This is a genomic window from Streptomyces sp. NPDC048639, assembly GCF_043199075.1.
Taxonomy (GTDB): domain Bacteria; phylum Actinomycetota; class Actinomycetes; order Streptomycetales; family Streptomycetaceae; genus Streptomyces.
This window is the reverse complement of sequence record NZ_JBICVP010000005.1, coordinates 230,687-613,016: the sequence shown is the minus strand read 5'-3', so window position 1 is coordinate 613,016 and position 382,330 is coordinate 230,687. Positions and strand designations below refer to the sequence as shown.

The 382,330-nt window shown below is 71.9% G+C and carries 280 protein-coding genes, 6 pseudogenes and 1 riboswitch (1 of these 287 only partly in view); of the genes and pseudogenes, 141 read left to right on the top strand and 145 right to left on the bottom strand.

The genetic code is table 11. The features are described 5' to 3' along the window. Nucleotides 1-180 precede the first annotated feature (180 nt). From ACGFNH_RS17335 to ACGFNH_RS17305, 7 genes are all read left to right on the top strand, one after another. On the top strand, nt 181-1,593 hold the full coding sequence (locus tag ACGFNH_RS17335; protein WP_393654515.1) for an FAD-binding oxidoreductase: 1,413 nt from the start codon (nt 181-183) through the stop codon (nt 1,591-1,593). A 688-nt stretch (nt 1,594-2,281) separates the two neighbouring features. Continuing rightward, complete coding sequence (locus ACGFNH_RS17330; RefSeq protein WP_393654463.1) at nt 2,282-9,394, top strand: SDR family oxidoreductase; 7,113 nt, start codon at nt 2,282-2,284, stop codon at nt 9,392-9,394. A gap of 44 nt (nt 9,395-9,438) precedes the next feature. Further along, on the top strand, nt 9,439-14,181 hold the full coding sequence (locus tag ACGFNH_RS17325) for a beta-ketoacyl synthase N-terminal-like domain-containing protein (protein ID WP_393654513.1): 4,743 nt from the start codon (nt 9,439-9,441) through the stop codon (nt 14,179-14,181). Beyond that, nucleotides 14,168-14,491, top strand: a complete 324-nt coding sequence (locus tag ACGFNH_RS17320) for an acyl carrier protein (RefSeq protein WP_393654461.1) — start codon at nt 14,168-14,170, stop codon at nt 14,489-14,491. Before ACGFNH_RS17325 ends, ACGFNH_RS17320 begins: the two co-directional genes overlap by 14 nt. A gap of 2 nt (nt 14,492-14,493) precedes the next feature. Continuing rightward, nucleotides 14,494-15,363, top strand: a complete 870-nt coding sequence (locus ACGFNH_RS17315) for an alpha/beta fold hydrolase (RefSeq protein ID WP_393654459.1) — start codon at nt 14,494-14,496, stop codon at nt 15,361-15,363. Beyond that, entirely contained in the window at nt 15,360-16,583 is a 1,224-nt protein-coding gene (locus tag ACGFNH_RS17310) for a glycosyltransferase (RefSeq protein WP_393654458.1), read from the top strand. Before ACGFNH_RS17315 ends, ACGFNH_RS17310 begins: the two co-directional genes overlap by 4 nt. A gap of 2 nt (nt 16,584-16,585) precedes the next feature. Then, nucleotides 16,586-17,683 carry a class I SAM-dependent methyltransferase gene (locus ACGFNH_RS17305; protein ID WP_393654456.1) on the top strand — a complete coding sequence of 366 codons (1,098 nt, stop codon included), beginning with the start codon at nt 16,586-16,588 and terminating at the stop codon, nt 17,681-17,683. 69 nt (nt 17,684-17,752) lie between these two features. On the opposite strand, the gene ACGFNH_RS17300 is transcribed toward ACGFNH_RS17305, so the two are convergent. Beyond that, nucleotides 17,753-18,208 carry a (2Fe-2S)-binding protein gene (locus tag ACGFNH_RS17300; protein ID WP_393654454.1) on the bottom strand — a complete coding sequence of 152 codons (456 nt, stop codon included), beginning with the start codon at nt 18,206-18,208 and terminating at the stop codon, nt 17,753-17,755. 10 nt (nt 18,209-18,218) lie between these two features. After that, complete coding sequence (locus tag ACGFNH_RS17295) at nt 18,219-20,432, bottom strand: molybdopterin cofactor-binding domain-containing protein (protein WP_393654452.1); 2,214 nt, start codon at nt 20,430-20,432, stop codon at nt 18,219-18,221. A 335-nt stretch (nt 20,433-20,767) separates the two neighbouring features. On the opposite strand from ACGFNH_RS17295, the gene ACGFNH_RS17290 reads away from it, so the two are divergent. The 3 genes from ACGFNH_RS17290 to ACGFNH_RS17280 all read left to right on the top strand — a co-directional run bounded on the left by ACGFNH_RS17290 (nt 20,768) and on the right by ACGFNH_RS17280 (nt 26,294). Beyond that, nucleotides 20,768-22,501: a sensor histidine kinase gene (locus tag ACGFNH_RS17290; protein ID WP_393654450.1), complete on the top strand. Its 1,734-nt coding sequence runs from the start codon at nt 20,768-20,770 to the stop codon at nt 22,499-22,501. A gap of 391 nt (nt 22,502-22,892) precedes the next feature. Next, nucleotides 22,893-25,658, top strand: coding sequence for a LuxR C-terminal-related transcriptional regulator (locus ACGFNH_RS17285; protein ID WP_393654448.1), 2,766 nt, complete (start codon nt 22,893-22,895; stop codon nt 25,656-25,658). A 180-nt stretch (nt 25,659-25,838) separates the two neighbouring features. Beyond that, nucleotides 25,839-26,294: an ATP-binding protein gene (locus ACGFNH_RS17280; protein WP_393654446.1), complete on the top strand. Its 456-nt coding sequence runs from the start codon at nt 25,839-25,841 to the stop codon at nt 26,292-26,294. 290 nt (nt 26,295-26,584) lie between these two features. Here the strand turns inward: ACGFNH_RS17280 and ACGFNH_RS17275 are convergent, their stop codons facing one another. The 5 genes from ACGFNH_RS17275 to ACGFNH_RS17255 form a co-directional block, all read right to left on the bottom strand. Further along, nucleotides 26,585-27,784 carry an RNA polymerase sigma factor gene (locus tag ACGFNH_RS17275; protein WP_393654511.1) on the bottom strand — a complete coding sequence of 400 codons (1,200 nt, stop codon included), beginning with the start codon at nt 27,782-27,784 and terminating at the stop codon, nt 26,585-26,587. An 8-nt stretch (nt 27,785-27,792) separates the two neighbouring features. After that, nucleotides 27,793-28,200: a YciI family protein gene (locus ACGFNH_RS17270; RefSeq protein ID WP_393654444.1), complete on the bottom strand. Its 408-nt coding sequence runs from the start codon at nt 28,198-28,200 to the stop codon at nt 27,793-27,795. A gap of 667 nt (nt 28,201-28,867) precedes the next feature. After that, nucleotides 28,868-31,240, bottom strand: a complete 2,373-nt coding sequence (locus ACGFNH_RS17265) for a LuxR C-terminal-related transcriptional regulator (RefSeq protein ID WP_393654442.1) — start codon at nt 31,238-31,240, stop codon at nt 28,868-28,870. Nucleotides 31,241-31,855: 615 nt separating this feature from the next. Next, nucleotides 31,856-34,387: a LuxR C-terminal-related transcriptional regulator gene (locus tag ACGFNH_RS17260; protein WP_393654440.1), complete on the bottom strand. Its 2,532-nt coding sequence runs from the start codon at nt 34,385-34,387 to the stop codon at nt 31,856-31,858. A gap of 158 nt (nt 34,388-34,545) precedes the next feature. Continuing rightward, on the bottom strand, nt 34,546-36,729 hold the full coding sequence (locus ACGFNH_RS17255; RefSeq protein ID WP_393654438.1) for a LamG-like jellyroll fold domain-containing protein: 2,184 nt from the start codon (nt 36,727-36,729) through the stop codon (nt 34,546-34,548). Nucleotides 36,730-37,212: 483 nt separating this feature from the next. On the opposite strand from ACGFNH_RS17255, the gene ACGFNH_RS17250 reads away from it, so the two are divergent. The 3 genes from ACGFNH_RS17250 (at nt 37,213) to ACGFNH_RS17240 (ending at nt 39,771) form a co-directional block, all read left to right on the top strand. After that, nucleotides 37,213-38,706, top strand: a complete 1,494-nt coding sequence (locus tag ACGFNH_RS17250) for an APC family permease (RefSeq protein WP_393654437.1) — start codon at nt 37,213-37,215, stop codon at nt 38,704-38,706. 1 nt (nt 38,707) lies between these two features. Further along, entirely contained in the window at nt 38,708-39,124 is a 417-nt protein-coding gene (locus ACGFNH_RS17245; protein WP_393654435.1) for a universal stress protein, read from the top strand. Nucleotides 39,125-39,201: 77 nt separating this feature from the next. Continuing rightward, nucleotides 39,202-39,771, top strand: coding sequence for a hypothetical protein (locus ACGFNH_RS17240; RefSeq protein ID WP_393654433.1), 570 nt, complete (start codon nt 39,202-39,204; stop codon nt 39,769-39,771). Between the two features lie 60 nt (nt 39,772-39,831). Here ACGFNH_RS17240 and ACGFNH_RS17235 read toward each other — a convergent pair whose 3' ends face one another. Both ACGFNH_RS17235 and ACGFNH_RS17230 read right to left on the bottom strand, forming a co-directional pair. Then, a complete protein-coding gene (locus tag ACGFNH_RS17235) occupies nt 39,832-40,599 on the bottom strand; it encodes a putative hydro-lyase (protein WP_393654509.1) in 768 nt (255 codons plus the stop codon). 80 nt (nt 40,600-40,679) lie between these two features. Further along, nucleotides 40,680-42,035, bottom strand: coding sequence for an MFS transporter (locus ACGFNH_RS17230; RefSeq protein WP_393654431.1), 1,356 nt, complete (start codon nt 42,033-42,035; stop codon nt 40,680-40,682). A gap of 198 nt (nt 42,036-42,233) precedes the next feature. Here ACGFNH_RS17230 and ACGFNH_RS17225 point away from each other — a divergent pair, with 198 nt between their 5' ends. Beyond that, a complete protein-coding gene (locus ACGFNH_RS17225) occupies nt 42,234-42,947 on the top strand; it encodes a GntR family transcriptional regulator (protein ID WP_393654429.1) in 714 nt (237 codons plus the stop codon). A gap of 265 nt (nt 42,948-43,212) precedes the next feature. On the opposite strand, the gene ACGFNH_RS17220 is transcribed toward ACGFNH_RS17225, so the two are convergent. From ACGFNH_RS17220 to ACGFNH_RS17160, 13 genes and pseudogenes are all read right to left on the bottom strand, one after another. Further along, nucleotides 43,213-44,556, bottom strand: a complete 1,344-nt coding sequence (locus ACGFNH_RS17220) for a cytochrome P450 (RefSeq protein ID WP_393654427.1) — start codon at nt 44,554-44,556, stop codon at nt 43,213-43,215. A 125-nt stretch (nt 44,557-44,681) separates the two neighbouring features. Next, entirely contained in the window at nt 44,682-45,824 is a 1,143-nt protein-coding gene (locus tag ACGFNH_RS17215; protein WP_393654425.1) for a selina-4(15),7(11)-diene synthase, read from the bottom strand. Between the two features lie 391 nt (nt 45,825-46,215). Beyond that, the gene (locus ACGFNH_RS17210) at nt 46,216-47,664 is read right to left on the bottom strand and encodes a cytochrome P450 (protein WP_393654423.1); all 1,449 of its coding nucleotides are present in this window, start codon (nt 47,662-47,664) and stop codon (nt 46,216-46,218) included. Beyond that, nucleotides 47,661-48,284, bottom strand: coding sequence for an ATP/GTP-binding protein (locus ACGFNH_RS17205; RefSeq protein ID WP_393654421.1), 624 nt, complete (start codon nt 48,282-48,284; stop codon nt 47,661-47,663). Before ACGFNH_RS17205 ends, ACGFNH_RS17210 begins: the two co-directional genes overlap by 4 nt. Then, a complete protein-coding gene (locus tag ACGFNH_RS17200; protein ID WP_393654420.1) occupies nt 48,265-48,624 on the bottom strand; it encodes a DUF742 domain-containing protein in 360 nt (119 codons plus the stop codon). The genes ACGFNH_RS17205 and ACGFNH_RS17200 overlap by 20 nt, the downstream gene beginning before the upstream one ends. Continuing rightward, nucleotides 48,621-49,025 (bottom strand): roadblock/LC7 domain-containing protein, encoded by a 405-nt coding sequence (locus tag ACGFNH_RS17195; protein ID WP_393654418.1) that lies wholly within the window; start codon nt 49,023-49,025, stop codon nt 48,621-48,623. Before ACGFNH_RS17195 ends, ACGFNH_RS17200 begins: the two co-directional genes overlap by 4 nt. Before the next feature lie 3 nt (nt 49,026-49,028). Continuing rightward, nucleotides 49,029-50,708: a sensor histidine kinase gene (locus ACGFNH_RS17190; protein ID WP_393654416.1), complete on the bottom strand. Its 1,680-nt coding sequence runs from the start codon at nt 50,706-50,708 to the stop codon at nt 49,029-49,031. 615 nt (nt 50,709-51,323) lie between these two features. Then, nucleotides 51,324-52,133, bottom strand: a complete 810-nt coding sequence (locus ACGFNH_RS17185; protein WP_393654414.1) for an oxygenase MpaB family protein — start codon at nt 52,131-52,133, stop codon at nt 51,324-51,326. Next, entirely contained in the window at nt 52,130-53,560 is a 1,431-nt protein-coding gene (locus ACGFNH_RS17180; protein WP_393654412.1) for an MAB_1171c family putative transporter, read from the bottom strand. Before ACGFNH_RS17180 ends, ACGFNH_RS17185 begins: the two co-directional genes overlap by 4 nt. Beyond that, nucleotides 53,553-54,122 (bottom strand): hypothetical protein, encoded by a 570-nt coding sequence (locus ACGFNH_RS17175; protein WP_393654410.1) that lies wholly within the window; start codon nt 54,120-54,122, stop codon nt 53,553-53,555. Before ACGFNH_RS17175 ends, ACGFNH_RS17180 begins: the two co-directional genes overlap by 8 nt. A gap of 50 nt (nt 54,123-54,172) precedes the next feature. Then, nucleotides 54,173-54,622: a helix-turn-helix transcriptional regulator gene (locus ACGFNH_RS17170; protein WP_393654408.1), complete on the bottom strand. Its 450-nt coding sequence runs from the start codon at nt 54,620-54,622 to the stop codon at nt 54,173-54,175. Nucleotides 54,623-54,965: 343 nt separating this feature from the next. Then, nucleotides 54,966-56,402 (bottom strand): NAD(P)/FAD-dependent oxidoreductase, encoded by a 1,437-nt coding sequence (locus ACGFNH_RS17165; protein ID WP_393654406.1) that lies wholly within the window; start codon nt 56,400-56,402, stop codon nt 54,966-54,968. Nucleotides 56,403-56,509: 107 nt separating this feature from the next. Beyond that, nucleotides 56,510-57,129 (bottom strand): annotated as a pseudogene (locus ACGFNH_RS17160) (amino acid transporter); the annotation flags it as partial. A 126-nt stretch (nt 57,130-57,255) separates the two neighbouring features. Between ACGFNH_RS17160 and ACGFNH_RS17155 the strand changes: the two are divergent. The 4 genes from ACGFNH_RS17155 to ACGFNH_RS17140 all read left to right on the top strand — a co-directional run bounded on the left by ACGFNH_RS17155 (nt 57,256) and on the right by ACGFNH_RS17140 (nt 61,788). Then, complete coding sequence (locus ACGFNH_RS17155; RefSeq protein ID WP_393654404.1) at nt 57,256-58,107, top strand: GNAT family N-acetyltransferase; 852 nt, start codon at nt 57,256-57,258, stop codon at nt 58,105-58,107. Nucleotides 58,108-58,621: 514 nt separating this feature from the next. Next, on the top strand, nt 58,622-59,710 hold the full coding sequence (locus ACGFNH_RS17150; protein ID WP_393654402.1) for an ABC transporter substrate-binding protein: 1,089 nt from the start codon (nt 58,622-58,624) through the stop codon (nt 59,708-59,710). Further along, nucleotides 59,711-60,967, top strand: a complete 1,257-nt coding sequence (locus tag ACGFNH_RS17145; RefSeq protein WP_393654400.1) for a FecCD family ABC transporter permease — start codon at nt 59,711-59,713, stop codon at nt 60,965-60,967. Beyond that, the gene (locus tag ACGFNH_RS17140; RefSeq protein ID WP_393654398.1) at nt 60,964-61,788 is read left to right on the top strand and encodes an ABC transporter ATP-binding protein; all 825 of its coding nucleotides are present in this window, start codon (nt 60,964-60,966) and stop codon (nt 61,786-61,788) included. Before ACGFNH_RS17145 ends, ACGFNH_RS17140 begins: the two co-directional genes overlap by 4 nt. Here ACGFNH_RS17140 and ACGFNH_RS17135 read toward each other — a convergent pair. The 4 genes from ACGFNH_RS17135 to ACGFNH_RS17120 all read right to left on the bottom strand — a co-directional run bounded on the left by ACGFNH_RS17135 (nt 61,755) and on the right by ACGFNH_RS17120 (nt 67,511). Beyond that, complete coding sequence (locus ACGFNH_RS17135; RefSeq protein ID WP_393654396.1) at nt 61,755-62,783, bottom strand: L-tyrosine/L-tryptophan isonitrile synthase family protein; 1,029 nt, start codon at nt 62,781-62,783, stop codon at nt 61,755-61,757. The genes ACGFNH_RS17140 and ACGFNH_RS17135 overlap by 34 nt on opposite strands. 103 nt (nt 62,784-62,886) lie before the next feature. Beyond that, the gene (locus ACGFNH_RS17130) at nt 62,887-64,221 is read right to left on the bottom strand and encodes a cytochrome P450 (protein ID WP_393654394.1); all 1,335 of its coding nucleotides are present in this window, start codon (nt 64,219-64,221) and stop codon (nt 62,887-62,889) included. Nucleotides 64,222-64,246: 25 nt separating this feature from the next. After that, on the bottom strand, nt 64,247-66,085 hold the full coding sequence (gene asnB, locus ACGFNH_RS17125) for an asparagine synthase (glutamine-hydrolyzing) (RefSeq protein WP_393654393.1): 1,839 nt from the start codon (nt 66,083-66,085) through the stop codon (nt 64,247-64,249). Between the two features lie 58 nt (nt 66,086-66,143). Beyond that, nucleotides 66,144-67,511, bottom strand: a complete 1,368-nt coding sequence (locus ACGFNH_RS17120) for an MFS transporter (protein WP_393654391.1) — start codon at nt 67,509-67,511, stop codon at nt 66,144-66,146. Between the two features lie 585 nt (nt 67,512-68,096). Between ACGFNH_RS17120 and ACGFNH_RS17115 the strand changes: the two genes are divergently transcribed. The 3 genes from ACGFNH_RS17115 (at nt 68,097) to ACGFNH_RS17105 (ending at nt 71,887) form a co-directional block, all read left to right on the top strand. Then, nucleotides 68,097-68,966 carry an arpA protein gene (locus ACGFNH_RS17115; RefSeq protein ID WP_393654389.1) on the top strand — a complete coding sequence of 290 codons (870 nt, stop codon included), beginning with the start codon at nt 68,097-68,099 and terminating at the stop codon, nt 68,964-68,966. 80 nt (nt 68,967-69,046) lie between these two features. Then, the gene (locus ACGFNH_RS17110; protein WP_393654388.1) at nt 69,047-69,901 is read left to right on the top strand and encodes a class I SAM-dependent methyltransferase; all 855 of its coding nucleotides are present in this window, start codon (nt 69,047-69,049) and stop codon (nt 69,899-69,901) included. 78 nt (nt 69,902-69,979) lie between these two features. After that, a complete protein-coding gene (locus ACGFNH_RS17105) occupies nt 69,980-71,887 on the top strand; it encodes a choline/carnitine O-acyltransferase (protein WP_393654386.1) in 1,908 nt (635 codons plus the stop codon). Between the two features lie 108 nt (nt 71,888-71,995). On the opposite strand, the gene ACGFNH_RS17100 is transcribed toward ACGFNH_RS17105, so the two are convergent. From ACGFNH_RS17100 to ACGFNH_RS17050, 11 genes are all read right to left on the bottom strand, one after another. After that, nucleotides 71,996-72,127 carry an alpha/beta hydrolase gene (locus ACGFNH_RS17100; RefSeq protein ID WP_393654384.1) on the bottom strand — a complete coding sequence of 44 codons (132 nt, stop codon included), beginning with the start codon at nt 72,125-72,127 and terminating at the stop codon, nt 71,996-71,998. Beyond that, on the bottom strand, nt 72,099-72,893 hold the full coding sequence (locus ACGFNH_RS17095; protein ID WP_393654382.1) for a hypothetical protein: 795 nt from the start codon (nt 72,891-72,893) through the stop codon (nt 72,099-72,101). The genes ACGFNH_RS17100 and ACGFNH_RS17095 overlap by 29 nt, the downstream gene beginning before the upstream one ends. 259 nt (nt 72,894-73,152) lie before the next feature. Continuing rightward, a complete protein-coding gene (locus ACGFNH_RS17090; protein WP_393654380.1) occupies nt 73,153-74,631 on the bottom strand; it encodes a M1 family metallopeptidase in 1,479 nt (492 codons plus the stop codon). A gap of 190 nt (nt 74,632-74,821) precedes the next feature. Then, nucleotides 74,822-75,748, bottom strand: a complete 927-nt coding sequence (locus ACGFNH_RS17085; RefSeq protein ID WP_393654378.1) for a GNAT family N-acetyltransferase — start codon at nt 75,746-75,748, stop codon at nt 74,822-74,824. Nucleotides 75,749-75,990: 242 nt separating this feature from the next. Beyond that, a complete protein-coding gene (locus ACGFNH_RS17080; protein WP_393654376.1) occupies nt 75,991-77,442 on the bottom strand; it encodes an amino acid permease in 1,452 nt (483 codons plus the stop codon). A 314-nt stretch (nt 77,443-77,756) separates the two neighbouring features. Beyond that, nucleotides 77,757-78,710, bottom strand: a complete 954-nt coding sequence (locus ACGFNH_RS17075) for a hypothetical protein (RefSeq protein WP_393654374.1) — start codon at nt 78,708-78,710, stop codon at nt 77,757-77,759. A gap of 577 nt (nt 78,711-79,287) precedes the next feature. After that, nucleotides 79,288-79,677 carry an ATP-binding protein gene (locus ACGFNH_RS17070; RefSeq protein WP_393654372.1) on the bottom strand — a complete coding sequence of 130 codons (390 nt, stop codon included), beginning with the start codon at nt 79,675-79,677 and terminating at the stop codon, nt 79,288-79,290. 140 nt (nt 79,678-79,817) lie between these two features. After that, nucleotides 79,818-81,548 (bottom strand): hypothetical protein, encoded by a 1,731-nt coding sequence (locus ACGFNH_RS17065; RefSeq protein WP_393654370.1) that lies wholly within the window; start codon nt 81,546-81,548, stop codon nt 79,818-79,820. A 597-nt stretch (nt 81,549-82,145) separates the two neighbouring features. Further along, nucleotides 82,146-83,798: a sigma-70 family RNA polymerase sigma factor gene (locus tag ACGFNH_RS17060; protein ID WP_393654368.1), complete on the bottom strand. Its 1,653-nt coding sequence runs from the start codon at nt 83,796-83,798 to the stop codon at nt 82,146-82,148. Between the two features lie 328 nt (nt 83,799-84,126). Further along, complete coding sequence (locus ACGFNH_RS17055) at nt 84,127-84,852, bottom strand: SRPBCC domain-containing protein (protein ID WP_393654366.1); 726 nt, start codon at nt 84,850-84,852, stop codon at nt 84,127-84,129. 86 nt (nt 84,853-84,938) lie between these two features. Then, nucleotides 84,939-85,643 (bottom strand): ArsR/SmtB family transcription factor, encoded by a 705-nt coding sequence (locus tag ACGFNH_RS17050; protein ID WP_393654365.1) that lies wholly within the window; start codon nt 85,641-85,643, stop codon nt 84,939-84,941. A 990-nt stretch (nt 85,644-86,633) separates the two neighbouring features. On the opposite strand from ACGFNH_RS17050, the gene ACGFNH_RS17045 reads away from it, so the two are divergent. The 4 genes from ACGFNH_RS17045 (at nt 86,634) to ACGFNH_RS17030 (ending at nt 93,261) form a co-directional block, all read left to right on the top strand. Next, complete coding sequence (locus ACGFNH_RS17045; protein ID WP_393654363.1) at nt 86,634-86,840, top strand: type A2 lantipeptide; 207 nt, start codon at nt 86,634-86,636, stop codon at nt 86,838-86,840. A gap of 229 nt (nt 86,841-87,069) precedes the next feature. Continuing rightward, nucleotides 87,070-87,876 carry an HlyD family efflux transporter periplasmic adaptor subunit gene (locus ACGFNH_RS17040; RefSeq protein ID WP_393654361.1) on the top strand — a complete coding sequence of 269 codons (807 nt, stop codon included), beginning with the start codon at nt 87,070-87,072 and terminating at the stop codon, nt 87,874-87,876. Between the two features lie 104 nt (nt 87,877-87,980). Beyond that, complete coding sequence (locus ACGFNH_RS17035; protein WP_393654507.1) at nt 87,981-90,269, top strand: NHLP family bacteriocin export ABC transporter peptidase/permease/ATPase subunit; 2,289 nt, start codon at nt 87,981-87,983, stop codon at nt 90,267-90,269. Nucleotide 90,270: 1 nt separating this feature from the next. Continuing rightward, nucleotides 90,271-93,261 (top strand): NHLP bacteriocin export ABC transporter permease/ATPase subunit, encoded by a 2,991-nt coding sequence (locus tag ACGFNH_RS17030; RefSeq protein ID WP_393654359.1) that lies wholly within the window; start codon nt 90,271-90,273, stop codon nt 93,259-93,261. 424 nt (nt 93,262-93,685) lie between these two features. On the opposite strand, the gene ACGFNH_RS17025 is transcribed toward ACGFNH_RS17030, so the two are convergent. Further along, nucleotides 93,686-100,129: an Ig-like domain repeat protein gene (locus tag ACGFNH_RS17025; RefSeq protein ID WP_393654357.1), complete on the bottom strand. Its 6,444-nt coding sequence runs from the start codon at nt 100,127-100,129 to the stop codon at nt 93,686-93,688. 762 nt (nt 100,130-100,891) lie between these two features. On the opposite strand from ACGFNH_RS17025, the gene ggt reads away from it, so the two are divergent. Further along, nucleotides 100,892-102,739: a gamma-glutamyltransferase gene (gene ggt, locus ACGFNH_RS17020; RefSeq protein ID WP_393654355.1), complete on the top strand. Its 1,848-nt coding sequence runs from the start codon at nt 100,892-100,894 to the stop codon at nt 102,737-102,739. Between the two features lie 135 nt (nt 102,740-102,874). Here ggt and ACGFNH_RS17015 read toward each other — a convergent pair whose 3' ends face one another. Together ACGFNH_RS17015 and ACGFNH_RS17010 are read right to left on the bottom strand one after the other, a co-directional pair. After that, a complete protein-coding gene (locus tag ACGFNH_RS17015) occupies nt 102,875-103,549 on the bottom strand; it encodes a hypothetical protein (RefSeq protein ID WP_393654353.1) in 675 nt (224 codons plus the stop codon). 599 nt (nt 103,550-104,148) lie between these two features. Continuing rightward, entirely contained in the window at nt 104,149-105,591 is a 1,443-nt protein-coding gene (locus ACGFNH_RS17010) for an MFS transporter (protein WP_393654351.1), read from the bottom strand. Nucleotides 105,592-105,850: 259 nt separating this feature from the next. Here ACGFNH_RS17010 and ACGFNH_RS17005 point away from each other — a divergent pair, with 259 nt between their 5' ends. From ACGFNH_RS17005 to ACGFNH_RS16975, 7 genes are all read left to right on the top strand, one after another. Continuing rightward, nucleotides 105,851-107,731, top strand: a complete 1,881-nt coding sequence (locus tag ACGFNH_RS17005) for a fatty acyl-AMP ligase (protein ID WP_393654350.1) — start codon at nt 105,851-105,853, stop codon at nt 107,729-107,731. Then, the gene (locus tag ACGFNH_RS17000) at nt 107,728-114,498 is read left to right on the top strand and encodes an SDR family NAD(P)-dependent oxidoreductase (protein WP_393654348.1); all 6,771 of its coding nucleotides are present in this window, start codon (nt 107,728-107,730) and stop codon (nt 114,496-114,498) included. Before ACGFNH_RS17005 ends, ACGFNH_RS17000 begins: the two co-directional genes overlap by 4 nt. A 142-nt stretch (nt 114,499-114,640) precedes the next feature. After that, nucleotides 114,641-115,723 carry an alpha/beta hydrolase gene (locus ACGFNH_RS16995; RefSeq protein WP_393654346.1) on the top strand — a complete coding sequence of 361 codons (1,083 nt, stop codon included), beginning with the start codon at nt 114,641-114,643 and terminating at the stop codon, nt 115,721-115,723. Beyond that, nucleotides 115,720-117,291, top strand: a complete 1,572-nt coding sequence (locus ACGFNH_RS16990) for an acyl-CoA carboxylase subunit beta (RefSeq protein ID WP_393654344.1) — start codon at nt 115,720-115,722, stop codon at nt 117,289-117,291. The genes ACGFNH_RS16995 and ACGFNH_RS16990 overlap by 4 nt, the downstream gene beginning before the upstream one ends. After that, nucleotides 117,288-117,524 carry an acyl-CoA carboxylase epsilon subunit gene (locus ACGFNH_RS16985; protein ID WP_393654342.1) on the top strand — a complete coding sequence of 79 codons (237 nt, stop codon included), beginning with the start codon at nt 117,288-117,290 and terminating at the stop codon, nt 117,522-117,524. Before ACGFNH_RS16990 ends, ACGFNH_RS16985 begins: the two co-directional genes overlap by 4 nt. Nucleotides 117,525-117,570: 46 nt before the next feature. Further along, the gene (locus ACGFNH_RS16980; RefSeq protein ID WP_393654340.1) at nt 117,571-119,370 is read left to right on the top strand and encodes an acetyl/propionyl/methylcrotonyl-CoA carboxylase subunit alpha; all 1,800 of its coding nucleotides are present in this window, start codon (nt 117,571-117,573) and stop codon (nt 119,368-119,370) included. 11 nt (nt 119,371-119,381) lie between these two features. Then, nucleotides 119,382-119,627 (top strand): hypothetical protein, encoded by a 246-nt coding sequence (locus ACGFNH_RS16975; RefSeq protein ID WP_393654338.1) that lies wholly within the window; start codon nt 119,382-119,384, stop codon nt 119,625-119,627. 297 nt (nt 119,628-119,924) lie between these two features. Here ACGFNH_RS16975 and ACGFNH_RS16970 read toward each other — a convergent pair whose 3' ends face one another. After that, nucleotides 119,925-120,791, bottom strand: coding sequence for a universal stress protein (locus tag ACGFNH_RS16970; protein ID WP_393654336.1), 867 nt, complete (start codon nt 120,789-120,791; stop codon nt 119,925-119,927). A gap of 495 nt (nt 120,792-121,286) precedes the next feature. Here ACGFNH_RS16970 and ACGFNH_RS16965 point away from each other — a divergent pair, with 495 nt between their 5' ends. Further along, a complete protein-coding gene (locus ACGFNH_RS16965; RefSeq protein ID WP_393654334.1) occupies nt 121,287-121,931 on the top strand; it encodes a hypothetical protein in 645 nt (214 codons plus the stop codon). A gap of 256 nt (nt 121,932-122,187) precedes the next feature. Here ACGFNH_RS16965 and ppk2 read toward each other — a convergent pair whose 3' ends face one another. Continuing rightward, complete coding sequence (ppk2, locus tag ACGFNH_RS16960; protein ID WP_393654332.1) at nt 122,188-123,111, bottom strand: polyphosphate kinase 2; 924 nt, start codon at nt 123,109-123,111, stop codon at nt 122,188-122,190. A gap of 389 nt (nt 123,112-123,500) precedes the next feature. Between ppk2 and ACGFNH_RS16955 the strand changes: the two genes are divergently transcribed. Continuing rightward, entirely contained in the window at nt 123,501-124,493 is a 993-nt protein-coding gene (locus ACGFNH_RS16955) for a trypsin-like serine peptidase (RefSeq protein ID WP_393654505.1), read from the top strand. Nucleotides 124,494-124,710: 217 nt separating this feature from the next. Beyond that, nucleotides 124,711-124,845 carry a hypothetical protein gene (locus ACGFNH_RS16950; RefSeq protein WP_393654330.1) on the top strand — a complete coding sequence of 45 codons (135 nt, stop codon included), beginning with the start codon at nt 124,711-124,713 and terminating at the stop codon, nt 124,843-124,845. A 293-nt stretch (nt 124,846-125,138) separates the two neighbouring features. Here ACGFNH_RS16950 and ACGFNH_RS16945 read toward each other — a convergent pair whose 3' ends face one another. Next, nucleotides 125,139-125,666 (bottom strand): hypothetical protein, encoded by a 528-nt coding sequence (locus tag ACGFNH_RS16945; protein ID WP_393654328.1) that lies wholly within the window; start codon nt 125,664-125,666, stop codon nt 125,139-125,141. A 441-nt stretch (nt 125,667-126,107) separates the two neighbouring features. Between ACGFNH_RS16945 and ACGFNH_RS16940 the strand changes: the two genes are divergently transcribed. The 6 genes from ACGFNH_RS16940 (at nt 126,108) to ACGFNH_RS16915 (ending at nt 133,479) form a co-directional block, all read left to right on the top strand. Next, a complete protein-coding gene (locus tag ACGFNH_RS16940) occupies nt 126,108-126,578 on the top strand; it encodes a hypothetical protein (RefSeq protein WP_393654326.1) in 471 nt (156 codons plus the stop codon). Nucleotides 126,579-126,773: 195 nt separating this feature from the next. Continuing rightward, nucleotides 126,774-128,366: a GMC oxidoreductase gene (locus ACGFNH_RS16935; RefSeq protein ID WP_393654324.1), complete on the top strand. Its 1,593-nt coding sequence runs from the start codon at nt 126,774-126,776 to the stop codon at nt 128,364-128,366. A 332-nt stretch (nt 128,367-128,698) separates the two neighbouring features. After that, complete coding sequence (locus ACGFNH_RS16930; RefSeq protein ID WP_393654503.1) at nt 128,699-129,493, top strand: SDR family oxidoreductase; 795 nt, start codon at nt 128,699-128,701, stop codon at nt 129,491-129,493. Between the two features lie 53 nt (nt 129,494-129,546). Then, nucleotides 129,547-131,010, top strand: a complete 1,464-nt coding sequence (locus tag ACGFNH_RS16925) for an NAD(P)/FAD-dependent oxidoreductase (RefSeq protein WP_393654322.1) — start codon at nt 129,547-129,549, stop codon at nt 131,008-131,010. Nucleotides 131,011-131,069: 59 nt separating this feature from the next. Then, nucleotides 131,070-132,461 (top strand): cytochrome ubiquinol oxidase subunit I, encoded by a 1,392-nt coding sequence (locus ACGFNH_RS16920; protein ID WP_393654501.1) that lies wholly within the window; start codon nt 131,070-131,072, stop codon nt 132,459-132,461. Then, nucleotides 132,454-133,479 carry a cytochrome d ubiquinol oxidase subunit II gene (locus ACGFNH_RS16915; protein WP_393654320.1) on the top strand — a complete coding sequence of 342 codons (1,026 nt, stop codon included), beginning with the start codon at nt 132,454-132,456 and terminating at the stop codon, nt 133,477-133,479. Before ACGFNH_RS16920 ends, ACGFNH_RS16915 begins: the two co-directional genes overlap by 8 nt. Before the next feature lie 58 nt (nt 133,480-133,537). On the opposite strand, the gene ACGFNH_RS16910 is transcribed toward ACGFNH_RS16915, so the two are convergent. Together ACGFNH_RS16910 and ACGFNH_RS16905 are read right to left on the bottom strand one after the other, a co-directional pair. Next, nucleotides 133,538-135,040 (bottom strand): DUF2252 domain-containing protein, encoded by a 1,503-nt coding sequence (locus tag ACGFNH_RS16910; protein WP_393654318.1) that lies wholly within the window; start codon nt 135,038-135,040, stop codon nt 133,538-133,540. 200 nt (nt 135,041-135,240) lie between these two features. Next, nucleotides 135,241-135,774 (bottom strand): histidine phosphatase family protein, encoded by a 534-nt coding sequence (locus tag ACGFNH_RS16905; protein WP_393654499.1) that lies wholly within the window; start codon nt 135,772-135,774, stop codon nt 135,241-135,243. A gap of 472 nt (nt 135,775-136,246) precedes the next feature. Then, nucleotides 136,247-136,387, top strand: a riboswitch (cobalamin riboswitch). Nucleotides 136,388-136,423: 36 nt separating this feature from the next. Here ACGFNH_RS16905 and ACGFNH_RS16900 point away from each other — a divergent pair. Together ACGFNH_RS16900 and ACGFNH_RS16895 are read left to right on the top strand one after the other, a co-directional pair. After that, a complete protein-coding gene (locus tag ACGFNH_RS16900; protein WP_393654316.1) occupies nt 136,424-136,645 on the top strand; it encodes a CbtB-domain containing protein in 222 nt (73 codons plus the stop codon). Nucleotides 136,646-136,661: 16 nt separating this feature from the next. Continuing rightward, nucleotides 136,662-137,450 carry a CbtA family protein gene (locus ACGFNH_RS16895; protein WP_393654314.1) on the top strand — a complete coding sequence of 263 codons (789 nt, stop codon included), beginning with the start codon at nt 136,662-136,664 and terminating at the stop codon, nt 137,448-137,450. 88 nt (nt 137,451-137,538) lie between these two features. Here the strand turns inward: ACGFNH_RS16895 and eccCb are convergent, their stop codons facing one another. The 3 genes from eccCb to ACGFNH_RS16880 form a co-directional block, all read right to left on the bottom strand. Then, entirely contained in the window at nt 137,539-141,942 is a 4,404-nt protein-coding gene (gene eccCb, locus ACGFNH_RS16890) for a type VII secretion protein EccCb (protein WP_393654312.1), read from the bottom strand. A 190-nt stretch (nt 141,943-142,132) separates the two neighbouring features. Beyond that, nucleotides 142,133-142,507, bottom strand: coding sequence for a hypothetical protein (locus ACGFNH_RS16885; protein ID WP_393654310.1), 375 nt, complete (start codon nt 142,505-142,507; stop codon nt 142,133-142,135). Between the two features lie 227 nt (nt 142,508-142,734). Beyond that, complete coding sequence (locus tag ACGFNH_RS16880) at nt 142,735-143,847, bottom strand: XdhC family protein (RefSeq protein ID WP_393654309.1); 1,113 nt, start codon at nt 143,845-143,847, stop codon at nt 142,735-142,737. A 499-nt stretch (nt 143,848-144,346) separates the two neighbouring features. Between ACGFNH_RS16880 and ACGFNH_RS16875 the strand changes: the two genes are divergently transcribed. Then, a complete protein-coding gene (locus tag ACGFNH_RS16875; RefSeq protein ID WP_393654307.1) occupies nt 144,347-146,491 on the top strand; it encodes a SpoIIE family protein phosphatase in 2,145 nt (714 codons plus the stop codon). 128 nt (nt 146,492-146,619) lie between these two features. On the opposite strand, the gene ACGFNH_RS16870 is transcribed toward ACGFNH_RS16875, so the two are convergent. After that, entirely contained in the window at nt 146,620-146,907 is a 288-nt protein-coding gene (locus ACGFNH_RS16870; protein WP_393654305.1) for a chaplin, read from the bottom strand. A gap of 356 nt (nt 146,908-147,263) precedes the next feature. Here ACGFNH_RS16870 and ACGFNH_RS16865 point away from each other — a divergent pair, with 356 nt between their 5' ends. From ACGFNH_RS16865 to ACGFNH_RS16850, 4 genes and pseudogenes are all read left to right on the top strand, one after another. Next, nucleotides 147,264-148,910, top strand: coding sequence for an AlkA N-terminal domain-containing protein (locus tag ACGFNH_RS16865; RefSeq protein ID WP_393654303.1), 1,647 nt, complete (start codon nt 147,264-147,266; stop codon nt 148,908-148,910). 22 nt (nt 148,911-148,932) lie between these two features. After that, nucleotides 148,933-149,421 (top strand): annotated as a pseudogene (locus ACGFNH_RS16860) (methylated-DNA--[protein]-cysteine S-methyltransferase); the annotation flags it as partial. 143 nt (nt 149,422-149,564) lie between these two features. Then, a complete protein-coding gene (locus tag ACGFNH_RS16855) occupies nt 149,565-150,314 on the top strand; it encodes a 2OG-Fe(II) oxygenase (RefSeq protein WP_393654301.1) in 750 nt (249 codons plus the stop codon). Nucleotides 150,315-150,627: 313 nt separating this feature from the next. Next, nucleotides 150,628-151,497, top strand: coding sequence for a 3-hydroxybutyryl-CoA dehydrogenase (locus ACGFNH_RS16850; RefSeq protein WP_393654299.1), 870 nt, complete (start codon nt 150,628-150,630; stop codon nt 151,495-151,497). A 169-nt stretch (nt 151,498-151,666) separates the two neighbouring features. Here ACGFNH_RS16850 and ACGFNH_RS16845 read toward each other — a convergent pair whose 3' ends face one another. Further along, on the bottom strand, nt 151,667-152,275 hold the full coding sequence (locus ACGFNH_RS16845; protein WP_393654297.1) for a TIGR03086 family metal-binding protein: 609 nt from the start codon (nt 152,273-152,275) through the stop codon (nt 151,667-151,669). Nucleotides 152,276-152,428: 153 nt separating this feature from the next. Continuing rightward, on the bottom strand, nt 152,429-154,216 hold the full coding sequence (locus ACGFNH_RS16840; RefSeq protein ID WP_393654295.1) for a SpoIIE family protein phosphatase: 1,788 nt from the start codon (nt 154,214-154,216) through the stop codon (nt 152,429-152,431). A 218-nt stretch (nt 154,217-154,434) separates the two neighbouring features. Between ACGFNH_RS16840 and ACGFNH_RS16835 the strand changes: the two genes are divergently transcribed. Both ACGFNH_RS16835 and ACGFNH_RS16830 read left to right on the top strand, forming a co-directional pair. Then, nucleotides 154,435-156,534 carry a SpoIIE family protein phosphatase gene (locus ACGFNH_RS16835; protein WP_393654293.1) on the top strand — a complete coding sequence of 700 codons (2,100 nt, stop codon included), beginning with the start codon at nt 154,435-154,437 and terminating at the stop codon, nt 156,532-156,534. Between the two features lie 83 nt (nt 156,535-156,617). Further along, nucleotides 156,618-157,715, top strand: a complete 1,098-nt coding sequence (locus tag ACGFNH_RS16830; protein ID WP_393654497.1) for a magnesium and cobalt transport protein CorA — start codon at nt 156,618-156,620, stop codon at nt 157,713-157,715. 152 nt (nt 157,716-157,867) lie between these two features. Here ACGFNH_RS16830 and ACGFNH_RS16825 read toward each other — a convergent pair whose 3' ends face one another. Next, nucleotides 157,868-159,157 carry a cellulase-like family protein gene (locus ACGFNH_RS16825; protein ID WP_393654291.1) on the bottom strand — a complete coding sequence of 430 codons (1,290 nt, stop codon included), beginning with the start codon at nt 159,155-159,157 and terminating at the stop codon, nt 157,868-157,870. Nucleotides 159,158-159,401: 244 nt separating this feature from the next. Between ACGFNH_RS16825 and ACGFNH_RS16820 the strand changes: the two are divergent. After that, nucleotides 159,402-159,842 (top strand): annotated as a pseudogene (locus tag ACGFNH_RS16820) (DUF2264 domain-containing protein); the annotation flags it as partial. A 112-nt stretch (nt 159,843-159,954) separates the two neighbouring features. Here the strand turns inward: ACGFNH_RS16820 and ACGFNH_RS16815 are convergent. The 8 genes from ACGFNH_RS16815 to ACGFNH_RS16780 form a co-directional block, all read right to left on the bottom strand. Further along, nucleotides 159,955-160,902 (bottom strand): formylglycine-generating enzyme family protein, encoded by a 948-nt coding sequence (locus tag ACGFNH_RS16815; RefSeq protein ID WP_393654289.1) that lies wholly within the window; start codon nt 160,900-160,902, stop codon nt 159,955-159,957. Beyond that, nucleotides 160,899-162,278, bottom strand: coding sequence for a sulfatase (locus ACGFNH_RS16810; protein ID WP_393654287.1), 1,380 nt, complete (start codon nt 162,276-162,278; stop codon nt 160,899-160,901). The genes ACGFNH_RS16815 and ACGFNH_RS16810 overlap by 4 nt, the downstream gene beginning before the upstream one ends. Nucleotides 162,279-162,313: 35 nt before the next feature. Further along, nucleotides 162,314-163,729, bottom strand: a complete 1,416-nt coding sequence (locus ACGFNH_RS16805; RefSeq protein WP_393654285.1) for a glucoamylase family protein — start codon at nt 163,727-163,729, stop codon at nt 162,314-162,316. 80 nt (nt 163,730-163,809) lie between these two features. After that, a complete protein-coding gene (locus ACGFNH_RS16800; RefSeq protein ID WP_393654283.1) occupies nt 163,810-165,660 on the bottom strand; it encodes a glycoside hydrolase in 1,851 nt (616 codons plus the stop codon). Nucleotides 165,661-165,828: 168 nt separating this feature from the next. Continuing rightward, entirely contained in the window at nt 165,829-166,734 is a 906-nt protein-coding gene (locus tag ACGFNH_RS16795) for a carbohydrate ABC transporter permease (protein WP_393654281.1), read from the bottom strand. Then, a complete protein-coding gene (locus ACGFNH_RS16790) occupies nt 166,731-167,768 on the bottom strand; it encodes a carbohydrate ABC transporter permease (RefSeq protein WP_393654279.1) in 1,038 nt (345 codons plus the stop codon). The genes ACGFNH_RS16795 and ACGFNH_RS16790 overlap by 4 nt, the downstream gene beginning before the upstream one ends. 4 nt (nt 167,769-167,772) lie before the next feature. Continuing rightward, nucleotides 167,773-169,020 (bottom strand): sugar ABC transporter substrate-binding protein, encoded by a 1,248-nt coding sequence (locus tag ACGFNH_RS16785; RefSeq protein ID WP_393654277.1) that lies wholly within the window; start codon nt 169,018-169,020, stop codon nt 167,773-167,775. A gap of 351 nt (nt 169,021-169,371) precedes the next feature. Then, a complete protein-coding gene (locus ACGFNH_RS16780) occupies nt 169,372-170,412 on the bottom strand; it encodes a LacI family DNA-binding transcriptional regulator (protein ID WP_393654275.1) in 1,041 nt (346 codons plus the stop codon). Between the two features lie 507 nt (nt 170,413-170,919). Between ACGFNH_RS16780 and ACGFNH_RS16775 the strand changes: the two genes are divergently transcribed. Then, nucleotides 170,920-172,740 (top strand): AMP-dependent synthetase/ligase, encoded by a 1,821-nt coding sequence (locus tag ACGFNH_RS16775; protein WP_393654273.1) that lies wholly within the window; start codon nt 170,920-170,922, stop codon nt 172,738-172,740. A 132-nt stretch (nt 172,741-172,872) separates the two neighbouring features. Here the strand turns inward: ACGFNH_RS16775 and ACGFNH_RS16770 are convergent, their stop codons facing one another. Continuing rightward, nucleotides 172,873-174,006 (bottom strand): glutathione-independent formaldehyde dehydrogenase, encoded by a 1,134-nt coding sequence (locus tag ACGFNH_RS16770; RefSeq protein ID WP_393654272.1) that lies wholly within the window; start codon nt 174,004-174,006, stop codon nt 172,873-172,875. Nucleotides 174,007-174,253: 247 nt separating this feature from the next. Between ACGFNH_RS16770 and ACGFNH_RS16765 the strand changes: the two genes are divergently transcribed. Continuing rightward, the gene (locus ACGFNH_RS16765) at nt 174,254-174,445 is read left to right on the top strand and encodes a hypothetical protein (protein WP_393654270.1); all 192 of its coding nucleotides are present in this window, start codon (nt 174,254-174,256) and stop codon (nt 174,443-174,445) included. 369 nt (nt 174,446-174,814) lie between these two features. On the opposite strand, the gene ACGFNH_RS16760 is transcribed toward ACGFNH_RS16765, so the two are convergent. From ACGFNH_RS16760 to cobF, 9 genes are all read right to left on the bottom strand, one after another. Further along, the gene (locus ACGFNH_RS16760) at nt 174,815-175,537 is read right to left on the bottom strand and encodes a DUF429 domain-containing protein (protein WP_393654268.1); all 723 of its coding nucleotides are present in this window, start codon (nt 175,535-175,537) and stop codon (nt 174,815-174,817) included. Between the two features lie 104 nt (nt 175,538-175,641). Beyond that, entirely contained in the window at nt 175,642-176,919 is a 1,278-nt protein-coding gene (locus ACGFNH_RS16755) for a cytochrome P450 (RefSeq protein WP_393654266.1), read from the bottom strand. A gap of 155 nt (nt 176,920-177,074) precedes the next feature. Continuing rightward, complete coding sequence (locus ACGFNH_RS16750) at nt 177,075-178,286, bottom strand: MAB_1171c family putative transporter (protein ID WP_393654265.1); 1,212 nt, start codon at nt 178,284-178,286, stop codon at nt 177,075-177,077. Beyond that, nucleotides 178,279-179,058: a hypothetical protein gene (locus ACGFNH_RS16745; protein WP_393654263.1), complete on the bottom strand. Its 780-nt coding sequence runs from the start codon at nt 179,056-179,058 to the stop codon at nt 178,279-178,281. Before ACGFNH_RS16745 ends, ACGFNH_RS16750 begins: the two co-directional genes overlap by 8 nt. Then, a complete protein-coding gene (locus ACGFNH_RS16740; protein WP_393654495.1) occupies nt 179,045-179,536 on the bottom strand; it encodes a helix-turn-helix domain-containing protein in 492 nt (163 codons plus the stop codon). The genes ACGFNH_RS16745 and ACGFNH_RS16740 overlap by 14 nt, the downstream gene beginning before the upstream one ends. Before the next feature lie 239 nt (nt 179,537-179,775). Next, complete coding sequence (locus ACGFNH_RS16735; RefSeq protein WP_393654261.1) at nt 179,776-180,789, bottom strand: zinc-binding alcohol dehydrogenase family protein; 1,014 nt, start codon at nt 180,787-180,789, stop codon at nt 179,776-179,778. A gap of 4 nt (nt 180,790-180,793) precedes the next feature. After that, nucleotides 180,794-181,705, bottom strand: a complete 912-nt coding sequence (locus ACGFNH_RS16730; protein ID WP_393654259.1) for a hypothetical protein — start codon at nt 181,703-181,705, stop codon at nt 180,794-180,796. A gap of 62 nt (nt 181,706-181,767) precedes the next feature. Then, nucleotides 181,768-182,166, bottom strand: a complete 399-nt coding sequence (locus ACGFNH_RS16725; protein ID WP_393654257.1) for a MerR family transcriptional regulator — start codon at nt 182,164-182,166, stop codon at nt 181,768-181,770. 86 nt (nt 182,167-182,252) lie between these two features. After that, entirely contained in the window at nt 182,253-183,020 is a 768-nt protein-coding gene (cobF, locus tag ACGFNH_RS16720) for a precorrin-6A synthase (deacetylating) (protein WP_393654255.1), read from the bottom strand. 101 nt (nt 183,021-183,121) lie between these two features. Between cobF and ACGFNH_RS16715 the strand changes: the two genes are divergently transcribed. From ACGFNH_RS16715 to meaB, 3 genes are read left to right on the top strand one after another with little or no spacing between them, the layout of a single operon-like run. Continuing rightward, on the top strand, nt 183,122-184,996 hold the full coding sequence (locus ACGFNH_RS16715) for a methylmalonyl-CoA mutase family protein (RefSeq protein WP_393654253.1): 1,875 nt from the start codon (nt 183,122-183,124) through the stop codon (nt 184,994-184,996). Continuing rightward, the gene (gene scpA / locus ACGFNH_RS16710) at nt 184,996-187,224 is read left to right on the top strand and encodes a methylmalonyl-CoA mutase (RefSeq protein WP_393654251.1); all 2,229 of its coding nucleotides are present in this window, start codon (nt 184,996-184,998) and stop codon (nt 187,222-187,224) included. Before ACGFNH_RS16715 ends, scpA begins: the two co-directional genes overlap by 1 nt. A 4-nt stretch (nt 187,225-187,228) precedes the next feature. Continuing rightward, nucleotides 187,229-188,224 carry a methylmalonyl Co-A mutase-associated GTPase MeaB gene (meaB, locus tag ACGFNH_RS16705; protein ID WP_393654249.1) on the top strand — a complete coding sequence of 332 codons (996 nt, stop codon included), beginning with the start codon at nt 187,229-187,231 and terminating at the stop codon, nt 188,222-188,224. A gap of 187 nt (nt 188,225-188,411) precedes the next feature. Here meaB and ACGFNH_RS16700 read toward each other — a convergent pair whose 3' ends face one another. The 5 genes from ACGFNH_RS16700 to ACGFNH_RS16680 all read right to left on the bottom strand — a co-directional run bounded on the left by ACGFNH_RS16700 (nt 188,412) and on the right by ACGFNH_RS16680 (nt 192,651). Next, nucleotides 188,412-189,125 (bottom strand): zf-HC2 domain-containing protein, encoded by a 714-nt coding sequence (locus tag ACGFNH_RS16700; protein WP_393654247.1) that lies wholly within the window; start codon nt 189,123-189,125, stop codon nt 188,412-188,414. Between the two features lie 89 nt (nt 189,126-189,214). Next, nucleotides 189,215-189,730 (bottom strand): hypothetical protein, encoded by a 516-nt coding sequence (locus tag ACGFNH_RS16695; protein ID WP_393654246.1) that lies wholly within the window; start codon nt 189,728-189,730, stop codon nt 189,215-189,217. Nucleotides 189,731-189,864: 134 nt separating this feature from the next. Next, nucleotides 189,865-191,031 (bottom strand): amidohydrolase family protein, encoded by a 1,167-nt coding sequence (locus ACGFNH_RS16690; protein ID WP_393654244.1) that lies wholly within the window; start codon nt 191,029-191,031, stop codon nt 189,865-189,867. 13 nt (nt 191,032-191,044) lie between these two features. Continuing rightward, nucleotides 191,045-192,415, bottom strand: coding sequence for a glutamine synthetase family protein (locus ACGFNH_RS16685; protein ID WP_393654242.1), 1,371 nt, complete (start codon nt 192,413-192,415; stop codon nt 191,045-191,047). Further along, nucleotides 192,412-192,651 carry a hypothetical protein gene (locus ACGFNH_RS16680; protein ID WP_393654240.1) on the bottom strand — a complete coding sequence of 80 codons (240 nt, stop codon included), beginning with the start codon at nt 192,649-192,651 and terminating at the stop codon, nt 192,412-192,414. Before ACGFNH_RS16680 ends, ACGFNH_RS16685 begins: the two co-directional genes overlap by 4 nt. A gap of 139 nt (nt 192,652-192,790) precedes the next feature. Between ACGFNH_RS16680 and ACGFNH_RS16675 the strand changes: the two genes are divergently transcribed. From ACGFNH_RS16675 to ACGFNH_RS16650, 6 genes are all read left to right on the top strand, one after another. After that, nucleotides 192,791-193,219: an HIT family protein gene (locus ACGFNH_RS16675; protein ID WP_393654238.1), complete on the top strand. Its 429-nt coding sequence runs from the start codon at nt 192,791-192,793 to the stop codon at nt 193,217-193,219. Nucleotides 193,220-193,420: 201 nt separating this feature from the next. Next, nucleotides 193,421-194,866, top strand: a complete 1,446-nt coding sequence (locus tag ACGFNH_RS16670) for a phosphoribosyltransferase family protein (protein WP_393654236.1) — start codon at nt 193,421-193,423, stop codon at nt 194,864-194,866. A gap of 17 nt (nt 194,867-194,883) precedes the next feature. Continuing rightward, nucleotides 194,884-195,153, top strand: coding sequence for a DUF1876 domain-containing protein (locus tag ACGFNH_RS16665; protein WP_393654493.1), 270 nt, complete (start codon nt 194,884-194,886; stop codon nt 195,151-195,153). A 71-nt stretch (nt 195,154-195,224) separates the two neighbouring features. Continuing rightward, nucleotides 195,225-196,964: a DNA polymerase/3'-5' exonuclease PolX gene (polX, locus tag ACGFNH_RS16660; RefSeq protein WP_393654234.1), complete on the top strand. Its 1,740-nt coding sequence runs from the start codon at nt 195,225-195,227 to the stop codon at nt 196,962-196,964. A gap of 38 nt (nt 196,965-197,002) precedes the next feature. Then, nucleotides 197,003-198,151, top strand: a complete 1,149-nt coding sequence (locus ACGFNH_RS16655) for a hypothetical protein (protein ID WP_393654232.1) — start codon at nt 197,003-197,005, stop codon at nt 198,149-198,151. Nucleotides 198,152-198,614: 463 nt separating this feature from the next. Next, nucleotides 198,615-200,012: an NADP-dependent succinic semialdehyde dehydrogenase gene (locus ACGFNH_RS16650; protein ID WP_393654230.1), complete on the top strand. Its 1,398-nt coding sequence runs from the start codon at nt 198,615-198,617 to the stop codon at nt 200,010-200,012. A gap of 67 nt (nt 200,013-200,079) precedes the next feature. Here ACGFNH_RS16650 and ACGFNH_RS16645 read toward each other — a convergent pair whose 3' ends face one another. The 3 genes from ACGFNH_RS16645 to ACGFNH_RS16635 all read right to left on the bottom strand — a co-directional run bounded on the left by ACGFNH_RS16645 (nt 200,080) and on the right by ACGFNH_RS16635 (nt 204,871). Beyond that, nucleotides 200,080-201,027, bottom strand: a complete 948-nt coding sequence (locus ACGFNH_RS16645) for a DUF1996 domain-containing protein (RefSeq protein WP_393654228.1) — start codon at nt 201,025-201,027, stop codon at nt 200,080-200,082. A gap of 16 nt (nt 201,028-201,043) precedes the next feature. After that, on the bottom strand, nt 201,044-202,537 hold the full coding sequence (locus ACGFNH_RS16640; protein WP_393654226.1) for a glycoside hydrolase family 16 protein: 1,494 nt from the start codon (nt 202,535-202,537) through the stop codon (nt 201,044-201,046). 240 nt (nt 202,538-202,777) lie between these two features. Continuing rightward, on the bottom strand, nt 202,778-204,871 hold the full coding sequence (locus ACGFNH_RS16635; RefSeq protein ID WP_393654224.1) for a SpoIIE family protein phosphatase: 2,094 nt from the start codon (nt 204,869-204,871) through the stop codon (nt 202,778-202,780). A gap of 206 nt (nt 204,872-205,077) precedes the next feature. Here ACGFNH_RS16635 and ACGFNH_RS16630 point away from each other — a divergent pair, with 206 nt between their 5' ends. Further along, nucleotides 205,078-205,788, top strand: coding sequence for a hypothetical protein (locus ACGFNH_RS16630; RefSeq protein WP_393654222.1), 711 nt, complete (start codon nt 205,078-205,080; stop codon nt 205,786-205,788). Nucleotides 205,789-205,860: 72 nt separating this feature from the next. On the opposite strand, the gene ACGFNH_RS16625 is transcribed toward ACGFNH_RS16630, so the two are convergent. The 11 genes and pseudogenes from ACGFNH_RS16625 to ACGFNH_RS16575 form a co-directional block, all read right to left on the bottom strand. Then, entirely contained in the window at nt 205,861-206,418 is a 558-nt protein-coding gene (locus ACGFNH_RS16625) for a glycoside hydrolase family 25 protein (RefSeq protein WP_393654220.1), read from the bottom strand. Between the two features lie 144 nt (nt 206,419-206,562). Continuing rightward, nucleotides 206,563-207,561: a DUF3048 domain-containing protein gene (locus ACGFNH_RS16620; RefSeq protein ID WP_393654491.1), complete on the bottom strand. Its 999-nt coding sequence runs from the start codon at nt 207,559-207,561 to the stop codon at nt 206,563-206,565. A gap of 48 nt (nt 207,562-207,609) precedes the next feature. Then, nucleotides 207,610-208,242 (bottom strand): annotated as a pseudogene (locus ACGFNH_RS16615) (Mut7-C RNAse domain-containing protein); the annotation flags it as partial. Between the two features lie 182 nt (nt 208,243-208,424). Then, on the bottom strand, nt 208,425-208,703 hold the full coding sequence (locus tag ACGFNH_RS16610) for an acylphosphatase (protein ID WP_393654218.1): 279 nt from the start codon (nt 208,701-208,703) through the stop codon (nt 208,425-208,427). A gap of 8 nt (nt 208,704-208,711) precedes the next feature. Continuing rightward, complete coding sequence (locus tag ACGFNH_RS16605) at nt 208,712-209,482, bottom strand: DUF72 domain-containing protein (RefSeq protein WP_393654216.1); 771 nt, start codon at nt 209,480-209,482, stop codon at nt 208,712-208,714. 11 nt (nt 209,483-209,493) lie between these two features. Beyond that, nucleotides 209,494-210,090: a DUF1990 family protein gene (locus ACGFNH_RS16600; RefSeq protein WP_393654214.1), complete on the bottom strand. Its 597-nt coding sequence runs from the start codon at nt 210,088-210,090 to the stop codon at nt 209,494-209,496. Between the two features lie 61 nt (nt 210,091-210,151). After that, complete coding sequence (locus ACGFNH_RS16595; RefSeq protein WP_393654212.1) at nt 210,152-211,249, bottom strand: aromatic acid exporter family protein; 1,098 nt, start codon at nt 211,247-211,249, stop codon at nt 210,152-210,154. Nucleotides 211,250-211,335: 86 nt separating this feature from the next. Beyond that, nucleotides 211,336-212,079, bottom strand: coding sequence for a VOC family protein (locus ACGFNH_RS16590; protein ID WP_393654210.1), 744 nt, complete (start codon nt 212,077-212,079; stop codon nt 211,336-211,338). Nucleotides 212,080-212,264: 185 nt separating this feature from the next. Then, on the bottom strand, nt 212,265-213,803 hold the full coding sequence (locus ACGFNH_RS16585; protein WP_393654208.1) for an FAD-dependent oxidoreductase: 1,539 nt from the start codon (nt 213,801-213,803) through the stop codon (nt 212,265-212,267). A gap of 929 nt (nt 213,804-214,732) precedes the next feature. After that, nucleotides 214,733-215,506 (bottom strand): crotonase/enoyl-CoA hydratase family protein, encoded by a 774-nt coding sequence (locus tag ACGFNH_RS16580; protein ID WP_393654489.1) that lies wholly within the window; start codon nt 215,504-215,506, stop codon nt 214,733-214,735. A 38-nt stretch (nt 215,507-215,544) separates the two neighbouring features. Then, entirely contained in the window at nt 215,545-217,218 is a 1,674-nt protein-coding gene (locus ACGFNH_RS16575) for an acyl-CoA dehydrogenase family protein (protein WP_393654206.1), read from the bottom strand. 104 nt (nt 217,219-217,322) lie between these two features. On the opposite strand from ACGFNH_RS16575, the gene ACGFNH_RS16570 reads away from it, so the two are divergent. After that, nucleotides 217,323-218,129, top strand: a complete 807-nt coding sequence (locus ACGFNH_RS16570) for a PaaX family transcriptional regulator C-terminal domain-containing protein (RefSeq protein WP_393654204.1) — start codon at nt 217,323-217,325, stop codon at nt 218,127-218,129. Nucleotides 218,130-218,251: 122 nt separating this feature from the next. Further along, nucleotides 218,252-219,223, top strand: coding sequence for a hypothetical protein (locus ACGFNH_RS16565; protein WP_393654202.1), 972 nt, complete (start codon nt 218,252-218,254; stop codon nt 219,221-219,223). A 121-nt stretch (nt 219,224-219,344) separates the two neighbouring features. Here the strand turns inward: ACGFNH_RS16565 and ACGFNH_RS16560 are convergent, their stop codons facing one another. The 7 genes from ACGFNH_RS16560 to ACGFNH_RS16530 all read right to left on the bottom strand — a co-directional run bounded on the left by ACGFNH_RS16560 (nt 219,345) and on the right by ACGFNH_RS16530 (nt 226,819). Beyond that, a complete protein-coding gene (locus ACGFNH_RS16560; RefSeq protein ID WP_393654200.1) occupies nt 219,345-219,836 on the bottom strand; it encodes a DUF6328 family protein in 492 nt (163 codons plus the stop codon). Between the two features lie 848 nt (nt 219,837-220,684). Next, nucleotides 220,685-221,968, bottom strand: coding sequence for a cytochrome P450 (locus ACGFNH_RS16555; RefSeq protein WP_393654198.1), 1,284 nt, complete (start codon nt 221,966-221,968; stop codon nt 220,685-220,687). After that, nucleotides 221,965-222,585: an ATP/GTP-binding protein gene (locus ACGFNH_RS16550; RefSeq protein ID WP_393654196.1), complete on the bottom strand. Its 621-nt coding sequence runs from the start codon at nt 222,583-222,585 to the stop codon at nt 221,965-221,967. Before ACGFNH_RS16550 ends, ACGFNH_RS16555 begins: the two co-directional genes overlap by 4 nt. After that, nucleotides 222,566-222,934, bottom strand: coding sequence for a DUF742 domain-containing protein (locus ACGFNH_RS16545; protein WP_393654194.1), 369 nt, complete (start codon nt 222,932-222,934; stop codon nt 222,566-222,568). The genes ACGFNH_RS16550 and ACGFNH_RS16545 overlap by 20 nt, the downstream gene beginning before the upstream one ends. Beyond that, nucleotides 222,931-223,338: a roadblock/LC7 domain-containing protein gene (locus ACGFNH_RS16540; protein WP_393654193.1), complete on the bottom strand. Its 408-nt coding sequence runs from the start codon at nt 223,336-223,338 to the stop codon at nt 222,931-222,933. The genes ACGFNH_RS16545 and ACGFNH_RS16540 overlap by 4 nt, the downstream gene beginning before the upstream one ends. After that, nucleotides 223,335-224,915 (bottom strand): ATP-binding protein, encoded by a 1,581-nt coding sequence (locus ACGFNH_RS16535; RefSeq protein WP_393654191.1) that lies wholly within the window; start codon nt 224,913-224,915, stop codon nt 223,335-223,337. The genes ACGFNH_RS16540 and ACGFNH_RS16535 overlap by 4 nt, the downstream gene beginning before the upstream one ends. Nucleotides 224,916-225,757: 842 nt before the next feature. Then, nucleotides 225,758-226,819, bottom strand: a complete 1,062-nt coding sequence (locus ACGFNH_RS16530; RefSeq protein ID WP_393654189.1) for a GAF domain-containing protein — start codon at nt 226,817-226,819, stop codon at nt 225,758-225,760. A 599-nt stretch (nt 226,820-227,418) separates the two neighbouring features. Here ACGFNH_RS16530 and ACGFNH_RS16525 point away from each other — a divergent pair. The 8 genes from ACGFNH_RS16525 (at nt 227,419) to ACGFNH_RS16490 (ending at nt 238,836) form a co-directional block, all read left to right on the top strand. Next, nucleotides 227,419-229,428, top strand: coding sequence for a beta-ketoacyl synthase N-terminal-like domain-containing protein (locus tag ACGFNH_RS16525; protein ID WP_393654187.1), 2,010 nt, complete (start codon nt 227,419-227,421; stop codon nt 229,426-229,428). Beyond that, entirely contained in the window at nt 229,425-230,984 is a 1,560-nt protein-coding gene (locus tag ACGFNH_RS16520; RefSeq protein WP_393654185.1) for an amino acid adenylation domain-containing protein, read from the top strand. Before ACGFNH_RS16525 ends, ACGFNH_RS16520 begins: the two co-directional genes overlap by 4 nt. Before the next feature lie 149 nt (nt 230,985-231,133). Then, entirely contained in the window at nt 231,134-232,315 is a 1,182-nt protein-coding gene (locus ACGFNH_RS16515; protein WP_393654183.1) for an FAD-dependent oxidoreductase, read from the top strand. Nucleotides 232,316-232,655: 340 nt separating this feature from the next. Then, the gene (locus ACGFNH_RS16510) at nt 232,656-235,274 is read left to right on the top strand and encodes a nitrate- and nitrite sensing domain-containing protein (RefSeq protein WP_393654181.1); all 2,619 of its coding nucleotides are present in this window, start codon (nt 232,656-232,658) and stop codon (nt 235,272-235,274) included. Between the two features lie 13 nt (nt 235,275-235,287). Beyond that, nucleotides 235,288-235,719: a roadblock/LC7 domain-containing protein gene (locus ACGFNH_RS16505; RefSeq protein ID WP_393654179.1), complete on the top strand. Its 432-nt coding sequence runs from the start codon at nt 235,288-235,290 to the stop codon at nt 235,717-235,719. After that, complete coding sequence (locus tag ACGFNH_RS16500) at nt 235,716-236,099, top strand: DUF742 domain-containing protein (RefSeq protein ID WP_393654487.1); 384 nt, start codon at nt 235,716-235,718, stop codon at nt 236,097-236,099. The genes ACGFNH_RS16505 and ACGFNH_RS16500 overlap by 4 nt, the downstream gene beginning before the upstream one ends. A 4-nt stretch (nt 236,100-236,103) precedes the next feature. Next, nucleotides 236,104-236,691 carry an ATP/GTP-binding protein gene (locus ACGFNH_RS16495; protein ID WP_393654177.1) on the top strand — a complete coding sequence of 196 codons (588 nt, stop codon included), beginning with the start codon at nt 236,104-236,106 and terminating at the stop codon, nt 236,689-236,691. A 309-nt stretch (nt 236,692-237,000) separates the two neighbouring features. Then, entirely contained in the window at nt 237,001-238,836 is a 1,836-nt protein-coding gene (locus tag ACGFNH_RS16490; RefSeq protein ID WP_393654175.1) for a transketolase, read from the top strand. Between the two features lie 100 nt (nt 238,837-238,936). Here the strand turns inward: ACGFNH_RS16490 and ACGFNH_RS16485 are convergent, their stop codons facing one another. Both ACGFNH_RS16485 and ACGFNH_RS16480 read right to left on the bottom strand, forming a co-directional pair. Further along, a complete protein-coding gene (locus tag ACGFNH_RS16485) occupies nt 238,937-239,164 on the bottom strand; it encodes a DUF6480 family protein (RefSeq protein ID WP_393654174.1) in 228 nt (75 codons plus the stop codon). A gap of 174 nt (nt 239,165-239,338) precedes the next feature. Next, nucleotides 239,339-239,617 (bottom strand): DUF6343 family protein, encoded by a 279-nt coding sequence (locus tag ACGFNH_RS16480; protein ID WP_393654485.1) that lies wholly within the window; start codon nt 239,615-239,617, stop codon nt 239,339-239,341. A gap of 358 nt (nt 239,618-239,975) precedes the next feature. Between ACGFNH_RS16480 and ACGFNH_RS16475 the strand changes: the two genes are divergently transcribed. Together ACGFNH_RS16475 and ACGFNH_RS16470 are read left to right on the top strand one after the other, a co-directional pair. Continuing rightward, a complete protein-coding gene (locus ACGFNH_RS16475; protein ID WP_393654172.1) occupies nt 239,976-242,249 on the top strand; it encodes a hypothetical protein in 2,274 nt (757 codons plus the stop codon). Further along, on the top strand, nt 242,246-243,451 hold the full coding sequence (locus tag ACGFNH_RS16470) for a CapA family protein (protein ID WP_393654170.1): 1,206 nt from the start codon (nt 242,246-242,248) through the stop codon (nt 243,449-243,451). The genes ACGFNH_RS16475 and ACGFNH_RS16470 overlap by 4 nt, the downstream gene beginning before the upstream one ends. 37 nt (nt 243,452-243,488) lie before the next feature. Here ACGFNH_RS16470 and ACGFNH_RS16465 read toward each other — a convergent pair whose 3' ends face one another. After that, nucleotides 243,489-245,912, bottom strand: a complete 2,424-nt coding sequence (locus ACGFNH_RS16465; RefSeq protein ID WP_393654168.1) for a GH92 family glycosyl hydrolase — start codon at nt 245,910-245,912, stop codon at nt 243,489-243,491. Nucleotides 245,913-246,171: 259 nt separating this feature from the next. Here ACGFNH_RS16465 and ACGFNH_RS16460 point away from each other — a divergent pair, with 259 nt between their 5' ends. Together ACGFNH_RS16460 and ACGFNH_RS16455 are read left to right on the top strand one after the other, a co-directional pair. Beyond that, complete coding sequence (locus tag ACGFNH_RS16460; RefSeq protein ID WP_393654166.1) at nt 246,172-247,479, top strand: NAD(P)/FAD-dependent oxidoreductase; 1,308 nt, start codon at nt 246,172-246,174, stop codon at nt 247,477-247,479. 154 nt (nt 247,480-247,633) lie between these two features. Further along, nucleotides 247,634-248,500 (top strand): Fpg/Nei family DNA glycosylase, encoded by an 867-nt coding sequence (locus ACGFNH_RS16455; protein ID WP_393654164.1) that lies wholly within the window; start codon nt 247,634-247,636, stop codon nt 248,498-248,500. Nucleotides 248,501-248,546: 46 nt separating this feature from the next. Here ACGFNH_RS16455 and ACGFNH_RS16450 read toward each other — a convergent pair whose 3' ends face one another. Continuing rightward, nucleotides 248,547-250,043, bottom strand: a complete 1,497-nt coding sequence (locus ACGFNH_RS16450) for an amino acid permease (RefSeq protein WP_393654162.1) — start codon at nt 250,041-250,043, stop codon at nt 248,547-248,549. 256 nt (nt 250,044-250,299) lie between these two features. On the opposite strand from ACGFNH_RS16450, the gene ACGFNH_RS16445 reads away from it, so the two are divergent. After that, a complete protein-coding gene (locus ACGFNH_RS16445) occupies nt 250,300-251,100 on the top strand; it encodes a CAP domain-containing protein (RefSeq protein ID WP_393654160.1) in 801 nt (266 codons plus the stop codon). Between the two features lie 308 nt (nt 251,101-251,408). Here the strand turns inward: ACGFNH_RS16445 and ACGFNH_RS16440 are convergent, their stop codons facing one another. From ACGFNH_RS16440 to ACGFNH_RS16425, 4 genes are all read right to left on the bottom strand, one after another. Next, complete coding sequence (locus ACGFNH_RS16440; RefSeq protein ID WP_393654158.1) at nt 251,409-252,812, bottom strand: sensor histidine kinase; 1,404 nt, start codon at nt 252,810-252,812, stop codon at nt 251,409-251,411. After that, nucleotides 252,809-253,549: a response regulator transcription factor gene (locus tag ACGFNH_RS16435; RefSeq protein ID WP_393654156.1), complete on the bottom strand. Its 741-nt coding sequence runs from the start codon at nt 253,547-253,549 to the stop codon at nt 252,809-252,811. Before ACGFNH_RS16435 ends, ACGFNH_RS16440 begins: the two co-directional genes overlap by 4 nt. Nucleotides 253,550-253,602: 53 nt before the next feature. After that, nucleotides 253,603-254,100, bottom strand: coding sequence for a hypothetical protein (locus tag ACGFNH_RS16430; RefSeq protein WP_393654154.1), 498 nt, complete (start codon nt 254,098-254,100; stop codon nt 253,603-253,605). 163 nt (nt 254,101-254,263) lie between these two features. Next, the gene (locus tag ACGFNH_RS16425; protein WP_393654152.1) at nt 254,264-255,034 is read right to left on the bottom strand and encodes a hypothetical protein; all 771 of its coding nucleotides are present in this window, start codon (nt 255,032-255,034) and stop codon (nt 254,264-254,266) included. 1,101 nt (nt 255,035-256,135) lie between these two features. On the opposite strand from ACGFNH_RS16425, the gene ACGFNH_RS16420 reads away from it, so the two are divergent. From ACGFNH_RS16420 to ACGFNH_RS16410, 3 genes are read left to right on the top strand one after another with little or no spacing between them, the layout of a single operon-like run. Further along, nucleotides 256,136-256,948 (top strand): SAM-dependent methyltransferase, encoded by an 813-nt coding sequence (locus tag ACGFNH_RS16420; protein WP_393654150.1) that lies wholly within the window; start codon nt 256,136-256,138, stop codon nt 256,946-256,948. Then, nucleotides 256,945-259,119: a putative bifunctional diguanylate cyclase/phosphodiesterase gene (locus ACGFNH_RS16415; RefSeq protein WP_393654148.1), complete on the top strand. Its 2,175-nt coding sequence runs from the start codon at nt 256,945-256,947 to the stop codon at nt 259,117-259,119. The genes ACGFNH_RS16420 and ACGFNH_RS16415 overlap by 4 nt, the downstream gene beginning before the upstream one ends. Beyond that, nucleotides 259,116-259,616 carry an HAD family acid phosphatase gene (locus ACGFNH_RS16410; protein ID WP_393654146.1) on the top strand — a complete coding sequence of 167 codons (501 nt, stop codon included), beginning with the start codon at nt 259,116-259,118 and terminating at the stop codon, nt 259,614-259,616. The genes ACGFNH_RS16415 and ACGFNH_RS16410 overlap by 4 nt, the downstream gene beginning before the upstream one ends. A 72-nt stretch (nt 259,617-259,688) precedes the next feature. Here ACGFNH_RS16410 and ACGFNH_RS16405 read toward each other — a convergent pair whose 3' ends face one another. Together ACGFNH_RS16405 and ACGFNH_RS16400 are read right to left on the bottom strand one after the other, a co-directional pair. Next, nucleotides 259,689-260,717 (bottom strand): rod shape-determining protein, encoded by a 1,029-nt coding sequence (locus ACGFNH_RS16405; protein ID WP_393654145.1) that lies wholly within the window; start codon nt 260,715-260,717, stop codon nt 259,689-259,691. A 330-nt stretch (nt 260,718-261,047) separates the two neighbouring features. Further along, on the bottom strand, nt 261,048-261,266 hold the full coding sequence (locus ACGFNH_RS16400) for a dodecin (RefSeq protein ID WP_393654143.1): 219 nt from the start codon (nt 261,264-261,266) through the stop codon (nt 261,048-261,050). A 137-nt stretch (nt 261,267-261,403) separates the two neighbouring features. Between ACGFNH_RS16400 and ACGFNH_RS16395 the strand changes: the two genes are divergently transcribed. The 3 genes from ACGFNH_RS16395 (at nt 261,404) to ACGFNH_RS16385 (ending at nt 263,714) form a co-directional block, all read left to right on the top strand. Further along, nucleotides 261,404-262,180, top strand: coding sequence for a GNAT family N-acetyltransferase (locus ACGFNH_RS16395; RefSeq protein ID WP_393654141.1), 777 nt, complete (start codon nt 261,404-261,406; stop codon nt 262,178-262,180). Next, the gene (locus tag ACGFNH_RS16390) at nt 262,177-263,220 is read left to right on the top strand and encodes a lysophospholipid acyltransferase family protein (protein WP_393654139.1); all 1,044 of its coding nucleotides are present in this window, start codon (nt 262,177-262,179) and stop codon (nt 263,218-263,220) included. Before ACGFNH_RS16395 ends, ACGFNH_RS16390 begins: the two co-directional genes overlap by 4 nt. Nucleotides 263,221-263,345: 125 nt before the next feature. Next, on the top strand, nt 263,346-263,714 hold the full coding sequence (locus ACGFNH_RS16385; RefSeq protein WP_393654137.1) for a DUF427 domain-containing protein: 369 nt from the start codon (nt 263,346-263,348) through the stop codon (nt 263,712-263,714). A gap of 54 nt (nt 263,715-263,768) precedes the next feature. Here the strand turns inward: ACGFNH_RS16385 and ACGFNH_RS16380 are convergent, their stop codons facing one another. Continuing rightward, entirely contained in the window at nt 263,769-264,335 is a 567-nt protein-coding gene (locus ACGFNH_RS16380; protein ID WP_393654135.1) for a nucleoside deaminase, read from the bottom strand. A 92-nt stretch (nt 264,336-264,427) separates the two neighbouring features. Here ACGFNH_RS16380 and ACGFNH_RS16375 point away from each other — a divergent pair, with 92 nt between their 5' ends. Next, nucleotides 264,428-265,390: an antibiotic biosynthesis monooxygenase gene (locus ACGFNH_RS16375; protein WP_393654133.1), complete on the top strand. Its 963-nt coding sequence runs from the start codon at nt 264,428-264,430 to the stop codon at nt 265,388-265,390. A 208-nt stretch (nt 265,391-265,598) separates the two neighbouring features. After that, nucleotides 265,599-266,978 carry an FAD-binding oxidoreductase gene (locus tag ACGFNH_RS16370; RefSeq protein WP_393654131.1) on the top strand — a complete coding sequence of 460 codons (1,380 nt, stop codon included), beginning with the start codon at nt 265,599-265,601 and terminating at the stop codon, nt 266,976-266,978. 144 nt (nt 266,979-267,122) lie between these two features. Here the strand turns inward: ACGFNH_RS16370 and egtD are convergent, their stop codons facing one another. From egtD to ACGFNH_RS16345, 5 genes are all read right to left on the bottom strand, one after another. Beyond that, nucleotides 267,123-268,094, bottom strand: coding sequence for an L-histidine N(alpha)-methyltransferase (gene egtD / locus ACGFNH_RS16365; protein WP_393654129.1), 972 nt, complete (start codon nt 268,092-268,094; stop codon nt 267,123-267,125). Then, nucleotides 268,091-268,849, bottom strand: a complete 759-nt coding sequence (gene egtC, locus ACGFNH_RS16360; protein ID WP_393654127.1) for an ergothioneine biosynthesis protein EgtC — start codon at nt 268,847-268,849, stop codon at nt 268,091-268,093. Before egtC ends, egtD begins: the two co-directional genes overlap by 4 nt. A 43-nt stretch (nt 268,850-268,892) precedes the next feature. Further along, nucleotides 268,893-270,242, bottom strand: a complete 1,350-nt coding sequence (gene egtB / locus ACGFNH_RS16355) for an ergothioneine biosynthesis protein EgtB (RefSeq protein ID WP_393654125.1) — start codon at nt 270,240-270,242, stop codon at nt 268,893-268,895. Beyond that, complete coding sequence (gene egtA / locus ACGFNH_RS16350; protein ID WP_393654123.1) at nt 270,239-271,513, bottom strand: ergothioneine biosynthesis glutamate--cysteine ligase EgtA; 1,275 nt, start codon at nt 271,511-271,513, stop codon at nt 270,239-270,241. Before egtA ends, egtB begins: the two co-directional genes overlap by 4 nt. Before the next feature lie 171 nt (nt 271,514-271,684). Then, nucleotides 271,685-272,626 carry a LysR family transcriptional regulator gene (locus ACGFNH_RS16345; RefSeq protein ID WP_393654121.1) on the bottom strand — a complete coding sequence of 314 codons (942 nt, stop codon included), beginning with the start codon at nt 272,624-272,626 and terminating at the stop codon, nt 271,685-271,687. Between the two features lie 139 nt (nt 272,627-272,765). Between ACGFNH_RS16345 and ACGFNH_RS16340 the strand changes: the two genes are divergently transcribed. Genes ACGFNH_RS16340 through ACGFNH_RS16330 form a run of 3 tightly spaced genes read left to right on the top strand, consistent with a single transcriptional unit; the run spans nt 272,766 to nt 276,161 of the window. Continuing rightward, nucleotides 272,766-273,467, top strand: a complete 702-nt coding sequence (locus ACGFNH_RS16340) for a succinate dehydrogenase cytochrome b subunit (RefSeq protein ID WP_393654119.1) — start codon at nt 272,766-272,768, stop codon at nt 273,465-273,467. Between the two features lies 1 nt (nt 273,468). Beyond that, on the top strand, nt 273,469-275,415 hold the full coding sequence (locus ACGFNH_RS16335) for a fumarate reductase/succinate dehydrogenase flavoprotein subunit (protein WP_393654117.1): 1,947 nt from the start codon (nt 273,469-273,471) through the stop codon (nt 275,413-275,415). Beyond that, nucleotides 275,412-276,161, top strand: a complete 750-nt coding sequence (locus ACGFNH_RS16330; RefSeq protein ID WP_393654115.1) for a succinate dehydrogenase/fumarate reductase iron-sulfur subunit — start codon at nt 275,412-275,414, stop codon at nt 276,159-276,161. Before ACGFNH_RS16335 ends, ACGFNH_RS16330 begins: the two co-directional genes overlap by 4 nt. A 111-nt stretch (nt 276,162-276,272) precedes the next feature. On the opposite strand, the gene ACGFNH_RS16325 is transcribed toward ACGFNH_RS16330, so the two are convergent. The 5 genes from ACGFNH_RS16325 to ACGFNH_RS16305 form a co-directional block, all read right to left on the bottom strand. After that, on the bottom strand, nt 276,273-278,870 hold the full coding sequence (locus ACGFNH_RS16325) for an ABC transporter (protein ID WP_393654113.1): 2,598 nt from the start codon (nt 278,868-278,870) through the stop codon (nt 276,273-276,275). A gap of 51 nt (nt 278,871-278,921) precedes the next feature. After that, on the bottom strand, nt 278,922-280,034 hold the full coding sequence (locus ACGFNH_RS16320) for an LLM class flavin-dependent oxidoreductase (protein ID WP_393654111.1): 1,113 nt from the start codon (nt 280,032-280,034) through the stop codon (nt 278,922-278,924). A gap of 78 nt (nt 280,035-280,112) precedes the next feature. After that, the gene (locus ACGFNH_RS16315; RefSeq protein WP_393654109.1) at nt 280,113-281,555 is read right to left on the bottom strand and encodes an amidase; all 1,443 of its coding nucleotides are present in this window, start codon (nt 281,553-281,555) and stop codon (nt 280,113-280,115) included. Between the two features lie 280 nt (nt 281,556-281,835). After that, nucleotides 281,836-282,939, bottom strand: coding sequence for an acyl-CoA dehydrogenase family protein (locus ACGFNH_RS16310; RefSeq protein WP_393654107.1), 1,104 nt, complete (start codon nt 282,937-282,939; stop codon nt 281,836-281,838). Beyond that, nucleotides 282,936-284,105: an acyl-CoA dehydrogenase family protein gene (locus ACGFNH_RS16305; protein WP_393654105.1), complete on the bottom strand. Its 1,170-nt coding sequence runs from the start codon at nt 284,103-284,105 to the stop codon at nt 282,936-282,938. Before ACGFNH_RS16305 ends, ACGFNH_RS16310 begins: the two co-directional genes overlap by 4 nt. 117 nt (nt 284,106-284,222) lie before the next feature. Between ACGFNH_RS16305 and ACGFNH_RS16300 the strand changes: the two genes are divergently transcribed. From ACGFNH_RS16300 to ACGFNH_RS16285, 4 genes are all read left to right on the top strand, one after another. Continuing rightward, nucleotides 284,223-285,011: an SDR family oxidoreductase gene (locus ACGFNH_RS16300; protein ID WP_393654103.1), complete on the top strand. Its 789-nt coding sequence runs from the start codon at nt 284,223-284,225 to the stop codon at nt 285,009-285,011. Nucleotides 285,012-285,024: 13 nt separating this feature from the next. Then, nucleotides 285,025-285,651: a TetR/AcrR family transcriptional regulator gene (locus ACGFNH_RS16295; RefSeq protein WP_393654101.1), complete on the top strand. Its 627-nt coding sequence runs from the start codon at nt 285,025-285,027 to the stop codon at nt 285,649-285,651. Nucleotides 285,652-285,680: 29 nt separating this feature from the next. After that, complete coding sequence (locus ACGFNH_RS16290; protein WP_393654099.1) at nt 285,681-286,838, top strand: acetyl-CoA C-acetyltransferase; 1,158 nt, start codon at nt 285,681-285,683, stop codon at nt 286,836-286,838. Nucleotides 286,839-286,964: 126 nt separating this feature from the next. After that, nucleotides 286,965-287,639 carry a formylglycine-generating enzyme family protein gene (locus tag ACGFNH_RS16285; RefSeq protein ID WP_393654098.1) on the top strand — a complete coding sequence of 225 codons (675 nt, stop codon included), beginning with the start codon at nt 286,965-286,967 and terminating at the stop codon, nt 287,637-287,639. Between the two features lie 148 nt (nt 287,640-287,787). Here ACGFNH_RS16285 and ACGFNH_RS16280 read toward each other — a convergent pair whose 3' ends face one another. From ACGFNH_RS16280 to ACGFNH_RS16265, 4 genes are read right to left on the bottom strand one after another with little or no spacing between them, the layout of a single operon-like run. After that, on the bottom strand, nt 287,788-288,858 hold the full coding sequence (locus ACGFNH_RS16280; RefSeq protein WP_393654096.1) for an NAD(P)H-dependent flavin oxidoreductase: 1,071 nt from the start codon (nt 288,856-288,858) through the stop codon (nt 287,788-287,790). Beyond that, a complete protein-coding gene (locus tag ACGFNH_RS16275; RefSeq protein ID WP_393654094.1) occupies nt 288,855-289,625 on the bottom strand; it encodes a CoA-transferase subunit beta in 771 nt (256 codons plus the stop codon). The genes ACGFNH_RS16280 and ACGFNH_RS16275 overlap by 4 nt, the downstream gene beginning before the upstream one ends. Then, a complete protein-coding gene (locus ACGFNH_RS16270) occupies nt 289,622-290,473 on the bottom strand; it encodes a CoA transferase subunit A (protein WP_393654483.1) in 852 nt (283 codons plus the stop codon). Before ACGFNH_RS16270 ends, ACGFNH_RS16275 begins: the two co-directional genes overlap by 4 nt. 11 nt (nt 290,474-290,484) lie before the next feature. Further along, complete coding sequence (locus ACGFNH_RS16265) at nt 290,485-291,261, bottom strand: enoyl-CoA hydratase family protein (RefSeq protein ID WP_393654092.1); 777 nt, start codon at nt 291,259-291,261, stop codon at nt 290,485-290,487. Between the two features lie 78 nt (nt 291,262-291,339). Between ACGFNH_RS16265 and ACGFNH_RS16260 the strand changes: the two genes are divergently transcribed. Next, nucleotides 291,340-292,122, top strand: a complete 783-nt coding sequence (locus tag ACGFNH_RS16260; protein ID WP_393654090.1) for an SDR family oxidoreductase — start codon at nt 291,340-291,342, stop codon at nt 292,120-292,122. A 1-nt stretch (nt 292,123) separates the two neighbouring features. Beyond that, entirely contained in the window at nt 292,124-293,035 is a 912-nt protein-coding gene (locus ACGFNH_RS16255) for an SDR family oxidoreductase (RefSeq protein ID WP_393654088.1), read from the top strand. A 165-nt stretch (nt 293,036-293,200) separates the two neighbouring features. Here ACGFNH_RS16255 and ACGFNH_RS16250 read toward each other — a convergent pair whose 3' ends face one another. The 4 genes from ACGFNH_RS16250 to ACGFNH_RS16235 all read right to left on the bottom strand — a co-directional run bounded on the left by ACGFNH_RS16250 (nt 293,201) and on the right by ACGFNH_RS16235 (nt 299,759). Continuing rightward, nucleotides 293,201-294,415 (bottom strand): ABC transporter substrate-binding protein, encoded by a 1,215-nt coding sequence (locus tag ACGFNH_RS16250; protein ID WP_393654086.1) that lies wholly within the window; start codon nt 294,413-294,415, stop codon nt 293,201-293,203. Between the two features lie 361 nt (nt 294,416-294,776). Beyond that, nucleotides 294,777-296,204 carry a family 2B encapsulin nanocompartment shell protein gene (locus ACGFNH_RS16245; protein ID WP_393654084.1) on the bottom strand — a complete coding sequence of 476 codons (1,428 nt, stop codon included), beginning with the start codon at nt 296,202-296,204 and terminating at the stop codon, nt 294,777-294,779. Between the two features lie 371 nt (nt 296,205-296,575). Then, nucleotides 296,576-297,985: a family 2B encapsulin nanocompartment shell protein gene (locus tag ACGFNH_RS16240; RefSeq protein WP_393654082.1), complete on the bottom strand. Its 1,410-nt coding sequence runs from the start codon at nt 297,983-297,985 to the stop codon at nt 296,576-296,578. Nucleotides 297,986-298,376: 391 nt separating this feature from the next. Beyond that, nucleotides 298,377-299,759: a helix-turn-helix domain-containing protein gene (locus ACGFNH_RS16235; RefSeq protein WP_393654080.1), complete on the bottom strand. Its 1,383-nt coding sequence runs from the start codon at nt 299,757-299,759 to the stop codon at nt 298,377-298,379. A gap of 178 nt (nt 299,760-299,937) precedes the next feature. Between ACGFNH_RS16235 and ACGFNH_RS16230 the strand changes: the two genes are divergently transcribed. The 8 genes from ACGFNH_RS16230 to ACGFNH_RS16195 all read left to right on the top strand — a co-directional run bounded on the left by ACGFNH_RS16230 (nt 299,938) and on the right by ACGFNH_RS16195 (nt 309,555). After that, on the top strand, nt 299,938-301,266 hold the full coding sequence (locus ACGFNH_RS16230; RefSeq protein WP_393654078.1) for an alpha/beta fold hydrolase: 1,329 nt from the start codon (nt 299,938-299,940) through the stop codon (nt 301,264-301,266). Between the two features lie 161 nt (nt 301,267-301,427). Then, a complete protein-coding gene (locus ACGFNH_RS16225) occupies nt 301,428-302,756 on the top strand; it encodes a M64 family metallopeptidase (RefSeq protein ID WP_393654076.1) in 1,329 nt (442 codons plus the stop codon). A gap of 178 nt (nt 302,757-302,934) precedes the next feature. Next, nucleotides 302,935-303,918, top strand: a complete 984-nt coding sequence (locus ACGFNH_RS16220) for an NADPH:quinone oxidoreductase family protein (RefSeq protein WP_393654074.1) — start codon at nt 302,935-302,937, stop codon at nt 303,916-303,918. A 27-nt stretch (nt 303,919-303,945) separates the two neighbouring features. Then, complete coding sequence (locus ACGFNH_RS16215; protein WP_393654072.1) at nt 303,946-305,151, top strand: acyl-CoA dehydrogenase family protein; 1,206 nt, start codon at nt 303,946-303,948, stop codon at nt 305,149-305,151. Then, a complete protein-coding gene (locus ACGFNH_RS16210; protein ID WP_393654070.1) occupies nt 305,148-306,317 on the top strand; it encodes an acyl-CoA dehydrogenase family protein in 1,170 nt (389 codons plus the stop codon). The genes ACGFNH_RS16215 and ACGFNH_RS16210 overlap by 4 nt, the downstream gene beginning before the upstream one ends. A 291-nt stretch (nt 306,318-306,608) precedes the next feature. Next, nucleotides 306,609-307,478 carry a phosphatidylinositol-specific phospholipase C/glycerophosphodiester phosphodiesterase family protein gene (locus ACGFNH_RS16205; RefSeq protein WP_393654068.1) on the top strand — a complete coding sequence of 290 codons (870 nt, stop codon included), beginning with the start codon at nt 306,609-306,611 and terminating at the stop codon, nt 307,476-307,478. Between the two features lie 116 nt (nt 307,479-307,594). Then, on the top strand, nt 307,595-307,789 hold the full coding sequence (locus ACGFNH_RS16200; protein ID WP_393654067.1) for a hypothetical protein: 195 nt from the start codon (nt 307,595-307,597) through the stop codon (nt 307,787-307,789). Nucleotides 307,790-307,929: 140 nt separating this feature from the next. Further along, a complete protein-coding gene (locus tag ACGFNH_RS16195; protein WP_393654065.1) occupies nt 307,930-309,555 on the top strand; it encodes a hypothetical protein in 1,626 nt (541 codons plus the stop codon). Between the two features lie 7 nt (nt 309,556-309,562). On the opposite strand, the gene ACGFNH_RS16190 is transcribed toward ACGFNH_RS16195, so the two are convergent. Then, nucleotides 309,563-309,979, bottom strand: coding sequence for a DUF779 domain-containing protein (locus ACGFNH_RS16190; RefSeq protein WP_393654063.1), 417 nt, complete (start codon nt 309,977-309,979; stop codon nt 309,563-309,565). A 298-nt stretch (nt 309,980-310,277) separates the two neighbouring features. Continuing rightward, complete coding sequence (locus tag ACGFNH_RS16185; RefSeq protein WP_393654061.1) at nt 310,278-310,991, bottom strand: hypothetical protein; 714 nt, start codon at nt 310,989-310,991, stop codon at nt 310,278-310,280. Between the two features lie 506 nt (nt 310,992-311,497). Between ACGFNH_RS16185 and ACGFNH_RS16180 the strand changes: the two genes are divergently transcribed. The 6 genes from ACGFNH_RS16180 (at nt 311,498) to ACGFNH_RS16155 (ending at nt 319,631) form a co-directional block, all read left to right on the top strand. Continuing rightward, nucleotides 311,498-312,958 (top strand): hypothetical protein, encoded by a 1,461-nt coding sequence (locus tag ACGFNH_RS16180; RefSeq protein ID WP_393654059.1) that lies wholly within the window; start codon nt 311,498-311,500, stop codon nt 312,956-312,958. A 167-nt stretch (nt 312,959-313,125) separates the two neighbouring features. Continuing rightward, the gene (locus tag ACGFNH_RS16175; RefSeq protein ID WP_393654057.1) at nt 313,126-314,124 is read left to right on the top strand and encodes a linear amide C-N hydrolase; all 999 of its coding nucleotides are present in this window, start codon (nt 313,126-313,128) and stop codon (nt 314,122-314,124) included. Between the two features lie 178 nt (nt 314,125-314,302). After that, complete coding sequence (locus ACGFNH_RS16170; RefSeq protein ID WP_393654056.1) at nt 314,303-314,728, top strand: nuclear transport factor 2 family protein; 426 nt, start codon at nt 314,303-314,305, stop codon at nt 314,726-314,728. Between the two features lie 232 nt (nt 314,729-314,960). Then, on the top strand, nt 314,961-316,406 hold the full coding sequence (locus tag ACGFNH_RS16165) for a glyceraldehyde-3-phosphate dehydrogenase (protein ID WP_393654054.1): 1,446 nt from the start codon (nt 314,961-314,963) through the stop codon (nt 316,404-316,406). A gap of 310 nt (nt 316,407-316,716) precedes the next feature. After that, nucleotides 316,717-317,541, top strand: coding sequence for an iron uptake transporter permease EfeU (efeU, locus tag ACGFNH_RS16160; RefSeq protein ID WP_393654052.1), 825 nt, complete (start codon nt 316,717-316,719; stop codon nt 317,539-317,541). 911 nt (nt 317,542-318,452) lie between these two features. Beyond that, nucleotides 318,453-319,631, top strand: coding sequence for an acyltransferase family protein (locus tag ACGFNH_RS16155; protein WP_393654482.1), 1,179 nt, complete (start codon nt 318,453-318,455; stop codon nt 319,629-319,631). Nucleotides 319,632-319,749: 118 nt separating this feature from the next. Here ACGFNH_RS16155 and ACGFNH_RS16150 read toward each other — a convergent pair. The 3 genes and pseudogenes from ACGFNH_RS16150 to ACGFNH_RS16140 all read right to left on the bottom strand — a co-directional run bounded on the left by ACGFNH_RS16150 (nt 319,750) and on the right by ACGFNH_RS16140 (nt 323,715). Continuing rightward, nucleotides 319,750-320,335: pseudogene (locus ACGFNH_RS16150) on the bottom strand (GNAT family N-acetyltransferase). 351 nt (nt 320,336-320,686) lie between these two features. Next, nucleotides 320,687-322,210, bottom strand: coding sequence for an aldehyde dehydrogenase (adh, locus tag ACGFNH_RS16145; protein ID WP_393654050.1), 1,524 nt, complete (start codon nt 322,208-322,210; stop codon nt 320,687-320,689). A gap of 56 nt (nt 322,211-322,266) precedes the next feature. Then, a complete protein-coding gene (locus ACGFNH_RS16140; protein WP_393654480.1) occupies nt 322,267-323,715 on the bottom strand; it encodes a GAF domain-containing protein in 1,449 nt (482 codons plus the stop codon). Nucleotides 323,716-323,826: 111 nt separating this feature from the next. Between ACGFNH_RS16140 and ACGFNH_RS16135 the strand changes: the two genes are divergently transcribed. Next, nucleotides 323,827-324,579, top strand: coding sequence for a PIG-L deacetylase family protein (locus tag ACGFNH_RS16135; RefSeq protein WP_393654048.1), 753 nt, complete (start codon nt 323,827-323,829; stop codon nt 324,577-324,579). 57 nt (nt 324,580-324,636) lie between these two features. Here the strand turns inward: ACGFNH_RS16135 and ACGFNH_RS16130 are convergent, their stop codons facing one another. Beyond that, a complete protein-coding gene (locus ACGFNH_RS16130; RefSeq protein WP_393654046.1) occupies nt 324,637-326,235 on the bottom strand; it encodes an IclR family transcriptional regulator C-terminal domain-containing protein in 1,599 nt (532 codons plus the stop codon). Between the two features lie 283 nt (nt 326,236-326,518). Between ACGFNH_RS16130 and ACGFNH_RS16125 the strand changes: the two genes are divergently transcribed. Together ACGFNH_RS16125 and ACGFNH_RS16120 are read left to right on the top strand one after the other, a co-directional pair. Further along, the gene (locus ACGFNH_RS16125; RefSeq protein WP_393654044.1) at nt 326,519-327,709 is read left to right on the top strand and encodes a thiolase family protein; all 1,191 of its coding nucleotides are present in this window, start codon (nt 326,519-326,521) and stop codon (nt 327,707-327,709) included. Between the two features lie 33 nt (nt 327,710-327,742). Next, entirely contained in the window at nt 327,743-328,918 is a 1,176-nt protein-coding gene (locus ACGFNH_RS16120; protein WP_393654042.1) for a 4-hydroxybenzoate 3-monooxygenase, read from the top strand. An 81-nt stretch (nt 328,919-328,999) separates the two neighbouring features. Here ACGFNH_RS16120 and ACGFNH_RS16115 read toward each other — a convergent pair whose 3' ends face one another. The 3 genes from ACGFNH_RS16115 to xylB form a co-directional block, all read right to left on the bottom strand. Next, nucleotides 329,000-329,611, bottom strand: a complete 612-nt coding sequence (locus tag ACGFNH_RS16115; RefSeq protein ID WP_393654040.1) for an N-acetylmuramoyl-L-alanine amidase — start codon at nt 329,609-329,611, stop codon at nt 329,000-329,002. Between the two features lie 77 nt (nt 329,612-329,688). Further along, entirely contained in the window at nt 329,689-330,981 is a 1,293-nt protein-coding gene (locus ACGFNH_RS16110; RefSeq protein ID WP_393654038.1) for an ROK family protein, read from the bottom strand. Beyond that, nucleotides 330,978-332,447: a xylulokinase gene (gene xylB, locus ACGFNH_RS16105; protein WP_393654036.1), complete on the bottom strand. Its 1,470-nt coding sequence runs from the start codon at nt 332,445-332,447 to the stop codon at nt 330,978-330,980. The genes ACGFNH_RS16110 and xylB overlap by 4 nt, the downstream gene beginning before the upstream one ends. A gap of 101 nt (nt 332,448-332,548) precedes the next feature. Between xylB and xylA the strand changes: the two genes are divergently transcribed. After that, nucleotides 332,549-333,736 (top strand): xylose isomerase, encoded by a 1,188-nt coding sequence (gene xylA, locus ACGFNH_RS16100; protein WP_393654034.1) that lies wholly within the window; start codon nt 332,549-332,551, stop codon nt 333,734-333,736. A gap of 526 nt (nt 333,737-334,262) precedes the next feature. On the opposite strand, the gene ACGFNH_RS16095 is transcribed toward xylA, so the two are convergent. After that, complete coding sequence (locus ACGFNH_RS16095; RefSeq protein ID WP_393654032.1) at nt 334,263-335,651, bottom strand: SWF or SNF family helicase; 1,389 nt, start codon at nt 335,649-335,651, stop codon at nt 334,263-334,265. 14 nt (nt 335,652-335,665) lie between these two features. Continuing rightward, a complete protein-coding gene (locus ACGFNH_RS16090) occupies nt 335,666-338,560 on the bottom strand; it encodes a DEAD/DEAH box helicase (RefSeq protein WP_393654030.1) in 2,895 nt (964 codons plus the stop codon). Between the two features lie 322 nt (nt 338,561-338,882). Between ACGFNH_RS16090 and ACGFNH_RS16085 the strand changes: the two genes are divergently transcribed. The 7 genes from ACGFNH_RS16085 to ACGFNH_RS16055 all read left to right on the top strand — a co-directional run bounded on the left by ACGFNH_RS16085 (nt 338,883) and on the right by ACGFNH_RS16055 (nt 347,749). Further along, nucleotides 338,883-339,938, top strand: a complete 1,056-nt coding sequence (locus tag ACGFNH_RS16085) for a fatty acid desaturase family protein (RefSeq protein WP_393654028.1) — start codon at nt 338,883-338,885, stop codon at nt 339,936-339,938. Between the two features lie 116 nt (nt 339,939-340,054). After that, nucleotides 340,055-340,240 (top strand): hypothetical protein, encoded by a 186-nt coding sequence (locus ACGFNH_RS16080; protein ID WP_393654026.1) that lies wholly within the window; start codon nt 340,055-340,057, stop codon nt 340,238-340,240. A gap of 201 nt (nt 340,241-340,441) precedes the next feature. Continuing rightward, complete coding sequence (locus tag ACGFNH_RS16075; RefSeq protein WP_393654024.1) at nt 340,442-340,984, top strand: MOSC domain-containing protein; 543 nt, start codon at nt 340,442-340,444, stop codon at nt 340,982-340,984. A 722-nt stretch (nt 340,985-341,706) separates the two neighbouring features. Then, the gene (locus ACGFNH_RS16070) at nt 341,707-343,158 is read left to right on the top strand and encodes an FAD-binding oxidoreductase (RefSeq protein WP_393654022.1); all 1,452 of its coding nucleotides are present in this window, start codon (nt 341,707-341,709) and stop codon (nt 343,156-343,158) included. Between the two features lie 6 nt (nt 343,159-343,164). Next, the gene (locus ACGFNH_RS16065) at nt 343,165-344,385 is read left to right on the top strand and encodes an FAD-binding oxidoreductase (protein WP_393654020.1); all 1,221 of its coding nucleotides are present in this window, start codon (nt 343,165-343,167) and stop codon (nt 344,383-344,385) included. A gap of 171 nt (nt 344,386-344,556) precedes the next feature. Continuing rightward, complete coding sequence (locus ACGFNH_RS16060; protein WP_393654018.1) at nt 344,557-345,927, top strand: (Fe-S)-binding protein; 1,371 nt, start codon at nt 344,557-344,559, stop codon at nt 345,925-345,927. Between the two features lie 148 nt (nt 345,928-346,075). Then, nucleotides 346,076-347,749: an L-lactate permease gene (locus ACGFNH_RS16055; RefSeq protein WP_393654016.1), complete on the top strand. Its 1,674-nt coding sequence runs from the start codon at nt 346,076-346,078 to the stop codon at nt 347,747-347,749. Between the two features lie 134 nt (nt 347,750-347,883). Here ACGFNH_RS16055 and ACGFNH_RS16050 read toward each other — a convergent pair whose 3' ends face one another. The 3 genes from ACGFNH_RS16050 to ACGFNH_RS16040 form a co-directional block, all read right to left on the bottom strand. Then, the gene (locus ACGFNH_RS16050) at nt 347,884-348,561 is read right to left on the bottom strand and encodes a GntR family transcriptional regulator (protein ID WP_393654014.1); all 678 of its coding nucleotides are present in this window, start codon (nt 348,559-348,561) and stop codon (nt 347,884-347,886) included. A 103-nt stretch (nt 348,562-348,664) separates the two neighbouring features. Further along, a complete protein-coding gene (locus ACGFNH_RS16045; RefSeq protein ID WP_393654012.1) occupies nt 348,665-349,717 on the bottom strand; it encodes a hypothetical protein in 1,053 nt (350 codons plus the stop codon). A 227-nt stretch (nt 349,718-349,944) separates the two neighbouring features. Beyond that, nucleotides 349,945-350,553 (bottom strand): class I SAM-dependent methyltransferase, encoded by a 609-nt coding sequence (locus ACGFNH_RS16040; protein WP_393654010.1) that lies wholly within the window; start codon nt 350,551-350,553, stop codon nt 349,945-349,947. Nucleotides 350,554-350,877: 324 nt separating this feature from the next. Here ACGFNH_RS16040 and ACGFNH_RS16035 point away from each other — a divergent pair, with 324 nt between their 5' ends. From ACGFNH_RS16035 to ACGFNH_RS16015, 5 genes are all read left to right on the top strand, one after another. Next, on the top strand, nt 350,878-351,648 hold the full coding sequence (locus ACGFNH_RS16035; protein ID WP_393654008.1) for an MHYT domain-containing protein: 771 nt from the start codon (nt 350,878-350,880) through the stop codon (nt 351,646-351,648). Nucleotides 351,649-351,854: 206 nt separating this feature from the next. Next, nucleotides 351,855-354,752, top strand: coding sequence for a nitrate- and nitrite sensing domain-containing protein (locus ACGFNH_RS16030; RefSeq protein WP_393654006.1), 2,898 nt, complete (start codon nt 351,855-351,857; stop codon nt 354,750-354,752). After that, nucleotides 354,749-355,189 (top strand): roadblock/LC7 domain-containing protein, encoded by a 441-nt coding sequence (locus tag ACGFNH_RS16025; protein ID WP_393654004.1) that lies wholly within the window; start codon nt 354,749-354,751, stop codon nt 355,187-355,189. The genes ACGFNH_RS16030 and ACGFNH_RS16025 overlap by 4 nt, the downstream gene beginning before the upstream one ends. Before the next feature lie 14 nt (nt 355,190-355,203). Further along, nucleotides 355,204-355,632: a DUF742 domain-containing protein gene (locus ACGFNH_RS16020; protein WP_393654002.1), complete on the top strand. Its 429-nt coding sequence runs from the start codon at nt 355,204-355,206 to the stop codon at nt 355,630-355,632. Further along, complete coding sequence (locus tag ACGFNH_RS16015; RefSeq protein ID WP_393654001.1) at nt 355,613-356,254, top strand: ATP/GTP-binding protein; 642 nt, start codon at nt 355,613-355,615, stop codon at nt 356,252-356,254. Before ACGFNH_RS16020 ends, ACGFNH_RS16015 begins: the two co-directional genes overlap by 20 nt. Nucleotides 356,255-356,327: 73 nt before the next feature. Here the strand turns inward: ACGFNH_RS16015 and ACGFNH_RS16010 are convergent, their stop codons facing one another. Further along, on the bottom strand, nt 356,328-356,756 hold the full coding sequence (locus tag ACGFNH_RS16010; RefSeq protein WP_393653999.1) for a PPOX class F420-dependent oxidoreductase: 429 nt from the start codon (nt 356,754-356,756) through the stop codon (nt 356,328-356,330). Between the two features lie 139 nt (nt 356,757-356,895). Between ACGFNH_RS16010 and ACGFNH_RS16005 the strand changes: the two genes are divergently transcribed. Together ACGFNH_RS16005 and ACGFNH_RS16000 are read left to right on the top strand one after the other, a co-directional pair. Continuing rightward, the gene (locus tag ACGFNH_RS16005; RefSeq protein WP_393653997.1) at nt 356,896-357,336 is read left to right on the top strand and encodes a roadblock/LC7 domain-containing protein; all 441 of its coding nucleotides are present in this window, start codon (nt 356,896-356,898) and stop codon (nt 357,334-357,336) included. A 95-nt stretch (nt 357,337-357,431) separates the two neighbouring features. Further along, nucleotides 357,432-358,553 (top strand): DUF6397 family protein, encoded by a 1,122-nt coding sequence (locus ACGFNH_RS16000; RefSeq protein ID WP_393653995.1) that lies wholly within the window; start codon nt 357,432-357,434, stop codon nt 358,551-358,553. Nucleotides 358,554-358,600: 47 nt separating this feature from the next. Here ACGFNH_RS16000 and ACGFNH_RS15995 read toward each other — a convergent pair whose 3' ends face one another. Next, nucleotides 358,601-359,467 (bottom strand): acyl-CoA thioesterase, encoded by an 867-nt coding sequence (locus ACGFNH_RS15995; protein WP_393653993.1) that lies wholly within the window; start codon nt 359,465-359,467, stop codon nt 358,601-358,603. Between the two features lie 12 nt (nt 359,468-359,479). After that, nucleotides 359,480-361,147 (bottom strand): alpha/beta fold hydrolase, encoded by a 1,668-nt coding sequence (locus ACGFNH_RS15990; protein ID WP_393653991.1) that lies wholly within the window; start codon nt 361,145-361,147, stop codon nt 359,480-359,482. Between the two features lie 117 nt (nt 361,148-361,264). Between ACGFNH_RS15990 and ACGFNH_RS15985 the strand changes: the two are divergent. The 11 genes and pseudogenes from ACGFNH_RS15985 to ACGFNH_RS15935 all read left to right on the top strand — a co-directional run. Next, a pseudogene (locus tag ACGFNH_RS15985) lies at nt 361,265-362,497 on the top strand (ATP-grasp domain-containing protein); the annotation flags it as partial. A gap of 353 nt (nt 362,498-362,850) precedes the next feature. Further along, nucleotides 362,851-363,726 carry a Rossmann-like domain-containing protein gene (locus tag ACGFNH_RS15980; RefSeq protein WP_393653989.1) on the top strand — a complete coding sequence of 292 codons (876 nt, stop codon included), beginning with the start codon at nt 362,851-362,853 and terminating at the stop codon, nt 363,724-363,726. Continuing rightward, nucleotides 363,723-364,880, top strand: a complete 1,158-nt coding sequence (locus ACGFNH_RS15975) for a PLP-dependent cysteine synthase family protein (protein WP_393653988.1) — start codon at nt 363,723-363,725, stop codon at nt 364,878-364,880. The genes ACGFNH_RS15980 and ACGFNH_RS15975 overlap by 4 nt, the downstream gene beginning before the upstream one ends. Then, on the top strand, nt 364,877-365,980 hold the full coding sequence (locus ACGFNH_RS15970) for a dipeptide epimerase (protein ID WP_393653986.1): 1,104 nt from the start codon (nt 364,877-364,879) through the stop codon (nt 365,978-365,980). Before ACGFNH_RS15975 ends, ACGFNH_RS15970 begins: the two co-directional genes overlap by 4 nt. Next, on the top strand, nt 365,977-367,332 hold the full coding sequence (locus ACGFNH_RS15965) for an MFS transporter (RefSeq protein WP_393653984.1): 1,356 nt from the start codon (nt 365,977-365,979) through the stop codon (nt 367,330-367,332). The genes ACGFNH_RS15970 and ACGFNH_RS15965 overlap by 4 nt, the downstream gene beginning before the upstream one ends. After that, entirely contained in the window at nt 367,329-368,120 is a 792-nt protein-coding gene (locus ACGFNH_RS15960; RefSeq protein ID WP_393653982.1) for a class I SAM-dependent DNA methyltransferase, read from the top strand. The genes ACGFNH_RS15965 and ACGFNH_RS15960 overlap by 4 nt, the downstream gene beginning before the upstream one ends. 59 nt (nt 368,121-368,179) lie before the next feature. Further along, nucleotides 368,180-369,766: an ABC transporter substrate-binding protein gene (locus ACGFNH_RS15955; RefSeq protein ID WP_393653980.1), complete on the top strand. Its 1,587-nt coding sequence runs from the start codon at nt 368,180-368,182 to the stop codon at nt 369,764-369,766. Next, nucleotides 369,763-370,710 (top strand): ABC transporter permease, encoded by a 948-nt coding sequence (locus tag ACGFNH_RS15950; protein ID WP_393653978.1) that lies wholly within the window; start codon nt 369,763-369,765, stop codon nt 370,708-370,710. The genes ACGFNH_RS15955 and ACGFNH_RS15950 overlap by 4 nt, the downstream gene beginning before the upstream one ends. A gap of 38 nt (nt 370,711-370,748) precedes the next feature. Further along, nucleotides 370,749-371,588 (top strand): ABC transporter permease subunit, encoded by an 840-nt coding sequence (locus tag ACGFNH_RS15945; protein ID WP_393654478.1) that lies wholly within the window; start codon nt 370,749-370,751, stop codon nt 371,586-371,588. Next, nucleotides 371,575-373,275, top strand: coding sequence for an ABC transporter ATP-binding protein (locus tag ACGFNH_RS15940; RefSeq protein WP_393653976.1), 1,701 nt, complete (start codon nt 371,575-371,577; stop codon nt 373,273-373,275). The genes ACGFNH_RS15945 and ACGFNH_RS15940 overlap by 14 nt, the downstream gene beginning before the upstream one ends. A 66-nt stretch (nt 373,276-373,341) precedes the next feature. Continuing rightward, nucleotides 373,342-374,163: a DUF817 domain-containing protein gene (locus ACGFNH_RS15935; protein ID WP_393653974.1), complete on the top strand. Its 822-nt coding sequence runs from the start codon at nt 373,342-373,344 to the stop codon at nt 374,161-374,163. Between the two features lie 102 nt (nt 374,164-374,265). On the opposite strand, the gene ACGFNH_RS15930 is transcribed toward ACGFNH_RS15935, so the two are convergent. Then, nucleotides 374,266-376,779, bottom strand: a complete 2,514-nt coding sequence (locus ACGFNH_RS15930; protein ID WP_393653972.1) for a DEAD/DEAH box helicase — start codon at nt 376,777-376,779, stop codon at nt 374,266-374,268. A gap of 166 nt (nt 376,780-376,945) precedes the next feature. Here ACGFNH_RS15930 and ACGFNH_RS15925 point away from each other — a divergent pair, with 166 nt between their 5' ends. Further along, nucleotides 376,946-377,737, top strand: coding sequence for a metal-dependent hydrolase (locus ACGFNH_RS15925; RefSeq protein WP_393653970.1), 792 nt, complete (start codon nt 376,946-376,948; stop codon nt 377,735-377,737). Nucleotides 377,738-377,986: 249 nt separating this feature from the next. Then, nucleotides 377,987-379,330, top strand: a complete 1,344-nt coding sequence (locus tag ACGFNH_RS15920) for an MFS transporter (RefSeq protein ID WP_393653968.1) — start codon at nt 377,987-377,989, stop codon at nt 379,328-379,330. 120 nt (nt 379,331-379,450) lie between these two features. Here the strand turns inward: ACGFNH_RS15920 and ACGFNH_RS15915 are convergent, their stop codons facing one another. Both ACGFNH_RS15915 and ACGFNH_RS15910 read right to left on the bottom strand, forming a co-directional pair. After that, nucleotides 379,451-381,232 (bottom strand): ABC transporter ATP-binding protein, encoded by a 1,782-nt coding sequence (locus ACGFNH_RS15915; protein WP_393653966.1) that lies wholly within the window; start codon nt 381,230-381,232, stop codon nt 379,451-379,453. Further along, on the bottom strand, nt 381,229-382,330 hold the 3' portion of the coding sequence (locus tag ACGFNH_RS15910; RefSeq protein WP_393653964.1) for an ABC transporter transmembrane domain-containing protein. It continues 794 nt past the right edge of the window; 1,102 of the gene's 1,896 nt are visible here — the last part of the coding sequence; its start codon lies beyond the right edge, outside the window; it ends in the stop codon at nt 381,229-381,231. The genes ACGFNH_RS15915 and ACGFNH_RS15910 overlap by 4 nt, the downstream gene beginning before the upstream one ends.

Genomic DNA, 382,330 nt, shown 5'->3' with positions numbered 1-382,330 from the left:
GGGGGGGCCCCCGGCCGGGGGGGGGGGGGGGGGGGGGGGGGGGGGGGGGGGGGGGGCCGCGGGGGGGGGGGGGCGGGGGCCGCCCCCCCCCCCCCCCCCCCCCCCCCCCCCCCCCCCCGCCGGCCCCCCCCCCCCCCCCCCCCCCCCCCCCCCCCCCCCCCCTTCGCCGGCTTCGGCGGGCTGGTCCACGCCGCGCCCCGGGGCACGCTTCCGGACGCCGCGTGGGACGAACTGGCCCGCAGGCTCGACGGAACCCTGATCCGGCCCGAGGACGGCGGCTACCCCGAGTGGGGCCACCCGCAGAACCTCCGCTACGACGCCAGGCGTCCCGCGGGAGTCGTCGTCTGCCACACCGCCCGCGATGTGCGGACCGCGATCCTCTGGGCGCGCCGGACCGGCATCCATCTCGTCGCCCGCTCCGGCGGACACAGCTACGGCGGATACTCGGCCACCCGCGGACTGCTGCTGGATCTCGGCCAGTTGAACGAGGTGCGGCCGGACCGCGAGGCGGGCACGGTCACCGTGGAGGCGGGCGCGCGCAACAGCGGCATCTACACCGCCCTCCAGCAGCACGACCGGGCCCTCTCCGCGGGGCGCTGCCCGACCGTCGGCATCAGCGGGCTGACCCTGGGCGGCGGATTCGGCTTCAGCTCCCGCGCGTTGGGCCTGACCGCCGACGCCCTGGAGCGCACCACGGTGGTGACGGCCGCGGGCAACTCCCTGGTGTGCGACGAGAAGCAGCACCCCGATCTGTTCTGGGCCTCCCGGGGCGGCGGTGGAGGCAACTTCGGCGTCAGCACCGAGTTCACCTTCCGCACCACGCCCGTGGACCGGGTGGCGGTCTACCAGCTCGACTGGGAGTGGCAGGACGCGCCCGCGGCCTTCGCGGCCGTCCAGGCCCTGGTGCTGCGGGCGCCGAACGCGTTCTCCTGCCGTATGGGCGGCGGCAGCGCGGGCAGGACGCCTGCGCGGATCGCGGCGCAGCGGAGCGTGTCGGCACTGGGGCAGTTCTTCGGGACGGCGGACGATCTGCGGGACCTGCTCGCGCCGGTCCTGAGCGCCGCCCGGCCGCAGCGGGTGCTCATCGAGGACCGGACGTTCTGGCAGGCCAAGGACTTCCTCTCGCACAGCGTTCCGAGCGACCGGTACGCCGTGAGCTCCGCCTACCTGGACCACCCGCTGCCCGAGCGCGGTGTCGCGACGTTCATGGACGCCGTCGACGCGTGGCCCGGCAGCTCCAACCCGGACGGCGCGGGCATCGCCCTGTTCGCCTGGGGCGGAGCCATCGCCGATGTCGGGCCGCGGGAGACCGCGTTCGTCCACCGCACCGCGCGCTTCCTGCTCGCCGCCGAGACGACGTGGGCACGGCAGGACGACGCCGCGCTCGTCGCGGCGAACCTCCGCTGGCTTCAGGAGCTGAGCCGCGCTCTGGCCGTATACGGCAACGGGCAGGCCTACCAGAACTTCATCGACCCCGCCCTGCGCGACTGGCGGCGTGCGTACTACGGCGCCAACTACCCGCGTCTGGCGGAGGTGAAGCGCCGCTACGACCCGGAGAATTTCTTCCACTTCGCCCAGAGCATCACCGGCTGACGGCGGATGCCGGCGCACTCGGCAGGGATCCGGTGCCGGATGCGGATGCACATCAACGCTGCCACCCCCGGACTCTCGGCCATCTGACGGATATAGATCCGGCCGCGACCTCGCATCATGCCGGGCAGCGCGTCGCGCGCGGCACCGGAGGGCCTGCGAAGGACGACGCCGCGGGGAATCGGGCCGCGGACGGGCGAGGACGCGACGGATCGATTTCTGCTTTCCCGGTGACTTCCATGATCGCGGTAGAACGTGATTCAGCTCTTCGCGGCGGGTTTGCTCGCAGGAATTCGCTCCGTGCGTCGTGATCCTTTCGGTGCCTGCGAAGAACACCCGGAGTGAAGCGCTGGGGAATAGCGTATTCACGCGGTTGTCATCATCGGTCGCCAAGGTGAAACGTTCGGGCAATCATTTGTCCGCGACGGGCACCGGTCGTACGGGACCCCGTCGATATCTGTGCGAGTACACGGGACCGCCCAGGTGGCGCGTGAGTCTTACCTACTCCTTCTCGTGTGCGAACAGCTACTCATGGGTTGACTGTTCGCACCGCTCTCGCTAGCTTCAGCAGGCGCTGTAATTCGAACGCCCTTCCGCTGATCAGAACTCTGTGATCCCGGTGCCCGAATTTCTGCTCCTGCGCCACCCAACCCCCCAATGCGTCATCAAAGCCACCCCCCCCGGAGAACACATGACGTCCGCTGCTGCGCGCGTAGACGACATCGTCATAGGCATCAGTCCCTTCAGAGAACCGGATCCACGACTTGCTTCGGCGGTCAGCAGGGCCGGGGGACTGGGGGTCCTCGATCTCGGTACGGGGGGACGCAGGGCGCGGGAGGCGCTGGCCGACATCGATCGCTGGGCGGCGGGCGCCCGCTACGGCGTCCGGGTGGCGGCCGGCTGCGAACTCACCCCGGCCGACCTGGTCGTACCCGAGGGGGCCGGCCCGGACACGGTGGTCCTCGGTGCGGATGCGCCCTGGTCGGTCGACCAAGTCGCCGCGGACCACCGGGTGTTGGCCGAGGTGATCGACCTCCGCCAGGCTCTGGCCGCCGTCCACGCAGGCGCCCACGGCCTGATCGCCCGCGGCAGCGAGAGCGGCGGGCGCGTCGGTGAACTCAGCACCTTCGTGCTGCTCCAGCAACTGCTCGCCGAGCCCGCCGTGTCGGTTCCCGTCTGGGCCTGCGGCGGCATCGGACCGTACACGGCCGCAGGCGCCGTGGCCGGCGGGGCCGCCGGTGTCGTCCTCGACACCCAGCTCGCCCTGCTCGCCGAATCCGGCCTGCCGGAGGAAGCGGCGGCCGCGATCCGCTCCATGGACGGCTCGGAGACCGTGGTCATCGGTGGCCACCGGGTGCTGCACCGCCGCGGCCAGGAGTCCGCGGACGCGAGCACCGACCCCGCCGCCGTCGCCGCCCGCCTCGGCGTCGATGATCTGCGCACCCGGCTTCTCCCGGTAGGCCAGGACGGGTTCCTCGCCGCCAGGTTCGCGGCCCGGTACCGGGACGTCCGCGGAGCCGTACGCGCCGTGGCCGATGCCGTACGGGACGCCGTACGGGACGAGGGGGCCGGGGAGGCCCTGCGCCCCGGATCGGCGATGAGCCGGACGCTCGGCACCCCGCTGCCCGTCGCGCAGGGGCCGATGACCCGTGTCAGCGACCGTGCCGACTTCGCCTGTGCCGTCGCCGAAGAGGGCGGACTGCCCTTCGTCGCACTGGCGCTGGCCGACCGCATCCGGGCCCGCCAGATGCTGGAGGAGGCCCGTACGGCGCTGGAGGGGCGGCCGTGGGGCGTCGGCGTCCTCGGATTCGCGCCGGAGGAGGTCAGAAGCGCGCAGCTCGAAGCCGTGATGGAACTGCGGCCCACCCACGCGATCATCGCCGGCGGACGGCCGTCACAGGCCGAGGCGCTGGAGCGGGAGGGGATCACCACCTTCCTGCATGTGCCCTCGCCGGGGCTGCTGCGCCAGTTCCTGGAGGCGGGTGCCCGCCGCTTCGTCCTCGAAGGGTCCGAGTGCGGCGGCCACGTCGGCCCCCGGAGCAGCTTTGCGCTCTGGGAGGCCCAACTGGCCGTGATCGAGGACTTCCTGGACGAGACCGGCGACGCGGCCGGCGACCGTGTCGAGGTCCTCTTCGCCGGTGGCATCCATGACGAACGGTCCTCCGCCATGGTCGCCGCGCTCGCCGCACCGCTCACCCGGCGGGGCGGATCGGTCGGCGTCCTGATGGGCACCGCGTACCTCTTCACCGAGGAGGCGGTCGGGCGCGGGGCCGTGCAGCCGCTGTTCCAGCGGCAGGTCGTCGCCTCGCGGCGGACCGTCCTGCTGGAGACCGCCCCGGGCCACGCCACGCGAGCCGTGGCCAGCCCGTTCGCGGAGAACTTCGCCGGTCTCAAGCGGTCGCTGGAGCGCCAGGGCGTCCCCAACCGGGAGATGTGGGAGGAGCTGGAGCGCCTCAACGTCGGCCGGCTGCGGATCGCCAGCAAGGGGATCGAACGCGGCGAGGGCGGCGCGTTGCTGCCGGTCGGAGAGGAACGCCAGCTCACCGACGGCATGTTCATGGCCGGAGAGGTCGCGGTGCTCCGCTCCGCGACGACCACCGTCGCCGCCCTGCACCGCTCGGTCTCCTCGGACGCCGCGGACTTCCTCGCCGGACGCCGCGCCGAACTGCGGCGCCACCTCGGGGAGAGCGAGGCGGAACGATCCGCCGAACCGGAGGCGCCGGAACCGCTGGACATCGCCGTCGTCGGCATGGCCTGCATGTTCCCGCAGTCCCCCGACCTCGCGTCCTTCTGGGCCAATGTGCTCGCCGGCACCGACGCCGTGACCGAGGTACCCGCCGAACGCTGGGACCCGGCGATCCACTACGACGAGCCGGACACCGCCGCCGCCGGGGACAACGGCGCATCCGGGCGCGCGACGACCTCCAAGTGGGGCGGCTTCCTGCCCCCGATCCCGTTCGACCCCCTGCGCTACGGCATTCCGCCCGCCTCGCTCGGCAGCATCGAACCCGTCCAGCTCCTCGCCCTCGAAGCGGCCCGCCGGGCCCTGGAGGACGCCGGCTACGGCGACGGCGACGGGCGCGCCTTCGACCGGTCCCGCACCTCGGTCGTCTTCGGCGCCGAGGCCGGCAGCGACCTGGCCAACGCCCAGACCATGCGCGCGATCCTGCCCTCCTACCTCGGCACGGTCCCGGACGAGCTGACCGGCCAACTGCCGCGGCTCACCGAGGACTCCTTCCCCGGCATGCTCGCCAACGTCATCTCCGGCCGGATCGCCAACCGGCTCGACCTCGGCGGCGCCAACTACACCGTCGACGCGGCGTGCGCGTCCTCGCTCGCCGCCGTCGACGTGGCGTGCAAGGAACTCATCACGGGCACCAGCGACGTCGTCCTGTGCGGCGGAGCCGACCTGCACAACGGCATCAACGACTACGTGCTGTTCTCCTCGGTGCACGCGCTCTCCCCGACCGGCCGCTCCCGCGCCTTCGACAGCTCCGCCGACGGCATCGCGCTCGGCGAGGGCGTCGCCTGCCTCGTCCTCAAGCGCCTGACCGACGCCGAACGGGACGGGGACCGCGTCTACGGCGTGATCAAGGGCCTGGGCAGCTCCAGTGACGGCCGGTCCCTCGGGCTGACCGCACCCCGCCCCGAGGGGCAGCGGGCCGCGCTCGAACGCGCCTACCGCAACGCCGGTGTCTCGCCCGCCGGTGTCGGCCTGGTCGAGGCGCACGGCACCGGTACGGTCGTCGGCGACCGCACCGAACTGACCGTGCTCAGCGAGCTGTTCACCCGCGCCGGGGCCGAGCAGGGCAGCTGTGCCCTCGGCTCCGTGAAGTCGCAGATCGGGCACACCAAGTGCGCCGCCGGCCTGGCCGGAATCATCAAGAGCGTGCTGGCGCTGCACACCGGCGTCAAACCCCCGACCCTGCACATCGAGCAGCCCAACGACGCCTGGAAGGCGACCAGCAGCCCCTTCGTCTTCCACGCCGAGGCCCGCCCCTGGGCGGCACCCGCCGAGCAACGGCTCGCCGGTGTCAGCGCGTTCGGCTTCGGCGGCACCAACTTCCATGTGGTGCTGGCGGCCCACGACAGCGGCGCGCCGCCCGCCACCGCGCTCGACGCCTGGCCCGCCGAACTGTTCACCTTCCGCGGCACCGACCGGGCCGCAGCGCTGCGCCGTGTCGAGGACACTCTGCGGCTGGCGGAGACGAACGACGCGGCGGGGCGCCCCTGGCGGCTGCGCGACCTCGCGCTGGCCTGCGCCCGGCGGGCCGACGCCGGCCACGATCCCGTACGGGTGGCCGTCGTCGCCGAGGACCTGGACGGCCTCGCGGGGCAACTGCGCCGGGTGCTCGCGGGCGAGCACGACGCCGCGTCCGGCATCCATGTGCACGACGGGGAGCCGTCCCCGGAGCAGGGACAGGTGGCGTTCCTCTTCCCCGGCCAGGGAAGCCAGCGGCCCGGCATGTTCGCGGACCTCTTCGTCGCCTTCCCCGAACTGCACCGCTACCTCGAACTCGGCCGGTCCTACGCCGATGTGCTCCACCCGCCCACCGCCTTCGACGCGGCGGGCAGGGCCGAACAGCGGGACCGGATCACCGACACCCGCGTCGCGCAGCCGGCGCTCGGCATCGCGGGCCTCACGGCGTACGCCCTGCTGACCGCGGCCGGTGTACGGCCCGGCATGGCGGCCGGGCACAGCTACGGCGAACTGGTCGCCCTCTGCGCGGCCGGCGCCCTCACCCCGCGGACCCTGCTGGAGCTGAGCGCGGAGCGGGCGAACGCGATCCTCGAGGCCAACGGTGACGAGCGCGGCGCCATGGCCGCCGTGACCACCGGACCCGATGACGTGAGGGAGGTGCTGCGCCGCTCCGGACTCGCGGAGAAGGCCGTCGTCGCCAACCACAACGCGCCGCGCCAGACCGTGCTCTCCGGACACGCGGACGCGGTGGACGAGGCCGTGCGGCTCCTGAAGGACGCCGGGTACGGGGCCAAGCGCATCCCCGTCGCCTGCGCCTTCCACAGCCCGCTGCTCGCCGGTGCGGGGGAGCGGTTCGCCGACAGCTTGGCCGGACGGCCGGTACGGGCGCCCGAGTTCCCCGTCTGGGCCAACCGCACCGCGGATGTCCACGGCTCGCAGCCCGAGGACGTACGCGCCGAACTCGCCGCCCAGATCGAGGCACCGGTCCGCTTCGTGGACCAGATCGAGGCCATGTACGAGGCGGGGGCGAGGGTCTTCGTCGAGGCCGGGCCCGGCACCGTGCTGACGAAGCTGGTCGACTCGATCCTCGGCGACCGCCCGCACCGCACGGTCGCCTTCGAAGGGAGCCGGCGCGGCGCCGGCGGTGTGCGCTCCTTCCTGGACGCGCTCGCCCAACTGGCCGTCGCCGGGCTTCCGGTCCGCACCGGATGGATGTTCCGCGGCCGGGACGCCGTGGAGGCCGGCCGCACCGCACCACCGAAACGGCCGGGATGGACGGTGGACGGCCACCTCGTCCGCACCGCGGCCGGCGAACTCCTGCCCGGTGCCCTTGCACCGGCCCGACCCATCGGGGACGTGACGATGACCGGAAACGGCCAGGCCGGGGGCACCCCTGCCGACAGAGATGCCCTGATCGCCGAATTCCTGCGGAGCAGCAGGGAGATGGTCGCCGCACAGCGCGATGTGCTGCTGGCGCACCTCGGTGTCGCGCCGGGCGTGCAGTTCGCCTCCCCGGCGTCACCCGCCCTGCCCGCCGCCACCTTCGTCTCCGGTGAGCCCGTCGCGGCCGCTCCGGTGGTCCCGGGCGCGGCCGAACCGGTCGGCCTGCTGCCCGACGCACCCGCGGCCGCGGAGCCCGCACCTGTTCCGGCGGCCGAACCCGACGCCGTCACCGCGGACGATGTGCTGCGCGTGGTCTCGGAGATCATCAGTGAGCGCACCGGCTACCCCCTCGACATGATCGAGCCCGAACTCGATCTGGAGGCCGACCTCAGCATCGACTCCATCAAGCGGGCCGAGATCGCGGGCGAACTGGCCAAGCGGCTGGGCGTCGGCGGCGGCGGGGGCGCGGCAGTCCTCGGGGACGACGAGCTGGAGGACCTCGCCAAGGCACGTACCACCGCGGCCGTCACCGCGTGGCTGACCGAGCGCCTCGCCGCGCCGGACGCACCTGCCGATGCGGAGCCGATCTCTCAACAGCCCGCCCCGGCAGGGGAGTCGGCGCAGTCCGCGGAGGAGGAGCCGGCACCGCGCCCGGACCGGCAGCCGGAGGCGACCGAACCGCCGGACACCGCCGTACGGGGTGTGGCGCCCAAGCGGCTCCGCCTCGGCCCGGTACCCCTCGCCGACCCGGACATCGCCGCCGACCCCACCGCGCTGATCGGCACCCGCTTCGCGCTGCTCGGCGACGGCGGAGGCGCCGCCGAGGCGGTCGCCGCCCGCCTCGCGGAACACGGCGCCGACGCCGTGACCCTGGACGCCGGGCACCTCCTCACCGAGGACGACGGCCGTATCGACGGTGTCGTCCTGCTCGACCCGCTGGCCGGACCCGGAACTCCCGTGCTCCCGGAGGCCTTTCCGGTCCTGAAGGCCGCACTGCGGCGCTACCCGCGCTGGCTGCTGGCCGCCCGCCGCACCGAGGGGCGCGGCATACGCGGCGCCGGTCTGGCCGGGCTGTTCCGTACGGTCGCCCGGGAGTACCCGCTGACCATGGCGCGCCTGGTGGACATCGCCCCGGTCGGGGACGAGGGCGCGGCGGACGACGGTCGCGAGGGGGGAGCCCGTGAGGGCGGTCCCGCCGCGGTCGCCGACGCCCTCATCGGTGAACTGCTCGCCGCCGGGGACGCCCCGGTCGTCCTGCGGACGGCCGCGGGCCGGTCGGGACTCGAACTGGTGGAGACGCCGCTGGGCTCCCTCGCCGTGTCCGGTGCCGGCCCCGCCGGGGACGGAGCCGCCGAAGCCGCCGCCATCGGCCTGGACCGCGAATCCGTGGTCGTCCTCGTCGGCGGGGCGCGCGGCATCACCGCGCGGTTCGCGTCCACACTCGCGTCCGCTTCCCGCTGCCGGATCGAACTGCTCGGCCGGACGCCGGAGCCCGGGGGTCCCGAGGATCCCGCCATCGCCGGGGCCCGCGACCTCGCCGCTCTGCGCGCGGCACTCGCCGCCCGCGGCGGCAGCACTCCGGCCGAGATCCAGCGGGAGGCCGCGCGGATCCTGGCGCAACGCGAAGTGGCCGAGACTGTCGAGGAGTTGAGGCGGCTCGGCAGCGATGTGCGCTACCGCGCCGTCGACTTCCGGGAGACCGACGCCGTACTCCAGACCGTGAAGGAGATCCACGCCCACCACGGACGGCTCGACGGCGTCGTCTACGCGGCCGGGGTCATCGAGGACCGGCTCATCGAGGAGAAGACCCCCGAGTCCTTCCAGCGGGTCTTCGCCACGAAGGTGGACGGCGCGAGCGCCCTGCTGGACGCGCTCGGCGAACTGCCCGCCGGGCCCTCCTTCGTCGTCCTCTTCGGCTCCATCTCCGCCGTCCTCGGCAACCGCGGCCAGGCCGACTACGCCGCGGCCAACGACGCGCTGGAGTCCCTCGGCGCGCGCTGGGCGAGCCGTACGGGCCGCCGGGCCCTGACCGTGCACTGGGGACCCTGGGCCCCCTCCGCCACCCACGGCGGCATGGTCAGCCCCGAACTCGGGCGTGAGTACGCGCGGCGCGGCATCGACCTCATCGACCCCGAGGAAGGCACCCTCGCGCTGCTCCGCGAACTCGCCTGGGGCGACGAGCCGTCCGGATCCGTCGTCTACACCGCGTCGGGCTGGTGACCGTGGCACACGACGACTCCGCGCCGGACGGGCCAACGGGTCCGATGGCCCCGGTCGCCATCGTGGGGATGTCCGTCCTGCTGCCGGGCGCGCCGGATCTCGACACCTACTGGCGCAATCTGCACCACTGCACGGACGCGATCACCGATGTCCCCGCCGGACGATGGGACAGCGAGTACTACCACCCGGAGAGCGCGGGGGGAGGGGCCGGATCGCCCGACCGCGTGTACTGCCGGCGCGGCGGATTCGTCGACGAGTTCGCCGAGGCGGAGGTCACCCGGTTCGGCATCATGCCGGCCTCGGTGTCGGGCGCCGAGCCGGACCAGTTGCTCGCGCTGAAGGTGGCCGCCGCGGCCATCGAGGACGCGGGCGGCGAGGACCGGCTGCCCGACCGGCAGCGGGTGGGCGTGGTGCTCGGGCGCGGCGGCTACCTCACGCCCGGGCTCGTACGGCTCGACCAGCGCGTACGGACCGCACGCCAACTGGTCCGCACACTGGGCGAGTTGATGCCGGACATGGGGGAGGAGCAACTGGCGCGGGTCCATGCGGCCTTCGTCGACCGGCTCGGCCCCCACCACCCCGAGGCGGCCATCGGCCTGGTGCCCAACCTGGCCGCCTCGCGGGTGGCCAACCGGCTCGATCTGCGCGGCCCCGCGTACACGGTGGACGCCGCCTGCGCCTCCTCGCTGGTCGCCGTCGACCACGCGGTTTCGGAGCTGTCCTCCGGCCGGTGCGACGTGATGCTCACGGGCGGTGTGCACCACTGCCACGACATCACGCTGTGGAGCGTCTTCTCCCAACTCGGCGCGCTCTCCCCGAGCCAGCGGATCCGCCCCTTCCACAGGAACGCCGACGGCATCCTGATCGGCGAGGGCACCGGCGTCGTGGTGCTCAAGCGGCTGGCCGACGCACAGCGCGACGGCGACCGCGTCTACGCCGTGATCCGCGGGACCGGTGTCGCCAGTGACGGCCGCACCGCCGGCCTGGCCAACCCGGACCCCGCGGGCCAGACCCGGGCCGTACGGGAGGCGTGGCGCAGGGCCGGGCTCGACCCGCGGGAACCCGGCGCGCTCGGCCTGCTGGAGGCGCACGGCACCGCGACTCCCGCGGGCGACGGGGCCGAACTCGCCACCCTGGCCGAGGTGTTCGGGCCGGGCGGAGGCGTCGATGTCCTGGACGCCGACGGCGCCGGCGGGCGGGCGGTGATCGGCTCGGTGAAGTCGATGATCGGCCACACCATGCCGGCCGCCGGAGTCGCCTCCCTGGTCAAGGCCGCCCTCGCCGTGCACCACGGCACGCTGCTGCCCACCCTGCACTGCGACGACCCGCACCCGGAGCTGGCGCGGACCCGCTTCCGTACGCTCGACGCCGCCTCGCCGTGGGAGACCGCGCCGGGGCAGCCCGTACGCCGGGCGGGCGTCAACGCCTTCGGCTTCGGCGGGATCAACGCCCATGTGGTGCTGGAGGAGGCGCCCGGTGCCCGAGCCCGGCCCGGGGCGGGAGCGCCCCCGCCGCGCGCGGTCGTGACCGAGCCGGAGCGGGTTCTGACCCTCGCGGCCGCATCGCCCGAGGAACTGGGCGCACTGCTGGCGGCGGACGACTCGACCGTGCTGGCCGCGGCTGCCTCCGCGCGGCCGGATGAGCCGGGCCGCAGCAGGCTCGGCATCGTCGCACCCACCGCCAAGCGGCTCGCACTGGCTCGGCGGGCGATCGCCAAGGGCCGCCCGTGGCGCGGCCGCAACGACATCTGGTTCACCACCGGCCCGCTGCTCGGCGAGGGCGGCGAGGGCGCCGACGGCCGGCGGCCGGGCAAGCTCGCCTTCGTCTTCCCGGGCCTGGAGGGCGAGTTCGAGCCCAGGACCGAGGGCATCGCCGAGCACTTCGGCCTCGACACCGCGGTACTGCGGTCCCATGCCGAGGCGGAGGTCGGCGACATCGGCCGGCACGGCACCGGCGTCTTCGGCGTCGGCCGTCTCCTCGACGGCGCGCTGCGGCGCATGGGAATCGTCCCCGACGCGGTCGCCGGGCACAGCGTCGGCGAGTGGACGGCGATGGCCGCGGGCGGCATCCACGCCGGGCACGCGGTCGATGCCTTTCTCGACGACTTCGACCCCGACGCGCTGCGCGTGCCGGGCCTGGCCTTCGCCGTCCTCGGCACCTCCGCCGAACGGGTCCTGGCCGCGCTGGAGCAGCGCGGGGACGGCCGGATCGTGCTCTCGCACGACAACGCCCCCCGCCAGTCGATGGTCTGCGGACCGCACGCCGACGTCGAGGAGTTCGTCCGGTCGCTGCGCGACGAGGGCGTGATCGCCCAGGTGCTGCCGTTCCAGTCCGGCTTCCACACCCCGATGCTCGCCCCCTACCTCGGGCCCCTGGAGGCGGGAGCGGCCGGATTCGAGATCCACCCTCCGATCGTCCCCGTCTGGTCGGGGACGACCGCCTCGCCCTATCCGGCGGACGAGGCCGGTGTCCGCGAGCTGTTCGTCCGGCACCTGCTGGAGCCCGTACGCTTCCGGCAGTTGACCGAGGCGATGTACGCGGCGGGCTTCCGCGCGTTCATCCAGGTCGGCACCGGCCAGCTCGCCTCGCTGATCGGCGACACCCTCCACGACCGGGAGCACCTCACGGTCGCGGCGAACACCCCGCACCGGGACGGACTGGCCCAACTGCGCCGCACCGCCACGGCGTTGTGGGTGGAGGGCCTGCCGGTGGACCCGGCGCTGCCCCGGGCGGGACGAGCCGCGGCGAAGGCCTCGCGCCCGCCCGTACGGCTCGACCTCGGAGGGGCCCTGGTCTCCCTGGACGCGGCGACGGTGGCGGAACTGCGCCGCGAGCTGGCGCCGAGCGGTACCTCCGCGACACCCCCGGACCGCGTCACGGCGACCCTCGACGCGGTGGCCGACCGGTCCCCGCTGGCCGCCGAACTGGGCGCCCTGCTGCGGGAGACGGCCGACACCGCGGCCCAGCTCCTCACCGCCGGAGCCCGCGCCGCGGCCCGTCCCGCGCAACAGCCCGCAGTGCGGGCTGTTGCGCCGCCGTCCGCTCCCCGGGTACTGCCGTCCCCGCCCGCGCCGGCGCCCCCGCCGGCCCGCCAGGGCTCCGCACTCCCCGGACCGCGGCCCGCCCCTCCCGGTCCCGGAGCAGGGACGCCGCCCGCCGAGGGCGGAACGCGGACCGTGCTGCACGTCTCCACCGATGCGATGCCGTACCTGCGGGACCACTGCTTCTACCCGCAGCGGCCCGACTGGCCCGACGAGGAGGACCGCTGGCCGGTGGTCCCCGCCACCACGATCGTCCAGCACCTCATGGACGCGGCCGAGAACGCCGCTCCCGGGCAGCGCGCGGTCGCCGTGTCCGGTGCCCGCTTCGAGCAGTGGGTGGCCGCCGTGCCGCCGACCGATGTCGTTCTCACCACCGCACCGTCCCCGGACGGTCCCGACCGGTTCGCCGTGGGCTTCGGCCGCAGCGCGCGCGCCACGGTCCACGTCGCCACCGGGTATCCGCCCGCTCCCGCGCCGTGGGTCACGGACGCGGCGGGTGAGCGCGTCCCCGACCACTCGGCGGCCCAGCTCTACGCCGAGCGCTGGATGTTCCACGGACCGGCGTTCCAGGGCGTCACCGACATCGCCGCGATCGGCGAGATGCATGTGCGGGGCACGATCACCAGCCCGCCCGCGCCCGGCGCGCTCCTCGACAATGTCGGCCAGCTTCTCGGCTACTGGATCATGGCCACCCGTACCGAGCGGACCGTGGTCTTCCCCGTCGGCGCCCGCATGATGCGCTTCTTCGGGCCGCATCCGGCGGCCGGGACGGAGCTGGAGTGTCTGGTGCGGATCGTCTCGCTGACCGACACCGCCCTGGAGGCCGACGTCCAGCTCGTCGCCGACGGCACGGTCTGGGCGGAGCTGAAGGGCTGGCAGGACCGCCGGTTCGACAACAACGTGGAGACCCGCCCCGTGGAGCGCTTCCCCGAGCGCAACACGCTCTCCCGCCCGCAGCCGGGCGGCTGGGTCCTCGTCCACGAGCCCTGGTCGGACCTCGCATCCCGCGACCTGATCATGCGCAACCACCTGGGCGGCGCCGAGCGCACCGGCTACGACAGCCACGCCCCGCGCGGCCGTCGCCAGTGGCTGCTGGGGCGGATCGCCGCCAAGGACGCGGTACGGCAATGGCTGTGGGACCACGGAGAAGGGCCCGTCTTCCCCGCCGAGATCCGCGTCCACAACGACGACAGCGGCCGGCCGTACGTCACCGGCGTCAACGGCCGGACCATCCCCGATCTCGACCTCTCCCTGGCCCACCGGGCCGAGAGCGGTGTGGCCCTGGTGACACGCCGGAACCCGGCGGCCGGCTCGCACGGCGGCACCGGGGTCGGCATCGACATCGAGGAGGTCGTCGACCGCGACGAGCACACGCTCGCGGTCGCCTTCGGCGCCGAGGAGCTGCGGCTCATCACCGAACTCTGCGCCACGACGGGGGAATCGCGGGCCCGGTGGGCCACCACCTTCTGGGCGGCGAAGGAAGCCGTCGCGAAGGCGGAGGGCACCGGACTGCGGGGACGGCCCCGCGACTTCGCCGTGACCGGGGCGAAGGCCATCGCGGGCGCCACGCAAGCCCCCGTACGCCTCACGGTCGAGGCACCCGCACCCGCCGGCCGGCAGCGCCGCTACCGGGTGCACAGCACCAGGGCGTCCAACCCCCCGGGACTGCCCGCCAGGGACTACGCCGTGGCCTGGACCCATGGCCCGACGGACGAACAGAAGGAGAACCACCGTGACCACCAGTGAGCAGGCCGCGGTCCACGTCGCCGACGAGCGGACCGTCTTCGCCGAAATCGCCGGCATGCTCCGCGCCATCCTCGACGATGTCGGCCTCGACGACCTCGAGATCACCAGGGAGAGCCGCTTCACCGAGGACCTGGACCTGGAGAGCATCGACCTCGTCACACTCGCGGCGAAGCTCGAGGAACGGTACGGGCGGCAGGTCAACTTCGCCGTGTTCGTGGCCAGCATGGAGCTCGACGAGCTCATCGACCTGACCATCGGACGCCTCGTGGACTACGTCGTCCAGCGCCTCGCCGCCGCGGAGGGATGCTGAGCATGGCGATGATCCACACAGTCGGCGACGGGGAGGGCGTCCGGCTGCACGTGCAGCGGATGACCCCGGAGGACCGGCCGCCGGTCGCCACGGCGATCCTGACGCACGGACTGCTCAACGACAGCCTGGCGAACTTCTACTTCACCATCGCTCCCCCCCTCGCCGCCGCGGGCGTCGACGTGGTGATGTTCGACCACCGGGGCCACGGCCGCAGCGAGCGTCCGTCCACCGGCTACCGGCTGGACAACTTCGCCGACGACATGGAACTCCTGCTCGACCGGCTGGAGATCACCGGCCCGGTCCACCTCGTGGGCAACTGCTTCGGCGGCACCGTGGCCTTCGAGTACGCGCTCCGCCACCCCGAGCGGACGGCGAGCGTCTTCCTGATCGAGTCGAAGCCGGCCACGATGTCCTGGTCGACGGAGATCGCCTGGCTCCTGGACCAGGCCGTCCCCGCGCTGAGCGACCACGAGGACGAGACGCTGGCCTGGGTGACCGAGAACCTGGGCCCGCAAAAGGCCCGGCTGGCCAGGATGGGGGCCCGGCTGGTCCGCACCACCAGCCTCGCCGCCGACATCGTCGAGAGCCGTGTGCTCACCGACGAGATGATCGGGTCCGTGCGCTGCCCGGTGTCCGCGCTCTACGGCTCCGAGTCCACTCTCGCCACGCAGAGGACGTGGTTGGAGTCGCTGCTGCCGCAGACGCGGACCATCATGGCGCCCGGCCACAACCACGAGGTGCTCGCCGATGCGCCGGCGCTCGTCCTGCCCCATGTCCTGTCGGCGATCCTCGGGCCCGGCCCGGCCCAGGAGGCGCTGATGCCGAACGGGGACGCCGTACACGGGGAACTGGCGCAGGCGGTCGACCGGTGAGCCGTTTCCTGTTCGTCGTGCCGCCGCTCGTCGGGCACATCAACCCCACCATCGGGGTCGGGGCCGAACTGGCCGCCCGGGGGCACCGGGTGGCATGGGCCGGCGACCCCGCGGTCATCCGGCCGCTCGCGGGGGAGGACGCCGAGATCTTTCCCAGCGGCGAGCACTGGCTGAGCACGCCCGTCCGGATGCCCGACGTACGGGGGCCGCGTGCGCTGAAGTTCCTCTGGGAACAGTTTCTGGGGCCGCTGGCCGAGGAGATGGCGCCGGGTGTGGAGGACGCCGTCGAGGCGTTCCGTCCCGACGTGATCGTGTCCGACCAGCAGACCGTCGCCGGCGGGCTGGTCGCCGAACGCCTCGGCGTGCGGTGGGCCACCTCGGCCACCACCTCGGCCGAGTTCACCGGCGCGCTCGACGGCATGCCCAAGGTCGACGTCTGGCTCGACGGCCTCATCGCCGAGCTGCGCGGGCGGATCGGCGACCCGGCGTCCACGGCGGACCCGCGCTTCTCGCCGTACCTGGTACTGGCGTTCACGACCGAGGAGCTGGCGGGGCGGGTGGCGGTCGCGGGGGACCGTATCCGCTTCGTCGGCCCGTCCGTCGCCGGGCGGCCGGCCGGCGACGACTTCCCCTGGGAGTGGATCGACCCGGCCCGCCCCACCGTGCTCGTCACGCTGGGCACGGCCAACGCCGACGCGGGCGACCGTTTCCTGGCGGTGTGTCAGGAGGCCGCGCGCAGCAGGGCGGACCGGCTCCAGACGGTGATCGTGGACCCCGCGGGCTCCCTCGGCCCGCCGGGCGCGACCGGCGGTTCACTGTCCGGCCCGGACGACAAGGACGTGCTGACCCTCCCGTTCGTGCCCCAACTCCCGCTGCTGAGGCGGGTCGACGCCGTCGTCTGCCACGCCGGCCACAACACCGTCTGCGAGGCGCTCTGGCACGGCGTCCCCCTCGTCGTCGCACCGATCCGCGACGACCAGCCGGTCGTCGCGGCCCAGGTCGCCGACGCCGGGGCGGGCGTGCGCGTCCGGTTCGGCCGCGTCACGGCACCGAAGCTCGGCGAGGCGCTCGACGCGGTGCTGCACGAACCCGGCTACCGGGCCGCGGCCGAGCGCATCGGCGCGTCCTTCCGCGCCGCGGGCGGAGCTGCCGCCGCGGCGGGCCACCTCGCCCAGTTGACGTCCCTCACCGGAGAAGCCACAACCGTCCCGGAGGCGTAGCCTTGAGCAGCAGCACACCGGCACCGCAGCGCCCCGCAGAGCCGTCCCGGGCCGAGGAGGTCGCCGGGCTCCGCCCGCGCTACCAGGCCGATCTGGCGTCCGGCACCGACCGCTTCTTCGAGCCGCGCCGTACGGATTGCCCGTGGTGCGGCTCGTCCCGCCTGCGGGTGCGCCTGCGCACGAGCGACCTCTTCCAGCACAAGCCGGGCCGCTTCGTGCTGGAGGCGTGCGAGGAGTGCCACCACGTCTTCCAGAACCCCCGGCTCAGCGACGAGGGGCTGGAGTTCTACTACCGGGACTTCTACGACGGGCTGGGGGAGAAGCAGCTCGGCGGGCTGTTCGCGCGCCGCACCAAGATGTACGTGGGCCGGGCCGAGCCCATGCAGCGCTTCGCCGAGGAGCCGGCCACCTGGCTCGATGTCGGCACGGGCCACGGCCACTTCTGCGAGACCGCCCGGACCGTCTTCCCCGGCACCACGTTCGACGGCCTCGACTTCAGCGACGGCATCGAGGTCGCGGAGCGCGAGGGCCGGGTCACCCGCGGATTCCGCGGCAGCTTCACCGAGTTGGCCGGTGGGGACCTGGCCGGCGGCTACGACGTGGTCAGCATGTTCCACTACCTGGAGCACAGCACGAACCCGCGCGAGGAACTGCGCGCCGCGTGGAAGACCGTACGCCCCGGTGGCCATCTGATGATCGAGGTGCCGGACGCGGAGTCCCGCCTCGCACGGTGGCTCGGCCGCTGGTGGCTGCCGTGGCTCCAGCCGCAGCACCTCAATTTCGTCCCCCTGGCCAATCTGCGCCGGGAGTTGACGGCCCTGGGCTTCACCGTCGTCGTGGAACAGCACACTCAGCCGCACGATCCGGTCGACCTGCTGGGCGCCGTATGGCTGGCGCTCAGCCGGATCGCCCCGCCCGAGGACGCCCCCTGGCACCCCGCCCCGCCCGGGCGCCTCCGCTTCCTGCTGCGCCACGCTCTCATGCTGGCGGGCCTCCCCGTGATGCTGCTGGCGACGGTGCTCGACGGGGCCCTCGTCAAGCCGCTGTCGGGGCGCGCCGGACTGGCCAACGCGTACCGGGTGATCGCGCGCCGGGACTGACCGGCACGATGACCGGCCGGCGCAGTAACCGACCCGCGCGATACGGGAATCGAGAACGGCCGCGCCGGACTACAGGTTCGCCGCGGCCCTCTTGATCGCCTCGCGGATGCGGAAGTACGTGCCGCAGCGGCAGACGTTCGCGATGGCGTCGATGTCCGCGTCCGTGGGGTCGCGCTTCTCCCGCAGGAGGGCCACCGCGGCCATGATCTGCCCCGGCTGGCAGTAGCCGCACTGCGCCACGTCCTCCTCCAGCCACGCCTGCTGGACGGGATGCAGCCGGTCGCCGTCCGCCAGGCCCTCGATCGTGGTGACCTCGCGGCCCTCGGCGTCCGCGACCGGGACGACGCAGGGGTTCACCGCCTTCCCGTCGAGATGGCTGGTGCACGCCTTGCAGACGTCGATGCCGCAGCCGTACTTGGGCCCGGTGATGCCCAGCAGGTCGCGGAGCACCCACAGGAGCGGCATGTCGTCGGGTGCGTCGACCGTGACGGACTCACCGTTGACGGAGAAGGTGTGGGAAGGCAACGCGGGCTCCTCAACGGGGGAAGGGCGTGAAGTCGACGTCGAAGTTGACCGGGAAGCTGCGGGGCCCGGTGCCGGTCGCGCGGGCGTACGCGTTGGCGATCGCGCCGACCGCGGCCGGTACGCCCAGCTCCCCTGCGCCGCCCGGCTCCCCGTCGGCGGGCATCACATGGATCTCCACCTCGGGCGGGCTGTCCTTCTGCCGCGCGTAGTGGAACTGGGAGTAACTGCCCTCCAGCGGCAGGCCCTTGTCGATGTGCAGCCCCGCCCGCAGGGTCGTCGAGATCGCGTCCGTCAGCCCGCCCAGCATCTGGGCCTCCAGGCCGCGCGGATTGACCGGGCGGCCGACGTCGACCGCGATGACCGCCTTGGTCACCCGCGGCTTCTTCGGGTCGCGCGCGTCGATCTCGACCAGACAGGCCGTACAGGACTTGTACTCGTCGTGGAACGCAATGCCCTGCGCGCAGCCCTCCGGCATCGCCCGGCCCCACCGGCCGGCGGAGGCCGCCTTGTCCAGGACGGCGCGCTGGCGGGCGGACTTGAGGAACGACCGCCGGAAGGCGACCGGGTCCCGCCCCATCTTCCTCGCCAGTTCGTCGACGACGATCTCCTCGGCGCCCCGGGTGTTCGCCGAGTACACCGACCGCCAGGACGCGGTGGGCATCCGCAGCGGAACCTCGTTCAGCAACTGCGTGGTGACACCGAAGTGGTACGGCGACTTCACCGTGGTCAGGAACAGCGACTGCGCGATGCTCGCGTTCCCGGCGACCGGCAGATGCGCCGCGCTCGCCGTGATGATCTCGCCGAGACCGTGCCGGAGGTCGGTCTCGACGGCGGCCACCCGGTGTTCAAAGGTGAGCACGTTGTTCAGGGCGTACGTCGCCCGGATCTTGTGGTGGGTCGCGGGCCGCATCCGGCCGTGCCGCATGTCGTCGATCCGGGACCACATCAGGCGCACCGGGCGTCCGCTCTTCTGCGAGATGCGCGCCGCCTCCAGCGCCCCGTCGAAGAACAGCCTGCGGCCGAACGACCCGCCGGCCTGCACGACATGGACGGTCACCTTGTCCTGCGGCAGGCCCAGTTCCCGCGCGATGGTCTGCAGGGCGACGATGGGCGACTTCAGCCCGGACCAGATGGTGGCGCTGCCGGACCGTACGTCCGCGACCGCCGAGTTCGTCTCCAGCGGCGCGTGGCTCGCGAAGGCGAAGTCGAACTCCGCCTCGACGTGCTTGGTGAGCAGCGGCGGAACGACGAAGGGCAGTGCCGCGGCGCGGAGCTTCTCGCGGATGTCGTCGTCGGAGAGGGTGTCGACCGTTCCCTTCTTCCACCGGACTTCGAGGGCGTCCTTCGCCTCCAGCGCCTGGCCGAACGTCTCGGCCACGACCGCAACCCCGGTCGGGATCACCACCACGTCCAGGACCCCGGGCATGGCGCGCACGGCGGCCGCGTTGGCGACCGACTCCACCGTGCCGTTGATCGTCGGGGGTCGCCGCACCATCGCCGGCTTCGCCCCGGGAACCTCCAGATCGAGGGTGTACTTCTGCCGCCCGGTCACGATGGCGCGCGCGTCGATGCGCGAAGTCGGCGTCCCGACGAGCCGGTGCTCGGACTCCGCCTTGGGCCGCGACTGCGCCTCGCCGAGCTTCTGCGTCGCCGTCCCTGCCGCGGCCACGGCGAGCCTGGCGTAGGTGGTCTCACGGCCGTCCGGCGCCGTGACCGTGCCCTTGCTTACGGACAGCCGGTCCGGGTCGAGGCCCCACTCGCGCGCGGCGGTGGCGACCATACGGGCGCGGGCGGCGGCCGCGGTCCGGCGGATCGGGTCGTAGAGCGAGCGGATGGAGTTGGAACTCCCGGTGAGCTGGTTGAACAGCAACTCGGGCCGCGCGTCGTCGAGCCGCACCTTCACGGAGTGCAGAGGCAGGTCCAGTTCCTCGGCGACCAGCATCGCCACCGCTGTCGTCAGACCCTGGCCGACCTCGGCGCGCGGCAGCCGGAAGTGCGCCGTGCCGTCCTCGTCCATCTCCAGGACGAGCATGCCGGAGGTCGGCTTGCCCGCCAGGATCAGGACATCCCCGAGATCGAGGATGTCGGCCGGCGAGGGGGGAGTCGGGACCGCCCCTTCCGCACTCGACGGAGCGAGGGCGTCGACGCCGACACTGGTGGCGATGGCCAGGGTGGGTGCGGCCACCAGGAACGTGAGGAACGTGCGCCGGGCGTGGTCGGCCATGCTGGGACTCCGTTTCGGTCACGGCGTCGATAGGCAGCACATCATTACCGCAGAGTAAGGTCGTCAACAAGGGTGCTGTCGATACCGATCCGGGCGCCTCCGGATCGCGCCGGACACGTCCGCCTCGGCACTCGGCCGGTTCGCCCGCGGTCAGCAGTACGGCACCGGCCGTCGGGGGCGCATCTAGACGGACCGACGGCAGCGCGCGAGGAGATCCGGACGCGCTCCCCGGACGCGGTCCCCGGCGGCGGAGTCCACCATTGGGGCGAGCCCCACTCCACCGCGCCCTCCCCCGGGGCTCCCGGGGGAGGGACCTCACGGCTTACGATCCGCAGGTGACCGCCCGACTCCTGACCTCGGCCGCGACCGCCGCGCAGGCTGTGCCACCGGCCGGCGCCGCGACCGCGGGCGCGGAGCTCCCGGGGCGCGGCCGGAGGACGGCCCGGGCCCGGCAGGTGCTCATCCCGGCCGGTGCCGCCTGCGTGGACGGCGTCTGGACCTACCAGGTGGCCACCGAGTCCGCGGCCGGCGGCCTTCTGCCCGGTCCGTGGTTCGCCGCCGCCCTCGCCGTCACCGCCGCACTCGCGCTCCCCTTCCGCCACCGCCGGCCCGTGCTCCTGGTACTGGCCGCATCCGCGGGCCTGCTCATGGGCGCCGTACTCGCCGTCACCGCCCCGGTCGCGCTGTACGCGCTGGGCCGGGCGCGGGTGCGTCTGGCGGTGGTGTACCTCGTGGCGCTGGCCATGGCCCTGGCGCCGGCCGCGGAGTTCGCCCGGCTGCACCGCTCGTTCACGCACCTCGTCCTGCCGCTGGAGCTGTGCGGGCTCCTGGTCCTCCTCGCGGCCGCCGCCGTCGCGTTCCCGCCCCGGGCCCTCCGGCGGCGCGGGACCCCTGAACGGGACGGGACGTGGTGGTGGACGGCCCCTCGCGCGCTCCTCTTCGATCTCGCTGTCGCGGTCGTCGTCGCGGGGTGCGATCTGCGGCGCGCCACGTTCGCGTACCCCTCAGGGCAGGATCCCCACCCGGCCGTCGTCCTTCCGGGGCTGCTGGCCGTGGCGGCGGTGAGTGCGGCCGTGGTGGTGCGCCGGCGGTATCCGGTGGCGGTGTGCGTCGCGGCGCTGCTGTGCGTACCGCTGCCGACGTTCGTGCCCGAGGCCGCGCTGTTCGTGGCCCTCTACTCGGCTGCCGCGTACGGACGGTCGCGTGCCGTCCTCGCCGGGCTGTGCGCAGCCGCCTGCCCGGCCGTGGTCGTCGGCAGGATGCTGGCCGAGGCCCGGGTGGGCGGCCCCCGGTTCGCCCCGGAGATCGTGGTCGAACTCGGTCTGATCGTCGCGGTGCCCGCGCTGCTCGGCCTCTACGTCGGCGCCCGCCGCATGGTGCTGGACGGCCTCCGGGAGCGGGCCGACCGGCTGGAGCGCGAACGGCATCTGCTCGCGGCCCAGGCCCGCGTCGAGGAACGCGCCCGGATCGCGCGGGAGATGCACGACGTGGTCGCCAACCGCGTCAGCCTGATGGTCGTCCACGCCGGCGCCCTGGAGGCCGACCCGGCCCAGAGCCCGCGCGGGCGCGAGGCGGGCAGGCTCATCGGCGGGGTCGGGCGGCAGGCACTGGACGAACTGCGCCAGGTTCTCAGCGTCCTGCGCGGTGACCGGGACGAGGCGCCGCCTCCCGCGCAGCCGACGCTGGATGGCCTCGGCGCACTCCTGGAGGACAGCCGGAGCACGGGCGCGTACGTGACGTCGGACGTCACCGGCGAGCAACGCCCCCTGCCCGGCGCCCTGGAGCACACCGCCTACCGCGCGATCCAGGAGGCGCTGACCAACGTCCGTAAGCACGCGGGCCGCGCCGACACCCGGGTGACGCTGGACTACCGCCCCGACGGGCTCCATCTCACCGTGGAGAACGAACGGCCCACCGCGCCCCCGCCGCCCGGACTTCCCAGCAGCGGCCACGGGATCGAGGGCCTGGGCGAGCGGGTGGCGCTCCTCGGCGGACGCGTGGAGGCCGCCCCGCGCCCGGACGGAGGCTTCCGCCTGACGGCCTGGCTCCCCGAGGCGCACGAGGCGTGACGGGACCTTCGAGCGGGCGGACGTACGAGGTGGGTGGGGGGGCGGGGCGCGACCGGCTCGGCCCCGCGGCCCCATGTCCGGTCGCCCGCGGGCGACCCCGAGCGTCCTGAGCCCCCGATCCTGCGGTTCGAGCGGCGGGCCCACCCTCCGACGGCCGGATCCGGCGTCGTCGACCGGGCGCTCGGCAACCGGTCTAAGCTACGTCCTCCCAACCGGACATTCGGCAGCCACAAGCCAAGGAGCCCTGTGTGATAGCGCGTTCGGCCGACGACACCGTTGTCCGGAGCGGTGGGCGGAGCCGGATCTGATGGAGCGCGGGTTGCGTGCCGAAGGCGGCGTGAACGCCTCGCCGGGGAACTGCCCGCCGGCAGGCCCGGGTACCCCTCCCTTCGTGGGACGCCGCGCCACGCTCGACCTCATGGCCGCGGAAGCCCGCTCGGCCGCGGCCGGACAGCCGCGCGTGATCCTCGTCGAAGGGCCGCCGGGTGTCGGAAAGCGGCGGCTGATCCGGCACTTCACCGAAGGGCTGCGGGACTTCCGGGTGCTCGTCGCCCATGGTTCGGACACCGCCCAGGACCGGCCGTACGCCATGCTGGGCCAGCTCCTCGGCCAGGTGCCGCCCGGTGTCGTCAGGCGGCTGCCCCTGCTGAGCACCGGAGTCTTCTCGCCCGTCTCGCCCATCGCGGTGAGCGCCGAACTCACCACCGTCATGGGCGTGTTGACCCGGGCGGCGCCCGTCGTCCTGGTCCTGGAGGAGGCCCAGGCCGCCGACACCCCGTCGCTGGACGCGGCCGCGTCCATGACCCGCGGCCTGACGGACCAGCCGGTCCTGACGATCGTGGTGGCCACCACCTCGGCGACCGGACCGGCAGGCACGGACAGCCACGGCTTCGGAGTCGACCTGCGGGTGCCGCTGGCCGGTCTCGGGCCGGAGGAACTGGGGGAGTTGGCCGCCCTGTCCGGCTCGGACGAGCCGCCCGGGCGGGCCGGCGCGCGGCTCCACCGGATCACCGGCGGCAACGCCCTGCACGCCACCCTGCTGCTGTGGCCGCCGGAGGCGGCGATCGGCGGACCGCCGGAGGAGGCTCCGGCCACCTTTGCCGGCACCGTACGGGCACGGCTCGCCCGGCTCCCCGAACCGTCCCGCCTGCTGCTCGAAGGGCTGGCCGTCCTCGACGCGAAGGTCTCCCTGCGCCGTCTCAGCCGGCTCGTGGGCGTCCCCGATGCGGCGAGCGCCCTCGAACCGCTGTTGCGCGCCGGACTGGTGCGGTGGTGGCCGGACGAGCCGTCCACGGCGGTCGCCCCGGGCCACCGGCTGCTGCGCGACGCGGTCTACGAAGCGCTCAGCCCCGAGAGCAGACGGCAGTTGCACGCTCGCGCGGTGGACCTGGTCGACGCGGGCGCCGCCTGGGCGCACCGTGTGGCCGCGGCCACCGGCCCCGACGCCCGGCTCGCGGCCGAACTGGCCGCCGCCGCCCGCGAGGAGAGCGCGCTGGGCAGGCTGGGCACGGCTGCGGAGTATCTGTCGTGGGCCGCCGATGTCGCCGAGGACCAGGAGGAGCGCGAGCGCCATCTGATCGGAGTCGTCCGCCTCAAGTTCTGGGCGGGCGAGGGAAATCTGGTGCGCCGCTACCGGGATCTCGTCGCCGCGGCCAAGCCCACCGCGCGGCGCCAGGAGGTGCTGGGCCTGCTGGCCTTCGCGCAGGGCCGCCTGGTGCAGGCGCGCAGGCATCTGACCCAGGCCCTCGCCACCGCGGCCGAGGACGGGACGGGACCGCTGGCCACCGCGCGTACGGGCGTCGAACTGGGGTGGGTGACGGCTGTGCTCGGGCTCGGACGGGAGACGGTCCGCACCGCGGACGCCGCCGTCGCGGCTCTGGAAGGCGCCGACGGGGGCCACTTGGGCATCCTGGTGCGGGACACGCGCGCCGCGGCACGGTCGCTGGCCGCCTACGGCCAGGGGCTCGTGGGCGGCGCGGAGGCGGGTCTGCAGACCCTCGACTACCTGCCCGACGACCCGAACATGGTCGAAGAGGCCGATGTGTTCGGGCTGACCATCCGCGGCATGCTGCACTGCCTGTCCGGCCGGGTCTCCGTCGCCGCCTCCGAACTGTCCACCGTCGTCCGCCGTTCGCGTCCCGGCACCTTCCAGGTCCTCGGTCTCGCCGGGTACGTGCATCTCATCGTCTGCCACATGATGGACGGTTCGTGGGACCGGGCCGCATGCGAGACGCGGACCGCGCTCAGCGCGATCGACGCCCACGGCCACGCCATCGACCACGCCGTTCTCCACTCGCTGGCCGCCGCACTGGCCGCCGGCCGCGGGGACACCGAGCAGGCGCGGACGCACATGGAGGCGGCGCGCGCCCGTTCGGTGCTGCTGGACTACCGGGGCCCGGAGTTCTACTCGGCGCTCGCCCAGGCCCTGGCCGCCCGTGCCCGCGACGACGCCCCGGCCGTTCTCGCGGCGCTGGGCACCATCGCCGAGGCCGCCGGGCTCAACGACTGCTATCGGCTCTACGCCCTGTGGTGGTCGCCGTTCTACATCGACGCGGCGGTGTCGGCGGGCCGCGTGGGACGGGCTCGCGCTCTGCTCCAGGAGTTCCTGCCCGAGCCCGCCCCCGGCCGCCCCTCCCGCGGTCCGGAACTCGTACGGCTCTGGCTCACGGCGCGGGTGCATGAGGGGGAGGGAGCGGTGAAGGCCGCCGCACGGGCCTACGCGCGTGCGGCCGAGGTCTCCGAGGAGGGTGGCGACATCCCCCTTTTCCGCGGGCTCATGGAGCAGGGCCACGGAAGGTTCCTGCGAGATCTGGGCCAACACGCGGCGGCGGAACGCGAGTTGCACACTTCGGCCGCGACCTTCCGCGCGATGGGAGCCGTCGCCTTCGAGCGGCTCAGCCTCGCCGACCTCGCCTCGGCCCATGCCCCCGGGCCCGACCTGGCGGTGCTCGCCACCCTGAGCCCGCGCGAGCGCGACGTGGCGCGCCAGGTGGCGCTGGGGCGCACGAACCGGGAGATCGCCGAACATCTGGTCATCAGTGTCAAGACCGTCGAATACCACCTGGCGCGAACTTTCGCGAAACTGGCCGTCCGTGACCGCCGCGCCCTGCGCGACCTGATCCAGCGGACCTCGGAATCACCCGGTGGAGCAGGGTGAGCTAGAAGGTCTTTGCAGTCCCGTACAGCCGCCCGGAAGGCAGTATTCCAGCCATGGGGTTGCGTTACCGGCACGCGCGCCCCGGGGGCGCGCCGATTCACCGGCGCCAACCGGCGCGCTCCACCTGTCGGCTGGACCGGCCCGTCCGCACGACCGGCCGATACACCGGAGGGCAATTCCGTGAGTCTCCTCGACGACCACCGCCGCTGCGCACACGCCGACGAGTCGGGACTCACCGCCGTGTACGACACCGGGTTCCGGCTCGCCTCACAGCCCACAGCGCCGTTTCTGGCACGCGAACGGGTGGCCCGCATCATGCAACGCTGGGGACTGCGCGGCGGATTGCGCGACAACGTGACCGTGGTGATGTCAGAACTCATCGCGAATGCCGTCCTGCACGCTTCCGGCGAGGGCGGTCATATCCTGGTGGCGCTGAGCCTGGGCACGAGATTACGTGCCGAGGTCACCGACGCCGATTTCCTCCACGAGCCCGCACTGCAATTCTCCGGTGCCACCGACGAAGGCGGCCGGGGACTTCTCCTGGTGCATGCCCTCAGCGCGGACTGGGGCGTACGGTCGTATCCGCCGCTGGGAAAGACGGTATGGGCCGAATTCGCTCTGCCGGGGACGTCCTGACCCGGGGGGTTTTCCGGCTCTTCATGGGACCAGCGCGGGCGAACCGCTTTTCGGGCGGGCCAACCGTCGCAGATGGGCCACCTTCACCGGGCACTTCAGCGGGCGGGTTCCTTTGAGACACCACGCCTGCCGCCACCCCGTGCCGAGCTTCCCTGCAGGCAATGCGTCGTGCATCCGGTCCCGACCCGCCCCAGTCTCTTTGAGGCGACCGCTCCCGGTTGAGGCGACCACTCCCGGCCCAGGTGGCCGGTGCCACATGCCGGGGGAAATCCGAGCGTGACCCGTCAGCGTCACCGCCGGGCATTGAGCCGGGCGGCCTGGCGCGTCAGGTGGTCGCGCTCGGCGATGTTGGGTGCCTGTTGGGCCGCCTCGGCGTACAGCCGTGCCGCCGTCGCCAGGTCGCCGTTGCGCTCGTGGAGGTACGCCGCCACCGCGGCACGGCGAGGGATGGGGTGTCCCCTGCTCGAAGAGCTGGGGGAGGAGTCGTCCAGTGCCGCGAGCGCCGCCAGGCCGGCGCGTGCTCCGTCGGCTTCGCCGACGGCCACCGCGCGGTTGAGCCGGACGACCGGGCTGTCGGTCAGGCGCGCGAGTTCGTCGTACCACTCGACGATCTGCACCCAGTCGGTCTCCTCCGCGGTGGGTGCGTCGGCGTGGAGTGCCGCGATGGCGGCCTGTGCCTGGAACTCGCCCAGCCGGTCGCGGGCGAGGGCCCTCTGCAGGATCTCGACGCCCTCGGCGATCGACTCGGTGTCCCACCGGCCGCGGTCCTGCTCGGCGAGTGGCACCAGGCTGCCGTCGGGCGCGGTCCGGGTGGCGCGCCGGGCGTGGTGGAGCAGCATGAGGGCGAGCAGCCCCGCCACCTCGGGGTGGTCGATCGCGGCCGCGAGCTGCCGGGTGAGCCGGATGGCCTCGGCGGCGAGGTCGACGTCGCCGGAGTAACCCTCGTTGAAGACCAAGTAGAGGACGCGCAGCACGGTGGCGACATCGCCGGGCCGGTCGAACCGCACGCCGGAGACGGTGCGCTTGGCCCGGCTGATGCGTTGCGCCATGGTCGCCTCGGGCACCAGATAGGCCTGGGCGATCTGGCGGGTGGTGAGCCCGCCCACGGCGCGCAGCGTGAGCGCGACCGCGGACGACGGCGTCAGCGACGGGTGGGCGCACAGGAAGTAGAGCTGGAGCGTGTCGTCCACCGCGGACGCGGGCCCGGGCGCCGGCTCCTCGTCGAGACGGTCCTCGCGCCGGCGGCGGGCGGCGTCCGCCCGGGTCGCGTCGAGGTACCGGCGCCAGGCCACGGTGACCAGCCAGCCCTTGGGGTCCCGGATGGGGTATCCCCCGCTCGAAGAGCTCGGGGAGGGGCCGGCCGGCCAGACGCGGACCGCCTCGACCAGCGCGTCCTGCACGGCATCCTCGGCCGCCGCGAAGTCGGCTCCGCGACGGACGAGGATCCCGATCACGCTCGGCGTGAGGCTCCGGAGCAGGACCTCGTTCACCGGGGACGTCACTCCGTGATGGTGGGCGATGCGGTCAGGAACGGGCGCAGCTCGAGCCACTCGTGGATCGGCTTCCCGCCCGCCCCGGGGGCGGCCGACAGCTCCCCGGCCAGCTCGACGGCGCGCTCGTAGCTGTCGACGTCGATCACCATCCATCCGGCGATGACGTCCTTGGTCTCGGCGAACGGACCGTCGGTGACCGGCGGGCGACCCTCACCGTCGTACCGGACGAACGTCCCGTCGGGAGCGAGCGCCTGGCTGTCGACATACTCGCCGGTCCCCTCGAGCCGGGCCGCGAAGTCGTTCATGTACTGCAAGTGGGCCGAGATCTCCTCCGGCGTCCACTGGTCCATGGGTACGTCGTTGACCGAAGCCGGGGCGCCACGGTAGTGCTTGAGCAGCAAGTACTTGGCCATGGTGTTTCTCCTCGGTGTTGGTGCGACCCATTGTGGTCGCTTTCACCACGGGGACGGAGCCGGCCACGGGTTCTCGACATCGCCGTCCGAATTTCTTGGCTCTCCCTGCGTCGGCTCTCCTGGATGAACCTGGAGTGGCCGTCCCGCGGTGTCCGGGTCCACGGTGTGGCGCGAGGGCGGGACGGAACCAGGCTTTCCAGGATCAGCAGAGATCCGGGCAACTGAATCAGGAGAAGGCCTCGCGTGCGCCACTCCATGTGGTCATGGCGCGTCGTGGCGTGCTCGGACCGCTGAGTGTTCGGCGTGGAGGGCATGGCACGTCCTCGACGTCACCCGCGATCCCGTTGCCGACGGTGGACAGGGCCCGGTGGTGCTGGGACGTCGCGTCCGATGCCGATCCGACCTACGGTCCGGACAGCGGGGTGGCCGTGGTCGGGCACGGCCCCCGGTGGACCCGGCGGCCGAGGGCTGTCCCGCGATCCCCGGCGGGCGCGCGACGACAGCCATGGCGCCACCAGAGCTTCGCCCGGGAGGCGCCCCAGCTGCGTTGTCGGGTCGTCTCAAACGATCCGGTAGGAGGGCGCCCCTCCGCCTTGTGCCCCCGGGAGCTGCCCCCTGCACCGCATCCGATGCCGCGCGCCGAACCACCGGGGAGACGGGACAGCCCTCAGTCCGTGTCCTCCAACGACTGCCACCAGGCCCGGAGTTCATAGCGGTTGTGCACCCCGGCCTTCGCATAGATGTTGCTGAGGTGGAAGGCGATGGCGGCGGGGGTGATGTAGAGCCGGGCGGCCGTCTCCTTGTTCGTCAGCCCCGAGGCGACCAGGCGCGCCACATCGCTCTCCCGCTGCGTCAGCCGGTACCCGCGCGCGGACCGCGGCAGGCGCAGCCCGGCCAGTCCCTCGGCGCAGCGGTCGAGCAGGGGCCGGGCCCCGAGGACGGACGCGGTCTCATGGGCGCTGCGGTACCGGTCGAGCGCCTCCCTGCGCTTCCCCGTGCTCGCCAGGAGCCCCGCGTGATCGGCCTGGAGGCGGGCGCGGTACCAGAGCAGCGGACCCGGGATCCGCGCTGCGTGCGTCTCGGCGGCGCGGAACCGGTCGAGGGCCGCCTCCCGTTCGCCCCCGTACACCGCCGCCAGTCCCTCGCCCCAGGAAGCGAACATGCAGTCCCACGGCGACCCGCCCCGCTCCCGCAGCATCGTCAGGGACGCGCGGGCGCGGTCGAGCAGCACCTCGTCCTCCGCGAGGGATGCCGCCTTGACCACTTCCAGCTCGCGCCAGGTCGGCAACGGTGCGAAGAGCACGGGCAGTTCGTCCGGACAGGGCGGGGCGGCGAGCAGGCGGCGGGCCTGCTGCACGTCGCCCGTCTCCACCGCCCCGACGATCCGCGTGAACCGTACTGCCCACTCGCTGAGCGTGGGCCGCGGGGACCCGCCGGGGACCCTCTCGGCAGTCGGGAGCGCCTGCCCGCGGGCGGCCGCGATCAGCTCGCCCAGCGGCCCTGCCAGCGGCTGCCACAGGCCGGTGGCCGACCGGGCCGCCATGCGCGCGTAGAGCTGTGCGAGCGACCAGTCCCCGCGCAGCCAGGACAGATGGCCCAGCAGTATGTCCGGAACCCCGGTCCGAGCCGTGTCGGGGGTGACGAACTCCAGGTCCAGGACCGCGTGGACGGCCCGCTCGCATCCCTCCAGCTCTCCTGCCTCCAGCCGCAGCCATGCCTCGGTCAGCAGGTTGCGGCGGCGGACCGGCGCGGGCCTGCGGCCCGACGGGGGGCCGCCGGCCTCCGCGGCGGGTGGTTCCATGGTCCCCAGGGCGGCCGCGGGGCCCGCCTCCCGTGCGGTCACCACCGTCTCAAGCCACTCGTACAGGCTCGCCCAGTAGGAGTCCTCCGAGGGCGCCGACGCGTAGTCCTTCAGCAACGGCCGGATCCGCCCCGACGGGTATCCGGCCAGCCACCTGGCCTGGGCGAGCCACAGGGTCGCGGCCACCCTCTCCTCGGCGGCGGCTCCCTGTCCCGTGCGCAGGTCGCCGGAGGTCAGATGCTCATGAGCCTCCGTCAGTTCGGCCAGGGCCTTGCGCAGATCGCCTTCGAGGGCGTGCAGCCGCCCGGACAGCAGGAGGTGGCGCGGTGACGGCGGATGGCGCCGTACGGAACCGAGTTCGTTCCTGGCCGCCAGGGTGTGGTGCGCACGAAGCCGGAACTCCACCGAGGCGAGCTGCCGTTGGGTGATGCGCCCCGCGTCCAGGGACAGATCGGCGGCGTGCCGCAGAAGCCGCGCCGCCTGGGCCGCATGCCCGCCCTGGCCCAGTACGTACGCCTCCTTCTCCAGCTCGTCGGCGAGCGCCGGCAGCGGGGAGCGGGCCGCGGCCGCGCGGTGCAGCAGCCGGTCCGCCCCGGCGGACCAGTCCTGGGCCCAGGCGTGCGCGGCATGCCGCTCCGCCGGTGACATCCCGGCCCTGACCATGGGGTGGAGCCGGTCCTCCACCCCGGCCGTGCCGCTGCGGGCGTGCCAGCACACCAGTCCGGCGTCCAGGGCGGGTTGGAGCGCCGTGGCCAGATCGTCGGCGTTCCCGAGTACGGTGCCCAGCCGCGCGTACGACACCCGGCCGCCGAGGACGGCCAGGGCCTGGACGAGCCTGCGGCTGTCGCGCGGCAGCGCACGCAGCCGGTCCGCGGCCTCGGAGAGCGGCGGTGCGCCCCGCTCGGGCGGCCCGCCGTACGTCGCCGGCACGGCTCGCGCCGGGGGCGCCGTACTCCTGAGGGCCGCCCCGAGCAGCGCGTCGCCGGGCAGCCTCTGCAGGACGAGGGTGAGTTCGGCGCTCAGGCGCCCGCAGGGGAGGGGGCCCTCAGTACCCGACGGCGAGAGCGGGTCCGCGCATCGCAGAAGGTCCCGCAACGCTTCGAGGACATCGGAGAGTTCACCCTCTTCCGTTCCCGGCCGCCAGCTCACCACATCGGCCGACGTGGTCACGCCGATCGCGAACTGCAGCGCCGGGCGGCCTCCTTCGCCCGGGCCCGCCCGGAAGAGCAGTGCGTCCATCCCCGGAAACGACGGGCACGCCGCTCGGCCGCTCCCGCCACCACACGGACCGTTCTCCGGGTGGACGGTCATCCTGTGCTCCGTTCGGCCTGGGTGGTTCTGGGGCCGGTAAGAGGCGTGTCAAGGCCCCCTGTGGCTGCGGTTGTTCACCGACCGCGCGTCCGGCCGCCCGTCCGGCGCGGGCGCCGACGTCTCCCAGAGGACGGGGGATCCCGGGGGAATGTCGTCGGCGCCCGGCCCTCCCCGCTCCGCTTGGCGAGAAGTCTCATGGGCACCATCCGTTGCCTTCCGGCCCGCCCAATGGTTGCCGTCCGTTCCGCCGAACGCACTGGTGAGAGTGGCTAGTTGCAGCTCCGTGCACATCGCCCGAGCCGCGTCGCCACGGTCCAATACCCGGGCGGCTGCACCGAAATAACTCGAAGGTTCTCCCAGTTCCGGGCCCATTCCGCCACGCAGCGGGTCCGGGCGGGCTCGCTCCGTGAGGGGTGCGGGAGCGTACGCGTCCGGCGGGCCGGTCCCGTTGGCGGCTCAGCGCGTCGCCGTGCTCGTCGGCGGGCCGGTCCGGCTCCGCGGGTACGCCTGCGCGTCCGACGGCCCGGCCCCGGCCCCGGGACGTCACCAGTCCCCCTCGCCCAGCGACTGCCACCAGGCGCGCAGCTCGTAGCGGTTGGACACGCCTGTCTTGGCGTAGATGTTGCTGAGGTGGAAGGCGATGGACGCCGGTGTGACGAAGAGCCGGGCCGCGGTCTCCTTGTTCGTCAGCCCCGAGGCGACGAGGGCCACGACATCGGTCTCACGGTCCGTCAGCCCGTAGCCGTTCGCCGACCGGGGGAGCCGCAGCCGCGACAGGCCCGCGGCGCAGCGGTGATGCAGGGGCCGGGCGCCGAGTTCGGCCGAGGTCTCCTGCGCCGCGCGGTAACGGTCCAGCGCCGCACGGCGCTTGCCCACATTGGCGAGCACGGCCGCGTGGTCGGCCTGAAGCCGCGCCCGGTACCAGGGCGTACAGGCTCCCGCCGCGGTCGCCTGGCGCTCGGCCTCGGCGTAGTGCTCCAGCGCGTTGTCCCGGCGCCCGGCGTGGACGGCGGCCAGGGCCTCGCCCCACGCGCCGAACATCCTGATCCAGGCGGAGGCCGACCGCCGGCGCAGCCGCCGCATCGAGCGCAGCGAACGGTCCAGCAGCGTCGCGTCGTCCACCAGCACGGCCGCGCGCAGCAACTCCAGCTCGCGCCACGGCATGAGCGCGGTCGGGAGACCGTCCGGACCGGAACGAGCCGGGACCGCGGCGAGAAGCGCCGCCACACGTCCCGCGTCCTCGGCCTCCACGGCACCCACGAGCCGGGCGAACAGGCCCGACCACGCGCACAGCACCGGCTGCTCCTCCCCGCCGAAGGAAGGGAACCGTTCGTCGTCCTCCGCCGCCTGCCCGCGTGAGGCGGCGACCAGCAGCCCGAGCGATTCCCCCAGCGGACGCCACAGCGGTGTCGCCGAGTTCACGGCCATGGAGGCGTGGAGCTCGGCCTGCGGCCAGTGCCCGCGCATCCAGTGCAGATGGCCGAGCAGGACCAGCGGGAGGCCGTCCGCCGAAGGGGCCTCGCTGATGGCCGACACGTCCAGCGCACGGTGGACGGCGTTCTCGCACCGGTCGAGGTCCCCGGCCTCCAGGTGCAGCCACGCCTCGATCAGCAGGGCCTTGCGGGAGGCGGACGCGGAGCGCGGATGGGCCGGAAGCGTCGCCGAGCGGATGGCGCCCAGTGCCTCGGCTGGCCCTTGGTCCGACGCGGCGAGGAGCATGTCGAGCCACGCGCGCATGCCGTGCCAGTACGGGTCGTGGGTGGCCGACTGCCGGGACTCCTCCAGCAGGGACCGGATCGCGGACGTGGGGCGCCCGGCCAGCCACCGTGCCTCCGCGAGCCAGAGCAGCGAGGCCTGCCGCACGTCGGCGTGGGAAGCCCGTACGCCGGAGTCCGGTGCGGGCTCTCGTACGCCGCTGTGCGCGGCGGGCTGCTGTCCCCGGGTGTCCGGGGCGGGCCGCTGTACGCCGGTGTCCGGGGAGGAGGGCCGTACTCCGCCATGCGGTGGCGTGGCGGCCGGGGCGCTCTCCGCCTGGGCCGCCAGGCGTTCATGAGCCTCCGTCAGCAGGACGAGGCCCGTCCGCAGATCGCCTTCGAGGACGCTCAGCCGCCCGGCCAGAACCCGTTCGTGCACCGACGGCGGCTGCCCGCGCAGCGCCCGGAGCGCAGCCCCTGCCGTGGAGCAGCGGTGCAGCCGGAGGTCGTGCTCGACGGAGTGGAGCAGCCGCTGCGTCCCGGTGACGGGATCGGAGGAGAGGTCGGCCGCGTAGCGCAGCAGCGTGGCGGCCTGGGCCGAGTACCCCTCCGCACTGAGCGCCTCCGCCTCCTTCTCCAGCGCGTCCGCCAGCGACGGCGAGGGAGCCTGCGCCGCGGCCGCCCGGTGGAGCAGTGCGTCCGGTCCGTCCGACCAGCGCTCGGCCCAGGTGTGTGCGGCCTGGCGTTCCGGTGGCGTCATCCCGCCCCGTACGCGGCCGCCCAGGTCCTCCGGGACCTCCGCCGCGCCGGTCCGCGCGTGCCAGCGCAGGAATCCCGCGTCGAGCGCGCTCTGCAGAGCCCCGGCCAGGGCGTCCGGCTCGTCCACCAGGGTTCCCAGCCGCGGAACGGCGACCGGCCCGCCGAGAACGGCCAGGGCCTGGACGAGCCGGCGGCTGGGTGCGGGCAGGCCGTCCAGGACGTCGCCGCTGCCGCCCGGCCGCTCCGCGTGCCCTCCGGAGGCGACGGCGGTGCCCAGGACGGGACCGCCGGGCAGCCTTTGCAGGAACAGCGTGACCTCGCGGTCCGGGTTCCCGCACCGGAGCGGACCCTGCGGCAGGGGAGGGGTGACGGTGTCGAGCTTCGCCACGAACTCCCGCACGCTGCCCAGGACTTCGGCCATCGTCTCGTCGGGGAGCCCCGGCCGCCAGGTCTGCACGGCACCGTCCGCGGAGACCGCGAGGACGAGGTGCGGGGCCAGGGACCCCTCGTTCTCGGAGGCGGCACAGAACAGCAGCGCGTCCGACGCCGGAAAGCGGAGGCAGACGGAGGCACAGGGGGAGCCCGTGCCGTCGAACGCGCATATGTCCCTGGGGACGGGCATTTTCGCACTCTTTCGGGAGAGACCGGTGGACGGACTGCGCCCATGATCTCGGCACAGCCGTCCACCGGTACTGGTGAAACTCCCTAGTGCGGCATCCCCCGGGGTTACCGAGGCGTACGGATCGGGCAGGTCAGCGCCCTACCGTCCCCTCGACCCGGTCACGACGTCGCCAGTGCCGCCGCCTCCGCCGGAGCGATCGCGCGGGGAAAGGCCCGTACGTCGTCGATCGAGCCGCGGAACCGGTCCGAAGGGCGTCCCTCCCACTTGCCGCGCCCCACGGTGAAGGCCCCGTCCGCCGACCAGTTCGCCGTGTGCCGGGACGTGTCCTCCATCCTGCCGTTGACGTAGAGGCGGAGTTCGTTGTCCGGGGCGTCGTAGACCCCTGTGAGGTGCACCCAGGCACCGATGGCGGGGCTGGTCTCCGAGACGGCCTCGTCCTCCTCGGCCTCGGAGGAGTCGACCTCCTCCAGGGCCAGCCGCCACCGGTCGATGCCCGCGTCGTACTGCAGGAAGAAGCGGCTCACGTCCTCGCCGTCCTGGCCCACCGCGGTGAAGAACTCGGACTTGGAGGCCAGCTTGACCCACGCGGCGACGGTGAAGCTCCGGTCGGTGGCCACGGCCTTGTTGCGGCCCTCGACGTACTGGTCGCCGTTGAAGGTCAGGGACCCGCCGCGGGCACTGCTCCTGTGCGGGGCGCCCACCAGGATCCCGGTGTTGCCGTTGCCGGAGTCGTCGGCGGTCGTTCCGCCGCCGATCTCGTCGAAGTCCCAGCGCACGGAGGCGCCCGGGACGGCCGGTGCCGCGGGCGTGTCTCCCGGGGCGGGGCGCGTGGGCTTCTTCTTCGTCGGGGTGGGCTTCGGCTTGGGCTTCTTCGCCTCGGTCTGCGTCGGCGTGGCCATCGTGGGGGCGGGGACGGCCGGTTCGTACGTCGGCCGGGGAAGGCGCGGTACGGCCTGGCCGCCGGACCGCTCCGAGGTGTCGGTCAGGCTGATGATGGTGGCCGGGACGGCGATCGTCAGGGCCGCCAGGGCCGCACCGACGGCCAGTTGACGGGGCTTCGCCCAGGGCCGGGGCTCACGCACCGCGCGCGAGTGCCTCCCCGCGGGCGCGTGCTTCCCCGACCGGCCGGCGGGCAAAGCCTGCCGCGCCGGCGAAGGCTTCCGTGAGGGCCAGGACGCCCCGACGAGCAAGGGCTTCCGAACGAGCAGGGGCTTGCGTATGAGAGGCGTGGTGCGGGCGAGCGCGGATTCCCGCAGAAGAGTGGCCCTGCGCACCACCCCTTCCCGTGCCGGAACGAGCTTTCCCGACGCGGCGTGGGCGACGCCACGCACCGCTCGCGCCGCGGACAGCGCCACCTGCCGGGCCGTCCCGGCGGCCTGCCGCAGCACGGCAGCGATCCGCTCCGCCGCCGGTGGCCCCGCGGGCGCCCGCACCGGGGCCGGGGGCGGCGGGGGCGTACGCAGACCCGCGGCCGATACCCGACCCGCGAGATAGCGCGCGCCGCCCCATGGCAGCAGCCCCTCGGCCAGCAGCGTGTCGCAGTGGTCCTGCATCCGCAGCAGGTCGTCGAAGGCGCGGTTGCAGCGCGGGCATTCGGCGATGTGGCTGTCCACGCCGGACGCCACCTGCGCGTCCCTGAGGCGTGTGGCCGCGACGACGAGGCGGTTGAAGCTGCGGCACGGCCCGTCGACCCGCTCCTCGTACACCTGGATGTAGCGGCTGCGGAACCGTTCACGCGCGTTCAGGGACCACGTCCGGACCGTGCTCGCCGGGACGCCCAGCAGCCGTCCGATCCCGCCCGCGTCCTCGCGCTCGACGAGGTCGTGCCACAGCACGGTCTGGGTGCGTACGGGGAGTTGGCGGAAGGCCAGTAACAGAACGGATCCCGGGCGGGCCACCGCGTCCTGCGTGCCGGGCACGTCCGCCGCACCGCTCCCCAGCCAGTCGCGAAGGTCGGGGCTGAGATCGCTCACCCGGTCGGAGCCCGACCAGTCGACTGCCGTACGCAGCACGCGGGTGAGCAGATGCGGGCGCCATGCCTCCTGCGGCGTGTGGGCGTCGCCGATGGCGGACGCGGCCCGGCACGACTCGGCCGCCAGCACCTCCGCCTTGCGGGGCGCCGACACGCAGAGGGACGCGTACGCCCGTACGGCGTCCTGGTGGCGGGACCACAGCACGTCGGCGGCCTCGCCCGAGGTCTCGGCGCTCCGGCGGACCAGCCGCACCAACTCCATGTCGCTCAGGACCGCGTGGTCGCGGAATCCGGTCATGCCCGGTATCCGGGTGGTCTCGGGGGCCCCGTCCGCTCCGGCGACGTGATGGTTCTGTCCGTGGTGCGACACCAGTGAATTCCCTCCGAAACCCTTTGCGTTGACACATGCGTCCGGTTGTCCAGCGGTCAGGTGGCAAGCGGAGGCCAGGCCGAATGTAGTGACAAACCCTGGCGGGCGTCCATGCATGTCACCCAGCTGTCGATCAATAACTCGAAAGTCTTTCCAGGATCGGCGGGCTTCGAATTTCGTTGAAATATGGCGCATCGGCGCGAGGCGCGGCGGGGCGAGGCGCGCCCGTGCCGGTGCCCGCACCGGGCACCGGGCCCGCAGCGCCTGGTCTGTGGTGCCGGACGCGCCGACACGGCCGAACCGCCCGTGGATTGGCCGGTGCCGCCGGGCGTTCCGTGCCGTGTCACCCCCTGCGCGCAGATGCTCCGGTGACGACCTCACGCGGTTTCTCTCCCTGACACACCTCTTTGAGAGTGCCCCAATGGTAAAAAACGGACGCATCGCACTGTTCTATGGATTCATCACATCCAGAGCGAGGGGAACATGACCGACGACATCGCGGAAGCCAAGCCCCCCGGCGAATTGAAGGCAAATGCGATCGGCTTCGTCGACGCACTCGTCATCGGACTGAACGCCACATCCCCGGCGTATTCGGTGGCGGCGGTCATCGGCCCGATCGTGGCGCTCGTCGGCATCTACGCCCCCGGCGTGATGCTCGCGTCGTTCGTGCCGATGCTGCTCATCGCCTCGGCGTTCTACTACCTCAACAAGGTCGACCAGGACTGCGGTACGACCTTCTCGTGGGTGACCCGGGCCATGGGGCCGTGGGCCGGCTGGCTCGGCGGCTGGGCCATCGCCATGACCGGCGTCCTGGTCGTCGGATCGCTCGCGGACGTCGCTGTGAGCTTCGCGCTCCTGGCCTTCGGGCTCGACAGCTGGGTGGAGAACGACCTCGTACGCCAACTGCTCACCGTGCTGCTCATCGTGGTGATGACGGGCCTGTGCGTCATCGGCACCGAGCTGTCGGCGCGGGTGCAGAACGTTCTCATCCTCGCGCAGGTCGCCTTTCTGCTCGCCTTCGTGGTGGTCGCGCTCTACCGCGTCTACGCGGACACGAGTTCGTTCGACGCCGTCAAACCGTCGATCGACTGGCTGAGCCCCTTCGCCGAGGGCGGCGGTGCGCTGACCGCGGGGCTGCTGCTGGGCGTGTTCATCTACTGGGGCTGGGAGTCCGCGGTCAACCTCACCGAGGAGACCGAGAACTCCGCCACCGCCCCCGGGAAGGCGGGCGTCTGGTCGACGGTCATCCTGCTGGTGACGTATCTGTCCGTCGCGTTCGCGGTCGTCGCCTACGCGGGGCCGGACTTTCTCGCCGAGAACGCCGGGGAGGAGGAGTTCATCTTCGCCATCCTCGCCAACGAGGTGATGGGGGGCTGGGACTGGGTCGTGCTGCTGGCGGTGGCGACCTCCGCTCTCGCCTCGACGCAGACGACGATCATCCCGGCATCGCGTACGGCCTTGTCCATGGCCCGGCGTCGCGCCCTGCCCGCGCACTTCGGCCATATTCATCCGCGGTTCCACACGCCCGACGTGTCCACGTGGTGGGTCGCCGTCATCGCCATCGCCTGGTACCTCGTCGTCTACCAGATCAGCAGCAATGCGCTCTTCGACTCGCTCACCGCGCTGTCCCTGCTGATCGCGTTCTACTACGCCCTCACCGGCGTCGCCTGCGCGGTCTACTACCGCCGTCAACTGACCAAGAGCCTCCACAACTTCCTCCTCATCGGCCTGGGCCCGGTGGTCGGCGCGGGCCTGCTGGCGTGGCTGCTCGTGGAGTCGGTGCAGGACATGGCCGACCCCGCGAACTCCTACAGCGGTGTCTCGTGGTTGGGCCTCGGCCCGCCGCTCGTCATCGGCATCGGCATCTCCCTCATCGGGGTGGTCATCATGATCGTGTGGCGGCTGAGGTCCCCCGTCTTCTGGTCGGAACGCCCCGGCGTGGTCGACCCCGCGCTCCTCCACGACAAGGAGTCCTGAGATGTCGGTTGTCCTCGGATACGACGAGTCCCCGGGCTCGGCGCGTGCTCTGCGCGTCGCGATCGACGTGGCTGCCGCGTTCGGCGAACCGCTCGTCCTGGTCTTCGGAGCGGCGGCCCCGGGCGGTACGGGCGAGGAGTACCGCACACACCTCGAAGCCATCCGCCAGGCCGGCCGTATCGGGCTGGACCACGCCGTCATGTCGGCCGACGCGGCCGGTGTGTCGACAACCGTCGAAGTCATCGACCAGAAGCCGGCCCAGGCCCTGATGGACGCCGCCGTGCACCACAGCGCCCGCGTCATCGTCGTCGGGACGTGGGGCGAGAGCCCGATCCGCGGTGCGCTGCTGGGCTCGACGCCGCACAAGCTGCTGCACCTCTCCCGCGTCCCCGTGCTCTGCGTGCCCGGCGACGACTGACGACGCGCCGTGGCCCGGTGCCCCCGCCGATCGGAAAACGGGGTGCCGGGCCCGGGGCCGGATGGGATCGTGACCCCATGCGGTTGTGGACGGTGCAGCACCACGGGGCGGTCCCGGTCCTCGAGAAGTCCGGTCTGCTGACCGGGGACTGGAGCCGCGTCGCTTCCGGCTTGCGACCGGGATACGAGCTGATGCTGGCGGAGATGCGCCGGCGCGGCATCGACAGCGCCGGCCGCCCGCCCGTATGGGCCTGGGCGGGACCCGACTCGCGCGACGGGCGGGTCCTGGAGACGGCCCGCTCCCTGCTCAGCCCGCTGGAGTGGGAGCAAGGCGTCGTCGTGCTCGACCTGGAGGTGCCCGACGAGCTGGTGGTGACCAGTGCCTACGGCTGGTGGAACGACGTCCTCGCCGCCGTCCTCTCCGGCGAACCGCTGCCCTCGATGGACTTCTCGACAGGACCCGAGGACGAGCGGGAGGACGAGTTCCGGATCCAGGCCGTCCTTCCGCTGGTCCGCCTCGACTGGGTGCGGACCAGCAGGCCGCTCGAACCCCCCGCGGACCTCGTGGAGGCGTGGCCGAACCTCCGGGCACAGCCCTTCGGCCCGACCGCTGCCGCGCCCAACGGGGCAGCGCGCTCGGCGGGTTGACCGCCGTGGGGGCGCGCAGACGCTGCGCGAGGCCGTTGGCGGCGACCTCGCGCCGGCGCGTCAGGCCACGCGGTAGTCCGCGTCGCGGGCATCGGTGATCAGCATTCGGCCCGGCGCGTGGGTGAGGGCGAACGGCGGACGTGAGGCCATCACGGCGGCCTGCGGAGTGACCCCGCACGCCCAGAACACCGGGACGTCGCCGGGCTCGGCCTCCACCGGATCGCCGAAGTCCGGGCGGTCCAGGTCGGCGATGCCCAGAGCGGCGGGGTCACCGTGGTGCACCGGGCTGCCGTGGACGGCGGGCATGAGGGCGGTCTCGCGGACCGCGGTGTCCACCAGGCCGGCCGGCACGGGCCGCATCGACACCACCAGCGGCCCGTGCAGCCGCCCGGCCGGGCGGCACTGACGATTCGTCACATACATGGCGACGTTCCGCCCCTGCTCGACGTAGCGCATCGGGACGCCCGCGCCGGAGAGCGCCGATTCGAAGGTGAAGCTGCATCCGATGAGGAACGTCACCAGATCACGGCGCCAGTGGCCGGTCACCTCGGCCGGTTCGTCGACCAGTTCGCCGTGCTTCCACACGCGGTAGCGGGGGACGTCCGTGCGCAGATCCGCGCCCGGCGCCAGCGGTGTGGTCCAGGCCCCGGCGTCGGTGACGTCGAGCACGGGGCACGGCCGGGGATTGCGCTGGCAGAAGAGCAGCACGTCGTACGCCCAGTCGGCGGGGACGGCGATCAGGTTGGCCTGGGTGTGTCCGGGGGCCCAGCCGGCCGTCGTACCGCCCGCCCCGGTGCGGAAGTACGCCCGGGCCTCGCCGGGGCTCATGTCCGCGCCGGGCTTCCGGCTGCGGCCCCGGGCGGCCTCCGGACTTCCGGCACCGCCCCGGGCCATGGCCTCCGTCCCGCTCACAGCAGCTCGCGGCCGCGCGTCTCGGGTAGCCCGAACAGGGCGACGACGGCGAGTGCGTAGCCGACCGCCCCGAAGATGAGAGCGCCGCCGACGCCCCAGCTCTCGGAGAGGAATCCGACCAGGGTGGGGAAGAAGGCGCCCACGGCGCGGCCGGTGTTGTACGTGAAGCCCTGTCCGCTGCCGCGTACGGCCGTCGGGTACAGCTCGCTGAGGAACGACCCGAAGCCGCTGAAGATCGCCGACATGCAGAAGCCGAGTGGGAATCCCAGAACGAGGACGAGGGTGTTCGCGCCCTCGGGGATGTTGGTGTAGGCGACGATGCAGGCGGCGGAGAGGAACGCGAAGAGCGTGATGTTCCGCTTCCGGCCCAGCTTGTCGGTGAGATAGCCGCCGGTGAGGTAGCCGATGAAGGCGCCGGAGATGAGGAAGGTCAGATAGCCGCCGGTGCCGACGACGGTGAGCCCGCGCTCGGACTTGAGATAGGTCGGCACCCAGGTGGCCAGGGTGTAGTAGCCGCCCTGGACACCGGTGGAGAGCAGTACGGCGAAGAGCGTGGTGCGCAGCAGATCCGGTTTGAAGATCGTGGCGAACGAGTCCAGGGAGCCCTTGCCGGCCTGCTTGCGCTGCTCGGTGGCCTTCGGGGCGTCCTGGACACTGCGCCGGACGTAGATGACCAGCAGGGCGGGCAGGGCGCCGGTGAAGAACATGACGCGCCAGGCCGTGTTCTCGTCGAAGGTCTGGAAGACCAGGGTGTAGACGACGACGGCGAGGGCCCAGCCGACCGCCCACGAGCTCTGGATGGCGCCGAGGGTGCGGCCGCGGTGCTTGGAGCTGGCGTACTCGGCGACCAGGATCGCGCCGACCGCCCATTCGCCGCCGAAGCCGAGGCCTTGGAGGCCGCGGAAGACGAGCAGCATTTCGTAATTCGGTGCAAAACCGCACAGAACGGTGAAGACGGCGTAGGTGATCACCGTGATCATCAGGGCCTTGACCCGGCCGATGCGGTCGGCCAGTACGCCCGCGGCGGCGCCGCCGATGGCCGAGACGACCAGGGTGACGGTGGTCAGCAGACCGGTCTGGCCGTTGTCGAGCCCGAAGTACGCGGCGATCGCCACCATGCTCAGCGGCAGCGTAAAGAAATCGTACGAATCCAGGGCATAGCCACCGAAAGCACCGCCGAAGGCGCGGCGCCCTCGCGGGCCGAGCGCGCGAAGCCAGGCGAATGCGCCGCTGTCGTCGCGGAGTTGATCAGGCGCGATCCCTTCGGTGGCGCCGTCGCCGGCTGCACCGTCGGCCATGGGGGACGCCGACGGGTTGGGCGGATTGGCCGGTGATGGAGGCTTGCTGCTCATTTGCACCTCGCGGGTGAGAGATGTGGTGCACCGAGAAGAACGGACGCGCCGGAGGGGACCGACCGGCGGCGTGGGCCCAAGCTAGAGGATCGTTGAACGATCCTTCAAGGGGTGTGTTGTCTTGTTTCCAGGTTCTGCGATTGACTGCTCACCGGGCGTGGTGGATCAGATGTGGAGCGAGACCGGGAGTTGCGTGACGTGGTGACGACTGAGGCCGAGCTGAGCGCACTGGCGGACGACCGGGCCCTGTTGGGGCGTACGAGCACCGCCGAGCGGGTCGCGGACATTCTGCGCACCCGTATCGCGGACGGCTACTTCCCGCCCGGGACGCGGCTGTCGGAGGACAGCATCAGCGGAGCGCTCGGCGTCTCGCGCAACACCCTGCGCGAGGCGTTCCGGCTGCTCACCCACGAGCGGCTGCTCGTGCACCGGCTCAACCGCGGGGTCTTCGTACGGATGCTGGCCGTCGAGGACGTCGCCGACATCCACCGCGTACGGCGGCTGGTCGAATGCGGTGTGCTGCGGAGCCTGGGGGAGCCGCCCTTCCCGCTCGACGGGCTCGAAGCCGCGGTCGCCGCGGGCGAGCGGTCCGCGGCCGAAGGGGAGTGGAAGGGAGTGTCGACGGCCAACATCCACTTCCACGGCGAACTCGTCGCGCTGGGCGGAAGCCCGCGCACCGACGAGCTGATGCGCAGCGTGCTGGCCGAACTGCGCCTGGTCTTCCATGTGGTGGACGATATGCGCCGCCTCCACGCGCCGTATCTCGCGCGGAACCGGGAGATTCTCAGGTCACTGCGCGCCGGGGACGCGGCCCGGGCCGAGGAACTGCTCGTCGCCTATCTCGAGGACTCCCGCGAGGAGTTGGTCGACGCCTATGCGGGGCGGATCGGGGAGCCGGACGCGCGAGGCTGAGCGACCAGCCGTCCGTACGAGCAGGGGGCGATCGGGTGCGATCTCCGCAGCGAACGGATCGTCGTCACCGGGCCCGCGAGAACAACCTCAGGGCGGCTCCACCCAAACCGCCCCGCACCCGAGGAAGCCCCTGCCCGCGGACGGCCCCCGCTCTGCGCCGAGGGGCTCACCGTGGCAGCCGTGCGGCCGCGAACTCCCCTTCCGGTAGTGCTGGTTGGTGCACCGGACAGGAATCCGGTGCGCCACGCACCCGTCGCCTCCGGCGTCAGCCCTGTCGTGCGACGACCCGCATCGGCAGCTCGTCGGGATGCGCCACGGCGGAGGCGACCTCGCGGACCTCATGGCCAGGGAGCGGCTCGAAGCGCCACCGGGGGAGCACGGTGGCCAGCGTGATCACGATCTCCGCCCAGGCGAAGCCGTCGCCGATGCACTTGCGATTGCCCGAGCCGAACGGGACGAAGCCCTCCCGCGGCAGCTTCTCGCGTCGCTCCGGCAGCCAGCGGTCCGGGTCGAAGCGCGCCGGGTCGTCGTACTGGCGCGGATCGCGGTGCAGGGCGTAGAGGCTGAAGGCCACCTCCGTGCCCACCGGGAGGTGGACGCCGCCCAGTTCGACCGGCGCGGTCGCCTGCCGCATGAGCAGCGGCACCGAGTGCAGACGGGAGATCTCCTTGAGCACCTGGTCCGTGTAGGTGAGCCGGGGGACGTCCTCGAAGGTGACGGGGCGGTCACCCACCACCGACGCGATCTCCGCGAGCAGCCGCTCCTCGACGTCGGGGCGGGAGGCGAGTTCGTGGAACGTCCAGGCGAGGGTCGACGCGGTGGTCTCCGTGCCCGCGAACATGATCGCGACGAGTTCGTCCCGGACCTCCTTGTCGGTGAGGGCCTCACCGGTGTCGGCGTCGCGCGCCGCGAGGAGCAGGTGCAGCAGGTCGTTGCACTCGGTGTCGCCCTGCGCGTGCGAGGCGGCGATGACATCGTCGATGACCCGCCGCAGCCGGGACGACGCCGCGTCGAACTGGCGGTTGGCGGGGATCGGCACGCGGTCGAAGAGGCGCGGTGTGACGGTCCGTACGAGCGCGTTCTTGAGGAGGATCGGGACGTCGCGGCGGACCGCCTCGGCGGCGGGACGGCTGATCTCCGTGGAGAACATGGTCTCGCCGAGGGTCGCAACCGAGAACTCGGCCAACTCCTGGTCGACGGCGACGACCTGACCCGACGTCCAGGCGTCCGACATCGCTTTCGCCCGGGTGGCCATCACCCTCGCGTACTCGGCGATACGGGTGTGATGGAACATCGGCTGCATCAGCCGGCGGTGCGGGCGGTGGATGTGCGACGGCGCGGTGGGCAGGGCGTCGCCGACCAGGATGCGCGCCCGGATGAAGAAGCGGCCCTTGTCGAAGTGGCGTGCCTTGGAGACCAGCAGCTCGTGTGTCAGCTCGGCGCTGGTGACGAAGTAGATGGGCAGGGTGCCGACGTCGACCCGTACGAAGTCGCCAGTACTCCGCAACTCCTGCAGGAACGTCAGGGGGTTCCGCAGCAGGGGGACGGCATGGCCGACCAGCGGAAGACGCCCGGGGGCGCGCGGGACCGCCCGCAGTGCTGTAGTCACTCTCGCAGTCCTTTCGTCGTCGGGACCGGCCGGAAGGCGGGCCGGCGCGCCCGGTGTCGGTGGGGGGTGGGACTGTGCGATGCCCGTGCCGTCTCGGGGCGGCGGGCCGTGGTGCGGTGTGTCGACTAGGCCGTACGCAGGCTGCTCCTGCGCCGCGGGGCCGATGGGCTCTTCCTGGTGTTCTTCCGGCGGTGGGGAAGCGTTTCCTCGCGGGGCTCCCGGGGAAGCAGGCTCCACCACCAGGCCACGGCGGGGATGTCCAGCGCCTCAGCGCTGTCGTCGGTCGGGGTGTCGCTGAACGTGGACGGCAGGCCGGCCGGGTCCTCGGGAGTGGTGTAGCGGCGCGAACTGATGCCCCAGTCCTGGGCGCCGCGGATGAACGCGCCGATGGAGTGCAGATAACGGCGCAGTTGGGGGCTGCCGGTGGTCTCGAGCTGTGCGCACAGGCGCAGGTAAAGGCACATGACCCGGTCCCGCTGGGCCACCGCCGTCGTCAGCGCCTCCTCGGGGCTCAGGTCCTCGTGGTGTTCCAGGACGCGCAGCACGTTGAGGTAGTACTGATCGGCCCGGCTCTCCTTGTGGTAGGAGAAGATGTCGTTGTCCCAGGTGATGATGAAGTAGGCCATCTCCGCCACCGCGCGTACGGTGACGTCGTCGCGCTCGTGCGGCTGGAGTTCGTAGCCGTGCCCCATCTCCAGCAGGGGCATGACGACCGAGGTCGCGCCGTCGTAGAGGCGCATCAGGGTGTAGTCGTTGAGATCGGGGACCGTTCCGCTGCTGCGGTGCGAGGCCTCCCACACCACGGACATGAAGTACTCGCGCAGCGCGTCCACCCAGCGTACGACCTGTCCCGGCGTGCCGTGGCGCGACATCCGCCGGCTGAGGTCCCGGAGCCCCTCCGCGAGCGGGTCCCCCTCGAGCATCGGCACATCGGGGTTCTGCGCCACGCGCAGCAGCCGGGAGAGTTCGGCGACGAGCCGGCTGGGGTCGTTGCCGAGGTCGCCCTCCTCGCAGTGACCGTCATCGACACCGAAGAGCCAGAGGATGAAGTCGGCGAGGAGGGAGATGACGTCCTCGCGCCCTTCGGGCAGGATGCGGGCCGCGAAGGTGCCGATGTCGTGGCGTACGAGCTTCGTGCGCAGTTCCTCGGAGCCGATGCCGAATTGCACCGCCCATGCGGCCGTCCGGTCGTCGATGACCTTGTGTCGCGGATGGATCGCGGGCGGTATGGGGGAATAGACGGGTGGCACGATCAACCCGTGCTCCACTGCCGATCACCTCAATGTCTCCAGCGGACGGGCCGCTTCCACACAACCGTCGTGAGGAGGCACGGGGGACGTGGCCTCCTCCCTTGCTCAACCAGCCGGCGTCCCCGCCGTGGCCGGAAGCCGAAGAGGCCGAAGCTGTCGTTCGCCGCGTCGGCGACCGCTCAGCGGGCACGCTCGTGACACCGGGTTCGTCAGACATGCCGCGGCCCGATGGCGCATTCCAGCATCTCACTAGGAGGTCGTTTCTTGCCATAACAGGCCACGCATGGAGTGGAGTTGGGGCACTACTTGTGTGCAAACGGGCACTTCCGGTCGCAGGCGGGCGCGTTGGCAGTCCCGGGAAGAACCTCCCGCTGCTCGCGCCCGCCATCCGATCGGTGCCGGCGACGCCCTACCGCCGTCCCTGGAGCCTGTGCACCAGCGAGGACCACCACGGCGTACGCCTCGGGGCCGCCGCAGGGGCCGTCCCCGCTGCGACCGGCTCCTGTTGCGGCACCCGCATCGGGGGCAGCTCTGCCGAGGGCAGCGGGTGGCTTCCGGTCCTCCGGGAGGACTCCGGGCGGCGCCCCGTGAACGTCACCGGCAGCGCCACCAGCCGGCGGGACATCAGCGCGGTGTCCCACCGCAGTTCGTTCTCGGAGACCGAGAGCTGCAGATCGGGCAGCCGGGTCAGCAGCGCGTCGATCCCGGTGTCCACGATCGCCCGGCCGAGGTCCTGGCCCGGGCACTCGTGCGGGCCTCCGCTGAACGCCAGATGCGAGCGGTTGCCGTGCATCGGCGCCGAGGTGTCCGGGCGGATGTCCGGGTCGATATTGCCCGCGGCCAGGCCCAGCACCAGCATGTCCCCGGCCCTGATGGTCTTTCCGGCGAGTTCGGTGTCCCCGGTGGCCCAGCGGCCGATGTTCGTTGTCATCGGCGGCTCGTCCCAGAGCACCTGCTCCAGCGCGTCCGGCAGCGTCATGTGACCGCCCGCGAGCGTCGCGCGGAAGCGCTGGTCGGTGAGGACGAGCCGCAGCGTGTTGGCGATCAGGTTGACGGTCGGCTCGTTCGCCGAGACCAGCAACACCCGCAGGTGCTCCCGGACTTCCTCGTCGGTGAGCCGGGCCGGATGTTCCAGCAGCTTGGAGGCCACGTCGTGGCCCGGGGACATCCGCTTGCGCTGGACCAGACGCTCCAGCGTCTCGGTGATGTAGTCGTTGCTGGCCGCCGCCGTCTCGGTACCCCGGATCATGTCCTTGGCGGCGTCGACGAGGTGCGGACCGTAGCCCTCCGGCATCCCGAAGAGCTGGGTGATCACCCGCATCGGCAACTGGTCGGCGAACTGCTCGACCAGATCGGCCCGTCCGGTCGAGGCGAACTCGTCGATGAGCTGGTGCGCGAAGCGTGTGACATACCGGCGGATACCGCGGGCCTCGAAACGCGAGAGGCTCTCGGTGACCGCCCTGCGCAGCCGCTCGTGCTCCTGGCCGTCGGCGAAGACGCACAGCGGCTGCCACATCGTCAGCGGCGCCATCGGGTGCTCCGGCGGGACCTTGCCCTGCTGCATGTCGTGCCAGTGGCGCGAGTCCCGGGAGAAGAGCGAAGGAGTGCGCGCCACCTCCAGGTTCTCCCGGTGGCCGAGCACGAGCCAGGCAGGCAGCTCGCCCGGCAGGAGCACCGGGGCCAGCGCGCCGTGCTCGGCGCGCAGGGTCTCGTACAGCTTCATGGGGTCGGCGTCGGCCTCGGGGCCGTAGAGCCGCCGCAGTGCGCCGGCGTCCATCCCGTGGGCGGGGCAGCCCGGGGGAGGGAGGGCGGGGGTCACTCCGGAGGGGGCCGACGGGTCGGGGTATGGGGTGGTCACGTCGTCGCCTCCGGGGACAGGACGAGAGAACGCAGGTACTGCATCAGCGTCACCAGGACATCCCGGCTGGAGTTCCGTTGACGCACATCGCACATGAGGATCGGGACCGCTTCGGGGAGGTCGAGAGCGTCGCGCAGCTCCTTGACGGGGTACGAGGGCGACGCGGGGAACGAGTTGACCGCGACCACGAACGGGACCCCGGCTTCCTCCAGACGGCCGATCACATCGAAGCTGACCTCCAGCCGGCGTGTGTCGACGAGTACAACGGCACCGAGGGCGCCCTTGAACAGGCCGTTCCACAGGAACCAGAAGCGCTGCTGACCCGGTGTCCCGAACAGATAGAGCACCAGCTCCTCGTTGAGGCTGATCCGGCCGAAGTCCATGGCGACAGTGGTGTGGACCTTCTGCTCCACCCCGTAGATGTCGTCCACGCCCTCGCCGGCCTGGGTCATCGTCTCTTCGGTCGTCAGGGGCCGGATCTCGCTCACCGAGCGGACCAGCGTCGTCTTGCCGACGCCGAAGCCGCCGACGATGACGACCTTGACCGCGGAGCTGGCCGACGACGGCAGGGCGTCCTCGCTCCGCGGGCCCACGGCCTCGTCAGAGATTCCGTAATCCATGGATCACCGCCTCAATCAGTGCGACGTCGGGAAGCGACGAGGCCGGCTCTCGTGCTTCGACCTGTTCTTCGGACAGCAGATCCGCGAGCAACACGGTGATCACGCTGACCGGAAGCCCGAGATACGCCGATATCTCGGCCACCGACAGCGGGGAATTGGTGACCTGCAGGATCGATGTGTGCTCGGGCTGCATGCCGACCTTCGGCTCTGTACGCGCCACGATCAGGGTGACCAGGTCGAGTTCGGCCCCGGCCCCCTCCGATGCGTCGCTGCGGCCGCCGGTGATCACATAGAGGCGCTCCGGGCTGTCCCTCTCCCAACCCTGTGCGTCTTCGCTCACGTGGCCGGACCGCTGTCGCGCGGGGGGCTGGTGAGATGCGCGCCGATACGTGCCACCAGGTCACGCATGTGCTGCCCGACCAGGCCCGCGTCGACGCCCTCGTCCGCCAGGACGGCCAGGTGCGCTCCGGATCCGGCCGCCAGCAGGTACATGAAGCCGCCGTTCACCTCGATGACGACCATCCGCATCCGGCCGTCGCTGTGGGGGAACTCCTGGGCGACCGCTACGGAGAGGCTCTGCAACCCCGAGCCGATGGCGGCGATGCGGTCGGCGGTATCTCTCTCCGTGAGGTACTGCGCCATGCACAAGCCGTCCGATGACAGCAACACGACAGAGCGGACTTGCGGGACGCTCTCCGCCAAGTCCTTGAGCATCCAGTCCATGTCGGCCCGGCGATCCATTGCTTATTCACCCTCATCTAACGACTTGTCATTGGTGTTGCGGTCGGCGGCCGGTCGCGGTCCGCCGGACAGGCCGCTCTGCAGATCGACCATCCACATGCCGGGCGCCGGTTCGTCGGCCGCGGGCCGGGGCGCGGCATGTGCCGCGGCGGCAGGGCCCGGTCCGGCGTCCGGGGTGGGTGCCGCGGGGAAAGCGCCGCCCTGGAAGTGGGCACCCGGATCCGCGGCGGCCTGAGGCGCGCCCGAACCGGAGCGAGCGGCAGGGCCCGGACGGCGACGGCGACGCTGCGGCAGTCCGTTGGCGGTCCGCTCGACCAGGGCGGGAGCCTCGTCGTCCTCGTCCCCCCTCAACGAGGGCCCGGTTGCCGGAAGCTGGGGCCTGCGGGTCAGGGGAACGCTCGGCGCCGGGGCGCTCGGATGTGCGGAACCGCCGTACTGTGCCGTGCCGTCGCGATGGGCCGCGCCGCCGTACTGTGCCGCGCTCTCGGCGGAGCGCTGGCCGGAGCTGGCACCGATACCGTGCGCTCGTCCTTCCGCGGGTGCCGTGGTGATCAGCTTCTGGGGGACGACCAGGACCGCGCGGACACCGCCGTACGCGGACGGCGGCAGCGAGACCTGGAAGTCGTACGCCTGCGCCAGGCGGCCGACCACGGCCAGGCCGAGCCGCGGCGCCTCACCGAGGTCGTTGAGGTCGATGCCGGCCTGCGCCTCCTTGAGCATCTGCTCGGCCCGGGCGCGGGCCTCCTCGCTCAGACCGACGCCGCCGTCCTCGATCTCGATCGCGATGCCCGCATGGACCTCGCTCGCGGTGAGGTGGACCCGGGCCTTCGGCGGCGAGTAGCGAGTCGCGTTGTCCAACAGCTCGGCCAGCGCGTGGATGAGGGGCTCGACCGCGGGGCCGATGACAGCGACGTTCGCGACCGAGTGCAGCTCGACGCGCTGGTAGTCGAGGATGCGGGACATCGCACCGCGCAGCACGCTGTAGACGGGAACGGCCTTGCTCCACTGGCGGCCGGGCCGGGCACCGCCGAGGACTGCGATGCTGTCCGCCAGGCGTCCGATAAGCGCCGTGCCGTGGTCCAGGCGCAGCAGATCGGCGAAGAACTCCGGCTTCTGGCCGTGCCGGTCCTCCATGGTGCGCAGGTCGGTGGCCTGCCGGTAGACGATGGCCTGTACGCGGCGGGCGACGTTGACGACACCGCGCTGCGCGGAGTCGCGCAGGGTCTCCTCGGCCTGAACGGCCTCGACGACCGAGCGCATCAGCGCCTGTTGGGCGGCGTGGAACTCGGGGCTGAGCCCCTCGCCCGCCCCCACCATCGACGCCAGCACGTCCTCGGCGAACTCGCCCTCCTGGAGGCGGGCCACGGCTTCGGGCAGCCGCTCCCTGGCCAACTGGACCGTGACCGCCTCCTGTTGGCCGAGGCGCCGCTGAAGCGCCTCGGTCCGTTCGGCGGCTTGGGCACGCAGGGACGCCAAGGCCTTCCCGCGGCGGGCGACTTCGGCCGCGAGGGCCGCCACGGCGACGGTTGCCACAGCGCCGCAGACGGCGACGGCTCCTCGTGCGTCGGTCGCAACCACCGCTGTCGCGACGGCTGCCACACCCGCCATCACGATGGCGGGTAGTAACCACGCGACTACAGGGCCGGTTCGTTGTCCTCCGGGTGACGATTCGGCACGAATCATCAGTGTCCTCAAATCGATCGAAAGGCTACGCAAACGGAGGGCCCATGGCGGCGCGGCAGAGTCGTCAGGAGTTGCCTCGGGCAACCCTCGGTCGGTGTCAGGTCAGGGCTGACCTGGGAGGATGCGCCGACGCGCTGAGCCCCACGAAGGATAGCCGGAATCGATCACCTGTGACGCAGTGTCTTCGAACTTATACGATCCTGTTTCGGTTTGAGGCGCCAAAGGCGCAGGCCAGGGCAAGTGAACGCGGAAATCCCTAGATGACGTTCGATCCGCCCGATCCGTGGAACCGGCGCAGACGGAAGAGGATCACGCCTGCGCATCCGTGTCAGGGGCAACTGCCCATCCGGGGAAGGGCGTCCGCGTATCCGGGTCGGGTAGCGGCGCTCCCTGGCCTGCGGGACAACTGCGCTTCCGGGCCGGGCAACTGCCCGTCCGGAGCCGGGAATCGGCCTCCCGGAACAGCAACGGGTACCGCGCCAGAACCGGCACAGAATCTCAGAACCGGCAGGGACCGGTAGGTCCGGCAGGGACCTCAGGGACGGCGGGTCCGATACAGGTCCGGCAGGACCTCACGACCGGTCGGAAGAAGCGCCGGAGCCGGTGGAGATGAGGTCAGGGCCGGCCGAGAAGCCCGCGCCGCCCCCGCAGTCGACGCGCCCGGTACCGCAGGCCCGCCGCGACGAGCGCCCGAAGAGCGCGCGGCGGAGCGGTGACGCCGAAGGCCGTCCGCAGCCGGTCGTCGAGCAGGGTGTCGGACGCCGTACGGACAAGTCCCGCCAGCGGAGCGGGAAAACGGTCGGCGAGCAGCCCCCGCGTGGCGTTCAGCAGGGCCCGTCCCTCCGGGGTGACCGCGAAGGTGCGCTCCTCGAACCGGTCCATCCAGAAGGCCAGTTCCTGATACGAGTGCGGCAGCGGCTTGATGGCCATGCGCTGCGCCAGACCCGCGTAGAAACCGTACGCCGCGGCCTTCTCGGCGCTGGTCGTCGGGCGCGGGCCATGGGCGTCGATCCAGCGCAGGGGAGCGACGCAGAAGGCGGCCAGGACGTAGACGAACTCCTCGTCCCCGACGGGCAGACGGGCGTGGATCCGGTTCAGCAGGGCGACCGTTTCGAGCCCGGTCGGGTCGTCGAAGCCGTGCTCGATGAGGGCGTACATCACCTCGCCCGTCGCCTTCGCCCGCGCCTTGGGCCGGCCGGTCATCCGGCCCGTGCCGTGCAGGACGCGGGCGATGCTCGGGACGGCGAAGGTCCGGTAGAAGCCGAGGTTCAGCCCGAGCATCAGGTCCTCGGGGAAGTCCACGAGTGCCATGCGCCGGTACGTGGCGTGGGCGCGCCGTTCCTCCTCGGGCGTCGGGGCGTTCGCGGGTCCGTCCTCGCGCGCCGCGGCGTTCGCGGGCTCGCCCTCGGGCGTCTGGGCGTTCACACGGCCCCCGCCGGTTCGGTGCGGCGCAGCGCCTCGGTGACCGCCGGACCGGTGAGCGCGCGGGCGATCCGGACCAGCCGGTCGCGCTCGGCACGCTGGTCCGCGGGCTCGTGCGTGGACGCGGGTTCGTGCGTGGACGCGGGTTCGTGCGCGCCGGCCCCGGGTTCCTCCGCCCGGTCCGCGCTGACTCCGGACTGCCCGTCATCGCAGGGGAGTCGAGGTTCACCGTGCGCGTCATGACGAACCGTCAGTCCATGCGTGAGGGCGTCGGCGACGGCATCGCCGACTGCCTCCACCGGAACTCCACCCGCCACCACATCCCGGGTGATCCGCGCCAGTTCCGCCTGCCGCGCCCGGATGGCCCCGAGCAGCGCCGCCGCGGCCCCCGCCGCTTCGGCCTCCTCCTCGGTCCGCCCCTCCTCCCGGGCCAGGGCCGTGGCGGTCCCGGACACGCGCGGGTCCTCCCAGATGCGCATGGCGAGCTGTGCGTCGCGGATCTCGGCCATGCAGCGGCCGAGCCGCCACTTCAGATCGCGGGCCGCGAACACGTAGCCCAGCTTGGACGGTACGGGGTCGAGCAGGATGTGGTCGTCAGCCTCGGCCGCCACCAGCCACAGCGGCCGGAGGGCGACGAACGCGTGGCGCCGCTCCTGCCAGGCGCGCACCGCCGGGAGGATGAAGCCGACGCACATCAGCATCGCGCCGATCGTGGCGAACATCGGGCCGGCCACCGTGGAGAGCACATCGAGGCCGCCGTTGCCCCGGACCGCCGCACCGATGGCGACGACCTTGCACAGGACATAGCCGAGGGCGACCTGGCAGCCGCTTGCGATCAGCCGTACCCCGGTGCGTACGGCCACGCGTTCGGGGTCGCGGCGGGCCAGTTCGTCCGCGTGGCGCCAGCAGGCCTGGGCGATGCCGAGGAGGGCGTACGCGAAGCCGCCCTGGTAGACGAAGAGGAAGACGGCGACGGGCGGTTGGGGTCCGTAGAAGGTGTCGAAGTCGAGGGGGTGGGGACCGCCGGGGAGGTGCCCGCTCACGGCGGCGAAGGAGAAGAGGCCGATCATCGTCGTCAGCAGCAGCGCATAGACGGCGATGCGGCGGATGACGCGCGGCCCGGCGAGCGACCATGTCTCGGCCGGGTCCGAGGACATCGTCGTCCACAGCAGCGCGAGGCCCTGGGCCGAGGCGCTGAAGCAGATGATGAATCCGTAGACGAGCAGTGTGGCGAGATCGGGAAGGCCCGCCACCGAGCCGATGAAACGGTACGCCGACGGCGTCGCGCAGAGGAACGCCAGGGCGACGAAGGCATGGCAGGCGCAGGAGAACGCCAACTGCGCGGACGGCGCCGAGCGCCAGCCCCGCAGCTTGAACGCGAGAGCGGCGCCGATGATCAGAGCAGCGCCGTAGTAGGCAGCGTCAAACACGCCCGCCCCAGGTGTGCTCCAGCGCCGGCGCGACCCAGGTGGCGGCCCCGGCCGAGGCGGCGGCGTGGGCGGCCAGATGCTGCCGCAGAAGCGTGCCGTGGACCTCGGCCTCGCGCTCGGGCGGACTGTCGTAGTGCGAGCGCCCCAGCATCCGGGCGACCGCGCTCTGGCCGAGGATCCGCGTCGTCGGTACGGCCTGGCTCTCGGACTCGTCGCCGATGTCGATGCACTCGTGACCGCCCACCAGATGGCCCAGCTCGTGGCAGATGATGTGCATCTGGTGCCAATGGGTGGTGTTGCGCTGGTAGATGATCCAGTACGTGCCGTTCCGCAGCACGCACTGCCCGGACACCTCGCGCGGGTCGAGATCCCGCGGCACCAGCTTGATGGGCTGTCCGAGCCGCTCGGAGATATGCGCGACGAGGACCTGGATGTCGCTCGTGGGAGGCAGCTCCAGCTCGGCGAGGCGCCGCTCGCACCGCTTGCGCACCGCCTTGGTGTGGCTGGTGCCCGTGAACCACACGCCTTCGTCACCGTCCCCTGGAGGTATCTGCCATGCCATGCGCCGTTCCGAAGGCATCTCCTGGACGGGTATGGCACCCCCCGTGCCGCTCATGCTGTCCTTTGCTCGTCATCACCATCCGGATCCGCCGGCATCCCCGCGGCCTTCCGGTACTCCTCGATGATCTGCTCGACGGCGGCCTGCATCGCCGCGGGCAGCCCGGCCGACCGCCGCAGAATACGCCGCGCCCTGTGGTCCCGGATCGCGGCCAAGTCCGCCAGTTCGGCCTGGACTTGAGCGGCGATCTCGTCGTTGCGGAAGAAGTCGAGGGGCACACCGAAGAACCCGGCGAGCCGGGCCGCCGTCTCCAGCGAGGGCCGGTTGCGGCCCGTGCGCAGATACCCGATCGCGGTGGTGCTCAGACCGGTCGCCCGCGCGACCTCGCCGTTGGTGTACGGGCGGCCCTGAGAGGCGGGATACATCTGCGCGAAGAGATGCTCCAGGCGCTCAGCGAACCGCTCGGATGCAAAATCGCCTGCGCCCGCACTGCTTTCGCCCATATGGCAGAAACCCCCGGCCGTTATGCGCTTGTGGATCGCAGTCCGCAGCAGTATGCCCAGCGGACGCGATCCACGCCACTCGCGCAACAAGTGTTGATGCTCCAGTCGCTGCTGGCCCGGCATCCCCGCCGAGAACCCGCCACACGAACCGCGCAGCTGTTAACAGTAGTTGACACGCCCTATCCGTCAAGCGATGATCAGGGTCCGCTGGGCTGCCGGAGTGGGGGCGGAACGGGGGTTCGCCCCACTCCGGCAGACGAGCGGGAAGAGGATTCCGGAAGTCTCGACCGGCGGTCGCCGCGCGATCGCCCGCGCTCTCCTCCGTCCCTCGCCAACCGCCCCCTCACCGCCCCGAGATGGCCTCCGCAAGCCGGGCGAAGGCCGACGTGCGCGGTGTGCCCGCGCTCTCCCGGCGGTCGGCGGCGCGGAACAGGGTGTAGATGAGCTGAACTCCCGCCCAGCGCAAGGGTTCCGGCTCCCAGTCGCGGACCCGGCGGCCCACCCAGGGCAGCGCCGTCAGGTCGGTGTCCCGTCGCAGCACGAGGTCCCGGAGCGTGCGGCCCGCCAGGTTGGCCGTCGTCAGGCCGCTGCCCACGTAGCCGCCCGCCCAGCCCAGTCCCGTGGCGTGGTCCACATGGACCGTGGAGCACCAGTCCCGCGGTACACCCAGCACACCGCACCACGCATGCTCGATCCCGGCCCCCGCCGCGTCCGGGAAGAGAGCGGCGAGCGTGCGCCAGAGCGCGTCCACCGTCCGCGGCTGTGTGGCGCCCCGGACGTCGGTGCCGGAGCCGTAGCGGTACGGGACCCCGCGGCCGCCGATGGCGATCCGGCCGTCGGGGGTGCGCTGGGCGTAGATGTACGCGTGGGCGCTGTCGCCGAGCACTTCCCGGTCCCGCCATCCGATGCGCTCCCACACCTTGGCGGGCAGCGGCTCGGTCACGATCATCGAGCTGTTCATGGGGAGCCACTGGCGGCGCTGTCCCGCCAGGCTCGCGGTGAAGCCCTCGGTCGCCCGGATCACGCAGTCGGCGGTCACGGTGCCCCGTACGGTGACTGCGGCGGGCCGTTGCCCGCTGGTGCGCGGCCGTATCTCCGTCACCGTCGTGTCCTCGAAGACGTCCACGCCCAGGCCGGACACGACACGCGCCAGGCCCGCGGCCAGCTTCGCCGGCTGGACGGCTGCGGCGTGCGGGGTCCACAGGGCCTCCATCGCCCCGGCCACGCGTAGCCGCTCCTCGCGTTCCGTACGGTCGAGAAGACGCAGGTCCGTTTCCCCGAAGCCCCAGTCGCGCCGGTCGTCCAGGTCGTCGAGCAGGCGCCGGCGCTGAGCGGGTCCGGTGGCCACGCGCACCATGCCGCCCTTGTGGATGTCCGCGTCGATGCCTTCGTCGCGTGCGACCGCGATGACCTCGTCGATGCCCCGGAACATGGCGTGCTGCATGTCGACCACGGACTGCCGGCCGTGCTCGGCGGCGTAGCGGTCACGCGCTCCGGCGAAGCCGTGGTAGAGCCATCCGCCGTTGCGCCCGGAGGCGCCGAAGCCCGCGAACTCCCGCTCCAGGACGGCGATCCGCAGATCGGGCTGCTCCTTCTTGAGGTAGTAGGCGCTCCACAGCCCGGTGTAGCCGCCCCCGACGATCGCCACGTCGTAGTCGCGGTCCCCGGGAAGCGCGTCCCTGCGCTCCGGGACGCCGGCATCCCGGTACCAGTACGAGACGCCGCCGTTGCGGAAACCGGCGGCCAGGGGTGCGGTTCGGGGGGTGCGGTGGTCGTTCATCTGTCAGGGTCCCCGGGGCGCGTGTACGGACAGGTGCGTGGTGCGGACGGGAAAGCGTCCGGACGGCACAGCGTACGGACGGGTGCGGAGGTGGCGCCCCCTGCGCGTCAGCCGAAGCGGACGCGGGGTCGGCGGTCCCGGTCCGGCTCGGCCTCACGCAGCACTTCGCGCGTCACCGGCGCCACCTCTCCCTGTCCGAAGAGGAAGAATTTCACGAAGTGCCCGAGCGGGCTCCCCTCGGTCCACTCGAAGTAGATGTGCGGCCGCTGACCGGTCAGATCGCGTACGTGCAGCAGGAGCGCGGCCAGGGGTGTTGGGGATGGTCGCGCTGTCCAGCGTCAGCACCGGTAGCGCCCGTGGAGGACCGTGCCCCGCACGCCCAGCTCGGACTCGAACTCCGACGGGTCGCGGACGGTGACCTCGACCGGGACGAGGTCGTCCTCGGTCGGGATGTCGTTGTCGGCCCGGATCTGCCGCAGCTTGTCGCCGTACCCGGCCGCGTCCCGCGCCTCGGGCTCGTTGGCGATGAACCGGATCCTGCGGTGGGCGATGTCCCGTACGAAGCGCTCGGCCATGGAGTCCAGGGACACGCTGGTGACCCGGAGTTCGAAGGCGCACCGGATCCGGGACAGCAGGGACACGACGCTGATCCCGGCGATGACGCATGCACCGATCTGCACACCTCGAGCCGCTCCACGATCGTGGCCCCGGTCGTGCAGAGGAAGAGAACCGGGCCTCTGGTGGCCCGGCACGTACGCGCCACGGTCAAAGGTTGGTCAGGGATTGCGCCACCCGGGTCATGCAGGCGCGGTCGAAGTGCGGAGCCGCACCCCGTCGACGCTCCAATGGGGTCGTGATCGCACTGACGCCCCGTCACCCCTGCTGTTCCGCCGAGCGCTTCCCGGCCCGGGGACCCGGCCCCATGGTGATGGCCGAGCACACCCGCCTGGCGGGGACGGGGTGTTGGTGGGTCGACCGGCTGCTCCAGCCGAGGGTGGTGGCCGTCACCTGCGCCGGGCACACGGTCGTCCGCGGCGACCCGCGCGCCACCGGACCGGAGGCTCTCGCACCGCTCGCCCACACGTACATCGACGCGCCGGCGCGCTTCCTGCCCGTGCTTCGGGCCGCGTTCGTCTCGCTCGTCCCCTGGGAGCGGATGGTGTCCGTGCAGACCGAACCCGCGCGGGCCGTACGACCACCCGGCGGTGCCGTCGTACGCCGCATGACCGCGGGGGACGGGTCTGCCGTGGCGGACCTCGACGGCGACATGGCCTGGATCGCGGCGAGTTGGGGAGGCCCCGCCCGGCTTGCGACTTCGGGCCACTGCTGGGGTGCCTTCCGCGGTGAGCAGCTGCTCTCGCTCGCCTGCACCTACTTTCTCGGCGGCCTGTACGAGGACCTCGCCGTGGCCACGCGGCCCGCCGAGCGCCGCCGCGGTCTGGCCCTGGCGTGCGTGACCGCCCTCTGCGGTGACATCTCCGCCCGCGGCCGGACGGCCACCTGGAACTGTTCCCGGGACAACGGCGCCAGTCGGCGGCTGGCCTGGTCGGCGGGGTTCCGCCTGGCGGACGAGTACGTCCACTACGCCGTCGGGAAGGCGTTGGAAGGCTCGGAAGCGGGCCGAGGCGTGGTCCCGGTGGCCGGGCGTCCCGGCCCCGTCGGTGACGCCAGGACGGCGGGGGCCGGAGACAGCCGGGGCGGCTGACGTCCGGACCGGTCCTCGAACTCACCGGATTCCCCTGCGACATCAGTACCCCGGGGACCCGGGATCAGCATCCGGGACCCGCCGCATCAGCGCCCGGGACCGCCCCCTCGGCAACGAGACCTGCCCTCGGCGCCGACGACTGCCGCATCCGCGCCGGCCGCACTCCTGCCGGAACGACGTCAGCTCACGCCGGAGTCCGTCTCGGAGCGGTGCGCGTCGCCCGCCTCGCGGGAACGCACGGTGATGCCCTGATGCGTCGGCCCGCCCCCGATCCCGCCCGCCCCCGCTCCGGCCTGTCCCCACCCTGGCCTGCTCCCGCTCCCGCCTGCCCCCGCCCCGGCCGATCCGCGGCGAACCGGGCGCCGAGGTGCGGAGGGAGCGAGGAATTGAGGTACTGACGAACTGAGGGGCGACGTTCCGCATCTCCCGGGAACCGGTGGCGTACGCCGTCCGACTATCTCGACCGGACCGGTACCCCCGGTCCGGTCGGGAAAGCGGACCACGAGGAGAATTCATGCGCTCTCGCGCGGTGTACGGTGTCGCGGCGCTGGTCGCGGCCGTGTCGGTGCTGGCCACCGGATGCGGTGGCGGGGACTGGGAACAGGGCGGGAGCGCGGAGCAGAAGGCGCCGGGCGGAAAGAAGCCCGAGGGATTCCCGGTGACGGTCGCCGACTGCGAGGGGACCCGTACGACGTTCACCCGGCCCCCGGAGAAGATCGTCACGAGCAACGCCGCCGGTCTGGAGATGCTGCTGCGCCTGGGCGCGGGCGACAAGGTGATCGGCACCGGCTTCCCGCCGGGCAGGGGCACGCTGCCCGGTGAACTCGACGCGCGGGCGCGGAAGGTGCCGGTCCTCGGCACGAAGATCATCGCCAAGGAGAAGCTCCTCGGCTCCGGCGCCGACCTCTACGTCGACACCTTCGCCCACATGGGGAACATGGGCGGGATGGGCGATGCCCCGACCGAGGCGGAGTTCAAGGCGGCCGGGATCAAGCACATCTACCTCGCCTCGACCGCCTGCGCCCCCAAGGCCAAGGGGCCCCAGAAGGACCTCTCCGGTGTGAAGGAGGACATCGAGCGGCTGGGCGCCGTCACCGGAACCGCCGACCGCGCGCGCACGCTCGTCGGGGCCATGGACAAGAAGGTCGCTACGGTCCGCAAGGCCGTCGGCGACGTGCCCGCGGGCCAGCTGCCGAGTTACTTCTTCTTCGACTACGACGCCGGGACCAAGCAGCCGATGGCGCTCTGCAACAAGCAGGTCGGCAACGCGGTCATCACCCAGGCGGGCGCCCGGAACGTCTTCGGCACCTGCGACGGCGACTTCAAGCCCGTCTCCTGGGAGGACGTGGTGAGCGAGAACCCCGACTGGATCCAGCTCGCGGTCCGCGACCGGGGGAGCAGGTCCGCCAATGACCGGGCCTTCGCCGAGGCTGAGAAGTTCCTGAAGGGGAACGCCGCCACCCGGGGCATGAAGGCCGTCAGGAACGGCAAGTTCCTGCGCATCGGCTCGGAGCGGACCACCATCGCCGGAGTCGCCAACGCCGACACCGTCCAGGAGATCGCCGCAGCCCTTCACCCCGGCAAGGTGAAGGCGGCCCGGTAGATGCGTGCGTCTTCCCCGTTCCGGAAGAACCGTACGGGCGGGGCCGCCGACGGGCGTCCCGCCCGTACCGGCGGTCCCGAGAGCGACCCCCGGTCGGTGAGCGACGGCCGGCGGGCCGTGCACGCGCCGCCCTGGCCCGGCCCCCGGGCAGCCGACGACCCGCGGAACCGGACCGCCGGCGCCCCGCGTGCGGAGGGCCCCACGGCGCCGGACACCGGAGCCCGGGCCACCGGGGCTCTGCGGGCCGGGGTTCTCGCCGTCGTGCTCGGCGCGGCGCTGCTCGCCGCGCTGACCGCCGCCGTCGCCTGGGGTTCCACCGACATCGCGACCGGCCACGTATGGTCCGTGGTCTTCCGGCGGCTGTCGGGTGAGGCCCCGCGGCCCGGCACGGACGATCTCATCGTGTGGCAACTCCGCGTACCCCGCGCTCTGTTGGCCGCCATCGTCGGCGCCGGGCTCGGCCTGGTCGGTACGGCGACCCAGTCACTCGTCCGCAACCCGCTCGCCGACCCGTATCTGCTGGGCATCTCCAACGGCGCCTCGCTCGGCGCGGTCGCCGCCATCGTGCTCGGCGCGAGCGCGGGCGGCCTGCTCGGCCTGGGGCTGTCGGCCGCCGCCTTCCTCGGTGCATTCGGCGCATTCGTCCTGGTGTGGGGCATGGCGCGGCGCGGGGGGACGTTCTCCCCGCTGCGCCTGGTGCTCGCGGGCGTCGCCATCGGCCAGTTCCTCTCCGGTTTCACCAGCTTCCTGGTGCTCCGGACCGAGGACGAACAGCAGACCCACAGCGTGCTGTTCTGGCTCATGGGCAGTCTGGGCGGGGCGAGTTGGAGCCTGCTGACCCTGCCCGCCCTCGCCGTCCTCGCCGCGGGGCTGGCGCTCCAGGCCCGCGCCCGCGGCCTGAACGCCCTGACCATGGGGGACGAGACCGCGGCCGGCGTCGGCGTGGACGTCACCCGGCTGCGGCGCGAACTCCTCGTCGTCACCAGCCTGTTGACCGGCTGCCTGGTCGCCGTCTCCGGGGCCATCGCCTTCGTCGGCCTGATGGTCCCGCATGTCTGCCGGCTGCTCGTCGGCGGGGACCACCGCAGGCTTCTCCCGGTCTCCGCACTCACCGGTGCCCTGCTGCTGGTCGTGGTCGACATCGTGTGCCGTACGGCCATGGACACCCAGGAACTTCCCGTCGGCGTGGTCACCTCGCTCATCGGCGCACCCACGCTGCTGTATCTGCTGGACCGACGCCTGGAGCGCAACCGGTGAACATCGGCATCGAGAACCTGCGCGTGAGCTACTCCGGCCGCACCGTCGTCGCGGGGGTCCATCTCGTCGCGGCGGAAGGGGAGATCGCCGGGCTCATCGGCCCCAACGGCAGTGGCAAGTCCAGTGTGCTGCGCACCGTCTACCGCCATCTGCGCCCCTGCGCGGGGCGCGTCCTGCTCGCCGGGACCGACATCCGCGAACTCACCCCCGCCGGGGCCGCGCGCCATGTCGCCGCGCTTCCGCAGGAGCGTGGCAGCGACTTCGAGCTGAGCGTGCACGAGGTGGTGGCGATGGGCCGTACCCCGTACAAGCGGGCGTTCGCCGGGGAGAGCGGTACGGACCGCGAGATCGTGGGCCGCTCCCTGGAGCGGGTCGGCATGGCCGGGCAGGCGGACCGGCGGTTCTCCGCGCTCTCCGGCGGAGAACGCCAACGGGTCCTGCTCGCCCGGGCGTTCGCGCAGGAGCCGGATGTCCTCGTGCTGGACGAGCCGACCAACCACCTCGACATCCTGCACCAGGTCGAGCTGCTCGCCCTGCTGCGCGCCGAACGCCGTACGACGCTCATCGCGCTGCACGACCTGAACGCCGCCGCGTCACTGTGCGACCGGCTGCATGTGCTGCGCGACGGCGTCGTGGTCGCCTCCGGCGCGCCGCGCGAGGTCCTGACCCCCGCACTGCTCGCCGATGTCTTCGGCGTACGGGCCGCCGTGACCGAACACCCCCTGACCGGCGACCCGTTGATCGCCATCGACCACCGGGCACCGGCCGGGAACGCCCCGGCCGCTCATCAGGAGGAGCCGGCCGCCTCGGCCTCGAAGTGACTGGGCCGGCCGCCGCGCAGCACGAGGCGGCCGACCATCTCGGCCTTCCTGCGGTGCATCAACTCCCAGCGTCCGTCGGAGTGGTGGAGCACGCAGGAGTGCCAGGGCGTGGTCCATACGTCCCGCGCGTCCAGCAGCCGGATGCCGAACTTGTCCGTCCGCCGGGGCTGCGGATGGATCGACAGGCGGAACGAGCGCGGGCGGTGGTCGGCGATGAGCGCGCCCCAGGCGCGGCTGCGCTGGATGACGCCGTACGCGCGCCTGCGGCACTCACGCTGCAGCGCCGACCGGGTCCCCGTGAACTCCGCGGTGTCCTCGACGAGGAACCGCGTGATCCCCCGGTACAGCCGGAGCATCTGCTCGTCGTTGCGCGTGCGTTCGCGCAGCTCGTCCACCGTCGGCGCGTACGTGTCGTGGACGCGGGCCCGCTTGGAGTCGTACGGCAGGTCGCCGTAGACCGTCCGCAGGTCGAAGATGTCCAGATGCCGCAGCCCCTCGGCGCGGATCATGGCCTGGAGGCCGTCGGAGTAGGCGTCGATGTGCGCGTCGGGCACATGGATCAGATCGCCGAAGAGATGCCCGTCGGAGCAGATGAGGACACGCGCGCCCGGTGCGTACACGGTGGCTATCCGGGAGCAGAGGCGGTCGAGGAAGCGCAGGGACAGGCGTTCGCCCTCGTCGGGGAGATGGCCGAGAACCTTGGCCGGGTTGGGGGACTTGCAGGGGAAGCCGGGCAGGGTGAAGAGGACCGGCTCGCCGGCCGTCACGAACGGGGCGAGCTGGCGGACCTGGTCGGGGAAGGCGTCGAGGAGACCAGCGGATGTGTCCGGTGGCGGATCGGTGTCCACCGTGCGCCGGTGCGGCAGCAGGAGGGCCAGGATCGCCGCGCAGGCCGCCCGCTCGGCCTCGGTCAGGGGCGCGGGATTCCCGGGCCGCGGGGCGAGGGAGGGCGCGGAGATGTCCGGTGCGGTGAGGACGGTCGCGGCGGGTGTCATCGCGAGAGCTCCTGGGTCGAGGGCGGCAGGGCGGTGAGGCGCATGGGGGAACGGCGCGAAGGCCCTGGAGGGGGGACGGACGCGGTGGGGGAAGGGTTGTGCGTCATTCCGCCGGATCACGGCGGGCGTTGGCCTGATGTGCACGGTGCGCGACCGGGCACCGGCCCTGGGGCGCGTCGTGGCGAACGGGCAGCGTGTCGACGCCGCGGGCCAGGACGGCGGGGATCCAGCGCAGGGCGTCGTCGGGGACGGCGAGCCGCAGCCCGGGGAGGCGTCGGACCAACGTCCCCAGGGCGACGTGGAGTTCGGTCCGCGCGAGCACCGCGCCGGGGCAGAAGTGGATGCCGTGGCCGAAGGACAGATGCGGGTTGGGGGAGCGGTCGAAGTCGAGACGGTCGGGGTCGGGGAACCGCCTCGGGTCGCGGTTGGCGGCATCGAGCGAGATGATCACCGAGTCGCCAGCGGGCACCCGGGTGCCGTACAGGTCGGAGTCCTCGGCGAAGAAGCGCCAGGTCGTCAGCTCGAAGGCGCCGTCGAAGCGCAGCAGTTCCTCCACGGCCCGCGGCCAGATCTCCGGTTCCTCGCGCAGCCGTTGCAGCTCTTCGGGGTGGCGCAGCAGAGCGATGAGGGCCGTGGTGATCTGGTTGGTGACCGGCTCCTGGCCCGCGACCAGAAGCTGGAAGATCATCGAGTCCAGTTCCTCGGCGGTGAGTTCGCCGCTGTCCCGGGCGTCGACGAGCCGGCACAGCAACCCGTCGCCGGAGTTGGCCCGTTGATGCGCCACCACATCAGCGATGTAGTCCTGCAGAGCCCGCAGCCGGGCCTCGTAGGCGGGGCGGCCGGGATCGTCGGGCCCGACGGGCTGGACGACCTTGCCCCAGTCGCGGTCGAACCGGGCGGCCAACTCCGGTGCGAGGCCGATGACATGGGCGAGCACGCGGAAGGGGAACCGGGCGGCGAAGGCGGCGACGAGATCCAGGCCGCCGCCGGGCGGCACCTCGCCCGGAAGCTGCATTCCCTCCGGGAGCGGCACTTCGTCCAGAAGGGCGTCGGCCATCTCCTGGAACACCGGGCGCATGCCCTCCACACGCCGCGGGGCGAAGGCGTCGAGCACGAGCCGTCGCATCGCGGTGTGCCGCGGGGGGTCCTGGTGCAGCAGATGCACCTGGAGCTGGGAGTGCTGGGGTTCGGGCATGATCGAGGCGCGGGCCCGCCAGGCCGCGTTGCCGCGCGAGTGGTGCTTGCCCAGGCGTTCGTCATTCAGGGCCCGGTGTGCTGCGTCGTAGCCGGTCACCAGCCAGGCGCAGACCCCGCTGGGGAAGCGGACCCGGTGGACGGGGCCGGCCTCGCGCAGTTCGGCATAGAGGGGATACGGGTCGCGCTTGTAGTCGGCGCCGTGGAGGGGGAAGGGCTCGGGGAGGGGCTGCGGCTCGGGCATCGGGGAGTGGCTCCTGGTGCGGGGGTCAGAGGGCGAGTTCGGGCCGGTGGATGTCGAGCCACAGGGCGAGGTCGACGACGCGTTCCAGACGTAGCCGCGTCCCCCACTCCAGTTGCTCCGGCAGCATGTCGAGGCAGGGCTTGATCGCGGTCTCGTCGACCAGATCGCGTACGCGTCCGCCGTGCGCGCCGAGCGCGTCACGGGCCATGTCCTGCAGACCGCGGTTGTAGCCGGGGTCGTGGGTGGACGGGTAGTGGTTCTTGGGCCGGTGGAGTACCGAGTGCGGCGCGAGTCCGGTGCCCACGTCCCGCAGCAGGCTCTTCTCGCGCCCGTCGTGACTCTGCAACTCCCAGGGAATGGAGAAGGCGTACTCGACGAGGCGATGGTCGCAGTAGGGCACCCGCACCTCCAGGCCCTGCGCCATGCTGAGCCGGTCCTTGCGGTGCAGCAGCTGGCGCAGCCAGCGCGTCAGGGAAAGATGCTGCATCTCGCGCTGCCGGTGCCGTACGGCCGGTTCGCCGTCGAGGTGCGGTACGGCCGCCAGCGCGTCGCGGTAGGTGTCCCGCTGGAACTCGCCGATGCGCAAGGTGGCGGCCAGATCGGGGTGGAGGGGCATGGCCGCTTCGTCGTTGGTGACCAGCAGCCACGGGAAGGTCGCGGCGGTGAGGGACTTCGGGCTGTGGAACCAGGGGTAGCCGCCGAAGAGTTCGTCCGCCGCCTCCCCGGAGAGCGCCACGGTCGAATGCCGGGCGATCTCCCCGAAGAGCAGATAGAGCGAGGTGTCCATGTCGCCGACGCCGATGGGGGAGTCGCGTGCGGCGACGACGGCTCTGCGGTGCTCCGGATCGAGGAGGTCCCGCGGATCCAGGACCACCGTGGCGTGCTCGGTGCCGATGAACGCCCCGGCCTCCGTCGCGTACGGGGTGTCGTGGCTTGTGCGCAGCACGTCCCCGGTGAACTGCTCGGCCTGGTCGCTGTAGTCGACGGCGTACGAGCGGATCCGCGCCGACGGCCCGTCCTGCACGCGGAGTTCATCGGCCAGGACCGCGGTGAGGACCGTGGAGTCGAGGCCGCCGGAGAGCAGCGTGCAGCGGGGCACGTCCGCCTCCAACTGGGAGCGGACCGCCCGGTCGAGGCGCTGCCGCACCTCCTCCACGGTCTCCTCGAGACCGTCGGTGTGCGGACGCGCCTCCAGCTCCCAGTAGCGGTGCTCGGTCGGGCCGCCGCGGTCGAAGGCGACGGTGCCGCCGGGCTGAACCTCCCGCACCCCGGCCCACACGGTCGGTCCTGTGGTGAAGAGCAGGCTGTACGCCTCGCGCAGACCGTCCGCGTCCACCCGCGGGCGCACGGACGGGTGCGCGAAGAGCGCCTTGGGCTCCGAGCCGAAGACGATCCCGCCAGGGATCGCGGCGAAGTGCAGCGGCTTCACACCGAGCCGGTCGCGTACGAGCAGGAGCCGCTGCTCGCGCTCGTCCCAGATGGCGAAGGCGTACATGCCCTCAAGATGTTCGGTGAGCTTCTCGCCCCACTCCTGGTACGCCCGCAGCACCACCTCGGTGTCGCTGCGGGTGCGGAAGTCGTGGCCCGTACGCCGGAGTTCGGCCCGCAGTTCGTGGTGGTTGTAGATCTCGCCGCTGTAGGTGAGAACGGTCTCGCCGCCCTCCGGCCCCGCGGTCATCGGCTGGACGCCGCCGTCGGGGTCGATCACGGCGAGCCGCCGGTGACCGATCGCCGCGTGCGTCCCGCGCCAGATGCCGGAGGCGTCGGGGCCGCGCCGGGCGAGGGTGGCGGTCATGTGCTCGATGACCTCGGGGTGATGGCGGGGGACATCGCGGAACGAGACCCAGCCCGTGATGCCGCACATGGCGGCTCCTTCCTGTCGTCGGCGTCGTACGAGGGCGCTGGAGCCCGCTGACGCCAGGTCAGTGCTGCTGCTCCGCAACGGGGTCGGGGACCTGGCCGGGCCGGTAGGCCAGCAGGGGCACGGCCGAGCAGGCGGCGACGGCCGCGACCACCAGGGCCACCCGCGCGCCGCTCTCCGTGGAACCGGAAAGGCCCCAGGCGGCCGTCGCCAGGGCGGGTCCGAGGGTGAAGCCCAGACTCCGGGCGAGCTGCACGGTGGACCCGGCCGTGGCCAGGTGCTCCGGGCGTACGGCCTTCATGACGAGGAACTGGGAGGGCCCTCCGTAGAGCCCCATGCCCATCCCGGCCAGGGCGAGTCGCCACACCAGATGCGCCGGCGACCAGTCGGATCCGGCGGCCAGCAGGACGAAGCCGGAGGCGACCACGGCGCTGCCGGTGACCGCGACCGGCCGCGGACCGAAACGGTCGGCGAGACGTCCGCCCACCGGACCGGCCAGGGCCATGCCCAGCGGGAAGGCGAGCAGGGTGGCGCCGGTGGCCGAGGCGCTCAGGCCGTTGTCCCGCTGCAGATGAAGAGCCGTCACATAGTGCAGCGCGGCGAACGCCGCCCCCACCGCGAGAACCGCCCCGTGGACCGGTGCCGTCCGCGCGTCCCGCAGGACGGCGACGACGGGGCGCCCACCGGGACCGCGGGCCCACACCACGGCCGGCACGGCGGCGAGCAGAGCCGCCATCGCCCACAGCGGTGAGCCGGGCGCCAGGGTCAGGGCGAGCAGCACCACGGCGACGGCGGACGCCACCAGCGCGGTGTCGGCCGCCTCACGCCGGCCGGGCGCCCGTACCGCCCCCTCGCGGGGGAGCGCCGCGCGGGCGACCAGCCAGGCGGCCAGGCACAGGGGCAGCTTGACCAGCAGGACGGCCCGCCAGCCCCACTGGTCGGTCAGCAGCCCGCCCAGTGCGGGGCCGCTGACCGCGCCGAGCGGGCCGAGGGTCGCCGGCACGCTCATCGCGCGGCCGCGCACCTCGGGGCGTACGGCCCGCGTCGCGAGTACCGGCATGAGCACGAACAGCGCCGCGCCGAACGCCCCTTGGGCCAGGCGCGCCGCGATCAGCCAGGCCATTCCCGGTGCCAGAGCGGCCGCGGCGCTGCACAGGGCGAATCCGGCGAGGGCGGTCAGCAGGACGGGCCGTATCGCCGTCCGGTCCAGCCAGCGTCCCGCGGGCAGCAGCAGGGCGACCACCGGCAGTTGGTAGCCGAGTACGGCCCACTGGGCTGCCCGGGCCGGCACCCCGAGGTCCGCGCCGATGTCCGCGAGCGCCACATTGACGATGCTCATGTCGAGCATCGCGACGAAGGAGAGCAGCCCGGCGACCGCGACCAGGCTCCACCGGTCCTGAGCGTCGCCGCTCCCCGTACTCCGTGGCATGACTGCTCTTCCTTCCTCGGTCCGGATGCGCCGATGGCAGGCGCGTCCGTACAGAGGTCGGGTGAATCCGTACGGGAGTTCCCGTCGGACCGGGAGAATCCGGGGGCGGCGCCGAGCGTGAGCGGCTGCGGACAGGGCAGCCCGGCGACCGTCGCCGAGTGCTCCCGCCGGTGGCTCGGGGTAGTGGCAGCGTAGCTGAGAGCGCGCAGACGTTCGAGCCCCCTGCGCTCAAGTCCTCGCACTCCAGGGCGACTTGACGCAGGGGCGGGTTCCTGGACGCCGTACGGACGACAGAAGCGGCGCCCGGGCCGCCGGTACGCGCGCATCCCCCCGGCCCGCCTCAGTGTTGCGTGTCACAGCGCGCTTCGTCCCGGCGAGTGAGGGGCAGTGAATGTGCTAAACCCCCTTGGGGGAGGGCGAGAAGGGGCGGGATACCGCGGATGAGGTCGGTCCGCGGGGGGCCATGTTCGTGACAGCGCGCCGGGCGCGCTGCCGGTCCTGCGCGCGTGCCGGTGGCTTGCGAACGCCGGCACGGCCGGATGCCCCGGGCCCGGGACGGTGAGCTGGGACGTGGAGAGGATCTTCGTGAGCACATCGGAAGCGCAGCTCGTGGCACGGGTGGTCGACACCGGTCGCTATCCCTTGCCGGACCCGGAGGGTCCGGAGTGGAAGGAGGTCGTCACCCGCACCCGGAAGGAACTGGAGGCCGACGGGTGCAGCGTCCTGCCCGACTTCCTCAGGCCGTCCCTGTGCGAAACGCTGCGCCGGGAATGCGCGACGATCGCCCCCGAGGCGCACTACGACGTCGAGACGGTCAACGCGTACAACATCGCCGTCGACGCGTCACTGCCCGAGGACCACCCGGGCCGGATCCCCATCCAGCGGGGCAACGCGTTCGTGGCGCGCGACCTCATCCCCGAGCACTTCCTCGTCCACCGGCTCTACCTCAGCGAGCTGTTCCAGCACTTCGTCGCGAGCTGCTTCGAACTGCCGCGCCTCCACCCCCTCGGGGACCCGCTGTCCGGGCTCGTGCTGAACGTCGTCAACCCCGGCATGGAGCACCCCTGGCACTTCGACACCAACGAGTTCACCGTGAGCCTGCTGACCCAGGAGGCGGACGCGGGCGGCGTCTTCGAGTACTGCCCGAACATCCGGTCCGCGCAGGCGGAGAACTTCGGCGACGTCCGGGACGTGGTGCAGGGCCGCGGCGAGCGCCTCGTCCGCAGCCTCGCCCTGCGCCCGGGCGATCTGCAACTGTTCAAGGGCCGCTACTCGCTGCACCGCGTCAGTCCGGTCGAGGGAGAGACCGCACGCCATTCGGCGATCTTCGCCTACAGCGAGCGCCCCGGGGTCGTCGGCAGCGTGGCCCGCACGCGGCAGCTCTTCGGGCGCGTCCTGCCCCAGCATCTCGCCGCCGAGGGACGCGCCGTACGGGTCGACCAGCTACTCGACTAGCAGTATCGGTCCGCCGAGAGGACCGGATCCGTCTGCGGGCTCAATCCCCGAACCACGCCATCCACCGAGGAGTACGCCGAGTGCGTTTCGACACGACTGGCAAGGTTTCACTGGATCACATCTACACGCAGCCCGACCCCCGCGCCTACTTCACGACCCTGCGCCGGCTCGACTACGTCATCCCCCAGCTCGCCAAGCCCTACTTCGCCAAGCTGATCCGCGAGTACCGCGCGTCGCAGCACGCTCCGGCCCCGACCGTCCTCGACATCGGCTGCTCGTACGGCATCAACGCGGCCCTGCTGAAGTGCGACGCGACCATGGACGAGCTGTACGAGCGCTACGGCGACGACGATGCCCACGGCCTGACACGCGATCAGCTCCTGGACCGCGACCGCGGCTTCGTCCGGTCCCGCAGCCGCCCGACCGGGCTGCGCGTCGCAGGCCTGGACACCTCCCAGGAGGCCCTGTCGTACGCGCGCTCCGCCGGACTGCTCGACCAGGCGGTCCACGCGGACCTGGAGCACAACGAGCCGACGGAGGAACAGCGGACCCTTTTCGCACAGACCGATCTCGTCTTCTCCACGGGCTGCCTCGGCTACGTCACCGAGAAGACCATCGGGCGCATCGTCCGGGCGGCGGGCGAACGCAAGCCGTGGATGGCCCATTTCGTATTGAGAATGTTCCCCTTCGAGCCGATCGCGGACACCCTGGCCGCGTCGGGCTACGAGACGGCCGACGTCGCGGGAGTATTCAAGCAGCGGCGGTTCGCCTCCGCCGAGGAGCAGTCACTCGTCCTCGACACGCTGTCCTCGCTCGGGGTGGATCCGCACGGCCTGGAGACCGACGGCTGGCTCTACGCCCGGCTCTTCGTCTCCCGGCCGCGGGGCGCCACGGGTCACCGGGGGGCGGAAGCCGCCGCACGGCAGGACCCCTGAGCACGACCCGGCACCACCGGGAGCACGAGACCCGTCCACAAGAGCGACCGCAGCACCACGAGAGCGACCTCCAGCACCATGAGAACCACCCCCAGCACCACGAGAACGACCCCACAACCGCCCGGATCGAGGCCCGAATTGAACAGTAGTCAGGAACCGTCCGCGACCTCCACCTTCGGCAACGAGGGCCGCCTGCCGCGCGTCCCCCTGCCCACGCTGGAGGAGACCTGCGAGAGGTTCATCGCCTGGTGCTCACCGCTGCTGACGGAGGAGGAGCTGGCGGCGACCGAGGCGGAAGTCACCGCGTTCCTGCGGCCGGACGGGCCCGGCCGCACGCTCCACGCGGCGCTGGAGCAGTACGACGCCACCGAGGGCGTGGAGAGCTGGCTCGACGACTTCTGGCCCTCCCGCTACCTGGGCCGACGCGACCGTATCGCCCTCAACGCCAATTTCTTCTTCCTCTTCCAGGACGACGGCGGGCGCCAGGTGGACCGGGCGGCGGGACTCATCGCCGGAGCCCTGAACTACAAGGCCGAACTCGACGCGGAGACCATCCTGCCCCTCGTCGTGCGGGGCGTGCCGCAGTCGATGGAGCAGAACAAGTTCCTCTTCTCCGCCACGCGGATCCCCGGTGACCCCCAGGACACCGTCCGTACCCCGTACTCCGAGGAGTGGCCCGGCCCTTCGCAGGCGCGCCACATCGTGGTCTTCCACCGCGGCAACGTGTTCCGGATGGAGGTGCTGGGCGACGACGGCCGTCCCTACACCCTGGACGACCTCGCGTCCGGACTGTGTGCGGTGAAGAAGGCCGGTGCGCAGGCGGCAGCGCCGGGCACCTCCGTCGGTCCCCTGACCACCAAGGCCCGCGCCGAGTGGGCCGCCGACCGGGAGACCCTGCTGGCCGGCCACCCCGGCAACGCGGCCGCGCTCGACGATGTCGAGACCGCACTGTTCTGCGTGGCCCTGGAGGACTTCGCACCGAAGGACACTCTCGCGGCGTGCGACGACCTGCTGCACGGCGACAGCGCCAACCGCTGGTTCGACAAGGCCCTGTCCTTCATCGTCTTCGAGGACGGCACGGCCGGTATCAACGTGGAGCACTGCGGCCTGGACGGGACCACGATCCTCAGCTTCGTCGACGCTCTGCTCGGCACACCGGCCGAGGAGCAGTCCCGCAAGTCGGGCGCCCGGCCGCAGGGCCTGCCCCCCATCGAGCCCATCGACTTCGTCACCAGCGCCGAGCTGAAGGGCAAGGTGATCGCCGCCGCCGACGCGTTCGCCGAGTACGCGGCCGCCACCGCCACCACGACCGTGTCGTTCGAGGACTTCGGCACCGCGCGCGCCAAGCAGCTCCGCATCTCGCCGGACGCCTTCGTGCAGATGGCGTACCAACTCGCCCACCAGCGCGCCAAGGGCCACCTGGGAGCCACCTACGAGGCCATCGCCACCCGGCAGTACCGGAACGGACGCACGGAGGCCATGCGCGTCGTCACCCCCGAGGTGCAGCGGTTCGTGGCCGCGATGGAGGACCCGCGGGCCGATACCGGGACGCGTCTCGGGGCTCTCCGGGCAGCGGCCGACCGCCACGTCCGGCGCGCGAAGGAGTGCCAGACCGGCCAGGCGCCCGAGCAGCACCTGTGGGAGCTGCAGCTCATCCAGAAGCGGCGCGGGGCGGAGCTGGGGGTGACCGAGCACCTCGCCCTGTACGACACCCCGGGCTGGCTGAAGATGCGGGACGACTACCTGAGCACCAGCTCGGCGCCGTCCGTCAACATCCAGTACTTCGGCTTCGGTTCCACCAGCAGCCGGTGCATCGGCATCGCCTACGTCCTGCTGCCCGACCGCTTCAACCTCTACCTGAGCACCCCGCGCCCGGTGGCCGGGGAGATGCACCTCTTCGCGGACAAGCTGCGGGAGGCGGTGACGGAACTGCGGGAGCTGCTCGCCACCGAGACACACGGGGCAGCGGAGAACGCCCGGGGCTGACACGCCCCGCGCAGATGTGAGGGACGGCCGGAGGGCCTTCCGGCCGGGTGGCGCCAAGGCGACCACCGGAGCGCGGAAGGCCCTCCTTCGTACGGGGACGGCGGCGGGTCAGGACTTGCAGACCAGGCCGTCGGAAGGAACCTTGTCGCCGAGCAGGTAGCCGTCGACCGTCTTGGTCACGCACTTGCCGTGGCCGTAGGCGCCGTGGCCCTCACCCTGGTTGGCGATGTTGATGCCCACGCCCTTGCCGAGGTTCCGGGCCATCCGCTCGGCGCCCGCGTACGGGGTGGCGGTCCATGTCCCGTGCGGTGCTCTTGGTGTCCGCATGCGGCAGGATGGCCCCGGAGTTCCTGCGGCACGCGTCGGCCGTCTTCCGCAGGTGCGCGCTGAACTGCTCGACCTCGGCGGGAGTCTCCGGGCTGGTGTCGACATCTCCGCCCGCATCGGTGGCCCTGTCGTCCAGGCAGCGCACCCCTTCGCTCTCACCGATGCTGCGCGGGTCGAAGCTGACCAGGTCGTAGCGGCCGTGCAGCTTCATGTAGCTGTCCTTGGCCATGGTGGGCAGCATCGCAACACCGGACGCGCCGGGACCGCCGAAGTTGTAGACCAGGGAGCCCAGTCGGCGCCCCGAGTCCTTGGCCTTGGCCCGGACGAGAGCGATGTCGATCGTCTTCCCGTCCTGCTTCGCCCAGTCGAGAGGCGCCTTCATGTCGGCACACTCCCAACGGGTGCCGTCCGGAAGGGGCTTCGGCTCGGCGCCCGTGCCCTGGAGGGGGGTGGGCGCCGGGCAGGCCTTCCAGCTCAGCTTCTGCTCCGTGAACGTCGCGGACGCCGTGACGGCCTCTTCTTTGCCGCCCTTCTTGCCTCCTTCGGACGCGTCGTCGCCGGCGGGGTCCTCACAGGCGGTCAGACCCGTCGTGAGGACGAGGGCGGCAGCCGCGACGGCGCCGACGCGCGCGGCCCGCCGTGAGAACGGGCGGGGGTGTGGGGGGCGTTGTGCAGTCACTGAAGTCTCCGTCATCGGCAATGGTCATGTGCGGTTTGCGCGCGCAGGTCGTCGCCGTGGGGGTCGGCTGCGCACGCCGGACCGCGCTCGGTCCACCGGAGGGCAGGACTGCGGGGCCGTCGCCGCGAGTTGACCGGTAAAGAGCAAGTGAGTAGTAACTGAGTACTCAATCGGGACGCCGACGAGGTGCGGCCCGGCGCCCGGAGACGGCCTCGGCGCCCCCTGAGGACCTTCCGCGCGTTGCGGAAACAGCCGCGTGTCAGCCCCGCGAAGGCTTCGTCTCATCGAAGAGCCAGATGTCGAAGATTTCGGAGAGGTCCTTCCCCGCAGTCTCCTCGCACAAGGCGATGAGCTGCCGTGTCTCGGCGTTCCCGTGCCGGTACTGCCTGGTCCATGCCCGGAGAATGCGGAAGAACGTCGTGTCGCCGACGGCCTCGCGCACCTTGTGCACCACCATGGCGCCGCGCCCGTAGACGGGGGAGTCGGATACGCGATCGGCGCTGGGCGGGTCGGCCGGGGCGAAGTCCCAGATGCCGCCGCTCTCGTCATGGGTGCCGTCGTAGAAGGATTCGAAGGTCTCCCGGGCCGTCTTCCCGCCGTGCTCCTCTTCCCACAACCACTCCGCGTACGTGGCGAAGCCCTCGCTCAGCCACATGTCCTTCCACTTGCGGGGGGTGACGGAGTTGCCGAACCACTGGTGTGCCAGCTCGTGCACCAGCAGCTTTTCATCGGGCGCCTCGTAGAAGTACGGCTTGGGCTGGGTCTCCAGGGCGTACTGGAGCCCGGGGAGGTGGTCCACCACGGCGCCTGTGGAGGAGAAGGGATACGGCCCGAAACGCCTGCTCGCCCAGGCGGTGATCTCCGGCACGAGGTCCTTCACCTTCTGTGCCTCCTCGGCCTCGTCCGGATCGATGGCGATGTGGACAGGCAGACCTTCGTCGGTGCGGTCGCGGGTGATCTCGAAGTATCCGACGGAGACGTTCGCGAGGTAGCTCGCCATGGGCTCATTGATGCGCCAGTGGCTGGTGACGCGGTCGCCCCGCTCCTCCACCTCCATCAACTCCCCGCCGGCGACGACGTCGTACGGGTCCCCGTCCTCGTCCTTGGGCACGGTGAACGCGATGTCGTACGTGGCCTTGTCCGAGGGATGGTGGTTGCCGGGGAACCACGCCATGGAACCGGTCGGCTGGCCCAGGGCGGTCGAGCCGTCGTCGGTCTCGACCCAGCCTTCCACGTCCCCTCCGGCATCCTCGATCTCTCTGGGCGTGCCGTCGTACGTGACGGAGGCCTTGAAGCTCTCGCCCTTCCCGACCGCCTTCGTGGGCGTCAGTGTCAGCTCGTCCTTCACGCGGACGACGTCGGCGCTCGCGCCATCGACCTTGGCCGCCCGCACGTGAAGTCCGGTGAAGTCCAGGTTGAAGCGGCTGAGATCCTGAGTGGCACGCGCGGTGATGGTCGCCGTGCCCTTGAGGTGGTTGGTCTCCGGGACGTAGTGCAGCCGCAGACCGTAGTGCGCCACGTCGTAGCCGCCGTTGCCGAGGTGGGGGAAGAGGGAGTCACCCACGCCGTTCCTGCCCGGTTTCCCTGACGGAGTCCCGCTGCCGTGGTGCGGCGCGACGGCGTTGCTGGCGGTGCCGAGGGCCATCAGAAGGGCCACGACCGGAGTCCAGCGTGCCCAGGGCGCCGCGGTAGCCGGCGCCTGCCGAGGCAGCCGGTCGTTCCGTGCCAGTGCGCTCATCCCGGTCTCCCTCCCTCGCGTCGCGTGACGCGACAGGTGAGATTCCGGATGCACTCTCGTGGTTGCCCAAAGGGCCACCAAAGTCTTCCTCGCGCCTCGAACGGTCCCGGGACCGGACCCAGTCCCCGACAGCGCGAGATCCCGCCCGATCTCTCCACGGGCATCGGACGGGATCGGCCGACCGGACGGTCTAGCCGAGTTCGAGACTGGTGACGCCGTACGTACGCTCCGCCCGGTACGGCGGAACCGGGCCGGTGTACATGCGCACCGTCCGGAACCGGGGCGTCAGGCCGCGCGCCGTCGCCAGCTCCTGGGCGGCCTTCTGTGTCTCCGGCACGTCGATGGAGACCTCGTCCTGCGGTCCGAGACCGGCGGTGAGCGCGTCGAAGAGCGCCTCGGCCGCCTCCGTGCCGTCGGCGAAGAGCGGGCCGATGCGCTGCCCGCTGCGCGCCGGCCGGATCACGCCGTAACCGGCGATCTCCCCGTCACGCACGTAGGCCAGCGCCGTGCGGCCCGGTGCGGTGAGCCAGCGGGTGAGGAAGGCCCTGCGGTCGGCGGGGAAGCATCCGCGGTCGTAGGCGGCGACGGCGTCCAGACGGGACGCGGTGACGGGCACGACCTCGGGCGCCGCGTCCCCGGACGGCGCCGGGCGCAGCGGGCGGCCCCCGTAGCGGGCGGTCTCGTAGGCCGGGGTGAACCCCGAGCGCTCGTACGTGGCCTGCTGTGCGGGCACCGCGTCCAGCCCGATGGTGCGGTTCCCGGCGTGCTCGACGGCTGCGCGCCAGGTGGCCAGGCCCAGCCCCTGGCCGCGGAGTTCGGGACGGACCAGGTAGTAGCCGAGGAACGCGTACCGGTCGGAGTAGGTGACGACCGAGATCGCCGAGACCGGTCGGCCGTCGAGGCGGCCGATGAAGAATCCGTCGGGGTCGGTGGGGTGGAAGCAGTCCACGTCCCCGCCGCCGGGGTTCCAGCCCTCGTCGGCGGCCCACTCCGCGATGTGGTGCCAGTCCTCCGACGAGGCGGTGCCGACGGCGAGTTCACCGCTGGGCGCGGTGGCGCTGCCTGCGGGGTCCTGCACGGCGGAGTTCGTGAGCGGGGCATCACCGAGGGGGTTCATACGTACGGTCGTCCTTTCCCTGAGGGGTCACGGGGCGCAGCCGGTGCGGCCGGCTGCGCCCCCGGTCGGTCATGGTGTGCGGTTCGACGGTCCCGGCTGTGTGATCGTGAGAGCCGTTCGTGGCTGCGTATTGGTCGGTCGTGGCTGGGTGTTGGTCGGTCCTGGCCGCGCGACGACGGTCGTGGCTGCGTGATGGCCGGTCATGGTCGTGCGGTGACCGGTCATGGTCGTGCGGTCACCGGTCAGATCAGGTCCATGGCGGCGACCTCGTCCGGGCGCCCGTAGCTCACCGGCCCCTGGAAGCGCCGGCGTGCGGTGGCGAACCACCACACTGTCGCGATCAGCAACACCGCTCCGAGCGCGATCGGCGCGTAGTTGAACGAGGTGGCGGTGACGGGGGACGCCTGGGGCAGCATGAACAGCACGTTGCTGATGACGATCCAGGTGACGGCGATTCCCGCGACGAGCTTGCCGTAGCGGCCGAGGTTCCAGGGGCCGGGCTGGAAGTCGTCCAGCCTCAGGCGCAGGAGGATGGGCACGCCGTAGGCGAGGAAGAGCCCGACGACATTGACGCTCACGACCGCGGTGAACGCGGTGTGCGACCACCAGCCGGGAAGCACCAGCAGCAGCGGGCAGGCCGCGGCGAGCCACACCGCGTTGACGGGCGTACGCGTGCGGTGGGACACCGAATGCCACCAGCGGGATCCGGGCATGGCCCCGTCGCGGGAGAAGGCGAAGATCTGGCGGGTGTTGCTGGTCATGTTCGCCAGCCCGCAGAACAGCATGGCGCCGATGACGATCAGCAGCAGCAGTTTCGCCGTTCCGGTGCCGAGCGCGTCGATGAGAATCTGCACCGGTGGTGCGGATGCGCCCGCCGCCTTCTCGTAGTCACGGATCGCATAGACGAGGGCGAGCATCAGGACCAGACCGGCGAGGGCCGAGTAACCGATCGCCCGCATGATGCCTTTGGGGGCGTTGATGGTCGCACGCACCGTTTCCTCGGACATATGGAAGCTTCCGTCGAATCCTGTGAAGGTCCAGCTCGTGACCAGCAGGCCCAGCATGGCCGCGTAGAAGCTGTTGGTGAAACCGGTGGTGTTGACGAAATGGGTGGCGAACGAGGCCGGCTGATGATGTGTGGGAATCGCCACCAGGCTCGTGACGATGATCACCAGGCCGATCAGCAGCCACCACACCGAAATCCGGTTGAGGACGGCGACCAGGTGCACCGTGTAGGTGTTGGCGAGCGCCTGGAGCAGCAGGATGGCGGCCGTGATGAGGACCGTCCGCTGACCCGTCGCCTCGTACGAGGGCCACTGCAGCGAGATGAACGCCTGGATGAAGGTGGCCGCCGCGTAGCCCGTGGCCGCCGTACCGCCCACCTGTCCGACGAAGTTCAGCCACCCCGTGTACCAGGACCAGGCTCCGCGGTGACGCTTGGCGAGTTTGCCCGCGGAGAAGTAGAGGGCTCCGCTCGTGGGATAGGCGGACGCGATTTCCGCCATCGAGGCGCCGACGAACATCACCATGACCGAGACAAAGATCCATCCGAAGACGAGAATGCCGGGGCCGCCGGCGCCCATTCCGAATCCGAAGGAGGAGAAGATCCCGGAGATGATGTTGATGATCGTGAAAGAAATGGCGAAATTGTCGAACGCACGGAATCGGCGGGTGAGTTTCCGTGGATAACCCATCGCATGAAGCGTCGCGTCGTCGTCGAGGGTGATGGGCGACGCATGACGTCCTGATGAAGGGCGCCTTTCGGACGTGCGCTCCGGCACAACCGTGACCTTTCTGTGGGGGTGAGGGGGAAGAGTTCCTTCAGGGGCTGGGAAGTTGGGGAACAGGGGCCGGCAAATCGGGGAACGCGCACCGTGATCGGGCCCGCCGGGCCGCTGCGGCGCACACCGGCGCGGGCCCTTGCGGACGCCCGGTGCTGCGGTGCCCGACCTGCCGCGGAGATCCGCCGGCGAGGGGGACGTCCGTCGCCGCGTCAGCCGCGGCCGCGTCAGCCACCGGGGATCGGAAGTCCGCACATGCGCCTGGCCCGGGTCAGTTGGTGTTCCGGCTCGCCGAACACGCTCCAGGGCATGCGCGAGGCGTACGGGCCCATGGCCGTGAAGGCTTCCCGCGCCTCGAATTCGCACTTCGCCATGAAGAGCGCATGCGCCAGATAGGCCAGGTCGAGCACGGGGGTGAACCGGTAACCGTCCACGGAGGGAAGCCAGTTGCGCGAGATGCCCAGGGCCGTGGACCGCCACTGGGGCTGCTCCCAGGTGCGGTCCGCCAGCAGCGCCGACGGGTCGTAGTCCTCGACGAGGGCCACCAGCGGCAGGAGGCGTAGTGGCGAGGAGGCGGGGGCCCGCTGGCTGAGGAACGTGGCGACGTCCCAACGTGCGCTCGTCGAGCCGCCGTTGCGGGTGAAGAAGTACGCCAGGAACCGGTGGTGGGCCTCCCGGTGCCAGGGGGCGCGCCGGAGGATGTGCGAGAACAGGCGCCACGGTCCGGGCGGTGAGGTCAGCAGTCCTTCGGGTGCGGGGTCGCGGTAGTCCAGGACCCGCGCCAGGGCCAGGAGGACCAGCCAGGGGGTGGGGTCGTCCGGCATCTGCTCGGCGGCCCGTTCGCACGCCACCTGCGCCATGCGCACCAGCGTTCCTTCGCGCGGGTCGCCGGCCTCCGTCATCCGTAAGGCCCGGAGCATCGTCACGCGAGCCCACAACAGGGCTGCCTCGGGGCCCGGTTCCTCGGCGAGCCAGCGCTCCGCGAGATCGGAGTCGGCCGCCTCGGACGCCAGCACCAGTGAGCGGTGGGCCCGTACCTCGAAATCCCCGCGGCTGTCCTTGAGGATCTCGTGCGCGCTGAGATAGCGCCCGGCCCGCACATCCATACAGGCGCGGGCGAGCAGGCGATCGTCGGCGGCCGGATGCCACACGTACTGTCCCTCGAACGTGCCAGCAGTCACGATGCCCTCCCGTACCTCGGGCACGACCACCCTCGGATTCCCGTACGCCGAATGCCGCCGCATCTCCTCCGGAGATCACACCGCGGCGGGGCATACCCTACTCACCATGAAGTCGCCTCGACATGGGTAAGCGTGAATATCTGGTTCCACATTCATGGAGTTCGCGCTTATTGCGGGAAGCGCGCCACCGGTCTGCGGGGACGCGATGCGGTAACGGTGGCGTATGCAGTGGTTGAAGATTCTTGCTTTTCACGGCCGTTGGGCGGCGGACGGATTGCCCTCGCGGCGAACACCGGGAACCGCTCCCCGATTTCCCGATTCGTGTGCGAGTGGGGCGAACGGCCGAGCCGGACGCGCGTAGGCGTACGGCTGGAACCCATCGAACGGGCACACCGCACGGACCCGTGCAGGGCCGGACGGACAGCAGAACGCCACCGCCCCGGGTGGCTGGGCGGTGGCGTTCGACGGTGCGCGGACGGAGGGGGGCGCCCGCGGGTGTGGGAGTGGTGAGGAAGCGGGGTGCGTGAGGGAAACGGGGTGGGTGAGGGAACGGGGTGCGTACGGAAGCCAGTGGCCGTCAGGTCGTCCTGGGCAGGCGCGCCCAGTGGGTCACGCCCCCGTCACGGTGGATCGCGAAGCCGCGCGCCGCGGCGACGGCATCCACGATGCCCATGCCGCGCCCGTGCTCGTCGGGCGCGCAACTCGCCGTCCAGGGACCCTCGGTGGCCGCGGGCCCGCCATCGGTGACCCCCACCCACACCCGGCTGCCCGCGTCGCGATGAAGGTGCAGGACGACGGTCGGATGGGCGTGCTCGACGGCGTTGGTCACCAACTCGGACACCACCAGCACCACTGTCTCGGCCGCGTCCCCGCCCACCCGCCAGACGTCCAGCGCCGAGCGGGTGAGGCGGCGCGCGGCACCCACGGACCGCGGCTCGTGGGCCAGCGCCCAGGTCCTGTCGGCCACGGGGGTTCCCGGGCCGCCGGGTATCGGGGAGGCGGGTGCGCGGTGCTTCCCGGGCCCCGGGAGTTCCCGGGCTTCCCGGAGCGGGAGGCTGTCGACGGTGCTGGCGTACATGGCGATCACATCCGGGGTACCGCGGTGCTTCAACAAGAGGGGGGAACGGAGCTCTGCACATCCGGTAAGGGGATCCGCGCCCGCGTCCCCCACCCTGCGTCCTGCGAGCGCTCCGGGCTTGAGTCATCGGCACTCAAACCTGACGCGGAGTCCGGGCGCGGCAGCGGAGTGTCGTCACTCCGGCCGCGCCGGGTGTACCGGTGACGGCCGGCCGTGGGTACCGCGGCCGACGGCGGCCCGGCGAGATCGCGCGGCCCGTCGCCGGGGCCCGCGTCCGGTCCGGGCACCGTGGCGGAAGGGCCGGGCTTCGTGGACCCGTTGGGCGCCGCGGTGTTCGCGTGAGGCGAGGCGGCGTTCACGTCGGGCCGCACCGCGCGCCCGTCGCGCGGTACGGCGTAGGAGGCGGGCCGTACGGCATACCCGTCGGGCGTCATCTCGTTCCCGTCCGGCCCTTCGGCCTCCCCGTCCGGCCCTTCGGCCTCCCCGTCCGGCCTCATCGCGTACGGGACGGGCCGCAGCGCGTATCCGCCGGGCGTCGCCGCGTACGCACCGGGCGCCTCGGCGTCCGGCCCGCTCGCCGGTGTGCCCGGTGGATCGGGCACCGACGAGGTGTCGCCGGGTAAGAGCTGGTGCGGCCTGTCCTGGTGTCCGCAGGAGGACAGGGCGGCCATCCCGACGGCGATTCCGGCCAGGAAACCCACGACCGCGACGGTGGCGGGGGAGCGGCGCGCGCCCTCCTCGCTCCCGGGTGCCGGGTGGCGGGCGTTCCGCCGCGGCGTCCTGTGCGATGCCGGGCGGGAGGCCGCGGGGGCGACCGGTGCGACCGGCTCCTCCTGCCCCCGGCGCGCGGACACCGCTGCGGCCATGACCCGTCGCGCGGGGCGGGTGCGTGCCGGCGCCTGTTGCGCCGCCCGGTCCAACAGCCGGGCCAGGAACGGCGGATCGCTCAGCGGTACCTGGATGGCCGCCTTCGCCCGCAGATAGAACTCGCCCGGCCACCAGCCCAGCAGCCGTACGGGCAACTGCATGTCGAGCTGGGCGTCGAGCCGCGCCAGGTCGCTGAGGGCACCGTGGCAGCCGCGGCAGGCACGGGGATGGTGCGCACCGCCGCGACCGGTACCGGGGCCCGAGCCGCCCTCCAGCGCCAACCGCCGTACGGAGTCCGCGCAGTGGCGGGGTCCCATGCGTTCCAGATACAGATGCATACGGGCTTCCCGCAGCGCACCGCGTGCCTCCTCGCTCCCGGCCTGCACGGCGCCCGGGGCGAGCCCGGTGACGCGGGCGGTCAGCGAGGCGTCGTCCCGGTCCACCAGCGCGTGCCACAGCAGGCACTGGGTGGTCGGCGCGAGGCGCTGGTAGGCGAGGCCCAGTTGGCCGTCCTCGCCCCACGGCCACACGCTCCCCGCCGCGACCCAGGCCCGGAAGTCCGGGGACAGCGCCTCCTCCTCGCGCTGCGAGTGCGTGATCGCCGTTGTGCGGACGGCGTCCAGCAACTGGCGCCGCAGGCAGCCCGGGTGGCGGCCGTCGGCGAAGGACTCCCCGGAGACGATGCGTTGCAGGATCTGGGCGAAGACGAAGGACGTCACCTCGTGCGCCTGCACGGGGCCCGCCATGCACTGGGACGCGTACGCCTGCACGGCCGCGTAGTGGCGGCGGTAGAGGTAGCGGAACAGCTCGACCCGGCCTTTCCGCACCGCGCTGGTGAGTGCGGCGTCGGACAGGGGCCGGTGTTGGGGCCGTGGGCCCGGCGACAGGTGCATCGAGGGACCCTCCCCTCAGGCCTTGCGAGGGCCCGGGGGACAGGTGTGATCGCGCCAACGGCGTATGGAGGGGCGGCGGTGGGGATCGGTGGCCGCCTCGGGGCCACGGGCGAGGGCGGGGCGGGGCGCCGTGGCGTACTGCCCGTAGGCGGGGCTCGGCCGTTCGGCGCGGAGGGGTGCGAGGGAATGGCGGCGGGATGCGGCGCGGCCGCACGCGAGGGCGGTGGAAAGGCCTGACGCGCAACCGTCCCATGGAAATTCGAACTCCTCATCGGAAATGCGCTGGAGGAGGTGGTGCGCGCGGACACTTCGGGTCATCGGTCCCCCGGGTGTGTTTCGTGAACTACGGACGGACACAAGGGAGGACCGTTATCCGTGAAAACCATCCCGCGACTTTGCCAATGCTTTACCCGGGAGTGGGGGGCTGGGCGGAGAGTGAAGGTGTCCGCGGGACGAAGCCCCGTACGCAAAACCCCCGCGGGCGCCGTAAAGGGGCGCGCCCGCGGGGGCGTTGCGGAGGTCCGTCCGAAGGCCCGACCGGAGGCCGGCCGGCGGCCTGCGGCGGCAGGTCCGGCGAGCCCGGCCGATCGGCGGCCGTCAGCCGAACGGGATCCAGACAAGGGAACTGTCACCGACGCCGAGCTTGTTGGCCCCCGGGCCGATGGCGCTCCAGACCTCGACCTTGATCTTCCCCTGCGCCATGTCGCCGAGCGACCCGGAAGAGGACTTCAGACCGCGGATGTCGGTGTAGTGCTCGTACCCGGGAGCGTCGTCGGTCTCGAAGTAGCGATACGTCTCGACGCGGTCCCACGTGCCGTTCCCGGTCAGGTCGTAGGAGATGCGCATCTGCGGTCCGTTGGCGATGAACTCGCCCGCGTCGACGAACAGATCGAACTGGGTGGAGCCCCCGTCGTACGAGCCGCTGACGCCGTTGGCGATGAAGGTGAGCTGCTTGTGCGGCGTCCCGTCGTAGTTGGCGCCCTCGGGTGAGGACAGGGGCATCGAACCCGTCGGGGACTGCGGGCCGCCGAGGTTCTGATCGGAGCGCAGATGGAGCGGTGTCAGACCGTTCGGGCCCGGATCCGGCTTCCCCGGTTTCCCGGGTGCCTCACCCGAAGGGCGGGCGTTCGGCTCGGACTTGCCGGGCGAAGCGTCCGCGGAGGGGGTGGCGGTGAGCGTCACCGGCGTCTGCGGTTCGAAGATCGTCATGGTCGGCTCATGCTGCACCACCGAGGGCGAGGACTCCCCCTCGTCCTGGCGGCCGTCCAGCGGCACCACCAGAACGCCGAGCCCGACCGCCGCGACGATCGAACCCGCGACCGCTCCCGAGGCCAGCGGAGCCCCCTTCGCCCAGGTCCACAGCCCGGTGCCCCCGTCGGGGGGAAGGCTGCCGTGGAGGACGCCGGGTGCGAGTGCCCCTCCGGCGCCCGCGCCCGCTTCGGCCAGCCGGGCCGCGATGTAGGCGGAGCCGCCCCACAGCAGGACACCGGCGGGCAGGGCAGAGCCCAACCGCTCGTTGAGATAGGCGAGTTCGATCAGTGCACCGCGGCAGCGCTCGCACGACGCGAGGTGCCGCTCCAGGTCCTTGTTCGTGCGACGGCCGACGCGCCGCACCGCGGCACCGAGCAGTGAACTGTAGTGACGGCACTCGTCGGTGTCCGAGCCGCTCTCGACGTGCGCCATCAGATAGGCCTCGCGCAGCCCTTCCCGCGCGCGTGCGGCGAGCGAGGTGACGCCGCTCGAACTGACGCCGAGCAGCACCCCGACCTTCGCCGTCGACTCCTCCTCGACCGCGGTGTGCCAGAGGACGGCCTGCCAGCGCTCGGGCAACGAGCGGAACGCGCGCAGCACGAGACTGCTGTCCTCGAGCCGGAGTATGCGTTCCTCGCTGCTCTCCTCCTCCGCGATCTTGGACCCGCGCCCGAGCCACTGCTCGAAGTCGGGGGAGAGTTCGGTGCGCCGTTCCGTCCCCGCCCAGTCGGCGGCGGTACGGCGGACGACGGTGAGCAGGTAGGGACGCCAGGCCGCCTCGGGGCCGCCGCCGGACCGAACGGCCTGGAGGGTACGGGTGAAGGCTTCGGACACCAGGTCCTCGGCGGTGTGGGGATCGCGGCAGCAGGCCAGTGCGTAGGAGAGAACGGCGGGCTTGTGCCGCCGGTAGAGCTCGTCCACCGGTTCGGTCGACTGAGAAGTCCTTATCTGCGCCGTCAGCTCGGCGTCGGACGGGGACATCTCCTGTTCTTTGGGCATGGTTTACCCAGGCCTTCCATTGTGCACATGAGGGAACTCGGCATTCTGGTCGATGTTCGAATCACGATGGAAGGGGTTTGACCTGCTGCGTGCGGCGCCTTAGTGAATTGGTGTTCGATAAAGCCGGACGGGTGGGTCGATCAGGCGGCCGGACGATGTGCGTATTTCCGTATGTCCGGCCGGAATTGCGCGCCCGGCGGGCCGCGGACGGGTCCCGGGCGAGGACGCGGCGGCGCCCGGCCGGTGCCGGGTGCCGCCGCCGTTCAGGGGGAGGGCCGAGGGGGTGTAGGGGGGAGGCAGGGGGGGAGGCTCGGCAGAGGGGAAGGGCTCAGGAGAACAGCCCGTTCAGCCAGTTCTGCCAGGCCGCTTCGGCCTGCTTCGGCTCGGCGCCCGCGCCGAACCGGTGCGCCGCGAACCCTACCGGCGCGCCGAAGGCGTCCCGGCCGAAGAAGCGGTACAGCGCGTCGTCGCTGCGTAGCCCGATGAAGTAGGGGTTGCGGTAGTCCACGACAGCGTCGAAGGGCGCGGTCCCCGGCAACTCGACCCGTACGCGCGTGCCCTCCGCAGCGTCGTCCGCCAGACCGAGCGCGCGGCCCACGGCCTCGAACGATCCCTTCCGGCTGGAGGCCTCCGGTCCGTCGGCCGAGGAGTACACCGCCGTGCGGCCGGTGAAGTGCTCCAGGTACTGCCGGAGGGTGTGCAGATAGAAGTCGGTGTGCTTGTCGGCGCCGTCGTACTGGTTGTCCCAATCGTCGACGAAGATGCCGCTGTGCACATAGCGCACCCAGGACCCGCCGCCCATGCGCGGCTGGATGATGTGGTCGAGCCGGTTCAGCGTCTGGTCCGGGTCGTCCGGGTTCTGCACGAGCCCGGTGAGCCGGTGCGGCGGGTCCCAGGCGGCGACCGTGCCGCCGAACGGAGCGGCGCCGCCTTCCCGCGGCTCGTACTCCATCGGCCACAGCCAGCCGGCGGTGCCGGTGGTGATCGCTTCCCAGACCTCCTCCGGGCTCGCGTCGACCTCGAACTCCCTGACGATCTCGAACTCCTTGGACATGGTGGCTCCTTGTAGGCGTAGGCGTAGGCGTATGGGGGTGTGTATGCGGGGCCGTCCCCGGACGCGGCCGCGTGTGCGGCGGTGGGCTAGTCCTCGACGGCCCGTGGCAGGGTGGTCGGCGGTGTGTGAGCGGCCGATCCGGTGTGAGCCGGATCGGTGGCGGCCGCTCCGGTGGTGGCCGGATCGGCGGAGGCGGCCGGGGTGGCGCCGGCTTTGACCGTGGGGTGGAGGGCGACGACGATCCGGTGATCGCGTCCGCCCTCCGCGGCCCCGACGTCGTACTTGGCGATCAGCGAGCCGATGCCGTGCGTCAGCTCCTCGACGAACGCGGCCCGGTCGGCCGCCGAGGCGAAACGCACCTCGCCGTCCAGCGCGTAGGTCGCCAGGCGCTTGCGCGCCTTCGCGGCCCCCGTGATCAGGGTGCCTACGTCGCGTACGAGGCGGGCGGCGACCGCGAGCAGCCAGCGGGCCGAGAGCTGGTCGCGGAAGCGGGCCGGGTCGGGCTCCACCGCGGAGAGCGCGACGGGTGAGATCACGTACGAGGCCGCGGTCGCCCGCATCAGCCGCTCGGTGACATTGCCCTTGCGGCGCTCGCCGACGAGCTCGACCAGACCGTGCCGCTCCAGCGCCTTGAGGTGGTAGTTCACCTTCTGGCGGGCCAGGCCGACCCGGGCGGAGAGCATCGTCGCCGACGCCGGTTCCGCCGCCAGCTCGGCGAGGAGCCGGGCGCGTATCGGATCCAGCGAGACCTCGGCGGCTGCCGGGTCCTCGATCACTGTCACATCCAACATGTCTCCACCCTCCCACCGAAAACTTTTCTTGTCCAGACCCATCATCTTGTCGGTGTGTGAGTGCCCCGGAGGGGTCCGGATCGGCCGGGCGGACCGCCGCCGGACGGGATCGGCGGGCGGCGCCGGGTGCTGCGGACGGGACGGCGGTGACGCCGGGCGGGGCCGCATGGGGCGTCGGATGCCGACCGGCGGCGCGGGGTCGGTCGACGGGGCCGGGTACCTCGCGTGCCCCGGTGCGGTGCGGTGCGGTTCGGCCCGCCGGGTGGGTGAGTGCTCGACCGCTGCGCCGCGTGCCGAGCCGGTCGCCGTGCGGTCGAGCCGATTCGCCGTGTACGGAGCGGTGAACGACGTTCGGTGAGCGCGGGGGAGGCGAGGCGCATCGAGCGGGGTATTTCGGGTACGTACGGTTTTCCCGTCCGACCCATCCTTTTTCCCCGAACTACGGTGTAGGCGGCGGTAATCACGTTCCTGGGGGAGTAGATGGAGGTCTTGACCGGAGAAAGCGTTCTTCCGCTGTTCCGCCGCCTCTTCGCGGCAGACCTTCCGGTTTCTGATCCGGCGATCGCGGATGGCATTGCGTCGTCGAAAAACCTGCACATCACATGCGCGCGCACGGCACACGGCTGGAGTCGTTCCCGGTGTTGCCCGCTATCCCCCCGCAGTTGGCGCGGTTATGTCCGGTTGGGGCAACTGCCGTACCCGGCAAGGAGAATGGGTTACGGGTTGCCATGTGAAGGAGTCGTCACCATCCGGTGGATGAAGCTGCACGTCAGCAAGGTGTGAAGGGGAAACGTTCACTGAATGATCTGGCGTTCGGCTGGCCGCTGCGCCGGCGGACGTGATTTCATCTTGCGTCATACGGGAGTTGTGAAAAGTGGTTCCGGACTTCCGGGCGACAGACGACCGTTGAACCGGCCGGTCAGGCATTCCCCGCCGATCCGGCCGACACCCCGCCAGTAACACCCAGAGCAACGAAGGGAAGCGCAAGTCATGCACAAGGACTTCACGCCCCAGGTCGAGACCCGCGAGATCGCCGACGAGGACCTGGACAACGTTTCCGGCGGTGTTCTCGGCCTCGCGGTCGGCAACGTCGTGGGGACCGTCGACTCCGTCGCCCCGGTTTCCGAGGTCACCGGCATTGCCTCGCAGGCCACCGGCCTCGACACCACGCAGGTCACCGGTCTGGCCGGCATCTGAGGTTGTCCCTCGGCCAAAAGGCGGCGTAGCCGCAGGCGTTATGCGCCGCGCCGGTTCCATGCGTTCCGGCAGCGCGGTCATAAACCCCGGAACCTCGCGTTCCGGGGTTTATGGGCGTTGTCGGCGGAGGCCCGCCGATGTGGCATCTGCCCAGCTCGGCGCCCGTGTTACCGTCGGGCATCGTTGTGCCGAGCCCGACCGAGACGAATGCAGGCGAAGGAATAGTTGCGTGCAGTTCCGGCAAAAGGCGCTTTCCAAGCTGCAGTCGCCCGAGGAGCTCGATCTGCCGGTGCGTTATGCCCGGCCGCAGGGCCGGCTCGTACTGGCTGTCACCGCCCTCGTCATGGCCGCGGCTGCCTACTGGGCCCTGACCGGCACCGTCTCCTCCCAACTCACCGCACCCGGCGTCCTCACCCACGCGAAGGGCAGCTACGTCCTGCAGAGCCCCGTCGCCGGACAGGTCACCGCTGTCATGGCCGATGAAGGCCGGATGCTCCGCGAGGGCGCCCCGCTGCTGCGTGTCCGTACCGAACGCGGGGACCGAGCCGTACGCGCGGTGGCAGCGGGCCGGGTGAACTCCCTGACGGCAAAGATCGGTTCGGTCGTCACCACCGGGGCGGACGTGGCGACCGTCGAGCGCATCGACGACCCCGGTGCCCCGCTCGTGGCCATGCTCTACGTGTCCGGCGACAGCGGATCGACGGTCCCCGTGGGCGCGGCGGTCGATCTGAAGGTGCAGTCCGTGCCCCAGCAACGATTCGGCGTCCTGCGGGGCCGGGTCAAGGCCGTCGGCAGGGCGCCGCAGACCGAGGCGCAGCTCACCGGCTTCCTCGGGGACCGCAGGCTCGGGGAGCAGTTCTCGGCCCAGGGGCAGCCGGTGGCAATCCTGGTGCAGCTCGAGCGCTCGGCCCGTACGAAGTCGGGGTACGCGTGGTCCTCCGCCGAAGGGCCGCCGTTCGCCCTCGACTCCACGACGCCGGTGAGCGGGGCGATCCGGCTCGCCTCTCAGCGCCCGGTCGATTGGCTGCTCCCGTGACCGCGCGCCACGATCCCGCGGCCACGCCGCCTCGGTCGGCGGCGCCGCAGCGGCAGGAACCTGCGGCCGCGCGGCAACAGCCCGCGCCCGCCGGTCGCGCCACCGTGCCGGAGCAGGCGCCGCCCCCGCCCGCCGGACGCGGACGGCACCGCCCCGAGTCGCGTGGCGGCGGGCGTCACCGTCCCGGCGGCCGGAGCCCGGAGCCCGTCCCCAAGCAGCGCAGGAGCTCCGGGGGCCGGAAGCAGAGGGCCGTCCGTACTCCCACCGTTCTGCAGATGGAGGCGGTGGAGTGCGGTGCGGCCGCGCTGGCGATGGTCCTCGGCCACTTCGGCAGGTACGTGCCCCTGGAGGAACTCCGGATCGCCTGCGGCGTCTCCCGCGACGGCTCCCGGGCCAGCAACGTCCTCAAGGCCGCCCGCAGTTACGGCCTCCGCGCCAAGGGCATGCAGATGGAGCCGGCCGCGCTCGCCGAGGTCCGTCCGCCCGCGATCCTCTTCTGGGAGTTCAACCACTACGTCGTATACGACGGCATGGGGCGCCGCTTCGGCCGGCGGGGCGTGCACATCAACGACCCCGGCCGGGGCCGCCGTTTCGTGTCCAGGGAGGACTTCGACACCAGCTTCACCGGCGTCGTGCTGACCTTCGAGCCCGACGAGGGCTTCCGCCGCGGCGGCAGGAAACCGGGCATCATGGGCGCCATGCCGGCGCGGCTGCGCGGCACCACGGGCACCATGCTCGCCGCGCTGCTCGCCAGCCTCCTGCTGGTGGCGGTCGGCGCGTCCGTGCCCGCGCTGAGTCGTACGTACATCGACATGTTCCTCATCGGGAACCAGTCGTCCCTGCTGAGCGTGCTCTTCGCGGCGATGGCCACCATGGTGGTCCTGACCGCCGCACTGACCGCGCTCCAGCAGGCCAACCTCCTGCGCGGGCGCATCATCTCGTCCACGCTGAGCAGCGCCCGCTTCCTGCGCCATCTGCTGAAGCTTCCCGTCACCTTCTACGCCCAGCGCAGCTCTGCCGACCTCGTCCAGCGCCTGCAGTCCAACGACACGGTCGCCGAGACCCTGGCCCGTGACCTCGCCGCCGCCGGTGTGGACGCCGTCGTGGTGATCCTCTATGCGCTGCTGCTGTGGTCCTACGACCCCCAACTCACCGTCGTCGGCGTGCTGATCGCCCTGCTCAACGTGGTCGCGATCCGGGTGGTCGTACGCCTTCGGGCCACCCGTACCCAGAAGCTGCGCGCCGACAACGCCCGGCTGACCAACACCGCCTACAGCGGCCTGCAGCTCATCGAGACGATGAAGGCGACCGGCGGCGAGAACGGCTACTTCCGCCGCTGGGCGGGCCAGCACGCGACCACGCTGGAGGAGCAGCAGCGCCTCGGGGTGCCCAGTGCGGCTCTGGCCGTGGTCGCGCCGACGCTGGCCGCGCTCAACAGCGCGATGATCCTGCTGATCGGCGGGATGCGGGCGGTCGAGGGGCACATCTCCATCGGCCTCCTCGTCGCCTTCCAGGCACTCGTCACCAGCTTCACCGCGCCCATCACCCGGCTCAACGGTGTGGCCGGCCGTATCCAGGACTTCGCCGCCGACGTCGCGCGGCTCAAGGACGTCGAGAGCTTTCCCGCCGATCCGCTGTATGCACGGCGCGGCCCCGCCGACTCCGCCCGCAGGCTCAAGGGCCATGTGACGCTGGACCACATCACGTTCGGCTACAGCCCGCTCGACAAGCCGCTGCTCACCGACTTCTCGCTGTCCGTGGGGCCGGGACAGCAGATCGCGCTCGTCGGCGGGTCCGGCAGTGGCAAGTCCACCGTCTCCCGCCTCATTTCGGGCCTCTACCGGCCGTGGGAGGGCGTCATCCGCATCGACGGGCAGCGTCTGGACGAGATCTCCCGCAGCGCGCTCGCCGCCTCCGTCTCCTTCGTCGACCAGGACGTGTTCCTCTTCGAGGGCACCGTCCGCGACAACGTCGCGCTCTGGGACCCCTCCCTCCCCGACGAGGCCGTGGTCGCCGCGCTGGAGGACGCCGCGCTCCACGACGAGATCGCCCGCCGCCCCGGCGGACTGCACAGCCGGGTCGAGCAGGACGGCCGCAACTTCTCCGGCGGCCAGCGACAGCGGCTGGAGATCGCCCGCGCCCTGGTGCGCCGGCCCAGCATCCTCGTCCTGGACGAGGTGACCAGCGCCCTGGACGCGGAGACCGAGCAGATCATCATCGACAATCTGCGGCGCCGCGGCTGCGCCTGCGTCGTGATCGCGCACCGGCTCAGCACGGTGCGCGACAGCGACGAGATCGTGGTCCTGGACCACGGGACGATCGTGGAGCGCGGGCGGCACGAGGACCTGGTCGCCGCCGCCGGGCGGTACGCCGAGCTGGTCAAGGAGACCTGAGGTGACCTCCGTTCACCCTCACCCGGCCACCGGCGCGGAACCGGCCGACGTCGTCATCGCCGCCATGGGCGAGCTGGGCACCCCGGTCGACTGCACCGGTCTGCGCAGCCTGTCCCTCGAAGGGCCCCATGTCCTCTGGCTGGTGGTGCGGGGCGCGATCGACCTGTTCGCGGTCGACGCCCTGGCGCAGGGGCACTGGCACTTCCTCGGCCGCCTGGAGCCGGGGACCCTCCTCCTCGGACCTGTCGAGGGGCCCCAACACACCCTGGTCGGCAGGCCCTTGCAGGGATGCGTGCTCCGCCGTATCCAGCTCCGCGAACTGTTCGCACCCGACTACGGCGACGGCCACGCGGCGGCGTACGCGGACGCGTACGGCCACGGGTCGGCGTACGGGGACGCGTACGGCTACGGCGGCGGGTACGCCTCCGCGCACGCCGACCCGTGGGCGACGGGACAGCACACCGGCCCGAGCGCCCTGGAGGACGCGTTCGCCCGCGGCGTCGGCCGCGGTCTGCGCGTCCTGTTCGAGGCACCCCTGGACGGCCGGCAGGGTCTCGTACCGGAGGACCCCGAGGCCGACCCCGGGCCCGGGGTCGGGACGGCGGAGCAGCCCGCTCCGTACGCCTCGCCCGACGACGACATCCTCTGGATGCAGGTCGACCCCGGCTCCCTCCAGTACGGTGCCGCCTATGGCGCCGAGGCGGCCGGCGACCTCCTCATCGACGGTGCGACCTGGCAGCGCCTGGTCGACCAGCAGTACCGGCTGCTCTTCGCGCTGGACCGCTGGATCGAGCGCCTGGAGCGCGCCCACGAGGACCGTACGGCCGCCGGAATCAAGGCCGGTGAAGCCGTTCGCGCGCAGGCGGACCAGGCGCTGCTGGCCTCCATCGGCAGGTCGCGGAAGGCAACGGGGCGCTCGGCCGAGGCGACCGACGACGCCACGCTCGCCGTCTGCCGCAAGGTCGCGGAGGCCTCCGGGATCACGCTCGCCGGCCCCGTGGGCGGCGGTGTGCTGGGCGACCGGCTGAACCCCGTCGAACGCATCGCCCTCGCCTCGCGCATCCGCACCCGCGTCGTCAAGCTCGGACCGCGCTGGTGGCGGGAGAACAGCGGCCCTCTGGTCGGCCACCGCGCCGGGACGGGCGAACCGGTGGCGCTGCTGTGGCGGCGCGGCCGGTACGAGGCGCTGGATCCGTCCACCGGGGAGCGGATCCGCCTGGGCACCGCCGAGGCCGGGGAGTTCGAGCCGCGCGCCGTCATGTTCTACCGTCCGCTGCCCGAACAGCCCATGAGCGCCTGGCGGTTGCTGCGCTTCTGCCTGCGCGGCACCGGGCCGGACCTGCGGAACCTGGTACTGGGCGGGCTGGTTGCGGTCGGCCTGGGAGCGCTGGTGCCGCTCGCGACCGGACAGGTACTCGGCGTCTACGTACCGAACGCCGAGAACGACCTCATCGTCCAGGTGTCCCTGGCCGTCGTCGCCACCAGCGTCGTCGCCGCCGCCTTTATGCTGCTCCAGAACATCGCGATCCTCCGCATGGAGGGGCGGGTGGAGAGCGCCCTCCAACCGGCTGTCTGGGACCGGCTGTTGCGTCTGCCCACCGCTTTCTTCGCCGAGCGGTCCACCGGCGAGCTGGCGAGCGCGGCCATGGGCATCAGCACCATGCGGCGCGTGCTGTCCGGCGTCAGCTCGGTGACCGTGACCGCGGGCACCGTCGGGGCGGTCAATCTCGTCCTGCTGCTGTGCTTCAGCATCCCGCTGGCGCTTATGGCGATCGGCATGCTCGTCGTCATCGCCTCGGTGTTCATCGGCATGGGTCTGTGGCAGCTCCGATGGCAGCGCCGTCTCATCGAACTCTCCAACAAGCTCAACAACCAGGCCTTCCAGACCCTGCGCGGCCTTCCCAAACTGCGCGTCGCCGCGGCGGAGAGCTTCGCGTACGCGGCCTGGGCGCGCGAGTTCGCCCGCAGCCGCGAACTCCAGCAGCGGGTCGGCCGTATCAAGAATGTGATCACGGTCGTCAACGCGATCTATCTGCCGCTCTGCACGCTCATCATGTTCATGCTTCTGGCCGGGCCGGCCCGCGGCACCCTGTCGGCCGGGGCGTTCCTCACCTTCAACACCGCCGTCACGATGATGCTGGCCTCCGTCAACCAGCTCACCGGCGCCCTCATCTCGGCCGCCGCCGTCCTGCCGATGTTCGAGCAGATCAAGCCGGTGCTCGACGAAGCGCCGGAGGTGAGGGGCGGAAGCGTGCAGCCCGGCGCCCTCTCCGGCGGGATCGAGGCCCGGGGGCTCTCCTTCCGCTACGCCGAGGACCGGCCGTTCGTCCTCGACGACGTGTCGTTCCGGGTGCCGCCGGGGGAGTTCGTCGCGATCGTCGGCGCCAGCGGTTGCGGCAAATCCACCCTGCTGCGGCTGCTCATCGGCTTCGACCAGCCCACCGCGGGCAGCGTGCTCTACGACGGACAGGACCTGGCGGCCCTCGACCAGGCGGCCGTACGCCGGCAGTGCGGTGTCGTCCTGCAGAACGCGCAGCCGTTCACCGGATCGATCCTGGACTGCATCTGCGGCACCGAGATGTTCTCGCTCGAAGAGGCGTGGGAGGCGGCGGAGATGGCGGGCCTCGCCGAGGACATCAAACGCATGCCGATGGGCATGCACACCATCCTCTCCGACGGCGGCGGCACCGTCTCCGGCGGACAGCGGCAGCGGCTGATGATCGCCCAGGCCCTCATCCGCCGCCCGCGCATCCTCTTCTTCGACGAGGCCACCAGCGCCCTGGACAACGAGACGCAGCGCGTGGTGATCGAGAGCACCCGCGCGCTGCGCGCCACCCGCATCGTGATCGCCCACCGGCTCTCCACCGTCATGGACGCCGATCGCGTGATCGTCATGTCGGAGGGACGGGTCGTCCAGCAAGGGCCCCCCGCCGACCTGCTCGCCGACATGGGCAGCCTGTTCCACGAGCTGGTCCGCCGTCAGATCCGCTGACTCCGGGCCCGCGTACCCCGGTTCGGGTGCCGCGGGTTCCGTCAGCCCCAGCCGGGGGCCGAAGGCATCGGCCAGGCCGGAAGGTCCGGGAGAGGACCGTGGGCGGTGAGCGGCGCGGAGGTCGTACGGGCGTCCATGCCACGGCTACGTGATCCACAAGAATCAGCTCCACAAGGCCATTGGGAGGCCAAGCACTCACGGGTTTCTGGATCACCGTGGAACCGGCCGGTGGTTCGGCGCAGCCGACCACGCGGCCGCTGGCGCAGTTCAGTCTGGCGTCGAGGCGCCGAACCGCGAGGGTGCGCGGGCACACGCTCGGGAGCACCCATCCGCGGCACATGAACGCCGGGCCGCCCTCGAGGGACGGCCCGGCGCTGTCCTGCGGTGCAGGACCACAGTGGTTGTGCGGTTGTGCGGTTGTGGGTCAGGCGTTCACGGTCTGGGTGTCGGTGTCGGAGGAGGTGGTGAAGTTGGAGTCACCGCCGTAGACGGCGGTGATGTTGTAGAGGCCGGTGCTGAGTGCACCGGAGGTGGCGGTGGCGACGCCGTCGCCGTCGAGTGTCCCGGTCTGGGTCTCGGTCGTGGGACCGGTGAGGGTGAACGTCACCGTTCCGGTCGGAACGCCCGCTCCGGGAGCCACGGCTTGCACGACGGCGATGAGCTGGACCGAGTCTCCGTTATCGGACGGGTCGGGGGCGCTGACGGCCAGTGTGGTGGTCGCGGCCGCGTTGACGACGTGGGCCACGCCGTTGCCGGAGGACGCGAAGTCGGCGTCACCGGAGTAGGTGGCGGTGACCGAGTGGTTCCCCGGTGCGATGTCGTCGGTGGTGAAGACGGCCGTGTTTCCGCTCAGCGGCACGGTGGTCGCCGGACCGGCGTCGACGGAGAAGTCGACGCTGCCGGTGGGTGTTCCGGCCCCGGGCGACGCCACGGTGACCGTCGCGGTGAAGGTGACCAGTTCACCGAAGGTGGACGGGTTGGGATCGCCGTCGAGCGCGGTGAGGGTGTTCGCCTGCCCGACCTCGTGCGTGGTGCTTCCCGTCGACCCGGTGAAGCTGATGTCTCCGGTGTAGGTGGCGCTGATCGTGTGGCTGCCGAGGGTCAGTTCGTCGGTGGTGAGGGTCGCTGTGTTGCCGACGAGGGGGACGGTGATGGGTGTGTCGCCGTCGATGACGAAGTCCACGCTCCCGGTCGGTGTACCGGTCCCGGGCGGCACCACGGCGACGGTGGCCGTGATGGTGACCGATTCGCCGACGACCGAGGGTTCGGGCGACGCGGCCACGCTGGTGGTCGTCGCCGCTTGGCCGACGGTGTGGGTGTCGCTGCCCGTGGAGCCGGTGAAGTTGCCGTCTCCGCTGTAGGCGGCGGTGATGGAGTGGCTGCCGAGAGACAGTGAACTGGTGGTCAGAGTGGCGGTGTTGCCGGTCAGCGCCACGGTCGTGGGCGAACCGCCGTCGATCACGAAGTCGACGCTGCCGGTCGGTGTGCCGGCCCCCGGAGCGACCGGGACGACGGTGGCCGTGATGGTGACGGGGCCGCCGAGGACGGACGGGTCGGGCGCGGAGACCACCGTGGTGGTCGTCGCCGAGACATCGACGGTGTGGGTGTCGGTGTCGGTCGAGCCGACGAAGTTGACGTCTCCTCCGTACGTCGCGGTGATGTTGTGGAGTCCCACCGAGAGGGAGCTCGTACTGATGCTGGCCTGGCCCATGCCGTCGAGCACGACCACCTGCGGAGCGCCGGCGTCGATGGTGAAGGTGACGTTGCCGCTCGGGACGCCGGACGCCGGCGCGTTGGCCGTGACATTGGCGGTGATGGTGACGGTCTCCCCGAACTCCGACGGGTCGGGGCTGGAGGTCACGATCGTGGTGGTCTGGCCCTGGTTGACGGTGTGGGTGTCGGTGTCGCTGGAGCCGTTGAAGCTGCCGTCTCCGCTGTAGGTGGCGCTGATGTTGTGGCCGCCCAGAGACAGTGAACTGGTGGTCAGGGTGGCGGTGTTGCCGACCAGCGTCACGATCTGGGGCGTGCCGGCGTCGATGACGAAGGTGACGTTGCCGCTGGGAGCACCCGCTCCCGGTGCGACCGGGGCGACGGTGGCGGTGATGGTGACGGTTTCCCCGAACTCCGACGGGTCGGGGCTGGACGTCACGGTCGTCGTCGTGTCCGCGGGAACGACGGTGTGGTTGTCGCTGCCGGTGGATCCGGTGAAGTTGGTGTCACCGGCGTACGTGGCGCTGACGGCGTAGGTACCGACCGCGAGCCCGGTCTCGGTGATGGTGGCGACCCCACCGATCAGCGGCGCGGTCTGCGTCGAGGCCATGCCGATGACGAAGGTGACGTTGCCGGTGGGTGTTCCGGCGCCGGGCGAGACGGGTGCGACGGTGGCGGTGATGGTGACCGTCTCTCCGAAGACGGACGGCTCGGGTGAGGACACCACGGTGGTCTGGGTCGCAGCCTGGTTGACCACGTGGGTGTCGGTGTCGCTGGAGCTGCTGAAGTTCGTGTCGCCCACGTAGGTCGCGGTGATGGTGTGGCTGCCCACGCTCAGGGACGCGTCCGTGATCGTGGCGGTGTTGCCGACCAGCGTCGCCGGTTGCGGTGATCCGCCGTCGATGACGAAGTTGACGTTGCCCGTGGGCGTACCCGCCCCGGGTGCGACCGGGTTGACCGTCGCCGTGATGGTGACCGGTTCACCGAAGAGCGACGGGTTGGGGCTGGAGGCCACGGTGGTGGTGGTCGATGCCTGGCCGACGGTGTGGGTGTCAGAGCCGGTCGACCCCGAGAACTCGGTGTCCCCGAGATACGTGGCCGAGACGCTGTGCGATCCCACGCTCAGCGAACTGACGCTGGTCGTCGCGGTGTTGCCGACCAGGGCCACGGTGATCGGTGCACCGCCGTCGATGACGAAGGTGACGTTGCCCGTGGGTGTACCGGCGCCGGGGGCGACGGGGTTGACCGTCGCCGTGAGGGTGACGGTCTGTCCGAAGACCGACGGGTCCGGGCTGGAGGCCACCGTGGTGGTGGTCGATGCCTGGCCGACGGTGTGGGTGTCGGTGTCGCTGGAGGCGGTGAAGTCGGCGTCACCCGCGTAGCTCGCGGTGACGGTGTAATTGCCCGTGTCCAGAGGGGTGCTGACGGCGGCGAAGCCGCTGCCGTCCAGCGCGTCGGTCAGGGTCACCGTGGTGACGCCGTCCGTGATGACGAAGGTGACGGTCCCGGTGGGAACCCCGGCGCCGGGGGCGACGGGCGACACCAGGGCGGTGAAGGTCACCGCCTGTCCGGAGACGGACGGGTCGGGCGACGACGTCACCGTGGTGAGGGAGTCGGCCTGGTTCACCGTGTGGCCGTCCGTGCCGGAGGATCCGGTGAAGCCGGCGTCTCCGCTGTACGTGGCGTTGATGGTGTGCGGGCCGACGGCGAGCGTGCTGGTGGTCAGGGTGGCGGTGTTGCCGACCAGAGCCACCGACTGAGGGGCGCCGCCGTCGATGACGAAGGTGACGTTGCCGGTCGGTGTTCCGGCGCCGGGGGCGACGGGGTTGACCGTCGCGGTGAGGGTGACGGTCTGCCCGAAGACCGACGGGTCCGGGCTGGAGGCCACTGTCGTGGTGGTCGACGCCTGGCCGACCGTGTGGGTGTCGCTGCCGGTGGAGCCGGTGAAGTTGCCGTCCCCGGCGTAGGTGGCGCTGATGGTGTGTGCACCGACGGCCAGGGTGTTCGTCGTGATGGTGGCGACACCGCCGACCAGCGGAGCGGTCTGCGGGGCCCCGCCGTCGATCACGAAGGAGACGATGCCGGTGGGTGTGCCGGCTCCCGGCGCACCCGGTGCGACCGTGGCCGTGATGGTGACCGTCTGTCCGACGACCGAGGGGTCGGGCGAGGAGGTGACGGTGGTGGTGGTCGATGCCTGGCCGACGGTGTGGGTGTCGGTGTCGCTGGACCCGCCGAAGTTGCTGTCGCCGGCGTAGGTGGCGGTGACGGTGTAGTTCCCGGCGTTGAGCGGGGTGCTGACCGCGGCGATACCGGATCCGTCCAGGGCGTCGATGAGGGTCACCGTCGTGACGCCGTCGGTGATGACGAAGGTGACGTTGCCCGTGGGTGTACCGGCGCCGGGGGGGACGGGCGAGACCAGGGCGGTGAACGTGACCGACTGGCCGGAGACCGAGGGGTCGGGCGAGGAGGTGACCGTGGTCGTCGTCGAGGCCAGGTTGACGACCTGGGTGTCATTGCCGCTGGAGCCGGTGAAGTTGGCGTTCCCGCCGTAGGTGGCCGTGATGGTGTGGCTTCCGACGGCCAGCGAACTGGTGTTGATGGAGGCCGTACCACCCGAGAGCGCCACGACCTGCGGTGCTCCGCCGTCGATGACGAACGACACGTTGCCGGTCGGTGTGCCCGAGCCGGGCGGGTTCGCCGCGACGGTTGCGGTGATGGTGACCGTCTGCCCCACGACCGAGGGGTCGGGCGAGGAGGTGACGGTGGTGGTGGTCGACGCCTGGCCGACGGTGTGGGTGTCGGTCCCGCTGGAGCCGGTGAAGTTGGCGTCCCCGCCGTACGTGGCGGTGATGGTGCTGGTGCCGACGGGGATGCCCGTCGTCGTCACGGTGGCCACTCCGCCGGACAGCGTGCCGGTCAGGGTCGGACCGCCGGTGACGGTGAAGGTGACGGTGCCAGTGGGTGTCCCCGAGCCGGGCGCGTTCGCCGTCACGGTGGCCGTGAGCGTGACCGTCTGTCCGGAGACGGACGGGTCGGGGGCGGAAGTGACGACGGTGGTGGTCGATGCCTGGCCGACGGTGTGGGTGTCGGTGTCGCTGGAGCCGTTGAAGTTCGCGTCACCGGCGTACGTCGCCGTGACGGTCCAACTGCCCGCACCGAGCGCACTGGTGCTCGCGCTGGCGGCACCACTGCCGTCCAGGGCGTCGATGAGCGTCACCGTCGTGACGCCGTCGGTGATGACGAAGGTGACGTTGCCGGTGGGTGTACCGGCGCCGGGTGCCACGGGCACCACGAAGGCGGTGAAGGTGACCGACTGGCCGGAGACCGAGGGGTCGGGCGAGGAGGTGACCGTCGTTGTGGTCGACGCCTTGCCCACTGTGTGGCTGTCGGTGCCGGTGGAGCCGTTGAAGTTCGCATCGCCCGTATAGGTCGCCGTGACCGTCCAACTGCCCGCGGACAGGGGGGCGGTGACTGTCGCGACACCGCTGCCGTTGAGTGCCCCGGTGGACGTCAGCGTGGTCACGCCGTTGGTGATGACGAAGGTGACATTGCCGGTGGGGACGCCCGCGCCGGGCGAGGTCGGGGTGACCGTCGCCGTGAAGGAGACCGACTGGCCGGAGACCGAGGGGTCGGGCGAGGACGTGACCGCCGTCGTGGTCGACGCCTTGTTCACCGTGTGGGTGTCCGTGTCGCTGGAGCCGGTGAAGCTCGCGTCACCGCTGTAGGTGGCGCTGATGTTGTGGCTGCCGACGGACAGGCCGCTGACGGTGATGGAGGCCGAGCCGCCGGACAGGGCGACGGTCTGCGGCGCCCCCGCGTCCACGACGAAGGTGACGGTGCCGGTGGGGGTGCCGGAGCCGGGCGCGTTGGGCGTGACCGTGGCCGTGATGGCGATGGGTTGCCCGAAGACGGACGGGTCGGGCGAGGAGATCACCGTGGTGGTGGTCGACGCCTGCCCCACGGTGTGGGTGTCGGTGCCGCTGGAGCCGGTGAAGTTGCTGCTCCCGCCGTACGTCGCCGTCACCGTGTGAGGGCCGACGCTCAGGGCGCTGGTGGAGACGGTGGCCACACCACCGGACAGCGTGCCCGTGAGGGTGGGACCGCCGCTGATGACGAAGGTGACGGTGCCGGTCGGAGTTCCCGCACCGGGAGCGACGGGCGCGACCGTCGCGGTGAAGGTGACGTTCTGCCCGAAGACGGACGGGTCGGGGGAGGAGGTGACCGTGGTGGTGGTCGACGCCTGGTTGACCGTCTGCGTATCCGTACCGCTCGAGCCGTTGTAATTGACGTCGCCGTTGTACGTGGCGGTGATGTTGTGTGCCGCTCCGGCGGTCAGCGAGCTGGTGGTGACCGTGGCCACGCCGCCGATGAGTGTTCCGGTCAGCGTTCCGCCACCGCCACCGCTGATCACGAAGGTGACGGTGCCGGTCGGGGTCGCCACGGCCGGTGCAACCGGCGCAACGGTGGCGGTGATCGTGACCGTCTGACCGAACGTCGATGGGTCGGGCGAGGACGACACCGTGGTTGTCGACGACGCCTTCGACACGGTGTGCGTATCAGTCCCGGTGGAGCCGTTGAAGTTGGCGTTGCCGTTGTACGTGGCGATGACGTTGTGCGCGCCGGGGGCCAGCGAGCTGGTGGTCACCGTGGCCACGCCGCCGGCGAGTGTTCCGGTCAGCGTTCCGCCGCCCCCGCCACTGACGACGAAGGTGACGGTCCCGGTCGGGGTGGCCGTACTCGGGGCATTAGGCGTGACCGTGGCGGTGAGCGTCACCGTCTGGCTGAAGTTCGAGGGGTCCGGCGACGAGGTCACCGTGGTGGTGGTCGACGCCTTGAGGACGAGCTGGTTGGTCGTGCCGCTGGACGGGTTGAAGTTGGAGTCGCCGTTGTACTGGGCGGTGATCTGGCGGAGACCGGGGGTGATGGCGTTCGTGGTGACGGTGACCGAGCCGCCGGAGAGTGTTCCGGTCAGGGTGGGTCCACCCACGATGGTGAAGGTCACGGTGCCGGTGGGTGTCCCGAAACCGAGGGGGATGACTTGAGCGGTGATGGTGACTGTCTGACCGAAGACCGTGGGGTTCGGCGACGACGTCACCCGGGTGATCGAGAATGCCACGAAGCGGCCCTCCGAGTGCGGCAGTGGAGGTGAGCCGCTCATGGCGCCTGCGTGGACGAGGCGTGCGAGGGCGGCATGATCCAGTGAGGAAGGTGCCAACCACCGGCGCATGACGATGAATTCACATCGGTTTTGCCGCCGTACCCCCGCCGGATGAGCAACCCACCGGTCGGTAGCACCAGTAGGCGCGCGGGGCTTTTCGCCACGCCATAGCCGTGACGTGGAATACCCCTGTTTGGCGGAGCGCTGAACCGGCTCACACGGCGCAACCGAGGAAAACCGCCCGGCGCGTATTTGTCATAAGAGCGCTGTATTGCGCTCGGGCGTGGACTCGCGGCAATGCGGCCCCATGGGCAATAGGGGTAGGCACCCCACCCCCCTCAACACCCCTGTTCGCGGAGACCGACGGTGGTTCTCGCGCGCTCGGTTCCGCCGCACCGGGGCAGGTCAGCCGCCGGGGGAGGAGGCGAGGTGTGGTCATGATCGCGCCCCGTGGCATCCGGCCCGAGGGGCACGGAAGCCGAATTCCGCCGTCACCGGCCGATCCACGGCCGTATACCCCGCTCCGGAAAAAGTCCCCCGCACCGCGTACTCACCGGTGGGTTCGCTGACACAGACCGAACGGTCGGCGACAGTTCGTTGTCGGCGCGGCCCTGGCCCGCGGACCGGGTGCGACTCGCGGCCCCAGCGGGTTACCGATCGGAAACCTCAGATCTCGCGCAAATAATGGCGATTCTCATTGCTCGATCCGCACCGACACTGGAAGGGTTTCGTCAATTCCCCTCACGAGGCCCCGGAGACTACATGGCTGTCCACCGCGCCGTTGTCGCTGTCGCGTGCACCGCGGCTCTTGCTTGTCCCCTGCTGATCCCCGCGGCCTTCGGCTCCTCGCCCGCAGCCCACGACAGCGCCTCCCGCGCCGAACCGCCCCCGAAGCAGGCGGTGGCCCGGGGCAGCGGCGGTGCCGTTTCCAGCGTGAACCCGTACGCGTCCCAGGCCGGCCTCAAGGTCCTGCGCCGGGGCGGCAACGCGGTGGACGCCGCGGTGGCCACGGCGGCGGCGCTCGGTGTCGTCGAGCCGTACTCCGCGGGCATCGGAGGCGGCGGCTACTTCGTCTACTACGACGCCAAGTCGAAGAAGGTGCGGACGATCGACGGCCGGGAGACCGCTCCCGCCCGTATGCGCGCGGACTCTTTTGTCGACAAGTCCACCGGCAAGCCCCTTCCGTTCGACGAGGTCGTCAACTCGGGCCTCTCCGTGGGTGTGCCGGGCACACCGGCCACCTGGCAGAAGGCCCTCGACGACTGGGGCACGGTCGGCCTCGGGCAGGCACTCCGCCCGGCCACCCGTCTCGCCGGCGACGGCTTCGTGGTGAACGAGGAGTTCCGCGCCCAGACCGAGATGAACGAGGAGCGCTTCCGCGACTTCGGCTCCACCGCCGAGCTGTTCCTCCCGAACGGTGAACTCCCCGTCGTCGGCTCGCGTTTCCGCAACCCCGGCCTCGCCCGTACGTACAAGGAACTCGGCCGCGACGGCGTGGACGCCCTCTACCGCGGTGACATCGGACGCGATGTGGTGCGCACCGTCCAGAAGCCGCCGGTGGCCCCCGGCTCGGACCGCAAGGTACGCCCAGGACTCATGGAGCGGGGCGACCTCACCGCATACGACACGGTGCGCCGGGCCCCGACGCGTACGACCTACCGCGGGCACGATGTCTTCTCGATGGCGCCGTCCTCCTCCGGCGGCACCACCGTCGGCGAGGCCCTGAACATCCTGGAGAACTCCGAGCTCTCGCCGGACGACAGGACCCAGGCCCTCCACCGCTACATCGAGGCGAGCCGTATCGGCTTCGCCGACCGCAACCGCTGGGTGGGCGACCCGGCCTTCTCGGACGTGCCCACCCACGAGCTGCTGTCGAAGCGGTTCGCCAAGGAACGGGCGTGCCTGATCCGGCCCGACTCCGTGCTGAAGAGCCCGGTCGCCCCCGCGGACCCGCGCTCGCCCGGCTCGGGCTGCACGCAGGCCAAGGGCGGCAAGGAGCCGTACGAAGGGCCCTCGACGACCCACCTCGTGGCGTCCGACCGCTGGGGCAACGTCGTCTCGTACACCCTGACCATCGAGCAGACCGGCGGCTCCGCCATCACCGTGCCCGGACGCGGCTTCCTGCTCAACAACGAGCTCTCGGACTTCAACTTCACGCCGATCACCGAAGGCGTCCCGGACCCGAACCTGCCCGGCCCGGGCAAGCGTCCGCGGAGCAGCATGTCGCCGACGATCGTGCTCAAGGACGGTGAGCCGCAGATTGCCGTCGGTTCTCCCGGCGGGGCCACGATCATCACCACGGTGCTGCAGACGCTGGTCAACCGCCTGGACCTCGGCATGTCACTGCCGGAGGCCGTCGCCGCGCCGCGCATCTCCCAGCGCAACCGGCCCGACACCGAGGCCGAACCCGCCTTCCTGAAGACGCCGGAGAGCAAGGAGCTGGAGAAGCTCGGCCACTCCTTCGTCCTGGCGCCGGAGACGTTCACACCGTCCCCGGAGATCGGGGCCGTGGCCGCGCTGGAGTTCCTGCCGGACGGCCGAGTCGAGGCGGTCGCCGAACCGAAGCGCCGTGGCGGAGGCTCCGCCATGGTGCTGCACGAGGGCCGCTGACCCTCGCAACCGGCCTGTGTCTGCCCGCCCCTTCTCGACGGGCAGGCACGGTGCGGGCCCCGGCCGCCGTGGGGGATCACTCGGCCGGGGCCCGCTGCTTTCCTGCGTGACCGCTGTTCCTTACGTGATGCGGCGTCAGACTCCGCAGAACGGCACGCTGCCCAAGGGGGCGCAGTTGTTGGGCGAGTTGGCGCTGACGAGCGTCGTCACGAGGTTCACCGAGCCCGAGGCTTCGTAGATGCCGCCGCCTCCGCCCGCGGTGGTCGCGGTGTTGCCGACGACGGTGCTGGCGGCGAGGTTCGCGGTGCCGGTTTCGTTGTAGAGCCCGCCTCCCAGGGCCGCTTCGTTGTTGCGCAGGGTGCTGCTCACCAGCAGCACGTCGCCGCCCAGGTTGGCGATGCCACCGCCCGGCTGCCCGGCTGCGGCCTTGCCTCCCCGTACGGTCACGCCACTGAGCTTGAGCTCCCCGCTGTTCAGGCCCTGACCGTCGACCTTGAGGACGCGGAAGTCGGCGGCGGTCGAGGACCGGACGATCTGGGTGCTGATGCCGGAGAGGGTGATCGGTGTGGTGATGTCCGGCAGCCCGGAGCCCCCGTCGGTGCTGTGGGCCAGGGTGAGTGTGTACGTGCAGAACGGGGCCAGCACCAGGTCGTCCCCTCCGATGAGATTCGCCGCGTTGATGGCGTTGACCAGCGCGCCCTCGCTGCAGCCCACGACCTGTACGGCCTGGGCGTTGGTCGGGACGAGCGCCAGGCCCACGGCCAGGGCGACGGTCCCGAGCAGCGCCGGGATCCTGCGGGTAGCTCGCATGGGGGGCTCCTTCTGTCGTGAGAAGCGGACCGCGCCGGCCGGCGCCGTAATAGGCGCCGACCGGTTTTCCACCACTCCACGGAGAAGCCTGCCCAGCGACTCGGCGGCCGGACTGCATTCCGTCGGTGAAACACCGAAGGCAGGCCGCCTGTCGTAACTCCCCCAGGAGGGTGGGCGGCCCGCCGGTTCGGATAGGGACAGCAAAGCACCGCGTCTCAATACCCTTCAAGGAAAGGCGAATTAGTCGTACCAGGCCGTGTGGTGCGCGGGGTGAAATGCGGTCGGGAGTACCACCCTGCCGTACCACCCCCGTGATCCCCTTTGGCGCCCCGGAACCCGTGTCCGCATAAGGGGGAAGGAATCCTCACAGGTCCCGGGCGGTTTCGCCGTCCGGGCCCCATGCCGCGCGCCCGGGTACGCAAGTGCCCGGCGTCCTGCGGCGGACGGGCGCACTCCGCGATGCCGGTCCGAATTCCGGCACGCACGCGGGAAAAGCGGTGGGTGCGAATTCCGTCGTCCCGGGTTTCAGGCGGAACCGCTTCCGTCCGGGGCGCCGTTCACCGCGCGAAGGCAATCCGCGGAATCAGCGCGCGCTGCGTCTACGGTGAATGCGACGGGCGCAATGCCAGGCCCGCCACGACCGCACCGACGGCCACCAGCGCCGCCGCCACTGTCAGCCCGGCCTGGTAGCCCTCCAGAAATGCGGCCGCCGGGTCCATTCCCCCTCGCACCGCCGATCCCTGACGCCGTGCCACGACCGCGCCCACCAGGGCGATGCCCAGCAGCGCCGACAGTTCGCGCGCCGCGCTCACCACACCCGAGACCACACCGGAGGCTGCGTCCGAGGCGGTGTCCAGTGTCTTCGCGGTCAGCGGTACGGTCACGGCCGAGCCCGCCCCGATCGCGATCAGCCCCGGCATCAGATCGAGCAGCCGTTCCCCGTCCCCGGCCCGCGCCAGCAGGAGCAGACCGGCCGCGACCGTCAACAGCCCGCCCGCGGTGGTCCGGTGGGCCCCGAACCGGCGAACCAGCAGCGCGGTGAGGGGAGTTGCGAGAATGAGGAAGGCCGCAACCGGGGTGAAGGCCAGACCCGCCTCCGTCGGTGTCAGGCCCAACCCCCGCTGAAGGAACAACGTGGTGAAGAAGAAGACCCCGTTGACCCCCAGCCCCCAGAGCACCTGCGCCGCCACACCACCGCTGAACACCCGGTCGCGGAACAGGGACAGGTCCACCATCGGCGTGCCCGCCGTCCGCTGGCGGACCACGAACAGGGCGAGCGCCCCCAGAGAAGCGGCGAACGCCCACATGATCACCGGTGAGACGAAGCCGTGGCGAGGCCCCTCGATCAGCCCGTACGCGAAGCCTCCCGCGGCCAGGCACGAGAGCGCCACGCCCACCGGGTCGAAGCGCCCTGCCCAGCCCTGGGGCGGCCGGCCGGGTGCCGTGGGCACTGCCGGTCCCTCCGCAAGCGCACCGGGCGAGGGGCCGCGGGGAACGGCCCGGGCCACCGCCGCCAGCGCCAGGACGCCGAACGGCACATTGATGACGAAGATCCAGTTCCAGCCCCAGTGTTGGCTGATGACGCCTCCGATGACCGGCCCGAGCGCGAGCGCCGCGGCCAGCGCCCCCATCCAGGTCGCGACGCCCGCGGCCCGGGCCTTCGGCCCCAGGTCGCGGGTCAGCACCGCCAGCGACGCCGGAATGACCAGGGCCGCCCCGATGCCCTGAAGGCCGCGGCAGGAGATGAGCTGGCCGCCGGTCCGCGCCAGCCCGCACAGCAGGGACGCGGTGGTGAACAGGGCGAGCCCGGTCAGAAGCGTCGGACGGCGCCCCCAGACGTCGGCCGACCGGCCACCGGTGAGCAGCAGCGCGGCGAAGGTCAGCGGGTACGCCGCGGCCACCCATTCCAGATCGGCCAGGTCGAGCCCGAGGTCCTGCTGCATCAGCGGCAGCGCCACATTGACGACGGTGTTGTCGAGGCACGTCATGAAGGCCGCGAACGCGAGCGCCGCCAGGAGTCCGTATTCACCCGGACGGCTCATTGCGGCCACCTCTTTTCTCGTCGGCGCACGGGGGACGCGGCGCATGCGGAGAACTCGTGCAGGAGTGCCCTGCTCGTACGGGAGTTCCCGGTCATGCGTAGCCATTCAAATGGACCATAGGTGTTTGACATATACCAATGGCGACTTTAACGTCCAAAAGACCAACTCTCGGACTATTGGCGTTTTATGCCTCACCTCCGGTGGCGCTCGCTGCGGGGAGAGGGAAGCCATGTCGGATGATCCACCGGAGGGTGCAGCCATGATGTCCGCATGCCACGGCGGTGAGTCCGATGCGACGGGGGGACCGAGCGCCGACGAGGACACGCTCGTCGCCCGGATGATCCGAGCCGCGGAGACGTTCCCGGACGAGCCCGCCTTCGTCTTTGTCGACTTCGCCGCCGATCCTGCCGGGCGGCGCACCACACTCACCTGGTCCGAACTCGACCGTCTTACGGGGACGATGGCCGGGATCCTGGCCGAGGCCGGGGCCGCACCGGGCGAGCGGGTCGCGGTGGTCGCCCCCCAGGGACCCGAATACGTCATCGGGTTCCTCGGAGCCATGCGGGCCGGCGCGATCGCCGTGCCCCTGTTCCCGCCCAACCTCCCCGGCCATGACGAGAAGCTCGCCGCCGCGCTCGTCGACACGCGCCCGGCCTGCCTCCTCACCACCGAGCCCGCCCGCGTGTCCCTCGAGGACTTCCGCATCAGCAAACGGCTGCCCGGCCGGTCCCGCACCGTCACCGTCGCCCTCGCGGAGCTCGAGAGCCGGGCCGCGGAGCTCCCCGGCGCGCCGGAGGGGGAACGCGTACGGCCCGAGGACTGCGCGTACCTCCAGTACACCTCCGGGTCCACCCGGAACCCGTCGGGCGTGGAGGTCACGCACGGGGGCGCCGTGGCCAACATCCGCCAGATCATCGCGGCGTACGGCATCGAACACGGGCGGAACCACATCGTCTCCTGGCTTCCGCTCTTCCACGACATGGGCCTGGTGCTGTCCGTGGGCGTCCCGCTCGTCAGCGGCGCGCACGCCGTGATCACCGAACCGCTGGCGTTCGTCCAGCAGCCCGTGCGCTGGCTGCATCTGCTCGCCGACCGGCCCGGCGCCGTGACCGCCGCACCGAACTTCGCGTACGACTACTGCGCGCGGCGCGTGAAGGAGGAGCAGCGGGCGGGCCTGGCGCTGCAGGACGTGGCGGTCCTGATCAACGGCAGCGAGCCGATCCGGGCCGAGACCCTCGACCGTTTCCAGCAGGCGTTCGCGGCCTGCGGGACGCGCCCGGAGATGATGCGTCCCGCGTACGGGCTCGCCGAGGCCACCGTCTTCGTCTCCACGACACCGATCGGCACCGCCCCACAGGTGACCGCCTTCGACCGGGAGTTGCTGGGGCAGGGCACCGTTCGCCCCGTCGCGGCCGGTGCCGCGTCCGGCACCTTCACCGAACTCGTCGCCTGCGGCGGTCCGGTCGGCCAGGAGGTCGCCGTCGTCGACCCCGCGAACTGCCGCAGGCTGCCGGACGGTTCCGTCGGCGAGATCTGGGTGCGCGGCCCCAACGTCGCGCGCGGCTACTGGCGAAGTCCCTCCCGCAGCGCCGAGATCTTCGCAGCGGTCCTCGGCGACGACCCGGCCGGCGAGCTGTCGAGCGGTACGCCGTCGACCGCCGGCGCGTACGGCGACGGTGCGCGGCGGTGGATGCGTACGGGAGACCTCGGGGCGATGCACGAGGGCCATCTGTATGTCACCGGCAGGATCAAGGACTTGATCATCGTCGACGGCACCAACCACTACCCGCAGGACATCGAGACGACCGTCCAGGAGGCCCACGCCCTCATCCGCTACGACCACGTGGCCGCGTTCGCCCTGACCGTCGACGGCACCGAGCGCCTCGTCATCGTCGCGGAGCACGCCCGCCATGCCGACGACCCGGAGGCGGAGCGCGAGGCGGTCGGGCGGGCCGTACGGGACGCCGTCGTCGCGGGCCACGGAGCGCCCGTCCACGACTTCGTCCTCGCGCCGCCCGGAACGGTGCCGCGCACCAGCAGCGGGAAGGTCGCGCGAAGCGCCTGCCGCCGGGACTACCTGGCGGGTACGTGGTCGGAGCCCGCGGGCCTGGACCGGGCAGGAGCCGGGGGAGCCGAATGACCCGGGAGGACAGGGAATCAGGCGCCGGACGGAACCAGGACGGGGCGGTGGGGGAGGCGGGGATCCGCGCCCTGCTGCTGCGACTGGTCGCCGAGCGGTGCGCCGTCGCCCCGGAGGACATCGACCCCGACCGTCCGCTGGCCGACTACGGGCTGTCCTCCCGTGACGCGGTCGGTCTCTCGGGGGAGTTGGAGGACGCGCTCGGCCGCACCCTCCCGGCCACGCTGCTGTGGGAGAACCCGAGCGTCGCCGCTCTGGTGCGCCGCCTCGCCGACGGCATGCCGGAGCGCTCCCCGGAGACCCGGACCGGGACCGGGGCCGGCCACGCAACCGCGCAGGCGACCGCGATGGACCCGACGGGCGCCGTGACCGGCGGCGGAGCCGGGCCCGTCGCCGTCGTGGGCATCGGCTGCCGCCTCCCCGGCGGCATCGAAGGGCCGGACGCCTTCTGGGAGTTCCTGCTCGCGGGTGGTGACGCCGTGAGCGTGGTGCCGACGGAACGCTGGCAGGACTTCGACGACGGTTCGGCCGCCACCTCGGCGGCCCTCGCCCGTACACCGCGCTGGGGCGGATTCCTCACCGACGTCGCCGGGTTCGACGCCGAGTTCTTCGGCATCACGCCCCGCGAGGCCCAGTTGATGGATCCCCAGCAGCGGTTGCTCCTCGAAGTGGCCTGGGAGGCACTGGACCACGCGGGCATTCCGGCGCCCTCGCTGCGCGCCGGCCCGACGGGCGTGTTCGTCGGCCTGAGCTCGCTCGAGTACGGATTCCTGACCACCGCCGACCTCGCCCGGGTCAGCGAGTGGACGAGCACCGGGTCGGCGGCCAGCATCGCGTCGAACCGCCTGTCGTACATCCTCGATCTGCGCGGCCCCAGCCTCACGATCGACACGGCCTGCTCGTCGTCGCTCGTCGCGCTGCACCAGGCGTGCCGCAGCCTGCGCTCGGGGGAGTGCGACACGGCCCTCGCCGCGGGGGTCAACGTCCTGCTCTCCCCGGCCGTCACCTCCAGCTTCGAGCAGGCGGGCGCGCTTGCCCCGGACGGGCGGTGCAAGGCGTTCGACGCCTCGGCCGACGGCATCGCGCGCGGCGAGGGGTGCGGAGTCGTGGTGCTCAAGCGCCTCGACGACGCGCTGCGGGACGGCGACCGGGTGCTCGCCCTGGTGCGCGGCTCGGCCGTCAACTCCGACGGACGCTCCGCCGGCATGGTCGCCCCGAACCCCGCAGCCCAGCAGGCCCTGCTGCGCGCGGCGACCCGGGACGCCGGAGTCGGGCCGGCGGACATCGACTACGTGGAGGCGCACGGCACCGGCACACTGCTCGGCGACCCGATCGAGGCGAGTGCGCTCAGCGCCGTCCTGGGAGCCGAACGCCCAGCCGACCGGCCGCTGTTGATCGGCTCGGTCAAGAGCAACGTCGGTCATCTCGAGGGCGCCGCGGGTATCACCGGCGTCATCAAGGCCGTCCTGTCCCTGCACCACGGCACGTTCCCCGCGAGCCTGCACTTCCGCACCCCCAACCCGCACATCGACTTCGAGGCATCGCGCCTGCGCGTCGTCGCCGAGGCCACCCCCGTGCCCGGTGAGGGCGGGCGCCCGGCGCGTGCGGGCGTGTCCGCCTTCGGATTCGGCGGGACCAACGCCCACGCCGTCCTCGAACAGTGGCAACCCGCCGCCGCACCGCCCCCGGAGCCCCGGGACACCGGTGCCACGCCGCACGCCCTCCTCCTCTCCTCGCGCTCCGCCGACCGGATGCGCGACACCGCCCTCGGCCTCGCCGACTGGCTCGGCTCGCCGGCCGGACTGCGTACACCCCCCGAGGACGTGGCCCGCACCCTGGGGCTGCACCGCTACGGCCCGGTGAGCGCCGCTGTCGTCGGCCGCGACCGGGAGGCCCTGGCCGCCGGACTGCGCGCACTCGGCAACGGCCGGCCCGCCGCGGGCGTCTTCGGCCCGCGCACCGTCGATCCGGCCGAACTCGCCGACGAGGGGCCGGTGTTCGTCTTCTCCGGCTACGGATCGCAGTGGGACGGCATGGGCCGCACCCTGCTGGAGGGCGACGAGGAGTTCGCCGCCGCCGTCCGCGCCCTCGACCCGGTCTTCGAGGCGGAGACCGGCACGACGCTGAGCGGGACCATCGCCCGCGGCGTGCCGCCCACGGCCGTCGAGCAGGTCCAACCGCTGCTCTACGGGCTCCAGTTGGCGCTCGCTCGCACCTGGCACGCGTACGGCGTGGAACCCGCGGCGGTCATCGGCCACTCCATGGGCGAGGTGGCAGCCGCCGTCGTCGCAGGAGCCCTCGAACCGCGCGACGGTCTGCGCGTCATGCTCCGCCGCTCCGAACTGCTGGGCACCGTCGACGCCGCGCAAGCCGGCTCCATGGCCGCGATCGACGTCCCGCAGGACGAACGTGCCGCACTCCTCGCCCGCTTCCCCGGCGTCGAGGTCGCGGTGGACGCGTCCCCGCTGCGCTGCACCGTGACGGGCCCGGCCGGACCCGTCGGCCGACTCGTCGCCGAACTCGAGGAGTCGGAGATCCCGGCCCGCCTGCTCGATGTCGGCGGCGCCGGGCACTCGGCCGCAGTCGACCCCGTACTGCCGCGTCTGCGTGCGGCGTTCGAGGGCATCGAGGCGCGGGAGCCGGTCCTTCCCTGGTACGGCACCGTGCACGAGGACCCGCGCCGTACGGTCGTGCCCGACGCCGGCTATTGGTGCGACAACGCCCGACGCCCGGTCCTGCTGCGCCAGGCCGTCACCGCCGCGGCCGAGGACGGGCACCGGATCTTCCTGGAGATCTCACCGCACCCCGTCGCCGCCCTCCCCGTGGGCGAGACGGGCGAGGCGGCGGCCGGGCGCGAGGCCCTCGTGCTGCCGACCCTGCGCCGGGACAGCGACGAGCCGCTCGCGCTACGGGCGGCACTCGCCGCGCTGCACGCGGCCGGAGTGCACCAGCAGCCGGAAGTGCTGTGGCCCACAGGGAGGCGGACGGCCCTGCCCACCGCACCGTGGAGGCATGTGCGGCACTGGGTGCACGACGGCACCCCGGCCCGGCGGGCGGCGCGACCCGCGGGCGGCCACCCCCTCCTGGGAACCCGGGCCGACATCCCCGGAACCCGCCGCACCCTGTGGCACGGGGATGTGGGCACCGAGGGCTGGTACCGCCCCGAGTACGAGGTGCGCGGGACCGCGGTACTGACCCTGGCCGCGTGCGCCGAGATGGCGCTCGCCGCGGCCGCCGAGATCTTCGGCGGGCCCGTCGAGGACGTTGTCGTACGGGATCTGACGCTGAATCATCTTCATCCGCTGTCCGCCAGTACGCCGGTGACGACGCTGCTCGATCCGACCGGGCCGGGGTGCGCGACGGTCAGCGTCAACGCTCGTTCCGCCGCCGGGAGTTGGACGTGCCTCGCCGCGGCGGTCGTGGAAAGCCTGGCCCCCGAGGCCCTCGCGCAGGAAGGTCTCGCGCCCGGCAGCCTCGCACCGGAGAGCGCGTCCGTCCTCGGTGAGCCGGACCGTGAGGCGTACACGGTGCGGCTGCCCTCGCCGGACGGCGCCGACCTCGACGGAACCTCGGCCGGCTGGCACCTGCACCCCGCGCTGCTCGACGCCTGCCTGCGGGCGCCCGCCTCCGCATCCGCCGCGCACCCCGTGAACGCCCCGGGCACACCGGCCGGTTCCGCACCCGCCGGGCGGGCGGCCGCCACCGAGGACGCCCTCCCCGTCGCGATCGGCACCCTTCGGGTACGGCGTTCGGGACCGGCCGCGACCCAGTGCCGCATCCGGCCCGCTTCCCCCGGGACCGCGGACACGGAGGGCGCATCGGCGGCGGCGCAGAGCTGCTGGTCCCTGTGGATGGAGGACAGCGGCGGGACGGCGCTCGTCGAGGCGGAGGACGTACGCCTGCGGGTCCCCGCCCCCGGGGAGGTGCCCCGACCGCTGGACGAGACCGTATTCGAGATCGCCTGGGACAAGACCACCCTGCCCACGTCCGGGACGACCGGCGCGGCCCCGACGGACTGGCTGCTGCTCACCTCCGGCCCCGGGGAGCAGAGCCGCCTGGCGGGCGCACTGCGCGCGGCCCTCGAACAGGAGGGGACCCGGGTCACCGTGGCCCCGGCACACCCGGACGCGGTGGACGGCACCCTGACCGCCTGGCGGAACGGGGTCGCCGACGGCGACGCGTCGGCCGTGGCCGTGCTGTACGCCGAAGCGGCGGGCGCGACGAGCGCCCGCGAGGCCGTCCTCGGCTGCGCCGCGGTCGCCCGCTCCCTCGCCTCTGCCGCGGAAGGCGGTACGGCCCCGCGGCTGTGCCTGGTCACCGAGCGCTCGCTGGCGGTCAACGCGGCCGAGAAGGGGGATCCGGACCGCGCGTGCCTGCGCGGGCTGCTCCGTGTCCTCGCCCTGGAACACCCGCACTTGCGCCCCTGCCTCATCGACATCGACCGCTCCCCGGGCGCCGTCGAGGACCTTGCGCGCGAACTGCTCGGGGACGGCGACGCCGACCAGGTCGCCTGGCGGGCCGGCACCCGCTTCACCGCCCGGCTGGCCCCGGCCGACCTCGGCAAGGACGCCGCCGAGGTGACCTTCGCGCGCGCGGGCGGCGCGTACATCGTCACCGGCGGCCTCGGCGGCCTCGGCCTCGCGACGGCCCGCCGGCTCGCCGAGCGCGGCGCCGGCCGGCTGGTCCTCAACGGCCGCCGCGCACCGGCTCCGCAGGCCGAGGCCGAACTCGCCGAGCTGCGCGGACTCGGCGTCTCTGTCGAGGTCGTCCAGGGCGACATCGCCGAGCCCGGGACCGCGTCGCGCCTCGTGGAGGCCGCCGTCCGCGAGGGCCACCGCCTGTGCGGTGTCGCCCACGCGGCGGGTGTCCTGCGCGACGGCGTCGTCACCGGGCTCGAACCGGAGGACCTGGACACGGTGTTCCGGCCGAAGGTCGACGGAGCGCGCCACCTCGACGAGGCCACCGCGGGCCACGACCTCGACTGGTGGCTGGTGTTCAGCTCCGCCGCGGCACTGTTCGGTTCCCCGGGCCAGGCCGCCTATGCCGCCGCCAACGCCTGGCTCGACGCCCTCGTGCAGCAGCGCCGCGCCCGCGGCGCGCCGGGGGAGTCGATCGCCTGGGGACCGTGGGCCGGGCTCGGCGCAGCCCCCGACATGACCACCCTGGCCCTCGAACCGATCACCCCCGGCGAGGGGTTGGACGCCCTCCAGCTCATCGTCACCGGCGGCCGCCCGTACACCGGAGTCGTACGCCTGGACGTACGACGTGTCGTGCAGGCCTTCCCCGGGCTGGAATCCGTGCCGTACTTCGCCGGACTCGTCCGCGGTGCCGCCGAGGAGCCGGGCGACTGGGGCGGCCCCGAGGCACTGCGCGCGCTCCCGGCCGGAGCGGCGCTGGAGGCGGTGCGCGTACGGCTGGCGCAGCGCACCGCGACGGTCATGGGCTACTCCGACCAGCAGGTCGACACATCCGTGCCGCTCACCGGTCTCGGGCTCGACTCGCTCATGGCCGTCCGCATCCGCAACGCCGTCAAACAGGACTTCGGCACCGTCCTTCCCGAGACCCTGCTGCTGCGCGGCGGCACGCTCGACGACGTTGCCGCGGCCCTGCTCGGCGCGCTCGACATGCACCCCGCGCCCGCCCCCGCGCGGGAGGGCGGGCGCGCCGCCCTCCCGGCCCTTCCGCGGGGCGTGCTGCCCCGGGACGCCGCCGAACGCCTCGTGGCGGGAGTGTGGACCCAGCTCTCGGGCGGGACCCCGGACGGAGTCCACCAGGAACTGCCGGGCCTGGGCGACGACACGGCACGGGTCGAGGCCCTGGCCGAGGGCATCCGAGCCCGGCTGGATGCCACGGACGCGGCCCCGACGGCCGAACAGATCCGGCAGACGCCCACCGTGGCGGCGCTTGCCGATCTGATCCGCCCCGGCCTCGAAGGCAGCACGGACGGAACGCCCTTGCGGGTCCTGCGGGACCCCGGTGCCGCGACCGACCGCGCCCCGCTGTTCGTCTTCCACCCCGCCGGCGGGCCCACCAGCGTCTACCGGCCCCTGACCGGGTTGCTGCCTCGCGGGCTGCCGGTCTACGGGCTCGACCGCGTCGACGCCATGGTCACGGTGGAGGAGAAGGCCGAGTACTACATGGGCCTCATCCGCGGCGTCCAGCCCCAGGGCCCGTACCGGCTGCTCGGCTGGTCCTTCGGAGGCTGCCTGGCGTACGAGGTCGGGCTGCGGCTGCGGGACCGGGGCGAACACGTCGGCTACACCGGCCTGATCGACACCATTCTGCCCGCCGCCCTCCCGGGGCCGGAGCCGGAGGACATCCTGCTGGAGCGCTTCGCGCGGTTCGCCGAGTACGTCGAGACCGCCTACGGCCGCCCGCTGCGGCTGCCGTACGAGGAGATGGCCCGCATGGACGAGCAGAATCAGATCGAGACCCTGATGCGCCATGTGGCCGACGCCGGGCTCGACATGAGTCCCGGCGTGATGGAGCACCAGCGCACCTCGTACGTCGACGCCCGCATCGGCGAGCGCTACCGGCCACGCCCGTACCCCGGGCCGGTCGTCCTCTACCGGGCGCAGGAGGCGCAGGTGCTCACCACCGCCATCGATCCCCGGTACCTGCGGGACGACCGGGACCTGGGCTGGGCACCGCTGTGCCCCGCGCTGCAGGTCGTCCCCGTGCCCGGCGACCATCTGTCGCTGATCGACCCGCCCCATGTGGAGGTCATCGCCCAGCACCTCACGGCCTCCCTGGACGAACACACCTGACCTGTCCCGTAAGCGCCCTGACGGTTCGTCACTTCATTCCGGAGCGGTCCGCCGCCCGGAACGGACGTCCCCGCACGGCGCTCTTCCGCACCCCAGCTCCCGCACGCGACCACGACCGTGCCGAAGACGAAGGAACGAAGCCTTGACCCCCGAAGCAGTCACCACCGGCGGTTCGCACCACTCCGCGCCGAGCCGCCTCCCCTCCTCCGCGCGCCGCCCCCGCCGCAGGACGACCGTCCTCCTGGCCTGCATTGCGGCCGTCTCCGCCCTCGTCGCCGCGCCCACAGCGGTGGCCGACGACCAGGAGTCCGCGTCCCCGTACGCCTTCCCCAAGGTGAAGGCGCCGAGCGGCGCCCGCGTCATCGAGGTGAAGCAGCTCGACGAACGCTCCGCCGACCTCCTCATCGCCTCGCCCGCGATGGGCGCCGACATGCCGGTACGGGTGATCCTGCCGCGCTCGTGGTCCGCGACGTCCAAGCGCACCTTCCCCACCGTCTACCTCCTCCAGGGCGCGAGCGACGACTACACCTCGTGGACCCGCGAGACCGACATCGAGCAACTCGCCTCCGACAACGACGCGATCATCGTGACGCCCGAGGGCGGACGGGCGGGCTTCTACACCGACTGGTTCAACGGCGGCGCCAAGGGCGGCCCCAAGTGGGAGACCTTCCACACCCTCGAACTGCCGCAGATCCTGGAGAGCGCATACAAGGCGAACAAGCGCCGAGCGCTGATCGGCCTGTCCGAAGGCGGGCTCGGCGCGCTCAACTACGCGGGCCGCCACCCGGGGAAGTACGCCTACGCGGCCTCCTTCAGCGGGGTCGTCGACATCGAGGAGCAGGCCACCCGTACCGGCATCTACATCACCTGCGCCCGCGAAGGCATCGACGCGATCAAGCTGTGGGGCCACCCCGCGGACCAGTCGCACGTGTGGGAGGCCCACAACCCCGCCCGCCATCCCGAGCGGCTCCGCGGCGTCAAGGTCCACCTGTCGGCCGCGAGTGGGATGCCGGGCGGACTGGAGGCGTCCTTCGACCCGTTCGCCGGGCTGCTGGAGGGACCGACCTGGACGCCCAACGTCCGGTTCGCCAACTCCCTGCGCGAGGAAGGCGTGGACGTCACCTCCAACTTCCACACGACCGGCACGCACGCCTGGCCGTACTGGCAGCGTGAGCTGCACCTGGTGTGGCCCGGTGTGCTCAAGGCGCTCCGGGTGTCCCGATGACCGCAACAACACCCGGCAGGAGCACGGCCGAACGTCTCGCCGAGCTCGCCCGGCGGAAGGAGGAGCTGGCACCCTCCGAGAGTGCGGCCGAACGCCAGCACGCCAAGGGCAAGATGACCGCGCGCGAGCGCATCGCGGCCCTGCTCGACCCCGGCTCGTTCGTCGAACTCGACGCCCTCGTCCGCCACCGCTGCCACGACTTCGGCATGGAGCGGAACCGGCCGCTCGGCGATGGCGTGGTCACCGGATACGGCGAGGTGAATGGACGTCAGGTCTTCATCTTCGCCCAGGACTTCACCGTATTCGGCGGCAGCCTGGGCGAGATGTACGGCCACAAGGTCGTCAAGGTGATGGACCTGGCGATCCGCACCGGATGCCCGGTCATCGGCATCAACGACTCCGGCGGCGCCCGCATCCAGGAGGGCGTCGAATCCCTCGCCCTCTACGCGGAGATGGTCAAGCGCCACGTCGAGGCGTCCGGCGTCATCCCGCAGATCTCGCTGATGATGGGCCCGTGCGCGGGCGGGGCCGTCTACGCGCCGGCGATCACCGAGTTCGTCGTGATGGTCGACGCCATCTCCCACATGTTCGTCACCGGTCCCGAGGTGCTGCGCACCATCACCGGGCAGTCGGTGGACCGGGAGGATCTGGGCGGGGCGCTGGGCCACAACACCTTCTCGGGCAGCGCCCATTACATGGCCGAGGACGAGAAGGACGCCTTCGACTACGTCCGCGCGCTGCTCAGCTATCTGCCCGCGAACAACATGGACGACCCGCCCGCGTACGCCTCCCCGGAGGAACCCGGCATCCGGGACGAGGACGAGGCGCTGGACACCCTCATCCCCGACGACCTCAGCCGCCCGTACGACATGCAGCAGGTGGTGTGCAGCGTCCTGGACGGCGGCGAACTCCTGGAAGTCCAGCCGCTGTTCGCGCAGAACATCATCTGCGGCTTCGGCCGCATCGAGGGCCGTAGCGTCGGGGTGGTCGCCAACCAGCCCGTCTGCGCGGCGGGCGCGCTGGACATCGACGCGAGCGAGAAGGCCGCCCGGTTCATCCGGACCTGCGACGCCTTCCACATCCCCGTGCTGACGTTCGTCGACGTGCCGGGCTTCCTGCCGGGCATCGACCAGGAGCGCGGCGGCATCATCCGGCGCGGCGCCAAGCTGATCTACGCGTACGCGGAGGCCACCGTCCCCCTCGTCACCGTCGTCACCCGCAAGGCCTACGGCGGTGGTTACGGGGTCATGGGCTCCAAGCACCTGGGCACCGACATCAACCTGGCCTGGCCGACTGCGGAGATCGCCGTCATGGGCGGCGAGGGAGCGGTGAGCGTGCTGTACCGGGACGCCCTTCAGCGGGCCGAGGACCCGGACGCGGAGCGCGAGCGGCTGCGCGAGACGTACGAGCAGGCGCTGTGCAACCCGTACGTCGCGGCCGAACGCGGCTACATCGACGCGGTGATCATGCCCCGGGAGACCAGGAGCCAGGTCGCGCGGGCCCTGCGCATGCTGCGCACCAAGCGCGTCACGCGGCTGCCCCGGAAGCACGGGAACCTCCCGCTGTGAACGACGCCGCGGAGCGGAGTGCGCGCAGCGGTGTGCAGGTCGTCCGCGGCAGGCCGACCGACGAGGAACTGGCCGCGCTCGTCGTGGCGGTCACCGCCGCCGCCTCCGTGGCCGCGGCGCGGGCGGGGGCCCACCGCCGCGCGCCCGCGCGCCGGTGGCACCCGCCCGCGCACCACATGACCCCGGCGACGCGCCCCGGCCCGGCCGCCTGGGTCATGAGCGCCCTGCGGTAGCCGATCGGTAACGAACAACGAATCGTAAGGAGAGGGGACCGTCATCGTGCGCAAGGTGCTCATCGCCAACCGTGGCGAAATCGCTGTCCGCGTTGCCCGAGCCTGTCGGGACGCCGGGATCGGATGCGTAGCCGTCTACGCCGACCCGGACCGGGACGCATCACACGTCCGCGCGGCCGACGAGGCCTACGCGCTGGGTGGTGACACCCCCGCCACCAGCTACCTGGACATCGCCAAAGTCCTCCAGGCCGCCGCCGATTCGGGTGCCGACGCCGTCCACCCCGGGTACGGATTCCTCTCGGAGAACGCCGAGTTCGCCCAGGCGGTCCTCGACGCGGGCCTGATCTGGATCGGCCCCCCGCCGCAGGCCATCCGCGACCTCGGCGACAAGGTCGCCGCCCGCCACATCGCCCAGCGCGCCGGCGCTCCGCTCGTGGCCGGCACCCCGGACCCGGTCAACGGCGCGGAGGAGGTCGTGGCCTTCGCCGAGCAGCACGGCCTGCCCATCGCCATCAAAGCCGCCTTCGGCGGCGGCGGACGCGGCCTGAAGGTCGCCCGCACCCTCGAAGAGGTCCCCGAGCTCTACGACTCCGCCGTCCGCGAGGCGGTCGCCGCCTTCGGCCGCGGAGAGTGCTTCGTCGAGCGCTACCTGGACAAGCCGCGGCACGTGGAAACCCAGTGCCTGGCCGACCGGCACGGCAACGTCGTCGTGGTCTCCACCCGCGACTGCTCACTCCAGCGCCGCCACCAGAAACTCGTCGAGGAAGCCCCCGCCCCGTACCTGAGCCAGGCTCAGAACGACGAGCTGTACGCCGCGTCCAAAGCCATCCTCAAGGAGGCGGGCTACGTCGGCGCGGGCACAGTGGAGTTCCTCGTCGGCACGGACGGCACGATCTCCTTCCTGGAGGTCAACACCCGTCTCCAGGTCGAGCACCCGGTGACCGAGGAGGTCACGGGCATCGACCTCGTCCGCGAGATGTTCCGCATCGCCGACGGCGAGGAACTCGGCTACACCGACCCGCCGGTGCGCGGCCACTCCATCGAGTTCCGCATCAACGGCGAGGACCCCGGCCGCGCCTTCCTCCCCACACCCGGAACCGTCACCGTTTTCCAGCCACCGACGGGTCCCGGCGTACGCGTGGAACCGGGCGTCGAGGCGGGGTCGGTCATCGGCCCGGCCTGGGACCCCCTGCTGGCGAAACTGATCGTCACCGGCGCCACCCGGCAGCAGGCCCTGCAGCGCGCCGCGCGGGCCCTGGCCGAATTCCGGGTCGAGGGCCTGTCGACGGTGCTGCCCTTCCACCGCGCGGTGGTCGTGGAACGGGCGTTCGCCCCCGAACTGACCGGATCGGCCGGGCCGTTCAGCGTGCACACCACCTGGATCGAAACCGAATTCGCGGGCGGGATCGAGCCGTTCACGGCATCGGAGACCGGTACCGAGGGCGACGTACGCGCAGCCGGAACCGGAGCGCGTGAGCGGCTCGTCGTCGAAGTCGGCGGCAAGCGCATGGAGGTCAGCTTCCCCCTGGGGCTCGCCACCCTCGCCGCGGCGGCGGCGGTCGAGCCTCTTCCGGAGGCACCGCATCCCCCCAAGCGCATGCCCACGGGCAAGACACGATCGGCGCTCTCGGACTTCGTTCTCGCCTCGCCGATGCAGGGCACGATCGTCAAGGTCGCCGTCGAGGAAGGGCAGTACGTCAACGAGGGCGACCTCGTCGTGGTGCTGGAGGCCATGAAGACCGAACAGCCCCTCAGCGCCCACTGCTCAGGCGTGATCAAGGACTTGACGGCCGAGGTCGGTGCGCGCCTCACTTCCGGCGCGGTCATCTGCGAGATCAGAAACTGAGCGGGCGGGACATGTTCGGGCACTACATTCCGGCGGGCGGCACGGATCACCGCCGTGACCTGCGCCGGTTCGGCCTGGATCTCGACGGTGACGCGGAATCGGCGGCGGATGCGCCGGCGATGGGGCGGTCGGAGCCCGGTGACACGAACGCCGCGGCCGACCCGGACACGGACGTCGGGAGCTGTACGGCGCTGGGCCTGCTGGAGCTGATCCTGCACGCGGCCACGGACATGCGCGACCGGCCGTTCCGCGATTGACGGCGGACGCCCCTTCCCGTACTCGCAATCGGCCCAACGGCCTTCTTGGGCACGGTCGTTGGGCGATGACGCCGTGGTCCGCGTCCCGCACATCGCGGACGGGCCCGGAGGTCCCGCCGCGGTGTCGTCGACCGGGGAGCCCCGCATCCCCATGCCCCCGCGGCACCCCGGCCGGGTCCGGGGACAGGTCGGGTCGGGTCGGGTCGGGGTCGGTCGGCCGTAGGAGCGGCCGCTCCTGGCGACAGGTGAGTCTCAGGGACCGGTCAGCAGGAAGGGCCGGTCGTTCGCGGTGACTGATCAGTCGTAGGGGACGACGGCGACGGGGCACGGCGCGTGGTGCAGTGCCGCGTGCGCCACGTTGCCGATGCGCGCCGCCATGTGCGCCCGGTGCATCCTCCGCCCCACGACCAGGAGTTCAGCGCCTTCGGCGGCGCGCACCATCGCCTTGGCGGGGCTCTCGTGCCGTACGGCGTCGATCACTTCGACTCCGGGGAACTTCTCGCGCCAGGGCTCGACCGCTTCGTCCAGCCTCTTCTCCATCTCCTTGGTGTGCTGCAGGGCCGCCTCGGCGTTCCCGCTCCCGGGCCGGTGCACCCGGTGTCCGTTGCTCGCGTGGATTATCTCCAGGGGGACGCCCCGCGCGGCGGCGTCGGCGAGCGCGAAGTCGAGCAGGGAGTCGGGGGAGTGGTCCAGATCCAGCCCGACCACCACACGTCCCGTTCCCGGGCCGGAGCGTTCCGCCATGCCCAGACCGCGGCGCATCAGCACCACGGGCCGCTCCGCCCGTGCCACCACACCGAGGCTGATGTCGCCGAGCAGGAAGCTCTCGATGGTGCCCATCCCGCGGGAGCCCAGTACGAGCATCTCGGACTCCGACAACGCCCGCATGAGCGAGTCCACGGGCTGTCCGGCGACGAGTTCCTCGACGACCGGCAGATCGGGGTGGTGCCGGCGGACCTCGGCGTGCGCGTCGTGGACGATCCGCTCCGCCCAGTAGTTCTGGTCGCTCTCCGACGGGGCGTGCTTCTCGTCCTCCGCGAGCATGACCCAGGCGTGCAACAGACGCAGGCGGTATCTGCGCCGTGCCGCTTCGTCCGCAGCCCATCGGGCGGCGTCCAGGCTCTCGGGTGAACCGTCGAGTCCGACGGTGACGACTGGCTCCATGGTGGTGGCCTCCGTCTCGAAGCGAAGCGACATGACAGCGGACGGGTCCGCACCCCTCCAGCGTGCTGTCCACCCCGGCGCAAGCGACAGGGACGTTCGGCCCCCGTCGGCTGCCGTACGGCCCGGCTCGCGGCGGCGCAACCCGCCTGATCAGCGACCCGGCACGCCGGAGCCGGGACCGCCCCGCCCGGTCGCCCTGCCCGGCCGGCAACCCCGCGACCCCGTGCGGGCGCTTGCCCGGTGAGACGGGGAGCACGGGGGCGGAGACGGCGGCTCCGGCATCGTTTGCGCTGGTCGTCGGTGTGCCGAGGACGGCCGGCGAAGGGGCGGAGGGCGTGAGGGGATTCCGGGACGGGCTGCGCGCACCGTCAGCGGAGGCTCCGGCGGACCGGGTGGCCGCCCCCAGGGGACCATTGGCCCCGTGACGCCTCCCGGTCCCACGACGGACCGTGGGAAGCGGAGACATCGTGCCCCGACTGTGGGGGAGGCGAGCCGATGAACGCGCAGGGACCGCCGTACGCGTCAGGGCCCGGTCCGTTCGGGCAGGGGCACTCCGGCGGACGTGAGGATCCGTACGAGGGGCCGAACCCGCTCGTACGCCGCTCCGACCGGGTCCAGACGTGGGTGGGCAGGCTCATCCTGCTGCTGCTCGTCCTGGGGCTCCCGACGGCTGCCCTGGCGGCCGGCATGGCGGTCCACGCGTCCGAGATGCGGACCGTGCATACGCACGCGGCAGACCGTCATCAGGTCACCGCCCGTCTGACCACCGACGCCGACGTCGTCGGATCCGCACAGGCCGACACCGGCGACGATCTGCACAACGCCCGCGTCGGCTGGACGGAGAAGGACGGAACGCAGCGGACCGGTACGGCCCGGGTGTCGCCGGACGCGCACAAGGGCTCCACCGTCCCGATCTGGGTCGACCGCGACGGCCACGTCACATCGCCGCCGATGACAGCCTCGTCGGCGGCGGTGACCGGCTGGGCGGCGGGCGGCGTGACCGCAGGCGCCGTCATCGTCGTGGCGATCGGCGCGCGCACGGGGCTGCGCCGGATCCTCGACCGTCACCGCTACGCGCAGTGGGACGCCGAGTGGGCCCTGCTGGAACCTCAGTGGTCGCGGCGGCTCCGCGAGGAGTGACAGCACGCGGAATGACGCACGCGGAATGACGCACGCGGAATGACGCACGCGGAATGACGGCACGAGGAGCGGCGGGCCGTGAGAAGTGACGGCGTGTGAGGTGTGACGGGCCAGGAGCGTCGAGGCGAGGAGTGCCGGGGGACGGACGGTGCCGCGGGAGAACGAGCCACCGGGCGCCGTGGGCACGCCGGTCGGCCGTCACCGCGTCGCACCGTGACGGGATGGAACGAGCCGTGAGGACCCGTACTACCGCGCGCTAGTCCGCCCGGTCCGCGAGCGTGGCGGAGTGGTCGGGGACATATGTCTGCAGGTCCTTGGGCGGGCGCTCGTAGCCGGTGGACGGCGGGCGGGGCGGCAGCCGCAGATCGGGCTGGGCGACATCCCCGTACGGCACGGTCGACAGCAGGTGCGCGAGCATGTTGAGACGGGCGGCGCGCTTGTCGTCGCTCTCCACCACATACCACGGCGACTCGGGGACGTCGGTGTGCACGAACATCTCGTCCTTGGCGCGCGAGTACGCCTCCCAGCGGGTGATCGACTCCAGGTCCATCGCGGAGAGCTTCCAGCGCCGGGTGGGGTCTTGCAGCCGCTTGCGGAACCGCCGCTCCTGCTCGGTGTCGCTGACCGAGAACCAGTACTTGCGCAGCAGGATCCCGTCCTCGACGAGCATCCGCTCGACGATGGGGCACTGGCGCAGGAAGCGCTGGTGTTCCTCCGGGGTGCAGAATCCCATCACACGCTCGACACCGGCCCGGTTGTACCAGCTCCGGTCGAACAGCACGATCTCGCCGGCGGCCGGGAGGTGCTCGATGTAGCGCTGGAAGTACCACTGCGTGCGCTCGCGCTCGGTGGGTACGGGCAGGGCGGCGATCCGGGCGACGCGCGGGTTGAGATGCTCGGCGAGCCGCTTGATCGTGCCGCCCTTGCCCGCCGCGTCGCGGCCCTCGAAGACGACCACGAGCCGCGCGCCCTCGGCGCGTACCCATTCCTGGAGCCGGACCATCTCGGTCTGCAGGCGCAGCAGTTCCTTCTCGTAGAACGACTTGGGGAGGCGGGTACGGCTGTGCCCATCCGGGGAGGCGGCATGCTGCGCGTCCTGCTTGCCCCGCCCGTCCGATGACTGGCGGCCGGTGTTCTTTCCGCCCGACGCTTTCCCGCCGGACGCCTTGCTGCCGGACATCGCGCTCGCCTCCTCGTCACCTTCGCCGCCCTCGCCACCGCCGCGGACCGGCCGACGGCACCAGCATGGCCGCTGGGGAGGCGGGGCGCGCGGCGAGCGCATGCGATTCCGTGGGGCGTTCGGCGGGAGACAGGGGCCCGCCACCGGGAGACACGGGCCCGCCGCCGGGCGACTCCGGCCTGCCGGGGAGACAGGTGAAGGGGCGTCATCTTTTTCGCCAATCTTGACATGAGCCTGTCCATTCCGCCGTATCTGCTGGCACTCTGCCTTGCGCGCACACCACACCCGCACCGCCTGCTCTGCTCGGGCAGCTCTCCCGGCGGCCCGGCCCCCACCGCCCGCGCGCCACACCGCGCGGCCGTCGCAGAAGGAGTACGCGAGTGAGACGTATGCCTCGATCCGTCCTCGGCGCCCTGATCGCCGTGGGCGCCCTGCTCACCACCGGGACCATGGCCGGACCCGCGGGCGCGGCGATCCCCGGCCCCGACCGCGTACCGTCCACCGTCCACACCGCCGCGGACACCGCGGCCGCGCAGAAGCGGGTCCAGGAGTTCTGGACCGCGGAGCGGATGCGGAAGGCCGAGCCGCTCGACCTGCTCTCCGTCAGCCGCGAGGACCTGGGCGGCCTCTCGGCCGACGTACCCACCGGGAAGGCGAAGACCGTATCGCCCGTCCGGCCGTCCGGTGCGAGCACGATGGCGTTCCCCGAGGGCGGCGGCCCCTGGACCGGCGGCGGCAAGGTCGTCACCACAGCGGGCCGGGTGTTCTTCAGCTACCAGGGCCGTACGGCCTCCTGCTCCGGTAACGCCGTGACCAGCACCAATGGCTCCACCGTCCTCACGGCGGGGCACTGCGTGAAGCTGCAGGGCGCCTGGCACACCAACTGGGTCTTCGTGCCCGGCTACCACGACGGCCAAGCCCCGTACGGCCGTTGGGCCGCGGCGAAGACGCTGTCCACGCCGCAGTGGACGGCCACCGAGGACATCAACTACGACGTCGGTGCGGCCGTCGTCAGCCCGCTGGAGGGCAAGAAGCTGAACGATGTGGTCGGCGGTCAGGGCGTGGCCTTCAACACCGGCTACAACCAGGACATGTACTCCTTCGGCTTCCCCGCCGCGGACCCGTACGACGGCGAGAAGTTCATCCACTGCAGCGGGAAGACCTTCAAGGACTTCCTGCTCTCCCAGGACCACGGCATCACCTGTGACATGACCGGCGGCTCGAGCGGCGGCCCGTGGTTCACCAAGTTCGACGAGAAGACGGGTACCGGCCTGCAGTCGTCGGTGAACAGCTTCAAGTACAACTTCATCACGACCTGGATGTTCGGCCCGGTCTTCGGCAACGACGCCAAGGACCTCTACGAGAAGGCACAGACCTCCTGACATCCCCGGCCCCTCGCCACGACGCTGCCGCCGTGCCCGCACGGCGGCAGCGTTCGTGAGGCAGCGTCACCGCAGGGCCCCCGAACAGCGGCCCATTTCCCTTGCACCACAAGGTCGTTGTGGTCCACGCACGGCGGACACGACCGTCGACGCCGAGCACTCGCGCACACTGCTCTCCGCCCTGGAGCGCCGGTGCCGGCCGGCCACCCTGGAGGAGGTGCCCGGGGCCGACCACGGGCACGTCGTCATGGCGCAGTACGACCCGGAGCTGCGCCGCTGCCGCCCCGCGACGGAGGAGCACGCGCTGCGCGCCGGAGAGACAACGGCCCAGGTCATCGTCCGTACGGCCTGATGACCCGCGGGCGGCCCGTACGTCCGTGGCTGCAGCACCCCGTCGCTACGGCTCAGGCCGGGCCGCCGGCGGCTTCTTCGTGCGCGAAGCCGAGGAGGGTCCCCGGTTGGCAGCCGAGCTGTCCGTGACATCCTCCGGGCCCTCGAACCGATCTTGCCCGCCGGGTGAGGTGTGGCCGCGGCGATGTCACCGAGGACGATCACGAAATGAATGACGTCGTCGGCAACACCACAGCGGTGTTGCCGACGACGCCATGCGCGGGCCGCTTTCGCGGCGTCGTCACAGCCCTCGGTTCAGCCGCGCTTGAGGTAGATGGTCACGCTGTCGGTTCCCGCGTTCGGGGTGTCCTTGCGGGTGACGATGAAGCCCTCGGCGCCGAGGAAACGCCCGGTGCCGCCGTTGATCACGGCGGTCCACGAACGCGGTCCGCTCGTGGCCGTCTGCTCGGTCAACGCCTGCGAGGTCAGCTCGCCCTTGTCCCCCAGGGACCAGGACTCCACACACTGCAGCGTCTGCGACTGGTCGTCGGCGTCGAGGAAGGAGCACTCGTTCCCGAATACCCCGACCGGGCGCCCGTCCTTCAGCAGAACACCGGTGGAGAGCACCTCGTCTCCCGCGCTCGGCCCCTCGGGCCCGGAGTCGTTGTAGTGGCTCGTCGTCCGTGTCGTCAGTTCGATCCGCTCGAACCCCTTCGGGCTTTCGGGCTGCCCGGACGGGGCGACCTGCACAGTCGGGTCGGGCTGCTCGATGGCCGCGGCCGGAGTGGCGAACCCCGTGACGCACAAGACCGCGCCCATGCCGAACAACAGAGACCTACGCATGTACCCTCCACGTGATTTTGACCTCCGATGCCGTTGTCATCGGAGGGGATGCCGGTGCACAAGCAACCATCGTTCGGGGTGGGGCGGGGCTCAACCTGAGCATGTCGTTCGGGTAACCCGGGCCGCACAAGGGCGTCCGGATTTGCCATTGGTGACGGTGCGCCAGCGAACACGGAGGACGCCCACGCCGTGTACGCCCAAACCGTCCACGCCCACACCGCCCACGCCCACACCGCCCACGCCGCGTACACGCCGCGTAAGCCCACGCCGCCGACGGCATGGCCGAGATCCTCCGGGCCATGGAGTGACCCGTCCGCGGGCTCCGTCCGGGCGGCGGTCGACGGCGGCTCCCGCGGTGGGGGAGCCTTGGGCCATGAGGAGCACACGCCGCTGCTCTTCCGCGCCCGCCAAGGGCCCCGGTTCTCCTGAACGGGGACTGACATGACCGCTGATTCCGGCAGGCCGGATGGGTTCGAGGCCGCCACCGGCGCTCAGGGGACCGTCGCCGCGGGGCCGGAGCGAGAGGCAGCGGTCCGGACCGCGTTCGAGGGACTCCTGCAGATCCGCCGCCTGATGAACACGGACTCCGTTGACCCCGAGGCGGCCCCCGCCGACTGGGAACGACACCGGCCCGTTCGCGCCGTGGCGCTGATCCTGGAGGCCGCCGGCGTTCCCCCTTCGGCGACCGACACGGAAGGAACACGCACGGCGACCGGATACCGCGTGACCGCGACCGGGCAGCACGGCACGGTGATGGTCGAGTGGGTGGGACCCATCGGCAGCGGTGCCGCATACGCGGCACGCGGGGCCCTGGCGGACTGCGCGGCCGCCCTGCGCAGACTCGGCTGGGAGGCGCTGGAAGTCCGCGGGCCGCGGAACCGCCGGCACCTCGAGGTGGAGCCGCTGCCGTGACGCCCCCGAGCAGCCGCGGCTGACGACGCCGTACGGGCCAGAAGCGGCAACAGCCCAGGTCATCGTGCGTACGGCGGAATCACCCGCGGTGGGCGAAGTGCGGGCGAGGGGGCCGGGCGCACCCTCTGGGCAGGGGCCTCACGGGCCATTGCGGTCCGCCCCGTCCACGTTTCCGGAAAGAGACAGGGGGATCCCGTGGCAGAGGACCGGACGTACGACGTCATCATCATCGGCACCGGTGCCGGCGGCGGCACCCTGGCGCACCGGCTGGCCGGTTCCGGGCGGCGGGTCCTGCTGCTCGAACGCGGCGGCTATCTGCCCCGCGAGCGCGACAACTGGGAGTCCACCGCCGTCTTCGTGCAGGGCAAGTACCGCGCCGAGGAGTTCTGGAAGGACCAGCACGGACGCACCTTCCCCCCGGAGCTCAACTACTACGTCGGCGGCAACACCAAGTTCTACGGCGCCGCTCTCTTCCGGCTGCGCCCGGAGGACTTCGGGGAGATCCGGCACCAGGACGGCATCTCCCCGGCCTGGCCCCTGCGGTACGAGGACCTCGAGCCGTACTACACCCAGGCCGAGCACCTCTACCTCGTGCACGGCCGGCACGGCGAGGACCCGACCTGCGGCCCGACCAGCGCGCAGTACGCCCATCCGCCGGTGCAGCACGAGGCACGGATCCAGCAGCTCAGCGACGATCTGGAGAAGCGCGGTCTGCACCCGTTCCATCTGCCGATCGGTGTGAACCTGACCCAGGACGAGCACGGGCGTGCCACCCGCAGCAGCGTCTGCATCCGCTGCGACCGTGTCGACGGCTTCCCGTGCCTGGTGGACGGCAAGTCCGACGCCCAAGTGATCTGTGTGGACCCGGCCCTGGAACACGACAACGTCGAAATGGTCACCCACGCCAGGGTGCAGCGGCTGGAGACCGATCCGACGGGACGTACGGTCACCGAGGTCGTCGCCACCGTCGGCGAACCCGGCGGCCCGACGTCGACGGCTCGCTACCGGGGCGACATCGTCGTGGTGGCGTGCGGTGCGCTCAACTCCGCGCTGCTGCTGCTCCGTTCGGCGGGCGAGAAGCATCCGAACGGGCTGGCCAACAGCTCGGACGTGGTGGGGCGTCACTACATGCGCCACAACAACCTCGCCCTCATGGCGGTGTCGAAGGAACCGAACGACACGAGGTTCCAGAAGACGCTCGCCATGAACGACTGGTACCTCGGCTCGGACGACTGGGAATACCCGCTGGGCGGCATCCAGATGCTCGGCAAGTCCGACGCCGAGCAGATCCACGGCGAGGCGCCGCGCTGGGCCGCCGCCCTCTCGCCGGACATGCCCTTCGAAGTGCTCGCCCATCACGCCGTCGACTTCTGGCTGTGCGGCGAGGACCTTCCGGCGCCCGAGAACCGGGTGACCCTGGAGAAGGACGGCGGTGTCCGCCTCGCGCTCGACGAGCAGAACAACACCGCCGGTGTCGAACGGCTGCAGCACAAGCTGGAGAAGATGCTCGGCCATCTGGGCATGCACGAGCACCGACTGCTGCCGCACAGCCTCTATCTGCACAAGGACATGCCGATCGGGGCCACCGCGCACCAGGCGGGGACCGTACGCTTCGGCACCGACCCGCGCAGCTCCGCGCTCGACGTCCACTGCAAGGCCCACGACCTCGACAACCTCTACGTGATCGACACCAGCTTCTTCCCGAGCATCGGCGCAGTGAATCCCTCGCTGACGGCGATGGCGAACGCCCTGAGGGTGGGTGACCACCTCATCGACCGCCTCGGGTGACCGCCCGCGGTGAGCGTGCTCCGGATGGCCGCCCCCTGCGACCGCCTCCGGCGACCCGGTGTGCTGACCGGCCTCCGGTGACCCAGTGCGGGTGCCCCAGTGCGGGTGCCCCGGCGCCGGGGACCGTCCTCACCGGGTTGGGCCGTTGGTTGGAGGCCGCTCGCCCAGGTGGGCGAATGGGGCCGCGCGCGCCGGGCCGTGGTCCCCGCCGCGCGCCGCCGCCCGTGGTTTCTTCACCGTGGACAGATGCGGCGAGACTCCGCTTTCCGCCGGTGAGGAGACACGAGTTGAGTACCAGCACGCGCGAGGCCCGTCCGCAGATCTCCACCAGCTTGCTGAAGGGGCAGAAGGCCCTGGTCACCGGTGCCAACTCCGGGATCGGCAAGGCCACCGCCATCGCGCTCGGGCACGCGGGCGCGGATGTCGTCGTCAACTACGTCGCCGACCGGGCCGCCGCGGACCTCGTCGTCAAGGAGATCGAGGGCTTCGGCGTACGGTCCTATGCCCATGAGGCGGATGTGTCCCAGGAGGACCAGGTCGTCTCGATGCTCGGGCGCATGGTCGAGGAACTCGGGACCATCGACATCCTCGTCGCCAACGCCGGGCTCCAGCGCGACGCCTCCCTCACCGACATGTCGATGGCGCAGTGGCAGAAGGTCATCGACGTCAATCTCACCGGCCAGTTCCTCTGCGCGCGGGAAGCGGTGAAGGAGTTCCAGCGGCGCGGTGTCGTCCCGGACGTATCCCGGTCCGCCGGGAAGATCGTCTGCATGAGCTCGGTGCACCAGATCATCCCCTGGGCAGGGCACGTGAACTACGCCTCGTCCAAGGGCGGGGTGCAGATGATGATGGAGACGCTGGCGCAGGAGCTGGCCCCGCACAAGATCCGTGTGAACGCGGTCGGGCCGGGCGCCATCAAGACCCCGATCAACCGCGACGCCTGGGAGACCGCGGCCGCCCAGGAGGATCTGCTGAAGCTCATCCCGTACGGCCGTGTCGGCGACCCCGACGACATCGCGAACGCCGTCGTCCTCCTCGCGTCCGATCTGCTCGACTACGTCGTCGGCACCACGCTCTTCGTGGACGGCGGCATGACCCTCTTCCCCGGCTTCGCGACCGGCGGCTGACGGGACGTCGTGACGACGACCGGCACGAGGGCGAGGACCGGCAGGAGGCCGCCGTGTTGCAGGATCATGTGACTCCCCGTCAAGTAGTGATCGTCGGGGGCGGTTTCGCGGGGCTGTTCGCTGCCAGAGCCTTCCGCAACTCACCGGTCGCCGTGACCCTCGTCGACCGCTGCGCCCACCATCTCTTCCAGCCGCTGCTCTACCAGTGCGCGTCCGGCATTCTCTCCGAGGGCCAGATCGCGCGTCCGCTGCGGGCGGTCCTCCGCGGCCACGACAACGTGCGCTGCCTGCAGGCCGAGGCCATCGGGGTGGACGTCCCCGGCCGCGTCGTGCACGCCGAGCGCCCCGACGGCGAACCGGTCACCCTCCCGTACGACGACCTCATCGTGGCCGCGGGCGTACGGCAGTCCTACTTCGGCCACGACGAATTCGCCCGGTACGCCCCCGGCATGAAGACCCTGGACGACGCCCTCGACATCCGCCGCCGCATCTACGGCGCCTTCGAACTGGCCGAGGCGAGCACGGATCCCGAGGAGCAGCGGCACTGGCTCACCTTCGCCCTCGTCGGGGCGGGACCGACCGGTGTCGAACTGGCCGGGCAGATCCGGGAGATCGCGACGCGCACCCTGGAGCGCGAGTTCTCCGCGATCGACTCCGGCCGCGCCCGGGTGCTGCTCTTCGAGGGCGGTGACGCGGCCCTCGGCTCGTTCGGGCCCAAGCTGTCCCAGCGGGCCGAGAGCACCCTGCGCCGGATCGGCGTCGAACTCCGTCTGAAGACCGTGGTCACGGACGTCGACGCCACAGGCCTGGTCGTACGCGGCCATGACGGCGCCACCGAGCGCATCGGCGCGGGAACGGTGCTGTGGACGGCGGGAGTTCAGGCGCCCACCCTCGCGGACGCGCTGGCGAAGGCAACGGGGGCGGAGCAGGACAGGGCCGGACGGATCGTCGTCGACCCGTATCTGACGATTCCCGGGCACTCCGAGATCCGCGTCGTCGGCGACATGATGAGCCGGGACAAGCTGCCGGGCCTGGCGGAGGTCGCCATGCAGTCGGGCTGGTACGCGGCCCGGCAGATCCGGCACAGCGTGGAACGCCGGACCAAGGCCCCCCGCCCGTTCCGCTACCGCGACTTCGGCAGCGCCGCGTACATCACCCGCGGCCGGGCGGTGGTCAGGGCCGGACGGATCCAGATGTCGGGGTTCCCCGGCTGGCTGATCTGGCTGTTCATCCACATCGCCTTCCTCACCGGCTTCCGCAGCAGGATCGGGGCCGTGCTCACCTGGCTGGTCGCCTTCTCCTCGGGCACCCGCCGCGAACGCGCCTTCATCTCGCGGCGCACCGACGGACGGCAGGACGCGGAGGAACGGCCCGGCGCGGAGGAACGTCCCGGTACGGGCGAACGGCCGGGCGACCGCACCCGGCCGGACGCGGGCGCACCACCGGGCGGCGAAGTACGGAACGAGGCCGCACCGCACGATGCCGCCGGGCGGCCCGATCCCGCGGGGCAGAGTTGAGCACCGCCGCCGCGCTGCTCGCCGCCACGCCCGAACAGCTGCTGCCCGCACGCGAGTTGATGGCGTTCACCCTCGCCACCCACATCATCCTGGTGCCCTTCGGCGTCGCACTGCCCTTCCTCACGCTGCTCATGCACTACCGCGCGCTGCGTCGCGGCGACGCCGTTGCCCTCCTGCTGGCGCGCCGCTGGTCCGCCGTCATGGCGGTCCAGTTCGCCGTGGGCATCGTGACGGGCACCGTGCTGTCCTTCGAATTCGGGCTGCTGTGGCCGGGCATGATGGGGCGCTGGGGCGATGTCTTCGGTATCGGATTCGGTGTCGAGGCGTGGGCGTTCTTCCTCGAGTCGATCCTGATCGCCATCTATCTCTACGGCTGGAAACGCCTGAAGCCCTGGACGCACTTCTGGCTGGCCATGCCGCTGCCCGCCGCCGCACTGATGGGCGCCTTCGGCGTCCTCGCCGCGAATTCCTGGATGAACACCCCCCGCGGCTTCACCCTCGACGCCTCCGGCCGCCCCGTCGACGTGGACCTCCGCAAGGCCGTGTTCACCCCGATGTTCGGGCCGCAGTACTGGCACTTCGTCGTCGCCATGCTCATCACGGCCGGATTCGTCGTCTCCGGCGTCTACGCGGTCGGATGGCTGCGCGGCCGCCGCGACCGCTACCACAGGCTCGGATTCACCCTGCCCTTCACCGTCGCAGCCGTCCTCGCCCCGGTCCAGTTCATGGTCGGCGACTCCATCGCCCGCTCGGTCTTCCACAAGCAGCCGGTCAAATTCGCCGCCGCCGAACTCGTCTGGAAGACAGATACCCATGTGCCCGAATATCTCTACGGCCGCATGCACCCCGACGGCAGCGTGACGGGTGGCATCAAGGTCCCGCAGCTCGACTCGATCCTCGCCGGATTCAGCCCCGACACCAGGGTCACCGGACTCAGCTCCGTCCCCGCAACCCATCGCCCGACGGCCACTCAGGCCACCATCGCGCACTGGGCGTTCGACACCATGGTGGTGATCGGCTCCCTCCTCGTCCTGCTCGCCCTCTGGTACGCCTGGTGCTGGTGGCGGAAGCGGGATCTACCCGTCTCCCGCTGGTTCTTCCGCAGCGCGGCATGCGCCGGAGTCGCCTCGGTCGTGGCCGTGGAGTGCGGATGGATCACCACCGAGGTCGCCCGCCAGCCCTGGATCGTCTACGAAGTCATGCGGGTCTCGGAGGCCGTCACCACCACCCGTGCCGACGCCCTGTGGGCGGCACTGGGCGTCGTCATCGTCGTCTACGTCGTCATCTTCGGCGCGTTCGTCGCGGTGCTGCGGAGGATGAGCGCGCGGTGGCGGATGGCGGACGAGGGCTTGGCCGCGGCCCGCCCGGTGGAGACCCCGGAGAGCGAGACCCCGTACGGACCCCGCCTCCCGGCGATGTCCGCCCCGCCCACGGGAGCGCGCCATGATTGACGACGTCGTCGCCTGGGTCCTGCTGGTCGCCGTGGCCGCGTACGTCTGCGGCGGCGGCACGGACTACGGCGCCGGGTTCTGGGACCTGCTCGCCGGGGGCGCGGACCGGGGCCGACGGCCGCGATGGCTGATCGACCACGCCATGGCACCCGTCTGGGAGGTCAACAACGTCTGGCTGATCTTCGTCTTCGTGCTCATGTGGACGGGGTTCCCGGTCTTCTACCAGACGGTCTTCTCGGCGATGTGGCTGCCGCTGGTGCTCGCCGCCGTCGGACTCGTGTTGCGTGGGGCCGGATTCGCCCTGCGCAAACCGACACGGAGGGTGGCCGGACGCCGCGTCTACGGCGCGATGTTCGCCGTCTCCTCCCTGCTCACCCCGTTCTTCCTGGGCGCCGCGGTGGGCGGTGTGGCCACCGGGCGGGTGGCGCCGGGCACCGAGGCGTCGGCCGACGCCTGGCACAACCCCACGTCCGTCATCGCCGGGCTGCTCGCCGTCGGGGCCAGCGCCTTCCTCGGCGCGGTGTTCCTGGCCGGTGACGCCCGGCGCTTCGGTGCCGCCGACCTCGTCGGCTACTTCCGGCTGCGGGCCCTCGCCGCCCTCGGAGCGCTTGCCGTCCTCGCCCTGATCGGCCTGCGCATCACCCGCGACGACGCGAGCTACGTCCACCACGGGCTCACCAGCGGGGCGGGGCTCGTCTTCGTCGTCCTCGCTGTGGTGTGCGCCCTGGCCACGGCCGGGCTGCTCGCCCGCGGCGTCACCGGCTGGTCCCGGGTCACGGCGGTCGGCGCGGTGGCGCTGACCGTGCTCGCCTGGGGGCTCGCCCAGCGCCCGTATCTGGTGCCGACCTCGCTGACCGTGGCCGAGGGAGCGGGCGCCGACACCACCCTGCGGTGGCTGCTGCTCGTCACGCTCGTGGCCGTCGTGCTCATCGGGCCGGCGCTGGTGGTGCTCTACCGGCTGGACGCGCGCGGCGATCTGCAGTCCCTCACCGACGAGGACCTGCAGCAGCAGACCTGACCTGCGGTCACGTGGCCCAACCATCCTGTATCCCGGGCCACTTGGGCGGCCATGCCGGTTACGCGGCTTCGGCCGAGAGCCGCCCGGCGTGCACCGCGTCGACCAGTGCCCGGTGGTCGCGCTCGTTCTGGTCCGCGTAGCTCTCGGCGAAGCGCACCATGGCCCGGTCGAAAGCATCGCCGCGGCCCAGATAGCCCGCGATCGCGATGCGGTCGCCGGACCGGGCGTGGGCGCGGGCCAGGGTGGCGCCGCACAGCTCGGCGAACCGGCTCATCGCGTACGGCTCCATGGTCTGCGGCTCGGCGATGCCCTTCCAGTCGCGCAACTGCCGGATGTAGAAGTCGCGTTTCCTGCCGTCGATGCCGATCGCACGCTCCCAGCCGAGGAAGATGTCGCTGGCGGCCTGCATCATCCGCTGCCCGGTGACCACCCGCTGCCCCTGGTTGGTGTACCGGCTCGCGCCCGCGTACGGGGCGAGGACCGAGGTGTCCGCCTCCTTGGCCTGCAGCAGCAGCGGGTCCTCGTCGTCCTTGCCGAGCAGCAGGACGACCCAGCAGCGGGTGCCGACGCTGCCGACCCCGACGACCTTGCGGGCCACGTCCGCGACCCGGTACTGCTCCAGCAGATGCCGGTGGTCGGCGCGGAGACTGTGGCTGTACCGCTCGATGAGTTCGCGGATCGCGTGCTCGAGCTGGTGGCGCTGCACATCCGGCAGCAGATCGGTGAGCGGCACGATCAGCGGAGGGTCGGGCGCGATCCGGACCTCGCCGTCGACGTCCTCCGTCAGCTTGCCGAAGGCCTGGAGGGTGTCGTGGGAGCGGGCCTTGTCCAGGGCGCGCGACAGGCGCTTGCGGTGGGGCTTGTCGAGCTGTTCGGCGACCACGGCCTGGATTTCGTCCATGTCGAGGCTCGCGTACCAGACATCGATGTTGCGCATGCCGGCGTAGAGGCGCATCTGTTCGCGGTATCTGCGGGCGGCGGTCAGGACGACCGTGGAGCGTTCGGCGTCGGAGAAGCCGTTCTCCCGCCCGGCGATGACCAGGCTCGCGGCCAGCCGTTTGAGGTCCCACTCCCACGGGCCGGGCAGCGTCTCGTCGAAGTCGTTGATGTCGAACATCAAGTGCCGCTCGGGGGAGGCGAGGAGGCGGAAGTTCAGCAGATGCGCGTCCCCGCACAGCTGCGCCGTCAGTCCGCTCCGCGGTGTCGTGGCCAGATCGGCGGCCATGATCGCGGCGGCCCCGCGGTAGAAGCGGAACGGCGACTCCAGCATCCGGCCGTAGCGGATCGGCACCAGATCCGCGAGACGGGACGCCGACTGGCTCTCGATGATTTCCAGCGGGTCCGGCCGGTCCGGCGACGGCTCGAACTCGCCGTGGGCGCTGCGGGGTACGGCGGTGCGCGCCGCCTTCCCGCGTGCGGCGCGCTCCTGCGGCGTCGGCGGGGGTCCGGGACTCCGCTCGGAACGGGCCGCCTGGGAGGAGCGCAGGGACGGGGCGGGGCGCAGCGGGGCGTACCCGGAGCCCGTGCGACGCTTACCCGCGTCAGTTCCTTGACCGGCCATGACTCGCTCCTCGGGGCTCGAGAACCCGGCCGTCGTCGGGCGTGCCGACCGGCGGTCTTCGACCACTTCACGGTGGCACACGTCCGCGGCGACCGCATGGCGCCCTCACTCTGTGTGCTGGTGCGGTGACGGAAGAAGGGAGTATGCCCAGTCGCAGTCGCAGTCGCAGTCGCAGTCGCGGTCGCAGTCGCGGTCGCGTCTTATGGGTGGAGGGCGCCGGCGCGTACGTTCCACCGGCCTCCCTTCCCGACGAGATGCGTGACGGACAGCGGCGGCACGTCGATGCGCCAGAACGCCTCCGCCGGTGCGGACAGGGCGTGCAGCACCGCCATGCGCACCACTCCCGGCTCGACCACGGCGACCGCCCGGGCGCGACGGGCATCCATATCGCCCTCCATCCGGGCGGATGCAGCGAGGGCCTGTGTCCGGTCGAGCCACGCCGCGATGCGGGTGGCGAAGTCGAGGCGGGACTCGCCCCCCGGGGGCATGGCGGACGGGTCCTGGCACCAGGTGGAGAACGCGTGGTGCTCGTGCTGCGCGACGTCGGGCAGGGTGCGGCCCCGCCATGCGCCCATGTCGCAGTCGCGCAGGGCGGGTTCGTCACGGGCCTGACACAGCCCGAGGGCGTCGGCGGTCTGGTGGCAGCGCGGCGACGGCCCGCAGAACTGGCGCCAGTTCTGCGCGTGCAGGCTCGCGGCGGCTGCACGCGCCGCCGTGAGCCCGCGGTCGTCCAGCGCGCTGCCGTCGTCGAACCGCGTATCGCCGAGGGCGTCGCTCGTCGCGGGGGAGATCAGGGTCAGTCGGAGGGTGATGGGAGTGTCCTTTCGCGGGGGACATCGCCCCGCGGTGACGCGTACGTACGAGGGACACGGTGTCCGGGGGCGGGGTGCGCCGCGATGCTAGTGAATCGCCGTGCCGACGTCACCGTCCGCGGCGGTGCCGGGGGGCGGCCGGGGACCTGTGGCTCCTATGCCGCGATGGTGGCGACGACGTCGGTCCTGCGGAGAGATCCCGGAGCGCCGGCCCTGCCGCCGAGCGCCGGCCCTGCCCCCGAGCGCTTGCCCTACCCGGAGGAGCGCCCGGTCGGGGAGCGTCGGCCTGTACGTGGGGGCGCCGGACGGGAGTGTCCGCCCCTGCCCCGGGGGTCCGGCCGGGGACCGTTGGCCCATGGCCGGTATTGGCCGGCAGAACAGGTGGCTGTACCGTCTGGTCCGAAAGGACGACGGTGCGTACGGAAGTCCGGTGCAAATCCGGCACGGTCGCGCCACTGTGTACCGAGCGGCAGCAGCTCTTCGAGAGGCGGTCGCCGGTGAGTCAGACCCACGGGCCGTCGTCGCGTGCTCCACACAATGACGGGACGCGTGTTCCCGAGGAGGTCTCGCCATGGCCCAGTCCGCCGTTGCCCCCGTACCGCTTTCGCCGCCCGGCGTAGCGCCGCTGCCGATCCGGGCGATCCTGCCCTGGGCCGCGTTCGTCGGCATTCTGATGCTCGTCCTGCTGTACTTCGTCGGTGCCGAGCAGGGAGTCTTCGCGGTGTTCTCCGGCGAGGGCGTCCATGAATGGGTCCACGACGGCCGGCACCTGCTCGGCTTCCCCTGCCACTGAGTGGGGTAGCGCACACATGAACTCGGTCACCATCCGCACCCTGTTGGTGCGCGGCATGCTCGCGGGCGTCATCGCCGGCATTCCGGCCTTCGCGCTCGCGTATCTCATCGGCGAACCCTCCGTGGACGCCGCCATTGCCTTCGAGGAGTCCCACTCCCACGAGCACGGCGGCGCCGAACTGGTCACCCGTTCCGTCCAGGCGACCGCGGGCCTGGCCACGGGCACCCTGGTCTTCGGCATCGCCGTCGGCGGCATCGCCGCGCTGGCGTTCTGCTTCGCCCTGGGGCGCATCGGGCGCTTCGGTCCGCGGGCGACGGCGGCGCTCGTTGCGGGAGGGGCGTTCGTCACCACCTGCCTGGTGCCGTTCCTGAAGTACCCGGCGAATCCGCCGGCTTCGACCGACGCCGAGACGCTGAACCAGCGCACCGCGCTGTTCTTCCTGATGATCGCGCTCACCGTGCTGCTGGGTGTCGGCGCCATCATCCTCGGACGGCGGCTTGCTCCGCGCCTCGGCAACTGGAACGCCTCGGTCACCGCCTGCGCGGCCTTCGTGGGGACGGTCGCCCTCGCGATGGTGTTCCTGCCCGTGGTCGACGAGACACCCGCCGACTTCCCGGCCACCGTGCTGTGGGAGTTCCGGATGGCGGCCTTCGCCATCCAGGCGATGCTGTGGGCCGGATTCGGCCTGCTCTTCGGGTACTTGGCGGAGCGGGCTCTTCTGCCGCGCCGGGAGCACTCCGAGCGTACGGAGAGCGGGGCCGAGGACGGAGTGAAGCAGGAGTCGGCCGCCTCGACCGCGAGCTGAGCGTACGGAGCCGCACCGAACCGTAGGGAAGGCGAGGGGCCCGCCGGGGGCGCGACCGGCGGGCCCTCGGCTGTTCGGGGGTCCACCCCTACGTGGTCTCCTCCGGCATCAGCAGCGCCGTCTGGATCAGACGGCTTCCCGCCCGCCGGTCCACGAACTGCCCCCGGCCCGGCGGCAGCTGACGCGCCCGTGCACCGAACAGCTCGCCCTCCTCCTTGGTGCCGGACATGATGAGCGCCGGGGTGCCCATCTCCCGCAGGCGCTGCAGGAGCGGGTGGAACATCGAACGTCCCGCGCCGGCGAACGAGCGGGCCAGGATGAGATGGAAACCGATGTCTCGCGCCATGGGCAGCAGTTCGATCAGGGGGTGCAGCGGGTCCCCCGAGGGCGTGGTGACCAGGTCGAAGTCGTCGACGAGGAGATAGAGGTCGGGCCCGGTCCACCAGCTGCGCGACCGGAGCTGTTCCGGTGTCACATCCGGCCCCGGGAGGCGTCGTTGGAGCGCCTGGACCACATCGTCGATGTCGCGGCGCAGCGCCGACGCGGACGCGATGTAGGAGATGCGGTGCTCGGTGACGGCGGTGTCGAGCAGCGAGCGGCGGTAGTCGACGACCATGAGCCGGGCCTTCTCCGGCGGGAGCGAGGCGACCAGCCCCTCGGCGATCACGCGCAGGAGATTGGACTTGCCGCACTCGCTGTCCCCGAAGACCACGAAGTGCGGGTCCTTGGCGAAGTCGAGCTGAACCGGGGCCAGTGACTGCTCGTCGGTGCCGATGGAGATCCGGTCGCCGGAGGGCGCGGGGAGCCGGTCCAGGGGCAGCACATCGGGCAGCAGCCGTACGGGCGGTGCGGGACGGCCGGGCCAGGAGCCGGCGACCTCCGTGACGAGCTCCTCGACGGCCGCGGCCAGCCCCTCGGCCGCCGGTCCGCCGTCGATCCTCGGCAGCGCCCCCAGGAAGTGCGCGCCGTCCGGGGCCAGTCCGTGCCCCGGCTGCCCCTCGGGCACGGCGGCCGCGGCGCGCCGGTCGATGAAGGAGTCCAGCGGGTCGCCGAGGCGGAGTTCCAGCCGTACGGGGAACAGGTCCTGGGCGGCCGGCCTGATCTGCACCCAGCGTGTCGCGGTGACGACGACATGGATGCCGTGGACGTGCCCGCGCGCCGCCAGGTCGATGACCGCCGGCTCCAGCTCCTCGTATGTCTCCCGCAGGACCGCCCAGTTGTCGACGACGAGGAAGACATCGCCGTACGAGTCGCCGGGCCGGTCGCCCGGGTCGTCGGATGTGCGCCGCCGGCGCCAGGGGGCGTGGCCGTCCGTGCCGAGCTCGGCCGCCTCCTGCTGCCGCCGGTCCAGCAGGGCGGTCATCTCGGCGACGGTCCTGCGCACCTGGTCGGGCTGGAGGCGGGAGGCGACACCGCCGACGTGCGGCAGGCCGCTCAGGCTCTGCAGCCCTCCGCCGCCGAAATCGAGGCAGTAGAACTGCACATCACGCGGCGTGTGGGTGAGGGCCAGCGAGCAGATGAGGGCGCGCAGAAGGGTCGACTTGCCGCTCAACGGGCCGCCGACGACGGCAAGATGCCCGGTCCTCTCCGTGAAGTCCACGTACAGCACATCGCGGCGCTGGTGGAACGGACGGTCGACCACCCCGGCCACGGCGCGCAGATGACCGGGGGAGTGGGGCACCAGGGGACCGCCGCGCTCCGAGGGCGGGCGGTGGACCGGAAGCAGCCGGTCGAGCGTCGGCGGGGCGTCCAGCGGTGGCAGCAGGACCTGATGGGCCATCGGACCGTGGCCCGCGAGCCGGTCGATGACGGCGTCGTAGAGCGACTTCTCGCTCCCCGGACGGACGGGACCGGAGACGTACGGGGCCTGAAAGCGTGTCATGTTGTCGACGCCGACCTTGAGATAGCCCCCGCCCGGCTGGGCGGGCAGCGTATACGCGTCGGGGGTGCCGATGGCCGCCCGCGATCCGGCGGCCGAGCCCGTGCGCAGCGCGATCCGGTACGACAGATACGTGTCCAGACCGCGCAGCACCTGCTCCTCGATGCGCTGTGCGGAGAGCAGGAGATGGATGCCGAGCGAGCGGCCGACCCGGCCGATCGCGATGAAGACCTCATGGAACTCCGGGCGGGCCGCCAGGAGTTCGGCGAATTCGTCGACGACGACGAACAGCGCCGGCAGCGGCTCCAGGGCCGCCCCGGCGGCGCGGGCCTTCTCGTAGTCGCTGCGCGAGGCGTAGTTTCCCGCGTTCCGCAACACCTCCTGACGGCGCTGCAGTTCTCCGGACAGGGCCGCCGACAGGCGCTCGGTGAGGGAGAGTTCGGACTCCAGGTTGGTGACGATCGCCGTCACGTGGTGCAGGCGGTCGAGCCCCGAGAACGTCGCGGCGCCCTTGAAGTCGATCAGTACGAAGTTGACGTCCTCGGGCGAATGCTGCGCGGCAAGTCCGAGGACGAGGGCGCGCAGCAGCTCGGACTTGCCGGCGCCGGTAGCTCCCAGGAGCAGCCCGTGCGGGCCCCAGCCGCCGTCCGCCGCGGCCTTGGCGTCCAGGACGACGCGCTTGCCTGTCGGATCGACCCCGAGGGGCGCGGTCAGTTGGCGCGCCGGCGGGCGGGGGGCCCAGGCACCGGCAGGCATGCCGTACCTCTGCGAGTCCACGAAGACCGTGTCGGCGTTCATCGGGTCCACGTCCAGCAGGTCCACGAAGTCGGGTCCGCTGCTGGTGGGCGCCGGGCTTGTGTCCAGCGGCGCGGCCCGCGGCCGGGTCCAGGACTCGGACACCCGCCCGACGAGACGGTCCAGCCCGGTGGCCTCGTCGTCGAACGCCGTCGCGCCCGCGGCCACGGCCGGGCTCGCGCCCTGCGCCGGTCCGGGTTCTTCGTCCGTCTGCGGGTCGGCCAGGGTCGGCAGCGCGATGCGGACGTACCGCCGGCCCCGCGTCAGACCGAACCCGGGCCCGCCCGGCGGGATGCCGCCGGCGAGTTCCGCGTCGATGCGCGACTCCTGGGGGTCGGCGAGCGCCACCTCGATCCAGGTGCTCAGGTGCAGGGCGAGGTCCTCGGGGAAGTCCTGCCAGCGGTCGGCCGAGACCGCGAGATGCACCCCGTAGTACGCGCCCTGCTGGGCCACGCGCAGCACCTGGCGGGCGAGTTCGGGATACCGGGTCTCGAAGTCCCGCCAGGAGTCGATGAGAAGGAAGATCTCCCCGTTCCGCTCCTCCGGCATCTCGCCCCGCATCCGCCGCGCGCGGAACCGGCGGGGTGAACGGATGCGCAGCGCCGCGCAGAGCTGCTCGCGCCGGTCGAGCGTCGCCATGACCCCCTCGACCAGCTCGCGGACCTCCCCGCCCTCCGCGTAGTCGGCGACCTTGCCCAAGTGCGGGAGGCCGGTCAGGCGCGCCAGGCCGTCCGGCTCCCCGTGCAGCGCGTAGATCTGCATCTCCTCGGGCGAGTGGGTGAGCGCCAGCGAGCAGGCCAGGGTCCGCAGGACGGAGGTCTTGCCGCTCCACATCCCGCCGACGACGCCCACATGCGCCGCGCCTCCCGACAGGTCCACGGTGAGCGTCTCCTGCAGTCCCTGCGCAGGGTCGTACATACGGCCGATCGGCACGGCGAACGAGCCGTTGGGCGGCCAGTCGGGCGCGCACAGGCCGCGCTCCTCGGTCGGAACGAGTGCGGGGAGCAACTCCCCGAGCGGCAGCCCGTCCACGGTGAACGGGTCGGCGTCCGTACCCGCCCCGCGGTGCCACAGCGCGGCCTTGGCGACGGGGATGTTGCCCTGCACGCCGGAGGTGAACTCCGTCGGCGTCTGCGGGACACCGGTCTCCCGCACATGGGCCTGGATGTACGCGAACAGCTCGTGCGCGGTGATCACACCGTCGTTGTCCGCATCCGCCCGGCCGGTGCTCAGGCCGTCCACGACCGCTTCGGTGAAGACCGAGCGGAACGGGCCGGAACGGTGCTTCATCTGCTCGCCCTCGTAGGCGAATTCGAGCACGTCCGAGGCCGCCATCACGTACGTGCCCTTGCCCGCGGCCTGCGCGGTCAGCTCCTCGGACTCCGCCGCGAACGGCTCCATGCCCTGCACGAACGCGCCGCCGTAGCAGCAGTCCAGCAGCAGGATCTTGCCGGAGGCGCGGCAGCGGCTCATCTGCTCCTCGACGAACCGGGCGGATACCGCTGTCGAGTCCGGCAGTTCGCGGCGGGTCCGCACGGTGGTGAAGAACAGCCGCCCGTGCTTGTCGCGGATGCCGTGACTGGAGAGGTAGAGCAGCAGGGTGTCGGAGGCGGCGCGGTTCCGGAAGAACTCCTCGACGTGCTCCTCGACCGAGGCCTTGGACTCGTTCACGAGCATGGTGACGCGGTCGAAGTAGCCGATCGACGGGTCGTCGAGGAGCGCTCCGAGGCGGCGGGCGTCCTGGGCGGGGGAGCGGAGGAGCCGCAGGCCCGGGTCGACGTATTCGGTCGTCGCGACCAGCAGCGCGGCCCGGGTCACGCGCCGCTCCGGTCGCCGCGTCCGCGGGGCCGGGCGCGGTGCGGTGTGCAGTGGTGCGGCGTGCACATGTCCTGAGCGGGAGGATCCTGCACGGAACGGTACGACGCACACGGGTCCGGCACGCACGGGTCCGGTGCGCACAGGTCCTGCGCGCAGCGGTGCGCGCGCCCCGTGCGGCCGCCTGTGCTCGTCACCGGTCCGCGGAGCGGCGCTCGATCCAGGCTTCGATCAACGCGCGCTGCTCGCCGGGTGACAGTGCCTCCACGATCAACGAGTCGTCACCCTCGGTCAGTTCGACCCGGCGTGCCTCGGCACGCTTGCGCCACTCGCCGACCAGCCCGACCAGGGACTGCAGCGCGGCGCGGGAGAAGACACCACTGACGATCAACGTCCCTATGGTCACGACGGTGCCGCTCTTGGCGCCTTCGGGGAGGGACTCCACCTCGGGCCGTTCCACGCTGTCGGCGGCATCGAGCAGGGAGAGATCCTGCTCCAGGCTCCGGGTCATCGCGTCCAGCTCGTGCAGGTCGATCCCGTCGGACTCGATGACCACCGAAACCTTCATCGCCCCCATGAGACCGCCCGCTCCCATCTCGCCCGTATTCCAAGCCCGTTGACGCCATCTAACAGCACCCGGCCCGCGTCGTACCACTCACGCTGCGGCGTGGCGTGCGCCGATGACGCCGCAACGCACCACCGCGGCACTCATGCGGAGGGAATGTACGAACAGCCTTGCAGCGAGCGGTACTTCGCGCTGCGCGGGAGGTTGGGGGTGGGCGCGGACACCCGCCGTCACCCCGGTCCCGTACCGGGCGGGTGGATCGCCCCGGCCGTGTCCGTCAGTGCCGCACCGCTGCCGCCCCAGCGCAGGGCGACGATCTCCGCCGCGATCGAGACGGCCACCTCCTCGGGCGTACGGGCACCGAGATCCAGGCCGATCGGCGAGCGCAGCCGGGCCAGCTCCGCGTCCCCGACTCCCGTCTCCCGCAACTGCTTCAGCCGGTCGTCATGCGTACGGCGGCTGCCCATCGCCCCGATGTACGCGGCCGGGGTACGCAGCGCCACCTCCAGCAGCGGCACATCGAACTTGGGGTCGTGGGTGAGCACGCAGATCACCGTCCGCTCGTCGGTCACGGTGCCCCGCAGATACCGGTGCGGCCAGTCCACGACGACCTCGACCTCGCCTGGGAAGCGCTTGGGCGTGGCGAAGACCGGGCGCGCATCGCACACGGTGACCCGGTAGCCGAGGAAGCCGCCGATGCGGGCGACGGCCGCGGCGAAGTCGATCGCACCGAACACCAGCATCCGCGGCGGCGGGGTGAACGACTGAAGGAACACGGTGACGTCGTCCTCGCGCCGCTCGCCGTGCGGTCCGTAGTGCCGCTGCCCGGTCGCGCCCTGCGCCAGCTCGCCGCGCGCGTCGGCCGAGACGGCCGCGTCCAGGCCGCTCGATCCGAGCGTGCCGGACACCCGGTCCGGCCAGACCGCCAACGTGGCGCCGCGCGGGGCGGGCCCGCCGAGCACCGTGGCGACGGCCACCGGCCGCTGCCCGGCGACTGCGGCGGCGACCTCCGCGAATCCGGGGTCGCTCGCGCGGGACACCGGGCGTACGAGCAGGGTGATCTCGCCGCCGCAGGTGAGGCCGACGGCGAAGGCGTCCTCGTCGCTGTAGCCGAACGTCTCCAGGCGCGCCTCGCCCGACTCCACGACCTCCCGGGCCAGTTCGAAGACGGCGCCCTCCACGCAGCCGCCGGAGACGCTGCCGACCACTTCGTCGTCCGGGCCGACGGCCATCGCGGCCCCGGGATCGCGCGGTGCGCTGCGACTCACGGAGACGACGGTGGCGAGGCCGAAGACCGTCCCGGCCTCGTACCAGCGGCTCAGCGCCGGGAGGATCTCACGCATCGAGCGCCCCTCTCACGACCGCACCCTGCACGACTGCCGCCCAGTGTTCCAGGCCGTCGGCCGACCGCACGGCGGGCGGGTCCCTGGGGATGGCCCCGGCCGTCGGCTCAGCCCTCCTCCAGCCTCCCCTTGCCCTCCGTCTTCGGCCTCCCTCTGCCCCGCCTCCGGCTGCCCCGCCTCCCTCTGCCCCCGCTTCCGGCCTGCCCCTGCCGTGCCCGCCCGGGCGGGCACGGCAGGGCCACCCGCCGCTCTCCCGGGCGCCTGCCCGCGCCCCGCCGCCCGCTGGGCCCGCCCGTCTCGCGCCCGGAACCCCACCCTTCCGTCCTCCGGAGTGGTCCCCGACCCGGTGTCCTCCCGGACCCGGCGTCCACCGGGCCCCGCCGTCCCCCCCCCGGCGCCCCGCCGTCCCCGTGCCTGGCCGGAGTCCGCCGCCGAGGCCAGCCCCGTCCCGTCTCCAGGACCGCGTGCCGTTGGCCTGGCCCGGGCGTATGGTCCGCATATGGGCCACGCCGCACAGCCCCTAGGTCCGGACTTCGCGCGGCGGCTGCTGGACCGGATCCTGGCCGAGGTCGTGCGCGATACGGGTGCCTACGCGGGCGGGGTCTATCTGCTGGTGCCCGGCCGGCAGATGCTCGGCCTGGACGTCATGACCGGGGTTCCGCGCGAGTTCGCCACCCCGTGGGCCCGCGTGGGCCTGGCCTCACCGCTCCCGGTGACCGACGCGGTGCACGAGGGGCGGCTGATCTGGGTCGCCGCCCAGGGCGAGCTGGCCCGGCGCTATCCGCGCGCCGCCCTCGTCCTCCCGTATCACCTCGCGCTGGCCGCGGCTCCCATCACCACGGACACCTCCACCTGGGGCGCGCTCCTGCTGCTCTGGCCCGGATCGCATCCGGAGACGCTCAACTCGACGGAACACGCCGCGATCGAGAGCGCCTGCGAGCGCCTGGCGGGCCTGCTGCGGCAGGCGGCCGAGGCCGGCCGGCCGGTGCTGCCCGGGCACGAACCACGGGTGCTGCCCCAGCTCCGCACGGACTCGGCGAACCTGGCCGAGGCCGAGGCCGCCGTCGAATTCGTCGACCGCCTCCCCGGGGGCGGAGTCGGCCTGGACCTGGAGGGGCAGGTCACGTTCGTCAGCAGGAGCGCCGCGGACCTGCTGGGGGAGCCCACCCGGGCTCTGATCGGATCCCGTCTGTGGGACGCGCTGCCGTGGCTGGCCGATCCGGTCTACGAGGACCGCTACCGCGCCGCCGTCTTCAGCCGCAGGCCGACGTCCTTCACCGTCCGGCGGACGGACGGCCAAGGGCTGTTCTTCCAGCTCTACCCGGACGCGTCCGGCATCAGCGTTCGCATCACGCCCACCCGCGTCGAGGGGCGCCCCGACGACCGGTTCGCCCCGGAGGCCGGGCCCGGCGCCGCACCCACCCGCGTCGGGGCGATCTACCACCTGATGCTGCTGGCCGGAGCGCTGACCGAGGCCGTCGGCGTACGCGATGTCGCCGATCTCGTGGCCGACCAGCTGCTGCCCGCCTTCGGAGCCCAGGGGCTCGCTCTGCTGGTCGCCGAGGGAGGCAGGCTCCATGTCGTCGGTGCCCGTGGCTACCCGCCCGAGATCCTGGAGGAGTTCGACGGCACGCCCCTGAGCTCGCCCACCCCGGGCGTGCGCGCCCTGACCGCGGGCGAGCCGGCGTTCTACGGCTCCCACAGCGAGCTGGCGGAGGCGTATCCGGCCCTCGCCGAGGCGCACGCCTCCATGGCGGCCTGGGCGTTCCTGCCGCTGATCGCCTCCGGCCGTACGGTCGGCTGCCTGCTCGTGGCCTACGACGGGCCGCACCCCTTCACCCCCGACGAGCGCGCGGCCCTCAGCTCGCTCAGCGGACTGATCGCCCAAGCCCTGGACCGCGCCCGCCTCTACGACGCCAAGCACCAGCTCGCACGCACCCTCCAGGCCGGGCTCCTCCCGAACGAGCTGCCCCATGTCCCCGGCCTGGAGGTGGCGGCCCGCTATCTGCCCTCGACCCGCGGACTGGACATCGGCGGCGACTTCTACGACCTGATGCGCCTCGACTCCAGGACCGCTGCCGCCGTCATCGGGGACGTCCAGGGCCACAGCGTCCCCGCGGCCGCGCTGATGGGGCAGGTGCGTACCGCCGTCCATGCCCACGCCGTCGCCGGCGCACCGCCCGACGCCGTCCTGGCGCGCACCAACCGCCTGCTCACCGACCTGGATCCCGGGCTGTTCACCAGCTGCCTCTACGTCCACCTCGACCTGCGGCGGCAGCGGGCCTGGATGGCGTCCGCCGGCCATCCGCTTCCCCTGCTGCGCCACCCCGGCGGCCGTACCGAGATCCTCTCCCCGCCGCCCGGGCTGCTGCTGGGCATCGACCGCGACATCACGTACCCGACCCTGGAGATTCCGTTGCCGCCGGGTGCCGTTCTCGCCCTCTACACCGACGGCCTCATCGAGGCGCCGGGCACGGACGAGGACCGTACGCTCGCCCATCTGATCGAGACGCTCTCGCGCGACGGGGACGCAGGGCTCGACGAGCTCGCGGATCTGCTCATCCAGTGCGCCCAGCCTTCCGGCGACCGCACCGACGACACTGCGCTGCTGCTGCTCCGTCTTGTCCCGGGTGACGGCGACTGAGGCGCCGGGCGACGCATGGTGGCCCCCCGCTCGTGCGGGGGGCCACCAGAGGTTGTGCGTCCGTGAGTACCGTCCGGGTCCGGCCGGTGTCCTTCCGCGGTCCGCGGCCGACCGTGAAGGGACCGGTCCTACTTGACCTTCCGGACGTCGTGGCGGTTGCGGTCGCGGTCGCGGTCGGTGTCGCCGTTGACGCAGACGTTGCCGATGGCCGGGCTGAACAGACCCTCGCCGACGGTGTTGCCGCAGAGGTTGAGCGGGATGTGGATGGGGAGCTGGAATACGTTCCCGGACAGGATGCCCGGGGAGCCCGCGGCGACGCCCTTGGCGTCGGAGTCCGCGAGGGCGGTGCCCGCGGCACCTGAGACCAGCGCGGCCGCGGCCGCGGCAACGGCAAAGGTCTTGACCATGCGTGACATGAGTTCTCCTTCTGCAAAGGAATCCGCCGCCTCAGCGGACATGGCACCCAGTCAAAAGGAGGCGGGGGGTGGGGGGTTAAGTGACGATGCGCCGAAAGGATCAGTGAGTCATCACATCGGATGAGGAAAGCCGCCGTCCGTCCGTCGCCGAACCCGTACGGCGAAGGCCGTCCATGCGGCGTGGAGCGAGGTTTCCGAGACGTGCCGAGACCCGCTGTGTGTGCTGTCGGGAAGAGCCGCTGCCGCATCTGCCGGCCCCTCCCGCCGACGCCTGACCGTCGATCTCCCGGGCTCGCACAGCCATGTCCGATTTCCGCCAGCCCGGTCCCGTGGAAAGGCACACACTGGGACCTGTGATGAGCGAGGACAGCAAATTCGAGGCGGTGCGCAGCCGGGACGCCAGATTCGACGGCGAATTCTTCTTCGCCGTCTCCACGACCGGTATCTACTGCCGGCCGAGCTGCGCGGCGACGACACCGAAGCGCAGGAACGTGACCTTCTTCCCGACCGCTGCCGCCGCCCAGGGCTCCGGATTCCGCGCCTGCCGGCGCTGCCGCCCGGACGCGGTGCCCGGCTCCGCGGAGTGGAACGCCCGCGCCGATGTCGTCGGCCGCGCCATGCGGCTGATCGGCGACGGTGTGGTGGACCGGGAAGGTGTGGCCGGCCTGGCCACGCGGCTCGGCTACAGCACCCGCCAGGTGCAGCGCCAGCTCAACGCCGAACTCGGAGCGGGCCCCATCGCGCTCGCCCGGGCCCAGCGCGCCCACACCGCCCGCGTCCTGCTGCAGACCACCGGCCTGCAGGCGGCCGGGATCGCGTTCGCCGCCGGTTTCGCCAGCGTCCGGCAGTTCAACGACACGATCCGCGAGATCTACGGCGTCACGCCGCGCGGACTGCGGGCGGCAGCCCCCCGGCGGACGACGGGCGCAGGCGACGGCGGGCCGGGCGGCGGGACCGCTGCCGGGGTGCCTCTCCGCCTCGCCTTCCGCGGTCCGTACGCGTCCGGCGAGATCTTCGACTACCTGGAGCGGCGCGCCCTCACCGGCGTCGAGGAGGTCACCGGAGCGCCCGGCGCCCGCACCTATCGCCGTACGCTCCGGCTCCCGCACGGCAGCGGCATCGCCGAGGTCCGGGAGCGGCCGGGCGGTGGCACGGCCGGGGCCGCACAGCGGGAGGGAGGCTGGCTGGACTGCCGGCTGCATCTGACCGAACTGCGCGATCTGACCACCGCCATCCAGCGCGTACGGCGCCTGTTCGACCTCGACGCCGACCCGTACGCGGTCGCCGCACGGCTCGGCGACTCCCCGGTGCTCGCCGCCCTGGTCGCCCGGCGCCCCGGCCTGCGCGCACCGGGCACGGCCGACGGTCACGAACTCGCCGTCCGCGCCGTGCTCGGCCAGCAGGTGACGGTCGCGGCCGGAAGACGGTTGGGCGCCGCGCTGGTGGAGGCGTACGGCGAGCCGCTGCCGGTCCCCGACGGCGGCCTGACCCATCTCTTCCCGCGCGCCACCGACCTCGCCGGAGCGACACTTGCCGACCTCGGCATGCCGGAGTCCCGCCGAGCCGCCCTGCGCACACTCGGCGCCGCGCTCGCCGACGGCGCCGTGAGCCTCGACCCGGGCGCCGACCGCGCCGAGGCCGACCGGGACCTCCTCGCGCTGCGCGGCGTCGGCCCTTGGACGGCCGGATACATCCGCATGCGCGCGCTCGGCGACCCCGACGTCCTGCTGACCGGTGACGCCGGGATCCGCACCGGCCTGCTACGCATCGGCGCGACGCCCTCGGACGCCGGTGCGTGGCAGCCCTGGCGCACCTACGCGATGCACCACGTATGGCAGGCGGCAGCGGCAGCGCCGGAGTCGGCCGCACCGGTTCCGCGTACGGCCCGGGCGGAGGCAGGCGCAAGGACCCTCCGGGACGGGGGCGGAACCACGGGAATGCGACGTCCGAATCCCGCCGGAATCGGCGCGGCGGGCGCCGCAGACTCGTCAGCGGATCGATGAACGGCAAGGAAAGGACGGACCGATGACGGTCTACACGACGATCGACAGCCCGCTGGGCGAACTGCTGCTCGTGGGCGAGGAGTCGGCCACCGCGCAGGGCGGCACCGCGCTCGCCTCGGTGTCCGTCCCGGACCAGAAACGCGGCGCCGTCGTCGAGGACGGCTGGCGCCACGACCCGGCGGCCTTCGCCCGGATCGCCGGGCAGCTCCGCGCGTACTTCGACGGAACGCTGACCGTGTTCGACATCGAGCACACCACGCGCGGCACCGACTTCCAGCAGCGGGTGTGGAAGGCGCTGGAGGAGATCCCGTACGGCGCCACGACGAGCTACGGCGCGCTCGCGGCCTCGATCGGCGCCCCGCGCGCGGCCGTTCGCGCGGTCGGCACGGCCATCGGCGCGAACCCGCTGCTCGTGGTGCGCCCCTGCCACCGGGTGATCGGCGCGGACGGCTCGATGGCGGGCTACGCCGGCGGCCTGGAGCACAAGCGGACGCTGCTGCGGCTGGAGGGCACGGACCCGGCCGACGAGCGCGCGGTGGTCGCGCATGCGGCCGGCGAGCGGCTGGAGGGCATGCACCCGGTCGAGGAGCGTGCGGTGGCCGGGCGTCCGACCGAGGAACGCCCGTCGGCCGGGCGTTCCGTGGAGGCGGCGTCGTGAGTGCGGCGGCCCCGGGCGCCGCGACCGCCCGCGACCGGGTCGCGCCGCGCGACCGCGTGGGCCGGGCCGACTGGCCGGCGCTGGCCGACGAACTCGACGCGTACGGCTGCGCGCTGACGCCCCGGATCCTGGCCCCGGCCCAGTGCCGGGCGGTGGCGGGGCTGTACGACGAGACCGAGCGCTTCCGCTCCACCGTCGACATGGCACGCCACCGCTTCGGCTCCGGCCGGTACAGGTATTTCGGCCACCCGCTCCCCGACGTCGTACGAGAGCTGCGCGAGGCCTTCTACCCGCGTCTGCTGCCCATCGCCCGCGACTGGGCCGCGAAGCTGGGCCGTCCCGCGCCCTGGCCCGACAGCCTCGGCGACTGGCTGGAGATGTGCCATGAGGCCGGACAGACCCGGCCCACCCCGATCCTGCTGCGGTACGGCACGGACGACTGGAACGCCCTGCACCGCGACCTCTACGGGGACCTGGTCTTCCCGCTGCAGGTCGTCGTCGGACTCGACGAGCAGGGGGCCGACTACACCGGCGGCGAGTTCCTGCTCGTCGAGCAGCGGCCCCGCGCCCAGTCACGCGGCACCGCGACGGTGCTGCGGCAGGGCCACGGACTGATCTTCACCACCCGCGACCGCCCGGTCCGCTCGGCCCGCGGCTGGTCCGCATCGCCCGTACGGCACGGCGTCAGCGCGATCCGCTCGGGCACGCGCCACACGCTCGGGCTGGTCTTCCACGACGCCGCGTGACCGACCGGCGCGGCCGGGGGCGTGACGGACCGCGTGACCGACCGGCGCGGCCAGCGGCATGACGGACCGCGTGACCGGCCGGGTGGTGGACCAAGTGACGTACCGCGTGACCCGCCGGCTGACATACCGCGTGACCCGCCGCGTCAGGGACCTCGTGACCGACCGCGTCGTCGGCGCAAGGAGGCGCCGAGAAACGTATGGTCGGGCGCCGCGCCGCCCGAGAGCCACAGCCTTGTACGCGCGTGGCACCCCACTCCTCCCCGTCCAGAACGGTAGAAACCAGGAGAACCAGGACGGACGGAAAGGAGCAGCCATGACCACCTCCATCGAGCGCGTCGGTGTCGTCGGCGGCGGGCAGATGGGCGCCGGTATCGCCGAGGTCTGTGCCCGTGCCGGGCTCGACACGATCGTCTGCGAGGCCGACGCCACCGCCGCCGGGGCGGCGCGTGAACGCGTCGCCGCCTCCCTGCGGCGTGCTGTCGACCGCGGCAAGGCGGACGACGCCGAGCGGGACGCGGCCCTGGCGCGCCTGACCTTCACCGGGGACCTCAACGATCTGTCGGACCGTCAACTCGTCGTCGAGGCCGTCGTGGAGAGCGCGGAGGTCAAGGCCGATGTGTTCGCCGCCCTGGACAAGATCGTGGAGGATCCGGACGCGATCCTTGCCACCAACACCTCGTCCATCCCCGTCATGCGCCTGGGGATGGCGACCCAGCAGGCGGATCGCGTCGTCGGCCTCCACTTCTTCAACCCGGTGCCCGTGATGCCGCTGGTGGAGGTCGTCACCTCGCTGCACACCTCCGCGCGGGCCGTCGCGACCGCCGAGCACTTCGCGACGGCACGGCTCGGCAAGACCGTCATCCGCTCCCAGGACCGCGCGGGCTTCGTCGTCAACGCCCTGCTCGTCCCGTATCTGCTCTCCGCGATCCGGATGGCCGAGTCCGGTCTCGCGACCGCCGAGGACATCGACGCGGGCATGGAGCTGGGCTGCGCCCACCCCATGGGGCCGCTGAAACTGGCCGATCTGATCGGGCTGGACACGGTCGCCTCCATCGCGGAATCCCTGTACGCGGAGTACCGCGAGCCGCTCTACGCCCCGCCGCCGCTGCTCCAGCGCATGGTCGAGGCCGGACTGCTGGGCCGCAAGAGCGGGCGCGGCTTCCACCCGTACGACCAGGACTGAGCCGCGCCCGCCTCCCCGCAGCGGGTCTCCGGGCCGTGGGGAGGCGGCGCGCGCGGAGCGTCAACGGGCGGGCGCCCGAGCCCCGTTCGGCCTCTGTGCCCGGGCGCCGTCTCCACGCCGCCCCGCCTCCCAAGCCGTACCGCGCAGTCCCGCGCCGCCGGAGCGGTGTCTACGGGCGTGAGGACGCGTGCGGGGTCGGGGTCCACGACGGCGACCGGCCGCTGAGCCCCACGGCCCGGTCGAGGAGCGGCGCGTCCGCGGGAACCTCGATGACCGGCCCGAACAGGACGCCGCGCTCGTCCTCGTCCCCCGAAGGCTCCATGAGCGCGATCGCGACCCGTACGGTCGCGTCGTCGCAGGAGTACTCCTGTCCGGTGGCGCGGGCGAGGTCCCAGCCGTGGACGAGGAGTTCATTGATCACGACCTTCCCGGCCTCCGAGGCCGGGAAGGTGAAGCCGCCGGCCTCGGTCATGCCCTCCCACGCCTCGGGGTTCCGCCAGACCGCCACGAGGTCCTCGAGCTGCTCCCTCAGGTGGGTGCGCCAGTCGCCGTCCAGGACCGGCGGCGGGGTCGTACTGGGGTCGGCCCCGGTCGCCGCGGTGCGCGTCTTCTTCCCGGCGTCCCGGAAGGCGACGGTGAGGCCGATCAGATGCCCCAGGAGATCGCGTACGGCGTAGTCCGGGCAGGGCGTCGGCCCCGAGAGCTGGTCGTCGGTGACGTGGTCCACGAGCCGGGCCACTTGTCGGGCCGGCGGCTCCAGGTCGAGCACGGTGGTCATGTCAGGCGCCTTCCGTCCGGTACGTGACCGCGACCGCGGTCACGGCAACTGCTGTCGTCGTCCTCATGCAGATTGGACGGAACGGGCGGGCGGAACTCATCGGTTCCCGGCCTTCCCCGGCCCGGTCCGTGCGGGAGGGCCTCCGGCCGGGCACTATGCCTGCTCGGCCCTCGCGCCACCCGCCTGCTCGGTGTCCGCGGTCTCGCGCGAGGAGGGGCGGACTCGTGCGGCCAGCACGGCCACGTCGTCCTCCGCGGCCTCGCCCGCCATACGCTGCAGCACCTCGTCCAGGATTTCGTCGAGGTCGGCGGAGGCCGGTAGCCGCAGGGCGGAGAGACGTGCCAGGGAGGTGTCGATGTCCTCGCCCCGGCGTTCCACCAGCCCGTCCGTGTACAGCAGAAGCACCTCCCCTTCCACGAAAGGGCGGGTGGCCGGTTCGTATCCGCCGAAGCCGGTGCCCAGCGGCGGCCCGTTCGGCAGGTCGATGAGCTCGATGGTGCCGTCCGGGAGGATCCGGGCCGGGGGCAGGTGGCCGGCGCTGGAGAAGGAGCAGAAGCCGCGGGCGGGGTCGGCGAGGGCGAGCAGGCAGGTGGCCGGGCGGGCGGACTCGCTGCCGGAGATCGTCGCGTCGAGCTGGCGCAGGATGCGGTGCGGCGGCAGGCCGGTTGCCGAGACGTAGCGCAGCGTCGAGCGGTAGTAGCTCATGTCGACGGCCGCTTCCACGCCGTGCCCCATCACATCGCCCATGACCAGGAGTGTTCTGCCGAACGACAGGCGGACCGTCTCGTACCAGTCGCCTCCGACCAGCGCGCTGCTGCCGGACGGCAGGTAGCGGGAGGCCAGTTCGAGGTTGGGGTGCGGGCTTCCGGGCTCGGCCAGCAGTGCGCGCTGCAGTTCCAGTGCGATGCCCTGGGAGCGGGCGTAGCGGCGCGCGTTGCCGATGCTGATGGCCGCCCGCCGGGCCAGGTCCTGGGTGATCACCACGTCCTCGTCGGTGTACGCCGGGGAGTCTCCGGACCGGGCCAGGGAGACCGTGCCGATGGGGTGCTCGAGACCGGCGAGCGGCACGACGAGCGTGGAGTGGATGCCCGCGGCCCGGTACGCGGCCAGCCGCCCCGCCTCCGGTGCCGACCGGCTCAGCTCGTCCTGGGACTGCAGGTTCCGCAGCACCGGCTCCGCGGTCTCCAGGCAGCGGGCGACGGCCGATCCCGACGGGTGGGCCACGAAGTCGCCCGCCCTGCCGAAGTGCGGTACGGCCGGGCGCAGTGCCGGTACGACGGCCAGGGCCGCCCGTCGCAGTCGCAGGTCACGGTCCGGTGCGAGCGGCCGGCCCTCCGGCTCGTCGGTGGGCAGCACCTCGACCGTGGCCATGTCCGCGAGCAGCGGCACGAGGAAGTCGGCGAGCTGCGCACACGTCATGTCCATATCGAGCGTCGTGCCGATGCGGGTCGCGGCGGCATCGAGCAGGGCGAGCCGCTCGCGGGCCTGTTCCAGGTCCCGCTGCTGCCGCTGGAAGCCGGTGACCTCCAGGATGACGCCGACGATGCCGGTCACCCGGCCCTCCGCCTCGAGGCGGTGGTAGGTGCCGTGCCACCAGCGGCGCTCGTACGGGGGCTCGGACCGGGTGCGGCCGCTGGTGATCGCCTCGCGGGGCTTTCCGTCGGCGAGCACCTCGCGGAGCACGTCGGTGCGGCTCTCGATCCCGGGAGCCACTTCGGCCAGGGTGTGGCCGGCCAGGCCGGCGGCCGGGATCCCCGCCATCGCGGCGAAGGCGGGGTTGACGTACAGAAAGCGCAGACGGGTGTCGAGGATGGCGACACCGGCGTGGGTGCCGCCCAGCACCTGCCGGAGAACCTGCTCGGAGTTCTCGGCGGAGAGGGCGGCGGCGGCCTTGTCGAGGAGCGGGTCGGCGCCGTCACCACCGGAGCCGTGGGGGCACACCCTGGTACCTCCTCGTGCGCGCGTCGGAACCGCGTGATCCCATCGTCGGTCCGCGATGCGGGATGTGCATCCCGCGAAGGACCGCGAATTTCTTGTTGGATCGCCCTAAATTTTCAGGTCTGGAGCCGATCTGCCCCGGAATCCATCTGTACGCGCGTCTCGATATGTGTTCTGGTGGATCGGAGTACCCGTGTGTGACCCCGAGGCCCGGAGCCCTCATGGCAAGCCATCCCATCCTTCAACCGCCCCACATCGCCCCGCAGACCATGCGTCTCGCGGAGCCCGGCACGGACCTCCGTGAAGAGCTCCCGGCAGCGCTGGAGCTCAACGGCATGGGGAGCTTCCTGTGGGATCTGGACACCGACAAGTTCCTCCTCGATGCCGGCGCGATGGCCGTCTTCGACTTCGCCCCCGGCGAGTACGACGACAGAACGGACACCCTCTCCCAGCACATGGTTCCCGAGGAGGTCGAGGGGCTCAAGGAGCTGGTCGCCGACGCGATCGCCTCCCGTGACAACTACGGCGCCTACTTCCGCGTCATCTGCAAGAACGGCACCATCCGCTGGACGCACACCCAGGGCCACATCCAGCGCGACGTCTCGGGCCGCCCCCTGCGCATCGTGGGGATCGTCCGTGACGCGAGCCCCGAACTGGAGCACCTGACACAGCAGGCCTCGCTGGAGAAGGACCGGGAGCGCCAGACCGACGTCGTCCACGCGACCACCAGCGTGCTCTCCCAGGCCCTCACCATCGAGGACGTCGTGGACGCCCTGACCAGTGATGAACTCCTGGACAGCATCGGGGCCGTCAGCATCGCCCTCTACCTGGTCGAGAACGACCGGCTGCGCATCGTCGGCAGCTGCGGCATGGCGCCCGAACTGATCGAGAACACCAGCGTGACGCGCCTGGACACACCGCTCCCGCCCAACCACGTGGTCTGCACCCAGACCCCGCTGTTCATCGACCGGGAGGAGACCGAGCGGCGCTTCCCGATGCTGGTTCCGTACTGCAAGTCGAAGGACTGCACCGCGGCGGCCGTGCTGCCGCTGATCGCCCAGGCCCAGACCATCGGCGCCATCGCCATCGTCTACGAGGGCAGGAGCGAGTTCAGCCCCGAGGAGCGCAATCTGCTGCTGGCCCTGGGAGGCACCACCGCCCAGTCCTTCCAGCGCGCCGTGCTCTACGACGAGGAGCACGCGATGGCGGTCGGCCTCCAGCAGGCCATGCTGCCCGCCAACATCCCCGAGGTGACCGGCGCCAGCATCGCGGTCCGCTACCGCCCGGCCCGCAACGGCCACCAGATCGGCGGCGACTGGTACGACGTGGTGCCGCTGCCGACGGGCCGGGTCGGCCTGGTCGTCGGCGATGTGCAGGGGCACGACATCCATGCCTCCGCGGTCATGGGACAGCTCCGCATAGCCCTGCGGGCCTATGCCGCCGAGGGGCATCCGCCCTCCACCGTCATGGCCCGCGCCTCCGCGTTCCTGCACGACCTCGACACCGACCGCTTCGCGACCTGCATCTACGCCGACTTCGACCCGGTGACGGGCCGTACCCAGTTCGTGCGCGCGGGCCACCATGGGCCCCTGGTGCGGCACGCCGACGGCCGGTGCGCGCGCCCGTACGTGCACGGCGGCCTCCCGCTCGGCCTGCCGCAGTACAGCAGCAACACGCCGTACCCGCCGACCAGCCTGCAGCTGGGCCCGGACGAGACGCTGCTGCTGTGCACCGACGGGCTCGTGGAGTTCCACGGCATGGACATCGACGAAGGCGTGCACCAGATCGAGAGCATCCTGTGCGGCGGCCCGGACGACAAGGACGAACTGGCCGAGCACATCGTCGCCACCATCGAGTCCCGGCAGGGGCAGGAGGACGACGTCGCCCTCCTGCTCGTCGGCCTCACCGGCGCCCGCCACCCCGAGGAGCGGCGCCACTGGAGCTGCCTGGTCACCCACTCCGACCCCTCGGCGCCGGCCCAGGCGCGTCAGATGCTCCGCAGCACGCTGACCCACTGGGGTCTGGAGCCGATGTGCGACGCGGCGGTGACGGCGGCCAACGAGCTGATCGCCAACGCAGTGATGCACACCGAGGGTGACGCCATGCTGACGGCGCGTCTGCTCCGGCTGAACGGCGACTGCTCGCAGGAGCATCTCAAGATCGAGGTCCAGGACAGTTCGAGCACACTGCCCCACCGCAGGACGCCGTCGGAGACCTCTTCGGGCAGCCGCGGTCTGCTCATCGTCGAGCAGCTCTCCCAGGAGTGGGGCGCGGAACCGCTCGGTGCCGGGAAGCGCATCTGGTTCAAGCTGTCCGTCTGAGCTCCGTACGGGGAGGGCTCGTCCCGGCAGGATCGTGTTTGCGACACTGGCCGCTCAGCAGTGTGAGGAGCCCGCCCGTGTCAGTGATCAGCAATCTCCGCAGAGCGGTCCGTCTGCCGCACCGTCGCCGCAAGGTGGATCTCAGCCACCCGGCCCGGTCGCCGCTCGGAGACGCCGTGGTGAACTGCGTGGTCTACATCGACGGCATCCGGCAGAGCGGCCGGTGTCCGGCCGGGGACGCGATCGAGCAGGTGCGCAAGCACGGCAACGGCTTCGTCTGGATCGGTCTGCACGAGCCGGACCAGGAGGAATTCGCCGGTTTGGCCGAGCTGTTCGGGCTCCATCCGCTCGCCGTCGAGGACACCGTCGACGCCCACCAGCGCCCCAAGCTGGAGCCGTACGGCGACACGCTGTTCACCGTCCTGAAGACCGTCCGCTACGTCGAGCACGCAGAGTTGACGGCGACCAGCGAGGTCGTCGACACCGGCGAGATCATGGTCTTCACCGGCCCCGACTTCGTCATCACCGTCCGGCACGGGCGCCATGGCTCGCTGGGCCCGCTGCGCGAGGAACTCGAGGCCGTGCCCGACCAGTTGGCCAAGGGGCCCTCGGCCGTCCTGCACGCCATCGCCGACCATGTGGTGGACGACTATCTCGCCGTCGCCGACGCCATCCAGAACGACATCGACGACGTCGAGAGCGATGTCTTCGCCCGCCGCACGGGCGGCGCCGACACCGGCAGGATCTATCAGCTCAAGCGCGAACTCCTCGAACTCAAGCGGGCTGTCGCGCCCCTGGACCGCCCGCTGCAAGTGCTCGCCGAGCCGACGATGGGCCACAAGCTGCCGGGCATCGACCCGGGCATCCGTGCGTACTTCCGCGACGTCGCGGACCACTTGACCCGGGTGACCGAGCAGATAACCGGGTTCGACGACCTGCTCAACTCGATCCTGCAGGCCAACCTCGCCCAGGTGACGGTGGCCCAGAACGAGGACATGCGCAAGATGAGCGCCTGGCTGGCGATCATCGCGGTGCCCACCATGGCGTGCGGCGTCTACGGCATGAACTTCGACCACATGCCGGAACTGCGCTGGACGTACGGCTATCCGCTGGTTCTCGGTGTCATCGTGATCACTTGTTTCGGCATCCACCGGGGCTTCCGCAGGAACGGCTGGCTCTGACGCAATCCCCCCGGCGCGGCCGGTCGACCATGCGCACCGGGGACAGCTGTACGCACCGGAGGCAGCCGTACGCACCGGGCGCGGACAGGCGTGCGCACCGGGGCGCAGCCGTACGCAACGGGCGCGGACAGCCGTAGGGCCCACGGCGCGGCTCAGACTCCTGCGCCCCCCTCACTGAAGGCCGTCGTGCAGTCGAGCTGCAGCGTGATGTCGTCCCACATGGGGTGGTGCGGCGCTGCGTTGGAGCACACCACCGTCCCCCAGGCGCCCGCGCGGCGCGCCCGCGCCACCGCCAGCCGGCAGAACGCCGCACCCACCGGTCCCTCCTCGAAGGTGCCGTGCAACGGCGTGTAGCCGATCCAGCCCTCGCCGAACACCAGCGGGACGCCGGCGCCCGCCGCCCAGTCGGCCGCCGCGTCGATCCACAGCGCCAGCCGCGTCTCCATCTCCCCGCGGTGCAGCGCGTACCGGTCGTAGAGCCAGCGGTCCCACTTCTCCGGGTCGCACCAGTCGTGCGCGTACACCTCGCGCTGCTGCACCGTGGTGGCCGCGCGCCGCCAGCCGTCGGCCGAGCCGGGCGTCCAGTCGGCGAGGTCGGGGGCGCCGGGGCGGAGCAGCTCCCGGCGGATCTCCTGCTGCGGGAAGGGGCGGGAGGTGTCGCGCAGTGCGAAGGTGGTGATCAGTTCCTCCAGCACGCCGTAGACGTACGGGTGGAAGACGGCCACGTCGGCCGAGCGCGGGATGGCGTGCAGGGAACCGACGGGCACCTTGGCGTAGTTGACGGTGACCATCCGGCCGGGATGGCGCTCCTTGAACCGGGCGAGACCGCGCTCCAGACGCGGCCGCAGCGCGACGACCCGGTCCGCGTCCGGTGGCAGGCCCTCGGTCAGGCGGCTGCCCTGCACCTCGTTGTGCAGTTCGGTGAAGGCGATCCGGTCGTCGAGTCCATGGGCGGCCAGGAAGTCGACGAGGTCGGCGAGAGCGTCGGCCAGGGCCTCGGCGCGTCGCTCGGGCGGGATCGCGTACAGCGCCTCGTACCACGCGGGTCCTTCGGCGAAGGAGGGGCTCTGCTGGTACTCCCAACTGGACAGGATGACATGACAGTTGTGGCGCCGCGCGGACCCGAAGAGCGCGAGGAGCCGCTCGCGGCCGTCGAGTGCGGTCGTGCCGCGGACGTCGTACCAGCGGGTGCGCTGTCCGTACGCCCCGCCCAGCGGGCCCAGCGTGAGGCGCGAGGTGTCCAGCCCGGATCCGAAGAGGAGGTAGGGCATGGCGCAGATCCGGACGGTGTTGTAGCCGCGGGCGACGGCCTCGGCGAAGGCCCGGTCGAGGTCCTCGAACGGTTCGCCGGGGCCGGTACGGGTGTACCAGCTGAAGTCCCAGAGGGAGATGGTGAGCCGGTCGGGCAGATGGCCGGGTACGGGAGTCGGCTCGGTCGGCACGTGGGTCTCCTTCGGCGTCGGCGAGGGATGCGGCCGCCTCCAAGTATTCGTAGGAAACGCCCTCGTGGGCAGAGGGCGGCGCCGGGGTGCGGCGGCGTACGGAAGCAGCGTGCGGGTGCCGTCCCGCTCCGGGCCGCTTCCGTGCACCGAGGGGGCGATGTACTCTGCACGGACCGGGCTGTAAGCGCATACATCACTTACGCCCCACCACGAGTCGCCACTAGCCCGTGCCGGAGTCGTCGCCATGCCGGACCACCCCTACCCCTGGCCGCTTCCGCCCGAGGACCGTACGGCGAGCCCGTACACCGGATGGACCCGCGCGCACTGGGGGCCGCGGCGGACGGGCTGCTCGCCGCCGTGGAGCCGTATGCCTCGCCCGCCCGCGGGCTCATCACCCTCCCCGGCACGCACAGTTCGTCGGGGCGGCGCTCCGACGGCCTGGAGGGCTACGCCCGCACCTTCCTGCTCGCCGCCTTCCGCGTCGCCGGGGCCGGCGGCCGGGACCCGTACGGGGTGCTGGACCGCTATGCCGACGGTCTCGCCCGCCGGTACGCGCACGCCCGGGCGGGACGACGCCGAGTCCTGGCCCCGCCAGGCGGAGTGCGGTCAGGCGTGGGTGGAGTCCGCCTCCGTCGCGCTGGCTCTCCGGCTGACCCGGCCGTGGCTGTGGGACAGGCTGGACGACGGCGGTCCCTCCCGGCGCCCGCCCGCCCTCTCGCCCGCCCGGCCGGTGCGGGAGGCGAGGGGGTTCGGGAGGACTCGGGACGCGGGATGGGACGGGTGACCGGCCGGGCGGCTCAACGGGCGCAGCGAAAGCCGGTGTTGCCGCTCGAACTGTCCGGTGTGTTGCCCATACGGGCCGAGGTGCGGTAGCGGAAGCAGTACGAGTCGTGGCACAGGTGGGAGCCGCCGCGCAGCACCCGGGCCTTCCCCGCGGTCGGCCCCACGGGATTCACGGCGGGGCCGGGTGCGGCGCCGGCGGGAGGCGGGCCGAACCAGTCCGCGCACCACTCCCACACATTGCCGACCATGTTGAACAGCCCGTATCCGTTGGGCGGGAAGGCGTCGACGGGGCAGGTCCCGGCGAAGCCGTCGGCGGCGGTGTTGCGGGCCGGGAAGTCGCCCCGCCAGATGTTCATCCGGTAGGCGCCCCCGGGTTCGGGCTCGTCACCCCACGGATAGGGCTTGCCGACGAGCCCGCCGCGCGCCGCGTACTCCCACTCGGCCTCCGTCGGCAGCCGGGCGTCCGCCCACGCGCAGTACGCGAGCGCGTCCGCGTGCGAGACGTGCACGACCGGGTGGTCCGAGCGGCCCGCCAGGGTGGACTGCGGGCCCTCCGGGTGGCGCCAGCAGGCGCCGTAGACCTGCCGCCACCAGGGCGTGGCCGCCGCAGCCCGGGTCGCCGGGAAGTCGTCCGGCAGGAAGCCCCCGAAGACGAACGACCAGCCGAAGTGCTGGGCGTCCGTGGTGTACGCCGTGGCGTCCACGAAGGCGGCGAACTCGCGGTTGGTGACGGCGGTCGCGCCCAGCCGGAAGGGGGCGAGCGTCACCCGGCGCACGGGGCCCTCGCCGTCCTGCGGGTACGGGCTTCTCTCGCAGCCCATGGTGAAGGTCCCGCCCGGCAGCCGGCGCCAGCCGCCGGAGGGTTCGGCGCGCATCGTGGACGGCTCGGTGGCGGTGGGGCCCCGTGCCGGCGCGGGCGCTCCCGGGCGGCCCGGCGGGCAGCAGGCCGGTTCGGTGCTCATCGCGGACCCCCGGCGGTGTCGCGGTACTGGACCTGCAGCAGCGTGAGTTGTTCGGTGAGACTCCCGACGACCGACGCGTACGCCGGGTCGTCGTAGCGGTTGTGCAACTCCTCCGGATCGCGCTCCAGATCGAACAGCTCCCACTCCGGTTCGCGGGTCTCCGGCGAGGCCCCGACCTGGCCCGAGCCGTGTCCCGGGTAGTGGATCAGCTTGTGGGTGCGGGTGCGGATGCCGTAGCTGGCCTGGACGTTGTGGGAGACGTCCAGATGCTCGAAGTAGCGGTAGTAGACCGACTGCCGCCAATCCGCGGGCCGTTCGCCGCGCAGCAGCGGCAGCAGGCTCCGCCCCTGCATGCGCTCGTGCGGCGCGACCCCCGCGAGGTCGAGCACGGTCTGCGCGAAGTCGACGTTGGCGACGAGCTCGTCGCAGGACGAGCCGGGCTCGACGACACCGGGCCAGCGCACGATCAACGGGATGCGCAGCGACGGCTCGTACATGAACCGCTTGTCGAACCAGCCGTGTTCGCCGAGGTAGAAGCCGTGGTCGGAGGTGTAGACGACGGCGGTGCTCCCCGCGAGCCCGCTCACGTCGAGGTAGTGCAGCAGCCGGCCGACGTTCTCGTCCAGCCCGGCGACCACCCTCAGGTACTCCTTGATGTAGCGCTGGTAGCGCCACTCCCGCTCCTCGCGCTCCGGCAGCCCCTCGGGGACCGGCTCCTTGAGGTCGAACGTCTGGAGATCGGACATCCGCATCCGCGCCTCGGAGGCCGCGCGCGAGCGCCCCGCGTAGTCGTCGTGCAGCGTCGCGGGTACGGGGATGTCCTCATGCGCGTACAGGTTCCGGTGGCGCATCGCAGGCTCGAACGCCCGGTGCGGGGCCTTGTGCTGGATGAGCAGCGCGAAGGGCCGGTCCGGGTCGCGCTCGTCCAGCCAGCCCAGGGCCAGATCGGTGATGATGTCGGTGACGTGGCCGGCGTACCGCCGTTCGCCGTCGGCGGTCAGGAACACCGGGTCGTGGTAGACCCCGTGCTCCGGGAGGATCTCCCAGTGGTCGAAGCCCTGCGGGTCGCTCGTCCCGCCGTGCCCCAGATGCCACTTGCCGACGATCGCCGTCCGGTAGCCCGCCTGCCTGAGCATTTCCGGGAACGCGGGCTGGCGCGCGTCGAATTTCTGCCCCGGCTGCTCCAGCGTTGTCATCCCGTGGATGTGGCTGTAGGCGCCGGTGAGCAGCGTGGCACGGGCGGGGGAGCAGATGGAGTTGGTGCAGAAGGCGCTGTCGAACCGCATGCCCTCGGCCGCCAGGCGGTCGACCGCCGGAGTCCGGTTGATCACGCTGCCGTACGCCCCGATGGCCGGTGTCGCGTGGTCGTCGGTCATCAGCACGATGATGCCGGGGCGCCCGCCCGGCCCGGTCACAGCCCGAAGTCCTCTCGTTCGAGCAAGGGGCGGACGCGACGGGCGAAACCGCCGGTGCGGAACGGCCGTTGGAGCAGCCCGGGCCTGAGCACCTGCGCCAGGGCGGCGACGATCATCCCCTGGTCGAGCGCCAGCATGGCGTCGCTGACGCGGCCCGTCCGGACGTCGACCGCGTCCCGGAAGCCCAGCCCGTCGTCGTACGCGCCGAAGTCACGGGCCGTCTTCCGCAGATTCGCGATCGCCCTGTCGCGGGCGAACGGCATGGCGAGGAAGGAGGCGTGCGGGGTGACGACGCCCTTGGAGGTGTAGCCCTCGACCTGCATGCCGATCGCGTCGACGCCGTACTCGCTGTACCCGCCGGCCGGGATGCTCGCGGGAGAGAAGCCCCAGTAGCCGTAGTTCTCCTCCTCCAGCCCGTGCTCGATGTGACTGAGCACGTGGCGGCGGTGGTTGAGGCCCCAGGCGCCGGGGGACCACGCCGCCTCGGGGACGAAGAGCGGCACCATCAGCGCCTCGAACATCGAGCCGCCCCAGGAGGGCACCAGCTTCCGCCCGCGGTAGGTGTAGTGGCCGCGCCAGACCCGCACCCCGTCGACCGTGGCCCACTCGCCCTCCGGCATCTGCTCCTGCTCCCACTCGGGAAGCATGGTGCGGAAGGTGTGCCAGTAGTGCTCGGACGGAAGGGAGCCGTCGCCGATGCCCAGGTAACTGGCCATACGGGGCTCGGTGTTGAGAGCGCCGTACCAGTGCGAGGTGAAGGTGTCGTCGTCCGTCCAGTAGCCACCGTGGAGCTGGCCGGGATGGGCCGCGGGGTCGTCGGCGTCGTACGGGGTGTAGTAGAAGGACCAGTCGGTGCCGGCCAGCAGGCGCCCCACCCGGGAGCGCAGGGCGGGGTCGGCGTCGGCCGCGATGCGCAGTCCCGTGACCAGCCAGGCGTTGTCCACGGAGGACAGGAACGGCCGGACCGGATCGCCGTTCTCCGGCCAGGTGGTGAGGACTTCGCCGGTGTGGGCGTCGTACCAGTTGAACCAGAAGCCGTGCGCCCGCTCCAGCTTCTCGACCGCCGTCAGCGCCCGGTCCAGTTTCCGGTGCATGTCGGCGCGGCCGATCACCCCGAGCCCGGCGGCCGCGACCGTCGACCACAGCCCGCAACCGATGTTGGTCGGCGAGGTGTTGACCGAGGGGACCGGCGCGCCGCCGCTGACATCGATCTTGTCGGCGGCCAGACCGATGCCCGTGGTCATGGCCTCCATCGAACGGTAGGTGTCGCGGAACCAGCGGTGCAGCAGAGCCGTGGTCGAGCCGCCGGGCGCGGCGGCGGGGGTCGCCGGCCCGGCCATGGCGGCGGGAGCGCCCAGGGCGAGCGCCGCGGACGCGCCCGCTCCCGCGGCGAGGAAGGTACGGCGTTCCATGGCGTCCAACTCCGTTCGTAGGGAGGGAAATCCGGGGTGACTCGGGGTGCGGTGCGGAGCACCGGCGGGGGTGGGGCGGCTCAGGTACGGATCAGGCGCAGGGAGCGGATGCCGGGCATCGGCAGGTCGACGGAGAGCGACGCGGTGCCGTCGGCGCCCGTTGTGACCGGGGCGAGGGACTCCTCGGAGAGCCGGTCGGCGGCGCGCAGCTTCGCCCACTGCTGCGCGTCCGGCCAGTCGCCCCCGCCCAGGTCGTCCCAGACCGCCTTGATATTGCTGTGGTGCGCGTCGACGCGGTACAGCGTGACCGCGTACGAGGCGCCCGGCTCCAGGCCGCCCACCTCCACCGCCGCGGTACGGTCCAGCGCCGGGGCGCCGTCGATCCTGGTCTGGTCGAGGGTGCCGTTCCACACCAGCACGTCGACCTGCGCGCCGTCCTCCGTACGGGTCGCCAGCGCCTGGGTGAGCGCCTCCGCACCGTCTCCGGTGACGCTTGCCGGCACCCGGCCGCCGGCCAGTGCGGAGAGCAGGGACAGCGCCCAGAAACGCGGCTTGCGCAGATTGCCGACGGTCAGCAGGCCGAAGCCGCCGTGGAAGAGCTTCGGCGGCCAGCCCAGCTCCTCGAAGTGGTCACTGGCGACCCAGTAGGCGAGCGCGTCGGTTGACGCCAGCGCCGCCTTCATACCGCGCAGCACGAACGGCGCGGAGAAGACGGAGTCGCTGACCCGGTGGAAGTGCGTGGGCGTCACGCCCCACTCGGTCCACAGGATCTCCGGCTCGGGCCGGCCCGTGGCCTCGGCGAACGAGCGGGTCTGCGGCCGGAAGTCCAGCGGGGCGTTGCCGTAGGTGTGGGTGGAGACGAAGTCGATCGGCACATCGTTCTCGCGGCAGAACTCCAGCAGCGGACCGACCCAACCGGCGGCCGCCGAGCTCGGTCCGCCGACCGGGATACGGGCGTCGACGTCCTTGATGGCGCGGACGGCCACCTCGTAGAGGCGGTGGTAGTCGGCCTGCGTGCCGGTCCAGAACACCTCCAGATTCGCCTCGTTCCAGACCTCGAACTCCCAGCTCGCGACCTCGTCTGCGCCGTAGCGCTCCCGCAGGTGCACCGTCAGCGCGCGGCAGAGGTCGCCCCACCGGTCCCAGTCCGCGGGGACGGAGTTGACGGCGGCGTACTGGAAGACGGTGGAGTCCGGGTGCGCGGCCAGCTCCCGCGGCATGAAGGACAGTTCGACGACGGGCTTGAGCCCGGTCGCCAGGAAGCGGTCGTAGACCTCGTCCAGGCCGGAGAAGTCGAAGGAACCGTCCTCGCGCACGGTGACGTTCTCGGGGAGGAACGTGCCGTGGGCGCGGACCGTGCGAACGCCGATCTCGTCCCGCATGATGCCCAGCGCCTCGCCGTACTCGGCGGCCACGTCGGCGCCGCCGGGGCCGTCCTTGTCCCAGACGAGGAGCGAGAAGTGCTCGGCGCCGATCATGCGGTTCCAGACGCCGGGCAGCGGGGCGGGAGCCGCGGCGGCGTCGACCGTGACGGTGACGCGGGCGGGCTCGGCCCCCCGGGCCCGGGCGCAGCCGGGGACGGCAGCACCGGTGAGCGGGCCGGGGCCGGCGTCCGTCCAGGAGGCGACCTTGTACCAGTAGCCGCGACCGGCCTCGACCAAGGAGTCGGCGTACGGCGGGTGGGGAACGGCCAGCACGTCACCGCCCTGGTGGTCCAGCGGTTCGAAGGGGCCGTCGACGGACTGCGCGCGGTACACGAGATAGCCCAGGGCGCCCTCGACCGGCTCCCAGTCCAGCAGCACGTGGCCGGTGCCGTCCTCGGAGCGCAGCCCGGCGGGGGCCGGCAGATCGGCCGTGCCCACCAGCGGCTGGTCGCTGGGGATGCCGATCCGCTGCTCCCAGTCGAGCCGGGCGGCGTTCGTGTCGGTCATGGTCCACCTTTCATGGATGCGCATACATGACGTGCGTACGGCAGGGCGTCCGCGTCGGGTCGTCGGGTCTTCGGGTCGCCAGGTTCTCGGTCGGTCGTGGGGCCGTCGGGGGAGGGCCGGGGCCGGACCCGGCGGGGAGGCCGCCCGCGAAGTCCGGCCCCAGCCCGGCTACTTCAGGCCCGCGGTCGCGATGCCCTGGGTGAAGTAGCGCTGGAGAACGACGAAGACCAGCAGGACCGGCAGCACCACGAGGAACGCGCCGGCCATCAGGACACCGTTGGAACCGTTGGCCTTGGTCGGGTCGATCGCGAAGGTGGCGAGGGCCACCGGGAGCGTGTACTTGTCGGGGTCGTTGGTCGCGACCAACGGCCAGAGGAAGTTGTTCCAGGAGCCGAGGAAGACGAAGATCGCAAGCGTCGCGAGAGCGGGTTTCACCAGCGGCAGGACGATGCGCCAGAAGATGAACCACTCGCGTGCGCCGTCGATGCGGGCCGCCTCCAGCAGCTCGTCCGGTATGGACGACATGAACTGCCGCATCAGGAACACCCCGAACGCCCCGGCCGCGAACGGCAGGACGAGCGCCGCGTACGAGTCGATCAGCCGCATCTTGCTCATCATCACGAACATGGGGAGGAGCATGAGATTCCCCGGCACCATCAGCGCGCCCAGCACGAGCGCGAACACCGGCCGTTTGCCGATGAAGTTCAGCTTGGCCAGCGCGTAGCCGAGCATCGAGCAGAACAGCAGATTGCACGCCGTGACGACGACCGCGACCAGCAGCGAATTGAAGAAGTACTGCGGGATGTCCAGCAGTTCGATCAGCTTGCGGAAGTTCGCCAGCGTCCACTCACTGGGAATCCACGCCGGCGGGGAGGCCCCCAGTTCGCGATCGGTCTTGAAGGCCGACAGGGCCATCCACAGGAACGGCGCGACCATCACCAGCATGCCCAGGCTCAGCAGGGTGTACGTGAGGACCTTCCGCGCGCGGGGGCGGCTCCGGCGGTCGCGGGGCGCCGGCCCGCCGGCTTCGGACGGGCCTCCGGGCGCTTCTGTGCGGATCTCGGTGGTACTCATCGCGTCTTGTCCTTGAGCAGGCGGAGCTGGAGCAGCGTGACGGCGAGGACGATCACGAACAGGACGTACGCCATGGCGCTGGCGTAGCCCATGTGGAAGAAGTCGAAGCCCTCCTTGTACATGTGCAGCGAGATCGTCAGCGTGCTGTTGTCCGGGCCGCCGTCGGTCATCACGAACGGTTCCTCGAAGACATTGAGGAAGCCGATGGTGGTCATCACCGCGACGTACAGCAGGGTCGGGCGCAGCAGTGGCACCGTGATCCGCCGGAACTCCTGGAAGGCTCCCGCCCCGTCGATGCGCGCCGCCTCCCGGACCTCGGTCGGGATCGACTGGAGTCCGGCGAGGAACAGCACCATCGCGGTGCCCAGGTTCCGCCAGACCGCCATCACGACCAGCGAGGGCATGGCGAGGATCTCGGAGTCCAGGAAGTTGGGGCTGGTGAGCCCGACCTGGGAGGCGAGCCCGGCGATCAGGCCCTCCGAAGGATCGAGGACGAACCGCCAGATGACGGCGACCGCGACGATGGCCGTGACCACGGGCGCGTAGAAACCGACACGGAAGAAGGTACGCATCCGGTCGATTCCGGAATTCAGCAGCACCGCCGCGAACAGGCCGCCGCCGATCGTCAGCGGCACCCCGAGCACCACGAAGTAGACCGTGTTGAACAGGGCGCGGACGAACTCCTCGTCCTCGGCCAGCCTGCTGTAGTTCTCCAGGCCGATGAATTCCGCCGACAGGGGATCGGTGACGTTCCGCAGATTGAAGTCGGTGAAGCTCATCAGCAGCGTCGCCACGATGGGGAACGCCATGAAGGTGAGGAAGAGCGACACGAACGGTGCGGAGTAGAGCCAGCCGGCCAGGTTCTGGGTGGAGAGGCGGTCCCGGCGGCGCGGGGACTTCTCCCTGCCGTTTCCCTTCTCCGCGTCCCGGCGCCCGGCCTCCGCTTCCGTCCCGCTTCCGTTTCCGGCCGGGGGCCGGCTCCCGGCCGGCGGCGGATCGGGGGCGGCGCCGGGCTTCGCGGCGGTGGTGCTCATCGGCTCAGTCCACCAGGCCCTCGGTGGCCTTCTGCAGTTGCCCGGCCGTCGCGGCCGGGTCGGCGCCCCGTGCGATCTTGCCGAGGGCGTCGTCCATCTTGACGGAGATCTCGTTCCACTTCGCCAGGGGCGGGACTTCCTGGGCATGGTCGAGGGACTTCCGGAAGACCTGGAGCGAGTCGTCGCCGCTCTTGAGGGCGGGCTGCTCCCAGGCGGCCTTGACTGCGGGCAGCGACTTGGACGCCTTGTACCAGTCGGCCTGCTTTTCCGGGCCGGTCAGGAACTTCGTGAATTCCGCGGCGGCGGCCTTGTGCTCACTGTCCTTGAACGTCACCAGGGATGAGCCGCCGATGAACGAGCTGGAGTTCTTGTCGGCGGGCAGTTCCGCGACCTTCCACTTCCCCTTGAGCTGCGGTTGCTGGTCGTTGATGTTCTGCACGATCCAGGGGCCGGAGGGGAACATCGGCACCTTGCCGGAACCGAAGTCCTTGACCACGTCGTAGCCGGGGGTGAAGTTCTTCTTGGTGAGGCCCTCGCCGAAGTAGTGGGCGTATTCGGCGAGCGCCTTCACGGACTCGGGGGAGTCCAGGGCGGGCTTCCCGTCCTTGTCCAGAACGGAGCCGCCCGCGGAGTAGAGGAACGGCAGCCAGTTCTGCCAGGCGCCCGTACCACCGGCCTGGAGGCTGAGGCCGTAGGTGCTGCCGGCCTTGTCGTGATAGCGGCCGGCCAGGGCGCGCATGTCCTTCCAGGTGGCCGGGGCGCCCTTGACGCCCGCCTTCTTCGCCAGGTCGGTGCGGTAGTAGAGGGCCCGCGTGTCGACGTACCAGGGGACGCCGTACGCGGTGCCGTCCTTGACGTTGCCGTCCCAGGCCGCGGGGAAGAAGTCGGCCTTGTCGAAGGTGCCGGTGTCCACCGGCTCCAGGGTGTCGAGGTCGATGAACTCGCCCATGAGGGTCGAGCCCATCTGTGCCATGTCCGGGAGGTTCCCGGCGGCGGCCGCCGAGACCAGCTTCTGGTGGACGACGTCCCAGCCGACCGGGGTCACCTTGACCTTGATGTTGGGGTGCTTCTTGGTGAACTCGTCGGCGACGGTCTGGAGCCGCTTGCCCTCCTCGCCCATGCCCCACACGGTGAGCGTCTGCTTGGCGTCCGCCTTGGCCTGGTCGCCTCCGCCGCTGCCGCACGCGGACGTCAGGCCGAGCGCCGACACCATGGTCATGGCGATGGTGACGGACTTGGCAGTGCGTGTCATGCGGCCCCTCCTCGAGTTCATGTATGCGCTGCCTGTAAGCGCATACATGGCCCTGCAACACCCCGTCGGCGGGCTCAAGGGGCCGGACGATAACGCTTCCGTAAACCCCGGAGGGTTCGCCGGCCCGTACGCGTCCATGGGCGCGTACGCCTCGAGACCGCCGTCGTGACCCGGCAGCGGTCACTGCCGTGACCTGGCAGCGGCCACCACCGTCGTCATCGGAGGCGGGCGCCGCCGTGGCACCGGAGGCCACCCGCGGCCCGGGCCCTCCCGGAGACCCACCGCCACCGCATCCGCCCACCGCGACCGCCTCCGACCGGCACGGTCCTGCCGGCCGTACCGCCGCCGTCCTTACCCGCAGCCGCAGCTCGCGCGCCGTGTCACCGTCACCGGCAGCAGCCGTGCCGCCGGTGCCCGGTCCCGGTCGCGGATCCTGGCCACCAGGAGCTGCGCGGCCTCCTCGCCGAGCCGGCCCATCGGCTGCCGTACGGTCGTCAGCGTCGGTCGGACCAGCCGGCTGAGCGGGATCCCGTCGAAGCCCGTCACCGCCATCCCGTCCGGGACGGCGATGCCGCGCCCCTCCAGGGCGTGCAGCGCACCCACCGCCATCTGGTCGTTGGCCAGCAGGATGCCCTGCGGGCGCTCCCCGTCCCGGTCCAGCAGCTCGGCGACGGCCTTGCGTCCCGCCGACTGCGTCAGATCCCCGCGCATGTCGGGGAGCTCCGGCAGGGGCAGTCCGGCTTCGAGGTGAGCGGCCTGGAAACCGCGGAAGCGTGCCTCGCCGTCCGGAGAGTCCGGGGGACCGCCGACGAAGGCGAGGCGGCGCAGACCGTGGTCCACGATCAGGTGCCGGGTGAGTTCGAGCTGACCGTCGAAGTTGGCCACTTCGATGTGGTCGTGGTCGTCATTCCGTTGTCCCGCGAGCATCACGACGGGCAGCCGCCGCGACACGACCTCGAGGTCCTCGCCCGGCACAGTCTGCGCCAGTACGGCGAGGCCGTCCACCCGCCCGGCGACCTCCGCGAGCTGCTCGCCCGCGCGGTCGGCGTGCGAGGCGGAGATCAGCAGTGCGTACCCGTGCCGCCGGGCGGCCCGCTCCATGCCGCGGATGACCTCGTCGGAGTAGAGCATCAGCTCCGCGTCGTCGGCGTCCGGGGCGTCCTCGGCCTCCGTGTCGTGGAAGTCGGGAAAGCACAGACCCAGGACGCCGGTGGTACGGCTGGCCAGACCGCGGGCGCTGCCGCTCGGCAGATAACCGAGCTCGCGGGCGGCGGCGAGCACCCGGTCGCGGGTGGCGGCACGCACGGAATCGGGGTTGCGGTAGACACGTGAGACCGTCGCGATGGACACGCCCGCCCGTTCGGCGACGTCGTACACCGTGGGAGTGCTCATCCGGCAGCCTCGTCTCTTCTGGTTCCCCCCGGCGGTCAGCGCGCTTCCTCGCCCGCCGTGACCTGCCCTGAAAGCGCATTCAGCCTACGGTCGGGCGGGGGCGGCGGGCAAGGGTGGCCGCGGTGGCCACCGATCGACGCGGCTCCTTCGCCGGGGCCCTTCACATGGGCCGTCGCACCGTGCCGCCCCGCCGCCCGTCCGTCTCCCCGGAGGCGGGAGCTTCGCGCCGGTGCCGCGGGCGCGGGATTCCGTTTCGTGGCGTGAACCGTCCACCGGGCGCCGGTGCGTGGAGATTTCGCGCCGGGGGACGCGCGGCTTTCGCGCCGCATTCGCGCCGCTCGGGGCCAACTCGGGTCCCGTACGGGCGGTTTCGCCCCGTCACTGTGCGACAGCGGGAAACACAATTCCGCAACAGACCACGACTACGCGCTGCAGCGCTTTCATCACACCCGTCCACACGCTAGCGTGCACGTCCCCCGGGCTCCCAGTCCCACAAGGAGCATGCGCGTGCGCGAGTTCACCACGCCTGCCATGGCCACGACACCCCACGTCGGTGGCTTGGCCGACACCGTCTTCGACCATGCCGCGGAGGCCCCCGGCAGGGCGGCGCTCGGTCGGAAGGTGGACGGTCGGTGGACGGATGTGTCGGCGGCCGAGTTCCGGGATCAAGTGGTGGCCCTGGCCAAGGGATTGATCGCGGACGGCATCCGGTTCGGCGACCGGGTGGCCATCATGTCCCGCACCCGCTACGAGTGGACGCTCTTCGACTACGCGCTGTGGAGCATCGGCGCCCAGCCGGTCCCCATCTACCCCACCTCCTCCGCCCAGCAGGTCGCCTGGATCCTGCTCGACACGGTCTGCGTCGCCATCGTCGTCGAGGACGAGGACCATGCGATGACTCTCGGCTCGGTGATCGACCGGGTCCCCGCGCTCACCCGCGTCTGGCAACTCGACACCGGGATCGTCGAGAAGCTGGTCGGCGAGGGCGAGCGCATCCCCGACAGCATGGTGCACCGGCAGCGGCTCGCGGTCACCCCCGGCTCGGTGGCCACAGTCATCTACACCTCCGGCACGACCGGTTCACCCCGGGGCTGTGTGCTCACCCACGCCAACTTCATGGCCGTCTCCGACAGCCTCATCGCACGCTGGAGCCCGGTCTTCGCGCCCGAAGGGGTCCAGGCGTCGACCCTGCTCTTCCTTCCGCTCGCCCATGTCTTCGGCCGCATGGTCGAGGTCGCCGCGATACGGGCCTGGGCGCAGCTCGGGCATCAGCCGGAGATGACGGCGGAGGCGCTCGTCGAGGACTTCGCCGGCTTCCGGCCCACGTTCCTCCTCGCCGTGCCCCAGGTCTTCGAGAGGTTCTTCAACGCAGGCCGGAACAAGGCCGAGGCGGAGGGGAACGCCTCGGTCTTCGACAAGGCCGTGGACGTGGCGGTCCGCTTCGCCGAGGCCCAGGAGCGGCGGGCGTTCGACACCGGCCCCGGGCCGTCCGCTTCGCTGCGCGTCCAGCACCGCTTCTTCGACAAGTTCGTCTACAGCAAGGTCCGCGAGGCCCTCGGCGGCAAGGTGCGCAACGCGGTCAGCGGCGGCTCGACCATGGGGCGCCGCCTCGGGCTGTTCTACGCGGGCGCCGGACTGACGATCTACGAGGGGTACGGCCTCACCGAGTGCTCCTCGGCCGCGAGTTGCAATCCGCCGGGCAAGGTCCGCTTCGGCACAGTCGGCCCGCCCATCCCCGGTACGTCCATCCGGATCACCGACGACGGGGAGATCCTCGTACGCGGCGGACCGGTCTTCGCCGAGTACCAGAACGACCCCGAGGGCTCGGCCGCCGTCCTGCGGGACGGCTGGATGGCCACCGGCGACATCGGGACGTTCGACGCCGACGGCTACCTCACCATCACCGGCCGGAAGAAGGAGATCATCATCACCGCCGGGGGTGTGAACGTCTCACCCCCGCAGCTCGAACAGCGCGTCCGCGAGCACCCGTTGATCGAGCACTGCATACTCGTCGGCAACAACAGGCCGTTCGTGGCCGCGCTGGTGACGCTCGACCACGAAGCGGTCAAGCACTGGCTGGCGCTGCGCGGCAAGCCGCCGCTGGACGCCTGGGATCCGGTCGGGGACAGCGACCTGGAGACGGAGATCCGCAGAGCGGTGACCGCCGCCAACACCCTGGTCTCGAAGGCGGAGTCGATCCGGGCTTTCCGGGTGCTGTCCGCCTCCTTCACCGAGGAGGCGGGCCTGGTGACACCGTCGCGCAAACTCCGCCGCGGCCGGATCGAGGAGGTCTTCGCCCCCGAGATCGACGCGCTGTACGGCCAGTGACGACCGTACGAGGATCGCCGTCCGGTGTCCTCGGCGGGGCCTCTCCCGGGTGGGGCGGACCGGTGCACAGGGGTGTGGTGAGGGGCGCTCGGCCCCTCACCACACGGCGTGCGCGGCGCAGACCCTGGCGGGTCACGGGTGCAGGATCACCTTCGTGTAGCCCTCGACCCGCTTGTCGAACTTCTCGTACGCCGACGGAGCCTGGTCCAGGGGCAGTTCGTGGGAGACGACGAAGCTGGGCTTCGCCCTGCCCTCGATGATCATGTCCCGCAGGTACCGGTTGTACCTCTTCACGTTGCACTGCCCGGTGCCCAGCCGCAGGCCCTTCTCGAAGAGCTTGCCGATGGAGACCAGGAGCATGCCCTTCTTGGAGCTCTCGTCCGGGCCTCCGGGGTCGGCCGGGACGTAGAGACCGGGGATACCCAGCGCTCCGGTCGGCCGTACCGTCCCGATGAGGGAGTTGAGTACGGTCGCGGGCTCCTCGCGTTCGGAGCCGTGCGCCATCGCCTGGTACCCGACCGCGTCCACGCCCTTGTCGGTGCCGACGCCCTCGGTCCCGTCCTTGATCTGCTCCACCGGGTCGCCCTCGGCGAAGTTGATCGGAGTGGCGCCGATCTCCCGTGCCTTCTCCAGCCGTTCGGGGACCCGGTCCACCACGAACACCTTCTTCGCGCCGCGCAGCAGCGCCGAGTAGGCGGCCATCAGCCCGACGGGCCCACCGCCGTACACCGCGACGCTCTCGCCCGGGCGCACCTGGGCGAGTTCGCAGCCGTGGTAGCCGGTCGGGAAGATGTCGGCCAGCAGCATGAAGTCGGTTTCGTGTGCGTTCCCCGCCGGAAGCTTCAAGCAGTTGAAGTCGGCATAGGGAACGCGGAGGTATTCGGCCTGACCGCCGGGCCAGGGGCCCATGGCGACATAGCCGTAAGCGCCGCCCGCAAAGCCGGGATTGACGGTCTGACAGAATCCGGTGAATCCCTCGACGCAGTTGGTGCAGAATCCGCACGCGACGTTGAAGGGCATGACCACGCGGTCGCCCTTCTTGAGTGCGGTGACACCCTCGCCGATTTCCTCGATGATGCCCATGTTCTCGTGGCCGAAGACGATTCCCGGTTCGGCTGCCGTACGGCCCTCGTACATGTGCAGGTCGGAGCCGCAGATCGCGGTGGAGGTGACCCGTACGATCACATCGTTCGGGTGCTGGATCCGAGGCTTCTCGACATCTTCGACCGCCACGCTGAACGGTCCCTTGTAAACGACGGCCTTCATTGGATACCACCTCCGCTTGGCGATGCACTGTTTTTGCTGCCCGCGGTGAACGGCAGGGTCGGTCGAATACGGCCCTTGCGGGGCACACATGCGCGAGGCGGCACGAGCCGCTCCATCCGCGTGACCTATCTCTCATGATTCCTCCGGGGGGAGAATCAGACAACCCCGGTAAAGTCGGCAGGAATATTCGCTCGCGCATGTCTCGGTATGCAGAGATTGCAGAGAATTCGGTGAAGGAGGACGAGAAGTGGCACAGCGCCTCGGGACCCTGCTCGTCCCGGTGCCCGGCCTGTCCGGCACCACCTACCCGCCCGGGACCACGGTGACCATCCGCGGCCGCGGGGCGACGGTCGACGCCTTCATCAACGGCGACTGGCTCCCCTTGGCCTGGTGGGAGTTCTCCGACGGCCTCCGCGAGGACATCGCCGCGGACCGCTGATCGCTCCGTACGGTCGCCGAAGCCCCCTCGCGGCCATCGCCCCGCGTGACTTCTCCCCTACGCAGTGTCCGGCCGGCAGCGCGGGCACCACACCGTGGCGCGCCCGTTGAGCCGGTCCCGGTCAGCGGACCGTGACAGCGCGGACACACCGGATCGCGATCGTCGCGCCGGCCCGTGAGCCAGGACTTCCGCGGCGGTACGCACCCCGCTCGCACCGCTGACCGCAGCGTCCGTCGCATCTCGGTGTTCAGCCTCCGGTACGCGTCCTCGCTCAGCCGGTCCGCCCGGTGCCACGGATGCGCAGGCCCACGCGCGCGATTGCGTCCGTGAACGCGTCTGCCTCTCCAGCCTTGCACCGCCTGGCGTCGCTCACCACCAGATGGCGATGGGCAGTCCGTGCGCGGTCAGTTCGGGAGGGTCGGGGAGGCGGTCGGACGCGCCGCGCGCGATGCGGTCGGCGCTCCAGGCGGCAGCCGCGGCGTCCAGTACGTCGTCGGGAGGGACGCGCCCGACGGTGCCCAGGTCCTCGGGGAGGACGACGCCCTGGGTGCGCAGCAGACGTCGCCGCACCTGCTGCCCGTTCCAGCTCTTCTTGCTCCAGGTCACGGGGGAGCCGTCCGCCATGGCCATGAACGAGAGCTCCGGGTGCACCTCGTACAGCCGCCCGTCGCCCGCGTCCCGCACACGGTTCGCCTCACGGAGCTTCTTCACCAGGCCCCAGGTCTGCCGACTGAGCCCGGAGCCGGTGACCCTCCGGCAGCGGTGGTTCGCCGCCGCGTAGTCGTCCTCCTCCCACACCTGGCGGGGCGGTACGGGGAAGACCCTGGCCCGCTGCGGTCCGAGGCGGGCGGCCGCGAGCCGGTCCGCCTGCCGCCAGTGGGAGTCCAGCAGCCCGAGGGGGATGTCGATGCCCACCACGGCCACGTCCCGGGCGTGTTCGAGGAGGCCGCCCAGATCGGGCGCGGCGTGTGCGGACGCGAAGTGTCCCTCGCGCAGCACCACCCCCACCCAGCCGGTGGGGCAGGCGTCCACACCCATCACGTCGGTACGGGAGGCGCCGGAACGGTCGTCGCCGGTACGGGAGTCGCTCACGGCGCCGACGGTAGCGCGGACGCAGAAGGCCCGCCCGGTGCGACGGGGGATGCACACCGGGCGGGCACGAGCACCTTTCTACCTCATCGAGGAGTGGTCATGCATCAAAAGCCTGTTCGCTTTTCCGGATGCCAGAAAACTGGGAGCGAGATCAAGCCACGCGCTCGGATCGACGGCCGATGGCGCAGCTCGTCCCGCGGAACTGCCAGTGAGAGCCCGGGAAAGCGGCCCAGAAGTGCGGCGAGGGCGATCTCCGTCTCCATCCGGGCCAGGGGCGCACCGAGGCAGTAATGGAGGCCATGGCCGAGAGAAAGATGTCCGGAAGGGACGCGGTGCGGATCCAGGCGGTCCGGATCCGGGAACTGTTCCGGGTCCCGGTTGGCGGATGCGAGGGAGAGCAGGACGGTCTCACCGGCGGGAACGGCCACGCCGCCGATCTCGACGTCCTCCAGAGGGAAGCGGCGGACGGCCAGGGACGCGGGTGCGTCGTAGCGGGCGAACTCCTCCACCGCGGCCGGGAGCTTGGCCGGATTACTGCGCAACTCCTTCAGGATGTCGGGGTGGTCCAGCAGCGCCACCACCGCATTGCCGATCAGGTGGACGACGTTCTCGTAGCCGCCGAAGTGGATGATGAACGCCAGGGAGGTCAGTTCGTCCTCGGAGAGCCGGTCGTCGCCGCCTTCCTCGCGCACCCGTACCAAGTCGGAGAGCAGGTCGTCGCCCGGATCGGCGCGCTTGGCGGCGATGAGGTCGGTGTAGAAGCGCAGCATGTTGCCCGCGGCTGCGCGGGCCGCTTCGGGCCGCGCCGGATCGGGTGCGATGAGCGCGTCCGTCCAGGCCCGGAAGTCCGGCCGGTTGCGTGCGGGAATGCCCAGCAGGTCGCAGATCACGGTGATCGGCAGCGGCGCGGCGTAGGACGCGATGAGGTCGGCGTGGCCCTCGTCCGCGATGGCGTCCAGGAGGTCGTCGGCCACCTGCTGTACGGGGCCCCGGAGTTGCTCGATCCGGCGCGGTGTGAACGCCTTCGCGACCAGGCTGCGCACCCGCGTGTGGTCGGGCGGGTCCATGTTGCCGAGGTTCGCGTCGAGGGCCGGCGGGAGCTGCAGCCCGCTGTAGTTGCCGGCCACTCCGTTCTTCTTGTCGAGCGACAGCCGCGGATCGGCAAGCGCCTGCCGTACGTCGTCGTAGCGCGTCACCAGCCAGGCGGGTCGCCCGTCGCTGCCGGTGATCCGGTGGACGGGCCCGGCCTGCCGCAGCCGGGTGTACTCCGCGTACGGGTCCGCGATCAGTGCTGCGGTGTCGGCGGCAGCCGGGCAGCCGCCGTGGTCAGGGCCCTGGGCGCCGCCGGGGGGTGTGGAGCCGGACTCGGCTGTGTTCTGCATGGATACCGACTCTAGACGCGGCAGTTGACGGTGGTGTGCCCCGGGCCGTTCCGTCGTCGCAGGAGCGGCGCCGGGGATCCTTCCCTCCCCGACGCCGCCCGTGACGTAGGTGGCCCAGACCCCCGTCCAGGGCCACCTCGCTCAGGGCGCCGCGGTCACTGTGGTTGTGCCGCGCTCCGTTCCCGCAGGGTGTCGAGGACGTCGTCCACCAGAGGCAGCCGGTAGACGTCCGCGACAAGTGCCAAGTGCTCGTGTTCTTCGGCCGGATCGGCGCCCATGGTCACCACGACGCTGTCCGCGCTCTGCGCCGGTACGTGGCCGACGGCCTGGTTCTGCAGGCCGCGGCGGAGTGCCGACGCCTCGACCAGCGCGGTGAGCCGGCGGTCGTCGAGCCCGGCCTCCGTGCCCTTGGCGCGCGCGAGGCCGAGGGCCTCCGCCTCGACATAGCGCCGGATGCCGCGCTGGACGTCCCGGATCTCGGCCATCTGCCGGTTGGCCCGCCACTCCACATCGGCGAAGGGCCACAGCGCCGGCCAGGAGCGCTGCTCCATCGTCACCTCGGGGGCGTCCGCGGTGACGGTCCGCCACAGCGGCTCCAGACGGCGCAGCCTGCGCCAGGCCGACACCCGGGGACCGATCGCGGGCAGCGCGAACCCGGTGAGGACCAGCAGCGCGGCGACCGAAGCACTCATCGGCGCAACGCCGTTGGAGAGCCAGTACAGCTCGCGGCCCGTCCAGGAGAAGACGAAGCCGGTCAGCTTGCAGGCGCAGTACAGCAGCCCCAGCCAGCAGCCGGCGGCGATCACCCGCAGACCGCGGGCGAGCCAGGAGCCGTCAAGCCGCCCGGCGTACCGCGGGCAGAGGACGCCGAGTGCGGCGAGACCGGTCCCGAAGATGGCCAGATAGATCACCAGGAAGGCGACGACGCCGGGTGCGTCCGCGTAGGCCGTGCTGAAGTCGCGCGGATGCTCGACGGAGTCCGGGCGGCCGACGGCGAAGCAGACGACGGCCGCGGTCCACACCGCACCGACGACGGCCACCACGGTCCACGCCCGCCGGGCCGTACGGGCGCGCTCCTCCTCGCTCGTACCGCCGGTCCAGCGCAGCAGCAGCACCAGGGCGCCGATGGCGAACTGCACCACCGACGAGTAGAGGAAGACCATCGCGAGGTTGGCCACGCCGGTCAGTTGGTCGAACGCGCGGTACACGCTGGGCGCGGACAGCAGGAAGACCGTCGCCACACCGGCCGTCATGACACAGGTCAGCCCGAGGTCGGCGTTCCTGCGATCGCGCAGCCAGGCCCGCGTCTTGTACGCGACGATGGCCCACGCGATCGCGCCGAAACAGAGGTAGATGACGTCAAACACGGGCGTCCCCGCCCTCGTCGGGCGACGCGTGGCCGGTTACCCGGAGGTCGCCGCTCCCGTCCGCGCCGCTCCCGTCCGCGCCGCTGCCGCTGCCGCTGCCGCTGCCGCTCCCGTCCGCGCCGCTGCCGATTCCGTCCGGGCCAGCGCTTCTCGTGCGGCGTACGTGCTGGAGCGCCGGGCCGAGCTGGGCCGCGAGTTCCGCCGCCTGGCCCTGCAGCGGGGGGCCTTCGTCCACGGACGAGGGCACGACATGCTCCATCAGCAAGGTGCCCAGCACCTCGGTCTCGCGTTCGGTGACGTTGTCGTAGCAGTGGTGCCGCGCGAAGCCCATGGTCAGTCCCATACGGCGCATCGCCGTGGCCACGTCGACCGAGGGCGTCCAGACGCGCAGGGCGTCCTCGGTGACGGCGGGGTCCTGTTCGTGGCCGAGCAGAAGATGGCCGATTTCATGCAGCACGATGTGGACCTGGTGCCAAGGCGAGGTCTTGAGCTCGTAGAAGATCCAGTAGCCGTCCTCGGTGGTGGCCGTCATGCCGGAGACCACCCCGTCGAGGCTCATCGGCACCAGGTGGATGGAGCGCGAGACACGGCGCGCGACCACATCGCACAGCCCCTGCAGATCGGTGGACGCCGGCAGGCTCAGCCCCTTGATGAGCTGCTTGCACCGTCTGCGCATTCCTCCGACTCGCACACCCGCACCCTCCTCGTCACCGATCCGCCGCCACTCGTGGAAGAGCCCGGTCCGGGCCCGGTCCACCTCATCGACCTCCATGTGAGGCATCACCCCCGGACTCCGGCCGGCTGTCCGGGAGATTCATCTGCCGGCGGAACTGGCTGATGATGTCGGTCAGGCTGTCCTGCACCTCCGGCGGAAGTCCCACCGAGCGCAGAGCGATGGCGCGCACCCGCTGGTCGCGCATGGCGACGAGGAACTGGACCTCCTCCTCGACCCGTTCCGCCTGCGATTCCGAGAGGTCGCCCAGGAGATAGCCGACCGGCACGGCGAAGAACTTGGCGAGCGCGCGCAGGACTTCAGGGCTCGGATTGCCCCGCTTGCCATTGCGCAGCATCGACAGATACTGCTCCGTGAGCGTGACGCCGCCGTATTCGCTTCCGCGGCTGATCTCCTCGGCCACAAATGCGTTCGTGTACGGGGATCCCGGTGGATGCATGTTCGTGAACAGGTAGTTGAGCCGGCGAGCGAGCGGCGACCCCGCAGCCTTCGGCGATGCGCTGTCCCCGACCGGCATCTTCACCTTCTCCCAGCGTCCGCTGCCTGCGATTCACGGTCAGTTAAGTCGTACCAACCCGCGTAGAACATCTTGCCACGGCAGGAACGGAGGGCACCAGCCCGGTTCCGGACGGTAGTTGTGCCGGGCAACTTAACCGGCAGTTGCCGGGGTGTCAGGAGGCCGCCGACCGATGGTCCCCAGGTGCTGATGACTCGTCACTGGATGTTGTGAGCAAGGGAGTTGGGAGCAGACATGGATCAGGCAATCAGCACCGCCACGCCGGTGACCCGGCCCGCGGCGAGGTCGGCGAGCGCCTCGTCCGCCCGGTCCATCGGGTAGCGCGCGAGCCGCACCGCGGGACGCAGCCGCGCCGCCTCGGCCAGCAGCGCCCGCCCGTCCTCGCGGGTGTTCGCGGTGACACTGCGCACGGTCCGCTCCTGGAACAGATGCCGCTCGTAGTCCAGTTGCGGGATGCCGGTCAGATGCACCCCGGCCACGGAGAGGGTCCCTCCCCGGTCCAGAGCCGCCAGCGCGACCGGTACGAGGTCCCCGGCCGGCGCGAACAGGATCGCGGAGTCCAGGGGTTCGGGAGGCGGACCGGATCCGGCGGAGGCCGCCCCCAGATCGCGCGCCATGTGCTGCGCGGCGGGGGAGCGGGTGACGACGTGCACGGTCGCCCCCCGCGCGACGGCGAGCTGGGCGGTCAGATGCGCGGAGGCACCGAACCCGTACAGGCCCAGCCGTCCCCCGTGCGGCAACTCCGCGCGCTGCAGGGCGCGGTAGCCGATGATCCCGGCGCACAGCAGCGGGGCGACCTCCTCGTCGCCCCACCCCGCGGGCAGCCGGTGGACATAGCGGGCGTCGACGAGCACGAGTCCCGCGTAGCCGCCGTCGATGTCCCAGCCGGTGTACCGCGATTCCGGGCACAGGTTCTCCCGGCCGGAACGGCAGAAGCGGCATGTACCGCAGGTGCCCGCCAGCCAGGCCGCGCCCACCCGGTCGCCGGCGAAGACGTCCCGGACCGCGGAGCCGGCGGCCGCGACGCGCCCGACCACCTGGTGGCCGGGGGTGCAGCCCGGCCTGCGGGGCGGCAGATCGCCCTCCGCCAGGTGCAGGTCCGTACGGCAGACGGCGCAGACGGCCACCTCGAGGAGCAGCTCGTACGGGCCCGGGGCGGGGACGGTGCGCTCGCGGCGGCGGAGCGGGCCGGAGGCGATCGGGCCCGGCCGCTCGACCGCCCAGGCCCACGTCCGCCGCGCCCCTTGCGGCACGCCGTCAGCCCTCCTCCAGCAGATCGGAGACCGGGAAGGCGGCCGCGTGCGCCGTGGGACGGGAGAGGTAGAGGTCGGCGTGGTAGTAGCCGGCGCTCTCCTTGCCGGCCGGTGACAGGCCCGCGGCCTCGACCGCCTCGACGGCGTTGCGCTGCTCGTCCGGGTCGCTGAAGCGGCGCTGCGGAAAGGTCCGCGAGGTGGCCTTCTGGGTGACGAGTCCGGCGCCGGCCAGGGTGTCGACGATGGGCCCGTAGGAGACCGTACGGAGCACGAACGCGGCCACCCACACCGGCCCGGCGATGTGGGGGAGCAGCCGCTCGAAGGTGCGGCTGGTGATGTAGCCGATGCCGCCCGTCACCGTGATCAGCCGGACCGGCTCCAGCGCCCGGGTCAGCTCCCGGCTGGGCTCGTCGTGCTCCAGGTCCTCCCCGAAGCCCTCGCCCAGCAGCCCGGACGCGCGCCCGTACGCGACAGCGTGGCGCGCCGCGTCCAGTCCGGTCACGCGGGCGCCGTGCGGCAGCCGGCGGGCGCCGTAGAACGTCCGGTCCTCCTCGGCGAGCCGGGCGGTGCTCAGCCGGGACCTGCGGTCGTTGGTGTAGCGCTCGTACAGGTCGCCCAGCGTCACGTCGTGGTTGAGGAGAGCGGCGTTGACGCCGTACGAACAGCAGAGGTCGAGGACCGTCACCGGGCCATCACGCCCGGTGACCGGGGTGTGGGCGGCGAGCAGCCGCCGGAAGATGCGCTGGGCGTGGTGCGGGATCTGGTACTCGAGGGGCCTCAGCGTGCGGAAGTAGCCCCGCGGATCCGGAAGGTCGTAGATCTCGTCGAAGGATGTCTTGCCGGGGCTCTGGGCGGTGGATTCTCCGCCCTGACCTGCGGGGGTGGCTTCGTACGCCTTGTTCTGGATACCGGTCATCGCGACCTCGCCATCACTCGTGCGTCGTCAATCACCTGCTCCGTGACGTATACCCGTAATCGTCACATTCGCTCGACCAGTCGGCGGAACTCGGGGCACTCGGTGAAGTCCTCGGCCGAGCACTCCAGGGCATGCTCGATCAGCTCCTTCGACGCCTCGACCTGCCGGATCCGGTCCTCCAGCTCGCGGTGGTGGCGGCGCAGCAGCGCATGGCGGTCGTCCGGACCGCGCGCGTCGAGAACCGACCGCAGCTGCTCCAGGTTGAAGCCCGCGGCCTTCCAGCGGACAATCAGCGCGACTTTGGCGACATGCCGCTCGGTGTACTGGCGACGCCGGCCCACCCGGTGGGCCGGATCCAGCAGACCGGTCGCCTCCCAGTGCCGCAGCTCGTGATGGCGGAGCCCGAACCGTTCGGCGAGTTCGCCGATGGTCAGCGGCTGCTCCTCACCTCTGGCCCTCATGCTTGCATCAACTTCCGCAACGCAGCCGGAGTCAAGAAAGGCCGGGCGACGCGGTGGCCGGCGGCGTGCGGGCCGTGTCGCCGCCCCTACCGGCGGCGGCGCAGCAGATAGGTATCCATGATCCAGCCCTTGCGGGCCCTCGCCTCCGAGCGCGCCTGCGCGATGCGGTCCGCGACCTCCGCCAGCGGGCCCGCGACCAGGATCTCGTCCGGCGTCCCCACGTACGCGCCCCAGTAGATGTGCAGGTCCTCCTCCCGCAGGCCGAGGTAGCCCTGGTGCGCGTCCAGCATCACCACCACGTCGTCGGCGTCCTCGGGGAAGCCCTCCTCCGTGAGCCGGCGTCCCGTCGTGATGCGCACCGGGCGGCCCACCTGGTTCAGGCCGGTACGGTGCCGGGCCGCCAGGGCCGAGACGCTGCTGACGCCGGGGACGACCTCGTAGGCGAAGGACACCGCGCCCCGGGCGAGGATGTCGTCGAGGATCGCGATCGTGCTGTCGTAGAGCGCCGGGTCGCCCCACACCAGGAACGCCCCGCACTCGCCGTCCCCCAACTCGTCGCGGATCAGCCCCTCGCAGATGTCCGCCCGGCGCCGGCGCCAGTCGTCGACTGCGGGCGCGTATCCGGGAGTCGGGGCGCTGCGGTCGCGCTCCGGGTCCCGGGCGGCCACCAGCCGGTACGGCCGGTCACCGGCATGCCGCGCCAGGATCTCGTGGCGCAACTCCACCAGATCCGCCTTCTCCTGCCCCTTGTCGAGGACGAAGAAGACATCGGCCCTTTCGACGGCTTTCACGGCTTGCAGGGTCAGATGGTCGGGGTCGCCCGCTCCGATACCGATCACGAGGATGTTTCGCACGCTCCGAGTCTGCCGTACGAGTGATGTGTTCATCGAACGAGGGCAAGGTCACAGCCGTGTGACCTGCTGCCACGGGGGCTAACTCCCCTAGCCTTCCCCCTATGACGGTCCTGCCTGACGACGGGCTGTCCCTGGCCGCCGAGTTCCCGGACGCGCCCCGCAAGCAGTGGCAGAGCCTCGTGGAGGGCGTGCTGCGCAAATCGGGTGCGGACGTCTCGGACACCGCGGCAGAGGACACCCTCTCCACCGAGCTCGAGGACGGGCTCACCACGCGCCCGCTGTACACCGCGGAGGACGGCCCCGGCGACCCCGGCTATCCGGGCTTCCCGCCGTTCCTGCGGGGCGGCGGGGCAGCGGGCACCGCGGTGTCCGGGTGGGACGTGCGCCAGCGCCATACGCATCCGGACGCCAAGCGGTCCAACGAGGCGCTGCTCGGCGACCTCGAGAACGGCGTCACCTCCGTATGGCTGACCGTCGGCGGGGCCGGGGTGCCGGTCGCCGAACTCCCGGAAGCACTCGACGGCGTCTACCTCGACCTCGCGCCCGTCGTCCTCGAACCCGGCGCCGACTTCGAGCCCGCGGCGCGCGAGCTGTTCCGTCTCTACGACGAGCGCGGCGTCGCCCCGCAGGCCGCGCTCGGCCACCTCGGGGCCGACCCGCTCGGCCTGTTCGCCCGTACGGGAGAGGACGAGGACCTCGCGCGCCGGTCCGCGGCCGCCGCCGCGCTCGCCGGGCGCTGCGACCACAACTACCCCGGTGTACGGGCCCTGGTGGCCGACGCCCTGCCGTACCATGAGGCCGGTGCCTCGCCCGCCGAGGAGCTGGGCTGCTCCCTGGCGACCGGCGTCGCGTATCTGCGCGACATGACCGAGGCCGGGCTCTCGGCGGACGCGGCCTGCGGGCAGCTGGAGTTCCGCTATGCCGCCACCGCCGACCAGTTCCTGACGATCGCCAAGTTCCGCGCCGCGCGCCGCCTGTGGGGCCGCGTCGCTGAAGTGTGCGGTGTGAGCCCGGCCGCCGCCGCGCAGCGCCAGCACGCCGTGACGTCCCCGGTGATGATGACCCGTCGGGACCCGTGGGTGAACATGCTCCGTACGACCGTGGCCACGCTCGGCGCCGGGGTGGGCGGCGCGGACGCGGTCACCGTGCTGCCCTTCGACAGCGCCCTCGGCCTGCCCGACGCTCTCGCCCGCAGGATCGCCCGCAACACCTCCTCGATCCTGCTGGAGGAGTCCCGCCTCGCACAGGTCATCGATCCGGCGGGCGGCTCCTGGTACGTGGAGCGGCTCACCGACGAGCTGGCGCGTGCCGCCTGGTCGTGGTTCCAGCGGATCGAGCGGGCGGGCGGCCAGGCGGCCGCCCTGCGCGCCGGCGTCATCGCCGAGCGGATCGGCACCACCTGGCAGCGCCGCTCCGAGGACCTGGCCCACCGCCGCGAACCGGTCACCGGCGTCAGCGAGTTCCCGTTCCTGGCCGAGCGGCCCGTGGAGCGCGAGCCCGCGCCCGCCCGCCCGTCCGGCGGACTCCCGGTGGTGCGCCGCGACGAGGCGTACGAGGTGCTGCGGGCCCGTTCCGACGCACATCTGACCGCCACCGGTGCCCGGCCCAAGGTGTTCCTGGCGAACCTGGGGTCGCCCGCCGCGTACACCGCGCGGTCGACCTTCGCCGCCAACCTCTTCCAGGCGGGCGGCATCGAGCCCGTTCCGGCCGAGGACGGCCGCCCGCTCGCCGAGTCCTTCGCCGCCAGCGGCGCCCGGGCCGTCTGCCTCTGCTCCAGCGACGCGGTGTACGCGGAGCGGGCCGAGCAGGTCGCGGCCGAGCTCACCGCCGCCGGTGCCACCCGCATCCAGCTGGCGGGAAGGCCGGGGGAGAAGCGGTCCGCCTACGAGGCCGCCGGGATCGGGACGTTCCTGTACGCGGGCGCCGACGCGGTCGCGGCCCTGACCGCGGCCCTCGACGACATGGGAGTGGCGTGATGCACGGCAAGGCGGGAGAGCCCGCGACGATCCCCGACTTCACCGGCGTCGACCTGGACCCGGGCGGGGACACCCCGGCCGTCACCGGCGACCAGTGGCGCGCCGCGCTGAAGGAGTCCACCGGCAAGGCGGACGACGACCTGGTGTGGGACACCCCCGAGGGCATCGGCGTCAAGCCGCTCTACACCTCCGAGGACCTGGAGGGCCTGGACTTCCTCGCGACGTACCCGGGCATCGCCCCGTATCTGCGCGGGCCCTACCCGACGATGTACGTCAACCAGCCCTGGACGGTGCGTCAGTACGCCGGCTTCTCCACGGCCGAGGAGTCCAACGCCTTCTACCGCCGCAACCTCGCGGCCGGCCAGAAGGGCCTGTCGGTCGCCTTCGACCTGCCCACCCACCGCGGCTACGACAGCGACCACCCGCGCGTGACCGGCGACGTCGGCATGGCGGGCGTGGCGATCGACTCGATCTACGACATGCGGCAGCTCTTCGACGGCATCCCGCTGGACAGGATGAGCGTGTCGATGACGATGAACGGCGCGGTGCTGCCCGTGCTGGCGCTCTACATCGTCGCCGCGGAGGAGCAGGGCGTACCGCCGGAGAAGCTGGCCGGGACCATTCAGAACGACATCCTCAAGGAGTTCATGGTCCGCAACACCTACATCTATCCGCCGCTGCCCTCGATGCGGATCATCTCCGACATCTTCGCCTTCACTTCGCAGAAGATGCCGCGGTACAACTCCATCTCCATCTCCGGCTACCACATCCAGGAGGCCGGGGCCACGGCCGACCTGGAGCTGGCGTACACGCTCGCCGACGGGGTGGAGTATCTGCGCGCCGGGCGCGAGGCAGGGCTGGACGTGGACGCGTTCGCGCCCCGGCTCTCCTTCTTCTGGGCGATCGGCATGAACTTCTTCATGGAGGTCGCCAAGCTGCGCGCGGCACGGCTGCTGTGGGCCAAGCTCGTCAAGCGCTTCGAGCCGCAGAACGCCAAGTCGCTGTCGCTGCGCACCCATTCGCAGACCTCGGGCTGGTCGCTCACCGCGCAGGACGTCTTCAACAACGTGGCGCGCACCTGCGTGGAGGCCATGGCCGCCACCCAGGGCCACACCCAGTCCCTCCACACCAACGCGCTCGACGAGGCGCTGGCCCTGCCGACCGACTTCTCGGCCCGTATCGCCCGCAACACCCAGCTCCTGCTCCAGCAGGAGTCGGGCACCTGCCGGGTCATCGACCCGTGGGGCGGCAGTGCCTACGTCGAGCGGCTCACGCACGACCTGGCGCGGCGGGCGTGGCAGCACATCGAGGAGGTCGAGGCGGCCGGCGGCATGGCCAAGGCGATCGACGCGGGCATCCCCAAGATGCGCGTGGAGGAGGCGGCGGCCCGCACCCAGGCCCGTATCGACTCCGGGCGCCAGCCGGTCATCGGGGTCAACAAGTACCGGGTCGGCGGCGATGAGGAGATCGAGGTCCTCAAGGTCGACAACACCTCGGTGCGCGCCCAGCAGATCGAGAAGCTGAAGCGGCTGCGCGCCGAGCGCAACGAGGCCGTGTGCCAGGCCTCGCTGCACGCGCTGACCCGGGCCGCCGAGTCCGGACCGGGCGCCGGCCTGGAGGGCAATCTGCTCGCGCTGGCCGTCGACGCCGCCCGCGCGAAGGCGACCGTGGGCGAGATCTCGGACGCCCTGGAGAAGGTGTACGGACGGCACTCCGGCCAGATCCGTACCATCTCCGGTGTGTACAGGGAGGAAGCCGGACCGTCGTCCGGAGTGGAGCGCACCCGGGCGCTTGTCGAGGCCTTCGAGCGCGAGGAGGGCCGCCGTCCGCGGATCCTGGTCGCCAAGATGGGCCAGGACGGGCACGACCGCGGCCAGAAGGTGATCGCCACGGCCTTCGCGGACCTGGGCTTCGACGTCGACGTCGGCCCGCTGTTCCAGACACCGGCCGAGGTGGCGCGTCAGGCGGTGGAGGCCGACGTGCACATCGTCGGGGTCTCCTCGCTGGCCGCGGGGCATCTGACGCTGGTGCCCGCGCTGCGCGAGGAACTCGCCGCGCAGGGCCGGGAGGACATCACCATCGTGGTCGGCGGCGTCATTCCGCCCCAGGACGTCGAGACGCTGAAGGAGATGGGCGCCGCCGCGGTCTTCCCGCCCGGCACGGTCATCCCCGACGCCGCCTACGACCTGCTGAAGGCCCTCGCCGGGGTCCTCGGCCACGAGCTGTGAGCCCATGACTGCCCGTAGGACCCGGACCATCGACACCGACGCGTACGCCAAGGGCGTGCTGGAGGGGTCCCGGGCGCATGTCGCCCGGGCCATCACCCTCGTGGAGTCCACCCGTGCCGATCACCGGGAGGCCGCGCAGCGGCTGCTGATCGAGCTGCTCCCGCACACCGGTGCCGCGCGCCGGGTCGGGATCAGCGGGGTTCCCGGTGTCGGCAAGTCGACCTTCATCGACGCGCTCGGGTCGCTCCTGACCGGACAGGGACACCGGGTCGCGGTCCTCGCCGTCGACCCGTCATCCACCCGTACGGGCGGCTCCATCCTCGGCGACAAGACGCGGATGGAACGGCTGGCGGTGGACCCCGCGGCCTTCGTCCGGCCCTCGCCGAGCGCGGGCACGCTGGGCGGTGTCGCCCGGGCCACCCGCGAGTCGATGGTCGTGATGGAGGCGGCGGGCTACGACGTGGTGCTGGTCGAGACTGTCGGCGTCGGCCAGTCCGAGACGGCCGTGGCGAACATGGTCGACACCTTCCTGCTGCTCTCCCTGGCACGCACCGGCGACCAGCTCCAGGGCATCAAGAAGGGCGTGCTGGAACTCGCGGACATCGTGGCCATCAACAAGGCCGACGGCCCCCACGAGCGGGACGCGAAGTCGGCGGCCCGCGAACTGGCGGGCGCGCTGCGGCTGTTGCAGCCGCAGGACGCCGAGTGGAACCCGCCGGTGCTCACCTGCAGCGCGCGGGAGGGGACCGGACTCGACACGCTCTGGGACCGTCTGGAACAGCATCGCAAAGTGCTGGACGCGACCGGACGGCTGGCGGAGAAGCGGCGGGAGCAGCAGGTCGACTGGACTTGGTCGATGGTCCGCGAACAGCTTCTGGCCCGTCTGCGGGACGACCCCGAGGTACGCCGCCTGGCGCCGGAGCTCGAACAGCAGGTGCGGGACGGGACGCTGACGGCCACCCTCGCGGCCGAGCGCCTGCTGTCGGCCTTCGGGCACTGAGGCGCTGAGTCCCCGGGGCTGCCGAGGTGCTGAGACCTCGCTGACGTGGTGATTTCCCGAGAGCCGGTGAGGCGCCGAGTCTCCGCGGGGAGTCGTGCTCCCGGGCGACGGCTCGCGGAAGTCTCCACGCGGAGCCGGCGGAGAGGCATCCGCCGCGTACGGGCATCGCCCCGGGAGGGGCGGTGCCCTATGCGTCGACCGCGACCAGGCGCTTCCCGTCGAGCGTCCGGACCTCGAACCGGTCGATGTCCCGGCGGTCCATGGCGGCGCCGCCCTCCGAACGGAGAGCCTTGTTCTCGGTGATCGTGCCGGGAACGCCGTAGCCCCGCTCCGGTACGGACCAGGTGGAGACGGTCTCCTCCTCGCCGTGCTTGCCGACGGCGACGAGGGTGCACGTCAACGGGCCACGGACATTCCGGACTTCGATCCCGACGTCCGTCCCCCAGACCCGTTGCGTCATGGAGACCATCGCGGACACACCGCTCGAGGTGTCCGTGTGCCGGACCTTCTCGTTCACGGCCAGCACCTTCTCGCCGGGGTCGGCGGGTGGAGCCGGGCCGGGTCCGGACGCGGCGAGCCCGCCCACCACGGAGCCGCCGACGACCAGCGCGGCGGCCGCCGCGACCAGGTACAGCCGCCGTTTCCGGCCGGCCCGCCGGGCTGTGGCCACCTCGCCGGTGACCCGGTCCAGCAGTCCGTGGCTGGGCTGAGGCAACCAGGTCTCCCCCGGCGGCCATGTCGCCGCGAGACCCGCGAGCAGCGTCTCGATGCCGGCGAACTCGCGGAGCTGCGCCACACAGGTCGCGCACTCGTCCAGGTGCGCCTCGAAATGCCAGGCGTCGGCCGGGTCCATGATGCCCAGCGCATAGGCGCCTGTGGCGAGATGCTGCTGCGTTCTCATTCATCGCTCCTTGTCCGCCATCAGGTACGCAACGGAGGGGCGATCGGCTCAACGGAGCGGCGAGCGAGTTGACAGATGTGTCAGAAACCTCAGAAGAGGTGGATGGCCAGGTGCCCGAGCGGCAGCCCGAGCTGCCACGCGGGGATCCACACCTTCGGCGCGTCCTCCTCGCAGGAGTCGAGACCGGCGTCGCTCCATGGGCCGGGCGCGTCCAGGTCGGCGGCGAGCAGCTCGGTCTCGTCCAGCCACCGCCAGGCGTCCCTGGCCAGCCGGAGGTCGGGGCTCGGGTCGTCCTGGCCGAGGTCCTCCTGCTCGAGATGCGCCAGCCGCTCGCGGACCCACTCCTCCCACGGCTGGTCGTGGGAGGTGAGCGAACGCCAGTGCTCCATCTGCGAGATGACGCGGATGCCGGACAGCTCGCCCTCGGTGTCGGAGAGGAAGATGGTCAGGGCCAGGGCGTCCCGGCCGGCCCGGAACTCGAAGGTCGTCGGGGGCATGAGGTCACCGGTCCGCAGCAGTTCGTCGGCGATGTACTCCGCGTACATCCACGCCATCGGAACCGCCAACTCGCCACCGCTGGTGCCGTACGAGCAATCGGGACGCATCCCGCAACACCTTCTTCCGGTTCTTCCGGTCTCCTGCTCACGCGTCGAGGGGACCCCCGAGCGCTGATTCTTCACCCTCACACACGCGGCGCGTGCGAGGTTTGCTCAACGCATATGTGGGGTAATGCCGTCCGTCACACTTCCAGCCCGTAGACGCGGCGTGCATTCTCCGCTCCGATCATGGCCGCCACCCGCTCCGCGTCGGCCGCGGACCAGGCTCCCGAAGCGGTCCAGCGGGTCAGCAGGCCGGTCAGGGCCTCGCGGAAGAGGCGCGCCCCGACGACGTACAGCTCGGGCAGCCCGTAGGCGTCGGTGGAGAACAGGAGCTTGCCGAACGGGACCAGCTCCAGCACCTCGGCGAGGACGGCACCGGCCCGCGCCCCGGTGTGGTTCAGCGCGAGGCCCACGTCGGCGTACACATGCGGGTACACGTTGGCGAGGTAGGCCGCGCCCCGGTGGTACGGGTAGCCGTGCAGCAGGACGAGCGGGCAGCCGGTGGAACGGACGGCCCGGATGAAGTCGGTCAGCAGGAGCGGGTCGCTGCGGTGCAGGGTCACGTCCGGATCGCCGAACCCGGTGTGGAACTGCAGCGGGAGCCCGGTCCGCGCCGCGGACCACAGCAGATGGCGCAGCAGCACGGGGTCGGTCATCCGGCCGCCCGTCGCCCGGCCGTCGAGCCAGCGCCGGGCCGCCTCGCGCACCTCGGCCGGGTCGGGCGGGTCCGGAGCGATGTCGAGCCCGTACCGGTAGGCGACCACGGACTTGAAGCCGGCCGCCGTCCGCGCCGCCGTCCGGACCGCCTCCGCCAGGTCGTCGAGGAAGGGCTCCGCGGTCCGTGCCCCGTCGGCCGTCTCCTCGGCCAGCAGCTCCAGACGGACGATCCGGCGCGCCGACGCCCCGGCCAGCTCGGCGAGTTCGTGCGCGTACGTCAGATCGCCGGACGGCCCTGTGTCCACCAGATAGGAGGCGATCCCGGTCGCCCGCAGCAGCCGCCGGGCCACCTCGTCCGCGCCCAGCTCAAGCCGCCGGGCGACGTAGACCGAGGGCGGGCAGTGCGGTTCGAGGTCCAGGAGCGGCGGGCACCAGCGCCGGACCGCGAAGCCGAGCTGGGTGTCGAAGTACGAGGTGCCGGGCGCGGCCGGGACATCGGACTCCGTGAGATACGAGGTGAACGCCGCCGCGTCGAGGCCGGAGCGGACGATGCCGTGGCCGTGCTGGTCCACCAGGGGCGGCAGCCGCGGAGCCGAGCCCGGCGGCGCATCGCGGACCGGCTCCCCGGGCTCCGGTACCGCCGTCCCCACCGTCCCCGCCGCCTCAGTACCGCCAGCGGGTGGCGGCCGCGATGTGCTCGGGACCCGCCCCCGCGAACAGTTCCACCTCTGCCCGGCGCACCGCGGCGACCGCCCCGAACAGCGCCTCGCCCAGGGCCTCCCGCAGCACGGCCGAGTCCTCGAAGTGCCGCAGTGCCTCCGGCAGCGACATCGGCAGCCGCGGCACCCGCTCCGCGTGCACCGGGTCGCCCGCCACCGGCGGTGGCAGCGCGAGCCCCGCGTCCACGCCGTCCAGGCCGGCGGCGATGACGGCGCCGGTGACCAGATACGGGTTGCCGGCCGAGTCGAAACACTTGACCTCGGCGTTCGCGCCCGCGGGATCGTCCGGCGCACCCGGTACGAAACGGATGGCGGCCTCGCGGTTCTCCGGTCCCCAGCACTGGAACACCCCGGCCCAGCGGGAGGGTTCGAGCCGCAGATAGCTCGCCGGGGACGGTGCCCCGATCGCCAGCAGCGCCGGCAGGGCGCGGAGCACACCGGCCAGGAAGCCCTCGGCGACCGTGGTCATCCCGCAGGGGCCGTCGCCGTCCCGGCACAGGTTGATCCCGTCCCGCCAGAGGCTCAGATGCAGATGACCGCCGTTGCCGACGACGCCGGGCTCGACCGTGGGCGCGAACGAGGTCGCCAGCCCGTGCCGTACGGACACCGCGCGCACCGTCTCCCGTACGAGCACGGCGAGGTCGGCCGCACCGACCGGGTCCGCGGGTGAGACGGACACCTCGAACTGCCCCGGCGCGTACTCGGGATGGATCTGGAGGACCTCCACGCGCTGCGCGATCAGGGCGTCGAGGAGGTCACCCACGTACTCGGAGAGCTCCACGAGCCGGGTCATGCCGTATGCCGGGCCCTCGGTGGGGTAGCGCAGTCCGGCCCCCGCCGTGTCGCCGCGGGTGACCACCCACTCCGTCTCGAACCCCATGCGCAGTTCGAACCCGCGGTCCGCGGCGAGGCGGGCCATGCGGCGGGCGAAGAGCCGCTGGCACCCGGGGTGCGGGACGCCCTCCTGGTCGTACCGGTCGACCGGGGCCCAGGCCCAGCCGGGCTGCCCGGACAGCGAGGTCAGCCGGTCGAGGTCGGGGAAGAGCCGCAGGTCGCCGTCCGGGCCGCCGATATGAGGGCTGGTCGTGGCGGAGTCGTCGACGAGATAGACATCGAAGACCGGGGACATGCCGACGCCCCATCGGGCGGCACGCGCGAGACGGCCGGTCGGCAGGGCCTTCGTACGGGTGATGCCCGCGTTGTCCACCCAGGTCAACGCGATACGGCGGATGCCCTCGGCCGACAGTTCCCCCGCCTCCTGGCGGGCCCGCTCCCGTGCGCGCTCGCGGTCGGCGGCCGTCGGCGGGCCGCTCACGCCTCGCCCGGGTGCCACGCGGGCCACTCGCCGGGCCGGTCCGTCCAGTAGACCTGTTCCGGGTCGTCCAGATCGATGTCGGGGAACACATCCCGCACCCGTATCTCGAACTCCTCGCGCTCCAGGGGCTCCCAGCCGAGGCCCTCCAGATGGACGATGCGGTACCGGGCGTCGGTCTCGAACGGGGCCACGACGACCGGGTAGTCCGGATCGGGGTGGTCTGCGGCGTTCTCCATGCCTCCAGGGTGCTCCGGGGCGGTCACTGATGCGAGCGGAGGCGCGGGCACGGCACGGTGCGGGGCGGGCGTACGGGGCGGCGGGGCGAGCCCGCGGAGAGTTGACTGGAGGGGACGGTGGAGCGGAGGGGAGTGCGGAGTGGGTACAGGTGCGGCGGGCTGCCGCTTCTGCGGGATCGTCGCCGGCGAGGTGCCGAGCCACCGGGTCCTCGACGACGGGACGGCGGTGGCCTTCCTCGACACCCGGCCGCTGTTCCCGGGGCACGTCCTGGTGGTGCCGCGGCGGCATGTGGAGACGCTCACCGATCTGCCGGAGGCGGACGTGGGGCCGTTCTTCGGCCGGGTCCGTCGGATCGCGGGCGCGGTGGAACGGTCGATGGGGGCCGCCGGATCGTTCGTCGCCGCCAACAACCGGGTCAGCCAGTCCGTACCGCACTTCCACGTGCACGTCGTGCCCCGCAACCGGAAGGACGGGCTGCGCGGCTTCTTCTGGCCCCGGACGACGTACGCCGACGAGGAGCAGGCGGCCGAGGTCGCCGCGCGGATCCGGGCTGCGCTCGAGGCGTAGGGGGTGTGGGCACTACCGGGGCGAGGCCCGAACGGCGCGGGTCCGGGGAGCCCGACCTGCGGGGACCGGGGCGGAACCGTCGGGGGACCGAGGGCCCCGGTCGGCCGTTTGCATGTTCGGTCGTTTTGGGATGGAGTCGGACTATCAGGGACGTGACCAGTCCTGCGGGGTTTCCTCGTCTCCCCGGGCTGGGGGTGCACCGTGTTCACCGACCGCGCCGAAGCGGGCCGACTGCTGGCCGCCGAGCTGACTCACCTGCGAGATGAGAGTCCCGTCGTGCTCGGGCTGCCGCGCGGCGGTGTGCCCGTGGCGTACGAGGTCGCCCGTGCGCTCGGGGCCCCGCTGGACGTCATCCTGGTCCGCAAGCTCGGCGTCCCCTCCCACCGCGAACTGGGCTTCGGCGCCATCGGCGAGGACGGGGTGCGGATCGTGCACGAGCACATCGCGGCCATGAGCCGGGCCGACGACGACGCGCTCGCCGCCGTCGAGCGCGCCGAGGAGGCGGAACTCCTGCGGCAGGCCGAGCAGTTCCGCCGCGGCAGGGAGCGCCTCCCGCTGGAGGACCGCACGGCGGTCGTGGTGGACGACGGCATCGCGACCGGGGCCACCGCCGCGGTGGCCTGTCGCGTGGCCCTGGCCCAGGGGGCGGAACGGGTCGTTCTGGCCGTACCGGTCGCACCGCCTGACGCGGCGGAGAACCTGCGCGGCACCGTGGACGAACTGGTGTGCCTGTCCACGCCCGCGGCCTTCTTCGCCGTGGGGGAGTGGTACGAGGACTTCTCCCAGACCGCGGACGAGGAGGTCGTCGATCTGCTGGACCGGAGGGCCGCGGACCTGGAGCCGCAGGGTGCCGCCCGGGCCGTGGATCCGCCGTCCCCGCTGAGCAGGGACGTCGAGATCCCCGTGATGCCGGACCGGGTCGTCCTCCCCGGCGACCTCGTGCTGCCGCCGGACGCCACCGGCATCGTCGTGTTCGCGCACGGCAGCGGCAGCAGCCGCCACAGCCCGCGCAACCGCGCCGTCGCCGCCGCCCTCGGCGAAGCGGGTCTCGGCACCCTCCTCTTCGACCTGCTCACGCCGGAGGAGGAGCGGGACCGCGCGAACGTCTTCGACATCGAGACCCTGGCCCGCCGGCTCATCGCGGCGACCCGCATGGTGCGCCGGGAGTACGGGCTTCCCGTCGGCTACTTCGGGGCGAGCACGGGCGCGGCCGCGGCCCTCTGGGCCGCCGCGGACGACGCCGCGACGGCAGGTGCCACGGCGGACACCGGCATGGAAACCGGCATGGAAACCGGCATGGACCCCCGCACGGACATCGGTACGGCCACCGGCCGTGACGAGGCCGCCGGGGGCGAGGCGCCCCCGGGCGAGCCCGTCTTCGCCGTCGTCTCCCGGGGCGGCAGGCCCGATCTCGCCGGGCCGCGGCTCGACGGCGTACGGGCGCCCACCCTGCTGATCGTCGGCGGCCTGGACGAGACCGTCGTCGACGTCAACCGCCAGGCCCACGCACGGCTGATGTGCGAGAACCGGCTCGAGGTCGTCCCCGGGGCCACGCATCTCTTCGAGGAGCCCGGAGCGATGGAGACCGTTTGCGAGCTCGCCCGGGACTGGTTCCTGCCCCACGCCAAGGCGCATGCTGGAAAGTGACGCTGGAGGTGAACGCCATGGACACCACCGTCGGCTGGCATGTCGACATGGAGTTCCGCGAGGTCGACAACAAGACCGAGGCCGCCGCCCTTCTCAGGCTTCAGGACGGCACGGAAATCCGGGCGCACGGGCGCGCCAACAAGCACCCCGACGACCCGGAACAACCACGGGTCGGCGAGGAGATCGCGGCCGCCAGGGCCCTGAACGACCTGGCGCGCCAGCTTCTCGCCAAGGCCGGGGTGGAGATCGAGGAAGTCACGCATCTCCGCGCGCATCTGGCCATGTGAAGCCCGGTGCCGGACCTCGCGGGCCCGCCGCTGCGGAGGCCCGCGGGGCGGGCCCGGCCTAAAATGACCGTGTGGTCCGGCCCAACGAGAACGTCGAGGCCCTGCTGCAGGAATACGCGGACCTCGTCCTGATCACCGGCGGAGACGCGTTCAAGGCCCGCGCCTACGAGAAGGCCGCACGGGCCATCGGCGGCTATCACGCCGACGTATCCACGCTCGACGCCGAAGGCCTGCGCGAGATCCCCAACGTCGGCAAGTCCATCGCCGACAAGGTCCTCGAATATCTGCGCACCGGGATCATGCCCTCCGTCGAGGAGGTGCGGGCCAGGATCCCCGCCGGCGTGCGCGAGCTGATGAGCATCCCCACCCTCGGCCCCAAGAAGGCCATGACCCTCTACGAGGATCTGCGCATCTCCTCCGTGCCCGAGCTGCTCGACGCCATCCACGAAGAGCGGCTGCGCGACCTCAAGGGCTTCGGCCCGCGGACCGAGGAGAACATCCTCCACGGCATCGGGCTCATGCAGGCCGCCGGCGACCGGGTGCCGATCAATGTCGCCATGGAGGTCGCCGAGGAGATCGTGGCCCGGATGTCGGCGGTCGACGGCTGCGAGGACTGCACGTACGCGGGCTCGCTCCGCCGTATGCGGGAGACCGTCGGCGACGTGGACATCCTGGTCGCGGCCGACCGCTCGGAGCCGTTCATGGACGCCTTCACCGCGCTCGCCGAGACCGCCGAGGTCATCGCGCACGGTGCGAAGAAGACCTCCATCCGCACCACCAAGGGGCTCCAGGTCGACCTGCGGGTCGTGCCGCCCGACTCCTGGGGCGCCGGTCTGCAGTACTTCACCGGTTCGAGGGCGCACAACATCCGCACGCGCGAGATGGCCGTCCACCACAAGCTCAAGCTCTCCGAGTACGGCCTGTTCCACGCCAAGAGCGGCAAGAAGATCGTCTCCGAGACCGAGGAGGAGGTCTACGCCCGGCTCGGCCTGCCCTGGATCCCGCCGACGCTGCGCGAGGACCGCGGCGAGGTCGCAGCCGGGCTCAGGGGCGAGCTGCCCGATCTGCTGACCGAGCCCGACATCCGCGGCGACCTGCACTCCCACACCAGCCTCACCGACGGCCTCGCGACGCTGGAGGAGATGGTCGAGGCGGCGGCCCGCCGCGGCCTGCGCTACTTCGCGATCACCGACCACGCACCCAACCTCTACATGCAGCGGATGACCGACGAGAAGATCCTGGCCCAGCGCGAACGGGTCCGTGAACTCGACGGTAAACACCGGAAGATGCGCCTGCTGCACGGCACCGAGCTGAACATCGACCCGGACGGGAACGTCGACTGGCCGCAGGAGTTCCTCCAGGGCTTCGACCTCTGTGTGGCGTCCGTGCACTCGCACTTCAACCAGGACCGGGCCGCCCTGACCCGGCGCTATATCACCGCCTGCGAGAACCCGGAGGTCAACATCATCGGCCATCCCACCACCCGGATGATCGGCAAGCGGCCCGGGCTGGACATCGATCTCGACGCGGTGTTCGCCGCGGCGGCCCGGACGGGCACCGCCCTGGAGATCAACTCCCACCCCGACCGTCTCGACCTGTCCGACGAGCACATCCTGCGCGCCAGGCGACACGGTGTGAAGTTCGCCGTGAACACCGACGCCCACGCCCCGCTCCACCTCTCCTACCTGCGATACGGGGTGGGCACCGCACAACGCGGCTGGCTCACGGCCGAGGACGTGATCAACACCTGGCCGCTGGACCGGCTCCGCAGATTCCTCCGCAAGAACGGCACATCCGGCACATCGGCCTAGTCTGGAAATACTCACCGTCCCCGAGCCAAGGGGAGATCATGGAACTCGGTTTTCTCAAGCCGCTCTTCGACCGTCCGGGCCCCTGGGCCTCGGTGTACATCGACACCACGCGCAGTACGGAGGACGCCCCCGCACAGCAGCGGCTGCGCGAGCGCGCCGTCGCCGACCGGCTGATCGACGAGGGCGCCGACGCGTACACCACCAGGGCCCTGATGCGGACGCTCGCCGAGGAGCAGGTCTCCGGCACGCCGCCGGGGCGCGCGCTCTTCGCCGCAGGCGCCGAGGTCGTCCTCGACATCCCGCTCGTCAGGGCACCCCTCATCGGCGAGGCGGCCTGGTCGACGCTGCCGCACACCTCGCCGCTCGTCGGCCTGGTCGACGACCTGCCGCCCTGCGTGATCGCGTACATCGACCGCACCGGGGCGGACCTGGAGTTCCGCGACTCCCTCCGCCGCCTGCCCGTGGGCCGCGCCGAGGGGCGCGAGTGGCGGGCGCACCGCAGCATCCCCGAGGACCGGTACGAGTGGCACTACCGGAACAAGACCGAGAACGTCTGGCAGGAGAACGCCGAACTGATCGCCGCCGAGCTCACCCGCCGCTGGCCGGAGAACGGGGCCGAGGTGCTGGTGCTGGTCGGCGACCCGCGTGAGCGCAGGGCCGTGCACGGCCAACTCCCCGAGCAGATCCAGGCGGTGACCGTCGGGGTCGAACGCGGCAGCAGGTCCTCCACCCACAACGAACAGCTCGACCGGCGGATCACCGACGTGCGGGGCGAGCAGGCGCTCGGCCGGCTGGAGAGCGCCCTCGAACGCTTCCGTGTCGGACGGGGGCGCCCCGGCGACCACCGGTCCGGGCCCTCCGGGGCGGTTGACACCGGGCCCGGCGGGGCGGCCGAAGGCGTACCGGCCGTCGTGGACGCCGCCCGCAGCCACCAGGTGGAGACGATGCTGATGACCGAGGCCGCCTCCGACGCGGCACGGGACGTATGGATCGGACCGGGCCCGGACCAGATCGCCGTACAGCGCGCCGAGGCTCATTCGATGGGCGTAGCCCGGCCCGAGCGGGCGCGGGCGGACGACGCGCTGATGCGGTCCGCCGCCGGGGCGGACGCCGACGTCCTGCTGGTGCCCCAGAGCATGCGGGGCCCGTCCGGCGGACTGGGTGCTGTGCTGCGCTGGAGCTTCTGACCGGACCGGACCGGACCGGACAGAGGCGGACCGGACAGAACCGGACCGGACCGTCCGGGCAGCCCTGGCAGAGCACTGCTCAGCCCCCTCCGGACCGGGAGGCCCGTGGCGAGGCGCTGCTCCGGCGCTTCCGCCGGGCCGGCGGTCCCGGCGCGCACGGCCTCGGCGACCTCGGTCCGTACGGCCTCCGGCGCATGACCGGCCGCACGAACCGCCCGCGTGCCTCCCCCGGACGGCCTCGCCCGTACCGCGTCACTTCCGCCACCCCTGTCACGGGAGGAGGCGCTGCCCCACCGGCCGTCGCGCCGGCACACGGACGTCCCCGCCCCGGCCCACAGCGGAAGCGGAACCTCCGGGGCGGGAGTAGAAACGGAGGAGCGGGTCACCCGCGAGTTGACACCCCGATGTCGCGCACGGCTCCCGTACGTGGCTTCCCCAGACCGCCGCCCGAGGAGGGATTCCCGTGCCGATCGCGACCGTCAACCCGACCACGGGGGAAACGCTCAAATCCTTCGACGCCCTCGGCAGCGAAGAGATCGAGGCCCGGCTGGATCGCGCGCACCGCGCCTTCCGGGAGCACCGGCTGACGCCGTTCGCCCGGCGGGCCGAGTTGATGCTGCGCGCGGCCGGCCTTCTGGAGGAGGACCAGGACGACATCGCGCGGACCATGACGCTGGAGATGGGCAAGCCCCTCAAGGCGGCGCGCGCCGAGGCCGCCAAGTGCGCGAAGGCGATGCGCTGGTACGCCGAGCACGCGGAGGAGGAACTCGCCGACGAGCACCCTCGCGACCGCGATGCGAAGGACTCCGGCGCCTCCCGGGTCCTCGTGCGCTACCGCCCCCTCGGCCCCGTCCTCGCCGTCATGCCCTGGAACTTCCCGCTCTGGCAGGTCGTACGGTTCGCCGCCCCCGCGCTGATGGCCGGGAACGTCGGGCTGCTCAAGCACGCCTCGAACGTGCCGCAGACCGCGCTCTACCTGGAGGACCTCTTCCACCGCGCCGGCTACCCCGAGGGCTGCTTCCAGACACTGCTCATCGGTTCCGACGCGGTCGCCGACATCGTTCGGGACCCGCGTATCGTCGCCGCCACGCTCACCGGCAGCGAGCCCGCGGGCCGTGCCGTCGCCTCGATCGCCGGTGACGTCATCAAGAAGACCGTCCTGGAGCTCGGCGGCAGCGACCCGTTCGTGGTGCTGCCCTCGGCCGATCTCGACCGCGCCGTACCGGTCGCCGTCACCGCCCGGGTGCAGAACAACGGGCAGTCCTGCATCGCGGCCAAGCGCTTCATCGTGCACGACGCCGTCTACGACGCCTTCGTCTCGCGCTTCGTCCAGGCCATGTCCTCCCTGACCGTCGGCGACCCGATGGAGGAGGCCACGGACGTGGGCCCGCTCTCCAGCGAGCAGGGCAGGCGGTCCCTGGAGGAGCTGGTGGACGACGCGCGCGGGCGCGGCGCGACGGTTCTGTGCGGCGGCGACCGTCCCGAGGAGCAGCCCTCCGGCTGGTTCTACGAGCCCACGGTCCTGGCCGACATCACCCCCGAGATGCGCATCCACTACGAGGAGGCGTTCGGCCCCGTCGCCACGCTGTACCGGGTCGCGGACCTGGACGAGGCGCTGGAGGTCGCCAACGACACCCCGTTCGGCCTGAGTTCCAACGTGTGGACACGGGACGCGGCCGAACAGGAGCGCTGCGCACGGGACATGGAGGCCGGAGGCGTCTACTTCAACGGCATGACCGCCTCGCACCCCGGCTATCCCTTCGGCGGCGTGAAGCGCTCCGGCTACGGGCGCGAGCTGGCCGGCCACGGCATCCGCGAGTTCTGCAACGCGACGACGGTCTGGTACGGCTCGGAATCATGACCGGCGCCCCCGCGCCCGGCTCCCGTAACGGGAGTGGAACGCGGGGGCACCGGGCCGGGGTGCGGGCTCACTGCTCGATCGGATTGCCGTCCGTTCCGCAGATGTAGCCACCGTTGATGCAGGTGGTGACGCGCCGCTTCAGCTCGTTCTCGTCCCAGGCGTTGAAGAAGTCGCCGTGGAAGGTGTAGCCGGGAGCATCGGTGACGTTCGTGCCGTTGCGGGTGCCCGCGAGGCCGAGTCCGCCGCCGTTGACCGGATACGTGATGAGTAGTTCGAGCCGTGGCACGACCACGGGGTGCGTGGACGGGCACGTCTGGCCCGTCGCGTACGCCATGTGGTCGCGGTGGTTCTTGCTGTCCAGGTTCTTCCCGTCCCAGCAGGTCGGGAAGTCCAGGTAGTTCTCCAGCTTCGTTCCGGCCGGGCAGTTCATGAAGTCCCGGCTGGAGGCGGCCTGTCCCACGCAGGACCAGCGGGCCGCCGGATTCTGGTCGGGATCGGTGGCCAGGGCGTTGCCGACGACGTAGCGCAGTCCGCGCGGATGCGCGACGGCGCGGGTGTGGTCGGTGATGCCCTGGTAGTAGACGGTGACCTTCTCGGGAGCCACCGGAGCGCCGTTCTTGTAGAGGGTCGGTGTCCAGTACGAGGAGAGGTCGACCTGGGGAGAGCAGTTGGTGGTGCCCGCGCTCAGCGATTCCAGGGTCGACGAGGCGTTCGCGGTCCTGTTGCCGTAGAACTCGTGGATGTGGGACCGGCCGGCCTCCCCGGGGAAGACGATCGGGTCGTCGCCCTTGCGGTGGCTGGAGTAGCACTCGGCGCGGAACTCGCTGCCCCGGACGGGGGCGGCGGCCTGTGCCGTGATCGCGGCCGTCTGCGCATGGGTGAACCGGTAGGCGTGCGCCGCGTGCTGCTGCTTCTGCCGGTGGTGCTCGTGCCCGCCGGAAGGACTGCCGCTGCTCGTGCACGCCGTGGTCAGAAGGAAGAGAGTGGCGGCGACGGCCGCCAGGATCCGTCGCATGATGGTGCCTCCCCGGTCACTCGTACGGGATGCGGACGGTGGACTGGTTGCCGGTGCCGAGCGTGCTGGAGCCGTTGCCGATGGCGTTCCAGACCTCGATGCGGACCTTGCCGTTCACGAGGTCGCCATGCGATCCGGTGGACGCCTTCAGGCCCTTGTCCTGGGTGTAGTGCTCGTAGCCGGTGACGGGGTCGGTGGCGAAGTACTGGTAGGTCTCGGTCCTGTCCCAGCTGCCGTCGCCCGTACGGTCGTAACTGACCCTCATCTGCTGGCCGTTGCCGACCGCACTCCCCGCGTCGACGAACAGGTCGAACCCGGTGGACCCGCCGTCGTACTTCTTGGTGATCCCGGAGGCCGTGAAGGTCTGCGGGGTGTGCGGGGCGCCGTCGTGGTTGGCGCCGCCCGCGGAGGCGAGGGTGGTGGTGGAGGCCGAGCCGGCGGCGGCTCCGAGCTCGCCGCCGGCCCGGAGACTGAGGGTGGACGAACCGCCGCCGCCGGGCGGGTCGGTGGGCGGATCCGTCGGGGTGCCGCCTCCGCCGCCACGGGTCCAGACGGCGACGTAGTCGACGAGCATGGGGTGGCCGGGGACCGTGGCCGCGGTCGGGGTCTTGCCCGCGAGGGCGTCGGGGAAGGCGCCGCCGACGGCCACGTTGAGGAGCAGGAAGTAGCCCGCGTGGTCGGTCATCTGCGCCCATGTCGAGGCACCGACCTGGTCGGCGTTCACGGAGTGGAAGAGCTGGTCGTCGACGTACCAGCGCAGCTCGTTGGGGGAGGTGCTCCGGTCCCACTCGAAGCCGTACCGGTGGAAGGCGGACTGGCAACTCGCCCCGGGGCACACCTCTTTGTCGCCGAGGCCGGTGGTCTCGTTGCACGGGCCGCCCGGGTTGACGCCGCAGTGCAGCACGCCCCAGACGGAGTTGATCCCGTTGACGTTCTCCATGATGTCGAACTCGCCGATGCCCGGCCAGTTCCAGTAGTTGCCCCGGTAGGGCGAGCCCAGCGCCCAGAAGGCCGGCCAGTAGCCGAGCGCCGCGTCGCCGGTGACGTTCGGCATCTGTATGCGGCCCTCGATCCGCAGCGTGCCGCCCGCGGGAGCCTTGAAGTCGGCCCGGTGCGTCTCGATGCGGGAGGAGGTCCAGTCGCCCGCACTGTCGCGGAGCGGTGTGATGCGCAGATTGCCGGAGCCGTCGAGGCTCACGTTGTCGGGGGAGTCCGTGTAGTTCTGGATCTCACCCGTGCCCCAGTTCGCGGGGCCTCCGGGGTACCCGTGGCCGGTGTCGATCTGCCAGTCGGCGGACGAGGGCAGGGACCGGGCGGGACCGGTGAAGTCGTCGCTCCACTGAAGGTTCCAGCCGGGTGCGGGCGGTACGTCGCCCCGTGCCTGCGGCGCGGCGACGGCCGTGGTGAGCCCGGCGAGTGCGAGGGCTGCGGCGGACAGAGCGGCGAGGACGGCTCTGCGCTTGCGACGCGGCGGATTCGGAGCCACCGCGGTGAGGCTGCTCGTGCTCATGGGGGAGTGCCTCCTGAGAGGGGAGGAGAGAGGGTGCGAGAGGCGTGAGAGCGCTCTCAGGAATGGTTTAAGTGACGACACTCCGGGCGTCAATGACTTGGGCACGTCAACTTCTTGAATGCAGGCTGCACCATTTCCGCAGGGCCGTTCCGGCCCCGCCATGACGGGTGGAGCCGGGTCCGAGCGATCGCGCCGGCACGGCCGTTTCCGCGAGGCCGGACGCGTCGGGCGTGCCCCGAATCAGTCGGACTTGACCTCGGCGACGAGCAGGGCGACGTCGTCGTGCCCGTCCGGGTCGCGCAGGGAGTGGAGCAGCAGATCGCAGGTCCGCTCCAGCGACCGCCGCGGCCCGCTGAGCATCCGCAGCAGGGCCTTGAGGCGGTCGTCGATCGGCTCGTCGCGGGTCTCGACCAGGCCGTCCGTGTAGAGCACGAGCCGGCTGCCGGGGGCGACGTCGAGATCGGCGGTGGAGAAGGGGACGTCCCCGACGCCGAGCGGCACCCCGGTCGGGATGTCCAGCAGGTGTGCCGTGCCGTCCGGGTCGACCAGGATCGGCGGCAGATGGCCGGCGTTGGATATCCGGCAGTGGGCCGACCGCGGATCGCAGCTCACGTAGACGCACGTCGCGAAGGTCTGCTCCAGGCCGGTGGCGACCTCGTCGAGATGGCTGAGCACCGCCGCCGGTTCGAGGTCGAGCGCGGTCAGTGTGCGGGTCGCCGTACGGAGTTGCCCCATCGTGGCGGCGGCCGTGATGCCGCTGCCCATCACGTCGCCGACCACCAGCGCCGTCTTGCCGCCCGAGAGCGGCAGGACGTCGAACCAGTCGCCGCCGACCTCGTGCGTGGATCCGGCCGGCTGGTAGCGGTAGGCGATCTCCAGACCCGGCTGGACGGGTGGGCGCCGGGGCAGCAGGCTGCGCTGCAGCGCGAGCACGGTGCGGCGCTCGCTGCGGTACAGCCGTGCGTTGTCGATGCTGATGGCGGCGCGCGCGGCCAGCTCGGAGGCGAGGAGCTGGTCGTCCTCGTCGAACGGCGCCTGGGTTCTGGCGCGTATGAGGCTCAGCGTGCCGATGACGGCGCCGCGGGCCGTGAGCGGCACCCCGAGGTACGAGTGCGCCCCGGCGCGGGCCAGCAGTGCGGCGGAGTAGTCGTCCCGCGCGACGCGACGCAGCGACTCGTCGTCCAGATGCGGAACGAGTATCGGCTGACCGGAGTTGACGACCTGCGTGATGAGGCGGTCGGGGTCGTAGCGCGCGACATTGCCCGCGGGGTCGGGCGCGCGCGAGGCCTCGGTGCGGTACGCGGCCTTCACCGCGAGCGCGCGGAAGACCGCGGGTCCGCTGCCGTTGGACGCCGGGGCTCCGCTCTGCCGTTCGTCGATGATGGCGTCGAGCACGTCCACCGCGGCCAGGTCGGCGAGGTCCGGCACGACGATGTCGGCGAGTTCGCGGGCGGTGTGCGGGAGGTCGAGGGTGGTGCCGATGCGGACGCCCGCGTCGGCGATCATGGCGAGCCGCTGGCGCGCCCGGGTCATCTCGGTGGTCGCCTGGTGGCGCTCGGTGACGTCGATCACGGAGATCGCGATGCCGAGGACCTTGCCCCCGGTGTCCTCCAGCCGGAAGTACGACACCGACCACGCGTGGTCCTGCGCCGGGTCCCCGGGGGCGCGGCCGACCGCGTACTGGTCGAGCAGGGGCGTGCCGGTGGCCAGGACCTGGCGGGAGGCGGACTCGATGGCGTCGACGTCGAGGTACGGCATCGCCTCCGCCACCTGCTTGCCGAGGTGCTGCGCGGCCGGGAGGGCGTTGATGCGCTCCAGGGCGGGGTTGACCAGGACGTACCGCAGGTCCGTGTCGAGCACGGCGAGGCCGATCGGGGACTGGGATATCAGCCGCATGGACAGCGCGACATCGGTCTCGACGGTCTGCAGGGCCTCCCGGTCGGTGGCGATGCCCAGCGCGTAGACGTTCCGCTGCTGGTCCTGCATCCGCATGTTCCGGAACTCGAACATGCGGAGGCTGCCGTCCTTGACCCGGACCGGGAAGCCGCCCGACCAGCTCGCGCCGCCCAGCACCTGCTGGAACAGCTCGACGACCAGGGGTACGTGCTGCGGGTCCACCAGCAGCTTGGCCGCCGAGCGGCCCAGCGCCTCGTCCGCGGTGTAACCGAAGAGCTGCTCGGCGGCCGGACTCCACAGCGCGATCCGGCCGGAGGAGTCCAGGACCACGGCGGCGATGCCGAGGACGTCGAGCAGTCCCCCGGGAGTCGACGCTTCCGGGGCACCAATCGGAGCGATCCGGCGGAGGTCCGAGCTCCGAGGATCGGTCTGTCTCATCCGGGGCACCTCTCTCGGTTGCCCATGCAGCGCCGCACTGCATCCATGGTCCCTTGGATGAGCGTTGAGCGCAGTCGAACGTACCGGATTCCTTTCGGATTGATTCATCTATTTATCGACTTTGAGCATGTTACGGCTCGGTCACGTTCTCCATGACAACGCGGCCCTTTTCCGGTCGTGGTCAGTGATCGAGAACGGAGTTGCACGTGTCCCGGAAGAAGACGGTCAGTCCTCAGAAGAAGATCGGCGCGCTGGTCGGCGCCGCGGCCCTGGTCGGAGGCGCGGCCTTTGTCATGGCAGGGACCAGTCAGGCGGGAACGAACCAGGAATCGGTCACCTGCCAGGGACTCGCGACGGCGTTGGGCAATAACCAGAAATTCATCGCCGGACAGCAGGCGAATCCGGATGCCAATTCCGCCGCTCGTATCGCGAACAGGCAACAGGTGATCGAGCAGATCGAGGTTCAGCGAAAGGCTGCGGGCTGCACCGAGGGCGGCGAAGCCGCCGCTCCGCCCGCGGGTCAGGCGCCGCCGGAGCAGGGCGGCCCCGCCGCACCCGGCGGTGAACAGGCAGGCGGCGAGGAGACCGGGAACGGCCAGGGGCAGGGAGGCGACGCGACGGGCGGAGAGCAGGCCGGAGGCGGTCAGGCGGAGGGAGGCCAGGCGGCCGGCGAGGTGGTCTGCCAGGGCTCGACCGTGACGCTCTCGGGGGAGGGCGGCGCGCCCGCGGCCTCCAGCGGCGACTTTCCGGTGGGGACCCGGCTCAAGGTCAGCAACCTGGACAACGACAAGGCGGTCACCGTGGAGGTCACCTCGACCTCGGGGAGTTGCGCCCTGCTGAACAACGCGGCCTTCGAGCAGGTCCGTGAGCCCGGGAAGAACCTCATCCGCAACGCCCGGATCGAGCGCGTCGGCTGATCCGGCCGACGATCGTTCCCCGCGGTCCGGATGCCCCGTCCGGCTCTGCGGGACGGGGGTGGCCCGCTCCGGTCAGGGTGTCTTGGAGCGGGCCCACTCGCGCAGCGCGTCCTTGTCGTCGAACCGGCCGGTGTTGGTGTCCAACGGCGTGGTCTTGTACTGGTGGAAGCGCCAGGGATGCTGGATGCCCGGCACGCCGGGCTTGCCGTTGTGATTCGCGATCCACAGGCCGTCACCGGCGAACGAGGTCGTGTCCCGGTTCAGCCAGAAGTCGCGGCTGCAGTAGAGCAGCACCCGGGTGTGCGGGCGCCTCTCCTGCACGTACGTGATCCAGGAGTCCTTCTCGGCGTTCGAGACGCCGGTGTCCTCCCAGTCGAGTACGAGCATGTCGCCCCGCACCAGGTTGATCCTCGACATGAAGTAGTCGGCCTGCGCCGTCATGCTGCCGGACCGCGCGTAGTGGTAGAAGCCCGTGACCAGGTCCGCGTCGCGCGCGGTCCGGCGCTGGTCGACCCACTTCGGATTGGTGTAGGTCCTGCCCTCCGTGATCTTGATGAACACGAAGTCGAGACCCTTTGTGCTGTAGTCCGTCGGCTGGTACGAGGCGACGTCAACACCCTTGACCGTCATAGGCATTGGGTACCCGCCGCGCGCGCGGGTGAAGCGGGTTCACGGCACATCCACAGGACGCGGGGCCGTGGCGGAAGGCTCCCGCGCCGATCCGCCACCGCGGTCACGGGCCGGGCGCCGCCGTCAACGACCGTGCGCCTGCCGTCACTTGGCGGTCAGCAGCACCCACACCGGGCCGGGCGCGAAGTTCATGGGCTTCCCGGACTTCGTGGTGAACGTCGTGCCGTCGTCGGCGGTCTTCCGGCTCCACTCGGCCTCGTAGGCCTTGCCGCCGCGCAGCACCTCGGCCGTGCCGGATCCGACCGTCTCGCTGTACGGGGAGTTGGCACCCAGGAAGTCGCTGAACTGCGACTCCCGCACGGTGACACGCTGCACCACCACGGTCGCCGCCGTCAGCCGCCCGCCGTCCGTGGTCGTCATCGGCGTCCCGTCCATCGCCACCTGCCACCGCTTGGCCTGCGAGGACCAGGTGAAGGCGAACCGGGCCGCGGGGAAGCGGACCGTCTCCTCGTTCACGGTCTTTCCGCCGCCCGGCGCGGATCCGAAGCGGAAGCCGATGTCCTTCGACTTCGAGGCGTCCGGCGCCGCGTCCAGCAGCCGGGAGGGACGCGCGAACAGGTTGTGCGGCGCCTGTCTGCTGCCCTCGCGGAAGTACGCGTCGGGGGCCTTCCACGGCGGCAGCGGATAGAGCGGGGCCTTCATGATCAGGGGGGTGAGCTTGGACTGTGCGCCCGAGTACGCCAGCGCGGGCTTCCCGAACTGCCGGAGCAGTTCGAGGTCCGACTCGCGGGCGCTGCGCACCGGCCCGAGCGTCGGGGGCAGCTTGGACGACAGCACCGCCAGGATCCGGCTCTGCCCGGCCTCGACCCGCTCCACGTACACGATGTCGGCCGCGCCCAGGCCGGTGTGCGGGCGGGACGGACCCACGTTGTCGATCTTGACGGTCAGAACGGGTGCCGGCTTCGCGGGCAGCCCCGTGAACGGGGACAGTTCCTGCCCCGGCGACTCCTTGCTGGGGGTGGGAGTGGGGCTGGGGCCGCCGTCGTCGCCTCCGTCCGTGCACGCGGCGAGCCCGCCCGCCAGGAGCGCGGCCGCCACCCCGGCGACCGCGAAGCGCCGGGCCGACGACACGATCCGCTCCAGCCGGCCGCTGTGCGCGCCGCGCCAGTAGACGCGGCCGCAGTCGCCGCACCGCCGGTAGGTGTCGTACGTACGGCGCGTGCCCGGCCGGAGCAGATGCTCGACCTCGGCCTTGCCGACCGGCTCCGTGAGTCCGTTGCACGCCATGCACCGCGTCCACGGCTCCAGCCGGGGCTCGAACCGCTCCAGTACGTCGGCGAGTTGGCGGTCCGGGCGTGAGCCGCGGACGTAGGCTCCCCGCCACAGCGCCCGCCGGCGCAGCAGCCCGCGGTCCTGCGTCAGCAGCACCCGGTGCTCGCGGTCGGCCTGCTCGACGAGCGCGTCGTCGTCCATGTCGTTGCGGTACGCGGCGTCCACCCCCACCAGCCGGAGCTGCCGCGCGAGCGCGCCCAGGTGCACGTCCAGCACGAACCGCAGCGGCCCGGGCCCCGGCCGCTCGGGACGCTCCACCGCGCACACCTCGACGCTCTCGCCTCCGCGTGGGCGGTACGACGGGGGGACGGTCCGCCCGTCGACAAGCAGGGCGCCGACCTCGGGGAGGGGGACGCCGGCCGACTCCACGAGATGGCCCAGCGTGGACGTCCCGTCGGGCTCCACCGCGACCACACCGTCCGGCCTGTGGCGGGACGGGAGGAAGAGCCGCAGCTCGGCGGGGAATCGAAGGCTTAGTGCCGGTTCGTACACGTATTCAGGATGCCATCGGATCACGGAGCTGCATCCGGGCGTGACCTTCCATTCGGCCGGTGGGGGCAGGACGGGACGGACGGGGCGGGCGGAGCCGGCGTGTGGGCCGGGGCCTGCGTCTGCAGGCGCCAGGGCCGGGCGGGAGCGGTACGGGACTGGGGCAGTACGGGGTCAGTACGGGGTCAGTACGGGGTCGGCCGGATTTCGTAGCCCGTGAGCCCCTCGGGCTGCTCGTCGCGGACCGACACCTTGTCCGCGACCGCCGCCGGCGGGCCCTCGTGCGCCCACGCGACCATCCGCTCCACCGCGTCCGGATCCCCCTCGAACACGGCCTCCACCGTCCCGTCCGGCCGGTTCCGCACCCAGCCGGCGACCCTGCGCTCCAGCGCCGTACGGCGGCAGGTGTCGCGGAAATACACCCCCTGCACGTCGCCGGAGACCACCACGTGCTTGCGGATCATCGTCCGCCTCACTCCGTCCCGTCGCGTTCCGGCGTCCGGGTCACCGTCCGGCCGGCCGCGGCGGCGGCGTCGGCGAAGGTCACGGCGTCGAGGACGGCCGCGCCGCCCGGGTCGTTGTTGAAGTAGACATGGACATCGGCCTCGTCCGGCCAGGTGTCGGCGATGCGCCGGGCCCAGGTGGCCAGCGCCTGGTGCCCGTAGCGCGGCCACGGCTCGGCCCGGCCCTGGTGCAGCCGGAGATAACCCCATCCGGTCGTCCGCCAGAGGGGCGTGGCGGGCCGGGAACCCCAGTCCGTCCAGCACAGTGCGGCGCCCCGGTCCTCCAGCACCCGCCGGATCTCGTCCGTCCACCAGGAGTCGTGGCGCGGCTCGACGGCCACCCGCGTCCCGGACGGGAAGCAGCGCAGGCATGTGTCCAGCGCCGCGGCGTCCGCGCGGAGCGTCGGCGGGAGCTGCAGCAGGACGGGACCGAGCCGGGGGCCGAGGCCCGCCGCGTGCGCCATCAGCCGCCGCACGGGCTCCTGCGGATCGCGCAGCCGCTTGATGTGCGTCAGATAGCGGCTGGCCTTGACCGCCATCACGAAGCCGTCGGGGGTCCGCTCGCGCCAGGCGGCGAAGTTCTCCTCGCTGGGCAGCCGGTAGAAGGCGTTGTTGCTCTCGACCGTGGCGAAGCGCCGGGCGTACTCCTCCAGCCACAGCCGCTGCGGTACATCGGGCGGGTAGAGCACTTCGCGCCAGTCCCTGTACTGCCACCCGGAGGTTCCGACGAGGACGGTCATATCAGCCAGTATCAGCGGCCGCCGCCCCCGGCGCCCACCGCAGCCGCCACCGCCCGCAGATAGCGGGATGCGGCAGCTCGCTGCACCCACCGGGTCAGCGGGCCGCCCAGCCGCGCGTACCAGCGGCCGCCACGGGAGAACGCCCGCACCTCGAACCACACGGCGCCCTGCTCGTCCCGTACGACGACGAACGACTCCTCCCCGCACTCCGGGTGCCCCGGCAGCGTGCCGTACGCGAAACCCGCCCGGTCCCGCTCCGACACCGTCGCCACCACGCGGCAGGGGACCACCAGCCGAGGCCGCCGCAGCCCCGGCGGCGCGACGACGACCAGGGCGGTGGCCCCGGGCGCCGGGGGAGAGGCGGGGTACACGGCGAGACCCGAACCGCGCTGGACGCCCCAGTCCAGGACGTACGCCGCGGCCCGCGCGAAGACCGCCTCGCCCTCGCCCAGGCGCACGCGGTGCGTGAGATGTGCGTAACCGCGGGGCAGGGCGGTCGTGAGGGTCGTCCCGGTCAGTTCCTGCGGATACGTCGGCCGCTGCCCGAGGGCGAGGCGGTACCGCCGGTCGAGATCCCGGTCCGTGAGCGGGTCCGTGTGCGGGGACATGGGCCCAATCTACGGAGGTGGCGGCATCGCCCGGCCGGGGCCCCCGCGTCCCTGCGGAAGGTCAGTACGAGATCCCCAGCCGTTCCGGGGCCATTTCCCCGGCCTCTTCCGGTACGAGATCCAGAAGGAGCTGCAGGACGAGGGCGCAGAGCTGGGCCTCCGCGAGCCGCCGGTACGGGGCGTGCTCCAGCTCCTCCGAGCGGGCGGAGTCCAACGCCTCCGCCCGCAGCTCGCGGAACCGGGCCTGTGCCTCCCCCAGCCGCTCGGCCGTGGGTGCCCGCATCGACCGGCCGCACTCGGCCACCGACTCGGCCAGCAGATCGAGGAGATCGGTGAACCGCGCGCGGAAGCCGGGGCCCAGCATCGTGGGATCGGAGCCCGCGCCGCAGCGCCGAACCTCGCGGGTGATGACCCGGGCCTGTTCGGCCGCCGCGTAGAGCGCCTCCAGCACCGGGTTCGCGGGCAGCGGGTTCTCGTGCCGGGCCAGGCGCGCCCGCGCGTTGAACCGCAGGCTCTCGGCGGCCTTCGCGCGCGCGTCGGCCACCTCCATGGCGCCGTTGTGGACGGCGAGCGCCCGCCGCGCGCGGTGTGCGGGTTCGAACAGGTCGCTCGCCCGTACCTCCGCGGCGGTGTCGTGCAGCAGCTCGGCGGTGAGACGGCCGAGCCGGCGGAAGGCCCGCCCGGTCTCGTTCTGCCGGAGGGCCGGCGGGAGCGCGGCGTTGACGGTGAGGCCCACGGCGACGCCGAGCACGACGTCGGCCAGGAGCGGCAGCGCGCGGGCCACCGGCTCGTTGCCGACGGCGAGCAGGACGAAGAGCGAGGCGAAGGGCACCTGCATCCCGTGGCCGTCGAGCTGCGGCCAGGCCGCGATCAGCAGGGAGAGCGGGACGACCACGAGGAGGCCCCAGACACTCGGCCCCAGCAGGATCGCGACCGGGACGCCGAGCAGCAGCCCCAGCAGGAAGCCGAACGCGTAGCGTCCGCCTTCGCGCAGCGAGCTCAGCACCGTGGGATACACGCCCAGGAGCGCGGCAAGTGCCGCGAAGTAGGGGAGGTTGTGGCCGGGCATGAACTGCGAGAGCCACCAGGCGCAACCGGCGGCCAGGGTCGCCTTGCCCACCAATTGGACATCTGGGGCTATGCCTATCAAACGGCGCATACGGCCGGTCGTACCCAACGGCCCCCGGCGCATAACCGCACCGGTACCGCCGATTTCCCGTGACCCGACGTCGCGCGCGACGTCGATCAGTCGTCGGTCCTCGTGACGTGGAAGAGGCCGCCCTCGGGGTCGCGCAGCGAGGCGACCGGGCCGAAGTGCGACAGGGCCGGCGGGCAGACGATCGTGCCGCCCGCGTCAACCCCCTTGGTGACAGCGGCCTCCACGTCGTCCACGGAGAAATACACGTGCCACTGCGGCCGCATGTGCGGATCGGGCGCGGCCTCCTCGCCGCCGCCGCGCAGATCGGCCACCGCGTGCCCGGCGATCCGCAGGACCACGCGCTCGTCCTCGTACCGCACGTCGATGTGGTCCGCTCCCGGTGCGTCCCAGTCGAAGACACCGCCGTAGAACAGCGCGGACGCGAAGGGATCCCGGGTGCGCAGTTCGAGCCGCGCCGGAGCCCCCGTGCCGCGCCCCACCCGCCAGTCCGGATCGATCTCGCCCTGCCAGATCCCGAACACCGCGTCCTCGGGGTCGGCCGCCACCACCATGCGGCCCTTGCCGAACTCCAGGGGGCCGACCGCGACCGTGGCGACGCGCTCCCGTATGCGCTCGGCGGCCCGGTCAGCACTGTCGGCGGCGAAGTACGGCGTCCAGGACACGGGGAAACCCACGACCCGGCCGCCCGTGCCGAGCCCCGCCACCGGGGTGCCGTGCGCGAGCGCCACGGAATAGTTGCCCTGGCCCTGGTGGCCGGGCTTGTAGTCCCAGCCGAGCACGGACGCGTAGAAGGCGCGGGACGCCTCCAGGTCGTGCGCCATCAGGCTCACCCAGCACGGCGCACCCTGAACCGCTCGCGTCGCGACGGGCACGGCGTCTCACCTCGATCCGGGCTGGGGCCGTCTGTCTGCCTCCACACTCCGCTCCGGGGAGCCGCCACGCCACCCCTTCGGACCCCTTTGGGTCCATTCCGGCTCACTCCGGTCCATTCCGGCCGGGTCCCGTCCGCAGCGGCTCACTCCGGGATCTCGCGCGGCTCCAGGGGGCGGGTGGCCGGGCCGTGGAGCACCTTGCCGTCCGGGGCGAACCGCGAGCCGTGACAGGGGCACTCCCACACCTGCTCCGCGTCGTCGAAATGCACGAGGCAGCCCAGGTGGGTGCAGCGGGCGTCGACCGCCGTGAGCGCCCCGTACTCGTCCCGGTGGACCGCGCAGGGATGGCCGCCCGCCCGTACGACGGCACCGCTGCCGGGCGGGATCTCCGCGGCCGCGTCGACATGCGAGGTGCGCAGCCGGTCGCCCACGAAACGCCCGACCACCGCCGCCTGCTGCCGGAGCAGCGGCCCCGCCTCGCGCACGCCGGGCAGCCGCCGCGGATCGTAGAGCTCGGTCCAGGCAGGTCGGGGCCCGCCCGTGATGTGGGCTGCCAGCAGACGGCCGGACATCACGCCGCCGCTCATGCCCCAGCCGCCGAAGCCGGTGGCGACATGGACGTGCTGGGTGCCGGGGTGGAAGTGGCCGACGTACGGCAGGCGGTCGGAGCTGTCGTTGTCCTGCGCCGCCCAGCGGTAGGCGATCCGGGCCTGCGGGAAGCGACCGCGGATCCACGCGGTCAGCAGCGCGTACCGCTCCTCCACCCCGCCGGCGCCCGGCTCGAATGCCTCGCCGGTGACGATCAGCAGCCGGCCGCCGCCGGGCAGTGGAGCGCTGCGCACCGAGCGGGTGTGCTGCTCGGGGGTGATGTACATCCCGGCCGGGGCGTGCTCCGCGGGGATCTCGGCGGCGGCCACCAGTTCCCGGCGCGGCTTCAGCCGGGCGAAGAGCATCGACCGGTCGAAGACCGGGTAGTGCGTCGCGATCACCGCGTCGCGGGCCACCACCGTCGCCCCGCTCTCCGTGGTGACGCGGCACCGCGTACCGTCGTGCAGCCCGACCGCGCGGGTGCGCTCGAAGATCCGGGTGCCGCCGTCGGTCAGTCCGCGGGCGAGCGCGAGCAGGAACTTCCGCGGGTGGAACTGCAGTTGGTCCTCGACGCGCACCGCGCCCGCGACGGGGTAGGGCAGACCGGTCTCTTTCACGAAGGACGCGGGCAGCCCCGCCTCCCGGGCGGCCTCGGCCTCCGCGCGTATCTCCTCGACCCGGCGGGCCGACTCGACGTAGGTGAACGCCGGGCGCCGCTCCAGGTCGGCGTCCGCGCCCAGTTCGGCGCACAGGGCGTCCACCCGCTCCAGCGCCTCCTGGTGCGACCGCGCGTACAGCCGAGCTCCCTCCGGGCCGTGCTTCTCCCGCAGCCAGGCGTAGATCAGGGTGTGCAGGGAGGTGAGCTTGGCCGTGGTGTATCCCGTCACGCCCGAGCAGATGCGGTCCGCCTCCAGCAGCGCCACGGTGAGCCCGGCGCGCTGCAGTTCCCACGCGGTGCACAGCCCGGCGATGCCACCGCCGACGACGACGGCGTCCACCTCCAGATCGGCGTCGAGGGCGGGGAGAGCGGTGCTCTCCGAGGACGCCATCCAGTACGACTCGTGCACGGGCTCGGCGGCACCCTGGTCGGACATGCCGCACGAGTTCCCCGCGGAGCCGCCCGATAACGGGGAGATGCGGGCGGAGCCGTGCTCCGGTACGGGTGGTACCGCTGGTGGCGTCCTGTGCGGTGCCCGGAGTGCCGTCCGAACGGCACGCGGTGACGCAGAGCGGGCCTCCGCATGCGAACAGTCGTCGAATACGATCGGCGGAAAAGGCCCCGGAGCTGCGGGGTAATCGGAGCGTGGTCGGGGATCGACCAATTATCGCGAGCGCGGGAGCCCATCGGTCGCTAATCTGGAGTTCGACGGACAGCCTCTTCCAGAAGGCACCGACACCCTCGGTCGTCCCGAGGAGCCGGCCGGCACCAAGGCCCGCTCCCGGTCGTAAAGCCCGGCGCCACCGCGTCCGAACTGCCCTTGCACAGCAGCCCGAACCGGGCGTCCGGCGCACCGGTCGAGGCCGTGGTCGGCACGTCCGGTTTCACCCGACGCTAAGGAGTGTGCGCGGTGACACCAGAAGAGACACAGCCCATCCCGATCCATTCCGAAATCAGAGAACCGCGCCAGCGGAGCATGGACGTCCGCAGCTTCGACGTCTGGGCACGATCAGCTCCGATCAGGCTCGCCGGTTACGAGGAAGATCCGGCGGAGTCCCATATCCTCCGCGGGATCGATTGATCGGTAGGGCGGAGTCGCCCCCCGTTCGGTTCCGGCGCCGGGTGGTCAAGAGCCGCCCGGCGCCGTTGTGTTTCCGCTCGTTGCCACCGTCCGCATGACCGGCCGGTCGCCGTCCCGTCCGCGTCCCCGCCGCCGTCGACTTCGGTCGGCGTGAGCGCGGTCGGCCGCCCCGTCTGGCCGGGGGTGGGCGGAGCGCGGACCCCAGGCGTCTGCGCGCGCAGGCCCGCGCAACCCGGTGCCCGCGCGTGCCGCCGTGCCCCCGTGCCCCCGGGTCCCCGCGAGCGTCAGAGGCCGGTGAAGTCGCCGTGCCGCCCCGCGCCCGCCGCGAAGCGTGCGGCCCCGTCCGCGGCCTCGGCCAACACGCTCCGACCGCCGCCCAGTTCCGCGGCCATCGCCACTTCCTCGGTCAGCCCTTCCTGGCCGAGGAGCGAGGCGCGGTCGGCCCGCAGGCATGCCTGCGGGAAGCGGGCGATCTCCGCGGCGAGCCGCTCGGCGGCCTCACGGGCCTCGCCGTTCGCCACGAGACGGTTCGCCAGCCCCATCGCGTACGCCTCCGGGCCGGGCACCGGGCGGCCTGTGAGCGTCAGGTCCATGGCCCGGCTCGCGCCGATGAGCCGGGGCAGGCGCACGGTGCCGCCGTCGATCAGGGGAACGCCCCAGCGGCGGCAGAAGACGCCGAACACCGCGTCCTCCTCGGCGACCCGGAGATCGCACCACAGCGCGAGTTCGAGGCCGCCCGCCACCGCGTAGCCGCTCACCGCGGCGATCACCGGCTTGGACAGCCGCATACGGGTCGGGCCCATGGGGCCGTCACCACCGGCTGCGACGCGGTTCGCCCGCTCGGTGCCGAACGCCTTCAGATCCGCGCCCGCGCAGAACGTCCCGCCCTCGCCCCACAGGACCGCGACGCGGGCCTCCGGGTCCGCGTCGAAGGCGCGGAAGGCGTCCGCGAGCGCCCGGGCCGTCGGGCCGTCCACGGCGTTGCGCGCCTCTGGCCGGGAGAGGACGACCGTGGTGACGGGGCCGTGCCGCTCGACCCTGACGCCCGTACCGCTCACGCCCTCTGCCGGGCCCCCCGGCTCCTCGTCGCCGCCGCTCACACCAGGTCCTTCGGCCTGGCGCGTTCCAGGATCGGGCCGAGGTCCGTGCCCGTGGGGAGGGTGCCGAAGGCGTTGCCCCAGTCGCCGCCGAGACGCGAGGCGCAGAAGGCGTCCGCGACCGCCGGGTGGCTGTGCCGTACGAGCAGGCTTCCCTGAAGCACCAGCGCCATCTCCTCCGCGAGACGACGGGCCCCGAGCTGCGCACGCTGCGGGTCGACGAGTCCGGAAAGCGCGGCCCGCACCCGCGCGGTCGCCGCGTCCAGCCGGGCGTCGGCACCGGCCGCGGCGTCCGCCTCGGCGAGGACGGCGTCGAGCCCAGCGGGCTCCTTCACCAGGGCGCGCAGCACATCGAGCGCCGCGACATTGCCCGAGCCTTCCCAGATGGAGAGCAGCGGCGCCTCGCGGTAGATCCGCGGCATGCCGGACTCCTCGACGTACCCGTTGCCGCCGAGGCACTCCAGGGCCTCCGCCGCGTGGACGCTGCCCCGCTTGCAGACCCAGTACTTGCCGACCGCAAGGCCCAGCCTGCGCAGCGCGGCCTCCTGCTCGTCGCCGGCCTGGGCCCGGTCGGTCGCCGCAGCGAGCCGCATCGCGAGCACCGTCGCCGCCTCCGACTCGACCGCGAGGTCGGCCAGGACGTTCCGCATCAGCGGCTGGTCGGCCAGCTCGGCGCCGAACGCCCGCCGGTGGGTGGTGTGGTGGAGGGCCTGGCGCAGGCCCGCGCGCATCCCCGCGGCCGTGCCGAGTACGCAGTCCAGCCGGGTCATGTTGACCATCTCGACGATGGTGCGCACCCCGCGTCCCAGCTCGCCCACCGGCCAGGCCACCGCTCCGTCGTACTCGATCTCCGACGAGGCGTTGGAGCGGTTGCCCAGCTTGTCCTTGAGGCGCTGCAGATGCATCCGGTTGCGCGTGCCGTCCGGCAGCACACGCGGCATCAGGAAGCATGTGAGTCCTCCCCCGGCCTCCGCCCCGGAGGTGCCCCCGGGCACCTGCGCCAGCACCAGGAACACATCGCTCATCGGCGCCGAGGTGAACCACTTGTGACCGGTGATCAGATACGAGCCGTCACCCGCGGGCACGGCCTGCGTGGTGTTGGCCCGTACGTCCGAGCCGCCCTGCTTCTCGGTCATCGACATGCCGGCGATCAGACCGGCCTTGCCCAGCGGCGGCCGCAGACCGTAGTCGTAGGTCCGGGAGGTGAGCAACGGCTCGTAGACTGCCGCGAGTTCGGGCTGGGCGCGCAGCGCGGGGACGGCGGCGTACGTCATCGAGACGGGGCAGCCGTGGCCCGGCTCGGCCTGCGACCACACGTAGAACGCGGCGGCCCGGACGAGATGGGCGCCGGAGCGCTCCTCCGCCCACGGGGCCGCGTGCAGGCCGTGCTCGACCGCCACTGTCATCAGCCGGTGCCAGGCCGGATGGAACTCGACCTCGTCGATGCGGTGCCCGTGCCGGTCGTGGGTGCGCAGCCGCGGCGGCTGCTCCTCTGCCTGGCGCGACCACTCCTGGACCTCTTCCGAACCGGCGAGTGCGCCGAGGTCCCTGACCTGCTCCTCACCCCAGCCGGCGCCGTCGCGGCGCAGCGCCTCCAGCAGCGCGGGGTCGTCCGCGGTGGTGAACGCGGTCAGCGGCGGGGCCTGGTTGAGGACTTCGTGCGTGGCGCTCACGGGCAACCTCCGGGTCGGTTCCTTGTCCCACTCCAGGACATTACACTTCCCATACAGGTGTTGGAAGAGCGTAAGAGTGCGGAAGGGCTAGGCTTACGGGCCGGATGGACGGCAGCGGCAAGGGAAACGACGGCAGCGGCGCGACCGAACGCGGACGCGATGGCCAGGACGGACGCAGCGCCGAGGAACTCGGGCTGCGCCCGCTCACGGCGCGTTCCGTCGTGCTCAGCACCCTCCTCGGCCACCACCCGCCCCATCTGCCCGTACGCTCCCTCGTCGGCGCCGGAGGGCTCTTCGGCATCGCCGAGGGCACGATCCGCGTCGCGCTCTCCCGGATGGTCGCCGCCGGCGATCTCGAGCAGCGCGACGGCGGCTATGCGCTCACCGCCCGCCTCCTGGAGCGCCAGGCCCGCCAGGACGACAGCCTGAGCCCGCGCACCCGCCGCTGGCACGGCCAGTGGGAGATCGCCGTCGTCACCGCCGAGCGCCGCCCGGCCGCCGAGCGGGCCGCCCTCCGCCAGGCCATGACCGGCCTGCGTCTCGCCGAACTCCGTGAGGGCACCTGGCTCCGCCCCGCCAACCTCGTACGGCAGCACCCGTCCGTCGTCGCCGGGCAGTGCACGCTGCTGACCGGCGCCCCGGACGGCGATCCGGTACGCCTCGCGGAAGGGCTGTGGGACCTGGACGGCTGGGCGCGGCGGGCCCGGGCGCTCCGGGCCGCCCTGGAGCAAGCCGCCGAACCGGCAGGGGAGTTCACCGCGGGAGCCGCCGTGCTCCGTCATCTAATCGCCGACCCGTTGCTGCCCGACGACCTCCTGCCCGGCGACTGGCCCGGGACCCAACTGCGGCAGCGCTACGAGGCCTTCCGCGAGGGCATGGGCCGCCTCCTCCACGCGCACGCGCTCCGCTGACCCAGCGGTCAAGGCCCGTACGTGTGTTGAGCCATCGGAGTGGATTCGCGCAATTGGGTCCGCCCCGTCTCGTTCATGCAGGACGGCCGGTGTCCGACGTGTCTGAATGGGACGGAATACAGATGAAGATCCCCTCGCGTGGAAGTTTCGCGGCGCTCGCACTCTGTGCGACGGCCGCTGCGGCGGTGTCGGTGACGCCCGCCCTCGCCGCCGAACAGCCCGGCGGGACGACCTGGGATCGCACGGGCAACGCGGCGCAGGACGACGTCCTCGGCGAGACGGTCGACGGCCTGGCCACCGAGCAGACGGCGCAGAGCCGGCCCCCGGCCATGGCCCAGGGCCCCGCCGGCGACCCGGCCGCCGTGGACCAGGGCCTCGCGAGCGAGCCCGCTCCCACTCACGAGCCCGCTCCCACTCAGGGGGCCCCGGCGCAGGCGGCCCCGGCCGGCCCGGTGCAGAGCCTCATGGGCCTCGGCATGCCCGGCCGGAGCGCCATGGCCCATCAGCCCATCACGCAGGCCGACTTCGGCACCGCCAAGGAACCGCGTGTGCCGCTCGTCGTGCCGCTGCGGACGATGGGGGGCTCTCTCTTCCCGGTGGATGCGCCGAAGATGGGCGGATCCGTGCCCGTCAGCCCGGTCGAGCAGCCTGCCGCGCAGGACATGACCCCGGAGATGACCGAGAACGGCGTCGCTCCGCGCGCCACCGTCCCGTCGCTGTCCACCACCGGCGCCCCGACGGCCTTCCTCGAAGCCCCCGTCCCGACGGTGCAGGACGGTGGCAGCCGCAGCGCCGCGCGCCTCGACGCCCCCAAGGCCCCGCTGCGTACGGCGGGCCCGGGGGCCACCCTCGATCTGCCGATCCACGCCCCGCGCGACGGCCGTCAGGGACTGCCGGAGCTGAGGGTGCCGGACGCCGGTGTGACACCGCCCTCGGCGAAGGGCGATCCGGGCGCGGGGGTCGGGCTCACGCCGCGGAACGAGGAGCAGCGGCTGCCGCTCGGAGCCCTGACGCGTACGGCGACGGGCATCGTGCCGGAGGCCGGACAGGCAGTCGGAAGCGCGCCGAAGGGCCTTGACACATCGCCTCGTTGAGCCGCGATGCTCTGCGCTGCGATCGCCTGAGCCGAGATGTGTGATCCGAGATGAGCTGATCCGCGATCTGCCGAACGCCGTGAGGCGCGGCCCCGCTGAACCGGGCCGCGCCTCACGGCGTTCAGCGGTCGCCACGCGTCCGGTGCCGAACGACGAGCGCGGGCACGAACCAGCAGCCCGCCAGCCACAGGAGCGCCCCGAACGTCAGCCAGACCGCCAAGGGGTCCGAGACGACCACGCGGAGGATCAGCAGCAGGGCCGAGAGCAGCGTGCAGAGCAGCAGCACGAGGCCCACGAGCGTGAAGCGCGAGGCCCAGGCCACGGACTCCGGTTTGAGATGCCGGCCGAAGACCATCCGGTGGAAGGAGACCGGGGCGATCAGCGCCCCGACCGCGGCCGTGCCGAAGAGGACGGTCATGACGTAGATGACGTGATCGGCGTCGCCCAGATCGTCGAAGCGCGGCGTGAAGGCAACGGTGAGCAGGAACGCCAGCAGGATCTGTACGCCGGTCTGCGCGACGCGTACCTCCTGCAGGAGCTCGCCCCATCTGCGGTCGGCCTGCTCTTCCCGGCTCTCGTGGCGTCCGGGCGGTGACTGGTGAACGTCGGACATGGCCCGCTCCTCGTTCGTCGCTAGCCCACGTGTTCCCAGGGACTCCGGAATTACGGGCCGACGGCACAGCCCGTCCGGCACAGCCCGTCCGGCACAGCCCGTCTGGGTGGGGCGCCCGGACCGGATCGTGTCGGGCCTTCCCCTCACCGACGGGCGCCGGGGCTCTCGACAGGTCACAGGAGCGGGCGGGGCTGTCGGCCGGCCGTGCCAGGTCGGCCCGGAACTCCAGCCGGTGCGGGCATCCGCGGAGACGCCGTGCGTCCGCAGGGCCTGCTGCTCCCCGGATCGCGGGATGCGGACCGGGCACGGCCGCGGGGCCGCGGCGGAACCGCGTTCGGCCGGGGGCCGCGGCGGAACCGCGTTCGGCCGGGGTGGTCCGGCCTTCCGCCCGGGGCATCCACCACTCCATCGACGGGGGAGCGCAGTCGCCGCTGTCAGGTCCCCGCTCAGGTCCAGTCGCACCCGACCATGATCGGTCTGCGCGACATGGCGGCGGAGTCCGTATCACCGAGGCGTGTGTGCGGACGTATGTGCGCCTGGAAGCCCATGTCCCCGCGATATGCGACGAGTTGGGGCTCGACAACGCCGAACGCGACCGGGTGCGGAAGGGCGTGGAGACGATCCGGCACTGGGTCAGTGGCAACTACGAGTGGGCCCTGAACACCGGCCGCTACGCCGCGGCGAAGGCCCCCCCCGCCGGGGTGGCCGAACAGCATGGCCGGGGGTCCCTGGACGATCTGCTCGCCATGCCGGGGGCTGGCCGGTGGGAGCGGACCGAGGGACGCAACGGGGCCGGCCGACCCCTTCCCGTGAGGTCGGCCGGCCCGTGTCGTCGCCGTCTTGCGCGGTCAGCCCGTGACGGGCTGCGGTGTGAACGTGACCGGGAGGCTGTCGAGGCGGGTCTCCCAGGTGGACGCGGTGGACGTCAGCTCCTCGGGCGGGATGGCCAGGCGCAGCCCCGGAAGCCGGTGCAGCAGGACATCCACGGCCGTCTCGACGATCGCTTGCCCGATGCCCTGGGCCGGGCACTCGTGCGGACCGCCGGCGAACGCGAGATGGGCCTGGTTTCCGCGGACGGAAACGGCGGAATGGGGCCGGACCTCCGGATCCGCGTTCCCGGCCGCGAGCCCCAGGACGAGCAGGTCACCGGCCTTGATGTGCTGGCCGCCGAGCTCCGTGTCGGTGGTGGCGAACCGCCCGGGATCCACGGCCAGCGGAGGTGTGTTCCACAGCACCTCCTCGACCACCGCGGAGAAGCTCATCTGCCCGCTGACCAGGTCGGTCAGATGGGCGGGGTCGATGAGGATCCGCTCCAGAACCCGGGCCAGCAGATTGCTGGTCGTGGTGTGCGCGGTGATGAGGACGAGCCGCAGATGGCTCTGGATCTCGCTCTCGTCGAGTCCTGCGTGGTGCCCCAGGAGACCGGTCGTGAAGTCGGAGCCGGGCTCCTTCCGCTTGCGCTCGGCGAGTTCACCGAGCACCTGCATGATGCGTCCGTCGTGCGCGACCGCGTCCTCGCCCTTGATGAGCTTGGCGCAACTGGTCGCCAGACGCAGCCCGTCGTCCTCCGGCAGACCGAAGAGCCGGGTGAGCACCAGCATCGGAAGGTACTCGGCGAACTGCGGCACCAGGTCGGCGTGGCCGTCGGCCGCGAACGCACTGATCTGCTTGTTGGCGAAGTGCGTCACATGGCGGCGGATCCCGCGGCTCGCGGCCCGCTGGAGATTGTCGGTCACGGCACCCCGTAGCCGTCTGTGGGGTTCGCCGTCCTGGGACAGGCAGTCGGGCCGCCACACCAGCATCGGAACGAGCGGCGACGTCTCCTCGATGCGCCCCTCCTTCCAGTCCCGCCAACTCCGCGAGTCCCGGCTGAACTGGCTCGGGTTGTCCAGCACCCGCCGGTTCTCGCGATAGCCGAGGACCAGCCAGGCATGCACATCGCCTTCGAGCAGGACGGGAGCGACCGGGCCGAACTGCTTGCGCAGACGCGAGTAGATGCCCTGCGGATCGGCCGAGGCCTCCGGCCCGTAGAGCCTCGTCAGACCCCCGGGGCCGACGGCCCGGACCGGGCACCCGGCTGCGGGATCCTCCGGTGCGCCGGGACGCTGGCCGTGGGCGGGCTGGGCGTTCATCGGGGCTCCAATGCGGCGGTGGACCGTTCCTGGAGGTGCTTGATGAGCGTGATGAGCACATTCCGGCTCGATCCTCGATCACGGGCGTCGAAGGTGACGACGGGGGTGTCGGGGTCCACGTCCAGGGCTTCTCGTATTTCGTCCTCGGGATGGCTGTTCGAGTCGGGAAAGACGTTGAGAGCCACGACGAACGGGACGTCCAGGCGCTCCATCTCCTCGATGGCGCGGAAGCTGGTCGCGAGCCGGCGGGTGTCCACCAGGACGACAGCTCCCAGGGCGCCCTTGAAGAGCCCGTTCCACAGGAACCAGAAGCGCTCCTGACCGGGCGTCCCGAACAGGTAGAGGATCAACTGCTCGTTGAGACTGATCCGCCCGAAGTCGAGGCTCACCGTGGTGGTCTTCTTGTCCGCCACGCCTATGAGGTCGTCGACCCCGGCGCTCGCCTCGGTCAGCGTCTCCTCCGTCGTGAGCGGCTCGATGTCGCTGACGTTGGCGACCATGGTGGTCTTGCCGGTGCCGAAGCCGCCGGCGACCATCACCTTCACCGAGCGGCTGCCGGCGTGGAGTTCGGCCGCCGGGATGGGTGATTCGTGTTGATCAGATCCGTTGAAGTCCACGGAGAACCTCCTCCAGCAGTGCTTGGTACGCCCCTTGGCCGACCGAGGCCGGAATGGGGTCACGGGCTTCCACACGGCCGGCCTTCAGCAGGTCGGCCACCAGCACCGCGAGAATGTTGAACGGCAGTCGAAGACGGGCACCGAGTTCGGCGACCGAGAGCGGGTTGCGGCACAGCCGCAGGATCGCGTCGAGCTCGTGCTGCATCCCCGCGTCCGGGGCGGAGTTGGCGACGACCAGCGTCGCCACGTCGAGCGTCGTCGCGATCCCCTCCGGGCTGCTGCGACCGCCGGTGAGGACGTAGAAGCGCTCGAGGCCGAACGGATCCGTGGTCCGGGAGGGCTCGCTCATCCAGAGTGCTCGTCCTGACGAGGCGTGGTGCCGAGGTGGTCGCCCATCTGCCGGGCCGTGGTCCTCATCTTGTGACCCAGCAGGCCCTGGTCGAGCCCCTCCTCGGCCATGACGCCGAGATAGGTCTCCGTACCGGCCCGCACCACGAAGAGATGGCCGCCGTCGACCTCGATCATCGCCAGCCGCAACTGACCGCGATCCTTGGGGAATTGCTGCGCGACGGGCTGGGCAAGGGACTGCAGTCCTGCCACCACGGCGGCGAACCGGTCGGATGTGTCGCGGTCGGTTCCGTGGGCCGTGATGGCGGTCCCGTCGCTGGACGCCACCAGTGCGAAGCGGATCTCCTGGATGCTCTCCGTCAGGTCACGCAGAGCCCAGCTCATGTCGGTCACATGCTGCGTCATGGCTTGTCACTCTCCGGCTCGTCTACGAGGTCGTCGGTGTCGCTCCCGGCCGTGGGCCGGCTGCCCGAGGCGAAGGCGGCCATCCCGGAGAACGACTGCTCCGAGGGCACCGCGAACGAGTCGTCCTGGGGGACCGCGGTGGCGGCGGGCTTTCCGGTGGCGCCGTCCTCCACGGGCGACTCGGGCCGACGGGGCAGCCTGCTGCGCTTCGGCAGCCCGCCGGGGGTGGTCGACGACCGGTCCGTGATCGCGGGCTCCGCCACGTCCAGCGCGGGGGGTTCGCTGCGCTGCTGCGGTACGGCCGGGACCGTGGGGGAGTCGGGGACGGTTGCCGAGGCGAGCGGACTGAAGTACTTCAGCGGTACGACGACCACGACCGAAGTGCCGAGCCAGGGCGAGTCGTCGAAGGTCACCCTGATGTCGTACTTGCGCGCCAGGGCGCCCACCACGCGCAGACCGAGCTGGGCCTCCTCCGCCAGACCGCCGATGGCGGGGCCTGCGGCGACGCCGTCCAGGGCCTGCTGGGCCTCGCGCTTCTTCTCCTCGTTCAGCCCCTTGCCGGCGTCCTGGATCTTGATGCCGACGCCGTTGGGCACCTCCTTGCCGGAGACGATGACCGGCTCGGTCGGAGGCGAGTACCGCGTGGCGTTGTCCAGCAACTGGGCCAGGATCAGGGTGAGATGGTCGACCAGTGCGCCGTCGACGCCGAGGTCGGGGAGCTGCGCCACCTCGACGCGCTCGAAGTCCTTGATGCGCCCCTGGCCGCCGCGGACCACGCTGAGCAGCCGGCGGGGCTCCTGGAACTGTCGCGATGGCCGGTCCGCTCCGCCGAGGACGACGATGCTGGCCGCCAGGCAGTCGGCGGGCCCGACCTCCCTGTCCAGCGCCATCAGCCCCTGGGCCACGGCGGGTTGGCCACCGTGTTCCTGCTGCATGCCGTGCAGCAGGCCGCGGATCTTGCTGGTGTGGACCTGCATCCGGCTGCCGATGCTGACGACGGCCTGTTCCGCCGAGGAGGAGCGGTTGAACTCGTCCTCGAAGCGGAGCAGCATCTCCCTCAGCAGAGCCCGGTGCTCCGCGCCGAACTCCGCGGGGATGTCGGGGGACCGGACCACGGACGACAGCACGTCGTCGATCGCCGCTCCCTCGTCCCGCATCTGTCTCAGCGCTTCGGGGAGGTACTTCTCGGCGATCCGGGCCACGAGCGACTTCTCGCGCTCGACCTGGAGTTGGGCCTGATGCAGTTGCTCCTGCATCTGCGCGGCGAGTGTGGAGCGTACGGACTCGATCCGCGCCTGCTCGGCATCCGACTGCCGGCGCCGGTACTGCTCCTGCTGAGCCACAGCCGCCTGCTGCTCGTCCTCGGCCCGGTGCAGCCGCCGCTGAAGGCGGATCAGGAGCCCGGCGCACGCGACCGTGGTGGCCGCTATCCCGCCGACGAGTACGGACGTATGGACCTCGGCCGGCCCGGTGGCCGCGGTGACGAGCGTCCCGGCACACAGAGCGGGGGGCACCAGCCACGAGGTGTACCGCAGGGCGGGTGCTCGGGCCGCGGGAGGGGGAGTGGCACGTTCCATCGACATCCTCACAGCAACACCATCGAATGGGGGGACAAGTGGCGGGACACGTGGCCTGACGTCGTGTGGGCCGTGCCCGGACACAGCGGCACTCCTCGGATCACTGAACGGATCTCCCTTGAGACAGGCATGACGTGGGCGGGCGGGATGCGACAGTGTGTAGTCGCGTCAACTCGCCCAGCCACAGCGGAGCTTAGCGGTCCGTAACTATGCCGTTGGCACTCACGAAGCAGATTTCCCGACAACTTGACACCGGGGGTTCGGATGTGATTGCGCACGGGTGCCTCGGGCCGCTGCCAGGGGCCCCCGGGCCGCGGGCCGGTCCGCCGGGGGCGCTGGGGAGGAGCAAATCCGGGCATGGCCGCGGAGAAAACTGTCCGGATCCCGATTCGGAAACCCGTTCGTGTGCGGGTTGTTGTTCCAGGTATTCGAGAAAAAGCCCTTCACGCTCGCCCCTTGCCTTTTCGTGAATAGCGTGTGGAGAAAAGATGGGGGTCACCCCAGGGCGCGCGAAAAGGCGTGAAGAGTAAACGGGGGAGCAATTCGACCGTTTCGGGTGGGGCCGCATGCGCGCATGCCGACGGCACGGCGCGATACGTCGGCACGCAAAAGGTGCGCGGGGATACGAAACGGGAAGCGGAAGGCAGGCAGCGGGCGAGGGGCGGCGGCGCCGCCCCGCTCGCCCCGTACCCGTGAGGGGTGATGCGCCATCACCCCGGGAGCTGCCGTCGGCTCGGCGCCGGTAGCGTCTGTTTCTGTGTCAGGCCGCCCTGTACGTCGCCCGCGGAGACGGGATGACGGACCCCCTTCCCGAGGTGGACGTCACGGCCGGACGCGGGCGTTCACCGCAGAAAGACACTGCTCTCGTTGCCCTGGCCGGGCTGAGGCCAACCCGTGTTGCCCGGGCTGAGGTTCTCGAGCTGGTTCTTGAAGTCCTGTGCGAACTGCCGGGGTTCGGACTCCGTCGTCGGCTGGTCGGTGATGTTCATCGCGACCGTCAGGACTCCGCTGATGGGAGCCGAGGGGGACAGCCGTACGGGCGTGCAGGTGAAGGTGAACCTCTGCGGCGTCAGCGAGTCGAAGGAGGTGATCTGCGCCTCGGGCAGGGTCATGGTCTGACCCGTCCGGTAGGCATGGTCCATCGCGTTGAAGACGCCGACCGCGTCCAGCGCCGAGAGAACCTGGCGTCCCGGGCTGAGCTGTCGTACCCGTCCGAACGCCGTGCCCTGCCTGGCGTTGGCGTAGCGCAGCAGATGGTCCGGCCCCTCGGTGAGCATGATGGGGAAGGGGGCGCGGTCGAAGATGGCGAACATCTCCTGCTGCTGGGCCAGCAGGCTGTCCCGCAAACGGAATTCGGAGAGCAGCGTCTCCGCCAGCTGCTGCATGCTCTCCTTGCGCGCCGTGCCCCACTGACGCGGCTTCATGTCGGCCACGCACAGGGTGCCGAGGATCATGCCGGTGTGGTCCCGGAGCGGGGTGCCGAGATAGGCGCGCACACCCATCTCGTTGACCAGCGGGTTCCCCTTGAAGCGCGGGTACGCGAAGACGTCGTCCAGGGCCAGTTGGGACCCCTGGGCCACCACATGCGGGCAGAACCCGTAGTTGATCGGTGCCTCGCGCGGGATTTCGGCGGGGAGGTCGCTGAGGTCGAACGCGATCGCTCTTCCGTCGCCGTCACCGTCACCGTCGGGGTCGGACGGGGGGACGTACATGCCGCGGAACATCTGCTGGTCCGCGTTGATGAAGTTGACCATGGCGAGCGGCGCCTGGGTCAGGCTGGCCGCGATGCCCGCGATGCGGTCGAACTCCGGCTCGGGGTCAGGGCCGTTGAGGCGGAGCTTCTGCAGCCGCCTGGTGCGTCGCTCACCGCTCTGCCGGGCTTGATCGGGCGTCTGGGGATCCATGACTGGAAATGAAACCAGATCCGCGCCCGTACGTACTGCCACAAGCGGAACTTCCGATGGCTCTCATCGTACTGGCACCGCTACGGTGCTACCCGGCCCGCGGAGCGCTGCGCCGGGATCGGAAAGCTGCTCAACTCTGCATGCTGTCCCGTTTCCCGGCGCTTCAATCTCCCGTCGATCACTTCCCGCCAATCTTGGGATCGGTAACAGGGGGAAACGGTTTTGCATACGACAATCACGTGTTGGGTTGTCGTCGGCGAGAGGCGTGAACGTTGCTGCCTGGTGCCGGGTACCTGCCGGACGCGTGAAGTTCTGTCGCGACCGGCGCGTGGCCCCTGCCGCCCGCCGACGACACCGGTGCGTGCCCTGCGGGCACATGGTCCGGCCAGGCGCCCCCGGGGATGTGACTGGCCAGCACGGAGTTGAGAACTCATTCATCTGACGACGAGCTCCCACCCGCCCGTACCGGGGGGTGGCTTTCTCGGTATGGCGGCGCGGGTATGCAGCCCAGGTCGCGTCGCCGGCTCCGCGGCAGCACCGCGGAGCGAGCGAACAGCAGCAGCGCTGGGACGTCGGGGACGCATCGAAGGAGTGGACTGATGAAGAGGTCGACAGCGGACATCGAGGCACGGTCTATTGCCGTGATCGGCCTGGCCTGCCGGTTCCCCGGCGCGTCAGGAGCCGATCAGCTCTGGCAGTTGATGCGTGACGGTTCGGACGTGACGAGCGAGACGCCACCTGAACGATATGACGTGGACACCCTGTATTCCCCTAGTCCAGGGCCGGGGAGGATCACCAGCCGCCGCGCGGGCTACGTCCAGGGCATGGCGGACTTCGACGCGGAGTTCTTCGAGATGTCGTCCACCGAGGCAGCGGAACTCGACCCGCAGCAGAGGCTGTTGATGATGACGGCCTGGGAGGCGCTGGAGGACGCGGGACAGCGGCCCGACCGCCTCGCGGGCAGCCGTACCGGGGTCTTCGTCGGGGCTGCCCGCGGTGACTACCTGGATCTCCAGTACCGCCGGGGACTCGACGCCGTCACGCCGTCCCTGTTCAACAACCAGCGCTCGCTGCTGCCCGGGCGTCTCTCCTACGTCTTCGACTTCCGCGGGCCCAGCATGCTGGTGGACACCGCCTGCTCGTCCTCGGTCGTATCCGTCCACATGGCCGTGCAGAGCCTGCGTGCCGGCGAGAGCTCGCTCGCCCTCGCAGCCGGGGTCAACCTCAAACTCCGCCCGGACGAAGAGGTGTTGATGACCCAGGCCGGAACGCTCGCGCCGGACGGCCGCAGCAAGTTCGGCGACGCCGGTGCCGACGGGTACGGCCCGAGCGACGGCGTCGGGGTCGTCGTCCTCAAGCCGCTCACCCAGGCCGTCGCCGACGGCGACCGCATCAGGGCCGTGATCCTCGGCAGTGCCGTCAGCAACGACGGCCGCTCCGGCGGCTCCCTGCTGGCCCCCTCGCTGGAGGGCCAGACCCAGGTCCTGAGATGGGCGTACGAGGACGCCGGGATCTCCCCGGCCGACGTGGACTTCGTGGAGGCGCACGGGACGGGCTCGCCGACCCTGGACCCGCTGGAGTTCAACGCTCTGGGAGAGGTCCTCGGCGAGGGCAGGCCCTCCCAGCGGCCCGTCTACGTCGGCTCGGTGAAGACCAACATCGGCCACGCGGAGGCGGCGGGCGGCGTGGCCGGGCTGATCAAGGCCGTCCTCTGCCTGGAGCACGGCCAGATCCCGGCCAGCCTCAACTTCGAGGTGCCGAACCCCCTCGTCCCCTGGGACGAACTGCCGCTGGCCGTACCGGTCAAGCTCCAGGACCTGCCCGACCACGGCCGCCCGGCCGTCGCGGGCGTCAGCGGCCAGGGCGTCTCCTGCCTCAACGCGCATCTGGTGGTGCGTCAGGGGGAGACCCGGCCGACCGGTCAGGATCCGGCACGCTGGCGCCGGCGCAGCGGGGACCTCGCCGTGTGGCGGCGCCGGAGCGCCAAGCCGTGCGTGCTGCCGCTGTCCGCGCGGAGCCCGGAGGCGCTGGACGCGCTGGTGCGCTCCTACGCCGCGTATCTGGCGCCGGACGGGCCGGGCTCGGCGTACGCGCTGCGCGACATCTGCCACAGCGCGGCGACGCGCAGGCAGCACCACCCCCACCGGCTCGCCGTCGTCGCCGCCTCCCACGAGGAGATGGTGGAGGAGCTGGGAGCGGTGGGGACGAAGGGCGGACGGGGGAAGGCGCCCGCACACTTGAGCACCGCCGCGCAGCGGTACCGCGACGGTGAGAGCGTCGACTGGGACGAGGTGTTCGGCCAGCGCTGCCGCTACGTTCCGCTGCCGGGCCACCCCTGGCGGACCAGGCGCTACTGGCTCGGCGAGCAGGGGGACGCGGACGGGACGGGCGACCTGGCGACCCGGGTGCTGACCGAGCACGCGCGCACCACGTACGCGGACACCTCCCTGTTGTCCGAGATCGGGATCGACTCCCTCGCGCGGCTGCAGATCGTCCTGAAGCTGGCCAATGACCACGGCTACGAGTTCGAGGTCGAGGACCTCGCCGATCTGCGCACGGTGGGCGCGTTCCGGCAGTGGGTGGGCAGGCTGGAGGCGAATCCCGTATGAGCGCCGGATCGCAGACCCTGTACGCATGGTTTGCCGGCTCCGCCGACCGGTTCGGCGACTGCACGGCGCTGGAAGTGGGCGGAGAGACGCTCACCTACGGTGAACTGCGGGATCTGGTGGAGCGGCTGGCCGCACGGCTGGTCGCCTCGGCCGGGGGCGTCGCTCCCCGGCGCGTAGGGCTCCTGGCGAGCCGGTCGGTGACCTCGTACGCCGGCTACCTCGCCATCCTGCGGGCCGGAGCGGCCGTCGTGCCGCTCAACCCGGAGTACCCCGCCTCGCGCAACGCGGCGACAGCCGCGGCGGCGGAGCTGGACACGGTGATCGCCGAGTCGGTGGGGGCCGACGGCGACCTGGGTGTTCCGCTCCTGGTCGCAGGGTCCGAGGAGTTGGCGGCCCTGCGTGCTCAGGCGCCTCCCGCGCTGCCGCCCTGCCCGGCCACGCCCGACGACATCGCGTACATCATCTTCACCTCGGGCTCGACCGGCACACCCAAGGGCGTGCCGGTCCTGCACCGCAACATCGACGCCTATCTGGCCCACGTCGTGCCCCGGTACGACGTGGGCCCCGGCAGCAGACTCTCGCAGACCTTCGAGCCGACCTTCGACGGATCGGTGCACGACCTGTTCGTGGCCTGGGGCGGCGGAGGCACCCTCGTCGTGCCGAGGCGGGGGCAGCTCATGTCCCCGGTGAAGTTCATCAACACCGCCCGGCTCACGCACTGGTTCTCGGTGCCGTCGCTGGCGTCCTTCGCCTCCCGCCTCGGCACGCTCACCCCGGGCAGCATGCCCACGCTGCGCCGGAGCGTGTTCGGGGGCGAGGCACTGACGCTCTCCCAGGCACGGGCCTGGCAGGCCGCCGCCCCGGGGAGCAGGCTGGAAAACCTCTACGGGCCGACCGAACTCACCATCTCCTGCACGGAGTACGGCCTCCCGGGCTCCGTGGAGGACTGGCCCCGTACGGCCAACGGCACCGTGCCGATGGGCTCCTGCTACTCCACCCTGGAGTCCCTGATCCTGGACGAGAAGGGGGAGCCGGCCGGCACGGGGGAGCTGTGCGTCCGCGGACCGCAGCGCTTTCCCGGCTACCTGGACCCGGCGAACAACGCCGGCCGTTTCCTCACCCGCGACGAGGACGGCACCCTGGAGCACCACGCGGGCACGTCCCCCCTCACCGACCGGCACTGGTACCGCACCGGCGACCGGGTCACGGTGGAGGAGGGCGGGCTGCTGGTGTACCTGGGGCGTACGGACCACCAGGTCAAGATCCGTGGCCACCGCATCGAACTCGGCGACATCGAGGCGCCGTTGAGGGAGCAGGCCGGGGTGCGGGACGCGATCGTGCTCGCCGTCGAAGGCCCGGACGGGGAGAAGGACCTGACGGCAGCCGTCAGCGGGAGCGGCTGCGACGCGGAGGAGTTGTATTCTGCCCTGCGCGCCCGCTTGCCTCCGTACATGATGCCTCGTCGGATAACCGCCCTCGAAGAACTGCCCCGCAACACCAATGGCAAGATCGACCGGCGCGCACTGCTCGCTGCACTCGGTGACACCCCCCACTGACTGACCCAAGCCAGCAGGCCCACGCAAGGTCCGGCAACACGTCCGAGCGTTCGGCCCCGCGTTCGCGCCGGGCCGGTGCCGGGGCTGTGACGACCGCGTGTGGAGTCCCTGCGCAACTCCCTCTCGCTGACGGTCTGTGAGGCTCACACATGTTCGATGTCATCGTGGTGGGGGCGCGATGCGCCGGCTCCCCCACCGCCATGCTGCTCGCCCGTGCGGGGTACCGGGTGCTCATGCTCGATCGGCAGGAGTTCCCCTCCGACACCCTGTCCACCCACCTCGTCCACCAGCCCGGCGTCGCGGCCCTCGCCCGCTGGGGCCTGCTCGACCGCGTCCGCGCCTCCGGCTGCCCCCCGCTGGAGCGCGCCGTCTACGAGGTCGACGACATCCGTCTCGAGGGCTGCGGCCGGGGCGTGGAGGGGCAGACCGCCGGATACGCGCCGCGCCGCCACGTCCTGGACGCGATCCTGGTGGACGGCGCGGTCGAGGCGGGGGTGGAGTTCCGCAGCGGCTGCAGGGTGCGGGGCCTGCTCCGGGACGGGGCCGGGCGCGTGGTCGGTGTGGAGGGGACGCGGGGGAGCGAGCCGTTCACCGAGCGGGCCCGGCTCGTCATCGGGGCGGACGGTATGCGCTCCGTTGTCGCCGCGCTCTGCGGGGCGCAGTTCACCGCGCAGGACCCGCGGTTGACCTGTGCGTACTACACCTACTGGCGGGATGTACCGGCACAGTTCGAGCTGTACGAGAGACCGGGCAGCTGGGTGGCCGCCGTGCCGACCAACGACGAAGCGACCCTGGTCCTCACCTACTTCCCGCAGTCCCGCTTCGACGAGGTGCGCAAGGACGTTCAGGGGGCGTACCTGGAACAGGTGCGCACCACTGCCCCCTCCCTCTTCGAGCGGCTCCAGGGCAAGCGCCCTGCGGAGCGCATGCGCGGCACGGGGGATCAGCAGAACTTCTTCCGGGAGGCAACGGGCCCCGGTTGGGCGCTGGTCGGGGACGCCGGGCACCACAAGGACTCCATCACCGCCCGCGGGATCAGCGACGCCTTCTTCCAGGCGGAGTCGCTCGTACGGCACGTGGGGGAGCGGCTCGGCGTACCCGAGCGGCTGGACGAGGCGCTGCGCTCCTGGGCGCGGGAGCGGAACGAGACCCTGCGCGAGGGGTACGACGCGACACTGGCGGTGGCCCAGCTCGAGACGCACGAGCAGCGTCTGTCGCTGCTCCGTGCGGTGCAGTCCGATCCGGATCTCACCGCGATCTATTTCGACATGGTCGCGGGGGCCGAGTCCGCCAGCGCGCTCTACACCCCGAAACTCCTGGCCCTGTTGTGACGAAAGACCCCGAACCGGCCCGAATCCGCCGGGTGTTGGCGCGGGGACGATTCGGTCCAGTGGCGCCACGCCCCTGCTTATGGCCTCAACGACGCAAAAGGCTCGGAAGGGCCCGCCATTTTATAGGCCGTTGAGTGCTGACTACTGAGGTCGTCCGCTTCCAGTCGAAGGTGCCGCGCGACCCTGGTACGGTGCATCCGGTCGGTCGCCGATGACACAGAGTCAACGCGCCGTTCCACGCACGCGTCCGGGCTTCCGGGCGACCGGTACGCCCTTCCCTCCACCTTCGTTCCACTGCCGCACGAGGAATCAGATGCCAGGGTTACGACACCGGCACACAGTGACCAGTGCCGCTCATCGCAAATCGATTCGATTTACGCTCACCCTGCTGATCCTCACTCCTTTACTGGTCCTCACGGCACTGTGGGGATACGCGGCGAGCGTCTGGACCGGAGAAGGTCTCGCCCTGCGCGCCGACGCGGAGTTGGCCGCATCGGCGGGCAAGCCTGCTCACACCCTCGTGGTGCGTCTGCAGGAGGAGCGCCGTCTCACGGCTTCCTGGCAGGCCTCGCCGGGTGACGCCTCCCGTAGCGCGGTGACCGATGCGCGCGGCAGCACCGATGCCGCGGTCGAGAGGTTTCGTGCGTGGCGCTCCGCCATGGACACCACCGACGGTGCGGTCAAGGGCGGGGCCAACGGCCTGAACAAGGCGCTGGAAGAGCTGTCGCAGCAGCGCGACGCGATCGACCAGCGTGCCTCCGAAGGCCGTGAGGCCTTCCGGTACTACACGGACACCGTCGAGGAGGGCACCGCTCTGCTCGCGTCGGTGACGCGTATCGGAGAGGGCCGCCTTGCCTACGACAGCGCCGCCGTGAACCGCCTGGTGCAGTTCTCGGAGATGCTCTCCCGCGAGGACGCCCTGTTCACCACCGCAAAGGCGTCCAACCGTCTGACGGCCGGTACACGCACGGAGTTCGGCCAGTACGTCGCGGTCCAGCAGCAGGCGGCCATGGCGCTCGACACCGCGGACCTGTCCGCGAGCGACGCCAAGGCGTTCCGGCGTATCACCGGAAGCCCGCAGTGGGCGCTTGTGGTATCGCTCGAGGACGATGTGATCTCGGGACGCTCCGGGCTGCCCGAACAGGCGGGCAAGTGGCGGGAGTCCGCGGACATCGTGGGCCAGGACCTGCGCGAGCTGGGTACCGGCGCCCTGGGCGGCGTGACCGCCGAGGCGACGTCCCGCGCGGACGACCTGATCCTGCGGGTCGTCATCGGTTCCTTCGTGGCCCTGGCCGTGCTGGGTGCCGCGGGCGTGCTCGTACCGCGGTTCACCCGCTCCCTGGCCGAACGGCTGTCCCGGATCCACGAATCCACCGTGGAGTTGGCCGACACTCGGCTTCCACGTCTGGTCGAGCAAATCGGCAGGGGCGAACAGGCGGAACCGGTCGAGCCGAATCCGGAACAGGACCACGGGACCGACGAAGTGGGCCGGCTCGCCACGGCGACGCAGTATCTGGCCCGGGCCGTCGAGTCCATGTTCGTGCAGCAGGCCCGGCAGTACGTACAGCAGGCGCGCAAGAGGGACGGCACGGAGCAGGCGTTCCTCGGCCTCGCCCGCCGTACGCAGGTTCTGATCAACCGCATGATCCCCAAGCTCGACGAACTGGAGCGCAAGCACCAGGACTCGGAGCTGCTGAAGGACATCTTCGCGGTCGACCACCTCGCCACCCGCGTACGACGGCACACGGAGAACCTCGTCATCCTCGGAGGTTCCCCGCCCGTCCGCCGCTGGAGCAAGGCCGTCCCGATCTACGAGGTGCTGCGCAGTGCCATCTCGGAGACCGAGCACTACAGCCGGGTGGACGCCCTGCCCGCTCCCCAGGTGTCCCTCGTCGGACGGGCCGTCGCCGACGTCGTCCACCTCGTCGCCGAACTCATCGAGAACGGCACGGCGTTCTCCCCGCCCGAGACCAAGGTCACCGTCAGCGCCATGCAGGTCGCCAAGGGCCTGGCGCTGCAGGTCGAGGACCGAGGCCTCGGGATGAGCGAGGAGAACTACGAGCACATCAACACCCTGCTCGCCGAGCCGCCCGAGCTCGACATGATGACGCTGGGCGAGACCCCGCGGCTGGGCATCTTCGTGGTCGCCCGGCTGGCCAAGCGGCACAACCTCGAGATCTCGCTGCGCAAGTCGCCGTACGGCGGCACCCTCGCGATCGTGCTGCTGCCCAGCGCCATGCTGGAGGAGACCAAGTCCCTGCTGTCGGGCCTGATTTCCGAGCATCTGCAGGAGACGCAGCAGGAGGTCCAGCAGGAGCTCCAACAGCAGGAAGTGCAGCGGGAGACCGAGATCCCCGCCGTCCCCGGGCCCCGTTCGGGCCTGGGCGAGTCGCTCGCGGGAGCGGGGGCCGGCCTCGGCTTGGCCGGCCCCGGCGAGGGACTGCATGCGCCGAGCATCGGCACGGGTATCAGCATGCCGGAGTCGCTCGACGACCACAGCGGCTATCCGACGTACGGAGGCGCGGGCCTGTTGCCGATCACACCGGGGGAACCATCGGAGGACGTCGGTGCTCCGGCCGCGCGGCCGCACCCTCACGAGGGTGCGGACCACACCGGCGGACACACCACGCCCACCGCGCACGACACCCCGCCCGGCGCTCCCGCCGAGACCGCTCGTCCCGTTCCGCCCGCTCCCCGGGCGCCGACGGCGAACAGGCTCCCGACGAGAGTGCGTGGCGAGAGCCTCGCGGAACCCTTGCGCAAGACGGCTCATGGCAACCCCGAGCAGGACGACACGGGCTCAGCCGCCACTGCCTCCCCAGACCGGGCAGGGGCCACGATGGCCGCCATCCAGTCGGCCAACCGGCGAGCCCGGACCTCGAGGCCTGCAGACCCGCCTGGCGCCCACGATTCCCAGGCGGGAACGCCCGGGCACGGCGCAGGCCCCGAGGATCTCTGAGGAAGGATCAGCGATGATTCACCAGACCAACACCACGAGTGAGCTGAATTGGCTCCTGAACAACCTGGTAGCCGACGTCCCGGAAGTCCGTCACGCGCTGGTGCTTGCTCAGGACGGTCTGGCTCTCGCCTGGTCGAAGGACCTCAGGCGGGAGGACGCGGAGCATCTGTCGGCCGTGGCTTCCGGGTTGCAGAGCCTCTCCCACGGTGCGGCGCGCCACTTCGCGGGCGGCCAGGTTCGGCAGACCGTCATCGAGATGGATCACGCCTTCCTCTTCGTCAGCAACGCCGGTACGGGGGCGAGGCTCGCCGTGCTCGCCACCGACCAGGTGGACGCCGGCATCGCGGCGTACGAAATGGCCATGATCGTTCAGAAGGTCGGCGCGTACCTGAGCGCGGCACCTCGTGCGGAGGTCCCAACCGGCCGTCACAGTAAGGATCTCTGACCATCTCGAAGAACAGACCGTGGTTCGACGAGGGCGCCGGATACCTCGTCCGGCCCTACGCCATCACCGGAGGACGTACCCGGCACAGCCGGTCCGACTTCGCTCTGATCACCCTCGTGGCGACAACACGGTCTGGCTCTCTGCCCCCTGGGCACGTGGAGCAGCCGGAGTCGGAAGCCATTCTCGACATCTGCCGGCAGCGTCCCCTGGCGGTCGCCGAGATCGCCGCGCTGCTGGACCTTCCCCCGAGTGTGGTGAAGGTGCTCTGCGGAGACCTGCTCGACAAGTCAATGATCGTCATCAAGGCGCCGGGTTCGGTGACGGACGTCCCGAGCGTTGCACTACTGGAGAGAGTGATCCGTGGAATTCGCCAGCTCTGAGCGGATGAGTGGTTCCGCCGCCATGCCCACAGCGCTCAAGATCCTCATAGCCGGGGGCTTCGGTGTGGGCAAGACCACGATGATCGGCTCGGTGAGCGAGGTCCCCCCGCTGGAGACCGAGGAGTACATGACCCAGGCGAGCCTGGGCGTCGACGATCTCGCGGGCACCCCCGACAAGGAAACGACCACGGTCGCCATGGACTTCGGCCGTATCACCCTGGATCCGGACCATGTGCTCTATCTGTTCGGCACACCCGGGCAGGAGCGTTTCTGGTTCATGTGGGACGACCTCGCGCTCGGCTCGCTCGGCGCGGTCGTCCTCGCCGACCCGCGCCGTATGGCCGACAGCTTCGCCTCGCTGGACTTCTTCGAGCAGCGCGGCATCCCCTTCGCCGTCGGCGTCAACTGCTTCTACGGCCACTGCGACTTCACGCCCGAGGAGGTTCATGCCGCCCTGAACCTCAAGTCGCCTGCCCCGGTGGTCATGTGCGATGTCCGGCGCCGCAACTCCAGCAAGAGTCTGCTGCTGGCGCTGCTGGAGTCGGCCAGGGCGGAGGCGGCGGCACGGCTGTCGCCCGTCCCGGGGCACTGATCCCGGCGGGATGCCGCCCGGCGGTGCGCTGATCCCGCACCGCACGCCGGGCGGGCCCGCTTTCCGGGGCTCGGTATGCCTACGCACTTCTGCGGGCGCCAGGCCCCGCAGAAAGGTTTGTCCGCCTCGGAAGGTTTGTCCGCCCCGGGGCCGGTCCTCCCGTACGTGCCTCGCCGCCGATGCCCTGTGCCGGCCGTCGCCGGCCGCGCCCACGGCGCCGGGCGGGGCCCGGCCTCCGGTGCACGGATCCCGCTGTGTGGTGCCCTCGATGCCGGGTACTCGCAGACAGTCCTGAGCGGGAGGGCCGAGATGAACCACGAACACCTGCACGAGCTGGGGCAGCAGCTCCGCGTGGACGCGGTCCGCGCCGCCGACGCCGCAGGCTCCGGCCACCCGACGTCCTCGATGTCGGCCGCCGACCTCATGGCCGTACTCCTGGCGAACCACTTCCAGTACTCCTTCGACCGGCCCGAGCACCCCGGCAACGACCATCTGGTCTTCTCCAAGGGCCATGCCTCACCCCTGCTCTACGCCCTGTTCAAGGCGGCGGGCGCGGTGCCCGACGACGAACTGCTGAGCTTCCGCAAGCTCGGCAGCCGTCTGGAGGGGCACCCGACACCGCAGCTCCCGTGGGTCGAGGTCGCCACCGGCTCGCTCGGGCAGGGCCTGCCCGTCGGGGTCGGCCTGGCCCTGACGGGCAAGCGGCTCGACCGGCTGCCGTACCGGGTCTGGGTGCTGTGCGGTGACAGCGAGCTGGCCGAGGGCTCCCTGTGGGAGGCGTTCGAGCACGCCGGGCACGAGCGGCTCGACAACCTCACCGCCGTCATCGACGTCAACCGGCTCGGGCAGCGCGGGCCCACCCGCCACGAGTGGCAGCTCGACGCCTACGCCCGGCGCATCGAGGCGTTCGGCTGGCACACCGTCGAGATCGACGGGCACGACATCGCCGCCATCGACCAGGCGTACGCCGAGGCCAGGGTCACCGCCCGCCGCCCGACCGCCATCATCGCCCGCACGATGAAGGGGCGCGGCGTCGCCGCCGTCGAGGACCGGGAGGGCTTCCACGGCAAGCCGCTGCCGGACGCGGAAGCGGCCATCGCCGAGCTGGGCGGCATCCGCGACATCCAGGTCGACGTGCAGGCCCCGCCCGAGGTGCAGGACCCGCAGCACCCCACCGCCCCCCTGCAACTGCCGCGGTACGACATCGGCGGGACGGCCGCCACGCGCACCGCGTACGGGCAGGCGCTCGCGGCGCTCGGCATCGCGCGCTCGGACGTCGTCGCGCTGGACGCAGAGGTCGGGGACTCCACCCGCGCCGAGTACTTCGCCAAGGAGAACCCCGACCGGTACTTCGAGTGCTACATCGCCGAGCAGCAGATGGTGGCCGCCGCCGTCGGCATGCAGGCCCGCGGCTGGGTGCCGTACGTCGCGACCTTCGCCGCCTTCCTCACCCGTGCCCACGACTTCCTGCGGATGGCCGCGGTGAGCCGGGCCCGACTGGCCGTCGCCGGTTCGCACGCCGGCGTCGCTATCGGCGAGGACGGCCCTTCGCAGATGGGGCTCGAGGACCTGGCGATGTTCCGGTCCCTCCACGACAGCACCGTGCTCTACCCGTGCGACGCCAACCAGACCGCCCGGCTCGTGGCCGCGATGGCCGACCGCCCCGGCATCAGCTATCTGCGCACCACACGCGGCAACACCCGGGTCATCTACGGCAGCGACGAGGAGTTCCCCATCGGCGGCAGTTCGCTGCTGCGCTCCTCCGAGGACGACCGGGTCACCCTGATCGGCGCGGGCGTCACGGTCCACGAGGCGCTGACGGCCGCGGGTCGGCTCGCGGAGGAGGGCATCCACGCGCGGGTGATCGACCTCTACTCGCTCAAGCCCGTCGACACCGTGGCCCTGCGCGCCGCAGCCGACGCGACCGGGTGCCTGATCACCGTCGAGGATCACCACCCCGAGGGCGGCCTGGGCGACGCGGTGGCCGAGGCGTTCGCCGACGGCAGGCCCGTACCGCGGCTGATCCGGCTTGCCGTACGGTGCCAGCCCGGCTCGGCCGCGCCGGAGGAGCAGCTGCACGCGGCCGGTATCGACGCGGACGCGATCGTTGCGACGGCACGGCGGCTCGTGGACATGGCGGGCTGACGCATCCGCCGGGCGTCAGGCGGAGACACGTCCGCCGCAGGCCCGCGAAGAGACACCGCCGGACGCCCGCGACAGACCTCGGAGCCCGGGGCCCGCAGGGTCAGCGCGTGACGTAGCCGACGACGTAGAACACCGCGAAGAGCATGACCACGATCATCAGGAGGATCAGTGGCACCGCGCCCCAGCCGCGGGGCGGGTTGTAGGTCTCCTGCGGACCGGCACCCGACAGGCCGCCTTCTCCCGGAGGCGTCTCCCCGGGCGGCACACCGCCCGACTCGGGCACACCGGGTACGGTCCGCTCCTCCGTCTCGGCACGTTTCTCTGTCATGGCTGACGAGTGGGCAGCCGGCGCCGTTTCACACCTCCCGGGCGGCCAGGAATCGTCCGGCCCCTGTGCCGTACGGATCTCCGGCCGGTGCCGCACACCCCGTACCGGTCACAGGACGCGGAGTCCTGACGCACGCCTGCGAACACGACCCCTACGGCCCGAGCTGCATCTGTGTCAGTGGCGTCGGCCGCGCTCGCGCCTGAGCCGGTGCTTCACGACCATCAGATCCGTCAGCGCCAGCAGGGAGAGCACGGCGCAGACGATCGCGATCGCCCCGAGCGCGCCCGAGCTGGGTGTGGAGCCCGCATCGGACTTGCCCGCCCAGATCGCGAAGAGGACGGCACCGGCCAGGAACAGCGGCGTGTAGATCACGGACAGCAGTTTCCGCAGCCCCAGCGCGCTGCGCGCCATCGCGGGTTCCGTGCCGGTGCGCGGGTGCCTGCGTCCGTGGATGCCCGAACGCGACCGGGGTACCGGGGCTCCCGGGTCCTCGGGAAAGTCCGGGGCGGCAGGGGCCCCGGGAACGGCCGGAGCACCGAGGCCCTGCTTCGGATTCTCCGGGGCAGCCCGACCTGATTCGTGACTGTCGTCCCGCATGGCGTCCTCCCCTCATGGGGCACACACCTGCTCCTTCCAGGGTAGGCCGCGGCCGCTTCACGCGGCGGAACGACTGCTCCCGCCCCCGTACGCCCACGGCGCACCCCCGCCACAGCGGGGCTCCCGCTCCTCACCCGCTTGGGGCCCCGCGGCTGGCCGCGCTCGGGGCCACCTCCCAAGGTCGGAGAGGGGGGAAGCGAGCGAAGAGAGGACCATGAGCCGCACGCGGATACCGGCTCCGGCCGGCAGCACGGCGCTCTCCCGCCAGTCGTGGCGGCGCAGGGCGGTCTGCTGGCTGGCGTTCCTCTCCGTCGTGGTCTCGACGGTCGCGCTCGCCGCCGCCGCCACCGCCCGCAGCACCGCGCTCAATCCGGCCTACTACGAAGAGGTCCTGGACGAGCAGCGCGCGTACGACCGGCTCTACGACGAAGTGCTCGTCGACCCGCAGTCCTCGGAGGCCACCGGCCACATCCTGGCCCGCCTCCCGGTGCCGCAGGGCATCGTCACCTCCAACATCAAGAACGTTCTGCCGCCCGAGGCCGTACGCGCCCTGGCCGAGCAGCAGATCGGCAACGCGGTCGGCTATCTGCGCGGGGACCGGCCCGCGCTGCGGCTGACCGCCGACCTCCGACCGGTTCTGGCCAACTTCGAGGACCTGATCCGGATCTACTTCGGCGACCTGATCGCCGCGGTGGACGAGTGGCCCGCGGACGACGTCGACGCCGCCGCGGCCGGGCTGCGGGGAACGGCGGACGCCCTCCCCGCCGCGCCGGTCCGGCAGGCGGCCGCCTTCCCCGCCCTCCCCGCAGGGGTCATCGCGCCACAGGACGTGCCCGCTGCCGCCGAAGCGCTGCTGTCGTTCCTCCCCGACACCGCCCGGGAGCGGCTGCGGCCCGGCCTCACCGCGGCCCTCGGCGGCGAGGGCCGGCCGGCCCCGACGCTCGCGGGCCCGCCGTCCGACGGCCGCTTCGCGTCCGGGAATGTGGTCCTCCACCGGGAGGGGACCCGCTGGCAGGTCGTCGCCGACCTGGAGGACCAGGACCGGGACGGCGTCGCCCTGGTCCGCAAGGCGCGTTCGATCGCCCGGCTGGGCCTCGGCCCCGTACAGACCGCGGCCGTGATCCTGGGAGTGGCCGGACTGCTCGCGCTCTGGGCCGCCGTGCCCGGCACCTACGCCCGGCGGCTGACCGCCCTCGGCGCGGCGACAACCGCCGGCGGGGTCCTGGCCGCGGCTGCCGCCGGCGCCGGCCGGATCGTCGCGGCCCGGGCCATGCCCGCGCCCTCCGCCTCCTGGCCGCCGTCGCTGGCCCGGCTCGTGGAGGATGTGCAGACCACGGCCGCCGACCGGCTCCTCCAGGCGGGGCTGCTGGCGGCGCTGGTCCCGGTGACGGCCGGTCTGCTGGCCGCGGGTACCGGGCTGTTGTGGCGTACCGCGGGCAGGCGCAGCGCAGCCGGAACACCCGTCTCACGCCCCGCACGCGCATGGGCCGTGACCGCCGGGGTCGCCGTGATCGCCACGGCGGGCGCGGCGCTCGCGCCCACCACGGTGGGCGGCACGCCCCGGCGCTGCCAGGGCTCGGCCGCCTTCTGCGCCCTGCGCTACGACGAGGTGGCCCAACTGGCCGCGCACAACGCCATGTCCACCACCGAGGACCGGTTCATCGGCCCGCTCCAGGACCTCGGGATCACGGCCCAGCTCGACGCGGGCGTACGGGCGTTGCTCGTCGACACCCACACCTGGGAGACCCCCGAGGATGTGACCGGGCGCATCAACGCCTCCGGCTTCCGCGACCGCGTCCCGGCCTCGGACGCCGCACTGACCCGGTTCGTCCGCCGGGCCGGCCCGGCGCGCGACGGAGTGTGGCTGTGCCACTCGATGTGCGGGGGCGGCGCGGTCGCGCTGGTCCCCACCCTCCGCAAGGTCGGGGCATGGATGCGGGCCCACCCCACCGAGGTCGTCACCCTGATCGTGCAGGACGGCGTCAGCGGCGAGGAGACCGTACGGGCCTTCCGCGAGGCGGGTCTGGAGGACCTGCTGTACACGCCCGACGCGGACCCCGGCCGGCCCTGGCCGACGCTGGGCGAAATGGTGCGCAGCGACCGGCGGCTGGTCGTCTTCGCCGAGCAGGCCGACGGCCCGGCCCCCTGGTACCGCAACTTCTACCGGTACGCGATGGAGACCCCGTTCGCCTTCCGCAGCCCGCAGGAGATGAGTTGCGCGCCCCACCGGGGCGGCGATGGCAAACGACTGTTCCTGCTCAACCACTTCGTCACCCGTGACGGCGGCAGCCGCCTGGGCGCCGGCCAGGTCAACAGCCGCGAACGGGTCCTGGAACGCGCCCTGGCCTGCGAGCGCGAACGCGGCAGACCGGTCACCTTCGTCGCCGTCGACTACACGACGATCGGTGACGCCAAGGGAGCCGTGGACGCCCTCAACGCCGCCCGCTCGTCCCGGGAGAGGAACGGACACGAGGAGAGCCGACCATGAGCACGGGACACAGACTCCGCCCGACCCGGCTTCGCCGGAGACGTTTCCGCGGCACGGCGCTGGCCGTCGGCTGCGCCCTGCTCGGGGCCCTCGCGGCCTGTACGGGCACGCAGGCCACCTCGTCGCTCACCGGAGTCGACCGGACGACGCCGCCGCGCAAGGCCGGACCCCAGCGCGGCTTCACCCTGGTGGCCAGTGGCGACGTCATCCCGTATCCGACGATCATGAGTCAGGCCCAGCAGGACGCCGGGGGCAGTGGACACGACTTCCGGAAGCTGTTCGCCGGGGTCCGTCCCGTCATCTCGGCCGCGGACGTGGCGATATGCCATATGGAGACCCCGTACGGCGAACCGGGCGGCCCCTTCACCGGCTACCCGATGTTCCTCTCGCCGCCTCAAGTGGCGGTGGCGCTCAAGGAGACGGGCTACGACTCCTGCTCGACCGCCTCCAACCACACGCTGGACGCCGGAGCCGACGGCGTGCACCGTCAGCTCGACGCCCTGGACAAGGCGGGGCTGGGCCACGTGGGTTCGGCCCGCTCGGCCGCCGAGGCCGGGAAGCCCGTCCTCCTTCGCGCGGGCACCGCGAAGGTCGCCCAGCTCTCGTACACCTACGGCACCAACGGCATCCCCCTCCCCAAGGGCAAGCCGTGGATCGTCAACCGCATCGACCCGGGCCGGATCGTCGCCGACGCGCGCGCGGCCCGCAGAGCCGGAGCGGACGTGGTCGTGCTCAGCCTGCACTGGGGCACCGAGTGGCAGGAGGAGCCCGACGCGATGCAGCGGGACCTCGCCGACCGGCTCACCCGCTCGCGCTCCGCGGGCCGCGCCGACATCGACCTCCTCATCGGCACGCACAACCACGTGCCGCAGGCCTACGAGAAGGTCAACGGCACCTGGGTCGTCCACGGCCTCGGCGACCAGGTCGCCGGTGTCATGCAGGACCCGCGGGGCAACCACGGTTCCATCGCCCGCTTCCGCTTCGAGCCGCCGCGGCGGGAGGGTGAGCGCTGGGCGGTGACCAAGGCCGAGTTCATCCCGCAGATGACCGACCGCGGACCGCCGTGGCGGGTCGTCAACCTGGGCAAGGCGCTGCGCGGCGACCCCGGCCGGGAGGACTACCGGAAGGTGCGGGACTCCATCCGGGAGGCCGTCATGAGCCGCGGGGCGGCCGACGACGGCCTGGTGATGGCCGATCGCTGACCGCCCCGCGGGGGTGGGCCTGCCCGTAGGTGCTGCGCTACGAGCCGGATCTCCGGCCGGCCGCCGCCGGTGACGCGCCGTCAGCCATGGACGGCGGGGCGTCGCCCGCGTGCGTCCCCCACGCCGAGGGTTGCGTACCGGGGCGGAACTCCAGGTCCCGGCCTGCCCTGATGTCCTCCGTGGTGATCCACGTCTTCGTCAGGTCCTTGCCGCCGAGCCGCACGGACTGCACATAGCGCGCCGCGTCACTCGTCCCGGGCGCCGTGATCCGCAGGCGGCCGCTCGGGTACCAGTTCCGGTCCAGCGCCAGGTCGACCTGCTCGAAGGCGGGCGTCGACAGACCCCAGACGTCGGTGCCCGGGAACACCGGGAACACACCCATCGACGACAGCACCATCCAGGACGACATGGTGCCCAGGTCGTCATTGCCGGTGATGCCGTCGGGAGCGTCGGTGAACAGCGACAGCGCGGCGCGCACGACGTCGTTCGTCTTCCCGGGGCTTCCGGTGGCGAGGTAGGTGTACGGCGCGATGAGGTCCGGCTCGTTCTGCGGGTTGTACTTGTCCTGGTTGTAGTAGTCGTACGGGCCGCCCACCCAGACCTCGCGCGCCGTGCCCTCGGGGTCCGTGCGCAGCCGGTCGTAGGCGAAGAAGGTGTCCAGCCGCTGCTCGGTGGCCTCCTTGCCGCCGAGGAGGGACACCAGGCCCGGCAGGTCCTGCGGCACCATCCACAGGTACTGCCACGCCGTGCCCTCGTGGAAGCCCTCGCTCTTCGCGGGGTCCTCGGCGCCGATGAAGACGCCGTCGGCGTCGCGCGGACGGAAGAAGCCGGTGGAGCCGTCGAAGAGATTGCGGTAGCTCTGGCCGCGCGCGGCATAGCGCTCGGCGTCCTTCGTGTGCCCGAGGTCCCGGGCCATCTCGGCGAGCGCGGCGTCCGCGAGCGCGTACTCCAGCGTGGCCGAGCCGCCGTGGTGGAAGTCGGAGTCCCCGATTTTGACCTTCTCGCGGTCGGCGTCGTGGGGGACATAGCCCTCCCGCTGGTAGTGGCTGTTGCCCTCGCGCCCCACGTAGGGGCTGTCCTTCGGCGGGACGCCGTCAGCGTTCTTGCGCAGGGTCCGGTAGACCTCCTCCTCATGGCCCTTCAGCAGTCCCTGCTGGTAGGCGTTGGTGAGGAACGGGGTCACCGGGTCGCCGGTCATGATGTTCGTCTCGGCCGTGCCGTAGCCCCACTTGGGCAGCCAGCCGCCCTGCTCGTCCACCCTGAGCAGCGACAGCGCCATGTCCCGCGACTCCCGCGGGGCGATGAGGGCGAGCAGCTGCGCCTGGGTGCGGTAGGTGTCCCACAGGGACCAGTTCTGGTAGTATGTGAAGCCTTCCGCGCGATGCACCTGCCGGTCCCAGCCGGTGTAGCGGCCGTCCACGTCCTGGCCGGTGTTGGGGTGCAGCAGCGACCGGTAGAGCGCGGAGTAGAACGCGCGCCGCTGATCCTGGCCACCGCCCCGTACGCGGACCTGGCCGAGCCGCTCCTCCCATGCGCGGGTGGCCGCCGTGGCGGCGGCGTCGAAGGACGTCCGCCCCTCGGCTTCCAGGTTCCTGGCCGCGCCGTCCTGGTCGACGTAGCTGATGGCCGTCACGGCCTCCACGTCGCGGTCGCTGCCGGTGGTGTCGAAACGGACGTAGGCGCCGCGGCGCCCCGAGCCCTCGGAGGCGTCGGAGCCCTCGGTGACGCGGGCGCCGTCCCAGGTGCCGTGCGCGGTGAAGGGCCGGTCGAACCGCGTGATGGTGTGGACCGTGTAGGGCTCGCCGCCCTTCCGGCAGAAGCCGTTGCCGGTGACCGTGGCCGCCACCGTGCGGTCGTCGAGGACCGTGACCTGGCTGTCCGTCACCTTGTGCAGCGCCTGGCCGGAGTTGAGGAGGACATTGGCCTTGTCCGTGGCCGGGAAGGTGTAGCGCTGGCGGCCGGTGTGCGCGGTGGCGCTCAGCTCGGCGGTGATGCCGCCGTGGTCGGCGAGGCGGACCTTGTAGCGGCCGGGGGAGGCGCTCTCCTGGTCGTGGCTGAAGCCGGACGCGTAGACGGCGTTGTCGGTGCTGGTGATGTCACCGGTGGTCGGCATGACGGGCAGGTCGCCGCCGATCGCGCAGCCGACCCCGGAGAGGTGGACGGCGGAGAAGCCGCGGATCTGCGAGTCGTTCCAGTCGTAGCCGGTGTTGTGCCCGGTGTCGGGGGAGAGCTGGACCATTCCGAAGGGGACGGCTGCGCCGGGGAAGGTGTTGCCCTCGTCGCGGGTACCGATGAAGGGGTTGACGAGATCGGTCAGGCGCTCGCCGCCGTCGGCGGCATCCGCCGCGGTGGGGGCGGGGCCGCCGAGCGCCGCACCGAGAAGGGCCGCCACGACGGCGGCCCCGGCGGCCAGGCGCATGCGGCTGCGGAGGCCGCTGCGATGGGATGGGATCCATGACATGAAACGGCCTCCACGGGCAGGGGTGTCGGGCACGGAGGACGAACGGGATCGGACAACGTTGTCAGAAGACCGTGTCAGGCTCGCTGCGCCGGGGAGGCAAGTCAAGGATCTTCCGTGCTACGGGAGTTCGAGGCGGATTCGGCTGAGCCGTACGGGGAACCCGGAGCGGCGGAGTGTTCGAAGGCAGCGGCCGAGCGCCGGAACGCCCGGGCCCCGGTGCGCACCGATCGCCGGCCACCGCCCCGTCAAGGGAAGGACCATGACCCGACCGCGCATCGTGATCGTCGGAGCGGGCTTCGCCGGTTACCAGACCGCCCGGACGCTGTCCCGTCTCGCCCGTGGCGCCGCCGAGATCGTCCTGATCAACTCGAACGACTACTTCCTGTACGTGCCGCTGCTGCCCGAGGTGGCGACCGGCATCCTCGAACCCCGCCGGGTGTCCGTCTCGCTCACCGGCACGCTGCCGCACGTCCGATTCATCCTCGGCACCGCCGACCACGTCGACCTCGACGGCCGCCGCGTCGAGCTGACCGACCCCGAGGGCCGCCGCCGCGAGATCACCTACGACCGCCTCGTCCTCGCCGCGGGAAGCGTCAACAAACTGCTTCCCGTGCCAGGCGTCACCCGGCACGCCCACGGCTTCCGCGGCATGCCCGAAGCGCTCTACCTCCGCGACCACATCACACGGCAGATCGAGCTGGCGGGAGCGAGCGACGACCCGGAGGAACGGGCGGCGCGCTGCACCTTCGTCGTCGTCGGCGCCGGGTACACCGGCACCGAAGTGGCAGCGCACGGAAAGCTGTTCACGGACGAGCTGGCCGAGCAGAACGTGGCGCTGCGCCACGAACCGCGCCCGCGGTGGCTGCTGCTCGACGTGGCCCCGCGCGTCCTGCCGGAGCTGGCGGAGCACATGTCGGCGACCGCGTACCGCGTCCTGTGCGGGCGCGGGGTGGAGGTCGCCACCGGCACCTCGGTGAGCGAGGCCGTCGGGGACGGGGTGCATCTCACGGATGGGCGCTTCGTGCCGTCGCGTTCGCTGATCTGGTGCGTCGGCGTCCGCCCGGACCCCCTGGTCGGCGATCTCGGCCTGCCCACGGAGAAGGGCCGGCTGATCGTCGATGAGTACCTCGCCGTACCGGGCCACCCCGAGGTGCTGGCCTGCGGTGACGCGGCGGCCGTGCCCGATCTGACGAAGCCGGGGCAGATCACCCCGATGACGGCGCAGCACGCGAGCCGTCAGGGGAAGACCGCGGCCCGCAACGTCGCCGCCTCCTTCGGGCGGGGAGAGCGTCGCCCCTACATCCACCGCGACCTGGGCTTCGTCGTCGACCTCGGGGGCTTTCAGGCGGCGGCCGACCCGCTGCGGGTGCCGTTGTCCGGGCCGGTGGCCAAGGCGGTGACGCGCGGCTACCACCTGATGGCCATGCCGGGGAACCGGGTGAGGGTCGGGGCCGACTGGCTCCTGGACGCGATCCAGCCGCGCCAGGCCGTACAACTCGGGCTCGTACGGTCCGACGCGGTGCCGCTGGAGAACACGGCGCCGGAGATGCCGGTGTTGCGGCGCTGAGGAGCCGCGGATCCGGGCCGGCGCTCGGAGGCGGAGGAGCTGCGGCGGCACCGGCGGGCCGGGGCGCCCGGGCGGGCAGTCCGAGCTCTCATGCCGGTTCCGCCCCGCGGTCGCTCGCGGGCGGGGTCCGGCCGTCGGCTGGCAGACTGGGAGCATGCCGGAGCTGCCGGAGGTCGAAGCGCTCACCGGGTTCCTGGCCGACCATGTGGTGGGCCGGACGGTCGCCCGGGTGTTCCCCGTGGCCGTGAGCGTGCTCAAGACGTACGACCCGCCGATCGGCGCGCTCGAAGGGCGGGAATTCACCGCTGTGGGCCGCCATGGCAAGTTCCTCGACCTGTCGGCGGGCGATCTGCATCTGGTCGTCCATCTCGCGCGCGCCGGCTGGCTGCAGTGGAAGGAGAACCTTCCCGCCGTACCGCCCCGGCCCGGCAAGGGACCGCTGGCGCTGCGGCTGCGGCTGGCCGAGCCGGAGGGGGCCGGATTCGATCTGACCGAGGCGGGAACCCAGAAGCGCCTCGCGGTGTACCTGGTACGTGACCACGCAGACGTACCGGGAATCGCCCGGCTCGGACCCGACCCGATCTCCGACGGCCTCACCCTGGAGGCCTTCGCCGGCCTGCTCGACGGCGAGCGGCGGCAGATCAAGGGTGTGCTGCGCGACCAGAGCGTCATCGCCGGGATCGGCAACGCGTACTCGGACGAGATCCTGCACGCCGCGAGGATGTCTCCGTTCAAGCTGGCGTCGAGCCTCACCGAGGAGGAGACGGCGGGGCTGTACGACGCCATGGGTTCGACTCTGCGCGAAGCCGTCGAGCGGTCGCGCGGACTCGCCGCCGGAAAGCTCAAGGCGGAGAAGAAGAGCGGCCTGCGGGTGCACGGCCGCAAGGGCCAGCCGTGCCCCGTCTGCGGGGACACCGTCCGCGAGGTGTCCTTCAGCGACTCGGCGCTGCAGTACTGCCCGACATGTCAGACGGGCGGGAAGCCGCTGGCCGACCGGCGGCTGTCCCGGCTGCTCAAGTAGTCCCGCTCGCTCCCGTGGGCCGGCTTGTTCGTCCGCTCCCGTTCACTCAGGTGGTCCCGCGCATCTTCGGCTCGTCGTCGGGGTCCTCGGCCGCGCCGCCGGACCGTCCGGCCTTGGCGAGTTCCGAATTCCGGTACGAGTAGGCGAAGTAGATGACGAGCCCCACCGCGAACCAGACCGCGAAGCGCACCCAGGTCTGCCACTGAAGAAAGGTGATCAGCCAGATCGAGGCGGCCACGCCGATCGCGGGGACGACCGGCATGCCCGGGCACCGGAACTCGCGCGGCAGATCGGGCCGCCGGTAGCGGAGCACGATCACGGCGGTGCAGACGACGGCGAAGGCGAGCAGGATGCCGATGTTCGTCAGCTCCGCGGCCTCACCGATCTCCACGAAGCCGGCGATCCCGGCGGAAGCGACGCCCACGATCCAGGTCACGCGGGTCGGCACATGCCGTGTGGGGTGCGTCTTGGCGAACCAGCGCGGCAGCAGACCGTCCCGGCTCATCGAGAACCACACACGCGTCACGCCGAGCATGAAGGTGAACATCACCGTGAGGATGCCGATGATCGCCCCCACCGCGATCACGTCGGCGATGCCGCTCAGGCCCACGGACTTGAAGGCGGTGGAGAAGCCGCTCTCCGGATCGACCTTCGTGTAGTGCTGCATACCCACCAGAACCAGGCAGGCCAGCACATAGAGCACCATGGAGATGGCGAGCGAGTAGAGGATCGCCTTCGGCATGTGCTTGCGCGCGTCCTTGGACTCCTCGGCCGCGGTGCTCATCGCGTCGAACCCGAAGACGGCGAAGAAGACCGTCGCGGCGCCCGTGAACGCCCCGCTGACGCCGTACGGGAAGAAGGGGCTGTAGTTGTCCGTGGTGATGTGGAAGAAGCCGACGCCGATGACGAGCAGGACCACCAGGACCTTCAGTCCCACGACGATCGTCTCGAAGCGCGCGGCGTTCTTGATGCCGAGATTCAGCAGATAGGCCACGAACAGGCAGAGAACGACGGCGAAGAGGTCCACTTTGTGGCCTTCGCCCGTCCCCGGTGCGCCGAGCATCCAGGCCGGCAGGTCGAGACCCACCTCGCCCAGCAGGAAGCTGAAGTACCCGGAGATGCCGATCGCGACGACCGCGACGATCGCCGTGTACTCCAGCAGCAGGTCCCAGCCGATGAACCAGCCCGCCAGCTCTCCCAGGACCGCATAGCCGTAGGTGTAGGCCGAGCCCGCCCTCGGGATCAGGCCCGCGAACTCGGCGTAGGAGAAGGCGGCGGCGGCCGAGGCGACGCCCGCGATGAGGAACGAGACCAGCACGGCCGGCCCCGCCTTGCCATTGGCCACCGTGCCCGCGAGCGCGAAGATCCCGGCGCCGATGATGCCGCCCACGCCGATGGCGGTGAGCTGCCAGAGACCCAGGGTGCGGGTCAGCCGCTCGCCGGCGGGGCCTTCGGCCTCGTCGATCTGCTCGATCGGCTTGCGGCGCAGTACGCCCTGTCCGTTGCCCGGGCTCCGTCCGGTGGGACCCCCAAGTCCGGCCATGACGCGTCCTCTCCGTAGGCGGATGACGGCGGCTCATGATGGCGGAGGGGGCGTTGGGACGGAAGATGCCGTCCGAGAGCCATTTTTCGGAAAGAGTTTCCCGCATTCCGAAGTGATGTCTGAGCTGAGTCTTATGGGTTCTTGAAGATCTCGTTCGAATGATGATCGGACTCGATCGGGCGCATATCGTCGCTGACGGCGGCCGGACGAGAACCGGAACCCGCTGCACCCCCCAGCCCAACGGAGGACGACCACCATGAGCCCTCGCCACGGCAATGGACGACGCATTGCGTCTCACCGGCGCCGCCGCGAAGGACAGCCGGTCCGTCGTATCGCCCTGACAGCCGGGATCCTCACGGTTGTCGCGGGCGTCGGCACCGGAGTGGCGGTCGTGCAGTCGGGCGGCGACCCGGTGGCCGATGCGTCCACTGCGGATCGCGCCGCTTCCTCGGCGTCCCCCATGGCCGAGGAAGCGGTGCCTCGCACCTCGTCCGGCTCCCCGTCGAAGTCCAAGAGCTCGACCCCCAAGCGCAAGAAGACCTCTACGAAGGCGAGCCCGCGCCGTACGGCCGAGCAGCAGGCGAAGAAGCGGACGACGGAGACGGCGGCCGACCGCAGCTCGAAGGAGACGACCCGCAGCGCTCCGGCGCCGCGCACGTCGACCCCCGCCGCGACCGGCGACGCCGCCCGGATCGTGCAACTGGTCAACCAGGAGCGGGCGCAGGCGGGTTGCAGCCCGCTCAAGGCCAACACGAAGCTCAACGCCGCCGCGCAGAAGTTCACCGACGCCATGGCGCGCGCCGGCAACCTCTCCCACACCGGCCCGGACGGCTCGCAGGTGCAGGACCGTGTGGAGCGCGAGGGCTACGCCTGGTCCGCGGTCGGCGAGAACATCGCCCAGGGGCAGAACAGCCCCGAAGAGGTCATGAAGTCCTGGATGAACAGCCAGGGCCACCGCGACAACATCCTCAACTGCTCGTTCCGCGAGATAGGCATCGGCATCAACGAGGGCAACAACGGCCCTTGGTGGACCCAGGACTTCGGTACCTCTCGCTGACGACCGATCCGATTCGGCAGGGCTGAATCGGATCGCCGGGTTTCCCCGCGGTTCCTCGCGGTTCCTCGCGGTTGCACGTACAGCGCGGTGCCTGTCCGCTCGCCCTCCGGTCTCCAGGGTCTCGCCCCCGGTCTCCAGGGCCCCCCTTCGCCGGGCCGCCGGCCCTTGAACGGCCGGCCGCCCGAGCAACCCGGGTGCGGCACGGCCGCGGCTCACGGCATCGCGGCCGGCCTCCCGCCTCCCGGGTACCCCCGCATCCCGCCTCCGTCCCAACGCCCAACGCCCAACGCCCCGATGCGCGCCGGGACTCAGGACCGCTGGGCCGACTTCCTGGCCCGTCGTGCGGCGCGCACCGGGCCGCGCTTCCGCTCCGCGTCCAGCCCCAGCATCACCCGTACCTGCGCGCCGCCCATGGGTCCGCGTGCGATCGCGACCTCTCCGCGGGTGGCTCGGGCCGCGCGGTGCGCGATGTCCAGTCCGAGACCGGTCGAACCGCCCACGCTGACCCCCCGCGCCATCGCCAGGTCGGGGTCCTCGATGCCGGGACCGGCGTCGTCCACCGAGAGCACCACGGTCTGAGCGGTTCGCTCGACGCGTACGGTGAACGCCGTTCCCTGGGGAGTGTGCTGGAAGACGTTGCCGATCAAGGCGTCGACGACGGCCGCGAGATCGTCCTGCGGCAGCCGGACGGCCGTCGCCTCCGACGTGGCGATCAGCCGGCAGTCCCGGCCCTGCTGGGCGGCCAGCACCGACCAGAACTCCACGCGACCCCGGACCACCTCCGAGACCTCGCACCGCTGCTGCTCGGGCCCTCCCGCGATGTCGGCCGGGCGCCCGGGCTCCTTGAACGCGTCGCTGACTCCGCCCAGCGGCCCCACGGCCAGTGGTGTGCGCGCCGCGGAGATGATCGAGTCGAGTTCGCTCTCGAGATTGGTGATCGCGGCGTTGAGGCGCTCGGCGCCCGGCGCCGATCCCATCCGCTCCGCCTCCAGGTGCAGTGCCGTCAGCGGGGTGCGGAGCCGGTGCGAGAGGTCGGCCACCAGCTCGCGCTCCATCGCCAGCAGCTGGACGACGCGGTCGGCCATCGAGTTGAACGCGCGTCCGGCCTCCGCCAGCTCGGGCGGGCCGGCCGGGTGGACCCGTACGCCCAGGTCGCCCGAGCCCAGGGCGTTGGATGCCCGGGAGAGGCCCTGGGAGGAGCGCACGACGCGGGCGCCCAGCCGGTCGGCGACCAGCACGGAACCGGCCACCAGCCCCAGCGCCAGTACGGACATCACGACCCACGACAGCGTCACGCCCCGGTCGAGGTCCTCCTGCGGCACGAAGGACTCCACGACGGCCACCCGGTTCTCGGCGAGGATCACGGGCTGGAGGTAGACCCGTCCGGCCGGGGTGGACAAGGCGAGGGTCTCGCGCTCGCGCTCCGCCCGGTTGAGGCCCTGCGGCGGCGCGTGCTCCGCGCCGATGACATCGCCGTCCGGCAGATGCACGCCCAGCCGGTCCCCGGCGTCCAGGCCGGAGACGGCCTGCTGGACGTCGGAGGGGCGGGTGGTGAGGGCGAGTACGGGAGCGAGTGCGGCGGCACGCTGCTCGGCCTCGGTCGTCGCGCGGCTCCGCGCCTCGGACTGGACAAGAAGGGCGAGAGGTATCAGAAAGGACAGCGCCACCATGGACGTGACCGCGAGCGCGACCCCCGCGAGTGCGCGTCTCATCGCGGTGCCACCAGCTTGATGCCGATCCCTCGCACCGTGTGCAAGTACCGCGGCTGTGCTGCCCTTTCGCCCAGTTTGCGACGAAGTGCCGAGAGATGGACGTCGATGGTCTGATCCTCCACGTACGGCTGGCGCCATACGTCCGCCAGGATCCGCCGCCGGGACACCACCTGGTCCGCATGGGCGGCCAGATAGGCCAGCAGGTCGAACTCGCGCCGGGTCAGCCGCAGCTCCCGCCCGGCCAGATGCGCCGTCCTGGCCGCGGCGTCGACCTCCAGGTCCCCGACCTGGATGACGCGCGGTGCCGCCGGTATCGCGCCGTTCTGGGCCGCGCTCGCCCCTTCCGCGCCCGGCGGGAACTGTGCGGCCGAGCGCGCCGACGTACGCCGCAGCACCGCCCCCAGGCGGGCGGCGAGCTGCCCGCCGGAGAACGGCTTCACCACGTAATCGTCCGCGCCCGCATTCAGCAGTTTGATCACTTGCGCGTCGTCGTCCCTGGCGGTGGCGACCACCACGGGCACCTGTGAGATACCTCGCAGCATGCGGAGCACATCCGTCCCGTCCAGGTCCGGCAGCCCGAGGTCGAGCACCACGACGTCCGGAGGACGCTGGGTGACCTCGCGCAATGCCTCGAAGCCGTGCGAGGCGCTGTGCACCACATGCCCGTGCGCGGAGAGCACTTCGATCAGTGCGCTCCGGATCACGGGGTCGTCTTCGACGAGAAGCACGGATGCCATGGCGCAGCACGGTAGCTGGTCCGACACTATGGTGTCGTGCCTCGCTCTCTGCGCTACCTGCTCATATGGATCTCGTGCACCGCCGTCAGCGTGACGGCGGTGATACTCACGGTGCATTTCGTGGTGGGGTCGACCAAGCCGACCCCGCCGGTGGCCCGCTCCGCGCCGACCGTGTTCTCCTCGCCCTCCGAGCAGGCCCGCAAGTCCAGCAGACCGGCGAAGCCGAGCCCCTCGGCGACCAGTCGTGCCCCGACGCGCAAGCCGAGTCCCAAGCCGACGCCCTCCCGTACGTCGCACGCGCCCTCCCCGACGAAGCCGTCGCCGTCCGAGAGCCCGACGGCGACGCAGTCGCCGGCGAACTGCAACGAGGGCGGTTCGGGTGTGCAGACGATCCAGTCGGCCGGCGGCCAGGCATCGGTCCGATTCGGCGACAACGGTGTCTGCTTCGTCTCCGCGATCCCCACCCAGGGCTTCACCGTCCGGACGTCGCAGACGGAGCCGACGACGCTGCGCGTGATCTTCTCGGGCGACCGCCAGCAGTCGGAGATCATGGCGACGACCGATCCCTACGACCGGGCGGAGGTCACGGAGACTTCCTGGTAGGGCTCTGAGCTCCGCTGCGTCACCGGATGTCCGGCCACGTCGTCGGGACGGTGCGCCGCAAATTCTCTCGTCGGCCTGCCTGCGCGCGCCGGCGGCCGACCCTCGCGCGCGTCAACCACCCCCGCCTGCACCGGGGAAGAGTGCGAGGAAGGGCGCGGCCGAGTCGTGGCCGTCCCGGCCGAGCGGTGCGTCGAAGTTCCAGATGAGGAAGAGCAGGAACGCGATGAGTGCGCTGAAGAGGCCCGCCATCAGCAACTCGCGTCCCGAGCGCCGGATTTGGAGCATGAAGATCATCCCGACCGTGGCCACCGCACCGGCGACCAGTCCGAACCACACCACGCCCGGCATCGTCGCCCCCGCGCTCTCCGCCCTCGCCGTCCGCGCACTGTCCGCCGCCGCCACCTGGTCGACGACGGGCTGGTACGTCTGGCTCTCCAGCTCGGTGCGGGGCACATGGGAGGACACATCGCGCCGCACCACGTCGAGCAGCACGGTGCCGCGCGCGGTGAGTTCGTCGTGCCGGGCCATGTGGGGCCACTCCCGGTCGACCACATGCGTGACGTACGCGTCGACATCGGTGCGGATCTTCTCCCGCGCCTTCTCCGGATAGACCGCGGCCCGCGCACTGACCTCGTGCAGCGCCTGGGCCTCGGTGCGTACGGCGTCCTCGGCCGCGCCGCGCGCCTCCCAGACGCCCGCGATGGCCAGACCGAGCACGATCGCGTAGACCACGCCGATCATCATCGTCATGTATTCGAGGACGTCCGGGGTCTTGGAGGGGTCGTCGTTCTCGCCGACGCGGCGTTGGTTGAGCATCACGATCGCGAGGACGACGACGCACGCGGCCGCCATCGCGACGGTCAGCACCAGCCAAGCGGACATACGGGTTCCTCCGGAGTCGGGTGGTCGGGCCTGGTCAGCGTCGTGAACGGGGACGAAGTGCGGCTGCCGCGAGTACGGCGGGTGCGGTGATGAGCAGTGTGGTGGTCACCACCGAGGACCCTTCCGGCTCCTTGCGGGCCATGACGGGGTGCGCCCGGGGCAGCAAGGGCGTGGGGGACGGCGTGGCAACGGGCTTGTCGGCAGGCGGTCGTGGGCTCGGCCGGGGCGGCTTCGGCGGCGGGGCCGGAGTGGCGCGCGGCGGCGCGGGGCGCGGTGGTGGGGGAGGGGGCCGGGTCGCGGTCGGCGGGGGCGGCGGTGGAGGGGGCGCGGGCTTGGGGCACTTGATCCCGGACACGGCGCCGCCGGGGCCCGCCGACGCCACCATCTCTGGTACGGACCCCTTGCAGAATTCGAATTCGGAGACCGCGCCTCCCGTGGAGGCCGTCACCCGTACTTCGGGGCCGTCCCAAGCGGCGGCGGATTGTTCCACCATCCCCACGGTCAACGCTGCTGCGGCCACCCCGAGTCCTGCGCTCGCGGTGACAACCCCCACCCGGTGCCATGTGCTCACGCGGGAAATCTGCGCAGCGGACGGGGTGTTCACCCGCGGCACCGGGGCAATTCCCCCTGTGTGATGGATCTTCGGCGTGCCGGGTTTGGGAACCGATAGGCGAGCCAGGCCCGTACCGAACGGATGTGCACCCGCTTTACGGTCTCCCCGGTCGCCCGATCCCGCCGTCTTCAGCGCCCATCGGCGCAGGTCCCTCCGGTGGCCCCGGAACCCAACTCCTGGACACCGGGGGGCACTTCGTCCATATGACTCTGAGCACACTTTCGGGGTACCCGGGACAGTGGAGGCTTTGCGGATGCACTTGCCGTGCGTCACCACGTCCAGCGGGAACCGTTGTCTGCGAAGGGGGCGGGAACGGATTCCCGCCCGCCCCGGTGTGCGCGCGGGCGCACATGCCTGTGGTTATTGACGGGAACGGACCGTAGATTTCCGTTTGGTGTTCCCCTGTTCACGGGCGATCAGTAGCCTCAGCTCAGACACCGGCATGCACATGGCCGGACCAACCATGGCAGACGAGCTGGAGAACATTGATGGATCGTCCATCCTGGGCCCCCCAGGGAATCGACCTTTCTGTGCCGAGCGTGTCCCGGATCTACGACTACTACCTGGGCGGCTCGCACAACTTCGAGGTCGACCGGGAAGCCGCGCGCAAGGCGATCGAGATCATGCCGGGCCTGCCCAAGATCATGCAAGCGAATCGCGCATTCATGCGGCGCGCCGTGCGCTACGCCGTCGACCACGGCATCACTCAATTCCTCGACATAGGCTCGGGCATACCCACGTTCGGGAACGTCCACGAGGTGACCCAGTCCATCAGCCCGGGCGCCCGCGTCGTGTACGTGGACAACGACCCGGTCGCGGTGGCGCACAGCGGCGCCGTCCTCCAGGGCAATCCCGACGCGGGCATCGTGGCCGCCGATCTGCGCAAGCCGCGGGAGATCCTCGACAACCCCGAGGTGGCACGCCTCCTCGACCTCGGCAAGCCCGTGGCCCTGCTCCTCGTGGCAGTCCTCCACTTCCTCCCCGAGGAGGAGGATCCCCAGATCGCCGTCGCCGAGCTGCGCGACGCGCTGGCCCCGGGCAGCCTGCTGGTGCTGACGCACGCCTCGACCGAAGGCGGCCCCATCTCCGAGGAACAGGGCGATCAGGTGCAGGGCGTGTACCGGAAGGCGAGTTCACCGCTCGTCATGCGGTCGCGCGCCCAGGTCGACCGGTTCTTCGACGGATTCGAGTACGTCGAGCCCGGGCTGGTCTCGATGCCGCACTGGCGGCCGGACACCCCGCCCGAGCACGAGGACCCGATGGCCTTCACCGGTTTCGCAGGAGTGGGGCGCAAGGCGTGACCAGACGGCCCTCCGAATCCGGGCAGCCGGACAGAGACGGTCCACGGGACGGGCCCGAGGACCGGCTGCGCCGCTTCGCGAGAATCTGGAGCCGGGCCATCTACCCGGCCACGGCCACGTCCATGACCCGGGCGGAGTTCGAGGACTACCTCATCCCGCTCGCCCGGACCCTGCGCGAGGCGCTCACAGCACGTCCCTTCGACCCGACACCCGCGCTGGACATCGGCACGGCCCTCGTCGCGGCGCACTGCACCGACCCCGGGGCGCTGCCGCGTTCGCTCGGCGTCGTCGACTCCTATCTGGTCCTCTACTGCTCGCCGGGGAACGCGTTTCCGGCCGAGGAGAGCCGCGCCCGCTGCGCGCGTCTGCAGCACGCCATCGCCGCCGGCTTCGCCCAGGCCCTGCGCGAACGGACCCTGATCGAGCAGGAGGCGGTCTCCCGTGCCGCGTTGACCGCGCAGGCCGAGGCCGAGAAGGCGCTGCACGCAAGTGAGGCGCTGTTCCGCGCGGTGTTCGAAGGCGCGGCGATCGGCATCGGGATCGCCGATATGAACGGCGACATCATCGACGTCAACGACGCGCTGACGCAGATGTTCGGCGGCCCCGAGCACCATGTGCGCAGCAAGAAGGTCACCGACTGGGCGCATCCCGAGGACGAGCCGGGCGTGTGGAGCCTCCAGAGCGAGGTGGCGCGAGGCGAACGCGACCACTACCGCGCCGAGAAGCCGTACTACCGCACCGACGGCACCGTGCTGTGGACCAACCTCACGGTGTCGCTTCTGCGGGACCCCTCCGACCGGCCCCAGTACATGCTGGCGCTGATGGAGGACATCACAGAACGGCGGCTGCTGCACGAGCAGTTGCGGTACGAGGCGACGCACGACGCGCTCACCGGACTGCCCAACCGCACGCTCTTCTTCGAGCGTCTGGAGGCGGCCCTGGCCGAACGGGACGGAGAAGCCCGGTTCGGTCTGTGCTACCTCGATCTGGACGGGTTCAAGGCGGTCAACGACAGCCTCGGTCACGCGGTCGGCGACCAGATGCTGGTGGCCGTCGCCGACCGGCTGCAGACCTGCCTGACCTCGCCCGACCAATTGATCGCGCGGATCGGCGGCGACGAGTTCGTGGCCCTGATCGTGGACCCGGAGAGCCAGGACGACGTCACGGCTCTCGCGCACCGGATCCTCGACGCGCTCTCCGAGCCCGTACGGCTCGAAGGCCGGGACCTCCTTGTCCGCGGCAGCATCGGCATCGTCGACGGGCCGGCGGGGGAACTCGGCCCGGAGGAGGTGCTGCGCAGCGCGGACATCACGATGTACCGCGCCAAGGCCGCGGGCGGCAACCGCTACGAGCACGCCGACCCCGAGGCCGACGTGCTGGCCATCACCAAGTACGGGCTGGTCAACAGCCTGCCGATGGCCTTGGAGCGCGGCGAGTTCTTCATCGAGTACCAGCCGCTCGTACGCCTCTGCGACGGGACGGTGCACGGGGCAGAGGCGCTGGTGCGCTGGTGCCATCCGCTGCGTGGAGTGCTCGGCCCCGACCAGTTCATACCTCTGGCCGAGAACACCGGGCTCATCGTGCCTCTCGGCCGCTGGGTGATGGCCGAGGCCGTACGGCAGGCCAGGGACTGGCAGTTCGAGGGCTGCGAGGGGCCGCTGCGGGTCAATGTGAACCTCTCGCCGTTCCAGCTCCGCCACCCCGGTCTCGTCCGCGACACGGTGGAGGTGCTGAAGGAGGCCGGGGTGGAACCCACCGCACTGTGCCTCGAAGTCACCGAGAGCGCGCTGATCGGAGCCGACGAGACCTTACTGCGACCGCTGCGGCAGCTCGCCGATCTGGGCGTCGACATCGCTCTCGACGATTTCGGCACCGGCTACTCCAATCTGTCCAACTTGCGTCGCATGCCCCTGAGTACGCTCAAACTCGACCGGTCGTTCACCCGGGGCATGCAGCACCACCCGGCGGACCCGATCGACGTGAAGATCGTGGAAGGGGTGGTGTCGCTCGCCCATACCCTCGATCTCGCGGTCACCGTGGAGGGTGTCGAAACGGGCGCGCAGGCCGAGCACTTGAAGGTCCTCGGCTGCGACACCGCGCAGGGCTGGTACTACGCCCGCCCCGGGCCGCCCGAGCGGCTGCACGCCCTGTCCCTGGTGGATGCCTCATGACAGCGCAGGGAAGGGCGGGTGTCAGGCCGATCGCCGTCTTCGACCTGGACGGGACCCTCTCCGACACCGGGCACCGGCAGCACTTCCTGGAGCGCAGCCCGCGCGACTGGAACGCCTTCTTCGCCGCGGCGATGCAGGACCCGCCGCTGCCGGAGGGCGTCGAACTGGCCCTGAGCAGCGCCGAGGAGTACGAGGTCGTGTACGTGACGGGGCGGCCCGAGCGGTGCCGCCGCGACACACTGGCGTGGCTGGAGCAACACGGGCTGCCGCGGGGCCGGTTGTTCATGCGGCGCGACAGCGACCGCAGGCCCGCCCGGGCCGTCAAGCCGGAGATCCTGCACGAGCTGGCCCACGGCCGGGAGATCCGCCGGTTCGTGGACGACGACGAGTTGGTCTGCGATGCCGTCGAGCGCGCGGGCTTCCCCGTCGTACGGGCCCGGTGGGCCGCCCCCTCGGCCGCGCTGAGGGACGCGCAGGAGCGCGAAGGCCGTACCTGAACGCGCTGATCCCGGTTCCCCCGCAGGGAACCGGGATCGGTTCGTATCAGGGCCGCAACGGCGCCGGCGCGGTCAGCCCGCGAGCGGATCCAGGTGCAGCGGCCGGACCTTGCCCTCCAGCATCTCTCCCAGTCCCCGAACGGCACAGGTGTCGGGGCGCTCGGCGGTGTGCGCGGGCATCCCGGTCGCCCGGCTGAGCATGGTGTCGAGACCCGGCAGCAGGGCGCTGCCGCCGGCCAGCATGATGCCGCGGTCGGAGAGGTCGGCGACCAGGTCCGGGGGGCAGCGGCGGAGCACTGAGCGGATGCCGTCGAGCACCCCGGTGAGCGGGGTGCCGATGGCCCGCCGTACGCCCGCGGTGTCCACGACCACCGATCTGGCCAGGCCGGTGGTCACGTCCCTGCCGTGCACCTCGGCCCGGTCCGGGGCCTCGTCGGTCGCGTGGAGGACCAGGTGCAGGGGGCGCACCGCGAGGTTGGGCAGCATCAACTCGTGCTCGCTGCGCAGGTGTTCCACCACCGCGTGGTCGATGGAGTTGCCGCCCACCGGGATGGTCTCGGCGGCGACGATCGAACCCAGGGAGAGCACGGCCACCTGGCTGGTCGCCGCTCCGCAGACCACGATCATCGTCGCTTCGGGCTGCTCGACGGGCAGTCCGCATCCCACCGCCGCGCAGATGAGGGTGTCGGCCAGCTCCACGCGCCGGGCGCCCAGTGCCGTGAGCGTCTCGACTGCGGCGCGCTGGGTGAGGGGCTCGCTGTCGTGCGGGGTGCAGGCTGCGATCCGCAGGGTGGGCTTGCGGCGCCATGCCTTGCGGAGCTTGTTGCCGATGAGCTGACGGAGCATCCGCTGCGCCATGTCGATGTCGACGACGGTGCCGCCCGAGATGGGGCGGACGACCCGGATGTGCTCGGGGGTGCGGCCGGTCATCTTCTCGGCCAGTTCGCCGACGGCGAGCAGCGCACCGGTACGGGTGTTCACGGCGGCCACGCTGGGCTCGTCGACGACCAGGCCGGTGCCCTTGAGGTACACCCTGGTCCTGCAGGCACCGAGGTCGACGGCGACCGAGCAACGGCGCAACTGCTCAAGGCTTCCGGGCACGTGAGTCCTCCCCTGAGAGAACGTAGCGGAAGGCGCGGTGGATGACGCCCTTTATCCAGCTTGCCCGCTTTCCTCTTTATATGCCCGATCTCTTGCGCTGCCCGGGCGATGAACACCCCGAACGGCGGAGCCCGCCGAGGCGGATCCCGCGCCGTGTCGCCGGCCGGTGTCCCGAGCCGTGTCCGGACCGATCTCGGCGCCCGTGCCGGGCCGGACCACGCGTCGGGTCCGGACCGATCTCGGCGCCCGTGCCGGGCCGGACCGGGGACCGCCGGGGGCCCGCCCGCGGAGCCGGGCCGCTCCCACGCCCGGCGCCGCGTGCAGCAGCGATTACGCCTCGTTGTCCTCGAGCCGGAAGCCGACCTTCAGGCCCACCTGGAAGTGCTCGATCTCGCCGTCCACGATGTGCCCGCGCATCTGCGTCACCTCGAACCAGTCGAGTTGGCGCAGCGTCTGCGACGCGCGCTTGATCCCGTTGCGGATCGCGGCGTCGATGCCATCCGGCGAGGACCCGACGATCTCGGTGACCCGGTAGGTGTGAGCGGACATGGCCTCTCCCTGGTGACGGGCCCCGACGGGGCCGGTTTCCCTGCTCAGTCCACCGTGCCCCAGCCATTCAGCCACCGCACATCCGCCGAACCCGAAACGGTCACGTCAAGGCCAGCCTGCCCGGCCATCAAGGACCCATGACCACTTCACCGCCCCTGGCCCCCGCCCCACCCTCCGCAGCCGTCCGCCCCCGCTACTCCGTTGCGCTGGCCCGTGACGAGCATGACGTACGGGCCGCCCAGCGCCTGCGCCACGACGTCTTCGCCACGGAGATGGGGGCGCTGCTCGCCACCTCGGAGCCCGGACTGGACGTCGACGCCTTCGACGCGTACTGCGAACACCTGCTCGTGCGCGAGGACAGCACCGGCGCCGTCGTCGGCACCTACCGGCTGCTGCCGCCCGGACGCGCCGCCGTCGCCGGACGGCTCTACTCGGAGTCCGAGTTCGACCTCTCCGCCCTTGCCGGGATCCGCGGCGACCTCGTCGAGGTCGGGCGCTCCTGCGTGCACCCCGACCACCGGGACGGCGCCGTCATCTCCCTCATGTGGGCCGGTATAGCCCGCTACCTCACCGACGCCGGGCACAACTGGCTCGCCGGCTGCTGCTCGATCCCGCTCGCCGACGGCGGCGCTCTCGCTGCGGGCGTATGGGACACCGTCTCCGCCCGGCACCTCTCGCCCGAGGAGTACCGCGTCACCCCGCGCCTGCCCTGGTACCCCGACCGCCTGCCCCGCTCCGGCCGCACCCCGCTGCCGCCGCTGCTCCGCGGCTATCTGCGGCTGGGTGCCTGGGTCTGCGGGGAGCCCGCGCACGACCCGGACTTCGGGGTCGCCGACATGTACGTGCTGCTCTCCCTGCGCCGTACGGACCCGCGCTATCTGCGCCATTTCCTCTCCCTGGCCCCGGCGCCATGACCAGCGTGGGCGTGCCCGCGACGGCGAGAGCGCGCGCGGACGCCGGTCCGGAGCGCGGGCCGGCTGCGAGTCCCTGGCTGCCGCGTGCGCCCTGCACTCCCGAGAGCTGCCTCGCGGACCCCGGGCAGGCCGTCGCGGGCGTGCGCCGGGCGGTCCGGTGGTTCACGGCCGCGACCGTGCTGCTCGTGGGCATCGTGCTCTCGCCGCCGGCCCGGCGCTGTTCCGCGGCCCGTCGGGACCGGCTGACCGCCCGCTGGTGCCGTGCGGTGGTCCTGGCCTTCGGCGTACGGATCGAGGTCATCGGCGGCGAGGGCGACGGGCCGGTACGTGTTCCCGGCGGCGCCCTCGTCGTGGCCAACCACGTCTCGTGGCTGGACGTGCCGCTGCTCGCGTCGGTGCGGCCCGGACGGAATCTCGCCAAGAGCGAGGTCGGCGCGTACCCGGTTCTCGGCCCGCTCGCGGCCAGGGGTGCGACGATCTTCCTGGAACGGGACCGGCTGCGGGCCCTGCCGGGGACGGTCGCCGAGATGGCCGGGGCGCTGCGCGCGGGCTCGACGGTCGTGGCCTTCCCCGAGGGCAGCACCTGGTGCGGCGGTGTGTACGGACGATTCCGGAACGCCGTCTTCCAGGCCGCCCTCGACGCCGGAGCGCCCGTACGGCCCGTCCGGATCCGCTATCGACTGAGGACCCCGGCGGGAACCCGTACGGCCTCCGCAGCCGCCTTCGTCGGCGACGACACCCTGCTCGCCTCGCTGCGGCGGGTCGTGGCCGCCCGGGGCCTGGTGGCCGAGGTGACGGTGCTGCCGCCCCTTCCGCTTGCCGCCCGCCGCGACCGGGGCGCGCTGGCCCGTGCCGCGCAAGTCGCGGTGGCGGGGGAGGAGGCGGCCGGTGGAGTGCCGGCGGGCGAAGCCGGTCCGTACGGGATCCATGCGCCCCTGCACACCTCGCCCACCGCCGCAACCGGGGGCGGGAGTGCCGTCCCACTCGCACGGACCCCGCCGGACCCTGACGAGGGGCGCAACGCCGTCCTTCGCTCCTGACCGAGGCGACATGGTCCGGGCGGAGTCCGGGCGCGCGGAATCAAGGTCCCCGCGGGAACGTTGTACGAGGTACGGCCCGGAGCCGCTCCTGGCTCCCGGGGTCCTCGACGAACCAAGGAGTACCGATGGCAGGCGGACACACCGTTGTAGCGGTTCCCGGCGCGCAGCACGTCACGGTCGAGATCGACGGCCGGGTCGTAGCCGCGTCGGACAGCCCGGTGCTGGTGCACGAGACCGGGATGCCGGTCCGGTACTACCTGCCCCCGCAGGACGTGGCTCTGGAGCTCTTCGAGCCCACCGACACGAGCACCCACTGCCCGTTCAAGGGCGACGCGTCGTACTGGTCCTACCGCGGTGGCGACGGCGCGGTGAAGGCCGACGTGGTGTGGGCCTACCCGGACCCGCGGCCCGGCGTCGAGGCGATCAAGGACCACCTGTGCTTCTACGACACGGAGGCCCGGATCGTCGTCGAGGCCCCCGCCGGCGAGGGGTGACGCCGGGCGGGGCGCCGACGAGGGTCTGCGATTGACGGACAGTCAGGACGAGTCTCAGTACGGGTGCTTGTCCTTCTTGTGCTCCCAGGCGTCGTAGGCCCGCGCGCCCACCTCGGGGTAGAGCTGCTCGACCGTGATGCTGCGTTCACTGGTGGGCCGCTGGAAGTCCTCGTACTGGAAGGCGTCGCTGAACCCGATGTCCTCGGTGGCGTCCCAGTCGCAGCTGTAGTAGACGGCGCCGATCCGCGACCAGTAGATCGCGCTCATGCACATGGGGCAGGGCGCGCCGCTGGTGTAGATCGTGCAGCCCTGCAGCATCCGGGCGCGCTCGGGGACGACGTCGGGGGAGCCCTCGGGGCGAGGTATCAACTCCAGGGTGAATTCGTTCTGATGCTCCTCCGAGACCGAGGGTGCCTCGGGGTTGAGGAGCTGAACCGCCTTGCGGATGGCCTCGACCTCGCCGTGTGCGGTCGGATCGGCGGTCAGCAGCACGCGGTTCTGGCCGCGGGCGATGATCTCGTCGTCCTGGGTGATGACGGACCCGAATGGTCCGCCCCAGCCCTTCTCCACGGATTCGGTGGCCAGCCGCGCCGCCTCTGCCAGGAACTCCTTGTGTCCCATCTCCGTGCCTCCCGTCTGCGCAATGCGCTAGAGGTATTGGCCCTCTATGCACCAATTTGCCGCATAAATGCTGACGGCGCTACGCTGGTGGGGTGAATCGGAGCGCACGCGGGGACGGCGCAACGGTCGTGACCTCGCAGAAGGTTCGTCCGGGTCTGGACGACGACTACCAGAGCTGGCAGGAGAAGACGAACCGTATCGTCCGGCGTTTCGACGGCTTCGAGGGCACAGAGCTCTACCCGCCCGGTGCCGGCGCCGAGAACGAGTGGACGGTCGTTTTCCGCTTCTCGCGTCTTGAGCAGCTCACCGCATGGCTGGACTCCGGGGCGCGTCGTGAACTCCTCGACGAGGAACGGCCGTTGCTGGAGGAGGAGCCGACGCAGGAGGTGCTCGCCGGTGGGTCCCGGGCCAAGGAGAGCGGCGTCACCGCGGTGATCTCCCATGACGTGCCGCCCGAGCGTGCGGAGGACTTCCAGCGATGGCAGGAGAAAGTCCTGAAGGCGCAGCAGTCCTTCCCCGGGTTCATGGGGTCGGAGATGTTCCGACCCGTGGCCGGTGTCCAGGACAACTGGGTCGTCGCTTTCCGGTTCGACACCCGGGAGCACCTCGACCGCTGGCTGGACTCCGGTACGCGGGAGAAGCTCCTGGACGAGGGCCGTGGCCTTTTCACGTCCTACGACGTACGCAAGGTCGGCTCGCCGTTCAGCGGATGGTTCCGCTTCGAGGAAGGGACGGAAAAGGGGATTCCGCCCAACTGGAAGCAGGCCATGACCGTTCTGCTGGCCCTGTATCCCACGGTCATGGTCCTGAATCTGACGGTGGGATTCGAGCTCAACAACCTGGGCGTCACCGCCTGGTTCGGACTCTTCATCGGCAATGTCTGCAGTGTGGCGCTGCTGACGTGGGTTCTGATGCCGTTGGTGACCCGGGTGTTCGACCGCTGGCTGGCGCCACGCGGGCAGCCCGGAATCCGCTTCCATATGCTGGGCGCCCTCGTCGTGGTGGCGTGCTACGCGCTGCTGCTCCTCATCTTCGGGCTGACCACCGCCGACTGATGGACGGCCGCCCCGATGCCGCTCCGGTCCGGCGCGGCAGTGAGGTGACCGGACCCCCGACGGTGTCGTCCCGCGATGGTGCCGGGACACGAGTCGCCTTCGCCCCGCGGTGGCGCCGGAACCGCCCTCCCCCCGATCCCGGGCTCACCCACTACCGTGCCCTTGCGCACGCCCTGAGGCGGAGCACCCGGACCGCGAGGAGGCGGACATGAGCGGACGGACATCGGCCCCCGGCATCGAGGGCGAGGTGCTGTGGAGAGGCGATCCCGGCTACGACCGCGCATGGGAGGGGGTGTTGTGGAACCGCGTCAGGCCGCGACGCTACCCGGAAGTCATCGTCAGTGCGGCCTCCGAGAAGGATGTACCGGCCGCGGTGGAGCTGGCCCGCTCCCGCGGCATGCGCATCGCCATGCGCGCGGGCGGGCACAGTTGGTGCGGTTCGCCACTGCGCGACAGCGGGATGCTGCTGGACCTCTCACAGCTCCGCCGTATGGACATCGACACGGCTTCGGCCACCGCGACCGTCCAGCCCGGCGTCATCGGCAGCGAACTCGCCATGGAACTGATGCGCCGTGAACTCGCCTTTCCCGCGGGCCACTGCGCCACCGTCGCGCTCGGCGGCTACCTCCTCAGCGGCGGTCTCGGCTGGAACTCCGGCCTCTGGGGACCCGCCTGCGCGAGCGTCGAGGAGGTCGAGGTGGTGACGGCCGAGGGGGGGACGGTCCGGTGCAACGCCGATGAGCATCCGGACCTGTTCTGGGCCGCGCGTGGCGCCGGACCCGGTTTCTTCGGCGTGGTCACCGCCTTCCGCCTACGGCTGCACCCGCGCCCGTCCTCGGTCATGACCACCCAGTACGTCCTTCCGCTGACCGAGACCGGCGCCGCCGTCCGGTGGGCCGCGGAGGCCGCGCCCCGCCTGCCCCCCAACGTCGAACTCGGCTTCATCCTGGGCACGGCCGACCCCTCGCTCGTGACGGATGGGCCACCGCCCAGGACCGTCACCATCAGCGCCACCGCGTTCTCGGACACGGACCGGAACGCCGCCGAGGCCCTCGCCCCGCTCCGGGACTGCCCGCTCGCCTCTCGCACCCTCTCCCGTCAGATCGCCGAACCGACCCCCCTCGACTCCCTGTACGGGACCGCGAGCGACGCGTGGCCCGCCGGGCACCGCTACGCCGCCGACACCCTCTGGTCCGACGCCGCCTTCGAGACCCTGCTCACGAAGCTCGCCGGTGCCATCGAGGCGGCCCCCACCGACAAGGCACTCGTCCTGGCGCCGGTCGCGCCCGTTGGCCGCAAGCCGGAGCTCACCGCGGACATGGCCTTCTCAGCGCTGGGGGAGAGCTATGTCGTCCCGTTCGCGGTCTGGGACGATCCGGCGGAGGACGAGGCCAACTTCCGCTGGCTCCGCGAGGCGATGCACGCGATCGAACCGCTCGGCACCGGCCACTACATCGCCGAGACCGACCTCACCGCAGACCCGTCCCGCGCCCGCCGGTCGTACGCGCCGGAGGACTGGGACCGGCTGCAGAGGGTGCGCGCCGCGTACGACCCCCAGGGCGTCTTCCACTCGTATCTGACGCCCTGACGCCCTGACGCCCTGCCCTCTCACGCCCTCACGCCCTCACGCCCCCTGGGCCTGACACCTGACGCCCCGGGCCGCGTGGACCCAGCCCGGCCGGGCGCGCCCCGCGCGCCCGGCCGTCCTGCGTGCCGCAGTGCTCCTCGTGCCTCAGCGGCCGTCGGCGGTGGACGCCAGCGACAGGGCGAAGCGGCCCTCCTCATCCGTCCACCAGTGCCGCAACTCCAGTCCCGCCGCGCCGAGTTCGGACTGCACCCGGTACTCGCGGAACTTGGCGGACACCTCCGTCCGCATCTCCTCGCCCTCCGCGAAGGCGACCGCCAGGTCCAGCCCGCGGATCTTGGCTGTCAGCGCCCTGCGCGCGCGCAGCCGCATCTCGATCCATTCGTTCTCCGCGTTCCACCGGGCGACGTGGTCGAAGGCGTCCGGATCGAAGTCGGCGCCCAGTTCGCGGTTCATGACGGTGAGCACATTCTTGTTGAAGGCCGCGGTGACCCCGGCCGAGTCGTCGTAGGCGGCCACCAGGGTGGCCTCGTCCTTGACCAGGTCGGTGCCCAGCAGCAGGAAGTCGCCCGGGGTCATCAGGGAGCTGACGGCGCTGAGGAAGACGGCACGCTCCTCGGGCAGGAGATTGCCGATGGTCCCTCCGAGGAAGGCGATCAGCCGCGGCCCCGGTGTCTCGGGCAGGGCCAGCCCGCTCTGGAAGTCCGACACCAGGGCGTGCACGGTCAGCTCCGGATGCTCGGCGAGCAGGTGCTCACCGGCCTGGGTGAGGGCGGACTCGCTGACGTCCACGGGTACGTACGCCTCCAGGCCCGACAGCGCCTCCAGCAGGTAGCGGGTCTTCTCCGAGGAGCCCGAGCCCAGTTCGACGAGCGTGCGCGCGCCGGTGGCCTGGGCGATGTCGCCGGCGCGACGGGTGAGGATCTCCCGCTCGGCACGGGTCGGGTAGTACTCCGGCAGCCGGGTGATGTCCTCGAACAGGTCGCTGCCGTGGGCGTCGTAGAACCACTTGGGCGGCAACTGCTTGGGGTCGCGGGTGAGCCCGTCCATGACGTCGGACCGCAGAGCGGCGGCGGTGGCGTCGGCGGGCAGGGTGCGGGTGACGGTGAACGGGCTCACGGGCTCGGCTCCTTGAGGGGTGTCAGGAGTACGTCGTTGCGGGTGGCGGTGAGAAGAGTGCGGTCGGGGACCGCGCTCCAGCGGGTGTCGTCGTCGTACGGCTCGGAGGCCACGGTCACGGCGCGCCGTTCGCTGTCCGGGAGATACCACAGGGTGTCGCCCCATACCGTGGCGACGATCGAAGTCCCCTCGGTGAGCAGCAGGTTCAGTCGCGCCCCGGGGGCGGCTTCGGTGACCGAGGCGACGGTGTCCGCCAGAGCCTGGCCGGGCTCGTCGCCGGTCCGCAGCCGGTGCAGGACGAGTGCCCACACGAACGCGGAGTCCGTACGGGCCTCCATGCTCAGCAGGTCGACCGCAGGGAGTGTGGTGGCCAGGGCGGCCATCGACTCCGGCCAGCCGGGGACCGCCCCGTTGTGGCTGAACAGCCAGGGACCGGAGGCGAACGGCGCGGCCGCGGCCTCCCCGTCCGCCCCTGCCCGGGTGGCGTCGCGCACGGCCGCGACCAGGGCGGTGGTGCGTACGACACGGGCGAGGTCGGTGAACGAGCCGTCGGCCCAGACCGGCACGGCCCGGCGGTAGCGGGCGGGTACGGGGTCGTCCCCGGCGTACCAGCCGACGCCGAAGCCGTCGGCGTTGACCGTCCCGTAGCGCTGGTGGCGCGGCGCCCAGGACTGCCGGAACAGGCTGTGCTCGGGCGCGGAAACGATCGCACCGACGGTCGTCTCCGGCCCTACGTAGGCGAGATGACGGCACATCAGGACCAGTCCCTTCGGGCCTCGGCGGAATCCGGCGGAGTCCTCACGCCGACTCCGGACCGGCGTCGCGGGCCGTACGGAAACCGGAGAAGATCTGACGCCGCACCGGCAGATCCCAGTTGCGGAACGTGCCCCGGCACGCCACCGCGTCCACCGCGAAGCTCCCGCCCCGCAGCACCTTGTGCTCGCTGCCGAAGAAGACTTGCGAGTACTCCCGGTACGGGAAGGCCGCGAACCCGGGGTAGGGGAGGAAGTCGCTGGACGTCCACTCCCACACATCGCCCATCAACTGCCGTACACCCAACGGTGACGCGCCCTCCGGGTAGCTGCCGACCGGGGCGGGCTGCAGATGGCGCTGGCCGAGGTTGGCGTGCTCGGGCGCAGGGTCCGCGTCGCCCCACGGGTAGCGCCGGGAGCGGCCGGTGACCGGGTCGTGGCGGGCCGCCTTCTCCCACTCCGTCTCCGTGGGCAGCCGGCGCCCGGCCCAGCGGGCGTACGCGTCGGCCTCGTACCAGCTGACGTGCAGCACCGGCTCGTCGGCCGGTACGGGCTCGGTCGTCCCGAACCGGCGGCGCAGCCAGGTCCCGCCGCCGTCCTGACGCCAGAACAGCGGTGCGGCCAGGCCGTGTTCGCGGATGTACGCCCAGCCCTCCGGCGCCCACCAGCGCGGGTCGTCGTAGCCGCCGTCGTCGATGAAACGCTCGTAGGCGCCGTTGCTGACGGGGACGGTGTCGATGAAGAAGGCGGGCACGTCGCGGTGGTGGGCCGGGCGCTCGTTGTCCAGGGCCCAGGGCTCGGTCGAGGTGCCCATGGTGAACGGGCCGCCGGGGACGAGGGCTTCGGAGGTGAGAGCCGCGCTGCCGGCGGGCGCGCGGGGCGGCGGCGGAGCGCTGAGCGCAGCCGGCCCGCGCCGGAGCTGATGGGTGATGAGCATCGTCTCGTCGTGCTGCTGTTCGTGCTGCGCGATCATCCCGAAGGCGAAACCGGCGTCGAGCAGACGGTTGCCGCCGCCCAGCGCCGTGGTCTCGAGCACGTCGAGCACGCGGTTGCGGACGTCGGCGACATAGGCGCGCGCCTCGGCGGGCGGCAGCAGCGGGAGGGAGGGGCGCTCGACGCGCGGGTGCTCGAAGGCGTCGTAGACCTTGTCGATGTCGGGGCGCAGTGCGTCGCGTCCGCCCACGGCGCGGAGCAGCCACAGCTCCTCCTGGTTCCCGATGTGTGCCAGGTCCCAGACCAGGGGCGACATCAGGGGCGAGTGCTGGGCGGTGAGGTCCGGCTCGTCGACGCAGGTGGTGAGGGTGGCGGTGCGCTCGCGAGCGGTGGCGAGGGCGTCCGCGGCACGCTGCCGAAGCGTTTCCGCATCCCCGATGGGTGCGGGCCCTGTGGCGGTCATGAGGGGTTGTCCTTCCCGGAACGGGGGTCGAGTAGATCGTCGGCGGGACATCGTCCGCGCAGGACGTAGCGGTCGGCGAAGGCGGCGACCGCCTCCTGGAGCGAATCGGAGGCACCGAGCCGGGGCAGCGCCTCCTGTGCCACGGTGAACGCGGCCACCGCGGCGGAGCGCAGTTCCGGATCGGTCAGGGCGTCACGGGCGGCGGTCTCCCACAGCGGATTGCGGGGCGCGGGCCGGAAACCCGCCACCTCGGCCAGGGGTTTGACGGCACGGTAGACGGCCTCGGACGACTCGGGGTCGTCGAAAAGGGCTGCTGTGACCGCCAGCGGGATACGCCATCCGTCGTCGCCGGACTGGGCGTCGATCATGCGCAGTTCCAGATGGCCACGCGGTCTGACCGGCGGAAAGAGTGTGGTGATGTGGTACTCGAGGTCGTCCAGCGTGGGCGGCCGCGGAAGCCCGCCCCGGATCCACTCCCGGAAGCTGAGATCCACGGGAACGGTCCACGGACCGTCCTCGCTGCGCACACACATCACGGGCGCATCGAGCACGTACGCCGCCCAGTCCGCCCTGGGGTTGAACCCCTCGACGGGCGCTTGGCAACGGCCCGGGTCGAGCTGCGCCCATACCGCCTGACGGGTGGAGCGCCAGCCGGTGCGACACCCCTCCCTCGTCGGGGAGTTGGCGAACGCGGCGACCAGCACGGCGCCGAGGAGATGGGCGAGCCGCCAGCGCCGCCCGTAACCGAGCGGGCCCGGCTCCTCGTTGCCCGCGTCCAGGCACACCTGCACGGAGGCGGAGGAGCACATCATGGCGCGGCCCGCGGTACCGCAACGGTCGAAGTACGCCTCCATGGCGGCGTACCGGGGCTGGTCGAGGAGGCGGCGGGGGGAGTGGACCGGTTCGCATCCATGGCCCACGAGGCCGAGGCCGTGGGTGCGCAAAGACGCGCGGACGAGCGCGAGATCGGCCGCGGCGCCCTCGATGCACCCGGTGAGGGAGCCGGCCGGTGGCGGGCTGAGTTCGAGCTGGCCGCCCGGTTCGAAGGTGAGCGGCGAGTCGAGCGTCAGAGCACGCACGTCCGCGACCGCGGCGGCGTGCCGGTCGGGGTCGACGGGAAGGGAGGGATCGCTGAGATCCCGGACGAAAAATTCCAGTTCGACACCGATGCGGCGGGGCGGACCGGTCTTGAAACAGATGCCGTGGATGTGGGCTTGAGCCTCGGCCTGGGTCAGCGCCCTGGCCCGGCTCGCCCGGTCTTCGTGAAGCACGGTCGGATCCTCCCTCGAAGGGACCTCGTGCACCCTGCCGCCCGCCGGCGGGGTGCTCCGTACCACCTAAGCGATCGAGGGACGCGCCCTCAAGTGGGCAGCGTCCCCCTGTCGGAACTCATCAGTCACCGGTCGGAAACGGGTCGCCCGACCGCGCGGCCGGCCATGCCGTCACGCGGGAGCGATCAGTTCCGTTCCTCCTGGAAGCCTGCCCCGGTCCGCGGCCTCCCGCAAATGGACGAGGAGGACCCTTCGCAGCTCGCGGGCCGCCCGCGGCGGGGCCACGTCCGTACGGTGCGCGAGGGCGATGGTGCGCTGCAGGCCGGGCCGGGCGAACGGGGTGGTGCGCAGTCCGGGGGCCGCGCGCTCGGCCACCATGCTCGGCAGGACGGCGATGCCCAGGCCCGCCCGGACGAAGCCCAGCACGGCGTCCATCTCGCCGCCCTCCACCGTGAAGGTCGGCTCGAAACCGGCGGCCCGGCAGGCGGCGACGGTCAGGTCCCTGAGGTCGTAGCCGTGCCGGAACATCACCATCGGCCGGTCACGCAGGTCGGCGGCCCGCACGGGAGCCCCGCCGCCCGGGGGCGGCACGGCCGCCGGGGATACCACCACGAGGTCCTCGCGCAGCAGCTCCGTGGTGGTCAGGGCGGGGGAGGGCCCGGTCAGCGGCAGCACCACCAGCGCGAGGTCCAGGGCGCCCCGGGCCAGGTCGCGTACGAGGTCGTGCGAGCCGCTCTCCTCCAGCTCCAGCCGGATGGCCGGATGCAGGTCGTGGAAGACGCGCAGGACGTCCGGGAGCAGACCCGTGCACAGGCTCGGGGTGGCGCCGAGCCGTACCCGGCCGCTGCGGAGCTGGACGAGCTCCTGCACCTCGTAGCGGGCGGTCTCGGTGTCGGCCAGGATGCGGCGGGCCAGCGGCAGCAGAGCCTCGCCCGCGTCGGTGAGCGCGATGTTCCCCCGGGCGCGGCTGAACAGCTCCGCTCCCAACTCCCGCTCCAGCGCTCTGATCTGCTGTGAAAGCGAGGGCTGTGCGACATGGACGCGCTCGGCGGCCCGGGTGAAGTGGCGGGTTTCGGCCACGGTCACGAAGTAGAGAAGCTGCTGGAACTGCACGCTTCGCACGATAGGGAAGATCTATACAGATCGCCACACTCATAGGGCGGCGTCACCCAGGATGAATAGCCACTGGCTATCGAAATCAGCCCGACCATGTCTTGGACCTGTCGAGACCTGATCCCTAGCGTCTGGAGTCATGGCACTCGCGAGCCGGGCGTCCCGGCCCACCCTCCTCCGCCTGCTCTGGCAGTCGACCGTCGGAAAGAAGGCGGTCATGGCCACCACGGGCGTGGTCATGCTGCTCTACCTGGTCGTTCACATGCTCGGCAATCTCAAGATCTTCTTCGGGGCGGCGGAGTTCAACGCCTACGCGGCCTGGCTGCGGACGGCCGGATCACCTCTGCTGCACGAGAGCTGGTTCCTCTGGATCGCCCGTGCCGCGCTCGGCACCGCGGTCGTCCTCCACGCCGTCGCCGCGTACCAGCTCAGCCGCCGCGACCTCGCCGCCCGCCCGAGCGGATACGTCCACCGCCGCCGGCGCGCGAGCTACGCGACCCGCACCATGCGCTGGGGCGGCGTCATCCTCGGGCTCTTCGTCGTCTGGCACATCCTCGACCTGACGACGCTGACCGTGAACCCGCGGGCGCAGGAGCACCACCCGTACGAGAACGTCGTCGCCTCCTTCTCCACCTGGTACGGCGGTGGCATCTACGTCGTGGCGATGCTCGCGCTGTGCCTGCACATCCACCACGGCTTCTGGAGCGCGGCCCAGACGCTCGGCGCGAACAGCGTGCGCCGCCACCGGGCTCTGAAGGCGACGGCCACGGGGCTGGCGCTGATCCTGACCATCGGTTTCCTGAGCGTTCCGGTCGCGGTGATGACCGGGTTGGTGAGCTGACATGCCCTGCTACGCCTCGTACACCACCGGCGAGCCGCTCGCCGACACCAAGTCCCCTGCCGTCGCCGTCGAAGACCGCTGGGACCAGCGCCGGTTCGAGGCCTCACTGGTCAATCCGGCCAACCGCCGCGGCTACACCGTCATCGTCGTCGGCACCGGCCTGGCGGGCGGGGCCGCGGGTGCCACCCTGGCCGAACAGGGCTACCGCGTCGTGCAGTTCTGCCACCAGGACTCGCCGCGCCGCGCCCACTCCATCGCCGCCCAGGGCGGCATCAACGCCGCCAAGAACTACCGCAACGACGGAGACTCGGTCCGGCGGCTCTTCTACGACACGGTCAAGGGCGGCGACTTCCGCGCCCGCGAGTCGAACGTGCACCGGCTCGCGCAGATCTCGGTCGAGATCATCGACCAGTGCGTGGCGCAGGGCGTGCCGTTCGCCCGCGAGTACGGCGGCCTCCTCGACACCCGTTCCTTCGGAGGCGTCCAGGTCTCGCGCACCTTCTACGCCCGCGGCCAGACCGGTCAGCAACTCCTCCTCGGCGCCTACCAGGCGCTGTCCCGGCAGATCGCCGCCGGCCGGGTCGAGATGCACCCGCGCACCGAGATGCTCGATCTCGTCGTCGTCGACGGGCGGGCCCGCGGCATCGTCGCCCGCGACCTGGTCACCGGCCGCGTCGAGGTCCATCTCGCCGACGCCGTCGTGCTCGGCACCGGCGGCTACGGCAACGTCTTCCACCTCTCCACCAACGCCAAGAACTCCAACGCGACGGCGATCTGGCGGGCGCACCGGCGCGGCGCCCGCTTCGCCAACCCCTGCTTCACCCAGATCCACCCCACCTGCATCCCGCGCTCCGGCGACCACCAGTCGAAGCTGACGCTGATGAGTGAATCCCTGCGCAACGACGGGCGGATCTGGGTCCCGAAGGCCCGTGACGACCGGCGCCCGGCGGCCGGGATCCCCGAGGACGAGCGCGACTACTTCCTGGAACGCCTCTACCCCTCGTTCGGCAATCTCGTACCGCGCGACATCGCCTCCCGTGCGGCCAAGAACGTCTGCGACGAGGGACGCGGCGTCGGCCCCGGCGGGCAGGGTGTGTATCTCGACTTCGCGGACGCCATCGCCCGGCTGGGCCGGGAGGCGGTCGAGGAGAGGTACGGAAATCTCTTCGAGATGTACGGGCGCATCACCGACGAGAACCCGTACGAGGTGCCGATGCGCATCTACCCGGCCGTCCACTACACGATGGGCGGGCTGTGGGTCGACTACGACCTGCAGACCACGATCCCCGGGCTGTTCGCCATCGGTGAGGCCAACTTCTCCGACCACGGCGCCAACCGCCTCGGCGCGTCAGCGCTCATGCAGGGCCTGGCCGACGGCTACTTCGTCCTGCCGCCGATGCTGGGCGACTTCCTCGCCCGGCATCCGCGCACGCCGGTCTCCGAGGAGCACCCCGCCGTCGAGGAGGCGATCGCCGACACCGAGGACCGGCTCCACCTGCTGCTGGCGGTGAACGGCGACCGGACGCCCGAGTCGTTCCACCGCGAACTCGGCGAACTGCTGTGGAACGAGTGCGGCATGGCCCGTACGGACACCGGGCTGCGCAAGGCGCTCGATCGCATCCCCGCGCTGCGCGAGGAGTTCTGGCGGCGCGTCAGGGTCCCGGGCACCGGCGAGCAGCTCAACCAGTCGCTGGAGAAGGCGAACCGGGTCGCCGACTATCTGGAGTTGGCCGAGCTGATGTGCCTCGACGCGCTGCACCGCACCGAGTCCTGCGGGGGTCACTTCCGCGAGGAGAGCCGGACCGACGGCGGCGAGGCGGCGCGCGACGACACGCACTTCTCCTACGTCGCCGCCTGGGAGTTCACCGGCACCGGCGTACCGCCCGTCCTGCACAAGGAAGACCTGGTCTTCGAACACGTCCACCCCACCCAGCGGAGCTACGCATGAGGCTCACCCTGCGCATCTGGCGCCAGACGGGACCGGCCGAGCCCGGTGCCATGACGTCGTACGAGGTCCGGGACATCTCGCCCGACATGTCCTTCCTGGAGATGCTCGATACCCTCAACGAGGACCTCATCGGACGCGGCGAGGAACCGGTCGCCTTCGACCACGACTGCCGCGAGGGCATCTGCGGAGCCTGCGGCATGGTCATCAACGGGCGGGCGCACGGCCCTCAACGTGCCACCACCGCCTGCCAGTTGCACATGAGGAACTTCGAGGACGGCGACACCGTCGACATCGAACCGTGGCGTGCCGCGGCGTTCCCGGTCGTCAAGGACCTCGTCGTCGACCGGTCCGCCTTCGACCGCATCATCGGATCCGGCGGCTGGATCACCGCACCGACGGGCAGCGCCCCCGAGGCGCACTCCACGGCCGTACCGAAGGAAGCGGCCGAGACCGCCTTCGAGCACGCCGAGTGCATCGGATGCGGGGCGTGCGTCGCCGCCTGCCCCAACGGCTCGGCGATGCTCTTCACCTCGGCGAAGGTCGTGCACCTGGCCGCGCTGCCGCAGGGAGCCCCCGAGCGGGAGAGCCGGGTCCTGGACATGGTGGCGGCGATGGACGCGGAGGGCTTCGGCGGCTGCACCAATGCGGGCGAGTGCGCCACGGCCTGCCCGAAGGGCATCCCGCTGCCGAGCATCGCGGCGATGAACCGTGAATGGCTGCGCGCCGCCGCCAAGTCCCGCCGCTGACACAGAAGTTCAGCGGGCCGGGGCCGGGGCCGTCGCGAGCGGGTGCGGACCGCCCCTCCGATCCGCACCCCGGCCCGGCGTCGCTCCGGCCGGCACCCCGGCCCTGTGGGATCAGCCGGACAGCCGGGCCGCGAGATACGGCGCGGTCCGGCTCGCCGGCGTCCGCGCCACGTCCTCCGGCGGCCCCGCGGCCACGATGCGCCCGCCCTCGTCGCCACCGCCCGGACCCAGGTCGATCACCCAGTCCGCCGCGGCCACCACATCCATGTCGTGCTCGACGACCACCACGGAGTGCCCGGCGTCGGCCAGCCCGTGCAACTGCCGCATCAGCACCTCCACATCGGCCGGATGCAGGCCCGTCGTGGGCTCGTCCAGCAGATAGAGGGTGTGGCCGCGCCGGACACGCTGGAGTTCGGTCGCCAGCTTGATGCGCTGGGCCTCGCCGCCCGACAACTCGGTGGCGGGCTGGCCCAGCCGCAGATAGCCCAGGCCGACGTCCCTCAGGGTGCCCAGGCTGCGGGCCGCGGCGGGGACCTCGGCGAAGAACTCCGCCGCGGCGTCCACGGTCAGGTCCAGTACCTCGGCGACGGTCCGGCCTCGGTACCGGATCTCCAGGGTCTCGGGGTTGTAGCGCGCTCCGCCGCATTCGGGGCAGGGCGCGTACGTCCCCGGCAGAAAGAGCAGTTCGATCGCCACGAACCCCTCGCCCTGGCACGTCTCGCACCGCCCGCCGGCCACATTGAACGAGAACCGTCCCGACGTGTAGCCGCGAGCCCGTGCCTCGTCGGTCGCCGCGAAGAGCTTCCGTACGGTGTCGAAGAGCCCGGTGTACGTGGCGAGGTTGGAGCGGGGCGTACGGCCGATGGGCTTCTGGTCCACCTGGACCAGACGGTCGACGGCCTCCAGCCCGTCCACCGCCTTCGGCCCGTCCACCGGCTTCCGCCCGCCGGCTCCCCGCTCGCCCGCGTGGCCGTCCCCGCCCGGGCCGTCCGTGCCTCGGTCGTCCGCGCGTCCGCGGCCCTTGGTGCCGTCCGGCCCCGGCGCGGCCTCCGGTCCCAGGTGCTCGCCGACGACGCCGGCCAGCACCTGCCCGACGAGCGTCGACTTGCCGGACCCCGACACACCCGTGACCGCTGTGAGGACTCCGAGCGGGAACTCCGCGTCGAGGTGGTCCAGGTTGTGCCGCGTCACGCCGTGCAGCCGCAGCAGACCCGAGGGCTCACGGCGGGTCCGCGCGCCCGGACCCGTACGCCGCGCAGTGCCCTCCTCGTCTCCGCCCTCCCTGGCTCCGTCAGCGCCGAACAGGAAGCGGCCCGTCGCCGACTCGGGGACCGCGGCCAGCCCGGCCACCGGGCCGCTGTAGAGCACCTGCCCGCCGCCCTCGCCGGCGTGCGGGCCGACGTCCACCACCCAGTCGGCGCGGCGCGCCACCGCCATGTCGTGCTCCACGACGAAGACCGAGTTCCCGGCGTGCTTGAGCCGTTCCAGCACCACCAGCAGGGCCTCGGTGTCCGCCGGGTGCAGACCCGCCGAGGGCTCGTCCAGCACGTACACCACCCCGAAGAGGCCGGACCTCAACTGTGTGGCCAGCCGCAGCCGTTGGTGCTCGCCCGGGGAGAGCGTCGGCACGGGGCGGTCCAGGCTCAGGTAGCCGAGGCCGAGTTCGGTGATCACGCCGATACGGGAGACCAGGTCGTGGGCCAGTGTCGCGGCCACCCCCGCCGTACCGCCCCGCTGCGCCGTCCCGCCCCGGCCCGGGTCCACCTCCGCCACCGGGCGCAGTGTCCCGGCCAGGGCGCCCAGCGGCAGTGCCGCCAGGTCGGCGATCGTCCGCCCGGCGAAGGTGACCGCCAGCGCCTCGGGGCGCAGCCTGCTGCCTCCGCACGCCGGGCACGGCGCGCTGGTCAGAAAGCGCTCCGCGCGGGCTCGCAGCGTCTGGCTCTTGGAGTCGGCGAAGGTGTGCAGCACATAGCGACGCGCGCTCATGTACGTGCCCTGGTACGGCCGTTGGATCCGCTCCGCGTCCCGCACCGGATGCACCGTCACCACCGGCTGCTCGTCGGTGAACAGGATCCAGTCCCGGTCCTCCTGCGGCAGGTCCCGCCACGGCCGGCCGACGTCGTACCCGAGCGCGTCCAGGATGTCGCGCAGGTTCTTGCCCTGCCACGCACCCGGCCAGCCGGCGATGGCGCCCTCACGGATGCTGAGCCCGGGGTCCGGTACGAGCAGCGCCTCCGACGTCCGGTGGACGCGGCCGATGCCGTGGCATTCCCGGCACGCCCCGGCGGCCGTGTTCGGCGAGAACGCGTCCGAATCCAGGCGTTCCGCCCCCGGCGGGTAGTCGCCCGCGCGTGAGAACAGCATCCGCAGCGTGTTCGACAGCGTCGTCACGGTCCCGACGGAGGAGCGCGAGGTCGGTGCCGCCCGCCGCTGCTCCAGCGAGACCGCGGGCGGCAGCCCGGTGATCTCCGTGACGGAGGGCGCGCCCGCCTGATGGATCAGCCGCCGCGCGTACGGCGCCACGGACTCGAAGTAGCGGCGCTGCGCCTCGGCGTAGATCGTCCCGAAGGCGAGCGAGGACTTGCCCGATCCGGACACCCCTGTGAACACCGCCAGCACGTCGCGCGGGATGTCCACGTCCACCTCGCGCAGATTGTGTTCGCGGGCGCCGCGCACCCGGACGTACGGGTCGTGGGCACTGGGGTTCATCGGCGCGTGTTCTCCGTCGGGACAGGCGTGGGCTGGGCAAACAGGGCGATTCTAGGCGCCCTTCCCCTTGGTGCCCGCCCCGCCCTGCGGCCTGCCGCCCGGGGCCCCGGAGCTCTGCCCGCCGGCGCCCTGCCCGCCCGGGCCCTGCGGCCCGGCGCTCAGCACTCCGGTCAGCCGCGCCAGCCGGTGGTACGACTCGAGCTGCAGCTCCCGGTCGTAGGTGCTGGTGGTCACCAGGATCTCGTCGGCCGCCGTCCGCTCGACGAGCCTCTCCAGCGCCTCCCGTACCTGCGGCTCGGTGCCGTGGATGTGCCCCTGCTGGGCCTCCTCGAACAGGGCGCGCTCCCGGTCGGTCATCTCCGTCCGGGCGATCTCCTCGACCGGCCTGAGCGGCGGGAACTCGCCGTGCGTACGGGACCAGGCGCTCGCCCACGCCTCGGGCAGCAGGATGCGGCGGGCCTCCTCGGTGCTCCCGGCCACCGCGACCGTGCCCGCCACGACGACGTAGGGCTCCTGACCCCACTCCGTGGGCCGGAACTGCTCGCGGTAGCGCTCGATCGCACCCAGCATCCGCTCCTCGTCGCCCGCGGCCGCGATGACGAGCGGCAGTCCGAACGCCGCCGCATGCTCCGCGCCCGCACCCGTGGCCAGCACGAACGCGGGGATCCTCAGCCCTTCGGCGGGACGGGCGTGCACCCGCGGCCCGCCGTCCGGCCCGGGCGTGAAGTAGCCGAGCAGTTCGCCCAGCTGCTCGGCGAAGTCCTCGGCCGCGTCCTTGTCGCGGCCCAGCGCGCGCCGGATCCCGTCGGTGAACCCGACGGAGCGCCCAAGACCCATGTCGATACGGCCCGGGAAGAGGGCCTCCAGGACCCCGAACTGCTCGGCGACGACCAGCGGCTGGTGATTGGGCAGCATCACCCCGCCCGTACCGACGCGGATGCGCGACGTCTCCGCGGCGATGGCGGCCGCGAGCACGGTCGGCGCGGAACCGGCGACCCCGGGGACGCCGTGGTGCTCCGACACCCAGAACCGGTGGAAGCCCAGGCCCTCGGCCTGCTGAGCGAACCGCACCGTGTGGCGCAGTGTCTCCGGGGGGTCCTCGCCCTGCCGGGTGCGGGAGCGGTCCAGTACCGAGAAGCGGGTCGTCGACCATGGGGAGCTCACCTCTGGCACAACGCCCTGCGGCCGGGAAGATTCCCGCCGCAGCCGGTGCCTGCCGGTCGTGCTCCGGTGCTCCGGTGCTCAGGCCACGGCCGGGTCCCGGTCCGCGTCCCCTTCCTCCAGGCCCTGGACGTCCGGCCACCGCTCGTACCACCGCCGGTCCGCCTCGAGCTGCGCCGCCAGCGAGATCAGCAGCGGCTCGCTGTTCGCCGGGCCCAGGAGCTGCGCGCCCAGGGGCAGCCCGCCGTCGGCGAAGCCGGCGGGCACGTTGATGCCCGGCCAGCCCAGGACGTTCCAGGGCCAGGCGTACGGGCACGCGGCGATCCTCGCCTGGTCCGTACGCCAGCCGGACAACGAGATCAGCGCGCCGATCCGCGGTGGCGGGGTGGCCGTGGTCGGGGTGAGGACGACGTCGAAGCGGCGGAAGATCCCGCCGACGCGCGCGTGCAGGCGCGGTTCGACGGAACGGGCGAGCCGCAGCGGGCCGCCGCCGAGGATCCGTCCGAGCCGGGCGGCGCCGCGCGTCCGGGGGTCCAGCAGCGACTGGTCGGGCACGCGGTCGCACCAGTCGCGGACACCCGCCGTCGCGCGCGGCACGAACGTCAGTCCCACCGGACCGTACTTCGGGTCCTCCTCCACCACCTCGTGGCCGAGTGCCTCCAGCCGCTCGGCCAGGCCGACGACCGCGGCCCGCACGGCCGGATCCAGTGGCTTCGGGGTGCCCGTGAACGGCGGGCGCAACGACAGGGCGATGCGCAGCCGGCCCGGCTCGCGCGATGCCGCGGGGAGCAGGGTCAGGGGCTCGGGGGTGTGCAGGTCACCGGGGTGGCTGCCGCTCGCCGCGTCGAGGAGGAGCGCGGCGTCGGCGACCGTACGGGCCAGCGGTCCGATCCCCGTGATCCCGTTGAACGCCTCCTCCTCCGGCCAGGTGGAGATCCGGCCCCGCTGCGGCTTGATACCGATCAGATGCGACCAGGCCGCGGGGATCCGGACCGAGCCCGCGCCGTCGGAGCCGAGTGCCGCGGGGACGAGCCCGGCGGCCACGGCTGCCCCGGCCCCGCCTGACGAGCCGCCGGGCGTGTGGCCGGTGTTCCAGGGGTTACGGGTGTCGCCGAACGCCGGTCCTTCGGTGAACGGCCACTGGCCCAGTTCCGGGGTGTTGGTCTTCCCGACGATGACGGCCCCGGCCTCCCGCAGGCGCCGTACGGCCTCGCAGTCGACCGTCTTCACCGGGAACTCGCCGGGGCACCCGAACGCGGTCGGTTCGCCCGCGAGGTCCATGTCGTCCTTGACGGCGACCGGCACGCCCAGGAGCGGCGCCCGCTCGCCTGCCGCCAACTTCCGGTCCGCTGCCTCGGCTTCGGCCAGCGCGGCCTCGGGCCGGATCCGGCGGAAGGCGTTGAGGACGGGCTGTGTGGCCTCGATCGCCGCGAGGGACCGCTCGACCAGCGCGCGCGAGGACACCTCGCCCTCGGCGAGCGCCCGGGCTTGTTCCGCCAGGCCTTGCGACAGTGCAGGGGACACGACGGCACCTCGTCTTCGACGCCACTGATTCGATACGAACAGTAGCGCTGTGGGGGGCGTTTGCACGGCAGGCCCGGCGGCGCTGACGTGTACGGACGGGGTTTCGCCGGTGCGGCCGCGGTGCGGGGCGTCCGAGTCCGCTCAGGATTGCCGGGCCCGGCGGGGGCGTTCGCCGCCGTGCGCGGTCGGCGTCCCGCTCCGCTTCGCGGCGTCAGCGGCGATCGTACGGTTGCGCGCGTGGCCGTGGCCGCACCGCTCACCCGCCTCCCCGCCCCCCGCCTCACCCCGACAGGACGCGGGCCCGGCACTGCGCGGGGGTGCCCCAGGCGGAGCGCAGGGCGCGGGCTTTGAGGATCCACAGCGACAGGTCGTTCTCCGCGGTGTAGCCGATCGCGCCGTGGAGCTGGAGCGCGGTGCGGGCCGCGGCGTACGCGGCATCGCCCGCCGCCGCCTTCGCCGCCGCCACCGCCGCCCCCGTGCTTCCCGCACTGGCGCCGCCCCCGCCGGCCAGCGCCACGGCCGCTCCGTACAGCAGCGGGCGGGCGAACTCCAACCCCAGCAGTGCGTCCGCGAGCTGATGCTTGACCGCCTGGAAGGACCCGATGGGAACGCCGAATTGGGTGCGCTGCTTCACATACGCGACCGTGCGCTCCACCAGGGCGAGGCCCGTGCCCACGGCCTGCGCCGCCGTCGCGAAGGCCGCCCACTCCGCGGCCCGCCCGGCCGCATCCCGCACCGCGGCCCCCGGGACCGGCAACTCGTCTCCGGCGTGCGGTACGGCCAGGCGCCGGGCCGGATCGAGGGACGGTTGCCCGTCCGGATGCCCATCGGGTCGCCCATCGCGCCGCCCGTCGATCCGCATGCCACCGGGGGCGCCGGAGAGCCGCACGGTGTCCAACGCGTCGCCGCCGACGGTGAGGACGGCGTCGGCGCGGTCCGCGTCGAGCGCGTACGGCCCGCCGCCGAAGGCGACTCCGTCCGCCGCGCGCGGCCGGCCGATGCACAGCGTCGCCACCGTCCGCCCCGACGCGATGCCCGGCAGCCAGTCCTTCGCCGGTCCCGCCGCACGGGCGTCCGCGTCCGCGAGGCTCCCGAGGAGCACCCCGGCCGCCACGGTCTCGACCACCGGGCCCGGAACCGCGTGGCGCCCCAACTGCACGAAGGCAACGGCCAGTTCGACCGGCAGCAGCCCCGCCCCGCCGTACGCCTCCGGAACCGCGAGCGCGAAGACCCCCGCTTCGGCCAGGCGTTCCCACAGGGCGCGTCCCGCCCTCTGATCCCCCGCCGCCCAGGCCCGTACCGTCCCGGCGGTGCCGGCCGCGCTCAGCATCCGGTCCAGCATGCGGTCGAAGTCCCGCTGCGCCTCGTCGAGAAGGAACCTCACCGTCGCCCCTTCGGGAGGCCGAGCAGTCGCTCGGCGATGATGTCGCGCTGGATCTCGTTCGTCCCCGCGTAGACGGGACCGGCGAGCGAGAAGACGTAGCCGTCGGCCCAACTCCCGTACGCGGGTGCGTCGTCGGCGTCGGAGGACAGCTCCCCGTACGGGCCGAGCAGGTCGAGCGCGGTCTCGTGCAGGGCGATGTCCAGCTCGGACCAGAAGACCTTGTTGAGGCTCGACTCCGCCCCGATCGCGCCGCCGTCGGCCAGGCGTGAGGCGCCCGCGTACGCGAACAGGCGGTAGGCGCGCGCCCCGATGACCGCGTCCGCGACGCGGTCGCGCAGCGCGGTGTCCGCCGGGTCGGCCCGCTCCCGCCACAGGGCGACGAGCCGTTCGGCGGCCGCGGTGAACCGGCCGGGGCTGCGCAGCGTCAGCCCGCGCTCGTTCCCCGCGGTGCTCATCGCGACCCGCCAGCCCTGCCCCGGCTCGCCGATGACATCCGCGTCCGGTACGAAGACCCCGTCCAGGAAGAGTTCGGCGAACGCGGGCTTCCCGTCCAGGCGGCCGATGGGGCGTACGGTCACGCCGGGCGCGTCCAGCGGGAACATCAGATACGTCAGCCCGTGGTGCGGCCGGTCCGCGCCGGGGTCGCTGCGGAACAGCCCGAACGCCCGGTCCGCGAACGCCGCCCGCGACGACCAGGTCTTCTGTCCGCTCACCAGCCATCCGCCGTCCGTACGCTCCGCCCGGGAGCGGAGCGAGGCGAGGTCGGACCCCGCCTCCGGCTCGGACCAGGCCTGCGCCCAGATCACCTCGCCGCTCGCCATGGGCGGCAGGACGCGGGCGCGCTGCTCCTCCGTGCCGTGCTCGACGAGGGTGGGGGCCAGCAGGCTGATGCCGTTCTGGGAGACCCGGCCCGGCGCCCCGGCCGCGTAGTACTCCTCCTCGAAGACCAGCCACTCGACGAGCGAGGCGCCCCGGCCGCCGTACCGCTCGGGCCAGGAGACGGCGGACCAGCGGTCGGCGAACAGCGTGTGCTCCCAGGCCCGGTGGGCGTCGAAGCCTTCGCGGGTCTCCAGGGAGGGCAGTGGCTCGGCGGGCACGTGTGCGGCCAGCCAGGCGCGTATGTCCGTACGGAACGCGTGCTCCGTCGGCGAGAAGTCGAGATCCACCGGGCGTCCGCCTCCTCGGGGTCGGGCTCCGGGCGGTGCCCGGGCCCGTGCCGCAGGACCGGACCGCCCTCTCGCCTCCGCTTCCCTAACAAGTGTTTGGTAGGTTAGCGTGGTCATGTGACCGACAACAAGGCGCAGTACGTCCCCGGGCACGCCCTCCTCACCGGTCGCACGGCCGTGATCACCGCGGCTGCCGGCGCCGGGATCGGCGGCGCGACGGCCCGCCGTTTCCTGGAGGAAGGGGCCCGCGTCGTCATCGGCGACGCCCACGCGCGCCGCGTCAAGGAGTCGGCCGCGGCGCTCGCCGAGGAGTTCGGCGCGGACCGTGTGGCCGGACTGCCCTGCGACGTCACCGACGAGCCTCAGGTGGGTGCCCTCTTCGACCTCGCGGAGGAACGCCACGGCCGGCTCGACATCGTCGTCAACAACGCGGGTCTCGGCGGCACCGCCGACCTCGCCGAGATGACCGACGACCAGTGGTACCGGGTCATCGACGTCACGCTCCACGGCACGTTCCGCTGCACCCGCGCCGCCCTGCGCCGGATGCGAGACGCCGGAGCTGGCGGCGTCGTCGTCAACAACGCCTCCGTCGTGGGCTGGCGCGCCCAGCGCGGGCAGGCCCACTACGCCGCCGCCAAGGCCGGCGTGATGGCCCTGACCCGCTGCGCCGCCGTCGAAGCGGCCGACCATGGTGTACGCGTCAACGCCGTCTCCCCGAGCCTCGCCATGCACCCGCATCTGGTGAAGGTGACCACCGAGGAGCTGCTCACCGAGCTGACCGGGCGCGAGGCGTTCGGCCGCTGGGCCGAGCCCTGGGAGGTCGCCAACGTCATCGTCTTCCTCGCCAGCGACTACGCGTCGTACATGACGGGGGAGACCGTGTCCGTCAGCAGCCAGCATGCGTAACGACAATGGCCGTGTGACGCACGAGCCGAAGCACAGCAGGAAGACCGCCGAGGGCGGCGCGCCGCCCGAGCGGCGCAGGGAACTCCTGGCCACCGCCGCCGAGGTGTTCGCGGCCCAGGGCTACAACGCGACCACGGTCCGCAGGATCGCCGACGAGGCGGGCATGCTGGCCGGAAGCCTCTACTACCACTTCGACTCCAAGGAGTCGATCCTCGACGAGATCCTCTCCACCTTCCTGGACGAACTGTGGGCCGGGTACGACGCCGTGCTCGCCGCGGAGCTGCCACCCCGGGAAACCATTGAGGCCCTCGTCACGGAGTCCTTCCGGGAGATCGACCGCCACCGCGCCGCGGTCGCCATCTACCAGAAGGAGTCCCGGCACCTGTCCGGCCGGCCCCGCTTCCGCTATCTCGCGGAATCCCAGCGGAAGTTCGAGCGGGCGTGGCTGGGCACCCTGGAGCGCGGAGTCGCCGCCCGGGCGTTCCGCGCCGATCTCGACGTCCGGCTCACCTACCGCTTCGTGCGCGACACCGTGTGGGTCGCGGCCTCGTGGTACCGGCCGGACGGGCAGCACAGCCCCGAGGAGATCGCCCGCCAGTACCTGTCGATGGTGCTGGACGGCATCGCCGTACGGGAATGACCCCAGCGACCGGCGGAGGAGCAGCAATCATGGCCGAGGCATACATCGTCGAAGCGGTACGGACTCCGGTCGGCCGCCGGAAGGGCGGGCTCTCCGCCGTCCACCCGGCCGACCTGGGCGCGCACGTGCTCACCTCCCTCATGGAGCGCTCGGGCGCCGACCCCGCGGCCGTCGAGGACGTCGTCTTCGGCTGCCTGGACACCGTCGGCCCGCAGGCGGGGGACATCGCCCGCACCTGCTGGCTGGCCGCCGGGCTGCCGGAGGAGGTGCCGGGCGTGACGGTCGACCGGCAGTGCGGATCCTCGCAGCAGGCCGTGCACTTCGCCGCCCAGGGCGTGTTGTCGGGCACCCAGGACCTGGTCGTCGCGGGCGGCGTGCAGAACATGTCGCAGGTGCCGATCGCCTTCGCCTCCCGCCAGGCCGCGGAGCCGCTGGGCCTGACCGAGGGCCCTTTCGCGGGCTCCGAGGGCTGGCGTGCCCGCTACGGCGACCGCCCGGTCAACCAGTTCTACGGTGCCGAGCAGATCGCCGAGAAGTGGGGCATCTCGCGCCGGGACATGGAGGAGTACGCGCTCCGCTCCCACCAGCGTGCCCTCCGGGCCATCGACGAGGGCCGGTTCGACCGTGAACTCAGCCCCTGCGCGGGCGTGACGGCGGACGAAGGCCCGCGCCGGGACACCTCGCTGGAGAAGATGGCCGCGCTCAAGCCCGTGATCGACGGCGGAAGGCTGTCCGCCGCGGTCTCCTCCCAGGTCTCCGACGGCGCCGCGGCGCTGCTCATCGCGAGCGAACAGGCCGTGCGGGAACACGGGTTGACGCCCCGTGCCCGCTTCCACCATCTCTCCGTACGCGGCGAGGACCCGATCCGGATGCTCACCGCGCCGATTCCGGCCACGGCCTTCGCGCTGAAGAAGTCGGGGCTGACGATCGGCGACATCGATCTGGTGGAGATCAACGAGGCCTTCGCGCCGGTGGTGCTGGCCTGGCTGAAGGAGACGGGAGCCGACCCGGACCGGGTCAACGTCAACGGCGGCGCCATCGCGCTGGGCCACCCGCTGGGCGCGAGCGGCGCCAAGCTGATGACGACCCTGCTGCACGAACTGGAGCGCATGGGCGGCCGCTTCGGCCTGCAGACGATGTGCGAGGGCGGCGGCCAGGCGAATGTGACGATCATCGAGCGGCTCTGAGCCACCGCGCCGGGAACCGCCGGGCGCCGGCGCGCGGGAGGACGGCCGGGGCGGATCGACGGCCGTATCGGCTCCGTCGGGCGCCGGCGCCGGGATCCGCCCCGGGCCCCGTACGATGGCCTGCTCATGGACAAGTCGAGCAGTCTTGAGATGGCTGCCCTCCCGGCGGGGCAGGTGCAGTTGTCCGACCGCAGGACGCAGCGGAGCTGGACGGTGGAGGTCGCGCCGTTCCGGATCGCGGTGTCCCCGGTCACGCAGGAGCAGTACGCCCAGGTCACCGGTCTGAGCCCGAGCACTGCCCGTGGTGACCGGCTGCCCGTCGAGGGCGTCTCGTGGTGGGATGCGGTCCGGTTCTGCAACGCCGCTTCCCTGCACGAGGAGTTGACGCCCGCGTACCGCCTCCACGGCGATGACGAGCGGGTGGAGTGGGACACCTCGGCCGACGGGTACCGGCTGCCGACCGAGGCCGAGTGGGAGTACGCCTGCCGCGCCGGAACCACCGGTCCGCGGTACGGGGAACTCGATGCCATCGCCTGGTACCGCGGCAATGCGGGCGGGCGCCTCCACGAGGTGGGCGGCAAACAGCCCAACGCATGGGGCCTGTACGACATGCTCGGCAATGTGTGGGACTGGTGCTGGGACGTCTACGACGCCGAGGTGTACGGCACCTACCGGGTGCTCCGCGGGGGCGGGTGGTTCGACGAGCACTGGAGCTGCCGCGCCTCGGCACGGCGTCGCAGCCACCCGACGTTCCGCATCGACGACGTGGGGTTCCGTGTGGCCCGCACCATGCGCTCCTGACTCGGGCTCGGCGAGCTCCTGACGCGCGCGCCACACCCTTCGGACTCGCGTGCGCCTGATCCTCGCCGCCTGACCCATGCGCGCCTGACCCGCGCGTCACGCGGTTCTGCCCGCGCCCGAAGCGGTTCTCACGCCCCTCCCCGTCGTGTCACGCGGTGCGGAGGCCGGACAGCGTGTCCAGCCTCGCGTACGCCTCCGCCATCACCCGGTCCACCAGATCCGCGCAGGACGGCAGGTCGTCGATCAGCCCGGCGACCTGGCCCGCGGCCATCACCCCCAGGTCCGTGCGCCCGTCGACCATCGAAGCCCTCAGCAGCATCGGGGTGTTGGCCGCCAGCAGCACCTGACTCCAGGTCAGGTCCTTGCCGTGGCGCAGGGCCAGGCCGTCGCGGACCATCCGCCTCCAGCTCAGGCCGGAGACCTTGCGGAAGGCCGCAGCGTGCCGCACGGCCCGCAGTAGCGCGCGGGAACGGCCCGACCGCTCCAGGGAGTCGACGAGGTCGCTGCGCAGCATCCGGTGGGGGAGGCCGTCCACCTTCCTGGTGACCGTGACGTCCCGCACCGCGGCCGCGAGATAGGCGGCCTTCACCGCGTCCGGCACGGTGCTGTCCGAGGTCAGCAGGAAGCGGGTGCCCATGGCCACGCCCGCCGCCCCGTAGGCGAGGGCGGCCGCCAGTCCGCGTCCGTCGAAGAAGCCGCCCGCCGCGATGACGGGGATGCCCACCGCGTCCACCACCTGCGGCAGCAGGACGGTGGTCGCCACCTCGCCGGTGTGGCCGCCGCCTTCGCCGCCCTGGACCAGTACGGCGTCGGCGCCCCAGGCCGCGACCTTCTCGGCGTGACGCCGGGCGCCCACGGACGGGATCACCACCACCCCCGCGTCCTTGAGGCGGGCGATCAGCTCGCGGGAGGGCGCGAGGGCGAACGAGGCGACCCGTACGCCCTCCTCGACGATGATGCGGACGCGTTCCGCGGCGTCGCCCGCATCCGCGCGCAGATTGACGCCGAACGGTGCATCCGTGCGCGACTTCACCTCCCGTACCGCAGCCGCGAGTTGAGGGAGCGTCATGGTGGCGGAGGCGAGGATGCCGAGGGCTCCGGCGTTGGCGGTCGCGGACACCAGCCGGGGGCCGGCCACCCATCCCATGCCGGTCTGCACCAGGGGGTGGCGGACTCCGACGAGGTCCGTGAGCGGCGTGCGGAGGACGGGTTCGCTCATGCGCGGACCTCGCCGTCCCGTACGCCGCCGGGGTCGATCACCTCGCGGATCAGGCGAAGTTCGTCCGCGGTGGGCTCCCGAGTGGTGGGTACGCCGCCCTCCGGCGCCTCCAGCGGGAAGCCCGTCGCCTCCTGTACCTGACCCACCGTCACCCCGGGATGGACCGAGCGGATCCGCAGGGTCCCGTCCGGTGCGGCGAAGTCCAGTACCGCGAGATCCGTGACGACACGGCGGAGGTCGTGGAAGCGCGTCGCGGACGGGCCGCCTGCCGCCGCACGGTCGTTGCCGACCCCGCACACCAGGTCGACGCGGTCGACGAAGACCCGGCGGGAGTGTCGCGGCACCCAGTAACTCGTCGGATTGTTCAGTGTGTTGACCGGAGCCCCGCGCACGCCCAGCAACTGGCGGTCGGGCCGCGCCCAGTCGCCGATGCAGGAGATGTTCTGGTTGCCGTAGCGGTCGATCTGGCTCGCCCCCATCATCACGTGCCGCCTCCCGCCGCTGACCATCGCCAGGTGCTTGCGGTACGGAAGCCAGCCCTCGGTGACCACCGAGGCACCGCCCAGCGGCGGGACGTCGCCCATGAGCATCGCCTCGCCGTCCGTCAGCAGCAGCCCGGGTGCGAAGGTGAGCTTCGCCAGCCGCGCGCCGATCGCCGGCACGGGGCCCATGGGGCTGGCCAGGATCTCCCCGTCGCCGCGCCAGGCCTCGGCGCAGGCGATCACGCAGTACTCGGCCCGGGTGGCGGTACTCGTCGTCCCGCTCATCGCTGCTCCTCGTGCCAGGCGCTCACCGAGGACCGGTAGGCGCTCTCGGTGGGGTGGGACAGGAAGCGGCCGGTGAACTCCTCCCAGGCGCGGGGATCGGCGGCGGCCGTCGCATAGGCGCGCTGGAAGGGCTCGTCGCGGTCGTAGTCCGGAGCGCAGGAGGTGAAGTGCGCGCCGTTCGGGGCCTCGATCACCCCGCTGACCGTATGGCGTGAGACGAGCAGCGTCTGCGGAGCACCCGCCTTCCCCAACTCGGCGCTGTCGACGATCCGTTCGCATGAGAGATATGCGGCCTGTGCCGCCTCGCAGAAGAGGTCGTCGAAGTAGGGGTCGGGGCCCAGGTACTGGCCGTTGCCGTGCACATCGGCGCGGTTGAGATGGACGAGGGCGGCGTCCAGCGGCAGGGCGGGTACGGCGATCAGTTCCTCGCCGTCCTCGTACGGCGATGTCACCGTCCGCAGCCCGGGGTTGATCCGCATCACATCCGAGCCGAGGCCCGCGCGCAGCGGCAGGAACGGCAGCCGGTGCGCCGCTGCCGTCAGCCCCCACATGACCATCGCCTCGTCCAGCTCCACCAGTTCGAAGGCGCCGCGCTGCCGGGCGGCACGGTAGTGGGGTTCGAGCGGGATGGAGTCGAGCGTGGTGAAGGCGGTCACCAGCTTGCGGATCCTCCCCGCGGCGGCCAGCAGACCGACGTCGGGCCCGCCGTACGTCACCACGGTCAGGTCGGTGACGGAGGAGCGGAGCAACGCCCGTACCAGCGCCATCGGTTTGCGGCGCGAGCCCCAGCCGCCGATGCCGACGGTCATGCCGCTCTCCAGGCGGCCCACCGCCTCGTCGGCCGTCATCGTCTTGTCCCTCACGATGCCTCCCCCTTGCCGCCGACGCTGCTGCCGGCGTCCCTGCCGAAGGTGTTCCGCACGCGGGCGCCGACGCCGCCGAGCCCTGCCTCGAAGGTGAAGCCCTGCTCGTAGCGGTAGCTGCGGCGTACGTCGACCGGGTCGATGCCGTTGAGGGCCGCCTTCGCCAGCCGCAGCAGGGTGCCGTCCTTGGCCGCGATCTCGCGGGCCAACGCCAGGGCAGTGTCGTGAAGTTGATCCCTCTTCACGACCTGCCAGACCGAACCGTGCCGGTGCAGCTCCCCGGCGGTGGCCGTGCGGGAGGTGAAGTAGAGCGTGCGCATCAGGTGCTGCGGGACGAGCCGGGCGAGGTGGGTGGCCGCGCCGAGCGCGCCGCGGTCCAGCTCCGGAAGGCCGAACGTCGCGTCCTCGCTTGCCACGATCGCGTCCGCGTTCCCCACCAGGCCGATGCCGCCGCCGAGGCAGTGGCCGTGCACGGCGGCGATCACCGGCACCTCGCAGTCGTAGACGGCGGAAAAGGCCGCGGCGCAGCCGTGGTTGGCACCGATCAGCGCCGTGTGGCCGGTGTCGTGCTGGATCTCCTTGATGTCGACACCCGCGTTGAAGCCGCGGCCCGCGGCGGTCAGCACCACGCAGCGCACCCCCGGATCGCGTCCGGCGGCGGTAACGGTGTCGGCCAGGTCGTACCAGCCCTGTACGGGAAGGGCGTTGACGGGTGGGAAGTCGACCGTGACGACGGCGATGCCCTTCTCGGGGCTTGCGGTGGAGACACCCATGAGCGGATCAGCTACCTTTCCACCAAACATTTGTTAGGTGGACGGTAGCAGCGGTCCGCGGACCACGGGAGGTGCACGGTGGGCATCACGCTGGATCTGAGCGGGCGCGTCGCGGTCGTCACCGGCGGGACGCGGGGCGTGGGAGCGGGGATCGCGCGCGCGTTCCTGCGTGCCGGTGCCGATGTCGTCGTCTGTGCGCGCAAGCCCCCCGGAACGCCGGTCGAAGTAGCGGGCAGGCGTGCGGAGTTCGCGCCCGTGGACCTCCGGGACGGCGACGCCGTACGGGACTTCTTCGGCCGCGTCGCCGCCGACCACGGCCGCCTCGACGCCCTGGTCAACAACGCGGGCGGAACGCCGTACCGGCTGCTCGGCGAGGCGGACGCGACCCGGCACGCCCGGGTCATCGACCTCAATCTGACCACCGCGCTCACCGCCTCCCTGGCCGCGCACGATGTGATGGAGCGCCTGCGAACTCCCGGCTCCATCACCATGATCGGCAGCGTCAGCGGCTCCCGCCCCTCACCCGGGACGGCTGCCTACGGCGCGGCCAAGGCCGGGCTCGAACACCTCGCCCGCTCGATGGCCGTCGAATGGGCCCCGCGCGTACGGGTCAACACCCTGGTGCTCGGCATGGTGCACACCGAGTCCGCGCATCTGCACTACGGGGACGAGGACGGCATCGCGGCGGTCGAGCGCACCGTCCCGCTGGGCCGTCTCGCCGAGCCCGAGGAGGTCGGCGACGCCGCCGTCTTCCTCGCCTCCGACCGCGCCGCGTACATCACCGGCGCGAGCCTGCACCTCCACGGAGGCGGGGAACGCCCCGCCTTCCTCGATGCCGCAACGGCGAACAAGGAGCAGTGACATGGCCGGAATCTGCACGGGGCGCGTGGTGGCCGTCACGGGTGCGGGACGCGGGCTCGGGCGCGCCCATGCTCTCGCCTTCGCCGCCGAGGGAGCCCGCGTCGTCGTCAACGACCTGGGCGTGGGGCTCGACGGCTCGGGCACCTCGGGCGGGCCCGCACAGGCTGTCGTCGACGAGATCACCGCACGCGGCGGCCAGGCGGTCGCGCACACCCGGGACATCGCCACGACTTCAGGCGCCGCCTCGCTCGTCGCCAACGCGCTCGACACCTTCGGCCGCCTCGACACCCTGGTGAACAACGCCGGCTTCCTGCGCGACCGGATGCTGGTGAACCTCGACGAGGACGACTGGGACGCGGTCATGCGCGTCCATCTGAAAGGCCACTTCCTGCCGCTGAAACACGCGGCCGCGCACTGGCGGGCGGAGGCGAAGGCGGGCCGTACGCCACAGGCCCGGGTGATCAACACCAGCTCCGGGGCCGGCCTGCTCGGCAGCGTCGGCCAAGGCAACTACGCGGCCGCGAAAGCCGGGATCGTCGGGCTCACACTCGTCGCGGCGGCGGAAATGGGCCGCTACGGGATCCAGGTCAACGCCATCGCACCCGCGGCCCGTACCCGTATGACCGAGCAGACCTTCGCCGCCACCATGGCGGCGCCCGCCGGAGGTGGTTTCGACACGATGGCCCCGGAGAACGTCGCCCCGCTCGCCGTCTGGCTGGGGTCAGCGGCCTCGGAGGGGGTGACGGGGCGCGTCTTCGAGGCGGAGGCGGGGCGTATCACGCTGATGGAGGGCTGGCGGCCGGGGCCGACCGCCGACAAGGCCGCCCGCTGGTCCCCGGCGGAGGCGGGGGAGGCGGTGGCCGGACTGCTGGCGCGGGCGGACCCGCCGTTGCCCGTCTACGGCGCGCACTGACGGCTGCCCACCGACCGCTTGACCGCCTGAGCGCCTGACGGCAGAGGGCCGCCGTCGGGCGGGTGACGGTGTACCGGCGCGTGCTGCGGAAGCACCCCGAGCCGTGGATACGCCGGCGTCGGGCCCGCCGCGGTGAAGGCGTCAGGTCAGCCGCGGGTGCCCGCGTCAGTCGTTGCGGGAGACCGCCTTGCGCCAGCCCTTGGCGACGGCTTCCTTGGCTCTGGAGGACTGCTCCTCCGAGGGGAACCTCGGTGTGCCGTCGACGCTGGGGAGCCAGGCGGCGGCGATCTCGTGCAGCGACCCCTCCCGCTTCATGGAGTCCAGCAGGACCGGCCGGGCGTAGCCTTCCAGCCGCAGATTCTGGCCTTCCTCACTGAAGACGTACTCCTGCCAGAGGCGGGCGGCCGCGGGGTGCGGGGCGTCCTTGTTGATCGCCTGCGAGTAGTACTCCGCGTAGATTCCGTCGGACGGGACGGTCACCTGCCAGTCCATGCCCTTTTCCCGGAAGCTGTCGGCATAGCTGGTGTTGAGGTAGTCCCAGTCGATGGAGATGGGTGTTTCGCCCGATTCGATGGTGGAGGGCGTCGACTGCACCGGGTTGAAGTTCTCCGACTTCGTCAGGTCCTTGAAGAAATCGAGACCCGGTCCGATGTTGTCGAGGGAGCCTTTGTTCGCGAGGGCGGCGGCGTACACCCCGGCGAAGGCGGAGCCCGCTTTGGTGGGTTCGCCGTTGAGCGAGACCTTTCCGAGATATTCGGGCTTCCGGAGATCGTCGAAGGTCTGCGGGCACTCCTCGATCTCCGCGGCGTCGCAGCCGATGGAGACATATCCGCCGTAATTGTTGTACCAGCGGGCGAGCGGGTCCTTCTGGTTGTCGGGGATCTTCTTGTACGTCTTGACCTTGTACGGGGAGAGCAGTCCCTGCTCGGCGGCGGACTGGGCGAAGGAGCGGCCCATGTCGAGCACATCGGGGGCTTCGGGCTGGCCCTTGTAGCGCTTGACGGCGTCGATCTCGTCCTGGCTGCTGGCGTCGGGCTGGGCGACCTTGACCTCGATTCCGTATTTATTGGAGAAGCCGTCGATCAAGGCGCCGTAGTTGGCCCAGTCGCGGGGGAGGGCGATCGCGTTCAGCGTGCCCTCCTTCTGAGCTGTGGCGACGAGTGCGTCCATGCCGCCCGCATCGTCCACGGACGACGCCACGCGCAGGTTCTCGCTGTTGACCGTGGGAGTGGACTCTCCGCAGGCAGTCAGCAGGAGGACCGAGACGGCGAGACAGCAGGGGAGGGCGCCGACGCGGGCGTGCTGGTCAATCACAGAAGCTCCCGGTTGCGATGGCCTTGGACGACTGGGTGTGGACCCGGCTGTCGGTGTGGTGATCATTGACAATCAGCGGTTGTCGCCGGGAGATCGGCGAGCAGTCCGGCGTGAACCGGCAGACCGCACCTCCCCCGGTGGGCTCCGCGCCGCAATGGTCCAGACCGGTGGAAGCCGGACGGCGCAATTCGACGTGGCCAACCACACCGTATTATGGGTTGGGATTGCCGCGTCATGCGCACGTGCTGACGAACTTCTCGCAGATGGCAGCGACTGACAAGGATCTCCCAGTTTTTTCCGGGTCGGTGCCGTAAGTCTTCCGATCATCGCGGATCTGTGCTTCATGGTCGCGGCCGCGAACACCGCGGCGGGCGGGGTGGCCCCTCACGGAGCCGCCCGCCCGCCTCAACTCCCGCCAGTCGTACGGCTATTCGTCGTGGTGTCCGATCTCCACATCTTCGAGAATGCCGAGAGCGTCGGGGACGAGTACGGCCGCCGAGAAGTAGGCGCTCACCAGATAGGAAATGATCGCCTTCTCGTTGATCCCCATGAAACGGACATTGAGGCCCGGCTGAATTTCGTCCGGAATGCCCGTCTGGTGCAGTGCGACGACTCCTTGATCGGCTTCTCCCGTCCGCATGGCCAGGATCGAGCTGGTGCGCTGCTGGGTGACGGGGATCTTGTTGCAGGGCAGCAGCGGGATGCCTCGCCAGGCGCGTACATGCTGCCCCTGGAACTCCACGCCCTGCGGGTAGAGGCCCCGGCGATTGCACTCCCGGCCGAACGCCGCGATCGTGCTCGGGTGCGCGAGCAGGAACTGCGTCTTGCGCCGCCGCGAGATCAGTTCGTCGAGGTCGTCGGGGGTGGGCGGTCCGGTGCGGGTGTGAAGGCGCTGTTTGAGGTCGGCGTTGTGGAGGAGTCCGAACGAGCGGTTGTTGATCATCTCGTGCTCCTGGCGTTCGCGCAGGGCCTCGACGGTCAGCCGGAGTTGCTCCTCGACCTGGTTCATGGGGTTGTTGTAGAGGTCGGCCACGCGGCTGTGGACGCGGAGGACGGTCTGGGCGACGCTCAGCTCGTACTCGCGGGGGGACAGCTCGTAGTCCACGAAGGTGCCCGGAAGGTCCGGTTCGCCCGAGTGTCCCGAGGCGAGTTCGATCGCCGCCTCGCCGTGCTTGTTCTGCGGGAGGCGGGGAGCGGCGCGGTACTCCTCGAGATGGGTCCGCAGCGCCGCCGACCGGCCCGTCACCTCCTCCAGCGCCTCGCGCGGCAGGGCGAGCACGGTGCACGTCGTGACCGCCCGCACCGTGAACGGCCAGGTGCCGCGCTCGCCGCTCAGCAGGCCGTCGCCGATGTAGTCGCCATCCGCGAGCACCCCCAGCGCCGTACGGTCGCCGTACTTGCCGGTGCCGAGTTTGTCCGCCTTGCCGTGTGCCAGCAGTACGAGCTCCAGGACCGGGCTCCCCGCCTCCGTGATCGGCTGCCCCGCCGGGATCTCCCGCTGGACGAAACGGTCGGCGAGCGCCGCGAGCCCTCCGCTGTCCTCGAATCCTCGCAAGGCGGGCATCTCGCGCAACTCTGCCGGAATAACCCGGACTTCCGCACCGGTGGTCGTGAACTCGATCCGCCCGTCACCGAGCGTATGCGTGAGCCGCCGGTTCACCCGGTACGTGCCCGCGGTGACCTCGACCCACGGCAGGATGCGCAGCAGCCACCGGGACGAGATCCCCTGCATCTGCGGTACGGACTTGGTGGTCGTCGCAAGATTCCGTGCCGCGGCCGTGGCGAGGCTCTGCTGCGGCATGGTCGGCTGCTGCTGCCCGCCCTCGGCGGCGGTCGTGTCCACTGACGTGGTCATTGGAGAACTTCACCCATTTCTATGCGATCTCTGCGATACAAGCCGCTGTTGCGTGCGGCGGAGATGGCCGGCCCCGCAGGGCTGCCGGACTGCCGGTCCCTTGGTCCGTGGCACCGGTCGACCGGCTCCATGCGGCCGGGGTCGAAAGCAGGTGGGAAACAGACGGCGGGCGGAAGCGTGGAGGTGGAGGAAGGAGATGCGGAAGGACTGGAACCGAAGCGGGAACGGAGGCAGGCGTGGTCATCGGGTCGGCCCGCGGCCGACCCGGCCGGTGAGAGATACGGATGTGCCCGGTCGTGAAACGGGCAGGCATGACCCGCGAACCGAAAGCACCTGAACGAGACCGCCACGCCCCGACCGTGATACGGCCGTCAGTACCCGATTTCGACGTCCTCGAGAATTCCCAGAGCGTCCGGGACGAGAACCGCCGCGGAATAATAGGCGCTCACGAGATAGGAGACGACGGCCTTTTCGTTGAGGCCCATGAAGCGAACCGAAAGGCCGGGTCGGTATTCGTCCTCGATCCCCGTGCGATGAAGACCGACGACGCCCCGGTCGGCCTCGCCCGTCCGCATCACCATGATCGAGGTGGTGCGCTCCGCGGTGACGGGAATCTTGTTGCAGGGGAAGACCGGCACCCCGCGCCAGGCGGGGATCGAGTGCCCGTGGTGATCGACGGCGTCCGGGTGGACACCGCGGCGGCTGCACTCGCGGCCGAAGGCGGCGATCGCCTTCGGGTGGGCGAGGATGATGTGTGGTTCCTTCCAGACGGTGGACAGCAGTTCGTCGAGGTCGTCGGGGGTGGGCGGTCCGGTGCGGGTGCGGATGCGCTGTTTGAGGTCGGCGTTGTGGAGGAGTCCGAACGAGCGGTTGTTGATCATCTCGTGCTCCTGGCGTTCGCGCAGGGCCTCGACGGTCAGCCGGAGTTGCTCCTCGACCTGGTTCATGGGGTTGTTGTAGAGGTCGGCGACGCGGCTGTGGACGCGGAGGACGGTCTGGGCGACGCTCAGCTCGTACTCGCGGGGGGACAGCTCGTAGTCCACGAAGGTGCCGCCGATCGGCGGCTCTCCCGTGTGGCCCGAGGCCATGCCGATCTCGGCCTCACCATCGCTGTTACGCCGCTGCGACGGGACGGCGCCGACGCCCGCGACATGACTGCGCAGCGCCTCGGAAGCGGCCACAACCTCGTCGAACGCCGAACGTGGCAGGGCCAGTACGGTGCAGGCGGTCGACGCCTTGAGGGTGACGTCCCAGACCCCCGCATCGGCCGCCAGCGCCTGATCGCCGGCGTGGTCGCCGTCGGCCACCACACCCACGACCGCCGCCCCGTCGTACTTGCCCGGGGTCAGCTTCGTCGCTTTGCCGTGCGCGAGCAGATAGAGGTGGTCGGCGCGGCTGCCGGCCTCGGCGATCACCTCGCCCGCGGCGTACTCCCGCTGGACGAAACGGCTCGCCAGCGCCTCCAGCGCCGCGCTGTCCTCGAAGCCGCGCAGCAGCGGCAGTTCGGCCAGCTCCGCCGGGATGACCCGGACCTCGGCGCCGGTCGTGACGAACTCGATGCGGCCGTCCCCGACCGTATGGGTGAGGCGTCGGTTCACGCGATATGCGCCACCGGGTACGTCGACCCAGGGCAGCAGACGGAGCAGCCACCGGGAGGTGACGCCCTGCATCTGCGGGGCGGACTTGGTCGTTGTCGCCAGATTGCGCGCAGCGGCCGTTCCCAGGCTTTGCTGCGGCTGACCGTCCTCTGCGGCAGAAGTGGACTCCACCGGCAAGGTCATAAGGACGCCACCCATCTCTGTGCGGAGAAAATTCGGTGCGGAATTCACCGCCTCCGACAGGGAAAATATCAGCGCCCAAAGGATCTTTGGGATCGCTCAAATGGGTGGGGTTGGCAGGGGAGTTACCAGGAAATCATGGGGCGCGGCGATGGGATGCCCCGGAGCCCCCGCGGAATCCGCGGTTTCCCCGGGCCCGGAACGGCGGGGAACGGCCCTCGGTCAGTCGCGGCCCTCGGTCAGCCGCCGCGGCTTTGCGTCAGCCGCAACCGCCGCCACAGTCGCACTCGCAGGGGAAGCCGCCGCGGCCGGGCGGTACTCACCTCCGCGGTCCTGGCCGCACCCGCATCCGCACCTGCATCCGCACCCGCACGGCCCGGTGCCTGGGCCCCCGTCAGTACTCCGGCTGCGACGGCCCCGGCCCCAGCGTCGTCGTGCCCGGCGCCGCGCGATGCCCGAGCCCCGTCCGGTACGCGTCGAGCGCGGCCTCGATCCGGCCCTCCCGGCGCAGCAGATCGCCCAGCAGCCGGCAGATGTCGGCCAGGTCGCCCGCCGCGCCCGAGTGTTCGAGCAGCGACAGTGCCTGGCAGTAGTGCAGTTCGGCGTCCTCGCCGGCCCCGCTCTCCTCGGCGATCATCCCCAGCAGCCGGTGGGCGCCTGCCGCGTGTACCGCGCCCCGCTCCGGGCCGAGCGCCGCGCCGAGCGTGTCCAGCGTGCCGGAGAGCAGCTCGGCCGCCTCCTGGCGGCGGCCGAGCCGCCGCAGCACATCCGCCAGTTCCACCTCGACCTGGGCGGCGAAGAGCTGGGCCCGTCCCGAGGCCAGCATGTCCCGGGCGGTGCGCAGCTCCGTCTCGGCTCCCTCCAGGTCGCTGTCCTGGGCCCGTACGTACCCGCGCATCCAGTGGCAGTGCGCCAGTTCGGTACGGATGTGCAACTGCCGGTACAGCTCCTGCGCCTTGGCCAGCGATGCCTCGGCCTCCGCCGACCGCCCCTCGGCGATCATGGCCCGTGCGACACCCCGGTGCATCCGGGCCACCAGCGCCGGATCGCTGACGGACGGTGCGAGGGAGAGGGCCAGTTCGGCACTCTGCGCGGCGCGGGCGTAGGCGCCCATGTCCATGTACGGGGCGATGGCGGCGCTGTGCAGCAGCACCAGCGCGTCGGGGTCGTGCAGACCGCCGCGATTCAGCTCGTCGATCGCGGACTCCAGCAGGTAGCAGGAGTAGCGCAGCTCGCCCGCGAGGAGATGGGCCACGGCCCGCCCGCGGACCGCCGCGACCCGGCGTGTCAGCGGCTCATCGGCGAGCTGCTGCTCGGCCTTCTCGAAACTCTCCCGTGCCTCGGTGAGTTCACCGAGGTCCAGCGCACAGTCGCCGAGGGCGATCAGTGTGTCGGCCCGCTCTCCCTCGAATCCGTGCTCCTCGGCGGAGGCCAGCAGCTCGCGCAGCAGGTCCGCCGCCTCCGACGCGTCTCCCGCGGCGAGCAGCTGCCGGGCGTCGGTGAGGCGCACCCGCAGTTCGGTGGCGACGTGGGCGGGGCGGCCGGTCGACAGTTCGTCGACGCTGACCCCCAGCCGGCCGGCGAGATGGCGCAGCGCGGTCTCCGACGGCCGTACCCTGCCCGACTCCAGGGTCGAGATGTACGCGGCGGTGTACTCCGGTTCGGCCAACTGCCGCTGGGTCAGGCCGCGTTCGGCACGCAGTCGCTGGACGCGGCGTCCGATCCCGTCCGTCTCCGCCGTACGCTCCTGGCTTCTGGCGGTACTGCTGGTCGCCATCGGTTCGTGCCCCTTCGATAGCCCCTCCGGCTCGGACGCCGGCCGGCCGCGTCCGGCCATCGGCTCGTCCGCCCATCGGCTCGCTCGCGCCCGGAACCTTGCCTCCGCTCCCGGCGGGGTTGGCGGACCCACGGCTTGATCCCAGAGTTAAGGCTAGTTAAGTATTCCCTTAATGGCCATGGGTGGGACCGAACCGACAGGAGTGCTCTTGACCAGTTACCGACAGCCCGGCCTCGTCCTCACCGACCACCGCTTCGAGGTGCCGCTGGACCACACCGACCCCGGCGGGGAGACCATCGAGATCTTCGCCCGCGAAGCCGTCGCCCCCGGCAAGGAGAAGAAGGAACTGCCCTGGCTGGTCTACCTGGAGGGCGGCCCGGGATGCGGCGCCCGGCGTCCGGTGGGAGCCACCGACTGGGTCAGCCGCGCCGTGGAGGAGTACCGGGTCCTGCTCCTGGACCAGCGGGGGACGGGCCGCTCCACCCCGGCCGACCGCCAGACGCTCCCGCTGCGCGGCGGCCCGCAGGAGCAGGCCGACTATCTCGCGCACTTCCGCGCGGACGCGATCGTGCGGGACTGCGAGTGGATCAGGCCGCGGCTGACCGGCGGCGCCCCCTGGACCGTACTGGGCCAGAGCTTCGGCGGTTTCTGCGCGGTGCACTATCTCTCCACCGCCCCCGAGGCGTTGGAGACCGTGCTCATCACCGGCGGGCTCCCCGCGCTCGACGCCACGGCCGACGACGTCTACCGCGCGGCGTACCCGCGCGTCGAGCGGAAGACCCGCGCCCACTACGCCCGCTACCCGCAGGACGTGGAGACCGCCGGGAGCATCGCCGCCCATCTGCGCGAGCACCCGGTCGAACTCCCCGGTGGCACTCGCCTGACCGCAGAGGGCTTCCAGGCCCTGGGCCACCAACTCGGAGGTACGGGCGGCACCCACCGTCTGCACTACCTCCTGGAGCACGCCTTCGTGCCGACGTCGGCCGGCCCGCGCCTGTCCGACGCCTTCCTCGAAGGCGCCAGGTCGGCCCTCTCGTACGCCACCAATCCGCTGTACGCCCTGCTGCACGAGGCCTGCTACGCGCAGGACGGCTCGGCAACGCAGTGGGCGGCCCAGCGCGTACGGGCGGAGTTCCCGCAGTTCGACGCGGAGCGGGCGCTGGACAAGGGCGAACCGGTGCTGTTCACGGGCGAGATGATCTATCCCTGGATGCTGGACGCGGACCCGGCTCTGCGGCCACTGCGCGAGACGGGCGAGCTGCTGGCCGCCCGCAAGGGCTGGCCCCGGCTGTACGACGCCGACCGTCTCGCCGCGAACCGGGTCCCCGTCGCCGCGGCCGTCTACCACGACGACATGTACGTCGACAGCGGTCATTCCCTTCGGACCGCGCGCACCATCGGGGGCCTGCGCACCTGGGTGACCGACGAGTTCGAGCACGACGGGGTGCGCACCGGCGGCACCCGGGTCTTCGACCGGCTGCTCGCGCTCGCCCGCAACGAGGTCTGAGCCGCTTCGGCCACGCCTGACCCTTTTTCAGCAACGAGTCATGACCGGTGTATTGCCCTGCCCCTCCCCGCCCTCTACGTTGACTGGCTGATTAAGCGCGTTTACCCGCGCGCTTAATCGGCTTCGTCCACCCCCACCGGGATCCCACCGGGAGGAACGCAGTGCACATACCCAGAGCCGGCTTCGCGGCCGGCGTCGTCCTCGCAGGTCTCCTCGCCGCCACCGCACCTCTCGCGGCCGCCTCGGACTCCGGGGCGGCCGCGCCGTCCCCGCGGGGCCAGGAGACCCATCGCGTCGAGTACTTCACTTCGCCGAAGGGCCACCCGCGTCACACCGAAGTCCCCGCTGCCGCCCCCGAACGCCTGGACCGGAAGGCCGGGAGCGTGGAGGGCGACGGCGATGTCACACCGATCGTCGAGAACGGTCCCACCGCGGACAAGCTCGATGTCGTGGTGATCGGCGACGGCTACACCGAAGGCGAACTCGCGCAGTTCCACACCGACGCCAAGGAGAAGTGGCAGGAGATCACGGGCGTCGCGCCGTACACCACCTATCAGGACCTCTTCAACGTCTGGGCGGTCGACGCCGTCTCCCAGGAGTCCGGCGTCTCCGGCGACCCGACGAAGGACGTCGTCCGGAACACCGCTCTCAGCTCGTACTTCTGGTGCGACGACATCGAGCGCCTGCTGTGTGTCGACACCGGCAAGGTCGAGGGCTACGCGGCCAAGGCTCCCGAGGCGGACCTCGTCGTCGTGGTCTCCAACAGCACCAAGTACGGCGGCGCGGGCTACAACGACGTCGTCTCCCAGCTCGGCTACGACGGCATCGCCACGGTCTCCGGCGGCAACGACCAGTCCGGCCAGGTCGCGGTGCACGAGACCGGCCACTCCCTCGGCAAGCTCGCCGACGAGTACTTCTACGACGAGTACGGCGACTACACCGGGGCCGAGCCGGCCGACCTCAACACCAGCACGTACACCGCGGACGAGCTCGCCGACCAGCAGGCCAAGTGGTACCGCTGGCTGGGCGAGGCGACCCCCGACGGCGGCACGATCGGCGCCTTCGAGGGCGCCGGGTACTACCCGCGCGGCCTGTACCGGCCGAGTGAGAACTCGATCATGCGCACCCTGGGCCGGGAGTTCAACGTCGTCGGCCGCGAGGCGATGATCGCCGGCTTCTACCGGCACGCCGAGCCGCTGTCGAGCACCACCAGCACGAAGCGGGTGCTGACCCGGTCCGACAGCGTCACCGTACGGATACCGAGGCTGACCGGCGCCGAGCGGTCCGTCGCCCTGCGCTGGTACGTGGACGGCAAGGAGGTCAAGGGCGCGCGCGGCGACCGCACGGTGGACGTCGGCAAGCTCGTGCAGCAGCGCGACCACCGCACCCACCGGCTCACCGCCACCGCGCACGACCCCACCCGGGACGTGCGCGACCCGGCGCTGCGGCCGCTGCTGAAGGGCTCGCTCACCTGGATCGTGAGGCGCTGATCCGGATCCGACCGCATGTCCCGGACGCCGGGGTCGGCCGCAGGGCCGCCCCGGCGTCCGGCGTTCCCGGGGTGCGGAGGGCCGGTGAGAAACGCTCGGGGGGTGGTTCCCCTGGAGCCGAGCGACCGCTTAGTATGCGACGGACGCGGAACCTGTCCACGCTTGCGGAGGCCCACGGATGAAGGCATGGCGAGTCCACGAGAACGGCGAGCCGAGCGCGGTGATGCGCCTCGACGAGGTGCCGGACCCGGTCGCCGGGCCGGGACAGCTCCTCCTGCGCGTCCGCGCCGCCAACATCAACTTCCCGGACGCGCTGCTCTGCCGCGGCCACTACCAGGTCAGGCCGCCCCTGCCGTTCACCCCCGGCGTCGAGATCTGCGGCGAGGTCGTGGCCGTCGGCGAGGGGGCGGACGCGTCGGTCGGGGACCGCGTACTGGCCCAGCCTCCGCTGCCCGCCGGCGGTTTCGCCGAGTACGCGGTCGCCGACGCCGCCACCGTGGCCGCCGCGCCGCAGGCGCTCGACGACGCCGAGGCGGCCGCCCTGCACATCGGCTACCAGACCGGCTGGTTCGGGCTGCACCGCCGGGCGCGGCTCCAGGCGGGGGAGACACTGCTGGTGCACGCCGCCGCGGGCGGGGTCGGCAGCGCCGCCGTACAACTCGGCAAGGCGGCGGGCGCAAGAGTCATCGGCGTGGTCGGCGGCGCGGAGAAGGCGCGCGTCGCCCGCGAGCTGGGCTGCGATGTGGTCGTCGACCGGCGGACGGACGACATCGTGGCCGCCGTGAAGGACGCGACGGGCGGCCGGGGCGCGGACGTGGTCTACGACCCGGTGGGCGGCGACGCGTACGCCAAGTCCGTCAAGTGCATCGCGTTCGAGGGCCGGGTCCTGGTCGTCGGCTTCGCGAGCGGGACCATCCCGACCCCCGCCCTGAACCATGCCCTGGTGAAGAACTACGCGATCGTGGGCCTGCACTGGGGTCTCTACAACACCAAGGACCCCGCCGCGGTCCGCACCTGCCACGAGGAGCTCACCGAACTCGCCGAACAGGGTGCGGTCAAGCCGCTGGTCAGCGAGCGCGTGGGGCTCGACGCTGCGGCCGACGCCGTACAGCGCGTCGCCGACGGCACCACCACCGGACGCGTCGTCGTCGTCCCCGCCTGACCCGCACCCACCGGAAGGAGTTGCTCCATGGCCCGTACCGAGGCCACGACGGCAGCCGACGCGGACGCCTTGCGCCGCCGGGTCGCCGATCTGCTCTCCGCGCACGACCCCGCCACCACCGACCCGGCCGCGTTTCTGCAGGCCCGCTTCGATGCCGGACTCGCGTGGGTGCACTACCCCGAGGGCTTGGGCGGCCTCGATGCCCCGCGCGCTCTCCAGGCCGTCGTGGACGCCGAGTTGGCGGGCGTGGGCGCACCCGACAACGACCCGCGCCGCATCGGCATCGGGCTCGGCATGGCCGCCCCCACGATCCTCCGCTACGGCACCCACGAGCAGAAGCGGCGCTTTCTGCGCCCGCTGTGGCTGGGCGAGGAGGTGTGGTGCCAGCTCTTCAGCGAGCCCGGCGCCGGCTCGGACCTCGCGGCGCTGGCCACCCGGGCCGTACGCGACGGGGACGACTGGGTGATCGACGGGCAGAAGGTGTGGACCTCCAGCGCCCACATCGCCCGCTGGGCCATCCTCATCGCCCGTACCGACCCGGACGTCCCCAAGCACCGCGGGATCACCTACTTCCTCTGCGACATGACCGACCCCGGTGTCGAGGTGCGGCCGCTGCGCCAGATCACGGGCGAGGCCGAGTTCAACGAGGTCTTCCTCTCCGGTGTACGGATCCCCGACAGCCACCGGCTGGGCGATACCGGCGACGGCTGGCGGGTCGCCCAGACCACCCTGATGAACGAGCGCGTCGCCATCGGCGGCGGCCGGGTGCCCCGCGAGGGCGGCCTCATCGGGCTCCTGACCGAGAAGTGGCGCGAACGCCCCGAGTTGCGCACCCACGACCTGCACCAGCGGCTGCTGGGGCTGTGGGTCGAGGCGGAGGCGGCACGGCTCGCGGGGGAGCGGCTGCGGCAGCAACTCGTGGCGGGCCAGCCCGGGCCGGAGGGCTCGGCGATGAAGCTCGCGTTCGCCCGCCTCAACCAGGAGATCAGTGGCCTGGAGGTGGAACTCCTCGGCGAGGAGGGCCTGTTGTACGACGACTGGACCCTGCGCCGCCCGGAGATGGTCGACTTCGCGGGGCGCGACGCCGGATACCGCTATCTGCGGGCCAAGGGCAACTCCATCGAGGGCGGCACGTCCGAGGTGCTGCTCAACATCGTCGCCGAACGCGTCCTCGGCCTGCCGCCTGAGCCGCGCACCGACAAGGACGTCCCGTGGAAGGAGCTCGCCCGATGACCGCAACCGAGCCGGGCGCCGGAGCACCCACCGCGGCCGCCGCGGACCTGCTGTACTCCGAGGCCGAGAACGATCTGCGCTCCGCCGTACGGTCCCTGCTGACCGACCGCTGCGACCCCGCCGCCGTGATCGCGGGGACCGAGTCCGGCCGGCCGTACGACGCTGACCTCTGGCGCGCCCTCGCCGCGGACATGGGGACGGCAGGGCTGCTGGTGCCGGAGAAGCTCGGCGGGCAGGGGGCCACCGCCCGCGAGGCCGCCGTCGTCCTGGAGGAACTCGGCCGCAGCGCCGCCCCGGTGCCGTATCTGACCAGCGCGGTGCTCGCCGTCGAAGCCCTCCTGGGCTGCGGCCCGGACAGCGCGGACGTCACCGAACTGCTCGCCGGACTCGCCGCGGGCCGGACCGTCGGCGCGCTCGCCGTGCCGATGTCCACCGCACCCGGCGCGACGCCGCCGGCCACCGTGCGCGTCGGGGAGGACGGCACGCTGGAGGGCAGGGCCGGGAGCGTGGCCGGGGCGGCGGGTGCCGATGTCCTCCTCGTACCGGCCCAAGGGCCCGACGGGTACGGGCTCCACGCCGTGGAGACCGCGGCCCCCGGCATCGCCGTTGCACCGCAGGTGTCCTTCGATCCGACCCGTCCCGTCGCCGAGGTGACGCTCACCGGCGCACCCGCGCGCCGCCTCGCGGGGCCGGATGCCGCCGGAGCCGCCGTCGAGCGGGCGCTGCTCGCCGGGGCCGGACTTCTGGCCTCCGAGCAACTGGGCCTGGCCGAATGGTGTTTGGCCGAGACCGTCAGCCACACCGGGGAGCGGCACCAGTTCAACCGGCCGGTCGGATCGTTCCAGGCGCTCAAGCACCGGCTCGCCCGCCTCTGGCTGGAGATCGTCTCGGCGCGCGCCGCCGCCCGGTACGCGGCGGACTGCCTGGCGCAGGAGAGCCCCGACGCGCCCGTGGCGGTCGCCGTTGCCCAGGCCACGTGCGCGACGACCGCGGTGCATGCGGCGGAGGAGTGCGTACAGCTCCACGGCGGCATCGGAATGACCTGGGAGCACCCGGCGCATCTGTATCTGAAGCGGGCCAAGTCCGCGGAGATCGCCCTGGGGACGCCGGGTCGCCACAGGTCGTACCTCGCCGTGGCGGCCGACCTGCCCGCACCGCTCGGCTGACGAGCCCGGGACGGCCGATCGCACGGACCACCGGCCACCTGTCCGCCTCTCGACGGGGCGGGCAGGTGGCTTCGTCGTTTCCCGCGGGCCCGCGCCCCCGACGGAACGCCCGATGGGAAGCGACGCGCGGGGGTAGAGCGGCCCAACTCCTGGGCAGGGCAGGCTTGTCGGAGGACTGCGGACCGCATACTCCTGACGTCACCTCGCACGCACGTGTGACGCCTGCCCGAGCGCTCCTGCCCGCCGCGCGCCGTACGCCGTTCGCGCGCGCCCGTCTCCCGGGAGACCCCCGTGTGCCTTCCCTCTCGCCGCTCCGTCGTCGCCACGCTGGGCGCAACCGTGGTGGGCGGCCTCGCGGCCCCCGCCCTGGCGTGGGCCTCCGGCCCCACCGCCCACCGCCCCGAACCGCTGCGCCGCGCGCACGCGCACAACGACTACGAGCACCCCCGCCCGCTCGCCGACGCCCTCACCCACCGCTTCACCAGCGTCGAGGCCGACATCTGGCTGATCGACGGACACCTGCTCGTCGGGCACGACCTCGACGACCTCTCGCCCGACCGCACCCTGGAGTCGCTCTACCTGGAGCCGTTGCTCGCCAGGGTCCGGGCCAACCATGGCTGGGTGTACCGCGGTCACCGGGTCCCGCTCCAGCTCCTCGTCGACATCAAGAACACCGGTGAGGCGACGTACCTCGAACTCCACCGCGTCCTGCGCCGCTACCGCTCCATGCTCAGCTTCGCGGCCGGCGGCACGGTCGGCACCCGCGCCGTGACCCCGGTCGTCTCCGGCGACCGTGCCGCACGCGCCCCCATGGAGGCGCAGCAGCTGCGGTACGCGTTCTACGACGGCCGTCTCGACGATCTGGGCACGGGTGTTCCGGCCTCCTTCATCCCCCTCGTCAGCAGCAACTGGACGCAGAGCTTCACCTGGCAGGGCGAGGGCGCGATGCCCGCTGAGGAGCGCGCGACGCTGCACGCGATCGTCTCGGCCGCGCACGCGGAGCGGCAACGAGTGCGTTTCTGGGGGACGCCGGACCTGGCGGGCCCTGCGCGTACGGCGGTCTGGCGTGAACTCCTGGACGCGGGTGCCGATCACATCAACACCGACGACCTGGCGGGACTGGAGCGATTCCTCAGCGCCCATGACTCCGCCGGATGGTGACAGGGAGTCAATCACTCCATCGGAGGACGACCGGACAGCCGGGGCGGGGCGCGCGATACGACACACTTTGGGCCGATCGCCGCACCGCCCGCGCGGCCGAGGAGGTTCGTCTCGCCATGGCCATTTCGATCTCAGTGGTCCTTCTGCTCATCATCCTCATCGTCGTGTTCGTGCGCAGCGGCTCACTGAAGTTCACCCATGCCGTGGTCTGCATGCTGCTCGGCTTCTGCCTGGCAGGGTCGAGCCTGGCCCCGACACTCTCGGACGGCATCGCCGCGACGGCCGACGTGGTGAGCAGCGTCCGTCCCTGACAGGCGGAACCCCTGCCCTGCGGGGCCGGGGCCTGCCGCAGGGCGGCGGCCCACCCGCTCCGCCGCCCGTAGGGCAACGGCCCGGATCCGCACGCTTCTTTGCATGGACAGTGCACGCATCCGGTCCTACTGTGCGCGCCATGTCCCTTGGAACCAGGGCACGTTCGCTGACCTGTGCCGTCATCGCCTGCGCGCTGGCGGGCTCCGTGGCCTTGACCGCCGTACCCTCGTACGCGGACCCCATCCCGCGGGCGCCCGGCCACCGGCTCGTCGACGACTACACGGGATCCCCCGCCACCGCCCGCCCGGTGCCGGGCGACGCACCCGACCAGCACCCGTATCTCGCCCCCAACGGCCGCAGCGGCATGCACGCGGACGGCGCGGGCAGCGGGACGCACCCGTACTCCGGTCCGCTCGGCAGGAGTCCGGACGTGACCAGCGAGAGGATGGCGGCGCTCGGCGGGGAGTGCGTGACGGCGACCTTCGACTCCGGCGGGCGGCTGCTCACCGTCTGCGGCAGCATCAAGGGCTTCAGCCTGAAGCTGCTGGACCCCAGGACCCTTGAGACGCTCGCCGAGTACGACCTCGGGCAGCGGCCCTCCACCGTCGAAGCGATCAGCCGGCTCGACTACGCGCGGATCTTCAAGGACACCTCCGGAGGCGCGTACTTCTATCTCGACAACGAGGATCGGGTCGTCCTCGGCAATCCGCGGCAGCACATCCTGCGTATCGCGCACGAGCGGAAGCCGGACGGCACCTGGCGGTTCCGCGTGGAGGACGACTGGGATCTGACCGACCGTCTGCCGCACGACTGTGCCACCTGGGCCCGCCCCTACCCCAAGGGCGAGTGCGATCCGGTCACTTCGGTCATGCCGGACTGGGAGGGGCGCATCTGGTGGGTGACCCGGCAGGGCCGCATCGGGACCGTGGACCCGAGGACGGACACCGTCCGCTCGGTCCGGCTCAAGGGCGAGGAGATCCAGAACTCCTTCTCGGTCACCGAGGACGGCGTCTCGATCGTCTCCGATCACGCCCTCTACCACTTCCGCGCCGACGAGGACGGCACACCGAGAGCCCTGTGGCGGCAGACCTACGACCGCGGTACGGGAACCAAGCCCGGCTCACTGAGCCAGGGTTCGGGTACCACGCCCGATCTGCTCGGCGACGACTACGTCGCGATCACGGACAACGCCGATGACCGCATGCATGTCCTGGTCTACCGGCGCGGCTCCGACGTGCCCGACGCGGAGCGGCTCGTCTGCAAGGTCCCGGTGTTCGGCTCCGGTGCCTCCACCACCGACAACTCGCTGATCTCCTACGGCAACAGCCTGATCGTGGAGAACAACTACGGCTACGAGAACCCGACATCGCTCACCTTCGGACGCAGCGTCGTGGGCGGGATCACGCGTATCGACATCCGCGCGGACGGCAGCGGTTGCGACACGGTGTGGGAGAGCAAGGAACGCTCGCCGTCCACCGTGCCCAAACTCTCCACGGCCAACGGGCTGGTGTACCTCTACACCAAGGAGCCGAACCGCCTCGGGGTCGACGCGTGGTACCTCACCGCGCTGGACTTCCGTACCGGCAGGACCCAGTGGAAGAAGCTCACCGGGACCGGCGCGCTCTACGACAGCAACTGGGCGCCCGTGACCATCGGACCGGACGGCACCGCGTACGTAGGGGTGCTCGGCGGACTGGTGGCTGTCCGCGACGAGAGCGACGAGGAGGACGGTCGCCGGAACAGCGTGGTGGGGAGCAGGAGTTGACATACCGTCAGTGCGTGTCGTCGGAGACCGGCGGACCGGGATCCGGAGCTGAGGGCGCGTACGGGGTGGCGGGCCGCAGCACGCGGGAGCGGATCAGGAAGCGCACGCCCTCCGGGGCTTCGAGGGAGAAACCACTGCCCCGGCCCTCCACGACGTCGACGATGAGCCGGGTGTGACTCCAGCGCTCGTACTGGCTGACGGACATCCAGAACGGCACGGTCTCCGCGACGTCGTCGACGGCCAGGTCTGCCAGCAGCACATCGGAGCCGCCGGTGCGGAACTCGCCCGCGGGGTAGCACATGGGTGCGCTGCCGTCGCAGCAGCCGCCCGACTGGTGGAACATCAGCGGCCCGTGGACCGCTCGCAGCCGCCGCACGAGATCGGCGGCCGCGGGGGTCAGCTCGACGCGCGGTTCGGAGGCCATCGCGGTCCTCTCGTCGGGTGCGGATGGGGTGTCGTGACCGGGCCCAGCCCACCACCGGGCACGTTGCGAGGAGGTTGCACGGGGCCGTACGGGAAGGGCGTACGGAAGCGGCGTACGGAAGCGGCGTACGGAAGCGGCGTACAGAGAGGCCGCGGCCCGTACGGACCGCGGCCTCTCCGCCGTGTCGTCCCTGCGATTGCGAGCTCCGCAGGGCCTGCCCTTCGCCCACCGGGGCGAGTGGCTCGGTCAGCGTGCGCCGGTGTTCAGCGTCCGCCGGTGTTTCACAGGGTGCCGGTCTTCAGCGGTCACCGGTCAGGAAGATCCTCCCCTTGGCCGACCGGCTCTTGTCCGACCCGGCGGACGCCGAGGAGCAGGTCTTCTTCTCCGAGGCCGTCATCTTGCGGGACTTGACCACGACGGCGTTCTTCCGGCCGTCGGTGCCGTTGGCCGCCGGACCGGTGATCGTGTCGTCGACGAACCAGTAGTAGTGGTCCCACTTCGGGTCGTCGTAGTGGGTCTGCCACGTGCCGGAGACCTTCTGCATCACCTGTGCGCGCGAGATCCAGCCCACCTCACCCGGCTGGACCGTCATGTTGACCGCGCTGGTCTCGGTGTGGGTGTCCGTCCACGAGTGGTTGTACGTGGCCGTGACGCTCACGTTGATGATCTTGGCTATGGTGCCCCCGACCGTGAGGGAGACGCCGACGGAGTCGGTCGAACTCACACTGTCGGACCAGGTCATCGACTGGGTGGCAGCGGACGTGGTGCAGTTGTAGAGCTGGTCGGAGACCGGACGGAAATCGCCCAGGAACGCCTCGCCGAACACAGGCTCGTTGAAGGTGCACTTGCCCTCGCCGGATTCGCAGTCCGCCAGGATCTGCTCGCGGGTGGGCCCGTCGTCGGCCGAGGCGGGAAGGGGGGTGGCGGCCATGAGTCCGAGGGCCGCGGCCACCAGGGCCACGGACCTTCCGCCATAACGCAGCGCGCGGTTCACCGCGCGGGTGTTGGTCATGTGATGTTGTGCCTCTCGCTGTGCATGGTGGAGTACGCCCCAAGGGGGGTCCCGTCCGGATGTCCGGACGAACCGGGGGTACGCCGTGCGATGAGATTGGCGTAAGCAAGTCCTTCAACTACACCAAGACTTAGTAAAGTTATGGTTGATTACTCAACAGTAGCTGCGCTCAACCGGCCTTGGTGTGAGACGGTTTGAGATTTGCGAACCGACCGGACGGTTCGCCGCCGTGCCTCAACGGCGTTGCGCGTCCGCGCTGATGAGCGATTGTCGGCCCCCGCGTCTCACCATCCGGTACGGAAGCGCGTACCGCAGGCGATCTCCGTCACATGCTCCGCACCCGTTGCACACGAAAACCCCTGCTCCGGGGCGGGGTGGGCGGCGCGGGGCGCGGGGCGCGGCCCAACATGCCAGTCCGGTGCGCGACTTGGAAGGTCACGGGCTCAGTAGCATCCCTCGCGATCCATCCTCCGGGCCGAGTGCCCGCGCAAGCGAAGAGGTTCAACGTGAAGCGGGTTACGAGCCCCGCCTGGCTCTCCATGGTCTGCATATCCGCACTGCTCGTCACGGGCTGCGGCAGCACGTCTGCGCAGACCGGCGGCAGCGCGTCGACAGCCGGAACGGCCGGTCCGAGCGACCGCCCCGCGGACGGGGGCAGGAGATCCGCGGCCGAACTCTCCGTCACCCCGGGCGGTTCCGAATCCGCCAGGGTCAGCCGTCCCTCGGACGGCAAGGGCCCCAACACCCTCACGGACCGGGACGTCACGCTCTCCTCGTACGACGCGAAGGGAGGCCGGGCGGTCCTCGGGCACGGCGACCGGAACGGCAAGAGCGGCGGCGCGGATGTTCGTACGGGCGATGTGATCGCCAGCCCGCCCACGAAGGCGGCCCCTGCGGGCGCGCTCGTCAAGGTCGAAGACGTGCTGTCCGGGGGCGGCGGTAAGACCGAGATCCGTACGTCCCGGGCCAGCCTCGCCGAGGTCTTCGGCGGCGCGAAGGCCGGCGGGAGGATCCCGGTGGCCCCCTCGGCGTGGAAGGTCGACCCGCTGGTGAAGGGGCTCGACGTGGCCCGCGGACTGGTGGGCGGCGCCACGAAGAACGCCCCCGGCGCACCGGACGGGGAGTCCGGGAAGGCGTCGGGTCGCCAGGGCGCCCCCGGCAAGGCCGGGCGCGGAGTCGGCGGCCGGGAGCTGCGGCTCGACTTCGACACCGAACTGCCCATGTTCGGCGGCGAACCGGGCCTGGAGCGCGAGACCGAGGTGGGCGGCTTCCTGGAGATGGCGCCCGAGGTGGCGTTCTCCTACGACGGTCACGGGTCGGCCGACCCCACGGAGGCGACCGCCTCCGTCACGGTCGCGGGCCCGTACAAAGCGGGCTGGCACATCAAGGGTCCTGTCGCCGCACCTCGCATCGCGCCCCGCATCCCCCTCGCCGTGCTCGCGGCCTACCCCGTGATCATGGTCGGCCCGGTGCCGGTCGTCGTCGCGCTGAAGCTGACGCTGGTCCTGGAGGTGCGGGCGGACGGCCGGATGCGGGTGGACGTCCAGCAGGCCGCGGGCGGAACGATGAAGGTCGGCACGCGGTATGCCAAGGCGTCGGGCTGGAAGCCCGAGACGCACGCCGACGGCAAGACCCTTCCGGGCGGCAGGGCCAAGGTCTCCGGTGAGGGTGAACTGCGGACCATGCTCGGCCCCGAGGCGAGCATCAGCCTCTACGACACCGTCGGCGTCGACGCGTTCTTCGGCCCCTATCTGCGGGCGACCGCCGAGCATCCCGAACTGGTGCCGGGGACCGGCGTCCGGCGGCGCGGCACCTGGAAGCTGTACGGCGGCGTGGCCCTGGAGAGTTCCCTGTACGCACGGCTGCCGTTCACGATCATCGGCATCCGTCCGTCGAAGCGCGTCGTCTTCCCGATCGTCTCCCGCGAGTGGCCCATCGCCGAGGGCCGGATCCCGGCCCGCTCCTGACGTCGCATCAGCCGCAGCAGTCGCATCAGAAGGACTGGGGCACCGGGTGGTTCCCGGGGTGCCCGACGCTCCTGGGGCGCGTACGTCACGTCGCGCTCCGGGGGCGGCGCATGGGGTAGAACTGGGATCGTGATGACCGTTTGGTCCCAGTGGAAGGGTGTATGCCCATGTGTACTCGGATTCTGTGGAACACCCATGACCACGCCGTACTGGCCGGGCGGACGATGGACTGGCCGGAGTCGACGGAGCCCGTCCTGACGGTCTTCCCCCGAGGAGTGCGACGCGACGGCGGCAAGCTGGGCGGGAGCACAGTGGTCGCCGACAACCCCCTTACCTGGACGAGCAGATTCGGCAGTCTGGTGACGACGGTCTACGGCGCCGGCACCGTGGACGGGTTCAACGAGCGGGGCCTCGCGGCGCACATGCTCTACCTCGACGTCACCGAACTCGCACCCCGCGATCCGGGAAGGCCCGGCCTCCAGATCGCCCTGTGGATCCAGTACCTGCTGGACAGCGCCGCAACCGTCGAGGAGGCCCTGGGTCTTCTCGATACCTTCCAGCTCGTGATGGTCGAGATGCGCGGGTTCGCGGCGACGGTCCATGTGGCGCTGGAGGACGCGTCCGGGGACTCGGCGATCATCGAACACGTCGCGGGTGAGCGGAAGGTGCACCACGACCGCGCCTACACCGTCATGACGAACGAACCCGACTACGACGTACAGCTCCGCCTGTTGGAGCAGCAGGAGCGGACGGCACGGGAGCTCGGCCATGACGAGCCCGGCGGCGACGTCCCCCTGCCGGGGAACGTCAATCCGGTCGACCGCTTCCAGCGCGCCGCCTACTTCAGTGCGCTCCTCCCGAAGCCGGCGGACGAGCGGCAGGCGGTCGCCGCCATCCTCGCCGTCACCCGCAACGCCTCGGTGCCCTTCGGCGCCCCGTACGGCTCGGGCGATTTCGCGATCTACAACACCGAATACCGGACCGTCTGCGACCTCACCAACCGCAGGTACTTCTTCGAACTGGCCACCAGCCCCAACCTCGTGTGGGCGGAGATCGACCGCTTCGATCTGTCACCCGGCGCTCCGGTCATGGCCCTGGACCCCGATCGCATCGATCTGACCGGGGATGTGTCGGAGCAGTTCGCGCAGTCCTCCACCGCCTTCTGATCCTCATCCCCCGCCGAGGGCACGCCGCGCCGCTGCCCGGGGCGGCCCGTATCCCGGTACGAACGCCACCAGGCTGGACGCGCCGATTCCCTCGCCGGACCACGTAGCGTCGAACTGCCCCCGGAGCCAAGGCTCCTGAGGGCGCGACAACATTTGACGTCTTCCGGGAGGGGGCCGCATGGGCGGCGACGAGCACACGGTGGCACTGAAGGACACGGTGGCACCGCAGGACGCGGTGGATCTGGCGGAGAAGTTCCTGACGACGTTCCGGGATCGTGACTGGGAGGCGCTTGCAAGTCTGTTCGCCCCGGACATCACCTGGAGCATGCCCGGCCACGGAACGATCTCCGGCACGGCCGCCGGTGCGGCGGCCGCGGTCGAGCGGGCCCGGGAGATCGCCGGCACGGGCGTCCGCACGGAACTCCTCCATGTGCTCAGCGGCCGGCACGGCGCCGCTCTGCTCCTGCGCAACACCGCGACGGCGGACGACGGGCGCACCCTCGACGAGCACCTGGCCACGGTCCTCACCATGAGCGGGGGCAGGATCGCCGCCATCGACAGCTATCTGTCGGATGTGCAGGGCATGAGCGCGTTCTTCCGCTGAGCGGAGGACGGTGGTGGCCCGTGAGTGGGGGCCGGGCGTGGTCCGTGGCTGATCGGCCGTATCGGTGCAAATCATCACACACTCATGTGTACATTTCCGGCGTACCGGAACATATCCGTACCGGCCCGGTCACGGCCCCGAAGGCGGCATCCCGCTCAGGTGGCACCGCCTGAATGATCAAAATGCCGAGACGTTAGCATTTGAGCACCGCCTAGCTCGAAAGAAACAACCTGTGATAGTCAACGACGACTCGTTCACCAACTGGAAGACCCGCGAGGAGATCGCGGAGTCGATGATCCCGCTCATCGGGAAGCTGCACCGGGAGCGGGACATCACGATCCTCCTCCACAGCCGCTCCTTGGTGAACAAGTCGGTGGTCAGCATCCTCAAGACCCACCGATTCGCCCGGCAGATCGCCGGTGTGGAGCTCTCGGTCACCGACACCTTGCCGTTCCTGAAGGCCCTGACCACGCTCGATCTCGGCCCGTCCCAGATCGACATCGGCCTGCTCGCCGAGACGTACCGGACCGACGACCGCGGTCTCTCGGTGGCGGAGTTCACCGCCGAGGCCGTCGCCGGTGCCACCGGTGCCAACAAGATCGAGCGCCGTGAGCCGCGCGATGTCGTCCTCTACGGCTTCGGCCGCATCGGCCGCCTCGTCGCCCGTCTCCTCATCGAGAAGGCAGGATCCGGCAACGGCCTGCGGCTGCGCGCCATCGTCGTCCGCCGGGGCGGTGAACAGGACATCGTCAAGCGCGCCTCGCTGCTGCGCCGTGACTCCATCCACGGCCAGTTCCAGGGCACGATCACCGTCGACGAGGCGAACAGCACGATCATCGCCAACGGCAACGCGATCAAGGTGATCTACGCGAGCGACCCGTCCGAGGTCGACTACACGGCGTACGGCATCAAGAACGCCATCCTCATCGACAACACCGGCAAGTGGCGGGACCGCGAGGGCCTGTCGACGCACCTGCGCCCCGGAATCGACAAGGTCGTCCTGACCGCGCCGGGCAAGGGCGATGTCCCCAACATCGTCCACGGCGTCAATCACGACACGATCAAGCTGGACGAGCGGATCCTGTCCTGCGCGTCCTGCACCACCAACGCGATCGTCCCGCCGCTGAAGGCGATGGCGGACGAGTACGGCGTCCTGCGCGGCCACGTGGAGACCGTCCACTCCTTCACCAACGACCAGAATCTGCTGGACAATTACCACAAGGCCGACCGTCGCGGCCGCTCAGCGGCGCTGAACATGGTCATCACCGAGACCGGTGCCGCGTCCGCCGTGGCCAAGGCGCTGCCCGACCTGAAGGCGCCGATCACCGGCAGCTCGATCCGCGTCCCGGTGCCGGACGTCTCGATCGCGATCCTCAGCCTCCGGCTGGGGCGCGAGACCACCCGCCAGGAGGTCCTCGACCACCTGCGCAAGGTGTCGCTGACCTCGCCGCTCAAGCGCCAGATCGACTTCACCAGCGCCCCCGATGCGGTCTCCAGCGACTTCATCGGCTCGCGCCACGCATCGATCATCGACGCCGGCCCCACCAAGGTCGACGGCGACAACGCGATCCTCTACCTCTGGTACGACAACGAGTTCGGCTACTCCTGCCAGGTCATCCGCGTCGTCCAGCACGTCACGGGCGTGGAGTACCCGACCTACCCGGCTCCGGTGGTCTGACCCCCGGCGGATCTCCTCGACTTCCGCGCACAGAAGGGCGCCTGACGGGCCAGCAGGTTCACGTCGGGCGCCCTTCGGCGTGCTCGCGGAGGAAGCCCGGCTTCTTCGGGGGAGCACGCCCCCTTGGGGAGGCGTCGCTCACCCGAACCGCTCCCGTCGTCTGAACTGCCGTCGCGCCGGCTCCGTCTTCCGTACACAGGGGCGGCTGCGACCGTCAGCCGGCTCTGCCGGCGGCCGGCCCCCCGGACCGGCTTCCCACGAGCCGGCCCTCGACCGGCAACGCCTGACGACCGCACGTATGGGAGACCCCGTGTTCGCCACCTACCTGATCGGCCTGCGTGAGGGCCTCGAGGCCGGCCTCGTCGTCTGCATGCTCACGGCGTATCTGGGGAGGACCGAGAACCGGAGCACGCTGCGGCGCGTATGGCTGGGTGTGGGGATCGCCGTCGTGGCCGCCGCGGCCCTGGGGATCGCGTTGCCGCTCGGATCCGCCCGCCTGACCTACGAAACCCAACAGACGCTGGACGGCGCCATGTTGTTCCTGGCGGTGGCGCTGGTGACCTGGCTGGTGCTCCGGATGTGCCGCACCGTTCACCGTCCGTCGGCCGAGCCGCTCGGGAAGCGGCAGCGGGCGCTCGTCGTCGGGGTCGCCGGGCTGGTGCTCACCGTCTTCCTCGCGGTGGGGCGCGAGGGTGGGGAGACGGCGCTCTTCCTCTGGTCGGCGGTACGGCTGGCGGACGGCGGAGCGGGGGCGTTCACCGGCGTCGTCCTCGGCCTGATCACAGCCGTCGCGGTGTCCTGGATGCTCCACCGAGGCGCCGTGCGGGCCGACTTCGAGACGTTCCTCCGGTGGGCCGGCGCCCTGCTGATCGTGGTCGCGGCCGGCGCCCTCGCGATCGGCGTGCACGACTTCCAGGAGGTGGGCATCCTTCCGGGCGTGGACTACCGCCTGCTGACGGTCGACACGACGCCGCGGCCGGACAGCTGGTACGGCACGCTGCTCCGGGGTGTCTTCGGCTTCCAGGCCAACCCGACCGAGCTGCAGGCGGCTTGCTGGACTGCCTACGTCGTGCCCTTCGCTTTCCTCGTTCTCCGCCCGGCCGGACCGAGGCCCTCCACCAGGGCAACGGCGTAGTGACAGGCACTGCGCACATCGGACTCCGCCGCCCGGCGGACCGGGTGCAAGGCGCGTGAAGGTGGAGGCGCGGACGAGGGGCGGCTTTTCCTCAGGGGCAGGTCTGGAAGAAGCCGGGCCTTCTTCGGGGAGTTTCTGAGCAGAAAGTACTCACGACCGGCGGAATCTTCATCGTTAGAGTCGTGCACGATTGCATTCGAAGTGCCGCGCTTCCTGCATTCGCTCTGCTGGCGCGCCATGTGGGAGAACTGGTGCGGTAAGAGAAGAATTCCAGGGCGCAGTCCATATATGACAACCTGTGGGGATCTCCTGTCCTGTTCGTCGTTGCCTCGGCGGTGCTCTTCATTTTCTCGAAGAGCCGTGAAGGGGGCGAGAGCGCCTGACTCGGCTGCTTCGCAGGGTGGGCTCCGCTGACCCTGACGGCCTTGTGGTGCCTCCTGGCGCGACACAAGCCGGATGTTCCCGCCGTGCCCATCGGGCTCACCCTCTTGGTGCTGGGCGGACTGTTTCATCTCGCCTTGCACCACGAGAGCTTGCCTTTCTGAGTCCTGCTCCTACGCGCCGGGCCTTTCAGGGAATGCGATGCGCGAAATGGCGCGAAGAGCTCAGGGCGCGTGAAGTTGAGTCAGGGGCCGGTCAGGATTGATGTGACTCGCCCCTCTTCACCGAGACGACCAATCGCAATGCCTTGCGCCCGCGCTGGGTGAGGCGGTCCAGGACCTCACCGAACCGAGGGTGTTCGGGGGAGTCGAATGTCAAATTCATGGTCTGCTGAGAGCGCGATGACCGGTGTATTCAGTCGATACAAGGACGGCAGGGAATCCTCATTCCCCGTCTCTCCGCCGCTGGAGCAGCCGCCCTCCACGCCGCTCGAACCACCCGCATCCGGCGCGTCAACCGGTCCGTCGCGGTTGGGCTGGCTGGACGCGATGCGCGGCATCGCTGCACTCGTCGTGGTGTTCGACCACTCGTCGTACGCGTTCATGGCGGAGTTCCGTCAGGTGCTGATGCCGCAGTTCAACACCAGCCGGTACGGCATCATGGTGTTCTTCCTCGTGAGCGGCTACATCATCCCCGCGTCGCTGGAACGCCGGGGCCGCGTGCGGGGTTTCTGGGTCGGACGGGTCTTCCGCGTGTACCCGCTGTGCGCGGCGGCCGTCACCGCGCTCATCGCGCTCCATCTGGTGGGCATCGCGGAGATACGCGCCGACTTCGGTCAGCAGAGCACTGCCACAGCGGCCCTTGCCCACGTCACTTTGCTCCAGGAGCTGCTGAGAACACCCAACGTCCTGCTCGTCCTCTGGACGCTCTCGTACGAGATGGCCTTCTACTTGCTGGTCGTCGCCCTCTTCACGGTCCGCCTTCACCAGCGGTCGGCAGCGGCCGCCCTCACCCTGGCCGCGCTCGCCGCCGTGAGCGGAACGGTAGCGGGCATGCTGCCGGTCTCCGCCCTCTCGGGCGCGGTCGGCACCGGCCCGCTCATCGTGCTCGCCTCGATCGCCATGGTGGTCGCCATCTGCTGCGCGAGCGCCGGGCCGCCCGCGTTGCGCATGTTCGGGGGCGTGCTGGGCGGGGTGCTGGCCCTCGTTCTGGTGGCCTTCAACGGCACGGTCCCCATGTGGGAGGGCCTGGTGATCCTCTCCGTGATGTTCCTCGGCACCGCCATTCACCGGGCCGAGCACGGTCGGAGCACCTGGCGGGTCGCGGCCTGCACAACTGTCGTGGTGCTCGGCTGCGCCGTGGGGAGTGCGTACTGGCACAGCGACGGGGCCCCTTTCGCGCGGCGCGGCTGGATCGTGGCATTCCTGCTGGCCGTGCTCACCTTCGGTTTCGGACTGGCGTTGCGTCACCGGCGGCTCCCGCGCTGGCTGACCGGACTGGGAACGATCAGCTACTCGGTCTACCTGCTGCATCCGGTGCTGCTGGCGGTCACCGACGGCACGATCGGCCGGTGGCGGACGGACAACCTCGTGCTCGAAGTGGCGTTCTTCGTCGTGCTGTTGCCGATCTGCGTGCTGACCCACCGCTACATCGAGGCACCGGGCCAGGCATGGGGCCGGAAGCTGGCACGCCGCCCCGAGCCGCCGTAACGAGCGCCCGCGCCTGGTGCGTGCCACGACGGGTGCGGCCACCGTCAAGGAGACGGCGTCCACCACGCGATGCTCGGGATCGCCCGCCTGCACAACCCCGCTTTCGTCGGCCAGCAGCTCACGCGTCGCCCTGGATGCGGGCGTGGAGGTGCATGTCGTGCCGGCCGTCCAGTTGCAGATGTGCACTTCGTCGGGTGCCCTTCGGCGTGAAGCCGGTCTTGGTGGCCACTCGGCAGGACTTCTCGTTGCCAACTGCATGGGCGAGTTCGAGACGGTGGAAGCCGGCCTCGTCCAGCGCCCAAGTGGCCGATGTGGCAAGGGCGCGCGGGGCGACACCGGTTCCGCGGGGGTTCGGCAGGACCCAGTGCGCGCACTCGGCCAGGCCGTGGAGGAGGTCCGTCCAGCGCAAGGCCATTCGGCCGAGGATCTCGCCGCTGCCGGCCCGGGTGATGGCCCACTGGGCGGCCTGCTCTTGTTGCCAGGACCGATGGGAGGCCGCGATCCGCTCCTGGGCTTCCTCCCGGGACGTCATGGTGCGTGTGCCAGCGCCGGATTTCCGGGTCCTGAAAGCCACGTTGAAGGACGGGGGCGTCGTACGCCTCCCAGGGCCGCAACAACACATCACTGCCGTGTGACGGAAGCGAGGGCTGAGCCGTAGCGGAGAGGGCCCCAGCGAGGATGGTGGGCGTAATCGCGATGGTCATGGGCGGCATGTTCTCCCACGACCTGGCGCAGCCCGGCGCGTCAGTCCAACCGGCCATCCAGGCACTGGAGATGGCCTATGGGTGTCGGTCAGCTCCATCCGAGCAAGGGAGCTGTGCTCTGTCGCTGATCAGGTCCCCTGCAAACACGACGGCCCCCGGCCGACGGGGCTTGCAGAGCACCGACTGGGGCTCGACGGCGTTCGGTCCGTGACTGGGCCGGGGGCTCGTCAGGAGCGGGACAACACGCGGGAGAAGTGGGAGTTGCGGTGAACCGGATCCTGCAAGGGGGGTCGGTCGAACGGAAGGCGCCTGACGCGCAGAAGCGCGGTTCAGGCGCCTTCGCTCGTGCCTCTAGAAGAAGCCGAGCTTCTTCGGCGAGTACGACACCAGCAGGTTCTTCGTCTGCTGGTAGTGGTCCAGCATCATCCTGTGGTTCTCGCGTCCGATGCCCGACTGCTTGTAGCCGCCGAACGCCGCGTGCGCCGGGTAGGCGTGGTAGCAGTTCGTCCAGACGCGGCCCGCCTGGATGTCGCGGCCCGCGCGGTAGGCGGTGCTGCCGTCGCGCGTCCAGACGCCCGCGCCCAGTCCGTACAGCGTGTCGTTGGCGATCTTGATGGCCTCGTCGTAGTCGGAGAACGAGGCGACCGAGACGACCGGGCCGAAGATCTCCTCCTGGAAGATCCGCATGTGGTTGCTGCCCTCGAAGATCGTCGGCTGGACGTAGTAGCCGCCCTCCAGTTCGCCGCCGAGTTCGGCGAGAGCGCCGCCGGTGAGGACCTTCGCGCCCTCCTGCTGTCCGATGTCGAGGTACGAGAGGATCTTCTGGAGCTGGTCGTTGGAGGCCTGGGCGCCGATCATCGTGTCGGTGTCCAGCGGGTGGCCGGGCACGATCTTCTCCGTACGGGCGACTGCCGCCTCCAGGAACTCCTGGTAGTGGCCCTGCTGGATGAGCGCCCGCGACGGGCACGTGCACACCTCGCCCTGGTTGAGGGCGAACATGGTGAAGCCCTCCAGCGCCTTGTCGCGGAAGTCGTCGTGGGCGGCCGAGACGTCGTCGAAGAAGATGTTGGGGCTCTTGCCGCCGAGTTCGAGCGTGACCGGCTTGATGTTCTCACTGGCGTACTGCATGATCAGCCGCCCCGTCGTGGTCTCGCCGGTGAAGGCGATCTTCGCGACGCGCGCGCTGGAGGCGAGCGGCTTTCCGGCCTCCACGCCGAAGCCGTTGACGACGTTGACGACGCCCGGCGGCAGCAGATCGGCGATCAGGTTCAGCCAGACATGGATGGACGCCGGGGTCTGCTCGGCCGGTTTGAGGACGACGGCGTTGCCTGCGGCCAGAGCGGGCGCGAGCTTCCATGTGGCCATCAGGATCGGGAAGTTCCAGGGGATGATCTGGCCGACGACGCCCAGCGGTTCGTGGAAGTGGTAGGCGACGGTGTCCTCGTCGATCTCGCTGAGGGTGCCCTCCTGGGCCCGCAACGCCCCCGCGAAGTAGCGGAAGTGGTCGACGGCCAGCGGGATGTCGGCGGCCAGGGTCTCGCGGACGGGCTTGCCGTTCTCCCAGCTCTCGGCGACCGCGAGCTCCTCCAGATGGGCCTCCATCCGGTCCGCGATCCGGTTCAGGACGTTCGCGCGCTCGGCCGGTGCCGTACGACCCCAGGCGGGCGCCGCGGCGTGGGCGGCGTCGAGGGCGGCTTCGACATCCTCGGCGGTGCCGCGCGCCACCTCGGTGAACGGGCTGCCGTTGACCGGTGTGGGGTTCTCGAAGTACTGGCCCAGCTTCGGCTTGACGTACTCCCCGCCGATCCAGTGGTCGTAGCGGGACTGGTAGGAGACGATCGCGCCGTCGGTGCCGGGAGCGGAGTAGCGGGTCATCTCGGTGGCCTCCCCAGAATGTCGCCACCCGTCGTTGGGCAGCGCTCGGCAGGAGGCTAGGAGCGGCGAGGTTGCGACCACGTTGCGCCGGGCGGTCCGGCGGGGCCGTGTACGCGGTGACTGCCGGGAGGCCCGGCGGGGCCATGCATGCGGGGGCTGCCGGGAGGCCCGGCGGCGCCGTGGACGCGGGGGCTGCCGCGGTGCTCTGCGGGGCCGCCGCCGAGGCCCAGTTCGCCGTCGAGTTCGCCCAGCCGGGCCCGCGCCACGGCGGCGGTCACCGACCCCGCCGGCAGCGCGGCGGCCAACGCCGTCCACACCCGCAGGTCCTCCGCGCCCCATGGGCTGCGGGTCCAGACGTCCAGCAGATCCGGGTCGCGGCGGGCGATCAGCGCGGCCCGCAACTCGTCCTCGACCCGGCGCCGCAGCCGCTCCACCGCGGGAGCCCGCGACCCCGGCAGCAGCGGTCCGGTGTACGCGTCGAGGGCGGCGGCCGGGGCGCACGAGCCGAGCCGGCGCAGGACGGACGCGAAGTCCGCCTCGACCGGCACATCCAGCCTGTACGGGCGCGAGTGCAGGACGTCCTCGCCCAACAGGCGGCGCAGCCGGGAGAGTTCGGCCCGCAGGGTCACGGGCGAGACCGACTCGTCCTCGTAGAGGGAGAGAAGCAGCTCGTCACCGCTGAGCCCCTCCGGATGGCAGGCCAGCAGAACGACGATCTCGCTGTGGCGCGGACTGAGCCGGACCGTACGGCCTCCGTGCGCGAGCAGCGCCTCGTCGCGTCCGAGCGCGGTCAGCTCCAGCACGGGCCGCGCCGTGGGCGCCGGGGCCAGCAGCGCGAGCTGGGACTCGGCGGCGCGCGCGACGGCCTGGACGAACGCGAGGCTGTGCGGGTGGGCGAGCCGGTCCCCGCCGGTGATGTCCACGGCGCCGAGCACACGCCCGGTCCGCGGATCGTGCACCGGCGCCGCCGCGCAGGTCCAGGTCTGCACCGGACGGCTGAAGTGCTCGGCGGCGAAGACCTGGACGGCCCGGTCGACCGCGACGGCCGTCCCCGGTGCGTTGGTGCCCATCGCCGACTCGGCCCAGCGTGCCCCGGGGACGAAGTTCATACTCCCCGCTCTGCGCCGCGCACCCGCGTGCCCCTCCACCCACAGCAGCCTGCCCTGGGTGTCGCAGACGGCCAGCAGATGTTCGCCGTCCATCGCGAACGAGCCCGTCAGCTCGCGGAACAGCGGCATCACCCGGGCCAGCGGATGCTCGGCGCGATAGGTGCCCAGTTCGCCGTCGTCCAGTTCGACGGCGGCGGTGGAATCCGGGCTGACGTGGGCGCGAGCCGAGCGCTGCCAGGAGTCCACGACCACGGCCCGTACGGGGCGGTCCACCGAACCCGCCGCGGTGAAGGCCTCGTGGGCGCGGCGGATCGCGCCGACCCGCTCGGCGGGGTCGGCGCCCGGTTCGAGGGCGACCCACGGATTGACGGCCAATGCAGCTTCCCCGGGTGGAATGTCGGCTTTGATGGCACAGTGGATGGGTCCATCGTGGCCCTCGATCCGTGCTTCGACAACAGACCGGACACGAGCCCGTACAACGGGTTCCACCGGAGGAGGAGATGTCCGATGAGCGGGGAGCAGGCGCCTGAGCAACTCGAGCCGCTGCCGTCCGACTGGGAACGGTGCCTGGCCGTCGTCGCGCACCCCGACGACCTGGAGTACGGCGCCGCTTCGGCCGTCGCCACCTGGACCGACCGCGGTGCCGAGGTGCGCTATCTGCTGGTCAGCCGCGGCGAGGCGGGGATCGACGGGCTGGAGCCGGGCGCGTGCGCCGCCCTGCGTGAGCGCGAGCAGCAGGAGAGCGCGGCCGTTGTGGGCGTGACATCGGTGGAGTTCCTGGACCACCGGGACGGCGTCATCGAGTACGGCACCGCGCTGCGCCGTGACATCGCGGCCGCCGTCCGCCGGCACCGGCCCGAGCTGATCGTGACGCTCAATCACCACGACACCTGGGGCGGCAACTTCTGGAACACCCCGGACCACCGCGCCGTCGGCAGGGCGGTGCTGGATGCCGTGGCCGACGCGGGGAACCGCTGGATCTTTCCCGAACTCATCGATGAGCAGGGCCTGGAGCCCTGGGACGGAGTGCGCTGGGTGGCCGTCGCCGCCTCGCCCGAGCCCACACACGCGGCCGAGGTCGGCGAGGGCATCGAGCGGGGCGTACGGTCGCTGCTGGCACACCGGACCTACATCGAGGCGCTGACCGAGGAGGACCCCGAGGCGTACTGCAGGTCCGTGGTGTCCGGGACGGCCGGGCGGGCGGCGCCGCGCTTCGGCGGCCGTCCCGCGGTGGCCTTCGAACTCTTCCCGCTGCGCTGACCACGGGGCACATCGGTCCGCGGCGCGCTGTCAGGACGGCGTCCGCGGCGCGCGCTGTCAGGACAGCCGCAACGGCCTGCGCTCGAAAGCGATGTGCAGCTCGGACTCGATCCGCGCAGCGGTCTCGGTGAGGGCGGGCAGCAGCGTGGCCCGTGACTCCTCGGCCGTGCCCCGCCCGGTGTAGGTGGAGACGTTCAGTGCGGCGACGGGACGGCCCGCGCCGTCGCGCAGCGGCACCGCGAGCGATCGCAGCCCCTCCTCCAACTCCTCGTCCACCAGGGCGTATCCGCGGTCCGCGGCGTCGTCGAGGACCTGGCCGAATGCGTCGGCGTCGGTGATCGTGCGGGCTGTCAGCGGCCGCAGCTCCGTGATGGCGAGCTGTTCTGCCCGCTCCCGTGCACCGAGCCCGGCCAGCAGCACGCGCCCCATGGAGGTGGCGTACGCGGGGAAGCGGGTGCCGACGGTGATGTTGACGCTCATGATCCGGTACGTGGGGACGCGGGCCACGTACCGGATGTCGCCGCCGTCGAGCACGGCGATCGAGGCCGACTCGTGGACGCGGGCGGCCAGTTCCTCCAGATGCGGGCCGACGATCTCGGTGAAGCCGAGACCGGACAGATGGGCGTAGCCCAGCTCCAGGACGCGGGGCAGCAGCCGGAAGCGGCGGCCGGCCGACTCCGCGTACCCGAGGTGCTCCAGGCTGAGCAGCGACCGGCGCGCCGTGGCCCGCGGCTGCCCGGTCACCTCGGCCGCACGGGCGAGCGTGAGGCCGCCCGGGGCCGAGCCGAGGGCGGCCAGCACATCGAGGCCGCGGGCGAGTGACTGCAGGTAGGCGGCGCCGAGTTCCCGCTTCGCCGCACCGTCCGGCCGGCCGGACCGCGGGGCCGTCCCGGGCCCGTCGTACCCCGGCCGCGACCGGGCTTCGGCGACGGCGGTCTCCATGCCGGGCAGCAGTTCGCGCAGCCGGGGGAGTGCCACCGCGGCGAGGCTTTCCGCGGTGTGCCGGCTGGTGTGGCTGACGACGCTCATCGCGCAGACGGTCCGTCCGTCCGCGTCCCGTACGGGTACGGCCGCCGCGATGAGTCCCGGCTCGACGCGCTGGTCGTCGACGGCCCAGTCCGGTGCGGGGTCGCCTGCGGCGAAGAGGGCGCCGGGCGCGCAGCGGTCGGCCGGCAGGACGTCGCCGGTGCGGAAGACCGGGGACATCGCGCGACGCCTGACGACCTGGGTGATGAAGCGGACCGCGTCCTTCCCGTCCGGGACGGCGACGGAGACGGACTCGTCGAGCGCGTCGGCCAGGGATTCCGCGAAGGGCCGCAGCGGGTCGGCGAGGCCGCAGGACCTCAAGTACGCGTTGCCGAACTCCATCAGTCTCGGGGCGAGTTCGACATCGCGGCCGGCGTTCCGCAGGTGCCCGAGGTCGACCAGGGTCGCGACGACCCGGTCGACGGTGGAGCGGGCGAGGCCGGTGGCGTGCACGAGATCGCTCGGGCGCAGGCGGTGGTTCCCCGGCCGGGACATCGCGCGCAGCACCGTCAGGCCGCGGTCGAGCGGACCGACGACCGGGGTCTCCCCGTCGGACCGGTCGGTCACCGCGGTCGGGTCGGTCACTCCGGTCGGGCCGGTCACCTCCGGCGGGGCGGGGTCGCGCGCCATGCTGGCCTCCTGGTGCTTGCCGGGGCCTCCGGACTCTCCGGACTCTCCGGACTCGTGCGGTCGGGGACGGAGGCGACGTGGGGCCGAGTCGGAGCGGGGCCGAGCACGACGGGGACGGACCGGGGATCCTCCCGTGGCCCGGGATCGACGGGCCGCCACCCCGCCCGACCTGCCGACCGCACCGTTGACAGTCCGGCGCCGCCGGGCGGACACTCACTGCGCCCGAGATTATGAACGAAAGTTCATCCAGCGAACAAGCCCCCTGCCAGGAGGAGCGCTCCCCATGACCGACCGCCTGCGCGAGGTCTACATCGTCGACGCCGTCCGCACGCCGATCGGCAAGTACGGGGGCGCGCTCTCCGGCGTACGCCCGGACGACCTGGCCGCGCATGTCGTCAAGGCGCTCACCGACCGGACCCCGGACCTGGACCCGGGCCGGATCGACGACGTGTACGTCGGCAACTCCAATGGCGCGGGCGAGGAGAACCGGGACGTGGCGCGGATGGCCGTGCTGCTCGCCGGGCTGCCCGTCGGCATCCCCGGCGCCACGGTGAACCGTCTCTGCGGCTCCGGCCTGGAGGCCGTCATCCAGGCCGCCCGTGCCATCGCGACCGGTGACGCCTCCGTGGTGCTCGCCGGGGGAGTGGAGTCCATGACCCGCGCCCCCTGGGTGCTGCCCAAGCCGGAGCGGGCCTTCCCGGCAGGGAACCAGCAGATGTTCTCGACGACCCTGGGCTGGCGGATGACCAATCCGCGGATGCCGGAGGAGTGGACGGTCTCCCTCGGGGAGGGGGCCGAACTGGTCGCCGACAAGCACGGCATCACCCGCGAGCAGCAGGACGCGTTCGCCCTGGCCAGTCATGAGAAGGCGGCGCGGGCCTGGAAGGACGGGGCGTACGACGCCGAGGTGCTGCCCGTCGAGGGCACCGACCTCACGCGCGACGAGAGCGTCCGAGAGAACACCTCCCTCGAAGCCCTCGCCAAGCTGAAGCCCGTGTTCCGGAAGGACGGCACGGTTACGGCCGGCAACGCCTCGCCCCTCAACGACGGCGCCGCCGCCCTGCTGCTCGTGGACGAGGAGGGGCTGAAGGCCACCGGGCGGGAGCCGCTCGCCCGTATCCGCACCTCGGCCGTCACCGGCATCGAGCCCCAGCTCTTCGGCCTCGGCCCCGTCGAAGCGGTCGGCCGCGCGCTGTCCAAGGCCGGCCGGAACTTCGCCGATCTGACCACTTTCGAGCTCAACGAGGCGTTTGCCGCGCAGTCCCTGGGCTGCCTCGCCGAATGGCGCGACCTGGACCCGGCGATCGTCAACCCGCGCGGTGGCGCCATCGCCATCGGCCACCCGCTCGGCGCGTCCGGTGCGCGCCTCGCCGGAGCCGTCGCCCACCAACTCGCCGCCGCGGGCTCGGGCGTCGGCCTGGCCGCGCTCTGCATCGGCGTGGGCCAGGGTCTCGCGCTGGTCCTCGAACGCTGACCTCTCACCGCTCCCGCCCTCCAGGAGTACGCGTTGCGCACCACCGTCGGCATCATCGGCGCAGGTCCGGCAGGACTCATGCTGGCCCGGCTCCTGCACCGGGCCGGCGTGGACTCCGTGGTCCTGGAGGGCCGCGACCGCCGTTACGTCGAGCAGCGCCAGCGCGCGGGCATCCTGGAGCAGGGAACCGCCGACGCGCTGCGCGCCGCAGGCGCGGGCGCGCGGATGGACCGCGAGGGCATCGTGCACCACGGCATCGAGCTGCGGTTCGACCGGCGCGGCCACCGCATCGACTTTCCCGGGATCACCGGGGGCCGCAGTGTCATGGTCTACGCCCAGACCGAGATGGTGAAGGACCTCATCGCCCTCCAACTCGACGAGGGCGGCCCGCTGTTGTTCGAGGCCCGCGCCGTGGCCATCGAGGGCGTGGCGGACGGCAACCCCGCCGTCCGCTTCGTCCACGCGGGCCGCGAGCAGACCCTGCACTGCGAGATCATCGTGGGCTGCGACGGTTTCCACGGCATCGCGCGCGACGCGAACCCGGCCGCCGAGCGCCGTTCGTACGAGCGCCAGTATCCGTATTCCTGGCTCGGCGTTCTGGCCGATGTCCCGCCCTCCTGCGAGGAGTTGATCTACGCGCACTCGCCGCGCGGCTTCGCCCTGCACAGCATGCGGTCGCACCAGGTCAGCCGTCTGTATCTACAGGTCCCGAACGGCACCGACCCGGCCGACTGGCCCGACGAGCGCATCTGGGACGAGCTGGACACCCGGTTCGCCGTCGACTCCGACTGGAGACTGGAACGCGGCCCGGTCACCGCCAAGTCCGTCACGCCGATGCGTAGTTGGGTCACCGAACCGATGCGGTACGGCAGCCTCTTCCTCGCCGGTGACGCGGCCCACATCGTCCCGCCCACCGGCGCCGAGGGCCTCAACCTCGCCGTCGCGGACGTCGTCGTGCTCGCCGAGGCCCTGGCGGACCGGCATGCAACCGGTGCGCAGGAGCGGCTCGACGCCTACTCCCGCACCTGCCTGCGCCGCGTCTGGCAGGCGCAGCACTTCTCCTCCTTCATGACCACGGCCCTGCACACCGATCCTGGTGACACCCCGTTCGACGCACGGGTGCGGCTCGCCCGGCTGCACCGCATCGCCGATTCCACCGCCGCCTCGGCCGAGCTGGCCGAGAACTACACGGGCCTGCCCATCGGCTGAGCCGCGGAGGCCGGTTCGACGGTGCCGCCGGCTCGACGGTGCCGCCGGTTCGACGGTGCACCGGTCGGACGGTGCCGCCGTTCAGATGGTGCGGACGCTGCCCACCAGCCGCAGATAGCGCGCCCAGTCCCAGTACCGGCCCGGGTCCGTGTGGTCGGCGCCGGGCACCTCGTGGTGACCGATGATGTGGTCGCGGTCCCGGGGGATGCCGTAGGTCTCGCACACATACGCGGTGAGCAGCGCCGAGGAGAGGTACAGGGCGTCGGTGAACCACTCGGGCCGGTCCACCCACCCCTCGTGCTCGATGCCGATGCTCCGCGTGTTGTGGCCCCAGTTGCCGGCGTGCCAGCCGATGTCCTTCTCGCGCACGCACTGGGCGACCAGCCCGTCCCGGGAACGCACCACGTAGTGCGCGGAGACCCGGGACGACCGGTTCTGGAAGATCCGGATCGTGTCGGCGAAGGTCACCTGCGTGACGTGCACGACCACGCGGTCGATGCGATGCGCCGAAGGGCGGCGGGACACGGTGTAGTTGGACCGGGAAGCCGGGGACCAGTACGCACCGGGGTAGTCGGCGGGACGCCGGGGGCGGGCCGCGGCCGGCGCGGCGCTGCCCGCGCCCAGGGCGGTGGCGGTGGCAGTGAGGAGGCCGCCGCTCAGCAGGGTGCGGCGGGCGGGACGGTGAGGGTCCATGGGTTCTCCAGCGCGGGGAGTGCGCGTGCCGGCCCGCCGTCATGGTGACCGGACCGGCGGGCCCCGGGACGGGGACGTCAGCCCGAGCCGCCACCACGGGAGCCGGCGCGCCCGAGAGGATCGTCGAGTACGGCCTGCACAACGGAGTGCGCGGCCCCCAGCAACGGCCCGTCGCGTCCCACCCGGGAAACGGCGATCTCGCCGTACGGCCGGGTCACCCGTATGGTCAACTCGCGTTCCGTCGCGGGCAGCAGCCAGGGCGACAGCTCGGCCAGCGCCCCGCCCAGTACCACCGCCTGCGGATCGAGCAGATTCACCACACCCGCGAGTGCGATTCCCAGGGCCGTGCCGGCGTCGTCGAGGGCGCGCAGCACCGCCGCCTCGCCCGCCCCGGCGCGCTCCCGCAGCTCACCGACCCCCTCGCCGCCCCGCAACCCGGCCGCTCTCAGCACCGCTTCCTCGCCCGCGTACTGCTCCAGGCAGCCCCGGCCGCCGCAGGGGCATGTGGGCCCCTCGGGGTGGACGGGCACATGGCCCAGCTCGCCCGCGAAGCCCTGCGCACCCTGCATCAGAGCCCCGTCCACCACGACGGCCGCGCCGATGCCGATCTCGGCGGAGACATGCACGAAGTCCCGGCGGGAGGCGGTGCTCTCACCCAGCCGGAGTTCGGCGAGCGCCCCGAAGTTCGCCTCGTTGCCGACGGTGACGGGGACCCCGGGCAGGGCGACCTCCAGGGCGGGCCCGGTGTCCACCCCCCGCCAGCCGAGGTTCGGCGCGCGCACCACCGTCGCCGAGCCCCGGGCGACCAGCCCCGGGACGGCGACGGCGAGTCCGCCGGGTCGCAGCCCTTCCCGCTCCGCCTCCGCCGCCACGGTCCGCACCAGTTCCGCGAGCCGGGCCAGTACAGGCCCGGGTTCGCTGTCCCGCCCCGCGACCGGCTCCTCGACTCGTACGCGCACCCGACCGCGCAGATCGACGGCGCAGACGGCGAGATGGTCGACCCCGATCTCCGCGCCCAGTCCGGCGGGCCCGCGGTCGCCGATCGCCAGCGCGCTGCCGGGCCGTCCCACGGTGCCGGGGCGGCCCCGGCCCAGCTCCACCAGCAGCCCGGCGCGCGTCAGTTCATCGACGAGCGTGGAGACCGCGGCCCGCGTCAGCCCGATCCGCCCCGCGACATCGGCACGGGAGAGCGGGCCCTCGGCGGCGACGGTGTGCAGCACGAGGGAGAGGTTGCGCTGCCGTATGCCGTGCTGGGTGTGGGGCGCACGCCGTGTGCCGGGCGCGGATCGCGCGCCGGTCGTGGGGGCGGCCGATCCGGGCTCCTGCCGGTTCTGTTCGGCGGAGGCTTCCGCTTCCGGGACGCCGCTCACGCGCCTCCCAGCAGTCCGCCGGCCCCGGCCAGGGTCGTGCTGAGCCGCTCCCACGCGGCCTCGTCCCGGGCGACCGGCTCATAGGCGGGGCCATGGTCCGTGCCCCAGCGGCGGGCCACCGCCGCCGGGTCCTCTCCGGTCAGCACTCCGGCCGCCTGGGCGGCCGCGCCGAGGGCGACCAACTCCGCGGCGTGCGGCACCTGCACGGGGCGGCCGGACAGCCGGCGGACCGTCTCCCGCCAGGCCGTGCCCCGAGCGCCGCCTCCGATGAGCAGCACGGGTGGCGCGGCGCCGTGCGCCGTCTCGCCGTCCGCGGTTGCGCCATCCGCCGTCTCGCCCTCCAGCACCCGGTCGAGGGCGGCGAGCAGGGCGAACACCGCGCCGTCGTAGGCGGCCTGCAGCACCTGCCCCGGCGTCGTGTCGTGCCGCAGCCCGTGCAGCAGCCCCGATGCGTACGGGAGGTTCGGGGTGCGCTCCCCGTCGAGGAACGGAAGGCACACCGCCTCGCCGCCCGTCTCCACCGCCTCGCGGTCCCTCCCGAGCAGCGCGGCGATCCGGTCCACGGCGAGCGTGCAGTTGAGGGTGCAGGCGAGCGGGAGCCAGTCGCCGAGCGCGTCCGCGAAGCCCGCGACGGTTCCGGTGGGGTCCGCCGGGCCCCGGCGCGCGACCGCGTACACCGTCCCCGAGGTGCCCAGGCTGATGACCGGCTGCCCCGGGCGCAGCCCGAGGCCCAGTGCGGCGGCCATGTTGTCCCCGGTGCCGGGAGCCACCAAAGCGCCCGGGGCGAGCGGGAGTTCGCCGAGCCCGCCGCGTACGGCCCCGGCCGTCTCCCCGGGGGCCAGCACCTCGGGGAGGAGAGCGGGGGAGAGGCCGACGTGCCTCAGCAGCTCTTCGTCGTACGCGCCGGTCGCCGCCGACCACCATCCCGTGCCGGAGGAGTCCCCGCGGTCGGAGGTGCCGCGCCCGGTCAGCCGCTCCGTGAGGTAGTCGTGCGGCAGCCGCACCGCGGACACGGCGGCGGCCGCCTCCGGCTCGTTCTCGCGCAGCCACGCCCATTTGGTGATCGTGAAGGCCGGGGCGGGCACGCTCCCGATCCGCTCGGCCCACGCCTCCGGGCCGCCGAGTTCCTCCACCAGCCGGTCGCGCTGCGGGGCGGAGCGCACGTCGTTCCAGAGCAGCGCGGGCCGTACGGGGCGGCCCGCCGCGTCCAGCGTGACGAGTCCGTGCTGCTGGCCGCTTACGGACACCGCGGCCGCGTCGCGCGCCACTGGCCCGCACTGCGCCAGGGCCTCGCACAGCGCGCCCCACCACTGCTCCGGGTCGCTCTCCCGGGCCGGTCCTTCGCTGACCTGGTGCGGGGCCTGCCCGCGCGCCACGACCTCGCCGGTCGCGGCGTCCACGACCAGGGCCTTCGTGGACTGTGTCGAGCTGTCCACACCGACGACCAGCGGTCCTTCCGGTGCCATCGTCCCGTCCCTTTCCTCGTGGTGCGCGCATCGGGGGTTCCCCACTCTGCCGGTGCCCACTAATTTGTCAACAGCCATGATGAAAGAGTGAGGGAGCCGCGATGAGCTACCAGCCCACCCCCGACGACAAGTTCAGCTTCGGTCTCTGGACGGTCGGCTGGCAGGGCCGGGACCCGTTCGGCGAGGCGACCCGCCCCGCGCTCGACCCCGTCGAGGCCCTACAGCGCCTGGCCGGGCTCGGCGCCTACGGCGTGACCTTCCACGACGACGACCTGATCCCCTTCGGAGCGGCGCCGGCCGAGCGCGAGGCGCACATCAAGCGGTTCCGGCAGGCCCTGGAGGCCACCGGCCTCGTCGTCCCGATGGCGACCACCAACCTCTTCACCCACCCGGTCTTCAAGGACGGCGCGTTCACCGCCAACGACCGCGACGTGCGCCGCTACGCCCTCCGCAAGACGATCCGCAACATCGACCTCGCCGCCGAACTCGGCGCCAGGACCTATGTGGCGTGGGGAGGCCGCGAGGGAGCGGAGTCCGGCGCCGCCAAGGACGTACGCGACGCCCTCGACCGGCTGAAGGAGGCCTTCGACGTCCTCGGCGAGTACGTCACCGAGCAGGGCTACGACCTGCGGTTCGCCATCGAGCCCAAGCCCAACGAGCCGCGCGGCGACATCCTCCTGCCCACCCTCGGCCACGCCCTGGCCTTCATCGAGCGTCTCGAACGCCCGCACCTCTACGGAGTCAACCCCGAGGTCGGCCACGAGCAGATGGCCGGGCTCAACTTCCCGCACGGGATCGCCCAGGCGCTGTGGGCGGGCAAGCTGTTCCACATCGACCTCAACGGGCAGTCCGGCATCAAGTACGACCAGGACCTGCGCTTCGGGGCCGGGGACCTGCGCGCCGCCTTCTGGCTCGTCGACCTCCTCGAATCGGCCGGCTACGCGGGGCCCCGCCACTTCGACTTCAAGCCGCCGCGCACCGAGGGCGCCGACGGGGTCTGGGCCTCGGCGGCGGGCTGCATGCGGAACTACCTGATTCTCAAGGAGCGTTCGGCCGCCTTCCGCACCGACCCGGAGGTCCAGGCGGCGCTGAGGGTGTCCCGGCTCGACCAGCTGGCGCTGCCGACCCTGGACGAGGGAGAGACGGCGGCGGATCTGCTGGCCGACCGTACGGCCTTCGAGGACTTCGACGTGGAGGCCGCAGCGGACCGTGGCATGGCGTTCGAGCGGCTCGACCAGCTGGCCATGGACCACCTGCTCGGCGTGCGCCAGGTGTGCAACGTCCCCTGAAATCACCAACATTGGGCAAAATACCGGGACGGGTTCTGAGTCGAACCCGCGTCCGCATCCGTATTCGGGGGTGCGAGACCGGAACGGCACTTCCGTGGGGGAGGCGCCGCAACGGTCTTGCGGCACGCCGGGAAGGCGGACGTCGCGATGCGTCGTTCGCCTTCGGATGCGAGCGCGCCGGCCACCGGGCCGGTGACCGCCCGCAGAGGCGGCCGCCCCATCCGGGCCCCGCGGGGATCCGGGTGCCGAGGAGTCTGAGGGGTCCTCTCGGCGTCCGGCCCGGCGAGACCGCGGACGGGGAGTGCCGAACGGTGCGTGCCGAGTGGACACGGAGGGCCGGGCCTCGTTGCGGCCCGGCCCTCCGCCGTACGGGGCCGGCGATCCGACGTACTGGCACGGCCCTCCCCCGTACGTGCCCGGCGATCCCACGTACTGGCCCGGCCCTCCGCCGTACGTGCCCGGCGATCCGACGTACGGTGCCGGGTCCATGGGAATGCGTTCCAGGACGCCCTGCGGAGGCGGCCGTTCAGTCCGTGCCGTCGAGCAGCAGGGCCAGTGCGGCGGCCGGGTCGACTCCGGCCGGGCCGGCCGGACACCAACGTCCCCGCTCCTTCCGGTAGGGCCACCAGCGCCCGTCGCGCCCGTAGCGCAGCTGCGCGTCCGTGCCGACCGCCGTCCAGCGGTTCCCCGTGGCGCGCAACCGCGGTGCGCGCTCCTGGTCGGCCCAGGCGGCGGAGAGCTCCGTCATTGCCCGCGCCAGGGCGTCCGGCCCCGGGGCCCAGTCCTCCTCCAGCACCGCCAGCGCTGCCGGGCCGCCCTGTCGCCAGGCGCGTACGGCCAACGCCATGCCGGGTCCGTCCCGGCCGCTGCCGTCGGCGAGGCGTGCCGCGATCGGGGCGGCGGGACCGGCGGCCGCGAGCCGCACGGCGTCCCGGCCGGGCGTCAACTCCTCCGGAACCGGCGACAGGTGGTGCGACGACGACAGGGCGTCGGCGAGCAGCAGCGCCGCTCGCGCCGCGGCGTCGGAGGCGAGGAATTCCAGCGCGGGCACGTCCAGTCCCGGCGCCGGATCCGTGCCACCCGTGAGGAGGGGCGGGCGGCCCGGCTCCGCGAGCGGCGCGGGAGGCGGGGGGAGAGGCGGGAGCGCTCCGGCCGCCGCGAACGCCGCCCGGGCCGGTACGCCGTCCTCCGCCCCCCGGCGGTCCCGCGTGCTCCGGCCGCCCTCCGCGCCCCGGCGGTCCTGCCCGCTCCCGCCGTTCTCGGCGTCCGGTTCGTCGTCAGGTCCGGGGTCCGTCGCGGTTCCTGCCTCCACGTCCCGGCAGGCCCGCGCCGCGCTGCGCACCTGAAGCTCGGTGAGCAGCGCGCGTTCACCCCGGCCGCGCATCAGCAGCAGCACCAGCGGATCCCCGTCCAGCAGCCGCGCCGTCTGGTAGCTCAGCGCGGCGGTGTGCGGGCAGTGGTCCCACGCGCCGCACGTGCACTCCGGCTCCAAGTCCCCGATTCCCGGCAGCAGTTCGACACCCGCGGCCGCCGCGTCCTCGACGAGATGGGGCGGCATGTCGCGGTCGAGCAGGGCGGCGATGTGCCCGGCCCGGCCGGCGACCGTCTCCAGCAGCCGGTCCCACTCCGTCTCCCCGAACTCCCGCAGGAGAACGTCCGAACGGTGGGGCGTACCGTCACGGTCGCGCACCACGGCGGTGATCCGGCCCGGTCTGACGGACACGGCACCCACCGCGCCCTGGCGCGCGTACAGGCGGCCCCGCGCCAACTGGCCGGAATCCAGGGCGGTGTCCTCCAGTGCCGTGAGCCAGGCCCGGCCCCACCACGTCTGCGCGAAACCACGCCCCGGCGCGGGTGGCAGGGCCTCGAAGACGCGCTCCGGGTCGCCGGAGTCCGCGCCCTGGCCCGACCTCATGTGTTCTCCCCCGGTCATCGCCCGTCCCTCCGCAGCGCCACCAGATCAGCCAGCTCCGCGTCGGTCAGCTCCGTCAGTGCTGCCTCACCACTGCCGAGCACCGCCTCCGCCAACTCCCTCTTGCGCTCGAGCATGTCCGCGATGCGGTCCTCGACCGTGCCCTCGGTGACGATGCGGTGCACCTGGACCGGCTGCGTCTGGCCGATCCGGTAGGCGCGGTCGGTGGCCTGCGCCTCGACGGCGGGATTCCACCACCGGTCGAAGTGCACGACGTGGGCGGCCCGGGTGAGGTTGAGCCCGGTGCCCGCCGCCTTCAGCGACAGCAGGAACACAGGGACCTCACCGTTCTGGAAGCGCTCCACCATCTCCTCGCGGCGGGCCACCGGCGTGCCGCCGTGCAGGAGTTGGGCGGGCACGCCCCGCGCGGCCAGATGGCCCTCCAGCAGCCGGGCCATCTGCACGTACTGCGTGAAGACCAGGACGCCCGCGTCCTCGCTGAGGATGGTGTCCAGCAACTCGTCGAGCAGCTCCAGCTTGCCCGAACGGCCCGTGAGCCGCGGCCGGTCCTCCTTCAGGTACTGCGCCGGGTGGTTGCAGATCTGCTTGAGGGCGGTGAGCAGCGCGACGACCAGACCGCGTCGGGCGAACCCGCCGGTGCCGGAGATCTCCGCGAGCGTCTCGCGCACCACCGCCTCGTACAGCCCGGCCTGTTCCTTGGTGAGAGCGACCGCCCGGTCCGTCTCGGTCTTCGGCGGCAGTTCGGGTGCGATGCCCGGGTCGGCCTTCCGCCTGCGCAGCAGGAAGGGACGGACCAGCCGGGAGAGCCGCTCGGCGGCCGCCGGGTCCCGGCCGCTCTCGACGGCGTCGGCATAGCGCCTGCGGAACGAGCCGAGCGAACCCAGGAGTCCGGGCGTGGTCCAGTCGAGGATCGCCCACAGCTCGGACAGATTGTTCTCCACCGGCGTGCCGGTGAGGGCCACGCGCGCCTCGGCGCCGATGGTGCGGAGCTGCCGGGCGGTCGCGGAGAACGGGTTCTTGACGTGCTGCGCCTCGTCGGCGACGACCATGCCCCACGGTCCGGCCGCCGCCAGCCGTTCGGCGTCGAGCCGCATGGTGCCGTACGTGGTGAGCACGAACGCGTCGTCCGCCAGGCCGTCCAGGCTGCGGGCGGAGGCGTGATAGCGGCGTACGGGTGTGCCCGGCGCGAACCGCTCGATCTCCCGCTGCCAGTTGCCCATGAGGGAGGTCGGGCAGACGACGAGGGTCGGTCCCCCTGCGCCGTGATGCGTACGCAGCGCCTGCCGGTGCAGATGGAGCGCGATGACGGTGATGGTCTTGCCCAGGCCCATGTCGTCGGCGAGACAGCCGCCGAGGCCGAGCCCTGTCATGCGGTCCAGCCAGTCCAGGCCGCGGAGTTGGTAGTCGCGCAGGGTCGCGGCGAGGGCAGCGGGCTGCGCCACCCGCACGCGGTCCGCCCCGCCTCGCTCCGGATCGGCGAGCAGGTCGCGCAGCGCCGCCAGCCGGCCCTCCGCCTCCACCTCGACGGTCTCCCCGTCGGCCTCGGCCGTCCCGGTCAGCGCCGCGCCGAGGGCGTCGACCGGCGCGACCTTGCGGTCCTGCCTGTCGCGGGCGCGGCGGGCCAGCACGGGATCCACCAGCACCCACCGGTCCCGCAGCCGTACGACGGGGCGTCCCGCTTCGGCGAGGCGGTCCAGCTCCTCGCGGGTGAGGTCCTGCCCGCCGACCGCGAAGCGCCAGCGGAAGTCCAGCACGGCGTCCGCGGACATCAGGGACGGCAGGCCGGACTCGGGACGGTCCGGGCCGGTGTCGTCCTTAGCGCCGATGACGGCCCTGGCGGTGAGTTCGCGGGCCAGCTCCTTCGGCCAGTGGACCTGCACGCCCGCCGCGTCGAGGCGTCCTGCCGCCTCGCCCAGGAGTTCGGTGACCTCCTCGTCGGCGAGCTCGATGGCGTCGGGCACGGCGGCGGACAGCAGCGGGGACAGCGGAGCCCAGGTGCGGGCGGCCCGGCGGAGCGTGAGCAGGGCGTCCATGCGCGCGCGGGGCCCGAAGGCGCGCGGGCCCCGGCCCGCGTGTCCGGCCCACACCTCCGAGGCATCGGCGACGAGCGCGGCGTCGGTGAGGCTGTGCACCTGCACGACGGCGCGGAACCGGAGTCCGCTCTCCGTGTCGGACCCGCCGTCGAGGAGGCCGGGCAGTTCGATGCGCAGCGAGACCCGTACGCCCGCGTCGTGTCCCGCGGCCACATCGGCGGCCCAGTCGCGCTGTTCCGGCAGCCGCTGCGGTTCGGGGGCGGCGAACGCCGGGCCGCCGGCGGCAAGTGCCGCGGCGGGGGAGCGGGGCAGGCCGTCGGCGACCGCGTCGAGGAAGGAGCGCAGCAGCCGTTCGGGATCGGGCAGACGCAACGGGTCCGTGCCGGGCAGGGGAACGGCGTGGGCGGCCGGTGGCATGGCGGCCGCGAGATCGCGCAGCCGGCGCAGGTCGTCGGGGCCGAGCGGCCCGACCCGCCAGGCGTCGTGGTCGGTGGCCGTCAGGCCGGGCAGCAGGCGACCGCGGGCGACCAGCTGGAGCGCGAGCACCGCCGCGGAACCCCAGAACACGGCGGCGGGATCGCCCTGCGCGGCGCGGGCGCGGGTGAGGACGGGCACGGCGTCGCGGACCGGCAGGACCACGGCGCGTACGGTCCGCTCCCGGACGTCGTCGCCGTCCGGGACGGCGACGGTGAGGTCCTCGGAGACGCCCGGTGGCTCGTGCGGATCGCCGTCGGGGGACCAGAAGGCGACCCGGCCGGTGCGCGCGGGGTCACCGGGCAGGAAGACCGCCGAGCAACGGGAGAGCCGGGCGATGTCGGACGGAGCTGGCGCGGAAGACCGATGCACGGAACTCTGCATTCCTCAAATTTGACTAGTGAACCCGGGGCGCCGAGGGTACCTCACGCAGGCACCCCTGCGGGAGCGCCGCCGCGGTGAGCAGGATCACGTGACGTGCCGCCGCGGAACCGACGCACGGCGCGCGGGCGGACCGTGGCATCGGGCCGCCGCTGACGTGGACGGTCGTGCCGCGCCGGCGGACGACGGTGTACCCAGCCCCCCGCGCAAGGATGGGGCTGGCCCCCGCGCATCCCGGGTGTTGCCGCCATGGCTGCCGGCGGACCCAAGTCCGTACGTTTCCACAGGTCAGCGCATTGCGATCGATCACGGACCGGAGACCTTCATGCCGCAGGCCCCCGCAGCGACCACGGAAACCGCACCCTCCGCCGCCGCTCCGCCGGACACGGGAAGCGAGTTCACCCCGCTGCTGCGGAAGGTGAAGGAGCAGGGCCTCCTCGAACGCCGCACGGGCTGGTACGCGGCGGGCATCACCGTCAATCTGCTGCTCCTGGCCGCCGTGGCCACCGGCATCCTCCTCGCCGGAGACACCTGGTGGACCCTGCTGCTCGCCCTCCCCCTGGCCGTCCTCTCGGCCCGTACCGCCTTCGTCGGGCACGACGCCGGGCACGCTCAGATCGCCCGCAGCCGCCGTGCCAACCGGGCCATCGGCCTCGTGCACGGCAATCTGCTCCTCGGTATGAGCTACGCGTGGTGGAACGACAAGCACAACCGGCACCACGCCAATCCCAACCACATCGAGAAGGACCCCGACGTGGGTGTCGGCGCCCTCGTGTGGACCGCCGAGCAGGCGGCCGAGCGGAGGGGCTTCGCCGGCTGGGTCACCCGCCACCAGGCGAAACTGTTCTTCCCCATGCTGCTGCTCGAAGGGTTCGCCCTGAAGGTCACCAGCTTCCAGGACCTGCGGCGGCAAGGGGCGCGCGAACGCGCCGTGGAGGCGCTGCTCCTGGTCGCGCACCTGGCCGGTTACGCCGCCCTGGTGCTCACCGCCCTGCCCCTGGGCAAGGCGCTCGCCTTCGCGCTCCTCCACCACGCGCTCTTCGGCCTCCACCTCGGCATGGCCTTCGCGCCCAACCACAAGGGCATGGAGATGCCCGGCCAGGACGACCAGCGCTGGGGCCACCTCCGCCGCCAGGTCCTGACCTCGCGCAACGTGCGGGGCAGTGTCCTCACGGACTGGATGCTCGGCGGGCTGAACTACCAGATCGAGCACCATCTCTTCCCGAACATGCCCCGGCCCCACCTGCGGCTGGCCCAGCCGCTCGTCCGGCGCCACTGCCGCGCGCTGGGGCTGTCGTACGCCGAGACCGGGCTGCTCGACTCGTACGGCCAGGCGCTCCGGCACATGCACGCGGTCGGCGCTCCGCTGCGTCCGGAGTGAGACTGGAGAGAGGCGGCGCCGGGCGCCGTACGCGGTGAAGGGCACCGGGGAACTGTCGGGAGTGTGTGCCCGTTCACAGGATGACCACGGGGGTCGCCGCTAAGGAGGCGTCGGAGATGTCGAACGGAGCCAAGGTCGCTGTCGGTGGCGTGGCGATAGCGATCGTTCTGCTGATTCTCGGAGTGCCCCTCTGGGGCGTGCTGCTGGTGCTGTTCGGCGTACCGGCGGTCGGTTATCTCCTGCTCGACCCCTCGCAGCGCCGGAGGCTGCGCCGGGTGAGCAGGAAGGAGCTGCGCCGCTGAAGACGCCGAGGCGAGGGGGGTGAGGCTCCCCGAGGGTGCTGGGGCGCTGGGGCGTGGCGCCCGAGGCGCCCCGTGCCCGCACTGCCGGTTGTTCCGGTCCGGGCCGGGGGTGTCCGGCAGCCCCGGGTAACGGGTCGGTCTCCGGCAGCCCCGGTTAAGGTGATCACCGGGTCCACGGGGGACCACCGGAGGGGGAGAGCCATGGGTGCCAGGGTCACGGCGGTGAGCCGCAGCGGTGCGCACGACTTCAGCAAGCCCACGCAGGACAGCATCAGGCTGCTGGCCCGGCTGGGCGTCGAGGGTGACGCGCACCTGGGAGTGACCGTGCAGCACCGTTCGCGCGTCGCGCAGGACCCCACGCAGCCGAATCTGCGCCAGGTCCACCTCATCCACGAGGAGCTGTTCTCCGAGGTCGCGGCGGCCGGGTTCGCGGTCAGCCCCGGCGAGCTGGGGGAGAACGTGACCACGGCCGGTATCGACCTGCTGGCGCTCCCCGTCGGCACGCTGCTGCGCCTCGGCGACGCGGCGGTGATCGAGGTGACGGGGCTGCGCAATCCGTGCCTGCAGATCGACATGTTCCAGGACGGACTGCTGAAGCAGGTCGTGGGGCGTGACGAGGACGGCGGCGTCGTCCGCAAGGCGGGAATCATGGGGATCGTGGTGACCGGCGGTGAGGTACGGCCGGGCGACTCCATCGCCGTCGACCTGCCGGCCGAGCCGCACCGCCCGCTGGAACGGGTGTGAGCGGACAGCGGCCCGGGCGTCCGGCCCGGGGTGTCGATGCCCGCTCTTCGCGGGTGAACGGCACGCCCTGCGACCGGAGTTGAGCGACCTCCGCCTCGTACGCCCGGGGGTGAGCGAGGCGTTGCGCCCATGCCGCTCCACGCTCGTCGCCGGGCTGAGCATGTAGGTCCGCGCTCGGCCTTCGGCTGCGTACGCATGCCGCCCCGCGCTCCTCGTACGACTGCGGATGCGAGAGGTTCCGTGGTCGCCGTTCGGCTGCGTGCGCATGAGGCTTCGCGCTCGCCGCTCGGCTGCGTACGCTGAGGCTTCGTGCTCGTCGTCCGGGCCGTATTCGCAAGACGCTTCGCGCTTGCCGTCCCGCCGCACACTCACGCCGTGGTCAGGCCGCCGCCACCGCACGCCGTGACCCGCGCGCGGCGGTTACGGCATCCTGCCGAGCGGCGCACACCCCCGCCGCGCCGTCGGTTCACCCGCACACCCGCCCCCGGACGCCGTCGCAGCGAGCGCACCGGGTCCCGGACGCATCTCGGCATCCGGGACCGGACCCGTGCGAACACCGTGCGAAAGGGATGTCTCGCGCCCCCGCGCAAACATAGATGCAACAAGGGGTTGACCCTTAGATGCAACACCCCTAGGTTCCGAGCCGCGGTCTGTGGGTTCCGGATCACGGAATTCATGGGCGCTGTCGCCGTTCTGTCACGTGATCAGGAGGCCGCGGCACCATGATCGACGACGCGCTGCGCCGGAAGTTCGAGGACGCCCTCGGCCCCGGCGCGGTCCTCCACGATCCGCTCGAGCTGCGGACGTACGAGTGCGACGGACTGACCGGCTTCCGCGAAGTCCCCGCACTGGTCCTGCTGCCCGGCACCACCGAGGACGTCGCGGCGGCCGTGTCCCTCTGCGCCGACGCGGAGATCCCCTTCGTCGCCCGCGGCGCGGGCACGGGACTGTCCGGCGGCGCCGTACCCGTGGCCCGGGGCGTCGTGATCTCGCTGGCCCGGATGCGCCGGGTGCTGGAGTTCGACCCCGAGGACCGGCGCATGGTCCTCCAACCCGGCGTCACCAACGCCGAGATCTCCGAACTCGCCGCACCCTGCGGCCTCTACTACGCCCCGGACCCCTCCAGCCAGATCGTCTGCACCATCGGAGGCAATGTCGCGGAGAACTCCGGTGGCGCCCACTGCGTGAAGTACGGATTCACCGTCCATCACGTGACGGCACTCCGCGTCGTGCTCCCGGACGGCTCGGTCGTCGACCTCGGCGGCGACGCCCCTGAGACCGCGGGCCCGGACCTGCGCGGCCTGTTCATCGGTTCCGAGGGGACGCTGGGCATCGCCACCGAGATCACCGTCCGGCTGCTGCGCATCCCGGAGAGCGTACGGACCCTCGTCGCCGACTTCTCGACGGTGGAACAGGCGGGCGAGGCGGTGAGCGCCATCATGGCGGCCGGAATCACCCCGGCGGCCGTGGAGATGCTCGACGCCCTCGCCATCGAGGCGTGCGAGGCCGCGGTGGGCGCCGGCTACAGCCGCGACACCGCCGCCGCCCTGGTCGTCGAACTCGACGGTCTGGAGCAGGAGTGCGACGAGCAGTTCGAACGGGTCGTCGCACTCTGCCGTGAACAGGGCACCACATCGGTGCGCATCGCCGAGGACCCGCACGAGCGCGCCCTGATCTGGAAGGGGCGCAAGGCGGCCTTCGCGGCGGTGGGACGGATCAGCCCCGACTATCTCGTGCAGGACGGCGTCGTGCCCCGGACCCGGCTCGCCGAAGCCCTCACCCGTATCGCCGCGATGGGACGGGAAGCGGGCCTTCGCGTGGCCAACGTCTTCCACGCCGGCGACGGCAACCTCCATCCGCTCGTCCTCTTCGACAGCCGCGCCGGCGAAGCCGAGCGAGCGGAGCAACTCTCCAAGGACATCGCCGAGATGTGCGTCGAGCTGGGCGGCTCGCTCAGCGGAGAGCACGGAATCGGCCTCGACAAGGCCTGCTCCATGCCACGGATGTTCGGCGAGGACGACCTGGCCGCCATGCGGCGCGTGCGCACCGCCTTCGACCCGGACGGACTCGCCAACCCCGGAAAGGTCCTGCCCACACCGCGGTTGTGCGGCGAACGCCCGGGACCGTACCGGCCGCATCCTCTGGAGTCCGCCGGCGTCATCGAGAGGTGGTGAGCAGCCATGGCCGATGAATCCCCGGCGGTGGTGCGGCCCGACACCCGCACGGCACCCGGCCCCGCCCGTGTCCGGCCCGCGTCGCTCGCCGATGCCGCCGACGTCCTGGGCCGGGCGGCAGTGGACCGGCAGACGCTGCTCTTCACGGGCGCCGGTACCAAGCTGTCCTGGGGCGGCCGTCCGACGCGTACGGACCTCGTCGTGGAGACCGCCGGACTCGACCGGCCCATCAGCCATGCGCCCGGGGACTGGACGGTCACCGTGCAGGCAGGCATGCCCCTGACGCGGCTGCAGGAACTGCTCGCTCCGGAAGGACAGTGGCTGCCCCTCGACCCACCGGCCGCGCTCGCCGGCGCGACGCTCGGCGGGCTGCTGGCCACCAATGACTCCGGCCCGCGGCTTCCGGCCTTCGGAGGCCTCGGCGGCCTGGTCATCGGGGCGACACTCATCCTCGCCGACGGCTCCGTGGTCCGTACGGGCGGAGGCGTCATCAAGAACGTCGCCGGCTACGACCTGGCCAAGCTGTTCACCGGTTCGCTCGGCGTCTTCGGGCTGCTGGCCGAACTCACCCTTCGCGTCCATCCGTTGCCCCAGGTGAGCGCCACGCTCGACCTTCCCGCCGCCGATGCCGAGCAGGCGCTCGCCGCGGCCCGCGCCGCCCTGCACTCACCCCTCGAACCCGTCGCCGCGGAGTGGAACGGCAGTCGGCTGCTCGTCCGCTTCCACGGCACCGTCGCCGGAACGGCCACCCGCGTACGGCTCGCCGACGCCATCCCCCGGCTTGCCGGGGGGCGCGTTCTGGACGGCGCGGACGAGCACGCGGCCTGGGCACGGCTCGCGCCTCTGGTGACCGGAGAGGAGGGCGACACCGTCCTGCGCGCCGCCACCCGCCCGGCACACCTGCCCGAACTCGCCCGTGTCCTGGGCGACATCGCCGCGAGCAACGGCGTGAAGGCGGAGTTGTGCAGCAGTGTAGCGGTGGGCGTGCACACCGTACGGCTGCGGGGCGGGGACGCCGTGGGGCACGCCGCCTGCCTCACCACCTGGCGCGATGCCGTACTGGCGCGGGGCGGCACGGTGACCCTGCGCCGGCGGCGGGAGGGCGTCGAGTCCCGGGCCGGAGCCTGGGGGCAGGCGCCGTCCACCGCACCTCTTCTCCGCGCGCTCAAGCGCCGGTTCGATCCAGAGGACCGCTGTGCTCCCGGCCGATTCGCCCCCTGGTTCTGAAGCGGCGACCGTGCCCGGATCCTCCCGCCCCGTCCACCCGGCCGTACACGCCGGGGCTCTCCCGGCTGCCCACAAGTCCCCGGAACCGCAAGCCCGTTCACCTCTCACACGGACCGCCCGTGGACCGACGGACAACGGCAGTGGACTCAACCGACCCCGGAGGAGCGCGACATGACCTCGCACGGTGAGAGCGGCGCGGAACCCCGGGCAGCCACAACGCCCCGGGCGGCCGCGGCACCACAAGGGGCCGCGGGTGCCCAGGGCTTCGACGCACACCACCCGCCCGCGCAGGAACTCGTCTCCGACTGTGTGCACTGCGGCTTCTGTCTGCCCGCCTGCCCCACCTACGCCCTGACGGGAGAGGAGATGCAGTCGCCGCGCGGCCGCATCTACCAGATCAAGCTGATCGGCCAAGGGGAGGCGCCCCTGGACGCCGCGGCGGTCGGCCACTTCGACAGTTGCCTGGGGTGCATGGCCTGTGTGACGGCCTGTCCGTCCGGGGTGCAGTACGACCGGCTCATCGAGAGCGTGCGCCCGCAGATCGAACGCAACTGGGCCCGAACCCGTTCCGACCGCGCGTTCCGCGAACTCGTCTTCCGGCTCTTCCCCTACCCGCGACGGCTGCGCCCCGCCGCCGTGCTCGGCGCGCTCTACCGGCGCCTGCGGATCCGGAACGCCCTCGACCGCAGCGGACTCCTGCGCCGACTGCCCGCCCGCCTCCGCGCCCTGGAGGCCCTGATGCCCGACGTCCCGCTGCGCTCGGCGCTCCGCAGGACTCCCGCGCACAGCCCGGCCCGCTCCACCGCCCGGCGTACGGTCGGCATGGTCACCGGCTGCGTCCAGCAGGTCTTCTTCGCCCACGTCAACGAGGCCACGGTCCGGGTCCTCACCGCGGAGGGATGCGATGTGGTCGCCCCCCGGGCGCAGGGCTGCTGCGGCGCCCTCAGCGAACACGCGGGGCGGGCGGACGAGGCCGCCGCCCGCGCACGCCGCCTCATCGACATCTTCGAACCGCTCGGCGTCGACGCGGTCGTGGTGAACGTGGCGGGCTGCGGTTCGGCCCTCAAGGAGTACGGCCGGCTGCTCGCCGACGACCCGGACTACCGGGAGCGGGCAGCGCAGTTCGCGGCCAAGGTACGGGACGTGTCCGAACTGCTCGACGAACTCGGCCCGGTGGCTCCCCGCCACCCCGTACCTGCCCGGCTCGCCTACCACGACGCCTGCCACCTCGCCCATGCCCAGGGCATCCGGGACCAGCCGCGCGCCGTTCTGCGGACGGTGCCGGAGCTGGACGTGACCGACATCCCCGAATCCGGCATGTGCTGCGGATCGGCCGGCATCTACAACCTGGTGCAGCCCGAGGCGGCCGAGGAACTGGGGCGCCGGAAGGCCGGCAACATCCGGGCGGCCGCCCCGGACGCGGTCGTGACGGCCAACCCCGGCTGCCTGCTCCAGATCGCCCGGCACCTGGACCGCGAACTGCCCGTGCTGCACCCGGTCCAGGTCATCGACGCATCCATCCGGGGCGTCAAGCCCTGGTGACCCCACCCCCGAACCCCCGTACCCGCCCCGGCCCCCGAACCCCCGACCTCGCTCCCGACTCCCGCCCCGCTCCCGACTCCCCGTCCCTCCAGCCCGAGCCCGCCCCCTGAACCCAACTCCGAGGCCCGTCCCCGTACCGGAGGTTCCCGTGTTCCAGCCCGTCCTCGATCCCCTGGGCGAGTCACTGGCCTGGTCGGCGCTCGCCGCGACCATGCCCCTGATCGTCTTCTTCGTCCTCCTGGGTGTGGTCCGCCTCGCGGCGCACTGGTCCGCGCTCGCCGCGCTGGCCACGTCCCTCATCGTGGCCGTGGCGGTCTACGAGATGCCGTCGGGCCAGGCGCTCGGCTCCGCCGCCGAAGGAGCGGTCTTCGGGCTGTTCCCGATCATGTGGATCGTCGTCAACGCGCTCTGGATCTACCAGATGACGGTCGACACCGGCCACTTCGAAGTGCTGCGCAGGTCCTTCAGCCGTCTCTCCGACGACCAGCGCCTTCAGGCCGTCATCGTCGCCTTCTGCTTCGGCGCCCTGCTCGAAGCCCTCGCCGGATTCGGCGCCCCCGTCGCCATCAGCTCGGTGATGCTCATCGCCCTGGGCTTCCGCCCCTTCAAAGCCGCCACCGTGGCCCTGGTCGCCAACACCGCGCCCGTCGCCTTCGGTGCCATGGGCACCCCCGTCATCACCCTGGCCCAGATCACCGGCCTTCCGCTGGAGGACATCTCCTCCACCGTGGGACGCCAGACGCCCGTTCTCGCCGCCATCGTGCCCGTCCTGCTCGTGTTCCTGGTCGACGGGCGGCGCGGCGTGAAGGAGACCTGGCTGCCGGCGCTCTCCTGCGGACTGGCCTTCGCGCTGGCCCAGTTCGCCTGCTCCAACTACGTCTCGGTGGAGCTGACGGACGTGGTCGCCGCGCTCGCGGCCGTAGGCGTCCTCGTCCTCGTCATGCGGGTGACGGGCACCGGTGTGCCGGCCGGCAAGGGGCGAGGACTGCAGCCGCCGCCCGTCATCGCGGGCGGCAGCGAGGACGCCGACCCGGCTCTCGTGGAGCGCGCGCGTGCGACCGCCGAGGCCCAGGACCGTCCCGGAGCCGCCGTCAAGGCGTACCTGCCGTACGTCGTCATCATCGTCGTCTTCGCCCTCGCCCAACTCGGCCCCGTGAAGTCACTGCTGGAGCACGGATCGGTCGAATTCTCCTGGCCCGGCCTGGATGTGGCCGACCCGGTGAGCGGAGAGCCGAGCGGCGCCATGGTCTTCAAGTTCAACTGGCTCCCCGCGACCGGCACGCTGCTCCTGCTCAGCGGCGTCATCACCGCGGCCCTGCTGTCCGTACGACCGTCCGTCGCCGTCCGCGCCTACGGCCGTACGCTCCACCAATTGCGCTGGGCCATCCTCACCGTCGCCGCCGTGCTCGCCCTCGCCTACGTGATGAACCTGTCCGGGCAGACCGCCACCATCGGGCACTGGATCGCGGGCGCGGGAAGCGGTCTGGCCTTCCTCTCACCGGTGCTCGGCTGGCTCGGCGTCGCCGTCAGCGGATCCGACACCTCGGCCAACGCGCTGTTCGGGACGTTGCAGGTGACCGCCGCGAAGAGTTCGGGACTCAGCCCCGAACTCCTGGCGTCGGCCAACAGTTCCGGAGGCGTCCTCGGCAAGATGCTCTCCCCGCAGAACCTCGCCATCGCCGCGGCCGCCACGGGACTCGGCGGCCGCGAGGCGGAGATCCTGCGGAAGGTCGTGGGCTGGAGCCTCGCACTGCTGCTGGTGATGTGCGTCCTGGTCTGGCTGCAGTCGACGCCGGTGCTGGGCTGGATGGTGCCAGGCTGAGGAGTCCGGGGCGCGCGCAGTCCGTCCTCCCGCCCGCCTTGGCTGCCCGGCGTACTGCGGGGGCCAGGGGGGTGCCGAGGAGGCCCGGCGTACTGCGGAGGTTCGGCGTTCCGCGGAGCCCGGTGTCCGCCTGATCAGGCGGCGCCGGTGTCGGTGCCTTCGCTCGCGCCGCCGGGCTCACGGTGGAGGACCGCGGCGCGGGTGCCGCCCAGGTGCTCGCGCAGTGCCGTGCGGTAGGCGGCCAGGTCGCCCTGCTCGAGCAGGTCCACGAGCCGGATGTGCTCCTCGTTGGTCACGCGCAGCCGGTCGTGGTCGTTGACCAGGGCCCACAGCCCCATCCGCTGCTGGCGGTCGCGCAGTCCGGCGTAGAGGTCCAGCAGGATCGCGTTGTCCGCCGCGGCGACGATGAGCTGGTGGAACGCCTGGTCGGCGGCGACGAATCCCCTGCCGTCGCCCGCCGCGCGCAACTGCGCCTGCTCCTCGAGCTGCTCGCGCAACGCCTTCACCAGACGGTCCATCGCGGCCTGTCCGAGCCCGGCGACCTTCTCCGCCGCGAAGGACTCGACCACCTCGCGCGTCTCCAGGACCGCCTCGACCTCTTGGGCCGACACCGGTACGACCACGGCTCCGCGCTTGGGATAGAGGCGCAGCAGTCCCTCGGCCTCCAGCCGCAGAAACGCCTCGCGCACCGGCGTACGGCTGATGCCGAGAGCCTCGGAGACCATGCCCTCGCTGATCAGCTCACCGCCCGCGAGAACGCCGTCGAGAATCCGGCCCTTGGTGTACAGATAGGCGCGCTCTGCCGTGGGCACAGCACTGGCCACTCTTCCGCCCCCCGGCCGTCATCGATGGATTCTTGGGTCCAAGCGGGACATTAGACGCGGGGCCGGGGGACGTGCAACAGGGGTCCGCAGGTCAGGAGGGCCGTACGGCCAGCTCGTCGAGGGCCTTGAGCAGGCCCGGGAGTTCGGGGCCCCGGCCCACCGGCAGGACCTCGCCGGGCTCCTCGTCGAGAAGGATGAAGGCGATGTCGTCGGTCCGGGCCACCATGCTCCAGCCGGGCCCGTCGACCCGCAGCGTACGGGCGTCGCCCGAGGCGAACGCGGAGCGGATGCGGCCGGGCGGCGGGGGTGCGTCGAGGTAGCCGCGCGCCTCGTCGAGGACCCTGCGCACCGCTGCCTTCGCGGAGGACGATGCCGTGCCGTCCTCCTGCTGGTGCTCGGCCGGTTCTTGCTCCTCGGCCGGTTCCCGCGGGGCGTCCGGTTCCGGCGATGCGTCGTCCCCCGCGTCGGAATCCTGTGCCGCGTCGGAGTCCTGCCCGGTGGACGGTTCGTCCTCCTCGCCCGGCTCGTGCTCTGCTTCCCCCGCCGACGCCGTTCCGGACGTCTGCTCCGTGGCCGACGCGAGCTCCTCGTCGTTCCCGCCGTCCGCTTCCCGCTTCGCCCCCGCCGCCCCGAACTCGGCCTCGTCGTCGATCTGTTCGCGCCAGGCGGCCCACTGGAGCGCGATCTCGTCGGCCCCCAGCCGCCGCTGCGCCGGGCCCCAGCTCTCGGAGTCGGGTGGGCTCAGCAGTTCCCACTCGGCTTCGTCCACGTCCGCGTCGGGTTCCGGGTCGTGCGGCGCCGGAACGTCGGGCGCGGCCACGGCGACGGCGAGCGGCCAGCCGGGCAGCGCGGCGATGACGGTGCGGTCGCTGGGCGAGAGGTCGTACTCCATGCCGCAGTCCCAGGCCGCGATGGCGCAGGCGACGAGGGAGACGTCATCGGTGACCACCGTCCATCGCGCGCCGTCGCCGTCCTGCCCGAGGACCAGGCCGTATCCACCGGCGTACGGCTCGAGCCCGAGCACGGAACACGCCTCCGGGTAGTCGTCCCCGAGGACGCTCGGGAACTGCGCGGGCGTGAGCAGCACCGCGGTCAGCACGAACAGGGCGTCACCGGCGTCCTGGGCCTCGTCTGTCGCGGACATGGTCACCTCTCATGTTCAGTGGTGCGCGCACACTAACCATTGGCTCACGCTTCCGTCGAGAGTCCGGCGGGAGGCGTACGCGGAGCCGCCGCTGCCCGGCACCCGCGGTCCGCACTGCCGGTCCCCGGGCAGGTCAGGCCCTACGGGGCCGCAGGCCCCGCGCGGCCCGCCGGTCCTGCGGTCCCGCGCCCCGCCGGTCCTGCGGTCCGGCACGGCACGGGCGGCGCCTATGCGGTGGGGCTGCGGCGTACGGCGAGGGCGAGGAAGCGGGCGTCCTCGTCCGCGTACGAGACCAGGTGCCAGCCCGCGGACTTCAGCAGCGGGCCGAGGTTGGTTTCCGCCCGCAGATCGTCCGAGGTGATCTCCCGCCCCTGGCGGGCGGCGAGAGCGGCCCGGCCGATGGGGTGGAACAGCGCGAGCCACCCGTCGGGGCGCACGACCCGGGCCAGTTCGCGCAGTCCGTCGCCCGGGTCCGGCAGATGCGCCACCAGCCCCGCGGCGAATGCCGCGTCGAGCGAGGCCGCCCGCAGCGGCAGCCGTGCGACGTCCGCGAGTGCCAGGGCGGCGCTGCGGTCGCGGCCCGCGCGGGCGGCGGCGTGCAGCATCTCGGGCGTGAGGTCTGCGCCCAGCACTGTCCCGCCGGGGCCCACGGCCTCGCGCAGCGCGGGCAGCGCCCGGCCGGTTCCGCAGCCGGCGTCGAGCACCGCGTCCCCCAGGCGCAGCCCCAGCTCCGCCACCGCGGCGGCAAAGGCCGGCGCGTCGTCGGGGAAGCGGGTGTCCCAGCCGTCGGCGCGGGGCGCGAAGAACTCCCGTACACGGGTGTGGTCGGCGTTCATGGCTCCTATGGTCCCGCGCGCGAGACCGCACGGCCGCGTGGGGGCGGCCGGGCGCGGTGCCCCTGGGGCGGGTGGGGCGTGCGGGGCAGGGGAGCGCTGCTCGGGCGGCCACGCGCTGCCCGGGGATCCGAACGCGCCCTTTCCTCGGATCCCCGACTCGCCCTGCCCGGATCTGAACTGCCACAGCATGCGCAATGAAACACCCGTGCGGTGCGCATGTTCGAGCACGGCTCGATCGTTCGGGAACGTGTCAGTGTCAAATTCCGTTCGGTTCCGAAATGCGCCCCTTCTGGGCATCACCGGCGCGACTAGCGTCCCTGAGCCATGGGACACCTGGACCACGCCACCTTCGGGTGGCTCACCCCCGCGCTGTCGTACGTGATGGCCTGCACCGGAGCCGCCCTCGGGCTGCGCTGCACCGTGCGGGCGCTCGCGACGGAGGGCCGCTCGCGCCGTAACTGGCTCATCACCGCGGCATCCGCGATGGGCACCGGCATCTGGACGATGCACTTCGCCGCCATGCTCGGCTTCGCCGTCAGCGGCACCGAGATCCGCTACGACGTCCCGCTCACCGTCCTCAGCCTCGTCACGTCCATGGTGGTCGTGGGCATCGGCTTCTTCACGATCGGATACGCCCGCAACCGCGTGCGGGCTCTTGCGTTCGGCGGTCTCGCCACCGGCATCGGGGTGGCCGGTATGCACTACATCGGGATGGCCGCCCTCCGGCTCCACGGCGACGTCGTCTACGACCTCGCGCCGGCAGTCCTCTCCGTCGTCATCGCCGTGGCCGCGGCGACCGCGGCGCTCTGGGCGGCCCTCACCCTCCGCGCCCCGGTGGCGGTCGCCGCAGCGTCCCTCGTCATGGGCGGGGCTGTCAGCAGCATGCACTACACGGGGATGCTCGCGGTCCACGTGCGCGTCACGCCGTCGGGCAGCCCACTGCCGGGGGTGCCGGCGATGCAGTTCATCGTTCCGCTCGCCGTCGGGCTGGGCTCGTACCTCTTCCTCACCTCGGCCTTCGTCGCCCTGTCACCAACGGCACGGGAACGGGCCGCCAGTGCTGCGGCGCAGCGGCTCTCGCAGGAGGCCGCCTGAGCGGAGCCTGATCAACGGCCGTCCCCGCGGCCCGTCCAGCGGGCCGGGAGGCGGCGCGCTTCGGTCCGCCTGCCGAGCGGTCCGCTCTGCCCTCCCTCGCCCCGCACCCGCCCGCGGGCGCGCAACCCGAGCCCCCGTGCACGCCCCCCCGTGCACGCCCAACCCCGTCCCGGCCGCCACGGCCCGAGCACCCGAACGAGGAGGCCATGCCGAACCCGCGCAGCACACCGGGCACCGCCGCGCCGAATCCCGCGCCCCCGGCGCGCGGACGACGCGCGCACGCCCGCCCACCCGCCGACGAGCGGATAGCTGGGGGCGGGGAGAACGCCGCCGGACGGCCCGCACCACCGGCCGCCCGCGGCAGCAGGTGGACGCTGCGGCCCCGCAGCGTACGAGCGAGGATCCTCTGCCTGCTGATGGTCCCCGTCGTCTCGCTGCTGGCCTTCTGGGCCTTCGCCGCCGTCCGTACTGCTCAGGACATCGCCGGACAGCGGCAGTCGGGGCGCGTCGACACCCAGGTCCGCGCGCCCGTCACCGCCGCCGCGGACGCCCTGCAGCAGGAACGCAAGGCCGCCCTCGCGCATCTCGCGCAGCCGGACGGGGACAGCGCCGGGTACGTCGCGGACCGCGCGCGCCGCTCCGAACGAGCTGTGGATCGCCTGCGACGCGGCGGCCGCCACACCGTCGCCGACGGCATGGGTCTGCCCGCGACCGCGGTCCGCGGGACGAACGCCTTCGTCGGCCGCGCCGCGGACCTCTCCGGACTGCGTGAGCGGATCGCCGCCGGCAGGGTCAGCTGGGACGACGCCTATGACGCGTACACCGGAGTCGTCGGGTCCGCGCTCTCCGCGACCGGCGTCCTGGCAGAGGTCGCCGACGTACGGGGCGGCGGACGGACCACGCATCCCCGCGTCCTGCTGGAGACCGCCCGCGCCCGCGAACTCCTCGCCCGCGAGGACGCTCTGCTCACCGCAGGCCGGCTGAAGGGCACGTTCGACCCCGCCCGCCACAGCCGGTTCACCGGAACCGTGGAGGCGCGCCGCGCCTTCGAGGAAGCATCCGCGACCGGCCTGCGCGGCGCGGACCGCGCACGGTGGCGCGCCATCTCCGAGGGCAGGGCGTACGCCCGCGTGCGCGCCGTCGAGGAGGACGTGCTGCGCTTAGGTCCGGGGCACAAGGCGGCGGACGCCGCGTCGGCGGCAGCCTGGGAGGGGTCGTACGACACGCTCCGGGCCGACCTGCGCGAGCTGGAGACCGGCGCGTTCGCCTCGGGGGCCCGGAACGCCGACCCCCTGGCCCACGGCCTGCTGTCCGGCGCGGGGACCGCGGTGCTGCTCGGACTCGCGGCCGTGATCGCGTCCCTCGTCATCTCCGTACGCATCGGGCGCGACCTGATCGTCGAACTGGTCTCGCTGCGCAACGACGCGCTCGAACTCGCCCGCCACAAGCTGCCGCAGGCGATGAGACGGCTACGCACGGGCAAGGAGATCGACATCGACGCCGAAGTGCCCCACGGGCCGCCTGCCGTGGACGAGATCGGCCAGGTCGCCGAGGCGCTCGGTTCCGTCCACCGGGCGGCCCTGACGGCCGCGGCCGAACGCGCCGAACTCGCCAGCGGTGTCTCCGGGGTCTTCGTCAACCTCGCCCGCCGCAGCCAGGTCCTGGTCCATCGCCAACTCGCCCTGCTCGACCGGATGGAGCGGCGAGCCGAGGACCCGGGCGAACTCGGGGACCTCTTCCGCCTCGACCACCTCACCACGCGAATGCGCCGCCACGCGGAGAGCCTGATCATCCTCTCCGGCGCGGCACCGGGCCGGGCGTGGCGGCTGCCCGTGCCGCTGACCACCGTCGTGCGCGCCGCCGTGTCGGAGGTCGAGGACTACCCGCGCATCGAGGTCTGCCGGCTGCCGGAGGCCTCCGTGGCCGGAGGCGCCGTCGCCGACCTGACACATCTCCTGGCCGAACTCGTCGAGAACGCCGCCCAGTTCTCCCCGCCGCAGACCATGGTCCGCGTCAGCGGTGAGTTCGTCGGCAACGGCTTCGCCCTGGAGGTCGAGGACCGGGGACTGGGCATGGGCACGGAGACGCTGCGCGCAGCCAACCGCCGTATCGCGGAGACCGAAGCGTTCGACCTCGTCGACAGCGACAGGCTCGGGCTGTTCGTGGTGAGCAGGCTCGCCGCCCGGCACGGGGTGAAGGTCTCCCTGCGTCCCTCGCCCTACGGCGGTACGTCGGCCGTGGTCCTGCTGCCGCCGTCGTTGCTGCGGGCCGCCGCGCAGTTGGGCGGGGAGAGGGCGGGGGTGAGAGAAGGAGCGAGTACGGCCACGGCAGCCGGGACTGCGGGGCCGCATGGTGAGGGACCTGTTGCTGACGGACTGTCCGACCTGGTGCCCGACCATGTGCCGGACGGTCTCGATCGGGCCGAAGTGCCGGTGCGGGCGGTCGAGACGGGGCTCCTGGGGCGTGGGCCCGTAAGGGTCCCCGGGCCCCGGACGGCCCCGGACCCTCTGGCCACGAGTCCGGTGGGCCGCTACCCCGCCTCGTGCGCCCCCGCCTCGTACGGCCCCGCCTCGTCTGGCCCCGTGTCGTCCGGCCCCGTGTCGTCCGGCCGGACAGCACCGTTGGCGCCGGGCGTGTTCCCGCACGAAGCGGTGACCCCGTCCGAACGGGCCGTCTCTCCGTTCGGACCGGCCGCTCGGGCGTACGACGTCACAGGCTCATGCGAACCCGTGGCCCGTGATTCCGGCGGGACCGATGACGCCGGGGACTCCGGCGACGGTACGGCGGAACCCGCCCCGCGCCCCGGCCTGCCCGCGCGAACTCCCCGGAGTTCGCCGCGTTCCCGGACCTCTGCGACCCCGGAGGGCGGCACCGCTTCCGCCCCCGGCGACAGCGGTCTCCCGCGCCGGATCCGTCAGGCCAGCCTCGCACCCCAGTTGCGTACGGCCCCGGAGCCCGAGGAGCGGGACGCGCCTGCCGGTTCCCGTGAAGAACCCGGGGACCGCACACCGGAGCAGGTCCGCGACCGCATGACGGCCTTTCGTAACGGGTGGATCCGCGGCGGCGCCTCCGCCGCCGGAGCGAGTGAAGGAGACCAAGAATGACCGAGGACCGTACGACCGATGCTCCGTACTCGTCCGGCGAACTCGACTGGCTGCTGGACGATCTGACCACCCGGATCAGGGACGTCCGGCACGCGGTGGTGCTCTCCAACGACGGCCTGGCGGTGGGAGCTTCGGACCGGCTCAGCCGTGAGGACGCCGAGCATCTGGCCGCCGTCGCCTCGGGCTTCCACAGCCTCGCCAAAGGCGCCGGACGCCACTTCCGGTTCGGCAGGGTGCGGCAGACGATGGTCGAGATGGACAGCGGCTTCCTCTTCGTCGCGGCTGCCGGCGACGGCTCCTGCCTCGCCGTCCTCAGCAGCGTCAGCGCCGATGTGGGCCTGATCGCCTACGAGATGGCCCGGCTGGTCAAGCGTGTCGGCGAGCATCTGCACTCCCCGTCCCGCTTCGCGGAAACCCAGCCCCCTGCCACGGGCTGACCACGCGCATCGACATGGCACACGACCACGACGGCCGGACGCACCACGGCATCCGGCCGCCCCAGGGAGCCGGCCGGTGGTACGACGCCGAGGCCGGGCCCCTCGTCCGCCCGTACGCGATGACGGGCGGACGCACCAGCCCCGGCACCGGTGGCGTCCCTCTCGACCTCATCGCACTGGTCACCGGGGACGCGGACGCGATCGACGCGGAGACGGCCCGGCTGGGGCCCGAACACCGCGCGCTGCTGGGCCTCTGCGACACCCGGACCCTCTCGGTCGCCGAACTGTCCGCCGACGCCGACCTGCCGGTGGGCGTCGTCCGCGTCCTGCTCGGCGACCTGCTCGACCTTGCCTGCATCACCGTTCGCCGGCCCGTACCCCCGGCCCGGCTCCCCGACGAGAACATCCTGAGAGAAGTGATCGATGGACTCCGTGCGCTCTGAGAACAGAGACCCGGCCGACCGCGATACGGCCGATGCCGACGCCCGGGCCGCCGACGCGCTGGCGCTGAAGATCCTTGTGGCCGGCGGCTTCGGGGTCGGCAAGACCACCTTGGTCGGAGCCGTGAGCGAGATCCGCCCCCTGCGCACGGAGGAACGGCTCAGCGAGGCCGGCCGAGGTGTCGACGACCTCGCGGGCCTCGAACGGAAGACCACCACGACGGTGGCCATGGACTTCGGGCGCATCACGATCCGGTCGGGGCTGTCGCTCTACCTGTTCGGTACGCCCGGTCAGGACCGGTTCTGGTTCCTGTGGGACGAACTGGCGACCGGCACGCTGGGGGCGGTCGTCCTCGCCGATACGCGCAGGCTCGAAGACTCCTTCCCGGCCGTGGACTTCTTCGAGCGCCGGGCCATCCCGTTCGTGGTGGCGGTCAACTGCTTTGCCGGGGCGCGTGCCTACGGAGCGCACGAGGTGTCGCAGGCCCTCGACCTCGACAGGGGCACACCGGTGGTGCTGTGCGACGCAAGGGACCGTGACTCGGGGAAGGAGGTGCTGATCAGGCTGGTCGAGTACGCCGCCGGGCGGGTCCACACCGCCCGGCTGCTCGAGTCCGTGGGATAGCGCCTCGCCCCGACGCGTGCCGCCATGGCCGTCCCGCCGGACCGGTCGAACGTGCCGCCGCGCCCGGCCCGGTCTACTCGGCGAGGGCGGCCTTGGCGGCGACGCTGTCCACGCGCACCCGGACGACGAGCTCGCCCGGCACGGCGTTGCGCTTGCCGTACGCCTCGGCCTGGTCCGCCCCCATGTAGCGGCCGGCGATGCGCGTCGCCCAGTGAAGGAGTTCCTGGGTGTCCTCCGTGGCCTCGGCCCGGCCCCGGATCGAGACGAACGAGAACGGCGGACGCTCGTCGTCCACGCAGACCGCCACGCGGTTGTCGCGCAGCAGATTGCGGCCCTTGGCGGTCTCCTTGTGCGTGGTGAGAACGAGATCGTCCCCGTCGAGCACGAACCACACGGGAGCGACATGCGGGCTGCCGTCGGCGCGCACGGTCGACAGCTTTGCGGTGCGCGTCCCCTCGGAGACAAAGGCGTGCCATTCGTCCTGGGTCATTGTGTGTGCCATGCCGCCATCCTCTGTCATATGCCGACCTCGGACACGGTACGGCTACCACCTCGCATGACGGGTTGCCCGTACGGCCTACGTGGGACAGGCTTCACGTCAGTTGAAGCGAACTGCCGTACGGGGAGGCGGAGGGACGCACATGGCATTGGGCAAGGGGCTCGACTGGCTCGTGGAGGATCTGACGCAGCGGGTCGGATCGGTACGCCACGCGCTGGTCCTGTCGAACGACGGACTGGTGACGGCGGCCAGTGAGGGGCTCGAGCGTGAGGACGCCGAGCACCTCGCGGCGGTGTCATCGGGCCTGCACAGTCTGGCGAAGGGCTCGGGGCTGCACTTCAGGGCGGGGAGCGTGCGGCAGACGATGATCGAGTTCGACGACGGCGTGCTGTTCGTGACAGCCGCAGGGGAGGGTAGCTGTCTCTGTGTTCTCGGCACGGCCGACGCCGATATCGGGCAGGTCGCCTACGAGATGACACTGCTGGTCAACCGGGTGGGCGAACACCTCGGGGTCGCCGTCAGGCAGCAGGGCAGGACCGTGGGGGGCGACGGTTTCGGGAGCGGAGGTCCGGGCGGGGACTGAGGGTCCGACGGAGTTATCCACAGGGGGAGCGGTGGGTCGGTCTTCCGGGCTACGGTCGTCACCGAGAGTGATCGGACCTTACGGGGGAGACCGTCATGGCAGTTCAGGAGAAGCGCACCGCGGAGAAGGCCGGCGTGGACGCGGGCATCGCGCCCCGGGTTCCGGCCGCGCGAGGTGGCGCACATCGGGGGGTCGGAGGTCCGGGTGGCGCGGATCGGGGGGTCGCTGAAGCGTCCTTCGCGTTCCGCAGCGCCGCCGGGGAGCTGGGCCTCAAGCCGCGGGAGTTGGAGATCGCGGTGCAGCTCGAGGAGGTGCGGACCGTCCCCGCCCCCGCGGGTGCCGGTCGACGCGTGCCGCGTGCGGAGGTGACGCGGCTGCAAGAGGAGGGGGGCTTTCCCGACTGTCTGCGCGAGCGTGTGCGGGTGGTCGGGACGGCCGATGCCGCGGGGCTGATGGGGATCACCCAGGAGCGCTTCGGGCGCCTGGCGCGGGTGGGTCTGCTGAGCCCCGTGGCGTTCTACGTCAACCGCTACCGCGCCGTCGTCTGGCTCTATCCGGCCGTGGAATTGCGGGCGTTCGCCGAGCGGGAGCCCGGCATGCTGACCGGCAGCATGCCGAAGAACCTCAAGGCCCTGCTGGACGCCGGGGAGGACTGGCGCGCTCGGAACTGGCGCAGTCGCCGCGTGGGGCAGCTCGCCCGGCAGACCGACGACCCGTGGGGGCGCGCGGCGGTCCCCGCGGCTCTGCTGCCCCCGGATGAGCTGGCCGAGATCGTCGAGGATCCCTACGAGCGGGCGTATCTGCGGAAACTGCGTCCGGCACTGGCGTCCGACCGGGCCGTCTCGACCGCGACCCGGGAGGTGGTCGAGCGGCTGATCAGGGCCGACGACCCGGACGAAATCCTGTGGATCCGCTTGTCGTTGGCGTACGCACTGGACGAGGCCAGGACCGTCCGCTCGGCCCCTCTGCCCGGGGAGACCTCACCGGAAGCCGGAAGCCCGCTACTTGGGGACACCGACCGCTTTTCCGTCCCACCGGAGGACGGCCGGTCGCCGGGCGGACCGCGGGCGAGTCGTCCCCGGGGCTGGAGGGCTTGGCTGCGCCGCGTCGAACGGGACGATGAGGGCACGGACCGCGCGGCGACGGGCACGGGGGCCACGGAGCAGAAGACCGCGGCCGAGCGCCCACGCGGGTATGGACGGGGCGCCGCGGGGTGAGCCGGCCAACGGGGGTGCGGGCACGTCCCCCGCGCAGGTGCGAGCCGTCAGTCGTCCAGCTTGCGGAAGAGTCCCTCCTGCATGACGGAGACCAGGAGCCGGCCCTGCCGGTCGAAGATCTGGCCGCGTGCCAGTCCCCGGGCACCCGTGGCGATGGGGGACTCCTGCTGGTAGACGAACCACTCGTCCGCGCGGAAGGGGTGGTGGAACCACATCGCGTGGTCCAGCGACGCGATGTCGAACCCTCGTGAACCCCAGAGGGGTTCGACCGGCACACGGACCGCGTCCAGCAGCATCATGTCGCTCGCGTAGGTGAGGGCGCAGGTGTGGACGAGCGGGTCGTCGCCCAGCGGTCCCACCGCCCGCATCCACACGGCACTGCGCGGCTCGGCCCCCTCCAGCTCTTCCTTCGTCCACCGCAGGCGTTCCACGTAGCGGATGTCGAAGGGCTGGCGCCGGGCCATGCGCTCGAGTGCTTCCGGCAGTTCGCCCAAGTGCTGCCGGATCTCATCGGGCAGCGTGGGCAGTTCCTCGGGCCCCGGCACATCCGGCATGGGCAACTGCTGCTCGATGCCCTGCTCCGGCTGATGGAAGGAGGCCGTCAGATTGAAGATGGTGCGGCCCTGCTGCACGGCCACCACCCGGCGGGTGGTGAAGGACCGCCCGTCCCGTACGCGTTCGACCTGGTAGACGATCGGTACGCCCGGCCTGCCCGGACGGAGGAAATAGGCATGCAAGGAGTGCACCGGGCGCTGCCCGTCCGTGGTCCGCCCGGCGGCCACCAGCGCCTGTCCGGCGACCTGCCCGCCGAACACCCGCTGCAGTGACTCGTCGGGGCTGCGACCGCGGAAGATGTTGACCTCGATCTGCTCCAGGTCCAGCAGGTCGACGAGGCGTTCCGCCGGGTTCGTCATTGCGTCGTCTCCTCATGTCGTGCCACCGCGGCGCAACACTAGATCAGTCCTCCCGGCAGGGCGGGCACGCAGATGGCGGCCGGGCCGGTGCGGCGTGTCCATGAGGCCGCGCCGCGAGGCCGTGGCGGGTGGCACGAGCTGTGCGGGATCGGGCAGCCCGGGGCCCTGGCAGTCGACGTCCCGGCGGGGGACCGTGCCATCGACGAGATAGGCCGCGGCCGTTCCGTCGACGCAGGCGTTGCCGCGGCTGGCGAAGACACCGTGCGAGAAGTCGTCGTGCAGGGTGACGATCCGGGAGCCCGGCAGCTTCCGACGCAGGGCGTGAGCACCGGAGACCGGGGTCACGGGGTCGTGGGCGGAGGCGATCAGCAGGAGGGGAGGAGCGTCGGGGGAGCCGAGAGCGGTGCGGTGAGAGGGGCGGTGGTGCCAGTACGCACAGGCCCATGACTCCATCCCGGTCAGTACCGGCATCGGGTCGAGCGTGCGGAGCCGGTGCAGGTCCGCCGCGACCCGCGATGGTGAAGGGCCGGGGCCGTCAGCGCACTTGACGGCGCGATTCGCGGCTTCGTAGCGGCGCGAATCCGAGCCCTCGAACGGCTCCGCGGGACGCAGCCCCTCGACCGATCCGTGCGTGAGATAGCCGCGGATCCCGTCGCCGAGACCGGTCCACCGTTCGGTGCGGCCGAGTGCCCGGTAGACAGCACGGTCGAACTCGGCGGGGCCGAAGCCGTCGACAGGGCGAGAAGCGAGTCCATGGCGGGCGCGTGCGTAGGCGGCGCGCACCGAGGCGCGGGTGGTGCCGAGGCGAAATCGGTCGGAGTGGGCCGCCACCCAGTCGAAGAAGGTCATGCGCTGTCGCAGCATGGCCCTGGCCTGGCGCTGGTCGAAGTCGTGCCAGTCCTCTGGCCCGACGACGCTGTCGAGCACCATCCGGTCCACCCGCCGGGGATAGTGGGCGGCGTAGGCGGCGCCGAGGTACGACCCGTAGCTGACGCCGAGGAAGCTGATGCGCTGCTCGCCGAGCGCGGCGCGGATGACGTCCATGTCGTGGGCGGTGTTCTCGGTGTCGAGGTGAGGGAGCGCCGCCCGGGTCCCGGCCGCGCAGTCGTCGGCGGTGCGCCGGAGCATGTCCCGGTGCGCCCGTTCGGCCGCTGCACCGCGAGGCACGGGGTCGGCTCCTGGAGCGTCGAAGAGCCCGCCCATGTCGCCGCAGTCCGCCGGTGAACTCCGCCCGGTGCCACGGGGGTCGAAGCCGATGACGTCGAAGGACCGGCGTACGGACGCGGGGAGCTTGGCCCGCTTGGTGGCGGCGTAGCCGACTCCGGAGCCGCCCGGCCCACCGGGGTTGACCAACAGCACACCACGCCGTTCGGAGGGAGGACCCGATGCGGCGATGCGCGAGACGGCGAGGTCGATCCGGGGTCCGTCGGGGCGGTGCCGGTCCAGAGGCATGTGCAGGGTGGCGCACTCGATCCGCTCCGGTGCCGGCGGGGTCGGGACGTCGGCAGGGCACTCGGCGAAGCGCGGAGGCTCCACCCCCGGAGCCGATGTCCGAGCGATCGGGTCCTGCGTGACCGAAGCGTGCACGACCGGGGTCGGCGTGAGCGACATCACGACGGCGGCGGAGGCGCAGATCAGAGCGGTGCGACGGGAAGTGGGGCTGGTTTCGGGGGAGTTCACGGGTCTCACGGTCCGTCTCGGTGGTGGGGCATCACATGACAATGAAAACGATTATCGTTTACTGTGGCTGTCGGTCAACACCACGCCGCATTCACACCGCACTCCGGAAGGGGCACCGTGGGACATCTGCTGATGATCGAGAGCTGGGTCGGTTCGATGAGCCGGCTGCTGCCGCATGCCATCGGCGAAGCCGGACACCGGTTCACGTTCCTGACCAGGGACCTGCACCATTACCTGCGATCCGCGCCGCCGGGTGCACCGCACCCGCTGCTGGCGGCGAGCAACGTCATCACCACCGAGACCAACGACATCCCCGCGCTGCTCGACCACGCGGAGCGGTTGCACGAAGTGCTGCGGTTCGACGGCGTGCTGTCGTCCTGCGACTACTACCTCCCCGCCGTCGCCCACGTCGCGGACCGTCTCGGACTTCCGGGTCCCGCGCCCCATGCGGTCGAGGCCGCCTGCCGCAAGGACGCGACACGGCGACTGCTGGCGGATGCCGGAGTGCCGGGTCCCCGCTTCGCCGTGTGCGGCGACTGGGACGAGACGGCGGCAGCCGCCGCTCGCATCGGGTTTCCACTGGTGATCAAGCCGGTCGACCTGTGCGCCGGGATGTATGTCCGACAGGTGTCCGATGAAGGTCAACTCGCTGACGCCTGCGCCGCATTGGGTGGCTTCCCGGTCAACGCCCGCGGTCAGCGGCGCACGCCCGTGGTGCTGCTCGAGGAACTGCTCGCCGGCCCCGAGGTCAGTGTCGAGACGGTTTCCCACGACGGTGTGTGCCAGGTCGTCGGAGTCACCGACAAGAGTGTGGGCGGTGCACCGTCGTTCATCGAGACCGGGCACATGTTCCCGGCGGGCTCGCCGCACGAACGGGAGGCCGCGGACACGGCCGTGGCCGCTCTCGAGGCACTCGGCCTCGACCACGTGGTGGCCCACACCGAGATCAAACTGACCGATGCGGGTCCGCGCGTCGTCGAGGTCAACCCGCGCCCCGCGGGCAACCGCATCACCGAACTCGTCCGCCATGTCACCGGGATCGACCTCGCAGCGGCCGCCGTCGACGTCGCCCTCGGCCACCGGCCCGCACTCGCTCCACGTCCAACGGGTGTGCGGAGCGCGGCCATCGGCTTCCTGCTCCCCGAACAGCCCGGAGAACTCGCGGGCATTGCCGGAGCCGACGACGCGCAGTGCGCCCCGGGCGTCCGCGAGGTGGACCTCGCTCAGCCGGGCCGCACTGTCCGCGCGGCCACCAGCAACAACGAGTACCTCGGCCATGTCATGGCCGTCGACACCGAAGGCGGCGGAGCCCGGGGGCGAGTGGAGGCCGCCCTCGCGGGACTCCGCCCGATCTACGTGGAGCCCGCCGGGGCGGAGCACGCGACGGCCGGGCCCGCGGTCGTGTCCGACGAGGCCCGGCTGACGACCGTGTCCGACGCCGCCGAACCGACGACCGTGCCTGACGAGGCCGGGTCTACGACCGTGTCCGGCGCTGCGGGGCCTACGACCGTGCCCGGCACGGTTGAGCCCACGACCGTGTCTGCTGCTGCCGCTGCCGCTGCCGGGCCCGTGACAGTGACCGGCGCGGTTGAGTCCGCGACTGTGCCCGACGCGGCTGGGACCGCGACTGTGCCCGACGCCCCTGGGACCGCGACCGCGTTCAACGACTCCACGGCCGCCGCTGCGTCCATCGGGGGTGGCGCATGACCGGCGTGCGCAGTGCTCCCGCCCGTTCCGTCGCTTCCTCCACTTCCCTTGGCTCTCCCACCTCCCTCGCGGAGCTCCTCCAACGCGCTCTCGACGGGGAGTTCGGCCCCCGTCCCGAGACTCAGGGCATTGCGGTCGCCTTCACCATCGCCCAGGCCGTGCGCCACGACGGGCGCGGCAGTGGATACCGCAATGAGGTCCTGAGCCTGCGGCTGGGGGAGAGCGTCGGCTCCTGTGCGGTCGAACCCGGCTCGCTCACGTCGAACGCGCTCGACGACTGCGTCGGAGCCGATGTCGCGGCGCTGCTCCGGCATCCGGTTCCGGCCGTACGGGTCGCCGCACTCGACGCGTATCTGATGCACGTACGCCCGCACACCCCGGAGAACGGCGCCCGGCCGCTCCCGCTGCCGCCCGGGGACAGCCTGCAGAAGTCCCGCTGCCGCGCCCGGAGCGTCATCGGTCTCCTCCCGGCACCACCCGTAGCCGCCGCGCCTCGCCGGGTGCTCGTCGTCGGGGTCGTCAACTCCCTGCTGGAGCAGTTGCGTGAGCGGGGCATCGCTTATGTGCCGTGCGACCTCAAGGGCGGGACGACCGAATGGGGCGAGCGGATTCGCACCGAGGCGCGGGCCGAACTCGACGGCTGCGACGCGATCCTCGCTTCGGGGATGACCCTGGGCAACGGGACGTTCGAGCCGCTGCTGGAGCACGCGCGGGAGACGGGCAAGGCGTTCGTCCTCTTCGCGCAGACCGGCAGCGCGATCCTGCCGCACTTCCTCGGGTCCGGGGTCACGGCCGTCTCCGCCGAGCCGTATCCCTTCTTCTGGCTCGACGGCGGCCCGGGCGTCCTGTACCGATACGGAGGCCCCGCGTGATCACCGTCGCTGCCGAACCGGCAGCCGCGCCCGAGCTCTTGGCCCTCCTCGGGCGCACCCCCTTGGCCCGGATCTCGGCCCCGCTGCCGCACGCCCACCCCGGATTCTGGGCCAAGCTCGAATCCCTGGGCGCCGGGGGGATGAAGGCCCGTGCCGCCGTGGCCATGCTGCTCGGGGCCCGTGAGCGGGGCGAGTTGCGCCCGGGCGCGCCGGTCGTCGAATCCACCTCGGGAACCCTCGGCCTCGGACTGGCCTTCGCCGGGCAGGCGCTCGGGCACCCGGTCGTTCTCGTCGGCGACGCCGAACTGGAACCGTCGATGCGCCGTCTGCTGCGCGCTCACGGGGCGCGCCTGGAGGTCGTCGACCGCCCCGCTCCCCGAGGGGGGTGGCAGGCCGCCAGGATCGCCCGGCTCCGTGCCCTGCTCGCCGAACTCCCCGGTGCGTACTGGCCGGACCAGTACAACAACCCTGACAACACGGCCGGTTACGCCTCCATGGCCACCGAGATCGCGGAGGCGCTCGACCATCTCGATGTGCTGGTGTGCAGCGTGGGAACCGGCGGGCACAGCGCCGGGATCGCCGCACCCCTCCGCCGGCGCTGGCCGGGGCTGCATGTCATCGGCGTGGACTCGGTCGGCTCCTCCATCTTCGGCCAGCCCGCCCGCCCACGTCTCATGCGCGGCCTCGGCAGCAGCATCCACCCGCGCAATGTCCGGTACGAGGCGTTCGACGAGGTCCACTGGATCGGACCGGACGAGGCCGTCGACGCCTGCCGCAGGCTCGCCCGCGGCAGCTTCGTCAGCGGTGGATGGAGCACCGGCGCCGCCGCTCTCGTCGCCGCATGGGCCGCCCGAACCCGTCCCGGCGCCGTGGTTGCGACCGTCTTCCCCGACGGCCCGCACCGCTACCTCGGAACGGTCTACGACGACGACTACTGCCTGGCTCACGGCATCTGCACCGACGCCGGCTCCGGCACCACCACCCCTACCGATGGCGCCACCGCCGCCGGCTTGCGGCCCGCCGACCGCCCCGTGGAAATCCCGTACCCCAGTGCCGTGGAAGCGACCGGCTGGACCCGGTGCCGCACTGTCGCCGATCCCCTGACGCCCCCGCACTCCGCCACGGCAGGCGCGCCGAAGGAGGGCGGCCCATGAGACTCACCCTGCGCACCACCCGCCTCGAACTGCGCGAGCCCCTCCGCATCTCCCGTTCCGTGATGTCCGCCCGCGACGCCGTGTGGGTCCGCGTCGAACACCGCGGCCACCACGGATTCGGCGAGGTCGTCAGCTCCGCCCACCTCGGCCTGTCCGCGGACCGGGCCGTGCGCTGTCTGCGCGAACTCGCCCCGAAACTGGAGCAGTTCGACGAACCGGAGACCGCGCTGTCCGTGCTCGCCGCGGGGAGGCTGCTGCCGCCCGGCATCCCGGCCGGTGTCGCGGCCGCCGTCGACTCCGCCCTCCTCGACCTGGTCGGCACCTCGGCCGGAGCGCCCGTCCACGCCCTGCTCGGAGACATCGCGCCCCGGCCGTCTGCGGCCACCGCCCGCACCATCGGCATCACCGACGTGGAACACGCGGCCGCCCAGGCCCGCACCCTCACCGCCCAGGGCTTCGCCGTGCTCAAGATCAAGGCAGGCGCCCCCGACCCCGAGGAGGACCTGAACCGGGTGGCCGCCGTACGCGACACGGCACCAGGGGCCCGGCTGCTTCTCGACCCCAACGGGGCCTGGCCCCCCGCCCTCACCGGCGAACTCCTGCCGCGCCTGGCCGCACTGGGCGTCGAGGCCGTCGAACAACCCACGCCACCCGGTGACCCCGACTCCCTCGCGCGGCTGGCGGAGCGCTCACCGCTGCCGCTGATCGCCGATGAGGACGCGACCGGTTACGAGGACGCCCTCCGCCTGGCGGGGCGCGTCCACGGCGTCAACATCAAGCTCGCCAAATGCGGGGGCGTGCATCAGGCGCTGCGCATCTGCGAGGCGCTGGCGGGTTCGGGCACGGACGTCATGCTCGGCTGCCTGACGGCCAGTTCGCTGGGCATCGCCCCGGCCGTACACCTCGTCGGCCGGGCCCGCTGGGTCGATCTCGACGGCCATCTGCTGCTCGCCCGAGACCCCTGGCAGGGCATCGGCGGCGCCGACGGCACCGTCCGGGCGGGACCGCGACCGGGCCTCGGCGTCACGCCCACGGCAGCGGCCGCCCCTGTCACCCCGGCAGAGCCGAACACCCCACGAGCGGAAGGAACCTCGGCGTGAACACCCTCCGTACGATGCGCGGACACCCACCCGCCGTACAGCTCCTCCTGATCAACCAGCTCGGCGTCAACACCGGCTTCTATCTGCTCATCCCGTACCTCGCCACGCACCTCGACGAGGACCTCGGGATGTCCGCGGCTGTGGTCGGGATCGTGCTGGGGGTGCGCAACCTCAGCCAGCAGGGCCTGTTCATCGTGGGCGGCTCGGCGGCCGACCGGCTCGGGGCCCGTGGTGTCATCATCGCCGGCTGCGCCCTGCGCACCGTGGGCTTCGCCTTCTTCGCGCTGGGCGACGGTCTGGCGGTGCTTCTCGCCGCCTCCGTCCTCAGCGGCGTCGCGGGAGCGCTGTTCAACCCGGCTGTGCGCGCCTACATCGCCGTCGAGTCGGGGGAGCGGAAGGCCGAGGCGTTCGCGCTGTTCAACGTGTTCGCCACCACCGGTGCGTTGATCGGCCCCCTTCTGGGAAGCGCCCTGCTGCTGGTCGACTTCCGTGCTTCGGCGCTCACGGCCGCTGCCGTCTTCGCGGCCTTGACCGTCGCCCAGGCGGCCGTCCTCCCCGCCCGTGAGGTGCCGAAGGCGCAGCACCGGCTGGTCGACGACTGGCGGGAGGTCCTCGCCAACCGCCGCTTCCTGGCCTTCTCGCTCGCCATGGTCGGCATGTTCACCCTCGAGAACCAGCTCTATCTGCTCCTGCCGGCCGGCGCCCGCGAAGCCACCGGTCTGCCGGGCGCGGCCGGAGCGGTGTTCGTCGTGGGTACGGTCGCCAATCTCGCCCTCCAACTGCGCATCACCGCACGCCTGAAGGAGCGCGGCGACCGCGGCCGCTGGGTGTCGCTCGGACTCGCCGTGATGGGGCTCGCGTTCGTCCCGCCCCTGCTGGTCACCGTCGGCGACGGGGGCGGGAGCGGAACGGGGTGGGCGGAGGCGGCACTGCTGCTGACGCCGGTCCTCGCCGGTGCCTTTCTGCTCTACGCCGGGATCATGGTGGCGCAGCCCTTCGTCATGGAGCTCATCCCGGAGTTCGGCAGCAAGCGGCTCACCGGCACCTACTTCGGGGTCTTCTACGTCGTCTCCGGGATAGCCGCCGCCGTCGGGAACACCGCCGTGGGATGGGCCATGGACGCCGGCGACAGGGGAGACCGCGCATGGCTCCCCTGGCTGTGCTGCCTCACGTTCGGCCTGCTGTCCGCGGCCGCTGTCGGGCTGCTGCGCCGCCTGCGCGCCCTGCCCGAGCCCGGCGGCGTTCCCCGGGACCCGTCGGTGAGCGAACCGGGCGACGGCCCCCGGGAACCGTCCGCGAGCGAGCCCGGCCCGGACGCGACCGCGGCGTCCTCGCGCGAGGCCGTCTCATGAGCGCCTCGGGGAATCTGCTGACCGATCACCCCGAGCTCTACGAGGCCCAGTTCCCCGACCCGGACCGCATCGCGGGCCGCTGGGCCGAGCACGTGCTGCGCCGTCACGGCGCGGGAGACCGGGTCCTGGACGCCGGTTGCGGAACCGGCCGCGACATCGCGTATCTCCAGGCCCAGGGGCGCGACACCCTCGGCATCGACATGGCGGGCACCATGCTCACGTACGCCCGGGCCCACCACCCCGGGCCCGAGTACCACCGCGCCGACCTTCGCGGCTTTGAGCTCGATCGCACCGTCGACGCCGTGCTGTGCTTGGACAGCTCCCTGCTGTACTGCCACTCCAACGAGGAACTGGCCGGGTTTCTCGGGAGTTGCCGGCGCCATCTCGCGCCGGGCGGGCTGCTCGTGGCCGAACTGCGCAACGGCGCCTACTTCCTCGGCGCGGGCGAAGGTCTCGGCGTTCCGCATACCCGCACCCTCACCTGGCAGGGCGTCACCCACACCTCGACCACCACCCTGCACATCGACCGGGCCGCCCAACTCCTGCGCCGCCGCCGCGTATGGACCACCGGCGAGTCCGGACGGTCCCCCGTCGAGCAGCACTCCGCATGGCGGCTGCTTTTCCCGCAGGAGCTGCGTCATCTGCTCGCGCACGCGGGATTCGACGTGCTGGAACTGCACGACGGGCCGGGTCCGCGCACGGATCCGCCCTGGCGTCCGGGCGCACCCGAGCCCGCGGGATGCGCGGACGGCGACCGGTTGCATCTCGTCGCCCGGCTGGCCCGCTGAACCGCCTCCTGGGCCGCCAACATCCTCCCCTTCCGCCCCGATTCAAGGACCGGCCTTCCATGACCGATCACCGCTCAGCTCCCGACTTCCTGCCGCACCCCGCCCGCCGTGCCGTCCTCGCCGCAGGCACCGGAGCGGCCGCGACCCTGGCCCTCGCCTCCTGTACCTCCGGCACGGGCCCCGGCTCCGGCCCGGCCGGGGACGGCGGCCCGCCGCGACGCGGCGGCACACTGCGTGCCGCCTTCGCCGGTGGCGGGGCGGGCGAGACCCTCGACCCGCACATGGCGAACCTCTTCGTCGACGCCTCACGGGCCAAAGCACTGTTCGACAAACTCGCCGACCTCGGCGCCGACATGTCCGCGCAGCCGCGCCTCGCCGAGCGCTGGGAGCCGAACACCCGGCTCGACCGCTGGCGCGTCACGCTCCGCGAGGCCCGCTGGCACAACGGCGAACCGGTCACCGCCCGGGATGTGCTCCACAGCTACCGGCGCATCGCGGATCCCGACCGCGCTTTCCGCGCGAAGGCATCGCTCGAACCCGTCGACCTGGACGCGAGCCGTGCCCCGGACGACCGGACCGTGGAGTTCCGGCTCAAGCGCCCGTACGCCGAATTCCCCAACGTCATGGCCGCGTTCGGCGCCTACATCGTCCCTGACGGGGCGGACCGCTTCGACGAGCCGGTCGGGTCGGGACCGTTCCGCTTCGGCTCGTTCGAACCCGGGCGCTCCCTCCGCCTCCGCCGGTTCGACGACTACTGGGAGGGCGCGCCGTACCTCGACGCGCTCGAATTCGTCGTCGCCAACGAGGAGTCGGCCCGCATCAACGCCCTGCTCGGCGGCCAGGTCCAGTACGCCCACGAACTCAACCCCACCACTGCCCGCGCCCACGAGAAGGGCGGCCGGGTCACCATCGTGCGGTTGCGCAACAGCGCCATGCAGGCGTTCGCGATGAAGACCGACCGGCCGCCCTTCGACGACCGGCGGGTCCGCGAGGCGTTCCTCCTCATCGCCGACCGCGCCGAACTGGTCAGGGGCGCGCTGTCCGGCGCGGGCGAGATCGGCAACGACCTCTTCGGCAAGGGGTACCAGTACTACGCCAAGGGCCTGCCGCAGCGCGAGCAGGACCTGAAGCGGGCCCGCGGCCTGCTCCACGAAGCCGGGCACGACCGGCTCTCCGTCACCCTCGACACCTCCCCGGTCGCCGCCGGGTTCGTCGAAGCCGCCGAGATCTTCAAGGAGCAGGCGGCACGGGCCGGGGTCGACGTCCGGATCAGGGTCGGCAACAAGGACACGTACTGGAACGACATCCTCGACTCCGGCACCCTCTGCAGCTACCGCTCCGGCGCCATGCCCATCGAGTCCCACATCGCGCAGCGGCTCCTCACCGGCTCCACCACCAACGCGACCCACTGGCGGCACAAGAACTTCGATGCCCTCTACCAGCAGGCCCAGTCCACCCGGGACAGCTCCGACCGCGCGGCGCTGTACGAGCGGATGCAGCGCCGTCTGCACACCGAAGGCGGCTTCCTGGTCTGGGGATTCGCCGACTGGATCGTCGGCACGGATCAGCGCGTACGCGGTGTGCAGAAGGACGCACCCGCCAACACGCTCGACTGGGCACGGTTCGACAGGGTGTGGCTCGCGTGAGCGCCGGGCGCGCCTGGCTGGTGCGGCGTCTGCTGCTGGGCGTCCTGCAGACGGCCGGTGTCGTGCTGCTGATCTTCCTGCTCACCGAGGCGCTTCCCGGGGACGCGGCCGTTGCGCTCGCGGGGGACCACCCCGACCCCGAGCGCATCGAGCGCATCCGCGCCGGTATGCAGCTCGACCGCCCCGCCGCCGAACGCCTCGTCGACTGGGCCGGCGGACTGCTCCACGGCGACCTCGGCACCTCCCTGGTGACGGGTCGTTCCGTGACCGCCTATCTGGCTGCCGGAATCGGGCCCACCCTTGCGCTCGCCCTGACCACCCTCGCCCTGCTCGTACCCCTGGGGGTGGGGCTCGGGATGCTCGCCGCGCGCCGGGAGGGCGGGCGCACGGACCGGGCCATCAGCGCCACGACCCTCGGGGTCTACGCGGTCCCGGAGTTCGCCTCGGGTGTGCTCCTGGTCGTCGTCTTCGCCCTGCAGCTCGGATGGCTGCCGCCGACTGCCGTCGGCACCACGGGAGTTCCCCCGCCCGAGCTGCTGATCCTGCCCGTCCTCGTCCTGCTGGCCCGTCCGGTGTGTTCCGTCGGCCGCCTGGTGCGGGCCGGGATGATCGACGCCCTGGCCTCGCCGTACGTCGCGCAGGCCAGGCGCTACGGGATACCGGGCACCCGTATCGCTCTCGGCCACGCCCTCCCCAACGCCGTGGCTCCCGCGGTGCAGCAGCTCGCCCGTACCGGTGACTGGCTGCTGTCCGGGGTGATCGTGGTCGAGACGCTGTTCGTCGTTCCCGGTCTCGGCACGGTCCTGATGGACGCCGTCGCCGCGCGGGACATCCCCGTACTGCAGGGCCTGGCGGTGGTGTTCGGCGTCGTCACGGTGCTCCTGAACCTGGGCGCGGACGCGGTGGCACACCGGTTCGCGCCGCGGGCGGAGGTGATGGCGTGACCGCCCGCGCCCCCGCCCCCGTAACCGGCGCACCGGCCATCACCGGTGCCCCTGGGGGACGTCGGGGCAGGGCCGGATTCGGAGTCGCCCTGCTCGTCGTACCCCTGCTGCTCGCCCTCGTGGGGCCGTGGCTCGCCGGTGAACCCGGGCCGCGGGGCGCCTCGTTCACCCTGGGCGACGGCCACTGGCTCGGCACCGACATCACGGGCCGGGATGTGTGGCGCCAGGTTCTGCTCGGCGGACGGTCCGTGGTGCTCGTCGCGCTCGCCGCCACCGGCCTCGGGTATCTGGCCGCCGCGCCCCTCGGGCTCGCCGCCGCGCTGACCCGCAGGCCGTGGCTGGAGGAACTGCTGATGCGCCCCCTGGACGTGCTGCTCGCCGTCCCGTCGCTGCTTCTGCTGCTGCTCGTCGCCGCGCTGTTCAGCCCCGGCCCCGCCGGTCTGGCCCTCATCGTCGCGCTGGTCAACCTGCCGGACACGGCACGGATGATGCGCGCCGCCGCCGCCTCGGCCGCGGCCCGCCCCGCCGTGGAGGCCCTGCGCATGCAGGGGGAGAGCCGGTGGCGCGTCGCGGCCGGCTATGTGGGCCGGGCGACCGTACGGACCATGGCGGCCGATGCGGGTGTACGGCTCACCGGCGCGCTCTATCTGGTCGCGACCGCAGCTTTCCTCGGCGTCGGCGTGGCACCGGACGCCGCCGACTGGGCCGTGATGGTCGACCGCAACCGCACAGGACTCTTCGTCCAGCCGTGGGCCGTCGTCGTCCCCGCGCTGCTGATCGTGGCGCTGTCGACGGGCGCCAACCTGCTGTTCGACGCCGTTCTGGCGAAGAACCCGAGAGAGAGGTCGTCCCGTGGCGTCGTACGTGGCACAGGTTGACGGCCTCCGGGTCGAGATCGGCGGGCGGGCCGTCGTCGACGGGGTCGGTCTCCAGCTGCGCCCCGGGCGCTGCACCGCTCTCGTCGGAGCGTCCGGAAGCGGCAAGACGACCACCGGACTCGCCCTTCTCGGCGAATTCCCGGCAGGGGCCCGGGTGTCGGGGACGGTGGAGGTGCCCGGTGGCGGACGGATCGGATACATCCCGCAGAATCCCGCCGCCGCCCTCAACCCCGCCCGGCGGGTCGGCGCCCTGCTCGCCGACATCGCCCGGCTCGACGGCGGCACACGGCGCGGGCGGGCCGAGCGCGTGCGCGAGGCTCTGCGTCTTGCCCAACTCCCGGACCCCGCAGTGGTGCTCCGCCGCTATCCGCACGAGCTGTCAGGTGGCCAGCAGCAACGCGTCGTACTCGCCCAGGCGTTCCTCCTCGGAGCGCGCGTGGTGGTGGCCGACGAACCGACCACCGGCCAGGACGACCTCACCAAGCGGCGCGTGGTCGCCGAACTCCACGACCTCGTACGGCGCGGCATCGCGGTACTGCTGCTCAGCCACGATCTGAGCGTCGTACGCACCTTGGCCGACGACGTTGTGGTGTTGCGGGAGGGCCGGGTCGTGGAATCGGGTCCCGCGGCCGGGATCTTCGCGGCCCCGGCGCACCCATGGACCCGCGAGCTGGTCTCCGAAGCCCGGCCCGGCGACCGGCCGGATGATCCTTCGGGCGACCGGTCCGAGGCTCATTCCGGCGACGGGCCGGAGGCCGTGCTCGACGACCGGCCGGAGGCCCAACTCGACGACCGGTTCGAGATCCTGCCCGCCGGCCACCGGACGGACCCGGACCGCGGCGATCCGGACAGGGGGCCAGGCCCCGCGCTCGAGGTCACCGGTCTGAGCGCCTGGCACGGGCGGCGGCGACCGTCCTCGACCGTCCTCGACGCGGTCTCGCTCACCGTCGGCGCGGGGGAGTGCCTGGCCGTCGTCGGCCGGTCGGGCTCCGGCAAGACCACGCTCGCCCGCTGCCTCGCCGGCCTGCACCGGCAGTGGTCAGGCAGCCTGGCTCTGGACGGGAGCGCACTGCCGCACAGCCTGCGCGACCGTACGCGTGGGCAACTCGCCTCCGTGCAGTACGTGTTCCAGGACGCGCGGGCCTCCTTCGACGAGTACCGCCCGGTGCTGGAGCAGATCGCGCGGACGGCCGTACGCCTGCGGGGCCTCGGCCGGGAGGCGGCGCGGTCCGAGGCCCTCTCCGCGCTCACCCGCGTGGGCATCGCGCCGGAGACGGCCGAGCGACGGCCGGCCGGCCTTTCGGGAGGCGAACTGCAGCGGGCCGCCCTCGCCCGCGCGCTGCTCGCCCGTCCGCGCGTGCTCGTCTGCGACGAGATCACCTCCGGCCTGGACACCGTCGCCCGGCGCGGGATCCGCGATCTGCTCCAGCAGCTCCAGCGGAGCGAGCGGACGAGCCTGATGCTGATCACGCACGATCTGGCGGCGGCCGCGGACCTCGCCGACAGCATCGCCGTCGTCGACGCGGGCCGCGTCGTCGAGCACGGCCCGGCCGAGTCCCTGCTCGCCCGGCCCGGTCATCCGCGCACCGCCGAGCTGTTCCGCACCCCGCGGCCGCCGACCGGGCACACGGATGCGGCCGGCCGTCCTTCGAGCGTCGGCACGGGCGGCACGGGCGGCCCGGGGTGAGCGAGCCGGCATCATCCGGGAGGCCGGGGCGGCAACCGCCGGCCGTGCCCCTGCGTCCTAGAGACCATGCCGGTGGTGTTCACGACCTTCAGGCAGCTGTGGCTGTTCGCGGAGATACAGGTCAGGTGCTGCGCCTTCGCGGCCGCCATCCTCGCGGGCGTGGCGCTGTCCGGGCTGCTGCCGCACCTGCCGGTGGCGCGGTACGACCTCCTGCTGCTCTACGGCCTGCTGCTCACGGCGGTGTTCCGGGCCTGCGGCTGGGAGACCGGGCGGGAGCTCGCAGTCATCGCCGTCTGCCACGCCATCGGGCTGGCCTTCGAGCTGCTGAAGGTCTACCTGGGCTCATGGAGCTACCCCGAGCCCGCGGTTCTGAAGATCGGCGGCGTTCCGCTGTACGGGGGCTTCCTGTACGCGGCGGTCGGCAGCTACGTGTGCCGTGCCTGGCGGCTGTTCGACCTGAACCTGGTCCGCTACCGCGCGCGGACCGTCCAGGCCATCGCGGCGGCGATCTATGTGAACTTCTTCAGTCACCACTGGCTGCCCGACATGCGCTGGCTCCTGGCCGGCGTGCTGCTGGCCGCGACCTGGGGCACCTGGGTGGAGTTCACCACCGGCGGACGCCGTCACCGTATGCCGCTCGCCCTGTCGTTCGTGCTCATCGGCTTCTTCCTGTGGCTGGCGGAGAACATCGCCACCTGGCTGGGCGCCTGGCGCTACCCGTACCAGGCGGACGGTTGGCAGCCCGTCTCCATCGACAAGTTCGCCGCCTGGTCCCTGCTGATCACGGTCACCGTCGTCCTGGTCGCCCGCGCCCGGCGGAACCAGGACGCGGGCGGTCGCGACGCTGCTCTCGGGCGTGCGGGCGGCGACGAACGGACGACGGCCTGACCTGGCGGCCCCGGCGGCACGCCCCGCCGACGGGGTGACGCGGCCCGGGGCCCTGCACTCCCGGCTCCAGCCCTCCCGGGTGCGGCGCCGGGCCGGACCGGTCTACAGCCTGCCCACGTCCGTGACGCGGACGACCGCGCGTCCCTCCTCGTCGGAGGCGGCGAGGTCGACCTCCGCGCCGATGCCCCAGTCGTGGTCGCCATTGGGGTCGGCGAACGTCTGCCGCACCCGCCACAGCCCGTGCTCGGCGTCCTCCTCGATCCGCAGCAGCTTCGGCCCGCGGGCGTCGGGGCCGGTGCCCAGGTCGTCGTACTCCTCCCAGTAGCCGTCCATCGCATCGGCCCAGGCGTCCTCGCCCCAGCCGGACTCGGCGTCCATCTCGCCCAGTTCGCCGACCTTGTCCAGAGCGGCCAGCTCCACGCGGCGGAACAGCGCGTTGCGCACCAGGACCCGAAAGGCGCGGGCGTTGGCGGTGACGGGCTTGACCTCGTCCGCCCGGTCCTGTGCCTCCTCCGCGGTCTCCTCCTCCGGGTTGGCGAGCTGCTCCCACTCGTCGAGCAGGCTGGAGTCGACCTGGCGGACCATCTCCCCCAGCCAGGCGATCAGATCCTGGAGATCGTCGGACTTCAGATCGTCCGGGATGGTGTGATCCAGGGCCTTGTACGCGTTCGCGAGATAGCGCAGCACGATGCCCTCGGTGCGCGCCAGCTCGTAGAAGGTGACGAACTCCGAGAAGCTCATGGCCCGTTCGTACATGTCACGGATGACGGACTTGGGGGAGAGCGGGTGGTCGCCGACCCAGGGGTGGCTCTTGCGGTAGACGCCGTACGCGTGGAAGAGCAGCTCCTCCAGCGGCTTGGGGTAGGTGACGTCCTGGAGCCGCTCCATCCGCTCCTCGTACTCGACGCCGTCGGCCTTCATCGCGGCGACCGCCTCGCCGCGTGCCTTGTTCTGCTGCGCGGCCAGGATCTGCCGCGGGTCGTCGAGCGTGGACTCCACGACGGACACCATGTCCAGGGCGTAGGAGGGGGATTCGGGGTCCAGCAGCTCGAAGGTGGCCAGCGCGAACGTCGACAGCGGCTGGTTGAGCGCGAAGTCCTGCTGGAGGTCGACCGTCAGCCGGACGATCCGCCCCTCGGCGTCCGGCTCGTCCAGCCGTTCGACGATCCCGCCGTCCAGCAGCGAGCGGTAGATCGCGATGGCGCGGCGGATGTGCCTCAGCTGCGCGCGCCGGTCCTCGTGGTTGTCCTCCAGCAGGCGCCGCATCGCGTCGAAGGCGTTGCCAGGCCGGGCGATCACGGACAGCAGCATCGCGTGGGTGACGCGGAAGCGGGAGGTCAGCGGCTCGGGGTCGGAGCCGATGAGCTTCTCGAAGGTGTTCTGGCCCCAGTTGACGAAGCCCTCGGGCGCCTTCTTGCGCACCACCTTGCGCCGCTTCTTCGGGTCGTCGCCCGCCTTGTTGAGCGCCTTCTCGTTCTCGATGACGTGCTCGGGCGCCTGGGCGACGACGAAGCCCGCCGTGTCGAAGCCCGCTCGGCCGGCGCGGCCGGCGATCTGGTGGAACTCCCGGGCCCGCAGCGTGCGCACCCGGTTGCCGTCGTACTTCGACAGCGCCGTGAACAGCACCGTACGGATCGGCACGTTGACTCCCACGCCGAGGGTGTCCGTGCCGCAGATGACCTTCAACAGACCGGCCTGGGCGAGCCGTTCGACCAGGCGCCGGTACTTCGGCAGCATCCCGGCGTGATGCACACCGATCCCGTGCCGGACGTACCGCGAGAGGTTCTTCCCGAACCGTGTGGTGAAGCGGAAGTTGCCGATCAGCTTGGCGATCTCGTCCTTCTCCTGGCGCGTGCACATGTTGATGCTCATCAGCGCCTGCGCCCGCTCCACCGCGGCCGCCTGTGTGAAGTGCACGATGTAGACCGGCGCCTGGTGGGTCTCCAGCAGCTCGGTCAGCGTCTCGGTGAGCGGTGTGGCGCGGTACTCGTACGAGAGCGGGACAGGGCGGGTGGCGGAGCGTACGACCGCGGTCGGGCGGCCGGTGCGGCGCGTGAGGTCCTCTTCGAACCGCTTCATGTCGCCGAGCGTCGCGGACATCAGGACGAACTGCGCCTGCGGAAGCTCCAGCAGCGGGACCTGCCAGGCCCAGCCGCGGTCCGGCTCGGCGTAGAAGTGGAACTCGTCCATGACGACCTGGCCGATGTCGGCGTCCCTGCCGTCGCGCAGCGCGATCGACGCCAGCACCTCGGCCGTGCAGCAGATGATGGGCGCGTCGGCGTTCACGGACGCGTCGCCGGTCAGCATGCCGACGTTCTCGGTGCCGAAGAGCTTGCACAGGTCGAAGAACTTCTCCGACACCAGCGCCTTGATCGGCGCGGTGTAGAAAGTGACCTGGTCGTTCGCCAGCGCGGCGAAGTGCGCCCCGGCCGCGACGAGGCTCTTGCCGGACCCCGTCGGGGTGGACAGGACGACGTTCGTCCCGGAGACCACTTCGATCAGCGCCTCCTCCTGGGCGGGGTAGAGGGAGATGCCCCGCTCCTCGGCCCACGTCGAGAACGCTTCGAAGAGGGCATCGGGGTCGGCGTCTTTCGGCAGATGATCGATGAGGGTCACGCCTCCATACTGCCTGCCTCCCGGCCCCATGGAAGAACCCGGGCGGGGGAAGGAAGATCACGGGCGATACGCTGTGCCGCCGACTGGCCGTCAACACACCGCTGCCGTACGGGAAACGCCCGTGCACGGCACCGCGGCGCACAACAGCAACAGGGGTGGGAAGACCATGATGGGACCGGCGCACTCGTTGTCCGGGGCGGCGGCCTGGCTGGGGGTGGGTGCCGCTGCCGCGGCGGCGGGTCACCCGATGCCCTGGCCCGTCCTCGTCGTCGGTGCCCTGGTCTGCGCGGGCGCGGCGCTGGCCCCCGACCTCGATCACAAGTCGGCGACCATATCCCGGGCCTTCGGCCCCTTCTCGCGCGGCTTGTGCGGCGTGATCGACAAGCTCTCGTACTCCGTCTACAAGGCCACCAGGACGCAGAGCGACCCGCGGCGCTCGGGCGGTCACCGTACGCTCACCCACACCTGGTTGTGGGCCGTGCTGATCGGCGCCGGGACGGCTGTGCTGGGCATGGCGGGCGGCCGCTGGGCCGTGCTCGGCATTCTCTTCGTGCATATGGTGCTGGCGGTCGAGGGCCTGTTGTGGCGGGCCGCCCGGGTCTCCAGCGACGTCCTGGTGTGGCTGCTCGGTGCGACCAGCGCCTGGATCCTCGCCGACATTCTCAACAAACCGGGCAATGGGGCGGACTGGCTGTTCACCGCCCCGGGCCAGGAGTACCTGTGGCTGGGCCTGCCGGTGGTGCTCGGCGCGCTCGTCCATGACATCGGGGACGCGCTGACCGTCTCCGGCTGCCCGATCCTGTGGCCCATCGTCGTCGGCCGCAAGCGCTGGTATCCGGTCGGCCCTCCCAAGGCGATGCGCTTCCGTGCGGGGAGCTGGGTGGAGCTGAAGGTGCTGATGCCGGTCTTCATGCTGCTCGGCGGCGCCGGATGCCTGGCGGCGCTCGGCGTGATCTGAGAAGCGCCCGGCGTCGTACGGCAAGCCGTCGGAAGTCCGAGACGCAGGCGCCCGCAAGGCCGTGGAGGCCCGGAACGACATGGTCGTTCCGGGCCTCCGGTGCGCGCGGACACTGACGGCGCGATGCGATCCGGTCCGATCCGTTGACGCCATACCATCCGGTCGGTACGTTCGCTCGCGCTTCACCCCGCTCCCCACGTCGGCGCCGAGAGCTCACCCGTCCCCACGTCCCCTGCGAAGGACGGCACCATGGACACACCCCCGACGACCGCCAAAGCCACCCCGTCCGGAACCGCCACCTCGCGCCGCCGGCGCACCGCGGCCGCGGCATCCCTCGCCGCCGCCGTGGAGTGGTACGACTACTTCATCTTCGGCATCGCCGCCGCGCTGGTCCTCGGTGACCAGTTCTTCCCGTCCGCCAGTCCGGTCGCCGGTGTGCTCGCGTCCTTCGCGACGTTCGCCGTCGGCTTCCTCGCCCGCCCCATCGGCGGAACCATCGCGGGCCACCTCGGCGATCAGCGCGGCCGCAAGCCCATGCTCGTCGTGGCCCTGACGGTCATGGGCCTGGCCACCACCGCCATCGGCCTGCTGCCCTCGTACGAGACGATCGGCATCCTCGCCCCCGTCCTGCTGGTCGTCCTGCGCATCCTGCAGGGCATCGCCGTCGGCGCGCAGTGGGGCGGTGCCATGCTGATGGCCACCGAGTACGCGCCGCCGGGCAAGCGCGGTCTCTACGGCAGCCTCGTCCAACTCGGCGTCCCCATCGGTGTGGTGACCGCCAACTCCGCGTTCCTCCTCGCCGAAGCGGCCACCGGTGACACGGCGTTCGTCTCCTGGGGCTGGCGGCTGCCCTTCGTCGTCGGCCTGCTCGTGCTCGTCCTCGCCTGGTACATCCACACCCGCGTCGAGGAGACCCCGGAGTTCCGGGAGGCCGAACAACGGCTCGCCACCGAGGCGAAGGAGCAGCAGGGCGCGCGCTCGCCGCTGCGCGAGATCCTGACCCGGCACCGCGGCACGGTGCTTCTCGCCGGGGGCTCGTTCGCCGTCAACACCGCGACCTTCTACATCCTCATCACCGGCGTCCTCGACTACACCACCCGCGAACTCGGCATGGAGCGTGGCTCCGTGCTCGCCGTGTCCCTGCTGGTGAGCTGCTTCCAGCTGCTGATGATCCCGGCCGCGGCGGCGCTCTCCGACAAGGTCGGGCGCCTTATCGTCTACACGATCGGCGCGGGCGGACTGCTGGTCTGGGCGATCCCGCTCTTCCTGCTCATCGACACGGGCACGATCGCCGGGCTCGCCGTGGGCACGTTCGTCGGCAGCCTCTTCCTGAGCATCATGTACGGGCCGCAGGCCGCCCTGTTCGCCGAGCTGTTCTCCGCGGAGATGCGCTACACCGGTGCGTCGCTCGGCTACCAGATCGCCGCCGTCCTCGGCGGGGGCCTCGCGCCGTTCGTCATGGTGCTCCTGCTGCAGAGCACCGGCACATCGATGGCGGTCTCGGGCTACATCATCCTGCTCGCCGTGATCGCCCTCGGCTCCATCTCCGTCCTCAGGCGCCGTGCCCCGGCCGTCCGGAGCGAGGAGACCTGAGGCGCGGAGGCGTACGGGCCCGGTCCGCTGTGGGGGTTGCCCGGGACCGTACGCCGACGCGGACGGTGCACGCGTACACCGAGGTGTGCGCGTGCACCGCGATGCGGTCACGCAGGTGCATCAGCCGTGCCAGGAGCGCCACAGCGCCGCGTACGCCCCGTCCTCCGCCACCAGGGCGTCATGGCTGCCGAGTTCGCTGATCCGGCCGTCCTCCACCACGGCGATGACGTCCGCGTCGTGCGCGGTGTGCAGCCGGTGCGCGATGGCCACGACCGTACGTCCGTCCAGCACCCGGGCCAGCGAGCGTTCCAAGTGGCGGGCAGCGCGCGGGTCGAGGAGCGATGTCGCCTCGTCCAGCACCAGCGTGTGCGGATCGGCGAGGACCAGCCGGGCCAGCGCGATCTGCTGTGCCTGCGCGGGCGTCAGCGCCAGGCCGCCCGAGCCGACCTCGGTGTCGAGGCCGTCCTCCAGCGCCCTCGCCCAGCTCTCCGCGTCCACCGCGGTGAGCGCGGCCCACAACTCCTCCTCCCGCGCGCCCGTACGCGCCAACAGCAGATTGTCCCGCAGGGAGCCCACGAAGACGTGGTGCTCCTGATTGACCAGGGCCACATGCTCGCGGACCCGCTCCGCCGGCATGCGCGCCAACTCCGCACCGCCGAGGGTTACTTCACCGGCCCGTGCGGCGTAGATGCCCGCCAGCAGCCGGCCCAGGGTGGACTTGCCCGCGCCGGACGGCCCCACGAGCGCCAGCCGCGTGCCGGGCCGGACGTCGAGCGAGACCCCGTGGAGCACGTCGGTGCCCGCGCGGTAGCCGAACCGCACGTCCTCCGCCCGCACATGCCGCCCCTCCGGCGACAGCCGGCCGTCGGCGTCCCGGGCCTCGATCTCCCGCACGCCCACGAGCCGGGCGATCGACACCTGCGCGATCTGCAACTCGTCGTACCAGCGCAGGATCATCCCGACCGGTTCCACCAGCATCTGCGCCAGCAGTGCCCCGGTCGTGAGCTGACCGACCGTCATCCAGCCCTGGAGGACGAACGAGCCGCCGATCATCAGCACGGAGCCCAGGATCAGCACGTAGAAGACGTTGATCACCGGGAACAGCACCGAGCGGAGCCACAGGGTGTAGCGCTCCCACGCCGTCCACTCGCGGATCCGACGCTCCGACAGGGCGATCCGGCGACGCCCCAGCCGGTGCGTCTCGATGGTGCGGCCCGCGTCCACGGTCTCGGTGAGCACCGCCGCCACCGCCGCATACCCTGCCGCCTCCGAGCGGTAGGCGCTCGGGGCGCGGCGGAAGTACCAGCGGCAGCCGACGAGCAGGACGGGCGACGCGACCACGAGGGCCAGCGCGAGGGGCGGCGCGGTGACACCGAGCGCGCCGATCAGGAGCCCCGCCCACACCACACCGATGGCGAGCTGCGGCACGGCTTCGCGCATCGCGTTCGCCAGCCGGTCGATGTCGGTGGTGATACGCGACAGCAGATCGCCGGTCCCGGCCCGCTCCAGCACGCCCGGCGGCAGTCCGACGGACCGTACGAGGAAGTCCTCGCGCAGATCCGCGAGCATCTCCTCGCCGAGCATCGCTCCGCGCAGCCGCACCAGCCGTACGAACACGGTCTGCACGACAAGAGCCACCGCGAACAGCCCGATCGTCCGCTCCAGTCGGAGATCGCGGGCGCCGTCCGCCACCTTCTCGACCAGTCCGCCGAGGAGGTAGGGGCCGACCATGGATGCGATCACCGCGACCGCGTTCACGGCCACCAGCAGTACGAACGCGCGCCGGTGCCGCCGCAACAGCTCCCCGACATAGCGGCGTACGGTCGCGGGCGAGCCGACCGGGAGGGTCGCCGCACTCTCCGATGCGCCCGGGTCGTACGCCGGGGGCGCCACGCCGATCATGCCGTCTCCTCGATCTCTGTCCTGTCGCCGATGGCCGCCGGCTCGGTCGGTGCGGCCGGGCCGCCCACTCGGTCATGCTGTTCCCGGTCCGTCTCGCGGGTGACGACGGCCCGGTATGCGGGGTCGCGCTCCAGCAGCTCGCGGTGCACCCCGACCGCGGCGACCTCCCCGCCGGGGACGAACGCCACCCGGTCGGCCCGGTCGAGCAGCAGCGGACTGGAGGCGAACACCACGGTCGTCCGGCCCGCGCGCAGGCGCCGGAGTCCGTCCGCGATCCGCGCCTCGGTGTGCGAGTCGACGGCGCTCGTCGGCTCGTCCAGCACCAGCACCTCCGGGTCCGCGACCAGTGACCGTGCCAGCGCGAGCCGCTGGCGCTGTCCGCCCGAGAGCGAACGCCCGCGCTCGGTGATGTGCGCGTCCATCGGGGAGCCGCCGTCCCCGGGTCCGGTCGCCGGCCCGCCTGCAGCCCCGGCGGAGGACTGGGCGAGTGCCTCCAGCACGTCCCCGCACTGGGCGGCCTCCAGGGCCGCTTCGTACCGAACCGCGCCCGAGGACGGGATGGCGAACAGCTCGCCCAGCGTCCCCGAGAGCAGCACCGGGTCCTTGTCCTGGACCAGCACCGCCGTCCTGGCCGCATCCAGTGGCATCTCGTCGAGCGCCGCGCCGCCCAGCAGCGTCGAGGGCGCGCTCTCCTCGCCCGGCTCCAGCGGGGGATGCCCGCCGAGCCGGTCGGCCAGCCGCCCCGCCACGTCCGGATCGCCGCACACCACGACCGTCAGCCGGCCTGAGGGGGCGAGCAGGCCGCTGCGCGGGTCGTACAGATCGCCGGTCGGCGGAACCTCGGTGCCGCCTCCGTCCGGTACGGCCCCTGCGCCTGGTTCGGCCGGTCCGGTGGTGGTGCGCCGGAGACTCAGGACGCGCGCCGCCCGCTTCGCCGACGGGCGCGAGAAGGAGTACGCCATCGCGATCTCCTCGAAGTGCCGCATCGGAAAGAGCAGAAAGGTGACCGCCCCGTACACGGTGACCAGTTCGCCCACCGTGATCCGTCCGTCCAGCGCCAGACGGGCGCCGTACCAGACCACCGCGATCAGCAGCAGC

What these genes read in the sequence shown, in the direction of transcription:
- ACGFNH_RS17330 (WP_393654463.1), top strand. Translation starts at nt 2,282, where the DNA reads ATGACGTCCGCTGCTGCGCGCGTAGACGACATCGTCATAGGCATCAGT.
- ACGFNH_RS17325 (WP_393654513.1), top strand. Translation starts at nt 9,439, where the DNA reads ATGGCCCCGGTCGCCATCGTGGGGATGTCCGTCCTGCTGCCGGGCGCG.
- ACGFNH_RS17315 (WP_393654459.1), top strand. Translation starts at nt 14,494, where the DNA reads ATGGCGATGATCCACACAGTCGGCGACGGGGAGGGCGTCCGGCTGCAC.
- ACGFNH_RS17295 (WP_393654452.1), bottom strand. Translation starts at nt 20,432, where the DNA reads ATGGCCGACCACGCCCGGCGCACGTTCCTCACGTTCCTGGTGGCCGCA.
- ACGFNH_RS17270 (WP_393654444.1), bottom strand. Translation starts at nt 28,200, where the DNA reads ATGGCCAAGTACTTGCTGCTCAAGCACTACCGTGGCGCCCCGGCTTCG.
- ACGFNH_RS17265 (WP_393654442.1), bottom strand. Translation starts at nt 31,240, where the DNA reads ATGGACGCACTGCTCTTCCGGGCGGGCCCGGGCGAAGGAGGCCGCCCG.
- ACGFNH_RS17260 (WP_393654440.1), bottom strand. Translation starts at nt 34,387, where the DNA reads ATGCCCGTCCCCAGGGACATATGCGCGTTCGACGGCACGGGCTCCCCC.
- ACGFNH_RS17250 (WP_393654437.1), top strand. Translation starts at nt 37,213, where the DNA reads ATGACCGACGACATCGCGGAAGCCAAGCCCCCCGGCGAATTGAAGGCA.
- ACGFNH_RS17245 (WP_393654435.1), top strand. Translation starts at nt 38,708, where the DNA reads ATGTCGGTTGTCCTCGGATACGACGAGTCCCCGGGCTCGGCGCGTGCT.
- ACGFNH_RS17240 (WP_393654433.1), top strand. Translation starts at nt 39,202, where the DNA reads ATGCGGTTGTGGACGGTGCAGCACCACGGGGCGGTCCCGGTCCTCGAG.
- ACGFNH_RS17235 (WP_393654509.1), bottom strand. Translation starts at nt 40,599, where the DNA reads ATGAGCCCCGGCGAGGCCCGGGCGTACTTCCGCACCGGGGCGGGCGGT.
- ACGFNH_RS17230 (WP_393654431.1), bottom strand. Translation starts at nt 42,035, where the DNA reads ATGAGCAGCAAGCCTCCATCACCGGCCAATCCGCCCAACCCGTCGGCG.
- ACGFNH_RS17205 (WP_393654421.1), bottom strand. Translation starts at nt 48,284, where the DNA reads ATGGATTACGGAATCTCTGACGAGGCCGTGGGCCCGCGGAGCGAGGAC.
- ACGFNH_RS17195 (WP_393654418.1), bottom strand. Translation starts at nt 49,025, where the DNA reads ATGGATCGCCGGGCCGACATGGACTGGATGCTCAAGGACTTGGCGGAG.
- ACGFNH_RS17190 (WP_393654416.1), bottom strand. Translation starts at nt 50,708, where the DNA reads ATGATTCGTGCCGAATCGTCACCCGGAGGACAACGAACCGGCCCTGTA.
- ACGFNH_RS17175 (WP_393654410.1), bottom strand. Translation starts at nt 54,122, where the DNA reads ATGGCATGGCAGATACCTCCAGGGGACGGTGACGAAGGCGTGTGGTTC.
- ACGFNH_RS17170 (WP_393654408.1), bottom strand. Translation starts at nt 54,622, where the DNA reads ATGGGCGAAAGCAGTGCGGGCGCAGGCGATTTTGCATCCGAGCGGTTC.
- ACGFNH_RS17165 (WP_393654406.1), bottom strand. Translation starts at nt 56,402, where the DNA reads ATGAACGACCACCGCACCCCCCGAACCGCACCCCTGGCCGCCGGTTTC.
- ACGFNH_RS17150 (WP_393654402.1), top strand. Translation starts at nt 58,622, where the DNA reads ATGCGCTCTCGCGCGGTGTACGGTGTCGCGGCGCTGGTCGCGGCCGTG.
- ACGFNH_RS17145 (WP_393654400.1), top strand. Translation starts at nt 59,711, where the DNA reads ATGCGTGCGTCTTCCCCGTTCCGGAAGAACCGTACGGGCGGGGCCGCC.
- ACGFNH_RS17135 (WP_393654396.1), bottom strand. Translation starts at nt 62,783, where the DNA reads ATGACACCCGCCGCGACCGTCCTCACCGCACCGGACATCTCCGCGCCC.
- ACGFNH_RS17130 (WP_393654394.1), bottom strand. Translation starts at nt 64,221, where the DNA reads ATGCCCGAGCCGCAGCCCCTCCCCGAGCCCTTCCCCCTCCACGGCGCC.
- asnB (WP_393654393.1), bottom strand. Translation starts at nt 66,085, where the DNA reads ATGTGCGGCATCACGGGCTGGGTCTCGTTCCGCGATGTCCCCCGCCAT.
- ACGFNH_RS17120 (WP_393654391.1), bottom strand. Translation starts at nt 67,511, where the DNA reads ATGCCACGGAGTACGGGGAGCGGCGACGCTCAGGACCGGTGGAGCCTG.
- ACGFNH_RS17105 (WP_393654386.1), top strand. Translation starts at nt 69,980, where the DNA reads ATGAGAACCACCCCCAGCACCACGAGAACGACCCCACAACCGCCCGGA.
- ACGFNH_RS17090 (WP_393654380.1), bottom strand. Translation starts at nt 74,631, where the DNA reads ATGAGCGCACTGGCACGGAACGACCGGCTGCCTCGGCAGGCGCCGGCT.
- ACGFNH_RS17085 (WP_393654378.1), bottom strand. Translation starts at nt 75,748, where the DNA reads ATGAACCCCCTCGGTGATGCCCCGCTCACGAACTCCGCCGTGCAGGAC.
- ACGFNH_RS17080 (WP_393654376.1), bottom strand. Translation starts at nt 77,442, where the DNA reads ATGGGTTATCCACGGAAACTCACCCGCCGATTCCGTGCGTTCGACAAT.
- ACGFNH_RS17065 (WP_393654370.1), bottom strand. Translation starts at nt 81,548, where the DNA reads ATGCACCTGTCGCCGGGCCCACGGCCCCAACACCGGCCCCTGTCCGAC.
- ACGFNH_RS17060 (WP_393654368.1), bottom strand. Translation starts at nt 83,798, where the DNA reads ATGCCCAAAGAACAGGAGATGTCCCCGTCCGACGCCGAGCTGACGGCG.
- ACGFNH_RS17055 (WP_393654366.1), bottom strand. Translation starts at nt 84,852, where the DNA reads ATGTCCAAGGAGTTCGAGATCGTCAGGGAGTTCGAGGTCGACGCGAGC.
- ACGFNH_RS17050 (WP_393654365.1), bottom strand. Translation starts at nt 85,643, where the DNA reads ATGTTGGATGTGACAGTGATCGAGGACCCGGCAGCCGCCGAGGTCTCG.
- ACGFNH_RS17045 (WP_393654363.1), top strand. Translation starts at nt 86,634, where the DNA reads ATGCACAAGGACTTCACGCCCCAGGTCGAGACCCGCGAGATCGCCGAC.
- ACGFNH_RS17025 (WP_393654357.1), bottom strand. Translation starts at nt 100,129, where the DNA reads ATGAGCGGCTCACCTCCACTGCCGCACTCGGAGGGCCGCTTCGTGGCA.
- ggt (WP_393654355.1), top strand. Translation starts at nt 100,892, where the DNA reads ATGGCTGTCCACCGCGCCGTTGTCGCTGTCGCGTGCACCGCGGCTCTT.
- ACGFNH_RS17015 (WP_393654353.1), bottom strand. Translation starts at nt 103,549, where the DNA reads ATGCGAGCTACCCGCAGGATCCCGGCGCTGCTCGGGACCGTCGCCCTG.
- ACGFNH_RS17010 (WP_393654351.1), bottom strand. Translation starts at nt 105,591, where the DNA reads ATGAGCCGTCCGGGTGAATACGGACTCCTGGCGGCGCTCGCGTTCGCG.
- ACGFNH_RS17005 (WP_393654350.1), top strand. Translation starts at nt 105,851, where the DNA reads ATGATGTCCGCATGCCACGGCGGTGAGTCCGATGCGACGGGGGGACCG.
- ACGFNH_RS17000 (WP_393654348.1), top strand. Translation starts at nt 107,728, where the DNA reads ATGACCCGGGAGGACAGGGAATCAGGCGCCGGACGGAACCAGGACGGG.
- ACGFNH_RS16990 (WP_393654344.1), top strand. Translation starts at nt 115,720, where the DNA reads ATGACCGCAACAACACCCGGCAGGAGCACGGCCGAACGTCTCGCCGAG.
- ACGFNH_RS16975 (WP_393654338.1), top strand. Translation starts at nt 119,382, where the DNA reads ATGTTCGGGCACTACATTCCGGCGGGCGGCACGGATCACCGCCGTGAC.
- ACGFNH_RS16970 (WP_393654336.1), bottom strand. Translation starts at nt 120,791, where the DNA reads ATGGAGCCAGTCGTCACCGTCGGACTCGACGGTTCACCCGAGAGCCTG.
- ACGFNH_RS16965 (WP_393654334.1), top strand. Translation starts at nt 121,287, where the DNA reads ATGAACGCGCAGGGACCGCCGTACGCGTCAGGGCCCGGTCCGTTCGGG.
- ppk2 (WP_393654332.1), bottom strand. Translation starts at nt 123,111, where the DNA reads ATGTCCGGCAGCAAGGCGTCCGGCGGGAAAGCGTCGGGCGGAAAGAAC.
- ACGFNH_RS16955 (WP_393654505.1), top strand. Translation starts at nt 123,501, where the DNA reads ATGCCTCGATCCGTCCTCGGCGCCCTGATCGCCGTGGGCGCCCTGCTC.
- ACGFNH_RS16945 (WP_393654328.1), bottom strand. Translation starts at nt 125,666, where the DNA reads ATGCGTAGGTCTCTGTTGTTCGGCATGGGCGCGGTCTTGTGCGTCACG.
- ACGFNH_RS16940 (WP_393654326.1), top strand. Translation starts at nt 126,108, where the DNA reads ATGACCGCTGATTCCGGCAGGCCGGATGGGTTCGAGGCCGCCACCGGC.
- ACGFNH_RS16920 (WP_393654501.1), top strand. Translation starts at nt 131,070, where the DNA reads ATGGCGTTCACCCTCGCCACCCACATCATCCTGGTGCCCTTCGGCGTC.
- ACGFNH_RS16915 (WP_393654320.1), top strand. Translation starts at nt 132,454, where the DNA reads ATGATTGACGACGTCGTCGCCTGGGTCCTGCTGGTCGCCGTGGCCGCG.
- ACGFNH_RS16910 (WP_393654318.1), bottom strand. Translation starts at nt 135,040, where the DNA reads ATGGCCGGTCAAGGAACTGACGCGGGTAAGCGTCGCACGGGCTCCGGG.
- ACGFNH_RS16900 (WP_393654316.1), top strand. Translation starts at nt 136,424, where the DNA reads ATGGCCCAGTCCGCCGTTGCCCCCGTACCGCTTTCGCCGCCCGGCGTA.
- ACGFNH_RS16895 (WP_393654314.1), top strand. Translation starts at nt 136,662, where the DNA reads ATGAACTCGGTCACCATCCGCACCCTGTTGGTGCGCGGCATGCTCGCG.
- ACGFNH_RS16885 (WP_393654310.1), bottom strand. Translation starts at nt 142,507, where the DNA reads ATGAAGGTTTCGGTGGTCATCGAGTCCGACGGGATCGACCTGCACGAG.
- ACGFNH_RS16880 (WP_393654309.1), bottom strand. Translation starts at nt 143,847, where the DNA reads ATGCGTGAGATCCTCCCGGCGCTGAGCCGCTGGTACGAGGCCGGGACG.
- ACGFNH_RS16875 (WP_393654307.1), top strand. Translation starts at nt 144,347, where the DNA reads ATGGGCCACGCCGCACAGCCCCTAGGTCCGGACTTCGCGCGGCGGCTG.
- ACGFNH_RS16870 (WP_393654305.1), bottom strand. Translation starts at nt 146,907, where the DNA reads ATGTCACGCATGGTCAAGACCTTTGCCGTTGCCGCGGCCGCGGCCGCG.
- ACGFNH_RS16865 (WP_393654303.1), top strand. Translation starts at nt 147,264, where the DNA reads ATGAGCGAGGACAGCAAATTCGAGGCGGTGCGCAGCCGGGACGCCAGA.
- ACGFNH_RS16850 (WP_393654299.1), top strand. Translation starts at nt 150,628, where the DNA reads ATGACCACCTCCATCGAGCGCGTCGGTGTCGTCGGCGGCGGGCAGATG.
- ACGFNH_RS16845 (WP_393654297.1), bottom strand. Translation starts at nt 152,275, where the DNA reads ATGACCACCGTGCTCGACCTGGAGCCGCCGGCCCGACAAGTGGCCCGG.
- ACGFNH_RS16835 (WP_393654293.1), top strand. Translation starts at nt 154,435, where the DNA reads ATGGCAAGCCATCCCATCCTTCAACCGCCCCACATCGCCCCGCAGACC.
- ACGFNH_RS16815 (WP_393654289.1), bottom strand. Translation starts at nt 160,902, where the DNA reads ATGAGCACCGAACCGGCCTGCTGCCCGCCGGGCCGCCCGGGAGCGCCC.
- ACGFNH_RS16810 (WP_393654287.1), bottom strand. Translation starts at nt 162,278, where the DNA reads ATGACCGACGACCACGCGACACCGGCCATCGGGGCGTACGGCAGCGTG.
- ACGFNH_RS16805 (WP_393654285.1), bottom strand. Translation starts at nt 163,729, where the DNA reads ATGGAACGCCGTACCTTCCTCGCCGCGGGAGCGGGCGCGTCCGCGGCG.
- ACGFNH_RS16800 (WP_393654283.1), bottom strand. Translation starts at nt 165,660, where the DNA reads ATGACCGACACGAACGCCGCCCGGCTCGACTGGGAGCAGCGGATCGGC.
- ACGFNH_RS16795 (WP_393654281.1), bottom strand. Translation starts at nt 166,734, where the DNA reads ATGAGTACCACCGAGATCCGCACAGAAGCGCCCGGAGGCCCGTCCGAA.
- ACGFNH_RS16790 (WP_393654279.1), bottom strand. Translation starts at nt 167,768, where the DNA reads ATGAGCACCACCGCCGCGAAGCCCGGCGCCGCCCCCGATCCGCCGCCG.
- ACGFNH_RS16785 (WP_393654277.1), bottom strand. Translation starts at nt 169,020, where the DNA reads ATGACACGCACTGCCAAGTCCGTCACCATCGCCATGACCATGGTGTCG.
- ACGFNH_RS16780 (WP_393654275.1), bottom strand. Translation starts at nt 170,412, where the DNA reads ATGAGCACTCCCACGGTGTACGACGTCGCCGAACGGGCGGGCGTGTCC.
- ACGFNH_RS16770 (WP_393654272.1), bottom strand. Translation starts at nt 174,006, where the DNA reads ATGAAGGCCGTCGTTTACAAGGGACCGTTCAGCGTGGCGGTCGAAGAT.
- ACGFNH_RS16755 (WP_393654266.1), bottom strand. Translation starts at nt 176,919, where the DNA reads ATGCAGAACACAGCCGAGTCCGGCTCCACACCCCCCGGCGGCGCCCAG.
- ACGFNH_RS16745 (WP_393654263.1), bottom strand. Translation starts at nt 179,058, where the DNA reads ATGGAGGTCGATGAGGTGGACCGGGCCCGGACCGGGCTCTTCCACGAG.
- ACGFNH_RS16740 (WP_393654495.1), bottom strand. Translation starts at nt 179,536, where the DNA reads ATGCCGGTCGGGGACAGCGCATCGCCGAAGGCTGCGGGGTCGCCGCTC.
- ACGFNH_RS16730 (WP_393654259.1), bottom strand. Translation starts at nt 181,705, where the DNA reads ATGACCGGTATCCAGAACAAGGCGTACGAAGCCACCCCCGCAGGTCAG.
- ACGFNH_RS16725 (WP_393654257.1), bottom strand. Translation starts at nt 182,166, where the DNA reads ATGAGGGCCAGAGGTGAGGAGCAGCCGCTGACCATCGGCGAACTCGCC.
- ACGFNH_RS16715 (WP_393654253.1), top strand. Translation starts at nt 183,122, where the DNA reads ATGACGGTCCTGCCTGACGACGGGCTGTCCCTGGCCGCCGAGTTCCCG.
- scpA (WP_393654251.1), top strand. Translation starts at nt 184,996, where the DNA reads ATGCACGGCAAGGCGGGAGAGCCCGCGACGATCCCCGACTTCACCGGC.
- meaB (WP_393654249.1), top strand. Translation starts at nt 187,229, where the DNA reads ATGACTGCCCGTAGGACCCGGACCATCGACACCGACGCGTACGCCAAG.
- ACGFNH_RS16700 (WP_393654247.1), bottom strand. Translation starts at nt 189,125, where the DNA reads ATGAGAACGCAGCAGCATCTCGCCACAGGCGCCTATGCGCTGGGCATC.
- ACGFNH_RS16695 (WP_393654246.1), bottom strand. Translation starts at nt 189,730, where the DNA reads ATGCGTCCCGATTGCTCGTACGGCACCAGCGGTGGCGAGTTGGCGGTT.
- ACGFNH_RS16680 (WP_393654240.1), bottom strand. Translation starts at nt 192,651, where the DNA reads ATGGAGAACGCCGCAGACCACCCCGATCCGGACTACCCGGTCGTCGTG.
- ACGFNH_RS16665 (WP_393654493.1), top strand. Translation starts at nt 194,884, where the DNA reads ATGGACACCACCGTCGGCTGGCATGTCGACATGGAGTTCCGCGAGGTC.
- ACGFNH_RS16655 (WP_393654232.1), top strand. Translation starts at nt 197,003, where the DNA reads ATGGAACTCGGTTTTCTCAAGCCGCTCTTCGACCGTCCGGGCCCCTGG.
- ACGFNH_RS16645 (WP_393654228.1), bottom strand. Translation starts at nt 201,027, where the DNA reads ATGCGACGGATCCTGGCGGCCGTCGCCGCCACTCTCTTCCTTCTGACC.
- ACGFNH_RS16640 (WP_393654226.1), bottom strand. Translation starts at nt 202,537, where the DNA reads ATGAGCACGAGCAGCCTCACCGCGGTGGCTCCGAATCCGCCGCGTCGC.
- ACGFNH_RS16635 (WP_393654224.1), bottom strand. Translation starts at nt 204,871, where the DNA reads ATGAGACAGACCGATCCTCGGAGCTCGGACCTCCGCCGGATCGCTCCG.
- ACGFNH_RS16625 (WP_393654220.1), bottom strand. Translation starts at nt 206,418, where the DNA reads ATGACGGTCAAGGGTGTTGACGTCGCCTCGTACCAGCCGACGGACTAC.
- ACGFNH_RS16610 (WP_393654218.1), bottom strand. Translation starts at nt 208,703, where the DNA reads ATGATCCGCAAGCACGTGGTGGTCTCCGGCGACGTGCAGGGGGTGTAT.
- ACGFNH_RS16605 (WP_393654216.1), bottom strand. Translation starts at nt 209,482, where the DNA reads ATGACCGTCCTCGTCGGAACCTCCGGGTGGCAGTACAGGGACTGGCGC.
- ACGFNH_RS16600 (WP_393654214.1), bottom strand. Translation starts at nt 210,090, where the DNA reads ATGTCCCCGCACACGGACCCGCTCACGGACCGGGATCTCGACCGGCGG.
- ACGFNH_RS16595 (WP_393654212.1), bottom strand. Translation starts at nt 211,249, where the DNA reads ATGCGCCGTTTGATAGGCATAGCCCCAGATGTCCAATTGGTGGGCAAG.
- ACGFNH_RS16585 (WP_393654208.1), bottom strand. Translation starts at nt 213,803, where the DNA reads ATGTCCGACCAGGGTGCCGCCGAGCCCGTGCACGAGTCGTACTGGATG.
- ACGFNH_RS16570 (WP_393654204.1), top strand. Translation starts at nt 217,323, where the DNA reads ATGGACGGCAGCGGCAAGGGAAACGACGGCAGCGGCGCGACCGAACGC.
- ACGFNH_RS16565 (WP_393654202.1), top strand. Translation starts at nt 218,252, where the DNA reads ATGAAGATCCCCTCGCGTGGAAGTTTCGCGGCGCTCGCACTCTGTGCG.
- ACGFNH_RS16560 (WP_393654200.1), bottom strand. Translation starts at nt 219,836, where the DNA reads ATGTCCGACGTTCACCAGTCACCGCCCGGACGCCACGAGAGCCGGGAA.
- ACGFNH_RS16555 (WP_393654198.1), bottom strand. Translation starts at nt 221,968, where the DNA reads ATGAACGCCCAGCCCGCCCACGGCCAGCGTCCCGGCGCACCGGAGGAT.
- ACGFNH_RS16545 (WP_393654194.1), bottom strand. Translation starts at nt 222,934, where the DNA reads ATGAGCGAGCCCTCCCGGACCACGGATCCGTTCGGCCTCGAGCGCTTC.
- ACGFNH_RS16540 (WP_393654193.1), bottom strand. Translation starts at nt 223,338, where the DNA reads ATGACGCAGCATGTGACCGACATGAGCTGGGCTCTGCGTGACCTGACG.
- ACGFNH_RS16535 (WP_393654191.1), bottom strand. Translation starts at nt 224,915, where the DNA reads ATGGAACGTGCCACTCCCCCTCCCGCGGCCCGAGCACCCGCCCTGCGG.
- ACGFNH_RS16530 (WP_393654189.1), bottom strand. Translation starts at nt 226,819, where the DNA reads ATGGATCCCCAGACGCCCGATCAAGCCCGGCAGAGCGGTGAGCGACGC.
- ACGFNH_RS16525 (WP_393654187.1), top strand. Translation starts at nt 227,419, where the DNA reads ATGAAGAGGTCGACAGCGGACATCGAGGCACGGTCTATTGCCGTGATC.
- ACGFNH_RS16520 (WP_393654185.1), top strand. Translation starts at nt 229,425, where the DNA reads ATGAGCGCCGGATCGCAGACCCTGTACGCATGGTTTGCCGGCTCCGCC.
- ACGFNH_RS16515 (WP_393654183.1), top strand. Translation starts at nt 231,134, where the DNA reads ATGTTCGATGTCATCGTGGTGGGGGCGCGATGCGCCGGCTCCCCCACC.
- ACGFNH_RS16505 (WP_393654179.1), top strand. Translation starts at nt 235,288, where the DNA reads ATGATTCACCAGACCAACACCACGAGTGAGCTGAATTGGCTCCTGAAC.
- ACGFNH_RS16495 (WP_393654177.1), top strand. Translation starts at nt 236,104, where the DNA reads ATGAGTGGTTCCGCCGCCATGCCCACAGCGCTCAAGATCCTCATAGCC.
- ACGFNH_RS16490 (WP_393654175.1), top strand. Translation starts at nt 237,001, where the DNA reads ATGAACCACGAACACCTGCACGAGCTGGGGCAGCAGCTCCGCGTGGAC.
- ACGFNH_RS16485 (WP_393654174.1), bottom strand. Translation starts at nt 239,164, where the DNA reads ATGACAGAGAAACGTGCCGAGACGGAGGAGCGGACCGTACCCGGTGTG.
- ACGFNH_RS16475 (WP_393654172.1), top strand. Translation starts at nt 239,976, where the DNA reads ATGAGCCGCACGCGGATACCGGCTCCGGCCGGCAGCACGGCGCTCTCC.
- ACGFNH_RS16470 (WP_393654170.1), top strand. Translation starts at nt 242,246, where the DNA reads ATGAGCACGGGACACAGACTCCGCCCGACCCGGCTTCGCCGGAGACGT.
- ACGFNH_RS16465 (WP_393654168.1), bottom strand. Translation starts at nt 245,912, where the DNA reads ATGTCATGGATCCCATCCCATCGCAGCGGCCTCCGCAGCCGCATGCGC.
- ACGFNH_RS16460 (WP_393654166.1), top strand. Translation starts at nt 246,172, where the DNA reads ATGACCCGACCGCGCATCGTGATCGTCGGAGCGGGCTTCGCCGGTTAC.
- ACGFNH_RS16455 (WP_393654164.1), top strand. Translation starts at nt 247,634, where the DNA reads ATGCCGGAGCTGCCGGAGGTCGAAGCGCTCACCGGGTTCCTGGCCGAC.
- ACGFNH_RS16450 (WP_393654162.1), bottom strand. Translation starts at nt 250,043, where the DNA reads ATGGCCGGACTTGGGGGTCCCACCGGACGGAGCCCGGGCAACGGACAG.
- ACGFNH_RS16445 (WP_393654160.1), top strand. Translation starts at nt 250,300, where the DNA reads ATGAGCCCTCGCCACGGCAATGGACGACGCATTGCGTCTCACCGGCGC.
- ACGFNH_RS16440 (WP_393654158.1), bottom strand. Translation starts at nt 252,812, where the DNA reads ATGAGACGCGCACTCGCGGGGGTCGCGCTCGCGGTCACGTCCATGGTG.
- ACGFNH_RS16435 (WP_393654156.1), bottom strand. Translation starts at nt 253,549, where the DNA reads ATGGCATCCGTGCTTCTCGTCGAAGACGACCCCGTGATCCGGAGCGCA.
- ACGFNH_RS16430 (WP_393654154.1), bottom strand. Translation starts at nt 254,100, where the DNA reads ATGATCTCCGACTGCTGGCGGTCGCCCGAGAAGATCACGCGCAGCGTC.
- ACGFNH_RS16425 (WP_393654152.1), bottom strand. Translation starts at nt 255,034, where the DNA reads ATGTCCGCTTGGCTGGTGCTGACCGTCGCGATGGCGGCCGCGTGCGTC.
- ACGFNH_RS16420 (WP_393654150.1), top strand. Translation starts at nt 256,136, where the DNA reads ATGGATCGTCCATCCTGGGCCCCCCAGGGAATCGACCTTTCTGTGCCG.
- ACGFNH_RS16410 (WP_393654146.1), top strand. Translation starts at nt 259,116, where the DNA reads ATGACAGCGCAGGGAAGGGCGGGTGTCAGGCCGATCGCCGTCTTCGAC.
- ACGFNH_RS16400 (WP_393654143.1), bottom strand. Translation starts at nt 261,266, where the DNA reads ATGTCCGCTCACACCTACCGGGTCACCGAGATCGTCGGGTCCTCGCCG.
- ACGFNH_RS16395 (WP_393654141.1), top strand. Translation starts at nt 261,404, where the DNA reads ATGACCACTTCACCGCCCCTGGCCCCCGCCCCACCCTCCGCAGCCGTC.
- ACGFNH_RS16390 (WP_393654139.1), top strand. Translation starts at nt 262,177, where the DNA reads ATGACCAGCGTGGGCGTGCCCGCGACGGCGAGAGCGCGCGCGGACGCC.
- ACGFNH_RS16385 (WP_393654137.1), top strand. Translation starts at nt 263,346, where the DNA reads ATGGCAGGCGGACACACCGTTGTAGCGGTTCCCGGCGCGCAGCACGTC.
- ACGFNH_RS16380 (WP_393654135.1), bottom strand. Translation starts at nt 264,335, where the DNA reads ATGGGACACAAGGAGTTCCTGGCAGAGGCGGCGCGGCTGGCCACCGAA.
- ACGFNH_RS16370 (WP_393654131.1), top strand. Translation starts at nt 265,599, where the DNA reads ATGAGCGGACGGACATCGGCCCCCGGCATCGAGGGCGAGGTGCTGTGG.
- egtC (WP_393654127.1), bottom strand. Translation starts at nt 268,849, where the DNA reads ATGTGCCGTCATCTCGCCTACGTAGGGCCGGAGACGACCGTCGGTGCG.
- egtB (WP_393654125.1), bottom strand. Translation starts at nt 270,242, where the DNA reads ATGACCGCCACAGGGCCCGCACCCATCGGGGATGCGGAAACGCTTCGG.
- ACGFNH_RS16340 (WP_393654119.1), top strand. Translation starts at nt 272,766, where the DNA reads ATGGCACTCGCGAGCCGGGCGTCCCGGCCCACCCTCCTCCGCCTGCTC.
- ACGFNH_RS16335 (WP_393654117.1), top strand. Translation starts at nt 273,469, where the DNA reads ATGCCCTGCTACGCCTCGTACACCACCGGCGAGCCGCTCGCCGACACC.
- ACGFNH_RS16330 (WP_393654115.1), top strand. Translation starts at nt 275,412, where the DNA reads ATGAGGCTCACCCTGCGCATCTGGCGCCAGACGGGACCGGCCGAGCCC.
- ACGFNH_RS16325 (WP_393654113.1), bottom strand. Translation starts at nt 278,870, where the DNA reads ATGAACCCCAGTGCCCACGACCCGTACGTCCGGGTGCGCGGCGCCCGC.
- ACGFNH_RS16290 (WP_393654099.1), top strand. Translation starts at nt 285,681, where the DNA reads ATGGCCGAGGCATACATCGTCGAAGCGGTACGGACTCCGGTCGGCCGC.
- ACGFNH_RS16285 (WP_393654098.1), top strand. Translation starts at nt 286,965, where the DNA reads ATGGACAAGTCGAGCAGTCTTGAGATGGCTGCCCTCCCGGCGGGGCAG.
- ACGFNH_RS16280 (WP_393654096.1), bottom strand. Translation starts at nt 288,858, where the DNA reads ATGAGCGAACCCGTCCTCCGCACGCCGCTCACGGACCTCGTCGGAGTC.
- ACGFNH_RS16275 (WP_393654094.1), bottom strand. Translation starts at nt 289,625, where the DNA reads ATGAGCGGGACGACGAGTACCGCCACCCGGGCCGAGTACTGCGTGATC.
- ACGFNH_RS16270 (WP_393654483.1), bottom strand. Translation starts at nt 290,473, where the DNA reads ATGACGGCCGACGAGGCGGTGGGCCGCCTGGAGAGCGGCATGACCGTC.
- ACGFNH_RS16265 (WP_393654092.1), bottom strand. Translation starts at nt 291,261, where the DNA reads ATGGGTGTCTCCACCGCAAGCCCCGAGAAGGGCATCGCCGTCGTCACG.
- ACGFNH_RS16255 (WP_393654088.1), top strand. Translation starts at nt 292,124, where the DNA reads ATGGCCGGAATCTGCACGGGGCGCGTGGTGGCCGTCACGGGTGCGGGA.
- ACGFNH_RS16250 (WP_393654086.1), bottom strand. Translation starts at nt 294,415, where the DNA reads ATGATCACCACACCGACAGCCGGGTCCACACCCAGTCGTCCAAGGCCA.
- ACGFNH_RS16245 (WP_393654084.1), bottom strand. Translation starts at nt 296,204, where the DNA reads ATGACCACGTCAGTGGACACGACCGCCGCCGAGGGCGGGCAGCAGCAG.
- ACGFNH_RS16240 (WP_393654082.1), bottom strand. Translation starts at nt 297,985, where the DNA reads ATGACCTTGCCGGTGGAGTCCACTTCTGCCGCAGAGGACGGTCAGCCG.
- ACGFNH_RS16235 (WP_393654080.1), bottom strand. Translation starts at nt 299,759, where the DNA reads ATGGCGACCAGCAGTACCGCCAGAAGCCAGGAGCGTACGGCGGAGACG.
- ACGFNH_RS16230 (WP_393654078.1), top strand. Translation starts at nt 299,938, where the DNA reads ATGGGTGGGACCGAACCGACAGGAGTGCTCTTGACCAGTTACCGACAG.
- ACGFNH_RS16220 (WP_393654074.1), top strand. Translation starts at nt 302,935, where the DNA reads ATGAAGGCATGGCGAGTCCACGAGAACGGCGAGCCGAGCGCGGTGATG.
- ACGFNH_RS16215 (WP_393654072.1), top strand. Translation starts at nt 303,946, where the DNA reads ATGGCCCGTACCGAGGCCACGACGGCAGCCGACGCGGACGCCTTGCGC.
- ACGFNH_RS16210 (WP_393654070.1), top strand. Translation starts at nt 305,148, where the DNA reads ATGACCGCAACCGAGCCGGGCGCCGGAGCACCCACCGCGGCCGCCGCG.
- ACGFNH_RS16200 (WP_393654067.1), top strand. Translation starts at nt 307,595, where the DNA reads ATGGCCATTTCGATCTCAGTGGTCCTTCTGCTCATCATCCTCATCGTC.
- ACGFNH_RS16195 (WP_393654065.1), top strand. Translation starts at nt 307,930, where the DNA reads ATGTCCCTTGGAACCAGGGCACGTTCGCTGACCTGTGCCGTCATCGCC.
- ACGFNH_RS16190 (WP_393654063.1), bottom strand. Translation starts at nt 309,979, where the DNA reads ATGGCCTCCGAACCGCGCGTCGAGCTGACCCCCGCGGCCGCCGATCTC.
- ACGFNH_RS16185 (WP_393654061.1), bottom strand. Translation starts at nt 310,991, where the DNA reads ATGACCAACACCCGCGCGGTGAACCGCGCGCTGCGTTATGGCGGAAGG.
- ACGFNH_RS16175 (WP_393654057.1), top strand. Translation starts at nt 313,126, where the DNA reads ATGTGTACTCGGATTCTGTGGAACACCCATGACCACGCCGTACTGGCC.
- ACGFNH_RS16170 (WP_393654056.1), top strand. Translation starts at nt 314,303, where the DNA reads ATGGGCGGCGACGAGCACACGGTGGCACTGAAGGACACGGTGGCACCG.
- adh (WP_393654050.1), bottom strand. Translation starts at nt 322,210, where the DNA reads ATGACCCGCTACTCCGCTCCCGGCACCGACGGCGCGATCGTCTCCTAC.
- ACGFNH_RS16135 (WP_393654048.1), top strand. Translation starts at nt 323,827, where the DNA reads ATGAGCGGGGAGCAGGCGCCTGAGCAACTCGAGCCGCTGCCGTCCGAC.
- ACGFNH_RS16130 (WP_393654046.1), bottom strand. Translation starts at nt 326,235, where the DNA reads ATGGCGCGCGACCCCGCCCCGCCGGAGGTGACCGGCCCGACCGGAGTG.
- ACGFNH_RS16125 (WP_393654044.1), top strand. Translation starts at nt 326,519, where the DNA reads ATGACCGACCGCCTGCGCGAGGTCTACATCGTCGACGCCGTCCGCACG.
- ACGFNH_RS16115 (WP_393654040.1), bottom strand. Translation starts at nt 329,611, where the DNA reads ATGGACCCTCACCGTCCCGCCCGCCGCACCCTGCTGAGCGGCGGCCTC.
- xylB (WP_393654036.1), bottom strand. Translation starts at nt 332,447, where the DNA reads ATGGCACCGGAAGGACCGCTGGTCGTCGGTGTGGACAGCTCGACACAG.
- xylA (WP_393654034.1), top strand. Translation starts at nt 332,549, where the DNA reads ATGAGCTACCAGCCCACCCCCGACGACAAGTTCAGCTTCGGTCTCTGG.
- ACGFNH_RS16095 (WP_393654032.1), bottom strand. Translation starts at nt 335,651, where the DNA reads ATGAGGTCGGGCCAGGGCGCGGACTCCGGCGACCCGGAGCGCGTCTTC.
- ACGFNH_RS16090 (WP_393654030.1), bottom strand. Translation starts at nt 338,560, where the DNA reads ATGCAGAGTTCCGTGCATCGGTCTTCCGCGCCAGCTCCGTCCGACATC.
- ACGFNH_RS16085 (WP_393654028.1), top strand. Translation starts at nt 338,883, where the DNA reads ATGCCGCAGGCCCCCGCAGCGACCACGGAAACCGCACCCTCCGCCGCC.
- ACGFNH_RS16080 (WP_393654026.1), top strand. Translation starts at nt 340,055, where the DNA reads ATGTCGAACGGAGCCAAGGTCGCTGTCGGTGGCGTGGCGATAGCGATC.
- ACGFNH_RS16075 (WP_393654024.1), top strand. Translation starts at nt 340,442, where the DNA reads ATGGGTGCCAGGGTCACGGCGGTGAGCCGCAGCGGTGCGCACGACTTC.
- ACGFNH_RS16070 (WP_393654022.1), top strand. Translation starts at nt 341,707, where the DNA reads ATGATCGACGACGCGCTGCGCCGGAAGTTCGAGGACGCCCTCGGCCCC.
- ACGFNH_RS16065 (WP_393654020.1), top strand. Translation starts at nt 343,165, where the DNA reads ATGGCCGATGAATCCCCGGCGGTGGTGCGGCCCGACACCCGCACGGCA.
- ACGFNH_RS16060 (WP_393654018.1), top strand. Translation starts at nt 344,557, where the DNA reads ATGACCTCGCACGGTGAGAGCGGCGCGGAACCCCGGGCAGCCACAACG.
- ACGFNH_RS16045 (WP_393654012.1), bottom strand. Translation starts at nt 349,717, where the DNA reads ATGTCCGCGACAGACGAGGCCCAGGACGCCGGTGACGCCCTGTTCGTG.
- ACGFNH_RS16040 (WP_393654010.1), bottom strand. Translation starts at nt 350,553, where the DNA reads ATGAACGCCGACCACACCCGTGTACGGGAGTTCTTCGCGCCCCGCGCC.
- ACGFNH_RS16035 (WP_393654008.1), top strand. Translation starts at nt 350,878, where the DNA reads ATGGGACACCTGGACCACGCCACCTTCGGGTGGCTCACCCCCGCGCTG.
- ACGFNH_RS16030 (WP_393654006.1), top strand. Translation starts at nt 351,855, where the DNA reads ATGCCGAACCCGCGCAGCACACCGGGCACCGCCGCGCCGAATCCCGCG.
- ACGFNH_RS16025 (WP_393654004.1), top strand. Translation starts at nt 354,749, where the DNA reads ATGACCGAGGACCGTACGACCGATGCTCCGTACTCGTCCGGCGAACTC.
- ACGFNH_RS16020 (WP_393654002.1), top strand. Translation starts at nt 355,204, where the DNA reads ATGGCACACGACCACGACGGCCGGACGCACCACGGCATCCGGCCGCCC.
- ACGFNH_RS16015 (WP_393654001.1), top strand. Translation starts at nt 355,613, where the DNA reads ATGGACTCCGTGCGCTCTGAGAACAGAGACCCGGCCGACCGCGATACG.
- ACGFNH_RS16010 (WP_393653999.1), bottom strand. Translation starts at nt 356,756, where the DNA reads ATGGCACACACAATGACCCAGGACGAATGGCACGCCTTTGTCTCCGAG.
- ACGFNH_RS16005 (WP_393653997.1), top strand. Translation starts at nt 356,896, where the DNA reads ATGGCATTGGGCAAGGGGCTCGACTGGCTCGTGGAGGATCTGACGCAG.
- ACGFNH_RS16000 (WP_393653995.1), top strand. Translation starts at nt 357,432, where the DNA reads ATGGCAGTTCAGGAGAAGCGCACCGCGGAGAAGGCCGGCGTGGACGCG.
- ACGFNH_RS15995 (WP_393653993.1), bottom strand. Translation starts at nt 359,467, where the DNA reads ATGACGAACCCGGCGGAACGCCTCGTCGACCTGCTGGACCTGGAGCAG.
- ACGFNH_RS15980 (WP_393653989.1), top strand. Translation starts at nt 362,851, where the DNA reads ATGACCGGCGTGCGCAGTGCTCCCGCCCGTTCCGTCGCTTCCTCCACT.
- ACGFNH_RS15970 (WP_393653986.1), top strand. Translation starts at nt 364,877, where the DNA reads ATGAGACTCACCCTGCGCACCACCCGCCTCGAACTGCGCGAGCCCCTC.
- ACGFNH_RS15960 (WP_393653982.1), top strand. Translation starts at nt 367,329, where the DNA reads ATGAGCGCCTCGGGGAATCTGCTGACCGATCACCCCGAGCTCTACGAG.
- ACGFNH_RS15955 (WP_393653980.1), top strand. Translation starts at nt 368,180, where the DNA reads ATGACCGATCACCGCTCAGCTCCCGACTTCCTGCCGCACCCCGCCCGC.
- ACGFNH_RS15935 (WP_393653974.1), top strand. Translation starts at nt 373,342, where the DNA reads ATGCCGGTGGTGTTCACGACCTTCAGGCAGCTGTGGCTGTTCGCGGAG.
- ACGFNH_RS15925 (WP_393653970.1), top strand. Translation starts at nt 376,946, where the DNA reads ATGATGGGACCGGCGCACTCGTTGTCCGGGGCGGCGGCCTGGCTGGGG.
- ACGFNH_RS15920 (WP_393653968.1), top strand. Translation starts at nt 377,987, where the DNA reads ATGGACACACCCCCGACGACCGCCAAAGCCACCCCGTCCGGAACCGCC.
- ACGFNH_RS15915 (WP_393653966.1), bottom strand. Translation starts at nt 381,232, where the DNA reads ATGATCGGCGTGGCGCCCCCGGCGTACGACCCGGGCGCATCGGAGAGT.